The organism is Thalassospira sp. HF15, assembly GCF_011806525.1.
Lineage (GTDB): Bacteria > Pseudomonadota > Alphaproteobacteria > Rhodospirillales > Thalassospiraceae > Thalassospira.
On record NZ_JAAVKI010000001.1, the window covers coordinates 1 to 461,373 of the forward strand.

Consider the following 461,373-nt stretch of genomic DNA (forward strand, 5'->3'; position numbering starts at 1 on the left):
GAAACCAGCCTGCGCCGATGGTACTTTGTCTTAAGGCACGGGAGAGTAGGTCACCGCCGGGCCTTCCAAATACAGCACATCATATTCCCTATCATCACACGACATTCAGAAACCCTCGACCTTAACCGGTCGGGGGTTTTGTCGTTTCTGGTCCAAGTGTCGCTGTTCACGCAAGCGTGAGGAGACGTGCGAAATGTCTCACGTCTCTTTGACTGCGCGTGTGCGAATGGTGCAGTGACGAAAATACACATCGCCCTTACGGTTAAACCATCACATGGATGTGGTGTTCCGACTTTAACCGAAGGGAAAAGACGATGAAAAAAGCTATGGTTCTGGGTGCAGCATTGAGTGCTGCTGTTTCGATGGCGGCCGTCAATCAGGCTGCTGCAGATGGTGCCAAGGAAAAATGCTTTGGTGTGTCTCTGGCCGGTCAGAATGACTGCGCAGCAGGCCCGGGCACGACCTGTGCCGGTACGTCGACTGTTGATTATCAGGGCAATGCCTGGAAGCTGGTTCCGGCTGGTACCTGCGAAGATATGAGCTTCACAACGGCTGATGGCCGTGAAGTCATGGGCAGCCTTGAAGAGCTGGATCGCGATATCCCGCAGGGCTAACACTCCCGACAAGTTCCAAAGCCTATCAAGCGTCCCAACGGGCGGTCAGCACCGATTTGCATGTCTGCAGATGTCTCCCCCTGTCCCGATGTGCTGACCGTCCGCCCGCGCTATGATTGATTGAGAGTTCCCGATATGAAAACGCTGACACAGCTTCCTGATCGCAAGCTTCCGGCTCGTGAGCTTCCCAGGCGGGCGGGTGTCGGCTTCAAGGCCGAGCACGCGCAAGATATCTTTGGTTCAAAGCCAGCTGTGGACTGGTTTGAAATCCATCCGGAAAACTACATGGTTGCCGGTGGTCCGCGTCTTGCCATGCTTGAAGAGCTCTCTGCACAGTATCCAATCTCGATGCATGGGGTCGGATTGTCGCTTGGTGGTGGGGAACCTTTAAACAAAAACCATCTGGCCGACCTTAAACGGTTGGTTGACCGGTTTAATCCCGCCATGGTGTCAGAACATATTGCATGGTCAGCCCATGAGGGGCTTTATATGGCCGATCTGCTGCCAACGCCGATGACGCAAACCTCGCTGGTGCAGTTGGTCGATGCGATCAATACTGTGCAGGATTTCATCGGGCGGCGGATCCTGATTGAAAACCCGACTTCCTATGTATCGCTGCCGCAAAATTCGATCCCCGAACTTGAGTTTATCAGCGAAGCCGCGGAGCGCAGCGGCTGTGGTTTGTTGATCGATGTAAACAATGTTTACATATCGGCGCATAATCTGGGCTTTGAGGCCAATGCCTTTATTGATGCGGTTCCCGGCGATCTGGTCGGTGAAATTCATCTGGCCGGGCATGAGCGCGATGCCAATCCCGACGACAACGTTCTGATCGATACCCATTCACGCCCCGTGGCCGATCCGGTCTGGGATTTGTTTGATCGTCTGATTGCTCGTATCGGGCGGCGTCCGACCCTGATTGAATGGGATAATGACGTGCCGGGCTGGGATGTGCTGGCCCATGAGGCCGCCCTTGCTGATCGCCATCTAGGTAATGCCGTGGCTGAAAAGTTCGAGGCTGCGTCATGACGGAGCTTAAATCCTTTTATGACGGCTTTGCCGACGCACTGCGCGCACCGGAACCCGATGCTGTGCCAAGCAGTGTCGCAGAAGGATATGCGCACCGCTTTGCGATTTACCGCAACAATGTTCATCGGGGTTTGTACGACGCGCTGGGTGCCGCTTACCCGACCGTGCGCAAGCTGGTGGGCGACGGCTTTTTTGATCGCCTTGCGCAGGGCTTTGTTCAATCCGAAACCGCGCGTGCAGGATCGCTTGCCCTTTATGGGGAAGGCTTTGCCGCGTTTCTGGCAGGTCATCCGATCCGCGAAAGCCTGCCGTATCTGGCCGACATCGCGCGGCTTGAGCGTGCCCGGCTTGAAGTCAGCACATCTGCCGATGCCAAGCCGCTTGTGGCTGGGGATCTGGAAGGTCTTGAAGACCAGCTTGAAAAGATGATTTTGCGAGCCCATCCGGCGTGTCAGGTGATTGCATCGGACTCCCCGATCTTTGCAATCTGGACGGCCCAGAACCCGGTGGAAGGCGCACAGAGCGGCAAAACCAGCATCGTGCAGCGCCCTGAAACCGTTCTGGTCACGCGGCCTTACATGCAGGTCGATATGCACCTTCTGACAGTCGGACAGACCGTGTTCTTTACCGCACTGACGCAAGACGGGCTCGATCTTGGCAGAGCCTGCACGGAAGCCCTTCAGGCTGATGCCAATTTTGATGTCATTGCGAGCTTTGCCGAATTTTTAACAATGGGCGCCTTCGATGCGCACTTTGATATCCCGAGAGGAAACGGGCATGATGATGAGTAACGTAGTGGGCGGTTTTGCCCGTCTTGAAATGAAGATGGACGCCCTTGGCGGGCGCGAATATGTCGCACTTGGCAGTCGCGGGCTTTTTGTTCTTTTGCTGCTGCCCTATTACTTCAACAGCGCGCTGACCAAAATCGATGGCTTTGGCCTGAGTGCCGGGGCGTTTGCACAGATATTGCCGCCGGTTGCCGAACAGTATCTTTATGATACGTCAGCCATTCCGTTCTTCCCGTGGCATCTGATCGTCTGGGCCGGAACCATTGGCGAGTTCGTCTTGCCGATCCTGATTGTTGCCGGCTTGTTTACCCGTCTGGCGGCCCTTGGCATGATCGGCTTTGTCGTCGTGCAAACCGTGGTTGACGTGGCGTTTCATGGCGCTGCCCTTGGCATGCTTGGCAATGGCCTGCCCAACGAGCTGATTGATCAGCGCCTGCTTTGGGTGTCGGTTCTGGTTGCGATGATCTTTGCTGGTGGCGGCAAGCTGTCGCTGGATCGGCTTCTGTCGCACCGACAGGCCTGAGGGTTGTTATATCGGTAGCAACATCGGCACCATTGATGCCACCAACAGTGCGGCCATGATGATGTTAAAGATGCGGGTTCGGTTGCCTTGGCTGATGAACGATCGCATGGCCGCGCCAAACATCGCCCAACTTGAAATCGACGGGATATTGACGAGCGCAAAGACCGCGATCATCGCCAAAAGCCCCGGGACCCCCGCAGACGGGACGGTGTAGGTAACTGTCACGATCAGGGCGACGGTCCATGCCTTTGGATTGAGGAGCTGCAACATCGCAGCCTGAACAAATCCGATGGGTTTTGCTGTTGCCTGATCATGGCCTTCAAGCGATCTGATTTGCGATATCTTGTAGGCAAGCCACAGGATATAGGCAAAGCAGATGATGCGCAGGATGTCCTGAGCCATCGGAAAGCGTTGCAAAATCTCGCCCAGTCCCAAGCCAACCACGAACACCATCGAAAGAAAACCACTGCTGATGCCAAGGATCAGCGGGATGGTGCGGGCGATGCCAAAATTGGCACCGGATGCCAGCAGCAGGAAGTTACCTGGGCCGGGCGAAACTGACATGACAAAGGCAAAGCCGATCAGGGCTGTAAGGTTTTCCGGGCTCATGATCAATTCTATCCATCTGGTGACGCGATCTGGCGATCATTGATCATTCCCGGGCGTGCGTCTTTGCGCTAAGCTGTCAATAAATTATCAGATCGTTCCAAATCGCTTTGATGGATAAGATGCAGCAAGATGTGCTAAGCGACGTGTGTGCCGGGTTGCGGTTGCGCAGTGATCTTTATTTCACTGCAGAACTGGCCGATGAATTCAGTGTTGATATTCCGGCCGATGGTGCACGCATCCGCTTTCATCTGGTTTTGGCCGGTGGTTGCAAGCTCCTGCTTTCCGAAGACGCACCGGCAATTGATCTTTGCGAAGGTGATCTTGTGCTGGTGCCAAATGGCCGTGGGCACATCCTGTGTGATACACCGGAAACAAGCACGGTACCGCTCGCTGATGCGATGGCGGCCGGATTTGATCCGGTGGCCGGGATGTTGCGCAATCAAGTCGATGGTGGGTGCGATGTGCGTTTGTTGTGCGGGTTTTGCGCCTTTGACGATGACTATCGCCATCCGGGTTTTGGCCTGATGGATGATCACGTGATCCTGCGCGCAGATGACGCCCAAAGTGATTCCGGCGGGACCGCGCAATCATCCATCGTTGCGATGATCCAAACGCTTGCACAAACGGCCGAACCGGGTTGGCGCAGTGCCTTGGCACGCCTGATGGAGGTGCTTGTGATTTCGCTGATGGCGGCGCAACTGAAACGTTCCGACATGCCGCAAGGCTTCCTTGCCGGATTGGCCGATGCCAAAATCGCGCGTGCGCTATCATGTATGCATGGTCAACCGGACCGTGACTGGACTGCTGAATTGCTGGCCAAACAGGCGGGTATGTCACGCACCCGTTTTGTCTTGCGTTTTGGCGAGTGCGTCGGGATTGCACCGATGCAATATCTGCAAAACTGGCGTATGGGCCGGGCCAAGGCGCTTTTGCGCGATACCAACCTATCGATGGATGAGATCGCCTTGCGGTGCGGCTATCAATCGATGCCGGCATTTTCCCGGCGCTTCAAGGCGCAATACGGGGAAGGGCCGGGCGCATTTCGGCGCGGATTGCGAAAGCCGCTGGCTGCCCAACAATACTGACCTTTAAACCCTATTTTGCAGCGGCTTGGTCGTTTTGGGCGGACACATCGCGCAGGCTTGTGAGGTATTCCTGACTGATTTCGTGGACTGCCATGATATGGGCATAGAGTAAGTCTTCGGTCGCCTTGATGTCAGCGCGCAGGATGGCATCGACAATGCCCTGATGTTCGGCATGCGATGCGGCAAGCCGTGACAGGCTCTGGAATTGCACCCGACGAAACGGGGCGACGCGCCGCCGCACCGAGAGGGTCACATCGACCAGCACGTCATTATGCGTACCGCGATAAATCGCATTGTGAAACGACCGGTTGAGCGCTTCATATCCCCCGGAATTGCCAAGGCGCACAGTTTCGGACAGTTCATTGTGAATGCGTTCGAGGTTATAGCGCTCCCCGCTTGTCATGCGCTCGGCTGCCAGTCTGCCGCACATGCCTTCGAGCTCAGCCATGCTTTCAAACATCGCGGTCAGCCGTTCGGGGGTGGCGATCGAGACATAAACGCCTTTATTGGGGATTTTTTCCGCCAGTTCGGTCGCGGTCAGCATCTGAAGGGCTTCGCGAACCGGTGTGCGTGAAACCCCAAAACGTTTGGCCAGAAGCGGCTCTTCAAGACGTTTGCCCGGTGGCAGGGCACCGCTGACAATATCGTCTTCCAGCGCCTGACAAAGTTGCTGGGCAATGCCAACGGCATCACTGGTGTCATGTGGTATTGCAAACGACTGGCGATGCTCAATCATCTGTTCATCCGACCCTTCTTGCGAGGTTCTCTTGGTGTTTTCTAGGCGTTTCCTGGCGAGACATATACACCAGATGAGGCAAAATATCCAACAGTGGTGATTTATTTATCCGGGCATATCGGTTTTGGACTGTTGAGCGTCTTTGTTGGGTAGCTTGACTTAGTAAGACGAGGCGTTGCCTTTGGTAGAAAGACGAAATGGTTTTCGGTTTGCTTTCTACAATGTGAAAAGTCTGCCGCGAAACGGCAAAACAGCGCTATGAAAGTTATGCAATCTGAAATGGCAGGGAGGCCAACGGACAATGCTACGTTCAAGAACCGCAGTTGGGGGCATGGTCACCGCCCCGCATCATCTGGCATCTGAGGCCGGGCGTGACATCCTGCGCGAAGGCGGCAACGCGGTTGAGGCGATTATTGCTGCGGCTGCGACCATTGCGATTGTCTATCCGCACATGAACGCGATTGGCGGCGATGGTTTCTGGCTGATTTCCGAACCCGGTAAAGACCCGATTGCCATTCGCGCTTGCGGCGGTGCGGCCGGGCTTGCGACACCAGACTTCTACCGCGAACAGGGCAAGGCCGCGATCCCGGCCCGTGGCCCGTTGGCGGCCCTGACGGTGGCAGGCGCAATTGGCGGCTGGATCAAGGCGGCAGAGGTGGCACACACGCTTGGTGGCAAGATACCCCACAGCCGCCTGATGGCCGATGCGGTCCATCACGCCAAAACCGGCGTACCGGTCACCACCTCACAGGCGGCCCTGACCGCGACCAAAATGGCAGAACTCAAAGACTCTCCGGGCTATGTTGAAACCTATGCCGCCAATGGTATCCCTGCGATCGGCGACGTGCTCTCCCAACCGGCCCTTGGCGCCACGCTTGAACATCTTGGTCGTGCCGGATTTGATGATTTTTATCGCGGCGATACCGCGCAGACCAATGCGCGCGGGCTTGAGGCGGCCGGAAGCCCGCTTCGCCTGTCGGATTTTGAAGCCTATCACGCCAAAACCATGACACCGCTGTCGGTCAAACTTTCAAGCGGGACAGTGTTTAACATGGTGCCGCCGACCCAAGGTGTCGCGTCGCTGATGATCCTTGGTCTGTATGACCGTTTGGGGCTGGGGGCGGCAAAGCCTGACGGCTTTGATCATATCCATGGCTTGGTCGAGGCGACCAAACGCGCGTTTCTGAAACGTGATGCCCATATCGGGGACCCGGACCGCATGCGCATTGATCCAATGGCGTTGCTGTCTGATGAGATGCTCGATGCCGAGGCCGCCAAAATCGATATGAAAACCGCTTTGCCGTGGCCGCATGTGGCAAAGCCCGGCGATACCATCTGGATGGGTGCGGTCGATGCCAATGGCGTTGCGGTCAGTTATATCCAAAGCATCTTTTGGGAATTCGGTTCCGGCGTCGTGGTCCCGGAAACCGGTGTGCTGTGGCAAAATCGCGGCTCAAGCTTTACGCTCCATGATGGCCCCAATCAGTTGGGACCGGGCCGCTTGCCGTTCCACACCCTCAACCCGGCCTTGGCAAAGCTGAATGACGGATCGGTGCTGACATATGGCACCATGGGCGGCGAGGGACAGCCACAAACCCAGTCTGCCATCTTCACCCGCCATGTCCTTTCTGGGCAGGACCTGCAAGAAGCGGTGAGCGCTCCGCGCTGGTTGCTGGGCAAAACCTGGGGTGATGACACCACAACCCTTAAACTCGAAAACCGTTTTGACCCTGCCCTGATCGAACAACTGAAATCAGCCGGTCACACCGTCGAACGCGTCGGCCCCTATGAAGACATGATGGGCCATGCGGGCGGCATCCGCTTGCGCAAGGATGGCGTCATGGAAGGCGCCTCTGATCCACGGGCGGATGGTTCTGTTGCGGCGCTGTAAAATCTACTGAAGTCATTATTTTCAAAGCGCTGCAAGTGCGCCTGTTCAAAAGCTGAATGAGCTAAATAGTTGCTTTGTAAATTGGTTTTGCTACCTTTGTTTTTGTGGCTCTGTGCCTCGTAAGCAACAGAGCAGTTTGGCAAAGGAAGTGATGCCTTGAGTGTTGCAGTTATAGTTCTGGTTGTTGTCTTTGTATTCCTCTTGGTTCTGCTTGGTTACGGGGTCAGTTTGTATAACCGACTGGTATCCCTGCGGCAGGCCGTTCAGGAAGGCTGGAGCGGTATCGACGTTCAACTGAAACGTCGTAGCAATCTGGTGCCGAACTTAGTAGAGACAGTCAAAGGTTACGCCGCACACGAGAAAGAGTTGTTCGAGGAAGTGGCAGAACTTCGTGCCAAAACATCGGCAGCCGGGTCCGAAAACGCGCAACAGCGACAGGAACTTGAAGGGCAGCTATCGACCGCATTGATGCGTATTTTTGCGGTTTCCGAGGCCTATCCGGAACTGCGGGCCGATGAGACGTTTATTGAATTGCAGAGCGCGCTTTCGGAGCTGGAAAACAAGATCCAAATGGCGCGGCGTTATTATAACGGCACTGTGCGCGAGATGAATGTCGCGGTGCAATCCTTTCCCAGCAATTTTGTCGCAGGCAGTTTCGGCTTTGTCGAGAGCAGTTATTACGAGGTCGAGCATGCGATTGAACGCCAGAAGCCCAGCGTGAAGTTCGATTAATGCTCATTCATCGGAAAGGTGTGGAGTCACGGCAGCGCGCGCACCTCTCAATGCGCGGTGCCTGGCTCATCCTTGCTGTGTGGCTAATTGCCATCTTTTTGTCGGGGCAAGCCGCAGCTCAACGCTATTCAGAGCGCATTACTGAATTCACCGTTAATATCGTGGTGGGCCAAAACGGATCAATTACTGTTCGCGAAGACATTTCGGTTTATGCCAATGGTGCGCAGATTAAGCGTGGCATTTATCGCGATATTCCGTTGGTCGTTGCCTTGCCATCGGGTTTCTATCAGGTCAGCGAGATCGAGATCAGCCGAGTGTTTCTTGATGGTCGTGATGTGGCTTATAAAACCGAAACGATCGGCCGTGATTTACGCGTCTATATCGGCGAGCCAGATCAGTTGCTTTCGTCTGGAGATCATACATTCACCCTGATCTATCGGATGAAGGATCAAGTGTCGTTTGGTGATGGCATCGACGAGCTATATTGGAACGTCACGGGCAATCGCTGGCAATTCACCATTGATAAAGCCCGCGCCACCATTCATTTGCCGGACGATGCGGTTCGGACCGGTTTTGCGGCCTATACCGGATATGAACGTGAACGCGGCGCGCAGTTTCGTGTGCCCAAACCCGATAACGGCAATGTCTTTACAGTCGAAACCACCGAAAAACTGGTGCCGGGCAAGGGGCTGACATTTGCTGTGTCATGGCCGGCCGGTCATGTTGTGCGGCCAGAAGGCGCGATCAATCTGGACCAGTTGATGCGCGACAATATTGGCATTGTCATCGGCTTTGGGATTTGGCTTTTGCTGGTAGGTTATCTCATTTGGGCATGGTCCGGGTTTGGCAAAGATCCTGCTGGCCCCGCTGTTATACCGCGGTTTGAGCCGCCAGAAGGCATGTCTGCAGCCAAGGTGGGGTTCTTGTGGCGTAATGCATCGGCCGGGCGAACCTATGCTAGTCGGGCCTTTGCCGTTGTCCTGACCAGTCTTGCCGTGAAAAAGCGTCTGTCGATCAGTGTCACCGGGCATGAGGAATATGTTCTGGGCAAATTGTCGGGCAAGATTGATGACCTTTGCGATGATGAGCAAACCGTTTTCAATTCTCTGTTCCGCGAAGCAGGTGTTTCCGAAATCACCATTGGCAACGAATATCGCCAGGAAGTGCAAAGTGCCCATAACTGGTTGGCCAAAATCTATGCACCAACCAATCGCGACACGCATTTCATCCGAAATGACCGCGCCTGGCGGATCGGATGGGTGATCGGCACATTGTCATTGCTGGCTGTGGTGTTGCTTGATCCGTCGATTGCTGCGCACGACGCAGAAAGCTATGTCGGGGCGTTGGTTGGCTGTGTGATCTTTTCGGCCGGCTTCATGATGGTGTTCAATGTCCTGCGTCGTTTCTGGTCGGGTATGTCAGCCGGGGACGGCTGGTATGTCCGGCTGATCCGCGTGCTGTTGATAGGTGCTGGTTTCATGGTGCCGTTTTTCGGGGTTGCGGTGATCGTGGCCGGGGTAATGTCACCGGTTGCGATCGGGGTTGCGGCATTGCCGGTTCTAACCTGTGCGCTGTTTGGCATCTGGCTTGAAGTTCCCAATACGGCGTTTCTGACGGTTCGCGCCGAAATCGAAGGTTATCGCCGCTATCTGACCATGGCCGAGGAAGACCGACTTAATTTTGCCAGCCGCGAAATGGGCGATGCCATTGCCTTTTTTGAAAAGCATTTGCCCTTTGCCATGGCCCTTGATGCCGAACAGGTCTGGACCGAACGGTTCGAAGCCTTTTTGAAATCACGCGCTTCGACCGATCCAAATGCGGCGCAATCCTATGATCCGGCATGGTATCGCGACAGCCGGCGCGGTTGGCGCGGTCTTGGTGATTTCGGATCGCGCAGTGCAGGGCGGCTTGGTGCGGCGGCAGTATCGCACGGGGCGCCATCAATACCTTCGACTGGCTTTGCATCGCGGGGGGGCGGTTTTTCCGGGGGCGGTCGTGGCGGTGGCGGTGGGGGCGGTTGGTAATAACAAACGCGCGCCGTATCCAAATCTCATCGCACTGATGCTGCCTTGCTGCTTCAGGAAAACTCCCACTCAATCACATGCCGATACGTCTCGCCGGGTTTGAGCCATGGGCTGGGGAAGTCTTCGCGGTTCGGGCTGTTGGGGTAAGTTTGGGGTTCAAGTGCGATGCCGCCTGACGGGTGCAGGGACACGCCGTTTTCGGTTTTCATCGCCTCGTTGAAATGCTGCGAGAGATAGAATTGCAGACCGGCCTCGGTCGAAAACAGTTTGATCGACCGGTTGCTGTCAGGGGCTGACAGGGTCGCGATCTGGCGCAGGTCGCCGCGGGCGCCGGTCAGGCAGAAATTATGATCATATCCCTGTTTGGCGTTTGGCAGGTTGGCGGAAATTTTGGCGGGTTTCTGGAAATTATATCCGGTTCCGGCCACATTTTGCGCCGGGCCATCCGGGATGAGTTTGTCATCCACCGGAAGCCACTGATCAGCATTGATCTGCAGGACGTGATCAGCGGCACTTTGGTCAAACTTGCCTCTCAGGTTCCAATAAGCGTGGCTGGTCATGTTGACCGGGCAGGGCTGATCGCAGGTGGCGGTGATTTCAAGTCTGATGCGATCATCGGCAACCAATGAATAGGTGGCCTGCGCGGTCATTGTGCCGGGATATCCTTGGTCGCCATCGGGCGAGGTCAGCTCGAACGTGACGCTGCGGTCTGTCTGATCAGAGATCGTCCAAACACGCCGGTCAAAACCATCCGGTCCGCCATGCAGGTGGGTTTCCCCTTCGTTGGCGGCAAGCTGAACCATCTTACCATTCTGGTCGGGAAAACGTGCAGCTTCGATGCGATTGGCATAGCGCCCGCACACCGCCCCGATATAGCTGTCCTGATCCAGATAGGCAGCATCATCTGCCAGATTAACCGCAATACTGGTTTCGTTTCCGTCCTCTGGGTCTTTCAAATAGACCTCGCAAAGACGGGCGCCAAGCGCAGAAACCAACACGCGAATCTGAGGGCTCTCTAATGCAGCGCGCGGGGCATTTTCACCCTTTTTAAGTGCAGCAATTTTGGGTTTTGCCATTTTTAGTGTCGCCGTTGTTTGTGGTGTTTGGTTGCCGCCAAGGTATTGATTTTCGTTGGTTTCGTCTAGGTTTTATGTCTCTTGGCGCGATCACTCTAAAGGATGAGACACTATATGGTTGAGGGCTTAGAAATCATATTGTAATACTATATGGCTTTTAAGCAATAAGCCACTCTTAGGGAGGAAATCGTGGTAAGTTTTAAGAAGTTGGCAGTATCGACTGCTGCAATGGGTGTTGCTCTTGGTCTTTCGGTTGCCGCACAGGCCGAGATGATGATCGGTTTCTCGCAGATCGGTTCAGAAAGTGGCTGGCGTACGTCTGAGACGGCGTCGATCAAAGCCGAAGCTGAACGTCGTGGCATCGATCTCAAATTCTCCGACGCACAGCAGAAACAGGAAAACCAGATCAAGGCAGTCCGTTCCTTCATCGCGCAGGGTGTGGACGGCATTCTTCTGGCACCGGTTGTTGAAACCGGTTGGGATCAGGTTCTCAAGGAAGCAAAAGACGCTGGCATTCCGGTCGTTCTCGTTGACCGTGGCGTTGATGCAAGCGAAGACCTGTATCTGACGAAAGTGGCTTCTGACTTCGTGGTTGAAGGCGCACTTGCTGCTGCTTGGCTGGCAGCAGAAACCAACGGCGTTTGCGACGTTGTTGAGCTGCAGGGAACCGTTGGTTCGTCTGCTGCCAATGACCGTAAAGAAGGCTTTGAGTCGGTGATTTCGAACTTCCCGGCGCTTAGCATCATTCGTTCGCAGTCTGGTGACTTCACCCGTTCCGGCGGCAAGGAAGTCATGGAAAGCTTCCTGAAAGCTGAAAACGGCGGCAAGGACATCTGTGCGGTCTATGCGCATAACGATGACATGGCACTCGGTGCTGTTCAGGCCATCAAGGAAGCCGGTCTTAATCCGGGTGAAGACATGCTGATCGTTTCGATCGATGCGGTTCCGGATATCTTCAAGGCGATGGCCGATGGTGATACCAACGCAACCATCGAACTGAACCCGCATCTTGGTGCTCCGTCCTTTGATGCGATCAAGGCATCCATGAACGGTGAAGAAGTTCCGAAATGGATCAAGGCAAATGGCCCGCTCTATCTTCCGGACACTGCTGCTGAAGAATACAAAATGCGTAGCAAATAACCTCTGAGTGTCTTTGTGGGCATCGCGCTCACGAAACCTGAGGACCGCTTCTCATGATATTGGACGTGCTCCGGCAAATGCCGGGGTGCGTCCGGTTGTATCCGCAGCAAAAGACTTCAAAGACAGTACAGGGAGAGGGGCAGGATATGTCAAACACAGTACTTTCAGTGCGCGGTGCGGGGAAATTCTTTCCCGGCGTCAAGGCGCTGGAGGATGTGGATTTTGACCTTGAACGCGGCGAAATTCACGCCCTTCTGGGCGAAAACGGGGCGGGTAAATCCACCCTGATCAAAGTTATTACCGGGGTGCATCCCCGCGATGCCGGTACGGTGTCACTCGACGGACAGGAAATCCATCCGCAGCATCCGGGAGATGCGCAGGAACTGGGTATTTCAACGGTCTATCAGGAAGTCAATCTGGTCCCGACAATGTCGGTGGCCGAAAACCTGATGCTCGAACGTCAGAGCCTGAAATTCGGCCTGATTTCATGGAAAAAGACCGAGGCCCATGCCAAGCAAGCACTTGAAATCCTTGGGCTTGATATTGATGTCAATCGGCCTTTGGGATCCTATTCGGTCGCCATTCAACAACTGATCGCGATTGCGCGTGCAGTGGCGCTTGATGCCAAGGTGCTCATTCTCGATGAGCCGACCGCATCGCTTGACGGTGATGAAATCAAAACCCTTTTCCGGATCATGGGCGAATTGCGTGACAAGGGATTGGGTATTGTTTTTGTCACCCACTTCCTGGATCAGGTTTACACCGTGACCGACCGTATTACGGTGCTGCGCAATGGCCGGTTGGTTGGCACATTTGTCACCAAGGAACTGGCGCAGATTGACCTGATCAATCACATGCTGGGGCGTGAACTGGCCGAAGTCAGTGCCCATCGTCATCAGGACGAGGGCAGCTATGACGGCCCGGAACGCCAGATCCAGATCAAAAATCTTGGCAAAAAGCGTGTGCTGGAGCCGGTTTCACTCGACCTTAAAGCGGGCGAAATCGTTGGTTTGGCCGGATTGCTGGGATCAGGGCGGACGGAGCTTTCCGAACTGGTGTTTGGCACGCAAAAGGCTGACAGCGGCTTGGTGTTCCTTGATGGTGAACCGGTCATGCTGCGTTCCCCGCGTCATGCGATCCGGGCTGGTTTCGGGTTGTGCCCCGAAGACCGCAAACAGGATGGTATTGTTGCCGAGCTGAGTGTGCGCGAGAATATCGTGCTCGCCCTTCAGGGGCGGCGTGGTTGGTTGCGACCGATCCCGCGCGCCGAGCAACAGCAATTTGCCGATGACATGATCAAGGCACTCGGCATCGCCACGCCCGACAGCGAAAAACCCGTCGGGCAACTGAGTGGTGGCAACCAGCAAAAGGTCATTCTGGCACGCTGGCTGGTGTCCAAGCCGATCCTGCTTATTCTTGATGAACCGACGCGCGGCATTGATGTCGGTGCGCACGCCGATATCATCAAGCTGATCAAGGAGCTGTGTGACGAGGGGCTGGCCCTTCTGGTCGCATCCAGTGAACTTGAAGAAATCGTCGCCTTTGCCGATCGTGTTGCCGTGATGCGGGATCGTGAAAAGGTTTCTGAACTGGTCGGTGCGGAAATCACCCAAGACAGCATCATCGAGGCGATTGCGCGATGACCAGTTTGCAAGACAAAAAGAAAATACGGGAAAGCAGCACGATGTCTGCATCTTCTTTGTTAAGTCGACCCTGGTTTGGTCCGGTCGCAGCACTGGTTTTGATCGTGCTGGGGATCGGGATCATTTCGCCGGATTTCTTCAGTATCCGCATTGTTGACGGGCACCTTTACGGGTCGCTTGTCGATGTTGTTCATCGCGGGGCGTCAACTGCCCTTGTTGCTGTGGGCATGGCGATTGTCATCGGAACGCGCGGGATTGACCTTTCGGTTGGTTCGATCATCGCCATATCAGGGGCGGTGATGGCGGTTCTGATCCGCGATACTGATCTGCATCCGGCGGTAATTATCCTGGCCGCTCTTGGTGCCGGGATCTTGTGCGGTTTGTGGAACGGCATCCTGGTTGCCTTCCTTGATATTCAGCCGATTATCGCGACCCTGATCCTGATGGTGGCCGGTCGCGGGATCGCCCAGATGATTACGGGTGGTCAGATCGTGACTTTCCACGGTGAATTCTTTGAGGGCATCGGCAGTGGTTATCTGCTGGGTATTCCGTGGCGGGTGATCATTGCGGCCGCCGTGATTGCCGCGATCTATTTCATCATGCGTAAAACCGCCCTTGGTTTGTTTGTTGAATCGGTTGGTGGCAATGCGCGCGCCAGCCGGGTCGCGGGCATTGATGCGCGCGGGATTAAGCTGATGGCCTATGCAGCATCGGGGCTGTGTTCGGCCTTTGCCGGGATCATCATTGCGGCTGACATTCGTGGGGCTGATGCCAACAATGCCGGTTTGTGGCTTGAACTTGATGCCATTCTGGCGGTGGTGATTGGCGGGGCGTCCCTGATGGGCGGTCGGTTCTTCATTGGCATGACCGTTATTGGTGTTCTGATCATTCAGGCGCTGACCACGGGTATCTTGCTGTCGGGTCTTCCGTCGCAATACACCCTGATCGTCAAGGCGGCCGTGGTGATGATCGTCCTTCTGGTGCAGGCACCGAAATCCCGCGAACTGGTCGGGCAGGCGATGGAACGCATGAAGCGGGGGAAATCCGATGAAGATTAATGAACGGTTTTATCCGATCCTTGCCACGCTTGCGGTTCTCGTACTGCTGTATGGCTATGGCATTTTCGAACACCGTGCTTTTTCCGATACCTATGTTCTGGGCGCGCTTCTGACCGATAATGCCTTTTTGATCATTACCGCCGTTGGCATGACCTTTGTCATTCTCTCGGGCGGGATTGATCTTTCGGTTGGCTCCATGATTGCCTTTATCGGGGTTCTGATGGCCGAACTTGTGACCGGGTTTGGCATGCATCCGGTGACGGCAGCCGTGATCTCCATTATCGTCGGATCGGCATTCGGGGCGTTTATGGGGGTGATTATCGCCAAGTTCGATATTCAGCCCTTCATCATTACGCTGGCGGGGATGTTTTTCCTGCGCGGGATGTGCTTCCTGATCAATCTTGATTCCGTTCCGATTGATCATCCGTTTGTCTCTGCCTTTGGCGGGTTCAAGGTACAACTCCCCGGTCGTGGCTGGTTAACGGCATCAGCCCTTTTGATGTTGGCAACGGTTATTGGCGGGGTGGTGATTGCCCATTTCACCCGGTTCGGTCGCAATGTCTATGCGATTGGCGGGGATCGTCATTCCGCAGAATTGCTCGGCGTTCCGGTCCATAGCACGATCATCCGGGTTTATACCCTGTCAGGCTTTTTCAGCGCGCTTTCGGGTGTGGTGTTTGCCTTTTATACCGCATCGGCCTATCCGCTGGCCGCAGTGGGCGTGGAGCTTGATGCGATTGCCGCCGTGGTGATTGGCGGAACGCTTCTGACCGGTGGTATGGGCTTTGTGATGGGGACCTTCTTTGGCGGGATCATCATGGGGGTTATCCAGACCCTGATCGCCTTTGACGGGTCGCTCAACAGCTGGTGGACCAAGATCATGATTGGTGCACTGCTGTTTGGCTTTATCGTCTTGCAACGCCTAATCACGCGTTCCTTCTCGGGCATGCGGGCCGGGGCAAGTTGAGCATTCAAAACCGGGCGGAAAAATTCTGACAAACCGGCCGGAACAGGGTGCTGTTCCGGCCGATGTTTTTGTTCTCTAATATTGAAAAACCATCTGTATTGCTTGTTTTGGTAAGTAATAAGCAAGAATATCACAAATGGGTGAAATAAATATTGTATGAAGAATGGGCTGTGCTTCGCTCCGCTCTGCCCGACTTCGAGACGAGATCGGGACATGAAGCTAGGGCGATGCAAATATCAAGAAAGTTCTGTATATGTTTAAAGGCCGCTAAGCTTGCGGATTGCACATTTGTATTGTCTAATAAGCATAAAGAATTAGGAATGTTTTCTTAGGCGAGGGGGGTGATGAAGGAAGCGGATATACGTCAAATGCTTGCTCGTAAGTTGCATTTAATTGACGCTGACCTTGAATTGACTGCGGAAGAGCACCGGATAGTTCTGCCTGATGGTAGAACAGCTGTGATTGATATACTTGCGAAGGATAATGTCGGTCGATTTTATGTTATTGAACTTAAAAAAAGTAAAAATAGCGCACGTTCAGCTGTGCAGCAATTGTTCAAGTATGCCGCATTTCTAAAGAAAAAGTATAATTTGCGATCAGACCAAATAACTTGCGTTGCAGTGTCGACAGATTGGTCGGAGCTAATTGATCCATTCTCAGAATTCTCAGAGTGCTCAGATTATCAATCAAAGGGAATTAAGATACTCATTAAAGGAAAGGAGATATCTTTTGAGGAGGTTTCGACTAACTTTTCCCCGGGTGGGGGGGAGGTTTTAACTGAGTTTTACTTTGCGGAGTTTCGTGATGAGAAAAGGTTTTATTATATTCTGGACAAATTTGTTGCTTTCCTTAAAAAAGATGTGCCTTTTTTGAATTCAGTGATAATCCCATGCATTTATCTAGGAGATGATAAGAAAATAATAAACGGCTATGGTTTTTCGTGGTCTGTTTTTACGCCTTCTGATGAATATAACGGTTCAATATTGAGATTTATCGAGATTTATGAAAAAGAGAATCCGTTTTCTGATGATTGTGTTGAAGAATTTGAGCTGTATGATGATGAACATAAAGTTCTTATTGATAAGTGTTTGATTTTGATATCAACAATTTTTAATTCATCTTTGCGAAATGGTGAAGAGCTGAATGTTTTTAATGTGCATTCATTGAATAATATTTTAGTTACTTGGAATTATGAAGATATCATTTCAATTGGGCCAATGTTTTCTGGGGGCATTTTTGATAATGACGAGATTACGTCTATGTGTTGCGGCTATGAGGGCCTTCACCCCTATAATTTTGTGACAAAAATTTCCCCTAAAAACCCGGATCACTTCTTCTATGTGCGCAATAAAGTTCTTGGTTTCTTGAGAGGCAATTTCATTTGGAAGGCAGGTGTCTCTAAAATTTTGGAGGATACAGCTCAAGAAAGTGTCATTAGAATTTCAATATTTAATCCATTGAATTTATTTGGACTATTAGGGGATTTGTGCCGAAGCGGAGAAACTAAAAGAATACCGTTCCTTAATATTGAGGAGGAGTTCGAAGGAAATCGTGTGTGTTATTATGGAAGCATTGTTTGGGACGGAGTAATCCGGGATATGTCTATAAGTCAGGCAATGGACCGAAGTGCTGGATTGAGTGGCAGTGCTGGGTTGGGAGGAACTAGATTACTGTTCCAGATGGGAAATATGGATTTTTTAAGTAGGTCTGGAGATAAGTTTTTTGCGGAATTTGGATTGGCTCATTTCATTCTAAAAAAATCTGATGAAGGCGTTTCATTTTTAGACACTTCTGTTGAGCCATTTGCCTGGCGCCCTATAAATGGTGAGATTTTGAGTGTGCAGGATTTCATTGATGCTCACCCTAGTCTTATAGATGAAATGGAAGAATTCGAAAAATATTCCGCTTAGAAAGACTCGTTCCTGGTAGACTTTGAAAGTAATGATTACAGCCCGATCTGGTCCCAGTCATGTTCGACCGACATGCCGAGCTGCTTGCGCAACTCGCGCATGGTTCGGCGCAGCAGGCCGTGCATTTTGCTGCGCGCCTCTTCGGGGTCGCGCTGGCTGATGGCGGCATAGACCGCGTGGTGATCAGGCAGCGACTTGACATGCGCCTTTGGCCCGCCCGATGACAGGCGGAAAGATCCGATCAGGGCGGTTTCGATCAGCATACCAAACGATTTCATGAAATCGTTGCCCGACGCATCCAGAATACCCTGATGGAACACAAGATCGGTAATATAGACCGCCTCGGTGCCTGGTTCGGCCTTTTCCATCTCGAAATAGGCTGTTTCAAGATGCTTGATTTGCTCTGGCGTGGCGCGGACGGCGGCCATGGCGGCCGTGTTGGGTTCAATGATCAGGCGCGTTTCAAGCAGGCTATAGAGAAATGCCGGGTCCGGGTCCGGGAAATGCCAGGACAGGACATCAGGATCAAGCAGGTTCCAGCTTGAACGCGGTTTGACACGTGTGCCGGTTTTCGGGCGACTTTCAATCAGCCCCTTGGCCGACAGGATTTTGATTGCTTCACGAAGGGCCGTGCGTGATACATCAAGGGATTCACTTAGTGCCGCCTCTGTCGGCAGGACATCGCCCGGCACCAGCTTGCCCGAAACAATGCGTGCGCCAAGATCGTGCGCGACAATGCTGTGCAGACTGCGTTTGGCGTAAGTTCTCGACATGGTAGACGGCATATATTTCCTCCGACGTGGGCCTGATTAAAAAGCAAATAGGCATAAGGCCCGCTTTGTAATTATTCATATAATATGAATTTATTTTTGGGGCAACTTATCTGGTACCTCCAAACCCTTGTGCTGCATAGCATATAATTATTTCAGGGGTACCGTTTGGGCGCCGTCGGTTATTTGCGTATGTCATCAACTTATAAACAAGCTTTCGCATAATCGAAAGGAAAGACTGCATGGTTTGACGCTTGACAGCCCCGGATATCCTGATCATTAATGTTATTGTATGAAGAATAAAAAAACAAGGTTGTCAGGAGGAAGCATCATACCATCGCGCGCGATACCGTGCCGTGACCATTAATCTGGTCTGAAGGGCACTCTCAGGCGTAGCAAGATGTCGGTATCAGAAATTGTTTTCTGTTGCGCCGCACACATCAAGATGGATGCAATTTCTGGTGGTCTTGGCCTAAAATCGTGTTTGGCGTCCGGGGAATCCGGTGCCTGATACCTGAAGATAAAACACATGACGGGAGATGAAACGATCATGTCTGATCGCATGCCGACACACTACACAAGCCTTGAAGATAAATCGGTATTCATCACCGGTGGCGCATCGGGCATTGGCGAGGCGCTTGTAACCGCCTTTGTTGCGCAGGGTGCGAAAGTTGCCTTTGTCGATATTATGGAAGATGCCGGGAACGCGCTTGTCGAGAAACTTTCAAAAGACGCGCGCAATAAGCCGGTCTTTATCAAATGTGACCTGACCGACATCCCGGCCTTGCAGGCCGCCGTTGCCAAGGCCGCCGAGATCAATGGTCCTGTCACTGGCCTGATGAACAATGCTGCCAATGATACCCGTCATAAATGGCAGGATGTGACGCCGGAATACTGGGATGAACGTCAGGCGATCAATATTCGCCCGTCCTTCTTTGCCATTCAGGCCGTGGCCCCGATGATGCAAAAGGCCGGTGGCGGCGCGATTGTCAATTTCGGGTCGGTCAGCTGGATGATGGGGCAGGGCGGCATGCCGGGCTACACGACGGCAAAGGCTGCAACCCATGGTCTGACGCGCGGTATGGCGCGCGATCTTGGCAAGGATCACATCCGGGTCAATACGCTTGTGCCTGGCTGGGTCATGACGCAGCGCCAGCTTGACCTTTGGGTCGATGAAGCGGCCGAGCGCGAAATTGACGAACGCCAGTGCCTTAAAAACAAGGTGATGCCGGATGACATCGCGCGCATGGCGCTGTTTTTGATTTCCGATGAAGCCCGCATGGTCACCGCCCAGAACTTTATCGTTGATGGCGGCTGGGTCTGATCCGGACCGACGACAAACAACCCCAACAGATAATCAAGATCTTTCAGGACAGAATTTATGAGACTGGTTCAATTCAAGGACACCGCCGGCGCACAGCATGTTGCCGTGGTCGAAGACGAAAATACCCTGATCCCGCTCAAGGGCGTTTCCACAACCCGTGAACTTGCGACCATTGCGCTTGCCAAGGGCATGACGATGATCGAAAAGGCGAAGCGCCGCATGGGTGACGCCAGGGTCGACTATAACGAGGTTATCTGTGAAGGGCGCCTGTTACCGCCGGTCACCCATGTTGATCCGGCCCATTTCCTTGTGACCGGGACTGGCTTGACCCATCTGGGGTCCGCATCGGCACGTGCGAACATGCACAAGGCGGATAACAAGGACGCCAACGAGACAGACTCTATGAAGATGTTCCGCATGGGCGTCGAGGGCGGCAAGCCCAAGGCAGGCGAGCATGGCGTGCAGCCGGAATGGTTTTACAAGGGCGATGGCTCCATCGTAGCCAATCCGGGCGCAGATATCCCAAGCCCGTCCTTTGCCCTTGATGGCAGCGAAGAACCGGAAATTGCTGCGATCTACATCATTGATCATGACGGCACCCCGGTACGCATCGGCTTTGCGATTGGCAACGAATTCTCCGATCACGTCATGGAACGCCAGAACTACCTGTATCTGGCGCATTCAAAGCTGCGCCATTGCTCGATGGGGCCGGAATTGTTGCTGGGTGATCTGCCAAGCCATGTCGAGGGCACTTCGCGCCTTTATCGCGATGGCAAGGTGATCTGGGAAAAGCAGTTCGTCAGCGGCGAAGACAATATGTCGCATTCAATCGCCAACCTTGAATATCACCACTTCAAATACGACCTGTTCCGCCGCCCGGGCGATGTGCACGCGCATTTCTTCGGGACCGCGACGCTTTCGTTTGCCGATGGCATCACCACGCAGGATGGCGACGAATTTGAAATTGAATCTGCCTTGTTTGGTCGTCCGATCCGCAACCGCCTGATGCAACAGGCGGAACGCCCGGTGACCATCAAGGCGATCTGAGGTCTCTCTGAGACTCCCAGGGGCTAACGCCCTGACTACCTCCAAACGACACGACTGCAACCGGCCCTTATATGGGCCGGTTTTTTTTATGTGTGGGCAAAAAAGAAGGACAGCAGGGAGACCTGCTGTCTTTCAGGTGTTACGCGGGATTATCCGGGGATTATGCCGGGTGCCTATGGCATGCTGCGCACAACGGCGACGAGGTATCGGCAATTCTCACTGCTTTGATTTTGGAAAATGCAATCCTGCGGCGGGCCGAGTTCGAGGCAATCCCCCTGATCAAGCTTGTGCACCCGGTTGCCTTCGTGAAACAGCAAGCTGCCGTCAAGAACCCAGATCGCCTGTTGGATGAAGGTGAAGGCCGAGGCGGGCATGGTGACCTGTTGACCTGCGGGCAAATTGACCTCGACAAGCTCCAGCGGGATTTTCTGCCCTGAGAGGACCTGGCGACGGTCATAACCGGTCTCGGGATCGGACCATAAAGGCTGCGTCGCGTGGCTCCGTACACCATGGTGGATGGATGGCGTGCGTGACAGCAGTGCCGACACCGTCAGCGACAAGGCCCCGGAAAGCCGGCCAAGGACTGTTGCCGTCGGACTGGCCTCGCCGCGTTCGATCTTGCTGATCATGGCCTTGGAGACGCCGGATTTTTCGGCAAACTGGCCCAATGACCAGCCGCGCATTTCACGTTCGCGGCGAAGGCGTGCCGATAGCCATGCCGTTGTGTTGTCTTCTATATCGATCAAAAATCCATCTGTATTCGTTAAAATAGACTTTTTCTGTCTACTATAATGGATTAACGTTGGCAACATGTGATGTTAGCGCGAAGGGGAGGCGAGTATGCATTTGCGGGGTGCGACCAAGGATGATGTTCCGGAAATCCTTGAAATCTATAACCAGGTGCTGCGCGACAGTACGGCGATCTATGATGATACGCCCTCGACCCTGGATGAGCGTCATGCTTGGTTTGAGGAACGTCAGGAAAAGGGTTTTCCGGTGTTTGTGGTTGAACATGATGGACGGGTTTTGGGATTTGGTTCCTATGGTCCATGGCGGACGCGGTGGGGGTATCGTTTCACGGTCGAACATTCGGTGCATGTCCATATCGACCATCGCGGCAAAGGTGTCGGCGGGGTGTTGGTGCGCGCGCTGATTGCCCACGCCAAGCAGGCGGGCAAGCACGTCATGATGGGGGGGATCGATGCCGAAAATGTCAATTCGATCCGGTTTCATGAACGGTTTGGCTTTGTCGAGGTCGGTCGGGCACGGCAGGTCGCGCGCAAGTTCGATCGCTGGCTGGATCTTGTGACGATGCAGTTGTTTTTGGAGGATGCATCGGTCTCGACATAAGGGCCGATCAGGAACGTAAATGGTGGTCGTTGCGGTCAGGGTTTTTGAAACAATACATCCTGTGCGCTTTGCGCGGCTGAGTTCAGGTGGCTTAAGGTAGCGTTGCCTGCTTCAAGCAGGGCGGGCGATGCGCCAAACACCGAAAAGGCAGAGATCATGTTGCCGTGCTTGGTCAGGATCGGGACAGCAATGGCGTAGATATCGTGTTCACGTTCACCATTGTTGGTGGCAAAGCCTTGTTTGCGAATGGTAGCGAGCTCAGCTTTGAGTGCGTTGATGTCGGTGACGGTGTGATCAGTCATGCGCGTCATTTCGGCGTTTTTGAAATAGCGATCCTGATCATCAGCAGTCATATACGCCAGCCAGAGTTTGCCGTGCGCGGTACAAAAGGCATCAAGGCGCGATCCAATCCGGATATCAACATAAAGCGGCCGGTCGGGCAGGGCCTTGGCGATGCAAACCGCCATGTCGCGGTCAAAGGTGGTGGCCATGCAGGCCTCTCCGGTATCACGGGCCAGTTGATCAAGGATCGGCTGCAGGAGGATTGGCAGGTTGCCATCGTGCAAAACGCGTTCGCCCAGATCCGCAAACATACATCCCAACCTGAAAACCCCGCGTGATGTGACGCGCAATGCCCCGGCATGTACCAGCGTATGCAGGAACCGATGGGCGGTGATCATGTTGATGCCCAGCGCATCGGCGGTTTCCTTGGCCGTCAGTTCGCTTTGCCCGGCCGCAAACAGATCAAGAATTTTAAAGGCCTTCAGGACAGAGCCATTTAGTTGACTGGTCATCGGATCGGTTTTTCCCGCGCAAAAAGTTGGTGCCATGCCGTCAAACCTTGACGGCCACCGGATTTCAAGAATAAACTATATTATAAATAATATTTCAAATATAGAAATATTGATCAAAGAATGCAAGAGGCGTCTGATGAAAAGCGACAAGCAGGAAAACTCCGGTCAAATCACCCTGACTGCTGGCGGGGCGGTTCTGGCCCGTATGAAGGCCATCGGGGTTGATTATATCTTTGCCAATTCGGGGACTGATTTTCCGCCGATCATCGAAGGGCTGGCCGAGGCCGCGGCAAAGGATATCGACCTGCCTCACGCGCTGATCATGCCGCACGAAAATGCAGCGATGGGCATGGCGCATGGCTATTACCTTGCGACCGGCAAGACGCAAGCCGTCATGGCACATACCAATGTCGGCCTTGCCAACTGTGCGATTGGCGCGATCAATGCCGCGACCGAACATGTGCCGGTTGTCTTGATGTCGGGCCGAACGCCGGTGATGGAAAAGGGGCGGTTGGGCGCACGCACCGTACCGATTGGCTGGGGCCAGGAAATGCGCGATCAGGCGGCCTTGGTACGCGAAAGCACGAAATGGGAATATGAGCTTAAATTCCCCGAACAGGTACCCGATGTGGTTGACCGTGCCTATGCGATTGCCTCCTCTGTGCCCAAGGGGCCGACTTACGTTAGCTTGCCGCGCGAAGTTCTGTGCGAACCGTGCCCGGGGGATGAGATTGACGGGCCGCTGCGTATGCAGCCCGTCCCCGTGGCCCCGCCGCAAAGCGCGGTCGAACAGGCTGCCGGCATTCTGGCCAATGCCAAGAACCCGGTGATCATCGCGCAACGCGGTACCGGCACAGCAGAGGCCTTTGGGCGGTTTGGTGAACTGGTCGACCAGTGGGGCATTCCGGTGGTGCAATACTGGGCGATCCAGCTTGCCATTGGCACCGAGCATCCGATGTTTGCCGGGATGGACCCGGCACCGTGGCTGCGCGATGCTGATGCGGTGGTGGTGATTGATTGCCTTGCCCCGTGGTCACCCGATATCCATGAGTTGCGTAATGACTGCCAAGTCATCCAGGTCGGCCAAAACCCGCTTTATTCCCGCTTTCCGGGGCGCAATTTCGCCGCCGATATCTCGCTTGTCGGCGAGACGGGGGATGTGATCATGATGCTGGCGGACGCCATGGACCGCCGCCATGCCGACCATAAATCGGCTTGCACAGACCGACGGGCCAAGGTTGCCGCCATCAATGCCGAAACCCGCAAAAACGCATTGTCAGCGGCCGATGCCGGGGCGGTGGACCCGATGACCAAGGCCTATGTCTCGCGCTGCCTGTCCGACGTCATCGCGGATCGGTCCGCGACGGTGTTTTCCGAGCTTGGTTGCCCGCTGGAGCCTTTGTCGCTGTCTGAACACAGCAGCTGGTATCAGGAACCGCATTCGGGCGGACTTGGCTGGTCCTTCCCGGCAGCGATGGGGTATCAGTTGGCTGACAAGGAAAAGCTGGTTGTCGCCACCATGGGTGATGGATCCTATATGTTCGCCAACCCAACCGCCTGCCACCAGATCGCCGAGGCGCTTGAACTGCCGATCCTGATTTTGGTGCTAAACAACAACGAATGGGGGGCGGTGCGCCAGTCGGTCACGGGCATGTACCCGGATGGCTATGCGGCCAAAACCAATGAAATGCCCCTAACCGCACTCAAACCCAGTCCCGATTTCACAAAGGTCGCCGAGGCCAGCCGCGCCTGGGTCGCCAAAGCCAAACGTGCAGAAGACCTGCCGGCTATCCTGCGCGATGCGATCAACCATATCGACACCAACCGCACCCACGCGCTGGTCGAGGTGACGATTGCGCCTTAAGCGTTTTCTGATGTAATCCAACGTTGGCGCCCGACATCTTGTCGGGCGCCATTGGTTTGCGCGGGTGCACTGTTTTGTGGCAACGCAAAATGCCTGCTTGCATCGCAGGCAAATTCATTATTTCATTAAGCTAATTATTTGAATTGCCTACCCGGAAGGAACCAGTATGGATCGCGTCGTTGGAACATCGGGACGCATTGCGTTTGCAAGCGCGATGCGCAACCTCCTTGCGGATGTGTATCCCGGGCACGACCATGCCGAATTGGTACGTCGGGTGTTTGAGGTTCTTGGCCTGCCGATTGAGGGCGAGGGGCCGGAACCCTGCGAGGAATACCTACGCAAGTGGGATCAGCGCGATGCGTTTCTGATCTCCTATGGCGACAGTATCCAGCAGGATGGCAAGAAAGGCCTTCAAAGCCTTGGCGAGTTTCATCGCAAGTGGCTGAAAGACTGGCTGACAGGTATTCATATCCTGCCATTTCATCCTTTCACATCTGATGACGGTTTTTCGGTCAGTGATTTTGATATGCTGCGCCCGGAACTGGGGAACTGGGGCGATGTCGAGGATCTGGCAAAGCACGCAACCGTGATGGCCGATCTGGTGGCCAACCATATTTCGGCATCCCATCCGTGGTATCAGCAGTTTCTGGCGGGCGAGAAGCCCGGGATTGATTACATCAAGACCGCAAATCTTGAAGATGACCTGTCTGATGTCGTTCGTCCGCGCAGCCACGCATTACTCAATCACGTGGTGACCAAGGACGGCGAAAAGCAGGTCTGGTGTACGTTTAGCTATGACCAGGTCGATCTGGATTATGGCAACCCGGATGTGTTTTTCGAAATGCTCAAGGTTGTTCTGAACTACCTAAAGCACGGGGTTCGGGTGGTCAGGCTGGATGCGATTGGTTTCATCTGGAAGGAAGTCGGTACCCCTTCTATCAATCTCGAACAGACGCACAAGCTGATCAAGGCGATGCGTCTGGCGTGCAATGCCGTGCATCCTGATGTGCTGTTCATTACCGAGACCAATTTGCCGCTTTTGGAAAACCTGTCCTATTTCGGCAATCAGGACGAAGCGCATCTGATTTATAACTTCTCGCTACCGCCGGTAATCATTCACGCGCTGCTCAGCGGGCGAAGCGACTATATCCGCAAATGCATCATGGCAATGCCACCGGCCCCGGCGGGATGTACGTTCTTTAACTTTACCGCCAGCCACGATGGTATTGGTCTGCGCCCGGCCGAAAACCTGATCCCTGATGAAGATATCGATGGCTTGCGCGATCACGCGGTCAAGATGGGCGGGCAGGTCAGTTACCGGGCGCTCAAGGGCGGTGGTCAAAAGCCCTATGAGCTGAATGTCACCCTGTTTAGCATGCTGGCTGAGAACTTTGCCGGTGAAGCCACCATGGGGCTTGAGCGATTTGTGATGAGCCAGGCGATTGCGATGTCGCTTGAAGGCATTCCTGCCGTCTACATCCAGACCATCCTGGCGACGGAAAATGATCAGCAGGCTTACGCCGAAACAGGTATTCCGCGCCGCCTGAACCGGAAAATCTGGAAACTTGATGATGCGGAAGAAACGCTCACGCGCGAAGGTCCGGCCCGTTCGGCCTTTGATCAGTTGCGCGCGTTGATGTCGATCCGCCAAGGACAGCCAGCCTTCCATCCTAATGCCACACAATACACGCTGAACCTCGGTTCCGATCTGTTGGGCGTTTGGCGGCAATCGCACCTGAACGAACAAAGCATTTTCTGCGTCTTTAACCTGACAGAACATGTGCGGGACCTTGATCTGTCCAAGATCAACCTGATCATGACCGAAGGCTGGCAGGATCTGATCACCCAGCAGGTGGTGGGCGACTATAACGGCATGATGAAGCTGGCCCCATATCAGATCGTCTGGATTTCCAACATGGATGGCCGCAACCGCACCGAAAGTCGCCTTTTGCAGCGCTATCGGGATGCGATGCCAGTGTAAGTTCATTCAGGAATGGATCTTATCGTGAGAATTTAGATAGGGAGTGAGTTGGTTCAGTGCGCTGGTTTTTTGTTATTGTAGCTCTGGGATGCCTATCTTGTGGAAGTGGGGCTGCAGGGAGTGGAGGTGTCAATGGAGCGCCCCCGAAACTTGCTGATTATCAGTATTCGCTCCAACGAGTTTCTTTCCCGGTTTTGCCTAATAGGGAAGAGAAGCTATCAATAATAAATGTCAGTTATTCCGATGAAATTGAAGGGCTGCGTAGGCACCTGTTGTCAGTGTTTGGCAAGGTCTGTCTTGAGAACTTGGGGCAAGCGGAAAAGATCGACAAGATCGCGACACAGTACGCCGGAGCTGAACCATTTGTTGGTAAAACGATCATCCGCGGTGATTCTGTAAATGTAAAGTTTTACCCGGTTCGAGAGCTCTCTGAGAAAAGAACTTGGCGTGCTTGGCTCGTCAATGCGGGTGGGTTGGTTTGCGGTGTTGCCGCTCATAGAGGACTTAGATTCCCCCAATTCTTTCGGCAAAATCTTAAAGTCTCAATGGATAAACGGGTGTCTGATCAGTTCAGGGACGACGTAGTGCCTCTGACCTATGGGATCGTGGGAGAGCATTCAAGGCCATTTCGTCAATATAGCTTGCGTTTGTTCCGCAAGACAGATCAGATTGATTTCATCGAGTTGATTTCTCCGGAAGTTGCATCTGAAGATAAACATAAAACTTTGCAGATTACCGGAACATTTGATCCCGACGTTGTGTCTGCTCGGCGGTCGAATGACGATTTGCTATTTGCGACTGTTGGGGACGTTTGCATCGCCAATTTCGGAGATTACGAAGCCATGCGCGCCGCAGCAGCAGAGGTTACATCAAGGAAAAAACTCGGCAGGGCGCTTAGCGGGAAATCCCCTTTCGGGCATGAAGTAAAGAATTTTGTTCTCTATCATCATAAGCATGATCTACCGAATGTTTCTATATTAAGCCTGCGAGAGACCGGGGATATCTGCGGCTATTGGGAGAAAGGGCGTCATTTCGATAAAATAGATACGTTTTCACGCTTCGATATTGTCGAAGTGCAACGCTCTGGCACAGGTGATAGGTTCGAGCGCATTGGTTATTCGGAAAAGGCGAATGCAGCTGTTGTTGAGAAAGTGTTTCCTGTGCGAGGCGATTTGCTTCGCACAATCATGTTTTTCGATCGCGAACCGTACGACCAAATCCCCACCAAATATAATATGCCTTATCCTTGGCCTTACTGATCGCCGCAGCATCTCAGTGTGATCGGGTTCGTTTGCCCCGTCAATACAATTGCAATCTTCAGTAGATGTGTTTTTCTAGTCAATGCTTTTTGGACTTAGCTAATTGAGTTTGGGGTAAAGTATGCGTTTTGCGTTGAGTATTGTCGCTTCGCTTATGATTCTAAATGGTTGCACGACAACGACTGACCATACCCAGCCTTATCTTGTCGGTGGGCAAGGACCGCAGTACGACTTTTTGGTTCGCGCGGCGAACGAAATCTGCGTTGATAACATTGGAAATGCCGATGCGATCGATAAGGCTGCGCGCGCGTTCATGATTGAAGAACCGAAAACGGAACAGAACCAGATCGGGCTCAGGAACGTTAGAGCGACAATTTACCCCGTTGGTAAGCGTGGCCAGGCTGCTGGTGTGATTGCGCAAAAAGAAGGTGAAAGTTGTGCGGTAATTGCCAAGCAGTCGGTCGAATTCCGCAAAGCGCTCAGGGAAGCTCTCGGCTTGGAAATGGAAGACATGGGTGCATCGTTCGACTTCGGAGACGTAATGGATTTGCAGTATGGGTTTAGCGAGGCCCATAACCTTCAGGTTAAGCAATACAAGTTGATGACGGACAGCGGACAATTACTTGATGTCGTTGAGTTCATGACACCAAACGCATTCCGGGAAGAGAGCGCTGTATTTTCCATGGTTTCTGGTGCGCTAGCGAGACGTCAATCCAATCCCAACGAGACTGAAAGGGATGTTTTCGCTGCAGTAATAGATGACGTTTGTTTGCCCAATGCCGGAGACGTCACTAACCTTAAGAAAGAAGCAGAGTTGCTATCTGGCACTACTGGTGTGCAGTTGGATCGTCCTGAAACCACAATGTTCGCTGACGAACTCCAAATCTATGCTTTGTCTCTGACTCCCGATGCCACGGGAACATTTATTGGTATTTCAGAGGATGGTGGGCTATGTGGCTATTGGGCTGTTGGTGCAAAACAGGAAAAATTTGATATATTCCAGTCGCATGATCTTATGCAAGTGGATGCTGAGCTACTTGACGAGGGGCTTGTTGAACTGGGTTTTAGCCCTGATGAAAATGTCGCTATTTTCCAATTGGCATTGCAACGCGATGGGCAGCAAATATACTGTGTATTTGTGATGGAGCGAGAAGCCTATTCCAAGCTTAATTTCCACGATCTTCCTGTGTTGCCTTGGGCACTTTGAACAAAAAGTGTTCAAAAATCCCCTCTGGGTATTCCACCTTCTAAGGTGCAGCTTAAAATCATTAAATCGTAATGCGGATCTGGTGTGCTGAAACGCTATTGCGCGGCTGTGTCTGTTTCCTGTATTCGTATATTAAAGGATAGAAGATCAAGGGGCATGACGCGCAATGGCTTATGCGCAGGAAGTTCGGATTCCGCATCTGCCCGATGATACCGATCACCGTGTTCGGGCATATGTCGAAATCTGGTGGGATGCGGCCCGTGGAGGGCAATTACCCGACCGTAAACGGTTGAATGCAGACGTTTTGTCGCAATGGATAGATGATATCTGCATTTACGAATATCTGCCCGAGAAACGCGATTTTGTCATTCGCATCGATGCGCCCAATATCATTGCGGCCAGTGGTGAGTGTTATAAAGGGTGTTCCCCGCGCCAGATTGATCTTGATTTCGGAACCAACGTCTATCCGACCCTTCTTGAGGTGATTGATACCGGGAAACCTGCATTTCAACGCATCGGATATGAGCGCACGGTCTGGGAGGAATGGCTGCGTATCTTGCTGCCCGTTCAGACTACTGACCGGTCCGGTCGCGTGATCAAGCAGGTTTTTGTCACCCATTTCCTTTATCGCGCATAATCATTGGCGGAATTGATCCGTAAAGCTTGTTTCTGGCTTGAGTGTCCCCAAGTGGATACTGAAATGAGTTTTGGGAATTTGACCGCCAATGTTCGACACCTCCGATATTGAATTGACCCGTTTGCCCGAGGGTGGAGACGGACATATCCGTGCCTTTGACTGTGTCTGGCACAAAGCACTGGAGAGGTGCTGTGAGGGCGGGATGTCATTGTATCCCGTCCTGGTCGCCGGGCGACTGGGGTGCAGGCACAATGTTACCGGTATGTGCGATTACCAGCCCCAAGCATCCAATCATTTTCAGATGCCTGTCCATCAGGTGATTGGCGCGCGGTTCGCCTGTGCGCCAATGCATGCTGTGTAACAGGGGGATTTGAGTTGGAGCCAAGTGCCGTTCAGGAAAAGGAAATCTCGCAAGATGAGTTGGAAGATAATGTGCCAGCCAAAGCTCGTGAGTTGCTTGCATTCTGGAACAAACATGCATCAGGGCGACAATTACCGACGCGTGGCGATTTTCGTCCGGGGAATCTGAGGGCATGGATCGAAGATATCTCGATCTTTGAGTATATTCCGGAAAAGGATGATTTTCAGATACGTATCGAAGGCGAAAATATCGCGGCCCTGACCGGGGAGGATTGGCGCGGTGGATTTGCCCGTGAACTCGACAGCCAGTTTTCAACCAGCCTGCATGCGTCAATGACCGTTCTGCGAATGACAGGCAAGCCAAAGCTGCATCACTTGCAGGTTTTTAAGAGTGATTGGCACAATGCGATCCGTTTGCTTTTGCCGGTATTGCTTCGAAAACCGGGCAAGGAAGACGTTCTGCAGGTCTTCCTTGCTATTTTCCCAATCGAGGAATAGGCGCGCGCAGACGTCTATTGCTTGCCGATTTCCATGTCATGAAGGTCGTCTTCGACCGCACTTGAAAGCTGTTCGAAGATGTCCCCCATCGCACTTTCGACACGCTGCCAGCTTGGAATGAACGGGCTCTCCAACGGGTTTTCAAGATAGTGCTGACCCGCACTGATGATCACTTCTGACAGGACTTCAACGCAGTTTTCTTCTTCATCGCGATTGATCTTAAGGCCATTGAACAAGGCATCCGCGCGATATTGTTCAATCAGGTCAAGCGCGGCGCGATAATAAGTTGCCTTAAGTGTTCTGAAGGTTTCAGGTGTGAAGACCGTGCCCTGAGTGGCCAGTTTGCGGAACAGGGATTTGGCGATGTCGCTTGCCATGCGCGACAGGCCGTCATCCTTCTGCGCCGGATCAAATTCGCGGTGTTTGTGGTCATAGATATCTGCGATATCGACCTGTGCCAGACGGTGTACCGTATGATTGCGATACATTTCCGAAAGCATGGAAACTTCAAGCCCCCAGTCAGACGCGACGCGCAAGCCATAGGCGACGTCGGTTCTGATCGCCATTTCACCCGAAAGCGCATAGCGGAAGCAATCAAGATAGTTCAGGAAATCGGTCTTGCCGACCACCTGTTTAAGCGCACGAATTAACGGCGTAACAAACAGGCGGCACACGCGGCCCTTAAGCGTGCCATTGGCAACACGCGCGTAATAGCCCTTGGCAAAGGCAAAATTGAAGGCCGGGTTGGCGATCGGATACATCAGTTTGGCCGGCAAATCCGGAGTGTAGGTCGCGATGTCGCAATCATGGATGCCGATGACCGAACTGCGTCCCGACGCAAGGGTATAGCCAAGGCAGTACCATACATTTCGGCCTTTGCCGGGTTCGTAGCGCGCAAGGTTATTGTCGGCCAAGCGATCGTGAACGTTGCGCAGGCGCGGGCCATCGTTCCATAGAATTCGGACATGCTGCGGCAAGTCTTTGAAGAATTCGCGCGCATGGAGGTATTGCTGCGCATCTGCACGATCCAGCCCGACGACGATCTGGTCGATATAGGTTGCCTGTTTGAGCCCCTCGACAATGGTTGTCATCGCCGGGGTTTCCAGTTCGGAATACAGGCAGGGCAGGATCAAGGTCTGGCGCCGCTGGCGGGCGAAGGCACTCATTTCATAGGCGAGTTCTTCCGGATTGCGGTCAAGAATGCGATGAAGGGTTGTGATCGGGCCACCCTGATGGAAATCAGCCATGAAGTACCTCGCTGTTTTTATTGGTATTGGTATCGGTTATCTGATCCAGAATCTCATTGACCGCTTCATTCCATCCGGCCGGGCCCGGTTGGGGCGCAATGCGCAGATTGGGATGTTCCAGTAGCGGGAGCGTGCGTTTGCCGTGTTTTGACGGAATTTGAACCGCGTAATCGGCTTCGGCCAGCATCGGAATGTCGTTTGGTGAGTCGCCAAGCGCAATTGTTGTGAACCGCTGGCGAGGTGCATCATCCGATGCATCTTCAAACCAGGTCACTGTCAGGCGTTCGATCATACGTCGCATCGCCTGTCCCTTGCTCGACGTCCCGCACAATGTATGGAATCGTCCGCCCTTCACCAGCGTAAGGCCAGACTTCTCCGCGATCTTGCGGGCAACGGCGATATCCTTGGCAGCGGGTTGCCAGATGAGCGGATCCGAACAATGCCGTTGTCCTGCGCGAATGGCATCTTCAAGTGGTAAACCGGTTTCTGCCGCAATGACTTCCGGGCTGACAGTGCGGAAACTTTCAACGGGGACAGCGACAGCAGACCGGATGTTTTCGCGGGCGCGATCAACCGTTTCAGTTGCCGGGCCATATTGTTCGACATTGCCGTTAAGCGCGATTACGCCGCCGTTTTCACCGATAAGTCCATCAAATAGGCCTGATGTCTCATTGATATATTCAAGTTCGGCAAGCGTTTTGGACGATACGGCGATCAGGGGAATAGAAAGATGTTTCAAGCGGTCCAGCGCCGGGCGTGCGTCCGTCCAGCTATAGGTCTCATGATCAAGCAATGTACCGTCAAGATCGGTAAAAATGGCGATGGCGCGGCTTTGAGGCATATTCCCGTTCTGTCGCGGTTTTAAAGGTTTTCCGGCCGATTGTGCAGGGCCGAAAAGATAACTTAGCACAGCGATGACAAAGGATCGATAGTTCGCAAGATGAATTTTCCATCACATGGGCGATCATGGTGAAATTTCCATCAGTTTGAAGGCAGTTCACCGCTTGGAACCTTAAGGCGCACACCCGGACCTTTGGAACTTCCTTCAGAATAGAACCAGATCATCCTTGAACTATAACCAAACCTGGATACGTGTTCGATTTGTCCAATCATTATCCCGGTTTGTCCATTCTGTACCAGCGGTATCCGGCGTATTGTTTCCGCAATGGAACGGTTCTTGTTCCAATTAAAAATAACAGAACCAAAAACCCTGATCTTGTGAGGAATTCGCCATGCATGTCCCTGTCGTCATCATCGGTTCGGGCCCGGCCGGACTACTTCTGTCCCACCTGCTGCACGTTCAGGGGATTGATTCCGTCATCCTAGAACGCAAAAGCCGCGATTATGTCGAAGGTCGCATTCGTGCCGGTGTTCTTGAAATGGGTGCCGTCAACCTGATGAAACGTGTTGGGGTTGATGCCCGCATGAACAAGGAAGGCATCATTCATAGCGGCATCTATATCAGCGTCAATGGCAAGCGCACGCATGTGAATATGGAAGAACTCACTGGCGGGTCGACTGTCATGGTGTATGGCCAGACCGAGGTCACCAAGGACCTGATCCAGGCACGCCTTGACCACGGTGGCGAGATCATCTTCGAGGCAGAAGATGTCAGTCTGCACGACATTAATGGTGACAAGCCCAGTGTTCGATATTTCAAGGATGGCAACGCGCTTGAACTGACCTGCGATTACATTGCGGCGTGTGATGGCTTCCACGGTGTTGGTCGCAAGACCCTGCCGGGGGTAAAGGAATTCGAGAAGGTCTATCCGTTCGGTTGGTTGGGCGTTCTGGCCCACGCCAAACCCGTGGCTGAAGAACTGATTTACGCCAAACATGACCGTGGCTTCGCACTGTGTTCGATGCGATCTGACAAGGTCGTGCGCCATTATGTTCAGGTGCCAAGCTCCGACAAGATCGAAGACTGGTCTGACGACCGTTTCTGGAATGAGTTGCGCACCCGCCTTGGCGAAGAAGATGCCGAACTGGTCAATGAAGGCGAAGTGTTTGAAAAAAGTATCGCGCCGCTCAGAAGCTTTGTGGCCGAGCCGATGCAGCATGGTCGTCTGTTCCTTGCCGGCGATGCGGCCCATATCGTGCCGCCTACGGGTGCAAAGGGGCTTAACCTTGCCGCAAGTGACGTCCATTACCTGTCCGAGGCATTGATCGCGAAGTACAAGTCCAACCGTGAAGACCTGCTGGCAAGTTATTCCGACACGGCTCTGGCCCGCGTCTGGAAGGCAGAGCGGTTCTCATGGTGGATGACCTCCATGCTGCACACCTTCGACGATCAGAAAGAATTCGATGGTCGCATCCGGGATGCCGAACTTGAATATATCCTGTCGTCAAAAGCAGGTTTGAAAACCCTGTCGGAAAATTACGTCGGTTTGCCTTACTGATCGGCGTGACGGGGATACCCACCCCCGACGGAGAAGTCCCGCTCTCCATTTCCGCCCAGAAATCCGACAGGTTATGAAGCGGCCCGCAACCCACGCGGGCCGCTTCTTTTTTTGCTGTGCCCTGAAATCATCACATTGTTTGTGGGAACCATATGCCATGTCAGCACGTTAGTTGTGTGTTGCTGTTTTCAAGACAATAGGAGAAAACCATGGCGACCAAGACCGAGACGACTGCTGATACTGCAAAACTTCAGGCCGATGTCGATGCCCTGCGCAGCGATCTGGCCGAGATCACCAAGACCCTGAAAACCATGGGTGGTGATGCAGCGCAGACCAAAACGCAGGCTGCGGCAGAGCGCATTCGCGAAGTATCCGGTCAGGCACGCGAGCAGATTGACCATGCACGCGGTGTAGCCGTGGATCAGGTTCGTGAGAACCCGCTGGCATCTGTTGCCGTGACCTTTGGTGTCGGCCTTCTTATAGGCCGTCTGCTGCAGAAATGATTGATCAGCTGACCGATATACTCGTCGATCAGGCAAAGGCCGCAGCCCGCAAGGGTGCGGCTTTTGCTGCGATCGCGGTTGTGATGTTGATTGGGGCTGGTTTCTTGCTGGCGGCCGTCTATATGGCGATTGCCGCATCCTTTGGCGCGATTGCAGCTGCCATGGCGATTGGTGGCACGATGGTGACACTCGGACTGGTCGCCCTTGCCGTGATGCTGCAACGTGATCCTGGCGACGCGGTCGATCATGCCTCTGCTGATGAACATGCGGCGCAGGCGCGTAAATCCGAAGATGACATGTTGTTTGATCTTTTGGTGCATTCGGCCATGACCGGTTATGCCACAGGCCAGGGCAACAAGCCGCGCATGCAATCCGGGTTTGATCAGATGATTACCGATCTTGGCGCTCTTGGCGTTTTTGATCCGCCAAAAGGGCGGATGAAAACCGATCAGTCCCAAGAGGATCCAGATACAAAAATGGCGGGATAGCAAAAGCTTCCCGCCATTTTTGAATTCTGTTCTTGCCCGGCTTATTCGCCGTGGAAATGGACTGTGCCGATGAAGGGCAGGTTGCGGTTGTTCTGGGCATAATCAATGCCATAGCCAACCACGAACTCATCGGGGATATCAAAACCACAGAAATCAATCGGGATTTCGACTTCGCGCCGCGACGGTTTGTTCAAAAGGGTGCAGATTTCCAAACGGTTCGGATCGCGGGTTTTCAAAAGCCGCACCACTTCCGAAAGCGTATAACCGGTATCAATGATGTCTTCGACCAGAACGACATCCTTGCCGCGGATCTGACCATCAAGGTCCTTGACGATGCGCACATTGCGCGAACTTTCCGTGGAATCGCCATAGCTGGATGCGACCATGAAGTCGACCTCGACCGGAACGGTCAGTTTACGCACCAGATCGGCAATGAAAACAAAGGAGCCTCGCAGCAGGCCAACAACAATCAGCTTTTCGGTGTCCTTGAAGCTTTCATTGATCTCGGCGGCAAGTGCATCGATCTTGGTGGCAATCTCGTCCGCCGTTATCAGCGGCTTGACATCATAATCAGCCATAAATTCCGGTCCTGAAGCGTTATTTGGTGATGCATCGCTTGCTAGCACAAGCCGGTCGTGATGACCAGCCTGTGAATGGTAACAGAAGTATAATCCTTCCAAGCTTGGATGTGTTATCGCGCATAAGGAGATTTAAGATGTCGATGTATCCGCAAAGGGTGCAAAACCGCATCTCGGCTTTAAGCTGAGTGGAAAATGCATCCAAGGGACGCTACGCCACTGTGTTTTCGGTTTCCAGATGTGCGACGAGTGATTTGAGGTTCCGGCTGCGCACCAGATGCAAAAATGCCTGTGCTGCGGGCGGCAAGGTACGCCCGGATCGCCAGATCAACCCAATATGACGAAGCAGAACCGGACTTTCCAGTTGTCGAAAAACAAGGGGGGCCCGGCCAAGAACCGGCAGGGTTAAGGATGGCAGAGCCGTGATACAAAGCCCTTGCGATACCAGTGCCCCCGCCGTTGCAAGATGCGCCACCTCAAAGCGGGGATGAAAGGCAAAGCTATGCTGCGTGCAGGCGGCGTCAATAATCGAACGCACACTTGTTTCGCGCGACATTGCGACCATCGGCTGCGACAGGATTTCTTCCCATTGATAGGTTCGATCTTCTTCAAGAAACCCGCCGGGTGCCCCGACCGCGATGAAACGGTCGCTCAGCAATCGTTGGAAGGATAGATTGTCTGTATCCTCAACCACATCGGCGGTAAAGCCGATATCGGCACGCCCCATTTCGACTTCGCGCAAAACCCCCTCGGACAGCATGTCATTAAGCTGAACATCGACATTCGGATGCACCTGCATGAATTCGGAAATCAGCGGTGGCAGCAATCCGGCCGTTACCGAAGGCAGACCGGCGATCGTCAATTTTCCGCGTTTGGTATTGAGGTAGGTGTCAAACTCATCAAGGGCGGAATCAGTGGTGTTGAGGATCCTTTCCGCCAGTCTGAGGAACATTTTTCCCTGTTCGGTCAGCGCAACATTTCGTGTGTCACGGTCAAACAGCCGTGCCTGGGTGCGGTCCTCGATGCGGCTGATTTGCCGACTAAGCGTCGATCCTGAGATACCAAGTCTTTGCGCAGTCTTGCGAAAACTGCCCGTTTCAGCAAGAAGACAGAAAGACCTTATTTCATCGGTATCGAGATTGATGCGTTTCATGCATCAATTATCTCATTATTTGATCTTCCTGCAACAAAGAAACTGTTCGACACTTCCGGTCCGTCCAAAAACAACCAAGCGCAAGACTTGCCGACGGAACGTTAAACATGCCGATTACGGCATAGGGAGGAATACATTATGAAACTTTCAAAACTCGCTTTGGCGGGCGTGCTCGCCTTTGGTTTGTCCGTACCGGCTTTCGCACAGGAAAAACTGCTGATCGGTTCGACCTCGGCGTCGTCATCGCATTACGGCTATTTTGTTTCTGTCGCCAAGCTGATCAATGATGCCGATAATGGCATCGAGGCATCTGTTGTTGAAACCGGTGCGACAATGGACAACCTGCGGCGCATTCAACGCGATCAGATCGACCTTGGTCTGGTAACCACCAACGTTGCCCAACACGCCCATGCCGGGACAAACTCCTTTGATGGAAACGCGATGGACGGGCTTGGTCTGTTGTGGGTTTATACCGGTGCACCGCAGAACGTGATTGTGCGCGAAGATTCCGGGATCACATCGCTTTCCGATCTTGCAGACAAGCGCTTTAACCCCGGTATCAAGGGATCGGCGACCGAAAGCACGAGCGAGGCTGTGTTCGAGGCGCTGGGCCTTTCTGCCGATTATGTCCGTGGCTCAACCACCGATGTCGTCGACATGATCAAGGATAACCGCGTTACGGGTTATGTTAAATCCGGTGCCGGTCTTAAACTTGATAGTTCGACACTTGATATCGCAACATTTACCCCGATCAAGGTTCTGAGCCTGACCGATGATCAGAAACAGGCGCTGATCGACAAGATGCCTGATATCTCGGTCGTTGATATCCCGGCAGGTGCGGCAGAGGGCGTTGATGCCTATTCCACCTGGAGCTTCGGTGTTGGCGTGGGGGCTGGTGAAAGCCTGTCGGAAGATGCCGCCTACAAGATTGTTGACGCAATCATGTCTGACAAGGAAGTGCAGGGTACTGCAATGGCAAGTGTCAAAGGGGTCAATCTGGCCGAACTGACCTTGCAGTATGCAACAATTCCGCTGCATCCAGGCGCTGCGAAATGGTTCCGCGAGAATGGCTACGATATCCCGGCCAAACTCGATCCGTCCAAATAACAAGAAACCGGAAGTCTTAGAGGAAAACCGTCATGTCTGTGCGCATCCGCGACGGGTTTGCGTTGCTCGTGGGTATATTTGTCTTCTATACCGCCGCAACCGGCCCATTTGAGAGCCTTATTCAAAGGGCGGTTTTCCTCGCACTGGTGACGTGCCTTGGACTAAGTCTATATCCGCTGGGCAAGGGAACCGGTTGGCGGAAAGTCGGCTTGGCGATTGACCTTCTGCTGGCTGCGGTGACGATCAGTGCGTGCGGCTATATCGTCGCAAATTACGATGAAATCATGACGACCCTGCCATGGGCCACCCGGCTGGACATGGCCCTGACCATTGGTCTGGTTGTGACGGTTCTTGAAATCGGTCGCCGTGCGGTCGGGGCGATCTTCCCGGTTCTGGTGATTGTAGGGCTGCTTTATGCGCTGCTTGGCGAGTACCTGCCGGGCAGTCTTGGTCATCGCGGTTTTGATATCGAGTTCGTCACCGAAACCATTTTCCTTGGCGACCTTGGCATTTGGGGCATGTTGACGGGGGTCGCTGCCACCGTGATTGCGGCCTTTGTTCTGTTTGGTGCCTTGCTGCTCCATACTGGCGGCGGGCAGAGCTTTATGGATCTGGCAATGCGTCTTGGCGGACGCCAAAAAGGCGGTGCCGCCAAGATTGCGATTATTTCCAGTGGCTTGTTCGGGATGATTTCGGGATCGGCGGTGGCCAATGTCGCTACCACCGGGAATTTCACCATCCCGATGATGCGCCGTCTGGGCTATCCCGGTCCATTGGCCGCAGCGGTCGAAGCGGTAGCCTCGACCGGGGGGCAGATTGCCCCGCCGATTATGGGGGCTGCGGCCTTTGTCATGGCCGAGATACTTGGCATTGCCTATGTCGATGTCATGGTCGCAGCGATCATTCCTGCCGTGTTGTTTTATCTGTCTGTGTTTGTGACAGTCCACATCGTCGCAACCCGAAGGAACCTTAAACTGGTGCCCGAGGATGAGCTTCCGGCATGGTCGGAAATCCTTGCCTTGCGCAAGGTGCTGCCAATTATCGCAGCACTCGGGGGGCTTGCGGTTGGCATCTTTATGGGGCGGTCGGTTGCGACCTCGGCCTTTTACGGCATGGTCGCACTTCTGATTGCGTTTGTGGCGACATCTGCCGGACGCCTGTCGGTTGACGAGATGTTCAAGCGGGTTCTGGCTGGCATTACCGATGCAGGCAAAGGCATGGTGATTATTGGTGTGCTGCTTGCCGGGGCGCAAATCCTTGTTTCCATGATCAACATGACGGGCATTGGCGTGACGCTGAGTTCGATGATTGTTGCGATTGCCGGGGACTCAATCGTTCTTGTGGCGATTATTGTTGGGCTTGTGTGCCTGATTATGGGCATGGGATTACCGACAACGGCGGCCTACGTCCTGGTGGCGGCTGTTCTGGCACCTGCCATGACCGCGGTCGGTGTTGAGCCGCTTACAGCCCATCTGTTTGTCTTTTACTTTGCCACCATATCGGTGATCACACCGCCGGTCTGCGTTGCAGTGTTTGTCGCGGCCGGGATTGCCCAGACAAACTGGTTGCCAGCAGCATTCGAGGCAGTGCGCCTCGGTGCGATGACCTATGTCGTTCCGTTCATGTTGTTGCTTTATCCGGGTATGACGGCAGGGGGCGGCGGATTGGCCATTATGAACGCGATCCTGTCTGGCCTTGTTCTGGTGGTCGCCATTCCGGCACTACTCGGCGGGCAGACATTCATCGGACGGCAATGGATGGACCGGGGCTTGCTTGTGATTGTGATCGGAGTTGCTTTGTGGCCAGCCTTCCTGACGCCGGTGATCGCAGCGGTGTTGCTTGGCGGTGCCTTTTACGTCGGACGTAATATGCGCCGCACGGCCCTGGAGGGCGGCCAATGAAAACCATACGTATTGGCACAGGTGCGGGTTTTTCCGGGGACCGGATTGAGCCGGCTGTTGATTTAGCCGAAAAAGGCGATCTGGATTATCTCGTTTTCGAATGCTTGGCCGAACGCACCATTGCATTGGCGCAGCAGGCAAAAATGCATGATCCCAATGCCGGGTTTGACCCGTTGCTTGAGCGCCGAATGCGGGCAGTTTTAAAGATCTGTCGCGAAAAGGGTGTTCGGGTGATTTCAAACATGGGGGCGGCAAATCCGGTGGCGGCCGCCAAACACACCATCAAGATTGCCCGTGAGTTAGGTCTTTCGGGCCTTCGGGTTGCCGCCGTGCAAGGCGACAATGTGCTGGATGTTTTGTCGCCAGATGAATTCGTGATTGAGGATACCAACTGCACACTTGGCGCATTTGACAAGGACGTCATTTCGGCAAATGCCTATTTGGGGGCAGCGGGCATTGTCGATGCCTTACATGCCGGTGCCGACGTTGTGCTGACCGGGCGGGCGGCGGACCCGGCGATGTTTTTGGCACCCCAGATCTTTGAATTTGGTTGGCGGATGGACGACTGGACACGTTTGGGACGTGGCACGCTTGTTGGGCATCTTCTGGAATGTGGCGGGCAGGTTACCGGCGGTTACTTTGCCGATCCGGGATTAAAGGATGTTCCCGATCTGGCCAATCTTGGTTTCCCGATTGCCGAAGTTGATGAATATGGCAATGCTATCATCACCAAACTGCCGGGTACCGGTGGCTTTGTGAATGCGGCAACGTGTAAGGAACAGCTCCTTTACGAAGTCCATGATCCGAAACGTTATATCCAGCCCGATGTGATTGCCGATTTTTCTGCCGTTGAAATTACCGAGGTCGGCCCGGATCGTGTGGCTGTATCAAACGGGAATGGTTTGCCAAAAACCGGCAGCCTTAAGGTATCGATCGGCTATATCGATTCCTGCGTCGGCGAGGGGCAGATTTCCTATGCCGGGCCGGGGGCGTCGCAACGGGGGCAATTGGCCCTTGATATCCTGCGTCAACGTATCGATCAGATCGGCATTGACTGTGATGAAGTGCGCGGTGAGCTGATCGGGGTGAATTCGATTTTCAAGGATGTCGCGGCCACTGATTGTGCGCCGTCAGAAGTTCGGGTCCGCTTTGTCGTTCGGACGGGCGACATGCAAACCGCGGCGCGCATCGGCGAGGAAGTTGAAAGCCTGTATCTGAACGGCCCTGCCGGGGGTGGCGGTGTCACCAAATCAAGCCGTGAAATCGTTGCCATTGTGTCCGGGCTTTTGCCCGAAGACAGGCTGACAACCCGTTTCGAGATGATGGAGGCGTGACGATGCAGCTTCGCGATATTGCGCATTCGCGTACCGGCGATAAGGGGAATATCTCCAATATTTCAGTAATCGCCTATCGCCCAGAAGACTGGCCTGTTTTGCTTGAACAGGTCACTGCTAAGCGGGTTCGCGACCATTTTGGGGCTTTGATCGCGGGCGAGGTCGTGCGCTACGAACTGCCGCAAATCGGGGCGCTTAACTTTGTGATGTATGAGGCGCTTGGTGGCGGGGTTACGCGCTCACTCGCACTCGATCCGCATGGCAAATGCCTGAGCTCTCGGTTGCTGACCTTGCCGATTGACATGCAAGGCTGACGGATGGTTCGCGTTTGATTTATGCGGCCTTGAAAATGATTGGTTCGTCGCCTTCGTGCCACTGGTCATATTTCGTCATGGCACGGTCAAACAGGCTTGATGCCAGAAAATCATCCAGCCAGCGCTGCACATGAACGAACGGCATGGCGTCAAACGCCTCTTTGTCGGTATTGGCAAACTGGCGGATAAACGGCGCAATGGCGAAATCGGCCAATGCCGGGCGTGATCCAAACAGGTATTTGCCAACAGCAAGCCGTCCATCAAGGCGATTAAGGATCTTTTCCGCATCCCGGCGATGTTCGAGGGGGTCAACGTCATCAAAGCGGTTGGGATACTTGTAACGATCAAGGTGGTGCTTGAACGGACCGTCATTCTGCGAAATCAGGGCCAGCATATCATCAAGCGTGCCGCTTTCCGGTGTCAGCCATTCCAGCGGATCGTTTTCGGCCAGCGCCCAGACCATGATTTCAAGGCTTTCATCAATCACGGTGCCATCTTGCAGGATCAGAACCGGCACGGTGGCCTTTGGTGATGCCTCGATCATGCTTTGCGGTTTGTCGCGCAAGACAACTTCGCGCAGCTCGACATCAATGTCGGCCGCCAGCAGCGCCATACGCGCACGCATGGCATAGGGGCAGCGCCGAAAACTGTAAAGGATGGGCCGGGATTGCGAAGTACCGTCTTTTGTGTCCTTCGCGGGGGGAAGGTCGGCGGTGTCGCTGGGGGCAGATGCGGTATTGGGAACAAGATCAATTTCGGACATATATTTGGCTTAAACGGTGCATCCGGGCAATGCAATAGACAATCGTGTGACGACAAGGTCGCGCAAACATCTGGCTGTTTGACATGTCTGCTTTAAAATTTGGCCGATTTTACGACTTTTTTGGCCCGGTGGGCTTGATTTCACTGCCCGGTTTGTGGAAGGACAGTGCACCAGATTTCACAACAGGCACAGGAAAGAGGGCAGACGCCAAAGCGCGCATGCGATATCCTGTGATTCTGCAGATAAACGCCGTTGGAAAAAACAAGGGGCAAGTCCTATGACACCGTCAGAGATCGCACGCGTTGAAGATTACCTGCGTCGCACATTCGAGAACCCGAAAATCGCCGTTGATGTGCCCAAGAAAAAGCATCTTCCGGTTGAGATGCGCGTAGGCGACGAGTTCGTCGGTGTTGTCCACCGTGACGAGGATGAAGGCGAAGTCAGCTACTCGCTGAACCTGGTCATTCTGGAAGAAGACCTGCCGCCGGCCAAATAATCTTTGATCGGGTCTAATTCTAAAACGCCCTGTGCCTGAACTGGCCGGGGCGTTTTTTTTATGACAGCATCAGGCGGATTGCGTCGGGGGTGATGACTTTGCCCTCGACCAGAATATCGTCATCGACCATCAGGGCAGGGGTGCGCATGATGCCGGCATCAATGATCTGGTTCGTGTCGGTGATCTTTTCGATCTCGTAATCAAGATCAAGTGCCTGTGCGGCTGCTTCGGCGTTTTTGGCAAGCGCCTGACACTTTGCGCAACCGCTGCCATAAATGCTGAATTTCATCTTTGATCTCCTGTGATCAGAATGATGTGAAATTGCCATAGATGAAGCCCGAAATCGTCGCCATGACGACAACCAGCGTGCAATAGACAAGTGTTTTTTCTGTGCCAATCACGGTGCGAATAACCAGCATGTTGGGAAGTGAAAGTGCCGGTCCCGCCAAAAGCAACGCCAAGGCCGGCCCCTTGCCCATGCCAGCCCCCATCAGCGCTTGGACAATCGGAATCTCCGTCAGGGTCGAAAAATACATGAACGCGCCCAAGACCGATGCCAGTGCGGTCGAGGTCAGGGAATTGTCACCGACCGCTGCCTGCACCCACTGATTGGGGATCAGGCCTTCATGCCCCGGCCGACCCAGCAACAGGCCGGCAATGAAAACCCCCATGACCAGAAGCGGCAAAATCTGTTTGGTGAAATCCCAGGTTTGATCAACCCATTCACGGTCCTGTTCGCGGGTTATGGCAATCATCATCAGACCAACCACGCCGATGACAAAGGCCAATTGCGGGTATTCCGGAACGATGACGGCACTCAGGATGATCATGGCCGCAAGGCCTGCGACCTGTTTTACCGGCCAGTTCCATTGCCAGATCAGAAGTCCGGCAAAGCCAGCTGCCAACAGGGCGGTGTTGGTCCATTTGACGTTATAAACCGCCATCCAGACCGGGCTGCCCGGGACCGATGCCCAGTTGGCAAAGACCAGAATGCCGATCATCAGGCCAAAGAAGGCAATGGTAATCGAAAGCGGCTTGCCGTCATCATCCGCGCCAAAGCCGCGTTTTGATTTGCTGGCGCGATCACTTTCTTCGCGGCGATAGATCAGATGCATGATCAGGCCGATGACAATCGCAAAGACAATCGCCCCGATACCACGCGCAAGGCCGATTTCGGCCCCCAGTACCTTGGCGGTGACGACAATCGCCATGATGTTGATCGCCGGGCCGGAATACAGAAACGCAATCGCCGGACCAAGCCCCGCACCGCGTTTGTAAATCCCGCCAAACAGCGGCAATACCGTGCAGGAACAGACTGCAAGCAACGTGCCCGAAACCGATGCCACGCCAAGGGCGACCGGGCGCGATGCATCCGGGCCGAGATAGCGCATTACCGATCCCTGGCTGATATAGACCGCCATTGCGCCTGCAATGACAAAGGCCGGTAACAGACACAAAATGACATGCTCGCGGGCATACCAGTTGGTCAGATAGACCGCCTCAAGCACCGCATTGTCAAATCGCCCGGTGCCCGCCGGGATGAAATAGATCGCAACAAAGCCAAGCGCGATGGCGGCAAACAGCCGACCTTCGCGGGGATTTTCCCGATAAAGTGCGATCAGGCGATGCAGCATCGGACGGTCTCCATATGACCAGAATAAAAAGTCCTGTTTTTAATCTATCCAGACTGGCGGACGATTACTTTGATACATCGCAACATTGTGCACTGCCGCGACGCGGGGCAAGGCTTCATGCCGGTTTCAGGTGAACGCACCGTATCACAAACGGGTCAAAGAAACTTTCGAAAGGCCGGTTTCGATCAATCGTCGCAAATCTTCTGAGCACAAGAGGAAGTTTAGGGGGTGCCCACCAGTTCGTTTGACAGTGGTGCGAACGCAATCCTACCGTTTTGGTTGCACTCGGCGCGATCGAAAACGCGCGGAGATCTTGGTTCGGGAAGGGTCGCGGTACAAGAACTCAAAATACCCGGACATCAACAACAATCCTGAACTCCATATCAGGGAAGAGGAAACAGAATATGAGCAGTCCATCAAATCGTGGCGTTGTATTCAAAGGTCCGGGAGAAGTCGCAGTCGAAAGCATTGCGTTTCCGGAACTCGCACTGGGTAAACGCAAATGCGACCATGGCGTGATCCTGAAAGTTATCACCACCAATATTTGCGGCAGCGATCAGCACATGGTGCGTGGCCGCACCACGGCCCCGGCCGGGCTTGTTCTTGGCCATGAAATTACCGGTGTGATCGTTGAAGCAGGCCGTGACGTTGAGTTCCTCAATGTCGGTGATGTGTGTTCGGTGCCGTTCAATATTGCCTGCGGGCGTTGCCGTAACTGCAAGTCCGGTTTGACCGGTATTTGCCTGAATGTGAACCCGGCGCGTCCGGGGGCGGCGTATGGCTATGTCGATATGGGCGGCTGGGTCGGCGGTCAGGCCGAATATGTCATGGTGCCCTATGCCGATTTCAATCTTTTGAAATTCCCCGACAAGGATCAGGCAATGGATAAAATCCAGGACCTGACATTGCTGTCCGACATCTTCCCGACCGGCTTCCATGGCTGTGTCACGGCGGGCGTTGGACCGGGATCGACGGTCTATATCGCGGGTGCCGGACCGGTCGGTTTGGCGGCGGCGGCGTCATCGCATCTTCTGGGTGCGGCGTGCGTGATTGTCGGCGACATGATTGATGATCGTCTCGAACAGGCAAGAAGCTTTGGCTGCGAAACCATCGATCTTAAAAAAGACATGCCGATGGAAGACCAGCTTGAAGCGATCCTTGGCGAACGTGAGGTTGATTGCTTTGTTGATTGCGTCGGCTTTGAAGCGCATGGCTGTGGCTGCAACCATAACCACGAAGCCCCGGCAACGGTTCTGAACTCTGCCATGCAGGTGACCCGTGCAGGCGGTTCCATCGGTATTCCCGGCCTTTATGTCACCGAAGATCCCGGCGCGGTGGACGATGCGGCCAAGGTTGGCGCGCTGAGCATGCGCTTTGGCCTTGGCTGGGCGAAATCGCATTCGTTCCATACAGGTCAGTGCCCGGTGATGAAATATCACCGCAACCTGATGCAGGCGATCCTTTTTGAAAAGATCGATATCTCCAAGGCGGTCAATGTTCAGATGATCAATCTGGATCAGGCGCCAAAAGGCTATGCCGATTTTGATGGCGGGGCGGCGAAGAAATTTGTCATCGACCCGCATGGCAGTGTCGCGGCCTGATTGGGCAAATAGAAAAACGAATAACAGGCACCCCGGTCATTGGCCGGGGTGTTTTGCATCGTTTTGAAACAAAACCCTCGGAAACACGTTGAGTTGATGATGCCGGACAGACCGGTAGTCAGTTCGATTTTGTTTTCAGGGGTACCCCATGGGTTCATGGATTGAACAACACGCCACCTTGCTTCAGGTCGGGGTCAGCATCGCAACATTGATGATCTGGATTTTCTATGCGCAATTGCTGTTTCAAAGCTATCGCCGTGTCCGACGTCCGAAAATCGTCATCAACCAGATGCTTGGCAAATCCGACAAGGCGCGCTTTCTGATCAGCAATATGAGCCAGGAAGCCATTCATATCGACAAAGTACTTGTCTGTATCGGTGATGAAACGCAACAGGTGTGCGAACAGGTCACAGATAGCGATCCGGAAGTGGATTTTGAGGGTAATGACGTCCGCAATGAGGGCGGAAAATCGGCCCATGCAGCACGTCTTGATGAACTTACCGTGCAAGGCCCGCTGGAATCGGGAAGATGTATCGAACTGGGCGCGTTGCAAAACCTTATGCGGCGGATTACACAGCAGGCGCGCAGCAGCGATAATCCTGACCCGACAGCCGGGCAAGGGTACTGCCGCATCGAAATCATCGTCATTGCGGTCTATAGCTCGGAAAAAGGTGTGATTGGCGCCAGTCGGGCCTTTGTCTGTGACGAGGACGGGCAGTTGCGCCCCGAAGCGGTTCAAACCACCCAGCATGCCGGATTTTTCGCACGAAGACGTATGGCGCGCCTGCATGCGCAATATGCCTGATCCGATCACATCAATTGCCAAGTACAAACGGGCCCCGCGAAGGGGCCCGAAGTGTTTGAAGATTGCGTCGTGGTGCCGTTGTCAGGCTGCGGTCTTGGCATCCTCGGATTTAAGCGCCTTGTGGGTGTCTTCATTCATGCCAAGCTTCCAATAGCTTGAGATATAAAGATCATCCTTGCCAAGGCCACGAACTTCTCGGAAGTAACTGCGCAAGGACCGCATCGAGGTAAACTCGCACGCCGCCCAGACAGACGGGCGGCCTTCCGTGTGCCAGGGGATGCGTTTGACGACGTCACTCAGGACCGTGTTTTGTTCGCCCGGATGCGGGTTGATCACCCATTCAATCGTGATGTTGTCGGGCTTTTTCAGGTCCTGCATGTCGGCCTCGGACCGGACTTCGATCACGGCATAGCCGCGCGCGTCATGGGGTAATGTTTCCAGATTGACCGATACGGCAGGCAAGGCCGTCATATCACCGACAATCAGGAACCAGTCGGCACTAGGATCGACCAATTTCTTGGGGCCGGGGCCGCCAATGGTGATCACATCGCCGGGCCGGCAATTGACCGCCCAGTTCGATGCCGGGCCGCCATGGTCATGATCATAGCCATCATCGCCATGCATGACGAAATCAACATCAATCTCGCGACCCTGATCGGTCATGCGGTCATGACGCACAGTATAGGTCCGGCGCAGAACGCGGCCTTTATCGTCGTCCTTGATCGGGAAAATCAGTTTAATATAGGCGCTTGCCTGATCCTCGGGAAACTCCTTGATGCCGTCACCGCCAAGGGTGACACGCAGCATATTGGGGGTGACATACCCTTTTTTGATCACGGTAAGATCGCGTGGGGAAGGCTTGGTCATTCATTCACTCCTTGGTCCTCCGGGCCGTTGCCCGCGAAGTCCAGTTTCTTGGATTTGTGGGTTTCCAGGTTGTCAGACATCAGATTGGCAATCTTGACAAAATCCTGGATCTGCTGTGGCGTAAGACCGCGTGTCATTCGGGTTCTGACATCTTTTTCAACAGCGCGGAAATCTTCCATTTTCGCGCTGCCTGCGGCCGTCAAATGCAGGGTTTGGCTCCGTCGATCTTCGGGGTGCGGGCGGCGTTCAATCAGCCCGTCATTTTCAAGTTCTTTTAAAAGCCGGGTGATCCGGCCTTTGTCCTGACCGGATTTTTCAGCCATTTGCTGAGCCGTGATGCCCGGAATGCGGACGATCCATTTCATCACCCGTTTATGCGAAATCGGCATCGGCATGTCGGCATCAACCATCGCCGTCATCAGGCGGCGCTTATAGGCATGCACCAGCCGATGCAGCGTTTCGCCAGGGACATGGATCTGTTCTTCTTCGGTCATGGCAGTTATTATTTCCTCACACGCCAGCCGGGCTGGCAATCAATCCGGTACGAAGGGCATGGCGGCGGCCTTCGCAAATGATGGCCGATGCAACCGCAGACCCACTTGCCACCAGCATGATGGTCGCAAGGTCAAACCCGCCACCCGTCCCGATCAGGATGGCCGCCAGTGCCGCGCCAACCGACTGGCCGGTCAGGCGCGCGGTTGACAGCATGCCACTGGCCCCGCCGGACCGTTCACGCGGCGCACTGGTCAGCATCAGGCGATTGTTGGGCGCCTGAAAAAGACCAAAGCCAGCGCCGCACAGGGCAAGGGCGGCAATGATCGGGACCAAGCCACCGGCATCAGCGGCAAGCGTTGTGCCATAAAGCCCGATGGCAAATGCCGCCATGCCAATCCCGGTCAGGCGGATCGGCGAGAATTTGTCGGCCATCCGCCCGGCAATCGGGGCAATGATCGCGGTGGCGACAGGCCATGGCGTCATCAAAAGGCCCGTCATTGTTGCGCTATGTCCCAACACATCGTGGAAATAGAATGGCAGGGTCACGAACGCAATCATCTGGGCGCAAAAACCGGTCATGGATGATCCGATGGAGCAGGCAAAGACCGGAATTTTCAAAAGGTCGAGGGGCAACATCGGGCGACTGCGTGACAATTGACGCCGCACCAAAAACACCCCGGCGATGAACGAGATGGCAAATTGGCCTGCGATCAGGATCGGGTTGCTTTCAATGCCCATATTGCCAAGGGCCGCGACCAACCCGCCAAAGGTCAGGACATTCAGAAACGCACTGATAAAATCGAACCGGGCCCGGCTTGGCTTATTGAAGGGCAGGCTGAAATACCCCATCGCCACCGAAATCACCGATATCGGCAGATTGATCAAAAACAGCCAGTGCCAGCTGGCAACTGCCATGATGGCGGATGCAATGGTGGGGCCCGCGGCGGCGGATACGGATACTGTCATCGCGATCCAGCCAATCGCCTGTCCCAGTTTCGCATGCGGGAAAACATGGCGCATGATGGCGGCATTGATGCTCATGATCGCGGCGGCACCAAGGCCCTGCAAAACACGTGCGGCAATCAGAAATTCGATATTGGGTGCCATCGCACAAAGGGCGGATGCCATCCCGAACAGCGCAACACCCGTCAGATACACCCTGCGAAAGCCAATCGCCTCGCCAAGGGCTGAAAACGGCAGAAGGGCAACGACAATTGCCAACTGATAGGCGGTAATCACCCAGATCGCATGCGCCGGTGTTGCGCCCTGATCCTGGGCAATTGCGGGCAGGGCAACATTCATGATGGTGCCATCCAGCACCGCCATCATGACTGTGATCAAAAGCGCAAGAGCTGCATAGATGCGCCGCCGTCCCGGCAAACCATCGGGGTGAACTTCAGGGGATATCTTAAGGCGACGCATATGAGGGATCGGCATGGGGCGGTCTCTTTTCTTATTGGTGCGCGAGGGGGCCTTGGTTTCAGGCACGGCCTTTGGCTTGATCTCGCGTCGGCAAAGCGTGGGGCGCTTATGGGGGCAGGCGCGATCTATAAATGGTTGACTTTATCAACCAATATAAAATGTGGTTGATTTTGTCAACTTGTTTTCAAGATTGTCCTTAGGGGGAGTGTTCGGAGCTATATTAGATGTGTATCTTGGGGTGAATTATTCCGGATGTAATATGACGCAAAATTCAACCGCAGGGGATGGCGCTTATAATGCCAATTAATGTCAATATGCCCAATTTCGGCGATGAGGGAGCATGCAAGGTCGTTGAGATTCTTGTCCAACCGGGGCAGGTGGTTGTGGCCGATCAACCCCTTTTGACTGTTGAGGCTAACAAGACCTCTTCTGATGTCGGTGCACCGGTCAAAGGGGTCGTTGGCACCATAAGGGTGTCAGTTGGTGATGTGGTGCACGCCGGAACATGCGTGATGACGATTAACACGTAGCAGGCATTTCACGGGAGCCGACCGAAAAACAGGGGTGGCTTTGGGAGAATAAACAAAGGGATAGATTGATGAAAATGATGACGGTTCTGGGGATTAGTGCGCTGCTTGCGATGGGGACCGCGCCGGTGCCAGCATTCGCAGGGCAGGGGGCAATCGCGTTTGATCAGACGGTTGAACATGGCGGGGGCTGCCGCAAAAGCTCTCCACCGGGTCAGTGCTGTCACATGGACCGCAAGGCGGGAACGGTTCACTGCCACTAGACGTGTAGGCTGAGCGCGCTGGTCTCCAGCCTATTTCACCCGGTACACATCATAGAAAATGTGTTTCTTGTCGGCGAAATCTGCGTGGTTGGGCAGGTAGGGCATGGGATCTGAGTGGGAAATCGGCTCCCATTTCCGGGCCTTGGTGGTGGCCTGGATCGCCTTGATGAAGGCATCGTCATACAGGTCGGTGCGCTGGGTAAAGCTGACAATCCCACCGGGCTTCACGACCCGGCAGAATTCCGAAAACAGCTGCCTGATTTCACGCACATAGGTTAGCGTGCCAATGCACTGAACGGCGGCAAAACCATTATCGCCAAAGGCCAGTGTCTTGTTCATGTCGCGCTTTTTAAGATGGCGGTAAACGCCCTTGGCCTCGGCCGTTTGCAGGGATTCAAGCGAAAGGTCAATTCCGGTAATATCGTTATATCCGGCCTTGGCAAGCTCCAACCCCGTCAGGCCCGTGCCGCATCCGGCATCAAGAACCGGCGCGTCAAACGGAACCCCATGCTTAACCATGATGGCCGCCGCCCGCTTGGGCGCGTCATAACCCATCTTGGGCAAATCCGCGTCATAGCTTTCAGCCCATTTGTCGTAATAGGCGGCAAGGGCGTCCGGCCCGGCATCGGTCATGCGCGTCAAATCAGATGCGCTGTCAGAAAAACCGGTGCTGCTGGAATTGCCATCACTGGCCCCCGTCATGGCTCACCTCACTGTTTTTGTTCTTGGATTTTCTAAATCTTGGAGATGAGTATTAAGGCACAGGCGATGTTGCATTGCAAATTTTGCCCCGTCTTGTGATGGCGTTTGCTTTTTGAGGGCGTTGTTTTGATGGATCATGTCATTTATGAATGAATGTACGTAAAAGGTGTATTTGTGTCAGTGTTGTTATCCTAATAGTATATGCTGTCTACGACCAACTTCGAACAAGATTTGTTGGTGTTTGTTTGTTTTTGTGTTATTAAAAGTTTGTGTTCGAGGTGCGCGTGATGCTCCAGATCGTCTATGCAAGGGATGCGCGCAAGGCATTGCGCAAAATACCCAAAAAGACGCGTGACAGTATTTTGCAGAAAATCGACCTGATCGCACAAAACCCTTTGCGCACCGACCTTGATATAAAACCGCTTAGGAGTGTTTCAGCCCATCGGCTGCGCGTTGGGCAATACCGCGTGATCTATACCCAGGATGGCGTCATTCTTGATGTGCTTAAAATCGGTCCGCGCGGCGATATATACGACAAGCTTTAGGAGACAGGCGATGAATGCGCCCCACCAGATCATTTACAAGGACGACAAGCCCGAATTCGCGGTCGTGCCATGGGATGAATATGTAAAACTCTTCAAGCCGACAGAGGATGATCTGGACAGAATGGCCTATGACCAAGCCGTGGCGCACGATGATGGTGTGCGCTTTCCTGCCGCGGTGATCAAGCGTCTCAGTGACGGCGAAAATCCGGTGCGCGTATATCGCGAGTATTATGATCTCACACAGGAAGAATTGGGCGCGAAAGTAGGGGTGACCGGAACGTATATCGGTGCCGTTGAACGCTGCGCGCGCCCGCTGTCAAAAAAGCTGGCGGTGAAAATTGCATCTGTCTTCAAGGTTGATGCAGATGATTTGGAGCCTTGGTCGCAAGAGTGATCTGATGTTTTGGGCTGAAAATAAATCTGTCCCTGAGGCATCACGTTTGGAGTTTGGGCCCGTCTTCAAGATGGGGCCGGCATGTGTCCGTGCCTTTTCGAAATTGTGAGAAGGACTCCATAATGAAACAGATGAAATTGGTTCTCTTGGCTTTGTTGCCTATGGTTTGTCTGGTTTCCTTGCCGAGTGCAGCCTTCGCTGGGTGCAACAAAGCGTCAAATTATGTCAACTATAATGGTCTTTCGGGGTGGGCGAACCGGATTGCGAATGCAAATAATGCCGACGTCAGAACGGCTTACGCTAATAGCACATGTCTGATCACAGCAGGAGAGCATTCAGGCGGTACGCAGCCTCCAGGTGCGGCCAGTACCAACCATGTGACGGTTGTTTTGAAAAAGACCGCAACGATAAAGAAGCAGACGTGCCACATCTTCAAAAAGGCCCCAAGCTATACAGGGACTTATTTCCCGGCAACTTGCCAATGATCGCATTTGTTTAAATTCAGCCGTCCGGTCCCCTGTTGGGCCGGACGGTGTCTGGGCGAGAAGCTTGTCGTTGTTGTCATGGATATGTTCGCGCTATACACCCACTCAACAAATACCCCCCCGTCGGCGCTTCCCAATCCACCATCTCGCCGAGGCAGTAGGTGCCGGGGCGGTTGATGAGTTGGAAATTGTCGTCCAGTTCTTCCCATGCGACACCGCCTGCGGTGCTGATGGCCTCGTCTATTGGACGGGGCTTTTTGATTTGGAGTTTCAGGTTTTTGATCGCGGTGGCGAGTTGGGCCGGGTCGTTCAGGGTTTCGCGCGGGGTGACTTCGAAAACAAGCGCGGTTTTGGTGGTGTCAAGGCCGAGTGTTTTGCGCAGGTGATTGCCCAGCGAGTTTTTACCGCGTGGCTTTGAAAGGCGCTTGGTGACGTCTTCAAGGGTGCGGTCGGGGCAGAGGTCAAGCGTGAGCGTGCCGACACCGGTTTCAAGCCATTGATCGCGCAGCGTTGCCGAGATGGCGTAGACGGCACTGCCTTCGATGCCGGTTTTGGAAATGACGAATTCACCGCGGACAGATTGGTCGCCGCAGGTCAGCGTCACGGCCTTGACTGGGGAGCCTGCGCATTTGGCAATCAAATGATCGGTCCAGTCGATGTCAAAGCCGCAATTGGCCGGTTTGAACGGGTTGCACTTGATCCCGGCACTTCGCAGGATTTCCATCCATTTGCCGTCTGATCCCAGGCGTTTCCAGCTGCCGCCGCCAAGGGCCAGAATGGTGATGTCGGCGGTTGCCGTCACTTCGCCATCTGGCGTTTTGAAAACCGCATGGTCGGTATCGTTCCAGCCGGTCCAGTAATGGCGATAATGGATTTTGCAGCCCAAATCATCGAGCCTGCGCAACCAGGCGCGCAAAAGCGGGCTTGCCTTCATTGCGGTCGGGAAGACCCGGCCGGATGATCCGACAAAGGTTTCAACCCCAAGCCCAGCACACCATTCGCGGATTTGATCGGGGCCAAATTTGCGCAAATGCGGTTCAAGGCGGGCGCGCGAAGTGCCATAGCGCGAGAGGAAAGTTTCCAAATCCTCGCTATGGGTGATGTTGAGCCCCGATTTCCCGGCCATGAGGAATTTGCGCCCTGCACTTGGCATGCCTTCATAGATCGTCACGGCATAACCATCACCCGCCAGCCGTTCGGCAGCCATAAGCCCGGCCGGTCCCGCACCAATGATCATGGCGGTTTTGCCGGTGGGCGTTGGTGCGATGCGGTCAGTGGTGTGTGGCATTTCGGACCTTGTGACGCAGGGGATAATTGTCTGGCGGTTTTAGCGGCTTTGGGCGGCGATGGCAATTTGTGTGCTGATTGTTCTGATCTTTAACGTGGGTCGCATTTTCTTGAGTTTTGCGGCGTTGCCTCCTAGGTTCTTTTCCCACCCCACGAAAGCATACGGAATTGAATGATGATCTCTGGACTCTGGCAGACCCCGACCGAAGACGAACTGATCCGCATTGTTGCGATGATGGAAGACCTGACCTTTCAGGACCGTATTTCACGCGTCCCGGATGAAAACCTTCGCGCGGCGCTGAATGGATCGCCTGATAATGCGCTTTGGGTGTTTCGCGTCGACGGGCGTGCGGTGGCCTATGCCTATATGACAGAAATGGCGACGGTATTCCCCAAACTGGACGAATTTGGCGTGTTTGAGCGCGGCCATGGCTATGGCAAGGCAGCCATTGCGGCACTGGCCGAAAAATGTGCCGAAACGCCTAGGTTTGAGAAGCTTTGGCTTAAGGTTGTCGATGGCAATGATGTGGCGATGGCGCTATATCGCAGCATTGGTTTCGGCGAAGAAGAGTTCTTGCCAAAGAATTGGCTGACGCGCGCTGGTGACATCGTTGATGTCTATCGCATGTGGTTGCCGCTTGACCCTTTGCGCGCACAAACGGCTTAGCGATTGTTTGACCTGAACTGGGCCGGGGAACTCCCGGCCTTTTTGGCAAAGAAGCGCGAAAAATACCCGGCATCGCGAAAACCCAGTTCATCGGCGATCTGCTGAATGGCGATGTCGGTATAGATCAGTGTGCGCTTGGCTTCCAGCATCAGGCGGTTTTGCACCACTTCGCTTGCCGTCATGCCATAGATGTCCTTGGCGATGCGGTTGAGCTGAGTCGTGGTGACGCCGATTTCACGGGCGTAGAAATCAAGCGATTTGTGCTGCTTGTAAAATGTTTCAACCAGCGTCTGAAACTTGCGGAATTTCTCGGTTTTCTGTTCGTGACGCGACAGGCGTGCGGAATGATCCTGCGGTACGGTGCGCCCGATATCGAGAAGCAACAGGCCAAGGATATGGCGCAGCGCAAATAGCCGTCCGGTATTGTGGCTGTAATATTCCGTCACCAATTGCGAAATCAGAAAGTCCGCCGGGCTGTTGCTTTGCCCGGATGGTGACCCTGTATCAACACAGATCGCCTGATCAAGCCGGGCGAGGAGTTTGGGCGCGGGGCTAAGAATTTCCTGCAGGTGATAATCGGTCAGCGAAATCACCCAACCATCAATATCATCGGTGAACTTGAAGCCATGCACTGTGCCGGGCGGGACCGTGATCAGTTGGCCAGTCTGCATGGTCAGATGTTGGTCATCAAAGCTGATTTCGGCCTGTCCGCGCGTGATGTAAAGCAGCTGAAACAGGTTGGTGTGCCGGTGCGGCTGAATGTGCAGATCATGCAGGCGTGATCGTTCCGGGATGCTTTCAAGGTGAAAGAATTCCGGTTCGGTGATCGGTTGCGGATCCGATGCGGGAACGCTTTCCCGACCATGGCGGTCACGCGCGTCCGGGTGCTGGACCGCATCGCGTTCGCCATAAAGCTTGTAGATCGGGATATTGTTGCGCATGGATACCTGTTACTCGGATCGCCGGATATGCGTTTGGTTTGCGGTAGTTTAGCGTGTTTTCGCAAGTACAAAAAGAAAAGCCCGCCACAATGTCGGGCGGGCTTTTGCATAATGTCTTGGAGTTGCTATCAGGGTCGCTAATTGCCAAGCAGGGTTGGCACAAACAGCGTTAATATCGGCGCAAAGATCAGTAACAGAATACGGATGATCTCGGCACCGAAGAACGGCATGACCCCGCGGAAGGTCTGGGTCATCGGCACCCCTTTGGCAAGGGCGTTGATGATGAACACGTTCAAACCCACCGGGGGCGTGATCAGCCCCAATTCCACGACAATGAGTGCGAGGATACCAAACCAGATCTTCAGATCCTCGGTCCCCATGCCATAGGCCGCGGTCGCTGCCGTTGCCCAGTCACCGCCATTGATGTCGACAAGGGCAGGCCAGAAGAACGGGATCACCACGACGATCATCGACAGGCTTTCCATGAAGCAGCCAAGCAGGATCAGGGCCAGCAGCATCAGAACCATCACCAGCCACGGGTCAAAGCCGCTGGTTGCGGCCGCCTCGGCCATATAGGCCGGAAGATTGGCGCGGCTAAAGAAGCCCTTGAGGATTTCCGCACCCAGAAGGATGAAGAAGATCATCGAAGAGGTAATCGCGGTATCCTTGAGCGACTGACGCAGACCTTTCCAGGTCAGCCCGCCTTTGCCTTTCCAGCGCATATAGGCGCCGTAAACCAGAATGGCGAACACACCCACACCGGCCGCCGGTGTCGGCGTGAACAGACCGGCACCAAGACCCAGAATGATCGAGCCAAAGATCACCATCACCGGAATCAGACGCAGCAACGCTTCCTTGCGTTCGGCTGCCGGCATTGGTTCTGGTTTCGGGGCCAGTGACGGATTCAGGCGCACCTGAATGGCGATCACGGCCATAAAGAACAGAACGGCAATCAGACCCGGAATGATCGCGGCCTGAAACATCTGAATGATGGAGGCCTCGACCGTCACTGCATAAATCACAAGTGCGACGGATGGCGGGATCAGGATGCCAAGCGTCCCGCCTGCTGCCAGCGTACCGGTGGCCAGACGCGGCGAGTATTTCAGACGGTCCAGTTCGGGCAGGGCGACCTTGCCCATGGTTGATGCGGTTGCAAGCGAAGACCCGCATACTGCGCCAAATCCGGCGCAGGCACCGATGGCCGCCATGGCAACACCACCCCGGAAGCGACCCAGTATCGCGTTTACGCCCTGGAACAAGTCGCGCGACAGGTTGGCCTGACTTGCGAGATAGCCCATCAGAACAAACAGCGGAACGACCGAAAGCTCGTAGTTCGAGACAATCCCGTAAAGCAGGGATTTGAACTGCTGCAGATAGGGATCAAAGCGCAGGAACGGGAAAAACAGGCTGAGCACATAGTTGCCGCCAATCCCGACGCCGACCATGGCAAGGCCGACCGGAACCCGCAGTGCAAGAATGAAAAAGAGAACGGCAAGGCCACCAAGGCCGATCAATTCACGTTCAGACATCGGCTTCTCTTTCGAAAATCTGGCTTCCGGCAATCGCGGCCCACAGGAACATCGAAATGATGCCCGGCACATAGAACGGCCAGATCTGCCAGCCCAGAATTGCGGAAAGAGTGTTGTCGCCACGGACCTCGATCAGGCCATTGACCATCATGTAACCGAGGAACAGCGCCAGACAGGTCATCAGGATGGCCGACAGGGTGTCGACGATACGTGCGAACCAGTCAGGAAACATTTTGATAAAAACATCAACCGCGACATGACCGCGATGTGCCTGACAATATGGGAAAAACATCAGGGCGGCTGAGCTGACGATCATGCTGACAAAGTCCTCATAGCCGATAATGGCCGGGACGTTGGCATCAAACAGTCGGGCAATCTTGTCCAGGCCAAAGGCGGTAACGTTCACAATCGTTACAATCGCGATCAGCAGGGCAAGCATGCCACCGGCAACGGCAAGCCATGAAGCAGCCTTGTAGAGCACGTTTTTCATATCTCTAACAATCCAGCGGGCAATCTAGCGGGAGAAGAGGGTCACGTATCCATAGATCGAGATGATACGTGACCCCACAAGATTTACCAGTAACGATCAAACGTTACTCGGTATGGGCCTGAACAGCGGCTTTGGCTTTTTCAACCAATGCAGCGCCATCAAAGCCGGCATTTTTGGATTCTTCGATCCAGCGATCAACAACCGTTGCTGCCGGGGCGTCAAAGGTTGCCTTCTGTTCCGGGGTAAGCTGAACAACCTGGCCTTTGCCTTCGTTGATCATGCGCTTGCCAACTTCTTCGACATCGTTCCAGATGGTGCCGATTTCAGCAGCAAAATCACGGCCGGAGTTACGATCGATGATTTCCTTGAGATCGTCGGGCAGGCTCTCGTAACGATCCTTGTTCATGGCGAACAGGAAGGTCGAGGTACCAAAGCGCGAATTAACGCCTTCGCCTTCGACAGAATAGGCAACCAGCTCAGCCAGTTTCAGCGGCGGAACAACTTCGAACGGAACCATGCCGCCGTCAACAACGCCAAGCGACATTGCCTGCGGCAGGGCCGGGACCGGCATGCCGACCGGTTCTGCACCCCAGGATTCAATCACCCAGGAACCGGTACGGGTCGGCGTACGCAGTTTAAGACCTTTGACGTCATCAACAGTGCGGACGTCTTTTTCGGTCAGGTGAATGGCCTGACCGGCATGAACGTGGACTGCCAGGGTATGGACATCGGTAAGGTCTTCGGCAAATTCGTCCTTGAGGTCCCACATCGCAAGGTTGGTTGCGCGTGCGTCACCAAGGTGAACGCCCGGAAGCTCAAACACTTCAAGATGCGGGAAAACGCCCGGGGTATAACCCGGAAGGGTCCAGACGATGTCGGCCACGCCATCACGAACCTGGCGATACAGCTCCGGCGGATTGCCGCCAAGCGACATGGACGGGAAGATTTCAAACTTGATACGGCCGTTTGATTCTTCTTCGATTTTCTTTGCCCACGGCTCGATCATTTTGGCCTGGGTCGGTGCTTTCGGCCCCAGGAAATGGTGAACGGTCAGGGTAACTTCCTGTGCGTGTGCGCCGAACGACACCATGGTCGCGACAGCAGCACCTGCAAGTAATTTGGTGATCTGTTTCATTTTGTTCCTCCTTTGAACGTCTTGTCGCGTTCATTGCGCCGACAAGCGTTTCAGCCACGATGCGCATCTAGCGTGCCAAGTTTTCCGAGAGTTCTTTTTGTTATTGTTTTTATTATTCTTTTTTCTGCATGGCCTGCGTTTAACACATTTCAGCCATGCCAATTTAGGTGCAATCTAATAGGTGCGTGATGGTTATGTATAATGATATGTAGGCACATATCCATAACCAAATGATTATGTTTTTGCCTGATCATGGGTGCTGTGATGACGTGATGCTTCTTCGCGCACGGCATTGATCAGCATCTCAACCGGCGGCGAAATTGGCGAGTCAATTCGGGTCGTCAGGCCAACGGGACCAAAGGTATCGCTGGTATCGATCGGCAGTTCGACCAGATGCCCTTCGGCGATATCGGATGCGACAGCACCGTTTGAAATGATCCAGATCGCATCGGTTTCACGGGTAAAGGCACGTCCGAAAGATGTCGAAACGGTTTCGATACGGTCGGGCAGGGCGCCGATGCCATGCGCAATCAGCATTTTGTCGACCGTCGGGTGAATAATCGCGTGTTTGGGCGGCACCAGAACGGTAAATTCGCGAATACGCGTCAGGTCCGGGTTTTTGTCGGCCAGTAACGGATGCCCCGGTCGCGCGACCAGCGAAATATGTTCCGAATACAAATGAATGAATGACAATCCCGACATCTGATCGGGTTCAGCCAGACGCCCGACCACAAGATCAAGTTCGCCAACCCGCAACTGCCCCATCAACATGACGTTCGGTCCGGCCACGACCTTGACCGTGGTATCGGGGCTAAGTGTTTTGAAATGACGAATGGCGTTGGGCATGATGCTTGCCGCCACGGTCGGCAGAACCCCCAGATTGATCGAAAGCCCGCCTTGCATGCGAACCTGACTGATGCTGTCCACACCTTGACGCAGGGCTGTGACGCTGGCCCCGGCATAGCGCAGAAAGACCTTGCCGAAATCGGTCAGGGTCACGCCACGTTTTGATCGGTCAAACAATCGCGCATCAAGATGTTCTTCCAGCTCGCGAATGGTTTTGGAAACTGCGGGCTGGGTAATCGACAGCGTATCGGCGGCCTTGACGACACTGCGTTGGCGCGCGACTTCCAGAAAGCAGGTCAGATGGCGGAATTTGATGCGTTGATCAAGCATGAGGCCCTATATGTCATAAGTTTAGAATGTTCTCATGGGTGTCTAATGCATAATTATATAGTTATGCAAAATACGCAATTCCTCATTTTACATAACCAAAACCATCTGCGAATGTGAGGGCAAACAAGCAGGGTGGAAACAATAATGAGTCTGCACGTCGCCCCGGTCAACGGGACACATATTCATTACAGCCAGTCAGGCCCGAAAAACGGCCCGGCACTGGTCTTTGCAAATTCTTTGGGTACGGATCTGCGCATCTGGGACGACGTTGTCGATGCCTTGTCTTCAACGTTTAATATCGTCACCTATGACAAGCGCGGCCATGGTCTTTCAGGTATTGGCGATGCGCCCTATGACGTTGCGCTACATGCCAATGACCTGATCGGGTTGCTGGATTATCTCGGACTGGATCAGGTGATCATTTGCGGTCTGTCGGTCGGTGGTCTGATTGCCCAGAAGGTTACCGAACTGGCCCCCAATCGTGTGCGCGGCCTGATCCTGTGTGATACCGCCGCCAAGCTTGGCGATTATGACAGCTGGAACACCCGGATCGAGGCGATCAAGGCTGACGGAATTGCATCCATGGGCGATGCCATCATGGAACGCTGGCTGTCGCCGACCTTCCGCAAGGAACGGGCACTGGAAACCGCGATGTATCGCGACATGCTGGTACGCACCACGGTCGAAGGCTATGTCGGGACCTGCATCGCGCTGCGCGATGGGGATCTGCGCGACGCAGCAGCGAAAATTGCAGTGCCGACATTATGTGTCTGCGGATCAGAAGACCTCGCCACACCACCCGATGTGGTGCGTGCGACGGCATCGATGATCCCCAATGCTGAATTTGAATTGATTGACGGGGTCGGGCACTTGCCGTGCATCGAAACCCCGGAATTGCTGACCCGGTTGATCGACCGATTTACCAAGGAGAAGAACCTTGTCTGAGAGCCGGTATGACATTGGCATGAAAACCCGCCGTTCCGTTCTGGGGGACGCGCATGTGGATCGCGCGTCGAAAAACATTACGGAAATGGACGAAGGTTTTCAGCGCTACATCACTGAAAATGTCTGGAATGGTGTCTGGACAAGCGACGCCTTCACCAAGCGTGAGCGTTCCATTGTGACCATTGCCCTGCTTGCCGGGCTTGGCCATGAAGAAGAACTTGCCATGCATATCCGGGCGACACTCAATACCGGGGCAACACGCGAAGATATTCGTGAAACCCTGATGCATGTTGCGGTTTATGCCGGTGTCCCCGCTGCCAATACGGCCTTCCGCATTGCCAAACAAACCTATGCCGAGATCGACGCGGCATCCAAGGGAGAGTAAGCCACATGTCCACCTTCAAACCGCGTGACTGGGGTTCCCACGCCCCCTATATCGCACCCGGGTACAAATCGACCATCCTGCGTGGTCCGACCCGTTCGCCGCTTGCCATCAAATCGGGTTTGACCGAAAGCACCGGTCCGCGCTTTGCGCCGGCAAGCGTGCGTGAACTTGATTTCGACCTGACCAAAAACGGCGTTGTCAATGGCGAGCCGCTTGGTGAACGCATTGTCGTTCATGGTCGTGTGATGGATACTGATGGTCGCCCGCAGCCCAACACCCTTGTTGAAATCTGGCAGGCGAATGCGGCCGGCCGTTATGTGCACAAGGTTGATCAGCATGATGCGCCGCTTGACCCGAACTTCCGCGGATCGGGGCGTTGCTTTACCGACGATCAGGGCAATTACAAGTTCTACACCATCAAGCCGGGCGCCTATCCGTGGGGCAACCACTTCAATGCATGGCGTCCGAACCATATCCACATCTCGCTGTTTGGTCCGGGCTTTGCCACCCGTCTTGTGACCCAGATGTATTTCCCGGGTGATCCGCTGCTTGATCTTGATCCGATTTTCCTCGGTACCGAAGACGCAGCCGCACGTGAACGCCTGATTGCCAAATTCTCGATCGACAAGACCGAGGAAGGCTTCGCACTGGGCTATCAGTTCGACATTGTCCTGCGTGGACGCAACGGCACCCCGATGGAGAATTAAGTCATGGCTTATGGTGAAACCCCCTCACAGACGGTTGGTCCGTATTTCGCCTATGGCTTGACCGCAGGCCAGTACGCATACGACTTTACCGACATCGCCGATCCGACCGTTGCTGGCCCGGATGCCAAGGGTGAGCATATCCGCATCACCGGCACTGTCTTTGACGGTGAAGGCAATCCAGTCAATGACGCAATGATCGAAATCTGGCAGGCCGATGCCGATGGTGTATACAACGAAAACCCGATTGATGTGTCCGGCACCGATTTCCGCGGGCTTGGCCGTTGCGGTACGGGCACGGATGCCCAAAACCGGTTCTGGTTTGACACGGTAAAGCCGGGTGTTGTTGCTGATGCCGGTGCACCTTTTGTCAACGTGATCATCTTCATGCGCGGCATGCTGGTCCATGCCTTTACCCGTTTCTATTTCGACGATGAGGCTGAACTGAATGCAAAAGACCCTGTCTTGCAGTCGGTGCCAGAAAATCGTCGCGACACCTTGATCGCCAAGCGTGTCGAAACCCCGACGGGGATTGAATACCGGATCGATATTCACATGCAGGGGGACGCGGAAACCGTGTTCTTCGACGTGTAAGTCGATCTGGTGCGATGGCTGCGTCCGCTGCTTTGGGGAAAGCCGGCGGTCGCAGCCATCGACCTGAATTTCCTTTGGGGCGATTGCCCCGCATTTCTATGTTTTGGATTGATGCCACAGGAGTTTTGCCGTGGTTGCACGTTTCATGTCGCTTAAAGAAGCCGTCGCGTCCTGCGTAAAGGATGGCGACACCATCTCGATGGAAGGCTTTACCCATCTGATACCGCATGCTGCCGGACACGAAATCATTCGTCAGGGCATCAAGGATCTGACCCTGATCCGCATGACGCCCGATATGATCTATGATCAGCTGATCGGTGCGGGCTGCGCGAAAAAACTTGTTTTTTCCTGGGGTGGTAACCCCGGCGTAGGGTCGCTGCACCGTCTGCGCGATGCCTATGAAAAAGGCTGGCCGACCAAGCTTGAAATCGAAGAGCACAGTCATGCGGCCATGGCCAACGCCTATGACGCGGGCGCGGCTGGTCTGCCTTGTGCGGTGTTTAAGGGATATCGTGGCGCGGAACTGCCGCGCGTGAACCCGAACATCAAGTTCATCGAATGCCCGTTCACCGGTGAAAGCCTGGCGGCGGTTCCGGCAATTCGCCCGGACGTCACTGTGGTGCATGCCCAGAAAGCCAACAAAAAGGGCGATGTCCTGTTTGAAGGCATTGTCGGTGTTCAGAAAGAAGCCGTTCTGGCAGCGAAAAAATCGATCATCACCGTCGAAGAGATTGTCGATGATTTTGGTGACATTTCGCCCAATGCCGTCATGTTGCCGAACTGGGCCGTGACCGCAATTGTCGAAGTGCCGGGCGGGGCGCATCCGTCCTATGCCCAGGGCTATTACAAGCGCGACAACGCGTTCTATAAGGCATGGGATCCGATTGCGCGTGATCGCGAAGCGTTCCAGGCATGGCTTGAAGAACATGTCATTAATGGCGGCCCCGAAGATTTCGCGGCCAAGCGCGACGCAAACAAAGCCTGAGCGGAGGAAAGATCATGGTTGAATATACCCCGACTGAAATGATGACGGTATCCGCTGCACGCGCGCTTAAAAATGACGATGTGTGCTTTGTTGGGATCGGGATGCCGTCGGCTGCGTGTAATCTGGCGCGCCTGACCCATGCACCCGACATCACCCTGATTTATGAAAGTGGCACCATCGGCACCAAGCCGGATGTCCTGCCGCTGTCGATTGGCGATGGCGAGCTTTGCGAAACGGCTGTCAACACGGTCGCCGTGCCGGAAATGTTCCGCTACTGGCTGCAGGGTGGCAAGATTTCGGTTGGTTTCCTTGGCGCGGCCCAGCTCGATAAATATGGCAACATCAACACCACCGTTATTGGCGATTACGACAACCCCAAAGTCCGTCTGCCGGGCGGTGGTGGTGCACCGGAAATCGCGACCAGTTGTGGTGAAGTTTTCCTTGTGATGAAACAAAGCAAACGTGGCTTTGTCGAAAAGATCGATTTCGTGACATCGCTTGGTCATGGCAAGGGCGGCGATGATCGCGCGTCCTATGGTGTGGATACCAAGGGCCCGTCGCGTTTGATTACCGATCTTTGCATCATGGAACCGCATCCGGTCGGCAAACAGTTCGTCGTGACGTCGATCCATCCGGGTGTCACCCGCGAAGAAATCATCGAAAACACCGGTTGGGAGGTTGAGTTCGCCGACGAAGTCGCCGAAACTGCGATCCCGTCCGAGAAAGAATTGCAGGTTCTGCGTGAACTGCATGCTCGTACCGCCAAGGCCCATGGGGACCAGCAGTAAGAGCAATAAAAAGGATTTTGGAAATGGCTGACGCATATATTTGCGATTACATCCGTACCCCGATTGGCCGCTTTGGTGGCAGCCTGTCACAGGTGCGCGCCGATGATCTGGGGGCTGTGCCGCTCAAGGCACTCATGGACCGTAATCCGGATCTGGATTTTGGCGCTGTTGACGATATCGTCTTTGGCTGTGCGAACCAGGCTGGTGAGGACAACCGCAACGTCGCACGCATGTCATCGCTTCTGGCGGGACTGCCCGAAACGGTGACGGGCACCACGGTCAACCGTCTGTGCGGTTCGGGCATGGATGCCATCATCATTGCTGCGCGTGCGATCAAATCGGGCGAAGCGGATCTGATGATTGCCGGTGGTGTGGAAAACATGTCGCGTGCGCCGTTCGTGATGCCAAAGGCCACCTCGGCCTTTTCGCGCAATGCGGAAATCTATGACACCACGATTGGCTGGCGGTTCGTCAACCCGGTGATGAAGAAACAGTACGGCGTGGATTCCATGCCCGAAACCGGCGAAAACGTTGCCGAGGATTTCAATATTTCCCGCGAAGATCAGGATGCCTTTGCCGCCCGTTCGCAGGACAAGGCCGTTGCCGCACAGGAAAACGGCAATCTGGCCGCGGAAATCACCCCGGTGACCATTCCGCAGCGTAAAGGCGATGCGATTGTTGTGGAAAAGGATGAACATCCGCGTCCGGGCACCACGGCCGAAAAACTTGCCAAACTGCCGACCCCGTTCCGCGAAGGTGGTTCGGTGACAGCCGGTAACGCATCAGGTGTCAATGACGGGGCCGCGGCCCTGATCGTCGCATCCGAAGCCGCGGTCAAGAAATATGGCCTGACGCCGATTGCACGCGTTGTCGGTGGTGCGACCGCCGGTGTTGCGCCGCGCATCATGGGCTTTGGCCCGGCACCGGCCAGCAAGAAGCTTTTGGCACGTCTTGGCTGGTCCACCGATCAGCTTGACGTGATCGAATTGAACGAGGCTTTTGCATCACAGGGTCTGGCGACTTTGCGTGATCTTGGCATTGCTGATGACGATGCGCGCGTAAACCCGAATGGTGGTGCAATTGCACTTGGCCATCCGTTGGGCATGTCGGGCGCACGTATTGCCGGCACCGCCGCCCTTCAGATGAAACGCACTGGTGGCAAGCGTGCACTGGCAACCATGTGCATTGGTGTTGGCCAGGGCATTGCGATTGCGCTTGAAGCTGTCTGAGCCGGATGGCTGACTGATCTTTGAAAAGGTGCCCCTGTGCCGGTTGACGGGCAGGGGCTTCTTTTTGCGTTGTTGACCAATATGGTTGCTGGCGCGACACTACCGACTTGATTTCGCACCTGTTTGAACGGTGGATGATACCTGATGAGCGTTTCGCCTTTTGACTCTGCCTTGCTTGGGGATCTGTTTTCCGATCCGGAAATTGCCGGTCTTTTTGATGACCAGGCCCAGATTTCAGCCATGCTGTTGTTTGAATCAGCCCTTGCTGCGGCTGAGGCGCGCGCAGGCGTGATCCCCGAACAAAGTGCGGTTCGCATTGCCGAGGTCTGCCGCGAATTCAATCCTGATCCGGCAACCCTGGCAGCCGGAACGGCAAGTGCCGGTGTACCGGTTCCCGCACTGGTCAAGGCACTGAAAGCGGAAATTGGCGGCGAAGATGCCCGATATGTTCATTTCGGTGCGACCAGTCAGGATGTGGTCGATAGTGCGCTTGTCCTGCAGCTGCGCGATGCGATTGCAATCATTCGGCGCCGTATTCGCAAACTGTCCAAGGTTCTTGCTGCCCATGCCGATACGCATCGAAAAACGGTGATGATCGGTCGCACCCGCTCCCAGCAGGCTGTGCCTACCACATTTGGGCTTAAGGCCGCCGGGTGGCTGGCGCCACTTGTGCGCATTGATCGCCGCATTGAAAGCCTGTCGTCTGATTTGCTGCGGGTTTCATTTGGCGGTGCTGCGGGCACGTTGGCCTCCATCGGTGCGAAGGCGGGCGACGTTGAAAACAATCTGGCCGAAGAACTTGATCTGCCGTTGGCCGATATGCCCTGGCATACCCAGCGTGATGGTCTGGTGGATTTTGCCAGCCAGTTGACAGCGTTAACCGGTGCACTTGGCAAAATGGGGCAGGACCTTGTCCTGCTGGCGCAGTCTGAAATTGCCGAAGTTCAGCCGGGCAAGGGGGGCGGATCATCGACGATGCCGCATAAATCCAACCCGGTGCAGGCGGAAATGCTGGTCACGCTTGCGCGGTTCAATGCCGGGCAGCTCGGAACCTTTGCCCAGTCGCAACTTCATGATCATGAGCGCTGCGGGGCAAGTTGGCTTCTTGAATGGTTGACCTTGCCACAGATCATTACAGCAGCCGGCGCAGCCCTTGCACAGGCCGTGGATATGGTCCCGGGTCTTAAAATCAATGCGGACCGGATGACGGATAATCTTGAGCTATCGCGCGGCGCGATGCTGGCAGAGGCCGCAACCTTTGCCCTTGCAGATCACATCGGCCGGGATGCGGCAGATAAGCTGGTTAAGGAAGCTGTGGCGAAGTCATCTGCCAATCAAACAAACCTGTTTGATGAATTGCCGAAACTGACCGATGCACCGGTTGATTGGGATCACGTCCGTGATCCGGTGAACTATGTCGGTCAGGCCGATCTGTTCATTGACCGGGTTTTGGGGACTGCCCGGCGCGGCTTGCGCGATTGAACCAATAAAAGGGCTGCCTATTTGGCGACCTTCTTATTTCGGGTATTTCAGGATCGGGGACGCAACCGCTTTTCAACGGCATAGTTATGGATCGGCACACCGCGCAGTTCAAAGTCGCGGCGCTCCACAACGGAAAACCCCTGTTTGACCATAAAGGATTTGGCCAGCTCGCTGGCCTCGCAATACAGCTTGCCGATACCCTGTTTCTTGGCCTCGGCCTCCAGCGCGGCATAAAGTTTTGCCACAGCACCAGTACCGGCAACATCGGGGCTGGCATAGAGAAACCGGATATGCCCGTCTGATTCCACATCGCTAAAGGCAACCGCCTGATCGTTTTCATCAACGGCGATAAAGGTCGTTCGACCATCCGTCATGGCTTCGATCCACTGATCTGGTGTCAGGCAAAGTTTGGACCAGACATCAATCTGATCGGGACCATAGGCGCTGCTTGCAAGTTCGTTGACCGCGCGATTGAAAATCTCGATCAGGGCAGGGGCATCGCTGTCTTTGAAGGGACGGATGGTGATCACGATGCGTCTCCCGCAATAGCTGTTCCCAGCTGACAGTGCGCTGCGAATTTACGCAGTAATATCAATGGCTGAACAAACATGAAGGTCTTCCTGATGACTTTTTATTTTGATCGGTTTTTGCATGGTCAAACAGTAAAAGGCAAGAGGCCTTGTTTCCGTTGAAGATATTTACTTGTGACCAGATGAAACATTGATTCTTATCAATGAAAAACAATAGTTCATCATGTTATGAAATAAATACAATCAATAGCCTTTCCCAAGGAGGAATTCATGGCAAATGTTGGAACTCTGGACCGTATTGTCCGTGCCGTTGCCGGTGTTGTTTTGTTGGCCTTGCCGTTCGTTTCGGCTGCTCCGCAAGACGGTGGCATGGCGTACGGCGTTTATGGCTGGGTCATGATTGCCGCCGGTGTTGTCATGTTGGTAACTGCGGCATTGCGTTTCTGCCCGCTTTATATGCTATTTGGCCTACGGACCTGCCCGCTTTCCAAATAGGTCACTGATCGGTTTTATCACTCGGGCTTTTCTGTTCGCATGACGTAATGCTGGCATCCGTCAGCGTGTGCGTTATGCTGTGTCGACGTGCTGAAACAGACCCTGCAAGTTTCAGGGTCCGGCTACCGGCAATGACGAACGGAATATAAAAATGAAACGCCTGAGTGATGAACTGACTGTATCTCCGCAAATGCCCCTTGAGGCGATTGACGAAATCGCCAAGGCCGGGTTCAAGACCATCATCTGCAATCGACCCGATGATGAAGACCCGGGACAACCGTCATTTTCTGAAATTGCTGCCAAGGCCGAAGCCGCTGGCATGAAGGCGATCTTTCAGCCAGTCGCAAGTGGTAATGTGTCCGATGAGGATGCAGATGCCTTTGCGGCCAACCTGGCGGCCGCGGAAAAGCCGGTCTTTGCCTATTGCCGCAGTGGTACACGCTGCACGATCCTTTGGTCGCTGGCCAATGCCGGGCAAATGCCCGCTGGTGATATCATCAAGGCTGCGGCTGATGCCGGATATGACATGGCACCGCTGGCACCACGGATTGCTACGCGCGGTTAAGGCGCTATAACGCGCAAGTTATGCGGTGCCTTGCTGTGCAAAAAACGCAGTGAGCATCGCATAAATTGCACTATTCCTTTTTTGCGTTTCATGACGATATATCCGCGCATGCTATTGTTGCATGATTTTATCAAGTGATAGCGGTATGACGTCAAACGCACGCCACCTTCCCGACATACGACTTCGACTGGCTGAGAGTTCTGATCTCGATGCGTTGTGCGATATTGAAAACCGGTCCTTTGAGGTCGACCGACTGACACGGCGCGCCTTCAAACGGTTTGTTGGTAGTGAAACCGCGCGTTTGACCGTCGCGGAAGCCGGCAAGGACGGGACTGTTGTTGGCTATGCGCTGGTGATTTTTCGCCGTAACGTGGCGCTTGCCCGGCTTTATTCAATAGCAGTGTTACCCGATCATCGCGGGCAAGGGATTGGCCGTGCCTTGATCGCACAGGCCGAAGAACTCAGTCTTGATTTCGGGACGCCGATCATTCGCCTTGAAGTCAGCCAGAAAAACACAGACGCGATCCGTTTGTTTACGGAAAACGGTTATCGCGAGTTTGACCTTTATCCGGATTATTATCCCGATCATTCAAATGCGCTGCGTATGGAAAAGGTGCTTGTTCCCAATGCCATGCATCTGCCATCACCCATTCATTTTTATCATCAGACTTTGCCATTCACCTGTGGTCCGGCGGCCCTGATGATGGCGATGAATGCGCTTGATGGCGATATCGAACTGGATCGTAGTCTTGAAATTGCGCTTTGGCGCGAAGCCACCACGATTTTTATGACATCCGGGCAGGGCGGCTGTGGTCCGCTTGGATTGGCATTGGCTGCATATAAGCGCGGCTTTGAGGCCGAAGTGCTCAGCAGCCGCGATGGTCCTCTGTTTGTTGATACGGTGCGTAAACCGCAAAATCGCGAAGTTGTCGAACTGGTGCATTATGACTTTGCCCGTCAGGCGCTTGATGCCGGTATTGCGGTCACAACCGGGCCGTTTGGCATTGCCGAGATCGAAGAACGCACAAAACGGGGCAAAATGGCACTGGTCCTGATCAGCCAGTACCGCATTTATGGTGACAAGATTCCGCACTGGGTGGTGGTGTCGGGCTTTGACGAGCGCTTTGTGTATGTCAGTGACCCTGATATTGGCGAAGATCATGAACCCTATACGGGAAGTGATTGTCTGTCGGTGCCAATCCTGCGCCAGGAATTTGATCTGATGGCGCGCTATGGCCGCGACAAGCTGCAAGCAGCCGTGTTTATTGACAAAAAGGCCGGGTAGAGCCCGGCCTTTTCTGTGTGTAGGTGTTGCGTTGTCTTATGGTCGCGCGATCTTGCCAAGCAAGTGCGCAATGATCCGGCGATACAGATCCATGCCCAAAACAACGTCTTCGACCCCGGCATCAATATTGGGGTTGTCATTCACCTCGATCACCATCGGGCCGTATGGCGTTTCCTTGACGTCCACACCATAAAGCCCATCCCCCATCAACCGGGCAGAGGCGAGGGCCGTGGCAACGATGTCAGCCGGCGCGTCTTTGATCGCAAGGGTTTCAAATCCGCCTTCCTCAAAGCTTTTGCCATCATCTTCGTGTTTGACGATCTGCCAGTGACCCGGCGCCATGAAATAGCGGCTGGCAAAGATGGCCTCACCACCCAGAACCCCAATACGCCAGTCAAACGTGGTTTCGACATATTCCTGAATGACCAGAAGTTCGGAGTTCTTGAACATCTCGGTCGCGATTTCGTTCAGGTGTTCTGGCGACTTGACCTTGCGCACCCCGCGCGAAAAGCAACCATCGGGCACCTTCAAGACCGACGGGAAGCTGAATTGCTTTGCGATCTCAGAAATGCGGCGCTTGTCGAAAATCGCACTTTTCGGTGCCGGGATACGGTGTGTGCGCAGCAACTCGGCCAAATAAACCTTATTGGTACAACGCAGCATCGAGTCCGGATCGTCGATTACCGGAATGCCTTCCTTCACCGCGCGCTTGGCAAAGCGATAGGTGTGGTGATCAAGGGCGGTGGTTTCGCGGATCAGAAGGGCGTCAAATTCGGACAGATGATGGAAATCCTTGGCGGTAATCAGTTCGGCCTTGGCCCCCAGATCCGATGCAGCCTGCACGAAGTTGGCAAGGGCTTCCTTGTCAGACGGCGGCAGGACTTCATCCGGATCATGCAGAATGGCAACAAGGGCTGTCGGCGGGGTGACGTTGCCCTGTTTACGCACACGTCCGCGCAAATAGGCCCGCAAAGCGGCCTCGAACTCGGCAAGGTTGCTGTCATCAAGCTGGCCGACGGATGGGGCTTCGATTTCACGCAAAATCTTGCGGTCCTGCTTGTTCAGATGCAGGCGCAGGATCGGGCAGCGGAACTGATCAAAGGCACGTTCGCCAATCTGGCGAAACTTCTTGTCAGCAGTCCGCCCGAAATAGACGTCGATATGATCTGGGGCCTGATTTGATGTCTGACCGGATTTTTCCAATGCCTCGATGATTTGCGGGCTGAGTTCGGCGCGTGCGGTTTTTTGCAGGCGCTTCCAGTTCAGATCCAGAAGAACGTCCGCTTCGGGAATGACACGTTCTGCGCGGGCCGCAGCCAGAAGGCTGCAATAATAGCCGCGTGACAGATATTCATAGGACTGACACAGGTTGATTACACGCCGGTTGCGCACCCCGTGATCAAGTGCAAGATAATCGCGCACCCGCATCACACGCGCCCCCGAAACCGCAAAGCGCAGGTCAGACAGCCGGTCGACAAGGATCAGGGGCGCGCCAGTCGCAACGGCCGGGGATATAGCACCTTCACCATCATACAGCGCATGTTCAAGGCGGATGCCATCACTGCCATCCTCGTAATATCCCGGAAGGTCGGTGATGCGGGTATAGCCATGACGTTCATAAAGATTGCGCGCGGTTTCGTTACTTACGCGCACTTCAAGGCGCATGCTTATGCAGCCCGCATCCATCGCAAGGTTTTCAAGCCCGGCCAGAAGTTGGGTGCCCAAACCCTTGCCACGCCAGTCCTTTGCAATTGCCAGCGAATAAATCCGCGCTGTCACACTGTTGGCGCGCAGCAACAGCAGCCCATACCCGACGATATCAGGATGATCGGCATCCCCGGCATCCGCGACCAAAAGGCGCGCACTGGTCTGACGCAGGAAACGTGAAAACGACGCACGCGAGATCAGGTCACTTTCGAAATTTCCGGTTTCAAGGGCGCAAAGGCCATCGAGGTCGGTACGCAAGGCATTGCGGATGATGACGGTTTCGGTCTGGGTCGAAGTCACTGCAAGGACCTCCTGCGGTGGGGTTTGGCAATCTGGTTGCTCTCAACTCCCGGTACGCTCAAAGTGGAAATCTCACAAGCGCGTTTATTGTTCACAGCCATGCCTTTTTTTCATGGATGATGGCACAGGTCGCACTCGACCAGAGCAACGAATGAAAATATGGTATTTTCAAAAGACTGCTGTGAAACATTTAATCATCCTGATCGTTTGCACCTATATGGAAAAGAAGGTTCAATCGGAACTGGATCAGTCATAGCCCATCTTGCTGGTGGGCCTATCAAGGGCACGATGGTTTGAATAGTTACCTCCCTCGCACTTTCCCGCGTATCGGGCGCCGTGCTGCTATTGTTCCGCTGTTGCTGGCGGGAACGATGCTGGCGGCTTGCGCATCGGACGAGGACGGCGGCGGGGTGCTTGGCTTTGGCGGCGGGGCCGCGAACGAAGCCTTGCCCAACGATCTGCAAACCACGATCCCCTATGAAGTCGACATCACCGGCATCGATACCCAGGAAGAAAAACTGATTGCAGCACTGAATTCCGTCAGTACCGCCCGGCGATTGCAGTCACGCCCGACCGCATCGCGCGCAGGCCTACAACGCCGCGCCGAAGACGATGTTGAACGGTTCCAGGCTGTCTTGCGATCCAACGGATTTTATGACGGTCAGATCACTTTCGATATTCGGGAAAAGGCACCGCACAGTCCATCAGACAATGCGTTCGAACCCAACACACCAGTTCAAGGTGCCAAGGACGATAGTGTCGCGGGGCAGTCTGGTGAAGATGCGCTGGAAACAAGTCCCGATCAGCCGACACCGCTGGTTCTGACCTACACTGTCGATGTTGGTACGCCCTATCTGATCTCGGCGGTAAACCTTGTGATCACGTACCCCGATCGCGTGGTGGAACGCCATGCGACGGACAAAGAACTTGAAAAGACTCGTCTGGAAATCGGGCAACGCGCAACCGCTGAACCGATCATTCTGGGTGAGCAATATGGCGTCGATATCCTGCGGGAACAGGGCTATCCGCTTGTCGAGGCGGGAAAACGTAAAATTCTGGCCGACACCGCGCAAAAAACGATCACCATCAATTATGCCTTTGAAACCGGGCCGCAGGCTGACTTTGGCGATATCACCGTGAATGGGGCAAAGGATGTCGATCCAGACTTCATTGCCAGCTATCACAGTTGGGAACCGGGTGAGCAATATCACCCTGATCAGGTCCGCACCACGCGCCGGGACTTGGCACAAACCAACCTGTTTGACAGTGTGATTGTCAAAGTCGCCGGGCCGGTAAAGGACAATGGTGAAGTTCCGGTCGAGATCGACGTGGTTGAACGCAAGATGCGTTCCATCGGGGGCGGGGTGAACTTCTCGACCGCTGATGGCCCGGGTGCCAATGCCTTTTGGGAGCATCGCAACCTGTTTGGTGCGGGCGAGAAATTGCGGCTTGGCATCGATGTTTCAAGCCTTGAGCAGGGGGTATCGGCCCAGTTCAAAAAACCGCAATTCCTTGAACGCCGGCAATCCTTCGTCGCCGAGGCAGATGCCAAGAACAACGATACCGATGCCTATAAGGGCTCGACCGTGGACAGCTTTGTGGGTATTGAGCGCCCGCTTTGGGAAAACTGGACAACGACATTTGGTGTCACGGCTGAGTATTCCGATCTGACCGGATCCGACTCACCGAACGAACAATTCTATCTGGCCGGGTTGCGTGGCATCTTGCGCCATGACAACACTGATAACCCGCTTGATCCGACCAAGGGCAACCGGTTTGAAATCAATGTCTCGCCCTATCTGGGACTGTCAGACAAGGATACCAATTTCACCACTGTATCCCTTGCCGGGTCGCAATACCTATCTGTTGATGATGAGGGAGATTACGTTTTCGCTGCCCGTGCGCGCACCGGTACCATCATCGGCGAGGAACGCGGAAGTCTGCCATCGAACAAACGTTTTTATTCCGGTGGTGGTGGTTCGATCCGCGGCTATGAATACCAGAAGGTCGGACCGCTTGATGATACTTCAGATCATGATCCATTGGGCGGTCGTGCGGTGCTTGAACTTGGCGCCGAATTTCGGGCTCGCGTGACCGAAAGTTTTGGCGTCGTGCCCTTCATCGAAGGCGGTAATGTCTATGCCCGATCCGAACCCGAAGACCTTGATCTTTTGTGGGCGGCCGGTCTTGGTTTCCGGTATTACACGGCGGTGGGGCCGTTGCGCTTTGATGTCGCGGTTCCGCTGGATAAGCGGCCCAATATTGATGATGATTTTCAGTTCTATATCAGCCTGGGACAGGCATTTTGACCAAGTCTGACACTTCGCCCCCGATTGATCCGAAGCCCACCCAAACGCGCCGTTCGATGAAAAAATGGCTGCGATATGGTGCCTATGGTCTTGGCGGAACAGTCCTTGGCCTTGCGGGTGCGATTGCCGTTGCCGGCACTGGCCCGGTGTTGCGTATGGCAACGCCCTTTATCAATGAAACGGTTTCTGCAGCGACCGACAGCAGCTTTGAGCTTGGCCGGATCGAAGGCAGTCTCTGGACTGATCTGACACTTGATCAACTGGTCATGTACCGCGCCGCCGACGGGCTTCATGTGGACTTGAACGATGTCATGTTCGATTGGTCTCCGCTGGAGCTGCTGCGCGGGCGGTTGCAAATTAATCAGTTCAATCTGGCATCTGCCAATGTCATTTTGCCGGATGGCACCGCGCCCGCGACAGTCGAAGAAGACGACGATGGTGGCGGTGGTTTCACAATGCCGCTTTCCATTTCGCTTGATGCGCTTGAACTTGGCGAAATCGCCGTTGTAGACCAGGTCACCGGCAAGAGCTTCTTGTACGCGCTAAGCGGTCGGGCGAAGGTTGGCACAAACCTGTCTGCAACCGCATTTCTTGATCTTCAACCGCGTGATGGCGGCACGGACCGGATGAAGCTTGATCTGGACTTTGATGGTCCGGGGCAACGACTGGCCGCCGAGATTGATGGTGCCTTGGGGCGTGAGGGCCTTGTCATGACGCTGGCCGGTGTTGATCCGACCGAGGCGACTGACATCAACATTGCGCTCAGAGGTGACGGACCGGCCAATAACTGGAAAGGTACGCTTGACCTTTCAGCGGCAGACTATGCATCGCTTCAAAGCGATATTGGCGTGCAGCTTTCGTCTGATGTTCTGGCCTTTGCCCTTGATGGGGCGCTTTCGCCGCAGGAACGCGTCACCGAGCAGCTGCCCGATGCACTTCATAAAGACATCGAACTCGGTATTGGTGGGGTATTTGACCAAGGGAACGAAACCCTTTCGCTTGATCGGCTTTCGATTGCGATGGACGATGCACTGGCTGTTTCCGGCATAACCGAAATCGACCTTGATCAAAGCCAGATTGCGGCGGATATCAAGGCCGATATTAACCCCAAAATGTCCGCACTATTTGATGGTGCCGTGTCTTGGGCGGAGCTTGGGCTTTCGGTTCAGGCCAATGGCAATCTGTCGATGCCGGGTCTTGCGCTGCGGATCAATGGGCGTGATGTCAAAACACCTGTTTCCCGGATTGCTGATCTTGCCCTGCAGGCTGATATGTCTGCGCCAAACGATGTTGACGAGAACCTTCAGGCGGCAGTGGCACTTTCGACATCCGGTACGGCTTGGGATGATCCGGGTCTTGCCGCGTTTCTTGGCACAGAACAGAGTCTTTCGCTTGATGCGGAAATGTCACCGGATTTTGCCAATATCTCGGTCCGTGATCTGGCACTGAACATGCCGGAAATCGCGCTGCGCGGGCAGGCGAACGTGAACAAGGATCTGGTGGTTTCAACATCAAACCTTGTGGCCGATATCCGCGATCTGGCGATTTTTGCGCCGATTTCCGGGCTTGATCTGCGCGGGCGGGGGCAGGTGGCGTTGCCCAACCTGACATGGTCAAACGCGCAAGGCCTTGAAACCGGTCTTGAGGTTTCCGCAAGTCAGGCAGGTTTCGGGATGGCTGATCTTGATCGTATCATTGGCCCGGAACCGCGCATCACCGGCAAGGTTACCCTGGCACCTGACCTTGATCTCAGTGTTGATTTGGCTGCCCTTGATATGGCGATGATTGACGGCCCCTTGACGCTCACCATCACCGAGGCGTTTGAGAAACTCGCCCTTGAAAGCAGACTTGAAATCGCACCAGGTGCTGTGCCGCCCGACCTTGGTCTTGAAATTTCACCGGCGACACTGACTGCCAATCTTGAAGGTGCCCTGACAGCGCCGCCGGGAACGATCAAGCTCAGCGTGCCCAGTCTTGATGTCGCCGGTCAGAGCTTCTCGGATGTCGTGCTGACAAGTCGTATGACATGGTCCGATCAGTCGGTGTTGTCTCTTGGCAATGACGTGGATTTCATGCTGGGAAACCGGGCCTTCACGCTTGCGGCCAATGTTGTGTTGCCCGCAGATGAATTGCGTGTCGAGGCGATCTCGCTGAGCGGGCAGCATCTGGCTCTGACGGGCGACATAACCTTGCCTGAATACAGCATTCCAATGCGCGGTGATGTTGTGCTTTCAAAACTCGAGGCCGAGCTGCTTGATCAGTTTGGTATCGGGTTTAGCAATGGGACCGTGATTGCCGATATCGCCCTTCGTCCGGAAAGTGAACGCCAAACCATCACGGTTTCTGCCGCTGCCAAGGGGCTTCGGATGGCGAGCCCCGATAACGCCAATCCGACGATGATTGAAGATGTCGAACTTGACGCAACAATTGGCAATGCGTTCGATGCACCCGAGATTTCGGCAACGCTTGACGGTCGGGACATTGCTGCCGGGACGCTGGCGCTGGATGAGTTTGGTCTTGATGTGAAAGGCGGTCTGGATGCGCTTGCAATCACTATGGACAGCTCCGGACTATATCAGGGCAATGTACCGATCTCGACCGACGTGGTCGCGGACCTTTCGCTTGGTGATGATATCCGTGTTCAGGCCAGCAAGCTTGACGCGAACATCGGTGATCAGGCAATTGGCTTGCGTAAGCCGTTGGAGTTTGTTCTGCGCGCAAACGGTCGGCAACAACTTGATGCTGATCTCACCGTCGGGACAGGGTATCTGATCGCAAGTCTTGATCAGGAAGCCGGACAAAGGTCAGTTTCCGGGGAGCTCCATCTTAACGATGTCGATCTTGGACCTTGGGGCCGGATTTCCGGCTATGACGGTCTAAGTGGCACAGCAAATCTGGATGCCAGCCTGCGCGAAACCCGTGGCAACTTGCCAACTGCAGAGGTCAATGGTCGGATTTCGGGTATCACCGCAAAGGCGGTCGAGGACCTCAAACCGTTTGAAATGCTCCTTGATATCAAGCTTGCCGACGGCACCCTTTTCGGCCAGATATCCCTTGGTAATGGTGATATCGAGGCCCTGACCGCTGAGGGTACTGTACCGCTTGCGATCTCTGTGCTTGAACAGGAATTCAGCCCGGATCTTTCGGCGCCGGTTTCGGGCCGCATGCGCCTGAATGGCGAGATTGCCGAATTCTGGCCCTATGTCCCGGCCCCCGATCATCAGGTGTCGGGCAAGATCAAGCTTGCACTTGATGTCGGCGGGACGCTTGATGATGTGCGGTGGAACGGGAATGTTTCCCTTGCCGATGGTCGTTACGAAAACCTTGAATACGGTACCATCCTTGATCAGATGGCGCTTGAAGGCACCTTTGATCAGGAAGGGCTTTCCATCCCGTCCTTTACCGCGACGGACGGGGGCAATGGCACGGCAAAGGCATCTGTCGATCTTGATTTGCTGGGTGGCGGGGAAATCAGCTATGACGTGTCAGCTGATCTGCGCAATGTTGCCCTGTCGCGCAAGGACGAATTGCTGTTTTGGGCTGATGTGCAAACCAGCGTGACCGGCTCACAGGCCGAGGCCGATATTCAAAGCACCGTCTCGGTTCTGCGCGGCGAAGTGGATTTGACGCTGGCTTTGCCCGAATCAGTGCCGACCATAGAAGTTGAAAACCTGCCTTCTACGTCGCAAACCGATACGCCCGAAGATAACGCGCAGGAAGAGGACGGCTTTACTGGCAATCTTGATGTCACTGTCGATATCCCGGGCAAGTTGTTCGTGCGCGGCAAGGGGCTTGATTCCGAATGGGGTGGGCGGCTCGATATCTCCGGCACCACAGATGATCCGCGCATAAGCGGACAATTGTCTGCCCTGCGCGGGCAGCTCGATGTGATCGGCAAGACCTTTGTTATCCGTGATTCCCAGATCACCTTTGCCGGGGCGTCACCGCCCGATCCGATGCTGGACATCGAAGGGGTTTATACCACCGAAGACCTTGTCGTGACGGCCGGTTTTCAGGGACCTTCAAGCGATCCGGAATTGGTGTTGTCCTCCAACCCGTCACTGCCTGAGGACGAGATCCTGTCGCAGGTCCTGTTTGGCAAATCCCAAGGCAGCCTCTCAGCGGTGGAAGCCGTTCAGTTGGCAAGTGCGCTGAATGAATTGTCTGGTGGGGGCAGCGGCCTTGATCTGGTGGGCAGTATCCGGCGCTTTATCGGTGTGGATGTTTTGCGTGTTGGCGGCGGTGAAGACGGGCCAGAGGTCAAGGTTGGCAAATACCTGACCGAGGGCGTCTATGTCGGGACCAAGGCGGGCTCCACACCGGGATCAAGTGGCGTCGAAGTCGAAATCGAAGTGACGCCAAACATCAGTGTGACCAGCGAAAGCACCGAAATCGACAGCAAGGCTGGCGTTCAATACAGACTTGATTACTAAGGTTCGCCGCTATTAGTCGCCGATCGGCTGGTGCCCGGTTGGGGGATTAACCGTCAGCAGTGATGAACGAATGCGCCTCAGCTTTTCCTTGGCCTGATCGGGCATGCGCCGTGCCACAGCAGTTGCGATGACATCGATGGTCGCCAGAAAGGCGTGGCGTGTCGCGGTTGGCTTATAGATATCGGGGTTTTCTGGCATATTGATTGATACGACCAGATCACTCTCAGCGGCAAGCGGGCTGTCCGGGTTGGTCAGCGAGATGACCTTTGCGCCATATTGGCGCGCAATGGCTGCGGAATGGATGATTTCGGTTGGACGACCGCTGGTGGAAATCGCAAACACCACGTCCTCGGCACCCAAGGTCGAAGCAAGCATGCGCTGCAAATAGCCATCACTTTGCGATTGGGCAGGAATGCCCAGACGGAAAAATCGGTTTGCCGCATCAAAGGCCACAGTGGTTGAACCCCCTCCGACCCCGAAAAACGCAATCTGGCGCGCCTTGACCAGAATGTCGGCGGCTTTATCAATTTCATCCGATGAAATCTGATCGCGCAGCAGGCGTAAATTATCGATGATCACGCCCAGAACATGGCTTGAAAGAACGTCCGCGGCGGTTGTGTCGTCTGAAATGTCTTCCGATGTCAGATACTGAATGCTGACGGCAAGGTTCTGTGCCAGACGGATTTTGAAATCACGGAATCCGTCGCAGCCCAATGTGCGACAAAACCGGATGACAGTCGGTTCGCTGACCCCGACATTCTTGGCAAGATCGGACAGGGCGATGGTTGTGACATCTTCCAGATGTGCGCTGACATAGTCCGCGACCAGTTGTTCGCGGTTCGGAAATTTGCCGGACTGGCTGCGCAGCAGGCTGATAATGTCGGCGGTTTGTTGCATGGAATCCACCCGATCCGTCTATATGGTTTGTTGTGTCAAAGCAGACACCCTATTGGGAAATAACATTATTTCCGTTTGCAGGCGAAAGCCACAATTTCAATTCAAACGATAGATGATGGCAGCAAGTGCGTGCGGGCCGACATCAAATTTCATTCGTTTTGCCCTTCATTAACCCGGTCGCAATCGACATGTAGTTATTGAGAGCGCGCGACGGTGACAACACCGATTTCGGGGCAGGGGCCTTGTTGCCTTGGGCGTCTTAATCCTTGATCCAGTTCGTAAATTTCGCGGCGAAATCAGCTTGGGCAGCGATGTCATCACGAGAATGAATAATGTAGTTAAGCTACGTATAACAGTTTATATGTCAGTTTCAGAGCGGAAAAATGAAATTATGGAGTTAAATTATGTAGACAAACTACAAATTGGACATCAGTATGTAGAAAAATTACACAACATTTGATCAGTGGAGAGTTTGGCGGAGATGGCTTTACGCCGCATTGAAACCACAGCTGCGACCGCAAGCCGGTCCCTGAATTGGCTGGTTGAACGCATCATCGCAATGTTGATGCTGGTGCTTGTTCTGGATGTCTGGCTCGGTGTTGTTGACCGATATATCTTTCATTGGCAGCTTCCCTGGCCCGAAGAACTGGCGCGGTATCTGATGATCTGGGCGGCACTTCTTGCCATTTCGGCGGGGATCGCCCGGCGCGAACATATCGGGATTGGCATGTTTGTTCTAAGCCTTCCGATGCCGATCCAGCGCACAATCCTATTTGTCGTTGATCTGATTGCACTGGCAGCCTTCCTGTATCTGGCGATTTATGGATTTGATTTTGCCCAGGGCGGTATGCGCCGTCAGGCGATGATCTTTGGGATGTCGCTTGCACTTCCTTATGCCGCTGTACCCGTGTCGGCATTGCTTGCAGCCATTCAGTTGCTTCTTGTTGCCTTGCGTGATCAGGGCCGTTTCGTTCCGGCTGACCTTGCGGAGAACGCAGAATGATTGTTGCCATTATCTTTGTCGTTCTGATGGTTCTGGGCATGCCGATTGGCTTCGCCCTTGGTGTTGCAGGTGTTGTTGGCTTGTTTGACATGGGTGGGGGGATGTTTTTGTCCCAGGGCCCAAGCAAGGTCTTTAACGGACTGAACGTTTTCCCGTTCCTTGCCATGCCGTTCTTCATTCTGGCCGGTGAAATCATGAACCATATCGGCATTACCAGCCGGTTGGTGAAATTCGCCCAGGCCCTTGTTGGTCATATGCGCGGCGGGCTTGCGCACACCAACATGCTGGCATCGGTCTTCTTTGCCGGTTTGACCGGGGCTGCGACCGCCGATGCAGCTGCATTTGGCAAAACGCTTGTCCCGGCCATGGTTGAACGCGGTTATCGCCGTGATTATGCCTGTGCGGTCACGGCTGCCGGATCGATCATTGGCCCGACCATTCCGCCTTCGGGCTTGATGGTTGTGTATGGATCGCTGATGGGCGTTTCGATTGGCGGGCTGTTTGCCGCCGGTATTCTGCCCGGTCTAATGATCTGTCTGATCTGCATGACCGTGATTGCGGTTACCGCGCGGTCCAAGAACCTGCCGAAAAACGAACGCCGTGCATCACTTCTGGAAATCTGGAAGATTTTCAAATCATCCATCACGGCACTCATCATGCCGTTGATCATTCTGGGCGGGATCCTTGGCGGGATTGTGACCCCGACCGAGGCCGCATCGGTTGCGGTTGCCTATGCGCTGTTCATTGGCGTGTTTGTTTACCGGGCACTCAGCTTTGCTGATTTCTTCAGGATGCTGGTGCGCACCGCCCGTGTGACCGGGGTGATCTTTGTCATCATCGCCTTTGCCTCGATCCTGGGCTGGTGGCTGAGCTTTAACCGTATTCCGCAAGAAGTCGCCGAGATGGTGCTCGGCGTTTCAGAAAATCCATACATTGTGATTTTCATGATCGTCGGTCTGCTTTTGATGATCGGCATGGTGATGGATATCAACGCCATTCTGATCATTCTGGCGCCGGTTCTGGTGCCGCTGACCGTTCAAATCGGGATGGACCCGATCCATGCCGGGATCATCTTTATCCTTGCACTCAATATCTCGCTGATGACGCCACCTGTCGGTGCCTGTCTGTTCGTCTTGTCATCCGTGACAGGGGAAAAGCTTGAAAAAATTGCGGCACAGCTTTGGCCATTTCTTTTGGCCGAACTGGGCGTGCTGTTTCTGTTTGCCTTCTGGTCGGACCTTGCCCTCGTGATACCGCGATTGCTGGGTTTCCGTTAGGCCAGCGGGATGATTACAGCCCCGGTCAGGTCCGGGCCGGGGCACACACCACAATAATGCCGGACACATAAAGTCGTTAAATCAAGGAGAGGTAGAAATGAAAACCGTAAAGCGTTTGGGCGCAGCCGCCCTTGCAACCGCGATGCTGATGGGCAGCACTTCGATGGCCTTTGCCGAGCCGAAGGTTCTTAAATTCGCACATGACAACAAAGCCGATCCGTTCGAAAACCCGGCACATGCCTGTACCGCTGTTTTTGCCAACATTGTCGAGGCTGACACCAACGGCGAAATCGAGGTCGAAGTTTACCCGTCCAACCAGCTTGGTTCTGCTGCCGAGCATGTTCAGATGGTACGTGATGGTCTGATCCAGGGTACGCTGACATCGACTGGTGCGCTGGCGTCCTATTACCCGCGTATTGACGTTCTGAACCTTGCTTTTGCGTTCGACAGCAACGCATCGACCTATGATGTCTTTGATGGCCCGTTTGGTGAAACGCTGGCATCTGACATCGAAAATGAACTTGGCGATGTGAAGGTTCTTGGTTTCCCCGATACCGGTGGGTTCTTTGCTGTGACCAACTCGCAGCACTCGATTGCAACACTTGAAGATTTCAAGGGCATTCGTATCCGCACCATGTCGCTGCCGTCCCATCAGAAAATCATGCAGGCCCTTGGTGCCGAAGCATATCCGATGGCATGGGGCGAAGTTTATGCTGGTCTTCAGACCGGTGTGATCGATGGTCAGATGAACCCGGTTCCGACCGTGACCTTTGCCAAGTTCAACGAAGTGCAGGGCTACCTGACCCTGACCAACCATCTGTTCTCGCCATACACCATGATGCTGTCCAAGGCATTCTGGGATGACCTGACCCCCGATCAGCAGAAAATCATCCGCTACGCTTCGCAGTCTTGCGTTGTTGCAAGCCGCGGTGTGTCGCGCGTGATCGAGGCGTCTGACCGTGGTCTGGCCGGCCTGAAGGACAAAATGGAAATCACCGCGCTTTCGGCTGAAGATCGTGAAAAGTTCAAAGAGGCAACCCAGCCGGTCGTGGTCAAACACGTTCAGGAAAGCCTTGGCGATGAAGGTGTCAAACTTCTGAACCTGTTCAAGGAAGAAGTCGAGAAGGCCAACACCAACCGCTATATGGAATAAGCCATTCCAACTGCCGAAGGGGCGAGGATCTCGCCCCTTCGGAATTCATTATCTGATATGACAAGACCAATAACAAAGGCACGGGCAATGCGGATTTTTTGCGCCTCGATTGCAACCGAGACCAATACATTTTCACCTTTGCGAACTGATTTTTCCGATTTTCAGGAAAGCTTTTATGCCCCGCCGGGCCAGCATCCGGTGACACCGACACTTTGCAGTGCCGTCTTTACCGAAGGTCGCCTGCGCGCGGCCAAGGAAGGTTGGGACCTGATCGAAGGCACTGCCACTTGGGCTGAACCGGGCGGGCTTGTTAATCGCGAAACCTATGAACAGCTTCGCGACGAGGTCCTTGGTCAGCTTCGTGCGGCCATGCCGGTGGATGGCGTGATCCTTGGCCTGCACGGGGCGATGGTTGCCCAGGATTATCTTGATTGTGAAGGCGATCTGGTGGCGCGTGTTCGCGCCTTGGTCGGCCCTGATGTTGTGATTGGCACCAGCTATGATCCGCATAGCCATCTGACCGCCAAACGCATTGATAATGCTGATGTTATTGTCGCGTTCAAAGAATTCCCGCACACCGATTTTGTCGAAACCGGTCGGGCCGTGGTTGACCTTGTCTTGCGCACATTGCGCGGCGAAATCAAACCGACCAAGGCCATCTTTGATTGCCATATGATCGAAGTGCTGCCGACATCGCGTGAACCGATGCGATCCTTTATCGACCGGGCAAAGGCGATGGAAGGAACAGGCAATATTCTGTCGGTTTCCTTCATTCACGGATTTATGGCCGGTGACGTGCCCGATCTCGGGACCAAGGTGATTGTCATCACCAATGATAATCCTGCGGAAGCCAAGCAGATTGCACACGACCTGGGGGTTGAGCTGTTTGGTTTCCGTGGGGCCACCCGCCCCGATTTCGCCAAACCCGAAGAAGCCCTTGATCAGGCGCTGGCGTCCGATGCCAAACCGATTGTGCTGACCGATGTTTGGGACAATCCGGGCGGCGGCGTGCCAGGCGATAGCACCATTTTGTTGCGCACCGTGATTGAACGGGGTTTACGTGATTATGCCTTTGGTACCCTGTGGGATCCGATGGCCGTTCGGACCTGCTTTTCTGCGGGCGAGGGGGCAGTTTTACCCCTTCGCTTTGGTGGGAAAACCGGTGCGCATGCGGGTTTGCCAATTGATGCCGAGGTCCGGGTCAAAACACTGAAGCGCGAAGCCTGGCAATATTTTGGCGAAAGCATTGTGCCGCTTGGCGATTGCGCGGTGATCATTCTGCCCGACGGCGGTGAGGTGATCCTAAATACCAACCGGTCGCAAAGCTTTGACCCTAGCCTGTTTTCCAACATGGGGATCGATCCGGTATCAAAGAAATACCTGTTTATCAAATCGACGAACCATTTTTATGAGTCGTTTGCCAAAATCGCTGGCGAGATCATTTACGTCGATGTGCACGGACCATACCCGTCTGATCCGAAAACCAACGGATATCGCCATTTGACCCGTGCCTTGTGGCCGATTGTCGAAGATCCGTTTGCAAAGAAAGCCAGCTAGACATTTCACCTTGTGCCAGTCGCAAGCGGTTCAAAAGCCACACATTCGAGCCGTTAAAAGTCTCCCTGCTAAGGACTGGTCAAGGAATGGGCCATGATTGGGTTAGCGCCCGGTCATGGCTCTTTTTTTGAGCGGGCAGGGGGCAGGCTTCCCCATCATTCGTAAGCCTGACGGTGCTGGGGCATGTAATTAAAAACGCATGGATTTGGTGAAGTGATTGCAAACAGCCCGAATTTAAAGAAAGATTGAGTTGGGCGACGCACTCTTTCTGGCAAAATCGAGGTTTCAATGAGTTGGGGCGGTTTCACACCAGCAGAACTGGAATGGCAATATAACGCGTGTGAAACCGTGCCCGATTTCATGACGCATGTTGAACGGTGCGTGAAATTGTCTGATGAAGCGCGTGCCCAGCTGGGCGGCAAGATTGATGTGCGTTTCGGCGATGGCCCCAAGGAAACCATGGATGTCTACATGGCATCCGATCCGGGCGCGCCGGTACATGTGTTTTTCCACGGTGGCTATTGGCGCAGTCAGGACAAAAAAGACTATGCCTTTGTCGCGCGCGATCTGGTGGCAGCCGGGTTTACGGTGATTTGCCCGAATTACGATCTGTGCCCGGATGTGACGGTGGCTGACATCACCGAAGAAGCCGTACGCGCGATTGCCTATATCTATCAGCATATCGAGGAATTTAACGGCGACCGCGACCGGATTTCGATTTCCGGCCATTCGGCCGGTGGTCAGATCGTGGCCCGCCTTGCCACCCATGATTGGGCTGAAACACTCGGTGATGAGATGCCATTCGAGGCGATCATTCCGATTTCTGGTGTTTTTGATCTCGAACCGATCCGGCATACCACGCTGAACGATGATATCCGCCTTGATGAAGCATCGGCGGCGGATAATTCACCGATGCTCGATGGCGTGCCGCTTGATGCGCGTTTGATGGTGGTCGTAGGCGGTAATGAAAGCCCTGAATTCGTGCGTCAAAGTGATGCCTATGGCGCCTATTGCGGCAGTGCCGGGCTCAAGGTTTCGGTCTATAAGGCATGGGGTGCAAACCACTTTACAGTGCTTGAAGAAGTGTTTCTTGGCACCGGGTCACTGTTTGGCACGCTCAAACGGTTCTTGTTGCCGTAATCCCCCCGAAAAGTCTTGGAAAACAGCATAAAAAACTGTTGGTCTTCCTGTGACGTCAGTGCTGCGACGTGGTATAAAATATGACCGCTACCGCACTGAAAACAAAAATGCTTATACAGGAAGGCCCATGCGTTTCATTACTGCCGAAGATATCGAAAAATTCGTTTCGCCCCGCGATCTGGTTGAAGCCCTTCGCGACGGGTTTAAACAAGGCTGCGAAGCCCCGCTGCGCAGTCATTTCAACATGGAACGCAGCAACGAGGATGACGCAACCTTCCTGATCATGCCGGCCTGGCAGAAGGATGGTGCAGCAGGCGTGAAAATCGCTGCCGTCGTCCCGGGAAATTCGGCGCGAAATCTTCCGGCTGTATCGGGCACTTATGTTCTGCTGGATGCTGTGACCGGGCAGCCATCAGCCGTGATTGATGGCACCAAACTGACCACGCGCCGTACAGCAGCTGCGTCCGCGCTGGCCTGTGACTATCTGGCGCGCAAGGATGCCAGCGACATGGTCATGGTTGGATCGGGTGCGATGGCACCGCAATTGATCAAGGCGCATGCATCGGTTCGCCCGATCAAGAATGTCACCATCTGGAACCGCAATGCCGACAAGGCCACCAAACTCGCAACCGAGATTGCCGAACTTGGTTTTACTGCCAAGGGCACCGACGATCTGGAAGGGGCATGTAAATCGGCAGATCTGATTTCCTGCGCGACCCTTTCGACCGCGCCGCTGGTGCATGGCGACTGGCTGCGGGAAGGGACCCATGTTGATCTGGTCGGTGCGTTCAAGCCGACCATGCGCGAAACCGATGACGCGGTCATGCAGAAATGCCGCATTTATGTCGACAGCTTCGAAGGGGCCAGTGCCGAAGGCGGCGACGTGGTTCAGGCGATTGACAGTGGGGCGATATCGAAATCCGACATCATTGGCGATCTGTTCGGCCTGACGCGCGGGCAGGTCAAGGGCCGTGAAACGGACGAGGAATGCACCGTCTTTAAATCCGTCGGCCATTCGCTTGAAGATTTCGTTGCAGCGGTCGCGGTGGTGAAGGCTGTTGAAAAATGATCAGCACCGATCTGTTTGCACCCGAACCGCTTGAGGTATTTCGCGGGCATATCAAACCCGAATGGATTGATTTCAACGGTCACATGAATGTCGGCTATTACGTGGTCGCGTTTGATCTGGGTTCGATGGCGTTTCTGGACGCGGTGGGGATGGGATATACCTATCCCGAACGGCGCGGTGGATCGACCTTCGGGCTTGAAATGCATGTGACTTATGATCGCGAAATCCACAAGGATGATCCTTATGTCATCCATACCCGGGTTCTTGATTGCGATCAGAAACGCATCCACATGTATCACGAAATGCGTCACGGCTCTGAGGGCTGGCTGGCCTCGACCAATGAAATCATCACCATGCATATCAACATGAAGGAACGGCGTTCAGCACCATTTCCCGATGACATCATGGAAACGCTGAACAAGATCAAGGATGCACATGCCAATCTGCCAACCCCGTCCGGGGTGGGGCGCAAGATCGGTATTCGCCGCAAATAAAAATGCAAAACCCCGCATCATCAGATCGCGGGGTTTTGTTCGAATATCGCTCGAACGCCCTAGGGTCGGGTTGCCATATAAAGCCTGCATATTTCGCCTGACTGATTGACATCCTGATCGCGCAGATAGGTCAGGCCAAGCTTTTCAAGCATCCGCACAGAGGCAACATTGTCTGGCAGGCAATAGCCATAAATCTTTTCGAACCCATAGTGATGCCAGCCATGTTCGATGAGCGCTGCACCGACTTCATAGGCATAACCTTTGCCCTGATGGGCCTCTGCTACGGCATAGCCGATATCAGGGGCATCGAGTGTTTCGCGCTTTACAAAGCCGATCAGGCCAATCGGACTTTGGCTTTCCTTTTCCAGTGCAATGCACATCCCGAAACCAAGCGCGTCATAGTTTTCACGAAACCGCAGATCGATATAGTCGCGTGCCGACTTAAGGTCATACACGTCGCGATCCCCGATAAAGCGAAGCCAGCCCGGCTCATTCAGCAATTGAAGAATGAATGGCGCGTCGTCATGATTTGCTTCTCGCAAAATTGTGCGTTCGGTTTGAACAATTATCACTGAACTGTCCGTGTTACTGTGCCAACAAGAACGCGATCCTATCGGCAGTTATCTGAAATAGCAGCAAGAATTCACCCCGCAAGGTCAGGAGAAACACGATGCCAGGAAAACCGATCAAGGTGACATTTGAAGGGGCCCATGGTGCCGAACTGGCCGCCCGGCTGGATCTGCCGACTGGTCCGGTCAAGGCCTATGCCCTGTTTGCCCATTGTTTTACCTGTACCAAGGATCTGATTGCGGCCCGCAAAATTGCCGAGGCGCTCACGATCGAAGGCATCGGCGTGCTGCGCTTTGATTTCACCGGATTGGGGGGATCGGGCGGTGATTTTGCCTCGACCAATTTTACCTCGAACCTTGATGATCTTGAACGCGCCGCCGATTTTCTGCGCGATGCGTTCGAGGCCCCCAAACTTCTGATCGGGCATTCGTTGGGCGGTGCTGCGGTTCTGGCTGTGGCCGATCGCATCAAGGAAACATCAGCAGTTGCCACCATCGGCGCACCGTCGGATGTAACGCACGTCACCCATAATTTTGCCGATCATCTGGATGACATCCGTGAAAAGGGTGAGGCCGAGGTTTGCCTTGGCGGGCGGCCGTTCGTGATCCGCAAACAGTTTGTCGATGATCTTGGCGGGTATGATCTGGAAGCGCAGGTGGCACAAATGAAAAAGGCGCTTCTGGTTATGCATGCGCCGCTTGACCAGACGGTCGGCATTGAAAATGCCGGTAAGATCTTTGATGCCGCCAAACATCCCAAAAGCTTTGTCTCGCTTGATCAGGCTGATCATTTGCTGAGCGACCCGGCGGATGCGGCCTATGCAGCATCTGTGATTGCGGCATGGGCGAAACGCTATTTGCCCGATGCCAATGAAACCACGCCTGAACTCAGCGAAGGTGTTGTTGTGCGTGAAACGGGCCTTGGCAAGTTCCAGTCGATGGTGCTGGCTGGCAAACATCGCCTGTTGGCCGATGAACCGGAAAAGGTCGGCGGCTTTGACAGCGGACCATCGCCCTATGATTATCTGTCAACCGCCCTTGGCAGTTGCACGGTGATGACAATCCGGATGTATGCCGATCACAAGGGGATCCCGATTGATTCAATCCGGGCCGAAGTCCTGCATCAGAAAGTCCATGCCGATGATTGCGCCGAGTGCGGTGAACAGCATGCAGCAAAAGGCGGCAAGATCGATCGGTTCGAACGCATTGTCCGCTTCACGGGTGATCTGGATGACGCAACCCGTCAACGTCTGATCGAGATTGCCGATAAATGCCCGGTGCATAGAACACTCGAGGCAACATCACTGATCGTGACCCGCGAAGACCGGGCATAGGTTTCAGGGTGCTCCGCAAACAAAAAACGCCTGACCGGTTTCCCGTGTCAGGCGTTTTTTATAGTGTCAAAGGGACTTAAGGCTTGGCCGCAATCACGATGAACTCAACCAGATAATCCGGGGTAGCAAGCTTTGCTTCACCGCATGCGCGGCCCGGGGTGTGACCCTGTGGGACCCATGCATCCCAAACGGCATTCATCGCCGCAAAGTCTTTCATGTCGGCAAGCCAGATGGTGGTCGACAGGATGTGTTCCTTGTTTGAACCGCATTCGGCCAGAAGCGCATCAACCTTCTCAAGGCATTCCTTGGTCTGGTTTGTGATGTCGCTGTCGGGGTTACCAACCTGACCGGCAAGATAGATGGTGTTGCCATGGACAACGGCCTGGCTCATACGCGGGCCGGTGTGAAGACGCTGGATGCTCATGAAACGCTCCTTGTTAAAGCATTGGATATATTATTCGAATTTGCGGTTAGGTATCACGCTTTTGCACGCCGCACCAGTCGGCAATGAACAGGGCAAGCACCTCGGTAACTTCCATCATTGATGCAATCGAAACCCGTTCATCAATCCCGTGAATGCGTTCGGCCTTGGGGCCGTAACAGGTGGCCGGGATGTCCCCGTAAATCTGGAAAAAGCGCGCATCGGTCGTCGCGGTCGAGGCGAGGTTTTTGATCTCCTTGCCCGTAACTTCCTGATGAATATCGCCGATCATGGACATCATCGGGTGATTGATATCCATCTCGCAGCCTTCGGCCTGAAAACCGCGATAGGTGATGTCGATCTTGGCACCCTTGCAGGCCGGGTGGTTATCAAGCGCACTTTGTTTGACGGCCTCAACCGTTTCGCGCACCTTTTCAAGTTCCATGCCCGGATAGAACCCGACACGGATATCAGCGGTGCAAACCGGCGGCACGGTTGACGCCCATTCCCCACCTTCGATTTTGCCAAGATTGAAATTTACCGGATGGACATGCGCGCCAAAGGCAGCGTGACGATGGGTCGGGTGGTTCCAGATCTCCTCGACCTCTTTGAGGGTTTCAAAGAACCCAAAGGCGGACTCAATGGCGTTACTGCCAGCTGATGTATCAAGAACATGTGCCGGGCTGCCCGATACATGAATTTGGAACCACATGACACCGAGTTGGGCGGTCATCAGAGTCTGGTTGAACGGTTCGGGAATGATGGCGCAATCGGCCTTGTAGCCGGCATGCAGGCAGGCAAGCGCCCCGTTGCCGGTGCATTCTTCTTCGATCACGGATTGCAGGGTGACATCTGCAGCCGGTTCTAGCCCGATATCGTGAAGCGCCTGAAGCGCCTGACAATAGGCAATGATGCCTGCTTTCATATCCCCGGCACCACGCCCGTAAATCCAGTCATCCTCGACATGCGGGGTGAACGGCCCGTGCTGCCATTGTTCTGCCGGACCGGTCGGTACAACATCCATATGACCATTGAGGATCAGGCTGCGCCCGGTCGGGTTTTTCGGGCGATGCAAGCCAACGACGTTTTCTCGCCCGTCATAGCCATCAATCACCGGCGGTGAAAAGCCCGGCTGATCGCGAAGTGCTTCGATATCAATCGCAACCCGTTCGACCCCAAGTCCCATCTTGGCGAAGTTCTCGGAAATCCAGTCCTGAGCGGATGCCTCGTTGCCAAGCAGGCTTTCATGACGCACCAGCGCGCACAAATCATCGATGGCACTTTGGGTGCGCTTTGAAACAGCTTCACGAAGGGCTGCGCGATCAAAGTCTGTCATTGGTATCTCTCCAAAACGGCCGGTTCCGTTGATTTAGTTGCCGATGATTTACTTGCCGCTAGCAAGGGTGGGGCGGGTTGCCGACAAGGCATCCGTGGTGATGCCAAGCTTTTCCATCTGTGGCGGAACACCCTTTCCGGTGATGATGCTTGCGGCATATTCGCCCATGGCCGGTGCGGTCTGGATACCGTAGCCGCCTTGTCCCGCCAGCCAGTAGAAACTGTCATCGGCCGGATCAAAACTTGAAACCGGATCACCATCGGCAAAGAAGCTACGCAACCCGGCCCAGCTTTCACCCGGACGGCGGACCTCGATGCTGGTGGCCGTCATCAGGCGATCAATGGTAATCGCAATATCAAGTTCTTCGGGCTGCACGTCATGGGGTTCGGTCGGTGTGGTATCGGCGGGCGACACCAGCAAACGACCTGCGTCTTCCTTGAAGTACAATGTCTCATCAAGGCTTGCGACCAGTGGCCAGCCATGCGGTTTTACATCGGCTGGAACATCAACCATCACCGCCGTGCGGCGTTTGGGCACGATGCCAAGTGGTTTGATGTCGGCCTTGGTGGCGATGTCATCAGCCCAGGCACCGGCGGCGTTGACGACGATATCACCGGTATAGACATCACCCTTTGCGAGGGTGACTTGCCATTTTCCATCGGCCTTGCCGATTGCGCTGACATCGGCCTTGGTGATAACCGTGCCTCCCAACGCCTTGAACTGGCGGATAAAGCCCCAATGCAGTGCATGCACGTCGATATCCATGGCTTCTGGCTCATAGGCGGCCTTGGCAACACGGTCGGTATGCAGAACCGGAATGATTTCCTTGAGTTCATCCGGGGTCAGTTCAACAAAGTTGGCCCCGTTCGCACGGCCTTCGGAAAGGATAGCATCAAGTTTGACTTCTTCGCCCGGTGCGGCGGTCATGATGATGCCACGCGGCGTCAGGATCGGGTTTTCACTAAATCCGTCTGGCGGTGTGATGAAGAATTCCCGGCTTGCGGTCGACATCTTGCGGATGATTTTCGGGCCATAGGTCTCGCTGTAAAGCGCGGCAGATCGGCCGGTGCTGTGATAGCCCGGCTGGTCTTCGCGCTCAAAAACGGTGACGGATTTACCCGCCTTGGCCAAAAAGAATGCTGCTGACATTCCGGCGATGCCGCCGCCGATGATCAGGATGTCCGAATGAGTCATTTGGGGCCTTCTTAAATCGTATTGGTCTTGGTGGTCGCGCCAAAGCCACTGATGAATTGATAAAGGTTTTCTGCAAGCGTTTCACTAACATAGCCACCTTCCTGCACTAACACGGTCGGGCAGGAAAGCGTGCCAATTTTTTCGCCGATCCGGGCAAAGCCATCGGGACTGACAGTCAATCCGCCAAACGGATCATCTCGCGAGGCATCCAGCCCAAGTGCAATAACAACCGCATCGGCACCGAAATCGTCAATCTTTGCCAAGGCGCGGTCAAGTGCATCAAGGAATATGGCGTCACCGCTGCCAAGGGGCAGGGGCTGATTGTGGTTAAAGCCAAGCCCGTCCTGTTCACCGACTTCCTCGGCATGTCCCCAGAAGAACGGATAGAAATCCATCGGGTCGGCATGGATCGACAGGGTCATGACATCTGATCGATCATAGAAAATATGTTGCGTGCCATTGCCATGATGCAGGTCGATGTCAAGGATCGCCACCCGATCATACTTGGTGCGCAGTTCCTGAGCGGCAATCGCGCTGTTGTTCAGATAACAAAAGCCCCCTGCGATGTTGCCACTTGCATGATGTCCGGGCGGGCGGCACAGGGCATAGGCGGTATTCACACCCTGATCACGCACATGACGGGCAGCGGCAATTGCGGTTTGCGCACTGGCATAGGCAGAATGCCATGTGGTAGCTGATACCGGGCAGGACGTGTCGCCAAGGTGAAAGCCCGCCTTGCCCGCAGGATGGCGCGGGTAGGGGACTGTGCGATCAAACGGATGGATATTTGGAATGACCTGCTCAGCACCGCCGACATCCTGCCATTCATCATGAATGGTCTGCAGAAAGTTCAGATATTGCGCATCGTGAATGGCCGCAATCGGGGCCAGCCCGACATCAGTGGAGCTGCGAAGATCAAGGCCCAGACGCGATACGGCACCGCGCAGAATTTCAGCACGCTCCGGGACTTCGGGGATCGGCTTGTTCTCGCCCGCGACAATGAAGGTCTTGCCGTGATGGCGGAGCTGATCGTCTGAGAAATAGGCATGCATCATTGTTGCCGCCTTTCACGTCATGTGGTCAAACGGTGTTTGCAATCGTGGATCGTGCTGATCCGGCCTCTAGAAGGCGACCTTGTCGCCGCCTTTAAGGCCAAGAATTGCTCGGGCTTCGTCCGGGGTGGCGATTTCAAGCGACAACCCGTCAAGCACCTCGCGGATTTTGCGCACCTGTGATGCGTTGTCTGGCGCCAGCTCGCCCTTTTTCAGATACAGGTTATCTTCAAGGCCGACCCGCACATTGCCACCCATCGCGGCCGACATGCTGCCAAGCGGCATCTGATGACGTCCTGCCCCCAGAACGGAAAACTGGTACTGGTCACCAAACAACTTGTCGGCTGTACGTTTCAGGTGGGCCAGGTTATCCGGGTCCGCGCCGATGCCGCCCAGAACGCCCAGAACAAACTGAATGAAGATCGGACCTTTGATCAGGCCACGGTCAACGAAATGCGCCAGCGTATAAAGATGGCCGACGTCATAGCATTCGAATTCGAACCGGGTGCCATTTGCTTCCCCCAAGTCGGCCAGAATGGTTTCGATGTCGGAAAACGTGTTCTTGAAAACAAAGTCGCGGCTGCTTTCAAGGAATTCGGGTTCCCAGTCATGTTTCCATTCGCTGCGTCCGGCAAGGGCCGGGAACAGGCCGAAATTCATTGTGCCCATGTTCAACGACGCCATTTCCGGTGCCGCTTCACGTGCAGCCCGGATGCGATCACGAACGTTCATGTTCATGCCGCCGCCGGTCGAAATGTTGATCACTGCATTGGTCGCTGCCTTGATCTTTGGCAGGAATTGCATGAACACGTCCGGGTCCGGGCTTGGATAACCGGTTTTTGGGTCACGCGCATGCAAATGCAGGATCGATGCACCGGCATTTGCGGCATCAATCGCCTGCTCGGCGATTTCATCGGGGGTTACCGGCAAGTTCGGGCTCATGGACGGGGTATGAACCGATCCTGTAATCGCACAGGTGATGATAACTTTGCGGCTCATGCGAAGGCTCCTGCGATAACAAGCTCGTCCTGAAGTTCCGTAAGCGCCTTGCGCAGCGGCCCCAGGATATCTGCAAACTGTTCCTTGGTGATGGTCATCGGCGGGCAGACCATGACATGGTCACCACGATAGCCGCCGCGTGTCCGACGCCAGTAAATGATCAGGCCCATGTCATAGGCAATGTCGACCAGTCGTGCGGCAGCCATATGTTTGGGATCAAGCGGTTCCATACTGTCACGGTTCTTGACCAGTTCCATGGCCAGCAAAAGTCCCTTGCCGCGGACATCGCCAATCATCGGGAAGTCTTCGGCCAGTTTGGACAATTCGTCCTTCAGGGCCGCACCATTGGTCGCTGCGTTTTCAAGCAGATTGTCCTCGTCAATCACATCAAGAACAGCATTGCCTGCCGCACACGCCAACGGGTTCCCGGCATAGGTATAACCGTGAATGAACCCGCCATGATCAAGAACCGGACCAACGATGCGATCAGGCGCAATCATCGCGCCAAGCGGTGCATATCCGGCAGCCAGACCCTTGGAAACGGCAAGGATGTCAGGCGTGATGCCCCAGTGTTCGGCAGCGAAATATTTGCCGGTACGGCCAGCCCCCGTCATGACCTCGTCATAGATCAAAAGGATGCCGTACTGATCGCAAATTTCGCGAATGCGGCCATAGTAACTGTCCGGTGCAACAAGGGCGCCGGTGGCAGCCCCGCCAACCGGTTCCATGATGAAACCAAGGACGGTTTCCGGACCCTGTTTGATGATCTCGGCTTCCAGCATGTTGGCATATTTTATGCCGCGCTCATGATCGCTCAGATCATCACGATCCAGATAGCAGGTCGGTGCCGGAATTTTTGGCTGATCAACCATCATCGGCGCAAAAGGCGCATGCATCGGCGTATAGCCGGTGATGGCAAGCGCGCCCAGCGTTGCGCCATGGTAACTTGGAAAACGTGAAATGATTTTCGTGCGCTGCGCTTCGCCGTTGGCCAGCGCATATTGCCGTGCAAGCTTAAGACAGCTTTCAACGGCCTCAGACCCGCCAGAAACAAAGAAGACGCGCTCAAGGTCACCCGGTGCACGTTCGGCAAGGCGAACGGCAAGGTCTTCGGCAGCGTCATTTTCAAAATGCAGGCGATAGGCGAAGCTTGCCTTTTCAAGCTGCTTCATCATCGCCGCAACGACGCGCGGGTCGCTATGGCCGATATTGCTGACCATGGCACCACTGGACGCATCGATATAGCGTTTGCCATCGACATCCCACATATAGACGCCTTCTGATCGGTCGATCAGCGGGCGGCGGGACCGGCTTTGATAAAACAGACGGGATTCCCGGTTATGTCCGACGGGACTTTTGGGGGCATGCGTCATTTCTGGTGGCTCTCCTGAACCGGCTACATATTGGACGTTCAGTCCTGATGGCCGGGCAACAACACACAATTACGGGCAGCGATATGCATGAAAATATCGGCGCCTTCCTGATGGGGGCGGGCATCAATCGGATTGATGACCTGCCAGTCGCGGCCATTGGCCTCGACAAAGTAACGGGCCTGTTGGCCCAGATAGTCAACGGTTTTGATCTTTCCGGGGATGGCAATGACGCCATCGGTGGCATCGTTCTGTTCGGAAAGACCAATTTTTTCGGCACGGATGACAGCGCGCACATCCTTTGAACCCTTGGCCTTGGCCGTTTGTTCGTCGGTGGTCAGCAATGTTTCACCGCTTTCAAGGCTGACATTGGTAAAGGCCGCATCCGGGCTGCCCAGATTGCCAGCAATGATATTGGAATGACCTAGGAAGTCTGCAACAAAGGCCGATGCCGGATTATTGTAAACTTCTTCCGGTGCGCCTTCCTGCTCAACAAAGCCATTGTTCATCACAACCAGCTTGTCAGACATGGCAAGGGCTTCGGACTGGTCATGGGTAACAAAGACCGTGGCAACGCCCAGTTCGCGCTGAATACGTTTAAGCTCAACACGCATTTCTTCGCGCAGATTGGCATCAAGCGCAGACAGTGGTTCATCAAGCAGCAAAACGTCAGGTTCAATCACGATCGCACGCGCAAGCGCAATACGCTGCTGCTGGCCACCTGAAAGCTGGTTGGGATAACGGTCTGCGACATGGGGCAGTTGGACAAGATCAAGCGCCTTGTTGACCTTGTCGGCAATGTCGGCCTTGGACACGTTACGGTATTTCAGGCCAAAGGCGATGTTGTCAAAGATCGACTTGTGCGGAAACAGGGCATAGTTCTGAAACACAAGGCCAAGATTGCGCTTGTGGATCGGCAGGCTGTTGACCCGTTTGCCCCGGATCAGCAGGTCACCCTCAGAGATATCGGTCAGACCCGCAATCATGCGCAGCGTCGTCGTCTTGCCGCAGCCCGACGGGCCAAGGAAAGTCACAAAGCTGTTGTCCGGAACAGTCAAATCCATGCGTTTCACTGCGGTGAACTCACCAAAGCGTTTGACGACATTTTGCAGTTCAACGGCGTTGTTTGTGTCTGCCATTGTTAAATACCCTGTCTGAATTGGGCCGCACCCGACATAAGGCGGCAAGGGTGTCCTGGCCCTTGAAACAAGGCCAGGACACAGTTTCAGGTGAACAATCCCGGCTTAGTAGCCGCGCTGTACACGAGAGAAGGTTTTCGACCAGTCCGCTTCATTTTCGTTCCAGTAAGCCGGATCAAAGAAGCTAAGCGATTTCAGCGTACCGGACGGATCGAATGCCGGAAGTGTTGGGATGATTTCTCCCAGATCGATCTTCTGCGGATCAAGGGCCGGCGGATAGCTCTGACCTTCGGCAACGGCAATCGCCACTTCCGGCTCCAGCATGAAGTTCAGAAGTTCTTCACAGGCAGCCATCGGGCTACCACGCAGCACGAACAGGCATTCCTGCCAGCCAAGGCCACCGGCCGGGTCAAGATAGCCAATGTCATGGCCCTGATCCTGCAGTGCCTTGATACGGCCCGACCAGCCTTCGGTGACATAGATTTCTTCTTCGGCCAGAAGGCTCATAAGTTCCGCCCCCGAGGACCAGTATTTCAGGGCCAGATCGCGGTGCGCGCGGATCATGTCCCAAACGGCATCAATGTCCTTGATGTTGTTCGGATCCTGATCAGACTGAAGCGCGCCGTACCAGATACGGGTTTTCCATTCGCCCCAACCGCCGATCTTGCCTTTATAGGCTTCATCAACCATCAGCTTGGCGCCCTTGGCCTTGGCTTCATCGTCGCTGATATATTTGCGGTTATAGGCAATGCCCGTGGTGCCGTAATCATACGGAACGGCAGAAATTGTACCGCCAGTGATCTTGCGCAGCGGCTCGACCAGGGTCGGGATGACATTTTTCAGGTTCGGAATATTGGACTCATTGAGTTCCGAGGTCAGTTCCAGACCGTGATAGCGCGCATAGTCAAACACACCTGACAGGTGGGCAAGGTTGAATTCGCCCGGCTGGCTGGCTTTGACGCGGGCGATATATTCATCCGCACCGCCAAAGGTGCCCGAAACCACATCAATACCGGTTTTCTTGGTGTAGGGGGCGAAGGCATATTTTTCAAATGCCTCGGAGACAACGCCACCCCAGCCATCAAAGCGGACCTGCTCCGGGGTTGCGGCCATGGCTTTTTTTGCCAGCATGCCCATCGGGCCGCCAGTAACGCCGGCGGTCACACCGGCCGCACCCAGTGCGGTCAGGAAAGTACGGCGGCTGATATCGCCGTCGCGGAAACGAGTAAGTAGGCGTTCATAACGTTTGGTATCGTCCATTTAAGGCCTCCTGATAAAACGATAAATCCGTTGATCGGTCTTGTTTATTGGTCTTGTTTTTGGTTTTGGCGGTTGTCCGCGTTTTGCAAAAAGCTATTTCGATGCACCGGCCCTGCGCATCGCCATGACACGCGCAATCGATGCCGCGACAAGCGGCAGGGCAATGGTGAAGATCACCATCACAGCACCCAGCGCGTTGATTTCCGGGCTGATGGAGTTGCGCAGCATGGCAAAGATCTGGGTCGGAACGGTTTCAACGCCGCCCGGCTTCCAGAAGAGCGTGCCGGTGATGTCATCAAATGAAATCGTAAAAGCGAACAGCATCCCGGCCATGACAGCAGGCAGCATGAGCGGCAGGGTCACTTCAAAGAAGGTCTGAACTGGTGTTGCGCCAAGGCTCATGGCAGCTTCTTCAACATCGCGGCGGATGGAGACAAGCCGCGCCTGAACCACCAGCACAACAAACGGCAGGGTAAAGACCACATGGCCCATCAAAAGAAGCCCGAAGCTTTTGGGCATCGCCAGGAACTGCAAAAACAGCAGGAGCGCCACAGCCAGAACGACTTCCGGGATCAGGATTGGGGCAACCAACAATGTTGAAATGGTCCGTTTCCCGGGGAAATCGTATCTGACCATGGCAAGGGCTGCGAGGGTTCCAAGCGTCGTCGAAATGGCTGCGGTCAGAAGACCAAGCAAAAGCGACGTCTTGAACGCCCGCACAATCGCATCATTGTTCCAAAGCGCTTCAAACCAGCGGAATGAAAAACCTTCGATCGGGAAACTGCCGAACTGGTTGGCGTTAAACGCCAACAGAATGACAACCGCCACCGGCGCAAACAGGAACAGATAAACAAGGATCGTGGCAATTCGGATTACGGACCAGCCGGACATCATCACATCTCTCCCTTATTTGAAGCTCTTGGCGATCTGATCGATGCCGAGATAGCGGGTGTAGATGACGACCAGCGCGCCCAGAAGGGCCAGCAGGACGAGCGACAGTGCAGAGCCAAGCGGCCAGTTTAACTGGGTGACGATGGCCTCAAACACGAGGTTGGCAAACATCGCATCACGCGGCCCACCGAGAACGATCGGGGTGATATAGGTGCCAGCGGCCAGCACAAAGCACAGTAACGATCCCGCAGCCAAGCCGGGCAGGGACAGCGGCAGGGTAACTTCGCGGAACGCCTGAAAACCGGTACAGCCAAGGCTTTGGGCTGCTTCTGTCAGGTTCTTGTCGATGCCATCAAGGCTGACATAGACATTCAAAATCATGAAGGGCAGCAGATAGTGCACAAGGCCCAGAACCACGGTCTGCTGGTTATAGAGCATCTGGATCGGGTCATCGATCACGCCCATCGAGATCAAAAGTGTGTTCAGCGCGCCCGAGGTGCCCAGAATGTTGATCCACGACATGGTGCGGATGATGTAGCTGATCCAAAAAGGCAGCATCAGCAACAGCAACAGGAACGCCTTGGATTTCATACGGGTATTGGCAACGAAATAGGCCGGGATATAGCCGACAAACGCGCATATGACCGTGGTGTAGAGGGCAATCAGAAGGGTCTGGAACAGAATGTCGCGATAAAAGCGATCCCCCAGGACTTCGATCCAGTTATCCAGATAGAAGCCGACCTGATCAGCCCCGGTCGCAGTGCGCAACCAGAATGAATAAACGACAATGAACAGCATTGGCACGATCAGCAGAAGGCTGATGGTTGCCAGTGATGGTGATAGCAGTAACCACGGAGTCCTGCGGGCTCCGGCGATATCTGCGGCCATTTTTGCCTCCCGTTATTGTCTGCGGTCATTGCCGCACCCGGTTATTTGGCCGTGAAGAATATGTTGGAGCTATTCCAACCCAGACTTGCACATAGCACAAATAGATAAGTAGAATAGATCTCATAGCCAAAAACTATGTGATGCTTCGTGAAGTGCAAAAAGGCTCAATAGATGAACGAGTTAATGCGTCGGCAGTTCGACTGGAACCTGCTTCATACCTTCACCGTTATTGTTGAGGAACGCTCGATCACAGGGGCGGCCAACCGGCTTTTGCTGCGCCAACCCAGTGTCAGCAATGCGCTGAAACGGCTCGAAGATCAGATTGGCGCGCGCCTGATTGACCGCGAACGTGGCCGGTTCGAAGTCACAGAGCAGGGCTTGGCGCTCTATCATGAATGCCGGGAGATTTGTGGTGCCATCCGACGCCTGTCAGACGTGATGTCTGACAGCGGCAATCAATTGACCGGGCATTTGCATATGTGGCTGGCCAGTCACGTTGTCTTTCCGCCGCTTGATGATGCGCTTTTCGAATTCAATCGCGCCCATCCGGAAGTCACCTATGAAATCGATGTTGCGACTTCGGTCAATGTCGTTGATCAGGTTCTGTCGCAACAGGCCAGCTTTGGCATCTGTCTGGTCAAGGAACGCCACCCCAGATTGGAATATCGCCGTCTTTATCGCGAACATTTCGGTTTCTTCTGCGGCCCGACCCATCATTTGTTTGGCAAAAAGGACTTAACGCTGGCCGATCTGCGCAGCGAAGCATTCGTCTCCTTCGCAACCGACCAGTTAAGCGATGCATTGGCCCCGGTTGCGGTGTTGCGTGCGCAGGAAGGCATGAAGGGAAAGGTCGTAGCGGTCAGCCCGCATCTTGAAGAAGTGCGGCGTTTGATCAATGCCGGGCTTGGTATCGGGCCCTTGCCGATCCACGTTGTTCAGAATGCGACCGAACGCGGGCAACTTTGGCGATTGCCGCCGTATGACGCCCCGCCAGCGATTGATATCTACCTTGTTACCAATCCGCGCATGTCGCTTAGCCGGGCGGAACGGTTCTTTATCGAAAACCTGACCGCACGGCTGGATGCTGCGCCAGAGGGATATTTCGTTTATCCATAACGCGTAATTTTCACCGATCACGCCATTGGGACTTGTCTTCGGGGATGTGCTGCGCAAGCATGCGGGCAAATTGAAGTGTCAGGATTGAAGATGAAACTGATCTATTTTTCGTGGGTTAAGGAACGTATCGGCATGGCGGAAGAGGCGATTGACCTGCCAGATACCGTCAAAACGGTTGCCGACCTGCTGGCATGGCTGCCCGGTCGTGGCGAAAACTTTGCCAACGCCCTCGCGGACCCTGCAATCATTCGTGTCGCGGTGGATCAGGAATATGCCACACCCGAAACCGACGTCACCAAGGCCACCGAAATTGCCCTGTTTCCGCCGGTCACGGGTGGATAACCCGGACGCAGTTTGGGTATGACATCAAACCAGACGGCGGCGTGAGACAAAAAAGGCGGCCCCAACAAGGGCCGCCTTTTCATTCGAGATTTAAGTCTGTTTCAGATCAGTCTGCCACAGACGCTGTCTGTGTCAGGCTGTCAAAGAACTCCTTGCGGCCCAGCGTGCCGGAAACCTTGCCATCGCGGGTTAGGATCACCGGGTTCTGGGTGATTGAGCGCATATCAATCAGATCCTTAAGCAGCACATCATCCTGGGCAATAAAGACAATCGAGTTGTCGGTTGCATCCAGATCAGTGGGCAGGGTGCCGTCATAATGGATCAGCTTAAGCTCGCCGCGTTCGCCATTATTGGCAGACTGCACAACGCCATCCTGAAGGGTAACGCGGATGTTGGCATCTTCGAGCTGAAGTTCACCAGCACCGGTTTTCTGATCGCGACTGATGCGATGCATGATCGCGCGACCACGCAGGATGTTGACCGGGTTCATGTGCGCCACGAAGTCCGCGACATACTCATTTGCCGGGCGCAGTGCGATGTCTTCGGGCGTGCCGTGCTGGACGACATAACCGCCTTCCATAATGGCAATCGAATTGCCAAGCTTCATGGCTTCATCAAGGTCATGGCTGACAAACAGGATGGTCTTGTTGAGCTTCTCCTGCAGATCCAGCAACTCGTCCTGAAGACGGTTACGGATCAGCGGATCAAGGGCCGAGAACGGCTCATCCATCAGAAGGATCGGCGCATCCGTGGCAAAGGCACGGGCAAGGCCAACACGCTGCTGCATGCCGCCTGACAGTTCATGGGCATATTTATGTGCCCACTGATCCAGTCCGACAAGGGCCAGCTTTTCGCGCACGATTTCGCGGCGTTCTACCGGGCCCATACCACCCAGTTCAAGGCCAAAGCCAACATTGTCCTCGACAGTGCGCCAGGGAAACAGGCCAAATTGCTGGAAAACCATGGCAACGCATTCGCGGCGCAACTTGCGAAGGGTCGGACCGTCACATTTGGTGACGTCCTCCATCCAGTCGCCATCCCGTACGCGAAGCGAACCACGCGATACGGTGTTAAGGCCGTTTACGCAGCGCAAAAGCGATGATTTGCCTGATCCAGACAGGCCCATCAGAACGCAGATCTCGCCCTGGGGCACGTTGAAGCTTACATCGGCGACACCAAGCACATTGTTGGTGGCCGCAGCAATCTCTTCGCGGGTTTTGCCTTCGTCCAGCAGTTTCAGGGATTCTGCCTGACGATTGCCAAAGATCACGTCGATATTGTCGAATTCAACAGCATTGCTCATGATCACTGCCCCGAAGTTTCGTTGTTTTCACGACGGCAGATGCGATCAAGCACGATGGCAAGGATCACAATTGCAAGACCGGCTTCAAAGCCCTGCGCGATATTCACCGTGTTAAGCGCACGTACAACCGGCTTGCCCAGACCATCGGCCCCGACAAGGGCTGCAATCACCACCATCGACAGCGACAGCATGATGCACTGTGTCAGGCCCGCCATGATTGACGGCATGGCGGATGGCAGTTCTACCTTGAACAGCAACTGGCGCGGTGTGCAGCCAAAGCTTTCACCGGCTTCCAGAAGCGCCTTGGGAGTGTTGGAAATGCCAAGATGGGTCAGGCGGATCGGGGCGGCAATCGCAAAGATAACGGTCGAAATCAGACCGGGTACAACCCCCAGACCAAACAGGATCAGGGTCGGGATCAGATAAACAAAAGTCGGGATCGTCTGCATAAGATCAAGGATCGGACGCATTGCCTGATGAAGCCAGGGCCGGTGGGCGGATGCCACACCAAGCGGCACACCGATCAACATGCAAAACAGCGTCGCATAGATCACAAGTGCCAGCGTTTCCATGGTTTCTTCCCAATAGCCAAGATTGACCACCAGCAGCAGGGATAGAACGGTAAACGCTGTAAGTTTCCATGACTTGTGCAGCACGGTTGCCAGAATCCCGAAGGCGGCAATAATCACCAGTGCCGGCAGCCACACCAGAAAATCGATGGTGTTTTCAATGATGAATTCAAGAACATCAGAGATGGTATAGAACACGAAATCTGCATGTTCATTCAGCGCATCCATCAGGGACGATATCCACTGTCCCAGCGGAATTTTCGTTTCCGTGAGCCATTCCATGCGAAAATATCCGTTCAATGAGAATTAAAAAAATAGAACCGATGCGCCTGCATTGGCCGTAATTTGGCGGCAGGCGCATCGGTAAAATCAAGCCTGTGGCTTAAAGGCCAAGTTCGCCTTTAAGGGCGGCCTTGGCATCGCCACCGTCAAAGGTGGTAACGCCATCAAGCCACGCCATTGCGGCATCCGGGTTGGCTTTGAGCCATGCGGTTGCGGCGTCTGCCGGGTCGGTACCTTCGTTCAGGATCGCGTCCATGATTTCGTTTTCCATGGCGAGGCTGAATTTCAGGTTGGTGACGAAGGTGCCGGCATTCGGGCATTCGTCGGTGTAACCGGCACGCAGGTTGGTATGAACCGTGGCACCGCCAAAGTTCGGACCAAAGACGTCATCGCCACCATCAAGATAGGCCATGTCGTATTTTGCGTTCATCGGATGCGGTTCCCAACCCAGGAAGACGATGAACTGATCGCGCGACGATTTGCGTTTGACCTCTGCCAGCATGCCCTGTTCGGAGGACTCAACAAGTTCGAATTCGCCCAGACCGAACTGGTCGCTATCGATCATGTCCTGGATCAGGCGGTTACCATCATTGCCCGGCTCGATGCCATAGATTTCGCCGTCCAGTTCGTCATGGAACTTGGCGATGTCGGCAAAGTCTTTCAGACCCGCGTCAAAGGCATTCTGGGTTACAGCAAGCGTGTATTTTGCACCCTCAAGGTTCGCGCCGGTCGAAACAACCGTGCCTTTGTCGAGGTAGGGCTGAATGTCAGCAGCCATGGTCGGCATCCAGTTGCCCAGGAAGACGTCAACGTCGCCATTGGCAAGGCTGGTATAGGTGACCGGAACCGAAAGAAGTTCAGTTTCTGCGGTGTAGCCCAGCGCGTCAAGGATGACCGACGCGGTTGCCGTCGTGGCCGTGATGTCGGTCCAGCCAACATCAGAGAAGGTCACGGTTTTGCAGGCATCGCTATCGGCAGCTTTGGCACCGGCGGCACCCAGAAGGGTGGTCGCAATGATGGTGCTGCCAAGAAGGCGGCCGAACGTGGAAAGATTGGTCATGCTTCTGGTTCTCCCTTGTATAAACCTAATGTTACCGATGACCAGATGAGGCTCGTCATCGGAAGACTCTCGGTTCCGGAGGCCAGACGAACATCAACGCAACATACATGTCGCCAACACTCGCCCAGAGCCATCAACCACGTTCCCCCGAACGTGATCAACGGGCCGGAATAATCACAAAAAACAGCCGCAAAGCCGCGCAGCAAAGGTTCAAGCCCCTGATAAACGCGCCGCAAATGTCGGCGTGTTTTTATTGATTGATTGTTCAATTAAATTACAGCATATTCTGGTTACGTCAATTGCGAAGGATTAAAAACTGCGTTTTATGCTGTTGCACTGGCGTTAAACCCTTCGCAACGCAGAAGATTGGATGAATTAATGCCCAAGGTTGGTATGCAGCCTGTTCGCCGCAGGCAGTTGATCGACGCGACGATAGAAACCATTCACCAGCACGGATTCGCCGATACAACGATTGCCCGTATCGCGAAGGCTGCAGGAATGTCGTCGGGGATTATTTCGCACTATTTTGGCGGCAAGAATGCGTTGCTCGAAGCAACCATGCGCTCCCTGATGCAGGATTTGCGCAATGATTATCTGGTGCGTCTGGCAAAGGCCGAAACGCCGATAGATCGTCTTGAAGCCATTATCAATACCAACTTCAATGAAGAACAGTTTACCCCGCAGGTCACTGTGGCATGGCTGTCTTTCTGGGCGCAGGTACCGTTTTCCGAAGCGTTGAGTCGGCTGAACAATATCTATTTTCAGCGGCTGGCTTCAAACCTGCGTCATGAGCTGCGCCAACTGACAACCGAAGAATGCGCCGATGACATATCGGCTGCGATCGCCGCCATGGTCGACGGGATCTGGGTGCGGACCGGTCTGTCACGCGGCAAATCGGATATCGGCGGGGCACGCAAAATGGTGCTGGGCACCTTGCGGCTGTATCTGGCGAATTCGCCAGCCCGTTAAACGCAATCGAACCAAAGAAACGTTCAAGGCTGCCACCCAAATGCGCAGCCAGCAGGAGTTTTAAGATGAGCCTTTATCAAATCCAGAATTTCATCAACGGCAAGAAGACCCGGGGATCGGGCGCGGAGATGGTTACCCTTAATCCCGCGACCAACACGGTTCTTGCCAAGGGCCATGAAAGTACTGCCGCCGATGTTGATGCGGCGGTCAAGGCCGCGCGCGCCGGGTTCGAAGTCTGGAAAAACACCCCGGCTGCTGAACGCGCGCGTGTCCTCTTCAAGGCTGCCCAAATCCTGCGCGATCGCAATGATGAGCTGGCGCTGGTTGAAACCCGCGATACAGGCCGTGCCATTCAGGAAACTGAAATCGTCGATGTGATTTCCGGTGTCGAGTGCCTTGAATATTTCGCCGGCGTGGCTGGTAGTCTTGCGGGCGAACATATCGATCTTGCGGGCAACTTTGCCTATACCCGCCGTGAACCGGTTGGTGTGTGTGGCGCCATCGGGGCTTGGAACTATCCCATCCAGATCGCGTGCTGGAAGGCGGCACCGGCTCTGGCGTGCGGCAATGCTGTTGTCTACAAGCCTTCCGAAACCACGCCGCTGTCGGCGATTGCCGTGGCAGAGGCACTGCAGGAAGCCGGTCTTCCGGATGGCGTTTACAACGTGGTGCAGGGTGCGCGTGAAAGCGGAGCTGCACTGGTTGAACATTCGGATGTTGATAAAATCTCGTTGACCGGCTCGGCCGCGACGGGGGCAAAGGTTGCTGCTGCGGCGGCGGGCGGCATGAAAGCTGTCACCATGGAACTTGGCGGCAAGTCGCCGATGATCGTGTTCGAGGATGCCGATCTTGATAACGCGGTTTCGGGCGCACAGATGGCGAACTTCTATTCTTCGGGTCAGATTTGCTCGAACGGCACGCGTGTCTTTGTGCATGAAAGCGTTGCCGATGCCTTCATCGAAAAACTGATCGCCCGTTCCAAGGATTTGGTTCTCGGTGATCCTGAAAAACCTGAAACCCAGGTTGGCCCGATTGTCACCAAGGCCCAGTATGAGCAGGTCATGTCCTATATCGAAAAGGGCAAGGCAGAGGGTGCGAAATGCGTTCTCGGTGGCCATGCCGTGTCTGAGGGCATGCCCGAAGGTGGTTTGTTTGTCGCACCCACCGTCTTTGCCGACTGCACCGATGACATGACCATCGTGCGTGAGGAAATCTTTGGTCCGGTAATGTCTGTCCTGACCTTCAAGGACGAAGACGAAGCGATCAAGCGTGCCAATGACACCCAATACGGTCTGGCTGCGGGTGTCTTCACCAAGGATCTGTCACGCGGGCACCGCGTGGTAGCGCGCCTTGAGGCCGGTACATGCTGGATCAACACCTATAACATCACCCCGATCGAGATGCCGTTTGGTGGCGTCAAGAAATCGGGCGTTGGCCGCGAAAACGGCCGTGCGGCGATTGAATACTACACCCGCATCAAATCGGTTTATGTCGAAACCGGTGATGTCGAGGCCCCTTACTAAGGCCTTTTCACCGGACAATATTCGCGAAACAACCAACCGGCTGCCCACACAGCACGACCAACACAAGGGATCAGATATGACGACCCCAACGACGACTGAAAAATATGATTACGTGATTGTAGGATCCGGTTCGGCAGGGGCTGTGCTTGCCAACCGACTGACCGAAGACCCTGAAGTCAAGGTTCTGGTTGTCGAAGCCGGGCCAAAGGACCACTGGTGGGACTGGCGCATTCATATGCCGACAGCCCTGTCTTATCCGATGCAGTCGGAAACCTATAACTGGGCTTACTGGACAACCCCGCAGCCAAACCTGAATAACCGTCGCATGGAAACACCGCGTGGACGTGTTTATGGCGGTTCCAGCTCGATCAACGGCATGGCCTATGTGCGTGGTCATGCGCTTGATTACAATCGCTGGGCCGAACAAGACGCCGCGCTCAAGGAATGGGACTATGCACGCTGCCTGCCATATTTCCGGCGCGCCGATACCCGCAATGAGGACACCGAAGGTGATGAATATCATGGCGGTGATGGCCCGCTGCATGTGACCACTGGTGCCTGCCAGAACGATCTGCACAAGGCATGGGTCAAGGCCGGTCAGGAAGCCGGGTATGAATTCACCCCGGATCAGAATGGCTATCGTCAGGAAGGTCTCGGCACCATGGACATGACGGTCTACAAGGGCCGTCGCTGGTCAACCGCTCGGGCCTATCTGCGTCCGGCCATGACGCGCCCGAACTTGACTGTCTATCACAAGGCATTTGCGCAAAGCGTTGTTTTCGAAGGAAAACGCGCCGTTGGTCTGGACTTCTTCCATGAAGGCGAAAACAAGCGCGCGGTCGTGGATCGTGAAGTGATTATTTCGGCCGGTTCGATCAATTCGCCAAAACTTCTGATGCTGTCGGGCATTGGTCCGGCGGCCCATCTGCGTGAACATGGCATTGATGTTGTCCATGATCTGCCTGGTGTGGGTGAAAACCTTCAGGACCATCTGGAACTTTATGTTCAGATGGAATGCACCAAACCGATCAGCCTCAACAGCAAGCTTGATTGGTGGAACAAGTTCAAGATCGGTCTTGAATGGTATCTGTTCAAAACCGGTCTTGGTGCGACCAACCATTTTGAAGCCGGCGGCTTTATCCGCTCCAAGGCGGGCGTGAAACATCCGGACCTGCAATATCACTTCATGCCGGCCGCGATTAACTATAACGGCTCCAAGGCGGCCGAAGGCGATGGTTTCCAGGCCCATGTTGGCCCGATGCGTTCGAAATCGCGCGGTACGGTGCGTCTGGCATCAAGCAACCCCAAGGATCGCCCGATCATTGACCCGAACTATATGAGCCATCCGGAAGACTGGGAAGAAATGCGCGCGTCCGTCCGTTTGACCCGCGAAATCTTTGCCCAGGATGCCTTCGCGGATCTGCGCGGGGCGGAAATCGCGCCGGGCAAGGATATCGAAACGGATGAGCAGATTGACGCCTGGGTCGCCGATCACGCCGAAAGTGCCTATCACCCGTCCTGTTCGTGCAAGATGGGCAGTGACGAGATGTCGGTGGTGGACGAGAAAACCCGTGTGCACGGCGTCGAGGGGCTCCGCGTAGTCGACAGTTCAATCATGCCGACCATCGTGACCGGCAACCTGAATGCACCGACCATCATGGTTGGGGAAAAGGCGGCCGACATCATTCGCGGTAAAACGCCCTTGGCACCGTCCAATGCACCTTATTTCGTGCACCCGGAATGGGAAACCAAACAACGCTAGGGCTAGGGGGTTAACCCCAAGCAATTCAATTGGTCTGATGATTTCCCCGATCTGTCTTCTGATGGATCGGGGATTTTTTGTTGCGGTCGTGTCATGCTGCGGATGAGCAAGACAATCAGATAAACGCCCTAAGACTCTGATTTTTAACGTGCCGTTCTGCAAAAAGCGGCAAACTCATCGCCGCAGGTATCACGCTTTGTCAGCGTGTTTGCGCAATCCTTTTTCTTCGACTTGGTTGGTTTTGGCATAATCGGTGAAAAGCCGGTTTTGCGCCCGAATATTGGCAGTTTTTCCTTGATAGGCGGGGCGGATTGGGCAGGATAAGGCCACGCTTCATAAGCCCCACTCACAAAATATGAGGGTTCCTCATGTTCACCCCGAATTTGCTGACCGCCAATGACCGGGCAGGCCACTATCCTGAGTCCTACTATGCTGCAACGGCCAATGCGACGGATGCATTTGCCAAGCTTGAAGGGGATCAGTCCTGCGACATTGTCGTTATTGGCGGCGGTTTTACCGGGGTGTCATCAGCACTGCATTTGGCAGAACGCGGTTATGACGTGATTTTGCTGGAAGCCCATCGGGTGGGTTGGGGGGCATCCGGCCGCAATGGTGGTCAGGTCGGTTCCGGCCAGCGTCGCGAACAGGATGAACTTGAAAAGATGGTTGGCCGCGATGACGCGCGCAAACTCTGGGATATTGCCGAAGAGTCCAAGGACATCGTCAAGGCCCTTATCGCCAAGCATAATATCCAATGCGACTGGAAGCCGGGCATCTTGCATGCCGATCATCGGGCGCGCTTTGTCGAAGATACCCATGCCTATGCCGAAAAGCTTCAGACCGAATATGGCTATGAAGATATCCGGTCCGTTGACCGCGCAGAAATGCGCGACATGCTGGGAACCGAGTTCTATCACGGCGGATCGCTTGATATGGGGGCGGGTCATATCCACCCGCTGAACTTCGCACTTGGTCTGGCCGATGCCGCGCGTGCGGCAGGGGCCCGGATTTTCGAGGGTGCGGTCGTCACCGGCTATCAAAGTCAGGGCGGTAAGGTCACGGTCAAGACAGCCGATGGTGCGGTTGTTAGCGCTAACAAGCTTATTCTTGGCTGCAACGGCTATCTTGATGCGCTCGAAGATCGGGTGGCGAAACGCGTCATGCCGATCAACAATTTCGTCATTGCCACCGAACCGCTTGGTGAGGATCTGGCGCGTGAGCTGATCCGCGATGATGTCGCCGTGGCAGACTCAAAATTCGTGATCAACTACTACCGACTGAGTGCCGATAAACGCATGTTGTTTGGGGGTGGGGAGACGTATGGCTATACCTTCCCGGGCGACATCAAGGCGTTTGTGTCGCCGCATATGCTTGAAGTTTATCCGCAGCTCAAAGACGTCAAGATTGATTACGGCTGGGGCGGGACGTTGGCGATCACGATGAACCGCATGCCGTTCTTTGCCAAGGTAGAGGATAATATCTTTACCGCGACCGGCTATTCCGGCCATGGGGTCGCAATGGCGACACTGGCAGGGCAGATCATGGCCGATGCGGTTGTCGGCACCATGGAGCGGTTTGATGTGATGGCCAATGTCAAAACGCCGGTGTTCCCCGGCGGTAAGACGTTGCGTTTCCCGATGCTGGTCGCTGCGATGCTGTGGTATTCGATCCGCGACAAGCTTTGAGCCTTGAGACCGGGGAAGGGCTATCAGGCTGTTTCACGGCTGGGGTTGTCAGCCGCACGCGCATCAGCACGATCGCTGTTTTCGTCATTGTCAGGCGTGGGTGTCGATACACCCAATCCTTCGGATGCGCCGCGTGCTGTAAGCTCAGCCTTGGTTTTCTTCCAGCTGTCCGGATTAAGCGCCAACGTGGTCGCATCGCTGAACGATACTTCGTAACCACGGTTAAGGGCGGCCTGCATGGTTGCCTTAAGGCAAAAATCGCCATCCAGACCCACGATGATCAGCTTGCCGACTTTCTGACGATCAAGAACGCGATCAAGCTCCGGCTCGCTAAAGCCATCCGCGCGCGCCTTGACGATATCATGGTCGATATCACCATTGATCCGTTCATCAAGATCAAGGCCCTTCGATTTGGGGCTGCCGCGCCCTTCATTGAGCAACTTGACTAAAAAGTTGATGTACCAGCCGCGGAAGGTCTGGCGGATCGAAATGACCGGCGAGCCATTGCGATTGGCTGTCTCAACCAGTTCATTGATTGCGGTGATCAATTTATCGACCATGTCCGCCGGATAGGCGTGCTTGCTGTTCGGGCTGGTGAAGTCTTCCTGGACGTCAACGATCAGAAGGGCACTGTTGGGGCGGTCTGAGAGGTTGATCTTTTTACCCTTGGTGGGTGTCAGGTGATGCCGATGTGCATAGACCGTGTAGGCAATCACACCAATGAGCAAAATGACAATAAGAGTGATCACTGACCACATGTCCGGGCTCTCCGTTTCGTCGTCGCAGGTCGCTTCGTATGTTTGTCGGGCTATCGGACCTGGGGGCGATCGGTGAACCGGGTATAGCGGGCGCCACCATACATACCGATGCACCCGATACCGCAAAATGGGGAAGTTCCGGGCCAGACATATCCAATTGTCAGAATGCCAGGGACCGCTTTGGTTCGCGTCCTTTGGAGGTTACCAACAAAACTGTTTTTTCTTGGTTTCCCGACATTCTTTATAACCACATGAAATCGCAACCATTTCAATTTGTCAACGAACTGGCAAAAGCACGTTAATCGCGATACGTGGCCATGTGTATTAGCTTGCTGAACGTTCGAGTATCAATTTGGTTCCCATTTGGATACCGGGTCGTAGCGCTCCCCCTTCGACAGGATCACGCCATTATGGGCAGCAATGCCGACTTCGAAGCTTGACGCGATGCGAAGGGCGCGTTCCATGAAATGTTTGGCGGCTGGTTCGTCGCAATATTCCGATAACGTCTGGGCAAACAGTTGCAGCCAGCGGTCAAAATGGTGGCGGGTGATTTTAAGCGGCAAGTGCTTTTGCATCGGGCGGCCGTCATAGTGCCCGGTGGCAAGGGCGACTGATGACCAGAACATCACCATGCGATCAAGATGATGGCCCCAATTGTCGACTTTTTCTTCAAACACCGGGCCCAACAGTTCGTCATCACGCACCTTGGCGTAAAAACCATGTACGATTTTCTTGATCATGTCCGTATCAATGCCGGTATCTTCCTTGATCCGGCGCGTCGCAATTTCGCGACGTTCCTTGATTTCGGCAAGGGTTGGCTGTTTTTCGGACATGGATTTTGGCCTGTTCTGCGCTTGGACTGGAACTGCTTTAAACAAAGCAGCAATTTTCCGACATGACATATGTCACTTCGGACCCGAACGCAAACAGATCACCGATGGTGGCAATGCTGTATTCAGGCAAACCGGTCATGCAGACCGTAATAACGATATCCGAGCGAACGCGCCACACGGCGTAATGAAGGCATCGGGAACTTGTCCATCGGGGTCGTCAATACAGCGCCCAGATCGTCATCATCGCGAATGCCCAGCATCCGTTCTGCCAGAAGCTTGCCACCCAGACTTGCCATCGCAACCCCGTTGCCATGCCAGGCAAGGGCCGTCCAGACATCATGATGACCTGGAACCCGGCCGATATAAGGCCGCCAGCTTTGTGACAGGCAAGCAAGCCCGTTCCAGTGATGGGTAAAGGCAACTTCACGCCATGCCGGGAACATGCGTTTGAAATTATCCAGAAGATCTTGTTTTCCAGCCGCAAAGGCCTTGGGTGTTGCGGTAATGCCGCCGCGTCCGCCAAACAGGAAGCGATTGTCGGGAAGCTTGCGGAAATAATGCAGCAGGATGCGACTGTCAAAAGCCATCAGGTCGCTTGTCCAGCCTTGATCTTCCAACTCGCTCTGTCGCAGTGGGCGGGTAATCAGGATGCCTGAAAAGACCGGCATCAAACGTCCGCCGATCCAGTCGGGCAGGTTTTCCGCGCTATACCCGTTGGTGGCAATCACGATTTTGGCGGCATTGATTTGGGTTTTGCCAGCATATAGGCGATAGATATCGCCATCTTCTTCGAAACGCTCAATCGTGGCCTGTTCGAATATCCGAACACCGGCAAGAACGCACTGTTCATGCAGACCGGCAAGATATTTCATCGGGTTGATGCCAAAACCCGCCCGGACATGCAAACCGCCATAAGTTTCTGCCGCATGAAGGCCGCGTTCTTTTAACGCGTCGCGGCTCAGCAGCTCGGTCGGGATGTTTGTAAAATGTGCCAGTTCTTGCGCTTCGTGGGCCAGTTCGGCCACCCGGTTGGGTTTGTGGGCCAGCACGACTTCGCCATTGGAGTGACGGTCGGCTTCAATGTTCCAGTCACCAAGACGCTGGTCGACAAGATCGATGGCATTGCGTTGATGGTGAGCAAACTGTTTGACTGCATCATCGCCAAAGGTCTTTGCCAGTTGACCAAATCCCTTGCCACTGCCGCCCATGCAGCAAAAGCCGCCATTGCGCCCGGATGCCCCCCAGCCAGACCGACCGGCATCGAAAACAGCAACATCTGCCCCGTTTTCTGCCAGTTCCAGAGCCGCCGACAAACCGCAATAACCGCCGCCGATGATGGCGATATCGGTATTAAGCTGACCTTCGTCGGGCAGCGTTTTACATGCAGGAAGTGGCGATGCACTTTCGACCCAATAGCTGTCTGGCAGGGTGTCGGTGCGATAGGCGGCGGGTTGATAGATGCGTTTTAGCATGGTGGGCTCTTTTGGGCGTGGGCGTTGGGATGTGTGTGCCTGTGGGGCAGGCGTCGCGATGTTGATCAATCCCGCAGGATTAAAATACCCGGCTATGATAGTTCATGCCGGGTATTTGGTTAAGTCTTTGTAATCAGGGCTTGATTACATTTTGCCAAGTTTTTTTGCGGTGTCGTCAAGTGACTTACGCAGAAGTGTGATCAACTCGTCGATTTCGTCATGGGTGATGCAAAGTGGCGGAGAAAGTACCATGCGGTCACCACAGGCGCGCGAAATCACGCCATTGGCCACACAGGCATCACGGCACATGGTGCCGACCGTGCCCGGGTTCTCGAAACCTTTGCGGGTTTTCTTGTCATCAACCAGCGGCATGCCGGCAATCAGGCCAACGGTTTCAACCGCACCGACCAGCGGATGGTCTTCAAGGGTTTTAAGGGCCTTGGCGAAGTAGGGTGCGATATCATCCTTGACGCGTTCGACCATCTTTTCTTCGCGCAGGATGCGAATGTTTTCAAGCGCGACCGCCGCACAGGCCGGATGACCGGAATAGGTAAAGCCGTGGGTGAATTCACCGCAATCATTAATCAGGACGTCGGCCACCCGGTCGCCAACCATGACGGCCGAGATCGGCAGGTATCCCGAAGACATGCCCTTTGCCATCGGCATCAGGTCCGGCTTGATGTCAAAGGTGTCGCAACCAAACCATTCGCCGGTCCGGCCAAAGCCACAGATGACTTCGTCAGCAATCAGAAGAATGTCGTATTTTTTGCAGATACGCTGAATTTCCGGCCAGTAGGTTGACGGCGGAATGATCACGCCACCAGCACCCTGGATCGGTTCGCCGATAAAGGCACCAACGCGGTCTGCGCCAAGTTCCTCGATCTTTTCTTCAAGCTTGCGCGCAGCAATCAGGCCGAATTCTTCGGGGGTGTGATCGCCACCTTCGCCGTACCAGTAAGGCTGATCGATATGAACGATATCCTTCACCAGCGAACCGCCCTGCGAATGCATGCCCGACATGCCGCCAAGCGATGCGCCCGCCACGGTCGACCCGTGATAGGCGTTCTTGCGGCTGATGATGTGGGTGCGCTCGGGCTTGCCTTTAAGGTTCCAATACTGATGCACCATGCGGACAACCGTGTCGTTCGCCTCGGAGCCCGAGTTGGCGTAGAATACGTGGTTCAAGCCTTCCGGGGTGATTTCGGCAAGAACCTTTGAAAGTTCAATCGCCGGCGTGTTCGCACACTGGAAGAAGTTGTTATAATAGGGCAGTTCAAGCATCTGCTTATAGGCGGCTTCGGCAAGTTCCTTGCGGCCATAGCCGATATTGACGCACCAAAGGCCCGCCATGCCGTCAAGATACCGTTTGCCGTTCGAATCTTCGATAAAGACGCCTTCGGCACGGGTGATCACACGGGTGCCGCGATTGTTCAGGTCCGCCGTATCTGTGAACGGGTGAATGTGGTGAGCCTGATCAATGTCCTGCCAATAGGCGGTTTTGTCGAAATTATTCATAACGTCTCCTGGCAGCGGGGCTGCTCTGCTTTCGTGCGATATGTTGAACATCTGACGTTAGTGTTCGTTTTTTCGAACACCTTTGCAAGAGGATTTTTCGACAATCTTTTTGATAGGTTCAAGCTTGGTTTTTGTTATCCACCGGTTGATGCGCGTCCTCTGAGGGATAAGTTTTGATTGGGGACGGGAAAATTGTGCGTTGCATGATTTGCACGATATATCGAACGAATGGGCTTGACCGGGGCAATGCGGCGCGGCACGATGCCAGCTGATTAAAACAGGCTTTTTCTGGGAGTATAAGACGATGAACAAGTCGTTCGTCGAAGACAGTAGGGCAGAAGCCCAACGTTTCTTTGAAGAAAATCCGGATGTCGAACTTGTTGAGTTGCTCATTCCCGACATTAACGGCGTGTTTCGCGGCAAGCGAATCAGCAAACAGAAATTCCTGAAAAGCTTTACCGAGGGTGTAACCCTTCCAGGTTCGTTGTGCCTGGTCGACATTACCGGTGACAATCCCGAAGGCACGGGCCTTCTTTGGTCGAGCGGTGACCAGGACAACCTGGCAAAACCGATCCCGGGAACCCTGTGCCGCGTGCCTTATGGTGAATTGCCCCTCGCGCAGGTAATGATGAACCTGCATAACCTTGATGGCAGCCGGTTCTTTGCTGATCCGCGCAATGTGTTGCAGGGGGTGGTTGATCGCATGGCGGAGGACGGTTTTTATCCGACCGTTGCGCTTGAACTTGAGTTTTATCTGGCCGATCAGAACGAAGAAACCGCCGAACCGCTGCCGCCGCAGCCGCTTGGCGGGGGGATCGCGTCTGACGGTGTGCAGGTCTACGGCCTGCAACAGATCGAGGATTTTGAAAAGGTCCTGCATGACGCGGTTGCCGAACTGAACCGTCAGGGTATTCCAGCCGATACCATTGTTGCGGAAGCCGGTCCGGGGCAGTTTGAAATCAACCTTGGTCACGTGACGGATCCGATGCTGGCCGCCGACCACGCCATGCAGCTTAAACGCGTGGTCAAGGGGATTGCCTGGGATCACGGTGTAACCGCGACCTTTATGGCAAAGCCCTATTCCGATCAGGCGGGCAATGGCCTGCATATTCATGTGTCGCTGCGCGATAAGGATGACAATAACGTCCTGTCGCCCGTGGGGGATGAAGAAGTCTCGGACAATCTGCGTTTTGCGATTGGTGGCCTGCAGGAAAGCATGTTTGAAAGCATGGCGATCTTTGCGCCGAACCCGAACTCCTTCCGCCGGTTCCAGAACAAGGCCTATGCGCCGATGTCCCCGAACTGGGGTTTGAATAACCGTACCGTCGCCCTGCGTATTCCGGCAGGCAGCCCGAAGGCCGCACGTGTCGAACACCGTGTCTCCGGCGCCGATGCCAACCCGTATCTGGTTCTGGCATGTGTTTTGGCCGGAATGCATCACGGTCTTAAAAACAAGCTTGATCCGGGCGAGCCGACTGTCGGTAACGGCTATGAACAGCATGGTGGCAAGATTGTCCCACGCAGCATGATTTCGGCACTCGATCGTTTTGTCGAAGGCGATATCGTCAAGGAGTATCTCGGCGAACGGTTTGTCGAGGTGTTCGATATTTGCCGTCGTGCTGAGTATGACGAATTCTTCGCCGAGGTCACCCAGCTTGAATATCGCTGGTATCTCGACGCGGTCTAAGCAAACAAACCAATAATAAAGTTCGATAGGGAAAAGACGGGAATGTCGCAAAAGGTAGGGGATCGTCTGAAGGCGGTGCGCAGCATGTACGGGCTGTCGCAACGTGAACTGGCCCGTCGGGCCGGTGTGACAAACAGCACGATCTCGACGATCGAACAGAACCGGGTCAGCCCGTCTGTTGATAGCCTGGCCAAGGTTCTGGCGGGCATTCCCATGAGCCTGATTGACTTCTTCACCATTGATCTCGATACCGGTGAGGAAATCTTTTTCAGGAAAGAAGACCTTGTTGAACTTTCTGATGGGACGATGTCGATGCGTCTTGTCGGGGCATCGCGCAAGGACCGTAACCTGCGCGTGCTGCATGAAACGTACCCTGTGGGCGGGGATACCGGTGATAACCTGATTGTCCAGAAGGGCGAGGAAGCCGGTGTCGTTGTCCGCGGCAAGCTTGAAGTCACGGTAGGTGAACGGGTCAAGGTGCTTGGCCCCGGTGATGCCTATTACTTCAATGCGGAAATTCCGCACCGCTTTCGAAATGTGGGTGACGGGGAATGTGAAGTCGTCAGTGCGGCGACACCACCGTCATATTGATGACAGATCGTTAGGGCAGGGTGCCCACATGCAACGATCAAATTTGAATAAAATCCAAATGCGCCATCCGTCAGGAGACTTCCGATGACCAATCCGATGAATTTTGAACAGCTGACCGCACAGGCCAAAGCCCTTGATTTTCGCAACAAGGCGTTCATCAACGGTGCCTATGTTGATGCCGCGTCGGGCAAGACATTTGATTGCATCAGCCCGCGTGACGGATCGGTTCTGACCAAGGTTGCCGAATGCGACGTCGAAGACGTCAACCGCGCTGTGGCATCGGCACGTGCGGTGTTTGAGAAGGGCAGCTGGTCCGAAGCCGCCCCTGCAAAGCGCAAGGCGATCATGCTGCACTTTGCCGATTTGCTGGAAAAGAACGCCAGCGAACTGGCATTGCTTGAAAGCCTTGATATGGGCAAGCCGATCACGCTGGCCGCACGTGATGACATTCCGCTGTCTTACAAGTGCATCCGCTGGTACGCCGAAGCAATTGACAAGATTTATGACGAAATTTCCCCGGCGGGCCCCAATGAAATCGGCATGATTACCCGTGAACCGCTGGGGGTGGTTGCTGCGGTGGTGCCGTGGAACTTCCCGCTGATGATGGCGGTGTGGAAACTGGGCCCGGCATTGGCAATGGGGAACTCGATCATCCTCAAACCGGCTGAGCAGTCCCCGTTGACCGCCCTGCGTGTCGCAGAAATCGCGGTCGAGGCCGGTATTCCCGAAGGTGTTCTCAACGTTGTTCCGGGCTTTGGCCCGACGGCCGGCAAGGCACTTGGCCTGCATGAAGATGTTGATTGCGTGACCTTTACCGGGTCGGGCGAAGTCGGCAAGCTGTTCCTGCAGTATTCCGGTCAGTCGAACATGAAGCGTGTCTGGCTGGAATGTGGTGGCAAAAGCCCGAACATTGTTCTGGCCGATTGCCCGGATATGGATGCAGCCGCCGCTGCCGCCGCCGGTGGTATCTTCTATAACCAGGGCGAGGTTTGCACGGCAGGTTCGCGCCTGATCGTTGAAGAAAGCATCAAGGATGAACTCATTGAAAAAGTGATCGCAGCGGGTGCCAAAATGCAGCCGGGTGATCCGCTTGATCCGAAAAGCCAGATGGGGGCAATCGTTGATGAAAGCCAGATGAACCGGGTTCTCGGTTATATCGAAAAAGGCTCCAGCGAAGGCGGCGTGTTGTGCACTGGTGGTAAACGGGTTCGCACCGAATCTGGTGGCTATTATGTCGAGCCGACCGTCTTTGATGGCATCAAGAACGACATGACGATTGCCAAGGAAGAAATCTTTGGCCCGGTTCTGTCGGTTATTTCCGTCAAGGACTGGAAAGAAGCAGTCCAGACCGCAAATGATACGCCATATGGCTTGGCGGCGGCTGTCTGGACCAGCGATATCAACAAGGCACATCTGACTGCAAAGAAACTGCGTTCGGGCCTTGTTTGGGTCAATTGCTGGGACGGTGGATCAATTACCATGCCGTTTGGTGGCTACAAACAGTCCGGCACCGGGCGTGACCGTTCCTTGCATGCGCTGGACAAATATTGTGAAGTCAAATCAACCTGGATTGCCTTGGGTAACGGTTAGGCGGCTGATTCCTGTTGACCGCTGATGGGCAGCGTCCGGGATCGCGACAAGGAATAGGGAAGGATTTAAAATGAGCAGCACCGGCGTCATTGACACCAAGGGCGGTGATAACGCCTTTACGGCAAAATCCGTGCATCAGAACACCAGCGAGCCGATGTATTCCGGCGCGCTGTCGTTTATGCGTCGCCGCTATTCCCGTGATCTGAACGGGATTGATGTTGCGGTCACCGGTATTCCCTATGACCTTGCGACATCAAGCCGTCCGGGTACGCGTTTGGGCCCGCAGGGGGTGCGTCGTGCTTCGACCAACCTTGCATGGGCACCGCATTTCCCATCCGGGCGCGATATCTTTGCTGAACTCGCCGTGATTGATTATGGCGACATGGTCATTGATCCGGGCCATCCGGAAAAGCTTCCGGAAATGATCGAAGACCATGCACGTGATATCGTGCAGTCCGGTGCCAAGATGCTCACAATCGGTGGCGATCACTTCATCACCTATCCGGTGCTTAAGGCACATGCCGAAAAGTATGGCGATGGCATTTCGCTGATCCAGTTCGATGCCCATTCCGATACTTGGGAAGATGACGGGGATCGTATTGATCACGGCACCATGTTCTGGCATGCAGCGCAAAAGGGCATCGTCAATCCGTCGAAATCCATTCAGGTCGGCATCCGCACCCACAATGAATCGACCCACGGGTTCAATATCCTCTATGGCCCAGACGTTCAGTCGATGTCAATTGATGCCATCGTTGAAAAGATCAAGGCAACAGTGGGTGACAACCCGGCCTATATCACCTTTGATATTGATGGCCTTGATCCGTGCTATGCACCGGGCACCGGGACGCCGGTGCTGGGCGGTTTGACCAGCCATCAGGCTGTCTCGATCCTGCGCGGGCTGGCAGGGCATGTGAACCTGATTGGCAGTGACGTGGTTGAAGTTTCCCCGCCCTATGATGTTTCAGACATCACATCGCTTGCCGGTGCCACCATGGCGTGGGAAATGCTGAACATTCATGCGGTTAACCGCGCAAAATAATCCGAATCTCGAAATCATGCTTCGCAGGGGCCGGTATCTTTTCATGATACCGGCCCTTGTTTTTTCATTTTCCTGTGCTCTGATAGCGTGCAGAAAAAGAAACGAAGACAGGAGACCAAGGAAATGAAACCAATCGCAATTTCGCGCCTGACCATTTGTGGCATCGACGAGCTGCCCACCCATCGCAGCCATGGTGTGACCCACGTCCTGTCTGTTATGGATCCCGAACGCGAAGACCCGGCCATATTTGGGAATTACGACCCGCATGAACGCACCATCCTGCGTTTCCATGATGTAATCGAAGACAAGGAAGGCCGTCCGGCTCCGACCAAGGCTGATGTCGAGGCCATTCTTGCCTATGGCGAAACCCTGATCGAAAGCCGCATGGACCGTCGAGACGGGCACCTGTTGGTGCATTGTCATATGGGTGTGTCGCGGTCGACTGCGGCGATGATCACCCTCATGGCCCAGTGCGAGCCGGATCGGGATGAAGACAGCATCTTCACCACCATCCGCGAGATGCGCCCGATTGCCTGGCCGAACTCGGTGATGATCGCCTATGCCGATGAACTTCTGGGGCGCGAGGGGCGCCTGACCGCGGCCCTTCATCGCCATTACGCCATTCAGCTCGAACGGGATGCGACGTTTGAAAGCTGGATGACGGGACTTGAACGCCAACGAGAAGTGGGCTTTGGAAAGAGCCTGCAGAGGACGTAATCCTTCCTCCACAGTCGCTCTGTCGCGGCAATTTCGTTGAAGTTACATTTGCTGCGACAGGGTTTTGGTTTTTTCCGTAACAACATTGCCGGTGTGTTTGGTCGATTTGCTCTCAATCAGCAGGACCCAGCACTCTTCCTTGGCAATCGGGTTATGCATGACCCCGTTGGGGATGGTCAGAAATTCGCCTTCGCTCAGTTCGACTGTTTGGTCTTCGAACTCGATGATCAGGCTGCCTTTGACGATATGGAAAAGCTCGTCTTCCTCGTCATGGGCATGCCAGACCAGTTCGCCTTTCACTTTCGCGATTTTGAGATATTGGTCATTCACCTCGCCGATGATCTTTGGCGACCAATAGTCGGTAACTTCATCAAAACTTTGCATCAAATTGCGTGCGACGAGTGTGCTCATGAAAATGCCCTGTTGTCTGAAACTATGGTTTGGTGTTGATTTCGCGACATTATCCGGGACGATTTTTACACAGAAGTCATATTCTTTCCGGTGCAGGCCTTTTGCGCAAGAATGTGAAAAGCCGATATGCTGACGAATGCGAGATGACGTTCGATTAGCATTTGTCTGACGCGTTGAATCGATTTAAAAGGCGGTGGGTCCCACAGGCCACATACTACTGATCCGCCAATTTGCGGACTTTCCGAACGGAGAAACGTCATGACAGCCAAAGCTGTTTGTCTTGGGGAACTGCTGATTGATTTTGTTCCGACGGTGACCGGAACCGGTCTTGCCGATGCGCCGGCCTTTGCCAAGGCCGCCGGTGGTGCGCCGGGAAATGCGGCTGTGGGCTTGCAGCGCCTTGGGATTGAGACCGGCTTTATCGGTAAACTCGGCGATGATGCCTTTGGCCATTTTCTGGTCGATACGCTTAAGGCTGATAATGTCGATACATCCGGTATTGTCCTGACCAAGCAAGCGTTGACCGGGCTTGCATTCGTGTCATTGCGTGCGGATGGCGAACGTGAATTTTCGTTCTATCGCAGCCCGTCGGCCGACATGTTGCTGAGCATTGCTGATCTTGATCAGGACATGTTGAAATCAACCGATCTGTTCCATTACGGAACCCTTTGCATGATTGATGATGATCCGCGTGCTGCAACGCTTGAGGCGATCAGGATTGCGCGCGAAAACGGTGCGATCATTTCATGCGATCCGAACTTGCGCCTGCCGCTATGGCCGAGTGTTGAAAAGGCCCGTGAAATCCTGCGTCTTGCGATCAGTCAGGCCGATGTTGTCAAGATATCGGACGAGGAAATCACCTTTGTCTCGGGCAAGGATGACCTTGAAGAAGGCATCAAGGATCTGTGGTGTGACCAATGGCGCGCGATGATCGTGACCTATGGTCCCAAGGGATCGCGCTATATCACCCCGGACTTTGACGGCTTTGTACCTTCCTTTGAAATTACCGCGGTCGATGCCACCGGGGCAGGGGATGGTTGCACGGCGGGCTTCCTGTCGCGCCTGCTGAAGGACCCGGATCTTCTGGGGTCAGAAGACAAGCTTGCCGCAGCATGCCGCTTTGCCAATGCGGTTGGCGCGATTACGGCGACCAAGCGTGGTGCGATCAACGCATTGCCGACTGAAAAAGAAGTCGAAGACTTTCTTTCGACACGTTAAGTCGATAAAAATAAGGATGTCGCGGCATCAGGACCGCATAGGCCGCGACATTCTGCAAACTGTCCCACACATGGTTTGAAACGCGTGCTAGCCTGTTGGCGTTAGCACCGCATTGTTGTGAATGAATTCGAATGGGCCGAGGGTGGTATGTCTGCTGATAAAATGACCGCAAGCTGGGAAAAACTCGATCAACTGGGCGCGGAAGTTTCCGAAAAACTCAATCTGCGTCAGGCCTTTGCCGACGATCCCGCACGGTTTGAGCGCTATAGTGCGGCCCTTAACGACCTGTTTGTCGACTATTCCAAAAACCTGATCACCGATGACGTGATGGCAGCCCTGACTGAGCTTGCCAAGGCGGCCAACGTCGAAGGCTGGCGCGACCGGATGTTTGCCGGGGACAAGATCAATATCACCGAAAACCGGGCGGTCCTGCATACGGCCCTGCGCAACCTTGATGGCGGCCCGGTTGAGCTTGATGGTGCCGATGTCATGCCAGCGGTCAAGGATGTGCTCGCACGACTGAAAGACTTTGCTGCACGGGTACATTCCGGTGAATGGAAGGGCCATACCGGCAAGAAAATAACCGATGTTGTCAATATCGGCATTGGCGGGTCCGACCTTGGCCCGGTCATGGTCAACGAGGCGCTGCGCCCGTACCATATTGATGGCATTCGCTGCCATTTCGTGTCCAACGTCGATGGCGCGCATATTGTCGATACGCTGAAATTCCTGGATGCGGAAACGACGCTTTTCATCATCGCCTCCAAAACCTTCACCACGGACGAGACACTGACCAACGCCTATTCGGCGCGGGACTGGCTTGTCGGGATGCTCAAGAACGAAGCGGCCGTTGCCAAGCATTTCGTTGCCGTTTCAACCGCCCTTGATAAGGTCGCGGCATTTGGCATTGATACCGACAATGCATTTGGTTTCTGGGACTGGGTTGGTGGGCGTTACAGCCTGTGGTCGGCGATTGGTCTGCCGATCATTCTCGCAGTTGGCTATGAAAAGTTCGAAGAATTGCTGCGCGGTGCGCAGTCGATGGATAACCATTTCAAAACAGCGCCGATTGAAACCAACATTCCGATGATCCTTGGCCTGATCGGCGTGTGGTATCGCAATGTTTTGGGCGCATCCAGTCAGGCAATCCTGCCTTACGATCAGCACTTGTCGCGTCTGCCAGCCTATTTGCAGCAGGCCGATATGGAAAGTAACGGCAAATCGGTCACCCGTGATGGCAAACCGATTGCCTATGAAACCGGTCCGATCATCTGGGGTGAACCGGGCACGAACGGCCAGCATGCCTTTTATCAGCTGATCCATCAGGGCACAGAACTGATCCCGGTTGATTTCATCATGGCGGCCAATGCGTTGCATCCGCTGGCCAATCATCATGACAAGCTGGTCTCGAACTGCCTTGCACAGGCAGAGGCGCTTATGCGTGGCAAGACCGAGGATGAGGTGCGCGAAGAGCTCTCTGGCAGTGATTTGAGCCCGGCCGAGATTGATGTGCTGGCACCGCAAAAGGTGTTTGATGGTAACAAGCCCAGCACCATGATCCTCTATAAGCAGCTTGATCCCTTCACCCTTGGTCGACTGGTGGCGATGTATGAACACAAGATCTTTGTTCAGGGCATCATCTGGAACGTCAATTCCTATGACCAGTGGGGTGTTGAACTTGGCAAGCAGCTTGCCAAGGAACTGCTACCGATGGTCGAGGGCAAGGAAGATGTCGGCTCGCGCGATGCATCCACTGCCGGTCTGATCAAGCGCCTGCATGCGTTGCGTGACTAGGGCCGTTTAGTCATCGTTCTCGTCATCGGGGACGATGCGCAACCGATAATGACCTGAAGGGCGGTTTTGGCCATGGCTGATACCGCCCTTTTCAAATGTCAGCTTGCCCTCAGCACATAGTTGATCTGCGACCTGATGCACGCGCGGCATCAAATCCCGCCAATAGGAGCCGAAGGTTTTGGCAACCTCGGACGGGCAGAGCGTTTTGGCGGCCCCGCGTTGTGTCGCCATATCAATCATGCGTTGGCGCAGGATGGCATAGGTTGGCGGATCTTCGTCTTTTTGATCAAACATCATGATGATTGATCCTGCAGGTTCGTTTTTGCAGGCTGTTTTCGCTGGCGTCGGCACCGATCCGAGCAATACTGAACCTCGTTCCAGCAATCCTTCCATTTGCGCCGCCAGTTAAAGGGGCGTGCACACATCACGCAGGTTTTCTGCGGCAGGTCTGATTTGCTGTGGCGATGACCATTGGCATTTTTCGGCATGACAATGCGTTCGGAATATAGGTTACCCGATCAGGGCTTCGACCATGGCGTGTGCCGCCGTTCGGCCACTGCGCCAGGCGGCCTCGACCCGCGCGCCAAGGCACCAGTCACCTGCAGCAATCACCCGGCCATTCATCCCATTGAGATGACTTTTTCCAAGTGGCAGCTCCGTACGGGCATAGCGCCACCGATGGGCTTGAACGGAATGCAGTTCTGGCAGTTTGACACCGCTGACATCGCGCAGGGCGGCAAGCAGCTTTTCAATCACACGGTCCTTGTCATCTTCAAGATGGGCGCGCGACCACTCCGGGCTGGCATGAAGTACCCACGGGTCCGGTGTGCGGCGATGGAACATATCACTGTTCTGGCTGCTGCGTGCGGCCCAGCTGATTTCCGGGCTGGGATAGAGCATTGCGTCAAAGCCGGTCGGAAGGGGCGTTTCAAACGCTGCCATCACCGCCCAGCATGGCGCCATGACAACCTCGTCAATCGGCGCATAGCGCGGGGCAAGGGGGCGCAAAAGGTCAGCGGCCTGCGGGGCAGGGGCAGTCACGATCACGCCATCAAACGGGCCGTAGCTGCCATCGAGATCGTCATGCAGCATAAAACTGCGCGGGCCGGCCGGTTCGATCCCGACGATGCGATGTTGTTTCTGGATCGGGAAGGTATCGACCAACGGGCCGATCAGCTTGTTCATCTGCGGCGCACCCTGATACCAGGACTCTTCGGCCAGATTGCCAACGTGACGCGCAATCGGGGATAGGGCAGCACCCGATTGGGTCTGGGCCGGATTACCGCGATGCAGGTTCGGCGACCAGTTCTGAGCTGCGTTGAATTCCTTGGCCTCTTGCAGGAAGGCATTGAAGCCGGGATCACGCGCCGTAACGTATTGTGCCCCGTGATTGAAATAGCCAAAGTCTGTGCGCCGTGATGCCAGACGCCCGCCAAGTCCACGGCTTTTTTCAAAGACGGTAACGTTCATGCCAATGCTGTGCAGGGTGCTTGCTGCCTTGAGACCTGCCATTCCGGCACCGATCACGGCAATATTGATGTTCGACATCTTTGGCATCGGGACACTCCTGTTGGCTGATAACCCGTGGCGTTGTGGTGACGTCTTTCTGTTACGGGAATTCCGTCCGGTTGGAGCAGTGCCTGCCATAAGAAATTTATGAAACTGTCACCACCGGTTCATCAAACCGTTACAGCAAACCCTCAGGCTGCACACTTTATTGAAGGTTATTCCAAGGGGGAAAATATGCGTTCTTCACTGATGGCAACTGCTGCTGTTTCTTTGCTTCTGAGTGCCTGTGCTGGCACGCCGTCTGAAAACACCATGATGGCTGGTGATATCGTCAATGCGGGCGCGCATCCGATCACGATTGTGCCGATGGGCGAATATCGCACCGGCATGCTTGATGAGAGTGCCGCAGAAATCCCGGCGTTCGATCCGGTATCAAACCGCATATTTGTCGTGAATGGTGCGGACAAGGTGATCGACATTCTTGATATGTCCAACCCGTCCGAGCTCAACAAGATCGGTGCGATGGATCTGTCCATATGGGGCAAGGGTGCCAACAGTGTTGCCGTCATGAATGGTGTTGTCGCGGTTGCCGTTGAAAACGAAGACAAACAGGCACCGGGTCAGGCTGTTTTCTTTGATACCGAAGGCACCTTTATCTCGGCTGTGACCGTCGGCGCGCTGCCCGACATGATCAAGTTTTCTCCGGATGGTAAATATGTGCTGGTCGCCAACGAGGGCGAACCCAATGATGCCTTCACCATCGATCCGGAAGGCAGCGTTTCGATCATCTCGATGGCCGGTGGTGCAGAAAATTTGTCGACTGATGATGTTCGGACGGTTGACTTCAACTTCCTGAATGGCGGCAAACTGCCTTATGGCATGCGCACGTCGAACCCGGGGACCTCAAGCGTCGCACAGGATGTCGAACCGGAATATATTGCCGTCTCCAAGGACAGCAAAACTGCCTATGTGTCACTTCAGGAAAACAACGCTGTTGCGATCATTGATATCGAAACCGCGACAGTAAAACGCATTGCAGGCCTTGGTTTCAAGGATCATTCGGTTCATGCTTTTGACGCCAGTGACAAGGACGGAAAAATCAATATCCGCACCTGGCCGGTGATGGGCATGTACATGCCTGACACCATTGATGCGATCAATATTGATGGCAAGGATTGGGTTTTGATCGCAAACGAAGGCGATTCACGTGATTATGACGGCTATAGCGAGGAAACCCGCGTTGGCAAACTGACCCTTGATCCGGTGGCATACCCGACGGCAAGCACCCTGCAAAAGGATGAAAATCTTGGTCGTCTGAAAACCACAACGGCACAGGGTGACATCGATTTTGATGGCGATGTTGACGTGATCTATAGCTATGGTGCGCGGTCGTTCTCGGTCCTGAATGCGAACGGCGAGATGGTCTTTGACAGCGGCGACGCGTTCGAGCAAATCTTGGCCGCAGACTACGCCAACGTTTTCAATTCCTCGGATACGGAAAACTATAGCCGCGACAACCGGTCCGATGACAAGGGTCCAGAGCCCGAAGGCATCGCCAGTGGCTATGTTAATGGCACGCCCTATGCGTTTATCGGTCTGGAACGTCAGGGTGGCTTTATGGTCTATGATCTGACCAACCCGACCAATCCGCAGTTCGTTACATATCACAGTGATCGCCGTTTCTCGGGCAATCCGGAAAACGATACGGCCGGGGAACTGGCGCCAGAAGGTCTTCAGTTCGTCGATGCCAAGGACAGCCCGACCGGCAATGCCATGCTGGTGGTGGCGTCAGAAGTATCCGGCAGCACCAAGGTCTATGACCTGAAGTAATCATCATTCAATACAGATTTCTTGATGTGGAAAAGCCGGGCATTGCCCGGCTTTTTCCATTTTAAAGACCACATGGTAAAATGGTTCAAACCGTTGTCGAATTAGACTAAACTCCGGCCACGGTCAGGGACATGGCCGACGAATATCAGGGGAGTTCGGGACACTGACAACGCGACGTGAACCACATATTCTGGTCGTTGATGACGATCAGGAAATCCAGAAGCTTTTGAAAAAGTTCCTGTTGCAGCACGGTTTTCGCATTACCACCGTCTCGGACGGTAATGAAATGCACCGTGCATTGCGCGACTGGAAAATCGATCTGGTCATTCTCGATATCATGCTGCCGGGCGAGGATGGCTTTGCACTTTGCCGCGATGTGCGTCGCACCTCAAAGGTGCCGATTGTCATGCTGACAGCAGTCGGCGAGGATACGGATCGTATTCTGGGCCTTGAACTGGGGGCGGATGATTATCTGACCAAACCGTTCAATCCACGTGAATTGCTGGCCCGTATTCGCGCTGTGTTCCGTCGTTTCGAAACCGGCACAGTCGCGCCTTCTGATAACGAGGTTGCACCGGCGCACAAGATCATTTTCGGCGAATGGACGCTTGATATCGGATCACGCGAATTGCGCGATGCCGATAACGTGGCAGTGCATTTGTCGACCGGTGAGTTCTCGTTGCTTTTGGCACTGGTGAAAAACAACAAGCGGGCGCTGTCACGCGAACAGCTTGTGGATATTGTGCGTGGGCAAAGCTCGCTGCCCTTTGATCGCAGCATCGATATTCAGATCAGCCGCCTGCGTCGCAAGATCGAAAAAGACGCCAAGAACCCAAAACTGATCAAGACAGTGCGCGGCATCGGTTATCAGTTTTGCGCTGACACTCAGACGCTTTAGGTCATCCGATGGGCGATATGTTCGCACAGTTCAGCAATTATATGCGCCGCTACAAGCCGCGCACGCTGGGCGGGCGTATCTTTCTCCTGATGATGCTGGGTGGTTTGATCATCGCGGTACTCAGCGCCATGGCATCCTATTACGTCATCGAACGCGATGAACGCATCGGCCGTGCCTATACACTGGGCTTTACCATTCGCGAATTGGTTCGGATTGCCGAAAACCCGGAATTTGAAGAAAACATCATCGATATCGCGGCCCGCGATGGCATGACGATGCGCATTCTGCCGCCCGATGATCTGGGGACATTGTTGCTGTTCTCGCGCCCGGCACAGCACATTCCCTTGCCCGTGCGTCTGGCCAATACCGGTTGGCCGACATCGGTGAAGGTGCATTTCGAGCGCGGACGACTGAGCACGGAACAACGCGCCACCATCGAGGCCACCGAAAACCCCAGCCTGTTCTTTGCTGAACTGTCGCGCGAAATCGCCCGTCTGGGCCTTGAGGCACAGGTCGAAATCCTGATGCCGTCGGGCAAGCGCATCCTGGTAAGCCATGATGAGCTTTGGGCGAATTACTCATCACCATCGCTTGTTTTCCTGATGTTCCTGATGGGGGTGGTGGCGGTGTTGGTTGTGTTTGCCGGGCTTGCCGATTTGCTTGCAGGTCCTTTCAAACGCCTGACCAACGCGATTATCGATCATGGCGATGAGGTCAGCGGCCCGCCTGTCGAGGAACGCGGCCCGACCGAGGCACGGTCAATGGCGGCTGCCTACAACGATCTGCGCGAACGCATTTCGCGCATGCTAGGCGATCGCACCCGGATGCTGGCCGCCATTTCCCACGATTTGCGTACACCCAGCACACGGTTGCGCTTACGCGCCGAGTTCATCGAAAATGATGAACTGCGTGAAACCGTGCTGCGTGATCTTGATGAAATGGACAGTCTTCTGAATGACGCGCTTGATTTCCTGGGCGACTGGATCGCCAAGGAAGAAGAACGCACAGTCGATTTTGTTTCCGTGCTCGAAGCCATTTGTGATGATTACGCCGATCTTGGCCGCCCGGTAAGCTTCGCCGGCCCGCAACCCCTGCAATTCAGTTCGGTTCATACCGTTTTTGGCGGTGGGGATGATGCGCACTCCTTTGATGGCAAACGCAGTATTCGGCTGTCCTGTCGGCCGGGTACGTTAAAGCGTGCCTTTACCAACCTGATTGAAAATGCCCTGAAATACGGCCATCGCGCCAATGTCAGCCTAGAAGCAACCGCTGATACGGTTCTGGTTACCATCCGTGACGAAGGGCCCGGTATCCCGGTTGAGCATCAGGACAAGGTGTTTTTACCGTTCTATCGTGTCGAAGGATCACGTGCGCGCAGTACCGGGGGCAGTGGCCTTGGTTTGTCGATTGTCAAAACCGTGATTGATGCCCATGACGGCCGCATTGAATTGCGCAATATGCCGGGCAAGGGGCTTGAAGTTCTGGTGTCCCTGCCGCGCCGGGTTTAGATCCACGCTGAACTGAGTGAGGCGGAGCAGGGGCCAAAAAGAAGAATGGCGGGTGGCCCCCAGAACCACCCGCCAATCAGATCAGATCCGCAACTCGGTATCCGGGTCAAACAGACTGATCTGAGACATGTCGGCCGAGAACGTCATGCTCTCGCCCGGTGTCGGTGCGCGGTCCGGACGGACGCGAGCGACGATTTCCTTACCGGCGATGTCGATCACGGTCATGGTGTCGGCACCGGTCGGTTCGATCACTTCGACCTTGCTGTCGAAATTGACATACTGGCTGCCCGGTTCGTCCGAATTCGTGCGCTTGTGGGTCAGGGCTTCGGGACGGATGCCGAACACGACGTCCTTGCCGATATAGCCATGATAGCTTTCCGGTGCCTCAAACAGCGGCAGGACAATCGGATTGCCATCGCGCGGAATGGTCACAGCCAGCTTGCCACCTTCTTCGGTCAGGGTCGCATCGATGAAGTTCATTGATGGTGAACCGATGAAGCCGGCCACAAACATGTTGTTCGGGCGCTCATAGATGTTCTGCGGAGTATCGAACTGCTGCAGAATACCGTCTTTCATTACCGCGATGCGCGACGCCAGAGTCATCGCTTCGATCTGGTCGTGCGTGACGTAGACGATGGTCGAGCCAAGACGCTGATGCAGCTTCTTGATCTCGGTACGCATGTCGACACGCAGTTTCGCATCAAGGTTTGAAAGCGGTTCGTCAAACAGGAAGATATCCGGGTCACGTACAAGCGCACGGCCCATGGCCACACGCTGGCGCTGACCACCCGAAAGCTGGGACGGTTTACGATCCAGAAGCGGCTCGATCTGAAGCAGCTTGGCCACATCGGCAACCGCCTTGTCACGTTCCTGATTGGAAACGCCACGGATTTCGAGGCCAAAGGTGATGTTCTTGCGGACCGTCATGTTCGGGTAAAGCGCATAGGACTGAAACACCATGGCGATGTTACGGTCCTTGGGGTGCACGTCGTTGATAACGCGATCCCCGATGCGGATTTCCCCGTCAGTCGAGCTTTCCAAACCTGCAATCAGGTTCAGAAGGGTGGATTTACCGCAACCTGACGGGCCGACAAGGACGAGGAACTCGCCATCATCAATTGCCAGATTGATTTCCTTGAGAACTTCGACAGGGCCAAATGCCTTGCGAACTTTATCGAGGGTGAGTGATGCCATTTACTTATCCCTTCACCGAACCGGCGGTCAGGCCGCGGACGAAGTATTTGCCTGCGAGGACATAAACCAGCAGCGTCGGAAGGCCGGTCAGCAGGGCTGCCGCCATATCAACGTTGTACTGTTTCACGCCGGTCGTGGTGTTGACGATATTGTTGAGTGCGACGGTCATCGGTGCGTTTGCGCCAGAGGCAAACGAAGCACCGAACAGGAAGTCGTTCCAGATCTGGGTGAACTGCCAGATGACCGAAACCACGATGATCGGGGTCGAGATCGGCAGAATGATGCGCCAGAAAATGGTGAAGAACCCGGCACCGTCGATGGTGGCTGCCTTGACCAGTTCATCCGGGATCGAAACGTAGTAGTTCCGGAAGAAGAGCGTGGTGAAGCACAGGCCGTAAACCACATGGACCAGAACAAGGCCCGGGGTGGAGCTTGCAAGACCAAGCTTGCCAAGAACCTGTGACATTGGCAGCAGCACGACCTGGAACGGAATGAAGCAGCCAAACAGCAGCAGGGCAAAAACGATGTTCGCCCCCTTGAACCGCCACTTGGTCAACGCATACCCGTTAATCGCACCAAGGAAGGTCGAAATCAGAACGGCGGGGATCGCCATTTTGACCGAGTTCCAGAAATAGATTTTGATCCCGGTACATTCGACACCAACACAGGCTTCGTTCCATGCATAGTTCCATGCATCAAACGTCACCACGCGCGGCAGCGAAATCAGCGACCCTTCACGGATTTCGTCAAGCGACTTCAACGAGGTCGCAATCATGACGATCAGCGGGAAAAGGTAATAGGCCGCAAACAGGATCAGAACGAGGTAGAGCAACCCGCGCAGAACAGTGTTTTTCCAGCCTGCGTCGTGGCTGTAGGTCTGAATATCAGCCATTTTTCTTGCCTCCGCGCAGTTCGGAATACAGATACGGCACAATGATCGCCATAACGGTCGCCAGCATCATCATGGCACTGGCTGCACCAACACCAAGCTGGTTACGCTGGAAGGCCATCGTGTACATGAAGGTTGCCGGAAGATCGGATGAGTAGCCCGGGCCGCCGCCGGTAAGGGCAATGACGAGGTCAAAGCTTTTGACCGCCAGATGGGCCAGAACGACGATCGCGCTCAGGAAGACCGGGCGGATCGACGGAATGATAATGCCGAAGTAAATCCGGGGCAGGCTGGCACCGTCCATATAGGCTGCGCGAATGATGTCCTGATCGACGCCGCGCAATGCCGCAAGGAACATTGCCATGACAAAGCCCGATGCCTGCCAGACAGCTGCGATCACAACCGTGTAGATCGCCATGTCCGAATTGACCAGCCAGTCGAACTTGAAGCTCGTCCAGCCAAGATCATGCATCATGCTTTCAAGGCCAAGGCCCGGATTAAGAAGCCATTTCCAGACAGTACCCGTCACAATGAAGGACAGGGCCATCGGATACAGGAAGATCGTGCGAAGCGCGCCTTCGGCGCGAATACGCTGATCAAGAAGAACTGCCAGAAGGCACCCGATGAACAGGCAGGTCACAATAAACAGACCGCCAAAGATCAACAGGTTTTCAATGGCAACATGCCAGCGTTCCATCTGCCACAGGCGTTCATATTGTCGCAGACCTGCCCAATCCCAAACAGGAAGCATGCGCGACTTGGAAAACGCCATATAGCCGGTCCACAGGATGAACCCGTAGACGAAAAACAGGGACGCAGCAAAGGACGGCGCAACAACGATCTTGGAAAGATGACGCTGAATGCTGGCCATCAGGTTGCTTTCGGTGCTTTGAGAAGCCCCCATAACCTTTGCCTCAAAAGTTAAATGAGTGGGAAACAGGCCCCGGAAATTCCGGGGCCTGCAAGGTGCTCATATCTCAGAGTGTACTGATCAGATGAGATTAGTCTTTGGCAAGTTCAACTGCTTCGACCAGACGCGAGACGGCTTCGTCAGACGACATGTCGGAGTTGAAGTGCGCGGTCACGACGTCAACGATCGCACCTGCAAGGTGGCCGCGAAGCGCCATGCCGTGTGCCATGGACGGAAGGAACCCGCCAGCTTCCTGGGCTGCTTCGAGATCAGCTTCGGATTTTTTGGCGCAATCGTCGAATTTCTCAAGCGATACGCCCGAACGTGCCGGGATCGAACCTTTGAGCAGGTTGAAGGTTTCCTGGAACTTTTCGCCAACGATGAGTTCAGCAAGAAGTTTCTGGCCAGCAACCTTGTCATCACCCGAAACGTTGAACATGGCAAAGCTGTCAACGTTAAACAGATAGCCGTGATCCGAAGGGGTTGCGGCACAGATGAAGTCTTTGCCCGGTACTTTGCCAGCAGCAAGGAATTCGCCTTTTGCCCAGTCACCCATGATCTGCATGGCGGCTTCGCCATTCATGACCATTGCAGTGGCAAGGTTCCAGTCGCGACCCGGGAAGTCAGCATCGACATAACCGCGGATTTTACGCATCTGGTCAAACACCGATTTCATGGTGTCGGAGTTCAGCGCGTCTTCGTCGAGGTCGATCAGGGCTTTCTGGAAGAATTCCGGGCCGCCAAGACCAAGAACGACGGTTTCAAAGACGGTTGCGTCCTGCCACGGCTGACCACCATGTGCGACCGGCGTAATACCAGCAGCCTGCAGCTTGTCAGCAACAGCGTTGAATTCGTCCCAGGTGGTCGGTGCTGACTCGACGCCAACTTTCGCCAGAAGGGTCGGGTTTGCCCAGATCCAGTCAACGCGGTGAACGTTTACCGGAACAGCAACATAGTCGCCTTCATATTTCATGACGTCCTGAATCGCAGCCGGGATAACGTCATCCCAACCTTCAGCAGCAGCAACGTCATTCAGATCGGCAAGGGCACCCTGTTCGGCCCATTCCTGAATGGCCGGACCTTTAAGCTGAACAGCAGCCGGTGCATCGCCCGACAGAACGCGCGAACGCAGAACGGTCATGGCTGCATCGCCAGCACCACCAGCAACCGGGCTATCAACCCAGGTGCCGCCGTTGGCTTCAAAATCTTCTTTAAGGGATGCGACAGCTTTTGCTTCGCCGCCCGAAGTCCACCAGTGCAGAACTTCAGCGGTCGGCTCGGCATGAGCAAAGCTTGCAGTCGCGAGTGCAGAAAATGCCACACCAGTGGCTAGGATGGTTTTGCGCAGATACATTTAGGTTTCCTCCCTGGCTTTTAACCATTTGCAGCGACAACATGCTGCGAGAGGGCGCGCAATGCATCCACAAAACTGTAACAGGGCGTTTCCAGATTGCGAACTGAAACGTTCTGTTACAAAATTGCCAATATACGGCCTAACTATATTGCAAAGCAGCAAAAACAATTAGCGCGTTTGTGTGCATTAAAGCTGTGATGCATTGGAACGAATGGGCGGAATTTCATGGCAGTTATTGCGTGAAATCGCAGGTATCAAGGGGTAGGCGGCCACTATGTGGAATAATGCACCTGTCATCGACTGGATTGCGTCAACGGGCCGACTGCTTGAAGACCCCAATGCGTTTTTTAACGGGTTGATGGAACAGCTCAACACCAATGGTTTTCACATTGCGCGAATGCGCTGTTCGATGCAGGCCCTTCATCCGCAAGTTGCCGTATGGTCGTTCACATGGGATCGTGATCAGGGGGCACATTTGTGGGAAGCCAACCATGGCATCCATGAAAGCGGCGCGTATATCGGAAGCCCGGTCGAAGAGGTCAATTTGCATGGTGGCCCGGTCCGGATCCAGCTGGCCAAGGTTGACCCGGCCGACCATCACCCTCTGGTAGGTGAACTGGTTGAGATGGGGCTGACTGACTATTATTGCACCCGTGTTCGCTTCAGCGGTGGGCGCTGGTGTGTGATGACAATTGCCACAGACCAGTCAGGCGGTTTCGAGGATGGCGAGATCACCTGTTTTGACGGATTGCTCGATCATATCGGGGTGGTGCTTGAACTGCATGTTACCAAACGGATCGAACATTCCCTGCTTGATACCTATTTGGGTGAGCGCACCGGTGCGCGCGTCATGCATGGTCAGATGCGCCGTGGTGACGGCGAAACAATCCGGGCTGCGCTCTGGTTTAGTGATGTGCGCGATTTCACGGTTCTGACTGAAACCCTGTCCGTCGAACAGCTGCTTGATAGCCTCAATGTCTATTTCGAAACGGTCGAACGCGCTGTGCGTGCCCATGGTGGCGAAATCTTGCGTTTTGTCGGGGATGCCATGCTGATTGTCTTTGCCCAGGAAAACGACCAGTCGGCAGAAACCGTCTGCGAGAATGCCCTGCGTGCGGCCGAGGCCGCCTTGGCGGACCTGCAAAATGTAAATGAAACCCGTTCAGAGGCCGGATTGCCACTTCTGCGTTTTGGCGTCGGGTTGCACTATGGCGAGGTGGTGTATGGCAATGTGGGGGGAACCCATCGGCTTGATTTCACCGTCATGGGGGTTGCGGTCAACCGGACTGCGCGCCTTGAAAGTCTGACCAAACAGATCGGGACACCGTTGTTGATGTCCGACGTTCTGGCAAGCCACATCAAAGCTGCCACGGTTTGTTGTGGTGACTTCGCGGTCAAAGGCGTTTCTGAACCACTTACTGTTCATGCCCTCGAAGCAGCTTTGCCATTTGCACCAGCCGACGGCGACAAGACCTAGCCAGGCAGTATTTCAAACCCTCTAAAAGCTCAAAAATGTTGCATCGCACAGTTTTCCTGAAGGCACAATTCAACTCAAAACATTAGACATGATCATCTTATCAGCCACGAATTGTCGGGTATGATCGTCCCGGGCGTGTTTATCTGTGAATAAATGGCACAGATGATATGCATTTTTTGGTGGTTGAGGATCAAATGCAATTTCGACATATTGCAACGCGAAGCAAGCCAGTGGATGCGCCAGACAGTTGGAGGTTACCTCCAAGGCAGCATTCCAATTTGTAACCCAAGGAGGTTCAACATGTTCCTGTCCAGTATTCTCGTTGCTGTTCGCCGTTGGGCCTATGCACGCTCGGTCGCGAATGAACTTTACGGCCTTGATAAGCGCGATCTTGATGATGTCGGGATTTCCCAGTGGCAGATCAAAGACGTTGCTCGTAAAGCAGCCCGTGACGCGATTGCATAACGCTCGCACCATATAGGCACCCGTTATTCGGGATCGCCAATGCTAAAGCCGGACCCAGTCCGGCTTTTTGTGTTTCTGGGTTTTGAAAATCTCGCCCAATACTGACGGTATTGCTATCAGAACAGGTCAGCCTGGCTAGGGCTGGCGTCAAGCTTGTCGTCGTCAAGCTTGTGCAAAAACGCTTCGGCTTGGTCAATCAGGTCGCGTTTTTTGTCGTCTCTCATCCGCGCCCAGTTGCGGTAAGGCATGCCAAGGCGGGGATTGTTGCCAAGTTTCTTGGCGTTGCGATCCATGAAGTGCCAGTAAAGCGCGTTAAAGGGGCATGCATCTGCGCCGGTATTCTTGCGCGGGTTATATTGGCATCCCTGGCAATAATCCGACATCCGATCAATATATTTGCCGCTGGCCGCATAGGGTTTGGATGCCATCTTGCCGCCATCAGCATATAGCGCCATGCCAAAGGTGTTGGGCAGTTCAACCCATTCAAACGCATCAATATAGACCGCCAGATACCATTCACAGACTTCTTGTGGGTTGAGCCCGGCCAGCAGCGAAAAATTGCCAATCACCATTAATCGCTGGATGTGATGTGCATAGGCATTTTCAAGCGTTTCCCCAATCGCCTGTTTCAGGCAGTTCATCGGCACGTCCCCATCCCAGAAGAATGCGGGCAGGGGCCGCTTTGCATCGAAGTGATTGCCGTTTCCATAATCCGGGCCAAGATACCAGTAAAGTCCGCGGACATATTCCCGCCAGCCAAGGATTTGGCGAATAAACCCTTCGACAGCATTCAGCGGTGCCTTGCCGTCATGATAGGCTTTTTCGGCCGCATGGCAGACTTCATCGGGCAGCAACAGACCGATATTGAGGCACGGGCTGATCAGGGAATGATACAGCGTCGCACTTTTGACCGTCATCGCATCCTGATAATCGCCAAAACGCGGCAGGCGATGTTTGATGAAATGGTCAAGCGCACGCAGGGCCTCTTTGCGTGTCACGGGCCAACCGAATGACGCAATATTCCCAAGTGCATCGGGAAAATCATCCTCGGTGCGATCGAGCAATTCTTGGGTGATCTTGTCGGGGGCAAAGGTCTTTGGCGATGGTGGTGTCACATCATCGGGCAGGCTTTTGCGGTTGTCGTGATCAAAGTTCCACTGCCCGCCCACCGGTTTACCATCAGGCTCCATCAGGATGCCGGTATCGCGCCGCAAACCGCGATAGAAATACTCCATCCGCAGTTCCTTGCGGTCCTTAGCGAAATCTTCAAAACCCGAAAGCGGGGAAAAGAACCGGTCATCGGCACGCACATCAACCGATATATCAAAATCATCCGGCCACTTGTCGATTTCGTGTCTTACCCGCCATTCACCGGGTTCAGTGACAATAACCTGTTGAATGTCGTGTTCGGCGATCGCCGCCTTCAGGGCGTCGGTAAAGGATTTCGTCTTACGGTTCTGATAATCGAAGTATTCAACATGGAAACCCTCATCGCGCAGCTCGTCAGCGAAATGGCGCATGGCGGAAAGGATCATTACGATCTTTTGGCGATGATGGGCCACATAGGTGGCCTCACTGCGTGGCTCTGCCATTACGATCAGATCACGATCAGGATCTGCGTCCTTCAGGCTGGAAACGCCGCGGGTCAGTTGGTCACCAAGGACGAAACGAATGGTCTGAAAGCGGGACTTCATGTTTTGCTTCGATTTATTGAACGGCAGTCAGGAGTCGTACGAAAACAAGCGGCAAAAGGATCGCCAAAAAGGCCGAAACCATCGAACCGATTTGCATTCTCAGGAAAATCCGTGCGAATGATTTTTAGTCATTCAGGACGAGTGGAAAATTTCAGAAAAATCGGCTAAATTATTGATAATGGTAATCAAAGGCGCGTTTTTAACTTGCAACATGCAAGTGGGATTCCCAGTATCTTCATAGCCCAACCATCAGGAGATCCATGATGAAAGGTGATCCCAAGATCATCACATATCTTAATCGCATTCTGACCAATCAGTTGACTGCGATTAACCAGTATTTCCTGCATGCCAGAATGCTGCGGGACTGGGGCGTGGAAGAAATGGGCGAGTACGAGTACAAGCTCTCGATCAAGGAAATGAAACGCGCCGACGACACGATTGAGCGCATTCTGTTCCTTGAAGGCCTCCCCAATCTTCAGAACCTCAACAAACTGATGATCGGCGAAAATGTCGAAGAGATCATCAGTTGCGACATGAAATTTGAACTGGCAAGCCTGCCGCTGCTGCGTGAAGCCATTTCCGCCTGTGAAAAGGCCGAGGACTTTGTCACCCGCGATCTGCTGGTAAAATTCCTGGAAGAACAGGAAGACCATGTCGACTGGCTTGAGACCGAAGAATGGCAGCTCGAAAATGTCGGGATTGCAAACTTTATCCAGAGCCGTTCAGGCGACGGCGATTAATCAGATCAGGAGTGTTACGCCATGAAGGGTAGCAAAAAGGTTCTCGCCGCGCTGAACAAGCAGCTTACAGCCGAACTGTCGGCGGCGGATCAATACAATACGCATGCTGAAATGTATGCTGATTGGGGCCTGCATTCGCTTTATGAGCGCATGCATCATGAAAAGGATGAGGAACTCGAACACGCAAAGCGTCTGATCGAGCGTATCCTGTTCCTTGAAGGTGTGCCCGATACCGCATCGCGCGAACCGATCAAGATCGGCAAAACCGTGCCCGAGATGATGAAAAACGATCTCGAGCACGAATATCACGTCATCAACCTTCTGAAAAAGGCGATCAAGATTGCCGAGGCAGAAGACGACTTCCAGACCCGCCAGATGCTGGTCGAGCTGCTTGATGACAGCGAAGAAGATCATGCTTACTGGATTGAACAGCAGATTCGCCTGATCGATATGATGGGTCTGCCGAACTACATCCAGTTCCGCGCTGCGGGCGAACCCAGCCCGGAAGGCTGATAAGTCGCCACAATCATGCAAAAAGCCCCGGACTGGTTCCGGGGCTTTTTTTGTTGCGCCATCGTTATTTTAAGCGGCTTTTGGCGCCAGCGCTATTATTCGGCTTGACCTTCCAGTTGCTGGAAGCTCTATGGTTGCCCATATTCCAATAAGAATCCTTAATTGAGGTAACGTGATATGGACAGCCGGACCGAACAGTTAGACACCCCGTCAGGTGCGGCAGGCGGTGCCCCCGCCGGAGCGAAGCCAGCAAATGACGACGATGTCAGCTTCCAGATCGAAGGCATGTCATGCGCAAACTGTGCCGGGCGCGTTGAAAAGGCACTTGGTGCACTCGATGGTGTGTCCGAGGCATCGGTCAACTTCGCGCTGAATTCCGCGAATGTTCACTTTGATCGCAGCAAGACCGATACCGCGAAGATCGCACAGGCCGTAAATGACGCCGGTTATAGCGTTGTGGAAAATCAGCTGTCCTTTGATGTCGATGGCATGTCCTGCGCGAACTGTGCGTTGCGGGTAGAAAAGGCGCTGGCAGCCCTGCCAGGTGTTTTAACAGCCAGTGTGAATTTCGCCCTTGAACGTGCTGATGTGTCGACCTTGTCCGATAGCGTAAACGACGCCCGCGTGATCAAGGCCATCGAGGATGCTGGGTATCACGCGACATCGCGCAACGGTCCCGCGTCCGAGACGCCGGATGAAGAGGGCGCTGATACCGTTGCCAAAAAGAAAACCGACAAATCCCTGATCCTGTTGGCGGTATCGGCACTGCTGACCGCGCCACTGGTCCTGCAGATGGTCTGGATGAACCTTGGGGTGTCTTATCACCTGCCAGCTTGGGTCGAACTGGTGCTGGCGACGCCCGTGCAGTTTTATATCGGCGCACGGTTCTATAAGGGCGCATATGCAGCGCTTCGTCATCGTAGTGCGAATATGGATGTGCTGGTCGCCCTTGGGACGTCGGCGGCCTATTTCCTTAGCCTCTATAACATGGTCACAGCCAATGCCGGGCAGGCCCATCTTTACTTTGAGGCCTCGGCTGCGATTGTAACCCTGATCCTTGCCGGCAAGATTATGGAAGAACGCGCCAAGCGCGGTGCATCGGCCGCCATCCGTGAATTGATGGCACTCCGCCCGCGTCGGGCGCGCAAGCTCGTTGACGGTGAAGGCGAACAAGATGTTGCGGTCGAAAGTCTTTCGGTCGGTGATATCGTCCGTGTGTTGCCCGGTGAACGCCTGCCGGTGGATGGGACGGTGCGTGCTGGTGACAGCGAGCTTGATGAAAGCCTGATCACCGGTGAAACCCGCCCGGTCGCCCGAATGACTGGCGACGCGGTTGTCGGTGGCGCGGTCAATGGCACCGGTCGACTTGATATCGAAGTTCGGGCAGTTGGCGATGATACAACGCTGTCGCGTATCATTCGTCTGGTGGAACAGGCCCAGACCGGCAAGGCACCTGTTCAGAAACTGGTCGACCGCGTTTCTGCGGTGTTTGTGCCGATTGTGGTTGGCATCGCACTTGTGACATTGGCTGCCTGGCTATTTACCGGCTTTGGTGCGGAGGCCTCCATTGTTGCCGCTGTATCGGTTCTGGTGATTGCCTGTCCCTGTGCTTTGGGCCTTGCAACGCCAACCGCCCTTGTCGCCGGAACAGGCAGTGCGGCGCGCAACGGTATTCTGATCCGCAATTTCGAGGCGCTTGAGCAGGCCCATAACGTTGATACCGTCATTTTCGACAAGACCGGTACGCTGACCGAAGGCACCCCGACGGTGCGCAATGTCGAAGCCGTCAATGGCATAGAGCGCGACGAACTTCTTCGCCTTACGGCGGCAGTTCAGTCGGCCAGTGAACATCCGCTTGCCCGTGCCATCGTCTCGCTTGCCCGTGACGAGGGTCAAACACTGCCCGACATCAGCAACTTCAAAGGCAAAACCGGTGCCGGTGTCATGGCAGAGGTTGATGGTCGCAAGGTTGTGGTTGGCTCCGAAGCGCTGCTGAGTGATCAGAACATTGGCCTACCAGCCGATGACATCGCACAGGCCATCAAGACCCACGAGGGCGAGGGGCGAACTGTGATTCTGGTGGCTGTCGATGGTGCGTTTGCGGGTTATATGACGCTTGAAGATCGCATTCGCGAAAATGCCAAGCAGGCGATTGCCGACCTCAAGGCGCGCGGAATCGCATCAATCATGCTGTCGGGGGACAGTCAGGATGTCGCAAGCCATGTCGCCCGTGAGCTTGGCCTGGAACGCGGTGAAGGTCGTATTCGCCCGCAGGACAAGGCGCTTGAGGTCGAAAAACTCCGTAAGCAAGGCCGTCACGTTGCCATGGTCGGCGACGGCATCAACGATGCGCCTGCGCTGGCGGCGGCGGATGTCGGTATTGCCATGGGCGGTGGAACCGATGTTGCCATGGAAACCGCCGGCATTACCCTGATGCGTTCGGACCCGGCACTTGTGTCTGCCGCGATTGATATTTCCATCGCAACCCGTCGCAAGATTGCACAAAACCTGTTTTGGGCCTTTGCCTATAACGTGGTTGGTGTGCCCTTGGCTGCCCTTGGTGTGCTTAGCCCGGCAATTGCCGGTGCTGCGATGGCACTCAGTTCGGTCTCGGTTGTGGGCAACTCTCTGACGCTTCGTCGCTGGAACGCAAAGGGACGGGGATAAGTCATGAATATTTCCGACGCCGCAATTGAGTGTGGCCTTCCTGCCAAGACCATCCGCTATTACGAGGATATCGGTCTGGTGTCGCCCGGCAGGCTTGCCAACGGCTATCGCGATTATGATGAGGATGACCTGCACAAGCTGCGCTTTTTGCAGCGTGCGCGTGGGCTTGGTTTCTCGGTCGAAGACTGCCGAGTGTTGCTGTCTCTTTACGAGGACCGCAATCGTGCCTCTGGCGATGTAAGGAAAATCGCCAAAACCCACCTGGACGAGATCGAACGCAAAATTGCCGAGCTCCAAAGCCTGCGCGATACGCTGTCTGATCTTGTGCAGTCCTGCCATGGTGATGATCGTCCGAACTGTCCGATCATCAATGATCTGGCGCGCTAACCTTTTCCGATACCCCCTATGACCAAGAGAGAGAATAGTGAAAAATAAAGGCGTTATGGCGCTTGGCGCGCTTCTCGGTCTGGCCATCATCGTTGGTGGCGTGCGTTTTTTCGGTACGGAAAGCAGTAACGATCAGACCGTGGAACTGCGCCCGGATGATCTGCAACTCATTGCCTTGGGCAAGAAGGTCTATGATGCCAATTGTGCGTCCTGCCACGGCGCCAAACTTGAAGGTGAGCCCGACTGGCGACAACGCGGGGCAGATGGCCTGCTTCCGGCACCACCCCATGATGAAACCGGTCATACTTGGCACCATCCTGATGCCCTGTTATTTGCCGTGACCAAATACGGACCGGCGGCCATGGCCGGGGATGACTACAAGTCGGCAATGCCCGGCTTCGAGGATGTCCTGACTGACGAAGAAATCCTGGCGAGCCTGTCTTACATCAAAAGCCGATGGCCCAAAGACGTTGTAACACGCCACGACCAGATCAATCAGTCAGCCGCACAGTGATCCCCTAAAAGCCAAAAGACCCGCCGTGGTACTTCCCGGCGGGTCTTTTGCTATTTCGTGATTGTGATCAGCTTAGTGTCGCGGCAGGGTAATCCGCACCGTGGTACCCTTGCCAAGATCACTCTCGATGCTCAGCCGTCCGCCATGCAGTTCGACCAGAAGCTTGGCAAGTGGCAGGCCAAGGCCTGTCCCGACACTTTCCTTTACCCCGGACGGATGCAACTGTGAAAACCGTGCAAGCGCGCGTGGAATGTCGTTCGGGCTCATGCCGACACCATTATCCTCGACTGCAAAGGTCACATCTTCATCGGTGGCGGTAAGACCAAGACGGATTTTACCATGTTCGGGCGTGAACTTCGCTGCGTTGCTCAGGATGTTGATCAGGATCTGTTTGAGCTTGAGCTTGTCACACTGCATCAATACCGGTGCATCGGGCAGATCAAATTGCAGTTCATGACCGCGGCGCGAAATATCATCGCTGACAAGGCGCGCGGCATCACGCACCACACAACGCAGGTCAGCCTCTTCGAGCTGCAAGGTCATCGAGCCGGCCGACAGCTTGGAGACGTCGAGAACATTGTTGACCAGCTCAAGCAGATGCTTGCCAGCTTCATACACGTCTCGCCCGCAATCACGATAACCCTCCGGCAGATCGCCAAGTACCCCGTGGGCAATCAGTTCCGAGTTGCCGATGATCGCATTAAGCGGCGTGCGCAGTTCATGGCCCATATTGGCGATGAAGTCGGATTTCGAGGCGTTCGCGTCCGACTGATTGCGGTTTTGTTCCATCAGGGATCGTTCGGCCTGTTTCTGACGATCATTTTCAAGAAGCGTCATCAGAACCGCAGTGCGCGTTTCATTGTTGTGGAAATACTCAAGCGGGGCGATGGACAGATCGCAAACGTGGCTTTCCTTGGCTGCCCCGACCAGAATGATGTCACCGCGCCAGGTACGACCCGAAGAAAACACATCTTCGATATCGTTCATCAACCCCTTGGAGAGAAAACCGGCCTTGCGACCGATCATGCGTTCGCGCGAAACACCAATCATCCGGGCGATGGCCTCGTTGCACTGCATGACGATGCCGCTGCGATCGCAAATGACGGCAGCATACGGCAGCGCGTTCAGGACAACCTGATCGGCCAATGGCGCACTGGTTGAACTGATTGGAGTGTTGCTGGTCATTTCAGCCCGTGATCCCATGATAATCTGGTCGCCGCTAAAAGCGGGCGATACCAAGCCCCGTCAGAGAGATGTCAGGATTTTTGTTGCTGATGAAATCTGCAACTGCTTTTGCTGATCCGCAACTCATTGTCCAACCCAACGTCCCATGCCCTGTATTAAGGTATAGATTAGCATACTTGGTACCCCCGAGAATAGGGGCAGAATCAGGGGTAACAGGCCGTAAACCCGCCCAGAAGCTGATGTTGGCGCGATCACCCGAATTCGGGAATAATTCCAGCGCTTTATCGACGATCAGTTGTTTGCGGCGTTCCGACATACCCAGGTTATAGCCATCCAATTCTGCTGTGCCTGCAACTCGAAGATGTGTTCCCAGTCGCGAATACACCATTTTTATGCTGTCATCAATCAGCGCCGTCTCAGGCGCGCCGGAATGACCCGTGGTATCCATGCTGATCGAGTAGCCTTTGCAGGGGTAAATTGGCAATTTGATGCCAATCGGGGCCAGCAACATTGGGCTGTAGCTGCCAAGGCAGACCAAAAAGGCATCCGCCTTGATCTCACCCTTGTCGGTCTGAGCCGCGGTAATCTTGCCCTGATCGTGGCTAAGGCCGGTGACTTTGGTGTTGAACTGAAATGATGCACCTTTGGCGATACAGTGTTGAGTAAGCGCCTCGGTGAATTTTTGCGCGTCGCCGCTTTCATCGTCGGGGGTAAAGCTGCCACCAATGATCGGCACGGTGGCATCACGCAATGCCGGTTCGATGGCAAGGCATTCATCGCGCGAGACCAGCTTTCGGTTCAGACCATAGTCCTGCATCTGGGCGGTGGCCTTTTCGACGGCGACCATATCCTGTTCGTTGCGACAGATATGCAGGATGCCGCGCGTGCTGTGGTCATAGTCGATATCAAGTGTGTCCCGCAGGGTACGCAGGCAATCGCGGCTATAGATCGCAACACGCAGTGCCTTTTCCAGATTGATCTTTGCCCGCGCATCGGTGCAGTTGCGCAAGAACCGCAGACCCCATGAAAACAGTTGCGGGTCAAAGCGCATCCGCACCAGAAGCGGCGCTTCTTCGCGACCAAGCCAGCTTACGATTTGTTTGGGGGTGGCTGCATTCGCCCAAGGGGTAGCATGACACGCGGAAATCTGACCGCCATTGGCAAAGCTTGTTTCCTGCGCACTGGCATGCTGGCGATCAACCACCGTGACCTGATGGCCATTTTGCAAAAGATACCAGGCCGCCGTTGTCCCGATGACCCCGGCGCCCAAGACGACAACATGCATGCGGGCAAAGCCTTGCTGCGAAAAGTTCTGTGTGGCCTATCTGTTTGTCAGCCTTTCTGCCAACTACCAGACTTGCGAATTTCGCTGCAATATAGTGGGGTGATATTTAATTGGCTACAGTCGACTGAAGCTGTTTTAAATCCTGCTGGACGCGCGGTACAAATAACGGGTTCACGACAGGGATGACGGGGCGAAATGTTTGAAATCCTGACAACCGACCAGATGTACGAGGCGGACCGCCGCACAATCGAAGGCGGCGTGCCTGGTGATGTCCTGATGCAAAATGCCGGTCGCGCCGTGTTTGAAGAAATCATCCGCCACTGGTCACCGCGCTCGGTATCCGTGCTATGCGGTCCCGGCAACAATGGCGGCGATGGCTTTGCGGTTGCCAAGCTGTTGCGCGACGAAGGCTGGTCTGTTCGTCTTGGCCTGATGGGCGAGGTTTCTGATCTTAAAGGGGATGCTGCCTTACACGCCGCGCGCTGGGACGGGGCCACCGAACGTTTGTCACCGGCATTGGTGGTCGGTGCGGATCTGGTGGTCGACTGCATCTTTGGGGCCGGGCTGGCACGTGCCATATCCGGTGATCTGGCCGAACTTGTCACAACAATCAATTCAAGCCCGTGTGGGGTGGTGTCGGTTGATGTGCCATCTGGCGTTGATGGCAATACCGGTATGGTTCTGGGCGTTGGGATCAAGGCCGACCTGACCGTCACGTTTTGCCGGGCAAAGCCGGGGCACTACTTGTTACCCGGGCGTTTGATGTGCGGCGAACTGATGGTACGCGATATCGGCATTGCCGATCAGACGGTGCTGGACATTGGCCCGGCTTGTTGGCGCAATGACCCGGTCTTGTGGCGCGCCGGGATCCATTGGCCGGGCCTTGAAGGCCACAAATACCATCGCGGGCATCTTTTGGCCTTTGGTGGCAGCGCGATGACCGGGGCCACCCGGCTTGTGGCCCGTGCTGCGCGCAGATCTGGCGTCGGTCTTTTGACCATCGTGGCTGAGCCGGGCGCGCTTCCTGTCTATGCGTCTGATGCGCCGGGTAATATGACGGCCCCGATGTCGGCGGTGGATACGCTGGTGAATGACTGTCGCCATAACGCGTTTGTCATCGGGCCGGGATTCGGTGTTGGCGATGATACCCGCGCCCTTGTCCTGAAATTACTCCATTTGTGTCGTGCGACCGTTCTGGATGCCGATGCGCTGACAAGTTTTGCCGAAGATCCGTCGACCTTGTGCTTTGCGGTGCAGGGGCCAACCGTGCTGACCCCGCATGAGGGCGAGTTTGCCCGCCTGTTTCCCGATATCACCGGCGATAAGCTGAGCCGGGCGCGTGCGGCTGCCAAACGCTGTGGCGCCACCGTTTTGATCAAGGGGGCCGATACCGTGATCGCAGCACCCGATGGGCGGGCCGCGATCAGTGCGGTGGATGTGCCGTGGCTGGCAACCGCTGGATCTGGCGATGTTTTGGCAGGGATCATCGGTGGATTGATGGCCCAGGGCATGGATAGCTTCGATGCCGCCTGCATGGGGGTATGGTTGCATGCCAGAAGCGGGGCGGATATCGGTCCCGGCCTGATTGCCGAAGACATTCCCGAACATCTCCCCGGTGTCCTGCGCGAACTTTGGTTGGCGTCACGCAAGTAAGACAGGGTTTGGATCGACAAGATGTCTGCGCCCGCGCTGGCACTTGAGGTATAATGACCCGATATAAAAACGATATGGCGTGATGGCGTGGCGCATGATGCAGTCATGACGCGCTGGGGAAACGGTTTGAATTTCTTCTGATACCGGAGTGGGAGACAGGCATGTCTCAGACATTTCTCGACAGAACACTGGATAATTTGCGCGGCGCATGGCGCGAATTGCGCGATAGCCCCGTGGTCCGTGGTCTGGGCTTTGATGACAGTCAAAGCCGCCATGATCGCTGGCGTAAACAGATTGCCGATTGTCTGGCGCGGCGCGGCGGGGCGGTGTCGGCCCGCGCCCGGGCTGCTGCCCTTGGTCACGATTTCCTGCGTCTGGATGATGCGGGCAAACGTGATTTCCTGCATCTATTGGTCAATGAGTTTGGCGTTGATCGCGACCGGGTTGCGGCGGTGATGTCGGACTGGACGGCGGCCGATGATCTGGCTGAGCAGGCCCTGCTTGAAACTGAACTGCGCAGTGCATTAGTGCCGCCATTCCGTGCAATTCTCAAGGAATTCAATTCTTTACCGCAAGGTGTAAAGTTTCTGGTTGATCTGCGCGCGGACCTTTTGCGGTGGCGCAAGGAGGCACCCGGGCTTGCGATTCTGGAACGCGACCTAAAAACGCTGCTGGCAAGCTGGTTTGATATCGGTTTTTTGGAGTTGCAGCGAATCACATGGAATTCACCGGCAGCGCTTCTGGAAAAACTGATCGCCTATGAAGCAGTTCACGCCATTCAAAGTTGGGATGACCTGAAACGTCGTTTGGCATCGGACCGGCGGTGCTTTGCCTTCTTTCATCCGGGCATGCCCAATGAGCCACTCATTTTTGTTGAAGTGGCTCTTGTGAACGGTATTGCCGGGAACGTTGATGTTCTCATCGAAAGCAGGGATGATGAGTTGGTGGGCGATGAAAAGCCCCCCAAAGCCGATACGGCAATTTTCTATTCGATCTCGAACGCGCAGGCAGGCCTCGCCGGGATCAGCTTCGGCGACTTCCTGATCAAGCGGGTTGTTGCCGAACTCCAGCGTGATCTGCCGCAACTCAAGCAATTCTCGACCTTGTCGCCGATACCGGCCCTGCGCAGCTGGATGGACCGTCAGCTTGATACAATGGCCAAGGGCGATGAAACCGGACTGCCCAAGGCGATTGAGGCGGCGCTAAATGACTGCGACGATCTGATGGGGCCAAAATCCCCGGCTTACAGCCCGGATGCTGTGTCTGAGCGTACACGAACCAATATTGAGTATCTGACCGCGTGGTATCTTCTGAATGCCAAGCGTCCCGGCATGGAGACCGCCTTTGATCCGGTGGCACATTTTCATCTGAGCAACGGGGCCCGGGTTGAACGGCTGAACTGGAATGGCAATGGCAAGGAAAACGGCTGGAACCAGTCATTCGGGATGATGGTGAACTATCTCTATGACCTCTCCACCATCGAAAAAAACCACGAAAGTTATGTCGGGCAGGGCAAGATCGCGGTTTCCAGCGCGGTCAAACGGTTGCTCCGTTAGTGGTTCGAATATCCAAAATCGCTTGATTACCCTCAATTCGGGCCCGGTTTGACGGTTATTTTCGACAAGATTGCAATTGTCGAAAAGGCGATGCTTGCATGAGGGGATCGAAGTTTGTATTAAGGCGCACTCATTCTGGTGTGACCGGAGTGATTTCTATGCTTGTGTGCGGGTGTGGCGGAACTGGTAGACGCGCTGGATTTAGGTTCCAGTGGAGCAATCCGTGGGGGTTCGAGTCCCTTCACCCGTACCATAAGCAGGCTGAAAATTTGATCGAGACCCATATTCGTTTAGTCATATTGACTTTCTGACGTCCGGACTGCGTCGCGTAACGGACATTATTCGAACCAAGCAAAAGAGTTATCTATGCAGGTTACTGAAACCAAAAACGAAGGCCTGGCGCGCGAGTTCAAAGTCGTCGTGCCCGCCGCACACATCGAAGAAAAAGTCGTCGCCAAGCTTGACGAAATCAAGGATCAGGTTCGCCTGCCGGGCTTCCGTCCGGGCAAAATCCCGGCAAAACTCCTGCGCCAGCGTTATGGCCAGGCTGTCATGGGTGAAGTCCTTGAAACCGCTGTGAACGAAAACACCGGCAAGGTTCTGAACGACAATGACCTGCGTCCGGCCGTTCAGCCGAAAATCGAAGTCACCAAATTCGACGAAGGCGGTGATCTGGAATTCGATATTGCTGTCGAAATCATTCCGGCCATCGAAGCGATGGACTTCAAAAAGCTGAAGCTGACCCGCGAAGTTGTTGAACTTGACGACAGCAAGGTGAACGAAACCCTCGAGCGCATCGCAAGCGCACAGGGCAGCACCGAGCCGCTCAAGCGCAAACGCAAGTCCAAAGCTGGTGACGTTGTTGTCATCGACTTCCTGGGCAAAATCGACGGTGAAGCATTCGAAGGCGGCAAAGCCGAAGATTACGAGCTTGAACTCGGTTCCGGTTCCTTCATCGAAGGTTTCGAAGATCAGCTGACCGGTGTGAACGCTGGTGACGAAATCGTCGTCAAAGTCAAATTCCCGGACGAATACGGTGCAGCAGAACTGGCAGGCAAAGACGCCGAGTTCGACGTAACCGTCAAGGAAATCAAGGAAAAGAAACCGGCAGAGCTGGATGACGAACTGGCCAAGAAACTCGGTCAGGACAGCCTTGATGCCCTTAAGGACGCGATCCGCAAGGACTTTGGCCGCGAATACGAATCGGTTTCGCGTCAGAAAATGAAACGTCAGCTGCTTGATGCGCTGGCTGAAAACCACAGCTTCGAACTGCCGGCATCCCTGGTAGACAACGAGCTGGAAGGCATCATCGGCCAGATCAAACAGGCCCGTGAAGCTGGTCAGGAAGACGACGAAACCAAAGGCAAGTCCGAAGAGGAACTGACCGACGAGTTCCGCGAAATCGCAGAACGTCGTGTTCTTCTGGGGCTCCTCCTTGCCGAAGTCGGCCGTGAGAACGACATCCAGGTCTCTCAGGAAGACATCAACAAGGTCCTCGTTGCCGAAGCCCAGAAATATCCGGGTCAGGAACAGCAGGTTATTGAATTCTATAAAAATAACCCGCAGGCCTTGCAGGCGCTTCAGGGCCCTGTATATGAAGACAAGGTCGTTGATTACATTGTCGAACTCGCGAAGGTTGAAGACAAGACCGTTACGGTCGAAGAACTTCTGAAGCCCGAAGAGGAAGACGAAGCTCCGAAGAAGAAATCGGCTGCCAAAAAGGCACCGGCGAAAAAAGCAGCAGAAAAGAAGGCTCCGGCGAAAAAAGCCCCGGCCAAGAAAACTGCAGCGAAAAAGCCGGCCGCTAAAAAAGCTGCTGACAAATCCAAAGAGAAGTAATCCGACCGGACACGGTTTAGGATCATGCAGGGAGATTGCAGTTGATGATTGAAGAACAGATGAATTCGCTTGTGCCGATGGTCGTTGAACAGACCAGCCGTGGCGAGCGTGCCTATGACATCTTTTCGCGGCTGCTCAAGGAGCGTATCGTTTTCATCAACGGTCAGGTCCATGACGGCATGTCGTCACTGATCTGTGCTCAGCTTCTGCACCTCGAATCGGAAAATCCGGACAAGGACATTTCGCTTTACATCAACTCACCGGGCGGTGTTGTGACCTCGGGTCTCGCCATCTATGACACCATGCAGTACATCCGTTGCGATGTCTCCACGGTGTGCATGGGGCAGGCGGCATCCATGGGCTCGCTGCTTCTGATGGCCGGTGCAAAGGGCAAGCGTTACTGCCTGCCGAATGCACGTGTCATGATCCACCAGCCGTCCGGCGGCTTCCAGGGTCAGGCATCGGACATCGAAATTCATGCCCGTGAAATTCTGGCTCTGCGTCAGCGTCTCAACGAGATCTATGTCGAACATACCGGCCGTGATCTCAAGACCGTCGAAGACGCAATGGAACGTGATAACTTCCTCACCCCTGATCAGGCCAAGGAATTTGGCCTGATTGACGAGGTCGTCACATCGCGTCCGAAGTCGGAAAGTGATGAAAAGAAAGACTGATCACCGAGCTGTGATTGGCAAAACGCCCCGGTGATCTGCCGGGGCGTTTTTTTATGTCTTGCTTCATGGCACTTTTAAGTCATAGACAAGTGTATGCGCTGGCTTTGGCGTGATTGTTTGGAACTTGCAGCCCACCCGAACGTTTAGGTGATTAATGCAAGGGGTTTCGCAACTACGGTGGCGATCCCATATCAAACTTAGACGCCATAAAGCCAAAAAGCGCAGATTAAACGTTGAGATCGGTATCGTTTACCGGCTAACATGGCGATAAAAGATAACGTCAAACGTAATTGGGGTTTGTATGAGCAAATCGAATAGCGGGGACTCCAAGAACACTCTGTACTGTTCTTTCTGCGGAAAGAGCCAGCACGAGGTTCGCAAGCTCATCGCCGGTCCAACCGTGTTCATCTGTGATGAATGCGTAGAGCTTTGCATGGACATCATCCGCGAAGAGCACAAAACACATCTCGTCAAATCGGCAGACGGGGTGCCTTCTCCGCAAGAGATTTGCAAGGTCCTTGATGACTATGTCATCGGTCAGGGCCATGCGAAGAAAGTTCTCTCGGTAGCGGTTCACAACCATTACAAACGCCTGCACCATTCCAGCAAGAATGAAGACATCGAGCTGGCGAAATCAAACATCATGCTGGTCGGTCCGACCGGTTGCGGTAAAACGCTTCTGGCCCAGACCCTTGCCCGCATTCTTGATGTGCCGTTTACCATGGCAGATGCCACCACCCTGACCGAAGCCGGTTATGTGGGTGAGGATGTTGAGAACATCATTCTCAAGCTGCTGCAGGCCGCTGACTACAATGTCGAGCGCGCCCAGCGCGGCATCGTCTATATTGACGAGGTCGACAAGATTTCGCGTAAATCCGACAATCCGTCGATCACGCGCGATGTCTCGGGCGAGGGCGTTCAGCAGGCATTGCTCAAGATCATGGAAGGTACTGTTGCTTCCGTACCGCCGCAGGGTGGCCGGAAACATCCGCAGCAGGAATTCCTGCAGGTCGACACCACCAACATTCTGTTCATCGTCGGCGGCGCGTTCGCTGGCCTGGACAAGGTGATCTCGCAGCGTGGCAAGGGCAGCGCAATCGGCTTTGGTGCTGATGTGCGGAGTGCCGATGACCGTCGCACTGGTGATGTCCTGCGTGAAGTTGAGCCGGAAGATCTTCTGAAGTTCGGTCTTATCCCGGAATTCATTGGTCGTCTGCCGGTTCTGGCAACGCTTGAAGACCTCGACAATGACGCTCTGGTTCAGATTCTGACCGAGCCGAAAAACGCACTGATCAAGCAGTATCAGCGCCTGTTCGATATGGAAGATGTCAAACTGACCTTCCAGCCGGATGCGCTCAAGGCGATTGCCGACAAGGCGATCGAACGCAAGACCGGTGCTCGTGGTCTGCGCTCGATCATGGAAGGCATCCTGCTTGAAACCATGTTCGATCTGCCGACCATGGAAAGTGTCGAGGAAATCGTAATCAATGCCGACGTCGTTGAAGGAAAGGCAAAACCGTTGCTGATCCATGCAGAACGTCGTGAAGGTGTTGAAAATACGGCCTGAACCTAATTCCCGCACCGGCATCTATTGCGGTGCGGGAAATTCAGATTATCTAACGGATATCTAAAACATGTTCGCGTTGCTGGCGGGGCCTATGGCAGGACCGCAGTAACGTTACGGCTCAGATTAGGGAATAGAACATAATGGTCGAATTGGCGCGTGGCGAAATATACCCGGTGCTGCCGTTGCGTGACATTGTCGTGTTCCCGCACATGATTGTTCCGCTGTTTGTCGGACGTGAAAAATCGGTGCGTGCGCTCGAAGATGTGATGCGCGAAGACAAGCAAATCCTGCTTGTCACCCAGAAAGACGCCGGTCTTGATGACCCGGCTGTCGAAGATCTCTATGAAATTGGTACAGTCGCGACTGTTTTGCAGCTTCTCAAGCTGCCGGACGGAACCGTCAAGGTATTGGTTGAAGGCGGGAAACGGGCCGAAATTACAGGCTACGTTGATAACCCGGAATTCTTCCAGGCCTATGGTTCGGTGCGTGAAGACAGCGAAGAAGATGACAGCGAACTCGAAGCGCTGGCGCGTTCTGTTGTCACGCAGTTCGAACAGTACATCAAACTGAACAAGAAAATACCGCCTGAAGTTCTGGTTTCGGTCAATCAGATCGAAGAACCGGCCAAGCTTGCCGACACGGTGGCATCCCACCTGTCGCTCAAGATTTCCGAAAAGCAGGAGCTTCTGGAAACCAAGCTTGTCGGTGACCGTCTGGAACGTATTTTCGGCTTCATGGAATCCGAAATTGGCGTGTTGCAGGTTGAAAAGAAAATCCGCAACCGCGTCAAACGCCAGATGGAGAAAACCCAGCGCGAGTACTATCTGAATGAGCAGCTCAAAGCCATTCAGAAGGAACTGGGCGAGGGCGAAGATGGCAAGGATGAAGCTTCTGAAATCGAAGAGAAGCTCAACAAGGCCAAAATGTCCAAGGAAGCCAAGGAAAAGGCACAGGCAGAACTCAAGAAGCTGCGCAATATGAGCCCGATGTCGGCGGAAGCCACCGTGGTGCGCAACTATCTTGACTGGATGGTGTCCATTCCGTGGAACAAGCGTTCGCGTGTATCGCACGACCTGAAGAAGGCCAAAAAGGTTCTTGATAAAGAGCATTACGGTCTGGAAAAGGTCAAGGAACGCATCCTTGAATATCTTGCGGTTCAGGCGCGTACCAAAAAGGTCAAAGGCCCGATCCTTTGCCTTGTTGGTCCTCCCGGTGTTGGTAAAACCTCGCTTGGTAAATCCATGGCCAATGCGACCGGGCGTAGCTTTGTGCGCATGTCACTTGGTGGCGTGCGTGATGAATCCGAAATTCGCGGTCACCGCCGGACCTATATCGGGTCCATGCCGGGCAAGATTGTCCAGGGCATGAAAAAGGCGAAATATTCCAACCCGCTGTTCCTTCTCGACGAGATTGAAAAGATGGGTTCGGACTTCCGTGGTGATCCGGCCTCGGCCCTGCTTGAGGTATTGGATCCAGAACAGAATTCTACCTTTAACGATCACTATCTTGAAGTCGATTACGATCTTTCGGATGTGATGTTCGTGACCACGGCCAACTCGCTTCGCATGCAGCAGCCGCTGCTTGACCGTATGGAGATCATCCGTATTTCCGGTTACACCGAAGACGAGAAAGTCGAGATCGCCAAACGTCACCTCATTCCCAAGCAGGTCAAGGATAACGGCCTGAAGAAAGGGGAATGGAGCATCTCGGATGACGCGCTTCGTGATCTGATCCGTTATTACACCCGCGAAGCCGGTGTGCGTAACCTTGAACGCGAACTGGCAAAGCTGGCCCGTAAGGCGACCAAGCGTATCATGCTTGAAAACCTGAAAACGGTGCGTGTTACCCCGCGGACCCTTGGCAAATATGCCGGTATCCGCAAGTTCCGCTATGGCGAGACTGAGGGTGAAGACCAGGTCGGTGTTGTGACCGGTCTTGCCTATACCGAGTTTGGTGGCGATCTTCTGCAGATCGAATCAGTCACCGTGCCGGGTAAGGGCAACATGAAAACCACCGGTAAGCTCGGTGAAGTCATGACGGAATCGATCCAGGCGGCGACCTCGTTTGTGCGCTCGCGTGCGACCGAATTCGGGATCAAACCGACCCTGTTCCAGAAACGTGATATCCACGTTCACGTACCAGAAGGCGCTACCCCGAAAGACGGCCCGTCGGCCGGTGTGGGTATGGTGACCTCGGTGGTTTCGGTTCTGACCGGCAACCCGGTGCGCAAGGACGTCGCGATGACGGGTGAAGTTACCCTGCGTGGTCGTGTTCTTGCGATTGGCGGTTTGAAAGAAAAACTCCTCGCGGCCCTTCGTGGCGGTGTCAAAACCGTTCTGATCCCGCAGGAAAATGAAAAGGATCTCGAAGAGATTCCGGACAATGTCAAACGCGGCATGGAGATCATTCCGGTGTCCCATGTTGACGAGGTTCTGAGCCACGCATTGGTCAATCCGCTTGTTCCGATCGAGTGGGAAGAAGGGGTTGATGATGTTGCGGTCAAATCCAACGACGGCGAAGAATCGGATATCGGCGGTGTGACGACTCACTAGGGTTTGTCATAACCGGCAGAAAACAAGGGGAATGACCATGTCGTTCCCCTTTTTCTGTGGATAACTTTGCCCAAGAATCGATGCAGGAACATGTCGGGATTGGTGTAAAGCGCAAAAAATCGAAAAAAACGTCAAAAACCGCAGAAAACTGCGTCTCTCGCATTGACGAGGAGTTGGCGACCTGCTTACACTGCCCATGCAACAGGTTTGGGGCAAACCAAATTTCCTCATAACTCCGAACGTCCAAACAAGGGGGCCAGGAAGTGAATAAAAACGATCTCGTTGGAAGTGTAGCTGCTAAAGCTGATCTGTCCAAAGCTGACGCTGCAAAAGCGGTTGACGCTGTTTTCGATTCCATCACCGATTCTCTTAAATCCGGCGACGAAGTTCGTCTGGTTGGTTTCGGTACCTTCGCTGTCGCTGCTCGCGCTGCTTCAAAAGGTCGCAACCCGCGCACCGGTGAAGAAATCGACATTCCGGCATCGAAACAGCCGAAGTTCAAGGCTGGTAAAGGCCTGAAGGACGCTGTCAACTAAGGTTGACGCAGTTCTGCGAAAAAATGCCGGTGACTCACGTCACCGGCATTGCTTTTTGGAAAATCCATGCTATGTTCCGCTCCGCTTCGGAGCAATAGCTCCCAAAAGCAAAGGGTGATTAGCTCAGCTGGTTAGAGCATCTCGTTTACACCGAGAGGGTCGGGAGTTCGAATCTCTCATCACCCACCATGACAAAGGCAGCCCTAAAGGCTGCCTTTTTTGTTTTTCTGCACGCCACAAAACATCGCACTTTTGTGCCGCGTTTTGACAGCGCTGATTTGGTGCCGAAAAATGGCTAAAAATCAGGCCTTAATAACGGGTTTTGGTTGACCATCGACCAAGGATAATCCGCCTTGAAATAGAAGTTACATTTTTATGCAAAGTGGGCATTGCTTTTTGGGAAAACCATGGTAAGTTCCGCCCGCTTCCGCAGAACAGCGCGGTTTGCGAAAGGGTGATTAGCTCAGCTGGTTAGAGCATCTCGTTTACACCGAGAGGGTCGGGAGTTCGAATCTCTCATCACCCACCATGATAAAGGCAGCCCTAAAGGCTGCCTTTTTTCGTTTCCGGTTCCAGCCCCCTTTAAACCCTCTGTCATCCTCAGTTCGGCTTGCCGTTGTGTGATGTCTGCAGGCTCCTTCGCGTGGCTTTCTGTGTGATTACGGTTCCCATAACTCTCGACAGGGGCCTAGGCATATAAGCGCCTGTAAAAGTTGACGCTTGGTCGGTAGACAGGCACTCTTGATCTCTCGGTCAAAAGAATCGGAACCTTCAAGATGAACAGCAATCCGACCCGTAATCCTACCAGTGCCGATTGCGCCAGCAGCGACGTTGGCTCTCAGGCGCAAATGATGCAGGCATGGGGATTAATACTGCGACGGGTGCTGCTGGTTCTGTGCGTACCGTTGATGCTGACCGGCTGTTATCTGCCAGAGGCCTTCACCATCGATATTTCCATGCAGCGCAATGGCGATTATCGCCTCAGCTACCGTGGATTGCTTGTCCAGCCGAACATCACCGAAGGGCTGCTCAACAACTCTCTGGATCCAGAATCCGAGCAGGAAAAGGTCGCCAAGGTTCTGGCCGATCTCAAGCGCGATTCGTCGGTCCGGCAACTGACATATAGCGGGCGTGGGGTGTTTAACATCGTCTACGAAAAGCGCGGCAACATCATGCGCGAAAAAAGCTTCGTCTTTGTGCGCCGGCAATCACGCATACTGGAAATGTTCTTCCATTCAGAGCGAAACACCGTTGAAATTCGCGGCGGCTTTGTTCCTGATCAGTATCAGGACCGTCTGACCGCCTTGGGTTACCAAATGACCGGCAAGATCGAGTTGCGCACGACCGCAGGTGTGCGCAGCCACAACGCTGCAGAGTTCCGTGAGGTCAGTGGTCAAAACCGGCTGCGCTGGGAAATCAAATCGATTGCCGACCCTGTACCAAACGTCATTCTGGGCTAGGGCAGGGCGTGTTTCCCAGGTGTTTTGCACCGGCACTGTGAAGATGACAGAGATAACAAAAAAAGGGACTGCATCGGCTGTCCCTTTGGTGTTTGTGCGGTTGGCGTCTGGAAGGTCTAGAAGACCATTTCGTCTTCGGCACCACCTTCGGAAATAACGATCTGACCCTGTGCGGCCAATTCCTTGGCCAGCTGGACGATCATCATTTGCGACTCTTCGACATCCGACAGGCGGACCGGGCCAAGCGCGTCCATATCCTCTTTCATCATCTTGCCGGCACGTTCGGACATGTTCTTGAAGAACAGGTCGCGCATCTGATCGGTCGAACCTTTGAGGGCCAGGGCAAGCTTGTCCTTTTCGACCTGACGCAGCAGCGTCTGAACGCCGTTGTTGTCGAGGCGTGCCAAGTCTTCGAAGGTGAACATGAGGGCCTTGATCTTTTCGGCCGAATCACGGTTGCGTTCTTCAAGCGCAGTAAGGAACCTGTCCTGACTTTGGCGGTCCAGGCTGTTGAAGATATCCGCCATCAGTTCGTGGTTGTCGCCACGCGAACCACGCGCAAGGTTGGACATGAACTCGGTACGCAGGGTCTTTTCGATGTTATCAAGCACTTCTTTCTGAACGGCTTCCATGCGCAACATACGCATGATGACTTCCATCGAGAAGTTTTCCGGCAAAAGCGACAAAACAGACGCAGAATGTGCAGGTTTGAGTTTTGAAAGAACCACACCCACGGTTTGCGGATATTCGTTTTTCAGATAGTTCGCGAGAACCGCTTCGTTCACGTTATTGAGTTTGTCCCACATGGTACGACCCGCAGGGCCGCGGATCTCTTCCATGATGCCGTTGACGCGGTCTTCGGACAGAACCTTTGAAAGCAGGCGTTCGGTGGTATCGAACGAGCCCACCAGCGACCCGGTCGAGGACAGCTGATCTGCGAATTCGACAAAAAGGCGCTCAACGATGTTGGAGTTGATCGTGCCAAGGCTCGACATGGTCTGGGAAATCTCTTTGATTTCCTCATCATCCATCATGCTGAACATCTTGGTTGCGTGCTCTTCCCCAAGAGCAAGCATGAGAATCGCTGCCTTTTCAGGTCCGGCAAGTGATCTGTATTCTTCTTTAACGCGCCCCACGGGTGGTCTTCTCCGTCATAATGACTCTGGTCGTTAGTGGAACCTGACTCCCGACCCTGCCTCTATCGCACCGTAAGATAGGGGTTATTTGTCAACAATTCTATAAAAGCCGACACCCCTTTGCAAAGCCCCATCAGTATAAAGCGGCCTAAATGTACAGAATTGATTAATGCGGTACAAATCCGGGGCCAAAATGCCCCACAGCGGGCGATGTTTGCAGACACAATTGTCGAATGGGTTGAAAACGTTGCTAGCTGCTTGACTTGGTTTGGGGTGTGGTCTAACAAAGGCGCGCCGATTGATGGTCATTTTGCGGGCGTAGCTCAGTTGGTTAGAGCGCCGGCCTGTCACGCCGGAGGCCGCGAGTTCAAGTCTCGTCGCTCGCGCCATGATCCATCATCTGTTGTCTTTTGTAGGGCGAATTGTCTTTTCCGCGGTCGCCTTTTCATGTGTTGCTAATGCTGCTTCGCACGATTGGGTCTTGATCATCTCGACGTCCAGCCCGATATCGGACGATAGTAAACGGTAAAAAGATTAGAAAGTTTCCGGTCTTAGGGCACGTTGAACGTGCTTCGGGGCTGGAACTTGTGCGGTGCATACGTTATGGTGCGCCGTAATGGGCCAGGTGGGGACCTGGTCGGGTCAAAAGGCCTGTTCTTGAGAGGTCAGAGAGATGCAAGAGCTTCTTTCGGAATATCTTCCGATCCTGGTGTTCATCGGGATCGCCGTCGGTCTTTCGGCGGTAATCGTCATCGCGTCGCTGGTTCTTGCCAAGCAGGCACCGGATGTTGAGAAACTGTCCGCATACGAATGCGGGTTTGCGCCGTTCGAAGATGCGCGCATCAAGTTCGACGTCCGGTTCTATCTGGTCGCAATCTTGTTCATTATTTTCGACCTCGAAGTCGCCTTCCTGTTCCCGTGGGCTGTGACCCTCGGTGATATCGGAACGTTTGGCTTTGTATCGATGGTGATCTTCCTGGCTGTTTTGACGGTCGGCTTTATCTACGAATGGAAGAAGGGAGCTTTGGAATGGGAGTGAGCACCAATACAGGCGCACCCCTGGCACCCGGTTCGGATCAGGATGCACTGCTTAAGGGCGTGTTTGACGAGATGAACGACAAGGGCTTTGTCCTTGCCAATCTCGATAAACTCGCAAGCTGGGCAAGCACCGGTTCCCTGTGGCCGATGACATTCGGTCTGGCCTGCTGTGCTGTTGAGATGATGCATTCGGCTGCGTCGCGTTATGACCTTGACCGTTATGGTCTGGTCTTCCGCCCAAGCCCGCGTCAGTCGGACGTGATGATCGTTGCTGGTACGCTGACCAACAAAATGGCCCCGGCACTGCGTAAGGTCTATGACCAGATGGCAGAGCCGCGCTGGGTGATTTCGATGGGCTCGTGCGCCAATGGCGGCGGTTACTATCACTATTCTTATTCGGTGGTGCGCGGTTGTGATCGCGTAGTGCCGGTGGACGTATACGTTCCCGGGTGCCCGCCGACAGCCGAAGCGCTGATTTACGGCGTGATGCAGCTGCAAAAGAAAATCCGCCGTACCGGTGTCCTGACACGCTGATCCGTAATAGGGGGCTTGCATGAGCGAACTGCTCAGCGATAACAGCGCTGCTTTGAACGATCTGAAAGATCTGGTGGCGTCCCAACTGGCCGACGAAATTCTCGAAAGCGAGATTCGTTACGGCGAGTTGACCATCGTCGCCAAGCGCGATGATATCCTTAAAGTTCTGACCTTCCTTCGGGATGATACCGGCTGCTTGTTCAAGCAGCTTATTGATGTTTGTGGTGCCGATTACCCGGAACGCTCCGAGCGTTTCGACGTCGTCTATCACCTGCTGTCTCTCAAGCATAACCTGCGCATTCGTGTGAAGGTCCGCACCGACGAAGACACCCCGGTACCAAGCTGTGTTTCGCTGTTCAGCGCCGCCGACTGGTTCGAGCGCGAAGCGTGGGACATGTACGGTATCTTCCTTGCCGATCATCCGGATCCCCGCCGTATTCTGACCGACTATGGTTTCGAAGGTCATCCGCTGCGCAAGGACTTCCCGCTGACCGGGTATGTCGAAGTGCGTTACGATGATGAGCAGAAGCGTGTTGTCTACGAGCCGGTCAAACTGGTTCAGGATTTCCGTAATTTCGATTTCGAAAGCCCGTGGGAAGGCATCCAGCATGTTCTTCCGGGTGATGAAAAGGCGGAGGGCAACGCCTGATGTCCGAACAAAAAATCAAAAACATGACCATGAACTTCGGCCCGCAGCACCCTGCGGCGCACGGCGTTCTGCGTTTGGTTCTGGAAATGGACGGCGAAGTCGTCGAACGTTCCGATCCGCATATTGGTCTTCTGCACCGTGGTACGGAAAAGCTGATCGAATATAAGACCTATATTCAGGCAACCCCGTATTTCGACCGTCTCGACTATGTCGCACCGATGAACCAGGAACATGCATATTGCCTGGCCATCGAAAAGCTGATGGGCGTCGAAGTGCCCAAGCGTGCGCAGTATATCCGTGTTCTCTATGCGGAAATCGGTCGTATTCTGAACCACATTCTTAACCTGACCGCGTTCGCACTGGACGTTGGCGCGATGACCCCGCTTCTGTGGGGCTTTGAAGAACGTGAAAAACTCATGGAATTCTATGAGCGCGCCTGTGGCGCCCGTCTTCACGCCAACTATTTCCGTCCGGGCGGCGTTGCAGCCGATCTTCCGGCTGGTTTGCTCGATGATATCGACGCATGGGCAGATCAGTACGAAGTCTTCATGAAAGACTTTGACCGCGTTCTGACCGGCAACCGTATCTTCAAACAGCGTACGGTTGATATCGGTGTCGTCAGCGCGGAAGAAGCCCTTGATTGGGGCTTCACCGGTCCGAACATTCGTGCATCAGGCATGGCATGGGATCTGCGTAAATCGCAGCCTTATGACTCCTACGAAGATTTCGACTTCGACATTCCTGTCGGCAAGAACGGTGATTGCTATGACCGCTTCCTTGTCCGCTTTGAAGAAATGTGGCAGTCGCTGAAAATCATCAAGCAGGCCATCAAGAATATGCCCGATGGTCCTGTCATTGTTGAGAACAACAAAGTGGCACCGCCGTCGCGCGCCCAGATGAAGCGTTCGATGGAAGCCCTTATTCACCACTTCAAACTCTTCACCGAAGGTTTCCACGTTCCGGCTGGCGAATGCTACGCTGCGGTCGAGGCACCGAAAGGCGAGTTTGGTGTGTATCTTGTTTCGGATGGCTCGAACCGTCCGTATCGCTGCAAAATCCGTGCCCCGGGGTTCCCGCACCTCCAAGGCCTCGACTTCATGTCCAAAGGTCACATGTTGGCCGACGTCGTTGCCAATATCGGGTCGCTAGATATCGTGTTCGGTGAGATTGACCGATGAGCCATTTAAGAAGACCAGCTCCGCAAGAGCTACAGCCAACCAGCTTTGCTTTCACACCGGAAAATCTGGAGAAAGCAAACAAGATTATCGCCAAGTATCCGGAAGGCCGCCAGCAGAGCGCGGTCATGCCGCTGCTTGATCTGGCACAGCGTCAGACCGAGGGGAACTGGGTTCCGACCGTCGCAATGGATTACATTGCCGATATGCTCGAAATGCCGGCCATTCGCGTCTACGAGGTCGCAACCTTCTATACGATGTATAACCTTGCCCCGGTGGGTAAGAACTTCATCCAGGTTTGCACCACGACCCCGTGCTGGCTTCGCGGTTCTGCCGACGTTGTCGATACCTGCAAGAAGGAACTCGGCATCGGTGTGGGCGAAACCACCGAAGACGGTCAGTTCACCATGATCGAAGTTGAATGCCTTGGTGCGTGCGTAAACGCGCCGATGATGCAGATTAACGACGATTATTACGAAGACCTGACGGCGGAAAGCACCAAGGCCATTCTCGATGCCCTCAAAAAGGGCGAGAAGCCGAAGGCCGGCCCGCAGAGCGGCCGCAAAGGTTGCGAGCCAATCGATGGTCCGAAGGTTCTGAAGGCGTTCTGTGGCTGCGGTGCAGCCCCCCAGGATGCTGATGCAAGCAAAGGGGACGCCTGATATGCTGCAGGATAAGGATCGTATCTTTACCAACCTGTATGGTTTCCAGGATTTCGGCCTCAAGGGCGCGCAGTCCCGTGGTAACTGGGATGGTACCAAGGCACTGATCGAAAAGGGCCGCGACTGGATCATCGACGAGATGAAAGCATCCGGTATGCGTGGTCGTGGGGGCGCAGGCTTCCCGACTGGCCTGAAATGGTCCTTCATGCCCAAGGAATCCGATGGTCGTCCGAGCTACCTTGTCGTCAATGCCGACGAAGGCGAGCCGGGGACCTGCAAAGACCGCGAGATCATGCGCAATGATCCGCATACCCTGATCGAAGGCTGCCTTCTGGCCAGCTTCGCGATGAATGCGCATGCGGCATATATCTATATCCGCGGTGAGTTCTATCACGAGGCCTCCAACCTGCAGATCGCCATCGATCAGGCTTATGAAGCCGGTCTGGTTGGCAAAAATGCCTGCGGTTCGGGTTGGGATTTTGACATTTACCTGCACCTTGGTGCCGGCGCTTACATCTGTGGCGAAGAAACCGCCCTGATCGAAAGCCTGGAAGGTAAAAAAGGTCAGCCGCGTCTTAAGCCGCCATTCCCGGCAAATGCCGGTCTGTACGGTTGCCCGACCACGGTGAACAACGTTGAATCAATTGCTGCTGTTCCGACCATTCTGCGTCGTGGCGGTTCATGGTTCTCAAGCTTTGGTCGTGAAAACAACCACGGTACCAAGCTGTTTGCCATTTCCGGTCACGTTGAAAAGCCGTGCACGGTCGAAGAAGCCATGAGCATTCCGCTCAAGGAACTGATCGAAAAGCATTGCGGCGGTGTTCGTGGCGGCTGGGACAACCTTCTTGCAGTTATTCCGGGCGGTTCATCTGTTCCGCTGATGCCAAAAGACGTCTGCGACGACGTGCTGATGGATTTCGATGCCCTGCGTGAAGTGGGCTCGGGTCTTGGTACTGCTGCAGTGATCGTCATGGACAAGTCGACCGACATTGTCTACGCGATCGCGCGTCTGTCGGAATTCTACAAGCATGAAAGCTGTGGTCAGTGCACGCCGTGCCGTGAAGGTACCGGCTGGATGATGCGCATGATGACGCGCATGGTTCGCGGCGAAGCCACGCTCGATGAGATTGATCTGTTGTGGGATGTGACCAAACAGGTCGAAGGCCACACCATTTGTGCGCTTGGCGATGCTGCGGCATGGCCAATTCAGGGCCTTATCCGTCACTTCCGTCCCGAAATGGAACGTCGGATCAAGGAATATCGCGCACGGATCGCGGCCTGAGAGAGGCCTGTTGAGAGGGATTGAGACATGCCGAAACTAACAGTTGACGGTATTGAAGTTGAAGTAGAAGCCGGGGCGACAGTCCTTCAGGCCTGTGAAGAGGCCGGTAAGGAAATCCCGCGTTTCTGCTATCACGAACGCCTGTCAATCGCCGGCAACTGCCGTATGTGTCTGGTCGAAATGGAACGCGCGCCGAAACCGGTCGCGTCCTGCGCCATGCCTGCGGCAGATGGAATGGTGATCAAAACCGATTCCGACCTGGTCAAGAAAGCACGCAATGGCGTGATGGAATTCCTGCTGATCAACCATCCGCTGGATTGCCCGATTTGCGACCAGGGTGGTGAATGTGACCTGCAGGACCAGGCAATGGCCTATGGTTTTGACTCTTCGCGTTACGCCGAGAAAAAACGTGCCGTGAAGGACAAGGAACTGGGCCCGATCGTCAAGACGATCATGACCCGCTGCATTCACTGCACCCGCTGCGTCCGCTTTTCCGAGGAAGTCGCCGGTGTCGGCACCATGGGTGCCGTCTACCGTGGCGAGGACACCGAGGTTGGACCGTATATCGAAGCATCGATCAACTCCGAGCTGTCAGGCAACCTTGTTGACCTGTGCCCGGTCGGTGCACTGACCTCCAAGCCGTATGCGTTCACCGCGCGTCCGTGGGAGCTCAAGAAAACCGATAGCGTCGATGTCATGGATGCGGTTGGATCGAACATTCGTATTGATGCCCGTACTGGCGAAGTGCTGCGTGTTCTGCCGCGCACCCACGAAGACATCAACGAAGAATGGATTTCGGACAAAACCCGTTACGCCATTGACGGCCTGAAGCGTCAGCGTCTTGACCGTCCTTATGTTCGCAAGGATGGCAAGCTCCAGCCGGCAAGCTGGGACGAAGCATTTGCTGCGATCAAGGCGAAGGTTTCCGGTCTGGATGGCAAAAAGATCGCCGCCCTTGCCGGTGACACGGTTGATTGTGAAGCGATGACCGCGCTTAAGGATCTGATGGGCAAGCTTGGTTCTGCCAATATTGATTGCCGTCAAGACGGATCGAAAATTGGCGGCCCGCGTGCTTCCTATATTTTCAACAGCACGATTGCCGGTATTGACGATGCAGATGCCTGCCTGATCGTCGGTGCCAATGTCCGTGCCGAAGCACCGATCATCAATTCCCGCCTGCGCAAGCGCTGGCGTGCGACCGCTGGCGATTTCAAAGTCGGCATCATTGGTGAAAAGTGGGATCCGACCTACAAGAACGATTATCTTGGTGCCGGTCCGGACACCCTCCAGGAAATTCTGGATGGCAAGAACGACTTTGCCAAGGTTCTCAAGGCTGCTGAAAAGCCGATGATCATTGTCGGCATGGGCGCGCTTGCCCGTGAAGACGGTGATGCTGTTCTTGCTGCGACCCGCGCAATCGCCGAGAAATACGGCATGGTTGCCGGTGAATGGAACGGCTTTAACGTTCTGCACACCGCTGCATCGCGTGTTGGCGGTCTTGATCTTGGCTTCGTGCCGGGTGAGGGCGGTCTTGCAACCAACGACATTCTTGATGGCGCTGCCAAAGGCGATATCGAGGTTGTTTATCTTCTCGGTGCCGACGAAGTCGACATGAGCAAACTGGAAAAGGCGTTTGTCATTTACCAGGGTGCCATGGGTGATGCCGGTGCACAGGCAGCTGATGTGATCTTGCCGGGTGCGGCTTACACCGAAAAGAACGGTACATATGTCAACACCGAAGGCCGCGCCCAGCAGGGCTGGCGTGCGATCTTCCCGCTTGGTGACGCGCGTGAGGACTGGGCGATTGTTCGTGCACTGTCCGGTGCGCTCGATCAGACCCTGCCATACAACAATATTGATGCGGTTCGTGAACGCATGGTGGAACTCAGCCCGACCTTCGCGTCGCTGAATGTTCCGACCAAGGCGGAATGGACCGATTTCGGCAAGGCAGGCGACATGATGCCGGAAGGCTTCGCATCGCCGGTTCGCAATTTCTATATGACCGACCCGATCAGCCGTGCATCGGTGACGATGGCCAAATGTACTGAGGCCTTTGTCAAGGATGCGGCTGCCGAGAAGGTTGCCTGAGTAAGGGGGGCGACGATCTGATCGTCGCTCATCCCGCAAGGGGGTGTCCCAATTTTGGGACGAAACGCAAAAGATACGGTTTGACCGATGGAACTTCTTTGGGACGGATATATTGAACCGCTCGTCTGGATCGTCGCCAAAATTCTGGCGATTGTCCTGCCGTTGCTGGGTGCTGTCGCCTATCTGACCTACGCCGAGCGTAAGGTCATCGGTGCTATTCAGCTCCGTAAGGGCCCGAACGTTGTGGGGCCGTTTGGGCTGCTGCAGCCGCTTGCCGATGGTTTGAAGCTGTTTCTGAAAGAAACAATCATTCCGAGCAGCGCGAACAAGGGCGTGTTCATCATTGCCCCGATGCTGACCTTTATTCTGGCAATCATCGCCTGGGCGGTTATTCCGTTCGACGAGGGCATGGTTCTGGCCGATCTGAATGTTGGTATTCTTTACATCTTCGCGATTTCGTCGCTGGGTGTTTATGGTATCGTGATGGCCGGTTGGGCATCGAACTCCAAATACGCCTTCCTTGGTGCGCTGCGTTCCGGCGCCCAGATGGTGTCCTACGAGATTTCGATTGGCCTGATCATCATTTCGGTTCTGCTGACGACCGGTTCGCTGAACCTCAGCGACATTGTCCGGGGGCAGGTTGGCGGTATCTGGGAGTGGAACTTCGTTTATCACTTCCCGATGTTCATCGTCTTCATCGTGTCCATTTTGGCAGAAACCAACCGCGCACCGTTTGACCTTCCCGAAGCGGAAGCCGAACTGGTCTCGGGTTACAACGTCGACTATTCGGCAATGACCTTTGCGCTGTTCTTCCTTGGTGAATACGCGAACATGATCCTGATGAGTGGCCTGTGCGCCATTCTGTTCCTGGGTGGCTGGAGCGCGCCGTTGCCGTTCCTCGAATTCATCCCGGGCGCAATCTGGTTCATCCTCAAGATCTGCTTCGTTCTGTTCATCTTCCTGTGGGTCCGTGCAACCTTCCCGCGTTACCGCTATGACCAACTGATGCGTCTGGGCTGGAAAATCTTCCTGCCGCTGTCTTTCGCATGGGTCATGCTGGTTGCAACGTTCCTCGTTGTTTTTGACAAGGTCCCGGCCTGATCGCCGCGCATCGGAAAGAGAGAGGTAAACGATGTCATTTATAGATCGGACGGCCCGGAGCTTCCTGCTCGCGGAACTCGTTTCGGGAATGGCGCTCACCTTGAAGTACATGTTCAAGCCCAAGGTGACGATCAACTACCCGTACGAAAAAGGCCCGCTGAGCCCGCGTTTCCGTGGTGAACATGCGCTCCGCCGTTACCCGAACGGCGAAGAGCGTTGCATCGCCTGCAAACTCTGCGAAGCCATTTGCCCGGCACAGGCCATCACCATTGAGGTCGAGCCGCGTGATGACGGTTCGCGTCGTACCACGCGGTACGACATTGATATGACGAAATGCATCTACTGTGGCTTCTGCGAGGAAGCCTGCCCGGTGGATGCCATCGTCGAAGGTCCGAACTTCGAGTTCGCAACCGAAAACCGCGAGGAGCTGTTCTATGACAAGGACAAGCTGCTGGCAAACGGCGAGCGTTGGGAAGCCGAGCTTGCTGCACGATTGGAGGCAGACGCACCTTATCGGTAAGTGTCGCGTCTGATCGTTAGAAAGAGAGTTCATGGGCCGTTGTAAGCCATTGGGGCAACAACGGTTCGCCAAGGGGGTACCTTATGGTCGTACAGGCTTTGGCTTTTTACCTGTTTGCTACCGTCGCGGTCTTGGCCGCGACTGCGGTTGTGACCGTTCGCAACCCGGTGCATTCGGTACTGTTGCTGATCTTGACATTCTTTAACGCAGCCGGACTTTTCGTCCTGCTGGGTGCCGAGTTTCTCGCCATGCTGCTTGTCGTCGTCTATGTCGGCGCGGTTGCAGTCCTGTTCTTGTTCGTCGTCATGATGCTCGACATTAACTTTGTCGAGATGCGTCAGGGCTTCCTGAACTACCTGCCGATCGGCATTCTGATCGCGGTTGTTCTGTTCGTCGAACTTGCACTGGTTGGCGCTGGCTGGACCCTTACCGATGAGGCAGTCGCGGTTCTCGCGCAGCCAACACCGGCAGGGCTGACCAACGTCGAAGCACTCGGTCAACTGATCTATACCGATTACGCATACATCTTCCAGGCGGCTGGTCTGGTTCTGCTTGTTGCGATGATTGGCGCAATTGTCCTGACACTGCGTCACCGTGAAGGTGTCCGTCGTCAGAAAATCTCCGAGCAGGTCAAGCGTACCCGCGCTGATACGCTTGAAGTCAAAAAAGTTCCGGTCGGAAGGGGGATCTGATGGAAATCGGTCTTGCACATTATCTGACCGTCGCGGCGATCCTTTTCACACTCGGGATCTTTGGCATCTTCATGAACCGCAAGAACGTCATCATCATCATGATGTCGATCGAGTTGATGCTGCTGGCGGTCAATATCAATCTGGTCGCGTTCTCGTCGTTCCTCGGCGACCTCGTCGGACAGGTCTTTACCATCTTCGTTCTGACGGTTGCTGCGGCTGAAGCAGCGATTGGTCTGGCGATCCTGGTCGTCTATTTCCGTAACCGCGGCACCATCGCGGTTGAAGACATCAACATGATGAAGGGGTAAGGCAGATATGTATCCGTTGATTGTATTCCTGCCCCTGATCGCGGCGATCCTTGCCGGGACCATCACGCTGGTCAGCGCCATGTCGACCGCGAAAGAGGCCCCGCACGATGCCCACGGTCATCACCATCATGGTGCGTCCTCGGCCGATCGCGTTGCACAGCTGATCACCGTTGCCGGTGTCGTGATTTCCTTTGTGATTTCGATCTTTGCCTTTGTCGATGTTGCCCTGGGTGGCAACCCGGTTGTGATTGAACTGTTCACCTGGATTTCATCAGGCAGCTTTGATGCATCCTGGGCGCTGCGTATCGATACGCTGACCTGTGTGATGCTGATCGTTGTGACCGGCGTGTCCTCGATGGTTCACATCTATTCCATCGGCTATATGTCGCATGACCCGGACAAGCCGCGCTTCATGGCGTATCTGAGCCTGTTCACCTTTGCGATGCTGATGCTGATTACCGCCGACAACCTGATCCAGCTGTTCTTCGGCTGGGAGGGCGTTGGTCTGGCATCGTACCTGTTGATTGGTTTCTGGTACTCCAAACCGTCGGCTTCGGCTGCTGCGATGAAAGCCTTCATCGTCAACCGTGTCGGTGACTTCGGCTTTGCCCTTGGTATCTTTGCGGTCTATGTCCTGTTCGACAGCGTTCAGTTCGACGTTATCTTTGGCGATGCCGAAGAAGTCGCCGGCACCACGCTGATGTTCCTGGGCCATGAGTTCTCAGCCCTTGAGATTACCTGCTTCCTGCTGTTCATCGGTGCGATGGGTAAATCGGCACAGCTTGGTCTGCACACCTGGCTTCCTGACGCAATGGAAGGCCCGACGCCTGTTTCCGCCCTTATTCACGCGGCAACCATGGTGACGGCCGGTGTGTTCATGGTCGCGCGTCTGTCGCCGATCTTTGAATATGCTGAAACCACCCTGATGATCGTGACCATCGTTGGTGCCTCGACCGCATTCTTTGCGGCGACCATCGGCTGTGTTCAGAACGACATCAAGCGCGTGATTGCCTATTCGACCTGTTCGCAGCTGGGCTATATGTTCTTTGCCTGCGGCGTGTCGGCTTATTCGGCGGGTGTCTTCCACCTGATGACGCACGGCTTCTTCAAGGCGCTGCTGTTCCTTGGGGCTGGTTCGGTCATCCACGCCATGTCTGATGAACAGGACATGCGCAAGATGGGCGGCATTGCGAAAATGATCCCGCTGACCTTCGCTGTGATGGTGATTGGTACGCTGGCGATTACCGGTGTTCCGGGCTTCGCGGGGTATTATTCCAAGGACCTTATCCTTGAAAGCGCCTATGCGGCACATACCGGCGTTGGCCTGTATGCGTTCTGGGCTGGTATCCTTGCGGCTCTGATGACCTCGTTCTACAGCTGGCGTCTGATCTTCCTGACCTTCTTCGGCGCACCGCGTGCCGATGAACGTACCATGGCGCATGTACATGAAAGCCCGGCAGTCATGACCGGTCCGCTTCTGTTCCTGACCGTTGGTGCCGTCTTTGCAGGCTGGTTCGCCCATGGCTGGTTCGGTGGTGGCGACTATGAAGAAATGCTGTCCTTCTGGAACGGCGCGATCTTCATGGCAGAAGGCCATCAGGCCCTTGAACATGCACACCATGTTCCGGGTTGGGTGAAATGGGCACCGTTTGTGGCCATGATCACCGGTCTGTCGCTTGCGATTGTCATGTACAAGCTGGTTCCGTCGCTTCCGCGCACGCTTGCCAACACCTTCAACGGTGTTTACCGCTTCGCGCTGAACAAATGGTACTTCGACGAACTCTATGACAAGATTTTCGTCAAGCCGGCCTTTGCTTTGGGCTATGGCTTCTGGAAATCAGGGGATGGTGCCATCATCGATGGTTGCGGTCCGGATGGTGTTGCAGCGGTTTGCCGTAACATCGCACGTCGCGTCAGCGCCATTCAGAGTGGTTTCGTTTATCACTATGCATTTGCGATGCTGATCGGCATTGCGGCGCTGGTCTCCTACACAATTTGGAAGATGGGTTAACGGGCGATGAGTGATTGGCCAATTCTTTCGATCGTCACTTTCCTGCCGCTGGTCGGTGCAGCCCTGCTGCTGCTGATCAACGGTGAAGAGGCGACTGTTGCCCGCAATTCCCGTTGGGTTGCGCTTTGGACCTCGGGGTTCACGTTCCTCGTATCCTTGATGCTGTGGGTGAACTTTGATGCAACGACCGCAGATTTCCAGTTCGTCGAGCAGGCGGACTGGATGCCGGGTCTTAACATTTCCTATCACATGGGCGTTGACGGTATTTCCGTTCTGTTCGTCCTGCTTGCGACCTTCCTGACCCCGATTTGTATTCTGTCGGCATGGGAAGCGATCCAGAAGCGCGTGAAGGAATACATGATCGCCTTCCTCGTTCTTGAAACGATGATGGTCGGCATGTTCAGCGCCCTTGACGGTCTGCTGTTCTATCTGTTCTTCGAAGGCGTCCTGATCCCGATGTTCATCATCATCGGCGTTTGGGGTGGTCAGCGTCGCGTCTATGCGGCATTCAAGCTGTTCCTCTACACCCTTCTTGGTTCGGTCCTGATGCTGGTCGCTTTGCTTGCGATGTATTTCGAAGCAGGCACCACCGATATCCCGACCCTGATGGAATACGGTTTTGACTATAATATGCAGCTCTGGCTGTGGCTGGCCTTCTTCGCATCGTTTGCCGTCAAGGTGCCGATGTGGCCGGTCCATACCTGGCTGCCAGATGCCCACGTTGAGGCACCGACGGCTGGTTCTGTGATCCTGGCTGGCGTGCTTTTGAAAATGGGTGGTTACGGTTTCCTGCGCTTCTCGCTGCCGATGATGCCGCTGGCATCTGAAACCTTCGCGCCGCTCGTCTTCACGCTGTCGATTGTTGCAATCATCTATACCTCGCTGGTCGCACTTGCCCAGCAGGACATGAAAAAGCTGATTGCGTATTCATCGGTTGCCCACATGGGTATTGTCACGATCGGTGCGTTTACCTTTAACCAGCACGGTATCGAAGGTTCGATCTTCCAGATGCTCAGCCACGGTGTGGTTTCCGGTGCACTCTTCCTGTGTGTCGGTGTGGTCTATGACCGTATCCATACCCGCGAGATTGATGCGTATGGCGGTCTGGTTCATCGTATGCCGAGCTACGCGCTGATGTTCATGTTCTTTACCATGGCATCGGTTGGTCTGCCGGGCACCGGTGGGTTCGTTGGCGAAATCCTGACACTGTTGGGTGCATTCGAAGCCAACACCTGGGTTGCATTCTTTGCGTCAACCGGTCTGATCCTTGGTGCGACCTACGCGCTGTATCTCTATCGTCGGATTATTTTCGGGGCGCTCACCAAAGAGAACCTGAAAACCATCCTCGATCTGAGCCCGCGTGAATGGCTTATCTTTGCTCCGCTGGTGATCATCGTTCTGTGGATGGGGGTCTATCCGGTCTCCTTCCTCGACATCATGCATGTCTCGGTTGAGAACCTCGTCAACCAGGTCGAAACGGCCCAAGCTGCCGCGGCACATGCCGCCCAGCTGGCTGCGAATTGAGGGGAATGAACATGGGAGTTTCTATGCTCAACCTCGGGGCCGCGCTGCCCGAAATGTTTATGGCAGTTTCTGCCTTGGCGCTGTTGATGCTTGGGGTTTTCGCCGGCAAGGACAAAGCCTTCCGCACTGTATCCTGGCTGGCTGTTGCCGCCCAGATCGTTGCCATCGCTCTGGTGGTAATGGGTGATGGTGGTTCGGCTTTCTATGGTCAGTTCAGCGCTGATCCGTTTGCCAAGTTCTGCAAGGTCCTGATCCTGATCGGTTCTGCAACCGGCATCATCATGGCCATGAACTTTGCCGAGCGCGAAAACATGGCACGTTTCGAGTTCCCGATCCTGATCTCTCTTGCCACCCTTGGCATGATGGCGATGGTGTCGGCAACCGACATGCTGTCGCTGTATCTCGGTCTCGAACTGCAGTCGCTTGCACTTTATGTCGTTGCGGCCATCCGCCGTGACACCGTGCGTTCGACGGAATCGGGTCTGAAATACTTCATCCTTGGTTCGATTGCCTCGGGCATCCTGCTTTATGGCATGTCGATGGTCTATGGCTTCACCGGCACCACGAACTTCGACGTTCTTGGTGATACCCTTGTCGGTGGTGAACTGCCGCTTGGTGCGCTGGTTGGTCTGGCATTCATCTTTGCCGGTCTGTGCTTCAAGGTTTCCGCTGTTCCATTCCACATGTGGACCCCGGACGTTTATGAAGGTGCGCCGACCCCGGTGACCTCCTTCTTTGCGGTTGCTCCGAAGATTGCCGGTCTTGCGCTGTTCATCCGCGTTGCCGTTGGTCCGTTTGGTGGTGCTGTTGAAGACTGGCAGCAGATCATTGTCCTGATCTCCATCCTGTCGATGGCGGTTGGTTCCTTTGCAGCACTCCGTCAGGAAAACATCAAACGTCTGATGGCCTATTCGTCCATCGGTCACGTTGGTTTCGCACTGGTTGGTCTGGCTGCAGGCACCGAAGAAGGTGTGACCGGTGTTCTGGTTTATCTGGGTATCTACCTTGTCATGAACCTTGGCACCTTTGCCGTGATCCTGTGCATGCGTCGTAATGATCGCATGAACGAGGAAATCACCGACCTTGCCGGTCTGGCCAAAACCAAGCCGCTGATGGCCGCGATTACCGCGATCTTCATGTTCTCGATGGCCGGTATTCCGCCGCTGGCAGGCTTCTTTGGCAAGTTCTATGTCTTCAAGGCCGCCGTTGATTCTGGTCTTGTTACGCTTGCAGTTATCGGTTTGGTGACCTCGGTCGTCAGTGCCTATTACTATCTGCGTATCATCAAGGTCATGTACTTTGACGAGCCGGTCGAAGGCTTCGATCGCAATGGTACCGAGATGAATGTCATCATGGCGGTTGCCACGATCATCATCCTGGCCTTCGTCTTCTTCCCGAACCCGCTGATGGATAGCGCAGCTATTGCCGCGGCATCGCTGTTTGGGATGTAAGAATGGCTTTGCGAACGATCCGTCTTCCCGAAGGTTTCCACCTTCACCAACTGGAAGCGGTCGACAGCACGAATGAAGAGGCCAAACGCCTCGCTGACAAGGGCGCCCAAAGTGGCGCCCTTGTTCTAGCCAGAACCCAGACTTCCGGCCGTGGTCGCCGTGGTCGTGCCTGGTCATCGCCTGTTGGCAATCTTTATTCCTCGCTTTTGCTGCGCCCGACCTGTTCCCTGGCCGAGGCGGCCCGACTGACCTTCGTGATTGCGGTTGCCATGGCCGAGGCGGTCGAAACCGTAACCGGTGGCAAGGTCCGCCCGGATTGCAAATGGCCCAATGATTTGATGGTCAATGGCCGCAAGATCTGCGGGATCCTGCTTGAAAGTGCCTCCAATCGGGGGGCGGCAACCGATTACCTTGTAATCGGGGCAGGGGTGAATGTTGCCTTTTTTCCCGATGATTCGGAACGCCCGGCAACCTCGCTGGCGGCGCTTGGTGCCCCGGTTTCGGTCGATGATCTGGTATCAACCTATGTTGCGCGCGTCGCCCATTGGCTGCCGATCTGGGAAAAGGATGGTTTCGAGCCGATCCGCGACGCGTGGCTGACCCGTGGATATGGTATTGGCAAACCGGTTGTGGCGCGTCTGACCGAACGCGAGCTCGAAGGAACTTTCGTCGGGCTTGATGAGGATGGCTCACTTATCCTAAGAGAAAATAGCGGTGTCGAACATCGCATCGGGGCTGGCGAAGTTTTCTTTGCCGCCTGACTTCACCCCATAGCTTGCTTTGTAGCGGAGGCTTGTAAGCATCATGTTGCTTGCGATTGATGCCGGAAACACCAACATCGTTTTTGCCGTTTTTGATGGCGATACCATCAAGGGTCAGTGGCGCTGTTCGACCACGACCGAACGTACGGCCGATGAATTGGGGGTGTGGTTGCGCCACCTGTTTACGCTATCGGATGTTCCAGTGGATGCCATCACCGGCGCAATCATTGCGACTGTGGTGCCGGCGGCGGAATTCAGCCTGAAAACCCTGTGTCGCCGCTATTTTGATATTGAACCGATGGTTGTTGGCGATCCGGCGGTCAATCTGGACATGAAAGTCATCATGGACCGCCCAAGCGAGGTCGGCGCTGACCGTCTTGTGAACGCGATTGCCGCTCATGAATTGTTCGGTGGACCGCTGGTGGTGCTTGATTTCGGCACGGCGACGACCTTTGACGTTGTTGACGAAAATGGCGATTACCTTGGCGGTGTGATTGCGCCGGGGGTGAACCTGTCGATCAAGGCGCTGCATATGGCTGCGGCCCAACTGCCGATGGTTGCGATCGAAGCACCGCGCAGTGTGGTGGGCAAAAACACGGTCGAGGCCATGCAGTCCGGTGTCTATTGGGGCTATGTCTCGATGATCGAAGGATTGCTGGCACGTATTCGCAAACAGCAAAATCTTGACCATATCAAAGTCGTGGCAACGGGCGGTCTTGCGCCGCTCTTTACCAAGGCGGTTGATGAAATTGAATATCTGCACGGTGATCTGACGATGCTGGGGCTGTTGATGATCTATCGTCGCAACAGCCAGAAGACAGCCAAGCAAGCCTGATAAACACTTGCGCCCAGGCAGGGGAAGGATTATCCCGCATCTGAACGCTGTGCCGAAAACAAAGGATACCCTAAGTGGATTTGTATTTGCCAAAAGATGACGTGTTGTTTGTGCCGCTCGGTGGGTCCGGCGAAATCGGCATGAACCTGAACCTTTATGGCTATGACGACCAGTGGTTGATGGTCGACATGGGCGTCTCGTTTGGTGAGGAAGGCCTGCCGGGCGTCGATGTGGTCATGCCTGACCCGACCTTTATCGAAGACCGCAAGGACAAGCTGCTTGGTCTCGTTTTGACCCACGCGCACGAAGACCATCTTGGTGCTGTGCCTTATCTTTGGCCGCGTCTGAAATGCCCGATCTACGCGACCCCGTTTGCGGCTGAATTCCTAAAGGCCAAACTCTCTGAAACCGATTTCGCCGATGAAGTGCCGATCCATGTGATCGAACTTGGTGGCCGGTTTGAGCTTGGCTGTTTTGATATCGAATTCGTCACCATGACGCACTCGATCTTGGAGCCCAACGCCCTTGCCATTCGCACGCCCAAAGGACTGATCGTCCATACCGGCGATTGGAAATTCGATCCCGATCCCCAGATCGGCGAGGCATCGGATGTCAAAAAGCTCGAAGAGCTTGGCGATGAAGGCGTGATGGCGCTGGTCTGTGATTCGACCAACGTGTTCTCCGAAGGCAAAACAGGCTCCGAAGGTGAGGTGGCCAAAAATCTGTCCACGCTGTTTGCAGAACACCCGCAGGGCCGCATCGCGGTTGCCTGCTTTGCCACCAACGTTGCACGTGTACAGTCAGTGATCGAAGCGGCCCATGAAAATGGCCGCTGTGTCGGGCTTGCTGGTCGCTCGCTCAACCGCGTGACAGAGGCCGCCCGCGAAGTCGGTTACCTCAAGGGCTATCCAAATCTTCTAAGTGACGAAGATGCCATGGAAGTACCCAAGGATCAGGTGCTTTTGCTGTGCACCGGATCACAGGGCGAACCGCGTGCGGCACTTTCGCGCATTGCCAAAGGTGACCATCCAAAGGTTGAGCTTGATCCGGGCGATACCGTTGTCTTCTCGGCACGTGAAATTCCCGGCAACGAGAAATCCATCGGCTATATCCAGAACCTTTTGATCCGGCGCGGCATCAAAGTCATCACTGCCCGTGACGAACCGATCCACGTATCGGGCCATCCGGGCCGCGAAGACCTGACACGGATGTATCAGCTGACCCGCCCGAAAATTCTCGTGCCGGTGCATGGCGAAACCCGCCATCTCTGTGAACAGGCCGCCTTGGGCGCGGAATGCCAGATCCCCGAGCAGGTCATCCCGCATGATGGCACGGTGATCCGACTGTCACCGGGCGATGCCCATGTGATTGGTGTGGCAGAGGCCGGTGTTCTTGCCCTTGATGGCGGCCGGTTGCTCAAACGGGATTCTGATACCTTCCGCAATCGTAATCGCATCGTTTGGAACGGCGTGATGTTCGTCACCGTGGTGCTCAACCAGTTTGGTGAAATGGTCAATGAACCAATGATCACGGCCCCAAGCCTGTTTGACGAACCCGGCGAAGAAACCCGCCTTGATCACTTTGCGGCTGAAATCGGCAATCGTATTGATCAGCTTAATGACCAAGAAGTTCTTGATGATGCCGCCGTGATTCTGGCAGTACGTCAGGCGCTGCGTCGTCCGGTGCGTCAACGCATGGGCAAACGTCCGCTGATCGAAGTGCATCTGGTCCGCGTGACAGAGCAGGGGTGATCCTGCACGCTTCGGGTATTCGACCAAAAGCGCAGTTGTCTCTTTACCGGGCTAGGCCCTAAATTGGCGTCGATCGGGCAGATTAAAGACTTTAGGAGAACACCATGATTGGACGGCTGAACCACGTTGCGATTGCTGTGCCGGACCTTGAAGCTGGCATCGCCCAATATCGTGATGTTTTGGGGGCAAAAGTCTCAGAGCCGCAAGACGAACCCGATCACGGGGTCACGGTTGTTTTTGTCGAACTGCCCAACACCAAGATAGAACTGCTTTATCCACTGGGCGAAAACTCCCCGATCAAGGGCTTCCTTGAAAAGAACGCATCGGGCGGCATTCACCATGTCTGCTACGAAGTCGATGACATTCTTGCTGCCCGTGACAAGCTGCAGGCAAGTGGCGCACGTGTTCTCGGCGATGGCGAGCCAAAGATTGGTGCCCATGGCAAACCGGTTCTGTTCCTGCATCCCAAGGATTTCAACGGTACGCTTGTCGAACTCGAACAGGTTTGATCAAGGCCGCCCCCCAGCGAGACTTATGTCACCGTGTCCGGCCTTGCAAAAAGGTCTGGGGGTTTCTATCGTCTGCTGACCACCTAATTCACGCCACCAACCCAAAGAGACACCCATGAACTGGTTTTCCGGACTGCTTGTTTACATCGTTATCTGGTGGCTGGTTCTGTTCATGGTGCTGCCGGTGGGCGTTAAGCGTGTGGAAAATGTCGAACCCGGTCATGACAGCGGCGCCCCGGAAAAACCGCATATGTGGAAGAAGGTCCTTGCGACCAGTCTGATTTCGCTGATCCTGTGGGCGGTCGCATGGTTTGTCATCACCAGCGGCATGATCGAAGTTCGCCCGCCGCAATAAGTCGATTTCCGACCGCCTGAAAAATATAAAACCCCGCACAAATTGCTGCGGGGTTTTGTCGTTTAGCCCTGCATAAAAGGCATGGCTCATCGGGTAGGGGTAAAAAAAAAGCAAGATCACAAGGATCTTGCTAAGACGCTATTTTTATAGCTGTTTTCCCGTAATCTTTTTATACTTCCTCCTAAGACCTGGGCTTATGCACAGGTTTTATTTCGACGTCGCGCCAGCTTCTTGTATGCTTATTGGCAACAAAGCCTCCCGCAATATTATGAGCGGCTGCGATACGCCTTCCGCAACGATCTTACGCCGTTAGCGGAGGACTAAAAAGCCACATGTTTCGTTTTTATGCAAGATGTTTTGACCAAACTTCACAAATGAATCGTTGCTGCACTGCACACAGATAGGACAAAACTGCATCATGCCCCATTCTTCATTGGTCCAATCTATTGTTCGTCCCATTTTTGGTCATAAAATCAGACTATTGACGGCCGTTGTCGTCGTCATGGTGATGGCATTGCCGGTGACTGTTGTGCGGGCGCAGGACGAATCCCCGTTCCCGTCTGCGGACAGCGAAACAGACAACGCGGCTGCCGATGATGCTGCAGCATCGACGGAGGCACCCGTTTCGACAATCACGGTGTCGCGGTCGGCGTGCAAGGAACTGTTGCGCCATGTACCCGAAGATGATGTTGCCTATAAGCCGGGTGTGGATGTACGAGGCAATGAAGTGGCCCCGGCGGATTTGAACGGGGGCAGCAACATTTTAAAGTCGCTGCCCAAGGAAATCGAATTTCCGGTTTCCATCGACTTCTTTGAATATTCCGGAATTGCGGTGCCCAACGGCGTCAGCGGTGAACAAAGCATCGGCAAGATCACCTATCGCAACGGACAGGTCTATTTTAACGACCAGCCGCTTGGTGATGCTGCAAACAACGCCGAATTGATTGAGGCGTGCCGCAAGGCGGGCTTTCACTGATCACGCATAACCTGTCCTGATGGCCATCGCAGTTTTGCCATCTTTGGTCCCTGGCTGGATATAGATGATATAAAGCAAGTTCCGGCTTGCGTTTCGGGCTGCTCTGTCGCATTTTCCGGGCAAGGTTAAAATATTCAGATTTGATCATCACGAGGCATTGATGCGTCTTTCCCAGTTCTTTCTGCCGACCCTGAAGGAAACTCCTTCGGAAGCCCAGATTGCGTCCCACCGTCTTATGCTCCGCGCCGGTATGGTGCGCCAGCTGACCGCAGGGATCTATTCCTGGCTGCCGCTCGGCCACCGTGTTCTTAAAAAGATCGAACAGATCGTTCGTGAAGAACAGGACAAGATCGGCTTTAACGAGCTTCTGATGCCAACCATCCAGCCAGCCGAGCTTTGGCAGGAAAGTGGTCGTTATGATGATTACGGTCTTGAGATGCTGCGCATCACCGACCGTCATGATCGCAAGATGCTGTTTGGTCCGACCAACGAAGAAGCGATCACCGACATCTTCCGCAAGGATGTGCGCTCTTATAAACAGTTGCCGCAGCTGCTGTATCATATTCAGTGGAAATTCCGTGACGAGATCCGCCCGCGCTTTGGCGTGATGCGTGGTCGCGAATTCTATATGAAGGACGCTTATTCGTTCGACATCGATTACGAAAGCGCGCGTCACACCTATAACAAGATTTTCCTGGCCTACTGCCGCACCTTCACCCGTCTGGGTGTCAAGGCGATCCCGATGGTGGCCGATACCGGCCCTATTGGCGGGGACCTTAGCCACGAATTCATCATTCTGGCCGATACCGGCGAAAGTGAAGTTTTCTGCGACAAGAAGTGGCTGGAAAAAGACCTGACCGGCAAGGGCGTTGATCTTAATGATCGTACCGGCCTTGAAAACTGGGTGCAGGGCACGCTTAAAGACTACGCCGCGACCGAGGAGATGCACGACGCCAGCAACGATGCTGTCACCGCATTGGGGGATGATCTTGTCACCACGCGCGGTATTGAAGTTGGTCACATCTTCCATTTCGGTACCAAATACTCCGAACCGATGGGCGCAACTGTCCTTGGCCCGGATGGCACCGAAGTTCCGGTCCAGATGGGCTCATACGGTATTGGTGTGTCGCGTCTTGTCGGCGCCCTGATCGAGGCATCCCACGACGAAAACGGCATCATCTGGCCCGAAGCTGTCGCACCGTATCAGGTTGGCCTGATCAACCTTAGGACCGGTGATGACGCTTGTGACGCGGCCTGTGAAGATGCCTATAGCAAGCTGACCAATGCCGGGATCGAGGTCCTTTATGATGATCGCGACATCCGCGCAGGCGGCAAGTTTGCCGATATGGACCTGATCGGTCTGCCGTGGCAGATCGTGATTGGCCCCAAAGGCCTCAAGAACGGTGTTGTTGAACTCAAGAACCGCAAATCGGGTGAAAAAACCGAAGTCACCTTTGAGGCGGCTCTTAATCAGATCAACGGCTGATCTGAGAATGCATTACCTCGGGGCAGCTTTTTGCTGCCCCGTTGCCATTTCCGGTTTGGGTGCTAAGTGTTTTTTATCCAACCCGGTTTCCTGACCTGCTTCCACAAGGATCGATTGCCCATGTTCAGTCCGTTCGAGCGTATGGTGGCCTTCCGCTACCTGCGTCCACGTCGGCAGGAAGGCTTTGTTTCCGTCATTGCCATCTTCTCGTTGCTTGGCATCATGCTGGGTGTTGCGACACTCATCATTGTCATGTCGGTGATGAATGGTTTCCGCGCGGAACTGCTTGGCCGAATTCTCGGACTGAACGGTCATATCTCTGTCTATGCACAGGGCAATGGCGGCATTGGCGATTACGCCAAGATCGAAGACGAGATTGCCAAGAACGGCAATGTCGTGCTGACCGTGCCGGTGGTCGAAGGGCAGGTGATGGCATCGAAAAACGGTCGGGCATCCGGTGCGATCGTGCGTGGCATGCGCCCCGAAGATGTCAAACAACGCAAAACCATCGCGGACAATATCGTTTTCGGCTCGCTTGATGAATTCAAGGGTGAAGACACCGTGATCATGGGCGCGCGTCTGGCCATGAAGCTTGGCGTTGGCGTTGGCGATACAGTCAACCTGATTTCGCCCAAGGGCAATGTGACCGCCTTTGGTTCCGTGCCGCGTGTGCGGGGCTACACGGTGGCGGGTCTGTTTGATATCGGCATGTATGAATATGACAGTGGCTTTATCTTCATGCCGCTGGCCGCGGCCCAGACCTATTTCCGACTGCCGGAAAAAATCACCCATTTTGAAGTGATGCTTGAAGATATCGGATCCCTTGATGACACGATGGACGAGTTGCTTACGACCCTGGCGGGGGAACGTTTGCGACTGGTCAACTGGCAGCAATCCAATGCCGGGTTCTTTAATGCGCTGCAGGTCGAACGCAATGTGATGTTCCTGATCCTGACGCTGATCATTCTGGTTGCGGCCTTTAACATCATTTCCGGCATGGTCATGCTGGTGAAGGACAAGGGGCGCGATATCGCGATCCTGCGCACCATGGGCGCGACCCGTCAGTCGATCATGAAGGTGTTCTTTCTGGCCGGGGCGTCGATTGGTGTGCTGGGCACGATCTCTGGCCTGGTCATTGGCGTTCTGTTCTGTCTGAATATCGAAAACATTCGTCAATTCATCCAAAGCCTGACCGGCACCGACCTGTTCAATGCCGAAATTTACTTCCTGTCGCAGCTTCCTGCCGACATGGATGTCGGCGAGGTCGTGATGGTCTGCATCATGTCGCTGACCCTGTCCTTCCTTGCCACGGTGTATCCGGCATGGCGGGCATCGCGCCTCGATCCGGTGGAGGCCCTGCGTTATGAGTGATGTGATGAAAACAACCGCCGAAGAACGCGCACGCAATGTCGTGCTGCGGCTCGACAAAATCGACCGGATTTTCAATCAGGGCCCCGATCAGCTCGAAATCCTGAAATCGGTCGATCTTGAAATCCATCAGGGCGAAATCGTCGCTCTTGTCGGGCCATCGGGCGCGGGTAAATCGACCCTGCTTCAGATTGCCGGTTTGCTGGAAAAGCCCGATGGCGGGCTGGTCTCGATTGGTGGCAAGCGCAGCACGGATTTGTCTGATCTGGCACGAACCGAAATGCGCCGCAGCCACATCGGTTTTGTCTATCAGTATCATCATTTGCTGCCGGAATTTTCAGCCCTTGAAAACGTCGTCATGCCACAAATGATCAATGGTCTGAAACGTGCCGAGGCCGAAGTGCGCGGTCTTGAACTGCTGCGCTGCCTTGGTCTTGAAAACCGTGCGGACCATCGTCCGGCACGTCTTTCCGGCGGCGAGCAACAGCGTGTCGCGATTGCGCGTGCGCTGGCCAATGTACCCGATGTTTTGTTTGCCGATGAACCGACCGGCAACCTTGATCCGCAGACGGCCGATACCGTGTTTGGCATGTTGATGACACTGGTGCGTGAAACCGGTCTGGCGTCGCTGATTGCGACCCATAACCCGGCACTCGCACGTCAGATGGATCGCGTCGTGACGCTGCGGGATGGTCATTTGATCGAACTCGACCCGGCCGAGCTTTCCTAAGCGATCAAAATTCTTTAAGCTGGTTTTGTCGCGTCGTTTGGTGGCGCGCGAACCCTGCATTTTTCTTATATTTCAGAGGTCTGGCTCCGATGGGAAACGGTTTCGTCCATCTTCGTGTACACACCAACTATTCGCTTGCCGAAGGTGCGATCACGACCAAGGAGCTTGCCAAACTCTGCGCGGCGGATGGTCAGCCGGCCGTGGCGATGACCGATACCGACAACATGTTCGGTGCGCTTGATTTTGCCGGGGCGCTGAGTGATGCGGGCATTCAGCCGATTCTTGGTGTTCAGATGGGTGTGGAACGCTTTGGCGACAAACCCAGCGTTGGTAAAATCGCCCGTGAACCTATGCCAGACCGCCTTGTTCTGATCGCCCAGAACAAGGAAGGTTATTTCAACCTGCTGAAAATCGTTTCGCGCGCCCACATGACGTCAGAAGCCGGAAGCGAGCCCAAGGCGCTGTATCAGCATATCCGTGAATATGGCGAACACATCATCTGTTTGACCGGCGGCCCAACCGGCCCGCTGGCGCGCCTTCTGGGGGACGAGCAGGTGGAAAAGGCACAAGACTGCCTTGCCGAGCTCAAGGAAATCTTTGGCAACCGTTTGTACATCGAACTCCAGCGCCACGGCGAAGAACTCGAAGAGCTGGTTGAACCCGGTCTGATCAAGCTTGCCTATGATCACGACGTGCCACTGGTCGCGACCAATAACTGCTACTTCCCCACGGTCGATATGTATGAAGCCCACGACGTATTTATTTGCGTCGGGCAGGGCGCGGTTGTTGGTCAGGAAGATCGCTGGAAACTGACACCCGATCACCGCTTCAAATCGGCTGCGGAAATGCGTGATCTGTTCGCCGATATCCCTGAGGCCTGCGACAACACGCTTTTGATCGCCAAGCGTTGCTCGTGGCACGTTGAAAAGATTGACCCGATCCTGCCGCCTTTTGATTGCGGCGAGGGCCGCACCGAGGTCGATGAACTCCGCCACATGTCCGAAGAGGGCCTGAAAGGTCGTCTCGAAAAGCATGTCTTTACCGACGAAATGTCGGATGCGGAAAAGGAAGAAATCGCCAAACCCTATTGGGAGCGCCTTGAGTATGAACTCGGCATCATCAATCAGATGGGGTTCCCGGGCTACTTCCTGATCGTTGCCGATTTCATCCAATGGGCCAAGGATCATGAAATCCCGGTCGGGCCGGGCCGTGGGTCGGGTGCAGGCTCGCTGGTCGCCTATGCGCTATTGATTACCGACCTAGATCCGCTGCGCTTCTCGTTGCTGTTCGAACGTTTCCTCAACCCGGAACGTGTGTCGATGCCTGACTTTGACGTCGATTTCTGTCAGGACCGGCGCGGCGAGGTCATCGAATATGTCCAGAAAAAGTACGGTCATGACCGTGTCGCGCAGATCATCACATTCGGTAAGTTGCAGGCCAAGGCGGCTGTGCGTGACGTCGGGCGTGTTTTGTCGATCCCGTATGGCTATGTCGACAAGATCTGTAAAATGATCCCGGGCGATCCGGCCAAGCCGATCCCGCTGAAAGAAGCCATCGATATGGAACCGGACCTGCGCCGCATCGCGCGCGAGGATCCGGATATTGATCGGTTGCTGTCCATCGCCATGCAGATCGAAGGTCTTTATCGGAACTCGTCGACCCACGCGGCAGGTGTGGTGATCGGCGACCGCGACCTTGATGAACTGGTCCCGATTTATCGCGATCCGCGCTCTGATATGCCGGTCACACAGTTCAACATGAAGTATGTTGAAAATGCCGGACTGGTGAAGTTTGACTTCCTGGGGCTCAAGACACTTACGGTGATTATCGAGGCCGTAAACCTCATGCGTCTTCGCAAAGACGTCCCGCAAGACTTTGATATTGGCGCAATTCCCCTTGATGACCGCCCGGCCTTCAAACTGTTGTCGGCGGCTGAAACTGTCGGCGTGTTCCAGCTTGAATCCCAGGGTATGCAGGATGTTCTGCGCGGTCTGAAGCCCGATACGCTTGAAGATATTATCGCGGTCGTGGCGCTCTATCGTCCGGGCCCGATGGATAACATCCCCCATTACATCGCGCGTAAGCATGGGCAGGAAGAACCTGATTACATGCACCCGATGCTGCAGCCGATCCTCGAAGAAACCTATGGCATCATGATCTATCAGGAACAGGTCATGCAGCTGGCCCAGATCATGGCGGGTTATTCGCTTGGCGGTGCTGACCTGTTGCGTCGTGCAATGGGTAAGAAAATCGCCGAGGAGATGGAAAAGCAGCGTAGCCTGTTTGTCGATGGTTCTGAAAAGAACGGTGTCGATCGTGCGCAGGCGTCTGACATCTTTGATCAGGTCGCCAAGTTCGCCTCCTACGGCTTTAACAAATCCCATGCGGCGGCCTATGCGCTGGTGGCCTATCAGACTGCGTATCTCAAGGCGAACTATCCGGTCGAATTCATGGCCGCCCTGATGACGCTTGATATGCACAACACCGAAAAGCTGGCGGTGTTCAAGCAGGAGGTCGAACGGCTTGAAATCGAAATCCTGCCGCCTTGCGTGAACAACTCCCAGGTGGCGTTTTCGGTGGAAAACCATGATGGCGTGCGCAAGATCCGTTATGCACTTGCCGCTGTTCGAAATGTCGGTGACGCGGCTATGGAAAGCCTTGTCGCCGAACGCGAAGCCAATGGGCCTTTCAAGGATATTACCGACTTCGCATCGCGCATCGATAGCCGCGCGGTCAATAAGCGGTTGCTTGAAAACCTTGTGCGGGCAGGGGCGCTGGATTGTCTGGCGTCTAACCGCAAGGTCATGTTTGAAAATGTCGACAAGGTCATCGCCGTGGCCCAGCGCGAAATGCACGCGCGCAATGACGATCAGATTTCGATGTTTGGCGACAGCAGCGGCTTTGGCAAGGATCAGATCCGTCTGCCTGACGAACGTGACTGGGTGCCGATGGAAAAACTGACCGAGGAATTCTCGGCCATCGGGTTCTATCTGTCGGCTCATCCGCTTGATACGTTTGGCAAAAGCATTCAGCGCATTGGCATTGCCCCGATCAAGGAACTGCCAGCACGTATGCGTGCCTCGAACAAGGGTACGATCCGCCTTGCCGGAACCCTGATCAATGCACGCGAAATGATTTCCAAAAAGAACGGCTCTAAGTTCGCCTTTGTCATGTTCTCTGATCCGACCGGCAGTTTTGAGGTCGCCTTCTGGGCAGAAGCATGGGCCGCCTATAAGGAAATCATCACCGCCGGGCGTCCGGTACTGCTGAATGTCTCTGCTGAAATGCGCGAAGGGCAATTGCGTATTCAAGGCCAGCGCGTCGAAGACCTTGAAAAGGCTGTTGCCGGTGCTGCCGAAGGTATTCGTATTCGCTTGAACCGACCTGACCCCGTCGATGAAATCCGCCAGCTCCTGGAACAGGCTGGCAAGGGGCGTGGATTGGTGACCCTGTCGTCGGTTTGCGATGATGGCCGCATGGCCGAGATTGAACTCGAAGAAAATTACAAGGTCGGCCCGTCACTGATCGGGGCGATTGGCGCGATCCCGGGTGTGGAATTCGCCGAGGAAATCTAGGTCAAAGCAAATTGCTTTTCGAAAAGTTACAGCCCGGCACTTCTTATTTGATGCCGGGCTGTTTTACATGATGGTCAGGCAAGGGCGGCTTTTTGCCCGGTATGGGTAAGCCCGGCCAGAATACTGAGGATGGCAAAGGACAGCACCGCATATTCGGGGCCAAGCGTATCGATTAGGATGCCGAACACCGGCGCGCCGACGGTTTGTCCAACTGCAATCATCAAAAAACCGATCATTAATCCTGTGGCAGGGCGACGGGGAAGGGCGTTGACACCCCAGATCAGATACACGCCGGTCAATATTACATAAGCCCCACCAAACAGAGCGCCGCCAAGAAATGTTGTCAGTGCACTGGCCCCTTCAAACCCGACAGCCAGCATTCCAACCGACAAAAGTCCCAAAAAGAACCAGTGCGTAAGGCTCACACCAAAGCGCGCGACAAGGTTGCCTGCAAACGCCCCGGCAATGCCAGCTGATCCAATGGCAATCCATAAAATCCCGACTTCATCGCTTTGCCAGCCAAGGCGCAGTGTCGCAAGTTTGCCGCCAAATGACCAAAGTGCGGTGCTTGCAGCTCCCATAAGGAATGCTGCAATCATCAAGCGCCTTATATTGCCGTTAAACTGCGGTAAACGATGCCGGGTCGCTGTCGCATTTTGCGACGATGGAAGGGTGATGGCGCTTATGATCGCCATGATAATGGCAGTCACGGCAAACCCCGCAAAAGCCATGCGCCACTCTCCGGTGATCAAAAGCGCAATGGGACCGGATAGCGCGACACCCGCGCTGGTTCCGGCATTGATGGTTGCATTCGTTTTATTCTTTTGATGGGCCTGCACGGCGCAAGCAACGGCGGCGGCCATCGGCGGTGATGCCAGACCGGTGCTTGATCCGGCAACCAAGACGGCGCACGCCAGCCAGGTTGCATTCGGAGCTGTCGCAATGCCAATCATGCCCAGGGCTGCGACCAACGATGCACCAATTGCAACACGACGTGGTCCAAACTGCTCGGTCAGTGCTGCTGATGCGATGATCGCGATGCAGTAGCCCAAAAAGGATCCGCCTGAAATGAACCCTGAAATGGTTGGGCCCATGGACAGTTGTTGGTCGATGACGGGCAAAAATAATCCGAAGGCAAACCGTGCGAAGCCATAACAAACGGCGATAAGGCCAAATCCGGTCGCGCCAATACGAAATGCGGTGCTCATGCGCTGGCCTGGGCAATCAGGGTGGATGCTGCTTGATGGGCGGCAGTGATCGCATCTTCGCCCTGATAAATAGCTGCTGCCGTACTGCCCTCGATCAGGACAAGGATTTGTGCGGTTAGAGTGCCGAGATTTGGGTGGTCTGGCCCAATTGTGCCTGTCACCAATCTTGCGACTTGCGCATGAAAGGCGGCTTTGTGGCTGAGGACAATGTCCGTGATTTCAGGTGTGTTGCTACCTGTTTCGCCATAGGCGCGCAAGAAAAGGCATCCACGCGCGCCTTCGGTCCGGGTCCAGGTTTTTAATGCCTCAAACAAATCATCAATGCTTTGGACATCAATCATCTGCAGGAAGCGCTTATCGCGCGCCGACAGGACTTGTTTGACAAGTCCGGTTTTGCCACCGGCATGCTTGTATAGGGTGCGGCTCGACATTTGGGCGGCTTCAGTCAGCTGGTCCATGCTGGTCGCGTTGAAACCCTGCTGATCAAACAGCCTTTCGGCGGATGTAAGGAGTTTGTTTTTCGTGTCCATGACGATAAATGTAAAACGAACGTTTTACTTTTGTCAAAGATTTTTGACCTCTGGCCCATATTTCCGTTAGGGTACGTGCGGTTGGCCCAAAGGTGCTGCGTACGGTGCTTTTTGGGCTTGCATTCTGTCAAAGAGGGGGCTAAAAGCCGCCTCGAACATCGCACGCGGAAGAGCGGCGACTGCCGTCATATGGCAACTCGTCCATCCGGTGTTTCATACTTGGTGTATGGAATTCCCTTCCGCGGAGGTATTAACCGGAAAAAGGTAGGAATTATCATGGCTTTGCCAACCTTTACCATGCGCCAGCTCATGGAAGCTGGTGTCCACTTTGGTCACCACACCCGCCGTTGGAACCCGAAGATGAAACCGTACATCTTTGGTGCACGCAACGACATCCACATCCTGAACCTGCAGGAAACCGTTCCGATGCTGCATCGTGCGATGCAGGCAGTTCGTGACGTAACCGCGTCAGGTGGTCGTGTTCTCTTCGTCGGTACCAAGCGTCAGGCTTCCCCGATCATCGCAGACGCTGCAAAGCGTTGCGGCCAGTACTATGTCAACCATCGCTGGCTCGGCGGCATGCTGACCAACTGGAACACCGTTTCCAACTCGATCAAGCGCCTGAAAGAACAGGACGAGATTCTGAACGCTGGCGCAGAAGGTCTGACCAAAAAAGAAATCCTGAACCTGACCCGTTCGCGCGACAAGCTTGAGCGCGCTCTTGGCGGTATTAAGGACATGGGTGGTCTTCCCGACATCATCGTCGTGGTCGACACCAACAAAGAATCGCTTGCTATTCAGGATGCCAAAAACCTGAACATCCCGGTTGTTGCGATCCTCGACTCCAACTCTGATCCGGCAAACGTTCAGTTCCCGGTTCCGGGCAACGACGACGCGATCCGCGCAATCCAGCTGTATTGCGATCTGTTCGTTGGTTCTGTTCTGGACGGCATCCAGGAAGAAATGACTGCTTCTGGCGCAGATCTCGGCGAAGCGGAAGAAGTTCCGGCCGAGGCAGCTGCTGCTTCCGAAGCTGCAGAAGAAGCTTCCGCATAAGTTTCATTTTGTACCTGATGAAACGGCGGCTAGCATGCCGCCGTTTTGTTAGGTGTTAACCTGATCGCGTAATTAGGGGCTTTAAAAATGGCTATTACCGCTGCTCTCGTTAAAGAGCTTCGCGAAACCACCGGCGCTGGCATGATGGATTGCAAAAAGGCGTTGTCCGAAACTGATGGTGATCTGGACGCAGCCGTTGACTGGCTTCGTACCAAAGGTCTTGCTGCTGCTGCCAAAAAAGCTGGCCGTGTTGCTGCCGAAGGTCTGGTTTCTGTTTCTGTTGACGGCACCAAAGGTGCAGTTGTCGAGCTGAACGCTGAAACCGACTTCGTTTCGCGCAACGAAGACTTCCAGAAATTTGTTGGCGAAATCGCAAAACAGGCAGTTGCTGCGAATGGCGACATCGATGCCCTCAAAGCTGCTACTTTCCCGGGTACCGAGCGTAACGTCGAAGAGCAGGTCACCCACATGATCGCCACCATCGGCGAAAACATGTCCCTGCGTCGTTCGGCTGGCCTGTCGGTCGAAAAAGGTGTTGTTGCTTCCTACGTTCACTCCGCTGTTGCCCCGGATCTGGGCAAAATCGGTGTTCTGGTTGCGCTTGAATCCGAAGCTGACGCTGGCGTCCTCGAAGGGCTTGGCAAACAGATCGCAATGCACATTGCGGCAACCAACCCGGCATCGGCAACCGTCGACGATCTGGACCCGGAACTGGTAGAGCGTGAAAAAGCCGTTCTGACCGACCAGGCCAAAGAATCGGGCCGTCCGGCAGAGATCATCGAAAAGATGATCGAAGGTCGTATCCGTAAATATTACGAGCAGGTCGTTCTGGTTGAGCAGACCTTCGTGATTGACGGTGAAAACAAAGTCAAAACCGTAATCGAAAACGCTGCCAAAGAAGCTGGCAAGCCGATCACGCTCAAGGGCTTTGTTCGCTTCGAACTCGGTGAAGGCATCGAGAAAGAAGAAAAAGACTTTGCTGCCGAAGTTGCTGAGCAGCTGAACAAATAAAACATCTGATCGAAATGGTGCGTTCACCACCATTTCGTGTATGATCCAGACCGGCGAGGTCGGCAGCGCATATCCGCCCTGTTACTCGCCGGTCTTTTTATATCTGAATTTTGCATTTCCCGCGCTTGGGCAATGCGTTACATCGGCATTTAAGAGGCAATCCGACATGGCAGAAAACGGCCAACTTAAGTTTCGTCGCGTCCTTTTGAAGCTCTCGGGTGAGGGGCTCCTGGGCAATCAGCAATACGGTATTGATCCTGAAACAGTTGACCGGATTGCCAGCGAAATCAAAGCCGTTCACGACATGGGTGCCGAAGTTTGCATGGTGATTGGCGGCGGTAACATCTTCCGCGGTGTCAAAGGCGCTTCACAGGGCATGGAACGTGCAACCGCTGACTATATGGGCATGCTCGCTACCATCATGAATGCGCTCGCGGTTCAAAACGCGCTTGAGCGTCACGGCATTCAGACCCGTGTGCAATCCGCTATCCCGATGTCTTCTGTCTGTGAGCCCTATATTCGTCGTCGCGCGGTGCGCCATATGGAAAAAGGTCGCGTTGTGATCTTTGCGGCAGGCACGGGCAACCCGTTCTTCACGACCGATACCGCTGCTGCCTTGCGCGCAGTTGAAATGGGCTGTGATGCCTTGCTTAAGGGCACGCAGGTCGATGGCGTCTATACCGCCGATCCGAAAACCGATCCGACGGCAGAGCGTTATGACGAGCTGACCTATATGGAAGTTCTGTCCAAAGATTTGCGTGTTATGGACGCATCGGCTATTTCTTTGGCACGCGAAAATGATATTCCGGTTATCGTATTTTCTTTGCATAATCCGGGTGCCTTTGCAGACGTAGTTACTGCAAAGGGGACGTTTACGATTATTTCGAATGGAGACTGAACGTGTCTGACGTTGCTGGCCTAAAAAAGGACCTGTCCCGCCGTATGGAAGGGGCTGTGGAAGTACTACACAAGGAATTCACCGGTCTGCGCACCGGGCGCGCCAGTGTAAGCCTTCTTGAGCCGGTCATGGTTGAAGCTTACGGCGTTCCGACCCCGCTCAATCAGGTGGCATCGGTCAGTGTTCCGGAATCGCGTATGCTCTCGGTTCAGGTATGGGACAAAACGATGGTGAAATCCGTCGAAAAAGCCATCCGTGATTCCGGTCTTGGTCTGAACCCGGCCGCTGATGGCACGCTGGTTCGCGTTCCGATTCCCGCCCTTAACGAAGAACGCCGTGCAGAACTTTCCAAAGTTGCCGGTAAATATGCCGAGCAGGCCAAGGTTTCTGTCCGTAACGTACGTCGTGACGGCATGGATCAGCTGAAAAAATGGGAAAAGGACGGTGACATCTCCAAGGACGAGATGCACGACCAGGAAAAAGAAGTCCAGAAATTGACCGACAAGGTCATTGGCGAGATTGACGAGGCACTCTCGCACAAAGAACAGGAAATCATGCAAGTCTGATTATGGCTGTGCTTTCTTCGCAAACCCAACTGTCAGATACGCTTTGTGTGCCGCGTCATGTTGCCATCATTATGGATGGCAACGGGCGCTGGGCCCGCGGGCGTGGGCGTCCGCGCACCATGGGCCATCGTGCCGGTGTCGATGCGGTGCGTCGCACCATTGAGGCCGCCGGCGAACTCGGTATCGAGTATCTGACGCTCTATGGCTTCTCGACAGAGAACTGGAAGCGCCCGGAAAGCGAAGTAAGCGACTTGATGGGACTGCTTCGCCTGTTTCTGAAGCGCGAATTGTCCACCTTGCACAAGAACGGCGTGAAAATTCGCATCATTGGTGATCGTTCGCGTTTTGCGGACGACATTCGCAAACTTCTTGCCAAGGCCGAAGATCAGACGCGTGACAATACGCGTCTGAACCTTACCATCGCTCTTAGCTATGGTGCGCGTGCCGAAATTACCCAGGCTGTGCGTAACATAGCAGCCAAGGTTGCTTCAGGTGAACTTTCTGCCGACGAGGTTACCGAAGACCTGATCGAAGAAAACCTGTCGACGGCGGGTATTCCGGATCCGGATCTTCTGATCCGTACAAGTGGCGAGCAACGCATCAGCAACTTCCTGTTATGGCAGTCGGCCTATACCGAGTTTGTGTTCGAAGATGTGCTGTGGCCGGACTTTGACCGTAGCCATTTGCAAAAAGCCATCGATAACTTTGCCGGGCGGGAGCGGCGTTTTGGTGCCGTCATCTGAGACCAAAGACCCAAAAGACACCAATTCCGGCCTGTTGCCACGCGTCCTTTCCGCGCTGGTCATGGCACCAGTAGCTGTTGCGGCTGTCTGGTTCGGCTCTCCCTACTTCGACATACTGCTGTTTGTGTTCTCGGCTGGGATGATGTGGGAATGGTCGCGCATGTGCGCGCCAAACCACTATAATGGCATCTCGGTTGTGACAGGTGTTGCACTGGCTGTTGCCATGATCATGTATGTCGCTGGTCAGGCGGAGTACATAGTCATGCCAGTCGCGATTGGCGTGATCATCGCTGCAGCGAGGTCAGGCAAAAACTGGCTGCTCGCCGGGTTTGGTGTTTTATATATCTTACTGGCCGCATTGGCAGCGCTTTGGCTGCGAACTCATGAGGGTGACGGTCTTCTGATCATTATGTGGCTGTTCTTCCTTGTCTGGGCCACCGACACGGGCGGTTACGCCTTTGGCAAGACCATCGGCGGTCCGAAACTCGCACCGCGCTTCAGCCCCAAGAAAACCTGGGCAGGTTTGATCGGTGGGATGCTCTGTGCGGGTGTCATCGGCGGGCTGGTCACCTATTTCAGTTCCGAAGCGATCAATTGGGTGATTGTTGGCGTTAGTATGGTGCTGGCAATTGTTGCACAGATCGGTGACCTTGGTGAATCGGCACTGAAACGCCGTTTCAAGATCAAGGACAGTAGCAACCTGATCCCTGGGCATGGCGGATTGCTTGATCGTGCGGATGGGATGTTGTCGGTGTTTCCTGTGGCCTTTGCTATTATCTGTTTCGCAGGGCTTTCTCTGCGTTAAGGCGGCCGATCTTCTCGCCGCTGTCCTTACAGGTGTTTGATGACTTTGAAGAAATCCGTCAGTGTTTTTGGTGTTACGGGCTCCATCGGGGCCAGCACCGTCGATGTTCTGAAGTCCCACACTGACAAATATGCTGTTGAAGCTGTCACCGCTCATCGCAATGTCGATGCACTGGCAACGGCAGCCATCGAGCTTCGTGCCAAATGCGCGGTCATTGGCGATCCCGATTGCTTTGACGCACTAAAGAGTGCCTTGGCTGGAACCGGCATAGATATCGCTGCTGGCGAAGAGGCCTTGATCGAGGCCGCAGAACGTCCGTCAGACATCGTCATTGCTGCCATTGTGGGCGCCGCAGGGCTCAAACCGACGTTAGCTGCCATTCGTCGTGGCGCGCGCATCGGGCTCGCCAACAAGGAAACACTGGTCTGTGCCGGCGCATTGATGACGGCCGAAATTGCCACACACGGTGCGACGCTGATCCCGGTGGATTCTGAGCACAGCGCAATCTTTCAGGTGTTGGAAGATCGCGAAGAAAACCGGATCGACCGCATTTTGCTGACCGCATCTGGCGGACCGTTTCGCGAGTGGTCGTTGGAAGATATGCGATCAGTTACCCGCGCGCAGGCCTTGGCACACCCCAACTGGGAAATGGGTGCAAAGATCTCGATTGATTCCGCGACAATGATGAACAAGGGGCTTGAGCTGATCGAAGCCTGGCATCTTTTCCCGGTGGCTGAGGAACAGATCGAGATTGTCGTTCATCCCCAATCGGTTGTTCACAGTATGGTCGAATATTCCGATGGGTCCGTGCTGGCCCAGCTTGGCACGCCCGATATGCGGACGCCGATTGCCTATGCGCTTTCGTGGCCAGACCGGATCAAGGTCGACACACCGCGTCTTGATTTTGCCACGATCGGAAGCTTGAAGTTTGAAACACCCGATATGAATCGCTTCCCGGCTCTTCGTCTCGCGCGACAGGCCTTGCAGGAAGGCGGTACGCTGCCTACTGTTCTGAACGCTGCGAATGAGGTTGCGGTTGAAGCGTTTCTCAAAGACAGAATCGGTTTTCTCGATATTGCCGGGACTGTCGAAAAGCTCATGACAAGGCTTGGAAGCGAAGCGCTTACCAGCCTTGATCAGGTATTTGAAACAGATGCTATGGTCCGCCGGGAAACTGCGGCGTATCTCGCATCGTCTTAGATTAAAATCGCCGGTTTGACCGGCTTAGGGAATTCTTGATGGAAACCTTGCTTGCTTTTCTTTTTGTGCTCTCGGTGCTCGTGTTCGTTCACGAATATGGTCACTATTGGGTGGCAATCAAAAACGGCGTAAAAGTAGAAGCCTTTTCAATCGGGTTTGGCCCGGAACTTTTCGGCTGGCAGGACAAAAAAGGTACGCGCTGGAAGGTCAGTGTGATTCCCCTCGGCGGCTACGTCAAAATGTTTGGCGACATGAACCCTGCCAGTGCCGGTGGTCGTGACGACCTTGATGCCGAAGAAGCAAAACATGCTTTCCATCACAAAGGGGTGGCTGCTCGGGCCGCAATCGTTTTTGCCGGGCCGCTGGCGAACTTCATCTTCGCCATCATCGTCTTTACCTTCCTGTTCGCCGCTGTCGGGCAACAACGCGCTTTGCCGGTTGTTGGCGAAGTTATTGACGGTAGCCCGGCTGCCAGTGCCGGTTTCGTCGCAGACGACCGCATTGCTGCGATCAACGGGCAATCGGTTGAATGGTTCTCCGAACTTTCCGACATTGTCCGTGCAAATCCCGGTCAACCGATTTCTGTTACCGTACAGCGCGACAGTGAAACCCTGGACCTCGCTGTGACGCCAGAAGCTGTCGAAGTCGACGAGGGCGGAATGACTGCGACCGTAGGACGGCTCGGGATTACGGCTGGCGACTTTGAAATGAGCCGCACAGGCGTTGTTGAATCCGTTGGTCGCGCGTTCGAGACAACCTATTCGTTGACTGCGCAAACCTTCTCGGCACTTGGGGAAATGATCAGTGGTGATCGCGACAGTTCCGAGCTTGGTGGTCCGATCCGGATTGCCCAAATGTCGGGGCAGGTGGCAGAAGGCGGGCTTGCACCGCTGCTGTTCTTTATGGGTTATCTTTCCATCAGCCTTGGGTTGATCAATCTGATGCCTGTTCCGGTTCTGGATGGTGGGCATCTTGTGTTTTACGCAATTGAGGCAATTCGCGGTAAGCCATTGGGGGCAAAAGCACAAGAATATGGTTTCCGTATCGGCGCGGGTTTGGTATTCAGCTTAATAATTTTTGCAACGTGGAACGATTTGACGCAATTGGGTGTCTTCAGTTTCCTCAAAGGACTTGCTGGCTAATGCATGACAGCAACAGGGGGGTTAACTTGCTGCGTAAGGTAAAAGCGGCCGTCGTCATCGCGGCCCTGCTTGGCGGGACGGCGCCATTGATTGTTCCTGTGGCAGTGCATGCCCAATCCGGTCTAATCCGCGACATCGAGGTCGAAGGCAATAGACGTATCGAAAGTGCGACAGTAAACGCCTACCTGACTGTGGCACCCGGCGATGCCTATGACGTTCAGAAAATCAACAATTCGCTTAAGGCTCTGTTTTCGACCGGTCTTTTTGCCGACGTGTCCTTTTCCTTTAATCAGGGGATCCTTCGGGTAAACGTTGTCGAAAATCCGATTATCAACCGGATCGCCTTCGAAGGTAACCAGCGCCTTGATGACGAAACCTTGGGTGCGGAACTTCAATTGCGCCCGCGTGTTGTTTACACCCGAACCAAGGTGCAGGCAGACGTCCAGCGTGTTCTCGAACTTTATCGTCGCAGCGGACGCTTTGCTGCAACCGTCGAGCCCAAGGTCATTCAGCTGGATCAGAACCGTGTCGATCTGGCATTCGAGATTGACGAAGGTGACGCCACAGGCATCCGCAAAATCAATTTTGTCGGCAACAAGGCCTTTGATGATGGCGAGCTTTCAGATGTGATCCGCACGACCGAAAGCGCCTGGTGGAAAATCCTGACCGCTGATGATAACTACGACCCGGATCGTGTGACCTTTGACCGTGAATTGCTGCGCCGTTTCTATCTGGCTGCGGGTTACGCCGATTTTCAGGTTTTGTCGTCCGTTGCGGAATTGACACCGGATCGCTCCGACTTCTTTGTGACCTACACGGTCAGTGAAGGGCAGCGCTATCAGTTTGGCGATATAAGTGTCGTCTCCCAGATCGACAAGATCGATCCGGAAACCCTGATGCCGCTGATCGAGATCGAAAGTGGTGAATGGTACAACGCGACCCTCGTTGACGACGCAGTTGATGCTTTGACCGATAGCGTTGGGGATCAGGGCTACGCCTTCATCGATATTCGCCCAAACGTTCAACGTAATCGTGAAGCCGGCACGATCGACATTACCTTCAACATTTCCGAAGGGCCGAAGGTTTATGTCGAGCGCATCAATGTTGCCGGCAACGTCCGTACCCTTGATGAAGTCATCCGCCGTGAATTCCGTCTGGTTGAAGGCGATGCTTTCAGTAGCTCGAAGATGCAGCGCTCCAAGCAACGTATTGAAAACCTCAACTTCTTTAAATCGGTTGATGTCAAAACCCTGCCGGGCGCGTCACCTGATCAGACGGTGATTGAAGTCGATGTCGAAGAAAAATCGACCGGTGAATTCTCGATTGGTGCTGGCTACGGAACGGATAACGGTGCCTTTGGTCAGCTTGGTGTTCGAGAACGTAACCTGCTTGGTAAAGGCCAGGATCTGCGCCTGAACTTCACACTTGGATCGACGGACCAGCAGGTGGATCTGTCCTTTACGGAACCCTATTTCCTTGATCGTGAAATCGCCGCAGGCTTTGACGTATATCGGCGCGAGGAAGACAATCAGGATGAAAGCTCCTACGATGAAGAGCAGACCGGTGGTCGTCTTCGCGCCGGGTATCGCTATAGCGAAGAGCTTTCGCACTCCTTCCGCTATACACTTGAAAGCAACAGCTACTCCAATATTAATCGCAGCAGCGCATCGCGTCTCCTGTTGGCAGAAGACACCGACTTCGTCGAATCCGCCCTTGGTCACACCCTGACCTATGATAAGCGAGACAGTACGATTTCTCCGACCGAGGGTTATTTTGCAAGGTTGTCAAACGATCTGGCCGGCCTTGGTGGGGATGAGCAATATTTGCGTACTCGCGTTGAGGGTGGCTACTACTATCCGCTGGACCGTGAACATGAATGGATTGTCTCGACCCGTGGGGCGACCGGCTACATCTTTGGTTTCGATGATGATACCCGCATTTCTCAGCGCTTTATGGTCGGGGGCTCTAACCTGCGTGGCTTCGAAGCCGCCGGCGTTGGCCCGCGTGATATCGCAACCGGGGATGCGCTGGGCGCCAAAATGTACTACACCGGAACAGTGCAAATGGACTTCCCGCTTGGCACGCCCGATGAGTTTGCTCTGACCGGCCGTGTCTTCTCTGATTTCGGTTCAAGTCGGGATGTCGACGGTGCCCGCGCCGGTGAAATTTACAACACAGGCACGCTGAGAAGCTCTGTTGGTTTCGGTGTTGGTTGGGAATCGCCGTTTGGCCCGATTGGTGTTGATATCTCTCAGGCCATCACAAAAGAAGATCACGACAAAGAGGAAATGTTCCGACTTAACTTCGGAACCAGATTCTAATGCAAATGATCAAATCTCTACGTAATCTGCTGGTTCTCTCAGCCCTGATTGGTTTTACTGCGAACACATCGGTTGTGCACGCACAGGAGCCAAATCCGGACAATTTTGCCTCGGTGATGGTGGTTGATGTTGCCGGGATCATGCGTGAAGCATCTGCCATGCAGGATGCCCGCAAACAGATCCGGGATCGTCAGGTCGCCTATCAGAAGGAAATCGAAACCCGTGAACAGGCCTTGCGCGAGGAAGAAAAACAGCTTGCTCAGCAGCGCACGCTTCTCGCTGCCGATGTCTTTCAGGACAGACAAAAGCAGTTTCAGCAGAACGTTGCCAACTTCCAGAAATTTGCTCAGGCGCGTAGCCGTGTTCTGGATCAGGCATTGGCAGAGTCACAATCCAAGTTCTCGCAAGCTCTGAATGAGATTATTAGAAGGGTTGCGGCCGAACGCAGGGCAAACCTTGTCTTGCAGAAAGGCCAAGCAATCCTTTTTGAAACTTCTATGGATGCGACCAAGGAAGTCTTTGATCGGGTGAATGCTGAAATTCCGACCGTTACGGTCGAATTCAAGGAAGGCTCCTGATGGCGGATGCGCGATTCTTTAGCCGCAAGGGACCATTCAGTGTTGCCGAAATTGCTGCACTGACGGAAACAACACCGGTAAACGCACCCGATGAAACCCGGGTCTTTCAGGATGTCTCACCGCTGCAAAATGCAGATGGCGATATTCTGAGCTTCTTTGATAACCGAAAATATCTTGATGCCTTTGTCTCGAGCAAGGCCGGTGCATGTTTTGTGCGCCCGGAATTTGTCGAACGCGCGCCAGAAGGCATGGTGTTGTTCACCACCAAGGATCCTTACCGCGCCTATGCAAAGGCTGCCACGGCCTTTTACCCCTTTGAAACAGGCAATGGCGTCATTTCCGATCATGCCGTGATCGATCCGACTGCAAAGCTCGGCAAAGGCGTTCAGGTTGACGCTGGCGCTGTCATCGGGGCCAATTGTGAAATCGGTGATGGGACCATCATCGCGTCGAACGCTGTGATCGGCGAGGGCGTTGTGATCGGCGCGAGCTCTAAGGTCGGTGCGAATGCCTCGATAAGCCATAGCCTGATTGGCAATCTCTGCCTGATTTATCCTGGCGCGCGGATCGGTCAGGATGGCTTTGGGTTTGCCATGGGGCCGCAGGGTCACGTCAAGGTCCCGCAGCTGGGCCGGGTGGTTATCGGCAATGATGTCGAAGTTGGCTCAAACAGCACGATTGACCGGGGTGCTGGCCCTGATACCGTGATTGGTAATGGCTGTCGTATCGACAATCTGGTGCAAATCGGCCATAACGTTGAACTTGGCATGGGCTGTGTCGTTGTCTCGCAAGTCGGGATCTCGGGCTCAACCAAGATTGGCAATTTTGTTGTGCTTGCCGGTCAGGCGGGCATTACCGGACACCTTGAAATCGGCGATGGCGCAAAAGTCGCAGCTCAGTCAGGTGTCATGAAAAATATCGGGCCGGGCGAAACAGTGGGCGGCAGCCCTGCCGTTCCGGTCATGGAATATCATAAACAGACGGTCGCCTTGTCGCGTCTGATACGAAAAAAGAAATAAGGGCTACACACATGACCGAACTGGTAAGTGTCGATATCCAGCGCATTCTGGAAATGATTCCGCATCGCTATCCGTTTCTTCTGATCGACAAGGTCATCGACATCGAAACCGATGTCTGTGCGACTGGCATCAAGAACGTCACGATGAACGAGCCGCAATTTACCGGCCATTTCCCGCAGCAGCCGATCATGCCCGGTGTCCTTATCATCGAAAGCATGGCGCAGACAGCCGCGATCTTGGTGGTTCAGACGCTTGGCGCGGATGCCGAGGGCAAGCTGGTCTATTTCATGAGCATCGATAACGCCCGTTTCCGCAAGCCGGTGACGCCGGGCGACGTCATGCACATTCATGTGACCAAGAAACAAAGCCGTGGCCCGGTCTGGAAATTCGAAAGCCAGGTCAAGGTCGACGGTCAGGTCGTGGCCGAAGCCACCATCGCCGCGATGATCCGGGATAGCTGATAATGTCAAAAGTACATCCAACCGCCGTTGTCGAAGATGGCGCGCAGATTGGTCAGGATGTCGAAATCGGGCCCTATAGCGTGGTCGGCCCGAATGTTGTCTTGGGGGATGGTGTCAAACTGCACAGCCATGTTGCTGTCGCGGGTATCACCACCCTTGGTGATCAGTGTGAAGTGTTCCCGTTTGCCTCTGTTGGTCATGCGCCGCAGGATTTGAAGTTCAAGGGCGAACAAAGCCGTCTGATCATCGGTAAACGTACCAAAATCCGCGAAGGGGCGACCCTTAACCCCGGCACCGAAGGTGGTGGGATGGAAACCACCATCGGTGATGACTGCCTTCTGATGACCGGGGCCCATGTTGGTCATGACTGTCACGTTGGCAACCACTGTATTCTGGTCAATAACGGTACGCTGGCTGGCCATGTATTGGTTGAGGATTTTGCAATTGTCGGTGGTCTTTCCGCGGTGCATCAGTTTGTCCGTATCGGGAAACATGCGATGATTGGTGGCATGACCGGCGTTGAAAGCGACATTATTCCATACGGTTCGGTCATTGGTAACCGCGCCTATTTGTCGGGTCTGAACATCATTGGTTTGAAACGTCGCGGGTTTGATCGTGAGACGATCCATTCCCTGCGTAAAGCCTATCGTCTGCTGTTTGCCCAAGAGGGCACCCTTGCAGAGCGCGTCGAAGAAGTCGCAACGGACTTCGAAGGTGTTGGACCGGTAATGGAAATCATCGACTTCCTCAAAGCCGAAAGCATGCGTTCCGTATGCACGCCGAAATATGACAGCTCCGCAGGATAATCCGCAGCCAAAATTGGGGATTATTGCCGGGGGCGGGGCGCTGCCCGCCCGTTTGGCTGCTGCTGCCATCACGGCAGGCCGCGATGTCTGTATCGTCAAGCTCGATGGCTACGCAGATGATCCGGAACTCGATCAATATCCGAATGTGACGACCCGATTGGGCGCTGCCGCCAAAATCCTTGATGCCATGCGCAAGGAATACTGTCAGGACGTTGTTCTGGCGGGCAAAGTCTCGCGTCCCAGCCTGTCTTCGATCCGCCCGGATTGGCGGGCTGCCAAAATGCTGATGAAGGTTGGCGCCAAGGCACTTGGTGATGACGGATTGCTCCGTCTGGTCGCCAAGGAGCTTGAGCGCGAAGGTTTCCGTTTGCTCGGCGCCCATGAAATTCTGGGCGATTTGGCGGTTGAGGAAGGCGTTCTTGGCAATGTATCGCCCGATGAACAGGCCATAAGCGATGCCCGACATGGCCTCACAGTTGCACGCACACTGGGCCAGGCCGATGTCGGGCAGGGATGCGTGGTTCAGCAAGGATTGGTATTGGCCCTCGAAGCCATCGAAGGCACCGATGAAATGGTGCGCCGTTCTGCATCTTATCGTCGCGATGGTGTTGGCGGCGTCCTTGTCAAATCCGCCAAACCCCAGCAGGACAAACGCCTTGATCTTCCTGCTATTGGCATGACGACCATCGAAGAGGCTCATAAAGCCGGTTTGCGGGGTGTTGCTTTGCTTGCCGGCGGGACCATGATCATTGACCGCGCTGCCGTCATTGCCCGTGCCGATGCATTGGGCCTGTTTGTCATCGGCTTGGCCCTTGCCGACGAGGACAGCTCCAATGGCGGATGAAACCACCCCCGTTGGTCCGAAAATCATGCTTGTCGCGGGCGAGGCCTCCGGTGATCAACTGGGTGGGCGTCTTATGGCAGCACTCAAGGCCAAGCGGGACCATATCCGCTTTATTGGCGTTGGTGGTCCGCGCATGGAACGGGAAGGCCTCAAAAGCCTGTTTCCGATGAATGAAATGTCGGTCATGGGCCTGACAGAGGTCGTGCCCCACATTCCGCATTTACTCAAACGTATTGCCCAAACCGCAGACTTCGCCAAGTCCGAGAAACCCGATGTCGTCATCACAATTGACGCACCGGATTTCAGCTTTCGTGTTGGCAAGAAACTAAAGGGCAAAGGTATCCCGTTGGTGCATTATGTCGCACCGTCGGTCTGGGCCTGGCGCGAAGGCCGGGCAAAGAAAATCGCCGGTTTTCTCGATCATCTGCTCGCACTTTTGCCGTTTGAACCGCCTTATTTCGAAAAAGAAGGCCTGCCAACCACCTTTATTGGCCACTCAGCGGTCGAAGAACGCAGTGATGGGGATGCAGACCGGTTTCGCACCCAGCATGGCCTGAGCGCGGACAAAAAGCTTCTTGCAGTTCTGCCCGGAAGCCGAAATTCCGAAGTCAAACGCCTCCTGCCGGTGTTCAAACAGGTCATTGACGACATCGCGGCGAGATATCCCGATGCGCGCATTGTGGTCCCAACCGTCAGCAAGGTGGCTGATACCGTGACCGATGAAATGAAATCCTGGCCGCTGGATCCAATTGTCGTGACAGCTGATCAGGATCGCCACGATGCCTTTGCGGCCGCCAATTGTGCCTTGGCGGCATCAGGCACCGTGTCCCTTGAACTGGCCATTGCCGGTGTACCGCATGTGATTGCCTATCAGGTCAATGCGGTTACGGGGTGGATCGCAAAACGTCTGATCAAGATTGATACCGTCACCATCGTCAATCTGGTTCTTGGCAACAAGCTGATCCCGGAATTTCTGCAGGATAAGTGCAAAGCCAAAAGCATCATTCCTGCATTGGAAAAACTGATGGCTGACAGTCCGGAACGGACGGCACAGATCGAAGGTTTTGACAAAGCCTGCAGCTTGCTGGGGTTTGGGGATCGCCCGCCCAGCGAAAAGGCTGCTGACCAGATTTTGAAGATCATCGATAAAAAATAGCGTGTTACGGGTGGCATCAAATCCCCAATGCAATTAGTTTCTCAGGGTCCGGACTCATTCACATGACTGCCCCGGCAACTGATATGAGAGAAAAAACAAGGAAAAGCCCGAAGATCGAGGTGATCCCCGGTCATGGGATTTGACGCAGAGGCTTTCTATCATATCGGTTGTCCTTCAGATTACCCGGATTTGCGCGGGCTACTTTGTCGCAAAATCTTGAAAGATATAGATCTTCCGGCGATTTTGTTCCGCATATCCGCACAAATCCGGGTAACCGGGACTATTATGTGAATGAGTCTGGACCCTAGATCAATTCATAACGGAGACCGTGTTATGCGCTACCTGCACACGATGGTACGTGTCGAGAATGTCGATGAGTCGATGAAGTTCTACTGCGATCTTCTTGGCATGCAAGAGACCCGCCGCATCGAAAGCGAGCAGGGCCGTTTCACCCTGATCTATCTGGCACCGCCAGCCGATGTTGAAAGTGCCAAATCCGTCAAGGCCCCTGAACTGGAATTGACCTATAACTGGGATCCGGAAAGTTATTCCGGTGGTCGCAACTTCGGCCATCTGGCTTACGAAGTCGACGATATCTATGCGCTTTGCCAAAAGCTGATGGATGCAGGTGTCACCATCAACCGTCCGCCGCGTGATGGTCGTATGGCATTCGTGCGCTCACCGGATGGCATTTCCATCGAATTCCTGCAAAAGGGTGACAACCTTGCACCTGCAGAACCATGGGCCAGCATGGAAAACACCGGCAGCTGGTAAGAATTCAGCTGTTATGGGCAGGGGAAACCTGCTCGCAGATACAAAAAAGGCCCGGAAGTTTCCGGGCCTTTTTCTTGTCGTGTGATCGTTTTGCGACTTAGCGCTTGTCGACCGGAACGAACGGACGTTCTGCGACACCGGTAAACAGCTGGCGCGGACGACCGATTTTCTGCGACGGATCTTCGATCATCTCTTTCCACTGGGAAATCCAGCCAACGGTACGTGCAACCGCAAACAGCACGGTGAACATGCTGACCGGGATGCCCATCGCCTTGAAGATGATGCCCGAATAGAAGTCGACGTTCGGATAGAGTTTCTTCTCGATGAAGTACTCGTCTTCACGTGCGATACGTTCCAGTTCCTGGGCAACGTCAAGCAGCGGGTCGCTGATGTTAAGTTCTTTAAGAACTTCGTGGCAGGTTTCCTGCATGACTTTGGCGCGCGGATCGTAGTTTTTGTAAACGCGGTGACCAAAGCCCATCAGACGGAACGGATCGTTCTTGTCTTTTGCTTTTGCAACGTATTCCGGAATGTTTTTCACATCGCCGATTTCATTGAGCATGACCAGAACGGCTTCGTTCGCGCCACCATGCGCCGGACCCCAAAGGGATGCGATACCAGCGGCAATACATGCGAACGGGTTGGCACCCGAAGAACCGGCCAGACGAACGGTCGAGGTCGACGCATTCTGTTCGTGGTCGGCATGCAGGATCAGAATACGATCCATTGCCTTGGCCAGAACCGGATTGACTTCATAGTCTTCACACGGGTTGCCAAACATCATCTGCAGGAAGTTCTCCGCATAACCGAGCTTGTTGTTCGGGTAACGGAAAGGCTGACCGATCGAATACTTGTATGCCATCGCAGCAATGGTTGGCATTTTCGCAATCAGGCGATAAGCCGAAATCATGCGCTGCTGTGGGTCATTGATGTCGGTGCTGTCATGATAGAATGCGGACATCGCACCGATAACACCAACCATGATCGCCATCGGATGCGCATCACGGCGGAAGCCGTTATAGAAGTTGCGCATCTGTTCATGGACCATGGTGTGCATGGTGATGTCGTTTTCGAACTGGGCTTTTTCGGTGGCATTCGGCAGCTCACCATAAAGCAGCAGATGGCAGACTTCGAGGAAGTCGGCATTTTCTGCGAGCTCGTCAATTGCATAACCGCGGTGACGGAGGATACCAACGTCGCCATCAATGTAGGTCAGTTCGGACTGGCAGGAGCCGGTCGAAGTGAAGCCCGGATCATAGGTGAAATACCCGGTTTCAGCATAAAGCTTGCGAATGTCGATGACAGACGGGCCTACGCTACCCTCAAGCACCGGCATCTCGAACGACTTGCCAGTGGCATTGTCGGTCAGTGTCACGGTGTGGGAAGTCTTGGAATTAGATGCCATGACTATTTTTCCTTCCCTGTTTGAACGAACACGGTTTCAAGTTGTGTGCAGCATAATGCTGCGGCGCACAAAGCGCAAACGGGTTATTAGTTTTTCTTAATTCGCTGTTGTTATGCATCAAAATGGCGAATGCGTTTCAGCGTTTGTGTTTTGCCAAGCACAATCATTACTTCGAAGATGCCTGGTGAAGAGTTGGAGCCTGTAAGCACCGCCCGCAAGGGCTGCGCAACTTTGCCAAGTTTCAAGTCGAACTTTTCGGCAATCGCACGGACACTTGCGTCAACGTTCTCTTCGGTCCAGTTATCAAGCGCTTCAAGGCTGTTGGCCAGTTCTTTGAACAGACCTTCAGGTGCACCATCAATCAGGGACTGGGCTTTCTCGTTAACGGACAGGATGCCATCGGTAACGTAGAAGGCAGAAGAGTCGGCGAGCTCAATAAGAGTCTTCGCCCTTTCTTTAAGGCCTGACATGCCGTTGATCAAGATTTCTTTTTGCGATGCATCAAGGGCATCGATGCCAATTTTCTTGGCAATCAGCGGGGAAATCTCATCAGCAAGACGCTTGTCATCGGCCTGGCGCAAGTAAATACCGTTCAGGTTGGTCAGCTTCGCAAAGTCAAAGCGTGCAGCCCCTTTGCCGACATCGGTGATATCAAACCATTCGATTGCCTGCTCGGTCGAAATAACTTCTTCATCGCCGTGACCCCAGCCAAGACGCAGAAGATAGTTGTTCAATGCCTCGGGCAGGAAGCCCATTTCATCGCGATAGGCATCAACACCCAGTGCGCCATGGCGTTTTGACAGCTTTGCGCCGTCCGGGCCATGGATCAGCGGGATATGCGCAAAGGTCGGAACGTCCCAACCCATGGCATCATAAATGACTTTCTGACGGAATGCGTTGGTCAGGTGATCATCACCACGGATGACGTTGGTAATGCCCATATCATGGTCATCAACCACAACCGACAGCATGTAGGTCGGCGTGCCATCACCACGCAGGATCACGTAATCGTCAAGCTGCTCGTTCCCAACGCGGACTTCGCCCTGCACCTGATCATTGATCACGGCATCGCCTTCTTGCGGCGCCTTGACGCGGACAACAGGTTTCACACCTTCGGGCGCCTCGGACGGATCGCGATCGCGCCAGGTGCCGTCATATTTCATCGGGCGGCCTTCTGCGCGGGCTTTCTCGCGCATTGCCGTCAACTCCTCGGGGGAGCAATAGCAGTAATACGCCTTGCCGGCATCAAGCAGCTGTTGGGCAACCTCTGCATGGCGGTCGCGACGGGCAAACTGCATAGTCGGCTCTTCGTCTGCGGTCAGGCCAAGCCAGTTCAACCCGTCAAAAATGGCCTCTACGGCCTCGGGCGTTGAACGTTCACGGTCGGTATCCTCGATCCGGAGCAAGAACTTGCCACCGGTGTGTTTGGCATAAAGCCAGTTATAAAGTGCGGTGCGTGCGCCGCCGATATGGAGAAACCCGGTCGGAGACGGGGCAAAACGGGTAACAACCGTCATTCAATCTATCCGTTATTTGGATGTTGTCGCTTGTCCTATGGACTTTTGGCGTGCAGGCTATAGCACAAATGACACGCTGTTGCACCACAGCGGATGTTAGATAGAAACTATGCGGCAGGCGGGCTATTGGACATTCGTCGTAGGTTGGTAGGTGAAAATCAATTGATTCAAGTGTTTGCGATGTTTTTTTCGCAAATTAATTTTGTTGTTACAAGTCAAAGAAATAAGTGGTTTCTGTGCTCGGTTATCTTCTTTGGGTTGGGATGTGCCGGGTATTTCTTGCTTCCTGCGCGTGTTGACCTCACGCAGATTGGTGTCGCGGTGATTCTGCTGTGTTGCGGATTTTGGATGTCGCGCCGGCTGGCCATTCTGGCCTTTGTTTTTCAACTCCTTGCCTGTCTTGCTTTTGGCACCCTTGCGAGTGCGATCCATACCGAACTCGGGCCCCGTAACCTTCTCACCAAAACGCTTTATTCAACTGAAGTGACAGGCACCATCATCAGCCTCGAGCCTCGAAACGGACGCATCCGGGCAACGCTGAAACCCTCGGAAATTGTCGGCATACCGAATGAGCAACTTGATTGGAGCATTCGGCTCAGCTTTTTGGGGGACAGTGACCTTGCGATTGGCGACGAGGTCAAGGCATCTGCACGTGTCTTTCCCTTGCGCCCGCCGTCCGTTCCCGGTGATCCCGATTTTGCGCGCAATCTGTATTTCAGCAACATCGGCGCATCCGGATTTGTATTCGGGCGTCAGTTTGAGGTTCGCAAAAGTGAAAATTCTTTAAATAACAATGTTTTGTTGGTTGGTGTTGAGAAGGCACGTCAATCTATCTCTACGACCATCAGCGACAGCATGACCGGGCCAGAAACGGGCATTGCCAAGGCCCTGATTATCGGGGAGCGCGGCGAAGTGACTGCCAACGTTGCCGATAACCTCCGCAAGTCGGGTCTGGCTCACCTGTTGGCGATTTCAGGCCTGCATATGGGATTGCTCTGCGGGACGGTGTTTTTCCTCATGCGTTTCGGGCTGGCAGCCGTTCCCCAAATTGCCTTGCGCAATCCGATCAAAAAGTGGGCGGCCATGGCTGCGATGCTGGCCGGGCTTGTTTATCTGGGACTATCAGGTGCGACCATCCCGACCCAGCGCGCCTTTGTCATGCTGCTTGTCGTCTGGGTGGCCTTGCTGCTTGATCGCCGCGCCATATCGCTGCGCCTGGTGGGTGTGGCGGCGATTGTTGTTCTGATCCTGCGACCTGACGCCGTTCTGGGGGCCAGTTTCCAGTTATCCTTTGCGGCTGTCGGTGCGTTGGTCGCGTTTTATGATGGGCCGGGCCGTCGTTGGCTGGATCGACAAGGGATGTTGTCCTGGTATGAGCGGATCGGCCTGTATCTTGGCGGTTTGCTTCTGACCAGTCTGATTGTCACGGCCGTTACGGCACCAATCATCGGCTATCATTTCGGGCGCATATCAATGCTGGGCATCTTGGCCAATCTGGTTGCCATTCCGGTGATGGCCTTCTGGGTCATGCCATGGATTGTCCTGACCCTCGCACTCATCCCGTTTGGGCTGGCCGGGGTGTCATTGGCGGCAATGAAGCCGGGCCTGACTGTCTTGTTGCAAACCGCCGAACTGGTGGCAGCTCAGGACTGGGGCCTTTGGTATGTCTCGGGCCTTGATATGCTTGCCGTCACACTTTCTATGCTGGCACTGGCCTGGATGATCATATGGCGCGATAAATGGATGATACTGCCGATGGTTCCGGTACTTATCGCAGTCATTACCTTTCAGGCGATGCATCAAGAACCGGAAATCCTGATTTCGGGTGATCGCGAAAGCTGGGCGATCTATGATCCGGATGCGGGGATCCTGCACACATCTTCGAGACTCAATGACTTTCAGAAAGACATCTGGATGAACCGTTTTGGCATTCGCCCGGAACAGGAACAAAGCCGCGTGCATGCCTGTGGGGACGATCCCTGCCGCATTGATGTTAGCGCTAACAATTTTCCTTCTCGGATCATTGTCGCAAGCCGTATCACCAATCCGTTCTATGCCTGCCGCAATGCCGATATCATCGTGAACCAGCAAACCGATCTGCCAAATACCTGTCAGGCTGCACGTGCGCGGACTGTGATTGATGACGATGTCCTGTGGTGGCAGGGCGGAGTGGCTGTCAAATTACCTGCGAGCGCTGCAAATCCGCCCAAAATTAAAACAGTGCGGGATGATAGCGGCAACTGGCCCTGGATCATCATCGGTGGCAGAGCAGGGCGTTAGACGCCAGAGCCATATCAAAACCGCAGAAAACAAAAACGCCCGGGCAAAAAGCCGGGCGTTCGTTGTTCAAAATGCAGTAAAATCAATCAGTACTGACGCAGCAGCCCGACCAGACGACCCTGAATCTGTACCCGGTCCGGGGACAGGGAGCGCGTCTCATAGCGCGCATTGGCTGGCTCCAGCAGGACTTCACCACGCCCACGCTTAAGGCGTTTCAGGGTGGCTTCGGCGTCATCGACAAGTGCGACCACGATCGTGCCGTCATGGGCCTGTTCGCAACGCTGGATCAGGACCGTGTCACCGTCAAGAATGCCGGCATCGACCATCGAATCACCTGAAACTTCAAGGGCATAGTGATCACCGGTGCCAAGCAATGCTGCCGGGACCTGCACCATGGTGGTTTGATCACGAAGGGCTTCAATCGGCGTACCCGCAGCAATCCGGCCATACAGCGGCAGGCCAACAGATTCACCGGCTTCTGAAAACGCGGTTGGTAAGGTGGCCGGGCGATGGGCTGCCTTTCGTGCACTTGCGATGGATGTCACATTGTTTGGCGTATCGGGTGCGTCATCATCGCTGTTTTCAGGCAGGCGGACGACTTCAAGCGCACGCGCACGATGGGCGAGGCGGCGGATGAACCCGCGTTCCTCAAGCCCTGTGATCAGGCGGTGAATGCCGGATTTGGATTTAAGGTTCAGGGCCTCTTTCATTTCATCGAAAGAGGGCGAAATCCCGTGATCGCGAAGGTAATTGTCTATATAGACCAGCAACTCATATTGCTTGCGCGTCAGCATGATATTTCCCGAACCTGTAAAAAGAACAAAAAGGATACATAAATGTTCTACTTTAGTTCTTTTCGCCGGTCAAGCGGCTCTGTGCAATTAAACGATAAAACCGAATAATCGCGGTAATCATTCAAAAAATATGAATAGTGGCCGTGCCCAATAGGACGGAATCTAGTCCGCGACGAAGGTCCCCGATTTGCCACCTTCTTTCCGGGTGACCCGCAAATCGGTAATCCTCATACTTTTATCAACCGCCTTGCACATGTCAAAAACCGTGAGTGCAGAAATCGAGGCGGCAGTAAGGGCTTCCATCTCGACACCGGTCTTGCCGGTCGTTTTGCAGGTGGCTGTTATGTCAACCGCATCCGCGTCTCTGGCAAGTTCCAGATCCACCGTGACGGAAGTCAGGGGCAGGGGATGACAAAGCGGGATCAGGTCGGGGGTCTTTTTCGCCCCCATGATCCCGGCAAGCTGGGCGATGCCAAGAACATCCCCCTTTTTATGGCCGCGTTCGGCTATCAGCTTCGCCGTTTCGGATGACATCAGAACCCGTGCCTTGGCAATGGCGATGCGCGCGGTTTCTGCCTTGGCCGAAATATCAACCATCACCGCATTGCCGCCGGCATCAATATGGGAAAGCTTGTCTGCCATCAGTTCTGTCCGATCCGATCCCAGTTCACGGGGAGTTAGGCCGCAAGGCCCAGAAGGTTGCGGGTGGCGGTTGTGACGTCGTCCTGACGCATCAGGCTTTCACCGATCAGGAAGCATTGCGCGCCGACCTTTGCCATGCGTGCCAAATCGTCCGGGGTAAACAGGCCGCTTTCGGCTACCAGCAACCGATCATCGCCGACCATGCTTGCCAGTTCCTCGGTCGTGGTGAGGCTGGTTTCCATGGTTTTGAGGTTGCGGTTGTTAATCCCCAGAAGGCGCGATTTCAGCTTGAGCGCGCGTTCGAGTTCAGGCGCATTATGCACCTCGATCAGGACATCCATGCCAAGGCTGTGCGCGGCATCTTCAAGTTCGGCTGCCAGGTCATCTTCAAGGGCTGCCATGATCAGAAGGATGCAATCGGCACCAAGCGCGCGGGCCTCGGTGATCTGATAGGGATCAACCATGAAATCCTTGCGAAGCGCCGGAAGATCAACCGCCGCCCGGGCTGCGACCAGATAGCTGTCATCGCCCTGGAAATAGGGGATGTCGGTCAGAACCGACAGGCAACTAGCGCCGCCAGCCCTATAGGCCTTGGCGAGTTCCGGCGGATTGAAGTCCGGGCGGATCAGGCCTTTGGAGGGCGAAGCCTTCTTGATTTCGGCAATCAAGCCATAGCGGCCATCGGCAACGCTGGTTTCGAGCGCCTTGATAAAACCACGTGGTGCGGATTGCGTTTTTGCTTCGGCCTCAAGGGCGCCAAGCGTTGTGCGCGCCTTGCAGGCAGCGACATGGTCACGCTTGTCGTTGCAGATTTTGGTTAGTACGTCGCTCACGCCGGGGTTCCTTCGTTGGTGATCGCCACAAGGCCCTGCAGGGTTTCGGCAGCCTTGCCGCTATCAATCGCCTCTGCGGCCTTCTTGATGCCCTCGGCCAGATCGCTGGCAATGCCGGTAACAACAAGCGCCGCACCGGCATTCATCAGAACGATATCGCGATAGGGGCCTTTGTTGGCAGCCAGCAGATCGAGAATGGCCTTGGCATTGACATCGGCATCACCGCCCTTGAGATCCTCAAGCGTTGCGGTTTCAAGGCCGAAATCACCCGGGGTGACTTCAAAGGTGGTCACCTTGCCATCCTTGACCTCGGCGACATAAGTCGGTCCGGTGGTCGAGATTTCATCAAGGCCGCTGTGGCCATGCACCACCCAGGCATGAACTGATCCCAGACGGTTCAGCACATGGGCAATCGGTTCGACCCACTGTTTGGCAAACACGCCAAGAACCTGACGTTTGGTTTTCGCCGGATTGGCCAGAGGGCCCAGCAGGTTAAAGATCGTGCGCGTCCCCATTTCAACACGGGTCGGCATGACATGGCGCATCGCCGAATGGTGACGGGTCGCCATCATGAAGCAGAGATTGATTTCGCGAAGCGCCTTTTCCAGAAGCTTCATATCGGCATCCAGATTGACACCCAGCGCCATCAGAACATCGGCCGAGCCGGACTTTGAGGATGCCGCGCGGTTGCCGTGTTTGGCAACGGTGGCACCCGCAGCCGCCGCAACAATCGCCGCCCCGGTCGAGATATTATAGGTACCGCTGCCATCCCCACCGGTGCCGCAGGTATCCACGGCGTTTTCCGGGGCAATGATGCCGGTCGCCTTTTCGCGCATGACGCGTGCCGCACCTGTGATTTCATCGACGGTTTCACCGCGCAGGCGCAACCCCATCAGGAAAGCCCCCATTTGCGACGGCGTTGCCTGACCTGACATCAGCACGTTAAAGGCCGCTTCGGCCATGCTTTCGGTCAGTTTCTCGCCATCTGCGACTTTGGCCAGAATTGGCTTCAGATCATGATCAGTCGACATCGGGTCTTCCTTGGTTTGCGGGCCAGCGCGCTTAGGCGCCGGTATAGTCGATAAAATTCTTTAACAAGGCGTGGCCATGTTCCGAAGCGATACTTTCCGGGTGGAACTGGACACCATGAATTTGATGGGTCTTGTGACGCACGCCCATAATCAGACCATCTCCGCTTTGGGCGGTGATTTCAAGGCTTTCGGGCAATGTTTCGCGTTCAATCACCAGCGAGTGATAGCGGGTGGCTTCAAACGGGCTGGGCAGACCGGCAAAAACGCTTGTACCGGAATGGGTCATCGCATCAGTTTTGCCATGCATGCATTCGGGCGCGCGGATCACCTTGCCGCCAAAGGCCTGACCGATGGATTGATGGCCAAGACAGACACCAAGCAGTTTGACCTTGCCTGCCGCAGCCTTGATCAGATCAAGGCAGATACCCGCACGTTCCGGATCGCAAGGGCCGGGTGAAATGACAATGCCTTCGGGGTTGAGTGCCATGGCCTCATCGACGGTGAGCTCATCATTGCGGCGCACTTCGACCTCGGGGCCCAGTTCGCGCAGATAGTGCCACAGATTGAATGTGAAACTGTCGTAATTGTCGATGAGGAGATACATAAAGAAGCGGGCTCACGCACATTAAGATCGGCAGAGAATAAACGCCATTGTCGCTACGTCAAGCAGAAGCAGAGCAAGGGTTTTTCGCGATATAAATGCCGTTGCCACCTGATCGTCAAAGTTCTTTAACCGGGCGCTAACCAGAGCCGTTTTAAAAAGATCAAAAGAACCGCCGACAGGATCGGTGTATAATCACCATATGGGAAGGGGCTGTATTAGGATAAAAACAGCCGCTACGAGCATCCCAGCCAACGATTACTGGAGACCACAGCGTGGCACGCCGGGCAACCCGGGCAACGACCGCCAAACGTAAAAAGGCGGCACCCAAGAAATCCACTCGCAAGAAGACCGCCCCGAAAAAGAAATCGGGCGGCATTGGTCGCCTGATGTTGGGCGGGGCCTTTGTTGCGGGCACACTTTCGGCGATCATTGCGGTCGGCAGCATGCTTGAACTTGACCGGGCGTCTGATGAGATTGGCCGCACTGCTGATCAAAAGGCACCGAATTATGCCTTGGCCGAGCCGGAACCAATCCCGATGCTGCGCAAGGACTACAAACTTTCAGACAAAGCCTCGATCTCGGAACGCGGACGCACCGGATATCTGGTCGGGGACAATGGCGGAGCATCGCCAGAGGATGTTCAAGGCGGAATTGGCGGGCTGTCCGACTTTGTGTCTGCACCGGCATCCCGCAAACCGTCACAGGGGGCCGATATTCTTCCGGGTGGGAGTGGCAATGATGTTCCGGTTAGCACTGTTGCCGCCGCAGATCAGCCATGGCGCAAATATGCCGCCCTGACGCAAGACACCGGGGACAAGCCGGTGATTGCGATTGTGATTGATGATGCGGGCCTTGATCAGCCGCGCACCGCGCGTACTGTCGATCTGCCGGGGCCGATCACGATTTCCTATTTGCCCTATGCCCGTGATTTGCAGCCGCAGGTCAATGCCGCACGCAATGCCGGTCATGAAGTGATGCTGCATATGCCGATGGAACCGTCATCGGCCTCCATTGATCCGGGGCCGCATGCCTTGTTGGCAAGCTATGACCGCCAGACGATCCTTAATGAAATGACCTGGATGCTGGATCGCTTTGATGGCTATGTCGGTGTGAATAATCACATGGGCAGCAAGTTTACCGCCGATCCGCAACGCATGCGCATTGTGATGGAAGTGATGAAATCACGCGGCCTGATGTTCCTTGATAGCCGCACCAGCGCAGAATCTGTCGGGTATTCAACGGCAAGCAGTTTTGGTGTGCCGGCAATTACGCGCGATATCTTTATTGACGATGCCGATGACGCGGCGAAGATCGCTGATATGCTGGCGCGGACCGAGAATGTGGCGCGCAAGCAAGGCTTTGCCATCGCAATCGGCCATCCCCGCGATTTGACGCTTGGCGCGCTTGCGAAATGGATTCCCGAAATTCAGGCCAAGGGATTCGAGTTGGTGCCGATTACCGATGTTTTGCGCCGGTCGATGCAGAGTGTCACCGGTTAGGTTCGTTTAACGGACATGAAAAAGGGCTGCAGTTTCACTGCAGCCCTTTTTGTTTGAGTGATCGCCAATCAGGCAAAGCGATGGGCTTCGCGGGCAGCGGCCATAAGCGCACCGGCCTTGTTCTGGCATTCCTTGTGTTCGAGTTCCGGTTTGCTGTCGACAACGACACCGGCACCGGCCTGAATGTGGATTTTTTCGTCCTTGATCACGGCGGTGCGAAGCCCGCTGCCGAAAAATAGTCAAGTGACATCATTGCCTCCACCGCAAGAAGGCGCTTTGAAGCAAATATCCCCCCAATTGGGGACACATTTTGCCAAAATGAGGTGGTGCATGTAAATTGATCAAGAGTTCGTTAGCCTTTTCGCATTGCGGATCCATAAATCTCTGCAAGGATGAAGGCGGGAAATCCATAGAAAACAATGATGCCTGATACCCTAAGTGCAAAGAGGCGGGGAGTTTTATTTATATCTGCAAAGGGATTGAGTATTCGATTCATTGACCAACCAGTTGCGCCGATCCCGCCAATTATTAGTTTTGCGCCGCCTCCCTTTGATATGGGAATACCCAGAGCAGGTACGAGGCTGCATAGCCCGAGAACACAATCCAGCCCCTTGGTAACAGGCTTCCAACCATCTTTAAGCCATTTAGGGACACGACTCACTGAACCAATAGCGGCGTCAGCAATTTTCTGGATAGCGGTAATCCCATAAATGGTTTGAGCCATAACAACCAACCAGTTTTCCTCCGGCTTGAGAATTATCCCGGCAACGAAAGCAGGTGTTGTGGCCATGAAAAAGAATACTCCCTTGACAATATCAAGTGGACCAAAAGGTTGAGAGTCTGGGTCGGCTGTTAGTACGACGCAGGTTCCAAGGCCAAAGGCACCCATACCAGCTGTAATATAGAGCCACATCAGTGTTCGGTTTTCAGCAGTTGAGAGTTCTGTGCCTTGAGATGGAGTTTTAGTTCTCTTGTCAGGGCCATCCAAGACACCCACTGGGAGTTTTGGTTTTAACATAGCATCAATCGCCGTTTTTACGTCCGCCCAAGTAGTCGCCGAAATGATGTCGTTTGTAGCGGTGTCGTTTGCAAAGGGAGCTTCATTCACAGCGATTTTCATGATGATAGTTGAAGGGATACTTACGACCAAACAGGCCAAATCCAGGATGCTGAGGTTGTTGCCTGTGATGCCATGATACAAGGAAGATAGAACGGGAAATTCAATTGCTGAATCGAGGATATTGATCAACCCATCGATAATCATCTTTAATAAATTCAAGCCAGATACCAGAATGTTTTTCACATTCTCAGTGAGGAAATTCACAATAATTGCCGTAAATCTCTTGATGATATCCCCGAAGGAAAGCGACCCAATTTGATCAAAAACCTGTGTTTCAAGTTGGGTGACAGCCGTCGAAATAGTGGTTTCTTCTGCTTCTACTGAAGTTTTCAAGGAATTGAACAAGGTTTGCATGCCGCTTACCGCAGTGAAAGAACCGGTAACAGACGGCACTGCTTTTCCCAAACCCGCGCTCAAATGGTGGAGCGTATAATTGGATTGCGGCGAGTGCTGACCCGCCAAAGGAGTGGTATTTTTCGATATATGTTGCAGCGCTTTATCTTGGCCACCAAAATCCGTATGCCAAGATGGCTTCGATTCCAGTCCTGCCCAAGTGGAAACCTCTTCCTCTAACTTATTAAAGCTGTCGGTGAGATCACTCGAAAAGCCATCAATTCTCTCGGGCAATGATTCGATGTAACGTTTGACAATATTTTTTGTGACATTGTGAGTTCTAATAATATCATTCCACTGGAATACAAAGCCCAACCATTCCACCAGTTTTTCGAAGGTGACAGCTATCTTCTTGAAAATTACTTCGGTTGCGTGCAGCACGTCACTTACGCAGTTGGCGACAAAGCGATAGATACTCTCCCCGATATGGATGAAAACCTTGATTACACCAGCTACATGGCTGACTAGGATTTTCGTTACGTGTGTCACAGCATGTTTGGCATACTGGTAAACATCCCCTGCAGTAGATTTGATCCAACTCCAAACGCCGCCAAGGTCGCCCTCCAATAATGATATTGTTCCGGAATCGTTAAGCTTCATGTGAAACTGGCTTAAGGCTTGCTCGTCTTCCCAGTACTGGGCGTCTTCTTTCTCGAACGAGATGGCCCAAATTTTGTCGCGTGATGGATCGAACCCTTTGGCGACAAAGGGTTCGTCGAGGATTTCATTCACTCGAACCACACTGTTGTTGATACTTCCATCTTGTGGCAGAGAACCTGCCAATTCTACAAAGCGTTGTATGGCGTTGGCAGTAGCGTCTTTTGATGCCGAGGATATTGATGGTCCAACCAGATTAGAGGTTACCCCTTGAGAGCTGGTTATCTGAACAGCACCAAGCTCGGCTCCGGTTGTGATGGGTTTCATTGTCGCAAGCATCTTGGTCATCGGATTGATAGTGACCGAGTAGTTAGCGTCGCTTTCGAGGCCGACGGTATAACATACAGCACCAATACTTTTGGTCTGTTGAATTATAGTCATGTTCCCCGCCGCATCGCAGGGCAGACTAATAGCGATGTCGGGCGACAGAAACTGAAAATGATTGTTGATGTAAACGCTGCAAGGGCTGCTAGATTTTATGGTTAGCTTTTCATTCGCTAACGGTAAATTATTGCTATCGCAAGCATGTAAATGGGTAGTGAAGGTTTGGAGTTGAAGAAAATCTGATGCTTGGGTGCTCGGCACAAGAATACTGCGCTCATGCCAGAATGTCGTTTCCGGGTCTTGAGTATATTGTATGAGCTCATCGCCCTCTTTGTGGACAAAAATAATACTTTGCAAATTCGTGTCCGTAAAATAGGTGGCGAGACGCTGAGCTTCAGTTACTAGTGGTATTGGTACGGACCAACTATTGGGTTCTCCTTCATTTCCCTTCAAGCATTTGGAGTAAAAAACCTGACCAATGTGATTAAGCGCCCAAATAATGGTATGCGTGTCATTTTGGTGGCAATGAAAATCCTGGACACCAGATATCAAAGCATGATCCAGAATTTTAGTGCCACTCGCGTTCGCGGTCTGATCACTCGGTGAAAAGAGATAGACCGAATTGGTTGCCGAAACATACAGGTTTGTGTTGCCCGCTGCGTCTGCCAAGGTTGCTATTCTGCTGGCGCCCACTGGTGGGGTCAAAGAAATGGCAGAATCCGAGCTGTTCATCGGCAAAAACTGCAGTGAAGTGACCTGAGAGGCATTTTGAGTAAGCTGATACAAACCAGGATGGGAGGCAGAGGAGGGCTTGCCGATAACCTGGCCTAACAAAGTTGTGAAATTACCAGCGCCGACAATTGCAGTCCAATTTGGGTTGCCTGTAGAATTTATTTTGTAATTGCTGAGAGCATTTGTGGTTTCGTTCCGTAGCTCGCAGACAATGTGGCTTTCCATGCTTGCTTTCATATATACATTTGCGATGATCAGGTTCCCGGAAAGCGCGGGGCCATCATAGGTAAGGTACTGCCATGTTCTGTGGGATGAACTGGTCATCCACGGTGCATCGGCTGCGTTAGACAGGCCGGTGATTAAATAAAGCTTGTCATTGTCTTCGCCTTCAACCGAAACAGCCACAGCGATAGAGATTTCACCATTTGTGTAATTCTGTGTCACATCAAACGTTTTGGCGGTGATGGTCTTGCCATCGTTCAAGCTTGATAGGTCGGTGCTCAGTATTTCGGCGAACCACCCAGTATCCAAATTGCCTTTTTCGGCACAAAGAGTGAGATTCGATCCGCTGTCGATAAAGAAGAACAGTGGGTGGTTATTGGCATTCTGGATCGCTTCAAAGTTCTCAGGGGCAGGGAGCGTGCTTCCGATCTTCTGGTTTTCCATAAGTTCGGTATCGTACAAGATCGTAGTCATTGTAAGGGTATCCCTTCAGTTTAACTTCCGCTGAGAAGAGCAATTTGATCATCGTAGAAATGAAAAAGTTTGTTGCTGGACCGACGATTTGATTGCCTTAGCTCGTCAAATCGTAACGAACAGACCCCACAACCATTTCATGTTTTATCCCGCTGTCATCATCCGCCTTTTTTGTCAGCAAACGATGTGGAGCGCGCTCCTTGACCAAGGCGAGTGTGTCACCGCCAACACCTGTAGTTACCAAGGGCTCAATGCTAGCGTTAGCAGGGATCGGAGTATTAGCGGGCGGTGTGTAGCTAAAGGTTATAGATGTGACCCAATTGGCTGGCAGCGTCACCGGGAATGTCACTGCATACGATTGGTCAGACAGTGTGGTGCCACTTTTTGTGAGGTTTTTATTGGCGCTTAGCGGAACAGTGAATTGCCAAGTGCCACCAGCTGGAACATTCTCGAAACTTAGGCCAATAGAAACATTCCCGCCGGCGGGCGGATTACCAACTGAAACGGTTTTTTGATAAACTCCTTCGGCTGGTGCCAGTTCCTGCAGATTGCGCCAGGCTACTTCTGGATGTTCGAGGATGAATGTTCCAACATCTGACCAGCTACTAATAGTTGGAAGGGTTGGAGCCGTACCTTGATCTGTACCATTGCGCGCCCAAGCAACTAGACAATAATGGTGGCCTGCCTGCGGCGGTGTCCATATGTAGCTAGGGGTCGTTGTTGCAACAATATCTCCATTACTTCCAACTGGAATCGCTGCTGCATTAGTTGAAACAGCATTATAGGTTATGCCAGATGTTTGCCATCCGGTAGGCAACAGGTTGAGGCTTGCGTCTGCGTAATACAGATAGATCGTAGACGTGGTATTGGGAGCATCCACGTTTATACCACGAACATATACAAAGTTCTTTTTCGTCGGTGTTTCCGAACGTGCGGCGGGAAGGCCAGCGGAATAGTTAGATGTAGTTGTCAATGATGACGGATCGCTTAGCGGATTCACGCCGTTGCAAATAATATCGGGTGAATTTGTCCATCCCCCGCTACCTGCCTCTGAAGAAGTCTCTCCGACATAGTCGCGTATGAATAGTCCGGTATATCCGCTTGGCATGATATTCCCCTTAAGGTTGACGTTTTGATTGCTAACTACTTATTCCTCATCAAGTTTGGCTCACGTGCACTAAAGGAAATTAATTGTGGTGTGCTTGACTTCGAGCAATGCTCAGCAAACGAAACCTTGAGGCCTGTGAGTGCTGAGCGGGCGCTCCGCCAGATTCTCAGACGGTTGGTCAATCGTAGAGGGCCAGCTAGATGGTTGTAAGATTCCATTCGGCCTCGGTATCTGGTTCGCGTGACCCGGCGCTATCAGAGTGAAAGCAATCACTTGCATATAGAGCCAAAAAATACACAGACAGCGAAGTCGTTGTACTCTGTCAATTGCAACTAACCTTATAATTGTATACCTATTTTATATTTGCAACTTTAAAATTATTAAGTTTTATGTGATTTTCAAATATGGATTAAAAAAGCGTAGGGTCTTTGTTATCAAATGAGAAGCTGTGTGAACGGTGCTTGGGGTGTCGCTACCGGCAATTTTGCAAGCGAAGATTGCGGTGGGTCTGTTGAAATTTGTGCCTATTATATGGCAAAGTAACTAGACATTTATGCGTTACATTCACCTAGGAGCGAATACGAAAAAAGGGCTTCAGGATATGACTGCAGCCCTTTTTGTTTGCGTGCTACCGGATTAAGCGAAGCGATGGGCTTCGCGGGCGGCGGCCATAAGCGCACCGGCCTTGTTCTGGCATTCCTTGTGTTCGAGTTCCGGTTTGCTGTCGACGACGACACCGGCACCGGCCTGAATATGGATTTTCTCGTCCTTGATGACGGCGGTACGCAGCGCAATGCAGGTATCCATCGAACCATCGGCCGAGATATAGCCGATACACCCGGCATAGATGCCACGGCGGACCGATTCCAGTTCATCAATGATTTCCATGGCGCGGACTTTGGGGGCACCCGACACGGTGCCGGCCGGGAAGCCGGCCTTGAGTGCATCCATGGCGTCATATTTGGTTTCGTCGATCTGCCCGACCACGTTTGAGACGATATGCATGACGTGGGAATAGTATTCAATCTGTTCGCGGTCGGTGACGCGCACCGTACCCGGTTTGGAAACGCGCCCGACATCATTGCGACCAAGATCAAGCAGCATCAGATGTTCCGAGCGTTCCTTGGGGTCATCGAGCAGGTCTTGGGCCATGACTTTATCGTCATCGGGCGTTTTTCCACGCCTGCGCGTGCCAGCAATCGGACGAATGGTGACTTCGCCGTCACGGAGCCGCACAAGGATTTCCGGGCTGGCCCCGACCACCTGAAAACCGCCGATATCAAGATAGAACATGAAGGGCGACGGGTTGATGCGACGCAGGGCGCGGTAAAAGGCAAAAGGTGGCAACTGATAGGGCAGCGTGTAGCGCTGCGACAGCACCACCTGAAAGATGTCACCGGCGCGGATATAGTCCTTGGCCTTTTCGACCATGTCGTGAAAACCGGCCTCCGTGACGCTGACCGAAGGCACGGGCAGGGTGTCGGGTACAGATTTGGAGCGGCGGTCGATAAACAGGTTGCGCTGGAACTGCTGCACCACGTCATTGAGCCGTGCACAGGCCAGATCATAGGCCGCCTCGGCAGAAATACCACTTTCGGGGCGGACCGGGGAAACCACGGTCACGGTGTCTTCGATGGTATCGAAACTTGCGGTGACCGTCGGGCGGATGAAAATCCCGTCGGGCACGTCCAATTCATCCTTGTTGCTGTCTGGCAGCTTTTCCATCAGACGAACGGTGTCATAGCCCATATAGCCGACAAGACCGGCACTCATCGGCGGCAGGTTGTCGGGCAGTTCGATATAGCTTTCAGCGATCAGTTTTTTAAGGCTTTCGAGCGGGGCGTCGGGCTCAGCCACAAAAGCATCGGCATCAGCCATCGCACGGCGATTGAGTTCGGCCTTGTCGCCAAAGCAGCGCCAGATCAGATCAGGTTTCAGGCCAAGGAAGGAATACCGTCCGCGGACCGATCCGCCTTCAACGGATTCAAGCAAATAGGTGTTTGGCATGCCTTCGGCGATCTTGAGGAAGGCCGAGACCGGCGTGTCGAGGTCTGCGGTCAGCGAGGTCCAGAGAACCTGCGAAATGCCGTTATCGTAGTTTTGCTTGAAGCTGGTGAAATCCGGTTTGATTTCCATGGTCTGTCCGATTTTTGGTCTTGGTCGGTTTGCGGGGCGTATGGCGCAAAGGAAAAGGGCGACCAGATTTCTCCGGTCGCCCTTGTTTGCGTATCAGTTTGCAGCGGTCGGCTGATAGAGCCCGTTGATCACGCTGTTATTCACACTGACCGAAATTTCTTCGTTCAGGTAATTGAGGTACTGCGCAAGGATGTCTTCGTTGAGCGCTTCCTTGAGTTCGTCATTTACCGGTTTGGCATCGGCGGTGGTGATGTCGGCGGCCTGAATGTCATCAAGTTTGACGACAAGTACGTCTTCACCGGTCTGGATGGCTTTGGCCTTGCCGTCTTCAAGGGTGAAGAGGGCAGCGGCAAAAGCCGGGTTCACATCATCACCAAGGCCCTGACCGGTACGGCGGGTCATGCCGGTTTCGCGAACGGTGGTTGCGTCTTCGGATGCGAGGGTTGCGATATCAGCACCGGTATTGTTGATGTTGCCAGCCAGTTCTTCGGCCTTTTCCATCATCAGGCGCTGGCGTTCCTCGGCAGTCCAGGCGGCGACGACGTCTTCGCGGACGTCTTCGAACGGACGCAGGGCAGACGGGGTAATGTTTTCGATACGCACAACATAACGCGTGCCCGAAGCGGTTTCTTCAAGGAAGCTTTCCTCGCCGCTTTCAAGCTCGAAGATCTTGACGTTGATTTCATCTGCACCGTCAACATTCTGACCGGCAAGGCCTTCGCCGCGAACGACACCATCAAGCTTGTAGGTGCGTGCGCCGACGTCACGTGCGGCATCTTCGATCGGGGTGCCAGCACCAAGTTCTTCGTCAAAGGTGGCTGCCAGATCGTAGATGGCGTCTTCGGCTTTGAACTGCTTGAGGCCATCAACAATGATGTCGCGAACTTCATCAAGGCTTTGCGTGCTGCCCGGGGTAATGGACGGAACGCGGATGATATGCCAGCCAAGGGCGGTTTCAACCGGCTCGGAAATCCCGCCTTCTTCAAGGGAGAAGGTGGCTTCGCTGAGATCCGGCAGGATGTCATTGGCAGTGAACTCGCCAAGTTTGACCATGGCTTCGTCCATGCCGGCATCTTCCTTGGCTACCGTCATGAAGTCAGCACCTTCCATGAGGCGTTTATAGGCTTCGCGGGCAGACTGTTCTTCGTTCGGGGAAAACAGGATTTGCTCGACGGCGCGTTTTTCCGGGGTCTGGAATTCCGGTTCGCGCTGTGCATAGGATTCTGCGATTTCTTCCTCGGTCACGGTGATGGTCGAAATCAGATCGGCGGCACTCAGTGTTGCCAGCGTGACATCGCGGCTTTCCGGTGCGGTGAACTGTGCGGCATTATCTTCGTGATAGGCCCGAAGGGTTGCGTCATCGGCAACCGGAATGTTGGCAAATTCGTCCGCATTCAGCGCAAAGAACGAACCGCTGCGCTGTTCGTTGCGATAGGCAACGATCTGACGCGCCATGATGTCGGGGACACTGGCAGTGCCGGTCAGGCTGCCAACGACCTGCTGGCTCATCATGTCGCCACGCACACCGTTGATGAATTCGTTTTCGGTGTAACCGGCCTGATAAAGGGCCTGCAAGAAGCGATCACGGCTGAACTGGCCGGTGGCCGGGTCCTTGAAGCTGTCGGATGAGAAAATCTGATCGCGGACGGCTTCGTCGCTGATGCCGATGCCGATATTCTTGGCATCTTCGCGCAGGATTTTCTGGGATACGAGCGACTGCACCGTATTGTTCAGAAGGCCCATCTGGACGGCCTGCTGCTGGTTGAAGTTCGGTCCGAACACGTTTCGCATATTCTGGACACTGCGCTGGAAGGCGCGGTCCAGTTCGACCGGGGTGATTTTCTGGCTGCCGATTTCGGCAACTTCACGCGAGGTGCCCAGATTGAGCATCGATGCGTTCAGGCCCCAGATCACGAAGCTCAGTGCAATCACGCCAAAGATAATCTTGGCGAAGATTGATTTCGAAAATGTGCGAATGCCAGCAAGCATATGATAAGCCTAACAATCCGTGGTTTGACGCCAAAACCTGGCTTTGGCGTCGTTTCATTATTGATCGTTCGGGCAACGTGGCCCGAGCAAATTTGCCGCGCATCTTAATGGCGAGTGTTACCAGCGGCAACAGGCGATTGTATAGAAGATGACCGCAATCACATCACAAATGCCATCCGGGATGTTTTCGGGTACTTGGCCCCAGCGGGACGACATGCTAAAACCCGCGTCGAAACAGGTCCTGTAACAAACCGTAACGGCCGCAAAGCGGTTCCTTTCGCCTTGATACATGGACGCTATGTGAACCTGATCATCACGAGGTATCCTTCTATGACCCAACGCCGTCCCCTGATTGCCGGAAACTGGAAAATGAACTGTTTGCGTGCAGACGGTCTTGCGCTGGCTTCAAGCCTGGCGGCAAAGGCGTCTGAAAAAGGGGCGCTTGGCTGTGACGTTCTGGTTTGTCCGCCGGCAACCCTTTTGTCAGAGGCCGTCGGTGTTACCCATGGAAGCGTGGTTGCGGTTGGTGGCCAGGATTGCCACGCGGCGATTTCGGGTGCGCATACCGGTGATCTGGCCGCCCCGATGCTGGCCGATATCGGCGCAGAATATGTTCTGGTGGGGCATTCCGAACGCCGGGCAGATCATGGTGAAAGCTCGACCGACATTCGCAAAAAGGCGATTTCGGCCCATGATGCCGGTCTGATTGCGGTGGTTTGCGTTGGCGAAACCGAGGAAGAACGCGATCTTGGTGCGACGCTGCCGGTGGTGAACGGGCAGGTGGCTGTATCGGTTCCGGACGGGGCAACGGCCAAAAATACGGTTGTGGCCTATGAGCCGGTCTGGGCGATTGGCACGGGGCGTACGGCAAGTGTCGAGGAAGTTGCTGAAGTTCATGCCGCCATTCGCAAGGAGCTTGTCGCACGCTTTGAGGATGGCGATCAGTTCCGCATCCTTTATGGTGGGTCGGTCAAGCCGTCCAATGCCAAGGAATTGCTGGGCGTTGAAGATGTCGATGGTGCACTTGTCGGCGGGGCAAGCCTTAAGGTTGAAGATTTTTGGCAAATTATTGAATCTTGTGCCTAAAGCATAGTGGTGCAGATTTTGTTCAATATGCTCTAGCCAACAGCCATAAAACGCGTTAAATACGCATCAAATTTATGCCCGATCCGGGCCGAATTGCGTTTGGATCGGTAGATTAGGACAAGAGTTTCGACACCATGCAAACAGTCATTCTGGTAATCCACCTTCTACTTGCGCTCGGCCTGATCGCCGTGATTCTCGTGCAGCGCAGCGAGGGCGGTGGGCTTGGTATCGGCGGTAACAGCGGCGGTGGCGGCGGAGGCGGTGGCTTCGGCGTGATGAGTTCACGCGGCGCTGCAAACCTGCTGACCCGGACCACTGCGATTCTGGCAGGCGCATTCATGATCACCAGCATCATCCTTGCCCTTCAGTCGAACACCCATACCCAGCCGGCTTCGATCCTTGATCAGGCTCCGGAACCGGCCCCTGCGGTCAGCGAGCCCGCCGAAGATACCGGGCCCGCGGCTCCGACCCGATAAACAAATTAACCGACGACCAGAGGCGGCAAACTTGCCGCCTCAATTTTTGATTGTTGTATTCCCCGGTTCGTGATGCACTAAATGGCATCGAACCGAGGCTTTGTGCTTTGAGATGAGGCCAAGATAATGACTCGTTTTATCTTTATTACTGGTGGCGTTGTTTCTTCGCTGGGCAAAGGTCTGGCTTCCGCTGCTTTGGGTGCGTCCCTGCAGGCACGCGGCTTTACAGTTCGTCTGCGTAAACTCGATCCGTATATTAACGTCGATCCGGGCACCATGAGCCCTTACCAGCATGGCGAATGCTATGTGACCGAAGACGGGGCGGAGACCGACCTTGATCTTGGTCACTATGAACGTTTCACCGGTGTGTCTTCACGCCGTTCCGATAACGTAACTACGGGCCGTATCTATTCCAACGTGATCGCGCGGGAACGTCGCGGCGATTACCTTGGCGGGACTGTGCAGGTCATTCCGCACATCACCGATGCCATCAAGGAATTCGTAATGTCCGATGCGACCGAGGACTTTGTCCTGGTTGAAATCGGCGGCACGGTCGGCGATATCGAAAGCCTGCCGTTCCTTGAAGCCATCCGTCAGATGGGCAATGACCTTGGCGATGGTCGGGCATTGTTCATGCACCTGACCCTTGTGCCGTATATCTCGTCGGCCGGTGAACTTAAAACCAAGCCGACCCAGCATTCCGTCAAGGAATTGCAGAGTGTCGGTATTCAGCCAGACATTCTTCTGTGCCGTTGTGATCGCGAAATTCCGATCAATGAACGCCGCAAGATTGCGCGTTTCTGTAACGTGCGTGAAGCGGCCGTCATTCCGGCCTATGATGTTGACAATATCTATCAGGTGCCGATCAGCTATCACCAGTATGGTCTGGATAACGAAGTGCTTTATCACTTCGGCCTGCAGGCGCAGGAACCCGACCTTCAGCCGTGGGAAGATATCTGCAACACCATCCGCAATCCGGAAGGTGAGGTCACCATTGGTATCGTTGGCAAATACATCCAGCTTCCCGATGCCTATAAATCCCTGACCGAGGCGCTGACCCATGGCGGCATCGCCAACAAGGTGCGCGTCAATGTCGAATGGATTGCGTCTGACGCGCTGGAAAAAGAAGGCAACGTCAACGAAATCCTGTCCAAGCTTGATGCGATCATGGTACCGGGCGGCTTTGGCGAGCGTGGCACCGAAGGCAAGATTGCCGCAGCCCGTTATGCGCGTGAAAACAAGGTTCCGTATTTCGGGATTTGCTTTGGCATGCAGATGGCGGTTCTTGAAGCGGCGCGTAACCTTGCCGGGATCAAGGATGCGTCCTCGTCCGAATTTGGTCCGACCAAGACACCGCTTGTCGGCCTGATGACCGAATGGTCCAAGGATGGCGGCGCGGTTGAACGTCGTACAGACGATGATGACCTTGGCGGCACCATGCGTTTGGGCAATTACGAGTGCAAGCTTGTTGATGGCACGCATGCGCGCGACATCTATGGCAGCGAAACCGTTCTGGAACGTCACCGTCATCGCTATGAAGTGAACGTCAACTTCATGCCGCAGCTTGAGGAAAAAGGTCTTAAATTCTCGGGCCTGTCGCCGGATGGTCGTCTGCCGGAAATCGTCGAATATCCGGATCATCCGTGGTTTATCGGTGTTCAGTTCCACCCGGAACTGCGTTCGCGCCCGCTGGATCCGCATCCGCTGTTTGTTTCCTACATCAAGGCCGCCAAAGAACGCAGCCGTCTGGTGTAATCGCGGCGGTCTGACCGCCCAGACAAACAGCTTAAGAGTGATCGACTGGAAGCCCTTGCAATGACCGAAATTAAAACCGTCAAAGTCGGCAATATCGAAATCGCCAACGACAAGCCATTTGCCGTTCTGGCAGGCCCGTGTGCGATTGAAAGCCGTCAGCACGCGCTTGAAATGTCCGCAGCGCTCAAGGAACTGTCCGAAGGGCTTGGCATCGGGCTTGTCTATAAAAGCTCGTTTGACAAGGCCAACCGGACCAGCACCACGTCCAAACGCGGTGTCGGCCTTAAGGAAGGTCTTGATATCCTGGCCGAGGTCAAGGAAGTCACCGGGCTTCCGATTGTGACCGATGTGCATTTGCCCGATCAGTGTGCGGCGGTGGCCGAGGTTGCTGATATTTTGCAGATCCCGGCATTCCTGTGCCGTCAGGCGGATCTGCTGGAGGCCGCAGGCAAGACCGGGCGTGTGGTCAATGTCAAAAAGGGTCAGTTCCTGGCCCCTTGGGACATGGCCAATGTTGCCAACAATCTGGCGGCGACCGGCAACGAAAACATTATGCTCTGTGACCGTGGGACCAGCTTTGGCTATAACACGCTTGTCACGGACTTCCGTGGACTTCCCACCATGGCCCAGCAGGGCTATCCGGTTGTCTTCGATGCCACCCATTCGGTTCAGCAGCCGGGCGGACAGGGCACCTCATCAGGTGGCCAGCGCCAATTCGCGCCTGTTCTGGCCCGTGCGGCCGTATCGGTTGGTATCGCAGCACTGTTTATCGAAACCCACGATAACCCGGCGACGGCCATTTCCGATGGCCCGAACCAAATCCCGTTGAACAAGCTTCCCGAAGTTCTTTCGGTTCTGATGGAGCTGGACAAAGTGGCAAAAGCCAATCCGGTCCGTCTGGACATGTTTGACGCATGAATATCAAATGCCGCCAGTCAGTGATTGGCGGCATTCTTTTTTGCTGTAACCTGCATACCTGATAAATACCAACAGGTATGGTTCCTACCAGTGAGGAGAACGTTTCTGTCATGACCGCTATTATCGATATTCGCGGCCGCGAAATCCTTGACAGCCGTGGTAACCCGACGGTCGAGGTTGATGTCACCCTGGAAAATGGCGCCTTTGGTCGTGCTGCCGTTCCGTCGGGCGCATCTACCGGTGCGCACGAAGCCGTTGAACTGCGTGACAAGGAAGACCGCTATCTCGGCAAGGGTGTGACCAAGGCGGTCGCATCTGTGAATGGTGAAATCTTTGAAGCGCTGGCGGGCATGGATGCCGAAGACCAGCTTGCCATCGATAACGCCATGATCGAGCTTGATGGCACCGAAAACAAAGGCCGCCTGGGCGCAAATGCCATTCTTGGTGTGTCGCTTGCCAATGCCAAGGCCGCAGCCGAAGACGCCGGTCTGCCGCTTTATCGCTATGTTGGTGGGTCCTTTGCCCGCACGCTGCCGGTGCCGATGATGAACATCATCAATGGTGGCGAGCATGCCGACAACCCGATTGATGTGCAGGAATTCATGGTGATGCCGGTTTCGGCAGAAACCGGTTCGGATGCCATTCGCATGGGTGCGGAAATCTTCCACAACCTGAAAAAGGCTTTGTCGGCAGATGGTCTGAATACCAACGTCGGTGACGAGGGCGGCTTTGCGCCGAACATCGCATCGACCGAGGCTGCCATCAGCTATGTCATGAAGTCGATCGAAGCTGCTGGCTATCGCCCGGAAGAAGACGTTGTGCTGGCGCTTGATGCGGCATCGACCGAGTTCTTCAAGGATGGCAAATACGTGCTGGCCGGCGAGGGCAAAACCCTTGATCCGAGCGGCATGGTCAAATACTGGGCCGATCTTGTTGGCAAATACCCGATCTTCTCCATCGAAGACGGCATGGCCGAAGATGACTGGGATGGCTGGGCAGAGCTGACTGCTGCCATCGGTACCAAAACCCAGCTGGTTGGCGATGATCTGTTTGTCACCAACCCGAAACGTCTTGCCGATGGCATCAAGAAGGGCGTTGCCAACTCGATCCTGGTGAAGGTCAACCAGATCGGTACGCTGTCTGAAACCCTTGAAGCCGTCGAGATGGCGCATCGTGCCGGGTATACCGCCGTGATGTCGCACCGCTCTGGCGAAACCGAAGACGCGACCATTGCCGATCTGGCCGTTGCCACCAACTGTGGTCAGATCAAAACCGGTTCGCTGTCACGTTCGGACCGTATGGCGAAATACAATCAGCTGATCCGCATCGAAGAACTTCTTGATGCCGGTGCTTACTTCCCGGGTCGTTCGATCCTGAAGTAACAACCCGTACAGGTTTTACATCTGCCAGCAGGCCGCTTCCCACCGGGAGGCGGCCTGTTTTGGTTTTACGGCGGACCGTTAAATTCGAATATCAGGATTACCGAATTGACCGTAATTGCGTCAGTTTACGCTGCTGGTTTAACCCTATTTTTACCGGGTTATGCGCAAGGTGACGGGTAATGTTGCCGGGGTTTTCGCCGCGTTTGATGGTAAGTCACTGTCAGACATGGGAAATAACGCACGCAGTTTTTCTGTTGTGAACCCGGAATGGTCTGTTTCGTCGCCAAAACGCACCGATGTGCAAGGGGCATAGGGTACATGTCGTCCAACTCGCCGGTTTTTCGTCGCCTGAAACAGGCCGTCGCACCGGTCATTGCCTTTACCGTCATGGCATATTTCATCTTCCACAGCTTGGAAGGGGAGCGCGGTCTGCTGACCTATTGGTCGATGCAGGACCGGGTGAGCGAGATTGCCCGCGTACTTGAAGAGACGACCGATCAGCGCAAATCGCTTGAGCAGCATGTGATTTCATTGCGTGCGACGCATCTTGATCCCGACCTGCTTGATGAGCGCGCGCGTGCGATGCTCAATACCGCCCACCCGGATGATGTGATCATTTTCCATCACGATGGCTACAGCGACGTCGCAACCGCAGCTGTCGCTGCCAAGTGATCTTCTAATCGGCCATCCTTCCGGCTCCAATGAGGTCAAAGAATCCGGTTTTGCCGGAATGATGATTTCAAAGCAAAAACACCTGCTTTCGCGGCCGCTCAAACACCCCTTGGCAGAAATTAACGGTTGTGAATTGCGTTCAGCAATGATCGCAAGCGGATAAGTTGTTGTTTAAACTGAGTTATGGTTTAGACAGCATTTTTGCCGGGTCGGGTAGAGGTCTTTGATATTCCATGCATTCTTGCGGTTGTTTTCCATTGTGCGCTGCTATGCGAAATTATCCTCAAGAAAGCATAGCATTTGTGACACAGGGGAATGAACGAGTTTTAAGGCATTGCCCCAAGTTGCTGAAAACTCTGCATCTCTGCAAAAACACGTAAACTCAAAGATTAACCGAAATGCAGTTTATTTGTGATTGTGCGTTGCAAAACAACAGTTTAAACGCATTGAGATTGCTTGCCCTTGAGGTTTGTTTTCGGTAGTCATTTCGGTGGTCCAGTACCGAATTAAGCGCTCATACATGATGCTTAAGCGATAGCCATCCACCGGGAGGAAACATGGCGACCACAAAACGCAAACGCGGCACTACGCGCGCCGATAACCAGGCGAGCAGTGACGATCTCCTCAAGTATTACCGTGAAATGCTGCTGATCCGACGCTTTGAAGAAAAAGCCGGGCAGCTGTATGGCATGGGTCTCATCGGTGGTTTCTGCCACCTTTATATCGGGCAGGAAGCCGTCGTTGTCGGCATGCAGGCTGCTGCATCGGACGAAGACGGTGTTATCACCAGCTATCGTGATCACGGCCACATGCTTGCGACAGGCATGGATCCGGCCGGTGTCATGGCCGAACTGACGGGTCGCGAAGGCGGTTATTCCCGCGGTAAAGGCGGCTCGATGCACATGTTCTCCAAGGAAAAGAATTTCTATGGTGGTCATGGCATCGTCGGTGCACAGGTTCCGCTCGGAACCGGCATTGCCTTTAGCTACAAATACCGTGAAGAAAACAAGGTCTGCATGACCTATCTGGGTGACGGTGCTGTCAACCAGGGCCAGGTCTATGAAGCCTTCAACATGGCAGCCCTTTGGGAACTGCCGGTAATTTACTGCATCGAGAACAACCAGTATGCGATGGGCACCTCGACCCAGCGTCACTCGTCCAGCCCGGACCTGTATGAACGCGGTAAGGCCTATGGCATTCCTGGCGAGCAGGTTGATGGCATGGATGTTCTGGCGGTTAAAGCTGCTGGTGAACGTGCCGTGGAACATTGCCGTGCAGACAAGGGGCCTTACATCCTTGAGCTGAAGACCTATCGCTATCGCGGGCATTCCATGTCCGACCCGGCGAAATACCGTACCAAGGACGAGCTCGACAAGATGCGTAAAGAGCACGATCCGATTGATATGGTCAAAAAGCTTCTTATCGACGGCAACATCGTGGATGAAGCCGGTCTTAAAGACATCGACAAGGAAGTTAAGGCCGAAGTCGCAAAAGCGGCCGAGTTCGCGCAAAACAGCCCGGAACCAGATGTTTCCGAACTGTTTACCGACATTCTGATCGACGCGTGATCGCATAATCTGCGAACCGCTTTTGAACGATATTTCCCGGGAGAGAGGGAACAATGCCGATTGAAGTTTTGATGCCGGCCCTGTCGCCGACCATGACCGAAGGCACACTTGCCAAATGGAACGTCAAGGAAGGCGACACTGTCGCTTCCGGCGACGTGATCGCAGAAATCGAAACCGACAAGGCCACGATGGAAGTCGAGGCCGTTGACGAGGGTACCATTGGTAAGCTCGTCATTGATGCCGGTACCGAGAATGTCGCGGTCAACCAGGTGATCGCCTATATCCTCGAAGAAGACGAAGACGCGTCCGCACTTGATAACGTGTCTGCATCGTCCGAACCCAAGAAAGATGCCGCACCGGCCAAAGAAGAAGATGATTCTTCGGAAGATGCCCCGGCGGCTTCGTCGTCGAATGCTGCACCGGTTTCAGCCAGTGGTGCGATTGAGCGTTCCGAAGCTGAGCCGCGCGCGATGAGCGTGATGAACAGCACACAGGACGAAAAGTCCTATTCCAGCTTCAAGACCCAGACCGTGCGTGAAGCCCTGCGTGATGCAATGGCCGAAGAAATGCGTACCGACGAAAAGGTCTTCGTCATGGGTGAAGAAGTTGCGCAGTATCAGGGTGCCTACAAGGTTACCCAGGGTCTTTTGGATGAATTCGGTGACAAGCGCGTGATCGATACCCCGATCACCGAGCATGGCTTCACCGGTCTTGCGACTGGCTCTGCCTTTATGGGCCTGAAGCCGGTTCTGGAATTCATGACTTTCAACTTCGCAATGCAGGCGATTGACCAGATCATCAACTCTGCTGCGAAGACGCTGTACATGTCCGGTGGCCAGCTTGGTTGCCCGATCGTGTTCCGTGGCCCGAACGGTGCCGCATCGCGCGTTGGTGCCCAGCACTCGCAGTGCTATGCATCCTGGTATGCACATTGCCCGGGCCTGAAAGTTGTCGCACCTTGGTCAGCAGCAGATGCGAAAGGCCTGCTTAAGGCTGCGATCCGCGATCCGAACCCGATTGTCTTCCTTGAAAACGAAATCATGTACGGTCAGAGCTTCGAAGTGCCTGACGACGAAGATTTCGTCCTGCCGATTGGTCAGGCCAAGATCGAACGCGAAGGGACCGATGTCACCATCGTTGCTTTCTCGATCATGGTTGGCAAGGCGCTTAAGGCTGCCGAACAGCTGGCAGAGCAGGGCATCTCGGCAGAGGTCATCAACCTGCGCACCATCCGTCCGCTGGATGTGAACACCATTGTGCGTTCGGTCATGAAGACCAACCGTCTGGTGACTGTCGAGGAAGGCTGGCACTTCTCGGGTATTGGTGCGGAAATCGCATCCGTTGCGATGGAACATGCATTTGATTACCTCGATGCACCGGTTGCCCGCGTAACCGGCGAAGACGTTCCGATGCCGTATGCTGCCAACCTGGAGGCGCTTGCGCTTCCGCAGGACAGCCACATCGTCGCCGCGGCCAAGGCCGTTTGCTATCGCTAAGTAAGACGGACAGGGGCAGGGCGCGGGTCAAACCGCGCCGCCCCGTTACCGGGAGAATGCGTTCATGCCTGTAAAAGTATTGATGCCGGCCTTGTCGCCGACCATGACCGAAGGCACCTTGGCGAAATGGCACGTCAAGGAAGGCGACACCGTTGAGTCGGGTGACGTCATTGCCGAAATCGAAACCGACAAAGCCACGATGGAAGTCGAAGCCGTCGACGAAGGCAAAATCGGTAAAATCCTTGTTTCTGAAGGCAGCGAAAACGTTGCGGTGAACGAAGTCATCGCATTGCTTTTGGAAGAAGACGAAGACGAAAGTGCGCTTGAAGGTGCTGATACGTCTGCGGCCAGCACTGCTGGTGGCGGCGATAGCGCCCCGGCAAACGATGAAAAAGAACCAGCTGCTGACAAACCGGCGGCTTCGGGGGGCGACAAGCCTGCACCGGCCGCACCGGTTTCCGGTGGCGAGCGGATCAAGGCAAGCCCGCTTGCGCGTCGTATTGCTGCCAACGAAGGTGTCGAGCTTTCCGGTGTTTCCGGTTCTGGCCCGCGCGGTCGTATCGTCAAGCGTGACGTGGAAGCAGCCCTTTCGTCCAAACCGGCTGAAAAAGCGGCAGCGTCCGAGGACAAGAAATCGGCAGATGCACCAGCATCGGCTGCACCGGCCGCATCTGGCTGGAACCCGGATCTTACCGGTTTGCCGGAATACGAAGAAATTCCAAACAGCGGCATGCGCAAAACCATCGCGCGTCGCCTGACCGAATCCAAACAGCAGGTTCCGCATTTCTACCTGACGGTGGATTGCGAACTCGACAATCTGTTGTCCACCCGCAAGCAGCTGAATGAAAAAGCTGGTGAGGGTGTCAAGATTTCGGTCAATGACTTCATCATCCGTGCGGTTTCGCTGGCACTGAAAAAGGTTCCGGCGGCGAACTCCATCTGGACCGACAAAGCGACCCTGCAGTGCAAGCAGCAGGACATTTCGGTGGCGGTTGCCATCGAAGGTGGTCTGATCACGCCGGTGGTCCGTGATGCCGGTTCCAAAGGTCTTGCTGAAATCTCTGGCGAGATGAAAGCACTGGCCGGTAAGGCACGTGATGGCAAACTGATGCCGGAAGACTATCAGGGTGGGACATTCTCGGTGTCGAACCTTGGTATGTTTGGCATCAAGGACTTCTCGGCGATTATCAACCCGCCGCAGGGCTGCATCCTGGCTGTTGGTGCGGGTGAGCAGCGCCCGGTCGTCAAGGATGGTGCGCTGGCAATCGCCACTGTCATGACCTGCACCCTTTCTGTTGACCATCGTGCAGTCGATGGCGCAGTCGGCGCAGAGTTCATGGCCGAATTCAAAAAGCTTATTGAAGATCCGCTGAGCATGTTGCTCTGAGGGGTCCAAAGTTGCGCGGGGACTTTAATAAGTCCCCGCAAGCATTTGAATTTAAAGACCTGTAACCATTAATGGGCAGGCAAAGGAGATCCTACGATGGCGGATAGCAATTTCGACGTAATCGTGATTGGTGCTGGCCCGGGTGGTTATGTAACCGCAATCCGTGCGGCCCAGCTTGGCCTGAAAACGGCCGTGGTCGAGCGTGAACATGTTGGCGGCATTTGCCTGAACTGGGGTTGTATCCCGACCAAGGCGCTGCTGCGTTCGGCAGAAGTTTACCGCAACATGCATCATGCAAAGGACTATGGCCTTTCGTGCGAAAAGCCGTCCTTTGATCTGGATGCAGTGATCCAGCGTTCGCGCGGTGTTTCCAAACAGCTTGCCGGTGGTGTTGGCCATTTGCTGAAAAAGAACAAGGTGACCGTGATCAACGGTGAAGCCAAGTTCGACGGCCCGAAAAAGATCGTGGTCGAAGGCAAGGACAAAGGCACCTATACCGCCAAGAACTATATCATTGCGACTGGTGCGCGTGCCCGCGCACTGCCGGGTCTTGAAGCCGATGGCAAGGTGGTCTGGGAATATAAAAAGGCGATGACGCCTGACAAAATGCCCAAAAGCCTTGTGGTTGTTGGTTCTGGTGCCATCGGGATCGAGTTTGCCAGCTTCTATCACACCATGGGTGCTGATGTGACTGTGGTTGAAATCATGCCGCAGATCATGCCGGTCGAAGACAAGGAAGTTGCCGGTCTGGCCCAGAAGATGTTGACCAAGGACGGGATGAAGATCCTGACCGAAGCCAAGGTTTCCAATCTCAAGCGCAATGCCGATAATGTTGTTGTCACGGTGGAAACCAAGGACGGCAAGAAGCAGGAATTGACCGTCGATCGCGTGATTTCAGCCGTGGGTGTGATCGGTAATACCGAGGGGCTTGGTCTTGAAACAACCAAGGTCAAGGTTGAACGCAACGTAATTGACACCGATGAATTTTCCGCAACGGCGGAACCTGGCATTTACGCCATTGGTGACGTTGCCGGTCCGCCGATGCTGGCCCATAAGGCGGAACATGAGGGCGTCGTCTGCATCGAAAAAATTGCCGGTGTCAAAGACGTTCATCCGATTGACCCGCGTAAGATCCCGGGCTGCACCTATTGCCATCCGCAGGTCGCAAGTGTCGGCCTGACCGAAGCCAAGGCCAAAGAGGCCGGTTATGAGGTCAAGGTTGGCAAGTTCCCGTTCATCGGCAATGGCAAGGCCGTTGCCCTTGGCGAGGCCGAAGGGCTTGTGAAAACCGTGTTTGATGCCAAGACCGGTGAGTTGCTTGGCGCACACATGGTGGGTGCCGAAGTGACCGAGCTGATTCAGGGCTTTGTGGTTGCGATGGGTCTTGAAACGACCGAGGAAGACCTGATGCATACGGTCTTCCCGCATCCGACCCTTTCGGAAATGATGCATGAGTCGGTCCTTGACGCCTATGGCCGTGCGATCCACTTCTAGGGTCTGAGATACTGTGTCGTACCGGGCAAGCATGCCCGGTATGATCACTTTTGACGAATGTCGGTTTGACAAATGCGCGGCGTGGCGGCAAATTGCCGCCCGTCCAATCCTTCGGAGGTCACTCTATGTCGACGGCGCCCAACGAACAGAAAGCAGTTCGTCACCCGGAAAAACAGAAACGGCCAGATCGCCCGTCGGGGCGCAAACCGTCCTGGATCAGGGTCAAGGCTCCGACCTCCAAGGGGTATCAGGAGACCCGCGAACTTGCGCGGGGTCTGAACCTTCATACCGTGTGTGAAGAAGCCGCATGCCCGAATATCGGCGAATGCTGGCAGAAAAAACACGCATCCTTCATGATCATGGGTGATACCTGCACGCGTGCTTGTTCGTTCTGTAACGTCAAAACCGGTATGCCAAACGCGCTTGATCCGTTTGAGCCGGAAAACCTGGCGATGGCTGTTGCCGACATGCAGCTTAAGCATGTTGTGATCACCTCGGTTGACCGTGACGATCTGGCCGATGGCGGGGCTGCGCATTTTGCCCGTGTTATCGAGGCTATCCGGAACAAGTCACCGGAAACCACGATTGAAATCCTGACCCCGGATTTCCGTGACAAGCCGGGTGCAGTTGAAATCGTTGCCAAGGCCCGTCCGGACGTGTTCAACCACAACCTTGAAACGGTTCCGCGGCTTTATACCAACATCCGCCCCGGTGCGCGTTACTACCAGTCGCTGCGCATTCTTGATCGCGTCAAACAGATTGACCCGACGATCTTTACCAAATCCGGCCTGATGGTTGGTCTGGGCGAAGAACGCAAGGAACTGGCGCAGGTGATGGATGACCTGCGGGTTGCCGATGTCGACTTCCTGACGATTGGCCAGTACCTGCAGCCGACGCTTAAGCACGAGCCGGTGCACAAGTTTGTGACACCCGATGAATTCGACGAATATGCATCGATGGCACGCGGCAAGGGCTTTTTGATGGTATCGGCGACGCCGCTGACGCGGTCAAGCTATCACGCGGACCGCGATTTCGAACAGCTGCGTGAAGCCCGCGAGAAGAAGCTGGCTGCTGCCGAGAATGCCAATGGCAACGCGGCAAATGCGGTTACCGCCGCACAGTAACAATCAGATCAAACCAACCACGCGAAGATCAGGGGAGATATCGAGTGCCGACGCATGCTGAGCGCAGGAAACTGCCCTATACGCCGGAACAGCTCTTTGATCTTGTCGCGGATATCGATTCCTACTCGGAATTTCTGCCGTGGTGTGTGGCATCGCGCGTGCGCAAGCGCGAGGGCGATGTCCTGAAAGCCGATCTGGTGATCGGGTTTAAGATGTTTCGCGAGAAATACACATCGAAAGTCACCCTGCAGCGCCCGGACCGGGTCGATGTCGAATATCTGCAGGGGCCGTTCAAGTACCTCAACAATCACTGGGTGTTTGAAGAGGATGAAGACGGCGGCACGTCGCTTGATTTCTTTGTCGATTTCGAGTTTCGGTCAGCACTTTTACAGAAAATGATCGGCGTTGTGTTTAACGAAGCCGTCAAGATGATGGTGGGGGCGTTTGAAACGCGTGCACGCGAAGTGTATGGTGAACCGACTTTGCCCGCATCCGATCAGCGGGCCTAGGTTCTAGCTTCTAGCGATCCAGCATTTCTTCGATCAGAGCAAAGGCCTTAAGGATGGTTGCCTTGCGCACAGCATGGCGATCACCGGGAAAGACGACATGTGTCGTGACGGTTTCCCGTCCCTTGGCGGCACAGCCAAAATGAACCAGTCCGACCGGTTTCGTGGCAGTGCCACCACCCGGACCGGCAATGCCGGTGACTGAAACGGCGATGGTTGCATTTGGCGCACGATCAAGCGCGCCTTCACACATCGCACGCGCGACCGGTTCTGAGACCGCGCCAAATTCGGCCAAAAGGTCGTTGCCAACGCCAATCAGGCTGTGTTTGGCCTCGTTCGAATAGGTGACAAACCCGCAATCAACCACCGATGAACTGCCATCAACACCGGTCAAGGTGCCGGTGATCAGGCCGCCAGTGCAGGATTCCGCCGTTGCGATCATCTCGCCTTTGGTCTTGCATCGTGTGATCAGTGCGCTCGCGGCATCCAGAAGATCCTGGTCATTCATGATCTCGATCATCCCACAGTCAGGTAAACGAGGATTGCCAGTGCGATCATGGCAAAGACACCGGCCAGCACATCATCAAACATGATGCCAAAGCCGCCACCCACGCGCCGGTCGACCCAGCGTATCGGCCAAGGTTTGATGACATCAAATATCCGGAATGCGATGAATGCCACCAAAAGCCAGACAACATCCATCCAGACACCGCCAAGCGGCACGACCAGCAGACACATCCACTGACCGACCACTTCGTCAATGACGATCTCGCCCGCGTCGTGGATGCCGAGCATATGGCTATACAAATGTGCCACCCAGATGCCGATGGCAAAGATTGCGATGCTGGCAAAGATAAGGGCGCTGTTGCCGCCATAGGTCCAGATCAGCCAGCCAAAGGGCAGGGCGGCAAATGATCCGGCCGTGCCGGGGGCCTTTGGGCTTTTACCGCTGTAAAACCAGGTAGCAGCAGCGGTGATCAGAAAACGGGAAAACGCCATTCGCAGCAAACGCATATGATGTGAAAGATTGTGATAGGTAACACAGCATAGGGGCTTGAGGTGAAAATTTTGCGATTAAGGATGTGTTAACGGGCTTGCTTGAAGGCCGAGTTAAAGGTAGCGTAAAGAAAAGACAAAAGTCTCAGGCGGGGTCATAGAAACTCTGCATATCCGGGCAACCGGGCGTGCATACGAGCAATTAGGGGTTAGACACTGAATATGTCGGCGTTTGAACGCATTCGTCGGTTGGTGGATAAATGGTTTCCGGATCGGCAGTTACTTGTCCGGTCGAATGATTCCGTTTACCAGCTTCGGCTTGGAAAATACGCGCAGCTCACGTTGGCCTCTTTCGGGGCGGCAGCTATTACCTGGACGGTCGGCGTTACAGGATATAGCTGGTATCTTGATCAGCGCCTTGCAATGCGTGAAGAGCAGCTTTTCAGAAGCGAGCTTTCCTATAACCGCCTGATTGCCCGCGTGACTGAAAGCCAACGCCGTTTTGGCGAGATTACCGCCCAGATGGAAGATACCCATCGCAATCTGTTGTCGATGGCTGAAAAGAACCTGCAGCTTCAGGCGCGGGTCCAGGATTACACCTCCAAACTTGCGTCCAGCGAGAAGGAGAAAGTCCGGATTTCAGCTCTTCGCACGTCGATGGATAACCAGATGAATGCGCTGCAGGGGCAGATTGACGGCATTACCAATCGCAATCTGGCACTGCGCGATGAGTTGGAAACTGTTGAAACCGTGATGTCGCGGGTCATGCGCGAGCGTGATCAGGCCTTGCAGCGATCCAAAAAGCTTCAGGGCGAGCTAAGCGATGCGCGCCAGCGGATTGCGGATTTGCATTCGATCCAGCAGCAGGCGATGCAACGTGTGGCCCAGACGGCGGATACCACCATTCTTGAACTTGAGAATGTTCTGGAAATGACGGGTCTTCAGCCGGAAACGTTTGTTCTGCCGCCAATGAAGCCGCAGCAGCCCGGTGTTGGTGGTCCGTTCGTGGCGTTTGAGCCCGAACATCCGCAGGACGAAGAATTTGTGAATACGGCAGTGGCATTGAATGATCGTATGGATCACCTTGCCAATCTGCATGACAGGATAAAGAAGACGCCAATCGGGGAACCGGCGGCGAAATACTATCTATCGAGCTCTTTCGGCAAGCGAAAAGACCCGATCAATGGTCGCTGGGCTTTTCATTCCGGCGTCGATCTTGCCGGGCCGATCAAGACCCCAATTTTGGCAACTGCACCGGGCAAGGTGGTGCATGCCGGATGGAGTGGCAAATACGGGAAGATGGTCGAACTTGATCATGGGAACGGCGTTCGAACCCGCTATGGCCACCTATACAAGGTCCTCGTAAAGAAGGGCGATGACGTGCAGTACCAGGATCACATCGCCCTGATGGGCAGCACGGGCCGCAGTACCGGTAGTCACGTGCATTATGAAGTTCTGGTCAATAATAAGCCGGTCAATCCTGTAAAATTTATTGAGGCGGGACGTTATGTTTTCAAAAGCGAGCAAGAAGACACAAACAACGACTAAAAGCAGCGGCAACTCGAGTGCCGAGAAAAAGGGTGGCCTTTCGGTCATCAACGCAGATCTCCGTGTTACCGGTGATTTGATTTCGGAATCCGATGTTCAGGTGGATGGTTCGGTCAATGGCGATATTCGCACCCGAACGCTTACCATCGGCCAGAATGGCGAAGTGCGCGGCGAAATCGTTGCCGAGAAAATCCGCATTTGCGGTACTGTTGTCGGTCAGGTCCGGGCGAAAGATGTTTCCCTTTCGGAAACCGCACGCATGATCGGTGACATTCTTCATGAAAGCCTGTCAATCGAACCGGGCGCCCATATCGAAGGCCATTGCCGCCGCATCGAAAGTGCGGAAGAAGGCGGTCTGACGGTTATTCAGGCGGGCCAGGTGGTTGCGGCCAACGTGAAGAAAGAAAACAAATAATCGCTTAAGTGATTTGTTGTTGTTTCGGGATGGCGGGTCCGGCCGTTTCTGAAACTGCTGGCAGAAATAGAAAAGGCAGGTTCCGTGTTTCGGACCTGCCTTTTTCTTTTGTGCGTTTTGAGTCGTATCAGGCCTTTTGGGGCTCACCGACCAGCGGCAACAATTCATCAAGGCCGTTCAGAACCACATCTGCAGTGTGCGACAGACGTTCGGCCGGATTATGTGCCCGGTTGATCCAGGCGGTGCGAAAACCGAAATGCCCGGCACCGGCAATGTCCCAGCCATTTGACGACTGGAAGGAAATCTCGGCCGGTTCGACTTCAAGCTTGTCGACAGCCAGCTGATAGACATCGGGATGCGGCTTGTAGGTTTTGAGATCATCAACACAAATGATCTGATCAAACAGCGATAGAATGCCGGATGTCTTGGCAGCCGAGATCAGCATGTGCTTGGCACCATTGGACAGGATGGCAAGCTTGTGCCCCTTATCCTTAAGGGTTTTAAGCGTTTCGACGACTTCCGGGAAGGTATCGAGCGACAGATAGGTTTCCATCAGCTTGGCGCGCAGGATCGGGTCTTTTTTGCCAATCTGATCAAGTGCGTAATCAAGTGCATCACCGGTAACAGTCCAGAAATCGGCAAAGTCGCCCATCAGGCTGCGCAGCCAGGTATATTCCAGCTGTTTCTGACGCCACAGTGCGGATAGCCGGTCGGCCTCGTCACCGACGCTGTCGCGCAATTTGGCGACGGCTGATCCAACGTCAAACAGGGTGCCATAGGCATCGAAGACAAAAGCACGGCAGGAAGACAGTGCGTTATCGGACATGTTGCTGACCTCTTCTGACAAGCAGTATTGATCAAAGATGGGTGGTTGGCTCAGGACGCGCAAACAAAGAATTGGTCCTTATTCTGCGTCGCTCACTGTATCGCTTTGGCCCATGGCGATCTCGTCACGGGCGAAACGCCGACGATAGACGTAGGTTCCTTCCATTACGCGCTGAACGTAATTTCGGGTCTCGCTATAGGGGATCATTTCGATCCAGTCGACCAGATCGACTTCCGGATCACGCGGATCACCATATTCATTGATCCATTGGCGAACACGGGTTGGCCCGGCATTGTAGCTGGCAATTGTCAGGACTTCCTGACCATCCCAGCGATCAAGCAAACGGCGCAAATAGGCGCGACCGACTGCAATGTTAAAGGACGGGTCGCCAGTCAAACGGTCGGTGTCGTAATCGAGTTTGAGCGACTGTGCCATGCGCTTGGCCGTGGCGGGCATCAACTGCATCAACCCGCGCGCACCGGCAGAGGAAATCGCATGCGGATTAAACAGACTTTCCTGACGCATGATGGCATGCACCAGTGCCGGGTCCGGGGCGCGACCAAGCGGAACGTGTTCATGGATCGGGTAGGCGGCATCAAGATAGCCGCTTCCGGTCCGAATGCTGCGCTTGGCGGCAATGATACCAAGGTCGGCACGGCCATATTCGCGTGCCAGATCGGTCGCCATGGCAAGATATTCCGGTTCATCATGTTCATAAACCAGCGCCATGATGAACGGCCGGATGATATTGCCAAGGCCCATTTCGCCAAGTTTGCGGATAACCTGGGTGAGTTCCTGTGCCTCGAACGCGGCGCGCTGTTCGGCTGTCGGGACCGGTTGTTCGACCGAATAGGATGGCTTGCTGCCAAGTTTGTCGATGGCAAGCTGACCATAGAAGGTATGGGCATGCTCGGAGGCAATCCTGTACCATTCCTTGGCGCGTTTTTCATCGCCAAGGGCCTCGTTGGCGCGACCGGCCCAATAGGAGCCGCGTGCAAGGCTGATCGGGTATTGCACGACATCATAAAGGTTCTGGAAATGGGTCAGCGCAATGTCGGCATCACCCAGAAATTCCAGCGCGATCCAGCCTGCATACCATTCGGCTTCGGCGATATCGCCGGGATCAACCTGCCCGTGATTGGCGACCAGGCGATAGGCATCGGTAATATGGCCCTTTTGCAGGGCACGGCGCGCAAGAATGGCCTTTTCCAGCCACCAGTACTGCGGACGGATCGAGATATAGGCGAGATCGTTGGCCTGTGACAGCAACAGATCGCGGGCATCCTGATCACGGTCCTTTTTGCGGCGCCAGCGTACGCGTTCATAAATCAGCCCCGGATCATCGCGGTATTTTTCCGGCACGCGGTTAATCGCACCGTCAACACCACCGCGCATGGCGCGCAGGGCCGCGCGGGCTTCTGCCAGGCGGCGATAATCGTCGCTGACATGTTTCATCATGCGCGCAGCCGTTGTCAGGCGACCTTCCCACAGCAGGCGATCAAGGCGCTGTTCGTGGGTTTCCTGATCAATATATTCGCCGTAGCGATCCAAGAAGCGGCGTTCCTGTCCACGGCCGAAATTCTCGTTAATCCAGCTGTGACGCACCAATGCAATGGCCGCCGATTCCTGTCCTGCGCCCAACAATGCCTTGATCTGGCGGGTTGCGCCATCTGCCGTCACCGGCGCAGAGCGTTTGAACCATGCCAGAATTTCTTCATCGGGCACGGCATCGGTCATGGCTTCTTCGGCGCGTTGACGCAACAGCGCCTGGCTGGGCCATTTCGGGTGAGCATCAATAAAAGTGGTGATTTCCTCGAAACTGTGCCCGGAATTGGGTGCGGTCAGCATCATCCACTCGGCTGCCTTTTGCAGCAGGGGATCATCAAAATTGGTCAGGAGCTGCTTGAAGGTGTCTGTCTTGCCATCCTCGACAGCATCGAGAAAGGCGTTCAGACGTGCGCGGCTGACAGCAGAATAAAGTGGTGAGGGCGGCTGGGTTTGAAGAACGCTGTCTTCATTCGTCGCTGCCTGCACCTGATAACTACCTGGTATCAGTACCGATAAGCCCAGTGCCAATGCGCAGATCGAAATCTTGCGGAAAGACGCTTGCGCCATGTGATGTTCCCCTTGTGCCTTGCGGCAACGAATGCTCTCTTGAGCCGCGCATTATGGCAGCGAAATCGACAAAAGCCAAACAGTCCTGACGGGAAATTTCAGAGCCAATCCTCCATCGTTCGGATTATTGTATACAGTGCTTGCGGGAAACCCCAACAGCGGCTATTTTCGCGACCGCTTTCAATACATCCCGAATTTGGAGATCTCTATGTTTAAGGGTTCAATCACAGCTTTGATCACACCATTCACGCAAGATGGTGCGATTGATGAAAAGGCGTTCCAGTCTTTTGTGGATTGGCAACTTAAACAGGGCACGACTGGTGTTGTGCCAGTCGGAACCACCGGTGAATCGCCGACCCTAAGCCATGCCGAGCACCATCGCGTTGTCGAACTGGCACTTGAAGTTGCCAAGGGTCGTGGTCCGGTGATCGCCGGAACGGGGTCAAACTCGACCGCGGAAGCGGTTTCGCTGACCCGTCATGCGCAGAATGCCGGTGCGGATGCCGCGCTTGTTGTTACCCCATATTATAACAAGCCGACCCAGAAAGGTCTGTATGCGCATTACAAGGCAGTTCACGACGCAACCGACATCCCGATTGTAATTTACAACATACCGGGCCGTTCGATCGTGGATATGAGCGTCGATACCATGGCGGAACTGGCGAAATTGCCGCGTATTGTCGGGGTTAAAGATGCCACCAGCGATCTGGAACGGCCGGCGCTGACACGTCTGGCGTCGGGGGCGGATTTCTGCCAGCTTTCTGGCGAGGATGGCACGATTGTTCCGTTCCTGGCACAAGGTGGGCATGGCTGCATTTCTGTGACCTCGAACATCGCACCGAAATTGTGTGCTGATCTGCATGCGGCATGGGCGGCAGGGAACATTTCGAAAGTTCAGGAGTTGAACTATCGATTGATGCCGGTTCACAAGGCGATGTTCTGTGAAGCAAGCCCGGGACCGGTAAAATACGCCGCCGAGCTTCTTGGCCTGTGTGACAGCCAGATGCGTCTGCCGATGGTCGAGATTGCCGAAGAATCCAAACGCAAGGTCGAAGCCGCGCTGAAGAACGCTGGTATTCTCGGCCATTAAGCGATAACAAGCGTCTTATGGCACCCAAAAAAGAAACAAGTAACAACAAGATTGTCGCGCAAAACAGGCGGGCCCGCTTTGACTATTTCCTGACGGAAACGTTCGAAGCCGGCATCGCCTTGCGCGGTACAGAAGTCAAATCGCTGCGCGATGGCAAGGGTAATATTCAGGAATCCTACGCCGAAGCGAAGAACGGCGAAGTGTGGCTGATCAACGCTTATATCCCTGAATATCAAAGTAAAATGCCGTTCGGCCACGAAGAGCGTCGACCGCGCAAGCTGCTGTTGCACAAACGCGAAATCACCAAGATGCACGATGCCCTGAACAAGAAGGGTTTCACCCTTGTTCCGGTCAAACTGTATTTCAATGAGCGCGGTATTGCGAAACTTGAACTCGCCATTGCCGAGGGCAAGAAAAAGGCCGACAAGCGCGAAGCAGTTAAAGAGCGCGATTGGCAGCGCGACAAGGCGCGTCTAATGCGCGACTTTGGCTGATTACGATATCCGTCGCGGCTAAGTGACTTGCCGAGAGCATGTGAAGAAAGATTAAATGGCGCTGACATGGTGAACATGTTGGCGCCATTTTTCGTATGGATACTCAGTAACGAGGGAATACCCGGTGACAGAAAGCTTTTCAGGCAAGATCAAAGACAAGCTGATTGCGGCCAAGCGTAAATGGGCCGAAGACGGGCGTTTGATCACGGGCGCGCCGGACACTGCGCGCGAAAATCGCCTGCCGCCGGGGCAGCGCCTTGTGACGGATTGGCCGGTTCTGGACCTTGGTATCACACCGCATGTTTCGCCTGAGGACTATCAGCTTGAAATTAACGGGCAGGTCAGAAAACCGGTGACGCTGAGTTTTGCCGAGTTGCTTGATTTGCCGCATGTGACGGCGAAGAACGACATACATTGTGTAACCAGCTGGTCGCGGTACGACAACCACTGGCAGGGCGTGCTGGCCACGACACTGGCAGAGATGGTTGGGCCATTGCCTGCAGCGCGCCACGTTCTGTTCACTGGCCATGATGGTTACACGACCAACGTGCGGATCGAACAGTTTCTCGATGATGATGTGCTTTTGGCCCACCATTGGGAAGGTGAGCCCCTTGGTGAAGAGCATGGCGGGCCGTTGCGGGTTGTGATCCCCAAGCTTTATTTCTGGAAAAGCGCCAAATGGGTTCGAAAGATCACTTTTGCCCGCGATGATAAGCCGGGCTTCTGGGAAGAGCGTGGATATCACAACAATGCCGACCCATGGACGGAGGAGCGCTATGAATAGGTGGCAATTCGTTGTATTCTCTATCTTTACGATTGTTTTTGCGAGTTTGTCCTGGAGGGAGACAATGGCATCGGATGATGCGCCATCGGCATATGATTTTTCTTTCCCGGCGATTGATGCCGGTGAAATCCATTTGTCAGAGTATAATGACAAGGTCGTTTTACTGGTGAATACCGCATCGATGTGCGGGTTTACGCCGCAATATACCGGCCTTCAGAAATTGTGGGAAGATTACCGCGACGAGGGGCTTGTGGTGCTTGGCGTGCCATCGGCCGATTTTGGCGGTCAGGAATATAGCGAGGATGCCGACATCCTTGATTTCTGCGAAGTCAATTTTGATGTCGACTTCCCGATGACTTCAAAAACCACGGTCAAGGGCCCGGATGCGCACCCATTCTATAAATGGGCGGAGCAGGAACTGGGGGCTGAAAATGCCCCGCAATGGAATTTCCATAAGTATCTGATTGGCCGTGATGGCAAGCTTGTTCAAAGCTTTGACAGCCGCACCAAGCCGGAAGACGAGGAAATTGTCAGCGCCATTCGCGCAAGCCTGTAGGGCCGATAAGTGATCTGACGTGGCGGCGGGTTACCGCCGTCCGTCCATGACATCCAAGAATGCCAATCCGTATTGATCGAGCTTCTTGACGCCAACCCCGTTGATCGATGCCATGTCTTCGAGCGTGCGCGGTTTGAAGCGGACCATTTCCCATAGGGTGCGATCACTGAAAATCACATAGGGCGGGACGTTCTGGCTGGTGGCCAGTTCACGACGCAGGGTGCGCAAACGTTCCCAAAGGTCGCGGTCTTCCTCGTTTTCAAATTCGGTATCGAAATCGCGCAGACGTTTGGTCATAGCCCGTTTGCTTTCGCCCGGGTCCTTGCGCATTTCGACGACTTTTTCACCGCGCAGAACCGGTCTCGATTCCTCGGTCAGGTAAACCCCGCCATGGCCTTCGACATCAACTTGCAGGTATCCCATGGCAAGAAGCTGTCGGAAAACCGACCGCCATTGGGGCTGTGCGATGTCCTTGCCAATCGCATAGACCGAAAGCTTGTCATGGCCGTTTTGGCGGATTTTTTCGGTCTTGCGGCCCATCAGGACTTCGATGACATGCGCCGGGCCAAAGCGCTGGCCGGTGCGATACACCGCTGAGAGTGCCTTGCGCGATGCCTGTGTCGCATCCCAGGTTTCGACCGGCTCAAGACAGGTATCGCAATTGCCGCACGGTTGATGCTGGTCTTCGCCAAAATAGGACAGGATGACCTGACGACGGCATTTGGTGGTTTCAGCCAGACCGACCAGTGCATCAAGCTTGCGCGATTCAATACGTTTCTGGGCTTCGGGTGCGTCTGATCCCAAGACCATGGAGCGGATGGAGACAATGTCAGAAAGGTCGTAATTCATCCACGCGTTGGCAGGCAGCCCGTCACGCCCGGCACGGCCGGTTTCCTGATAATAGGCCTCCATGCTTTTGGGCAGATTGAGATGGGCGACAAACCGGACATTGGGCTTGTCGATCCCCATGCCAAAGGCGACGGTTGCGCAGATAATCAGGCCATCTTCACGCAGGAACCGGTCTTGATGAAGTTGGCGCGTTTCCTGTGTCAGCCCGGCGTGATAGGGAAGGGCCGGACGGCCGTTTTCCGAAAGCCACTGTGCGACATCTTCGGTTTTGCGTCGCGACAGACAATAGACAATGCCAGCGTCTTCCGCATGTTCGCGGTTTAAGAACGACAGCAGGCGTTGCTTGGCATTGCCCTTGGTTTCAATGCGATAGGTGATGTTCGGGCGGTCAAAACCGGTGATAAAGCACTGTGCATCTGTCAGATGCAGATTTTCGGCAATGTCCTTGCGGGTCGGGGTGTCCGCCGTCGCGGTAAGCGCGATGCGCGGCACATGGGCAAAACGGGTCGGCAGCAGATCGAGGCGACGATATTCCGGGCGGAAATCATGCCCCCATTGCGACACGCAGTGGGCTTCATCAATCGCAAACAGGGAAATGCTGATCCGGTCAAGCAAGTTCAAGAACCGGTCCGAAGCAAAACGTTCCGGCGCGACGTAAAGAAGGTCAATATCGCCATCGACGGCACGCGTTTCGATCTCGCGCGCGGCATCGGGGGCAAGAGTTGAATTGATGAAAGCGGCCTTCACACCAAGCTGGTTAAGCGCATCGACCTGATCTTTCATCAGCGCGATCAGCGGTGATACAACCACGGCCGTGCCCGGACGGCAAAGGGCGGGGACCTGATAGCAAAGTGACTTGCCGCCCCCGGTGGGCATCAGGACGAGCGCGTCGTTGCCAGCGATCACATGATCAATGATTTCAGCCTGTTGGCCACGAAAGCTGTCGTAACCGAACACCTCACGCAGCACGTCAATCGGCAGACGTTGGGCGGGTCGGTCGAGCAGGTCGTTCATTGGCGATGTATCAGGCAAAATTAACCGTCCAGATGTGCGCGGATGTCGGCAAAGACGTTTTCAAACATCTCTGGCGTCAGGCGATAGGTCTGGGTGTTGTAGCGCGAACAGTGATAGCTATCAAACAATGTGATGCCATTTTCCATTTTATGGGACGCGCCATGGCCAAATTTCAGCGATGACAGCTTAAGCCCAAAGGTGCGCAACATCGCCTGATGGGCCACTTGACCGAGGCACAGGATGGCAGACAGGTTCTTCATCGCGTCAAATTCACTGATCAGGAACGGTCGGCAGGTATTGGCCTCTGGCCCGGTGGGCTTGTTTTCGGGCGGCACGCACTTCACTGCATTGGTAATGCGGCAATCAAGCAGCTCCAGACCATCATCGGGGCGTTTATCGTAGGTGCCCTTGGCAAAGCCGAATTTTTTGAGCGTGTCATAAAGAAGGTCGCCTGCGTAATCGCCGGTAAAGGGACGACCAGTCGCATTCGCCCCCTTAAGCCCCGGTGCCAGACCGACAATCAGCAACCGTGCATTGATCGGGCCAAAGGGCCGCACTGGTCCATTATAAAAGTCTGGAAACTTTTCCTGATTTTTACGCCGGAATTCAACAAGGCGCGGGCAAAGCTGACAATCTATATCGGGTTGCTGATAGGCGGTCATGGCATGTCTGACTTTTTGCCGGTCACACTGCGCGCAGTGGCCGGTGGTGATCAGGGCAGGGTGATGGGCAGGGCAGTATGTCGATTAATCGTAATCGAATTCTTCGAGATCCGGATGTTCCGGATGATCGTCGATATCGGGATGATCATCGTCGCGGCGTTGTTGAATCTTGCGGGCAATCGTGCCTTCAAGCTCCGTCAATTCAATGAAGTTGTCAGCCTGGCGGCGCAATTCGTCTGCGACCATCGGCGGATTGGATTTGACGGTGGATACCACTGTGACACGAACGCCTTTGCGCTGGATGGCATCAACCAAACGCCGGAAGTCTCCATCGCCCGAGAAAATAACAACATGATCAAGGTGTTGCGCCATTTCCATGACGTCAATTGCCAACTCGATATCCATGTTGCCTTTGATTTTACGGCGACCGGTCGCGTCGGTGAATTCCTTGGTCGGTTTGGTGACCATGGTATAGCCGTTGTAATCAAGCCAATCGACCAGCGGGCGGATGGGGGAATATTCCTGATCCTCGATCAGGGCGGTGTAATAGAAGGCCCGGATCAGCTGACCTTTTTGGGAAAAAAGCTCCAAAAGGCGCTTGTAATCAATGTCGAAGCCAAGGGCGCGCGCGGCGGCGTAAAGGTTCGAGCCGTCAATGAACAACCCGATGCGTTCCTGCGGGTAAAAAATCATCGTTAAATTCCTCAAACATCAAATTTAATTATGCAGTTCCAAAAAATACGGAACTTTCAAATACAGACCTTCAATCTTTACCGTGGCCCGAGGGACAAAGAAAGGCGAAAATATCGTGGACAGGGGATCATGGCTCCCTTAGATATGCCGTCTTTCCGAAGTTGTTTCGCCGCCCTGACACCGAATTGAAGGTCTTCTTTGTGCGCAAATCCTTACCGTCAGACACCAGCATGATCGCGGATGACGCTATCCTGATTGCCTTTGGCGCCAATTTGCCTACCGAAGAATATGGTGCGCCTGCTCAGACTTTGAAAGCCGCCCTGCGTCGGTTGGCTCAAAATGGCGATATTTCGATTGATCTGGTGTCATCGTTTTATGAAACCGCACCGGTGCCGATTTCGGATCAGCCTTGGTATGTGAATGGCGTTGCGCGCATTTCCACCGATCTGTCGGCGCATGATCTTTTAGAAAGATTGCATGAAGTTGAGGCCGAGTTTGGCCGCGTGCGCCGTGAACGCAATGCCGCACGCGTGATTGATCTTGATCTGATTGCCTATGGTCGGGACCTGGTGCGTGAAGAGGGCGGTATTCAGGTGCCCCATCCGCGGATGGCCGAACGTGCCTTTGTCTTGTTGCCGCTGCGTGACGTGGTTGCGAACTGGGTGCATCCGGTTCTGAAGCGCGATATCGAAGATCTGATTTCCGATCTGCCGGCCGATCAGCAGATTCGCAAACAGGCGGAAAGCTGAAAAAAGCATACGAAAACCTGATCGAAAGAGTGGTTTCGCTGTTGCAACACAGGTGATCCGGCGCTATAAAGCTCGGTCTGGACACCCCAAAAGTATTTCTGGAGACATTTATGGCGCGCGTTACCGTCGAAGATTGCGTTGACAAGATTCCGAACCGCTTTGAGCTTGTAATGCTTGCAGCTCAGCGTGCACGCAACATCTCGGCCGGTGCAGAACTGACCATTGATCGTGACAACGACAAAAACCCGGTTGTTGCGCTGCGTGAAATCGCCGAAGTAAAGGTTGATTTTGACGATCTGCGCAATGGCATGGTTCAGGGTCTGCAGCGGCATGTTGAAACCGACGAGCCGGAAGAAGCCGAAGACGATTTCGGTCCGAAACTGGTTGCCGAAGCTGTTGAAGACGCATCCGTTGGCGTTGTTGCTCCGTCGGAAGAAGAATAAGGTCAGATTGGTTTTGATCTGAACCTTTCCAAAAGAAGAGCCACGGTGTTTATCTTCCGTGGCTTTTTTTTGTCCAGATCGTACTATCTTATTTAGGGGAGCGGACTATATCCCCTTGGTAAAATTGCGGAGACGCCCCTGAATGATGCGCCAATACGAACTTGTTGAACGGGTTAAGGCATATGACCCCGATGCGTGTGAAACCACGCTGAACCGGGCCTATGTCTATGCAACCCAGAAACATGGTTCGCAAAAACGTGCATCCGGTGACCCGTATTTTTCCCATCCGATCGAAGTCGCAGGCATCCTGACGAACTACAAGCTTGATTGCGACACGATCATCACAGCCCTTCTGCACGACACCATCGAAGATACCGATGCGACCCCCGAAGAGATCACCAAGCTTTTCGGGCCCAACATCATGAAGCTGGTCGATGGTGTGACCAAGCTGACCCAGATTGAGCTGAAATCAGCCGATTCCAAGCAGGCGGAGAACTTCCGCAAGTTGCTTTTGGCGATGTCCGAAGATATCCGCGTTCTTCTGGTCAAACTGGCCGACCGCCTGCATAACATGCGGACCCTGCATTACATTTCCAAACCGGAAAAACGGGTGCGGATTGCGGCCGAAACGCTTGAGATTTATGCGCCGCTTGCCGAACGCATCGGTATGCATGACATCAAGGAAGAGCTCGAAGATCTTGCCTTCCAGCATATCAACCCGGAAGCCCGGGATTCTATCCTTGCCCGCCTCGAATTCCTGAGGGAGAAGGACGACAATGTCGTTAGCCGGATTGTTTCGGAGCTTCAGGATGTCGTTTCCCGGCAGGGGCTGAAGGTCGATATCTATGGACGTGAAAAGCGGCCATATTCGATCTGGCAGAAGATGCAGCGCAAGAACATCACCTTTGGTGAGCTGTCTGACATCATGGCATTTCGCGTTCTCGTCGCTGAAATGCCGGAATGTTATGAAGTGCTTGGCTATCTGCACGCCAATTACAAAGTCGTTCCGGGGCGGTTCAAGGATTATATCTCGACCCCCAAACCCAACGGATACCGTTCGATCCATACCACCGTGCTGGGACCGGAAAACCACCGGATCGAGATCCAGATCCGGACCCGACAGATGCACGAGGTCAACGAGAACGGTGTGGCCGCGCACTGGGCCTATAAGCAGGAAGAACCAACCGGCCCGCAGACAGAAGGCGTTCAGTATCGCTGGTTGCGTGATCTTCTTGATATTCTTGAGCACGCGTCCGAGCCGGAAGAATTTCTGGAACACACCAAGCTTGCGATGTTCCAGGATCAGGTGTTCTGCTTTAGTCCGAAGGGCGATGTCATCGCGCTTCCGGCGCGTGCGACACCGGTTGATTTCGCCTATATGATCCATACCCACATTGGCGATACCTGTGTCGGCGCCAAAGTCAACGGTGCGATGGTACCGCTACGCACCGTTTTGAATAACGGTGATCAGGTCGAAATTGTAACCTCCAAGGCGCAAACACCGAATCCGACCTGGGAACGTTTTGTGGTTACCGGCAAGGCGCGCGCACGTATCCGTCGCTTTATCCGCCAGCAGCAGGAAGACCAGTACAAGGATCTTGGCAAGGCGATCTTGCAAAAGGCGTTCCGTCAGGAAGGCTATGACTATTCCGACAAGGCGCTTGAAGGGGTTCTTAAAATCTTCAAGCAGCCCTCTGTCGAGGCGCTTCTGACGCTTGTCGGGGCTGGGCATCATACCGGGCGTGAAGTTGTTCATGCCGTCTTCCCGGGCACCAAGGACAAGGAAACAGCGCGCAAGGTCGTGCCGCTTGATAAGGTGCGCGCACGCAAACATGACCACGCGATCCCGATCAAGGGCCTTATTCCGGGCATGGCCGTGCATTATGCCGGATGTTGTCATCCGCTGCCGGGCGACCGAATTGTCGGGATTGTTACAACCGGCAAGGGTGTGACAATCCATACGATTGACTGCGATACGCTGGAAACCTTTACCGAGCAGCCCGAACGCTGGCTTGATGTTGGCTGGGATAACGAGGGCGAGCCGGAACACTTCATCGGCCGTCTGGGCCTTACGGTCGGTCATGAGCAAGGGGCGCTGAGTTCGATCACCAGTGTGATTGCCAAGAACCATGGCAACATTACCAATCTGCGCTTTACCAATCGCACGACCGACTTCTTTGAAATGTTGATTGATATTGATGTGGTCGACGTCAAACATCTGACCAATATCATTGCCGCCCTGCGTGCGACGCCGGTGGTGAATGCCGTGGAGCGCGCGCGCGGGTGAGGGGGATCTGTAAACACCTTCACCTTTTAGGCGAATTTGGCGCAAAATCCTTGCCAATCGCGCAGTCACCACTTACGCATATGCTTCAAGATTTTACAGCATTACCTGATTTGATCCAGAACTGATCCCGCATGTTTCGGCGCCGCAGCAAACCATCTTCCCTTCAGCGTGTACGCAACGTGGTCTGGCCGCGCGGCGGATGGCGCCGTTCGTCGCAATATTTTGCGCATCGCGTCGCGCGTTTGCCCGGGTCGCCCTATAGCATCGCATCGGGTTTTGCCATTGGGGCGGCGGTGTCTTTCACGCCCTTCATCGGTTTTCACTTTATAATTTCGACACTGCTGAGCCTTTTGACGCGGAGCAACGTCGTTGCATCCATTCTGGGGACCGTGGTCGGAAACCCGTGGACATTTCCGTTTATCTGGCTTTGGCTTTATACCTGTGGCAACTGGATCCTTGGCGCGCATTCAAGCAGTTCTACGGTCCATTTCGATATGGCCGTGCTGTGGGAATTTGTTGTTCTGGGCCTGAATTATGTCGGTGGAGGGCTGATCTTTGGCAATTGGGATGTTGCCGACCACGAAGCCCTGTCGCAACTCTGGGCCAGCATTGTTGATATCATCTGGCCGATGGTGGTTGGCTGTATTCCGACAACGATTGTTGTCTGGATGCTGTTTTACTTCCCGATCCGGCGCGCTGTGGTGATTTATCGCCATAATCGTATCTTGCGTCGGATGAAAAAGACCGAGCGTCATGGTCTTGGTCCGATGCTGGAACATGCCAAGGAAAAGATCGGGTCCGCCGCAAAGCACGCCACCAAAAAGCAGGATGAAACACCATGAGTTCGAAATTGCGCCTCGGGGTCAATATTGACCATGTTGCGACCATTCGAAACGCACGCGGCGGGGATCTTCCCGATCCGGTCCGTGCGGCGGCACTTGCAAAGGCAGCCGGTGCGGATGGCATCACAGCCCACCTGCGCGAAGATCGTCGTCATATCCGCGATGCAGATATGAAAAGGCTGCGCGAAGAGGTTGACCTGCCGCTGAATTTCGAGATGGCGGCAACCGATGAGATGCTGGCGATTGCCCTTGAAACCAAGCCACATGCCGTGTGCCTTGTGCCCGAAAAGCGCGAAGAACGCACCACCGAGGGCGGGCTTGATGTAGCTGGCGGGCATAATCACCTGAAACGCTTTGTCTCCGAACTTGGGGATGCCGGTTCTCGTGTGTCGCTGTTTATCGAAGCATCCAAAGCGCAGCTTGATGCCGCCAAAAGCCTTGGCGCTCCGGTGGTGGAGATCCATACCGGGGCCTATTGTGATGCCGAAACCGCCGAGGATCGCGCGCGCGAACTGGACCGTATCCGACAGGCCGTGCAATATGGGGCAGGGATCGGGCTTGAGGTTCATGCCGGACATGGCCTGAACTTCGAAACCGTCCAGCCGATTGCCGCCATGCCGGAGATCGCCGAGCTTAATATCGGCCATTTCCTGATCGGCGAGGCGGTGTTTGTCGGACTGGAAGCCGCAATTGCAGAAATGCGCCGTTTAATGGATGAAGCACGCACGCAACCAGGTTATGCGTAAATGATCATTGGGATTGGCACGGATTTATGCGATATCCGTCGTATAGAAGCGACACTTGAACGCCATGGCGAGCGTTTCATGAAGCGCGTCTATACCGATATCGAGATAGCGCGTGCCACACGCAAGCCGCATCGGACTGCCTCGTCGCTTGCCATGGCGTTTGCTGCCAAGGAAGCCTGTTCGAAGGCGTTGGGGACGGGATTTCGTCGTGGTGTTTATCATAACACCATGGGTGTGGTACATCAGCCCAGCGGAAAGCCGGATATGGTGCTGATTGACGGCGCGCAGAAAAGACTTAAAGAATTGACGCCGGACGGGAAAACTGCCTCTGTGTATGTAACCCTGACGGACGAATATCCGCTGGCCAATGCGGTCGTGGTGATTTCGGCAGATTGAAAAAAATTGATTGGTTGAACACGGAATGGAAAAACTTGTGCAGAAAAAGAAAACGGGTGGCCTGCTCGACACCTTGAAGACCGTTTTCTGGGCTATTTTGATTGCACTGATGGTGCGGACCTTTGCGTTCGAACCGTTCAATATTCCGTCTGGCTCCATGATCCCGACCTTGCTGGTCGGTGATTACCTGTTTGTGTCGAAATTCTCCTATGGATATTCGAAGCACAGCATGCCGTTCAGCCTGCCGATCATTCCGGGCCGCGTATTCGAGAGCGAACCGGAACGCGGCGATGTCGTGGTGTTCAAGCTGCCGTCTGATACGTCGCAGGATTACATCAAGCGCGTCATTGGCCTGCCCGGTGACACTGTTCAGGTCAAAGAGGGCCGTCTTTACATCAACAACAAGATGATCGAGCGCGAGCGGATCGAGGATTACATCCTGACCGATGGTGGTGGGCGTTCAGCCGCTGTTCCGCAATATATCGAAACCCTGCCCAATGGCCGGGTGCATCGCATCCTGGAGATGTTTGGTGATCAGGGGCCGAGTGACAATACCGAGGCCTTTACTGTGCCGGACGGCCATTTCTTCATGATGGGTGACAACCGGGATAACTCGGCCGATAGCCGGGCCTTCCCGTCACGGTTCCGCTTTGTGCCGATTGAAAACCTGGTCGGGCGTGCAGAATTCCTGTTCTATTCCAAGGACAGCTCGCAGCCGGTCTATGACCTTGGCAGCATCCGCTTTGATCGCCTGTTTCAGGGGATTAACTGATGAGTGACGGCCTGCCGGTGATCGCCGAGATTGATCACGGTTTTTCCGACCCGGACCTTCTGCGTGTGGCACTGACCCATCGCAGTGCGGCCAAGGGCAAGGATATGCTGAGTGGCGGCAACGAGCGCCTTGAGTTCCTTGGCGATCGTGTGCTGGGTCTTGTTGTGGCCGAGATGCTCTATACCCGGTTCGGGCGCGAGCGCGAAGGGGCGATGGCCAAACGGTTCGTTGCACTGGTACGCCGCGAGACCCTTGCACGTGTGGCCGAGCAGATCAAACTGGGTGAACATATCCAGATGGCCAAGGGCGAGCGTGCAGCAGGTGCCGATACAAATCCGGCTATTTTATCTGATTGCATGGAGGCGGTGATTGCCGCACTCTATCTGGATGGCGGGCTTGAACCTGCACGGCGTTTCATTGAAAAGCTGTGGACGCCGCTTTTGGATGAAGCCAACAAGCCGCCACAGGATGCCAAGACGCAGCTTCAGGAATGGCTGCAAGGGCGGGGCAAGCCGCTGCCGAAATATGAGATGGTCGGGCGTGAAGGCCCGGCCCACGCGCCGCTATTTACCATCGAACTGACGACCGGTGACGGCGATAGTGTCAGTGCGGAAGGCAAATCGAAACGCGAGGCGGAGCAACTCGCCGCCAAATTGATGTTGGAAAAACTTAGTGATGAATGAGGTTCCCACACCGGTGGCCGAAGACAGATTACCTTATCAGCAACGTTGCGGCTTTGTGGCCCTCGTTGGTGCACCGAATGCTGGCAAATCAACGCTTTTGAACCAGCTGGTTGGCACGAAAGTGTCGATTGTCTCGCCCAAGGTCCAGACAACCCGAACGCGCGTGCGCGGTATTGTCATGACCGAAGACGCGCAGATTGTTTTCATTGATACCCCGGGTATCTTTGCCCCCAAACGCCGCCTTGACCGTGCAATGGTCAAAGCTGCCTGGAACGGTGCGGATGATGCAGACCTTGTTGTTCTGGTGATTGATGCCGGAAGTGGCATCACCGACGAGGATCTTGCCATCATCAATCAGCTCAAAGAGCAAGGTCGCAAGGCAATCCTGGCGCTGAACAAGGTCGACAAGGTTGCAGACAAGGAAAAGCTTCTGCGTCTGTCACAAGATCTGTTTGCGCATGACGTCTTTACCGATGTCTTCATGATTTCGGCCAAAAAGGGTGCCGGGACGCAGGATCTGGTGAACTTTCTTGCTGCGAAGATGCCCGATGGCCCTTGGATGTTCCCGGAAGATGATGTTTCGGACATGCCATTGCGGTTGCTGGCAGCCGAGATCACCCGTGAGAAGCTTTATTATCAGCTTCAGCAGGAACTTCCGTATTCTGCGACGGTCGAGACCGAGCTTTGGGAAGAACGCAAGGATGGGTCGGTAAAGCTTGAACAGACAATTTTTGTTGAGCGTGAGGGCCAGAAGGCAATCATTCTTGGCAAAGGTGGTAAGCGTATCAAGGCCTTGGGCAGTGATGCCCGCAAGGAACTTGAAGCCATTTTCGAGCGCCGCGTACATCTGTTCCTGTTTGTGAAGGTGCGTGAAAACTGGGGTGATGATCCCAATCGCTTTGCCATGTGGGGCCTTGACCACAACGCCTAACTACGTTGTTGGCCGCCTATCAAGTGACCATAAAGTGCCGGGTAGTTAATGGAAATCGGATCCGTCTGGGGAATAGTCATGATCGTTGTCGGCGCTGCCGCCGCAATGATTGTTGCGCGCGTTGCCAGACGACCATTTCGGAACCGCAATTCCGGCGCATCCGTGCAACGCGAAAAATCGTTTCTGCACAAACCGCTTAATCTGGTTGCGCTTCTTGTTGCAATTGCCGTTTTTGTGCTGGGCCTGTTCTGGCGCATGACGGGTGGAGGCCCCGGCTGATGAGTAATGATTCGACTGACCCGCTATCGGATGCCATTGAAGACATCCCGAACCGTCCGATCCTGCGCAAGGTGGTGTTCGGCATTGCCTTGTTTAGCCTTGCTTCCTGTCTGCTTGGGTTCTTTTTCCTGGTAACCCGTCTGATCGTACCCAGTGGTTTTTTCTAAGGCGCGCTAATGGATTGGCGGGATGATGGCATTGTTCTTTCAACACGCAAGCTTGGTGAAAGCTCGGTCCGTCTTTCTGTTTTGACCCGCGATTATGGCCGCCATGCCGGATTGGTGCGGGGTGCAACCAGCAAATCCATGCGCGGAACCCTTGAACCCGGCAATGAGATCCGGGTGGGGTGGTCCGCGCGTCTGGCAGAACATCTTGGGCAATTCCGTTGCGAACTGACCGGGGCACATGCCGCAGACCTGCTGTTACAGGCCGGGCCGTTGATGGCGATGAGTTCGGCCTGTGCCATGCTCGATGCGACACTGCCCGAACGTGAAGCCCATCCCGACCTGTATCGCGGAACCGTCGCGCTGCTTGGCGCGCTCAAGACCGAGCAATGGCTGCCATCCTATATCCGCTGGGAAGTCGGGTTGCTTGAAGAACTGGGATATGGCTTGGCACTGGATCGCTGTGCGGCGACCGATGAAACAGAAAACCTAGCCTTCGTCTCGCCCAAAAGCGGGCGTGCTGTCGGGGAAGCGTCCGGGAATGCCTATCGCGACCGGTTATTGCCATTGCCGGCCTTTCTGGCAGGCGGGCGGGCTGCGTCATCGCGCCAGACCATTTCTTTGAGCGAACAGTTTCGCGATGGCCTGAAACTGACCGGATTTTTCATTCACCGTGATATTTTCGAGGCAAAGGGCATCAAACCGGTGGCGGCGCGTGACCGACTTGTCAGTCATGCTTGGCGCACAGATATTGGTGAAGAAAAATAAATTCGGCAATTTGTGCGCCATATGTTGACCAAGACCATGCCCGGCGTAGTATGTTGCCAATAACGTAAGGTGTTCGGGTCCGAACGCACTTGCACATGTCCATTTTGACAAGCAACAAGAAAAATCGTTCATGAGCACCAAGACTTCCGATCCGGCCGGTTCCGGACAAATCCGGGAAACCCGACTTGCCGACGCGCTGAGCGAACGTTATCTCGCCTATGCGATGTCGACCATTATGTCGCGTTCCCTGCCTGATGTGCGCGATGGCCTCAAGCCTGTGCATCGCCGTCTTCTTTACGCCATGCGTCAGCTTAAGCTGAACCCGGAGCAGGGGTTCAAGAAATGTGCGCGTGTTGTCGGTGACGTGATTGGTAAATATCACCCGCATGGTGATCAGTCTGTTTATGACGCGCTTGTCCGTCTGGCGCAGGATTTTGCGGTGCGTTACCCGCTGGTCGATGGTCAGGGAAACTTTGGCAACATTGACGGCGATAACGCCGCTGCGATGCGTTACACCGAAGCCCGCATGACGGCGATTGCCGCCGCCCTGATGGATGGCCTTGACGAGGATGCCGTCGATTTCCGCCCGACCTATGATGGTGAGGAACAGGAACCGGTTGTCATGCCGGCAGCCTTCCCGAACCTTCTGGCCAATGGCGCGGCCGGCATTGCCGTGGGTATGGCAACCAACATTCCGCCGCACAATGTCGGCGAATTGTGTGCTGGTCTGATCAAGCTCATTGATGATCCGGAAACTTCGATTGCGCAGCTTGCGCGCTGTGTACCGGGCCCGGATTTCCCGACCGGTGGTGTTCTGGTCGAACCGCGTGAAAATATTCTGGAAGCCTATGCCACGGGTCGTGGATCGTTCCGTCTGCGGGCAAAATGGGAAGTCGAAAAGCTGAGCCACGGTCTGTATCAGGTAGTGATCACCGAAATTCCCTATCAGGTTCAGAAAGCCAAGCTGGTTGAACGTATCGCCGATCTGATGGTGGCAAAGAAACTGCCGCTTCTGAACGATGTACGCGATGAGTCGACCGATATCATTCGTCTGGTTCTGGAACCGCGCACCCGTGCGGTCGAGCCGGAACATCTGATGGAGATGCTGTTCAAAAACACTGAACTGGAAATCCGGTTTGGTTTGAACATGAACGTTCTGGATGGCGACAACACGCCGCGGGTGATGAACCTGCGTGAAGTGCTGCGTGCCTTCCTTGCGCACCGTCAGGACGTTCTGATCCGTCGTTCCAATCATCGCTTGGCCAAGATCAATCATCGTCTTGAAGTGTTGGAAGGCTATCTTGTTGCCTATCTCAACCTTGATGAGGTGATCCGGATCATCCGTTATGAGGATGAGCCGAAAAACGCGTTGATGAAGGCGTTTGACCTGACGGAAGTGCAGGCGGATGCGATCCTCAATATGCGTCTGCGGTCTTTGCGCAAGCTCGAAGAGATGGAAATCAAGAACGAGCACGCCAAACTGACCGAAGAAAAGCAGGGTCTTGAGGCGCTTCTTGCCAGCGAAAGCATGCGTTGGGAAAAAATCCGCGACGAAATCGAGGTCATGCGTGAAAACTTTGGCAAAAAGACCGCCATTGGCAAACGCCGTACCGAGATTGGCGATGCACCGGAAGAAATCGAAGTGCCGCTGGAAGCCCTGATCGAACGTGAGCCGATTACGGTGATCTGTTCGAAAATGGGTTGGGTTCGTGCGCTTAAGGGGCATGTTGCCGATGTCAGCGACCTTAAATTCAAGGATGGTGATGAGCATCGCTTTGCGTTGAAAGCCTTTACGACAGACAAGCTTCTGATCCTGTCGACGGCCGGGCGTTGCTATACCATGTCGTGCGACAAGCTTCCGGGTGGCCGTGGCCATGGTGAGCCGATCCGTCTTTCGATTGATCTGCCACAGGAACATGACATCGTCTCGATGGTCGTTCACAAGGACGGACGCAACTTGCTGGTGGCAAGTTCCGGCGGGCGCGGTTTCCAGGTCGCGGAAAAAGAAGTGGTTGCGCAGACCAAGAACGGCAAACAGGTACTGAACCTTGGTGCTGGTGAAGTTGCGAAAATCTTCCAGCCCGTCGAGAAAGATCATGTCGCTGTGCTGGGTGATAATCGCAAACTGCTGATTTATCCGGTTTCCGAAATCCCGGAAATGACACGTGGGCGTGGCGTGATCCTGCAAAAATATCGGCAGGGCGGTTTGTCTGATCTGATGCTGTTTAACCTTGAAGACGGTCTGAGCTGGACCATGGGCGGCAGCGAAGGTCGTACCCGTAACGTGACCGAACTGACCGAATGGATTGGTAAACGTGCCGGGGCAGGGCGTTTGCCGCCGAACGGTTTCCCACGGTCAAACAAGTTTGAATAACACGCGCTACAATATGTTTGCAGAAGCCGGATGGTACCAAGCCATCCGGCTTTTTCTTTGTCGAGATGGCGAAAATTGATGCACGGGCTACCACTTGTTGCATTTCTCGGCAGAAATGGAAGGAATTCGGTGCAAAATATATAGCGTTTTCGGTGGTTAATATGTAACTTCCCCCACTATTAAACAGGAAGCCCGCAATTTTCCTGTGAGATTCAAAAAGGGCTTGGGAGTGGAAAGTGAGATTTCTCGGAAATTTCGTTCGCGCTATCGACAGTCTTAATGACTGGATTGGACGCGGAGTGGCCTGGCTGGTGATCCCGATGGTGGTTATCACGTTTTTGGTGGCAACGCTGCGCTATGGCTTCTCTGTCGGCTGGGTGTCGATGCAGGAAAGCTATATGTGGTTGTATGGCATCATGTTCATGGTTGGCGCCGGTTATACGCTGCTGCACGGTGGCCACGTGCGTGTTGACGTTTTTTATCGTCCGGCATCTGCGCGTTACAAGGCATGGGTCGACCTGTTCGGGTCCCTGTTCCTGTTGACGCCGGTGATCATCATGATGCTGATGTACAGTTATCCCTATGTTGCCACCAGCTGGCATCGTCTGGAAGGCTCGCACGAAACTGGCGGGCTGCCGGGGTTGTTCCTGTATAAATCCGTGATCCTGATCTTTTGTGTCCTGATGCTGCTGCAGGGGCTGTCTTTGGCAGCGCGCAGCATCCTGGTCCTGACCGGTCACAAAGAATATGAAATTCAAGAAGAAGAGCACGAGGGCGTTTGATGACGGGGGAAATTCTTAGCCTGGTGATGTTCGCCGTTGCGTGCGGCGTGCTTCTTCTCGGTTTTCCGGTTGCTTTCTCGCTTGCGGGCACCGGTCTTGCTTTTGCGCTTATCGGCAATGCCATGGGCACTTTCGATATGCCACTTCTTGGCTCCTTGCCGTCACGCTATTTCGGTGTGATGACCAACGAGCTTTACGTTGCGATCCCGCTGTTCGTCTTCATGGGCGTGATGCTCGAACGTGCGCGTATCGCCGAGAAGCTTCTGACCACCATGGGCATGCTGTTTGGCACCATGCGTGGCGGTCTTGGCATTTCGGTGGTGATCGTTGGCATGTTGCTGGCCGCATCCACCGGTATTGTCGGTGCAACGGTTGTTACCATGGGCTTGCTCAGCCTGCCGGCAATGCAGAAAGCTGGCTATGATCCGAAGCTGTCGACCGGTGTGATTTGTGCATCGGGTACGCTTGGTCAGATCATTCCGCCGTCAATCGTTCTGGTTCTGCTGGGGGATATCCTGCAGGGGGCCTATGCCGAAGCGCAGCGTTCGCTGGGTAACTGGGCACCGGAACCGATTTCGGTGATGGATCTGTTTGCCGGTGCGTTCATTCCGGGGCTGATGCTTGTCGGGCTTTATATCGGCTGGATCATTATCAAATCACTGATCGATCCGAATTCGGCCCCGTCGCTGGTGGAAGGAAAACGTCCCGAAGGCCTTTGGGGCGAAGTTCTTCGTGCCTTGCTGCCACCGGCATTGCTGATTGTTGCGGTTCTGGGCTCCATCCTGACCGGGATTGCAACCCCGACGGAATCCGCAGCGTTTGGTTCTGTTGGTGCGACCATTCTGGCAGCGTTCTACAAGCGCCTGGATATGCCGGTCATGCGTCATGTTGTACGCCAGACGGTTCAGGTCAGCGCGATGGTGTTTGTCATCCTGCTGGGTGCATCAGTGTTCTCGCTGGTGTTCCGTGGTCTGGGTGGTGATCATCTGGTCGAGGAATTGCTGCACAACCTGCCGGGTGGTGTATTCAGTGCGATGCTGGTCGTGATGTTGCTTATGTTCTTCATGGGCTTCTTCCTTGATTTCATCGAAATTGTTTTCGTTGTGATCCCGATTGTCGGTCCGATCCTGCTGAAGCTTGATATCGATCCGGTCTGGCTGGGTGTGATGATTGCAATCAACCTGCAGACCAGCTTCCTGACACCGCCATTTGGCTTCGCGCTGTTCTACCTGCGTGGTGTGGCCCCGGCGGCGATCAAGACGCTTGATATCTATCGCGGTATCATCCCGTTCGTGGTCATTCAGATGCTTGGCCTGTGCCTTGTGGCAGCCTTCCCGTGGCTTGCGACCTGGTTGCCGAGCATTCTGTTCTAAGCAATGCGACATACATTTCATCAAAGAAAAAGGCACCCGTTTGGGTGCCTTTTTTTGTCTGGCGTTCAGCCGGTTAGGGCAGGGCAAACAAAAAGGGCTGGCAGATGCCAGCCCTTTGTCGTTTTCCGGTGGACGGAGAACTTAGTATTTGAACGGCAGGACACGTGCCTGTGCGAATGCCGATTCCGAGAATTTCGACCAAGCGATCGACTGGGTACGGAAGGAAATCAGGCTTTCGAAAACTTCCTGTGACAGCGGGTTCGACGAAACAAGGTCACGCAGAACTTCACCGGACAGTTTGCCAAGGTTGGTGAGAATGTCGTCAGAGAACGGACGAACATCAACGCCGTGCTTGTTACGCAGGGTATCAAGCGCCTGAACGTTACGCGCGGTGAACTCGGACAGAACCATCTGGTTAACTGCACGGTTTGCCTGCTCGACGATGGCCTTCAGATCATCCGGAAGCGCATTCCACGCATCAAGGTTGATGAAGTTGTCGAGAACGGTCGCCGGCTCGTGCCAGCCCGGGTAGTAGTAGTATTTGGCCGATTTATAGAGGCCGAATGCCAGATCGTTGTAAGGACCAACCCACTCGGTTGCGTCAATCGCGCCCGACTGAAGTGCCGGCGGAATTTCGCCACCCGGAAGGTTCACAACGTTTGCGCCGGCGGCTTTGACAACTTCGCCACCAAGACCCGGAATACGCATTTTCAGACCTTTATAGTCATCAATGGTATTCATTTCCTTGTTGAACCAGCCGCCCATCTGGGTGCCGGTGTTGCCCGACGGGAAGAACTTACAGTTCAGTTCTGCATAGACTTTGTCAGCCAGTTCCTGACCGCCGCCCCACTGGAACCATGCATTCTGTTCCTGCGCGTTCAGACCAAACGGCATTGCCGCGATATACTGGGTCGCATCAACCTTACCTTTCCAGTAGTAAGGTGCGCCGTGACCCATTTCGACCGTGCCGTTGCCGACAGCATCGACGGCTTCGAATGCCGGAACAATTTCACCAGCGCCGAAAACGGTCACTTTCAAACGACCTTCGGATGCCTTGGTGATGTATTCAGCAAGAAGGTTCGCACCGGTGCCAAGGCCCGGGAAGTTTTTCGGCCAAGTGGTGATAAGGCGCCACTCACGCACGTCCTGGGCAATTGCCGGTTTGGCGAAAGTTGACGCGGCAGCAGCAGTCGCACCTGCTACGGCAGCGCCGGAAAGAAATTGACGACGTTTCATTGGTTACAACCTCCCAAAGATGCAAGCTCATGATTTTTCAGTATAAGCTGGACTATCAGCTATGAAACGCAGCTTATATGCGTCTTTACGGGCAGGCAACCGACGATCGAGTTGTTGTGTTGAACTTTAGTCTAATTGGGGAAAGTGGTTCACCAAATTGGTGCGGAGCGTGGTCTTTCGAAGCTTATTCAGCGTCTTCCATTGAGACCCACTGGCCATCCCGGAAACCTTCAAGCGGTTGGAAGCGCATTTTATAGGACATCTTGCGACAGTCGCCGATCCAGTAGCCCAGATAGATATGCGGAAGGGACAGCATCCTGGCTTCGTCGATCAGATCAAGAATGATGTAGGTGCCCAGTCCACGGCGTTCTTCTTCGGGATCGAAGAAGCTGTACACCGCCGACAGACCGTCGGCCAGAATATCAACCAGTGCAACGGCAATCAGGCTGTCATCGGCGCGGCGGTATTCAAAGATCGAGGTTTCCACCGTGCTGTCTTCAATCATTGCACGGTAATCACGGGCATCCATGCGCGCCATGTCGCCATTGCCGTGGCGGGCATCCTGATAGGTGCTAAAGAGGTGATATTGTTCCTGTGTCGCGGTTGGCGGCACCACGGTGCGAACAAGGTCGCTGTTTCTATTCTTGATGCGCCGGAATGACTTGCCGGGATTAAACCCATCGCACCGGACACGCACCGGAATACAGGCATTGCAATCGCTGCAAGCAGGCAGATAGGCAATCGAGTGACTGCGACGGAACCCGGCACGCGACAACAGATCGTGGACGTTGTTGGCTTCGGGGCCACGCAGTTCGGTGACCAGCTTGCGCTCGAACCGGCCGGGCAGGTAGGGGCACGGCATCGGTGCGGTCATAAAATAATGCTGGGTCAGGCGCCGCTGGTTAACTGTCATCAGGTCCGATCAGTCCGGGTCACATCAAAGAGAACTATTCTATGAGATTAAGTGTTGTATGTGACAGTTTAAAGGCCTGCTCTTCAAAAGGGCACTGAATTTTGATGCTGCTTCCGAGATTACCGCTGTGAGGGCACAGAGAAAGTCGGGCGGCGCTGGTTTTCTTCCTGTGCCGGTTGTGACGTTGGCGCAGCAGGGGCCGCACTTTCTGGGGCAGTCTGTCCATCCGGTGCATCACCTTCGAGAGCTGATCGCTCGCCGGTGCCACGCAGCAATGTAATCGAGATGCGGCGGTTGCTTTCATTTTCCGGGGCATCCGGCAGGAGCGGGTCGGTATCGGCCAGACCTGCGACCTTCGCAAAGCGGGCAGTTTCAAGCCCCAAATCTTCGAGCGCACGGCGTGTCGCCAACGCGCGATCGGCGGAAAGTTCCCAGTTGGAGTATCCATCGGAGCGGTTGAAGGGCACGGCATCTGTGTGGCCTTCGATCGAGACGTCCTGAGGCATGTTTTCGATCACGCCAGCGACTTGTTGCAACAGAAGGCGGGTATGTTCCGCCATGGCTGCACTGCCACTCGGAAACATGGCAGTGCCATCTTCATCAAGGATCTGAATACGAAGGCCTTCATCGGTGTTTTCGATGCGGATGTTCTTTTCAAGGCCCTGAAGTTCCTCATTGGCTTCGATTGCCTTAAGGAGCTCTTCCTGGGCTTCATTGAATTCTTCTTCTTCCATCTGGGCGACCCGGATGGCTTCGCGTTGTTCTGGTGTTTCTACCGGCGGAATATCCATGCTGATGGTCGGCGAGCCAAATTCAGAGCGCATGGCACCTTCTTCGGCTAGGCTGGTACCACCGAGCAAGCCACCAGAACCGGATTCATTTTGCGATATCGTTTCGGGCGTAAAATACATCGAAACGCCCTGAAGCTGCTCCTCGGTTGCACTTGAGAGCAACCACAGCAGCAGGAAGAACGCCATCATTGCCGTCACAAAGTCGGCATAGGCAACTTTCCAGGCACCCCCGTGATGCCCGTGTCCTCCTTTTTTGATCTTCTTTATAACGATATCGGGCATATGTAGCGCTGTCCTCTAAACCAGAGCCTTTATATCAGAATCAAGCTGTGGGCGCGTCTTGCAGCGCTTCGTCGAGTTCCTTGAAGCTGGGCCGAACATTGTGCGGGAGGGTCTTACGCGCGAACTCAACCGATACCTGCGGGGCATATCCCTGCATATGGCCGATCAGTGCGGCTTTGATGCAGCTATAGTACTTTCCGTCTGAATCAACTGTGTTCTTGATGATCGATGCGGTCGGGCCGACAAAACCATATGCACCAAGAATACCAAGGAAGGTGCCGACAAGTGCTGCGGCAATCAGGCCACCAAGAATTTCAGGCGGTTCTGTCACGGAACTCATGGTCACAATAACGCCGAGAACAGCAGCAACGATGCCAAGCGCAGGAAGACCGTCACCGGCAGTCTGCACGGCAGAAGCAACCGCGTGCTCTTCTTCGTGATGGGTTTCAAGTTCCTGATCCATCACCGCTTCAAGTTCATAGGAGTTGGTCGTTCCAAGGGTCAGCAGGCGCAGATAGTCACACATGAACTCCATTGCATGATGATCTTTCATCAGCGTTGGGAAGTTGGAAAACAGACTGGAGCTTTCCGGGTTTTCAACGTGGCTTTCAAGGGCGAGGTCGCCTTTGGATTTCGCCAGACGGAAAACAGCGTAAAGGCAGATCAGAAGTTCCAGATACGCGGCCTTTTTCTTGGGGCCTTTCATGGAGCGCAGCGTGTATGTGAACGATTTTTTCACAATGCCAAGCGGGTTGGCCGTCAAGTAGGCCCCAAAGGCCGCGCCGAAAATAATCAAGACTTCAAGCGGTTGCACGAGAATGCCAAAGTCGCCATGCGGCAAATAGCCACCCAGGACCGAGCCGATTACGACAACATAGCCAATGATCAAGAACATTCTTTTTCTTCTCCGCTACCCAACGCCAGATACCTTTACGAACAACCCCGAGTTCATCGAAACATCTGTCTTCTGCGGTAGTTCAGAACGTGTTTCTGGTATCTATATGCTCTAATTAAGTTTTAATCTTATTAACATCGCGTTTAAATTAGCCGCGAGTTAGGTTTGACAGCGCGGTGATTAGACGCCATTTTCCCCAAGCCCTGTATACGGGGTGTCTCAGCCATCAGACTTAGTACACAAGAGCATTCTTAAATATGTCTTTCTCTCCGCGTGATTTTCGCGATTGCCTTGGGCAGTTCACAACCGGTGTGGCCGTCGTAACGACCCGTGCCGCCGACGGTGCAAAAGCGGGCATCACCATTAACAGCTTTGCCTCCGTATCGCTTGATCCGGCGCTGGTTTTATTCTCCGTTGATCATCGTGCCGCGACGCATGCGCTGTTTACCGGCGAAGCGACACGGTTTTGCATCAATATCCTGAGCCAGAGCCAGAAACATGCTTCCGAGCTGTTTTCCGCCCCGGGACAGGATGGCTGGGATAAGGTTGCATATGAGGATGACAGCCTTGGAATGCCACGCCTGAAAGGTAGCGTTGCCGCATTTACCTGCGAGCGCCACGCCTTGCATGAAGGCGGGGATCACAGCATCATCGTTGGCCATGTCCGTGAACTGGTGATGGGCGAAACTGGTGCGCCGCTGCTGTATTATGGTGGCCGGTATCGCGCCTTGGGCGACTAAGGCGCCGTCGCGGTACTAAATGGCACCCGGAAACCAAAAAAGGCCGCTGGCATTTCGCCGCGGCCTTTTTTGGTTTCGCGCAGAAGCAATCAGTCGAGTGATGTGTTGCCAAGCAACCGTCCACCAAAACCTTCCTTGATCAGGCGATCAATTACATCCTGACCGTGTTGGGTGTCACGGACTTCAAGAACCATATCGACATCGGTCTGTTTGGCCGGGACATCATAGAAGTGGCGTTGGTGATAGACCTCGATAATGTTGGCGTCTTCTTCGCCAATCAAGGCGCTGATGGTGGACAAGGCACCCGGGACATCCGGGATTTCAATGCGAACGCGAACAAGGCGGCCTTCGCGCGCCATGCCGCGCATCAGAACCTGTGCCAGCAGGCGTGTGTCGATATTGCCACCACTGACAATCAGGCAGACCTTTTTGCCCTTGAAACGATCCGGATGGTCGAGCAGGGCGGCAAGCGGGGCAGCACCAGCGCCTTCGACGACGCTTTTTTCGATCTCGATCAGCATCTGGATGGAACGTTCGATCGAGCTTTCCTCGACCAGAACGACGTCATCGAGCTTTTCCTTACAGATTTCAAGCGTCAGGCCGCCGGGCTGTTTAACAGCAATGCCTTCGGCAATGGTGACGCCACCGCCGGTGAAATCGTCACCGTGAATACCTTCATACATGCAAGGATACAGTTTGGTCTCAACACCGATCAGGTCGATGTCCGGGCGACGGGCTTTGATCGCGGTTGCAACGCCTGATGCCAAGCCACCACCGCCAATCGGCACAACGATGGTGTCGATGTCGGTGTTTTCATTGAGAATCTCCAGCCCAACGGTGCCTTGGCCAGCGATAATGTGCGGATCATCAAACGGGTGAACAAATGTCAGGCCACGTTCCTTTTGAATGCGACCAGCGGCCTCGAGGCTTTCAGCAAAAACATTGCCCGTAAGAACCACTTCAGCACCGTGGGAGCGTGTGTGATGAACCTTGGTGTAGGGGGTGTTTTTGGGCATCACGATGGTGGCGGGAATACCAAGGCGCTTGGCGTTATAGGCCACACCCTGCGCGTGGTTGCCTGCCGATACGGCGATAACACCTTTTTCGCGTTCTTCTGGTGTCAGGCTTGCCAGTTTGACATATGCGCCGCGCTCCTTGAAAGACGCGGTGTACTGCTGGTTTTCAAGTTTAAGATAAACGTCTGCCTGGCAAATATTTGAAAGTGTTAGGGATTTGACCAGTGGCGTTTTCGCGACAATGCCTTCGAGCAAGCCCGATGCGCGAACAATATCGTGATAGGAAACAGTCATGATTTCCGTGCTCCTGCGGCCATCAACTCCGTGATGTGATGGCAATAATACTATCTTGTGGCTTGAATTGCGGTATTAAACCGGACCTGTCATCCGCAGACGACAGGGATCACATTCGCAGGTCGGATATACCCATAATCATGGCGATCACACCGGCACGAAGCGTCGGGCGGGAGTGTGATGCGAGGATGTCAGTAGCTGCAGACATAGCCATGTACTTTCCGGGTTTCAATGTGTTTGAGAAAGGCACTTTTGCGGATTGCGCACGCGAGGTCAAGCACCGGAAAAAGAAAAACCGGGTTGCGTGCCTTGCAACCCGGTTCCTTGATGTCCGTCTTGTTTAGCGGCTTGGCCTGTTATTCCATGTTCAGAATAACGGTCTTCTTGTAGGTGAAGTGTTCCAGCATGCTTTCAAGCGATGCTTCCTTGCCAAGACCGGAAAGCTTGATGCCGCCATAGGACAGGTTCGGCTGAACGACCAGGTTCTGGTTGACCTGAACAAAGCCGGCTTCAAGGCGCTTGGTCGCGACCAGTGCGGTTTTAAGGTCGGTTGTCCAGACGGTTGCGGCCAGACCAAAGTCACTGTCATTGGCAAGTTCAAGGGCCTCTTCAAACGTTTTGAACTTAAACACACAGGCGACAGGGCCAAAGATTTCTTCACGGGCGATACGCGCGTTCGGATCGACATTGGTGAAGATCACCGGGCGAACAAACAGGCCGTCTGACAAGCCGCTGTCGGTTGGCAGGGCGCTGAGTTCGTTCTTGGTTGCACCTTCTTTTTCACCGATTTCGATATAGCCGCAGACCTTGTCGAACTGTTTGCGGTTGATGATCGTGCCGATGTCGGTTTCTTCATCAAGCGGGTCACCCATTTTGAGGCTGTTGACCTTATCAATCAGGCGTTTGACGAATTCGTCATGCAGGCTTTCATGCACCAACATCCGTGACGCCGCCGTGCAACTCTGTCCCTGACGGGTGAAGCGCATGCCGCCAATGGCACCGGCAATCGCCTTATCAAGGTCGGCATCATCCATGACGATCATTGGGGATTTGCCGCCAAGCTCCAGGGTCACCGGAATGAGTTTTTCGGCAGCGGCGCGATATACCGTGCGGCCGGTCTCAACCGATCCGGTGAAGGAAACCTTTTTGACATCCTTGTGTTCGACCAGTGGGCCACCGCATGACGGGCCAAAGCCAGAAATGATGTTAAAGACGCCAGCCGGGAGGACTTCCTGCATGATCTGACACACGCGTAGAACGGCAAGCGGGGTGTCTTCGGCGGATTTGACGACAACAGCGTTACCGGCAACCAGAGCCGGGGCGACCTTGATCGCCATCAGCATCATCGGCACGTTCCACGGAATGATTGCACCGACAACACCAACGGCCTCGCGGGTGGTCAGGGTCATCATGTTCGGGTTGAACGGGACCGTTTCGCCCTTGAGCTCGGATGCCAGACCACCAAAGAAGACGAACATATCGGCCAGAACCGATGCTTCGACCCGGCTTTCGGTGCGAAGGGCCTTGCCCGATTCCAGGGCGACCAGACGACCGAGTTCTTCGGAATGGGACATCAGAATACGACCGCATTCGGCCAGCAGCTTGCCGCGTTCACGGGCTGGGCGTTCTGCCCAGTCTTTTTGCGCAGCCTTGGCAGCGGCGACCGCAGTCGCGACATCGTCGGCGTCACCGTCGGCAGCCTGACCGATGACCTTGCCCGTTGCAGGGTTGAGTACATCAAAGGTTTTGCCGTTTTTCGGGGCGACAAGTTTTCCGTTGATCAGATGATAGCCGGACAGTTCCTTGGCCAGAATGGTCGGATCAAGGATCGGATCGATGGGCATTTCAGGCTCCCTGTGGGTTGACGTGCGTATGCGGCAAAACGCGTGGGGCGCACGATATTGGTTATTTGGTATTGGTTTACCAAATTATCGACAGGGCGATGCAATATCAAGCGCAATTAGTACCCTAATCGGTGTCGCGCACATCCAAGTCGCATGACAGGGAGCAAAAGGGCTGTTAACCTTGGCAGGTTAAAAGGCCAGCCCGGCGGCGGTACGTGTCTGGGCGCCTGATATTCGTAAACGATGGAGTATATTGTGCCACGTCATTTCGATACGACGTTCGATGTTGTTAAGGAACTCAAACCTTCCTATCCGGTGTATTGCCTCAGACCCAATATTCTTCGAGAAACAGCGCAGCGCTTTGTCGAAATGTTCCCGGGAGACGTCCTTTATGCGGTGAAATGCAATCCGCATCCGGAGGTCATGCGATATCTTCACGAAGGCGGTGTGCGTCACTTTGATACCGCTTCGCCCGAGGAAATCTCTATCGTGCGTCGCCAATTCCCGGGGATGAAGGCCTACTTCATGCATCCGGTCAAAAGCCGTGATGCAATCCGCAATGCTTATCGGGTGTTCGGGATTGACCATTATGTGATCGATACCGTCGAAGAGCTTGAGAAAATCCGCGAAGAAACCGAAGGCGACACGAACCTGGTCATCCATGTTCGTCTTGCGACCCCGCCAGCCGGGGCGACCTATAACCTGTCAGCCAAGTTTGGTGCGCGTCCGATGGTGGCGGCCGAGCTTCTGAAAAAGGTTGATGAGTATGGCTACCATGCCGGGCTTTGTTTCCATGTCGGTTCGCAATGCACGACACCGACCGGTTACCGGATTGCAGTCGAACTTATCCGACAGGTCGTTGATTTTTCGGGTGTGAAGGTCAAGCATATCGACGTTGGCGGCGGGTTCCCCGGCCAGTACATGAACCAGCGCGGTGCCAGCCTTGAAGAATTCATGGACGAGATCAAGGATTGCATCCGCTGGCTTGATATGCCCGATACCACCTATATGTGTGAACCGGGCAGGGCGCTGGTATCGAGTGGTATTTCCCTGATCACGCAGGTTCACCTGCGCAAGGAAGATACATTGTTCATCAATGACGGCGTTTATGGCAGCCTTTCGGAAACCGTGACCGGCCAGTTGCGCTATCCGGTGCGTCCGTTGCGCATTGAGGGTGATTTCGATCCGGAAGAAACCATGGACTTCACGATCTATGGCCCGACTTGTGACAATATGGATGTCTTGCCCGCAACCGTGACGCTGCCCGCGGATATCCGTGAAGGCGACTGGATCGAGTTCGGGCATATCGGGGCGTACAGCAATGCGCTGGCCACCCATTTCAATGGTTTCCATCCCGAGGTCCAGGTGACAGTGGGTGAAGCATTCCCCTATGTCGACGGTGAATTTCCTTCTGTCGCACTGGACTAAGGTCTTTCAGGCAAACACAGTCTGATCAAAGGACAAAATTGACCATTACGGTAAAAAGGTACTTGTTTACCTATAATGGTTGATTGCGCTATGCTGCCCGCACGAAAGACCGGCAGGGAAACCTGCCGGTCAAATCTAAATCTTCGGGGAAGCAGTAAAGTGACCAACAGCCTATTCATGCGCATCCGTGACCGGTTTCCGGCAGACCTGTCTGCGGTACTGATTGAGACGCCCGGTGGCAAAACCTATAGCTATGGCGATGCAGATAGCGCATCAGCCCGGATTGCGGGTCTGTTGACGTCGCTTGGGGCGAAAAAGGGTGATCGGGTTGCTGTTCAGGTCGATAAATCCCCCGAAGCACTGTTTCTTTATCTTGGTTGCATCCGTGCGGGGCTTGTTTATCTGCCGCTTAATACCGCGTATCAGGCGGGCGAGCTGGCTTATTTCATGGATAACGCGTCGCCGGTGATCTTCGTTTGCCAGCCCCATCGCGAGGATGAGGTCAAGGCAATTGCAAGCGAGCAAGGTGTGGCGCATGTTCTGACATTGGGCATGGAAGGCGAAGGTAGTCTGATAGACGGGGCCGCTTCGCAATCCGCCGACTTTGCACCGGTTGCCTGTGATGACGATGAATTGGCGGCCATTCTTTACACGTCAGGCACGACCGGTAAGCCCAAGGGCGCGATGATGACCCAGATGAACCTGTGGTCCAACGCATCAACGCTTGAGAAGCTTTGGGGGTTCAAGGGGGATGATACGCTGCTTCATGCCTTGCCGATCTTCCACACGCACGGGCTGTTTATTGCCTGTCATTGCGTGATGTTGTCGGGTTCGAAGATGTTCTTCCTGCCGAAGTTTGATCGTGATCAGGTGATGGCGCTTTTGCCGCGCAGTACTGTGATGATGGGGGTTCCGACCTTCTATGTTCGTTTGCTGTCAGGCGATGACTTCAATGCTGATGTGACGGCAAACATGCGGTTGTTCATCTCCGGCTCTGCGCCGCTTCTGCCAGAGACCTTTACCGCTTTCAAGGCGCGCACGGGCAAGGCGCTGCTGGAGCGGTACGGCATGACCGAAATGGGGATGGCAACGTCCAATCCGCTGAATGGCGAACGTATTGTTCATACCGTGGGGCCAGCACTGCCTGATGTTGATGTGCGTGTATGCGATGAGGACGGTAAAGTTCTGGGGACGGATGAGATCGGTGTTCTGGAAGCCCGCGGCCCGAACGTTTTTGCCGGTTACTGGGAAATGCCCGAAAAAACCGCCGAGGAATTCCGCGAAGACGGGTTCTTCATTACCGGCGATATCGCCAAGATTGATGCCAAGGGATATGTCCATATTGTCGGTCGGGCCAAGGATCTGGTGATTTCCGGCGGGTTCAATGTTTATCCGAAGGAAATTGAAACCCTGATCGACAAGATGGATGGTGTTGTTGAAAGTGCCGTGATCGGCGTGCAACACCCTGATTTTGGCGAGGCCGTTGTTGCCGTGATCGTGCCGGAAGCAAAAGGGGCACTAAGCGAAGAGGGTGTCATTGCCGATATCAAATCGCAACTGGCCAACTTCAAGGTGCCCAAGCGCGTTTTCTTTGTCGATGAGTTGCCGCGCAATGCGATGGGCAAGGTTCAGAAGAATGTCCTGCGCGAGGAACACAAGGCGCTTTTTGCCAACTGATACAGAGATGCATGGCAGGTTGCGCGGGCACAAGGTTGGCAAAGGTGACATGCGGACAAAGAAAAAACCCCGACAGAAGCTCTGTCGGGGTTTTTTCATGGACGCTACGGTCGTGGCTTAGCGACCGAAAGCAACACGGTGTGCTACATCGTCGATCATGTCGCGGTTCAGACCGATGTCTGCCAGTTCGCGCGGGTCGAGTTTCCGCAGCGCGCTCTGGGTCTGGTACTGAACGCGCAGAGCGCGAAGGAAAGCAAAGATTTTGGTTACGATCATTTCATCACCTATTTCAAACCGGCCGATTGTTCGGCGTCTATTTCAGTTAACCGGCATGTTCTCACCGAGATATTCCTTGTCGGAATAGTTAGCTGGTTTGACGTGTCGGTTTGCATGGGATGTATCGAATGATCAACTGCATGGTGGCGCATTCATCAGCCGATACGTCCTATTCATTTCGTGAGGGCAATCTACGGGTGAACACGCAGATAATCCAATGCGTTTTTTGCATGTCTGTGGCTTGAAAAGTGCAAAAATCGCTGGAATCATGCGTTAACGCTTCCGGAACGGACTTTGGGGATCGGTTTTGCATGTTTTTCGGTATGCGTTCAGCGCATGGGTATGGCTTGGTGTGGTGTTTTCTGGTTGAATACCTGTGTTTGCAGTGTTGCGAATAATTTTAGGTGTAATTCCGGCGCTAATCGGTTTGAATACGCCGGAATTTAGATGACGTGCTGTTCGTGTGGGAGAAACGACTATGAGTGCCAATCGGTTGCAGTTGGATTTTGCGCAGGCCATGGATGCCTATTTGCGCTATGCACCGCGTCTGCCACAGGTTCAGGCAGATGTCGTTCCGGTGGCAACCGATTATGTCGATAACCTTCTGGCAATTGCCGATCAGTTTGATCTGATCGTTTTTGATGCCTTTGGCGTGCTCAACAGCGGACAAAGCGCCATTCCTGGCGCGGTCAAGACCGTCGCTGCCCTCCAGGACATGGGCAAGAAGATTGCCGTTGTGACCAATGATGCCTCAAGCTCTGGCGAGGCCATTCTGGCGCGTCACCGCAAGCGTGGCTTTGATTTTGACAATAACAGCCTGATCAGCAGCCAGCAGTTTGTCGCACCCCTGATGGGCGAATACCCGGACATTACCCATTGGGGGGCAATGGCGCCAACCGACTGGCCGTTTGATATCCTGCCTGGTCGGGTAGATCCGCTTGGCAGTGATCGCGCACTATATGACGCAGTGGGTGGGTTCCTTCTGATTGATTCCGATAGCTGGACCGATACGCAGCAAAACCTTTTAGAGCAGAGCCTGAAAGATAATCCGCGTCCGATCCTTGTCGGTAACCCGGATATCTGTGCGCCGATGGGGGATTTCCTGTCTGTTGAATCCGGCTATTTTGCGCATCTTGCCGCCGATGCATCGGGGGTGATGCCGCAATGTGTGGGCAAGCCTTACCATCATGTGTTCGAGGAAGTTTTGAAGCGCCATCCCGGTATTGAGCGCAGTCGCGTGCTGATGGTTGGTGATACGGTGCATACCGATGTTCTTGGTGGCTTGGCATCCGGCATTAAAACCCTGCTGGTGCATCGCGGAGGGTTCCTTGACGGGCAGGATATAGAAGGCGCGTTTGCCCGATCCGGTTTGCGCCCGCATTTTTGTGCGCGTGCGATTGGTCACGGCATTGAAGAGGATACGGATAGGGTTGCTGCAAAGTCTGCATGACATCGCATGATGCGGTATCTGCCAACAAAAAAGGGCCTCGATTGAGGCCCTTTGGTGTTTTTGGGGGAGCCGGTCGGCTTAGCCTTCCAGTGCCTCGGCGACTTCGATCGCGCTGTAGGTCAGAACACCGGATGCGCCAGCACGTTTGAAACAGGACAGGGTTTCAATTGCGCAGCCGATATAATCAAGCCAGCCATTCTGACCGGCTGCACGCATCATCGCGTATTCGCCCGATACCTGATAGGCAAAGACCGGCACGCCGAATTCCTGTTTGACGCGATAGAGCACATCAAGATAGGGCAGGCCCGGTTTCACGATGACCGAGTCAGCACCTTCATCAAGGTCATAGGCGACTTCGCGCATGGCCTCATCACTGTTGGCCGGGTCAAGCTGGTAGGTTTTCTTGTCAGCCTTGCCAAGTGCGCTGGCCGAACCAATGGCATCGCGGAACGGGCCATAAAAAGCCGATGCGTATTTTGCCGAATAGGACATGATCTGAACATTCTTGAGGTTGGTTTCCTCAAGAACCTTACGGATCGCGCCAATACGGCCGTCCATCATGTCGGATGGCCCGACCACGTCACAGCCTGCCTGGGCCTGAACAAGCGCCTGGCGCACAAGGGCCTCGGTCGTTTCGTCATTGAGGATCTGGCCATCGACAACGATGCCGTCCTGTCCGTCGGCATTGAAGGGATCAAGGGCGACATCCGTGATCACACCAAGATTGGGGCACGCATCCTTGATCGCCTTGACTGCACGGCAAACGACGTTGTCTGGGTTATAGGCTTCGCGTGCGTCCTTGGTTTTCAGGCTGGCATCGATATAGGGGAAAAGGGCCAATGCCGGAATGCCAAGCTTTTGGGCATGTTTGGCCGTTTCGACCAGAATATCGATGGACTGGCGTTCAACACCGGGCATTGACGGGATCGGCGTACGTTCGTTTTTGCCGTCGATGACAAAGACCGGCAGAATCAGATCATGTGAGGTCAATCGGGTTTCCGCGACCATGCGACGCGACCAATCGGTCATGCGGTTGCGGCGCTGGCGGGTGCTGGGGAAGGTGCCATAGGCGAATTTATTGACCATGATCTGTTCTCTGTATTGTGAGGCTTGGCAATTTATGGGGCAGATTGCGCCTTTGATCAACCATTCGCCGCAATTTGCAAACGACTGCGCATGGTTAGCAGGTATACCGGGATGATCATGGCAAGGAATATCGCCGTTATGGCAAAGGCGGTTACCAGCCCCACGGCTTCGCCAATGGCACCGATTATTGGCGGCCCGGCCATGATGGCGGAATAACCGGTGGCAGCGATGATTGAGACAACTGCACCGCCACCCTTGCCAGTTGTCTGGGATGCAGCAGACAGCAACAGCGGCAAGATCACTGCAAGCCCCATCCCGGCAATGCCGCAGCCGATCCAGGCAATGACGATGTGCGGCGACAAGGTCAGTACGAGCGTACCAAGAGAGGCCAGAACCGAACTCGTCAGCAATACCGGTACGCGACCAAATCGGGTCACCAACGCATCACCGGACAATCGGGTTGCGGCCATGGCAAAGGAATAAACTGCAAAGCCGACGGCGGCCAATGTCGGGCCTGATGAAAGCTCGGAATTCATAAACACTGTGGCCCAGTCGGTCAGCACACCTTCACCGAATTGACCGATGAATGCACAAACCCCGAATGGCAACAGCATCAGGAACAGATTGCGATCCTTGGTCTTTGCAGTCGAGGCACCCGTGGCATCATTCGCATCAGACAGATGTTCCGATGCGGCGTGATCAGAAAGAAGTCCTGCTTGGGCGACGATATGCGCGACAAGGAAAAGCGCAAGCACAACAGGCAGATGGAAAGCATTATCAAGGGGCAGGGCAAACCAGGCCGCGGCGACGCCTGCGCCGACAAAGCCACCCAGACTCCAGAAACCGTGCAACCCCGACATGATGCTGCGGCCTTTGACCCGTTCGACCTGCAGGCCGTTGGCGTTCATGGCGACATCAAGGAAGGCGCCGGAAAAGCCCAACGCAAACATCGCAATTGAAATGCTGAGATGATCGGGCATGAAGGCGGGCAGACCAACCGCGATGAAATAAAACAACCCCGAATAGCGGACCACACGCTCGCTGCCAAAACGGTCTGCCAAGCGTCCGGCGATTGGCATTACCGCAAGCACGCCGATGGCAGCGGCCAGCAAGATACCGCCAAGCTCATCATGCCCAAGGTCCAAGCGTTCCTGCACCAGCGGGATGTGGGGCACCCAGCTTGAAAATGCTGCGCCATGCAAGAAGAAGATGGCGCGCACCCGGTTATGGGCGGTGGCGTAGGCTTGCATTTACGTGTTTCTCCACAAATCGACGAAAAAGTATCAGGCCTGCATAACGTTCAGACCGCGCCGGGTGTAATTGGCGAGATAGCCGTTAGAAAGTTTCCGGCCGGTGACCAGATGGGAAATCGCGTCAATGTCGCAGACCCGATACGGCAGGCTGGTTTCAAGTTTATCGGCGGTGGTGACGGCAATGACTTCTGCCGATTGGGCGATCATTGCGGCCTTGGTTGCGCGTTCTTCGGTGCTGCTGGTGGAAAGACCGGCTTCGGGGTGAAGGGCGCAGGTACCCAGCAGGGCGATATCGGCGTTGAATTTCCGCAACTCATCAATGGTTGTCGGGCCGCAAACCACCATGTCCTGTTTTCGCAACGTCCCGCCCAGCATGATGACTTCGGCATTCGGGTGGTTGGCAAGTTCGACCGCGATCATTGGGTTGACCGTGATCACGGTGCCGCGAAAGGAAGGTTTCAGATTGCGCGCGACTTCGCAGATGGTGGTGCCGCTGTCAAAAAATGCCACACAATCGTCGGGGATCAGCTCGCGTGCGGCCTTTTGCGCAATCGCGGTTCGTTCGGGTTGCAGTTCCTGTGCGCGCTCAGCATAGCTTTCAGATGCCATGTTGGGCAGAACAGCACCACCATGAATGCGGCGCAAATACCCGTTTTCTTCCATCTGGCGCAGATCACGCCGGATCGTATCAAGGGATGCATGAAAGAGGGCGGCTAGGTCATGTATATGAACGGTGCCCTGGCTGCGCAGCAGTTTCTGGATTTCGTCCTGACGGCTTGAAACGCTCGACATCGGGTTGCCTGTTTTGCATGTTATGCCTGTATTGCCGATATTGGTTATCCCGACCGTGCAAAACCGTCAACAAAAAACCGGCCAGACGAAGGTCTGACCGGTTCTTAGAGGTAAGGTTATGTGCGGCTTGATCAGGCTTTATCAAGCGCCTGGGTCAAATCAGCCAGAATATCGTCGATATGTTCGATGCCGATCGACAGGCGGACATAGCCATCGGTCACGCCTGATGACAGGCGGTCTTCCTCGGAAAGCTGGCTGTGAGTCGTCGTGGCCGGATGAATGGCAAGCGAGCGGGTATCACCGATATTGGCGACGTGATAAAGCAGTTCCAGCGAGTTGATGAATTTCTCGCCGGCATCTTTGCCGCCTGCCAGTTCAAAGCCCATCAGAGAGCCAAGACCGCCTTTAAGGTATTTGTCCGCGCGACGGCGGGCTTCGCCGTCCTGTTTGCTCGGATGAATGACCTTGGTAACTTTCGGGTGCGCTTCAAGGAAATCGGCAACCTTGATCGCGTTTTCACAATGGCGTTCCATACGCAGCGGCAAGGTTTCCATGCCCTGGATGGTCTGGAAGGAATTGAATGGCGATGCCGCAGCACCAACATCACGCAGAAGCGTGCAGCGCAGTTTGATTGCGTATGCCACCGGGCCAATCGGTTTGACGGCCTCGGTCCAGACCGCACCGTGATAGCTGGGGTCTGGTTCGTTCAGAAGCGGGAAGCGTTTTGCGTGTTTTTCCCAGTCGAATTTGCCCGAATCAACAACGATCCCGCCGACTGATGTGCCGTGACCGGCAATGAATTTGGTGGTCGAATACATAACAATGCTTGCGCCATGTTCGATCGGTTTGCAGATCACGGGGGCCGCGGTGTTATCAACAATCAACGGAATGCCAAGATCATCGCCGATATCGGCAACTTCACGGATCGGGAAGACCTGCAGTTTCGGGTTGGGAAGGGTTTCGGCATAAAAAGCACGCGTCTTGTCATCGGCAAGGCGACGGAAGTTTTCCGGATCGGATGGATCGGCAAAACGAACTTCGATGCCCATCTGTTTGAAGGTATTGGCAAACAGGTTCCAGGTGCCGCCATAAAGGTCGGTGGAACTGACAATGTTGTCGCCAGCCTGCGCGATGTTGAGAACCGCAAAGGTTGATGCCGCCTGACCTGATGCCAGCGCGACAGCCGCAGCACCGCCATCAAGGGCCGCGACGCGCTGTTCAAGCACATCATTGGTCGGGTTCATCAGGCGGGTATAGATGTTGCCCAGTTCCTTAAGCGCAAAAAGATCTGCGGCATGCTGGGTATCGCGGAACTGATAGCTGGTCGTTTGATACAGCGGCACGGCGACAGAACCGGTTGTCGGTTCCGCCCGATAACCGGCGTGAAGGACAATGGTTTCCGGCTTGGTCGAAGACATGATGATTGTTTCCCTGAATTATCGTTGATCCTGAGGCGAGGAGGGTATGCCCTGCAACCCGGTATTCGCAAGGAACATTTGGCAAAATGGATCACATCCATGCGCATGAAGGTGTTGCCATGCGCAATTATGATAATTCGGTACGATTATACCGAATGAATTGACAAGCAGCCGATTTCACGTTTACGTAAAGGGAAAATACAAAAGCAAAAGAGGCGGCGATCCAATGGAATTCAACCTGTCTGAAGATCAGCAGGCATTTGCCGAGGCTGCGCGTGATTTCGCGCAGAACGAAATGGCGCCATATGCTGGCGACTGGGATGCAAATCACATCTTCCCCGAAGAAACCCTGCGCAAGGCAGCCGAACTTGGTTTTGCCGCGATCTATACCGGCGAGGAACATGGCGGAACGGGCCTTGGCCGGCTTGATGCGGCGGTCATTTTCGAAGAACTTGCTGCGGCCTGCCCATCAACAGCGGCCTATATTTCGATCCATAATATGGCCTGCTGGATGATCGACACATTTGGCAATGACGCGCAACGCGCGAAATATCTGCCGAAACTGGTCACCATGGAACATTTCGCCAGTTACTGCCTGACCGAACCGGGGGCCGGGTCGGATGCGGGGTCGCTCCGCACCCGTGCTGAACGAGATGGTGACCATTACATCCTTAATGGCGAGAAGGCGTTTATTTCCGGCGGATCACGCAGCGATATCTATGTTGTTATGGCGCGCACCGGCGATGACAGCCCGAAAGGCATTTCTACTTTCATCGTGCCCAAGGATGCCGAGGGACTCTCTTTTGGCAAGCTTGAAGAAAAAATGGGTTGGAACAGTCAGCCAACCGCCGCCGTTATCTTTAGTAACTGTAAGGTGCCGGTCGAAAACCGTTTGGGCGAAGAGGGCGAAGGTTTCAAATTCGCCATGAAGGGCCTTGATGGCGGGCGGTTGAATATTGCGGCTTGCTCAATCGGAGGTGCACGTGCGGCGATGGAACACGCACGCGACCACATGAAGGTGCGCAAGCAGTTTGGCAAAAGCCTTGATCAGTTTCAGGCGTTGCAATTCAAATTCGCCGATATGGTGACCGAACTCGAAGCGGCGCGTCTGATGCTTCATAAAGGGGCATGGAAGCTTGACCACAAGACCGACGATGCCACACAGTTCTGTGCCATGGCCAAGCGGTTTGCGACCGATACCGGCTTTAATGTTTGTAACGAGGCGCTGCAGCTTCATGGCGGCTATGGTTATATTCGTGAATATCCCATCGAGCGTTTGTTGCGCGACCTGCGCGTGCATCAGATCCTTGAGGGTACCAACGAAATCATGCGCCTGATCATCGCGCGCGCTGCCCTGAAAGATTAGGTTATGAGTACTGTTTCAAACTCGTCGGAAAATACTGCTGAGGCACCGGTTCTGTTTTCACAGGATGGTCCGGTTGGCCGCATTCTGTTGAACCGTCCCAGGGCGCTCAACGCGCTTGATCTGGTGATGGTTGATATGATGATGGCGCAACTGAAATCCTGGGAACAGGATGAAACGGTCAAGGTTGTCGTCATTGAGGGGGCTGGAGAAAAGGCATTCTGTGCAGGGGGCGACATTCGTGGCCTTTATGATGCCCGGCAGGTTGATGACGAAGAGGTGCTCGATGCCTTTTATCGTCGGGAATACCACCTGAACCACTATATCGCGACGTATCCAAAGCCCTACATCGCGTTGATGGACGGGATCACCATGGGGGGTGGTGTCGGGGTTTCGATCCATGGTCGGTTCCGTGTCGTCACCGAGCGCACCCTTTTTGCTATGCCAGAGACAGGCATTGGCTTTTTCCCGGATGTTGGCGGTGGATACTTCCTGCCGCGTTGTCCGGGCAGGATCGGGATGTATCTTGGCCTTACGGGGGCGCGGATCAAGGCGGCAGACTGCCTTTATGCCGGGCTTGCGACCCATGGTGCGCAAAGTACGGAACTTGATGGCATCAAGGATGCTCTTGCAAGTGCCGCATGGGACGGGGATGGCTTCGCCATTGCCGAGGATATTCTGAAAAATCATGAAACGCCATTCGGGGTGGCACCACTTTCAGAAGTTCGCCACGAGGTTGATCACTGCTTTGCCGGTGACAGTGTCGTGGCAATCTTTGAAGCCCTGCAAAATGCCGCCAGCGCGTTCGGCACAGAGACCCTTGAGGCATTGAGCGGAAAATCACCAACTGCCCTGTGTGTCAGTTTCGAGCAAATCCGTCAGGGTGGCGACATGTCGTTGGCGGAGGTCCTGAAGATGGAGTACCGCCTGTCGCAGCGCATGGTTTGCAAGCCGGATCTTTTTGAAGGTGTGCGGGCAGTGATTATCGACAAGGACCATGCGCCGAAATGGCAGCATGGCGATATTGGTCAGGTCGACCCGCGCGAGGTGGCGGAATATTTCGAAATGCTGCCCGAGGACAAAGAACTTAATCTTTAGAGCGGCTTGGGCGGGGGAAGACCCTGCCAGATAAACATAAATCAGAACAAAACACCCTGGTCGGGTGTCAGAGGAGACTTCAAATGGCGAGTATCGGTTTTATTGGTCTGGGGAATATGGGCGGCCCGATGGCGGCGAACCTGGTTAAGGCAGGCCACGCGGTAAAGGTTTTCGATCTTTCGGCTGATGCAGTGGCGAAGGCTGTTGATGCCGGCGCCACAAAGGCCGCGTCCGTTGGTGAGGCAGCAAGTGACGTAGCGTTTGTTGTTACCGTTCTGCCTGCGGGCAAGCATGTGCTGGCCGTCTATGACGGGCCGGACGGTGTGATTGCGCATGCCAAACCGGGCACTGTCCTGATCGACAGTTCGACAATTGATGTGGACTCGGCCCGCAACGCATCTGAATTGGCCAAGGCTGCGGGACTTGGCGTTGTCGATGCCCCGATTTCGGGCGGAACTGCCGGTGCTGCTGCAGGTACCCTGACATTTATGGTCGGGGGATCTGATGCCGATTTTGCCAGTGCAGAGCCCATCCTGGCTGGCATGGGAAGCAACATTATTCATGCCGGTGACAGTGGTGCAGGCCAGGCGGCCAAGATTTGCAACAACATGGTACTGGGTGTCAGCATGATTGCGGTGTCCGAAGCGTTCATGCTGGCAAAGCGTCTTGGGCTTGATGCGCAGAAACTGTTTGAGGTTTCATCGAAGGCATCGGGTCAGTGCTGGGCGCTGACAAGCTATTGCCCGGTCCCCGGGCCGGTTCCTGCATCACCAGCCAATCGCGATTACCAGCCGGGTTTTGCGGTGGATATGATGCTCAAGGATTTGAAACTTGCTCAGCAGGCATCGGCGTCGGCCGGGGCAACTACCCCGATGGGCGCCTTGGCCGAAAGTCTTTATGCGCTTTATTCCAATGGCGGGAATGGCGGCATGGATTTCTCGGCCATTGTCAAAATGCTTGATGGCGAGAAATAAAACGTCTCTGTGAAGACAAAATAGACGTCAGGATACAGGCGGGCCTCATTGTGCGGCCCGCTTTTCTTGTATGTGGTGTTGTTTATGTTGCGTTGTTTGAAAATGGCGGCACAATAGCCAAAACCATATTTGAGAACACCAGTTGCCCGATGAGCAAACGTTATAATACATCCAACGAAATTTACTTTGAGCTGCGCCAAGTGGGAACTTATCTGCGCTGCACGGCAATTGACGGGAAAACCGGTGTGGAAGTAACGGTGGCCGGACCGGTTAGCAGAAACCCGGAACAGCTAAAGCGGGTCGCAGCAAAAAAGCTTGAATACGTTCTCAGCAAGCGCTGAGCGCAAACTGATAAGACAAAGTTGCATCCGACGCGTCTAGTCGTTGCCCGGTTCCGGTTTTAATTTGCAATGAAACATTAAAAAACGCCGCCCGATCAGGGGCGGCGTTTTTGTTTGTTTGGGCTTTTGGCGCAAAGATGTTATTTCGCCTTGCGACCCAGACCAATTTTCTTGGCAAACTGCGAGCGCTGCTTGGCGTAGTTCGGTGCGACCATCGGATAATCTGACGGCAGGCCCCATTTCGCACGGTATTCTTCCGGGGTGAGGTTGTACGTCGTGCGCAGGTGGCGTTTGAGCATTTTCAGCTTTTTACCGTCTTCAAGGCAGATGATGTAGTCATCACCAATGGATTTCTTGATCGGAACGGCCGGTTTCAACGGTTCCTGTTCCGGTTCTTTTTCGACTTCGTGTATTTCATCAAGAGAAGCAAACACAGTTGAAATCAGTTCGGGGATCTGTGCTGCGGCAAGGGCATTGTTGCTGACATATGCAGATACAATGTCGACAGTCATTTGTAAAAGTTCGTCGCGATCAATCACGCTATTCTCAGTTTCAGCCATAATTGAAGTAATCCTTCAGGTCACAATTGAGATTAAACTTAATGCACTATTCTTCCGATATAATCAAACCACAGAAAAACACAAGATAAATCGTGGATCAATACCTGTATAAGGTTATATTGAAGCTATATTAAAGTCTATGTCTTGGTCGTGATCATTTAATTCGTCATGCTTTCAAAGCGGTCGAGAAATACAACCGTTCCGATTGCGCAATGCTACTGTTTAAATGGCAGGATCATTCTGTACGGCGATATCGGCATTCTGATACCTCCTTTGGCCTTGTTGACGGCGTCAAAACCGACATATGTGTTCAGTATGTGGAGCGTCTGAACCATGCCGGTTTTACTGCGTCTGTTCTGTTTGGAAAACTTGCTGATTTGGGTGACCTGCGCGTTGGCAGGCCCGACGCTATATGCTACAAGGCGCTCAATTTTAAACTTCTGCTTTGGGATGAAGGCACGCCTATGACCGTCAAGACCCTTGTCATTGCCTCCGATCACGGTGGTGTTGATCTGAAATCAGTGATCGCCGATGCCCTGAAAAAGCGCGGAATTGAAGTGCTTGATCTTGGTACAGACGGAACGACGTCAGTGGATTATCCGGACTTTGCACAGGCGGCTGCCAAAGCCATTATCGATGGCAAGGCCGAGGCAGGTATTCTTGTCTGCGGGTCGGGGATCGGTATGAGCATGGCAGCCAACCGTTACCCGGAAATTCGCGCAGCACTGGTTCATGACCGTCTTTCGGCTGAACTTTGCCGTCAACATAACAACGCAAATGTTTTGTGCCTTGGCGCGCGCCTGATTGGTGAAGCCACAGCACTTGATTGCATTGATGCCTTCTTGTCGACCGAATTTGAAGGTGGTCGACATGAAGGTCGCGTTGCAAAAATGTCCTGCTCCGTCTGATTTTATCGCCATCTTGCATCAACCGGAACGGGCAGGCGGTCCCGCAGGGATCGTTACCCGTCACATCGCATCGAAAGAGGCCCCCCGCATGTCGTTCAAAGGCTTTTTCACCACCAGCTTGGCCGAAGCTGATCCGGCACTGTTCAAATCTGTTACCGACGAGCTTGCTCGTCAGCAAAACCAGATCGAGATGATTGCTTCGGAAAACATCGTTTCCAAAGCGGTTATCGAGGCACAGGGTAGTGTTCTGACCAACAAATATGCCGAAGGGTATCCTTCGCGCCGTTATTATGGTGGTTGTGAATATGTTGACGTTGCCGAACAGCTGGCAATCGACCGCGCCAAGGAAATCTTTGACTGCGAGTTTGTCAACGTTCAGCCCCATTCCGGTGCACAGGCAAACGGTGCGGTTATGCTCGCGCTTTGCAAGCCGGGCGATACCATTCTTGGCATGTCGCTTGATGCCGGTGGTCACTTGACCCATGGCGCACGTCCGGCACAGTCGGGCAAATGGTTCAATGCGGTTCAGTATGGCGTACGCGAAGACGACCTGACCCTTGACTATGATCAGGTTGAAGCCCTTGCGGTTGAGCATAAACCAGCCTTGATCATTGCTGGTGGTTCGGCCATTCCGCGTCAGATTGATTTCAAGCGTTTCCGCGAAATTGCTGACAAGGTTGGCGCGCTGCTGATGGTTGATATGGCACACTTTGCAGGCCTCGTTGCCGGTGGCGCGCATCCAAGCCCGCTTCCCTATGCAGATGTTGTGACCACCACGACGCACAAAACCCTTCGTGGCCCGCGCGGCGGCATGATCCTGTCGAACAATCTCGACATCGGCAAAAAGATCAACTCTGCTGTCTTCCCGGGTCTGCAGGGTGGTCCGTTGATGCATGTGATTGCGGCCAAGGCGGTTGCCTTTGGCGAAGTATTGCGTCCGGAATTCAAGGCGTATGCCCAGCAGGTCATTGATAACGCCCGGGCATTGGCCGAAGTTCTGGTCAAGCGTGGCTTTGACATCGTGACTGGTGGTACCGACACGCATCTGATGCTGGTTGACCTGCGTCCGAAGGGGCTGAAAGGCAACACGGCAGAAGTCGCGCTGGAACGTGCAGGTATCACCTGTAACAAAAACGGCATTCCGTTCGACACCGAAAAGCCGACCATCACCTCGGGTATTCGTCTTGGCACCCCGGCCGGTACGACGCGTGGTTTCGGTGTTGCCGAATTCCAGCAGATCGGTGAGCTGATTGGTGACGTTCTGGACGCCATGGTCGATAGCCCGGAAGGCAATGCCGAAGTTGAGGCAGCCGTCCGTGCGAAGGTCGAAGACCTCTGCAAGCGTTTCCCGATCTATTCCTGATCGATTTGAGGCTTAGATAAACATATGCGTTGCCCGTTTTGCGGACATACCGACACCCAGGTTAAGGACTCCCGTCCGACGGAAGAGCATCATGCCATTCGTCGTCGCCGGTTCTGTCCTGCCTGTGGATCGCGTTTCACGACATTCGAACGTGTCCAGTTGCGTGAATTGATGGTTGTGAAAACAGACGGGCAACGCGAATTGTTCGACCGCGACAAATTGGCGCGGTCGATCTTTCTTGCCTGTCGCAAACGCCCGATTGAAGATGAACGTGTTGAAAAGGCCCTCAATGGCATTCAACGTCGTCTTGAAAGCAGTGGCGAAAGCGATATTTCCACCGATACCATTGGCGAAATGGTGATGGAGGCGCTTAATGCCCTCGATCAGGTGGCCTATGTGCGCTACGCTTCGGTGTACAAGAATTTCCGAGAAGCCCGCGATTTCGAACAATTTGTCGAAAAAATGCATGATGGGGAAGAAGAGGCGGACGCAGAGTAATGACAGCCCCCGCGTTTAGCGAAGACGACCGGCATTTCATGCGGGTCGCATTGAGCCTGTCAAAACGCGGTTTGGGAAATGTCTGGCCGAACCCGGCCGTTGGCTGTGTCCTGGTTTCTTCTGATGGCACGATTGTCGGGCGTGGGCATACCCAGCCCGGTGGCCGCCCGCATGCCGAACGTGTTGCACTCGATATGGCTGGTGGTCTTGCCCGTGGCGCAACCGCCTATGTCACCCTTGAACCTTGCAGTCATGTTGGAAAAACGCCGCCCTGTGCGACCGGACTTATTGAAGCCGGTGTGTCTCGCGTTGTCAGTGCGCTGACTGATCCTGATCCGCGTGTGTCGGGCAGGGGCCATGATATGTTGCGCGCTGCCGGCATGCAGGTTGATGTCGGGTTATATGGCGACGAAGCCCGACAAGTGAACGAGGGCTTTTTGTCCAAGGCCGAGCGCGGGCGTCCGTTTGTTACGCTGAAACTGGCGTCAACTCTTGATGCGCGATCTGCGACATCTGCTGGCGAAAGTCAGTGGATTACCGGCCCCGCGGCACGCGAGGCAGGTCATCTTTTGCGCGCCAATCATGACGCCATTTTGGTTGGTGCCAATACTGTTATCGCAGACGATCCGAGTTTGACTTGTCGCCTTGCCGGGCGGATGCACCAGTCGCCGGTTCGCGTGATTCTGGATCGTGCAGGTGAAGTGCCGCTGACAGCAAAGCTTGTTGAGACATCAAGTGACGTGCCGACATGGCTGGTGACGGCGGACAACAATTTCGCCGAACTATCGGAAAAATTTGAAAAAACGCCGGTAAAAGTGATCGCTGCGGGATGCGCGGACGGACATCTCGACCTACATGACGTCATGCGTAAGCTGGCAGATGAGGGCCTGACCCGTGTTCTTGTCGAGAGTGGTGGCAAGCTTGCTGCTGGTTTGATCAAAGCCGGGAGTGTTGATCGTATCGTTCATTTCGTTGCGCCATCTGTGATCGGCGGCGATGGAAAGGCAATGATTGCGGAACTTGGTCTGAACAAGCTCGCTGATGCACCGCTTTTCAAACGCACTTTGACTCAAGCATTGGGTCAAGATATCGCGATAACTTACGATAAAATAACGGAATAAATGAATGTTTACTGGCATTATCACCGATATCGCAACCGTTCGTGCAATCGAGAAAACTGGCGACACCCGGTTCGAATTCACCACGTCCTTTGATACGTCAAAGATCGTTCTGGGGGCTTCTATCGCATGTAACGGCGCCTGCATGACGGTGATCGAAACCGGTGATGACTGGTTTGCCATTGAAGCATCGGCAGAGAGCCTGTCGCGCACGACACTGGGTGACCTTGTTGTCGGATCGAAGGTCAATCTGGAACAGGCCACGCGTGTCGGTGACGAGCTGGGCGGGCATATCGTTTCAGGTCATGTTGATGGTGTGGCGATCCTGACAAAACGCGTTCCCGAAGGGGACTCTTTGCGCCTGACATTCGAAGTGCCCGAAGAGTTCGCAAAATATATCGCATCAAAAGGTTCGGTCACACTTGAAGGCGTGTCATTGACCGTCAACGAGGTTGACGGAAACACGTTCGGTATCAATCTGATACCCCATACCCAAAACGAAACCACGTTGGGTTCGAAACAGCCGGGTGACCGGATCAACTTCGAAATCGACATGCTGGCACGCTATGTCGCGCGTATGCTGGGCAAGGATTGATCAACAATGCCGCACAATTATCTTTCGCCGATTGAAGATGTCATTGAAGAAGCCCGTAATGGCCGGATGTTTATCCTGGTCGATGACGAGGATCGTGAAAACGAGGGTGATCTGGTCATTCCGGCGCAAATGGCAACACCGGATGCCATCAATTTTATGGCGACTCACGGACGTGGCCTGATTTGCCTGACACTTGAGTCAGAGCGGTGTGACGAACTTGGCCTGACCATGATGAGCGCCCATAACGGCACCCGCCATGAAACGGCCTTTACCGTCTCGATCGAAGCCAAGACCGGTGTCACCACAGGTATTTCGGCACCAGACCGTGCGCGCACAGTTGCAGTTGCGATTGATCCGAATGCCGGTCGCCATGACATCGTGACACCAGGGCATGTTTTCCCCCTGCGTGCCCGTCCGGGTGGAGTGCTTGTCCGTGCCGGTCATACAGAGGCATCGGTGGATATTGCGCGCCTTGCGGGTCTGAACCCGTCAGGGGTGATTTGCGAGATCATGAGTGATTCGGGTGAAATGGCCCGATTGCCGGAATTGGTCGAGTTTGCCAAGAAGCATGATCTTAAAATCGCGCAGATTGCCGATCTGATCCGCTATCGTCGCAAGCATGAAAAGGTTGTTCAGCGCAAGGCGACCACCAAGATCAAAAGTGTGAATGGTGGCGAGTTTGACATGCATCTTTATGTCAATAACGTCACCTATGCCGAGCATATCGCGCTGGTCAAAGGCGACATTTCTGATGATGCGCCGGTTTTGACCCGTGTGCATGCGCTTAATGTGATTGAAGACGTTCTGGGCGACACGCAGACCGAACATCAGGGCCAGCTTGCCGCCGCGATGCGCCAGATTGGCGAGGAGGGCCGTGGTGTGGTTGTACTGATCCGTGAGCCGCGGCCAAACACGCTGTCTTCATCAATCGCCAAGCTGATTGAGATGAATGGTGGCGATGGCGACGCCCTGCGACAGGAGCTGGCCGCAGAGGACGGTGATGGTGATTTGCGCGATTACGGTGTTGGTGCGCAAATCTTGCATGATCTTGGCATTCGCGACATGATTCTGCTTTCAAATACCAAACGCCACATTGTAGGACTTGACGGCTTCGGTCTAAATCTGGTTGATCAGCGTCCGCTTGTCGTCTCGGAGGAATAAAATCATGAGTAACGCCCCCCACATTCTGATTGTGGATGCGCCGTATTACACGCATATCGTCGAAGACCTTGTCAAAGGGGCTGCATCGACGCTAGAAGCCGGTGGCGCAACATGGGACCGCATTTCAGTTGCGGGTGCGTTTGAGGTGCCGATCACCATTCGATATGCTGTGCAGTCGATGGAAGAACTGGCAACCGGTCCGCGCTATGATGGCTATCTTGCGCTGGGGTGTGTGATCCGCGGTGAAACCACGCACTATGATCACATCTGCGAAGAAGCCAACCGGGCGCTGATGCAGCTTTGCCTGGAATACAAACTGGCGATCGGCAACGGCATCCTGACTGTCGAGAACGAGGCGCAAGCACTTGCACGGGCCAAGGCTGACGACAAGAACAAGGGCGGCGAAGCTGCCAAGGCTGTTCTGCGTCAGATCGAAGTTCAAAACCATTTTGGAATACATCACAAATAATGACCGATACACCAAAGGCATCAGCCGCACAGCGGCGCAGCGCGGCGCGTTTTGCCGCTATTCAGGCGCTTTATCAGGCAGAGCTGTCACAGCTTTCTGCTGCTGATATCGTGCGCGAATATTCCGACTTCCGCCTTGATGGGACGGGTGGTCGTGATATCGAAGTCCCGAACGAAGACCTGATTGATCCGGATCGCGGTTTCTTTGCAGATCTGGTGCAGGGTGTTGCCGCGCGGATGGTCGATATCGACGCATTGATCAATGGTGCGCTTGAAAAGGGCTGGACCACGCAGCGGCTTGAGACGGTTCTGCGCAGCATCTTGCGCGCAGGCACGTACGAACTGATTGCACGTGAAGACGTGCCGATGCGTGTCGTGATTACCGAATATGTCGATGCGGCCCATTCATTCTTTGATGAGAACGAGCCGAAGCTGGTTAATGCCGTGCTGGATCGCATCGGGAAAACGCTGCGCCCCGGTGAATCCGGAAAAAACTAATATGGCAGCGCGATCCGGCGAGTTTGAACTGATCGCGCGCCATTTTGCGCCCATTGCGCAAAGTGATCCGGCCGCATTGTCCTTGATGGATGATGCGGCTGTTTTTTCTCCGCCTGCCGGGCACGAGGTTGTGGTGACAACCGACGCGCTGGTAGCCGATGTCCATTTCCGAAGCATTGATGATCCCGAACTGATCGCAAAGAAGGTTCTGCGCGTGAACCTGTCGGATTTGGCCGCCATGGGGGCCAAGCCGGGTGGGGTAGTGCTGAGTGCGGGTTACAATCGTGACCTTTCCGACGAATGGGTTGAGCAATTTGCCAAGGGATTTGGTCAGGATTGTAAATCGTTTGGCGTGTCCCTTTGGGGTGGCGATACGGTTGCCACACCGGGCCCGACATTTTTCAGTCTGACAGCATTTGGTTATGTTCCAACCGGAAGGGCGCTTAAACGGGATCAGGCAATGCCCGGTGATGTTCTGGCCGTGACGGGAACATTGGGGGACGCGGCATTGGGGCTTGCCATACTGAATGGCGAGTTCCCTGATCTGGATGAAGGCTTGGCGAGTTATCTGAAAGATCGATACTGGTTGCCGCAACCGCGCCTTGATGAAAGTGCTGCCTGTGCGGCGTCGAATATCCGTTTGGCAGCGATGGATATCTCTGACGGGTTGGCCGGGGATTGCCGCAAGATATGTGCTGCGTCGAATGTGGGACTTGTCATCAACCGCGATGCTGTGCCGCTTTCCGTCGCGGCAAAGGCCGTTGTGGATGGTGACGAAAGCCAGTGGGAACGTGTTTTTGCTGGCGGTGATGATTACGAGTTGCTGATTGCCGGATCACCGGATGATATTTCGGCCCTTGGGGACATGGTAACGGTCATTGGTGCCGTGACCGATGAGGTCGGTACTGTGTCGCTGGTCGGGGCGGACGGAAAAATGGCCGAACTCGCAGAAGGCGGGTTCGACCATTTCAAGTAACGGCAAGGATGTTGGTTGGTGCGATGGGGTTATTGCCCCTCGCTGAACCGACCAAGGTTGCCAAAGAGCTGTTGCAGGATCGTGATTTCACGACCGGCTGTTGGCGTCACACGATCTGTCGGGATGACCGGTTTGCCATCCTCAAGGTCATATTCGCTGAGGATTTCGACGCGGTTGGCAGCATCGAAACTGATCAGAACGACCTTTTGTTCGACCGTTTCCGGTTCAAAGAAGGCCACCGTTTCGGTCACGCTCGAGATGTAAAGCCAGACGTTTTCATCAAACGCGGCAACAGAGGACGGTGAACCCAGAATATTGGTGACATCACCCTTGGTCGATTCTCCGACAGAGATCTGTTCAAGCTGTTCTGGTTCCGGCGCGTTACCGCGGGTCGCAATTCTTGGGCTGCAGGCAGTGACAAAGGCAACAGCCAGCCCTGCCAGCATGATCAGGGGAATGCGGGTAGTTTTATTATGCATGAAGCTCACCTGAGCGACCCTCTTGTTGAAGCCAAACCGGAATTGCCTTGAGTTTCTGCGCGAGGCGCATGATATTGCCGGGCAATGACTGGGGCAGACATGCCCCAATGAGATTTACGGCATTCTGCGTGCCATGACAGGAATGTCAACGAAGGAGTGTTACTGTTGTTTGGATGGCTGAAGAAAAAGGACCGCAAGAAAACTGCTGCGTTCGAACTTTACACGGCAATGGTAACCCAGGCGCGCCAACCCGAATTTTACACAAAGATCGGTGTGCCCGATACGATGGACGCACGTTTTGATCTTATCCTTGTTCATGCTTTTATCCTGTTTCGTCGCCTCAAGGCGGATGACGGGGACCGTGATCTGGCCCAGCACATCTTTGATGTGATGTTTGCTGACCTTGATCAGAACATGCGTGAAATGGGGGTCGGGGATGTTGGTATCCTTAAACGGATCCGTAAAATGTCTGAATCCTATCACGGACGCATCGTCGCCTATGAAGAAGGTGTTCAGTCAGGCGCAGCCGAGCTTGCCGCCGCACTGGACCGCAACCTTTTTGCTGACTGTGATGTCAGCGACGAACAACTGATGGCAATGGTTGGTTATGTGCATGACGCGCTGGCCAAGCTTGAAAATCAAACCATTTTGCAGATGCAGAACGGTGCAGTGGACTTCCCCGAAGTGCCCGATGTTGCCGTGTCTGACCCGCAATAGAAAGAAAGACCCGATGTCTGATAAATTTACCCCTGAGTTCTCCCGCATTGTCAAAACCGACGAAATGGTCAAAGGCAAAGAGAAACTTGTCATTGAGGCAAATGAAAAAGAACGCGCAGCACTGGCTGAGCGGTTTGAACTGGTTTCCATCGATAGCCTGCGGGCCGAACTCGAAGTCAAAACCGCATCGAACGGCGAGGTCACGGTGCGTGGCCCGATGAGCGCTGATATCGTTCAAAGCTGTGTGGCAACGCTGGAGCCTGTGCCCGAAACAGTCGAGGACACCGTAGAGGTTCTTTTCTCTCCGCATGTGTCCGAGGACGACATGCCCTCCAACCCGGATGATCTTGAAAATCTGTCGGAAGAAGAACTGATGGCGCTGCTGGAACAGCCAGAGCCGCTGGTTGACGGCAAGATTGATCTGGGCGAAGTCGTTTCACAGTTTCTTGCTGTTGCGATGGACCCGTATCCGCGCAAGGAAGATGCCGAACTGCCGGACTCGATCCGGTCTGAAGAAGATGTCGAAGAAGACAAACCCAATCCGTTTGCCCAGCTTGCAGGGCTTAAAGAGCAGCTTGAAAAGAAAAAATAGTGGTCATTGAGACGGGAACGTCCGATGATTAGGCCTGTTGAATATGCCGGTATTTACCGGCATTTCACTTTTGTACGGCATTATGACCGCGTTTCAGATGTCATGCTTGTGGCTGCCGGAATAGGCTTTACCTTGTATCTGGTGGAGAATTCCGGTAATTACGGGCGTTCCGGCCTATGAATGACGGGCTTGTCCCAATTAGCTTGTCTGCCGGGTATCCGGTTCAGAGATTTTAGAACAACCATAAGAGAATACGTTGCCTGAACAGGTTTGCATATCACTTGACGCGATGGGAGGAGACCACGCGCCTGAGATGGTTTTGGCAGGTGCCGAAATTGCACTCAAGCGGTTGCCCCATCTCAAGTTCTTGATGTTTGGTGATGAAGCGCAGCTCAAACCGCTGATGTCCAAATATCCGTCTCTGGAAGATGTGAGCGAAATTCGCCATGCTTCCCAGGAAGTCTCGATGGAAGACAAACCTTCCGTCGCGCTGCGCCAGCGCCGTGATTCCAGCATGCGGCTTGCCATCAATGCCGTCAAAGAAGGAGACGCACAGGGTGTTGTCTCTGCCGGTAATACCGGTGCGCTGATGGCCATGGCCAAGTTTGTCCTTAAAACCGTGCGCGGGATCGACCGTCCGGCGATTGCAACCTATATGCCGACACAGCGCGGCGAAACGGTCATGCTTGATCTTGGCGCAAATATCGAATGTGACGAGCACAACCTCGTCCAGTTCGCCCTGATGGGTGAGGTGTTTACACGTATTCTGTTTGGCCTTGAAAAACCTTCTGTCGGCCTGCTGAATGTTGGTATCGAAGAACTCAAGGGAAATGAGTCGGTCAAGAAAGCCGCCGCAATCCTGCGTGAGATTGACTTGCCGATCCGTTTTGAGGGCTTTGTTGAAGGTGACGACCTTGCCAAAGGTACGGTTGATGTCATTGTGACGGACGGTTTTACCGGTAACGTTGCGCTGAAAACCGCAGAGGGCACGGCGCGTCTGTTGGTGCATTTCCTGCGCGAAACCTTCAAAAGTTCGTTCTTTGCCAAGATCGGTTATCTTCTTGCCCGTCGTTCGCTTCAGCGTTTCCGCGATCGGATGGATCCGCGCCGCTACAATGGTGCGATGTTGCTGGGGCTGAATGGTATTGCGGTCAAAAGCCATGGCGGCACAGATGCGCTTGGTTTTTCCAATGCCATCGGGGTTTGCCATGACCTGATTGTCAATAACCTCAATGACAGCATCAAGCATGAGCTTGCTGTATTTGAAGAGGCCATGAGTGGCCTTGAAAATGCAGAGCATGAAGACGTTGCCGTTCCTGTTGGTCAAGCCAACTGATTAACCCACCAGAAAACAGAAAGCCGGCGGTTCCCAAATCATGACAACTCGTTCTCGCATTATTGGTTGCGGTTCATATCTACCTGCAAACGTTGTAACCAATGATGAGCTGGCCAAGCGCGTCGACACGTCAGATGAATGGATTGTTGCACGGACCGGTATCCGTCAGCGCCATATCGCTGCCGAGGGGGAAACCACCAGTGATCTGGCCTTTGCGGCAGCCAAAAGCGCGATGGAGCATGCCGGTGTCACGTCAGAGGACATTGATCTGATCATTGTGGCGACGGCAACACCCGACAATACGTTTCCGGCAACAGCAACCAAGGTGCAAAACCGCCTTGGGGTCAAAGGATTTGCCTTTGACGTGCAGGCAGTCTGTTCGGGATTTATCTATGCGCTGACGACCGCAGACATGTATATCCGCAATGGTCAGGCCAAAACGGCCCTTGTGATTGGCGCCGAGACTTTTTCGCGCATCCTTGATTGGGAGGATCGCCGGACATGTGTGTTGTTTGGTGATGGTGCTGGCGCGGTTGTTGTTCAGGCTGTTGAAGGCAACGGGACCATTGAAGATGTTGGTATTCTGGCCAATCGTCTGCATTCCGATGGCAGCAAGTACGAACTTCTTTATGTCGATGGTGGCCCGTCTGCCACCCAGACCGTTGGCCATTTGCGCATGGAGGGTCAGGAAGTTTTCCGCCACGCCGTGAAAAACCTTGCCAGCGTCATCCGCGAAGTTCTGGCGGATACGGGCCTTGAGCCGAATGATATCGACTGGCTGGTGCCCCATCAGGCCAATCAGCGTATTCTGGACAGTACTGCGCGCAAATTTGGTATCTCAACGGATAAGGTGGTCGTGACCGTTGATCGTCACGCCAACACGTCTGCAGCGTCCATACCATTGGCACTGGCCGAGGCCGTGCATGATGGACGCGTTCAGCGCGGTGATATTGTCGTGTTGGAGGCCATGGGGGGCGGCTTTACCTGGGGTGCTTCGCTGATGCGCTGGTAAGTAACTGGCGACTGCGCAGAAGGGCTCAAAAACACGTGAAATTCTTAATTTTCACACCATTCTGTCAAAAAGCAGTGTATCCTGTTGATATTGACTGATTTCACTACCAGATATAGCCTTGTAAATTAAGTCCCGTAATTAGGAGGCGGCCTGTCATGTCGGAAACAACGATTACCCGTGCGGATCTCGCTGAAGCCGTTTACCAGGAAGTAGGTCTGTCGCGGAACGAGTCCGCCCAGCTGCTGGAAACTGTTCTTGATGAAATTTCGTCTGCCTTGATCAAGGACGAAGTCGTGAAAATTTCCTCGTTCGGAAGTTTCTCGGTCCGTCAGAAAGGGCAGCGCATCGGTCGAAATCCGAAAACGGGCGAAGAAGTACCGATCCTTCCGCGCAAGGTGCTTGTCTTCCGACCTTCACAGGTCCTGAAAGCCCGAATTAACGCTTAAGAAAAAGAACTCATGAAAACGAACTTGGGGGCTGCGGCGGGAACTTCCCGCCGGACAGCAAAGTCTGACTCTGCTTTTCGCACAATTAGCGAGGCTGCAAAGGAGCTCGGTCTTCAGCAGCACGTCCTGCGGTTCTGGGAATCCAAGTTTCCCCAGATCCAACCCATGAAACGGGCAGGGGGCAGACGCTACTATCGTCCTGAAGATATTGATTTCCTTGCCCATATTCGCACCCTTTTGCACGATCAGGGTTTCACGATCAAAGGGGTTCAAAAGCTTCTTGATCAGAACAAGGGCAAGTTACCCTCGGAGATTGCGGTCGCCGGGCAGAATGCAGATGCAAGCACTTCGGACGTAACGCAAAACGGTTCCGCACCATTGGCAGACAGTGTTTCGGGTCCTGATAAAGCAGCGTTGAAAGCTGTTTTGGGGGAACTTGAAGAACTTCAGGCGATCCTGCGCACCAGCCTGCAGGATGCTAAAAAAAATCCGTAAAAACCATTTGCGTCTTTGGCGTGGCGCCGCTATTTATCGAGCCGCGCCAAACGGCGCATCTCTACGGTCGGAGCGTGGCGCAGCCTGGTAGCGCACCTGCATGGGGTGCAGGGGGTCGGAGGTTCGAATCCTCTCGCTCCGACCAATTATCTCTCCCTTGGTAAAAATTGATCGTTTGCTTCCCGTGATGCTAAGGCATCAGGCGGGCAAGGACCTTTAGCTCTGCCGCGTCATCTGCCATCTGGACCAGAATAATCTCGCCGGATCGCGGATAAATCCCGGTCAGGGCCGTGATGTTGACCTGATGAGTTACCAGCAATGCCTTTTCAGTGGCGGGCAGGCTTGAAAGTTGCTGTTTGATCTGACGTGTTTGGGTGGCCTCGGTGCTGCGATCGCGGAAAAAGGAATTGAGCGCCGGTTCTTCGCGCACAGGGCCGAGATCAAGCAGTTCTGCCGTTTCAACACATCGACACCACTGGCTTGTCAGTACGGAAGTTATCTGAATGCCGTTATCACGAATAACGGTTCCGGTGCTGCGCGCCTGTTCGCGCCCCGTTTCATTGAGATTGCGTTGTGTCGTGCAATCACCAAGCGTGAAATTGGCCGGATCACCTGTTCCCGGCGCAATGGCATGACGCATGAGAGCATGGACGCCTTCTGAGTTCCAGATTTCCCAAGCCTCATCCGATGCAAGGGCCGGAAATGACATGCAGACCAATCCAGCCATCACGAGCACGATCTGGCGCATATTTCGAAGCAGTATCGACATAATCCTTACCCATCTATCTTGCACAGGAAGATGAGTCTGATACCGCAAATCGGTCATTTCGGATCAGGACGATAATGATTCTGTGGATATTAATCGGGAGAATCTGCAGTCTGAACGGTATTAGGTGTCGGCGCTTGCGACCCGTCGCCCTTCGTCAGTCAGTTTGCAGATCAACCAGTCTGGTTTGACCGGGTTTTCGAACCAAGGGGCGGCCCAGCCATGGTCAATGCAGCTTCGAACGGTTTTTTCACTGATCTGTTTACCATTGCCGTCAAACAATGGCAGTTTGCCACCGGGCTGACTCAGTCCACGGCGTAGCCATTCAAGCTGTACATCTGTGGGTTTCGAATGTTTTTTCCCCGCCATCGGTACTCCCCGCACCGTTATGATATGATTGGTGATACAAACATATGATGTTGGTCAGTGTGACGGATAATCAACCAAGGAGCAATCGCAATGACGCCAGAAGAGTTTCAACCAAGCGAGATGTCATTTCTGTATGTCACGGTGCCGGATATGGAAATTGCACGCGTGATTGCCGGTGGTGCGATCCGCGAGAAACTGGCGGCCTGCGCGAATGTTTTGCCCCAAATGACGGCCATCTACGAATGGGACGGCGATGTTGAAGAAGAGACCGAGATTGTTGTTATTCTGAAAACGTCGAAAACAACGGCAACGGAGCTGGCGCAGTGGGTCGAAGACCATCACCCCTATGAGGTGCCCTGTATTCTTGAGCTGCCTCTGGGGCGTGGCAATCATGACTATGTCGCGTGGTTGCAAAGCCAGTTGGGATCAAGGTCACGGCTGATGTGATTGCATCTGTCGGGTATGGCGCCTAGGATGGCGCAAATTTAGTCCATGGATGATACGAGTTAATGAATCAGTTTACCAAAATGGCCCTCGAAATGGGGCCGTTGATCCTGTTTTTTGCAGTCAATGCCACAACCAATTTGATGACGGCAACCGCCGTTTTCGTTGCTGCGACGGTTGTCGCATTGGTGACGTCCTATATGATTGCCCGCACCATTCCGGTCATGCCGCTGATTGGCGGTGTTTTCGTCATCGTGTTTGGTGGATTGACGCTTTATCTTGATGACGAACTGTTCATCAAGATAAAGCCGACCATCGTCAACCTGTTGTTTGCCAGCATCCTGTTTGGTGGTTTGGCAGCACGCAAACTGTTCCTGAAGCTGGTACTCGAAAGTGCGTTCAAGGCAACCGATGAAGGCTGGCGCATCCTGACGTGGCGTTGGGCGTTCTTCTTTGTGTTTCTGGCCGTGGTGAATGAAATCGTCTGGCGCAACTTTTCGACGGACACCTGGGTGGCGTTCAAGGTCTGGGGCATCATGCCGATCACAATGGTGTTTGGTATGGCACAAGTGCCAGTTCTGATGAAGCACCAGTTGCCCGAAGAGGAAGGCGGCGAGGCGGCCTCCTAGAACAGCAAAGGCGCCTATTTGGCGTTGAAAAGCAAAAGGGCAGGATCTCGATCCTGCCCTTTGTTGTTTTGAGTGCCGCTGGTGGTTAGTTTACCGGAAGGGCGACGCTGGCGGCTGCCTGTGCGGCAATGCCTTCTTCGCGTCCGGTAAAGCCAAGCCGCTCGGTCGTGGTGGCTTTGACATTGACCCGGTCGACATCAATCTCGAGGATCTCAGCAACCTTTTCCCGCATTGCAGGGGTATGGGGGCCGATTTTCGGCCGTTCACAAATCAGCGTGATATCGACATTCACGATCCGCCCGCCACGCTTGCGCACAAGGTCGGCGGCATGTTTGAGGAAAATATCCGATGCCGCACCTTTCCACTGCATGTCGCTTGGCGGGAAGTGCTGCCCAATGTCGCCTGCGCCAATTGCCCCCAAAATGGCATCGGTCAGGGTATGCAGACCGACATCGGCATCGGAATGGCCGTCGAGACGTGCCGTATGCGGGACCTTTACCCCACACAGGATGCAGTGATCACCCGGGGCAAAGCGATGAACATCAAAGCCGGTGCCAGTCCGGTATTCTTCTAGCGACATGAGCGCTGTTTCCTTGTTACTGCGATCCGCCCAGATTTGCGCGCGGCCAAAATCATCCCGGTGGGTGATTTTGTCGTTATTGGTGGTACCTGCGACGCAAATCACATCAAGACCGATGGCCTCAAGCAGGGCGGCGTCATCGGTAAATTCCTGACCTTCGAATTTCTGATGCGCATCGAGAATGGTCTTGAAATCAAATCCTTGCGGTGTTTGGGCACGCTGCAGGCTTTCCCGCGGAATGGTGCGGCTGATGATGCCATCACTGTCTGTCTGCTTGATCGTGTCCGCCACCGGCAGGGTCGGGATCGCGCCCGAATGTATTTCAAGCGCAGTCATGACCCGTTCAATCACGTCATCGGAAATGCCGGGGCGCGCCGCATCATGGATCAGAACGCGCTCTGGAGCCTTTGCCGCGAGTGCACGCAGACCGTTCAGGACAGATTGCTGCCGGGTATCGCCACCTGCCACCGGATCAGGGATTGGTAAAGCGTCGCCCAAGGATGCGATCGCACTTTCATACCAGTCGTGATGAGCTGGGTTATACACTACTTGAATAAGGTCGGGATCGGTGTGTCGTGCAAAACATTCAATGCAATGCGCAAGAATGCTTTTGCCGCCAAGCATGTGATATTGTTTTGGTATTGGGTCGCCAAATCTGCTACCGCTGCCGGCAGCAACGATGACAACGCCTGTTTTTTGGGTCATAAACGTAATGCCATGGCTTGTCTGAATTGCGCCGCAGGCTATCTTTCTGCGGAGGTTTTGCCAAGTCGGCAAATGCAATATCAGGGTCATATGTGATCCCGAAGACTGAGATGGGTTCCAAAATGCTTGCTGCATATATCCATATCCTTGCCCTGTTGCCCCTGACCGGCCAGATCATGCGTGCTGAACCGCGTCGGGACGTGTGGCTATATGCATCCATCTGTCTGGCGGCGATCGGAACCATGGTCTTGCTGGGTGTCACCGGCGAGGAAGTTCAGTCACGTGGCTTTGCGGCGGCTTTGCATTGGTCGGAACTGACCGTGATCATGATCTTTGGCGGTCTGGTGATCTGCAAGGGGCCGCATCAGGTCTGGCGGCTTGCGGGGTATATCGGGGGCTATCTGCTTCTGTTTGCGGTTCTTGCCGCAGTATTCAGACTGTTTGGTAATAACGAACCTGAGACAGTCGGTGGCCCGGCCCTCTATTCCGGTTGGCTTTGGGCGCATATCGGCAGTTCGTTGATCACCTATGCGCTGGTGACTTTGGCTGCGATTGCGGCGATGGCTTATGTTGTTCAAGAATATGCGTTGAAAAAACGCAAACCAACCCGGTGGAGCCGGCGTCTGCCGCCGCTGCGCGACAGTGAATACATGTTGGTCGGCTTTCTGAAATGGTCGGCCTGGGTCCTGATCATCGGGATCATTTCCGGGTTTGCGCTTCGCTATGTTGAGGGGCAAAGCCTGTGGGAAATTGACCACAAGATGCTGCTGACCTTGCTCGGGTTCGCGACCATTTGTGTGCTGATTTTTATCCATGAGCGGTCAACCTTGCGTGGGCGCATGGCCGTACGCTTTGTTCTTGGAGCCTGGTTGCTTCTGACCTTGGCGTTTCCGGGCGTTCGCTTGGTAACCGGTTATATCATCGGCTAGCGTCATAAATCGGCTGAAAGTAATACGGTTTGCCCAATTTTTGCGATCATCCGTGAGATGTATGCATAATTGCTAGTCATTAATTGGGAAGACGCAGACGTTCCTGCACGAATGAATATCTATAAAAATTCGAACTCTCATTAGCTTTTCGTTGAATTTTCAGCTTCAAGGCAACGATTTTTGCGTCAGCGGGCTGAGAGTTGTTGCATGTAATGCCCAGTTTTATTAATCTGCCCAAGTTTTAGGCAATTGGAATTTCTTCATGTCATTGCAGATCGGTTCTGTACATGTGCCAGAGAATGTTGTGCTGGCACCGATGTCAGGTGTGACTGACCTTCCGTTTCGGCAACAGGTCCGCCAGTTTGGCGGGCATCTTGTTGTGTCCGAGATGATTGCGTCGGACGCCATGACCCGCATCCAGCGGCATGAAAAGGAAGTCCGCAAAATGAACGGCGATTGCGCCGCCGAAAGTCCGCTTTCAGTGCAGCTTGCCGGGACTGAGCCCGAAGAAATGGCCGAAGCTGCCAAGATGAACGAGGCCCGCGGGGCCATGATCATTGATATCAATATGGGCTGTCCTGCCAAAAAGGTTACCAAGGGGTATGCTGGGTCAGCTCTCATGCGCGATGAAAAGCTGGCTGCGGATATCATCAAGGCGACGGTGGATGCCGTGACGGTTCCGGTCACGCTTAAAATGCGCCTTGGCTGGGACGATGATAACCGCAATGCACCTGTACTGGCGCGCATTGCCGAGGACCTTGGCATTGCGATGCTGACGATTCATGGGCGCACGCGCTGCCAGTTCTATAAGGGCGATGCCGACTGGGATGCGATTGCACTGGTCAAGGATGCGGTATCCATTCCGGTTCTGGGCAATGGTGATGTGAACAGCGAGGAAGACGCAAAGGAACTGCTTGAGCGATCCGGTGCGGATGGCGTCATGATTGGCCGTGGGGCGCAAGGTCGCCCATGGTTCCTTGCACAGGTTTCCCACTATTTGGCGACGGGTAAAAAGCTTCCGGCGCCATCACTTGATATTCAGCTTGAAACCATTCTGCGGCATTACGACGCCATGATTGATCACCATGGGCGTCAAGGTGTCCGCATCGCACGCAAACACTTGGCGTGGTATTGCAACAGTTTACGTAATGCGACGGAATTTCGCCGTGTTGTCAATGTGTTGGATGACCCGGCAGAAGTTAAAAATCAAATTCGGTCTTTCTACGAACCGTTGATCGAAGCCGAAATCAAACTCGATCAGGAAGCCGCCTGATCGCTTCAAAACAATAATATGGCGACGGTCAAAAAACACGTCGTCGGGGAAGATATGCATGAGACTGGGATTTGGAAAAGGCAATGGGGTGGACCCAACCGGCGTCCTGAACGCCATTGCCAGTGCTGTCGTCGTCGCCAACAGGGATGGCAAGATCAAGTTCGTCAATCAGGCGACAGAGCAGTTGTTTAACACAAGCTCCAGCGTCTTGTGCCGCAGTGACCTGACCGACTTCATTCCGTCAGACAGCCCGGTTTTTTCCCTGATCAAACAGGCGATTGATGAAGCAACGCTGGTCGCCGACCACAATCTTCTGATCGAAAGCCCGAAAATCGGCAAGCACACAGTCAACCTGACTGTGGGTTCCATGCCAGATGACAGTGATTGTGCTGTGTTGACCTTTGAACCGCGTTCCATTGCGCAAAAGATCGACAATCAGTTGCTCAGCCGAAATTCAGCGCGATCTGTCAGTGCGATGGCGGCCATTCTGGCGCACGAGATCAAGAACCCGCTATCAGGTATTCGTGGTGCGGCGCAGTTGCTTGAACAAACCAGTAACGAAGATGATCGGGTGCTGACGCGCCTTATTTGTGATGAAGCCGACCGAATTGTTGAACTTGTCGACCGCATGGAGATTTTCTCTGACAAGCCGCTCGAACGAGGGGCTGTCAATATCCATACGGTGCTTGAACATGTGCGTCGCCTGGCGGAAAACGGTTTTGGCAAGAACCTGACATTCGAAGAGATTTACGATCCATCCTTGCCGCCGGTGTTCGGCAATCGTGATCAGCTTGTTCAGGTGTTTTTGAACCTGATCAAGAATGCAGGCGAGGCTGTTGACCCCAAGGATGGAAAGATCACCATTTCGACACGCTATCAGCATGGTATCCGTCTTGCGGTTGCTGGCGGTGACGCGCGCGTTCATCTGCCGCTGGTGGTGTCGGTGCGTGATAATGGACCAGGCATTCCGCAAGACATGCGCGAAAGCCTGTTTGATCCGTTTGTCACCACAAAGCCGACCGGTTCTGGGCTTGGCCTTGCGCTGGTTGCGAAAATTATCAATGACCATGGCGGTGTGATTGAAGTGAAAGACGTGCCCGGGGGAGGCGCAGAGTTTCAAATCATGCTGCCGATTTACAATCGGGCACTGGCCGAGGGGGCTTCCGACCCGATCATAATCAATAACAGGGAAGAAACCGCATGAGTACCAGCCCTGCGAGAATTCTGGTTGCCGACGATGATCGGGCCATTCGCACTGTCCTGACGCAGGCATTGTCGCGTCAGGGGCATGAAGTCCGCAGTACCGGCCATGGCCGCACCCTGTGGGACTGGATCGCCGATGGGGACGGCGACCTTGTGATTACCGACGTGATGATGCCTGACGAAAACGGGCTTGATATGGTGCCGCGCATACGCAAGCTGCGCCCGGATCTTCGCGTTATTGTCATGAGTGCCCAGAACACCCTGATGACAGCTGTCAAGGCGGCCCAGCGCGGCGCGTTTGAATATCTGCCAAAACCATTTGATCTCAATGAGTTGATGGGGATTGTTGATCGCGCACTTGAGACGCCGCAAGAAAGCGAAAAAGGCGAACAAGAGGACGAAGAGGGCGATGATCGTCTGCCTTTGATCGGTCGTTCGCCAGCCATGCAGGAAATCTACCGCGCACTGGCACGTCTGATGAATACCGATCTGACCGTTATGGTCACGGGTGAAAGCGGTACGGGCAAGGAGCTTGTTGCGCGCGCACTGCATGAGTATGGCGCGCGTCGCCATGGGCCGTTTGTCGCCATTAACATGGCGGCCATCCCGCGCGAACTGATCGAAAGCGAGCTGTTTGGCCACGAAAAAGGTGCGTTTACCGGTGCGAATGAGCGCAAGGTCGGCCGTTTCGAGCAGGCTGAAGGCGGCACACTGTTTCTTGATGAAATTGGCGATATGCCCCTTGAGGCGCAGACGCGTTTGCTGCGTGTCTTGCAGGAAGGCGAATATACCCGCGTTGGCGGACGTACCCCGATCCGCGTCAATGTTCGTATTGTTGCCGCAACCCACCGCGATCTGCGCAAACTGATCCGCGAAGGCACATTCCGCGAAGATTTGTTCTATCGTCTCAATGTCGTGCCGATCCGTTTGCCGTCGCTTCGCGAACGCCTGGAAGACATTCCGGAGCTGGTCAACCACTTCCTGATGCAGGCAAGTGAGGAAGGCCTTCCGCGCAAGACCCTGTCAACGGAGGCGATGGCGCGTCTCAAAGCGCATCGTTGGCCCGGCAACATCCGCGAACTCGAAAACATGGTTCGTCGTCTGACAGCGCTTTATTCGCATGATGTGATCGGTGTGGACGTTATCGAGACGGAGTTTTCGGAAAACAATGTCAGCGAAGCCGCGCCGAGTGCCGAACCGCAATCGCTTTCGGAATCGATTGAACGTCACGTGCGTGAATATTTTGATGCCCATGATGATGATCTGCCGGCAAACGGTCTTTATGACCGTATTCTTCGGGAAATGGAGCGTCCGCTTTTGAACGTGACGCTTGAAGCAACGCGCGGCAATCAGGTCAAGGCTGCCGAGGTTCTTGGCCTTAACCGCAACACGCTGCGCAAGAAAATCCGTGATCTTGGGCTGGAAGTCGTCAGGGGCACGAAATGAACAATACCGACCGTTCGATCTCCAACCGGTTCTTGCGGTCGGGCTTTGTACGGTTTCTGGGGTGGCTTGGCCAGTCTCGGCGCTTTGCGTTCGGGTTGGTTACAGCGGCCCTGATTTCGGTTACGGCGACGTATCTGGCGATGACGGGAACGGCGCCGTTCCGTCCTGATCCGCGTCTGATCCTGCTGCTATTGAACATCGATCTCGTGTTGGTGTTGCTTCTTGCAACGCTGGTCGCGCGCAAACTTGTCCAGATCTGGGTGGAACGTCGGCGCGGGGTTGCCGGGGCCAAGCTTCACACCCGTATGGTTCTGATGTTCTCGTTGGTGGCGGTGACACCGGCGATTGTTGTGGCCATTTTCTCCGCACTCTTCCTGCATTTTGGTATTCAGGGCTGGTTTAGCGACCGCATCCGGACCGCGGTCGAGGAAAGCATGGTGATCGCCGATGCCTATTTGCGCGAACACCAGGAGCTTATCCGGGCCGATGCCTTGGCGACCACCAGCGATTTGCAGCGTTTTGGTGTGAATTTCTCGACCAGTACGGACCGTATTTCCAGCCTTCTGACCGATCAGGCGCTGGCGCGTGGTTTGCCGGAAGTCATGATGATCGACGGATCGGGTCGCATTATCGCGCAGTCGGAATACAGCTTTTCCTATGACACCAATCAGGCATCCGTACCGCCAGAGGTCTTTGATGAAGCGCGTCAGAAAGACGTGGTTCTGATGATCGGGTCAAGCGACAACCGCATCCGCGCGATTGCCAAGATCCCGAGCTTTATTGACGCCTTTTTGCTGGTCGGACGATTTGTTGACCCGAATGTGCTTGATCGCATCGACAAGGCCCGGCGTGCGGTTGACGCCTATGAAAGCCTTGAAGGCGAACGATCCGGGATCGTGATCACCTTTGTCATGATCTTCGTTTTGATTTCAGTGGTGTTGCTTTTGGCTGCCGTTACGCTGGGTTTGATGGTCGCCACCCGTCTGGTGCAGCCAGTTTCGCAATTGATTACCGGTGCAGAGCGCGTCCGTGACGGGGATTTGTCCTTCCGGGTGCCGCTTGACGGGCAGGGGGATGAGCTTGAAGCGCTGAGCCGCGCCTTTAACCGTATGACCGCGCAGCTCGAAACGCAGCGTAATGAACTGGTAGCGGCCAACCGACTTAATGATGAACGCCGCCGCTTTACCGAGGCGATCCTCGGTGGTGTGACAGCTGGCGTGGTTGGTCTTGATCCGGACCGCAAGATTGATCTTCCCAACCGCAGTGCGTCGGATCTTCTGGGGGTTGATCTTGAAGATTACATTTCACAGGAACTGACCGAAGTTATCCCGGAATTTCTGCCACTGTTTGAAGACTTTGGTCGCGACGGGGAGCGCAGTAAGCCGCGCCAGATTGAAATTCGTCGGGATGGTGTCAGTCGTACCTTGATGTCGCGGGTGACGGCCGAGTGGGCCGACGATGGTACCGTGTTCGGTTATGTCGTGACGTTTGATGATGTGACCGAACTTCAGACCGCACAGCGCATGGCGGCCTGGGCCGATGTCGCACGACGCATTGCGCACGAAATCAAGAACCCGCTGACACCCATTCAGCTTTCGGCAGAGCGCCTTAAACGTCGTTACCTGAAGCAGATCAATGACGATCAGGAGGTCTTCCAGACCTGTACGGATACCATCATTCGACAGGTGTCTGATATTGGACGGATGGTCGACGAGTTTTCGAGCTTTGCGCGCATGCCAACGCCGACAATGCGGTTGGAAAATATCGGTGAACTGGTGAAAAGTGCAGTGTTCCTGCAAAAGCAGGCGCATAGCCATATTACCTATGACTTTGATCGCAGTGGCATCGAGGAACTGCAGATTTCCTGTGATGCGCATCAGGTCAACCAATGCTTGACCAACACGCTTAAAAACGCTGCGGAGGCCATTGAAGGTCGCGAGAAGCCTGAAAACGGCGAACTGCCAAAAGGCAGGATTGAAATTTCGGTTGCCACATCGCCTGATAATCAGCGCGTTTTCGTGGCCGTGTCGGATAACGGCAAGGGGCTTCCGGCTGAACATCGTGAACGACTGACAGAACCCTATGTCACGACCCGATCCAAGGGAACCGGGCTTGGCTTGGCCATCGTAAAGAAAATCATGGAAGACCATGGCGGAGAGCTTATACTCTCTGACGGCGTTGAAAGCGGGGCGACGATTACGTTATCTTTCCCGAAGGTTTTGGAAACCGAAACCGATGGCGTTGATTCGAACGCAAACTCCTCAGGCAATTGACTTATTTGCCAAAATCGCAACAAGAAAAAGATTGATTTGGTCACGACATGGCGCACGACATTCTTATTGTCGACGATGAAGAAGATATCCGGTCCCTGATTTCCGGCATTCTCGAAGACGAGGGCTATACAACCCGTCAGGCAGGATCAAGTCAGGGAGCTCTGTCCGAGGTTGCCGCCCGTCGGCCGAGCCTTGTGGTGCTTGATATCTGGATGGATGAAAGTGACCATGACGGCATCGAAACCCTCAAGCTGATCAAGCGCGAGCACAGTGAAGTTCCGGTCGTGATGATTTCCGGTCACGGCAATATCGAAACCGCACTCGAAGCATCGCGCATCGGGGCATATGATTTTATTGAAAAGCCGTTCAATACCGACCGTTTGCTGATGGTGGTCGAGCGCGCCATTGATGATGCGCGTCTGCGTCGCGAAAACCGCGAACTGACCCTTAAGGCGGGCGGTGATACCGAACTGGTCGGAAAGTCATCTGTCCTGAACAATTTACGACAATCGGCCGAACGCGTTGCACGCACCGGCAGCCGTATTCTCATTCATGGTCCGGCTGGATCTGGCAAGGAAGTTGTCGCGCGGCTTATTCATCAAAAATCCGCACGTGCCGAAGCGCCGTTTGTGGTTTTGAATTGCGCGAATATTTCACCTGAAACCATGGAAGAGTCGCTTTTCGGGGCGGTCGCGACAGCAGACCGTGAAGCGCGCACCGGCGTGCTTGAAATGGCCCATGGTGGCACCTTGTTGCTTGATGAAGTGGCAGACATGCCGCTTGAAACCCAGGGCAAAATCGTACGTGTTCTGCAGGATCAAACGTTTGAACGCGTCGGTGGATCGGTGCCGGTTAATGTGGATGTCAGGGTCATTGCCACGACTGCGCGCGATCTTGAACAGCGCATTGAAGAGCAGAAATTCAGGCAGGATCTTTATTACCGTCTGAATGTTGTGCCACTTGAAGTGCCTTCCTTGCAGCAGCGCCGTGACGATATTCCAATGCTGGCAGAAATGTTTCTTGATCGATATGCCGATGCGACCGGCCTTCCGAAAAGAAAGCTGTCGCCCGAAGCAATGGCAACGCTGCATGCTTATGACTGGCCGGGCAATGTTCGTCAGTTGCGCAATGTGATCGAAAGACTGATGATCATGGCGCCAGGTGATGAAGACAAGGTCGACCTGATCAGTGGCAAGATGCTGCCATCAGAGCTGTTTTCTGATGTTCCGACTTCGCTAAGTTTTGACAAGACCAGTGAAATCATGGCATTGCCGCTCCGCGAAGCGCGTGAGATGTTTGAAAAAGAGTATCTCCAGACGCAGATCGACCGTTTTGGCGGGAATATCTCCAAAACGGCAAGCTTTGTGGGCATGGAACGTTCAGCATTGCATCGCAAGCTGAAAAGCCTTGGTGTTAACGGGCAATAAGCCTGAGATTACCTTGGACTGTTGTGAACGGGAGAATTCGAAATGAAGGTCATCATTTGCGGCGCTGGGCAGGTGGGGTTCCACATTGCCAAGTATCTGTCTGCGGAAAACAATGATGTAACCGTGATCGACCAGTCCGAAGAGCTGGTGCGCAAGATTTCCGATACACTTGAGGTCAAGGGTATCATTGGCTTTGGCTCACACCCGGATGTGTTGCAGCAGGCGGGTGCTGAAGAGGCCGATATGCTGATCGCGGTGACCTTTGCTGACGAAGTCAACATGACGGCCTGTCAGGTCGCACATTCGCTGTTTAACGTGCCGACCAAAATCGCGCGTATCCGCAGCCAGACTTATTTGCAGCCCGAATGGGCCAGTCTGTTTGGCCGTGAGAAGCTGCCGATTGACGTGGTGATTTCGCCCGAAATGGAAGTTGCACGCGCGGTTGCACGCCGTCTTCAGGCGCCAGGTGCGTTTGACATGATCCCGTTTGCCGATGACAAGGTCAAAATCCTTGGCATCCGCTGCAGTGACGATTGCCCGGTGATCAACACGCCCCTGCGTCAGCTTCATCAGCTTTTCCCGGATCTCAATATTTCGATCCTCGGCATGATCCGCGGTGACAAGGCGGTTTATCCCAAGGGGGATGACCAGATGCTGGCCGGCGACCTTGTATATCTTGCGGTTTCCAGTGATCAGGTCGATCGGGCGATGTCGGCCTTTGGTCATGAAGACCCGGAAGCGCGCCGTATTGTGATCTTTGGCGGCGGTAACATTGCGTTGTTCCTGGCTGAGGAAATCAACAAGAACTTCCCGGGCGTTACCACCCGACTGGTCGAGGCCGACCCGGAACGGGCACGCTATGTCGCACAGAAACTGCCAAAGAAAAGTGTCGTCTTGCGTGGGGATGTTCTTGATCCGGAACTACTTGAAGAGGCCAATGTCGGCAATGCCGAGGCGGTAGTTGCCCTGACCAATGATGATGAAACCAACATTCTGTCGTCCCTGCTGGCGAAGCGGTATGGCTGCCCGCGTGCGCTGACGCTGATTAACAAAAGTACTTATAATTCACTGGTTTCCGAACTTGGCGTTGATGTTGTGATCAGCCCGCGTATGACGACGGTGTCGACCATCCTCCATCATGTGCGCCGTGGACGTATTCGGGCTGTACACAGCCTTTCCGAGGGCTTTGGCGAGGTGCTTGAGGCAGAAGCACTTGAAACCGCACCAATCGTTGGCAAGGCGATCAAGGATATCTCGATGCCTGCCGGTGTGGTCTTTGGGGCTATTCTGCGCAACGGAGAGGTTGTAATGCCACGTGCCGCGACCGTGATCGAAGCCAATGACCGGATTGTGGTATTTGCAGGCTCTGAGCAGATCAAGAAGGTCGAGAAAATGTTTGCCGTTCGTCTGGAATATTTCTGATCGGGCAGGCGGTTATCTTAGTCCTCATACAAAATAATGCCCAGCCAGCCACCGGGATTTCAAATGTCTGACCAATTGCCTCATCCGCCTCAAGCCGTCATTTTTGACTGGGATAACACCCTCGTTGATAGCTGGGGAACCATTCAGACTGCGCTTAACATGACGTTTGAGGAATTCGGTCTGGAAAGCTGGTCGATCGAGGAAACCAAGCAACGGGTTGCGCGTTCCATGCGTGACAGTTTTCCGATCCTGTTTGGCGAAGACCGTTGGCTGGATGCCAAGGACAGTTTCTATGGCCATTTCCAATCCATTCACCTTCAAACGTTGAAACCGCTTGCCGGGGCACATGATCTGTTGTGTGCGTTGCGTGATAACGGGACCTATATTGGGGTTGTCAGCAACAAGAATGGTGATTTCCTGCGCAAGGAAGCCGATCACCTTGAATGGACCCCGTTTTTTGGCAAGATCATCGGGGCAACGGATGCCGCCAAGGACAAACCCGCGCCCGATCCGGTCCATATGGCTATGGGCGACTCTTCGGCACCGCAATATGAGAATCTATGGTTTGTTGGCGATAGTGTGGTTGATATTCAGTGCGCGCGGAACGTTGGAGCGACTGCAATCCTGATCGGTGACGAAATAACCGGCCACAGTGACACGCAGAATTCCGCGACTCTCAGCCCTGATTGGCATTTCGCGGATTGTGACGCGCTTGTTAGGGTTGTAAAAAGCTTCTCGAACGTCTTATAGTTCATACAGGTCATTAAAAATGGGGCCGGAATCGTGACTGACCTGATCGTCGACGGTTCCACATTTTCCTTGGCCGCCCGAAACCAAAAAAACGCTCATAAAAGAAGGCTAGGTCTAACCAATGGCGGAAAAATCACAAAATGTTCAGGACGTCTTTCTGAACTATTGCCGTAAAAACAAAACGCCGGTTACCGTGTTTCTGGTCAACGGAGTCAAATTGCAGGGGATCATTACCTGGTTTGACAATTTCTCTGTTTTGCTGCGGCGCGATGCTCATACCCAGCTCGTGTACAAACACGCGATTTCGACGGTAATGCCGACGACCCCGATCAAGCTGTTTGATCCGAGCCAGCCTGCGACGGAAGAAGAAAATAGCTGACGAGTCTCTGACTTCGGGGAGCGGCGATACGCCGGACTCTCCCCGGGTCCTGGTTTTCCATCCGGAACTAAAACGCGCAGACCCGACCGGGACTTGGCGCGACGCGTCTTCACGTCTGGAAGAAGCGGTCAGTTTGACGGGTGCGCTTGAATTTGAAGTGGTGGGCGCGGAAATCGTGCCCATTGCAAAGTTGCGGCCTTCCACACTGTTTGGCAAGGGCGTGACTGAACGGCTTGGCTTGCAGATCAAGGCCGAAGAAGCCGATATTGTCATGATCAACGGCATACTTACCCCGATCCAGCAACGTAATCTGGAACGGGAATGGAAATGCAAGGTCATCGACCGAACGGGCCTGATCCTTGAAATCTTTGCTGATCGTGCGCGGACCCGTGAAGGGCGCTTGCAGGTGCAGCTCGCACTGCTGAGTTATCAGCGATCACGCCTTGTCCGGACATGGACGCACCTTGAACGTCAACGAGGTGGCCGTGGCTTCCTTGCCGGTCCTGGTGAACGTCAGATCGAGATTGACCGACGTTTGATTGGAGACAAGCTTGCCAAGCTCCGCCGAGAGCTTGAGGAAGTCAAGCGCACCCGTGAACTGCATCGTGAGGCCCGTCGTCGTGTGCCGTACCCGATTGTGGCACTGGTGGGCTACACCAACGCTGGCAAGTCGACCCTGTTTAACCAGCTGACCGTGTCTGAAGTGTTTGCCGAGGACATGCTGTTTGCGACCCTGGACCCGACCATGCGTGGTCTTGTTCTGCCAAGTGGTCGCAAGGTTATTTTGTCTGATACGGTGGGCTTCGTATCCGACCTTCCGCATGATCTTGTCGCAGCTTTCCGCGCGACGCTTGAGGAAGTTCTGGAAGCAGATCTGATTGTTCATGTGCGCGATGCTTCTTCGCCCGAAACCGAAGAGCAGAAGCTTGATGTGCTTGAAGTCCTCAAAGAACTGGGGCTTCAGAAGGCCATTGACGGTGAAGAATTGGTCGAGGCGCTCAACAAGATCGATCAGCTTGAAGGAGACGACCTGCAGGCGGTGTTGGAATATGCGACGCGCCATGACAACACCATTGCGATTTCCGCCGTCAAAGGCACAAATTGTGACGCGTTGCTTGATCTGATCGAAGATCGCCTGACGGAAGATATGCCGATTTTCGAGCTTTGCGTACCTTATGCGGATGGAAAGTCACTCGCGCGGCTCTATGAGCAGGGTGAAGTACTTAAGCGCAATGAAGGTGCGGATGGTATTTCGGTACAGGTTCGTGTTGATACGACCCGTGTCGGCCGGTTCGAGGATTGGTGCGCCAAGGCCGGGCTTGATATTCATCTGGTGTGATAGGGAGAAAGCGCGTGGCGATCAAAGTCGATATGGACAAGGTCACCGACATCATTCGGGAAGTGTCGGCTGCCGAGATTGCCCCACGTTTTGGCCAACTTGATGATGCGGATATCGACACCAAGACCCATGCGATGGATCTTGTGACGATTGCCGATACCGAGGCGGAACGCGTTTTGACCCAACGCCTTACCGATCTGCTTCCCGGCAGTCGTGCCTTGGGTGAAGAGGCAGCCCATGAAGACCCGACGCTTCAGAAGCGCATTTTTGCGGCCGACGATCCTTTCTGGATCATTGACCCGGTCGATGGCACCAAAAACTTTGCCCATCACAAACAACCATTTCGTTGCATGGTCGGACTTTATGCTGGCGGAGAAACCGTTGCGGCATGGATTGTCGATCCGATTGAAGGGGCGGCAACCGTTGCGGAGCTTGGGTCAGGGACGCGTTATAAGGATCAACCGGTTTCGGTCCGATCCAACATCACAAAGGCCGCAGATGCCAAGGGTTTTCTGATTTCATATGCCCGCGATCGCATCCGCAAGCATTACGGTCATCTCGATTTCTTTGCTGATGTGGCGCATTACTCTTGCTGTGGTGCGGAGTATGAAGAAGTGGCGCGGGGAGCGTTTGATTTCTGTGCCTATCGCACACTCAAGCCCTGGGACCATGCACCTGGCACCTTATTGGCCAGAGAAGCCGGTGGGTATGCGCGCTATATCACGGCCAATACCGATAACGAATATAACGCCAATGCCAAAGCAGCTGGTCTTTTGTGTGCGAGTTCCGAGGAACTCTGGGCCGAGATCAATGAAATCCTGATGCCGCTATTCCCCGCATAAGGGCAGTTGCAAGTCCGCAAGATTTGTCAAATCGACGCGTGCTAGCGTTTTCGAACTGCACAACAAACTGCACGAGAGAACGATGAACAAATTGCATGCCCGGAAATCCTACCAGGAACGTCTTGCACGGGTGCAGGGCTATATTCATGATCATCTTGATGAAGAACTTGATCTGAACAAGTTGGCGGAAATCGCCTGCATGTCGCCAACCCATTGGCATCGCATTTATCACGGTGTTTTTGGCGAGACCATCGCGGCAACGGTAAAGCGGGTCCGGCTTCATACCGCAGCTGGCATGTTGGCAAACAGTGCAATTTCGATTGAAGATATCGGCAAACGCTGCGGGTATCCGAACCTGCAATCCTTTACGCGGATCTTTTCGGATTGTTATGGCATGCCGCCAGCGCGATATCGCAAGGAAGGCAGTCATGCGAAATTTCAGAACGCCCTTGAAGACCAGGGGGCTGTCATCATTGGGCCTTGGGATGTCGAAATTCGCAACGTACCCGAAATGCAACTTTTGACGATTGACCACCATGGGGCATTCATGCAGATCGGCGAGGCGTTTGATCGGTTGTTTGGGTGGCTGGCGGTGCGGGACCTGATCACACCGGATGCAAGGTTGATCGGGGTTTATCACACAGATCCCGACAGCTACCGGGAAGAGGACCTGTTTTCCAAAGCAGGGGCATTGCTGTCCAACGCCACGGCAATCGAGCTGGAAGCACCAGTAGAACGAACGACCGTGGCAGCTGGGCGATATGCCTGTCTGCACTACAAGGGCCCATATGCCGATATGAAGGCTGCCTATTTATGGCTTTTCGGTAAATGGTTGCCGCAGTCTGGCGAGGAAGCCCGCGAAGGACCGGTTTTTGAGGAATATCTCAATAATCCGCGCGAAGTGGCGCCAACTGAGCTCCTTACCGAAATCTATATGCCGCTGGAAAGCTAGGCCAAAAATCTTGAGCGGGGCAGATGTGCGATCATACCTGACCGCGCTCTGTCTTTTTCGCCAGATTCCAAAGGTTATCCATTTCCGCGAGGTCTGAGTCAGCCGCCGTTCGGCCATCGCGGGCGAGTTCATCTTCGATAAAATGGAAGCGTTTGGTGAATTTGTGGTTGGCACCGCGAAGTGCCACTTCGGGGTCAACACCGATCTTGCGTGCCAGATTGGCCATAACAAACAGCATGTCGCCCAGCTCATCCTGCAAACGGGCCGGATCCGGATTTTCGGTCATTTCGGCTTTAAGTTCGTCGATTTCTTCGTGAAGTTTGTCAAAGACTTCATCGGTGGTCGGCCAGTCAAACCCGACGCGGGCAGCGCGTTTGGTCAGTTTTTCTGCGCGCATAAGCGCGGGCAGGGCGCTTGCAACACCGTCAAGGGCGCTGTGGCGTTCATGGCCTTTGTCTTCGGCCTTTTGGGCACGTTCGGCGGCCTTGATCTTTTCCCATGTCTGATTGACGCCATCTGTAGTTGTCGCACCGCCATCACCAAATACATGCGGATGGCGGCTCACCATTTTTGAAACAATGCTGTTGGCAACGTCTTCAAATTCGAAATGCCCGGCTTCCTTGGCCATCTGCGCGTGAAACACGACCTGCAAGAGCAAATCACCCAATTCATTGCAGAGTTCCGGCATGTCGTTGTCTGCAATGGCGTCTGCGACTTCGTAGGCTTCTTCGATGGTGTAGGGGGCAATGGTCGAGAAATCCTGTTCCAGATCCCACGGGCAGCCACCATCCGGGTTGCGCAGCTTTGCCATGACGTCGAGAAGTTCGTTGATGGCTTTGCTGTTATGCGTGGTCATGGTGGATGTCCTGTTTGGTTTGCCGGTTTTTGCCCGTCTTTAAGTCCTATCGCGCTGCACCACGACTGACAAGCCTATCATCACTGCAAAACAAAACCCGCAAGGCCGATGTGGCGCTTGCGGGTTTTGCTGTGATGTTCGGATGCCCTTTGGCTTATGCAGCCTTAAGCTTTTCCGGTTTTGCGGTGCTTTCATCCTTGGTTTTCTTGGATGCGGCACTTTCTTCTTTTTTTCCTTCGACCAAACCGCGATGCAGGGCGACAATCGCCTTGTTGAAGTCGCCTTCGGCAACAACAAACTGCAGATCAACACGGCGGCTCGGATAGTGGGATGCCACCAGGTCAACACCGGCATCATCCAGGATCGACACGGCACGGGCAAACAGGCCCGGCTGTTCGATATTGGCACCGATGACCGAGACAATCGCGACCTTACGGGTCTGGACGGTTGCTTCGGGCTGGTTTGCCTCAATCTCGTCAACACAACGACGGATCTGTTTCAGCGGTGCTGCAACATAATGCGTGATCGTGTTGGCGTTCAGGTTCTTGGTGACAGTCGGCACCTTGTAACGTTTCAGAACGTTCAGGATCGCTTCTTCGCCACCTGGAACGCCAACCATATCCTGATTGAAGACTTCAATCTCGAACGCAGTCGGAACACCGGTGACGATTTCAACGCGGCTGTTTTCCGGCTCCCAATGATCGTCAATCACCGTACCCGGATGTTCCGGTTCAAAGGTGTTGGCGATGCGCAGCGGAATGTCGTTCTGACGAAGACCCTTGGCTGCACGCGGGTGGATGGCTTCCATGCCCATGTTCGAAAGCTGATCGGCCACGTCGTAGCTCGTGCGGCCAATCGGGCGCACAGCGTCTTCGCCGACAATGCGCGGATCGGCACTCGACAGGTGGAATTCCTTATGAATGATTGCTTCACGCGCCTGTGTCAGGCAGGCAATCCGCGAGAAGGTCACTTCACTGTAACCACGGCCATAGATGCTCATCAGGCCTTCGCTGCACTGGGCATAACCCGTTGCAATCGCAAGCTGATTTGACAGATCAATGTCTTCGAACACCTTGTTGATGCGACCATCAAGGGTAGAGGCCTCTGGCTCGCGCCAGCCTGACAGGTCGGCGAATACGGCATTCACACCCTTTGCACGCAGCAGCAACATGGTGTTGTGCGCACTATGTGCTTCACCAATGGCCGACAGCATTTCGCGTACGGTCAGAAGGTGTTTTTCAAGCTTGAAATGACCAAAGCTGCACAGACGATGAAGATCCATCAGGCAACTGCGCGTGCCTTCGATCCGTTCCTGAACAAAGGCATTGGCCAGCTTCAGTTCCGGTGCATCACCAAAGATTTCTTCGTTGATGGCACACATTTTCTCGGAAACTTTGGTCAGAGCATCGCCCCAGGCCCAATCGGTTTCCGATCCGGCGTAAAGCTGATAGACGCCTGCTTCACCGGTTTTCTTGTTTTCGAGCAGAAGGTCGGTAAAGCCGCCATATGCCGAAACGACAAAGACACGGTTGTAAAGCTCGTCTTCGCTGCGATTGCCGACCAGAATGTTGTCCATGACCGCATCAACCTGGGTCATCGACGTACCACCGATCTTGTGAACGCTATGCCCAGCGTCCTTATTTTTCTGGGCTGAAAGCATGTTGCCTCCTTTGGGGGCGTTTCCTTTAAAAAATATGCTCAAGAGCGTTCGGGGCGTTTAGGAAGCTAGCGCCCCGAACAAAATTCTTTTAGCTGGCGAGAGATTCGCCATCGAGCGGGTAGACACCGTTCTCATCATGGACTTCGCGACCATTGAGTGGCGGGGTGAAGGCACAAGCGACAACCATGTCCTCGGTACCGCCGCGCAGATAGTGACGGTCGTGTTTGTCGAGGATGTAAACCGTGCCCGGCTCGATCTTGTATTTCTTGCCGTCAGCGATGGTTTCCACTTCGCCATTACCCGAGATGCAGTAAACCGTCTCGAAATGGTTGGCGTAACAGATTTCGGTTTCAGTACCGGCATAGATGGTGGTGATGTGGAATGAGAAGCCCATACCATCTTCGGCAAGCGACAGACGGGTGCTTTCCCAATTGTCCGAAACCACACGGCGACCGGACGCTTCACATTCTTTCAGAGTACGAACAATCATTTTTAACTCTTTGATATAATTAAGTTGTGGGGCAGGGCGACGCATTGATGCGTCGCCCTAACTTTTGTTACTCAGCGGCTGCTTTGGCCGGGGATACTTCCTTGCCCATGGCTTTGGCAGTTGCCAGTTCAAGGATGTCCAGGCCATGTGCCAAATCCTGCTTGGAGATGATCAAAGGCACAAGGCATTTAACAACTTCATCTTCCGGGCCACTGGTTTCAATCACAAGGTTATGCTTGAAGCACTCCTTGGTGACTTTCGATGCCAGCTCACCGCTTTCAAAGCTGATACCCTGCATAAGGCCGCGCCCCTTACGATAGATTTTGCCATCGCCATAGCGCTCGGCAATCTCTTCCAGCCGGGAGCCAAGGAATTCGGCTTTGTCGCGTACATCCTTTGCAAAGCTGTCATCTGACCAGAAATGGTCAAGGGCAGCAGCAGCTGTCACGAACGCGTGGTTGTTACCACGGAAGGTGCCGTTATGTTCGCCCGGATGCCAGACATCGAACTCAGGCTTCATCAGAACCACGGCAAGCGGAAGACCATAAGCCGAAAGCGACTTCGACAGCGTGATCATGTCCGGCTTAATGCCGGCCGGTTCGAAGCTGAAGAACGTACCGGTACGGCCACACCCTGCCTGAATGTCATCAAGAATCAGAAGGATGTCGTGTTTCCGGCAAGTCTGTTCAAGTTTCTTGAGCCAGTCAAAGTCGGCAGCATTCAGGCCACCTTCACCCTGCACAGCTTCAACAATCACGGCAGCGGGAAGGTCTACGCCGCTGGAGTTGTCCGACAGGAGGCGGTCAAGATAGTCGACGGTATCAACGCTATCACCCATATAACCATCGAACGGAACAGCAACAGCGCCATCAAGGGATACGCCAGCAGCGCCACGATGGTGCTCGTTACCGGTAACCGCAAGCGAACCCAATGTGCAGCCATGGAAACCGTTGGTGAACGAAATCACGGTTTCACGACCTTTGACGCGACGCGCCACTTTCAGCGCGGCTTCAACGGCATTGGTGCCGGTCGGGCCGGTAAACTGAACCTTGTATTCCATGTTACGCGGCTTGAAGATTTTATCTTCGAGCGCTTCAAGGAAAGCAGCCTTGGCTTTGGTGTGCATATCCAGACCATGGGTCACGCCGTTTGATTTGATGTAATCAATCAGCTTTTCCTGCAGGACAGGATGGTTATGGCCATAGTTCAGGCTGCCGGCACCGGCAAGGAAGTCCAGATAACGGTTGTTGTTGTCGTCGGTCAGCCAGGCGCCTTCTGCCTTTTCAAAGGTTACGGGGAAGGAGCGTGCATAGCTCTGAACTTCCGATTCAAGGCGATCAAATACAGTCATGGTTCCCTCTTTCATATTGGGAAAAATCAAGTCCACATGTCATGCAAAACGTTCCGGCTTGCCGGATGTTCCAGAAATGTTCGAGCCATTTCGTGCATGAAAAGTGGGGAAATTCGGTCAGCCGGATCAGGCTGCAACGCGTTCGACGTCTTCGCGTTCAAATGGCCCGATCTGCCACAGAATTTCGCTGGCAGCGGCACCTTCGAAGTGCGTTTCACGTTCGAACTGGACCTTGCGTTTGACTTCAGCGCCCAGTTCGCGTGCGACAGAACGGAACACGCCCTGCGATGGGGCGTTGGTCGACGTAATCGTCGTGTTCAACTGCGAGACATTATGGCAGGACGGACGATCCAGAATATCAAGGATCAGACGTTTCGCCAGACGCAGGCCACGAGCCTTGGGCGATACGGCGACCTGCCAGATGAAAAGCTGTTCAGGCTTGTCCGGAACGATGTAGCCCGAGACAAAACCAACGGCTTCGCCGTTGAGTTCAGCAATCGCGCACGTGTCCGCAAAGTGCGAGCACTGCAGCAGATTGCAATACATCGAGTTCTCATCCAACGGCTTGCAGTCGGCGATAAGGGTGTTTACCGCAGCACCGTCTGTTGCCTTGGGTTTACGGATAATCAGGTTGGCTTTCTGGCCGGTATTGCCGTTTGTGTTGGCAATTTTCATCGGTCTGCCTGTTCTGTTATTTCGATACACGATCATTTATGTCGCGAGAGATATATAGAACACCGATATAAATGGATCAACCCCCTATGTGTTACTTTACTGTGAAATGCCACAAATTGTTGAGAATAAACGAAAGAATGATTAATCGACCTTCGATGGGGATAATGTTCTTTCGATGAAATATTCTTTCCTTAAAGTGGCGAGTTTCGATGGAATAAATGATCGAAATTCGATGTAAAAACGTCTTAAAACGTTGCGAAGTCGCCGATGTGGGGCTAAAACAGCGTCTGCTACTGGAAACCTGACTTGCCCGGAACATAACCATGGATAAATTGCATGAAGCGTTGATCTCTATTCGCCGTATCCTGCGCGCGAGTGATATTCACGCAAAAAAGCTTGGTAAAGTGACCGGGCTTAAAACCTCACAGCTTCTTGTTCTGCAATCGCTTGAGGAATTCGGCGAGATGACGGTTGGCCAGATCGCCGCCAAGGTCAATCTGGCCCAGGCATCGACAACCGCCCTTGTTGACAAGTTGCAGGCGATGCAGCTTGTCACCCGTGAACGTGGCGATACCGACAAGCGTAAGGTCTTCGTGCGGTTGACCGATCAGGGCAGGGCGATACTAGATCGCGCGCCGATGGCGCTTCACGACCGGTTTTCAGACAACTTCAACAGTCTTGAGGAATGGGAACAAACCTTCCTGATCGCTGCCCTTCAACGCGTTTCGGGCATGATGGATGCCAGCGACATCGATGTTGCCCCGGTTCTTGATCACGATGTGATTGTTGAAAAGGCCGTAGATCGTCGCTGAGGTCTGTGTATTTGAAGTGTTTCGCAGTACACTGTAAATAAACAAGAAATAAGATTTCGCAGTGCGGATTTCTGGCTAAGATATTGCCGGAGATTTCGGGGCTGTCGACGTGTGCAAATCTCTACTTAATGTGTTTTTTAGGTTGACCAGATCAACCATGAGTGCATTCATTCAAAAAAACATATGTGTGGAGGATGCAATGTCTGATAACCATTCTTGGTCTCGTCGTGATGTTTTGAAAGCTTCGCTGGCAGCTGCCGGGATCGGAGCATGCGGGCTGTTTCCAAGACCCGCGTCGGCGGTTGGATCCCTTAAGCTCGGCGCCTCTGACGTTACCGTCATATCGGATGGTAATCTGATGTTGCCATTATCATTTGCCTTTCCCGATGTGCCACGTGATGAGCTGATCGCGTTGCTTAAAGCAGAGGGGCAGCCGACAGATGCATTGCTGCCTGATTGCAATATTACTGTTTTGCGCCACGGTGATCGGGTGGTGATGTTTGACGTTGGGGCCGGTCCAAACTTCATGCCATCCGCCGGCAAGCTAATGGATAACCTTGGTGAGGCTGGCGTCAGTCCGGATGAAGTCACCGATGTTGTGTTCACACATGCGCACCCGGATCACCTGTGGGGCCTGATTGATGATTTTGATGAATTGATCTTCACCGATGCGCGCTATCACATGAACCGGGTCGAGTGGGAATACTGGCAGGCGGAGGACACCCTGGAAAAAACGCCCGAGGCGCGCAAAAGCTTTGTTGTCGGGGCGCGAAACCGTATGGCGTTCCTTGAAGACCGGATCGAGCTTTTCGAATATGGCGCCGAAGTGGTGTCTGGTGTCGAAGCCGTCGATACGGCCGGTCATACGCCGGGGCATACATCCTTTATGATCCATGACGGATCAAGCAGTGCTTTGGTGGTCGGGGATGCAATCACCAATGTTGCGGTGTCGCTGACCCATCCTGAATGGCCAAGTGGATCTGATCAGGATGCCGAGAAAGGCATTGCAACGCGCAAGATGCTGCTGGATCGCTTGGCCGTCGACGGATCACGGATTATTGGTTTTCACATGCCCCATCCGGGGCTTGGAATGATCGAGCGCTCCGGTTCGGCATACCGGTTTGCCGTGGCAGGGTGATTGTATTTCGGGGCTTTTTTAACCGTGCTTGCGCAGAGATATCGCGCGCAGGAAGCCAAACGGTGATCCTTCAAGAAGGACACCAAGGCCGACACGTGCCCCGATCACGATTGAGATCATGACAATCGGTGATGAGATTGCCAGCGTGGAAAATGCGCTAACGCCCTGACCGATGGTGCAGCCAAGCGCGAAAACGCCGCCGGTCCCCATCAAAAATGCACCAAGCAGGTGGCGGCCGAGTTCGCGGGCATCGTCACACGCCTCCCAGCGGAGATCGTTGCTTTTCCATGCTGCCAGCGCTGCGCCAAGAAAAACACCGATCACCAGTCCGACGCCGTAATCGGGCAAAATGCCGGTCACGGTAATGATTTGCATGATTGTATCGCCGACCGGGGTGACAAAGGACCCGGCCTCGATCTGGGTTTCGACAAAGCGATATTGGGCAAATGTCGTTGTCCATACCCAGCCAAGCGAAATGCAACCGCCAATCACGATTGCACCAAAGGCCTTGGCGCGTTCCGCCCGGAAATCGGAACTGCGAAAAACCCACCAAAGCCCGACAGCACTGGCAAGCAGGGCAATCGGATAGTGCAGGTCAAGTCCGCTGATCTTTGAAAGGATCGTCCCGATGGATTGCGATCCGGCTGCTGTGAATTCAATCGAAAGCGGGTCAAGAAACCAGACGCGGAAATGACCGGTAACGCCGCGCAGCGCAGCAATGGCCGCCAGTCCGATCCCCGTCAGCACGACGAGTGCGCGCAAATTGCCGCCGCCCAAACGAATGATGGCGCCAAATCCGCATGTGCCGACAAAGGCCATGCCAAAACCAAACATCAAACCGCCCAGAATGCTGCCCGCAACCGGCAAGGTCGGAGTGATATAGAAACTGTTGGAAAGATCGATTATGCCAAGGGCGACAAACGTTTGGGTGCACAATAGCGCCGTAATCGCAGCCAGCACCCAGGCGCGCAGACCGATGCTGTTGGCAGCAAACCAATAGCGTTCAAGTGCGGCCATCGTGCAGAAATGTTGCCGACGTGCGACAAATCCCACCACAGTCCCGGTCAAGATACCGGCAAGCGGCAGAGCCCAAGGATTATCCAAACCCAGCATGACGTTTTCCTCCCGCCTTGTTGATTGTAATTTTTTGCCAAGGCGTCGGCGGAATCGTGACGTTTTTTTTGTTCTAATTCAAGAGAGCTTTTCGATCAGCGGTTGTCGCTTATTCGGCAGCGGCTTTTTCTTCGTCGCGAACCGGGGCACAGAACAGGTCATACAGCGTGCCAATGATCGTCGCCATTTCCGTATCGACAATGCGATAATAGATCATGCGTCCATCGCGCCGCGCCGAGACCAGACCATCAATGCGAAGCCTTGCGAGTTGCTGGGATACAACGGCCTGAGGCATGGACAGAATTTCTTCGAGATCCGATACCGACTTTTCGCCTTCCTGCAGGATGCAAAGGATCAGCAGGCGCGTTTCATGTGACAGCGCCTTGAGCATTTCGCTGGCCTTGCGCGCCTGTTTGAGGAGTGCGTCGGCTTCGGTCGAGTCCATGTCTTTCTTGAAACGTGGTAGCGCCATCGTTTGCTGTGCTCGTTGGTTGAGGGGCCGAGGCCATTAAATGTCCGGGTGCTTCGGACATATTGGTCAATACACGATCAATTGCTGTGCTTCAAACCGAATATACAGTTTTCCTAATCGTTCGGCAATTGTGAGAGCATCTCGTCAAGCATTGGCCAGAAAAAATGATCGCCGGGGTATCCGCGCAGGCGTGCGACTTCCTGATTGTCATTGATCAACACGAAGGTCGGTGTAATGCGTTCACGCGCAATGTGATCAAGATCATCAGGCCATTCATGAATATCGACGCGACGAAGAGGGGCCTGTTTGCCCTGATCGGTATTCGGATAGGCTTCGCCGATCTCCTGATGCCAGCGCGCACACCATGCGCATCCCTGTTGTTCGAGCATCAACAATTCGGCCGCCAAAGTGGGAACAGTCCACATCTGGGATGCAAATATTATTGTCAGAATAAGCCAGAACGTGCCGGAAATGTGCGGTTTTTTCATGAATTTAAATTCTACAGAAACTTGTGATTGAATTATATATATGAAAAATACTATTCTTTGAAAAGGCGCTGATAAACAAATTTCAAAATCAGATACCCACAGCGCCGGGAGGAACATGAATTGCTTGATATAGGTTTCGGCGCAGCCTTCGTTGCAGGGGTGCTGTCGTTCTTTACACCATGTGTTTTACCGATTGTCCCGCCATACCTTGCCTATCTGGCAGGGGTCAGTGTTGCGGACCTTGATGATCGTAAGGTCGCAAGTGCGAAGTCACGTCAGGTGTTCTTTACCGCACTGGCATTCGTGGCCGGGTTTAGCACGATTTTCGTTGCACTTGGTGCGACGGCGAGTGTTATTGGCCAGTCACTGGCCAGTTATTTCGATATTTTATCGATTGTTGCCGGGATCATGATTGCGATCATGGGCCTGCACTTCATGGGTGTTTTTCGGATATCGCTGTTGTATCGCGATGCTCGGATCAATGTGTCGAACAAGCCAGCAGGTTTGGTCGGGGCTTATGTGATGGGTCTTGCCTTTGCCTTTGGCTGGACGCCGTGTGTGGGGCCGGCATTGGCCGCGATCCTGTTTGTTGCCGGGGCGGAAAGCACAGCATTGCGCGGGGCAGGGTTGCTGGCGGTCTATTCGCTAGGCATCGGCTTGCCATTTGCGCTGGCGGGGCTTTTTGCCGGGCAGTTCGTTGGCTGGTCCCGGAAATTCAAAAGCCACATGCACAATGTTGAACGGGCAATGGGGCTTTTGCTGGTGTTGACCGGCGTCTTGTTCATGACCGGGCAGATGTCTGCCATTGCCCAATGGTTGCTTGATACTTTTCCTTCGCTTTCGACCCTCGGATAGGAGCTGCGTTATGAATATGCGTCATCTGTTGCGTGGAGTGCCTCTGGCGAAATGCCTGGTTGCCGGATTGCTGATGGTGAGTTGGTCGCAAGGATCACAAGCGGCGCCGATGGGTGAAGACGGCCTGCACAAGGAAGACTGGTTTTCGATCACGTTCCGCGACATCGCTGACGATATCGCGGATGCGCGTGACGAAAACAAGCGTCTGGTGATGATTTTTGAGCAACGCGGCTGCATCTATTGCGCGAAGATGCACACCGATCTTCTGAGCGATCCGGAGGTATCGGATTACATCAGGGAAAACTTCAAGGTCGTCCAGTACAACATGTTTGGCGACGAGGAAGTGATCGACCTTGATGGTGAAGTGCTGAGCGAAAAAACAGCGGCCCGCAAGTGGGGCTATGTCTTTACCCCAACCATCGTTTTCCTGCCTGAAGAAGCCCCGCAAGACGGCAAAAATGCCGCGGAGGCCGCAGTTGCGACCATGCCGGGTGCATTCGGTAAGTGGACGTTTCTGAACATGTTTCGCTGGGTGAACGAAAAAGGCTACGAAACCGACGAGCACTTCCAGAAATATCACGCTCGCATTATTCGCCAGCTTCAGGAAGAGGGGCGTTTGGGGCAGTAGAAAGCCCCTGAAACCCTTGTGAAATCGTAATTCAGCACTTAACACATTAAAAATATCATATTTATGTGTTGAATTAAAAGTTGAGTTTGAATAACGTTAAATAAAGGCGCCGTTAGAGCAGCCATATGTCAGACCGGGGATGTTCACATGCCACACAGAGGGTAGGGACATCGTCACAGGAGGAAACACAACGCCATGTCTTGGAAACCAAGAGCCTTTCTTGCGTGCCTGATCGTTGGCCTTCCGGCCCTTGCCGCAGCTGATGCACTCGCACCTGCCGATGTCAAATTCGACGACATGTCTGTATCCCAGTCCCTGACCAGCAAACCGGGGGATCCGGAAAACGGGCGCAAGGTCTTTGCCAATCGTAGCCTTGGCAACTGTCTGGCATGTCACGCCGTCAAAGATCAAAGTGACCAGTTGTTCCATGGCGAAGTCGGTCCGCCGCTTGACGGTGCTGCCGACCGCTGGAGCGAAGGTGAGCTTCGCGCAATCGTCGCTGATGCCAAAGAAGTCTTCTCCGAAGAAACTGTTATGCCGGGTTTCTATTCGCTGAATGTCGGCATCAATGTCCGCAAAGATCTGGTCGGCAAAACCATCCTGACAGCCCAGGAAGTTGAAGATGTCGTGGCCTATCTGGCGACGCTCAAAGAATAACAACCACCGAGGAAACAAGATGAATCTCACACGACGCCAAATGCTTTGTGCATCAGTCGGTGCAGCTGCAGCCGGAGTGTTCGGCTTGTCGCTGTCCGCCTCTGCCACGCCGGAAGCCACAGCCGAAAGCATCAAGAACTTCGCCGGTGGTAAAGAGCCTGCCATGGGCGGTGATCTGACCCTCACAACGCCGGAAATTGCCGAAAACGGCAACACAGTCCCGGTGGAGGTATCTGTGGCAAGCCCGATGACCGATGACGACTACGTTGAATCCGTCGTCATCTATGCCGAAGGCAACCCCAACCCGGACGTCGCTGTATTCCACTTCACGCCGATGAGCGGTGCAGCCGAGGCGAAAACCCGCATGCGTCTTGCGAAAACCCAGAATGTGGTTGCTGTCGCCAAGACGAGTAAAGGGCAGGTTTTCATGGACAAAAAAGAAGTCAAAGTGACCATCGGTGGTTGCGGCGGCTGATCGGATCGGGAGACAGTAAATGGATAATATCAAGCCGCGTGTAAAAGTGCCGAAATCCGCATCGGCAGGTGATGTCATCACCATCAAGACCCTGATCAACCATCCAATGGAATCAGGTTTGCGCAAGGGCAAGGATGGTAATCTCATCCCGCGCCAGATCATCAACAAGTTCACCTGTGAATTCAACGGCAAGCCGGTGTTTTCCTGTGACCTCGAGCCGGCAATTTCCGCCAACCCCTATATCGAGTTTTCCGCCAAGGTCACCGAAGCGGGAACATTCAAGTTCAGCTGGTTGGATGATGACGGTTCTGTCTACGAGACTGAAAACAAGATCGCCATAAAATGATTCGGGACGGGTCCGTTGATCAGGTGATCACGGACCCGCCACTGTATCGGGAGGGAATGTCTTGAGAAACCAAATCATAGCCAAAGCTGCCGCGGTTGCCATGACCGCACTTGTTCCGGGGGTCGCTTTTGCCGGTGGGCCTGTCGACGATGAACTTGTCATTGACGGCGAAATCGAGATGATCACCCGGACAGCCCCGCCAGAGGGACACCCGCTTGACGAGGTGCTGTCAGGCTGGCTGTACCGAACTGATGAAACACGGATGCTGGAAACAGACACCTTTGAAAACCCCGGAATGCTCGAGGTCGACGACGGTGCGGATCTGTGGAATACGGTTGACGGCTCTGCCGGGAAGTCCTGTGCATCCTGTCACGGCGATGCCGAAGAAAGCATGGCAGGTGTCGGAGCGAGTTACCCGAAATGGGACGAAGCTTCTAACCGCCCGATCAATGTGGAACTTCAGATCAATAAATGCCGCACCGAAGAGATGGGTGCCGAGGCTTACAAGTTTGATGCCCCTGAGCAAAAGGCGCTTACTGCCTATGTCAAACATCAATCGCTGGGTACGCCGGTAGCCATCAATCTTGCCGAGGGGCATATGCAAAGCTGGTGGGATCGGGGCAACGAGCTCTATTACACCCGGACCGGTCAGCTCAATCTGTCCTGTGCTTCCTGTCATGAACAGAACAACGGCAATTACATTCGGGCCGACCATCTTAGTCAGGGCAATGTCAACGGGTTCCCAACCTATCGCCTGAAGCAGGCCAAGTTGATATCGCTGCACAACCGTTTCCGTGGTTGCATTCGTGATACCCGTGCGGAATTCCCTGCGGCGTTCTCTGATGAACTGATGGCGCTTGAGGTCTATGTGACCTGGCGCGGTACCGGCCTGTCGGTTGAGACACCGGCAGTTCGCCAATAGGACCTAACGCGTTACTAAAGGGGTGATTGGATTATCCTCCCGGTTGCCCCGCCCTTTTTTTCCTTTAAATGCCTCGGCCGTGCTGCCGAATAGGTGAATATTGCCCGGAGGCCACCAATAAATGTTTTCGCGCCGTGAGTTTTTGCAATGGGCTGCTGTGACCACCGCAGCGACCGGCTATATGGGCAGTTTGACCCGTGTGGCTGCTCAACAGCGTCTGACACAGGACGATCTTTTGAATTTTGACAGCAAAGGTACGATCACACTTTTGCATTTCACAGATGTTCATGCGCAGTTAAAGCCAATCTATTTCCGCCCGCCATCCGAAAACTACGGCGTCGGGGCGTTCGAAGGTATTCCGCCCCATCTCGTTGGTGAAGAATTTCTGTCCCACTTTGGCCTGAAGCGCGGCAGTGCATTGGCCTATGCGCATACCATGGTCGATTATGTTGACATGGCGCGGACCTATGGCCGCCTTGGCGGTCTTGATCGGACCGCGACACTGGTCAAGGCGATCCGCGCAGAGCGGGGGGACAGTAACGTTCTGTTCCTTGATGGTGGCGATACCTGGCAGGGATCCTATACGTCGCTCAAGACAAACGGGCAGGACATGGTCGATTGCATGAAGCTGCTCAAGCCTGATGCGATGGTTGGCCACTGGGAATTCACCTTTGGTGAGGATAGGGTCAACGAGATCGTTGATGATCTCGGTTATCCTTTCCTGGCCAGCAATATCTTTGACAATGAATGGGATGAACCGGTTTTCGAACATACCGCATTCTATGAAACCGGCGGACACAAAGTGGCTGTAATCGGGCAAGCCATGCCATATACCCCGATTGCCAATCCGCGCTGGATGATCCCGAACTGGTCGTTTGGCATTCGCCCCGAGGTGATTCAGGCCAACGTCGATGCCGCCCGTGCAGCCGGTGCTGCTGTGGTCGTCTTGTTGTCGCATAACGGGTTTGACGTTGACCAGAAACTGGCAACCGTTGTGAACGGCATTGATGTCATCCTGACAGGTCACACCCATGATGCCGTGCCCGAGGCCATCAAGATCGGCAACACGTTGCTTTTGTCATCGGGGTCGCATGGCAAGTATCTGGGGCGTGTTGACCTGGAAGTTAAAGATGGCCGGGTAACTGATTATAATTCCGCACTTATTCCGGTATTCGCGGATGTGATTGATCCCGACCCGGAAATGGCCGCCAAGATTGACGAGGTCCGAGCACCTTACGAGGCCGAGTGCAATCGGGTTCTGGGTAAAACATCGGGTCTGCTATATCGCCGCGGGAACTTCAACGGCACCTGGGATGATCTGATTTGTCAGGGGATCATGGAAGAACGCGATGCCGAATTGGCACTCAGCCCGGGATTCCGATGGGGTACGACGTTGCTTCCGGGTGACGATATCACGATTGATGATCTCTATACCCAGACCAGCATGAATTACCCGTCAGTTTATCGTCTGGAATTCACCGGTACACAGATCAAGGAAATCCTCGAGGACGTTTGTGACAACCTGTTTAACAAGGATCCGTTCTTCCAGCAGGGTGGTGACATGGTTCGCGTGGGAGGCATGGCTTATAGCTGCGCACCCAAGGAAAGCATGGGTAATCGTATTTCCAATATGACCATGATCAAGACCGGCGAAGCGATTGAAGCAGATCGGAGCTATGTCGTGGCCGGTTGGGCGTCCGTCAACGAGGGCGTTGAGGGGCCGGCGGTCTACGATCTGATGGAAAACTACATCACCCGTCACAAGGTCATCGATACTCCGCGCAATGACACCGTGAAAGTGATCGGAATGGACTAGGCAAAATTACTTGTCCGGTTCCAATAACCGGGCGGGGTATTTTTCGCCTTAATATATATAAAATTTGGAATATGTAGGGAGGACACCAAGAGCCATGTCCCAACAACCAGAAAAAGATAAGAATTTTGTGCCAGCTCGGCGCAGTTTTCTTCAGGGTGGACTAACAGCCGCTGGTGGTGCGGCGGTTGCTGCAATTGGCGGCGGTGCTGCATTGGCAGCCGGAACGCCGGATCCGGCGATTACAGAACTCAAGGACTGGAACCAGTATTCCGGTCCGGGCGTGGATGCAGCGCCATATGGCGTGCCATCGCCATTTGAATCCGATGTCGTGCGTCGCAATGTGCCGTGGCTGACCGCCGATCCGATATCGTCGATCAACTTCACGCCACTGCATGAGCTTGACGGCATCATTACGCCAAACGGTCTTTGCTTCGAGCGTCATCACAGTGGGGTTGCCGAAGTCGATCCGGCAGAGCACCGCCTGATGATCAATGGACTGGTGGACAAGCCGCTTGTCTTTACCATGCAGGATCTGATGCGTTTCCCGCGCGAAAATCGGGTTTATTTCCTTGAATGTGCGGCGAACTCCGGGATGGAGTGGCGTGGTGCGCAGCTTAACGGCTGCCAGTTCACGCACGGCATGCTGCATAACGTGATGTATACCGGCGTTCGCCTGCGCACGCTGCTGGAAGAGGCAGGTGTCAAACCATCCGGGAAATGGATCCTGGCCGAAGGTGCAGATGCATCGGGTATGGGACGCTCGATCCCGATTGAAAAGGCGCTTGATGATTGCCTTGTCGCCTTCAAAATGAATGGCGAGGCCCTTCGTCCGGAGCAGGGATACCCGGTTCGTCTGTGTGTCCCGGGCTGGGAAGGCAATATGTGGGTGAAATGGTTGCGCCGGATCGAGGTCGGCGACAAACCATGGCAACTGCGCGAAGAGACGTCGAAATACACTGATCTGATGCCTGATGGTCGTGCCCGGCGCTTTACCTGGGCGATGGATGTCAAATCTGTCATCACCAATCCAAGCCCGCAGGCCCCGGTTACCCATGGCCGCGGCCATACGATCATCACTGGTGTTGCGTGGTCAGGCCACGGCAAGATCAAGCGCGTTGATGTGTCGATCGACGGCGGTCGCAATTGGCAGCATGCCCGGATTGATGGCCCAAGCCTGAGCCGTTCACTGCACCGCTTCTATTACGAATTCAACTGGGATGGATCTCCGCTTTATTTGCAATCGCGGGCGATTGACGAGCATGGCTATGTCCAGCCAACCAAAGATGCGTTGCGCGCCGCGCGAGGGGACAACTCCATCTATCACAATAATGGCATCCAGACCTGGTATCTGAAGACGAACGGAGAGGCGGAAAATGTCGAAGTTTCTTAAGTTTACCGCAAGCATCGTTCTGCTTGGCTCTGCATGGGCAACCAATGCGAACGCCCAGGACGCAGATGCCGGTGAGAAGGTTTTCCGCAAATGCGCGGCCTGTCATGCCGTGGGTGAAGGAGCCAAGAACAAAGTTGGTCCGGAACTGAACGAAATCTTCGGGCGTGTCGCGGGTTCGCACGAAGATTTTAAATATTCCAAGGCGATGATCAAAGCCGGTGAAGAAGGGCTGGTTTGGGATCACGACAGCCTGACAGAATACCTGGCCAAGCCGCGTGCTTTCGTCAAAGGCACGCGAATGGCTTTTGGCGGGCTTAAGAAAGATGACGAGATTGCCAACGTGATTGCTTATCTTGCAACTTTCTCATCAAGTGCGGAGCAGGCCGCAGCAGAACCAGCGCCTGCACCAACTGGTGCTTCGGGCGGTGACACAGCCCCAGTTGAAACGGCCCAGGCACCTGCGGCGAACGCTGCGGATGCCGTGATCCCCGAACATGGCGTTTATCATCTTGGGCGTGAAGCATTGCCTGAAGAAGTTGCTGCTTGGGACATTGATGTACGCCCCGACGGTGTCGGGTTGCCGGTTGGTAGCGGTACGGTCGCAGATGGTGGCGTTCTCTATGATGATAACTGTGCAGTGTGTCATGGTGTTTTTGGTGAAGGTGAGGGGCGCTGGCCAGTACTATCGGGTGGCTTTGGGACCCTGACAGCAGATCGACCGGTCAAAACGATCGGGTCATACTGGCCATTTGCATCAACGATCTTTGATTATGTCCATCGTGCAATGCCGTTTGGAAATGCCCGGTCGCTGGACGCAGATCAGACTTATGCAATTACCGCTTACCTGTTGTATTTGAACGATATTGTAACCGATGAAGACTTTGAGCTGTCCAATGAAACCTTTAGCGAGATTTCGTTGCCCAACGAAGAGAACTTCTATCCCGATGATCGTTTGGATGAGGCGAACTTCGACACCAATGTCGAGCCCTGCATGGAAAACTGTGGGGATGGTCCGGCCGAGATCGTGATGCGCGCGCGTATTCTTGATGTGACACCCGATGGGGATGATGAAAGTGGTGCCGGAGGGATCGATTAATGCACGACAGTCACCGGAAACATCGTGAAACGGATGGTGGTGGCGGTCTGACGGCGCACGTCTTTCGGGCGTTGGGGAACTACAAAATTTGGCTGTTTGCTGCGTGCGGGATCTTTGTGATCCCGCATTTTTCTTTTGCAGACAAAGCTGCCCAACCGCCGATACCGGATTTGCCATTGGGCGAGGCAATCGGGCAGGTGCTGGCAATGCCGGGTGACGCGGAATACGGCGCTTATCTTGCGACCGAATGTGTGACGTGTCATCAGCAACACTCTGTGAACCACGCGATCCCGGCGATCAACGGATTGCCACGCGAATACTTTGTCGAGGCAATGCTGGAATACAAATACCACCTGCGCGACAATTCAGTGATGCAGGCGATCATTGGAAGCCTCGGCATGGAAGAGCTGTCTGCGCTGGCAACCTATTTTTCGACGAAGGATTAGTAGCTGGAGTTTGTGAAACGTCGTTAACCAACGGATCAGGAACAAGAAAATGAGCAATGTCACAAGGAGAACGTTCAACAAGTTGCTTGGTGCTGGGGCAGGCGCCATGGCAATGCCGGGGCTTTTACGTGCGCAAGGCCGTAAGAATGTCGTGATTGTTGGCGGCGGTGCAGGCGGTGCGACGGTGGCACGCCATTTGGCGGAAAAGGCTGGTGGCGCAATCAATATCACCCTGATTGAGGATTCCGAAAAATACACGACGTGCTTCTTTTCAAACCTTTATCTGGGCGGGTATCGCGATTTTGCGTCGATTACGCATGGCTATGATCGCCTCGTCAATGATTACGGTATCCGCAAGATTACTGCCCGGGCCGAGGAAATTGATCGCACGGCGCAACAGGTGCGCACATCAACCGGGGAAACCATCCCCTATGACCGTTTGGTTCTGTCGCCCGGTATTGATCTGATGTTTGATAGTGTTCCGGGATATTCCCGCGAACTGGCCGAAATCGCACCCCATGCGTGGCAAGCGGGGCCACAGACGCAGTTGCTGAAATCAAAGATCGATGAACTCAAAAACGGGGATCAGGTGGTGATGGTCGCGCCACCCAACCCGTATCGCTGCCCGCCAGGCCCATATGAACGTGTTTCAATGATCGCCCATACCCTTAAATCACGCGGACTGGATGACTGTACGATCGTGGTTCTTGATCCCAAGGACAAATTCTCCAAGCAGGGACTGTTTACCGAAGGATGGGAGAAATACTATCCGGGTATGGTGGAATGGTATGGTCCCAATATCCACGGTGGCATCAAGGGGGTGGATGTTAAAGCCGGAACAGTTGAAACCGATTTTGATACCTTTAGTGGTGCCTTGCTGAACATCATCCCGGCACAGCAAGCCGGGAGTATTGCCATCAGTGCGGGCTTGTCGGATGACAGCGGGTTCTGCCCGGTGGATGCCGAAACCATGCGGTCCAAACGCGATGAAAATATCTTTGTCATCGGGGATGCGTCCATTGCAGGTGCCATGCCGAAGTCGGGATCAGCTGCCAACAGTCAGGCGAAAGTGGTCGTGATGCATCTGATGGGGGATCTCGAAGATGCGCGGGTGTTCCCGGCGCGTTACCTTAATACCTGTTGGAGCCTTGTCGAAACCAATGACGGGATCAAGGTTGGTGCGCAATATGCCAATGTTGATGGCGCAATTGCCAGCACGTCTTCCTTTATCAGTCAGCCCGATGAAAGCGCAGATATCCGCAGACAGACCTTTGAGGAATCTGTTGCCTGGTATGACGGGATCACCAAGGACATGTTTGGCTGATCAGATGATTGCCGACATTATTGCTGACGCGCGTTTTTCTTGTGCATGTGGCGCTGGAACCATTTGGCAAGGATCGGGGCAAGCAGAACGATCTCGAAAATGCGTACGATGTGGTGAAAAGCGACAAAGCTTGGCTCCACATTCAAGGCAAGCGCGATCAGCGACATCTCTGCAACCCCGCCCGGTGCGAAGGCGAGTAACACGGCAATGAAATCAAGATCAAGCCATTGCGAGACAAACCATGCGACACCACCGGTGAAGGCTAGAACGACAAGGGTCGCTACTACGGAATAGCCAGCCAGGCGAACAAGAACGGCAAGCTTTACGCCCGAAAAGCGACTGCCAATCGCCGATCCCAAAATCAACAGGCTTCCCGCCAGCAACCAGTCGGGCAGGTTGCCCTCAACCACCCCGGATACATGCAACACCATGCTGGCGGCCATCGCACCGGTCATATAGGCCGCCGGAATACGCATCTTGCGAAAGACCAGCACAGTGATCAGTGCGCAGACGGCGGTTAAAAGACCTTCGCCCAGTGTCATCTGAACCGCTTGGGCATCACCGTGTCCGTTGGCGACCACGCCCGTGATCATAAGAACAATCAGGGGCGCGGACATCACCAGCAACAAAACACGCAAGCCTTGTGTCAGGGCGATTTCCTGTTCATTGCCGCCCGCTGCGGCACCGAGAACCACCATCGGTGTCAGACCACCCGGTGTTGCGGAAAACAGGGCGGTCGCAGGATCAAGCCGTGCGATGCGCGAATAGAACCATGTAATGACAAATGTAATGATCGGTACATAGAGAAGGACGGCAATCATACTGATTGGCCAGCGCGCAGCCTGATCAAGGGTATCGGGCGTAAACGATGCGCCCAGAAAAATGCCGATAACGCCAAGAATCGCAGATCGAAACTGCATAGGAACGCCCATAGGCACCCGCATCAGGCTGGCGACAAAGGTTGTCAGCATCGGCCCCATCATCCAGGCAAGCGGCATGTTGATGAAGTGGGCAATGAGCCCGCCCACAAGGCCAATTCCCAATGCTACCGACAGGTTTCTGAAAAACTGGGGTGTCAAAACACCGGAAATTCTATTGATCCAACGGGTGTTTGATGGATCGCCCGGTGTTCTGGTCATTATGCCTGGGCCTTGTTCTTTTCGATCTGATCAAGGAAGCCATCAATCGCGTTGCGCAGTTTGGTGGCCTCGGTATCAAGCGTGCTTGTTGCGCGGGTAACATTCGCCGATCCATTGTGGACACGTGCCGTTTCGCCATCAAGTGCGCCGACTGCCTCGGCGACAGTGCGCATGCCACCATTGGCATCCTGAATGCTGTCAGAAATGCCCGCCGTGGATGCCTGCTGTTCCTCAACAGCGGCTGCAATGGCGGCGGCCGATTGATCTACCTCACCAATCACATCCGCAACGCCCTGCAAGGCATTGACAACATTATCTGTCAGACCACGAATTTCTTCGACCTGATTGGCAATGTCTTCGGTTGCACGTGCCGTCTGTGAGGCAAGGTTTTTGACCTCGCCAGCGACAACGGCAAAGCCTTTGCCAGCGTCACCGGCACGGGCCGCCTCAATGGTGGCGTTAAGGGCCAGAAGGTTGGTTTGGCTTGCGATTTCTTCGATCAGGCCGACGATGTCGCCAATGCGTTGGGTCGCATTGGTTAGCTGTTCAAACAGGGCACGCGAATGTTCGCTTTCCGAACGCGCACGTCCGGCAACTTCGGCAGATTTCTGCGCCTGTTGACCGATTTCAGCAATTGCGTCGGAAAGGCTGGCGGTTGTTTGCGAAACCGCTTCGATGTGATGCAGGACCTGTTCGGAATGCTGATTGGCATCAGCCGAGCGTGTGCTGGCAAGGGTGGCAATCTGTTCCATCTCGCTGGCCGAGCCATTCAGCGAGCCGAATTCCTGATCAAAACCAGATAGCGCTTCCTGAACAAGGCGCTGGAAATGGTTGGTTGCATCGATCAGGTTTTGCTGACGTCGGGCTTCCAGACCACGCACACGTTCGCGTTCCTGACGAAGCATTTCGGCCTCTTTGGACTGATCGCGCAGGATCGTAACTGAACGGGCAACCTTGCCGATCTCATCAGCGCGTTGGCTGCCGCGAATATTGACATCAAGGTCGCCGTTGGAAATCTGTTCGATCAGTTCGGAAAGGTCGGTCATCGGGCGGGAAATGCGGCGCGAGACGAAAACAGAAACCACTATTGCGGCCACAACCACAATCAGCGCAACAATAACAAAGACACGCTGCAACGCCTCGGCTTGCGCATAGGCATCCGAAAATGATGTGGTGGCAATATCGTGTGATTGCGCAAGGATGTCGTTAAGCGGAACCTGAAGTGCCTGGAAGGTTTCATCGGCCTGCGCGATGACCTCCAGCGCGCCATAGATGTTCATTTCGCTTTCAACAAGGAACTGGCTGACCTGTTCCATGTATTTGGCATAGTTCTGCGTGAAGGCATCACCGCCTGCAGCGGCGAGGCGTTCGGCAAGCGGAGCCAGTTCGCCTTCAAGTTTGCTGACTTCTTCGCGAAGGTCAGGAACCACGGCGGCATTGATGCCGTTGGAATCCCAAGTCAAAATTCGAAACAGCGATCCGTGCGCCTCGTTAAGCGCGTTGCTCAGTGTCAACGCATCGGATCGCCGCTCATAGGCTTCAACGCGAAGGCTGGTAAGCGTGTTCTTTTCGCTTTCCAGGGTTGCCACGGTGGCAATCCCCATGGCGATGATGACGATCATCAGGAAGACCGGCACCAACAGGGTTTTTGGACCGATCGACAGATTGTCAAGAAAGCGCATTCGAGTTTCCTTCGCGTCGCATAGAGATAGAGTTTAGATTTCGCCGTCGTTGGGAACAGCCGCCTTGCGATTGGCCAACCAGCTGCGCAGGTTGCCGATCAGCGGTGCCGACAGGAACAACAGGCTGAGCAGCAGGATAACCAGCGTAATCGGGCGCTCCCACAGGAAGGAAATCGAACCGTCACTGATAGCCAGTGCACGACGCAGGTTTTCTTCCATCATTTTGCCGAGGATGAAGCCAAGCAGCATCGGGGCCATCGGATAGTTCAGAAGACGCAGGCCAATCGCGATTGCAGCTGCGATCACCATCATGTGGATGTCCATGGTGTTAAACGTCACCAGGTAGACACCGACCAGCGAGAAGAACAGAACAAACGGAACCAGAAGCTGCTGGGGCAGGGCAAGAAGACGCGAGATATATGGGATCAGCGGCAGGTTCAAAACCAGCAGGACGATGTTGCCGATATACATCGAAATGATGACCGACCAGAATACGTCAGGCTGCTCGACAAACAGGCGCGGCCCGGGCTGAACACCATAGGAAATCAGTGCGCCCATCATCACAGCCGTCGTTCCCGAACCCGGAATGCCGAGCGTCAGTAGCGGAACGAAAGAGCCGGAACACGCGGCGTTGTTCGCAGTTTCCGGTGCAGAAAGACCGCGGATCGATCCCTTGCCAAAGCCGAGTTTTTCCTTGGCAGAAGCAATGTTGCGTTCCATGCCATAGGCTAGGAAGGATGCAATGGTTGCACCGGCACCCGGAAGAACGCCAGTAAAGAAGCCGAGAACCGAGGACCGGCCAATGACCGGGATCATGGTTTTGACCTCCTCCTTCGACAGCTTCATGGAGCCAAGGCTTTTAAGCGCCTTTTCTTCGTCTGAACGGGTGTCCTTGGTCGGACGGAGGATCGACAGAAGGGCTTCGGAAAGTGCAAAGGTCGACATGGCCAACAGCAGGAAGCTGATGCCGTCCACAAGATCCATGCTGCCAAAGGTAAAGCGAGCAACACCGGCCGCCGGGTCCGTCCCGATGGTCGACAGCATGATCCCGAACAGGGTCATGGTGATCGCCTTAAGAACCTGTCCCTTGCCAGCAAAAGCCGAAACCGCCGTCAGGCCCAGTACCATTAGCGCGAAATAATCACCTGACTGGAAGGACAGCGAAACAGACGCGAGGGCGGGGGCAGCCACCAGCAGGAAGATCGCTGCAATCGTACCACCAGAGAAAGACGAGTAGGCGGCAATGGCCAGTGCCTTGCCCGCCTGGCCTTTTTGCGCCATCGGGTAGCCGTCAAAGGCCGTCGCCACGGTTCCGGCAACGCCCGGTGCGTTGATCAGGATGGATGAGGTCGAACCGCCGAAAATTGCCCCGTAATAGACGCCAGCCATCAGAATAAGACCGGTGGACGGATCAAACCCGTAGGTGATTGGGATCATCAGGGCAATGGCGGTGATTGGGCCAAGACCGGGAAGCATTCCGATAAAGGTGCCTGCAAAACAGCCGACCGCAACCATCAACAGGTTGATCGGCATGACAGCGGTCGAAAGACCGGAGAAAATTCCCTCAAGCATCGTTTGACATCCAACCGAGATAATAGAAGAAATCGCCCGGGGTCAGGTAGATGCCCATGGCATACAGCAATCCCCAGAATGCGAGCGTGACACCAACGGCCGTCAGGATCAGTACGAGTGGGCGCCGTTCGCCAAGCGTATAGAAACCGCCCATCAGGAAGAGCGATGTGGAAATCGGAAAACCGATTTGGCGGATCGTCAGGCCGTAAAATACCATCAGGACCGCAAGAATAACGACGCGTTTCCATTTAAGGCCGCGAAACGCGTGTTCGAGGCTACCGGCCTCTTTGTTGGCCGGAAGTACCAATTGAATGAAGGAAACCACACCAAGCAACCATGCAAGGGCGTTGGGGAGGGTTCTGGCGTTGAACGGGGCATCCTCGTCGCCAAACAGCAGCGGAATGTCACCGACATAAAAGCCATAAATCAGCGCAAGGCAAAGAAATAGCAGCGCGCCAAATTTGTCGCGATTGATGGACATGGCGTGGTTTCCTTCGGAGGTCTTTTTTATTTGTGTATCAGTGGCTTATTTCAGGAAGCCAAGTTCGCGCATCAAGTCGCCTACGACCTTTTCCTGATCTTCCATGAAGGCAGAAAATTCAGCACGCGGCTTGTAGATTTTTTCCCAGCCATTGCGGGTGCGAACGGTTTCCCATTCCGGGGTCGCCTGAACGTCCTTGAGGATCGCGGCATATGCATCAGCTTTTTCAGCCGACAGAGCCGGCGAACCGAAGTAACCGCGCCAGTTGACGAATTCGGCATCAATACCGAGTTCACCAAGCGATGGTACGTCCGGAGCAGCTTCAACACGTTCGTTCGAGGTTACAGCCAGAATGCGAACCTGACCTGCCTTGGCAAGTTCAAGAAGTTCGCCCAGACCTGTGGACAGAACATCGGTTTCACCCGACAGAAGGCCTGCAATTGCTTTGCCGCCTGCGTCATAAGGGATGTATTTGACCTGCTTGGCATCGCCGCCGCCTTTCTGAACGGCATAGGCTGCAACGATGTGGTCCATACCGCCACGAACAGAACCACCACCGAACTTGACCGAAGACGGATCAGCTTTGACCGCTTCAACAACGTCGGTGAAGGATGCGTAGGGGCTGTCAGCCGGAACGGCGAATGCTGCGTATTCGGCAACAACGGCTGCAATCGGGGTCAGGTCGCGGAACGACTGCGGGAAGACACCGGTCAGCGAACGCACGATGATCGGGGTGGAGTTGACCATCAGGGTGTTGTCAAGGCGATCGGCAGCTTCGATCATGTAGGCAATGGCCTTACCGCCGCCGCCGCCAGACATGTTTTCGTAGGATGCGGTGCCAACCAGACCGGATTTGGTCAGAGCTTCACCGGTACCACGTGCCGTGCCATCCCAGCCGCCGCCTGCGCCGCCCGGAATGACGAAGTGAATTTCGTCCATTTCTGCAGCTTTGGCATCCATTGCACCAAATGCAGCAGTCGAAACAGCAACAGCCGTGGCTGCTGCGATAAATCCGCGACGCGAGAACATCGACAGTTTGTTCATCAGGGTCTCCTCCAGACACTAAAGCAATTTTCCCAGCCACCCGATTGGTGGCAGGCCGACCGCAAGGAACAAAGATTCGGCAAAGGGGAATCTGAACACCGCTTTCAGAGGGAAATGACCATCTGACCCCGGAAATTTCACCGTCCTCCCTTGCCGAATATTATTTTTGTTTGTTCCGGGCCAATTTATGACTCACGGATCGGCAGTGGCGGGACGGTAACAGGGAAACCTGTCACCAACCTGTCATCGGCAGAAATCGGGTGAAAAAAGTTCACATGATTTATGCGCTCATGGAAAAGATAAGCTCTTGCTTGTGATCACGAAGACATGCGTTTGCCGCAATCTTCAGCCCGTGATTGCAAGGATTTCAGGCATTTCAGGCGCTTTTCCGGGCTGAAACGACTGATCGGACCAGAAAGCGCAAGCGCGCCCAGAAGGTGGTTCTGTCGATCCAGCACAGGAACGGCAATTGCGGAGATATCAGGATCACGTTCACCTTCGCTGAGCGCGAACCTGTCATCAAGAACTTGAAGCGATCTGTCATCGACACCATCGCCCCAGGCACGGATCACGTGGCCAGCCGCCCCGTACTCGCATGGCAGGATGGCGCCTTCTTCAAGGTGATGACGCAGGCTGCTTGGCGAGTTTTCACGAAACAGGCACAGGCGGTTAGGGCCTTCGGGTACATAGAAAGAGGCGGTTTCACCACATTCCGAAACCAGCATCGACAGATGCGGTCGAACGATATCATCCATGCGATATGACCGTCGGTAAATTGATCCCAGACGCCAAAGTGCCGGGCCCAGACGATAACGGCCACGCCCGGACGTCATCAGAAAACCACATGACTCCAAAGTCCCCGCCAATCTTGAGATGGTGCTTTTATACAGCCCCGTGCGCTCGGCAAGGTCCTTAAGCGACAGGTCGGTGTCCTGATCGGTGAAGGCATCAAGAATTCCCAAGGCCCGTTCGACCGCCGTAACGTTTTGTTCTGACATGGATATATCCGTTTCGGTTTTCTGTGATGTCGTCGCAAGTGTGCGAACACCATTTTGCCCAAGCTCAAAATTCTATATAATAGAACATAATTCTACCAGACAGAATTTAGGAAATATCCATGAGCGGACCAAACTCTCTTTCCGGAATCACGGTTCTGGACCTGACCAATGTATTGGCTGGGCCATTTTGTTGTCATCAGTTGGCCCATATGGGGGCCGATGTGATTAAGGTCGAAGCCCCCGGGCGCGGAGACCTTGCGCGTCAGCTTGGTGCGGATATGGAGCTAAATGAAAAGCTGATGGGCGTTTCATTCATGGCGCAAAATGCCGGAAAGCGTTCGATTACGCTGAATCTGAAGGATCCGCGCGGCAAGGATATCCTCAAGAAGCTCGTGGCCAAGGCCGATGTGTTGGTCGAAAACTTCCGTCCCGGTGTCATGGATCGTCTTGAGCTTGGCTATGATGTGCTGTCAAAGGTCAATCCGGGGCTTGTTTATTGCGCGATTTCAGGTTTTGGCCAAAGCGGCCCGATGAAGAAACTGCCTGCCTATGATCAGATTGTTCAGGGCCTGTCAGGCATCATGACGATCACGGGCGAGGAAGATACCGGCACTTATCGCGTTGGCTATCCGATGGCCGATACCATTGGCGGTATGACGGCGGCCTTTGCGATCAGTTCTGCTTTGGCAGGGCGTGCCGCGGGCAACAACGATGCCAAGGGAAGCTTCATTGATATCTCGATGCTGGAATCAGTGATCGCAACGATGGGTTGGGTCGTGTCGAACTATCTGATTGCCGGCAAGGAACCGACCGCGAATGGCAATGACAACTTCACATCATCTCCGTCCGGGGCGTTCGCCACAGCCGATGGGCAGATCAATATTGCCGCGAACAAGCAGGAGCAATTCGAAGCCCTGTGTGGTGTTCTTGGCCTTGAACCCCTGATTGATGATCCTCGATTTGTATCGCGCAAGGAACGGCTCGAAAATAGATCGGTTTTGACCGAGTTGCTTGAAGAAGTGCTGGTTACGCAGCCGACGGATGATTGGGTTGAGAAACTGAATGCTGTTGGTGTTCCGGCTGGTGCCGTACTGACCGTGCCGCAGGCCTTGGCCCTGCCGCAGATTGCGGATCGCGGGATGCTGGCGTCTTTTGAAAAGGTGCCAGGGGCTGATCGTGATATTCGCATTCTTCGCACCGGGATCAAGATGGATGGCGACGCACCTTCTGTGAATGCACCGCCGCCCGAACTGGGACAGGACAATCAGGGCATTCTGTCCTCACTCGGATTTTCCAATGATGAAATCGATAACCTTGCCAAGGAGGGCGTGCTGTGAGTTCGAAAACCGCTGAAGATGTTGAAAACGAAGTGCGCGACTGGTGGCAGACCGGCATTATTGATATGGAGCCCGGCAAAATCCACTATGGCGGTTACGCGATTGAGGACCTGATCGGCAATATCAGTTTTCCGATGATGATCTGGCTGATGACACGCGGCGAACTGCCATCCGTGCCACAGGCCAGGCTGCTTGAGGCTGCTCTTGTTTCTGCGGTTGACCACGGGCCTCAGGCGCCAAGCATCGCAATTGCGCGCATGGCTGCGACCTGTGGTGTCGGTCTCAACAATGCGATGGCCAGTGCGGTGAACGTCCTTGGTGACGTGCATGGTGGGGCAGGCGAACAAGCTGTGGCCCTTTATCATGATATCGCGGCACGCATTGATGCCGGTCAGGACATGAAAGCCGCTGTTTCAGATGGTCTTGATCATCAGATTACCGAACATGGCAAGCATATTCCGGGCTTTGGTCACCGGTTCCATCCGATCGATCCGCGGGCGCCAAGGTTGTTGGACCTCGTACGTCAAACTGCCAAAGAAGGACATGTGTCCGGCCGGTTTGGCGAGATCGCCAGCGCGGTCGAAGCGGAACTTCTGGCGCGCAAGGGCAAGCGCATTCCAATGAACATTGATGGTGCAACTGCCGTGATTTATGCCGAACTTGGATTTGCAGCGGAACTGGCGCGTGGGCTTTTCTGTCTGTCGCGGTCAGTGGGCATTCTTGCCCATGCTTGGGAGCAAACCGAGCAGGGTGGTCGAAACAAGGGGCCGATACCGCGCCGAATGATCTGGAATTATACCGGGCCGGATCGTCGTCCGGTGCCAGATGGCGCCAAGTCATAAACCGGCGTCACATATTAAGGCAGGGTGCTTATCTGCGGTTCAGCAGGGCATCCTGCCAGTGCCGCAAGAAGCGCTGACGCTTGGCTTGATCAAGATACACCAGCAGTCCGGGCCCGACCGGGAAGGATCGGACGCGTTCACCATATCGATCAAAAATCAGCGACGAAAATGTGCTGGGCGGAACGTCTGAGCGTACCGGGTTGAAGTTACCTTCATTCTGCAACACGCTTTGCCCCTTGATCGACAACATGAAATCAAGAAAGCGCGCGCCAAGATCCGGGTTGCGTGCGCCTCGCGGAATGATGGCGATCCGGGAATACACCACAATAAAATCATCTGGCAGGATGACGCCAAGGTTCGGGTTTCGCTGACTGAAGGTATCCGCGTATGACCCCAAAAGGTTATAGCCAAGCACAACTTGCCCTGACGCGATTTTCTCAAGCATCGGTGATGTGTTGGAATACAGCTTTACCTTGGCCTGACCAAGGGTGCGGACAAAGTCCCAGATGCCTGGAAAGAAGCGTTCATCCCGCGCGAGAAACAGGAAACCGACACCGCTGCGTTCGATGTCATAGGTCGTGACTTTTTCGCTGAGCAGTTCGTCGTTGTTTACGAGCAGGGAGATGAAGTCTTCACGGGTTCTGGGGGGCTCAAGACCATTGTCGCGGAAAAATGCGCGATTATAGGCAATGACAGCGGGTTCCTGTGTGACGGCAAATGCTTCGTTGCGCCAGCGGGCCCAATGGGGCAGGGCCTCGGTCTGCGGGCTTTGATGGGATGTGGCATATCCATCATTGGCCAGTTTCATCTGCAGATCCATTGAAGAGCTGACAATCAGATCCGCATTCGCCTGCCCATTGGCACGCTGACTTTGCGTCATGTCATACATCTCAAGGGTTTGCAGCTGATGATAATCGACTGCAACAAACGGGTTATCGTTTTGAAACGCTTCTATGACCGGCGCAAAGGCCTCAATATCGGCAGAGCCATAGATAATCGCCGTTGGTTGCGTATTGGTCAGAAGCGATTGTTCAGGGTCTGATGCCTGTGTCGTTTGCAAAGCCGGATATGTGAAAACCTCGGCCAAGGCAGAAGAAACTTGCATCGCGAGCGCGATGAAACATAAACCAATACAGATACGGCCCGAATTCATGCTGCAATACTCTGTGTCACGGCGGGTTATTGGCTATGGTGCGGCAAGGATGATATCGCTTGTCCTCGAATGCCTTTGCCGGGAAAATGCGTGGCACACAAAATGCCTCTGACGAGGTTTATCAGGGAAAAGTTACGCAAACAATGAGAGTCCTTGTCGTCGAAGATCATGCAGCACTTGCTGATGGAATTTGTGGTTCTCTGCGCCAGGCCGGTTATGCGGTTGATGTGATTGCCGATGGCGAGGAAGCCGATGACGTCTTGCGCACCCAGGAATACGATTTGGTGGTACTTGATTTGAACCTGCCGAAACTGGATGGCCTGGAGATCCTCAAACGTCTGCGGCATCGGGGATCTGAGAGTGCTGTCCTTATCCTGACCGCGCGCGGTGATATCGAAGACCGGGTTAAGGGGTTGGATCTTGGCGCTGATGATTATCTCGCCAAGCCGTTCGAACTGGTCGAGCTTGAAGCGCGGGTGAGGGCGCTGATGCGGCGCAACGCCGGAACTCACAACACGCAGATCAAGTGCGGCAAACTCAGTTTCGATACTGTGGCGCGCCGGGTGACGATTGACGGCGGTGATGTCGATATTCCCCGGCGAGAGCTCAATATCCTTGAAATCCTGTTGATGCGGATCGGGCATGTTCTGAGCAAGGAACAGATCGTCGACCAATTGGCCGGATTTGAAGATGATATCAGTGCCAACGCGGTCGAACTTTATATCAGCCGCTTGCGCAAGCGGGTTGAGGCAGCAGATGTCAAAATCCAGACCGTGCGTGGTCTTGGTTATCTGTTGAAAAAGACATGAAGTGGCGCAATCGATCCCTCAGACGCAGGCTTGTTATCTCTTTGCTGATCCCGCTTCTGGTGGTTAGCTCCCTGATGCTGCTTGAGGTCCGGACGAATGCAGTTCAGTCGACAAATCAGGCATTTGACCGTGCACTTTTAAGTTCTGCATTAGCAATTGCCGATCGTGTTGTCCTTATTGGCGGCAAGATCGAAGTTGACGTGCCCTATGTCGCGCTTGAGATGCTGACCAGTGCCGCAGAGGACCGGGTTTTCTATCAGGTCAGTACTGCCCAGGGTGAGTTTATTACGGGTTACGAGGATTTACCGCCGGTCCCAGAGAAGTTGCAGCCGTTACGCGAAGAGCCTGTTTTCTATGATGCGGTCTATAATGGTGAGACGGTGCGCATCGGGGCGTTGTCGCGTTATGTTGCGAGTGTGCGAAAAGCAACGCGTTTTCAAGTTCTTGTCGCGGAAACCATGGGGACGCGCACCCGGCTTAGCGAGGATATTCTTGCCAGTGCTGCTGCGCGTCAGATCCTGCTGATCGTAATAGCAGCAATAATCGTGTGGTTCGGGATCGGGCAGGGTCTGAAACCGCTTGCACGGCTGGAAGAAGCACTCAATCGCCGGTCTCCCAGCGATCTCAGGCCAATTTTACACGATGTACCGATAGAAGTCCGTCATCTGGTTGGCGCGATCAACCAGCTTTTTTGGCGGCTTGAAAACAGCCTCAAGACCATGCAGCGGTTCACAGCAGACGCGGCCCATCAACTGAGAACGCCGCTCGCAGCGCTCAGGACCCAGGCGGAGCTTGGCCAGCGTGAGAAAGACCCTGAGAAAGTCCGTCAGATCATGGAGACCATCGCAGCCTCGACGCGGCAGACATCACATCTTGCCAACCAGCTGCTTGCATCCGCCCGTGCAGCACCCGAAGGCCTTGCTGGGCGACCGTTTGACAAGGTTGATCTGTGTGAGATCACCCGTGCAGTAACCGGTTCCAAGGTGCCGGCTGCGATCGAACGCGGCATTGACCTTGGCTACGAAGGCATGACCGACCCGGCAATGATCATGGGCGATGCAACCCTGATCGAGGAGCTTTTGAAAAACCTTGTGCATAATGCACTGACATATTGTCCCAGTGGCAGCGCAGTAACGGTCAGGCTCGAACAGGACGAAGCGGCAGGCGCGGTAACATTAACTGTGGAGGATAATGGTCCCGGGATTCCGGTTGAGCATCGCAAGGATGTCTTCAAGCGGTTTTACCGCATGAATGATGCCGGATATGATGAAGGGTGCGGTTTGGGGCTGTCCATCGTCAAAGAGATAGCCGCACGTCATGACACCAAGGTGAGATTGACCGAACCGAAAGCCCATAGCGGCTGCATCTTTAGTGTCAGCTTTGCGCTTGCAGGTGACTGTGAGAGCGCTGATGTTTGAAGTGATATAAGCACGCTCGCGCGAGAGCATAAGACCGTAAGCGATTGAAGTTTTTAGTGATTATATGGATATCACATAGTTTATTATTTGTCATAATATATATTATAGAACTACTGGGTGGTATATTATAGTGTCGCGTTCAGATTGATGAGATGCCCTTTTTCGGTTGGTTCTAAGTTCGAATCACTCTCAGGCAAGCTTGCAGCGATTGATCGCTTGTATCGCTTTGTCGCGGACTAAAGCTTGGAAAACAGTTTTCGAATTTGTCCGCGAGATTTTAGCGCGCAATCACGATCGAAAACCTGAACTCTGACACTTCATTTGACAATCTCAATCAGCAGCGAAAACGAATTGAACGCCTGGATGCCAGCCTGAATGCAAAACGGCGTCCTCGCAGGCGCCTATGCATGCCCTACCCGCTAGTGCCTTTGAGGATCTGGTCGAAAACCCCGGTTAATTACATAAAAAATGATGCAATTGCTCTCCTGACACCACCATTCCTTGGCGTTGTCTTGCCGTCATAGTGCAGCCCCACCCGATAGTATCATCGGTTAGACTTATAAGGGTGTGGCGCCGTTCATCGGACTGCATGTTGTTGGCATGGAGGCTATCCGGCTTTGGACGGTATTGGTGAGATGGTTGCCTGCAAGACACAAAAAAATTTGAACACCGGGCTCAAAACAATACGGGCCTCACCATATCTAACGTCTTATTCCACAATCACTATTATCAGGTCTTCGCTTCGCAATTGCGAGATCGTCCTGCAAGGAAGCCCTTAGATCACCTTGGAAAATACCATCAACAGTTAACGCAAATTTGCGCTAACGCACTTGAAAACAAGGCAGAAAGAAAGGCATAGTGGAAACTGCAGATTGAGGGGGAAATCAAAAAACTCAACGCAAAAAAAGCTAAACCGGAATGCTGACGTTCGGTTGGAAATCTTGATTGCGATTAATAACGTTTAAGGGATCGGACGTTGCAAGAAGAACAAAGAGACGTCTTGGCAGGGACTGACAACACATTTTATCCCCTGACATCACCACAGGCCGCTATCTGGCTGGATATGGTCCGGGGGCATGATCCGTCACGCTACAATATTTGCAACGTTTTTGATTTTGAAGGCACGCTTGATGTCGGAAAGTTGCGTCAGGCAATCGTTCAGACAGATCGCGAAAATGACGCACTTAGACTGTGCTTTGCAATCCGCAATGGCGAATTACAGCAACATTTCGCCCCCACCAACCGCCCTATTGAGTTTGAGGTGGTTGATCTTCAGTTCGAAGACGATCCAGAATGCATTGCCCGCCAAAAGGTCGCGCAATTTCGTGAACGTGTTTTCGATCTGGAAAATGGCGAGAATTGCCGCCACCAGGTTTTGCGCCTTGGTGAAACCCGTTACTGGTGGGTTCGCGTCTATCATCACATTGTGTGCGACGGGTATGGCGGCCATCTTATGGCCGAACGCAATGCTGCCATATACAACGCGCTCAAGAATGATGGAGCCATTCCTGACTGCCCTTTCAAATCCTATCGCGCGTTCATAGAAACGGACAACGCCTATCCGCAAACTGCGACATATGTACGCGATGTCGCTTATTGGCGTGAACGCCTGACCCCTGATAGATCACCAACAAGTGTGACAACACTACCGATCAACGCGCCTCAAAAAGATGCGCAGGTAGTGATCCCGCTTTCGACAGAAACCCTTGACGTGCTTAATGCGACGGCACGCAATGTGGGCACGACTCCCACCGCAATCCTGATGGGCCTTTTCGCCGTATTCCTGGGCAAGGTCACGGGCGAGCGGGAGCCGATGTGGAACTTGCCCATTCTCAACAGATTAGGGCGGGAAGAACGTGAAACGCCGGGAGCGTTTTCGTGCATAATCCCCTACTCGGTCAAATTGGATGAACAGAAAAGCATTCTGGAATTAAGCGATCAGATATTCAAGCAATCACGCCGCGACATTCGCCATGTCAGAATGAGCCCTGTGCGTATGCGTGATGCCGGACTTGGCCTTCGTAGCCTGACAGCGACCGGCGCGACCTTTAACAGTCTGGACGCCGCAACCGCGGTCCATTTTGACGACCTTTCTGTCAGAAGAATCAACGTCTATCACGGCCCTGCCGATGATATCGGGCTGGCATTTTTCTCAGAGACAATTTCTCCATCCGAACAAAAATCCGAGTTGATCTGGCAATATGATGCCAACCGCATTGACGCCCAGACGACACAGGCATTGACGACCGCGTTTTCCCGATTGCTTGATATCGTTTTGGCAAACCCGGACCAAAAAATTGGCGTGTTACTTGATCAGATAGACATTGATCCCGTCCATATCGAAGCCCTTCGTCCCAAGGGTTCCAACGAAAGCTTTGCCAAACGGCTTGCGACCTATGTGAAGGATGTCTGGGCGGGAATTCTTGAGATTGATGATCTCGAGCTTGATGAGAATTTGATTGTGGCGGGCGCCCATTCGCTTTTGCTTCCACGGGCGCAAAGCATGTTTGCTGAACTGGCTGACCGGGCCGTCAAGCTTGAGGAAATGCATGAATACCCGACCGCCCAGAGCTTTGCCGACAATCTGATCAACACAAGCCCGTATTTGGATGAAACACGCCTGAAGGCCGCCATCGACCGTCTTGGCGCACACAGCACCAATGCAAAAACGGCAGTAAAGCCATCAGTCCCGCTGCAATGGCAGGATGGTACAATTATCTTGCCATTCGCGTCCAAAAGCCGAGATGAGCTTGATAAAAGTCTCAGCACTGCACTTCGCCGCCTTGAACAAGGTGCCGCACCGGAAAACCTTGTTGATCTGGGGCAAGCAACGACGGATCAGTCTGAAAGCTGCGAACGTTCTGTCATTGTCGGAACGACTACCGACAGCATCATCAAATCCCTTGGTAATCCGGATGATCATGGTCATCTGACAGGGCGCGTTGATGCACCCCAAAATTCTGTCATTCTGCTCTTCCCCGGTCAGGGGTCTCAACGCCCTGGCATGACGCGCGCACTTTACGATGCTGATCCAGTATCGGCGCAATTGATCGATGCTGCCTGCAAATCGGTTGTGCGCCACATCGGCCCTCCTGATTTGCGCGACTTGTTGCTTTATGCTGATCAAAGCACGGCCAATATCGAGAAACTCACACGGACCGATTACGCGCAGCCTGCCCTGTTCATTAACGAATACACCAAGGCAAGCTGGCTGATGCGCCTTGGCATCAAGCCGACAGCCCTGCTTGGGCATAGCATTGGCGAATATGTCGCTGCCTGTCTGGCAGGTGTCATGCAATTTGAGGATGCCTTGCGACTTGTCGTCATACGCGGCAAGTTGATGAGCCAAACCGAGCCGGGTGCAATGTTTGCGCTGTCGATGAGCGAAGATGACGTCGACGAAATCCTGACAAGGTTTGGCTCGGATTTATCCCTGGCAGCGAAGAATGGCCCCCGACAATTTGTTGTGGCCGGTAGCCTGTCTGTTATTGACGCGGTTGAAGCACATATCGCCGAGACTGGCAAAAAAGGCCGCCGCCTTATTGTCTCGCGTGCATTTCATTCAAAAATGATGGAACCGGTCCTCGATCGTTTCCGCAATGCTTTCGACCAGATCGAATTGCACGCCCCAACGATTGAAATACAATCAAATCTGACGGGCACAGCCCTTCGCCCGGAAGAGGCAACCAACCCGGATTACTGGGTTTCCCACCTCCGAAATGCAGTTCGGTTTGCCGACAACATCAATCAACTCAAAACATCCCATCCCGACGCCCTGTATGTTGAATGCGGCTTTGGAAATACCGCGAGCCGCTTGGCAAACGTCAATGGTATTGCATCAACCCAGTGCATTGCCTTGCAAACTGATCTTAACGCGGGCGGTGCCGACGCGGACCAGCAGGGATCCCCTAACCCACTGGCCATCGGGCTCGCGAACTTATGGCTACATGGGGTTGGAATTGAGTTTGGTGATGGTTCCGCGGACCCAACCTATCCGTGGGCACAAGTAGAAGACGAACGCGGCGCGGTTATCACCTCATTCCAGCCGCATCCCGCGGTTGCCGGTCAGTGGCTCGCGCGTCGTGATCTTCCACCGGATGACAGCTATCACATCGTTGTCAGTTTCCGTCTGCCCGTTGGCACATCGTTTGACGCCCTGAAAACCGCGTTCGAAAAAGTCATCGCGTCTTGTGATTCATTCCGTTCAACCTTCGTTGAGCGAAATGGCGAACTGGTTCAGCGTGTGCATGAAAGCATGCCGGTTCCAATCAATGTTGTCGAGCGTCTTGAAGACATTCGTCATGGGCTTTTCGATCTTGAAAACGGGCCACTGTTACGCGTTGGTTACTTGGTGCAGACGAATGTTTCGCCACCAATTGTGGTCGTTGCCATTGACCATATATGTTTTGATGGACAATCCCTGCCGCTTCTTGAGCAAGCGGTTATCGCGGCACTTGGCAACGGTGGATCAGAACTTTCCAAGCAGAATTCAAGGGAAATTGCGAAGCTTTCGATCAAGGCGCTTGAGGGCCAGCGTGGACAGATTGGCGCGGCGTTCTGGAAAGAACGTAGTGAGCTTTTGTTGATTCCTTCGCTGCCCAAAAATGCCGAGGCCAGAGCCAGCAACACGGTAAAACGGTGCTTTATTCAACTTGACGAAGCCCAGGTAAACGCGCTGGAGACTGTCAGAACCCACCTGGGAACGGCAACACCAACAGCGCTTTGGAATGCGTTGGTTTTAGCGACGGTAGCACATTACAAAACCGGTAATGCCGCCGTCATCGGGCAGCCGTTTTCCGGACGTGTCGGGCCAGAAACACGCGAAGCAATTGGGTGCTTTGCCAATGTTCTGCCCATTGCGATCAAGCCAGATATGTCAGCCGGAATTGGCGTACTTGCGCAGCAAATCAGTCGCGAAATGCTGTCGATCATGGATGTTCAGGATTACCCGCTGTCACGGATCATCAAGGATCTTTCTGTCATTGAACAGGGACACGTGGACCTTCCATTCGATATCGTGAGCACGATCGAGATCAATCCCGATCTGTATGAAATCGATGAGGTCGACTTTGGCGGCGGAAAGTTCCCGTTGATGGCAACGCTTGCCAAGTTTGGCGCGGGTACGTTCCTGTCGATCGAGCATTTCACATCCATTTACAGCGAAAGCTGGGCAGAACGCTTTGCCCATAGCCTGCTTACACTCATCACATCCTTGGCGGAAAACCCTGACAAGTCGCTTAGCGCTGTTGATGTCTTGCCCGCAGGCGAACGCAACCGACTGATCAACGAGTTCAACGATACCGCATCGGAATACCCACGCGATGAGGGGCTTGGCAGTTTGCTTGCCAAGCAGATTACCGATGATCGACGGGCCCACAAAACCGCAATTGACGACGGCGAGACCCGGATTACCTATGCCGAGCTTGGCATTCTATTATCCGATATTTCCGGCAAGCTTGCTCAGATTGGTGTCAAAGCTGGCGATACGGTCGCCTTTGCGTCTGAACGTAACCTTGATGCCATTTTGACGATGCTTGGCATTGTCTGGCATGGCGCGGTTTACTTGCCAATTGACAAGTCGCTACCTGCGAATGCCATCGCCGAGCTGATGGAAGAATGCGGGGCAACTACACTGCTGTTTGATGCGGCGGAAAAAGATCGTCTGGAAAAGCTATCGGATCGCTTCAAAGTCGCGTCATTGCCCAAAGGTGATTTGAAATCCGGTGTCGAGTTCAAAGCCCCGGACGAACGCTGCGGTGATGACCTTGCCTATGTCATGTTCACATCTGGATCGACCGGCAAGCCCAAGGGCGTTCTGGTGCCCAACCGGGGCATTGTCCGTCTTGTTGTGAACAACAAAACACTTCCGTTCGACGAACATGATGTGATTGCACAGGCCGCATCGCTTGGCTTTGACGCGGCCACACTGGAAATCTGGGCAGCACTTCTAAATGGTGGGCGGTTGTTTGTTCTTGAGAACGACGCCCTGTTTGATCTGTCATCGCTTGGCGACAGATTGCGTGATGCAGGCGTTACGACAATGTGGATGACAGCAAGTCTGTTCAACCTGATTGCTGATGTTGCGCCCGAAGCCTTCAAGTCCCTTAAACGGTTGATGAGTGGCGGCGAAGCGCTAAGCCCGGTTCACCTGCGCAAAATCTGGGCGGCCTGCCCTGATGTTGCTCTGATCAACGGGTATGGCCCGACTGAAAACACCACATTCACCTGTACTCACCTGATTAAGGAACATGATCTGGAAACCGGGTTGGTCCCGATTGGCCAGCCGATTGGCAATACACGGGTCTATGTTTTGGATGATGGTGGTCATTTGGTTCCGACCGGTGTCTGGGGTGAGCTGTATGCCGCAGGTGATGGGCTGGCCCTTGGCTATACCGGTGCGCCTGAACGTACTGAGAGTGCATTTGTTCAGATCCCCGGCATTGATGAAGAACGGCTTTATAAGACCGGTGACCGGGTGCGCTGGTGTGAGGATGGCACCATTGAGTTCGGCGGGCGTGGCGATAGTCAGGTTAAAATTCGTGGCCACCGTATTGAGCTGAATGCGATTGAAGAAAAGCTGCTGGCCCTTGATGACGTCCGCAATGTTTGCGTCATGCCGATTGGTCAAGGCGCGGATGCCTTTTTGGGCGCCGCGATTGCTTCTGATCATGATGCACGGGATGCCTGGGCATCGGTTCTGGCGCGCGACTTCCCCGACTATATGGTGCCTGAACGTTTTGTCGTACTGGAACACTTGCCGGTTAATGCCAATGGCAAAGTGGACCGCAAAAAGCTTCAGGCTGTTCTTGCCGAAGAAGAACAGGTAAACGCGGCTTCACCTGAAAGCGATAATGCGCTGGAACGGTTTGTCATCAATCAGTTTGAGGCCCTTTTCCCGAACAAGACCATTACAGCCGCGACCGATTTCTTTGCCGTTGGCGGTCATAGCCTGATTGCCATGCGACTGGCTGGCGTGATTGAGGAAGAAACAGGCTATCGGCCGAAACTTCAGGAAATCTTCGCAGCACGCACGCCAGCCAATATGGCGCTTTTGGCTGCCAAGCATCAAACCCAGCCAAAGCAGACCGCTCTGGCAAGCAAGACGGCGACAAAATTCGCCCTGTCCAGTGGTCAGGCACGTTTGTGGGTTCTGCAGCGTATGGAGCCGGAGCTTGCGGTTTATTCGGTTCCGGTCACACTTGATATTGCGGGCCCCGTCGATGCCGCTGCGCTTCAACGCGCGCTCCATAAGCTTGAACAACGCCAGCATGCGTTGCGCTTGCGGTTTAAATCCGATCCCGATCATCCCGATGGGGTCAGCCAGTATCTGTCACCGGTTGGGTCGCTTGAACTGGTCCATCATCACATGGATGCGGCAGCAGCCGATACCTTCATAGCCACTGAAGCAGTCCGTCCATTTGATCTGAACGATGCATCCATGGTGCGCGCGCATCTGATTACGGTGGCCGAGGATTTCCATTGCCTGATGATTACACTGCATCATGCGATTTGCGATGGATGGTCGATGCCGATCCTGCTTTCAGAGTTGGCAGAACTTTATCGAGCAGAGCTTGCCGGCACGGCAGCAGAACTTCCCAAAATCGAACGCCACTACGAAGATTTCGTTGCCTGGCAGCGTGACTATTTGAATGGTCCTGAGGGTCAAGCGGCCCTAGGACGTTGGAAAGAACGTCTGGCACAATTGCCCGAGCCGCTTAATCTGCCGACCGATTTCCCGCGTCCGGCCGAACGTAAATTTGCCGGTGATTTCTATGAGTTCGAATTGGGTGCTGCAACAACCCGACTGATCGAGCAAACCGCTCAGAGATATGGCGTAACCGCCTTTAACACCCTGACCGCACTTTTGCAGGTCTTGCTCTATCGTCATTGCGGTCAAAGCGATGTTGCGATGGGCATGCTGGTTGCGGGGCGTGAACATTCATCGCTTGATCGGCTTGTCGGGTTCTTTGTGAACACGGTTTTGATCCGTCAGAAACTTGATCCAGATGCACGATTTGAAAGCCATCTGGCGCAGACGCAAAAGGTCGTTCTGGATGCGGTTGCGGATCATGCCATCCCGTTTGAGGATGTGGTCAACGCGGTCAAGGCGCCGCGCGATCTGTCACGCAATCCGTTGTTCGATGTTCTGGTAGCCTGGCAAGATAACCTTCCGGGTGGCGCGAAGCTTGGCGATGCCAACGCAACCGTTCGGGAGATTGAATTCCCGTTCTCCAAGTTCGATCTTGGTTTCTATTTCTGGCGCGATGACAGTGCGCTGTGTGGATCGATCGAATTTGATACCGGGTTGTTCGAACGCCCGACCATCGCATCCTTGATCGAGCGACTTGAAACCCTGTGCCAATCAGCACTGGGCGACAGCGTGGACGTACCGCTTTGCGAACTTACCATTCTGCCCGAAAGGGAACGCGCGCAGATTGGGTCCTTTAACGCTACACAAAAAGACCTTCCGATTGATCGCAGCATTTCCGAACCGTTCCTGGATCAGGTTGCAGCAATCCCCGAACGGGTTGCGGTTCAGGATGATGTGGAAGCGCTGAGCTATCATCAGTTTGCCCGTCGTGCTGCGGGTATTGCCAAACTTCTGAAAGACAAGTCGATTAAGCCCGGCGATGTTGTCGGTGTGGCCATTCGCCGGTCGGTCAATATGCTGGCCGCCATTCATGGTATCCTCCTGTCCGGTGCGGCCTACAGCCCGCTTGATCCCGATCATCCCGAACAGCGCCGCAAGGATATGCTTGATGACCTTGGCGACGGTTGGGTGATTACAACATCAGATCTGGCCCACCTGTTTGACGCGGACCGGACCATCCTGGTTGACGGGTCGGAAGATGCCGACATCCCGGCACTTTCAAGCGGCCCGAATGATCTGGCTTATGTACTGTTTACGTCGGGCTCCACCGGCCGTCCCAAAGGGGTTGAGATCGCCCATCGCGGCGTTTTGAACCGTATCTTGTGGATGCAGGATGAATTCCCGCTGGGTACGGATGACGTGATCTTGCAAAAAACGCCGATCACATTTGATGTGTCGGTTTGGGAGCTGTTCTGGTGGTCATGGACCGGATCAAAGGTTGTCCTGCCCCCACCGGGTGCAGAACGTGATCCGGCCCAGATTGCCGATGCGATCCATGACAACCGCGTCACGACCATGCATTTCGTACCATCGATGCTCTCGGCCTTTTTGACCGCGGTTGAGAGCGGTATGGTCGATGTGAACAAGCTGGCATCCCTGCGGCGCGTCTTTGCCAGCGGTGAAGCATTGGATGCTTCCGTTGTTCGCCGTTTCAATGCGCTTTTGTTTGAGCGTTTTGGTACGGAACTTCACAACCTGTATGGTCCGACCGAAGCCACAGTTGATGTCACCTGGCAAGCGTGTTCGCCTCAAACCACAGGTGACGTGGTACCGATCGGCAAACCCATCGCCAATACCACGGTGCAGATCCTGACCAATGATTTCAAACCGCTACCGATTGGTGTCGTGGGCGAGATCATTCTGGGCGGACCGCAAATCGCGCTTGGGTATCGTAACAGGGCCGAACTGAGTGCCGAGAAGTTCCCGGCTGATCCAAGTGATCGCGGTGATCGTCTGTATCGCACGGGTGATCTTGGTCGCTGGCGACGGGATGGAACGGTCGAATATCTTGGCCGTATTGATCATCAGGTCAAAATTCGTGGCTTCCGGATCGAGATTGGCGAGGTTGAAGTCGCACTGGAAAGCCATCCGAACGTGGAACGTGCACCGGTGATTGTCGCGTCGGTTGCGGGGCTGAATGAGCTTCATGCTTTCATTTTGCCATCCGGGAGCATCGATGCGATTTCACTGCGCGATCATCTGCGCAGTCGCCTGCCGGAATATATGATCCCTGCCCGGTTCTTTGCCATTGATCACTTGCCGATGACAAGTAGCGGCAAGGTTGATCGCAAGGCGCTTAAAGGCACGCCAATCCGCGCACGTTCGACAAGTGCGGGTGCTAGGGCACCATTGACGGCATCCGTGACAGCGACCGGTACAGAAAACAGCAAGTCACGTGAAGCAGAAGTCGCGAAGCTTTGGGCAGAAATTTTACCCGAGGTCACGCCAACACGCGATGACGGGTTCTTTGATATTGGTGGCAATTCGCTGTTGCTGCTGCGGTTGTTTGAAAAATTCGAAGCCAATTGGCCCGGTCGTGTCGGAATTGCTGATTTGTTTGCCAATCCGACGATTGCCAAGCAGGCAGAATTGATTTCCGAAGATGCCACGTCGCCGTCAAACTTGGGCACACTGGCGTCAGACGCCCCTATTCTTGCCAATGATGAACCAATTGCCGTGATTGGCATGGCTGTTCAGGTTGCTGGCGCTGACACCATTGACGGGTTCTGGGATGACATTGCCGCGGGTCGCGACCTTGTGCGTGCACTGCCAGAGGCGCGCGAAGCAGATACACGCGAAATCCTGAGCGCGATTGGCAGACCGGTTCCGAACAAGTTCCGCGAGATCGCCTATCTTGATCATTTGTTTGAATTTGATGCGCAGCGTTTCCGCCTGTCGCCGATTGACGCCGGATTACTGGACCCGGAACAACGGTTGTTCCTTGAAACAACACTGATGGCGGTTGAGGATTCCGGTTATGGCGGCAATGCATTGCGTGGCCAGAAAGTTGGCGTCTTTGCCGGTGGTGGCACCAGTCCGGTCTGGCGCATGGCAATGGATCAGATTTCACCGAGCAAGGCCGAGCAAGCTTTTGCGCTAAACGTTCCATCAAACATCGTCACCCGGCTGTCATTCCTGAAAGACTGGCATGGCCCGGCCAATATTGTTGATACCGCATGCTCTTCCACACTCGTCGCCGTTCATCAAGCCTGTCAGCAACTACGCGATGGCAGTTGCACGGTGGCTATCGCCGGTGGGGCGAAAATTCTGCCCTGCCCGCCGGATGCAGACAGTTCCTTTACGATTGATTCGTCAACTGCCCGTACCCGTGCGTTTGACGCCCAAGCCGATGGCACGGGCGTAGGCGAAGGCAGCGTTGTATTTGTTCTCAAACCGCTTAGCAACGCGTTGCAGGATGGCGATACCATCCACGCCATCATCCGTGGCAGTGCGGTTAATCAGGATGGTGCATCAAGCGGGGCCGCCGCCCCCAACCCGCTGATGCAGGCAGAAGTCATACGTGATGCCGCGCGTGCCGCCGATGTCGAACTTTCGACGGTTTCCTATTTCGAGGCACATGGCACCGGAACATCACTTGGCGATCCGATTGAGATTGATGGCCTGACCCGGGCATTCAAGGACCGCGAACCGGCCCAAACCCGTGCCTTCATCGGATCGGGCAAAGGCAATTACGGTCATCTGGACGGTACAGCGGGTGCACTTGGTCTGGCACGTGCAATCATGGTGCTACGCCATGATCAGGCGCCGCCGCAACCTTACTTCGAAGCCCCGAACCCCAAGATCAATTTCGACCGTGCACCAGTTGTGGTGACAAACAAGCTGGCCAAGCTTCCCGATCAGGGAACGCCGCGCCGTGCAGGTGTCAGCTCATTCGGGTTAAGCGGGATCAACGCCCATATTCTGATCGAGGCAGCCCCGGAACGGAGCAAACATTACGAAGCTGATCAAAACAAGGAAGCAGCCTTGGTCTTTGCCCTTTCGGCAGGCAGTCCCGAAGCGCTCCGAACCTATGCAACCAACCTGCATCACCGGATCAGCAATGATGCTAGCCTGTCGCTCAAAGACATTGCCTTCACGCTGGCGACGGGACGTGATCGGTTAAAGCACGGCATCGCCTTTGCGGCGGATCATCGGGCGGATCTTCTTGAACAACTGCTTGATATTGCAACCGGCATTACCACACCGAGCATGCAGGCTGAAAACGCCGATGCGCCAGTCTGCGAAGTTGTCACGGCAAAGACTGCAGACGCAGATAAACAGACCGCACATTATCTGGCAGGTGGTGCGCTGCACTGGCCATCAAACATCAAGGCCCGCCGCCTCTCCTTGCCGCCAGCACCATTCACACGCAAAAGCTTCAAGCCAACCTTTGAAAAGCGCGCCAGAGCCGTTTCAAACGACATGCTTCAAGGGCCGGTTGCTACGCCGAGCGCGCGCGTCTTTAGCGTCGCGATTGATGATCCGCGCTTCTGGCCGTTACAGGATCATAAGCTTAATGGCCAACCGACACTGGTCGGCATGGCGGTCCCTGCCCTGATCGCCAAAGCGGCCACGAAACTGCGTGCAAATGAAACTGCCCCAATCAACATCAGCAATCTGGTCTGGCACACGGCTTTGGTTGCAAACGCGATCCCGGATGGCAATGTGAGCCTGAGCTTTGCTGATGACGGCTCCGTCGAGCTTGGCGGACGCCTTAAGAACGGAAAGTGGCGCGTTTTTGCGACGGCCACTTGGCAGTCGGATCCTCAGGAAATAGTGCCAAAATCAGGCCTTGCGGACATCCGATCCCGTGCAACACTGCAGGTTCCCATCAATGATTTCAGCGGGAAATACGGATCGATCGAAATCAGTGATCGCTGGGACTGTAACCAGTCGCTCCATATTAGCAAACGTCAGGACGCGGCGATCAAGCACCTGCGGCTCAAACCCGAATATCGGGGTGATTTGGCGGACTGGTTGGTTCATCCGGCCCTTGCCGATGTCGCATGCAGCATGCCGTTGATGACGCTTGGTAGTGGATATGTGCCGGTTGGTGTTGATCAGGTCACCGTTTATGGCGTTCAGAGCAACGAAGTCTATGCCTCCTTCGAGCAGTATGAAAACGGGTACGGTGAAGTTGCGCTTTACGACGCCAAGACAGAACAGCTTGTGATGCTGGCCAGTGGCCTGAATTTCGCAAAAAGTGGCGAAAGAGCAGAACAGCTTCGCCCGCAGATTCTTGAAACAGTCTGGCGCATATCGCCTGTATCAACTGCCAACATTCGGGAAGATTTCCTGTTCATCACCGACGCAGACGATTCGTCTTGTCCAACCGGCTATCGGACCATCCGCGTAGATCAGATCGCCAAGGATAGTTTGAGCGGCGTTTCACATGCAGTCCTGATGCTAAGTCCCAATGAAGACAGTGCGCATCGCACGGCAAATGCCCTGCGAAAGATATTACAAAACATGCAGGGTCGCTTGCGCCTGATTGTTACTGGATGCGGTGCGTATGGGATTGACGATGATCTGATTGCCATCAATCCGGTTCAATCCGCAGTAGCAGGTGTGGTGCTTGCGGCAGCAAGGGAAGAACCGCAGCTGCAACTGAGCTATCTCGACATTCCAGACAATGCATTGGTGGACCCGCTTGGTAAAGAATTGGCAATCCCGCCTGCTACCGACCCCATTGTCGTTTACCGCAACGGGCAGCGCTATGTGCGTGATCTGACGGCGGCAACGAGTGATCGCAAAAAGGAACAGACTAGTTGGCCAACGAGTGGTGTTTGCGTTATTACCGGTGGTACAGGTGGTTTCTCGGTCGCGCTGCTCGAAGAATTTGCCAATAATGGCAAGGTCAAGCTGGCTCTGCTTGGCCGTCGCGGCGAAGATGCCCTTGATGATCCTACCAAAGCCAAACTGACCGACCTGCGCAATCAGGGCCTCTCGATTTCAGTTCATGCGTGCGACGTTGCCGACGCGGTTTCCCTTGGCAAAGCGCTTGAGTCTGTTCGCACAAACCATGGTCCGATCCGTGCCGTTGTCCATGCTGCCGGTATTGCCGATGGTGACTTCCTTGTCCGCCGGGATATGGCAAAGTTTGACAATATCCTTGCGGCCAAAATGTTTGGTGCGCTCAACCTTGACCGCCTGACACGTGATGATGCCATTGCGGCATTTGTCATGTTTGGCAGTCTGACGGCAATCAGCGGCGCGCCGGGGCAGACAGCCTATTGCGCGGCCAATGCTTTCCTTGATGGGTTGGCACATCAGCGCAAGGCAGATGGGAAAGCCGCCCTGACGATTGACTGGTGTGCGCTCAGCGAACAGGGCATGGCGGCACGTCATAATGTGCTTTTGGAAGACGGTGCCTGGATTTCCCCGAAAGATGCCAAAACGATCTGGCGTGATGCCATCCGTTTGACGTCCGCGCAATTGACCGTCGTTGACCCGGCATTGGTCCAAACACGTAACGCGGCTCAATCAGATGCCACTCGGAAAGTAGCTAAAGGAGCTCCCCAAAGCGTTGCCCTCAGTGCACGACAACATATCGCAGCGATATGGGCCGAGGCACTTGGTTATGACAGTGTGGATGCCAACGACGACTTCTTTGCTCTGGGTGGGGATTCCATCACCGGTATGCAAATTGTCGATCGCATGAACAACACGCTTGGCACGGAACTGAGCATCTCTGATCTGTTTTCTGCGCCAACAACAGCCGCCATTGCAGAACTCGCTGGTGTGCCTGAGACAGATGTTGCAACGCCTCAGCCTGCACCTTCTATGGAACCTGCGGCGAAAAATGCGCACGGCGCCAAAGCACCGCATGCCGCGATCATCGCGATTTGGGCCGACGCACTGGGCTATGACACGATTGATCTGGATGAGGACTTCTTTGCACTGGGCGGTGATTCCATCACTGGCATGCAAATCGTTGATCGTATAGCCAAGGAACTCGGTCTTGATGTCAGCCTGACGGATCTTTTCGAGCAATCCACGATTAGCAAACTGTCAGCAAAGCTGCTGGGCACAGCTGAAGCGACAAACCCCGACGTTTCAGGTGGCATGAATGAAGCACCCACAGCGTTCACGCCCAAAACGGGCGTCGGTGTTGAACCAACCACAATTGATCCGCGCAAGGCGCCGAAACTTGATCGTTATCCGATTTCGCCAGAGCAACTGTCCGTCCTGAACGCTTCGCAAAAGGGCAATATGGGCACAGCGTTTAACCTGCCGCATGCCTATGTCATAGACCCGTCAGTTGATTTGGAACGCCTGAAAGAGGCGATCCGAGAGGTCACTAAACGCGAGAACGTCCTGCGCACCCGCATTATCCATAATGCGTCTGAAGAAAGCTGGCATATGGGGATCATCGCGCCCGAGGATGCTCTGGCCAGACTTGATCTTGATGTTCGCAGGGTTGAAGGATCTCTAAGTGACGCCTGTGTTGCACAGATACGCCCGTTTGATCTTGATGATGGTGTTCCGGTGCGCTGGATGCTGTTGCAGGATCAATTTGGCAAAACCGCACTGTTCTTTGATATTCACCATGTTCTCGCTGATGGCTTCACAACTGAGCGCATCCTTGGCGAGGTGGTGTATCTTTGCAATGGCAAAGCGCTGCCACCATTGGGGTATCAACTTAACGACTATGCGTGGTGGAGCCAAAACGAAGAAAACACCAAACGCATTGCCGCCGCACGCAACTATTGGCAGTCGATCTATGCCGGAAGTCTTCCCAAACTGGACTTGCCATCGGATCGTCCGCGCCCGGCTTATCACAGCTTTAATGGCGCGATCACATCGCTTGTCATTGATCAGGACCTGCTTGCCAAAGCACGCAAGTTTGCCTCTTCAAATCATGTGACGATGTATACCCTTGTTATGGCAACCTGGTTTACGTTGCTTGGCCGTTTGGCGAAGACCAATGACGTGGTCATCAGTGTTCCTGTTGATGCGCGTGACGCGACAGGCTTTCGCGATACATTGGGCATGATGGTTTCCCTGTTGCCGATGCGCATGCAGTTCGATGGCACAGAGAATGTGGCGGACCTGCTTGCACGCATGCAACGACATCATATCGAAGCGATGCGCCACCGGGCGTACTTCCTGGATCAGTTGCTGCATGACCTGGCACCACCCGCGGCACCGGATCGCACCCTGCTGTCGGAAGTCTCGGTTTCCTACATGAACTTTGAAAGCACTGGTGTCGGGCAAGATATCGTCAAGATTGCGTCAGAAGGCATTGATGTCCATCGTCATCACTGCAAGAACGATATCTCGATCTTTGTGCGAGATGTTCCTGAACAGATGACCGTGGCACTCGATTATTACGCCGACATGTTTGATCGCAGTTCCATGAACGACCTGTGTCGCGCCTTTGCCGCGACCCTTGAGCATATGGTGACCTCCGAAACCCGATTGATCCGGGATATCGACTTTGTGTCTGGATCACCGCTTTCCAAACTGCGCCACTGGCACAATGAGCCCGAAACGCAAGCTGGTGCGATGTCGAGCCCCGCGATATTGAATGCGAATAGCTCAGAAACTGTCAGTGTGATCGCAGAGATCTTCAGCGAAGTTTTCAAAAAGCAGATCACTGATCCTGCGACAAGTTTCGTCAAGCTTGGCGGCCACAGCCTGCTTGCGATCCGGATCGTCAACCGTATTGCTGATCGCACCGGTTCACGTATCAGTATGGCGGACTTCTTTGCCCATCCGACCGTCGCCGGACTTGCGGAACTGATTGATCGCAACCAAGGCGACGAAACGAACCAACAAGACGCACGCATTCCCATTGCCCCTGACATGGCCGTTTATCCGGCAAGCCACGCGCAGAAGCGCCTTTATCTGTTGTCCGAAATGGCACATGACAGTGGTGCGTATGGCATGCTCTATGTCCTGCGCTGTGACGGGACGTTACAACAAGATACCCTAAGGACTGCACTGACAAGTTTGGTGGAACGGCACGAACCACTGCGTACCGCTTTTGAACAAGGCGATGATGGCATTTGCCAACGTATCACCACGGCCTCGGCCCCGGATGTTACGGTTCACAACATTGCAGAGCAGCCCGATCCGGTGCGCGAAGCCCTTCGTATTACCCGTGAAGAGGCTGCCACACCGATCGCTTTGGATCAGCCGCCGCTTATTCGTGCATCAATCATCAATGTCGCGGATGGTGAGCAGCTTCTTGTCATCGCGACGCATCACATTGTCGGTGATGGCTGGTCATCACGCATTCTGGTTCAAGAACTTGGTATTTTCTATCAGGCTGCGCTGAACAATACGGTTGCGGATCTTACGGCCCTTCCAATCACTTACAAGGACTTTGCCTACTGGCAGTCCCAACAGGATTGGTCGGATGCGGCTGATTACTGGCGGGAAAAACTGTCCGGTGCGCCAGAACAGAATTAAATGCCGTTCGACCACAAAAAACCTGATGTTCAATCCTATCGTGGCGCACATGCGCATATGGGGATTGATGATGACGTTCTGGCCGGATTGCATTCTCTTGCACGTGCGCACAATGCGACACTTTCCTCGGTTGGCATGGCGCTGTTCTCTGCGATGTTGTACCGACTGACGCGTCAGGAAGACCTTGTTATCGGCATGGGTGTTGCGGGCCGCGAGAAGACCGAAACCGAAGGCTTGATTGGCTTCTTCGTTAATGTATTGCCAATCCGTGTGCAGCTTGATGCTGACACAGAGCTCGATACATTGATTGACAAGATTCACGTCAATCTGACTGAAGCCCTGGATCGCCAGGATTATCCGTTTGATGAGCTTGTCCGTGCCGTCGCCCCAAAGCGCAACACCAATAGGCAGCCGCTTGTGAATGTGGTGTTTGAATATCAACGGTTTGGTGCACTTGGCGGCGAAGAAACAACGCAGCCAGGCTTGCCCATGCTGGCGCCAGATCAACCGGGTATACTGTCAGACAAAATGGATGCGTTTGTCGACAACGCGACGGCAAAACATGATGTGATCCTTTTCCTGCAAGAAGAAGATGGAAAAGCACGGTTCACATTGGAATATGACACTGATCTGTTTGATTCTGAGACGATGCAGAAATGGCTCGGATTCCTGACAAGGTTTGCTGCTGCAGCAGCGCAGAGCCATACGAATAAGAATGCTTAAAGGGACGAATCAATGAAAATCGCCGATTTTGATTTCGACAGTCTGGAAACGTCCCTGCCCGAAGCCGCAGAAACACCCGCGGCGCAAATCGGAAGCATCATTGATGCTGTCGCCGATGTCGTCGCCAAGCATCCCGAGCGGATCGCCATCAAGGACGAGGCTCAGGATATTTCCTATGAGGCTCTTGATTGCGAAAGCAACCGGATCGCCAATTTTATCATCGGCCTGAACCTGCCCGAAGACGCCATGATCGGCGTCATGACCGGACGTAATCGTTTCTACATTTCAGCCATCCTCGGCATTCTCAAGGCCGGGCATCCGTTTGTGCCACTTGATCCGGCAACACCCTTGATCCGTCGTATTGCCATTGCCAACAACGCGTCCATTCCGCTTGTCTTGGCCGATGCCGAACATGTGGGTGATCTTCACCAATTGCAGTGGCGGTGTGATGGCGTTGAACACATTCTGTGTATCGACCGCGAAAATATTGATGCGATCTCGGAGACGCCCGGTTCTCTGATGTCGGTTGAACTGTGGGATCACCTTGCTGGCGATGATGCAGACAACGTTTTGGCCGGTGGGTGGAAAAGCGCATTCACCGGGCAACCGATTGCGCAAGAAGCCATGGACGCATTTGGCGCAAATGCACGTAACAAGATCGCCAATCTGGTATCCAAAGACGCGCATGTGCTTGAAATCGGCTGTGCTTCGGGCTTTACCATGAAACATGTCGCACCGGTTGTCGGAAAATATGTTGCAACCGATCTGTCCCGACGGAACGTTGAACGTACCGAAGAACTTGCCATCAAGTCAGGCATGACGCACGTCATGGGCCGCCAGTTGGCCGCGCACGACATTGATGTTTTCGAGGAACAATCATTTGATCTGATCATTCTCAATAGCGTCGTCGAAAACTTCCCGGGCTTTGGCTATCTCCGTCAGGTTCTTAACAAGGCAGCCAAATTGCTGGCACCGGGTGGTGCGATTTATCTTGGCAATATCTGGGATGCAGACCGCAAGTCGGACTACCTTGCTGACCTTGCAAAGTTTGCCGCCGATAATGTCGGCAAGGGTTATGACACCCGTCTTGATTTCCTTGAAGACCTGTTCGTGCCCGAAGCATTCCTGAAAGACTGGGCATATGGCCATGGCGGTTTTGCGGTTGAACGTACGGCCATTAATGCGCCGGGCTTTGACCCTGCCCCATACACCTTCGATCTGGTTATGTCGCCGGATGCCGGCATCGCACCAAGTAAAACATTGCGTTATCGCCATGATCTTTCCGACCTTGTACAGTCTGCCGATGGTGCGCCTGATAAGCCGTCAGCATCGTCTGATGTTGCCTATGTCCTGTTCACCAGTGGCACGACCGGCACGCCCAAAGGGGTGGTGATCGAGCACGGATCTGTGGTTAACCTTGCAAACTCAGTATTGGAAACGCAGCTGAAATTGATCAGCGCAGAAGATGCAAAGTCATGTCTTAATCTGACATGCGTCGCACCGTTTGCCTTCGATGGATCGATTGTTCAGATTTTCGCAAGCCTTCTGAACGGGCACAGTCTTCATATCCCGGGCACTGATACCAGAAGCGATCCCGAAGCGCTGCATGATTTCATTGTCCAGCATGAGATCGATCAACTCGATGCCACGCCAAGCCTTTTCTTCATGCTGCTTAATCACTGGCATCAGACAGGCCAGCACTGCCCGGCCAAGATGGTGGTTCTGGGCGGAGAACCGGTTACGTCAGACTTGGTCGAACGGTTCTTTGCCCTGCCCCAACACAGCAGCAGTAAACTTGTAAATGCCTATGGCCCGACGGAATGCTGCGTATCAGCTGCGCAATATGTCATGACTGCGCAAAATCATCGTCAGATCCTGCCGCCGCCGATTGGCCGTGCGATTAACGGCGCACAGATCAGGATTTGTGATGAAAACAACCGAACGCTGCCAAATGGCGTGCCTGGTGAAATCTTGATCGGTGGTGCCGGTGTTGCGCGTGGCTATCTGAATAACCCGGGTCTGACAGAACGAGCCTTTATCACAGATCGTGAAGGTAGCCGCTGGTATCGCAGCGGAGACATCGGGCGCAAACGCAATGACGGCGAGATCGTTTTTGTCGGCCGCGAAGATGGACAGGTCAAGGTGCGGGGCAATCGCGTTGAATTGGCCGAAATTGAAACCGCCATCTGCAAACACCCTCTTGTCCGCCATGCGACAGTTGTCTTGCATAATTCCGGCAATCAGAGTTCGGAAAATCTGGTTGCCTATTTGACCACCGATGATGGCTTTGATGTCGCAACTTGTCGGACCCAGCTTGAGCAATCTCTGCCAGCCTATATGGTTCCGAGCTATATGATCTGTCTTGATCAGATGCCTCTAACATCAAACGGCAAGGTCGACAAAGCCAAGCTTCCCGAACCGTCGGGCAACCTTCTGGTGGGGGCAAACAAGCGCACGCAGAAGCTCGAAACTGAATGTGAACGCCAAGTCGCGAAGATCATGGGCGAGGTCCTAGATTGCACGATTGATGATGCAAATGCCGATTTCTTCGAGCTGGGCGGGCATAGCGTCCTTGCTGTGCAGTTCCTGTCAAAATTAAATCAGGCGGTTGATGTCAAAATTCCGCTCAGCGATTTGTTTAGCTGCTCAACTGTGTCCAAACTTGCTAATCGCGTTGAAATGCGCAAACGCGATGAAAAGGACAAGAACCCGGTCGTTTCGGTCAATGCCGAAGGCAAAGGCATCCCGATCCTGTGCTTTCACCCTGTGGGCGGAAACATCCTGTGCTATCAGGATATGTCACGCGAACTTGGTTCTGAGCAACCGGTCTTAATGGTCGAATCCCGCGGACTTCAGGAAGGTCAGGGATTAAACGCTTCCGTTGAGGACATGGTCGCTGCCTATATGCCATTCATCCGCGAAATGATCCCGAACGGTCCGGTACGTGTCGCGGGATGGAGCTTCGGCGGCTTGCTTGCCTATGAGGCAGGTTATCGCCTGTCACAGGCAGGTGTGGATGTGCGCAGCATCACCCTGCTGGATGCGATTGCAGTTCCGGAATCCGTCCGTGAGATGCTGCGCAAGGACGAAGCAGAATATCTTGCTGATCTGTTTGGTGAATTGGGGATCGTCAAAGCCGAAGAATTGCGCCCCCTTACACCGGAGGAACGCATTGATTACCTGCTGACGAATGGCAAGGAATGCGATCTTCTGCCAAAGGATGCGGACCGCGGCACGATGCGCCGACTTCTTGCGGTGTTTCAGAACAACGCACTTGCGGCCGTTCACTACATGCCGCCGAAGATTGAAGACATTGATATCCTGCTTGTGCGTCCGCAAACCATTGTGCGCGGAGCACCCTATATCGAAGGTGATGAATTTAGCGGCTGGCGGGCATTCACGGGTGACAATATTGAACTCGCCATGGTTCCGGGCACCCATGGCACCATGATTTCCCAGCCACATATTCAAGAAGTGGCAATGGCCATGCGCAAGCAGATCAAACGAACAATCTAACAGCCAGTCAGCGCAGATTCCGCCAAATCGGCATCAACCAAACAGCAAGGACCAGATGGTTTTACGACCATTCTGGTCCTTCGTTTTTGAAACGGGTCCTTGCCGGCAAGGTGATGGCCAACCAACCAGAACCGCCCGACCAAACGTACGTCTGATATTGCGCGAAGTTCCGGTATCCAAGCACATAGTGATCGACCTTGTGGGTGATCTCTGACGGGGCATAGATATCAAGCGGTGTCATCATGCCTGTCGTAAGGGTCTTTGCCAAACTCTCGCGCGCGACCCAAAGCAGGCTGGCCGTGTCGCGCTTTGACAACCCAATCGTTGCGCACATTTCGCGTGTTTCGCGATCCAATCCGTCAAGAACCGGACCAACATCATCCTCAGAAGGCAGATCAACATCAATTCCCATCGGGTGCCCACGATGAAAAATCAAGGCAGCTGCGAGCCTGTCTGAATGTGAAATCGATACACCAAGGTTCGAGACATTTTCCCCTACTACATTCGACAGAATTGGCTGTTCGAAGATTCCGCTTTCAATGCTAATCAGGCGTGGATCAATCTCAGACCAATGTGATTGGAGTGCGATCTTTGCCGCCAAACGACCATGTGTGTAGCTGTCCCTGCGCCGTGCGTGTTCAAAGCTGTCACGTCGCGTCAACTCACCTTCGTTAAGTAATTGAACAATAAGCTCTTCCCTTGCCTCAGGCGCCAAGTCATCAAGGTCAATGACAACCAATGTCGCGCTCAGGACATCACGCAGATCAAAGCTTCCTGATGCGCGATCACGCACCAATTCAAACGTCTGAATTTTGATGGCGTCAGACAATCTCACATCACGGCTCCGTCTCAGCGGAATGACATCCAAACCGACAAACAAAAAAGAATGCCCAAGCATAGCTTGGACATTCTTGAAAACATACGCGGTTATTGGATTTGAAAACCCAATTAAGCCTTGGCAGTTGCTGCAGAACCTGCAGGCTTGGCAGTGGTTTTGCCGCCTTTGACATACTCAGAGGCCTTACGCTTCCCTTCTTCGAATTCTTCCTGAAATTTGCCGGAAGCTTCTTCTGCGTCAAAGTTTGCAACCGTACCGCCCTTGGCAAAGTGCCATGCGAAAACGCGCCCCAGCGCGTAGGTGCAGGCAGCAGCAAAGGTCGGCATTGCAACCAGACCAAAGATCGTACCAACAACAGGAACACGACGGATAAGGTTTGCGGCAGCATAACCAACACCAGTTGCCGGAAGTACCGTAGCAACCAAGGTCGAAATGGAATTCTTGATCGCGTTTTCGGAGAACGGCACGCCATAGATGTCGCAAAGCTGTGCGAGCATGCGCAGCTGAATGGTGCTGCTGGTTGCCATTTCAAGGAACGGGATAGGAACCAAACCACCAATGGCAGCATATGCAGTGTGACGGTTAATGCTGCTATGCGCCTGAGCACGGAGCTCAGCAGTTTCTGCTACAGCAACTTCTTCAGTCTCTTCAACTTTTTCTGCTTCGCTCATAATTGCCTCTTTGCAATGATCATTTTGCCGACAGGTCGCATACACAAAATTCTAGACTGCCAACACACTACCCCAACTTGCGGTTTATCGCAACAAACAGAAGTTGTTATTGTTTTGTATCTGCTTTCATTTCCGGTACAGCAGCCGGCTCTCGACCGGCAGCTGATTCGGTTCTGACCGCACTGCTATCGTATAGCGGCGCGATAGATTGCATCACCTTTTGCAACGTGCTTGGCGAGCCCGGTTGTTCATCACCAGATTGCGTTGCAGGCTTCACACCAGGTGTCGGCACGGAACCCTGTTCTGCCCCACCCGGCTGGCTTGGTGGCAAGGGGTTGGAGGACGAAGACGGTGACGCACTACTACCGGGTTCACGAATGCCTGGTGAAATCGCATTTTGCGGTGAGATTTCAGCTGCACGTGCGTTCAGGTCATTGGCGGATGGCAAGGTGTTGGCCTGATCGCCAGTCAGTTCCGCACCTGAGGTATCAGAGGACGACGTCGGCGCATCAGCCGTATTCAAGATAACTGGCAAGCCGTCCTTGCCACCAATGATGATGGTCTTGCTGTTTTTCGACGTAGCGAGCGACATGGTCGCTTCGATACCGCGCAGACGCAGATACTCTTCGGTGATGGTCTTCGCAACAATATCCTGAAACTCTCGAATACCCTCAGCTTCGATCTTTTTACGCTGCTTTTCCTTTTCTTCACGCGCAAGGCGGAAGTCATATTCAAGCATCGCCTGATACTGTTCGGCTTTACGTTCAATGGCATCGGCGACACGCTGCGGCAATTTGACTGAGCGGATCAGCACGTCTTCAACCGTTACCAAACGTCCCTGGAAGCTCTGGTTCACCAACGAAGATCCAAGCTGGTTGACCATACGCTCAAGGATTTCAGCCTGAATGAAAGCACGCGTTTCGGTATAGAGTTGTTCCGGGGTGTAGCGCGAAATCAGTTCACGGGCATGCGATCCGATTTCCGGGTAAACAAGGATTTCCGGATAATTTGGTCCGACAAGCTTGTGCAACATGCCTGCTGCATCGCGATTGATACGATAACGAACCGCGATGTCGACTTCCATCGACAGACCGTTGGAAGAGATCGTGTCATAGACGCGGGCCTGATTTTGCAGGCGGGCGTCATAGACAAACATTTTGTCCCAAGGGAAGATCATCTGCACACCTTCGCCGTAGGTATGCTCAACAACGGTCCCACCAAAGAAGCGGTACCACATCACGCCAACATGACCGGCTGGAATGGTAATAAAGATTTGCGGAGCGAGCGCAATCATCCCGATCAGAATAAAGAAGATCGTGATCAGGATGCCTGTCTGCGAGCGTTTGACAACCCGGTGCAGCCAGTCGATGAACCGATCGCGGAAGCTTGGCCGTCGCGCGTTTTCACCCTCGCCTCGTTCCGGACCGCTTGCTGACATTGTTGTGCCATCAACCATTCGCTATCTCATTACTCTTATGCATTTTCATGAAACGTTGATTGCACGTCAGTACTCATCCAGATCATTAATTTTCTCGCGGATTTCGCGTGATGGGCGCGCGACGATCTGAACCAGAAAATCACCAATCGGTGTGATCACCACCGCCAGAATGAAGTGGCCGAGGAACCCGAACGATGTCCGGCGTCCCAACAAGCCGCACACAACCGCCGCCAGAAGATAAAGAATGATAATGATCAGATTCATTGCCCTGAGCCCGCCGACCTGAGTTAACCCTGTTAAGACGCCTAAGCGACTTTTGCATCCTTAACGACCTTTAACCCGTCTTGGAATTCTTCCTTGAATTTGGGCTCGGCACGTTTCGGGTCGAAATCTTCCATTGTTCCACCTGCTTCATAATGCAGCTGAAACACTCGGCCCAGCGCATAGGTGAAAGCAGCATTGAAGCCAGGCATGGTCAGCACACTTAAAGTTGTTCCAACCACCGGAAGGGCTTTTGCCAGGCCCGAAAAGATACCCGTCGCCAGGAACGATTTTCCTAACACGCCACCAGTGATGCTGGCCATCATGGTCGCGATCACTGCTTTGCCGCTGCTTTTACGGAAATCCACTTTGTAGTGACTGCTCAATTCGGCCAGCATTTTAAGCTGCACTGCAACGATTGCGGCCGAATCGAGAACGGGAATGGGGATCAATCCAGTGCCCGCAGCCCACATCGTATTGCGCATCACAATTCCCCGGGCCAGCCGGTTTCTTCTGTTGCGTTTGAGCTGGTCCAAGCGCGGACTATCCATGTCACCCCCCGGTTTTGTATGGAGGCCGAAGCATAAACGCTAAATTTTCCCACTGCAAACCGTTTCAGGGACGTATGCGGACTTGACCGCTTCTTTCCATCGAACGACCATGTCGCCATCAGTGTTTAAATTTAACGCCCGATCACGATTGGGAAACGCGGCGTTTTCCGTCGTCTCGCAGGAGCAATGAATTGAGTCTGGCATCCAAGATCGGTGTTGCGCTGTTTCTGATACTCGCAGCCGCGCTGAGCATGACAACAACGCTCAATTACCTGCGCTTTGAGCAAACGCTTAGGACCCTCGTCTTTCAACAGATGAGTGTTGTGCGACATGAAACAAGTCAGGATCTTTTGGCAGGAATTGATCTTGGCTTGCGTTTGGATAATTTCGAAAACCTTGAGGGGATTCTTGCCCGTCGTTTGCAAATGACACCCGAAGTCACTGGAATTACCGTTCAGGACTGCCAAGGAACGGAAATTGCCCGGGCTACCGCAACGCAGCAACCAGATCCCTCCCCTATTGATCACAGTTCCGGGAACTTAGCGCCCCGCACCCAATCATCCTGGACAAGCATTTCCGAAAAAGGTGCTGTTTCCCGCAGCATTTTGCACGACAGCCTAGGACAATGTGCCGGTCAATTGATCGTCACCACAGACAGTAGCGACTATTTCCGGAAGCTTGATTTGGCCTTTATTGAGATGTGGAAGTCAGCCGGGCTTGGGATGCTTTTGATCATTCCCATAACGGGGCTTTTGATTATTTTGATGCGCCGCCGTCATCGCATTTTCGTCGAACTTCACCAAGACATAGATCGCGCTATGGCAGGTGAAACCACCGCTCGCCAGATCCACGACGAAGACGCCCTTACGGCAAGCGAAATTGAACTGATTTCCCTCTATCGCGAAATCCGCGACAAACTGCCCAAGGACGGCGTCGCGGGCCAGTCACCTGATGCGGAGAAGTCGAAATGAGCAATATCTCTGCATCGAAACACAAACGTCGACTGATGCCCAAAGGCACGATTTGGATCCTGCTTTTGTTTAGCACAATCGCACTTTGCATTGCGCTGATCGGGATATCGTGGCGCGCAGCGGATTTGGTACGCGATGACCTGCAGGTCGAAATTCAGCAAAAGGCGGAAATACAAGCCAAGGCATTGGCTGAGAAAGTTGAACATGCGTTAGAGCTCGGCATCCCGCTTGATCGCATTGTCGGGTTTGAAGATGTCGTCGTTCAGCTACAGGAAGGTGATCCTGATCTGCAATTCGCAGCGATCCTGAATGGAACAGAACCGGTTCATACCGGCGGCATGGCGCCAAGCACAATTAAGCAGGCCCTGCTTGAGGAGAATGGCCCCAAAACGCCTTCAACCATCATCACACGGATTGAGCTTAAAAGCGTTGCGGATCCTGATCCCAAACAATCTGACTTTGCCATTGTGATCGGCCATGACCGCGCGGCACTGATGCGCCCGGTGACAGATAACCTGTTTGATATCGCGATCATTTTCATCATCACACTCGCACTGTCATTTGAACTTGTCCTGTTTGTTCTGACGGTGAATGTCGCTTTGCCCGTCCGGGTCGCGCGCCGGGTTCTGACCAATGTGCAGCAGCACAAATTCACCATCCTGCATGGTCAGTCGACCCGCGACGAGATCGGCAGTTTCATGGAACATATCAATTCCGTGATCAGTAAAACCGCAGCCAAGGTCGGCATTCAGCCGCAGAAAGAACGTGAAGTAAAACTGATCGGTGTGCGGTTATTGGCCTTCATGTTTGTCCTGGCCGAAGAACTTGCTCGACCGATCATGCCGTCCTTCTTCGGGCAGATCGCGGCAAGCTCTATCGATGGTCAGTTGGGTGCCGGGATCGTCATGGCGGTGCATCTTCTGATGGTCGCGATTGCCATGCCGCTTTGCAGCCTGTTTCAGGAACGCATCGGATCGCTTCGCATGTATCTAATCGGCGCATTTCTGGCGACAATTGGCCTTTGTGGGACAGCATTTGCCATGGGGCTCGCCGATTTGATCCTGTGGCGTGCCCTTTCGGGCATGGGATATGCGATCACGTTTGTGGCCTGTCAGTCCTATGTGCTTGATGCAACCAATGACGGCAACAGGACCCAGGGCACTGCGATGATGGTCAGTGGAATTATGCTTGCCGATATTTGTGGCCCGGCGATTGGTGGTATTTTCGCAAGCCATTTTGGCGAAGCGGTGACCTTTATCGCCGGTGGCGTTGTTGCATGCGTTGCCGTCGCATTGGCCTTCTTCCTGATGGACAATATGGTGCGTGGCAAAACCCCACCGCCCGTGCCGACCAAACATGCCTTGAAGGCAATGCTGTCCAATCGACGGTTACAGGTCCTGATCCTGTTTGCTGCCGTGCCGGCCAAACTGATCCTAAGCGGGTTTCTGTTTTACCTGACCCCGTTAATCCTGCTGCAGTCGGGTGCAACCACCGCAGAAACCGGGCGCGTGATTATGCTCTATGGGTTGGTCGCCCTTTTGACCGGTTGGGGCATAGCACGATGGACAGATAGCAAGCAGAATGAAATCCGCGCCGTTGGCATCGGTGGCGCACTTACTGCCATCGGTCTACTTTTTGCGGGGTTCATGCCGCAATATGCCAACTTTGCTGTGGCGGTTGCTCTGTTGGGTTTGGCGCAGGCCACGTCGATCCCGGCACAGGTTTCAGCCAGCCTGAAAATTGCCGCTGACTTCACCGAGGAACATGGTACAGGTCCGGTTCTGGCCGTGTTGCGACTGGCCGAACGGTTGGGAGGAGCATTGGGTCCCCTTCTTGCGGCAAGCTTGACGCTTTCGCTTGGCATGGAACAAGCCGTTTTGGTGTTTGGTGCGATTGCCGCTGTTTGCGTGATTTGTTTTGAACTTCTGATCGGGCATGTGCCCACAGACCACAAGCCACAAACCAGTAAGTCGGAGGACGGACAATGATAAGGTTGTTCAGCACACTCTGCCTTATGGTTACCCTCACCATCTGCACGATCAATGTTCCGGGGATCGCGTCGGCAAGTGCAAAGGAAGCAAAACCGCTTAAGATCGCGATGATTCTGTGGCGTGGTGAAACGCGTGTTGAAGACGGATTTCGCGCCTATTTCGCGGACCGCGATATCCCGGTTGATTTGCAGATCTTTGATATTGGTCGCGACCTTGAACGCATCCCCGACATCATTGCTGAAATTCGTAAAGATCCGCCAGATCTGGTTTACACATGGGGAACTGGTGTGACATCGCGTGTGGCGGGCAAATATGATCAGGTTGATCCGGCGCAAAACATTACGGATCTGCCCGTTGTGTTTGTCATGGTGTCTTCGCCTTGGAAAACCAGTATTGCGGCACCCGCCGGGCAAACCCGCCCGAATGTTACCGGGGCTACCCATATTGCACCGCTTGCGGCCCAAATACAGGCTATTCGCGCCTATCGCCCCATGACAAAGCTGGGCGTGGTTTATAACAGCCAGGAGGATAACTCGATCTCCAACGTCGAAGACCTTCAGGCGTTGGGGGCCGAAATGGGGTTTGAAGTCCTGACCGCCCCGCTGGGACAGGCGGAAGATCCGTCGCCGGACGACATTGGACCTGCGGTCAGCGATTTGGCCAAGCGCGGTGCTGATATCCTTTATATCGGTCCGGATAACTTTATCGGCACCTATCGCGATGTGCTAACCGATGCAGGGTTCACAAATGGATTGGCTGCCTTTAGCGCGACAGAGCTTGAAGTCCGCGACGGACAGGCCATGTTGGGCCTTGTAAGCCGCTATGAACTGGTTGGGCGCCTTGCCGCCAGCAAGGTTGAAAGCATTCTGTTGGATGGTGTTTCACCGTCAGATATCCCGGTAGAAACGCTGGAACGCTTTTCCTATCTGATCAATTTTGCCTCTGCGCGCAGACTCGAAATGTATCCGCCCTTGTCACTGCTTGATTACGCAGAAATCATCAAATGACCAACATAACGCGCCTTGAGAAAAGCCACCTTGATGCGATCATCAAATTGCATCACGAAGTGATCGCGAAAGCCGACCCGACACTTGTCGCATCTGAAACCGATGCGTTTTTCAAAGACCACTTGGCCGATCGCGGCAAAATGTTCGGGATATTGGAAAACGGCTGCTTATTGGCCTATTGCGTGCTTGGCCTGCCACGCCCGAGTGATCCGAATTTCGGAACGGATCAGGGGCTTGCCGATGCTGACCTTCCGTTTGTAGCCCACATTGACGGCGTCGCGGTCAAAGCAGAATTCCGTGGCCATAACTGGCAACAAATATTAACCCGCCACCGGATGCAAGAAGCCATCAAAGCCGGTCGAAAACTGGCTCTGACCACGGTCGCGCCGGGCAATAGCGCAAGCCTGATCAACATCCTGGCTTGTGGTTTGGTTGTTCGGCAACTGAAGGAAAAATATGGTGGGCAGCGTTTTTTGATGCGCGCAGACCTAACCACGGCCCCGATAAGTTACCCGCATGCTGATGTGAAGGCATGGTGCCGGGCAACTGATTTTGAAACGTGTCACAGGCATCTGGCCGCAGGGTTGATTGGCGCAACATATCGTAAAGCGCCCGGCACAAAGACTGTTGAAATCGGCTGGCTTCCCGATCACTGCATATAGGTATAGGACGGTTTTGAGCCGACGCTATCCTTTGAAGGATCTTTATAGAATTCCTGCCAGTCGCAGGCATGCATGTCGGTTTCCCAATAGCACGCCGCCCCTTTGTGGAAGGGCAGGAAATTGCCTTTGCCAAACATGTCTTTGGCGACCACGCTGCTGAATGTCGGGAACTCGGTTTTCAGCTTCTCAATATTTTCGTGGATGATACGCGCGACCCAGTAAACCACATACGGATCAGCGGCTTCATAGGCCATCAAGGACGCCTTGAAACCATATGATTCCAAAGCCTGTTCCTGCCCACTATAGGTTTTGGCCGGAAGCACCTGATCGAAGAAGTATCGATTGGCTTTGACCAGTTCCTGGGTCAACGGACCGCCCATACCGACCACCTTGGCGTCGCAATTCATGCTTTCTTCAATCAAGGTTGCCGGGTGACCGATCCAAAGACCGAATGCATCAATATAGTCTTCGCAAATGCCAAGCTGGTTATAGTCTTGCGCCACACTATAGACGGTATCCATGTCTTCAAGCTTAAGGCCATATTGCCCAAGAAGCTCCATCCACAATTCGCGCGATGCGGAACCCTCAGGCCCGATATTGATCCGCTTGCCCTTAAGGTCGGCAACGCTGTTGATGTCTGAATCCTTGCGGACCACCAAAAGACCCATTTCATCATGCAGAGACATGACCGAACGCGCCCCGACGATCGGGTTTACACCGGCCTGCGCCTCCCAGTTGTTGTTCGACTGAACAATCATCAACTGAACCCGGCCTTCTTTCATCAATTCGATGTTACTACCGACCCCCTGGGACCGCAGGGGTACGCAATGAACGCGATGACGGTTATAGCTTTTGCGCATCATGTCGCAGATCTTTGCCGCCACCTGAAAATACACACCATTCGTACTGCCGCTGTAGATCGCCGCATAAAAGGACTGTTCATGCGTACCATCTCCCATGATTTCCGTCGCGTTACTGAAGGTAACAAGACTATCCGGGTCCTTGGTTTTGCGGCGATATTGCGAAAGCGGGATGGCGTCGGGCTTATAGATCAGGCCATCAACCATATCGGGATTATTCTTGTTGGGCTGGAGCTTATCGGAATCATATTGGTCGACATCGAAGGTCTTAGCCTGAATATCCAAGCTAACCTCCTGATCACCGGTTGGTGCAACAATTGACTGTGTGCTTTGCTCCGCAACCGGTGGGTTTGCCGATGCATCTTGCGCATGGGCAGCAAAAGATCCCCCGCCTGCGAACCACAGTGAGGCCATCAACCACCGAATTGGCTTAACGGAGCCGCCCATAAGCAATTTCAAGATCAACTCTACCACGAACAGTTTATGTCATATGTTCAGTGTAATGGATGTTGTCACTGAACGTCGAGTTTCAATCTGTTGCAATCTCGCCTCAGGAGCCAAATTTCTCAGACATTTAACCTGCTTCACATCACAGATAATGTTTGACCAGTTGTAGCCTGCCAACCATAACCACACGTAATAATCGTTTCACCGTTCCGGAGCCGATGTTGGCAAGTTTAAACAGCTTTGTCCCAAGCCGTGATGAAATCTATCAGGCTGCGAGCCTTATCGCATCATGGCCCGACTATTGTCAAAGCCCGCTTGTGCCCTGCCCGGGCCTGGCGCAGGAATTGGGCATTGGTGCAGTGTGGGTAAAGGATGAAAGCAAACGGTTTGGTCTTGGCGGGGTCAAGGCGCTCGGCGCGCCCTATGGCCTGAAGCAACAGCTTTTAAAACTTGGCATTGAGCCGGGATCACCCGAATGCCGCAACTATGTGGCTGTCGCGGCAACAGACGGCAATCATGGTCTTGCCACCGCATGGGCCGCAAAAAAGTTCAATTGTCAGGCACGGATCTATGTCGGAAGCGACGTCGACCCGGCCCGTATGCGCCGTATCCGCGATAATGGTGCCGAACTGGTGGAAATTGATGGCACCTATGATGATGCGGTCATGGCCGCCAGCAAAGCAGCCGAAGCAGACAACATCCTTCTGATCACCGATACCGACTATGATGGCACGCTTGATGTCACCCGTGACATCATGGCGGGCTACGCAATGTTGGGATTGGAATGCGCCCAGCAGTTGCGCGAACAAAAAGCCGAAATCGACTGCATCTTCCTGCAATGCGGGGTTGGCGGTATGGCGGCAGGTTGCGCCGTTGGCATGTGGCATGAAAGCGGTAACAAGCCGACCGTATTTACCGTCGAGCCCGATGCTGCTGCATGTGTGAAAGCAAGCATTGAAACCGGTGTCCTGACCAAGGTGCCTGGTAAGCTTTTAACACGGATGGTGGGCCTTTCCTGCGGATGCCCCAGCCTGACAGCATTTGAAATTCTGCGCGATGTCAGTGCTGGCAACATCGTGATTGATGACACAATCGCCAAAAACGTTCAGGACCGGCTTGTTGCCGGTGTGCGAAATGATCCGCCGCTTGATACCTGGGACACTGGTGTTTCAGGCATTGCCGGGCTTTGGCATATTTCGAAATCCCCGACATTGCGCAGCCGATTTGGTCTAACGGAACATAGTCGTGTTCTTGTGATCAATAGCGAAGGCGCGATCCCGGAAAAATATCTTTAAATCAAATGCCAAGAAACATGGCGCGCCTGCTGGACAGTTCGTCACGCCATGCTACAGTTGCGCCCTGTAAAGACAGGTTGGTTTTTGGGGGGCTGCTAAATCAATGAAGTTGCTGGAATTGTTATCTTGGGGTGATAACAAGCTTGCTACCCGACTTATCGTCGCCGGTGCACTTTCCGGCGTAGGGAGTGCAGCACTTCTTGGCCTTGTAAACACTGCCGCCGAAGAGATCGCCGATAACGGTGTTGATCGCGTCAACTGGCTTCTGGCAGGCATCTTCATCGCGCTTTCGGTCATCTATTTCCTGGCCGAGGTCTATCTTAACAGCACCATCGCCAAACATATCGAAGCGGGAATCGACAAGGTCCGCAAAAAGATTTTGTCTCAGATCGCTGTTGCCGACTTCGCCGAACTTGAAAGCTTTGGGCAAACACGCCTGTTTGAAACCATCACCCAAAGCACCCAGATCATTTCCCAAAATTCGCACCTGATTGGCATGTCATTCAGAAGCATTCTGCTGCTGATTGCCGTCATGGCCTATGTCTTCTGGATATCGATGCTGGCCTTCTTCATCATCGTGGTCGTCGTAGGCAGCGGCATCCTCATTTACCTGCGCATGGGCAAGACACTGGCCATGTGGTTTGGCAAGCTGCATCAGGTTGAAAGCATCCTGTTTAGCAAGGTCGCCGACCTGTTTGCCGGCATCAAGGAAGTGCGCATGTGGTCGCGCAGAAGCGACGCCTTCAAGGTCGCCTTCATCAAGGCATCGGCAAACAAGGCCGAAATTGGCACGAACGCGCAGGCGATGATTTCGCGCCAGATGATCATGGGGATCACCGCGTTCTATATTCTGCTGGCAATCATTGTGTTCATCGTCCCGGTCTATTCCGACAGCATTGACACCGACGTTGCCAAGATCAGCACAGCAGTGCTTTTCATGATCGGTCCGATCAGTGTGATCGTACAATCCATGTCCATTCTGGGCATGGCCGAGCAATCCGCCACCAGGATGATGGAACTGTCCAAGGACCTTGAAGCGATCCGCGAACCAATTGCCGATCAAGGCATGACGTTTGAGGACAAGTTTGATCAGGTCAACTTTGATGATGTGTCCTTTACCTATCCCAACCGCGATCCGCGCCATGGCTTTTCTTTGGGCCCGATCAGCTTGTCGGTCAAACGGGGTGAATTGCTATTCATCACCGGGGGCAATGGGGCGGGTAAATCAACCCTGATCAAATTGCTTACGGGACTGTATCAGCCAACGTCAGGAAAAATTCGGATCAACAATATCGAGCTTGGTCCGCAAAGCCTGTCGGCCTATCGCAATCTGATAGCAACCGTGTTTTCAGACTCCCATCTGTTTAACGAGTTGTTTGGCACCGATGAAATTACCGATGAGGATGCCAAATACTGGATCGAACGGTTTGAGCTTTCGCACGTGACCGGCATTCGTGATGACAAGTTCATCACCATTGCCCTATCTGCAGGTCAACGCAAACGACTTGCACTGATAACGGCCATTCTGGAAAACCGTCCGATCATTGTTCTGGATGAATGGGCCGCCGATCAGGATCCCTATTTCCGCAAGAAGTTCTATCACGAGATCCTGCCGGAGCTTAAAAAGCGCGGCACCACCATCATCGCCGTGACCCATGATGACCATTATTTTGAAGTTGCCGATCGTCGCCTTCATCTTGAAACGGGCAAGCTGACCGAACTTGCGCTTGATGACCCACGTGGGAGACTTTGAAATGTTGTCGCTGAACGTTCTTCGCACTCAGGCAAAGATCAGTTTGCGTACGGTTGTCGCCCTTCTGACCATGGCTGCGGTTTCGACCACGATGGTCCTGATCATCGTTAACATGGCGTCTGAGCAAGCTCAAAACAACGAAGTCAGTGCCCACCTTATGGCGTTGATGGCGCTATCTCTCATCGGATTCATCTGGGCGCAACACAAGGCAGACACGATCGTATCGGCGGAAGTCGAACGCATCTTGCATCAATTCCGTTTGTCGCTGTTTGACAAGGTCAGCAAGGCATCACCTGAAACGCTTGATACCGTCGGAGAAGGCTCGATCCAAGCGGCAATGACCCAGGAAATGCAAACCATTTCGAATACCTTGCCGATGCTGATGAATGGGATACAGCAATTCGTGCTGATCTTCTTTGTCAGTTTATATCTGGCCTATCTGTCGTTGTTTGCCTTTGCCATGATTGGTGTATTGGCCGCACTGGCCGTCATCATCCACCTTTACCGCATCAAAAAGGTCAATATTGCGATCCGCGAAGCCGCCGAAGATGAAGGCAAACTGTTCGGCGGGTTGGGTGATCTGCTGCATGGCTTCAAGGAAGTGAAGATGAATAATCTTCGCCGGGACGCCCTGCTGTCACGGTTGCATGAACGCTCTGAACGGACCCGCGACACAAAAGCAGAAATCAAACAGCAATGGAGCCGCGAAACCGCATCGGTTCAGTTGGCATTCTATTGCATGATGGCGGCGATGGTCTTCATCGTTCCGATCTTTACATCTGACTATCATGACGTTGCTGTTCAAACGACAACTGCGACCTTGTTTCTGTTTGGCCCGATTGGCTCGACTATTATGACCTTGCCAAGCTTCAACGATACCGAAGCAGCATTGGCAAAGATCACAAGCCTTAAGGAACAACTGAGCGAGGAGCTGATCAAACAGGACGAAAATGCCGCCACCGCTGACAACGCAACACAGGCAGCGGACTTGGACACCGACACCACCTCCCCCCTTCCCCGCATCGATGAAATCACGATGAAGGATGTTCGCTTTACCTATCCCGGACCGACAGGCGGCTTTTCGGTTGGGCCATTGAATGCCTCGTTCAAGAAAGGCGAGATTACCTTTATCACTGGTGGCAATGGGGCGGGTAAATCGACCATGATTTCGCTGCTAACAGGTCTTCGCGCCTTTGACAGCGGTGAGATCAGCGTGAATGGTGAAGTGCTGCGGACTGCACAGTTTCAGGATTACCGTGACCAGTTCGCGTCGGTCTTGTCAGGGTATCATTTGTTTGATGAATTGTATGGCATCGATCCAATTGATGCCGATCAGGTTAATGACTTCCTCAGACTGCTTGAAATTTCTGACAAGGTCACCCTTGATGGCAACAAATTCTCGACCACGTCGCTGTCACAGGGGCAGCGCAAACGCCTGGCACTTGTCAGCGCCCTTCTCGAAGACAAGCCGGTTCTGGTTCTTGATGAATGGGCCGCAGATCAGGACCCCCATTTCAGGTCGGTCTTCTATGAGAAGCTTCTGCCTATGCTGCGGGATCAGGGCAAAACGCTGATTTGCGTCACCCATGATGATCGCTGGTTTGACGTTGCTGACCGGATTTATCACGTGCGTGACGGACAGTTCGACGAAGCCAAAGCCTAAGCAACACTCTCCAACCGATCAGACACGATTGCTGTCACCGCATCAAGGTGATCGGTGATGAAGAAATGACCGCCGTGATAAACATGCTTGGCAAATGCCCCACTTGTGGCATTTGCCCACCCATCAAGATCTTTTGGCACCGGGCTTGTATCCGTATCCCCACCAAACACTGTGATAGGGCAGGAAAGTCTTGGCAGATCTTTCGAAACAGCGGTTTCTGATAGCTTGAAATCAGCCCGAAGCGGCGCCTCAAACAGTTGCCGATATTCTTGGTTCTCGTAGATCTCTTTGGGGGTTCCGCCATATTTGACGACCTCCTTCCAGAAGCTATCTGATGGCAGACCATTCAGCGGCGCACGTGTTAGTTCCAGATCAGGACTGCGGCGTGCGGACAGGAACAAGAGGCTTGGCCCCACACCACCATTGACAACAATCTCACACGCCAAGTGATGGGATATGATCGCCCCCATCGAATAGCCAAAGAAAGCGTAAGGCAGATCCGTCAGGGGTGAGATAGCCTCAAAGATATGTTCGACCATCACATCAATCGTATCAATAACTTGCTCGCCAAACCGCTGCTCGCGCCCTGGAAGGCAAACCAAAACGATCTCGACATCTTCTGGAAGCTTGTCACGCCAAGGTCGATAAAAGGACGCACCACCGCCAGCAAACGGAAAACAAAACAGTCGCATCCGGGGTGGCAATTTCCCCGGAAGCTGCAAAAACCATTTGTTTTTATCGACCAAAGGCCCCCCCTTACCCCGTCTGCTTAACAGTTCGCATCCTCACACTTTGAATAACGAAATATTTCAGATGTATAAGGCGCTTTGGCTTTTTTTGACCAAGGCTTCCTTGGCAATCCGATTAGTCTGATAACCGGGTTGGAGTTTCTAAGCTCTAACGCCATTGATGACTAATTTACGTCGATCACCAAGCCGTCATAAGCTGGTTCGACATGGTCTGGTGTATCTGCCATCGCCTGTGCGTAATCGAACTGGATGCTCATGTGCGTCATGTAGACTTGCTTGGGCTTGAACTCATCTACCCAGCCCAGAAGTTTTTCGAGATGTGCATGTGTGTTGTGCGGACGATGCCGCAAGCAATCGACGACCCAGACATCAAGATCATAGAGATGTTCTTTGGAGGATTCCGGGAACTCCACGACATCTGTTGAATAGGCAAACTTCCCGATTTTAAAGCCCAGTGTCTCGCCGTAGCCGTGATCTTGCGAGAAAACCGTTATCGGGATCCCTGCTGGCTTGATTGCCCCTGTAATGACATGCGGGATCAAAACCGGTTTGAAGTAGAACTCGACGCCTTCTGGGAGCGGCGTAAAAACATAATTGAAGCGATGATCGATGTCAGAGATCGTCTGCGCATTGGCATAGATATCAATCGGGCGTTCCATGGCGACATTAAGCCAGCGGACATCATCAATGCCATGCACATGATCAGCATGCGAATGGGTAAACAGGATCGCATCGACATGGTCGATGTTATGCGTCAGCGCCTGCTGTCGGAAATCCGGCGTAACGTCGACCAGAATCTTCTTCCCTGCTTCCTCGATCAGGATTGAGCTGCGTAAACGACGATTTTTTGGATTGTTCGGGTCACACTTTCCCCATCCAAGCCCAACCGATGGCACACCATTTGAGGAGCCGCAGCCAAGGATGGTTACTTTGGTCACTGTTGCTCAGCTCCCAGCGCCAGCAGATTGTTGCGATCTGCTTTCGTGAACAGTTTGAAGAAGTTATCCGTTGTTATTTGCGTAATTTCTTCAATGCCAACACCCTTGATTTCAGCCAGTTTGGCAGCCGTATGGGCGACATAGCTTGGTTCGTTTGGTTTGCCGCGCTTGGGCACTGGTGCCAGATAAGGGGCGTCTGTTTCGACCAACAATCGATCAAGCGGTACGTCTTCAAGAGCGGCACGGATTTCCTTGGCGGAATTGAAGGTAATGATGCCGGAACAGGAAATATAGAAGCCGATCTTAAGGGCGCGCTGTGCCAACATCGCCGAACTGGAGAAGCAGTGGATGACGCCGGTAAATGGTCCCTTCTGATACTCTTCTTCAAGAATATCCATCGTGTCGTCATCTGCGTCGCGGGTATGCACAATCAAGGGCAAGCCGGTTTCTCGGCACGCCGCAATATGGGCGCGAAAGCTTTTCTGCTGCGCATCGTGCGGGGCGTTATCATAGAAGTAATCGAGCCCGCTTTCGCCAATCCCGATGACTTTCGGATCGGACGCCTTTTCGATCAGCGCGTCGGGGCTTGAAAGCCCCTCTTCGCCTGCTTCGTGCGGATGAACCCCAATCGTGCAATAGATATGATCGGATTGCTCGGCAACAGCGCGGACCTTGTCAAAGGTCGTCAACTTCACACCAATGCTGACCATCATACCGACACCGGCATTTTTGGCACGCGCAAGCGTTCCGCTCAGATCATCGGCGAATTGCGGGTAGTCCAGATGGCAGTGGCTGTCGACAAGAGCGACATTCATGCCTTCTCTCCTTCGTCTTCGGTCTCGACATAGCGCGGGAACACTCCGACCGGCTTCGGAATTTCCGAGCCCGGTTTAAGGGCGTTGTCGGGGCCAAGCATATCAAACCCGCGCTGATCATCCTCCAACACCAAAAGGTCAAGGATCTTGGCGGCGGAACACGGCATGATCGGCTGAACGAGGATGCCGACATGACGAATTATTTCGGCCAGCACATACAAAACGGTCTCCATGCGTGCCGGGTCGGTCTTTTTCAGGCCCCATGGTGCCATTTCGTCAACATAGCGGTTCGCATCGCCGACCAGGCTCCAGATGGCCTCAAGCCCCTTGTTAAAGGCCTGTTCGTCAAACAGTGGGCGCACGGTATCAAGCATACCATGTGCCTTGCCCAGAATTTCCTTGTCTGCATCGGTGAATTCACCGGGGGTCGGGATCGCCGCATTGCAGTTCTTGTGAATCATCGACAGAACGCGCTGGCACATATTGCCAAGATCGTTGGCCAGTTCGCTGTTCATGCGATTGACCATGGCGCGATGGGCAAAGTCGCCATCATTGCCAAACGGCACTTCGCGCATCAGGAAGTAGCGCGTCTGATCCAGACCGTATTTATCGGTCAGATCATATGGATCGATGACGTTGCCAATCGATTTTGAAATCTTCTGACCTTCGTTGGTCCACCAGCCATGGGCAAAGACGCGCTTAGGCGGTTGAATGCCGGCAGCCAGCAAGAATGCGGGCCAGTAAACAGCGTGGAATCGCAGGATATCCTTGCCAACCATATGAAGGTCTGCTGGCCAGTATTTTTCAAGTTTGGCCGGGTCTGCATCCGGATAGCCGATTGCGGTCAAATAGTTGGTCAGCGCGTCCAGCCAGACATACATGACATGGTCTTCATCGCCGGGTACCGGAACGCCCCATTTAAAGCTTGTGCGTGAGACCGAAAGATCATGCATACCGCCCTTAACAAAGCTGATTACTTCGTTGCGGCGCGACTGAGGGGCGATGAAGTCCGGGTTCTGTTCATAGAACTCAAGCAGGCGATCACCCCAGGCGGAAAGCTTGAAGAAGTAGCTCGGCTCGGAAACCCATTCCACCGGTGCGCCTGTCGGGGCGATTTTCTCGCCATCTTTTTCGATCAGTTCCTTTTCGGCGTAGAACGCCTCGTCACGGACCGAGTACCAACCGTCATAGGACCCCAGATAGATCTCGCCCTTTTCAAGCAGCGTGTTCCAAAGCGCCTGGCAGGCCTTTTTGTGGCGTTCTTCCGTGGTGCGGATGAAGTCATCGTTGGAATAGTTCATGTGCACCGCAAGATCGCGGAAATTCTGCGATACCTGATCGGTGAAAGTTTGCGGATCGATCCCCTTGGCCGCGGCCGATTTGTCGACCTTTTGACCATGTTCATCGGTTCCGGTCAGGAACATCACGTCATAACCGTCCAGGCGCTTGAAGCGGGCCAGAACGTCACAGGCAAGCGTGGTATAGGCATGGCCGATATGGGGCTTGTCATTGACGTAATAGATCGGTGTCGTGATGTAATAGGGCTGTTTGTGCCCGGTCATGGTCGCAAATCCTTCGCGCAAGTCGTGAAACAAAACGGCCCGAAATGGGCCGTGATGGTCAAAATTTCGGTATGTGGGCAGTGATGTCAGGTTTGCATGGTTTCTTCAAGCATGAAGAATGCATTGAGCAAGGCCTGCTTGCGATCAAGATGCAAACCGCGGGTCGCGCCCATCAAGTCGTTGATCTTTTCCCATACCTCCAGCCATTGATCAAGCGGTTGCGCGGCTGCCATGCGTTGCATCGCGGGCAATTCGCCTTCAACGACCTCCCGGGGCGCCTGCCCCGTTGCGGCAAACCGTATCATTCGAGCCAGCCACCAATGCAACAGTTCAGTGATTGTTGCAAAGGCAGCATCCTTGTCAGCGGGGGAAAAACGCTCCGCAAACTTGTGCTGTGCCGCGACATCGGCATTCGGAAGGGCTGCAATGATCTCGACAAGCTGCGTATATAGCTCCAGCCCGCCGACGTCATGGAGCTGAAGTGCACGCCCTACACTTCCCTCGGCCAAGCCAGACAGCGCATCCCGAGCATCAAGATCCATTTCTGGGCAATATCGGCCGAGAAGATCAACAACCTGATGATCCCGAAGCGGACCAAGATTAAGACGTCGGCAACGAGACCGAATGGTCGGCAGCAACCGCCCCGGATGATGGGCGACCAAAATCATCATTGCGTTGGCCGGTGGTTCTTCAAGAACTTTCAGGATCGCGTTGGCCGCATTGCGGTTTAGCTCATCGGCAGCATCGACGATCACAATTCGCCATCCGCCCTCGGCAGAGGTTTTGGACATGAAGTTGCCAACGGTGCGAACGCTGGCAACCGTTATTTCACCCTGCAAGCGCTTTTTCTTGTCATCATATTGGCGTTCGATGACCTTAAGGTCCCCGTGACCACCACCCGCGATACGCCGCGATACCGGGTTTTCAGGATCTACGTAAAGACCATCGCTCTGATCGCCAAAAAGTCCGGCGCCACCATTTTCGCCGCCACCGGACAGAATAAAGCGCGCCATGCGATAGGCCAGCGTCGCCTTGCCAACCCCTTTGGGGCCGCAAAGCAACCAGGCATGGTGCATGCGATTGCTGTTCCAGGCATCCAAAATGACTTTTTCGGCTTGTTCATGGCCCAAAAGAGAGTCATTGCGGCGCGGTTCAAAGGGATTCTCTTCTTCAGGAATGTCGTCCTTGGCCATCAATCAGATCCCCTGCCCGGCAATTCGACCCTTTACGGCAGAGATAACGCGTTCGCCTACGCTTTCGATGTCACCATTGGCGTCAATGACAACACAACGGTCCTTTTCAGTCGCTGCAATTTCGCGGTAGCCGTCACGTATGCGCTGGTGAAAGGCAAGCCCCATCCGTTCATAGCGATCCTCTGCAGCGCTCACATTGGCAAAGCGCGCGCCAGCCCGCTCCAAACCAAGTTCAAGCGGCAGCTCAAAAATCACCGTCAGGTCAGGTTTGAAGTCATTGATCGCCAGTTTCCAAAGATTGCGGATATACTCTGCCCCAAGACCGTGTCCGTAGCCCTGATACACAACAGATGAGTCGGCAAACCGGTCACAAAGAACGACCTTTCCCTCAGCAAGGGCTGGACGAATGGTCCGTTCTACATGGTCGCGGCGAGACGCAAACATCAAAAGCGCTTCGGTGACGGCGTCCCAGCGTCCGGGGTCGCCGGTCAGAATAAGATTGCGGATTTCCTCAGCACCTGGGGACCCACCGGGCTCGCGCGTGACGACAACATCCTTGCCCTGATCACGAAACCACTTCTCCAGACGGAGGATCTGGGTGGATTTTCCACTGCCCTCACCGCCTTCAAAACTGATGAACAAACCGGGTTTCGACGTCACCCGTTCGCCCCCCAGAGGAGATATTTGATCGCAGCGCCAATACGGCCGACAAAGCCAAGGCGACCGACATCATGTGCGGCATAAAGCGGGAATTCGATGGTGTCCTGATCCGGAACTTCGACCTTCAGCGTAGCGATTTGGTCACCTTTGCTGATGGGTGCGGGGATCGGTCCGTCATAGACCACAGAAACCTTCATATCGCGGCTTGCCGTGCGCGGCAGGGTCAAAAGGACTTCCTTGTCTGCAACCAGATCCACTTTGGTTTCCGAACCTAGCCAGACATTGGCGGAACTGACTGTTTCGCCTTCGGCAAACAAATCATAGTTGTCAAACTCTCGGAAGCCCCAATCAAGGAGCTTTTGTGACTCCGTACGACGTTCACGCACAGAACCAAGGCCGTTGACAACAAGAATAAGACGACGTCCATCACGCTCGGCTGACGCAGTCAGGCCGTACCCCGCTGCTTCCGTATGGCCGGTCTTAAGGCCATCAACCCCGGCACTGGTGCCCAAAAGCGGATTGCGGTTTGGCTGGCGGATGCCGTTATAGGTGAATTCCTTGACGGAATAGAGCTTATAGAGATCCGGGAAGTTGCGAATGGTGTCGCGTGCAAGGATCGCAAGATCATGAACCGTGACAAGATGCCCTTCTGCCGGCCATCCGGTGGCATTTTTAAAGATCGATTTGGTCATGCCGATTGCACGCGCTTCTTCGGTCATGGCCTCGGCGAAGGCCTCTTCGGAACCGCCTAAGCCTTCGGCGACCACAATGGCTGCATCATTGCCGGACTGGACGATAATCCCGTGCAGAAGATCGGATACCGAAACGTTGGAGTTAACCTCAACAAACATTTTCGATCCGCCCTTGCGCCATGCCTTTTCACTGACGTGGAAGGTGTCGTCCAAGGAGACCCGACCATCCTTGATATACTTGAACAGCATATGGACGGTCATCATTTTGGTCATCGAAGCCGGCTCGGTCAGGGTGTCCCCTTCTTTATCGAGCAGCACGGCCCCGGTATCAAAATCCATGATAAAGGCTTCACGCGCATTGGTCTCGATCGCCTGCGCACTCGCAGAGGTCATCGACATTGCCATGACGGAACCAACAATGAAGGCCCCGGCCACTACCCGGTTCAGAGTGTTTTTGAACGGAACTGGCGGCATCAAAGTCATGGCATTCTAACCCTGTAAAATAAATTCTCTATGCACCGAGAGCCGGTGTATCCGCTGTTTTGCTTATGTCGCAAATTCGGCAGAATTGTGCAACACCTGCAAGGTTGGTGTTTTAAAGCGGTAGCATAACCTGCTTTTTTCAATCAACAACCAGATGTGGCCGAGCCGCCATCTGCGCACTCGACAACGACTTTGGCACCGTTTTGGCCGGTCGCAATTACCCGTTCAAGAAGAATGTCGGCCTCTGGCACGGTTTCAAGGGGTCCAAGTCGCACGCGGTAGAAGGTCGTGCCCTTGATGTCGATCGGCTCAATTTTGCTAGGCGCCAGGTCATACAGGCGATTGCGCAGGTTCAGTGCGTTATCATAAATGGAAAAGGCACCAGCCTGTACGTAGATTGATGACGAAGCCACCGGAGACACTTCAACCACAGCGGTTTCTTCAACCACACCATCTAGCGGAGCTGCTTCCACGCTGGCGTTTGACGAGGGCGGTGTCAGCTTGATGCGGGAAGTGGTCGGTTCCCCGCTATCTGTTATGGGGCCATCATCTAGACGTACGGTTTCCACAACGTCACGCGGAGCAGCACTCACTGTGTTTTGTTCGGCAACGCTTACTTTAGGCGCCGCCTTTCCCTGCGCAATGGCGGCGATCTGACGGCTTTCGACCTCGATCACTTCAACCAGAACTTTTGCCGTTCCTTTGCGCTCAAAACCCAAAAGCTGAGCCGCGCGGCGGGACATATCAATAATGCGCCCATGCGCAAAAGGTCCGCGATCATTGACACGAACCTTGATAGATTTGCCGTTTTCAAGGTTGGTTACCCGAACGATACTGGGAAGCGGCAAAGTACGATGAGCTGCGGAAACTTCGTATTGATCAAAAATCTCGCCATTGGCGGTTTTCTTGCCGTGAAATTTCGGTCCATACCAGGAGGCGATGCCGGTTTCGGTATATTCATAGTCAACAGCCGGATAGTACCACTGACCGGCAATCTCGTATGGGTTTCCGATCTTGTAGTTGCCGACCTGAGCTGGTTGTGACTGACCGCCAAGTCGCTTGACGCCATGGAGTGCAAGCTGCGTTTCGGCACACCCTGCCAGCAAAATGCCAAGGGCTGCTGCCGCCATGGCAAGACGGCCTTTGGATCGCAGATGTGCCATGGCACTTTTTCGTGGTTTGGGCATCAAGGTGTCCCCGCTTGTAGATGCTCTGTCCATGCTCGTTCAGTTTCGAAATCCGTATTTTCGGACTGTTTTTTTAGCGACCGGCAATGGCGTCTGCCAGTGTACCAACTGCAATTGCGAAGTATGTCGAGCGGTTCCAATGCATGATGGTGTGGAAGTTGTTATAAACCATATATGCCGGACCTTCACCGTCATTTACGATGACAATTGAACCATCCATGTCGGCGACAGGTAAATCCGCACCATTTGGCATCCGTACGCCAAGCTTTTGCCATTCGGCAATCGGTTTGCGGATATCACGACCTTCAAGCTCCATATCGAAGTTTTCCGGCAGGGAAATCTTGCGGCCCCATCGCTCATCTGCGTGCCAACCGACAGAAGACAAATAGTTTGCTGCAGAGGCAAACACGTCTTCCTTCGCGCCCCAAAGATCAATCTTGCCATCGCCATTTCCGTCACGTGCGTAATTCAGGAAGGTGGATGGCATGAACTGTGCCTGTCCCATGGCACCGGCCCAGGAACCTGACATTTTTTCCGGTGCGATATGGCCTGCATCAATGATGGTCAGTGCGTTCATCAGCTCTTTGCGAAAATACTCTGCCCGGCGTCCTTCGAACGCCAGGGTCGCGAGTGAATCGACGACCGAATAGCCGCCGGTAAAGCGACCAAAGCCGGTTTCAATACCCCAGAACGCGGTCAGATAGTGGCCCGGAACCCCGTATTTTTTCGCTGCTGCATCAATGATTTCACGGTTTTCGGCATATTTGCGACGTCCTTCATTGACGCGTGACTGCGGTACCACACGGTCAAGATACTGATCAAAGGTCAGTTTGAATTCCGGCTGACTGCGATCATATTCGATCACTTTGGGAATTGGTTGGGTATTGGCAAAGGCAACATCGAGTGTTGCGTCGGAAATACCTTTGCTGGCTGCTTCCTTCTTGAATTCAACGAGCCACTCGTCAAATCCTTCGGTGGTGAATTCTGGAAGTTTTTCGTCGGTTTGGGCTGAGGCCGGTGTATGTGCCGCCATCACGGCAACGACGGAGGCAGCGGTAAACAATTTCCAGAATTTCATCTAAGCCTCATCCAATCATGTATCAGTTTTCCGTCCCGGCAGCGCGTGGTCGGGGGAACCATTCATCTGTGCGGCCCGTCCAGTAATAGGCAGTCAAACCAACCCATTCACGCAGAGCACGGCCTAGATTGTAGATAGCCCCTGAGACGTTAAGACTTGCTAAATGGATGTCATCGGAGGTGAATCTGTCTACCGGATAAGGGATGACATTCCAGCCAGCCTGGCGAAATGTTCCGACTGCGCGCGGCATGTGTTGTGCGGAAGTGATTAGCACCCAAGGCTTTTTGGCAAGCTCAGGCCAATCGCGATACACCATCTCAAGAGATTTTGTCGCGTTCTCGTGCGTGTTGCGCGATTGCGCTTCGAAGTACATGTTTGGCGTCTTTAGACCCGAATCGCTTAGCCAATTTTCAAGTACGAGCGCTTCGCTAAAGCCGCGTTCTGTCAGGTTGCCATCCCCGCCGGTGAACAGGATGGGTTTGGCAGGATATAGGTTGGCGACGCGCAGCATGGTAAAGATCCTGTCCGCAGAGCCGCCGACATGCATTTCGCCACGTTGAAGGTAGCTGTTTGGGTCGATGCTTCCTGCAAGCGTTACAGCACCTGCAAACTCCAAATTTGTAAGATCTGGTTTTTCAAATCTTGTTTCCAGTGCGTGCGACAGGATTGTACCAACGGGAATAACCGTAATCAGCAAGGACGCCCCGGTTAAGACAACCAAGCCTCCAATCGCAAATCTGCGTGTCCGTTTGAGAATCAACAGACCAAACAGAATTGCGAGTATTAGGCCATGCATGAATGCCGTATTAATCAGAATGCCGAGCGTTTTGGACAGGAAGTAGAACACGAGCGCAAGTTCCGAAAGCAGTTGGTTGTTTGAATGGAGTTACCATACTGAAATCGGGATAAATCGCCAGCTTTCGCTGCAATGATCGATTGCACTATTGACAGGTCATCCTCGTCAATTTATTGAAAGCGCCCAGAGCAAATAGCTCCAACCATTCTTGCGGAGAGGTGGCAGAGCGGTTGAATGCAGCGGTCTTGAAAACCGCCGTGCCTTTACGGGTACCGTGGGTTCGAATCCCACCCTCTCCGCCATTTATCCAAGACAGAGCAGAACTAGTTCAGCAATCGCAAGGCGATGTTCGCTGCGAGCTGCAAAGCCGTATCTGCCATGACGTCACCATCGTCGAAAGGTCGTTGATATGAGCGAACTGCCACCCTGCCCCAAATGTGAATCCCCATACACTTACGAAGATGGCGAGCTGTTGATTTGCCCGGAATGCGCCCATGAGTGGTCGCTTTCAACCGGGCAAGCAGATGCAAATGTTGTGCGGGATTCCAACGGTACTCCACTTGCCGATGGCGATACTGTCTCTGTGATCAAGGACCTGAAGGTCAAAGGTTCCTCGGCTGTTGTTAAGGTCGGCACCAAGGTAAAGGGCATTCGCCTCGTTGACGGTGATCATGATATTGACTGCAAGATCCCAGGGATCGGCCAAATGGGTCTGAAATCCGAATTTGTTAAGAAGGTTGCAGAATAAGCGACTGGGCGAACAACAGATAAAAAAAGCGCACCGAACATGGTGCGCTTTTTTTGGTTATGGCCATGGTTCCATGGTGACTTAGTCCGCGCCACCTGTTCTGAATGTTGAACCCGGTTTCGGTTTCAGGACACGCTGGATGAAGAGCGTCCCAATGGCAACGCCGATCCCGATTAGGTCCGTGATCAGGCCACCCGAGATCATGAACAGGGCGGCAACAATCAGCAAAATGCGCAAGAACCAGACCGCCCTGCTGCCAAGGAACCAGCCCTGCACGCCTGATGACAGCAAGAAGACGCCAACCACGGCGGTAACCAGTGCCTGACCAATCTGAAGATAGGTTCCATCCATCAGAATCGCAGAGTTATAGAAGAACATGAATGGCACGATGAAGGCCGCGATGCCGATCTTGAAGGACGCAACCGATGTCTCCATCGGGTTGGCGCCCGATATCCCGGCAGCGGCATAGGATGCAAGTGCCACAGGCGGGGTAATTGCTGAAACAACCGCAAAGTAGAACACGAAGAAGTGCGCTGTAAGTGGTTGAATACCAAGATCAATCAATCCCGGCGCCACCACAGAGGCCGCAACGGCATAGGCCGCGGTCGTTGGCATCCCCATCCCAAGAAGGATAGCAATCAGCATGGCGAATACCAGTGCCAGAAGCTGTGATGCCTCTGCCAGACCAAGCAGCAGATTGGAGAAGCGCGCTCCGACACCGGTCAAGGCAATCACACCGACAATGATACCGGCGCAGGCACAGACCGCGATGATCTGGATCGACATACCACCCGCCAGTTCAAAGGCTTTGGCAACCGATTTTATACCGACCCGGTTTGGGGTCATCCAACTGACAACCACGGCCGCAACTGTGGCAAGGGTCCCTGCCCGGATCACGGAATAACCAAGAAACAGCGCAATAATCAGAATGATGATCGGCAGGAAAAGAAATACCTTTTTGATCATCGCATCGAAGCGTGGCAATTCGTCTTCGCGCATGCCCCGCATGCCGAGTTTGGCAGCCTCGAAATCGACCATGAAATAAATCGATACAAAATAGAGGATTGCCGGAATGACTGCGGCGATGGCGATTTCGGTGTATGGAATACCGGTAATCTCCGCCATGATAAAGGCGCCGGCCCCCATGATCGGTGGCATGATCTGACCACCGGTTGAGGCCGCTGCCTCAATCGCACCGGCAGTCTTCTTGTGATAGCCGACCTTTTTCATCAACGGAATGGTCAGCGACCCGGTGGCAACCACGTTGCCAGCCGAGGTGCCATTGATCATGCCCATCAGGCCAGATGCAAAGATTGCAACCTTTGCAGGGCCACCACGCGCACGGCCCGCGACAGAGAATGCAAAGTTCACGAAATAATCTCCAACTTTGGATGCCTGCAGAAAGGCCGCAAAGATAATGAAGAGAATGATGTAGGTCGAAGAGACAGCTGTTGTCGGGCCAAGTATCCCTGCATCGGTGTAAACCTGACTAAAGAAGCGCTGCCAGGTAATTGATGGGGACTGCAGGAAGCCCGGCAGGTACTCTCCGACGAAAACATAAACAAGGAAAATCGTGGCAATAATCACAAGTGCAAGGCCAGCGACACGGCGGGTCAATTCCATGATCAACAATGTGCCAGCAACAGCAGCAATCGAGATCCCGATCGGCGCGAATGGCGTGCCGGTCGAGTTGCGCATCAACGTGCCGTAGATCGTAATCAGATAGAGTGCTACGGCAAAACCACAGACGCACAGAACAAAGTCAGGTGCGGAGTATTTGTCACGCGATGTCTTGTGGAACCAGGACAGAACGATACCACCGACCGTTGCGATCAAAAGCGGTGTTCCGAACATCCATGTTTCATTGAACTTGATGGTGGCATCAATGCCATTCCACATCACACCGTTCTGGATGTCGAATGCAAAACTGATCGCCATGCCCGTCGCCATGAAGGCCGGCACCAAAAGGACGTAAGACAGATACCCCAGAACCGGGGTTGATGTGCCCGGGCTGTCGTTAAAGCTGTTGGCGGAATACCAAAGGAAACCAAGTGCCAGTGCCCCGGCAACGTGGACAATCCGGAAGTTCCATGTTTCAAGCGGGAAATCTGGCAAGAACGGCAAGTTGACAATACCGCCCGTCATTCCTGACAGAGAGACGCCATTTAGCGCAAGCATATGGAAGGCTGCATAAATCGCAGCAGAGATCGTGATGAAGGTCAGTGCCCTGCCCTCAAACAGTCGCCGGTTATGTTCGACCGGCTCTTCGTCAACACCATCAGCAATGAGGTGTTCGTCTTCCACCTGGCTTTTATCTGACATCTATTCCCCCGCATTCACGCAAGATTGTTTTTGGCCACAGGCAAGCTGGTAATCAAAATATGGCGGACCGTCCATTAATCAGGACAGTCCGCCTTTCAAATGTTTTGCTGGCAGGGATCAGTTGATCATGTCTGCCGGAATGGACGCGCCATTCTCATTGAACCACTTCGCAGCACCCGGGTGCCACTTCATGACCTTGTTCTTGTCCCAGTTGGCCGGAACCGTCGAACGGGCTGCACGGTGGATTGAAACCATACGATCATTGTCAGACATCACAACATCGGTGACAGCGTAGACAAAGCTTTCCGGAAGATCGCAGTTGGCAATCGCAAAGTTCCACATTGAAACCGAGCGTGCCGGTTCGGTCAGGGTCGTGTAGGTATCGGCTGCGATGTTGAACTCGGATACCGGGAAGGCATCCATAATCTGTTCCTGTTCGGCTTCGGTGAACTCGATGATGTTCACGTCGGTCTGAACTTCAAGCTGGCTAACGGCCGGGACCGGAACGCCTGCAGCAAACGCAATCACGTCAAGCAAGCCGTCCTGTAGCTGACCACCAAGGTCAGACCAGCCGCCATTGCGGCGTTCGAAATCGACACCGAGTTCTTCAAGCATACGCGGGAAGTAAGTATCAGACGTCGAGCCAGCCGGGCCGAAACCGATTTTGGCACCAGCCGGGATGTCGTCGACGGACATAATGCCCGATGAAGACAGTGCGGTGATCGAGAATGGCGTCTGATACATCGGGAACATTGCGCAGGCATTGGTCATCTGCAGACCAGGTGCAATCGGGTTGGTGCCTGCAAGCGATTCTGCCGCCGGCCCCATAGTGGTCATGCCGAATGCGGCTTCACCAGTGTGAACAAGGGCCATGTTCTGCATTGGGCCACCGGTGACTTCGCCACCACCCGAAATGCCAAGTTCTTCAGCCACAAGGTTTGCCCAGCCAGAACCGTAAGCAAAATAGGTGCCGCCCTGTGATGCCGTGCCGACAGTGAAGCTCTCAGGCCAACCATCACGATCCTGTGCCACGGCAGCTGTGCTCCCGAACGCGAACGCGACCGCCATCCCTGCAAATAATGCGCGTTTCATTAATTTCCTCCGTTTATCGGTATTTTGTGTGAGTTTTCCACAAGTCATTTCCTCATATGGGGAAACTTACGGTTGATAGCAATGTGATTGTTAATCAATACCGAAAACAAAGAGATTTCATAGTGATGTCGATCTCTTGCCGGGTTCGACTTTAGTGGTAGCCGGCAATTCAAACACGTTTTGAACGATCAACTTTTCAGAAGGATGAACCATCGCGTCGCAAAGTGCTTGTAATCGTGTCACGTGAACACATTTGTTTAAAATACCGCGCTATTCCAGGAGGATTGCTGGATGTCACTCAATATTGGTAGCCGAATATTGCTTGCCGCGGCGATGATCGTTGTTGCGACGTTTACAGCCTTCATCCTGTATTTTGACTATCAGCAGCGAACCTACATCCAGAATGCACTGGTGGCCAAACTGACCGAGAGTGGTTCGTTGGCGACCGCTGGCATTTCAAGCTGGCTTGATGGTCGACGCCTGTTGGTCGAGAGCCTTGCCAATAGTATTGCACGTGACAGTTCACCCTCCAATGTTTCAGAAGTGGCGAGCGGTGAGGCCTTTGCCGAGTCATTTATCTATTCATATTTCGGCAGTGCCGATGGTGTGATGACAATGTATCCGCCCGATGAGCTGCCGCCCGACTACGACCCGCGCCAACGCCCTTGGTACGCCGATGCGGTCTTCGTCGGTGACAGCACCCTGACCGAACCCTACACAGATGCATCGACCGGTCAGCTTATCGTGACGGCGACCACACCCGTTTTTGACGGCTCCAACCTTCTTGGCGTTGTCGGCGGCGATATCGATATTGGTATCCTTGGTGATCTCGTTCGCAGCATCGATTTGGGCGGAATCGGATATGGCTTTCTGGTCAATGATCAGGGAACAGTGCTGATCCACCCGAATGCCGAATTCACTCTTACACCGCTGACTGAAGTGTTTCCTGACGACACCCCAACGGTAAAGGAAGGAATGGAGAACATCATGGACGGCAGCGGTGAACAGTTATTCACCTTCTTTCGTGTCAATGGTTTGCCGTCTGTGAACTGGTATCTCGGCTTTGCACTTGATCGCGATCAAGCATACGCATCGCTTACCGAGTTTCGCTACACTTCCATTATTACCGCTATAATTGCCATTCTGGCCATCATGGGCCTGATGGGCGTTCTGGTACGTATGTGGGTTTCGCGCCCGGTTATGAGCATGACTTCCGCCATGACCCGTCTCGCCAACGGACAGAGGGATGTAGAGGTTCCGGGAACTGAACTGAAGGACGAAATAGGCGCAATGGCGGCGGCTGTTCTGGTATTTAAGAACAACGCAGCCGAAGTCGACCGACTGGCGAAAGAAAATGAAGCCGCAACCAAACATGCGGCTGAGGCACGCAGGCGCGCCTTGGAACAAATGGCAGACAATTTTGAGAAAAGTGTTCTTTCTATTGTGGAAACAGTCGCAGAAGCGGCCGAACAAACACAGACGGTCGCAACCCAGTTATCTGCCAATGCAAAGGAATCTACTGCCCGTGCTGCTGCTGTTTCGAGTGCTGCAAACATAACAACGGAAAACGTCCAGGCGGTGGCGTCGGCCACTGAGGAACTGTCTGCAGCCATTCGCGAAATTGGTGCACAGGTCACGCAATCAATAGAGGTCGCGACCGAGGCGGTTGCTGGCGTAAACAGTACATCTGCCACCGTCACGGAACTCGCGGAGGCCGCCGAAAGGATCGGAAAGGTGGTTGGCCTTATTCAGGATGTTGCGGGACAAACAAACCTGCTGGCACTTAATGCAACCATCGAAGCTGCACGTGCTGGTGATGCCGGTAAAGGCTTTGCCGTTGTTGCCGGAGAAGTCAAATCCCTTGCCAATCAAACCGACAAGGCGACAGGAGACATTCAGGTCCAGGTCGATGGTATTCAAGGGTCTTCGAACCGTTCGGTTTCCGAAATCGGGTCGATTTCCGGAACGATTGAGCGGATCAACGAATTCTGCAATGCCATTGCAGCGGCGGTTGAGCAGCAAGGGGCTGCGACACAAGAGATTGCTGACAGTGTTCAACGTGCAGCATCCGGTACCCAAGAAGTTTCGCAAAACGTTTCGGCCGTCTCGGATACCGCCAACATGGTGAGTGAAGAAGCCAACTCGCTCCTCTCGTCTTCCGAGGAAATGCGGAAACTTGCCCAGCGTCTACGCGAAGAGGTTACCGGGTTCCTGAAAACTGTGCGCGACAACGAGTAGGCACGAAACAGTCGTCGGTTTGTAGGGTTTGAAGCTGTCGCATCCTTCAGCCTCCGGTTGGATTCCGTTCAACAGGCACCTTGTCGCGAAAATCCGTGTAGTTTTTTATTGCGTAAAATCCCTTACTGCTGCACGATTTGTGCAATGCGGTCTTTAAGGGTGATGTGTAACCGTCTGAAACCGCAGTTTTCTTCATAAAACTGCAAAATATCAGTGGAAATACTCTCGTTGGACAGGCAATTATTGACGGAATGAGAGGCGCTTTGGCGTGTCTTGTGGGGGAGCATCTGTTTTCAGATGCTAAGACGAACGAAGAATATAAGACTCTCAACAGGGAAATTTTAAACTCGATATGAGCACAGACATACCCGCCCTGCAGGTCGAAGGGATGTTCAAAAGCTTTGGGGAACACGAAGTTCTCAAAGGAATTGATCTGACGGCCAATACCGGGGACGTGATTTCGATTATTGGCTCTTCCGGATCGGGCAAAAGTACGTTTCTAAGATGCATCAACCTGCTTGAAACGCCAAATGCCGGGGCTGTTCACGTCAAAGGTGAATTGATCCGCATGAAGACGCTTAAGAATGGCTTGCAGGAAGCCGCCGACAAAAAGCAAATTCAACGTATTCGTACTAAACTGGCGATGGTGTTTCAGAGCTTCAATCTCTGGAGCCATTTGACCATTCTGGAAAATGTGATCGAAGCGCCGATCCACGTTCTTGGCGTGCCAAGAAAAGAAGCGATCGAGCGAGCCGATGCTTTGCTTCAAAAGGTCGGGATGTATGAACGTCGGGATTATTATCCCGGTCATGTATCTGGTGGCCAGCAACAGCGTGCCGCCATTGCGCGCGCGCTTGCAATTGAACCAGACGTTCTTCTGTTTGACGAGCCTACCTCTGCCCTTGATCCGGAACTTGTCGGTGAGGTTTTGCGGGTTATGACGGATTTGGCCGAGGAAGGTCGGACCATGTTGGTGGTGACCCACGAAATGGGTTTCGCAAAGGGCGTATCAAGCCACGTCATGTATTTGCATCAGGGGCTGGTCGAGGAATTCGGCAACCCAACTGATGTATTCGAGAATCCAAAATCGGAACGCATGAAGCAGTTTCTTCAGCGCGATTTCTGATCTTGGCAGACCAAGGCCTGCTGTGCCTTGGTCGCAAGAATGGGAGTGCCGTGATGCACGCCCCATTCCAATCAACAAGGGAGACTATGAATGAAAAACTGGATCAAGGTTGCATCTGCCGCAGCAGTTGGCATTGCACTGAGTGCTTCGGCAGCGAGTGCTGCTTGGGATAAAGTCGTTGTTGCGACCGAAGGGGCCTACCCTCCGTTCAACATGATGGACGACAATGGCAACCTCATCGGTTTCGATGTTGATTTCGCCAACAAGCTTTGCGAAACCGCGAATGTTGAATGCGAAATCGTTGCACAGGACTGGGACGGTATGATCCCGGGGCTTCTGGCCAAGAAATATGATGCGATCATCGCCCAGATGTCGATCACCGAAGAGCGCAAGCGTTCCATCGATTTCTCCGACTATTACAGCAACACCCCGGCGGTGTTCGTTGGTAAAGACGGCATGAGCATCACCGCTTACAAAGACGGTGAAGTGATGGAAGATGCGCTTGATGGCATGGTCATCGGTGTTCAGCGTTCGACCACGCATGCAAACTTCCTGGAAGATAACTTCCCGGGCATCGAAATCCGCATGTACGGCACCCAGGACGAAGCCCTGCTTGACCTGACCGCTGGCCGCGTGGACGCGACCCTTGCTGACTCCGGTACGCTCGATGCATGGGTCAGCTCGGAAGAAGGCGAAGGGTATGGCTTCGTATCCAACCAGTTTGCACCTAGCGAATGGTTCGGCGAAGGCGCCGGTATCGGTATCCGCAAGGAAGACCAGGATTTGAAGGAAATCTTCAATAAAGCCTTGGCTGAAATGCTGGAAAACGGTTCGTACGATGAACTGAACAAGAAGTACTTCCCGGCGATCGATCTGCATCCGAATTGATCTGCCTGATCTATCCGGGGCGGCGAGCTGTTCGCCGCCCTTCCCTTATTGTTGTTCGTTGCTTTTAGTCAGGGGTGAAAAGCGCGTTCAGCATCAAGGAAAGCTTGGAGATACCATGATCGATTTATACGGCCGCGGCTGGCAGATGCTTGAAGGGGGACTGGTTACAGTTCAGCTTTGCCTGACCGTTTTGCCATTCATGATTGTTATTGGTTTGTTGGGCGCGTCAGCAAAGCTGTCGCGCTATCGCACACTGCGTGTGATTGGGGAAAGCTATACCGTTCTTATTCGCGGCATTCCCGAGCTTCTGGTTATTTTATTGATCTATTTTGGCGGCACCATCGCCGTTCAGAGCCTTGCCGAACTTATTTCCGGCGAGGAAACCCGCGTTGATATTCCCGCGTTCTGGTCCGGTGTCGCGGCACTTGCCCTTGTTCAGGGGGCATTCGCATCCGAAGTTTTCCGTGCTGCCATGCAGTCGATCCCGATTGGTCAGATCGAGGCGGCAACGGCGTGTGGCATGTCACCGATGCAGATTTTCATGCGCATCAAACTTCCGCAGCTATGGCGTTTCGCCCTTCCCGGCCTCAATAACCTGTTTCAGGTCCTGATCAAGGACACCGCGCTTATATCGGTTGTCGGTGTCGAAGAGATCATGCGCAAGGCCGCCATCGGTGCTGGAACGGAAAAGGCGCCCTTCACCTTCTATCTGGTGGCGATGCTGATGTTTCTCGCATTTACAACGGTTTCGCTGCTGGTCTTCAACTATCTTGAAAAGCGGGCCGCCCGCGGCGTGGCGAGGGCGTAGCAGATGTTTGAAGATTTCATATATGTCCTTGGCAAGTATGACACGTGGTTGTGGCGCGGCTTCCTGCTGACCATCGAGTTGCTGGTGATTTCAGTCACGCTGGGTACGCTTCTGGCCATTCCACTTGCTGTTGCGCGTGTTTCGAAAAAGGTCTGGATACAAGCCCTGCCCTTTGCTTTCATTTACGTGTTCCGTGGTACGCCGCTGATTGGACAGCTGTTTATGATGTATTACGGCGTCGGGCAGCTTATAGCGAACATTGACGGCATTCAGGATCATTGGACCTGGGTTTATTTGCGCGACCCGTACTGGTATTGCCTGCTGACATTTGTCCTTAATACCGCAGCCTATGTGGCAGAAATCATGCGCGGTGGCATTCAGAACGTGCCGAATGGCGAACTGGAAGCAGCACGTGCATGCGGCATGTCCCCTTGGATTACATATCGCCGCATCATTTTCCCGCGCATGTGGCAAATGATTTGGCCCGCCTACACCAACGACGTGATCTTTACGCTAAAGGCGACGTCGCTGGCATCGACCGTTACCATGATGGAACTTACCGGTGCCGCACGTAAAATCGTTGCCCGTACCGCGCTGCCCTATGAGGCATTCATCTCGGCCGGTGTGATCTATCTGATTATCGTTTACACGCTGACCTTTGGTTTCAAGGGAATTGAGCGCTATCTGCGTCGCAGTGAACAGCGCAAGGAACCCAAAACAGGCAAGGCAAAGGCAGCATCGGCCTAAAAGAATATCCCCATCAAACCCGGTATTTGGAAAATGGTATCTCTGTCGGCATCACGTCGCAGGTACTGTGATCCAGCCGGGTTGATTTGCCCCACATCCCACCTTCCAGGATTTCGAAATGCAAGAAGAACGCATTGAACTCGTCCGCCCGCAAATGGGTACGTCACGCGCCCTGACCGTGCGCCGTTATGGCAAACCCGGTAACGGCCCAAAGGCTTACTTTCAGGCAGCTTTGCATGCCGATGAATTGCCCGGCGTCATTACGCTTCACCACCTTGAAACGCTGTTGAAAGAGGCAGATGCCAAGGGTGATATTACCGGCGAAATCGTTGTCGTGCCCTTCGCCAATCCAATCGGCTTCACCCAATATGTCGATATGAAACCGCTTGGCCGGTTTGAACTGCGCAGCGGTCAGAACTTTAACCGTCACTATCCGGATCTCAGCACCGCCCTCATTAAGGCTGTAACGGGTAAACTTGGCCAGGATGCAAACGAAAACGTTGCGCTGATCCGTACCGAATTGCGTCGCCTGATCAAGGAACACCGCAAGGAAGTCAGTCCGTTGACGGACCTGCAGGATTTGCGCCTGACGCTGGCGGAGCTTGCAATTGATGCCGATTACGTCATGGATTTGCATTGCGACTGGGAAGCGCCGATGCATCTTTACATCAGCGACCATAATTGGCCCGATGCAGCCGATCTTTCGGCTCAGATCGGCTCGGAATGTAGCCTGATTGCGGAAATCAGCGGCGACAACCCGTTCGACGAGGCCTTCAGCCGCCCGTGGGTCGAGCTGCGGCGTGCTTATGGTGATAACTTCCCGATCCCGATGGCAACAATGGCAACAACGATTGAGTTGCGCGGTGATCGCGATGTCTATGACGAATACGCGATCAAGGATGCGGAGAACATGTTCAAGTTTCTCCAGCGTCGTGGTCTTGTCGCCGGTGATCCCGGTCCCCTGCCCGAAGCCAAGTGTGATGCGACCCCGCTTTCAGGTGTGGATCGTGTGATGGCGCCTCATGGCGGGATGGTGGTGTTTGCTGTGAATGTCGGTGCGAAGGTCAAGGCCGGTCAGGAACTCGGTTACGTTCTTGACTGCGAAACCGGTGAAAAAACATCATTCTCCAGCCGTACAGATGGCGTTTTGTATTCGCGCATTGGTATCCGTCTGATCGTCCCGGGCGGGTATTTGTGCTCCGTTGCGGGTGATACCCCACTTGAAGGACGTGAAGGCCAGCTGCTGCTGTCCAAGTAATCTCGCCGTCGCGTTTCTGCGTTCTGATTGAAACTGTATTGTAAGACGGATCGATTGATTGCCGAATGAAGGTTGGATACCCTTCAGGCCCTCGTTGACCCGTCTTTTTCTTTTCGGTCAGATGGGCACCGAATGGCTGATAATGACGAACCACACATTGCGCGTTGCAAGGAATATTTGATGTTCGATCCCAAGACTGTCTCAGAGGTTATTTCAGTTGCCAGGAACAAAGCCGTGGCAGACGCCGACACCGCGCGCCGGGCGATTTCTGTTCTGGATTTGACCAGCCTTAATGATGATGACAATGAACAGGTTATCGAAGCCCTGTGCAAACGGGCACAAACCCCGGTCGGCAATACAGCAGCCGTTTGTGTTTATCCCCCATTTATTGAGACCTCGTGGAAGGCTCTGGGCCAGTCAGGTGTTAAGACAGCGACAGTGGTGAACTTTCCCGAAGGCGGCACCAATGCGCAACGCGTAGGCGACGAGACCGCCAATTGCGTTTCGAAGGGCGCTGACGAGATTGACCTTGTTTTTCCTTACAAGGCGTTTCTGGATGGCGATGTTGCGACTGCAACGGATGTGGTCGATGCCACTCGTCTGGCCTGTGGCACCATGACGACCATGAAGGTGATCCTTGAAAGCGGCGAGTTTGAGGATCTTGGCAAGCTATACGAAGCATCGCGCCTCGCCATCAAACACGGTGCCAATTTTGTAAAGACATCGACTGGCAAAGTCTCAGTCGGCGCAACACCTGAGGCCGCCGTTGCCATGTTGACCGCGGTCCGTGATGCGCGCGACGAAGATGGTATCAATGCCGGGTTCAAGGCATCGGGCGGTGTTAAAACCACTGAGGATGCTGCCCTCTACATCGCAATTGCCGATCACATGATGGGGGATGGCTGGGCAAAGCCGGAAACCTTCCGTTTCGGGGCAAGTGGCGTTTTGACTGCATTGCTCGAAACCTGTGGCGCGAAAATGGGCGATGGGCCCGCCGCCACTGGAGACTACTAGAATTTATGACTATCTGCGGGTGATCACATTGCCCGGATCAGGTTTGAAGGAAGACATCAATGGCACGTGCCATCATTATCGTGGCGGACAGTTTTGGGATCGGTTCGGCACCGGACGCGGCAAAATTTGGTGATCAGGGTTCCGATACCCTTGGCCATATTGCCGAACAATGCGCCAAAGGCCTTGCCGATAGTGACAAACGCAGCGGTCCTTTGAATGTACCGAACATGGTTGCACTCGGTCTTGGTGAAGCCGCCAAGGATGCGACGGGGCGTGTCCCGCCTGGACTTGATCATGGCGGTGCGATGATTGGCGCATTTGGCCATGCCAAGGAAATCTCACGTGGCAAGGATACGCCAAGCGGTCATTGGGAAATTGCCGGTGTGCCAGTGGATTTCGATTGGGGGTATTTCCCCCTGACCGTTCCGACCTTCCCTGCGGAACTGACTGATGCCCTGATCGAACAGGCCAAACTACCGGGTATCATCGGTAACTGCCATGCATCGGGCACGACCATCATCGCCGAACTTGGCGAAGAGCATATCAAAACCGGAAAACCGATTTGCTATACCTCGGCCGATAGCGTGTTCCAGATCGCCGCCCACGAGGAACATTTCGGTCTGGACCGCCTTTATGAGGTCTGCGAAATCGCCTTCAAACTGGTTGAGCCCTATAACATCGGGCGCGTGATTGCCCGACCATTCGTCGGTGAAACTCCCGCTGATTTCAAGCGGACGTCAAACCGGCGTGATCTTGCGGTACCGCCGGTGAAACCGACCCTTCTTGATCTGTTTAGCGATGCAGGCGGCGAGGTGATCTCGGTTGGTAAAATCGCCGATATCTATGCCCATCGCGGGATTGCCAAAAAGGTCAAGGCAGCAGGCAATATGGCCCTGTTTGACGCCATGATGGGCGAGATTGCCGAGGCCCCGGATAACAGCATTGTGTTCACCAACCTTGTGGACTTCGACATGGAATTCGGTCACCGTCGCGATGTCGCCGGATATGCCAACGCGCTTGAAGAATTTGATAAACGAATTCCGGAATTGCGTGCGGCTCTTCAACCCGGTGATCTGGTGATTATTACGGCTGATCATGGATGTGATCCGACCTGGCGTGGCAATGACCACACGCGCGAATTTGTACCGATCCTTGCTTTTGGACCGGCAATTGCCCCGGGTCCGCTCGGGATGCGTGAAACCTTTGCCGATATCGGGCAAACGGTTGCCGACCATCTCGGGATTGCACCGCTGGCTGCCGGAACGTCTTTCTTACATGGATAAAGTGACATGAACTGGCAGTTCGGACAAAGTGAACCTTCAAATTCGCCCATCAGGATCGAGGCGATCGTCGATACAATTTGTCCGTGGTGCTATATCGGCAAGAAACGCCTCGAAAAAGCTTTGGCGCGCGAAACGCTTGATAACCTGATCATTCATTGGCGCCCTTTCTTGCTGAATCCCGATATGCCCACCGGCGGCATCGACCGTAAACTCTATCTTTCGGCCAAGTTTGGCGGGGCTGAGAGTGCCGAACGGGTTTACAAGGCGATTGAGGATGCTGGTGCGGCCGTTGGCATTCCGTTTAAGTTTGATCAAATCAAGGTCACACCGGATTCAACGGACTCTCATCGCCTGATCTACAAGGTTTGCGCCGAACGTCCGGCGGTTGGCAATGATCTGGTCGAAGATCTGTTTGTGGCCTATTTCCTTGAAGGTCAGGATATCGGTGATCAGGAACTTCTGGCTGATATTGCTGTCCGGCATGGCGAAGACAGAACCGAAATCCTTGAATACCTTGCGGGTGATATGGACCGGGAATTTGTCGGTCAGGAAAACCGTGTGGCCCATCAGATGGGCGTCACCGGGGTGCCTTGCTTCCTGTTTAACAGCCGTCATGCCCTTTCCGGGGCACAGGAACCAGACATCTTGCAACGGATGATCCGATTGGCCCGACAGGAAGAAATTCCGGTCTGATGGATGGCGGGCGTTGAAAAAAGAAAAGGCGGGATAACAACATGTTACCCGCCTTTTCTTTATGTGTTGACTGCAATATCTGACAATCGCTTCATCAAGCGTTTCAGGCCTTCAAGCCGGTCGGTCGGCCCATCCCAGCCCGCGGCATAGACGATTTTATGATCGGGGCGCAGACGTGCCACGCCAACCTGTTGCTGGATAAAGCCGATCAAACCACCTGGGTTCGGGAACTCGTTATTGCGAAGCGTGATGAGTGCCCCTTTCGGGCCTGCATCAAGTTTCTCGACATTTGCAACCCGGCACCATTGTTTGATGGTGACAACATCCAGAAGGTTTTCGACTTCCTTGGGCAGCTTGCCAAAACGGTCAATCATTTCCGCGGCAAACTGGTCAACCTCTTCACGCGAACGAAGCTCGGAAATACGGCGATAAAGACCAAGTCGCACACCAAGATCCGGTACGTAGCGATCCGGGATCAGAACCGGCATACCGATATTGATCTGCGGGACGAAGCTGGCTTCTTCGGATGCGTCAATCTCGCCTTTGGCCTCAGCCACGGCTTCTTCGATCATCTGCTGATACAGCTCGATCCCGACTTCCTTGATGTGACCCGATTGTTCTTCACCAAGGAGGTTCCCTGCCCCGCGAATATCAAGATCGTGGCTGGCGAGGTTAAAGCCAGCACCGAGGCTATCAAGGGTCTGCATGACTTCAAGGCGTTTAAGCGCCGTTGCCGTCAGCTTCTTGCCATTTGGCAGTGTCAGATAGGCATAGGCGCGCTGCTTGGAACGCCCGATACGACCACGCAACTGATAAAGCTGTGCCAAGCCGAACATATCGGCCCGATGGATGATCATCGTGTTGGCATTTGGGACATCAATACCCGACTCAATGATATTGGTCGCAAGCAACAGGTCAAACTTCCGGTCGGTGAAATCTGTCATGACCTGTTCAAGGTCACGCGCCCCCATCTGGCCATGGGCGACATCAAACTTGATTTCCGGCACCAGGGCTTCGAGCTCCTTGGCAACCCGACCCAATTCATTGACACGCGGGCAGACATAGAAAATCTGACCGCCACGGTGACGTTCGCGCAGGATAGCCTCGCGCACGACAACCGGGTCATAGGGCGTGATATAGGTCCGCACAGCCAGACGGTCGACCGGTGGTGTGGCAATGATCGACAGTTCCTTCACCCCGGTCAGTGCCAGCTGCAAGGTTCGCGGGATCGGAGTTGCCGTCAGTGTCAGAACATGGACGTCGGACTTCAGTTCCTTGAGGCGTTCCTTATGCTTGACGCCAAAATGCTGTTCTTCATCGACAATCAGCAGGCCAAGGTCCTTGAAATGGACGCCATTGCCCAGAAGCGCATGGGTGCCGCAGACGATATCAACATGGCCACTTTCGATATTGTCTTTGACCAGTTTGGCATTCTTGCCCGTCACAAGACGTGAAAGCTGCTCTACCCGGACCGGCAAACCTTCGAAGCGTTCCTTGAAGTTCAGGTAATGCTGACGGCACAAAAGGGTTGTCGGGGCTACCACAGCGACCTGTTTGCCTGACATTACGGCTGCGAATGCCGCACGCATGGCGACTTCTGTTTTGCCAAAACCGACATCACCGCAGACAAGACGATCCATCGGCTTGCCTGCCGACAAATCATCCAGCGTATCGCGGATCGCACGTGCCTGATCTTCGGTCTCGGCAAACGGGAAGCCTGCACAGAACTCGTCATAGGCGCCTTCGGGGGCCTGAAGCGTTGCGCCCTTGCGCAGATGACGTTCAGCGGCAATCTTGATCAGCTTGCCGGCCATATCACGGATGCGCTCACGCAGCTTGGCCTTGCGCGCCTGCCAGGCGACACCGCCAAGCTTATCAAGGATCGAGACACCCTCGTCCGAGCCATAGCGCGACAGGACCTCGATATTCTCGACCGGGACGAACAGTTTGTCGCCGCCGTCATATTCGAGCTCCAGACAGTCGTGCGGCGCACCGCCGGCTGTGACGGTTTTCAGGCCCAGATAACGCCCGATACCGTGTTCAAGGTGAACGACAAGGTCACCTTCGGATATCTCAGAGGCTTCGCGCAGGAAATTGTCGGCCTTGCGACGTCGGCCACCCGGGCGGCTCATACGGTCGCCAAGAATATCCTGTTCGGTAACGAACCAAAGGCCTTCACGCCGGAACCCACGTTCAATATCCAGAATGACCACGCCGACATGCTCATGTGTCAGATCATCTGTCACATCTTCCCAGCATTCGCAGGTAACGACTTTTCCCACACCATGTTCGCGCAGCAATGACACGATCCGATCACGTGACCCATCGGAATAGGTCGCGATTACGACCTGATTTTCTTTGCCGCGTTGGCTCGTGATAAAATCACGGAGTTCGTCATATAGATTGACGTCGGCACGGGCGCGGACATCGCCAAAATCACGCCCTGCCCGCGCACCAAGATCATAAATGCCGCGTTCCGGGTTCTCATCATCGTAGTATGGCGAGAATTCCAGAACCGGGCGGTCTGACAACATGCGGTCAAACTCTGCCTGATCAAGGTAAAGTCTTTCTGGTGGCACCGGTTTATAGACATTATCGCCTGAAAGGCCGCCGCCCTTGATGTTCAGACGTGCCTGATAATAGTCGTCGATCATCTCAAGGCGGTTTTCGATGACCTCACCAAATTGATAATCAAGACTGACGATGGTTTCGGGCAAATAGGCAAAGATCGTATCCAAGCCATCATGGAACAGCGGCAGCCAATGTTCCATCCCGCCATACTTCAGGCCGTTGGAAATCGACTCATAAAGCGGATCAGTCTGCGACACCGCACCAAAAAGCTCGCGATAACCACTGCGAAAACGCGAAATACTATCGGGGTCAAGATAGACCTCGCCGACCGGCAGAAGGGAAATTTCCTTGACCTTGCCCACCGTGCGCTGGGTTTCCACGTCAAAGCGACGGATGCTTTCGATCTCGTCACCAAAGAAATCAAGTCGCACCGGTTCTTTCATGCCCGGCGCAAAGATATCGACGATGTCACCACGCACGGCATAGTCGCCGGGTTCCATGACCTGTTCTGCGCGGTTATAGCCCATGCGTTCAAAATAGGCCGTCAGTTCTGCGCGGTCATATTCACTACCAGCCTTAAAGGCGAGCTTGCCCTTGCGCATGACATCAACGGTGGGTACACGCTGCATTGCTGACGCGGCCGTTGTCAGGACAATGCGGCCATTTCCGTTGGCGGATTCCGTGCTGTCGGCAAGGGTTGTAAGTGTTTCAACGCGGCGAGAAGTAACTTCTGAAATCGGTGAAACACGATCATACGGAAGGCAATCCCAAGCCGGCAGTGTCAGAACTTCGATTTCACCGGCAAAGAATTGCAATGCCTCGGCCAGTTGGGCCATGCGCTTGTCATCGCGTGCAACGTGAAGAACAGTCTTGTTCTTGCCCGCACTATCAAGCAGTTCGCGCAAAATCAGGGCGTCCGCGCCTTCTGGCACGCCGCCTGCCCGTTTGCGACCGTTGGTCGATATAATCTCTTTGGTTTTGTTCAATGTCTTGTCAGGCGTTGCTCAGGTCCCGGATCATGCGCAGGACATCTGTGTCATACTGCGCAGGTGCCGCTTCCTTGCCGGTGGCCCATTTGAAAAAATCGGCATCCGGAACTTCGTTGATCAGGATTTCAAATGTATCAAGCTGTTCTGCTGTCAAGGTCGCCAGATGCTTGTCCATGAAACGCCCCATCAGGATATCGTTTTCCTTTGTGCCACGGTGGCTTCCACGGAACAGCAGCTTTTTACGGCGCATTTCAAGGTCCGATACGGTGTCGGTCATTGTTCGATCTCCTGACTTCCTGTGCAGCGCCTCGCGGGCGGCTACTGCAGCCTGTTCTGTGGCATGGTTTGTACGGCAAAATCTCCTACGGGTCCATGCTGTGATCAGGTCATTTTGTATCAAATGATGACTTGATGGTTGTGGCGGGATAGTTTTGTTGTATACCCGTGCCATAAACACAACTGTTCTATTAACGTTCTCATCGAAAGTTTCAACGAAAACCGACATGCGCCCGGAAATTCTGTTCCCGCTTTTTGCTGAAATTGACACGCTGGCCGGTATCGGTCCGCGCTTAAAGCCGCTGGTAGCGCGCCTGATCGGTGGGGAGCACGTGGCCGATCTGCTGTGGCATTTGCCATCAGGCATTATTGATCGTCGGTTTTCGCCAGACCTTTCGGACACCATTGATGGCTCGGTCGTTACCATGGATGTCTGGGTCGAACGTCATGACCCTGCCCCCAATCGTCGACGTCCCTATCGCGTGATCTGCAAAACACACAGCGGAACACTTGTTCTGGCGTTTTTCAATGCTCGGGCCAAATACCTGAACGACGTTTTGCCGGTTGGGGAAAAACGGATTGTATCTGGCAAGATCGATCATTATCGCGGTGAATATCAGATCACCCATCCCGACCGGATCGGCACAGAAGCAGAACGTTCTGAAATCCAGACGGTCGAGCCGGTCTATCCGATGTCGGCCGGTGTCACGGGCAAGACCCTGACCAAGGCAGTGCGTGGCGCGCTTGAAACGTTGCCCGATTTGCCGGAATGGCATGACCCGGCCTTGGTCGCGCGTAACAAATGGCCCGATTTGAAAACAGCACTTCATACCGTTCACAATCCGCAGGATGAAACTGACCTGTCACCAGACCATCCGGCGCGCAAACGCCTTGCTTATGATGAATTGCTGGCCAATCAGTTGGCGCTGGCCTTGATCCGGGCAAAGATGCGCAAGCTTGGCGGGCGGGTTACCAAGGGCGATGGGCAGCTGCGTGAAGCACTCGGCAATCACCTGCCCTTTGCCATGACCGGTGCACAGCAACGTGCACTTGGTGATATCTATGACGATATGGCAAGCGAAGGCCGGATGTTGCGATTGCTTCAGGGCGATGTGGGATCAGGCAAGACCGTCGTCGCACTGATGGCGATGCTCAATGCCGTTGAATGCGGACGTCAGGCGGCCTTGATGGCGCCAACGGAAATCCTTGCACGCCAGCACTTTGAGACCATTTCTCCCCTGCTCGATCAAATCGGGATCAAATGCGCCATCCTGACCGGGCGCGACAAGGGAAAAACCCGAAAAACCGCGCTTGAAGGCTTTGCCAATGGTGAAGTTCAGATTGCGGTCGGGACGCACGCCCTGTTTCAGGATGATGTGATCTTCCATGACCTTGCTTTTGCGGTTGTCGATGAACAGCATCGCTTTGGCGTGCACCAGCGCCTGATGCTGGCGGGCAAAGGTCAGGCGGTTGATGTGCTGGTCATGACCGCCACCCCTATTCCACGCACCCTGACCCTGACCGCGTTTGGCGATATGGAAGTTTCGCGGCTGGATGAAAAGCCACCGGGGCGCAAGCCGGTCGATACCCGCGTTTTGCCGATCGACAAGGTCGATGATGTCATATCCGGTATTGGGCGTGCCATGCGCAGTGGTACCAAGATTTACTGGGTATGCCCGCTTGTAGAGGATTCCGAGGTTCTCGACCTGCAAGCAGCCGAGGAACGTTACCGCGTGTTGGCGGAGCTGTTTGGCGCGAACCGTGTTGGCCTTGTTCATGGGAAAATGAAGGGCAAGGAAAAGGACGAGGTGATGGAAAACTTCGCCCATGGCGACACATCCATCCTTGTCGCAACCACCGTGATCGAGGTCGGCGTGAATGTGCCGGAAGCCACGATTATGGTGATTGAACATTCTGAACGCTTTGGCCTGGCACAGCTTCATCAGCTTCGCGGGCGGATTGGTCGTGGCGATGCTGCGTCGACCTGTTTGCTGCTTTATGGCAGTCCGCTTGGTCAGGTTTCAAAGGCCCGCCTCAAGATCATGCGCGAAACCGAGGACGGGTTCATCATCGCTGAAGAGGATCTGAAGCTCCGTGGTGCTGGCGAAGTTCTTGGGACGCGACAAAGTGGTCTTCAGGAATACAGGCTTGCCAATCTGGAGCTTCACGGTGATTTGCTGGCAATTGCGCGCGATGAGGCGCGTCTGATCGTCGAACGGGACCCGGACCTGCAAAAGACCCGCGGAGATGCGTTGCGGCTATTGCTGTATCTTTTTGAACGTGACGAAGCGGTTCGATATTTCCGGTCTGGATAAGAAACAAGGGCGCACCAGTTGGTGCGCCCTTGTTTTTTCTTTATCCCGCAAAGTGCTGTATTTCTAAGCGTCTTCGGGAGCCTTGTCGTCCTTTGCCTTGGGATCGGCGCTCTCTGTCCGTGCTGGAATGTCACGCGATATCAGAATGGGTACATTTTCCTTCTCACGCAGGGTGTCGACATCCTCATAGATCTTGGCTGCGACCTTTGGCTGGTTGCGTTCGGCTTCCGGACGGCGGTCAGGTGGTGTCACAATGCCGCCCGACATCACCATCTTGATTGCTTCTTCGACCGTCATATCAAGGATGACAACATCTCGGCGCGGGACGAACAGCAAAAAGCCCGAAGTCGGGTTTGGCGTGGTTGGCAGGAAGATGTTTATCACCTTGTCTTCGGTCAGGTTTTGAACCTCGCCGGTGGTCTCGCCGGTGATAAAGCCGATTGCCCACATGCCGCGGCGCGGATATTCAAGCAATACAGCCTGACGAAACGCATTGGATTGATTGGCCAGAACCGTTTCAAGGATCTGCTTTACCGCGCCATAGATGCTGCGCACCGCCGGAATACGGCCAAGAATGCGTTCGTAAAGCTTAATTAACGCTCGACCGGCAAAGTTGGTGGTGAACCAGCCAACAACGGTGATGAACACGATAATGACCAAAAGGCCAAAACCGGGAATCCCGTAATCCTCATAACCAACCGGAAGATAGGATTCCGGGTTGTAATGGGCCGGGATTAACGGAATGACCTTGCTGTCTACGAACTCGATAAACCACCAGGCAAGACCGAAGGTAATCGCAAGAGGTGCGCTGACAAGAACACCCGTCAGGAAATAGGCTCTTATCCGGGCAAACATACCCGGACTTGGAATGACATGATCCGAACCCTTGTCTTCCGGATCATCGTGATTATCGCGCTTGGCGTTCATTGACCACCTGTGCAAAAGAGCCAAATACCAAGAACCAAAAACTGTAAGATTAGTCTTTGGCTTTTGGTCATTGTACGTGAGAATATGGCAAAGCTGGGACTTTAAGCCTGTTAGTTCCCGGTTCTTAAAGTGATAGCAGTATTCAAGTTTGCGGTGCAACCAACAAACCGTAATTCGCAGATTAGAATTGTTGTGGAGACGTTTTGCAGGTCTGGATTGTTGAATATATTTACGATGATGACGGTTCGGTCGGGATCAAGACGGCCAAGGTACGTGCCCCTGACTATGAAACCGCAAGGCAGTTTGCCATTGGCGACGCCCCATCACCGGATTTTGTGATGTCCTTGCACCCGGAGTCTGAGGAACAGTTTCTTGGGACACCGGGCATTCGTGCGCGTGAAATGACCGGCAAGGTTGTTCACGAAGTCCCTGACCCGGACGATGATTTGGAAGAAGATGATGACGATTACTGAGCTTGATGATCAGCGAACCTTTTTGCCGCGTCCTTTGGTCGGGGTTGGGGCCGTTGTCTGGCACAAGGACCATGTTCTTTTGATCCAGCGTGGCAAGGAACCCCATGTCGGGACCTGGAGCCTTCCGGGTGGTGCACAGGAACTTGGCGAAACGGTGCGCGATGCCGTTTGCCGCGAAGTTCTTGAGGAAACCGGGGTGAAGATTTCAAGTCCAATCCTTGTCGATACAGTGGATATGATTTCCACCAACGAGGACGACAAGGTCGAATATCACTACACACTGATCGATTTTGTTGCGGTGGCGCTTAATCCCGACATTACGCTTGGTGGAGATGCAGCTGATGCAAAATGGGTCAACGTCAAGGATGTGACAAAATACGCGCTTTGGAACAAGACCATCGAAATCATTGCGAAGTCGCGGGATGTTCTCTCAAAAGGTTAAGCGGATCCGGCACGGTCCGGGAATGAAGGCATGAAAAAAGGCGGCACCATTAGGATGCCGCCTTTTGATTTGGTCTGTCGCGCTTGCGTTACGCTGCCGCATGCTGGGTCAGGACGCTTTCCTGAATTTTCTTGAAAGCACGTGCTTCCAGCTGGCGAACACGTTCGCGGCTGACGCCGAAACGCTCGCCAAGCTTTTCCAGCGTGATCGGATCATCGCTGAGGAAACGGGCCTTGATGATTTCCTGTTCACGTTCAGGCAATTCACCAAGCGCATTCTTCAGCATGCCATTATGCAGAACACGTTCTTCGGCATCGGCAACCAGCGCTTCCGGGCTCGGTGCATCTGACGACAGGGTATCGAGATATTCCATCCCCTCGTCTTTAGGCATCGGGGTGTTAAGCGAGAAATCCCGTGCCGCCAGGCGACGGTTCATATCAAGCGCTTCACGACCGGTCACACCAAGTTTCTCGGCAACCTGATCAGCTTCCTCTGGCGAAAGTTCGCCATTGTCATAAATGTTAAGCTGACGCTTGGCTTTGCGCAGGCTGAAGAACAGCTTTTTCTGCGCCGCCATGGTGCCGAGTTTGACCATCGACCAGCTTTGGAGGATGTATTCCGTCACGGCTGCCCGGATCCACCACATTGCATAGGTCGAAAGACGGAAACCACGTTCCGGATCGAACTTCTGTACGGCCCGCATCAGGCCAGTATTGCCCTCTGCGACAAGGTCTGCCATCGGAAGACCGTAACCGCGATAGCCAAACGCAATCTTGGCAACAAGGCGCAAGTGACTGGTGACAAGTTTGTGGGCGGCCTCGGTGTCATCATGGTCCTGATAACGGTGGGCCAGCATGTATTCTTCATCTGCCGTCAGCATCGGGAATTTCCAGACTTCACGGAGATAACCCGAGAAACCCTCTTCCTGGGGAACGGCTGGTAATTTAATGGCGCTCATTCTATGTCCTCCTGAGAGGTTTACACGTCGGGTTCTGTATTCAATACGGATTCCGCCTAAAGACGGATGACGTGCAAACGCTATCGGTTGTGAATTAATTCACGTGGACGACCGGATTCTGTCTGAGAAGATATTGTGGTCCGGTCGCATCTCGTTCCAAAGTCACCTATGGAAGAGGACAGCAGACGCTAATAAGAAGTTCATTCATCGTGTCTCATCCTTACTCGAAGCAAATCGACAATTTTCATGTCCGCCAATTGGCCGGACGTTGATCCGGCGGTGCCTTTGGGCCCCCACCCGCATTTATTAATATACCTAAACCCGACCAAATCCGTCAAGAACTTCCGACCAGTGTTTCAGTTATATTAATCACTCAATATCAGCACCTTAGGAAGTATAGCCGACAAAAACAGTCGGGTAATAAAAATGCTGATTACTCACGCTAGGATCGATATGCGGCGAAACAAAGGCAATTTGCCTGATTTCGACCTTCGGGGCTTGATCTTCGATTTGACCATTGGATGATGAGGGGGTGCTTTCCACAGGTTACCGGCTTGTGGTATCGCAAAAGACTGCCCTATACAGCGTTTTACCACACCCAATGTTCCCGGAGATGATATGCACACCTTGCCTTTAGACGCGCCTTGCCCTTTTGGAACTGGGGAACCCTACGCGTCTTGCTGCGGGAAATATCATTCTGGTCGCGCAAGTGCCGAAACGGCCGAAAAACTGATGCGATCACGCTACTGTGCCTTTGTGCTGCGTGACGGAGGGTATCTTCTTTCAACACTGGCAGAGGAAAACCGTTCCGGATTTAATGCCGATACGGTTTCGCAAGACAGCACCAACTGGACAGGATTGGAGATCATAGAATCTGTTGCGGGCGGCATTCTGGATCAAACAGGCATTGTTGAATTCATTGCCCATTTTGAAGAAAATGGCACCAAACACCAGCTTCACGAACGATCCAATTTCGAACGTCGCGACGGCAAGTGGTTTTACGTTGATGGTGTTTTCCAGGATGCGCAGTCGCATGCTGGCAGTGCGGTAGCCTCTTCGGGGGCAAATAAGACCGGTAGAAACGATCCCTGCCCATGCGGTTCCGGGAAGAAATTCAAGAAATGCTGCGGCTAGCTTACAAATTCCAGTGCCCAGCGGTGAAATGGCCGCAACAGGCTTTCATGTGCTTTCTTGTAGGGCATCCAAACCAGTTCGTGATCCTGATCAACTGGTGGGCCAAGCTTTTCGGTCAATTCGCATTCAAAGAAGGTCGCACGCTTTAAGCGATAACGGTCCTTTGTGGCATTATTGACATACTGGGATGCAAAACCAAGCCGTGAGACGATGCGGGCGCGATAACCGGATTCTTCATAGGCTTCGCGATAGAGGGCATCACGTTCGCTTTCGCCGTCCTCGACCCCGCCGCCCAGAAGAACGATCCCCTTTGGCGTACGGGCAACGGCAACGTCGCCGTTGTCGCGTTTGATAACGGCATAGACGCAGTCCTGAACGTTATAGCTTTGCCCCATGCGCGGGGTTCCAAATATCGGACCGGTCAAAAACGGGCTCCCTCGCCTCACCAATTGTGACGTTCAATTTTAAATCAGATTTTCTTAAGCATTTATAGTGTCGTAGCTGAAAATTATTTGATCGTGCCGTCCCATGCCATGCGTGGCCGGAAAGAAGCTTGTAAACAAGGCGTTGCACCAAAGCAAAACACCCCGAAACACTGGCTGTTTCGGGGTGTTTTGAATTCGAATGTCTGAAGCTATTGCTTAGAACGGGATCTCGTCATCAAGATCCGGAGCACCAGCCGGCGCTGAGCCGCCCCCCGAAGAAGAGCCACCATTACCCCAACCAGCGTCAGAGCCGCCACCGAAGCCGCCGCCACTGTCCTGACCGCCGCCATAGCCACCACCAGAGGATGAACCACCTCCCATGCCGCCGCCTTCACCGCCGCCACGGTTATCGAGCATGGTCAGGTTGGAGTTGAAGCCTTCAAGCACCACTTCGGTGGTGTAGTTGTCTTTGCCATCCTGTCCCTGCCATTTGCGGGTACGGAGCTGGCCTTCGATATAGAGCTTGCTGCCTTTTTTCACAAAGCGCTCAACCACATCGGCGAGACCTTCATTGAACACGACAATGCGGTGCCATTCGGTGCGTTCGCGACGCTCGCCGGACTGACGGTCACGCCACTGTTCGGAGGTTGCGATGCTGAAATTGGCGATCTTTTTGCCAGCTTGGGTAAACCGGATTTCAGGATCACGGCCAAGGTTCCCGACGAGAATGACTTTATTGACACTGCCAGCCATGGGTTATCTTCCAAAGTTTGTGTTGTCCGCTGTCCCAATTTATCGAGACTTGTGGGTTATCATTGCGCAAAAATGCGCTGCATTAAAGTTTCAAGTGCAATGCGATCGGTTTCATCGAACGAATTGGCATCGACACTATCGACGTCGAGCACAGCAATCAACTGTCCATCCGCATTGATCAGAGGGACGACGATTTCCGAATTGGTTCGACTATCGCACGCGATATGCCCCGGAAATGCGTGAACATCGGCAACGATCTGGGTTTCGCGTGTCGATGCCGCCGCACCACAGACACCACGACCGAACGGTATGCGCAGGCAGCCAAGGGTTCCCTGATACGGCCCGACGACCAGCTCGTTTTCCTTTTTCGGGTCAACGTTGTAGAACCCGGTCCAGAAATAATAGTCGAACTTCTGCGCAAGAATGCAGCAGACGGACGCCATAAGGGCGGTCACGTCCGTTTCGCCTTCAGTGATGCTGATCAGTTCTTTTTCTGCTTCTTGGTAAAGCGCTTGTTTCTGTTCGGTCTGCACGGTGTACTCCTTAACTTTCGCCGCTAGGAACTACCTCGTTCCGCCCGCTTGAGACAAGGGTAAACTGGGCAAACACAAAATAAAAACGCCCCTGACATTCATTGCGTCAGAGGCGTCAGAGAGATGATTGCGATCTTTGTCGCGGATCAGATGCGTTTGCCGGTTTCGATGTCAAACAGATGGATCTTGTCGGCTGGCACTGACAGGTTCAGTTTCTCGCCTTGTGCAAACTGATGCGTTCCCTGCAAGCGCAGCGTTACATTGTCGGCATTTGCACCGAAATCAAGATAGGCCAGTGTTTCTGCACCGAGTGATTCGACCATGCGGACACCTGCATCAATGCGGCCGTTACCGTCATTATGCATCTGGAGATGCTCCGGACGGATGCCCACAGTGACTTCGCGCCCACCTTCGACATCGTGATCGAGTTCCAGTTCAACACCGTCGCCAACCGTCACATGCTTCTTGTCGTCCGAGACCTTGCCTTTAAGGAAGTTCATCGCCGGCGACCCGATAAAGCCCGCAACGAACTGACTTGCCGGTTTTTCATAAACGTCAATCGGCGAGCCGATCTGTTCGGCGACACCACCATTCATGACAATCAGACGGTCTGCCAGTGTCATCGCCTCCACCTGATCATGGGTGACATAAACAGATGTAATTCCAAGGCGTTGCTGCAGGTTTTTGATCTCAAGACGCATATCGACACGCAGCTTGGCGTCAAGGTTTGACAATGGTTCATCAAACAAGAAGACCTTCGGCTGGCGTACGATTGCACGACCCATGGCAACACGTTGACGTTGTCCACCGGAAAGCTGACGGGGTTTGCGCTCAAGATGGTCTTCAAGCTGTAGAATACGTGCGGCTTCGCGGACCTTGGTGTCGATCTCTGCCTTGCTGTACCCACGGTTCTTAAGGCCGTAGGCCATGTTGTCGTAGTTGTTCATATGCGGATACAGCGCATAGTTCTGAAAAACCATGGCGATATCACGATCCGCCGGGGCGACGGTGTTCACGACCTTGTCATCAATGCTGATTTCGCCGTCGGAAATGCCTTCAAGGCCTGCGATCATACGCAGCAGCGTGGATTTGCCGCAGCCGGACGGACCGACAAGAACGGTGAACTCACCATGCTCGATTTTAAGGTCAATACCGTGAATGGCCTTGAAGCCGTTCGGGTAGGTTTTCTGGGCCTGATTAAGCGTAACAGTTGCCATCTTGGTTATCCTGTATTCGGATCAATTATTTTCTATGCAAGGATCAGGGAAGACCGGGTTATTTTTCCGTCTCAACCAGACCCTTGATGAACATGCGCTGGAAGATGACCACCACCAGTACGGGTGGGACAGATGCCATGATTGTCAGAGCGAATGCCTTCGGGAACTGCGGTATCTGCCCGCCTTCATAGAGCGAGTTGTAAACCTGCTTGATCCCGATCACGATGGTGTAGAGCTGATCATCCGTGGTCATCAGAAGCGGCCATAGATACTGGTTCCAACCCACCACAAACATGATGATGAAGATCGCAGCAATCATCGTAACCGACAGCGGAACCAGAATATCGATAAAGAAGCGAAGCGGCCCTGCGCCATCCAGCCTTGCGGCTTCAAGAAGTTCGTCCGGGACGGACCGGTAAAACTGTCGGAAGAAGAATGTTCCGGTTGCAGACGCGATCAATGGCAGGATCAGGCCGGTATAGCTGTTTAGCAACCCAAGGTTCGCCACGACCTCATAGGACGGCACGATGCGCACTTCGAGAGGCAACAAGAGGGTTGAGAAAATGATCCAGAACAGCGGCACGGCCAGTTTGAAGCGGAAATAGACAATCGCGTAAGCCGCCATCATCGAAATGATGACCTTGCCGATCGCAAAGCCGAGGCCAAGCACCATGCTGTTAAACAGCATCTCAAGCGCGGTTACCCTGCCCTTTGTGGCTTCTGCGTCAAAAAGGATTGCGCCATAGTTGGTGAAGAACTCCCCACCCGGCCAGAATTGCAGACCATTCTGGAAGATATATTCACGTGTATGGGTTGATGACGCAAAGGCTATCCAGACCGGAAGGATCATGAAAAGTGACCCAAGCACCAGAATGGTGTGGTTGGTGAAAATACGCCATTTTGACTGATACATGATGACGCCCCCCTAGTAATGAACTTTGCGTTCAATGAAACGGAACTGGAACACGGTCAGGACACTGACCATGATCATCAGCAAGACTGACTGCGCAGCACTACCGCCCATATCCGCGCCAAGGAAGCCATCGACATACACCTTGTAAACAAGGGTCGCGGTCGAACCACCCGGTGCACCTTTGGTCGACACATCAATAATGCCGAACGTCTCGAAAAAGGCGTAAGTCAGGTTGATCACCAGCAGGAAGAAGGTTGTCGGTGCCAAAAGCGGGAATGTAATGGTCCAGAAGCGACGCTCGGGACTCTTGCAGTCAAGGGTCGCTGCTTCTTGAACCGACTTCGGAATCCCCTGGAGCCCCGACAAGAAGAAGATGAAGTTGACGCTGACCTGTTTCCAGACGGCTATCAGAATTACGATGAAGGCGGCGTCATTGGCATTTTCGATGTGATTGAATTCAAACCCGAAACTGTTGAAAGCCTTATAAAGGTCCCCCATGAGTGGGTTGAACATCATGATGCCAAGAAGACCTGCCACCGGTGGCGCAATCGCATAGCCCCACATCAGAAGGGTTTTATAGGATTTTGCCCCACGGATCACCTCATCGGCGCGCACTGCAAGAAACAGTGAAATCGCGATCGACAGCACGGAAACCATAACGGAAAACACGACGGTGAAGATGGCAGAGCGGGTCCACGAACTGCTTGAAAGAACATCTTCAAAATTGCGGAACCAGACGAACTGTGAAGACATGCCAAAGGCGTCTTCGAGCAGAAACGACTGGTACAGCGCCTGGGCCGCAGGCCACAGGAAAAATATGCAAATAATCAGAATTTGCGGCGCGATAAACAGGTATGGCACCGCACTGTGTTCAAATTGTACGCGCTTCATCGGGAACGCAACCTCAAGGCAAAATCAGGAAATGCAAAACAGGGCGGTCAAATCCTTGACCGCCCCGCTTTGGCGAAAAGCAGATTAGTTCGAATAGGTATCGTTGAAGCGCTTGAGAAGACCGTTTGCTTCTTCTTCGATGGTCGCAAAGGCTGCATCAACGGTTTCTTCGCCGTTCATGATCTTGTCGACTTCACGATAGATCACTTCACGGATCTGGACATAGAACCCAAGACGATAACCTTTGGTCCACTCGCCGCCTTCTTCGGAAAGCTGGGTGATGCCAACTTCTGCATCCGGGCTTTCCTTGTAGTAGCCGTCTTTTTTGGCCAACTCATAAGCAGCATTGGTGATCGGCACATAACCGGTTTCTTTGTGCCAGTAATACTGGGTTTCCGGTTTGGTCAGGAATTTGAAGAACTCGGCAACACCGGCATCCTGTTCGGCATCATGGCCGGAGAATGCGAATAGTGCAGCACCACCGATGAAGGTTGATTTCGGTGCGTCGCCAGTGCCTTCCCAATATGGCAGGGTTGAAGCGCCGAACTCGAACTGTGCAGATTTACGAAGACCGCCGAACGAACCGGACGAACCGATCCACATTGCGACTTGTTGCTGGACGAAGGCGTCCTGGTTTGCGCCCCATGCACGGCCGTAATAACCATAGTAACCAGCGTCTTTCCAATCCTTGACGTGCTGCCAGTGATCTTTCAGAGCATCGTTGTTATAAAGGATTTCAACGTCGGTGCTGTCATAGCCGTTATTGGCAGTTGCCATCTGCAGGTTGTGACGCGACATGAAGTTTTCAAAGAAAATCCACGGGCTGTGCGACTGTGCAAGCGCGGTGTAGCCGGCTTCTTTAAGTTTCGGAGCTGCAGCTTCGAATTCCTGCCAGGTTTTCGGCACGTCGACACCGGCTTTGGCCAATGCATCTTTGTTGTAATACAGAAGCGGGGTCGAGCTGTTGAACGGCATGCCAATCATCTTGCCGTCAGAATCGGCATAGAAGTAACGGACACCCGGAATGTAATCATTGATGTCGAATTTGACGTTGTTTGCTTCAAGCAGATCCTGAACCGGTTTAACAGCGCCTTTGGCGTTGATGATGGTAGCAGCACCGGCGTCAAAGATCTGGATGATGTTCGGCTGGTTTTTTGCGCGGAAGGCTGCAATGCCGGCTGTCATGGTGTCTTCGTAACCGCCCTTGTTGATGGATACGAGTTTGTATTCATCCTGGCTGGCGTTGAAGTCTTCGGTGATCTGGTTAACGACGTCACCAAGTGCACCATCCATTGCGTGCCACCAAGTGATCTCGGTTGCAGCCTGTGCAGTGTTGCCAAGGGCAAACACTGCACAGGCTGCCATCAGGGTTTTACGGAACATGATTTTCAATCTCCCAAATAAAAACTTTGCGCGAAAAACCGCCTGTTGATCGGTTTGTCGCAACGCTCTCGTTTTCATCTGAGGGGGACGCTTCCTCAAGTGACAGTTTTCGGAAATTTACTTTTGATGTGCGAAATTACCGTTCTGACTGTCGATTATTGATATTTTTAGTACATTCGACCCCTTCAAATGTTCATATGAACATCTCATAAACTCAATGAGCATGAAAGTCTTTCGATCACGCGGAATTCGGGTGTTTCCTGGCCGTGTTGCTGTATGCCGCAGCATTCCTTGTGTTTTTCAATTTTGGTAAAATGTTACAACAAAGTTATTTTTTGAACCCGCCGGGCAAAAGTTGAGTTTTTGCCCCTGTTGGAACGAATATGACTCTTGCCTTCGCTATTTTCGTTTTTGAATTTGCCTTGAGCGATTCTCAACACCGCCAGAGACCATCATTAGGCGGTTTCAAAAGGAACGACTAACTGTTGGTTTGCGCTTTGTAGATGTGTAAAGGTGCTGCGGAATCCTTTTTTGCGCACCGCTAATTCGTTTGCCACCCCATAAATGCCAACCATGATTAACGAACCGGGAAGACCAATGACCACATTTGCAATTATCAATGCCCGGGTCTTTGACGGTACCGATTTCCATAAAGACAAAGCTGTTATCGTCCGCGATGAAAAGATTGATAGCATTGTCATGGAGAAGGAAGTCCCATCTGGTATTCGCATTATTGATGCGCACAGTCAGACGCTTGCTCCGGGCCTTGTCGATGTTCAGGTCAATGGCGGCGGCAGTGCGTTGCTAAATGATGCACCTGACGTCGAGACGATAAAAACAATGGTCGCAGCCCATCGCCAGTTTGGCACCACAGCGATGTTGCCCACCTTGATCACGGATACTCGTGAAAAGATGAGAGCCGCAATTAAGGCGGTTCAGGAAGCGATTGATGCGGGAGTTCCCGGTGTGGTCGGTATTCATCTTGAAGGCCCCTACCTCAATCGCGACCGGCGTGGGGTACATCCGGCAGATCAGATCAGACCCATGGAAGTGGATGCGATTGATCTGCTTTCAAGTCTTCGAAATGGACGCACGTTGGTGACACTGGCGCCGGAAAATATGGCGAAAGGTGCGATCAAGGATCTTGTTGCTCGTAATGTGCTCGTCTGTGCCGGACACACAGCCGGAACTTTTAACGACATCATGTCAGCAATTGGTGAGGGCATGCAGGGATTCACGCACCTTTTTAACGCGATGAGTCCCCTCTCCCATCGTGAGCCGGGCGTTGTTGGCGCAGCACTGTCAGATGATCGCACTTGGTGCGGTCTGATTGCCGATGGTTATCATGTGCACCCGGCGGTCATAAAAACAGCTGTTCGCGCCAAAACCCAAGGTAAAATGATGCTGGTGACCGATGCCATGCCAACGGTTGGTGCGACGGATAAACGCTTCATGCTTGGGGACGAGGAAATTATTGCGGTCGATGGTCGCTGTGCACTTGTCGATGGGACGCTTGCAGGATCAGACCTTGATATGATTTCGGCAGTCCGCAATTGCATGGAAATGGCCGAGATCGGCCTTGATGAGGCCCTTCGCATGGCATCGCTTTATCCGGCGGCGTTTCTGGGACTTGATCATATTATCGGTCGATTGGCGCCGGGATATCAGGCCGACATGATTTTGTTTAACGACCAGTTCAAGGTGACACAGAGCTGGGTCAAGGGCATCCAATTGACCCACGTTTAAGGAAAGGCGAGATTTTCCGAAAGTCTATAACGGAAAGCCTTGACCTGAGACCGCATTTCGAAGATGCATTGGGCTCTGTAACAGTTTGTATGCAGGATCCTCAGGAGATTTTGCTGTTGATCTGTTTTTACTCTGACCCCCAGGAGGAGTACCCACATGCCTTCCGTTAAACCCGGTGTTGTTACCGGTGCTGCCTATCGCGAACTCGTTGCTGCTTGCAAGCAGGACGGTTACGCCCTTCCCGCCGTCAATATCACCTCATCCAGCACGATGAACGCAGCCCTTGAAGCTGCTGCAAATGCCGGTTCTGATATCATCATTCAGCTTTCCAATGGTGGTGCACAGTTCTTTGCCGGCAAGGGTATCAAGGACGCGGCAGCCGCCCGTGTTCTGGGCGCTGTTTCGGCAGCCCGCCATGCACAGCTTCTGGCCGAACATTACGGTGTCGCTGTTGTCATGCATACCGACCACGCAAACCGCAAGTTTGTGCCGTGGGTCGATGAAATGCTGAAGTGGAGCGAAAAGGCCTATGCCGAGACCGGCAAGGCGCTTTACAGCTCCCACATGCTTGATCTTTCCGAAGAGTCCGTCGAAGACAACCTTGCAACCTGCGAGACCTTCCTGAAGCGGATGTCAGCCATCGAGATGAGCCTTGAGATCGAACTTGGCGTTACCGGTGGTGAAGAAGACGGTATTGGTCAGGAACTTGATACCTCGGTTGAGGAAATTGATCCGCGCCTGTACACCCGCCCGGAAGAAGTCGAAGAAGCGTATCGTCGTCTTTCCCCGCTCGGTCACTTCTCTGTCGCCGCGGCATTTGGCAACGTGCACGGCGTTTACAAGCCGGGCAACGTGAAACTCCGTCCGGAAATCCTGCTGGAAAGCCAGAAATACGTCGCCGAGAAACATGGTCTGGGTGACCGTCCGCTCGACTTCGTGTTCCATGGTGGCTCCGGTTCGGAAAAAGAGAAAATCGAAGAAGCTGTCAGCTATGGCTGCTTCAAGATGAATATCGACACCGACACCCAGTTTGCTTATGCCCGCCCGGTTGGCGAATATGTCGAAGCCAATGATCGCGCGTTTAAGTACCAGGTCGATCCGGAAACTGATCAGCCGTACAAAAAACAATACGATCCGCGTGTCTGGATCCGCGAAGCGGAACTCTCCATGGCAGCCCGCCTCGAGGAAGCCTTCAAGGATCTTGGGGCAACCGGTCGTACGGTTACCAAAGGCTAAGCCACATTAAAAATTCTGACCTTTCTGGTCACAGGATTTATGAAGCCCGCCGGTCTTGTTCGGCGGGCTTTTTCGTGGCTCTGTCACTGACCGGGTTGTTAAACACGGATCTCCTGACAAATACTGACAGGAACTGTCAGGGGTGCGCTTGCGTATAGCGTACGGCTCCTCTATACACTTTCCGAACAATTCAGGAACAAAAGGCCCGACATGCTGACGAAAATTTCGGTTCGCGGTGCGAAAGAACACAATCTTCAGAACATTGATGTGGAGCTGCCCCGCGATTCCCTTGTGGTTATTACCGGCCTGTCGGGATCTGGCAAAAGCTCGCTTGCGTTTGACACCATCTATGCAGAAGGTCAGCGCCGCTATGTTGAAAGCCTGTCGGCCTACGCGCGTCAGTTCCTTGAGCTGATGCAAAAGCCTGATGTCGAGTATATCGATGGCCTGTCGCCAGCCATTTCCATCGAACAGAAAACCACGTCTAAAAACCCGCGCTCGACCGTCGGCACCGTGACCGAGATTTATGACTATATGCGTCTGCTCTGGGCGCGTGTCGGCATCCCCTATTCGCCTGCCACGGGTCTTCCGATTGTCAGTCAGACGGTGTCTCAGATGGTCGACCGCGTGATGGAGATGGAAGAAGGCACACGTCTTTATTTGCTGGCCCCCATCGTGCGTGGGCGCAAAGGCGAGTACAAAAAAGAATTGCGAGAGCTTCGGGCCCGTGGCTTCCAGCGTGTAAAAATCGATGGCGAAATGTATGACATCGACGAGGCACCGGAACTTAACAAAAAGCTCAAGCACGATATCTCGGTCGTGGTTGACCGTCTGATCGTCAAGGACGGTATTTCCACCCGTCTGGCGGACAGTTTTGAAACGGCTCTTGAGCTTACCGATGGGATCGTCCTGACCGAAGATGCCAAAACCGGTGACACAACGGTATTTTCAGCAAAGTTCGCCTGCCCGGTTTCCGGGTTCACCATCGAAGAAATCGAACCGCGTCTGTTTTCATTCAACAACCCGTTTGGCGCCTGCCCGGCCTGTGATGGATTGGGCACCCAAATGGAATTCGATCCTATGCTGGTCGTGCCCGATGAAAGCAAGACACTCGAAGGTGGTGCTGTCGCCCCATGGGCCAGCACGACATCGAAATACTATCTCCAGACTCTGAAATCTGTTGCCAAGCATTTTGACTTCAAAACCAATGTGCCGTGGGAAAATCTGTCCAAGAAAGCGCAGGACATTATCCTGTATGGTTCGGGCGATGAAGAAGTCACAGTCACTTACGATGACGGGTCGCGCAGCTACAAGGTCTCAAGACCGTTCGAAGGCGTCATTCCCAACATGTCGCGCCGCTGGCGTGAAACCGATAGTCAGTGGGCACGTGACGAGCTGTCGAAATACCAGATGGTGTCAAATTGCCCGACCTGCGCGGGTAAGCGCCTGAAGCCAGAGGCACTGGCTGTTAAGGTTGATGGCCGCGACATTTCTCAGGTGACGGAACTTTCGATTGCCAAGGCTGGCGACTGGTTCCTTGCCCTTGAAGAAAAACTGAACGCAAAAGAAACCGAGATCGCGCGCCGTATCCTGCGTGAAATCAATGATCGCCTGCGCTTCCTGCGTGATGTCGGTCTTGATTATCTTTCAATGTCGCGGACATCAGGCACCCTTTCCGGTGGTGAAAGCCAGCGTATCCGACTGGCATCGCAAATTGGCTCCGGCCTGACAGGTGTTCTGTATGTGCTTGATGAGCCATCCATTGGCCTGCATCAACGCGACAATGATCGCCTGCTTGAGACACTCAAACGCTTGCGCGATCTTGGCAACACGGTTCTTGTCGTTGAACATGACGAGGATGCCATTCGTGCGGCCGACTATGTCGTCGACATGGGTCCTGGTGCTGGCATTCATGGTGGTCGGATTGTTGCCGAAGGGACTCCCGAACAGATTCAGCAAAACCCCGACAGCCTGACGGGCAAATACCTTGTCGGCGTTGAACAGATTGCAGTGCCAAAGGAACGCCGTAAGGGCAATGGCAAGGCGATCACGATAAAGGGTGCCACGGCCAATAACCTGCAGGGCATTGATGTTGATTTCCCGCTGGGCAAGTTCATCTGTGTGACCGGGGTTTCTGGCGGCGGCAAGTCAAGCCTTGTCATCGAAACGCTGTATAAGGCGCTGGCCAAGCGGATGCACAATGCCCGCCATCATCCGGGTGCGCATGACGAGATCAAGGGTGTCGAGCTGATCGACAAGATCATTGATATCGACCAGAGCCCGATTGGCAGAACCCCGCGTTCAAACCCGGTAACCTATACCGGTGCTTTCACGCCAATCCGTGAATGGTTCGCCCAACTGCCAGAGGCAAAAACACGCGGTTACAAGCCTGGTCGCTTCTCGTTTAATGTTAAAGGTGGACGTTGCGAAGCATGCCAAGGTGATGGCGTAATCAAGATTGAAATGCACTTCTTGCCTGACGTTTATGTCGAATGTGACCAGTGCAAGGGCCATCGCTATAACCGTGAAACACTAGAAATATCGTTTAAAGGCAAGTCGATATCCGATGTCCTTGATATGACAGTCGAAGAAGGTGCTGACTTCTTCAAGGCTGTTCCGTCGATCCGTGACAAGATGGAAACCCTGAAACAGGTGGGACTTTCCTATATCCACCTTGGTCAACAGGCGACGACCCTGTCTGGTGGTGAAGCCCAACGTGTGAAGCTTGCCAAGGAACTGTCCAAGCGTGCAACGGGTCGGACAATCTATATCCTTGATGAGCCGACCACGGGTCTGCATTTCCATGATATCCGCAAACTTCTGGAAGTACTGCACACCCTGGTTGATCAGGGCAATACGGTTGTCGTGATCGAACATAACCTTGATGTCATCAAGACCGCCGACTGGATCATCGATATCGGCCCCGAAGGTGGTGATGGCGGCGGCCAGTTGGTTGGTGCCGGAACACCGGAAGACATCATGGCCAATGAACGAAGTTACACGGGGCGCTATCTGAAACGCCATCTTGGACTGGAATAGCGTTTAAGGGCAGCATTACGCTGCCCTTTTTTTATTTTGGCTTAGCCCGAATTTGTGACCCTGTCCTCGACCCGCTTGACCAGTGCCGTGCTCAGCCGTTCGCTAAACCCTGACAGGAAGGCAAAGACGAGCACGATGGAAATCTGTTGGCCAGCGGACGCTGATTGGCTGATCTGGTCGAGGTCATCAATCTTGTGAAGTTCATCCAGCGGGATCGGCAACATGCCAGCCCTTAGTGCCAAAAGCACAAGGATCGCAAAGCAGAACCCCATGCAGGGCCGAAACAGGAAATTGAAGAAGACCGAGGCCGGTTCCATTTCATCCCACGGAACATCCTTGCCAAGCCGCATCATCATACTGGTGAGTGCCCCGATGGCACCGAAACTGCCGACAACGAATAATAGGTCATAGCTGAAACCAAATAACTTGCCGTTACCGGTGCTGATAAGATTGTCGACCTGAACAAACAGCAGGACAGCAAAAACAAGGACAATCGGCGAAAGTGCCAGGGCAAGAGCAGCGATGCGCAGGCTTTTGTTAAAGGCTGCTTCAACGGGATTTTCCATTGGAACTAGTTTGGGCCGATCGAGCTGGTCATGTCTGAGGTCATTTAGGTATCCCTGAACGAAACCGTCCCGACCCTGGTTAAGCGCCAGAAGCATGATGATGGCATCGGAGTGCTTGCGCTCCTGCAACTGCTTGTTGTCAGCCTCCTCATTGTCGCGCCACCAACGCAGAAACGCCCGGATCACCATCGAAGACCGCCACCCTTGCCTGGTCGCGACCACATATTCGATCATGCCTTCGATATCGGCCGGGCCAAACGTCCCCTCGCCCATGCAGCCGAACGGAAAACCAAGGCGCCGTTCCTTAGGTTCGGTCTGTGCCTCCTCCTCCGCATCATCTGGTTTATCCCCTAAATCAATACACTCCACGTCAATGACATGTCGCCGACGTGGCATAAGGCCAATCACCGGACAATGGGTGGGTTCGTAACCATAAGGATGATGCGGGTAGCTCATGGGATGCCATCTTCACGTTATCGGGACAGAACGGCTCTGGCCTTTAAGACGGGCTGGATGTGGCGTTGTGAAAATTTCCGTCCTGATTAACGCGATGTGATCCCGATTGCTCATCTTCGCGTGCAATTGACTTGAAATTATCCCCCTTGCACCGCTATGTGTGTGCCACGTTATCAAAAACCACGCTGGCAAGGAGTTCGCACACGTGAATACGGTCAAGCCTGTTCATATTATTGGCGCCGGTCTGGCAGGCAGTGAAGCAGCCTGGCAGTTGGCAGAAGCCGGTGTGCCCGTCATGATCCATGAAATGCGTCCAACGCGGCCGACCGATGCGCACCATACCGACAAATGTGCGGAACTGGTTTGTTCGAACTCGTTTCGATCCGATGACAAGGAATACAATGCTGTCGGCCTGATCCACGATGAAATGCGCCGTGCCGGTTCGATCATCATGCGGTGCGCTGATCAGCACAAGGTCCCTGCCGGTGGCGCCCTGGCTGTTGACCGCGAAGGTTTTTCCGAGGCGGTGACAAGCGCGCTTGAAAACCATCCTTTGATCACGATGGAGCGCGGCGAAATTGATGGCTTGCCGCCAGAGGAGTGGGAACAAACGATCATCGCAACCGGTCCCCTGACATCCGGATCACTGGCCGACGCCATCCGCAAGGCAACTGGCGAGGAAAGCCTTGCCTTCTTTGATGCCATCGCGCCGATTGTCTACAAGGACAGCATCGATTTCGACAAGGCATGGTTCCAGTCGCGCTATGACAAGGGCGATGGCAAGGATTACATCAATTGCCCGATGTATGAAGATGAATATAACCGCTTCATCGATGCCCTGATCGAGGGTGAAAAAACCGAATTCAAGGACTGGGAAAAAGACACCCCCTATTTCGACGGTTGCCTTCCGATCGAGGTCATGGCCGAACGCGGGCGCGAAACCCTTCGTCACGGGCCAATGAAGCCGGTTGGCCTGACCAACCCGCATAATCCGACGCAAAAGCCACGCGCCATTGTCCAGCTGCGTCAGGACAATGCACTTGGCACGCTCTACAACATGGTCGGCTTCCAGACGAAGCTTAAATATGGTGCGCAGGTCGATGTATTCCGTACCATTCCAGGGCTTGAAAACGCCGAGTTCGCGCGTCTTGGTGGCATTCACCGCAATACGTTCCTGAATTCGCCGCGCCTGCTGGATGGGACGCTGCGCCTGAAATCGCGTCCCGACCTGCGCTTTGCCGGGCAGATCACCGGGTGCGAGGGCTATGTTGAAAGTGCGGCTGTCGGCCTCATGGTTGGTCGGTTCACTGCTGCAGAAAAGGCAGGTAAGGAAACCCCGGCACCGCCGCTGGCAACCGCAATGGGCGCCCTTCTTAACCACATCACCGGTGGCGCAGATGAAAGTACTTTCCAGCCAATGAATGTGAATTTCGGTCTGTTCCCCGACCTTGAACTGACAAAAAGGGTCAAGGGCCGTGATCGCAAGAAGCTCTACACAGACCGTGCCATTCCGCTATTCGATGAATGGCTTGGCACTGTTTCTGCCGCCTGAAACATTAAAAGCCGCATCATTCCCGATGCGGCTTTTTTGTTGGAACCAGAATGTTCGACTAGTATGGGTCGGATTGGCGGGTAAGTTCGCCTGTGACATCGCGAATTTGTTCACCATCGCGGAAGCGGCGAAATACCAGATCAAGGTTTCCCTCTTCATCGAGCGTGCGCTTGTAGACCTGCATTTCATAGCCGCCCTCATCATTGATATACAGCGCATGGATGGTCAGGGTTTTGTCGACGATCCGCGCCCAGAAGAACGGCTCTCCCTTAAGTGGGTCGTTGGGAATGCGCTTACCAAACAGGCCCGAACGCATCGCGCTACCGTAAATATCAGCACGTTCCGTGGCGTAGAACTCCACATCCAGCGACACGGTCTTTTCCCGTCCGTCAGCCTTATGGATCACGGTTGACCAATCGACGACAAAGCCGCGTTCGGTCTTTTTGATAACCACATCAAGATCGCGCGCCTCAAGTTCGTTTTCGGCATGTTCAATCGTCGTGCCGTGATACGAGCCGACAAACGGATCAATGCTGGCAGCACGGGCTGTTGAAAAGGAAACTGCAAACAGGCACATCATGCCGATGACCAGCATTAGGTTGCCAAGCCATCGCATCTGGGGATGTGAGATCGAATTTGCCATGCTGGTCCTTATCTCAGGTGTGCCCATCTGTTACGCCCAATTTCAAAGCGTTTTCAACGCTAACATGGACAGTTCGAAACTGTCCTGACCTTTGTCTTCACTTTAAGAGATATTTTTGTGACGGTCATCTAGCAAGACACATCCAATCAATATCTCTTGAACATTCCGTTTAACGTCAAACGCAGGCTGGCCGGCCGGGCCAAACCGAACTCGGCGGAAAATGGATCAAAATCTGCCTTGGCAAGTTTTCGCAGATATCCATCGGCCAGAACCACTGGCAGTGCAGCAGCATGGGCCTGTTTTGGCAAGGCACGGCGATGCTTGCGGGCTTCAATGATACGGTCACGCGCAAGTCTCGCCAACTCGCGGATGAACTCGCGAATTTCCTGTTTTTTACGAAACTCGAAGACATCGCCCTGGGCAACCTCATGGTGATCCATCCGGTCCTTGGGCAGATAAAGGCGTTTCGAACGACCGTGGAACACGATGGCACGCATGATGCCGACCAATCCATAGGCATTGCCAGCAAGGCGTGCAGCATGGTCTGCATCGCTGCCACTTGCTCCAAGCAGCCTCGATGCCAAAACACTGACCTGCCCCGAGGTTTGATCGATATATCGATCCAGTTCCGCCTGACTTGCAGGTTGACGGTCTTCCAGATCAAACTCGCGGGCAGCAACGATGGCCTCCAGATCTGAGACCTCCAGAAGGCCTTCCTTGACCAGTTCTGCCAGTGGTTCAACAACCTCGTGTTTGCGGACCTGCCCCTCACCCAGTTCGGTTAGAGTGTCACGCCACCATTGCAGGCGGATATGGCCCAGCATGACCTCGCTGACCATTTCGCGTGTTTTGGAGACTTCCTGGTTAAAGGCATATAGCGTGAACAGGGATTCGCGTTTTTCCGGCGCTGCAAACAGCGCGCACAGGAAACGATCCCGGTCATGGCGCCTGACATAGTCTGCGCAATGAGACAGCTTTGGCGTATCAGTCATTTATCCTATCCGATCTGACGTTCAGAACGTTGATCGTCTTTGGGGCTATTAGTGATTTCAGGCATGCTTTCGACATATAGCGATTGTGACGGGAATGCAAAGGCAGCGTCTTCTTCCTCGACAATGCGCTTGAATGCAATGATATGGCGGTTGCGAATGTCGCGCCACGTCACCCAGTCGGTGGTTTTTGTGAAATAGTACAGGTCAATATTGATCGAGCTGGCACCAAAGTCAGAGAAATGGACCATCTGCGCGACATCCGTCTGCGCGACATCTTCATCGTTTTTCAGGAAATCACGCAGCTTGTCGACAATGGCTTCCATCTGCTTGGCCGTCGTTCTGTATTCAAGGCCAATCACCATCTTGATCCGGCGATGGGTCATGCGGGACCAGTTGATTACCGGGGAATCAACGATCTGGGCATTGGGCATGGTGACCAATGCCTTGGCAAAGGTACGTACCTTGGTTGCACGCAACCCGACAACTTCGACAGTTCCTTCGAAATGCGGCGTTTCAATCCAGTCGCCGCGTTTGTAAAGGTTATCTGCAAAGATCGTCAGTCCGCCAAAAATATTGGCCACGGAATCCTTTGCCGCCAACGCAACCGCCATCCCGGCGAGACCAAGACCGCCCAGGAATGCTGAAACATCAATGCCCCAGTTCTCGAGAATGATGACACCGCCAATGACGACGATCAGGGTTTTTACACCACGAATAAAGAACTGACGCAGATCATCCCCGAGGCCCGCACCAAACCGGCCAACAAACCGATTGAGAGAGACACCCAACGGTTCGACAGCCCGAAACAGCGCCCAGAAGATACAGAATGCGACCGCGACCGAGATTGCCTCAATGGCAACAACGTCAATTTCTTCGGGCAGAGACAGGACTTCAGTCGCGAAATAGGCCCCCAGCAGCATGAACAACGCCTGCAGAGGCAGCGCAAACGCATCCAGCACATTGCCCATCATGCTTTCCGAGCGCTGCTGAGCGATGCGACGCAATATGCCAAGAGCACCGCGCACCAGAACGCGTTTGAAGATAAAGAAAATAACCAACACCAGAAGTGCGCCGATCAGCCTTCCGACCTCACCGCCGCCAAGCATATCGACCCATGAATTCATTTGGCCGATGACCTCTTGGTTCAGGTTATCCAGTTCCGTCGTGATTTCATCCATGGCTTGTAAGCTATTCTGATGTTAACGTTATTATGACTTCTGACATGCGGCGACTATTTAGCACACCGTTCTCTGGCCTTTGTATAACAACTAAATTGGCTCAGGCATATGGCATCATTTGCGTCGGGAAGCTTACACGTTATTGGTGGCGGCCTTGCCGGATCGGCACTGGCTACCTCAATGGCCGAAGACGGCTTTACCGTGACGCTTTATGACGCGGCAGAGCCATTTGAGAGCCGATGGACCCGCGGTATGCATACCGCACCTGAAAGCTACAAAACAGCCGAGCCAGAGATATTTTATGACCCAATGAAGCTGGTTGCGGATTTTTTCGCGGGTTATCCGGAAGTCCCCAACAAGCTGATCAGACCAGCGCATTGCGTGATGGGGTTAAAACGCGGACGTCGCAAACCGGCAATTGTATCCTTGGATCCTGGCATCTCACGAGCTTTGATTTCGCGAAGGGTTGGGGTTGTTGCACGTGCCTACACTGCTCTCATATTGTGGCAACAACGCTATGCCAGTGAGGAAAACCGGCTTGAAAGTACGCTTTCGCCTGGGACCTTCGAAGCCGACGAAAAGGCTTATCAATCGGGTACTTATCATCGCGATGCATTGACAGTTTTGGCTGAAGTCCTGTTTTCAATGCCGGCGCATAGGTGTTCAAAGGCCCTTTTGGGACGCGTCCTTGTTCCCAGGTTACGCCAAATCATGGCAAGGCACCCTGAACCGGTGTTTTCGGCTATTGACCCGATCATTCTAAACGACATCGCACTGCCCACTCTGCGCGAAAGGTTTCTTGCTGCGGGTGGCGTTATCAAGGGGCAAACAAAGTTAGGTGACATTGACAGTACGTCTGATTATGCCACCGATCTGTTGTTTGAGGATGACAGTCAGGTCGTTCTGAAACCTGATGATGCAGTTGTGTTGGCCATGCATCCCAAACCACTTTGTGACGCGGTACCCGATATTGGCATCTCACCGGCCCCGGCACATCGTCGCTGTATGGCGTTTGAGATGCGTAAACCGTTTGCCGAACCGCGCGCCCTGTTTGTCAGCGATGACATCGTGCGGGCTATCTACTGCAATCGGCGGCACCTGCAGGTCAGTTTGAACAATAGCCTGCAGTTACAAGATGCTGATAGTGCTGATCAATTTGCCGCGCTTGTCTGGCAACGCTGTGTCTGGCTTTGTGATCAGTACCTTAACCTTGATCTGCAGCCACGCGCAGTTAACGCAGAGAATGCATCGCACCCCAATCACCTCTTTATAGATGCAGAGGCACCGTTTCCTGAAATGACACCGGGCATGGCTGCAACCTGCCAGCAGTTGCGAGCACCGTGGAAAAACGTCTTCCTGTGTGGCGATTTATTCGCACGTGATCAGCCACCTGGCCCCGCTGCACTGTTTTCAAGCCTGCAGGATACTCGTCATGCGCTGCAAGAGTTCTTTGCGTAAGGGTGTTTCGGCAGGATTAAACAGCGATCATTGCTGCAGCAACACGGCGCGCCTCTGAAACCAGAACATTGTAGGTGCGGCATGCCGCACCGGTGTCCATCGGCTCAATCACAATTCCATGTGGCTTAAGCGCCTGACGCCATTCCATTGGCACCCGGGTCAACCTGTTTCCCATACCAAGCAACAGGATTTCAACTGTGTCCGCTGCCTCTATAATCGGTGCAAATGAGTCGACCGTAATGTCATCAACTGCCTTCACATCCCACGAATACACTGCTTCGGGAAATAACAAGATCGAGCCGGGAATCGACTCTTCGCCAAACCGAAAAACACCGTCGCCATAGCTGGTGACAATTTTACTGCCTTCGGCGACCAGAGTACTTACTTCAATAGACATATTGGCCCCATTTGCCGTCGTTAGATAAAGCTGTTCTCGACTTAGTCTGGATTTCACTGAGTGTCGAGGTGCTCTTCGGTGATTTTTCTGCGCCACAGAATGAACAACCCGGATAAAACGACGATACCACATCCAACCAACATCAACATGTCGGGCTTCTCGCCGAACAGGATCATGCCCAATGCAATACCGAACAACAGGCGGGTGTACCTAAATGGCGTAACCGCCGAAACATCACCGGTGCGCATTGCTTTCATCAGAGCAGCATATGCAAATGCCCCCATCAGGATCGCGCCGACGAAATACAAAAAGCTTTGCGCATTCATCCAAGTGAACGCTTTTCCATCCCAAATCGAAAACGCGATGCCGGCCAGAATAATGGCTACAAAGCCGTAAAACCCTAAAATGGACGTACTCAGAGATACCGGTGCCGCACGGCTGGCCAGGTCACGACCGGCAAAACCGATGGTGCCGATGACGGCAAGCAAGGACAATGCAGAAAAGCTGTCTGCGGTCGGTCGCAGAATGATTAGAACGCCGATCAACCCAACGATGATTGCTGCCCACCTTCTCCAGCCCACCTTTTCGCCAAACAGGATCGCGGCGCCAAGAACGACAATAATTGGTGTCGCCTGAAGAATGGCCGTGGTCGATGAAAGCGGTGTCAGCGCTAATGCGAGGACATAAAACAACCGTCCAATAACCTCAAAAACGATCCTTATGCCCATGGCGCGCGACAGTACGTCGGGATTAAGCAGGCGCTTCTTCTGAATCCGCGCGACAACCGCAAACAGCAGCGCACCACCAATTCCGAACACAAGCAAGACCTGACCGACAGCATGTGTCTCTGAAACAGCCTTAACGAACGCATCCTCAAAAGAAAACGCCACCATCGCAGCCATCATCCAGAGGCTGCCTATAACATTCGCGCGATGCTCAGGAGTTGAAGTAACATGGAGTGTCATCGGTTGCCGCCAGTTTTTAATGGGCTTTTTATCGGCTCTCAAGCGGCGGAAACGAAAGACCGGAAACGATCAAATCTCCCCAAAAGAAAAGGCCGGGTTTGTTGTTTCACAAAACCGGCCTTAGTGTAAATGTCTATCAACTCAACTTGATTGATCAGGCATTGGCTTCCTGGCCTTCTTCGGCCTCGGGGATTTTGCGTTTGAGGCGCAGAACCACGAGAAGCGGCGAAGCCACACAGATTGAAGAGTATGTACCGATCACGATGCCAAAGATCAGCGCCATGGTGAAACCACGGATGGCTTCGCCACCAAACACGAACAAGGCAATCAAAGCCAGCAAAGTGGTAAACGACGTCATAGTCGTACGGGCCAGGGTGGAGTTGATCGAAAGATCCAGCAGATCCGGTATTTCCATCTTGCGGAACTTGCGCAGATATTCGCGGATACGGTCAAAGACCACCACGGTATCGTTGATCGAATAACCCGCGACGGTCAGGACGGCCGCCAAAGTTGCCAGATCAAACTGAACACCGGTAATGACAAAGAAGCCAATGGTAATCAGCACGTCGTGTAGCAAGGCCGCGACCGATGCAATCGCAAACTGCCATTCAAACCGGATCCAGATATAGACCATGATCAGAAACAGCGAGATCACGACCGAGTAGAAACCGGCCTCCTTGAGCTCACTACCGACTTTCGGTCCGACCAGTTCACTACGGCGAATGGTAACATCCTCACCAAGTGCTTCGGTAACGGCGGCAAGGGCTGCCATCTGGGCTTGTTCGTCGCCGTCCTGACGTTGCAACTGGATCAGCACATCATCAGGCTCGCCGAATTCCTGAATGGAAACGTCGCCAAGACCAAGGCTACCGAGGTTATCGCGCAGTGCATTGATATCGGCCGGGCCGTCAGTCTTGATTTCGACCAGAATGCCGCCGCGGAAATCGATGCCAAAGTTAAGGCCCTTGGTAAAGAACATGCCAACGGATGCCAGCACCATTACCAGAGACGCGATATAGAAAATCTTCCGGAATTTAAGGAACGAGACGTTCACGTCATCCGGGATAAGATGTAAAGGTTTCATATCTTCCCTGTTCCCTTCCTTAAATTACCAGCTCTGTCGGACGACTGCGCTTGACCCAGGTTGCGATCATCAAACGGGTCAGCCAGATCGCCGAGAACATCGACGTGATGATCCCGATGGCCAGCGTTACGGCAAAGCCCTTGATCGGGCCAGAGCCGAAGCTGAACAACACAAGTGCTGCGATCAGTGTCGTGATGTTGGCATCAAGAATGGTCGACATCGCACTACGATACCCAGCGTCGATCGCATTGATGATCGATCGACCGTTTCGCCGTTCCTCGCGAATGCGTTCAAATACGAGAACGTTGGCATCAACTGCCATACCGACCGTCAGAACGATACCAGCAATCCCCGGCAGGGTCAGCGTCGCCTGAAGAACCGACATCACAGCAAGAACCAGGATCAGGTTCATCAAAAGCGCGATATCGGCATAAACGCCAAACCGACCGTAGCTGATCACCATAAAGGCGATCACAAAGACCAGGCCAAGCACCGCGGCAAATTCACCTGCCTCGACCGAGTCCTGACCAAGGCCCGGACCAACTGAACGTTCTTCAAGGATCTGCATCGGCGCCGGCAAGGCACCTGCACGAAGCAGAAGCGAAAGATCGTTCGCTTCCTGAACGCTGAACTGGCCGGTGATGATACCGTTACCACCAAGGATCGGCTCATTAATGCGTGGTGCAGAAATCACTTCACCATCCAGAACGATCGCAAGGCCGCGACCGGAATTCTTGCTGGTGATATCGCCAAAGCGTGCGCCACCGGCCGCATCAAAGCGGAACGACACCACTGGGCGCCCGTCGCTGAATGTCGGTTGTGAATCAACAAGGTTGTCACCCGAAACAACGATCCGGCGGTCAATCAGATATTCACGGATACCGTCACCTTCATCTGCCGAAGGCAGGATCATGGTTCCCGGCGGAAGGCCGGTTGCCCGGGCCTCGGCAGCCGTTTTCTCGTTATTCACAAGATGGAAGTTCATCTTTGCCGTACGGCCAAGGATGGCGCGCAGGCGCGACGGATCATCAAGGCCAGGCACCTGAACAACAATACGGTTTTCGCCCTGGCGCTGAATGGAAGGCTCGGTCGTGCCCAGTTCGTCAACACGACGACGGACAACTTCCAGAGACTGTGCAATCGCGCGGTCGATCAGTTCCCGATAGGCGACTTCGTTATAGGTCACAACAATGTTGTTCCCCTCGCCGCTCAGCTCGGTATTTGGTTCCGCTGTGCGCGCGATTTCACGCGCCTTTTCGACGTCGTCGGGCCGCAGAATGGTGATTTCAGCACCGTTAGCAGTTGCTTCGCGCGGACGGTTCCGGATCTGCTCCTGTCGCAGTTCAGTGCGAATCGCATCAGCAAGGGCATCATATCTTTCGCGCAGGACACTATCGGTGTCGACTTCAAGCAACATGTGCGAGCCGCCACGCAGGTCGAGGCCAAGATTGATCTGCTTGCCTGGCAGATAACTGGATTCAGTCGGCAAAGTGCCTGATGGCAGGAAGTTTGGCGCAGCGTAGAGTACGCCCAAAGCACACACCAGAAGGACCAGTGTTGCTTTCAATTTGGTAAAATAAAGCATGTGTTTGTGACCGGATCTGTCAGGGTCAACCTTGGTCTGGTTCCAGGTTTCTTGGAACAACGGATATATGGTACCGCGTCAGGCCACCGGCAAAATGCAAGAAGGCGGAGCCAAATGCCCCGCCTCGCTTGATACGAAGAGATCAGTCTTTTTTGGTCTCTTCTTCTTTTTCTTCTTTGGCGTCGCTTTTGGCCGGTTCGGTTTTTGAAAGAACCGTGGAAACCATGCCGCGTGCCACTTTGACTTTAACGCCGTCTGCGATCTCGACCGATAGTTCGTCGTCACCAACAACTTTGGCAACGGTACCGATCAGGCCACCAGCGGTAACAATCTTGTCGCCACGGCGGATCGCCTCGAGCATTGCTTTATGTTCTTTCTGCTTTTTCTGCTGAGGACGAATAAGCAGGAAATAGAAAACAACAAAAATCAGGATCAGCGGCGCAAATTGCATCAGTGCACCTGCACCATCCCCGCCACCAGCGGCCTGAGCGTAAGCCGTCGAAATAAACATTAGGAACTCCTAATTCCTCAGAACAAAAAATATCAACTGCCGGAATATAACGGGGTGTTGCGCCAAAGCAAGGGAGAACCGGTTTTAAACCCGTAAAATCAACACTTGTGTGCCTTTGTTCACCTTGCGTTGCATGAAAGTCCTGAGAACAAACACTTCCATTGGCTTTCTAATGTGCTAGCTTTCCAGCCAACAAAAAACGTCACCGGAAAAAGAAACACCCAAGAGGCCCCGATGAGTAGCGATTTCGACAAAGTTTTGCCTACCCTCGAACGTATTGCCACTGCGCTGGAGCGCATGGCACCACCGGCACGTGCCGAAAACGATCTGAGTGCTGCGGACGCGTTTGTCTGGCAGGCGCAAACCAGTTATTTGCAGCCGGTCCGCAATGTAAACAGGGTCGATATCAGCTTGCTTCAGGGCATCGGGCAGCAAAAGGAAATCCTTTATAACAACACCAAACGCTTTGCTGATGGCCTGCCAGCCAACAACGCATTGCTTTGGGGCGCGCGCGGCACCGGCAAAAGTTCGATCGTCAAGGCAATGCATGCCAAGATCAATGCAGAGACCCCTGCCTCACTGGCGCTGGTGGAAATTCATCGGGAAGACATTCCAACCCTGCCTGATCTTCTTCATATCTTGCAAGAAAGCGGTCGCCGCACGGTTCTGTTTTGCGACGATCTGTCGTTTGACATGCATGATGAAAGCTACAAGTCGCTCAAGGCAGTGCTCGATGGCGGTATCGAAGGTCGCCCGAAGAATGTGATTTTCTATGCGACGTCAAACCGCCGCCACCTGATGGCGCGCGACATGATAGAGAATGAACGTTCGACCGCGATCAACCCCTCCGAGGCGGTTGAAGAAAAAGTATCGCTTTCAGATCGGTTTGGCCTGTGGCTCGGCTTCCACAATATCTCGCAGGACGTGTATTTCGAGATCATCGACGGTTATGCAAAGGAATTCAAACTCGATATCCCGTCTGATGAGTTGCATGCACGTGCCAAGGAATGGACGGTGACGCGCGGCAGCCGATCGGGGCGTGTCGCATGGCAATTCATTCAGGAAATTGCAGGCGAACTTGGCAAGTCGATCGACTGACCAACACCAGTACCATGAAAGACTGGAAAGGCGCCCGGGCAGATTGTCCGGGCCTTGTTGTTACCGCGACACCATCACACTTGGCAGATGTTTGATGGGATCCGAGGAATTGCGCCCCCGACGGACTTCAAAGTGAAGCTGCGGGAAGGTCACGGCCCCGGTCGTGCCGACGGTCGATATCTTTTGGCCACGGGTTACAACATCCCCACGCGCAACCAGCGGGCTTTCGGTGTGGGCATAGGCCGTGACGAAGTTATCGGCATGCTTGATCAGGATAAGGTTACCAAAACCGCGCAATTCATTGCCAACATAGGTCACAACACCGTTTTCCGCAGCAACAATGGGCGTGCCGCGATTGGCTTGAATGTTGATGCCGTCATTAAACAGCCCACCCGTACCGGCACCGTATTTCAGGACAACCTTGCCCTGAACCGGCCAGATGAAACCTTTTCGTGCGGACGGTTCGGCCAAGGCAACGTTCTGGCGGACATTACTGCCCTGCCCGGCAACCGGTGTTGATCTGCTATCAGATTGCCAGCTGCGCGCTGATGCCATCTGACGTTCGGCAGCAGCGGCAAAATCTTGTGGTTTGATGCCCGGCGTCGGGATAGCACCACCATTGCGCGGCGAAACCCGAACGACCGTTGTTGTCGGCCGCTTTGTCCGAACAGGCGCACTTGTCGATTTTGCCGGAACACTTACCACCTGACGCTTACCACCAATCGTGACGGTTTTGGTTGGTGCCCTGGATTTCGAGGCGACAGCCGTTTCAGGCGGCATGCTGTCATAATTCGGCGTCCATGGCGGCAGTACAAGGCGCTGGCCTGGATAAATGACATAGGGTTTGCGAAGGTCGTTGCGGGCCGTGAACTGGACGAAATCCATGTGATAACGCACTGCCAGTTCAGAAACGGTGTCACCCGGTGCAACGGTAATGACGCGTTCACCGTTCTTAAGCTTTGGCATGCTGTAAGGGCTGTAGCTTGCCCCGTCGCCATATACCACAGGTACTGGAACAGAATTGAGCAAACAGCCGCCAAGCGTGGCACTTGCCGCACAGACGAGCAGCAGGCGTTTTCCGTGATAAACAGCGCGTTTGACACAATTTTCCATCATGTTTTCGATTGTCCGCGAATAGCGGTTAACAATCGGTAAGCATGAAGACGTTTGGGATGAGATTTTTGGGGAGCGGGAAAATCAGAACTCTTCGGTGCCCGGCAGCATCGGGACAAAGCGCACTGGCATCAATTCCGTAACATCAACGCCACTTGGCGTGCGCATGACACGCAGCAACAGCTGCGTATGGGATACCTCACCAACCGGCACGACCATAATGCCACCAACCGCAAGCTGATCAACAAGCACCGGCGGCACATCTTGTGCTGCAGCAGTGACGATAATGCGATCAAATGGCGCTTGTGCCTTCCAGCCCAGTCCGCCATCTGCATGCAACGTCGAAATGGTATGAAGGCCAAGTTCGCGAAACTTTTCCTCTGCCTCGCGCATGAGTGGCTTGTGGCGTTCAAGGGTGTAAACGCGACGTGCAAGCTTTGCCAGTATGGCAGCCTGATAGCCGGACCCTGTGCCGACCTCCAGAACCTTCATACGGTCATTAAGCTCAAGCGCCTGTGTCATCAACGCGACAATATACGGCTGGGAGATCGTCTGACCCTTGCTGATTGGCAAGGCGACATTCTCCCACGCCCGGGTCACGAACGGTTCGGCAACAAATGATTCACGCGGAATATCTGCCAGTGCTGACAGCACCTCTTCATCGTGAATTCCATCATCACGAAGTGTCTGCAGCAGATTGGCTATGGCGGTTTCACGCGTAATTACCGGCTCGTTCACGGAAATGCCTTCGTCAGTTTTTCAAACGTTTCGTAATGGGTGAAATCAAGGCTGATCGGCGTGACTGAAATATTGCCTTGTTCAATCACGCGCAGATCAGCAGCGTTGTCTTCGGGCAAATCGGACTGAATGGCGCCGATCCAGTAATAAGGTTCGCCGCGTGGATCAAGGCGCTCTGCGATATGATCGCCGATCTTGCGCTGCCCCTGCTTTGCGATTTTAACCTCAGCACCACCTTTGGCTTCATGATCAGGGAAGTTGACGTTAATCAGTACCCCTTTGGGCCAGGTCGTGGTGACCAAAGTCGCCAGAACGTCCTTAAGGTACTTCTCTGCAATCGTCCAGTCGATCATATCTGCCGAGAAATACTGCGAGAACGCCACGGCTGGCACGTTCAGAAGGGTCGCTTCCATGGCTGCAGCGACGGTCCCGGAATAGGTCACGTCTTCACCAAGGTTGCCGCCCCGATTGATGCCGGACAGGACAATGTCTGGCGGATTGTCCCGCATGACCTGCTGCAGGCCGAGCAGGATACAATCTGTCGGCGTGCCATCGACGGCGAAATGACGTTCGTCGCGTTTGTGGATGCGCAATGGACGGCGCAGGGTCAGGGAATGCCCTGCCCCGCTTTGTTCCATCGACGGCGCAATTACCCAGACATCACCTGAAAATTCGCGCGCGAGTTGTTCGAGCAGCTTGATCCCTGGCGCGTCAATGCCATCATCATTACTGATCAGGATACGTGCGTTGGTGAGATCAAGCATGTTCGTGTCGTCCTAGCGCGCCGAGATGACCTCGAGACCGCCCATGTAAGGTTTGAGCGCATCCGGAACGCGGATCGAACCATCAGCCTGCTGATAGTTTTCCATAACCGCAATCAGGCAACGACCAACCGCAAGGCCAGATCCATTCAAGGTATGCACAAACTGGGTCTTTTTCTCGCCTGTTGCACGATAGCGTGCATTCATGCGGCGCGCCTGGAAGTCGCGGGTGTTCGAGCACGAAGAAATCTCGCGATACTTGCCTTGTCCCGGCAACCAGACTTCAATGTCATAGGTTTTCGCAGCCGAGAACCCGATGTCACCAGTGCAAAGAATGACCGTGCGATACGGCAAACCGAGACGTTCAAGAATGGTTTCAGCACAGCGTGTCTTACGGGTCAGTTCCTCGTCGGATTTTTCCGCCTGGACCACCGAAACCATTTCAACCTTGGAGAACTGGTGCTGACGAATCATCCCACGTGTATCACGACCAGCAGAGCCGGCCTCAGACCGGAAGCATTGGGTCAGTGCGGTATAACGCAATGGCAAGGCTGCCTGATCAATGATTTCGCCGGCCACCTGATTGGTCAGGGTGACTTCAGATGTCGGGATCAGCCAGTAATCATTGGTGGTCTTAAATGAGTCTTCGGCAAATTTCGGCAGTTGACCGGTGCCATACATGGCATCATCACGCACCAGCATCGGGGTGATGGTTTCTTCGTAGCCATGTTCGCCGGTGTGCGTATCAAGCATGAATTGCGCAAGTGCACGTTCAAGCTTGGCCAAACCACCACGCAGAACCACAAAACGCGAACCTGAAAGCTTGGCCGCAGTTTCAAAGTCCATCATGCCAAGCTTCTCGCCGATCTCGAAATGCTCAAGCGGCGTAAAGTCGTACTCACCCGGCGTTCCCCAGCGATTTACCTCGACATTGTCGTCTTCGTCTTCGCCAACCGGGACTTCAGGGTCAAGAATATTTGGGAAGGATGACAGCAACAGATCAAGCTGATCGTTGAGCGACGCCTGACCGTCTTCTGCTTCCTTGATCTTGTCCTTGAGCGTGCCCATTTCGGCCATCAGGTCATCGGCATTTTCGCCGTTTTTGCGCAGCTTCCCGATTTCACCGGAAATCACTTTGCGGCGCGCCAGCATTTCCTGATGCTCAGTCATCAGTTTGCGGCGCTCAACATCGATATCAATCAAGCGCTGCGCGGTAACGTCCTGTTTGCGCGCAGTCATTGCTGCGTCGAAAGCCTCGGGATTATCCCGAATCCATTTAATGTCGTGCATCGAACGGCACCCTGTCAGTCTATGTATTTGTGGCTTTATACGATGGGGTGGACCCAAGGTCCACCCCGTCAAATCGGACGGTTTTGGCGGGTAATTTCAATCAACGGGCGTTGTTGAAATCATCCTCGCCATCATCATTGTTAGACGGTCCGGACAATTTCGGCGCATCGCCGTCATCATCAGACGATCGGGTCAAGGATGATTGACCATCATCATAAGATGCAGCCGCCTCACCTTGCGCATCGACGCTGTCTTCGCCTGTTGCGACCGTTGTCCCGGTTGCAGCCTGTGCTTCTGCGTCGTCATCCGATTCCGCCTCATCATCTTCGTCTTCTTCATCCTCGGCGTTTGCCTTTGCACGCTTGCGCTCGGAAACACGCGCCATAAGGATAGAAATTTCGTAAAGAATGATGATCGGAATGCCCAAACCAATCTGTGAAATCAGGTCTGGCGGCGTCAGAACCGCAGCAAAGCCAAACGCAATCACAATCGCATATTTGCGACGCCGTGCCAGACCATCGGCGGTTACAATACCTGCACGTGCCATCAGGGTCAGAAGAACCGGCAACTGGAAGCAAAGCCCAAAGGCAAAGATCAGCTTCATGACAAGCGACAGATACTCTCCAACCTTGGCTTCAAGCTGGATCGCAAGATTGGCTGCCCCACCGGCCTGCTCAAAGCTCAGGAAGAACTTCCAGGCCAGCGGCATGATCAGGTAATAAACCAGCGCACCGCCCATAAGGAACAGGATTGGTGTCGCAAACAGGAATGGCATGAAGGCCGAACGTTCGTTCTTGTAGAGACCCGGCGCGACAAAGGCCCACAACTGACCAAGGAAGACCGGTGCCGAGACAAAACAGGCCGCGAAGAACGATACCTTGACGTAGGTGAAGAACACCTCGGTCAGGGCGGTATAGATCATGCGGCGATCCGGCCCCATGATGTCGGCAAGCGGACGTACGAGGAACCCGTAGATGTCCTCGACGAAGTAGTAGCAGACACCAAATGTAATAAACAGTGCAAGAACCGCCCAGGTCAGGCGGTTTCTCAGCTCAATCAGATGCTCCATGATGGGCATCGGTCTGTCATGCGATTGCATGTTCACGCCTGGCTCTCCGGCTGATCTTTTTGCTTGCTCTCATCTGCGGACTTACCAGCCGTTGTCTTTGCCGGTTTTGCAGGCTTATCTGCCTTTTCGGCAGGTTTTTCTGCAGCCGGCTTTGACTCGGTCTTTTTCTCTTCGCCTTTGGGGCTTGAGATTTTATTTTCGAGGAAATCGGTCGGATTGCTGTGCGAACTGTTGACCTGCTTGCGCAGATCATCAAGCTCGGCTTCACGGATGATGTCATCAATTCCGCTTTGGAATTCGCGCGCCATCCCGCGCACTTTTTTCCAGTAACCCGCCAATTTATACAGCAGATGCGGTAGCTCTTTGGGGCCGACGACAAACAATGCGACGACGGCCACAAGAGCCATTTCGGTCCAGCCGATATCAAACATATGACACGCCTATCTGAAGGAAATCCGACAGACGATCAGGATTTCACAGAATCCTTTTCATTGTCTTTGCTCTCGGAAGAAACCGATGCAGAGGTCGTGTTTTCGATGGTCTTGGCCGAAGCACCTGCATCCTGTTCTTCTTTTTCATTGATGCCCGCTTTGAAGCTCTTGATCCCTTTGCCCATGTCACCCATCACTTTCGGCAGTTTGCCTGCGCCAAAGATGATCAGGACAATCGCAAGAATCAGAACGATTTGCCAAACGCCAATACCCATAACTTCAATCTCCAAAGATCCATTCTGCCTTCCGGCAACTTGCCCGGATAATGGCAGAAAGCCCCCCACTGTGCAATGCGACGGTTGGTTAATACCGGTGCACAACAAAATGCCTGTTAAACTTGCGTCTTTTAGCCTGTCAGACCGGGTGAAAACCCGGCCCGCGACAACGCATCAGGTCATAGGAAACACGAAGGTCATCTCGGGATCAAGCGTAATAGCGACAGATGGCTGATTAATCGGCGAAAAACGCCGTGGCACCCGTGCGTGGACGTGGTCACCGGCCTCAAGTGTCAGGTGAACAAGGTTAACCTCGCCAAGAACCCGCACGGCATCGACATGGGCCAAAACATCCAGACCGTTTAATGCTTCGCCGATATGCAGGCCTTCTGGCCGAATCAGAACTTCAACATCAGTGCCGTTTTCAATCTCGGGGCTTTCGACCGCACCAAACGGTGTCGTCACCTTCCCATCCGCCACAGTCCCGGAGAATCGGTTTACTTCGCCAAAGAATGACGCGACAAAGCGGTTTTCCGGACGGAAATAAAGCGTTTCGGGCGTGCCATCCTGCATGATCTGCCCTTCATTCATGATGATAATCCGGTCTGCCATATACATGGCTTCCTGTGGATCGTGCGTCACCATGACTGTCGCTATCCCGGCATCCTTGAGGACATGCAAGGTGGTATCGCGCAAATCGGCACGCCGCGCCACGTCCAGGCCGGAGAACGGCTCATCGAGCAACATGATGCGGGGTTTTGGCGCCAAGGCGCGCGCCAAGGCAATCCGCTGTTGCTGCCCACCGGAAAGTTCGTGCGGATAAGCGTGGAGGTATTCCGACATGCCAACCTGGTCGAGTGCCGCCGCTATCGCGTTTTTACGATCCGATTCACTGAAATGGCGCAGGCCAAAGCCGATGTTTTTGGCAACATCGAGATGCGGGAAAAGCGCATAATCCTGAAAGACCATGCCGACACCACGCTTTTCAGGCTCTACATAGCCACCGGGCTCAGCCACGATCTGATTATCGACCGCAATTTCGCCGACCTGAAGCTTCTCAAGCCCTGCAGCCAATCGAAGAGCTGTCGTTTTGCCACATCCGGACGGGCCCAAAAGGCACACCAGTTCACCGGGTGCTACATCGAAGCTGATATCGCGCAACACGCGGTTTTCACCGAACAGGTGCGATACATGCGACATCTTCAGGCCGTCGGTCATCAGGGACTCTTCTTACAACAGGGATCGAACACGCGTAGATGCAAATGATTTGCGAAATCTTTCGTGGAACTTAAGGCCCTTGCCTGCCTTATGCAAGAAGATGGATCAATTGCTTTCGCGATCCTGTTGTTCAAATGGTGTGTCGTCTACGTCTGTTTCTTCACTCTCGGATGCCCTGCCCGCTGGCTGTTCGTCTGCATCAAGGAGATTTGGATTGTCCGAGTAGATGGTTTCATCCAGATCATCAAGATTGCGTGTGGTCAGCGCTTCTTCGACAACAGAATCGGCAACCTCACCGTCATCGACCAGATCTGGCAAGGCTTCGTCATCAGAATTCGCACCATAACGCCCCATACCCGGCCGGCTATCGAGCAACCCGGCCGCCTTGAGGTCGGCAAGGCCAGGAAGATCATCACGGTTTTCAAGACCGAAGTGATCAAGGAAATCATCCGTCGTTGCCCAAAGAACGGGACGTCCGGGAACCCTTTTGCGGCCACGCGGGCGGATCCATTTCGATTCAAGCAGAATGTCGAGCGTACCCTTGGATAGCGCAACACCACGGATTTCCTCGATCTCGGATCGAGTGACCGGTTCGTGATAGGCAATGATGGCAAGGGTTTCCAAAGTTGCACGGGTCAGTTTTTTGGCCTTTTCGACCTCGATATGCAGATCACCTGCAAGATCAACGGCCGTACGGAGCGCCCATTTATCGCCAATCTGTTTAAGGTTCACACCACGCGGGGCATAGGTCTCGGCAAGCGCATTCATGATAGCGCTGATATCAGTTCCTTCGGGCAGGCGCGCGGCAATCACCCGCTCACTGACCGGTTCGGCGGAGGCAAACAAAACCGCCTCGACAATGCGTATATGTTGAAAATCGATCTGCGGACCGGATTCGACGCCCTCGATTTCAAGCTGCGAGTCTTCGCTCATTTCATGCCCCTGACCAACTTATTCCAGACCCTGATCTGCGTCATAGTCGAAATTGCGCGGCATGTCCCCGTCGCGCAAAGTCTGTGGTGAACGCAGCATAATCGGTCCAAAGGTTTCTTCTTGTGAAATTTCCAGTTCGCCGTCGCGGCACATTTCAAGACTTGCAACAAAGTGCGCGGCCAGTGCAGAACGGGCCTTGAGCGGAGTTCCCAGTCCGCGCGGCATGAACTCAAGCAGCCTTGTCCATGTCGGAACGACGCGACGGCCAAACAGGTCACGCAAACGCTGGATGGCGTCATCCATCGCGTAAAGATCAAACGCCTCGATCTCAAGCGTTTTGCTTTCCGATGTCAGCATGATCCGTGCATAGGCCTTCAGCAAATCATAAAGCGATGCATCATAGACAGACGCCGTCGTTACCCGGACTTCTTCCGGATCGCCCCGCCCAAAGAAATCACGTCCCAGATTGGGCCGTTCCAAAAGCTTGTCGCCTGCAGCCTTCATCGCCTCAAGGCGCTTGAGCTGGAAGGCCAGAAGCTCTGCCATTTCCTCGGCGCTGAGTTCTTCCTCATCATTTTCCTGCTTGGGCAGAAGAAGACGTGATTTCAAATACGCAAGCCATGCCGCCATCACCAGATAGTCGGCGGCCAGTTCAAGGCGCAAACCCTGCGCGGTATTGATGAATTCAAGATATTGCTCGGCAAGATCCAGAATGGAGATCTTGATGATATCGACCTTCTGGTCGCGCGCCAGCTCAAGCAAGACATCCAATGGTCCTTCGAATCCATCCAGGTCAAGAATCAGGCGTTCGGCAAGGCTCGGCGCCTCGTCGACCGGTTTCTTGTCAAACACATCATCTGGAATTTCGAATTCGAACTGGTCTGCCATCTATCCCCGATTATCCCCGTCTATCGGCATTCAGGCAAAGATATCTGCCAAAAGCCTCACCAGCGCATTGGCTGGTTCAAGGACCAACCACTGGAAAATCGGCAAATGAATTCCGAGTTGCGTCGTCACAAACGGCAACAGAAAGACCAAGCCGATCAATATGATCATGCCGGTTTTTTCCATACGCGCCAAGACCCGTGCAATCGGCATCGGCGAAATTGCCGTTAACACCCGCCCGCCATCAAGCGGCGGGATCGGCAACATATTGAATACGGCAAGAATACAATTCAGCCAAAGCGACTGATTAAGCATGGTTGCAAGCCAGTCGTTCACTGAAGGCGAGAAGCTTGGCAGCCAAACCAGAAGCAGGATTGATGCAATGGCAAGCGCGATATTTGTCGCCGGACCGGCAATCGCAACACAGATTACGCCAAGCCGTTGTGGATGCAGCCGATGAAATGCGACCGGGACCGGTTTGGCATAGCCAAATAGAAACGGCGCAGCAGTTACCAACAGCAAAGCCGGTATCAGGATGGTTCCAACCGGGTCGATGTGACGTATCGGGTTCAGGCTAAGCCGCCCCATACGCTGTGCCGTATCGTCGCCAAACAGTTTGGCCGCAAAGCCATGGGCGGCCTCATGCAAGGTAACGGCAAGCAAGACCGGAATAATCCAGGTGGTTGCCGAAACGATCAGCTCAATAATGTCATTCACTTCTGATCATCTCCTGCCGACCAGACCGGGGCCAAAAGGTCAGCAAGGCGGGATTGCCAGTCGGCAACCTGAGTATTGCTTGGCATATCGGCTTTGAAAGTCGCAATCTGGTTGGTGAACTTCTGTGCTCGCAGCAGTGAACTGCCGGTCAGAAGCGGTGCCATAGCAACCACTTCTTCCATTTCGGTGCGCTTGCCATTGCAATGAAGTGCGATGTCGCACCCAGCACGCAGGCATCCGTCCGTGCGGCTGGCGATGGACCCGCCCAATGCTTCCATCGACAGATCATCGCTGATCAAAAGGTTTTCAAACCCGATCTCGCCACGAATGACGTCTTCAATAACCGTGGGTGACACGGTGCCGGGACGTTGGTCGTCGATGGCCGTAAACAGCAAGTGGGCCGACATGGCTGCAAGCACATCTTTCATCTGTGCAAACGGCGCAAAATCGAACTCGGAGAGCGTATCGCGCGAGACGGTAACAATCGGCAGATCCTTGTGGCTGTCGACTGTTGCGCGACCATGCCCCGGAATATGTTTGATAATCGGGGCAACACCGCCATCAAGAAGACCTGCGGCAACGGCACTGGCGAGCATAACAACTTTGCCGACTTCGGCACCATAAGACCGATCCCCGATCACGTCACTCATGCCTGACAGGCGCAGATCAAGGACAGGCGCGCAGGTCGTATTGAACCCGGCTTTGCGCAGATCCGTCGCCATCAGCCGCGCACTGGTATAGGCCGCTTCGCGCGCATCATCTGGATTGCGATCAAACAGCTTCCCAAACGCGCCAGCAGGTGCGATATGGCGCCAATGCGGCGGTTTCAGCCGCATCACGCGGCCGCCTTCCTGATCAACCAAAATGGGAATGTTGCTATTTCCGACAGTTTCGCGAAGCGCATTTGTTAGTGCGCGGACCTGATCCCGGTCTTCGACATTGCGCGCAAACAGTATGAAACCGAAAGGATCGGCTTCACGAAGGAAACCCTTTTCCCAATTGCTGAGCTCCGTTCCTGCGATCCCCAGAATACAGGCACGTGGCTTTTTGACATCAAGGCCGGACAATGAGGCACCCCACACTGCGTTCTTTCAAATCCGTGCAAAGCTTTTCGGCAGCAGCCGCATCACCAAGAGGCCCGGCCTGCAACCGATAAAAGATACCTTTGCCTTCGATATCAATACGTTGCACAAACATCTCAAGGTTGCCAAGCAAGTCTTTGTTTTTTGCAGATAACCTCTTCCACTCTGCCGCCGCGCCAGCTTCTTCACGCACTGATGCAAGCTGAACCCGAAATGCCCCTGCAGCCGCTGCTTTTTTTGCGGCAGGCGCCGGTTCTTCTTTGGCCTTTTCGACGTTCTCTGGTGCCGGAGTTTCGTTGGCGCGGCTTTGTGCTGCTGCAACCGCCTTCTCGGCGTCGGTCAAATCAGGCTCATTAATTTCCGGCGCTTTAACAATAGGTTCAGCTGCCGATTCAGTTTCCTCTGGCGTTTCAGCGACTTCTTGGGCCGTGCGTTCTTCAGGCACATCGGCTTCTTCATCAGCCTGCGGCAACTGTGGTGTCGGCAAAACTTCCGGCGCGCGCGGCATGTCAGGCAGTTCCTGCAACACCACATTGGCGTCTGGGTCAACATCGCTTAGCTGATCGTAGACCGTTGTCTCGCGATGAGGGACTTCCATTCCGCCCGGGTCTTCGGGGCGAATTTTGATCGGCGATGGATCGGGCAGCAGGATAGGCAAATTGCCGTCATCCTGAATAGGCTGGCCCTGATTATAAAACCAGTAACCTGCCCCACCCAACGCGCCGCCAACAACGACGACACCAAGAAACACGGTGGCCAGCCCTTTGATCATGCTCTTGCCAGCGGGCTTTTCAGATCGATGGTGATCGGCACGCTCGGCATGAAGGTCTGTCCCGTGTTCTTCGCTCATCTCTTACATCTCCTCGACAGGCTGGACGCCCAATACCTCAAGACCGGAAGCAATGACCGTTGCAACGGCGCGGATCATTGCAAGACGTGCCAGAGTCGCAGGCAAATCATCCGCAATGATGAAGCGCAGCGCAGTGTTGTCACGTCCCTTGTTCCACAAAGCATGGAATTCTGCGGCAATTTCTGTCAGGAAAAAGGCAATACGATGGGGTTCGTGGGCGGTTGCCGCCTGCTCGATGATACGCGGCCATTCTGCCATGCGGCGGACCAGAAGTTTTTCCTCTTCGCTGCTCAGCAATGAAAGGTCTGCTGTCGCAAGCGTCTTTTCGGAAAAATCCTGTCCCGGGAATGCCTCTGCAGCCTGGCGGAATACCGAATTCACGCGCGCATGAGCATACTGAACATAGAAGACCGGGTTGTCCTTGGACTGTTCGGTCACCTTGGCAAAGTCGAATTCCAGCGCGGCATCGTTCTTGCGCGTCAGCATGATGAAACGCACAACGTCCTTGCCCACGCGCTCAACCACATCGCGAAGCGTCACGAAGGTGCCCGCACGTTTGGACATTTTAACCGGCTCGCCATTATCAAACAGGCTGACGAGTTGGCAAAGCTTGACATCAAGGTCGCCCTCGCCGTGCGTGATTGCCTTGGTTGCGGCCTTCATCCGTTTGACATAACCACCGTGGTCGGCACCAAAGATGTCGATCATCAGGTTAAAGCCGCGCTCATACTTATCAAAGTGATAGGCAATATCGGATGCGAAATAGGTCCAGCTGCCATCGGACTTTTTCAGCGGACGGTCAACATCATCGCCAAAATCGGTCGCGCGGAACAAGGTTTGCGGGCGCGGTTCCCAGTCATCGGGCTTTTTGCCTTTTGGCGGTTCCAGAACACCGACATAGATATCGCCCTTTTTCTCAAGGTGCTCGAACGCCGTCTGAACCTTGCCGGCCTTGACCAGACCATCCTCGGACGTAAACACATCATGAGCGACGCCAAGAAGACGAAGGTCTTCCTTGATCAGTGCCATCATTTCAACGATGGCAAAGGCCCGGAATTCCTCAAGCCACTCTTCTTCCGGCGCATTCTGCCACTTGTCACCGTCGCGCTCAGCCATCTTCTTGCCCGGATCGACAAGATAATCGCCGGGATAAAGGCCTTGCGGAATTTCGCCGATATCTTCGCCAAGTGCCTCGCGATAGCGCATGTGAAGCGACCGAGCCAGCACATCAACCTGCGCACCGGCATCGTTGGTGTAATATTCCTTGGTCACGGCATAGCCAGCCTTGCCAAGCAGGTTTGCCAGAACATCACCCACCACAGCTCCGCGGCAATGGCCTACATGCATCGGGCCGGTCGGGTTGGCAGAAACATATTCGACGTTGATCTTTGCGCCCTTGCCAAGATCGCTGTTGCCGTATTCCGTGCCGACTTCAAGGATCTGGCTGATTTGTGAAAGCCAGAACTGATCGGCCATCCGCAGATTGATAAAACCGGGACCGGCAATGTCGACTGCTTCGATATGATCAAGAGTGCCCAGTTTTTCCGCCAGCTTTTCGGCCAGATCACGCGGCTTCATTCCCGCAGCCTTTGAAAGCAGCATTGCAGCGTTGGTTGCAGCATCCCCATGAGACGCATCGCGCGGCGGTTCTACCGTCACACGGGAAGTGTCCGTTCCCGCAGGGAGAACACCGTCTTTTTCAAGGGCGAGAATCTGTGTCTCGATGTCGCTTTTCAAAAGGCTGAAAACATTCATAACTTGGAACTTTGCAATTTCTGGTTCTGGCCAGACCGGCCATTTGACTGGCGCCTGTTTTGAGCCATTTCACGCCAAAACGCAAGTCAGCCGTATCCAGACTGATTACAGGTTTTGACATTTCAGCCATGCACGCTAAATAGTGACTTAAATACCGCGTTCAGACCATGCTATCATGTCGTCAAGGATCGCAAATACACCTGCCCTGGCAGGTTGAAGATCAAGGAGTGTTGAATGACCGATTCTGCCCGGCAAGTTCAAATGACTGAAAGTGCTGCGAAACGCATTCAGGAACTGATCGCAAGCGAAGGTGCTGCGAACACGATGCTGCGCCTGCAAGTCTCTGGCGGCGGTTGCAGCGGCTTCCAGTATGAGTTCTCGCTCGACTCAGATACCACGGACGAAGATCGTATCTTCGAAAACCACGGTGCGAAAATGGTGATTGATGAAGTATCGCTCGACCTTCTCGGCGGTGCAGAAATCGATTTCGTGCGTGAAATGGTTGGTTCCGCCTTTCGTGTGAACAACCCGAATGCCACGTCTTCTTGTGGTTGCGGATCAAGTTTCTCGATTTGATCCGGATCGACAAACCGATCTATAAAACGGGGTTCGTTGTTGGCGAACCCCGTTTTGTTTGACCAGACACCACAAAAACCGAGGCCCGAATGAAAATAGCCACCTGGAATGTCAATTCGATCAAGGCACGCCTGCCCAACATTCTTGAATGGCTGCAGGAAGGCAAACCGGATGTCGTCCTTTTACAGGAAACCAAAACGGTCGATGACGCCTTTCCGGCGATGGAGATCGAGGATCTCGGCTACAACATCGCGGTGCATGGTCAAAAAACCTATAATGGTGTTGCGATCCTATCAAAATTCCCGATCGAAGATGTCGAACGCGGTTTGCCGGGAAATGATTCCGACGAACAGGCACGCTATATCGAAGCAACCATTTCCTCCCCCAATCCGGTTCGGGTCGCCTCAATCTATGTCCCGATGGGAACGGCGGTTGGGGACGAAAAGTTTGATTACAAACTGAACTTCCTGGATCGTCTGATTACCCGTTTTGAGAAAATCCGTGCCAGTGGTGAAGCAGCTGTTATGGGCGGCGACTATAATATCGCCCCGGACGACATGGACGTCTACGATCCAGCCAAGCTCCATGAAACTGTTCTTTGCACAACGGTTGAACGCAAGCGTCTGCGGACCATGATGAATATGGGCTTTACCGATGCATTCCGCACGTTCAACCCGAAGGGCCATCAATACAGCTGGTGGGATTATCGTGCAGGTGCCTGGAACAAGGATAACGGGCTTCGCATCGACCATCTTCTTCTGACCCCTGCGGCGGCCGACCGACTAAGCGCGTCGGATATAGATCGTGAACCGCGCGGCAAGGAAAAGGCATCTGATCACACCCCCGTCTGGTGCATGATTGACGAGTGACGGGTTCGATCACCGAAATAGAAAAAGGGCCGCATCCTGATAGGTGCGGCCCTTTTTCTTTGAATGGCTAAGGTCGGTTTATTCTGCCGCCTGCTGCATCGCGCTGCGATACGCGACGATATCCTCGATGCTGATGACGACCATGTCATTGGCATTGGCATATTCGATCAGCTCTGGCAGTCGCGCCATGGTGCCATCCGGATTGGTAACCTCACACAGCACACCTGCGGGTTTGAACCCTGCCAGCCGCATCAGATCGACCGTCCCTTCAGTATGTCCGCGACGTTCCAATACACCGCCCGGCCGGGCGCGCAGCGGAAAAACGTGGCCCGGACGCGCCAGATCACTCGGTTTGGTATCATCGGCAATGGCGGTTTTAACCGTGGTGACGCGATCTGCGGCCGAGACCCCGGTCGTCACACCAACCTTGGCTTCGATGGTGACGGTAAAACCCGTTCCCATACTTGATGTGTTATCAGCAACCATTGGCGGCAGTTCAAGTTCAGTTGCCTTTTCGTCAGTCAGGCATAGGCAGACAATGCCGCTGCAATCGCGGATCAACATTGCCATCTGTTCATTGGTCAGATTTTCTGCAGAAAAGATCAGATCGCCTTCATTCTCGCGATCTTCGTCATCAACAACCAGAACACCTTTGCCTTGGCGCAGATCATCAAGCGCACGTTCCATGCGCGCCTGCGGATCGCCAAAGATCGAAAGATCGGATTGTTTTTCAATACTCTGATTCATAACCGTCCTCTACGGATGGGGCTTACGAACCAGGGCAACAAAGAAAGGTCCGCTTTGCAGCAAGTTGCCACATCGCGGTCGCAGTCAGACGGCAAACCAGTCACGCCGAGGCGCTCCTGCCATCACCGTCACGCTTTATCCTCTCCCATCCGGACTGTTACCGTCGGCTCCGGAATCTCACCGGATCTGCTGACCCCAAAAGTCTTGTGACCTATGGGCGCTCGCGGGCTTCCCAGAAAACTGGATTACCGCCGGTCGGGATTTGCACCCTGCCCTGAGAATAAGCGCCGTGTTTCAACGACAAATGCCGATCACAATTGATCGACCCGCGCACTTTATGAAAGCGCATCTGCGATGTCAAACACCTTAAAACCATTGAAAACGTGTGGTTTAAATTTCCGAAAGAACTTTGCCCGCGCGAAAATGGAAATCACAGCCATTATTGCGCGCCTCGCGCGGGGCCCACTGACAAACAGCACACCTTTTATCCGAAGAACGGCGCTTTGATTTGCATTCCCGACGCAAATAGCTTCCAAGCATGGCATCAATGTAGCTGCCCTCAAATACATCTACACCCAGGCTGCGCCCCATACGAAGCGCAGTTCGACTATCGCATCGTGTCAGGATAAGGCTTTGATCGGCAAACAGAGTGGCAAATTCACGTAATCTCTCGGCGACTTCGGCGCGACGAGACCCGACAATATTGTGATCCCAGATGACCTTGATGAAATCGACATTCATTTTGCGTGGCGACAGGAATTCAAGCGCCGGCAATGTTATACGATCCAGTCCGACCTGAATGCCAAGGGAATGCAGGAATGCACACGCGTCTTCGAATTCCCACCAATTTGCAATCGCGTCTTCCATGGAAAACTCGATCGCCATGTTTTCGATCAGTTTCCCATTATGCTCGGCAGTAAAATCAGTGAACTTGTCGGTATGGACCGTCTGAATTTGCATATTCAGGTGGAGTTTGTCTGGCAGGATCGCAGGCGCGATGGACGCTGAGACCTCCATGACCTTTTCATCGAGAACACGCGAAAGGATCTCGATCTCGCCCGGCCCTTCGAGCAGGAAACTGGCAAGGTGGTGTTGGCGCAAGTAATCCAGCGAACAATAGATTTCATGTCCAAGGATTTCGCGGCGGCTGTCATCAAAAGCGACGATGGCCTGACGGCGGCAAGAGTCAAATACGGCTTCTGTTGTGATAGCGCCCCGGAGCATCTCGGCCATATCAAACCGTTCGGAAAATCCAGTGGTTGCGGGCTCGTTCAGCCAGATACCAAGGAGCTCGCATACCTTTTCCTGATCTTGTGGCCATTCAAAGCGGTTCCAGAGGTTTTCCGGAATTTGGCCAAGTCCTTGACGATCGATCACGTCGGTGAGGATTTCACGGATATGCTCGACAAAGGTGTGGTCATCGTTTTCCCACGCGCCCGAGCGTGCAAAAGCCACCATACCGTTCTCGAGACGATGGACCTTGGTATTTTCCGGCAGATTGTGAAAGGCATCGCGCGTGATGGCCTGATAGTCTTCGGTGCCAAGACGAAGATCAGCCGGAATATTCAGGATACCCAATGAAGGCGATTTGCCGTTGGCTGCGTGTTTGCGCAGGCTTTCGACAAATCGGTTACTGGTCAGCGCGGGCTTGGTTGAGTGGGCGTTCATGAGCATTCCTGTGTGAGCGGGGCCACAACATATGCCACAAACTTGGTTAACTCAACCTAAATAACTATACCATTGCATAGTGACTCCTCCACTTTTAGCGCAAGCTTGGTGAAGAATGTCTTTGCAGGCACGCCAACAACATAGCCATCAATGCGATCAATCACACGCAGCCCCTGAAGCGCATTGGCGGTGAAAACTGCATCAAATTCGCGCAGTTCTTGGGGCGTTTTCGGATCTGTGCTGATTTCAAGTTCGGATTCCTCAGCCCACTGCAAAACGAAGTCACGGGCTAAACCGCAAAGAATTCCGGTATCTTCATCAGGCGTCCACAAGCTTTCGCCGGAAATACCAAACAGATTGGCGACGCTTGTCTCTGCGACATTGCCATCTGCAGACAGAATGATGGCATCATCCACGCCGTATTTCTGCACTTCCTGTCTGGCAGCAATGTTATCAAGGTAATTGGTACTCTTGATGCCACCAGCCACCGAATGTGAATTGCGGCGCACCTTTTCCGAGGTCGCGACACTAATCCCGATATTGGGATCAACCGGGTCAAACGGTGCGGCGGTGATCAGAATGGTCGGATCAGGCGAATCAGGCGGTAAAATGCCCCGTTCCCCTGGACCACGCGACACAGTCATGCGAACAACGGCGTCCTTGCGGTGAATTTGTTCAAACAGGGTCGCAACGACACTTTCGACTTCTTCGGTCTCGGGCAATAGATCCAGCGGGAATTCAATCAGTTCCGCATGATGGTCGAGCCGCCCCATATGGGCGTCAAGCCAGGCAATCTTACCTTCATGTGCGCGCATGGTTTCAAAAAAACCATCGCCAAGAAGAAAGCCACGATCCGTTACCGGAATGGACGCTTCATCAAGATCGCGAAAACTGCCATTCATCCAAACCTGCATTGCCCGGTCCCTTTTAGTCGTTATCGGCTCCCTTCCCGGAAGCACGTTTCAGAAAATTCGCCAACAGCGCATGGCCCTGTTCCGTAAGCACGGCTTCAGGATGGAACTGAACACCGTATATCGGCAAGCTTGCATGGGCAAATGCCATGACTTCACCGTCGGGCCCCGTTGCTGTCTCAATCAAACTGCCATCATTTGGCAAATCAACAATTAACGAATGATAGCGCGTGACTTGCAAAGGATTATTTAATCCTGCGAACAAGCCGGTTCCGGCGTGGCTGATTTCCGATGTCATGCCATGTACCGGTCGCTTTGCCCGTTTAACGGTTCCGCCAAAGGCCTGTACGATTGACTGATGCCCAAGACAAACACCAAGCATCGGGAACTCGGTCTTAAGGGTTGTCATAAGATCAAGGCTATTGCCCGCTTCATCGGGCCCGCATGGACCGGGAGAGAAGACAATGGCGGCAGGCCGCATCTTGCGAACAACATCAGCGGTAATCTGGTCATTTCGAACAACCTTGACCGCATGGCCCAATTCTTCGAGATAGCGGGCAAGATTGAATACAAAGGAGTCGTAGTTATCAATCAGCAGGATCATACCAGACCCTCTGCCTTGATGCCGAACAACTCAAACATCTTGGCGGCCTTGACCAGCGTTTCCTCGTATTCCATTGCCGGGTCACTATCAGCGATGATCCCGCCGCCAACGTTAAAGGCCATTTTGCCACCATTCACGCTGAGTGTTCTAATCGCAATATTGGTGTCCATGGTGCCGTCAAAACCGACATACCCAATCGCGCCGCAATAAGCGCCACGCGTCATGCCTTCGAGTTCGGTGATGATTTCCATCGCCCGAATTTTCGGGGCCCCGGTGATGGATCCTCCCGGGAAACAGGCACGCAGGGCATCTATGGACGTTTTGCCTTCTTTGAGTTCCCCGGTCACGGTCGACACCAGATGATGGACGTTGGCATAGCTTTCCAATGCACAGATCGCAGGTGTTTTCACAGTGTGAGGATTGCTCACCTTTGACAGATCGTTGCGCAAAAGGTCCACAATCATAATGTTTTCTGCGCGATCTTTGACAGACAGCATTAATTCCTGTGCCAGTTCTGCGTCGCTGAGCGGCGTCTCTCCGCGCGGTCGTGTTCCCTTGATTGGCTTTGTTTGGATTTGTCCGTTGGTGACTTTGAGAAACCTTTCGGGCGAATTGGAAAGTACCGCAACATCACCGAAATTCAGGAATGCGCCAAACGGCGCGGAACTGATATCACGCAGACGTCGGTAAAGATCAAATCGCTTTGGAACCGCATCGCTTGGGAATTCCGCACGGAAACTCTGCGACAGGTTTGCCTGAAAGATGTCGCCCGCGAAGATGTAATCAATCACCCGCTGCACAGCGGCTTCGTATGCGCTGCGATCAAAGTTTGATTGCCAGGCCGACACTGTCGGTGCATGCGGAGTTGCTGGAGTTTCGATCAACGGTTTGGCAAGTCTCAGATATTTGCGAACCAGAGCCATTCGGTCATTCGCGCGTTGATCGCGTTTTGGTCCGGGCGCCTCAGGAATTCCCGTTGAGATCAACCACATCCGTCGATCAAGCTGATCAAAAGCAATCACCAGATCATAGATCCCGACTGCCATGTCAGGCATGTAAAGCCAGTCATCTGGTGCTTTTGGCAGGACTTCGGTCTGATGGGACAGTTCATACCCAAAATAGCCAACCGCCCCACCCTGGAATGGCGGAAGATCTTCGTGGGTCTCTATCTTGTAGCGCCCCAAAAGATCATCAAGCACATCAAACGGATCGCCGGGCACGTCAAAGCCGTCAAGCTCCACCTGCCCGTTCTTCGCAGTCAGCTTGTGTAGCGGCGATACCACAATGTAAGAAAACCTGTCCCGGTCGCCAGAATCAAGAAAGTGGCTATCGGCAAAGATCGCAAAGGCACCGTAGGCATCAACGGGCTCAATATAGGGGCATTCTTCTATCAGCATTCAGCAGTGGCAATCTTGCAGGAAAAGGGATCCAAACCGCCGGAAAGTGCGGATTACTGCCATACCCATGGCAAGGCACGCCAATCTAAGCGATTCTTTTGCAATCTGGCGACGGTTTTTATCGACTGGACATGATTTCCGGCGCCAAAAAGGAAAAGGCCAACCTTGAGCGGTTGGCCTTTGTCATTACCTATCGAAATCTCGGTCACATTGAAGCGATACGCTCAAATGCCTCTTTGAGTTTGGCCAGGGTATCCTTGGCCTCTTCAAGCTTGGCTTTCTCGGCGCTAACAATGTGTTCAGGCGCGCGGCTGACGAACTTTTCGTTCGACAGTTTGCCTTCCTGTGCCTTGATGTATTTCGTCTTGTCCTGGATTTCCTTTTCAAGACGTGCCTTTTCGGCCGCCACATCAATGAAATCAGCGACGGAAACAAAAACCGTCACCCCGTCAACGACTGTCTGGATCGCACCTTTGGCAATCGCTTCGACATCGCCCTGCGCCTTAAAGGCAACATCAGCAACACGTGCCAAACGTTTGACTTGCGCTTCCTGTGCCGAAACAGCTGCCTTCATCGCATCGGTGGCATCCACAAGATAGATCGGGACTTCTGCCGCCGGCGGGACATTCATTTCTGAACGCACACCACGAATATCGCCAATCAGGCGGATGGCCAGATCAACCTCGGCCTCTGCTTCACGATCAATCAGGGCATCGTCAAACTGCGGATAGCCTTCGGAAATCAGCATTTTCGCACGACTGTCAGAAGTCTTATCCCAGAGTTCCTCTGTGATGAACGGCATGACCGGATGCAAGATCAGAAGGATCTGATCGAGAACCCATGCCGTCACGGCGCGAATTTCGGCCTTGGCTTCTTCGTCAGTCCCCATCAGAACCGGTTTGGCCAGTTCGAGATACCAGTCACAGAAAGAACCCCAAACGAACTGATAGGCGCTGCTTGCCGCATCGTTAAACCGGTAGGTTTCAATACCGGTCCCAACAGCCTTGGCCGCCTCGACCGTTTTGCCAACGATCCAGCGCCCAAGGGTCGATTTCACATTGGCCGGATCAAAGCCATCAACCGGCTTGCATTCGTTCATTTCGGCAAAGCGCGCGGCATTCCAAAGCTTGGTCGCAAAGTTGCGATAACCTTCAACGCGCGAT

Annotated in this window: 416 protein-coding genes, 6 tRNA genes, 1 pseudogene and 1 riboswitch (1 of these 424 only partly in view); of the genes and pseudogenes, 257 read left to right on the top strand and 166 right to left on the bottom strand. The window is 54.0% G+C overall.

The features are described from left to right. Positions 1-314 precede the first annotated feature (314 nt). The 4 genes from HED22_RS00005 to HED22_RS00020 all read left to right on the top strand — a co-directional run bounded on the left by HED22_RS00005 (position 315) and on the right by HED22_RS00020 (position 2,954). Positions 315-614, top strand: a complete 300-nt coding sequence (locus HED22_RS00005; protein WP_167717709.1) for a DUF2282 domain-containing protein — start codon at positions 315-317, stop codon at positions 612-614. A gap of 135 nt (positions 615-749) precedes the next feature. Then, positions 750-1,643, top strand: a complete 894-nt coding sequence (locus HED22_RS00010) for a DUF692 family multinuclear iron-containing protein (protein ID WP_167717710.1) — start codon at positions 750-752, stop codon at positions 1,641-1,643. Further along, positions 1,640-2,434: a DUF2063 domain-containing protein gene (locus HED22_RS00015; protein ID WP_167717711.1), complete on the top strand. Its 795-nt coding sequence runs from the start codon at positions 1,640-1,642 to the stop codon at positions 2,432-2,434. The genes HED22_RS00010 and HED22_RS00015 overlap by 4 nt, the downstream gene beginning before the upstream one ends. Continuing rightward, the gene (locus tag HED22_RS00020; RefSeq protein ID WP_167717712.1) at positions 2,421-2,954 is read left to right on the top strand and encodes a DoxX family protein; all 534 of its coding nucleotides are present in this window, start codon (positions 2,421-2,423) and stop codon (positions 2,952-2,954) included. The genes HED22_RS00015 and HED22_RS00020 overlap by 14 nt, the downstream gene beginning before the upstream one ends. A 6-nt stretch (positions 2,955-2,960) precedes the next feature. Here HED22_RS00020 and HED22_RS00025 read toward each other — a convergent pair whose 3' ends face one another. Beyond that, positions 2,961-3,563: a LysE family translocator gene (locus HED22_RS00025; protein ID WP_167717713.1), complete on the bottom strand. Its 603-nt coding sequence runs from the start codon at positions 3,561-3,563 to the stop codon at positions 2,961-2,963. A gap of 119 nt (positions 3,564-3,682) precedes the next feature. On the opposite strand from HED22_RS00025, the gene HED22_RS00030 reads away from it, so the two are divergent. Next, positions 3,683-4,648: an AraC family transcriptional regulator gene (locus HED22_RS00030; protein WP_167717714.1), complete on the top strand. Its 966-nt coding sequence runs from the start codon at positions 3,683-3,685 to the stop codon at positions 4,646-4,648. Between the two features lie 10 nt (positions 4,649-4,658). Here HED22_RS00030 and HED22_RS00035 read toward each other — a convergent pair whose 3' ends face one another. Continuing rightward, the gene (locus HED22_RS00035; protein WP_167717715.1) at positions 4,659-5,384 is read right to left on the bottom strand and encodes a GntR family transcriptional regulator; all 726 of its coding nucleotides are present in this window, start codon (positions 5,382-5,384) and stop codon (positions 4,659-4,661) included. A gap of 301 nt (positions 5,385-5,685) precedes the next feature. Between HED22_RS00035 and HED22_RS00040 the strand changes: the two genes are divergently transcribed. The 3 genes from HED22_RS00040 (at position 5,686) to HED22_RS00050 (ending at position 10,031) form a co-directional block, all read left to right on the top strand. After that, positions 5,686-7,275 carry a gamma-glutamyltransferase family protein gene (locus tag HED22_RS00040; protein WP_167717716.1) on the top strand — a complete coding sequence of 530 codons (1,590 nt, stop codon included), beginning with the start codon at positions 5,686-5,688 and terminating at the stop codon, positions 7,273-7,275. A 156-nt stretch (positions 7,276-7,431) separates the two neighbouring features. Continuing rightward, positions 7,432-8,007, top strand: coding sequence for a LemA family protein (locus HED22_RS00045; protein WP_175581071.1), 576 nt, complete (start codon positions 7,432-7,434; stop codon positions 8,005-8,007). A gap of 50 nt (positions 8,008-8,057) precedes the next feature. Beyond that, positions 8,058-10,031, top strand: a complete 1,974-nt coding sequence (locus HED22_RS00050; RefSeq protein ID WP_167717717.1) for a DUF2207 domain-containing protein — start codon at positions 8,058-8,060, stop codon at positions 10,029-10,031. A 53-nt stretch (positions 10,032-10,084) separates the two neighbouring features. Here the strand turns inward: HED22_RS00050 and HED22_RS00055 are convergent, their stop codons facing one another. Beyond that, a complete protein-coding gene (locus HED22_RS00055) occupies positions 10,085-11,107 on the bottom strand; it encodes an aldose epimerase family protein (RefSeq protein ID WP_167717718.1) in 1,023 nt (340 codons plus the stop codon). Between the two features lie 189 nt (positions 11,108-11,296). Here HED22_RS00055 and HED22_RS00060 point away from each other — a divergent pair, with 189 nt between their 5' ends. The 5 genes from HED22_RS00060 (at position 11,297) to HED22_RS00080 (ending at position 17,825) form a co-directional block, all read left to right on the top strand. Continuing rightward, positions 11,297-12,247, top strand: a complete 951-nt coding sequence (locus HED22_RS00060) for an ABC transporter substrate-binding protein (protein WP_368484452.1) — start codon at positions 11,297-11,299, stop codon at positions 12,245-12,247. 146 nt (positions 12,248-12,393) lie between these two features. Beyond that, positions 12,394-13,890: a sugar ABC transporter ATP-binding protein gene (locus HED22_RS00065; RefSeq protein WP_167717719.1), complete on the top strand. Its 1,497-nt coding sequence runs from the start codon at positions 12,394-12,396 to the stop codon at positions 13,888-13,890. Between the two features lie 41 nt (positions 13,891-13,931). Further along, the gene (locus HED22_RS00070; RefSeq protein ID WP_167717720.1) at positions 13,932-14,948 is read left to right on the top strand and encodes an ABC transporter permease; all 1,017 of its coding nucleotides are present in this window, start codon (positions 13,932-13,934) and stop codon (positions 14,946-14,948) included. After that, positions 14,938-15,915 (top strand): galactofuranose ABC transporter, permease protein YjfF, encoded by a 978-nt coding sequence (gene yjfF / locus HED22_RS00075; protein WP_175581073.1) that lies wholly within the window; start codon positions 14,938-14,940, stop codon positions 15,913-15,915. Before HED22_RS00070 ends, yjfF begins: the two co-directional genes overlap by 11 nt. A 344-nt stretch (positions 15,916-16,259) precedes the next feature. Beyond that, entirely contained in the window at positions 16,260-17,825 is a 1,566-nt protein-coding gene (locus tag HED22_RS00080; RefSeq protein ID WP_167717721.1) for an endonuclease NucS domain-containing protein, read from the top strand. Positions 17,826-17,860: 35 nt separating this feature from the next. Here HED22_RS00080 and HED22_RS00085 read toward each other — a convergent pair whose 3' ends face one another. Further along, positions 17,861-18,610 (bottom strand): FadR/GntR family transcriptional regulator, encoded by a 750-nt coding sequence (locus HED22_RS00085; protein ID WP_254869635.1) that lies wholly within the window; start codon positions 18,608-18,610, stop codon positions 17,861-17,863. 535 nt (positions 18,611-19,145) lie between these two features. Between HED22_RS00085 and HED22_RS00090 the strand changes: the two genes are divergently transcribed. Together HED22_RS00090 and araD1 are read left to right on the top strand one after the other, a co-directional pair. Further along, positions 19,146-19,919: an SDR family NAD(P)-dependent oxidoreductase gene (locus tag HED22_RS00090; RefSeq protein ID WP_167718950.1), complete on the top strand. Its 774-nt coding sequence runs from the start codon at positions 19,146-19,148 to the stop codon at positions 19,917-19,919. 57 nt (positions 19,920-19,976) lie between these two features. After that, positions 19,977-20,966, top strand: a complete 990-nt coding sequence (gene araD1, locus HED22_RS00095; RefSeq protein ID WP_167717722.1) for an AraD1 family protein — start codon at positions 19,977-19,979, stop codon at positions 20,964-20,966. 173 nt (positions 20,967-21,139) lie between these two features. Here araD1 and HED22_RS00100 read toward each other — a convergent pair whose 3' ends face one another. Then, positions 21,140-21,712 (bottom strand): XRE family transcriptional regulator, encoded by a 573-nt coding sequence (locus HED22_RS00100; protein WP_254869636.1) that lies wholly within the window; start codon positions 21,710-21,712, stop codon positions 21,140-21,142. A 94-nt stretch (positions 21,713-21,806) separates the two neighbouring features. Here HED22_RS00100 and HED22_RS00105 point away from each other — a divergent pair, with 94 nt between their 5' ends. Further along, positions 21,807-22,316, top strand: a complete 510-nt coding sequence (locus HED22_RS00105; protein ID WP_167717724.1) for a GNAT family N-acetyltransferase — start codon at positions 21,807-21,809, stop codon at positions 22,314-22,316. A 35-nt stretch (positions 22,317-22,351) separates the two neighbouring features. Here HED22_RS00105 and HED22_RS00110 read toward each other — a convergent pair whose 3' ends face one another. Continuing rightward, on the bottom strand, positions 22,352-23,110 hold the full coding sequence (locus HED22_RS00110; RefSeq protein ID WP_167717725.1) for an IclR family transcriptional regulator: 759 nt from the start codon (positions 23,108-23,110) through the stop codon (positions 22,352-22,354). A 136-nt stretch (positions 23,111-23,246) separates the two neighbouring features. On the opposite strand from HED22_RS00110, the gene HED22_RS00115 reads away from it, so the two are divergent. From HED22_RS00115 to HED22_RS00140, 6 genes are all read left to right on the top strand, one after another. Continuing rightward, positions 23,247-24,974 carry a thiamine pyrophosphate-requiring protein gene (locus HED22_RS00115; RefSeq protein ID WP_167717726.1) on the top strand — a complete coding sequence of 576 codons (1,728 nt, stop codon included), beginning with the start codon at positions 23,247-23,249 and terminating at the stop codon, positions 24,972-24,974. 166 nt (positions 24,975-25,140) lie between these two features. Beyond that, positions 25,141-26,955: a sugar phosphorylase gene (locus HED22_RS00120; protein ID WP_167717727.1), complete on the top strand. Its 1,815-nt coding sequence runs from the start codon at positions 25,141-25,143 to the stop codon at positions 26,953-26,955. 56 nt (positions 26,956-27,011) lie between these two features. Then, complete coding sequence (locus tag HED22_RS00125) at positions 27,012-28,214, top strand: hypothetical protein (RefSeq protein WP_167717728.1); 1,203 nt, start codon at positions 27,012-27,014, stop codon at positions 28,212-28,214. 121 nt (positions 28,215-28,335) lie between these two features. Beyond that, the gene (locus tag HED22_RS00130) at positions 28,336-29,421 is read left to right on the top strand and encodes a hypothetical protein (protein ID WP_167717729.1); all 1,086 of its coding nucleotides are present in this window, start codon (positions 28,336-28,338) and stop codon (positions 29,419-29,421) included. Positions 29,422-29,587: 166 nt separating this feature from the next. Continuing rightward, positions 29,588-30,058 (top strand): hypothetical protein, encoded by a 471-nt coding sequence (locus HED22_RS00135; RefSeq protein WP_167717730.1) that lies wholly within the window; start codon positions 29,588-29,590, stop codon positions 30,056-30,058. 375 nt (positions 30,059-30,433) lie between these two features. After that, positions 30,434-30,916 carry a PAS domain-containing protein gene (locus tag HED22_RS00140; RefSeq protein ID WP_167717731.1) on the top strand — a complete coding sequence of 161 codons (483 nt, stop codon included), beginning with the start codon at positions 30,434-30,436 and terminating at the stop codon, positions 30,914-30,916. A gap of 14 nt (positions 30,917-30,930) precedes the next feature. Here HED22_RS00140 and HED22_RS00145 read toward each other — a convergent pair whose 3' ends face one another. Together HED22_RS00145 and HED22_RS00150 are read right to left on the bottom strand one after the other, a co-directional pair. Continuing rightward, positions 30,931-32,163, bottom strand: a complete 1,233-nt coding sequence (locus tag HED22_RS00145) for a glycosyl transferase (RefSeq protein ID WP_167717732.1) — start codon at positions 32,161-32,163, stop codon at positions 30,931-30,933. Continuing rightward, on the bottom strand, positions 32,156-33,004 hold the full coding sequence (locus HED22_RS00150; protein ID WP_167717734.1) for a mannosyl-3-phosphoglycerate phosphatase: 849 nt from the start codon (positions 33,002-33,004) through the stop codon (positions 32,156-32,158). Before HED22_RS00150 ends, HED22_RS00145 begins: the two co-directional genes overlap by 8 nt. A gap of 391 nt (positions 33,005-33,395) precedes the next feature. Between HED22_RS00150 and pobA the strand changes: the two genes are divergently transcribed. The 3 genes from pobA to HED22_RS00165 all read left to right on the top strand — a co-directional run bounded on the left by pobA (position 33,396) and on the right by HED22_RS00165 (position 35,553). Next, positions 33,396-34,562: a 4-hydroxybenzoate 3-monooxygenase gene (pobA, locus tag HED22_RS00155; RefSeq protein ID WP_167717736.1), complete on the top strand. Its 1,167-nt coding sequence runs from the start codon at positions 33,396-33,398 to the stop codon at positions 34,560-34,562. Between the two features lie 209 nt (positions 34,563-34,771). Beyond that, positions 34,772-35,065, top strand: a complete 294-nt coding sequence (locus HED22_RS00160; protein ID WP_167717738.1) for a YqjD family protein — start codon at positions 34,772-34,774, stop codon at positions 35,063-35,065. Continuing rightward, the gene (locus HED22_RS00165; protein ID WP_167717740.1) at positions 35,062-35,553 is read left to right on the top strand and encodes a hypothetical protein; all 492 of its coding nucleotides are present in this window, start codon (positions 35,062-35,064) and stop codon (positions 35,551-35,553) included. Before HED22_RS00160 ends, HED22_RS00165 begins: the two co-directional genes overlap by 4 nt. Before the next feature lie 41 nt (positions 35,554-35,594). Here HED22_RS00165 and hpt read toward each other — a convergent pair whose 3' ends face one another. Further along, positions 35,595-36,131 carry a hypoxanthine phosphoribosyltransferase gene (gene hpt / locus HED22_RS00170; RefSeq protein WP_008891923.1) on the bottom strand — a complete coding sequence of 179 codons (537 nt, stop codon included), beginning with the start codon at positions 36,129-36,131 and terminating at the stop codon, positions 35,595-35,597. Between the two features lie 211 nt (positions 36,132-36,342). Next, the gene (locus HED22_RS00175) at positions 36,343-37,284 is read right to left on the bottom strand and encodes a LysR family transcriptional regulator (RefSeq protein ID WP_167717742.1); all 942 of its coding nucleotides are present in this window, start codon (positions 37,282-37,284) and stop codon (positions 36,343-36,345) included. A gap of 138 nt (positions 37,285-37,422) precedes the next feature. On the opposite strand from HED22_RS00175, the gene HED22_RS00180 reads away from it, so the two are divergent. Genes HED22_RS00180 through HED22_RS00195 form a run of 4 tightly spaced genes read left to right on the top strand, consistent with a single transcriptional unit; the run spans position 37,423 to position 41,940 of the window. After that, complete coding sequence (locus HED22_RS00180) at positions 37,423-38,391, top strand: TAXI family TRAP transporter solute-binding subunit (protein WP_167717744.1); 969 nt, start codon at positions 37,423-37,425, stop codon at positions 38,389-38,391. Positions 38,392-38,423: 32 nt separating this feature from the next. Then, positions 38,424-40,292 carry a TRAP transporter fused permease subunit gene (locus HED22_RS00185; RefSeq protein ID WP_167717746.1) on the top strand — a complete coding sequence of 623 codons (1,869 nt, stop codon included), beginning with the start codon at positions 38,424-38,426 and terminating at the stop codon, positions 40,290-40,292. Next, positions 40,289-41,626 carry an acyclic terpene utilization AtuA family protein gene (locus tag HED22_RS00190; RefSeq protein ID WP_167717748.1) on the top strand — a complete coding sequence of 446 codons (1,338 nt, stop codon included), beginning with the start codon at positions 40,289-40,291 and terminating at the stop codon, positions 41,624-41,626. The genes HED22_RS00185 and HED22_RS00190 overlap by 4 nt, the downstream gene beginning before the upstream one ends. 2 nt (positions 41,627-41,628) lie before the next feature. Beyond that, on the top strand, positions 41,629-41,940 hold the full coding sequence (locus HED22_RS00195) for a hypothetical protein (RefSeq protein WP_167717750.1): 312 nt from the start codon (positions 41,629-41,631) through the stop codon (positions 41,938-41,940). Positions 41,941-41,959: 19 nt separating this feature from the next. On the opposite strand, the gene HED22_RS00200 is transcribed toward HED22_RS00195, so the two are convergent. Next, entirely contained in the window at positions 41,960-42,703 is a 744-nt protein-coding gene (locus HED22_RS00200; RefSeq protein WP_167717752.1) for a glutathione S-transferase, read from the bottom strand. Positions 42,704-42,980: 277 nt separating this feature from the next. On the opposite strand from HED22_RS00200, the gene HED22_RS00205 reads away from it, so the two are divergent. Then, complete coding sequence (locus tag HED22_RS00205; protein ID WP_064790642.1) at positions 42,981-43,199, top strand: DUF3126 family protein; 219 nt, start codon at positions 42,981-42,983, stop codon at positions 43,197-43,199. Positions 43,200-43,257: 58 nt separating this feature from the next. Here the strand turns inward: HED22_RS00205 and HED22_RS00210 are convergent, their stop codons facing one another. Both HED22_RS00210 and HED22_RS00215 read right to left on the bottom strand, forming a co-directional pair. Beyond that, complete coding sequence (locus HED22_RS00210; RefSeq protein WP_167717754.1) at positions 43,258-43,488, bottom strand: MTH895/ArsE family thioredoxin-like protein; 231 nt, start codon at positions 43,486-43,488, stop codon at positions 43,258-43,260. A 16-nt stretch (positions 43,489-43,504) separates the two neighbouring features. Then, a complete protein-coding gene (locus tag HED22_RS00215) occupies positions 43,505-44,833 on the bottom strand; it encodes a permease (RefSeq protein WP_167717756.1) in 1,329 nt (442 codons plus the stop codon). 404 nt (positions 44,834-45,237) lie between these two features. Here HED22_RS00215 and fdhA point away from each other — a divergent pair, with 404 nt between their 5' ends. Both fdhA and HED22_RS00225 read left to right on the top strand, forming a co-directional pair. Continuing rightward, on the top strand, positions 45,238-46,434 hold the full coding sequence (gene fdhA, locus HED22_RS00220; protein WP_167717758.1) for a formaldehyde dehydrogenase, glutathione-independent: 1,197 nt from the start codon (positions 45,238-45,240) through the stop codon (positions 46,432-46,434). A gap of 148 nt (positions 46,435-46,582) precedes the next feature. Further along, complete coding sequence (locus HED22_RS00225; RefSeq protein WP_167717759.1) at positions 46,583-47,239, top strand: hypothetical protein; 657 nt, start codon at positions 46,583-46,585, stop codon at positions 47,237-47,239. A gap of 81 nt (positions 47,240-47,320) precedes the next feature. Here the strand turns inward: HED22_RS00225 and HED22_RS00230 are convergent, their stop codons facing one another. Genes HED22_RS00230 through HED22_RS00240 form a run of 3 tightly spaced genes read right to left on the bottom strand, consistent with a single transcriptional unit; the run spans position 47,321 to position 50,038 of the window. After that, positions 47,321-48,106 (bottom strand): siderophore-interacting protein, encoded by a 786-nt coding sequence (locus HED22_RS00230; RefSeq protein WP_167717760.1) that lies wholly within the window; start codon positions 48,104-48,106, stop codon positions 47,321-47,323. Beyond that, on the bottom strand, positions 48,103-48,600 hold the full coding sequence (locus tag HED22_RS00235; RefSeq protein ID WP_167717761.1) for a MarR family winged helix-turn-helix transcriptional regulator: 498 nt from the start codon (positions 48,598-48,600) through the stop codon (positions 48,103-48,105). Before HED22_RS00235 ends, HED22_RS00230 begins: the two co-directional genes overlap by 4 nt. A 16-nt stretch (positions 48,601-48,616) precedes the next feature. Further along, complete coding sequence (locus HED22_RS00240; RefSeq protein WP_167717762.1) at positions 48,617-50,038, bottom strand: MFS transporter; 1,422 nt, start codon at positions 50,036-50,038, stop codon at positions 48,617-48,619. 281 nt (positions 50,039-50,319) lie between these two features. Between HED22_RS00240 and HED22_RS00245 the strand changes: the two genes are divergently transcribed. Together HED22_RS00245 and HED22_RS00250 are read left to right on the top strand one after the other, a co-directional pair. After that, complete coding sequence (locus HED22_RS00245) at positions 50,320-50,553, top strand: biotin/lipoyl-containing protein (RefSeq protein WP_167717763.1); 234 nt, start codon at positions 50,320-50,322, stop codon at positions 50,551-50,553. A gap of 68 nt (positions 50,554-50,621) precedes the next feature. Further along, a complete protein-coding gene (locus tag HED22_RS00250) occupies positions 50,622-50,813 on the top strand; it encodes a hypothetical protein (RefSeq protein WP_167717764.1) in 192 nt (63 codons plus the stop codon). A gap of 30 nt (positions 50,814-50,843) precedes the next feature. Here HED22_RS00250 and HED22_RS00255 read toward each other — a convergent pair whose 3' ends face one another. Beyond that, complete coding sequence (locus HED22_RS00255) at positions 50,844-51,515, bottom strand: class I SAM-dependent methyltransferase (RefSeq protein WP_167717765.1); 672 nt, start codon at positions 51,513-51,515, stop codon at positions 50,844-50,846. Between the two features lie 287 nt (positions 51,516-51,802). On the opposite strand from HED22_RS00255, the gene HED22_RS00260 reads away from it, so the two are divergent. The 3 genes from HED22_RS00260 (at position 51,803) to HED22_RS00270 (ending at position 52,939) form a co-directional block, all read left to right on the top strand. Next, entirely contained in the window at positions 51,803-52,060 is a 258-nt protein-coding gene (locus HED22_RS00260) for a type II toxin-antitoxin system RelE/ParE family toxin (RefSeq protein WP_167717766.1), read from the top strand. A gap of 10 nt (positions 52,061-52,070) precedes the next feature. Beyond that, positions 52,071-52,454, top strand: coding sequence for a helix-turn-helix transcriptional regulator (locus tag HED22_RS00265; protein WP_167717767.1), 384 nt, complete (start codon positions 52,071-52,073; stop codon positions 52,452-52,454). A 122-nt stretch (positions 52,455-52,576) separates the two neighbouring features. Continuing rightward, positions 52,577-52,939 carry a hypothetical protein gene (locus HED22_RS00270; RefSeq protein ID WP_167717768.1) on the top strand — a complete coding sequence of 121 codons (363 nt, stop codon included), beginning with the start codon at positions 52,577-52,579 and terminating at the stop codon, positions 52,937-52,939. A 76-nt stretch (positions 52,940-53,015) separates the two neighbouring features. On the opposite strand, the gene HED22_RS00275 is transcribed toward HED22_RS00270, so the two are convergent. Then, positions 53,016-54,227, bottom strand: coding sequence for a TIGR03862 family flavoprotein (locus tag HED22_RS00275; protein ID WP_167717769.1), 1,212 nt, complete (start codon positions 54,225-54,227; stop codon positions 53,016-53,018). A gap of 174 nt (positions 54,228-54,401) precedes the next feature. On the opposite strand from HED22_RS00275, the gene HED22_RS00280 reads away from it, so the two are divergent. Then, positions 54,402-54,893 carry a GNAT family N-acetyltransferase gene (locus tag HED22_RS00280; RefSeq protein ID WP_167717770.1) on the top strand — a complete coding sequence of 164 codons (492 nt, stop codon included), beginning with the start codon at positions 54,402-54,404 and terminating at the stop codon, positions 54,891-54,893. On the opposite strand, the gene HED22_RS00285 is transcribed toward HED22_RS00280, so the two are convergent. The 5 genes from HED22_RS00285 to pcaQ form a co-directional block, all read right to left on the bottom strand. Further along, positions 54,890-55,834, bottom strand: a complete 945-nt coding sequence (locus tag HED22_RS00285) for a helix-turn-helix domain-containing protein (protein ID WP_167717771.1) — start codon at positions 55,832-55,834, stop codon at positions 54,890-54,892. The two genes, HED22_RS00280 and HED22_RS00285, sit on opposite strands and share 4 nt — an antisense overlap. Before the next feature lie 137 nt (positions 55,835-55,971). After that, positions 55,972-57,363, bottom strand: coding sequence for a TRAP transporter large permease (locus HED22_RS00290; protein ID WP_167717772.1), 1,392 nt, complete (start codon positions 57,361-57,363; stop codon positions 55,972-55,974). After that, entirely contained in the window at positions 57,356-57,853 is a 498-nt protein-coding gene (locus HED22_RS00295; protein ID WP_167717773.1) for a TRAP transporter small permease, read from the bottom strand. Before HED22_RS00295 ends, HED22_RS00290 begins: the two co-directional genes overlap by 8 nt. Before the next feature lie 103 nt (positions 57,854-57,956). Beyond that, positions 57,957-58,988 carry a TRAP transporter substrate-binding protein gene (locus HED22_RS00300; protein WP_167717774.1) on the bottom strand — a complete coding sequence of 344 codons (1,032 nt, stop codon included), beginning with the start codon at positions 58,986-58,988 and terminating at the stop codon, positions 57,957-57,959. A 234-nt stretch (positions 58,989-59,222) separates the two neighbouring features. Then, a complete protein-coding gene (gene pcaQ / locus HED22_RS00305; RefSeq protein WP_167717775.1) occupies positions 59,223-60,164 on the bottom strand; it encodes a pca operon transcription factor PcaQ in 942 nt (313 codons plus the stop codon). Between the two features lie 144 nt (positions 60,165-60,308). Between pcaQ and pcaD the strand changes: the two genes are divergently transcribed. The 8 genes from pcaD (at position 60,309) to pcaB (ending at position 67,276) form a co-directional block, all read left to right on the top strand. After that, positions 60,309-61,109 (top strand): 3-oxoadipate enol-lactonase, encoded by an 801-nt coding sequence (pcaD, locus tag HED22_RS00310; RefSeq protein WP_167717776.1) that lies wholly within the window; start codon positions 60,309-60,311, stop codon positions 61,107-61,109. Next, positions 61,102-61,494, top strand: coding sequence for a 4-carboxymuconolactone decarboxylase (gene pcaC, locus HED22_RS00315; RefSeq protein ID WP_217701843.1), 393 nt, complete (start codon positions 61,102-61,104; stop codon positions 61,492-61,494). Before pcaD ends, pcaC begins: the two co-directional genes overlap by 8 nt. Positions 61,495-61,499: 5 nt before the next feature. Then, the gene (pcaH, locus tag HED22_RS00320; protein WP_167717777.1) at positions 61,500-62,201 is read left to right on the top strand and encodes a protocatechuate 3,4-dioxygenase subunit beta; all 702 of its coding nucleotides are present in this window, start codon (positions 61,500-61,502) and stop codon (positions 62,199-62,201) included. 3 nt (positions 62,202-62,204) lie between these two features. Next, entirely contained in the window at positions 62,205-62,792 is a 588-nt protein-coding gene (gene pcaG / locus HED22_RS00325) for a protocatechuate 3,4-dioxygenase subunit alpha (RefSeq protein WP_167717778.1), read from the top strand. A gap of 130 nt (positions 62,793-62,922) precedes the next feature. Beyond that, positions 62,923-63,777, top strand: coding sequence for a CoA transferase subunit A (locus HED22_RS00330; protein WP_167717779.1), 855 nt, complete (start codon positions 62,923-62,925; stop codon positions 63,775-63,777). Between the two features lie 14 nt (positions 63,778-63,791). Then, on the top strand, positions 63,792-64,565 hold the full coding sequence (locus HED22_RS00335; RefSeq protein ID WP_167717780.1) for a CoA-transferase subunit beta: 774 nt from the start codon (positions 63,792-63,794) through the stop codon (positions 64,563-64,565). Positions 64,566-64,588: 23 nt separating this feature from the next. Further along, positions 64,589-65,794, top strand: coding sequence for a 3-oxoadipyl-CoA thiolase (gene pcaF, locus HED22_RS00340; protein ID WP_167717781.1), 1,206 nt, complete (start codon positions 64,589-64,591; stop codon positions 65,792-65,794). 144 nt (positions 65,795-65,938) lie between these two features. Beyond that, positions 65,939-67,276, top strand: a complete 1,338-nt coding sequence (gene pcaB, locus HED22_RS00345) for a 3-carboxy-cis,cis-muconate cycloisomerase (RefSeq protein ID WP_167717782.1) — start codon at positions 65,939-65,941, stop codon at positions 67,274-67,276. A gap of 47 nt (positions 67,277-67,323) precedes the next feature. On the opposite strand, the gene HED22_RS00350 is transcribed toward pcaB, so the two are convergent. After that, positions 67,324-67,806, bottom strand: a complete 483-nt coding sequence (locus tag HED22_RS00350) for a GNAT family N-acetyltransferase (protein ID WP_167717783.1) — start codon at positions 67,804-67,806, stop codon at positions 67,324-67,326. Between the two features lie 270 nt (positions 67,807-68,076). Between HED22_RS00350 and HED22_RS00355 the strand changes: the two genes are divergently transcribed. The 3 genes from HED22_RS00355 (at position 68,077) to HED22_RS00365 (ending at position 70,151) form a co-directional block, all read left to right on the top strand. Next, a complete protein-coding gene (locus HED22_RS00355; RefSeq protein WP_167717784.1) occupies positions 68,077-68,301 on the top strand; it encodes a DUF2892 domain-containing protein in 225 nt (74 codons plus the stop codon). A 151-nt stretch (positions 68,302-68,452) separates the two neighbouring features. Then, positions 68,453-68,866, top strand: a complete 414-nt coding sequence (locus HED22_RS00360; RefSeq protein WP_167717785.1) for a TIGR01244 family sulfur transferase — start codon at positions 68,453-68,455, stop codon at positions 68,864-68,866. 145 nt (positions 68,867-69,011) lie between these two features. Beyond that, positions 69,012-70,151 carry a peptidase C39 family protein gene (locus tag HED22_RS00365; protein WP_167717786.1) on the top strand — a complete coding sequence of 380 codons (1,140 nt, stop codon included), beginning with the start codon at positions 69,012-69,014 and terminating at the stop codon, positions 70,149-70,151. A gap of 36 nt (positions 70,152-70,187) precedes the next feature. Here HED22_RS00365 and HED22_RS00370 read toward each other — a convergent pair whose 3' ends face one another. Then, the gene (locus HED22_RS00370; protein WP_167717787.1) at positions 70,188-72,158 is read right to left on the bottom strand and encodes a GNAT family N-acetyltransferase; all 1,971 of its coding nucleotides are present in this window, start codon (positions 72,156-72,158) and stop codon (positions 70,188-70,190) included. Positions 72,159-72,451: 293 nt separating this feature from the next. Here HED22_RS00370 and HED22_RS00375 point away from each other — a divergent pair, with 293 nt between their 5' ends. Next, positions 72,452-74,467, top strand: a complete 2,016-nt coding sequence (locus HED22_RS00375; RefSeq protein WP_254869639.1) for an autotransporter assembly complex family protein — start codon at positions 72,452-72,454, stop codon at positions 74,465-74,467. Continuing rightward, entirely contained in the window at positions 74,464-78,900 is a 4,437-nt protein-coding gene (locus HED22_RS00380; RefSeq protein WP_167717788.1) for a translocation/assembly module TamB domain-containing protein, read from the top strand. Before HED22_RS00375 ends, HED22_RS00380 begins: the two co-directional genes overlap by 4 nt. A gap of 12 nt (positions 78,901-78,912) precedes the next feature. Here HED22_RS00380 and HED22_RS00385 read toward each other — a convergent pair whose 3' ends face one another. Continuing rightward, the gene (locus HED22_RS00385) at positions 78,913-79,797 is read right to left on the bottom strand and encodes a MurR/RpiR family transcriptional regulator (protein WP_167717789.1); all 885 of its coding nucleotides are present in this window, start codon (positions 79,795-79,797) and stop codon (positions 78,913-78,915) included. 481 nt (positions 79,798-80,278) lie between these two features. On the opposite strand from HED22_RS00385, the gene HED22_RS00390 reads away from it, so the two are divergent. The 7 genes from HED22_RS00390 to HED22_RS00420 all read left to right on the top strand — a co-directional run bounded on the left by HED22_RS00390 (position 80,279) and on the right by HED22_RS00420 (position 87,490). After that, a complete protein-coding gene (locus HED22_RS00390; RefSeq protein WP_167717790.1) occupies positions 80,279-80,800 on the top strand; it encodes a TRAP transporter small permease in 522 nt (173 codons plus the stop codon). Then, positions 80,797-82,077: a TRAP transporter large permease gene (locus HED22_RS00395; RefSeq protein ID WP_167717791.1), complete on the top strand. Its 1,281-nt coding sequence runs from the start codon at positions 80,797-80,799 to the stop codon at positions 82,075-82,077. The genes HED22_RS00390 and HED22_RS00395 overlap by 4 nt, the downstream gene beginning before the upstream one ends. A 97-nt stretch (positions 82,078-82,174) precedes the next feature. Beyond that, on the top strand, positions 82,175-83,230 hold the full coding sequence (locus tag HED22_RS00400) for a DctP family TRAP transporter solute-binding subunit (protein WP_167717792.1): 1,056 nt from the start codon (positions 82,175-82,177) through the stop codon (positions 83,228-83,230). Positions 83,231-83,317: 87 nt separating this feature from the next. After that, a complete protein-coding gene (locus HED22_RS00405; protein WP_167717793.1) occupies positions 83,318-84,787 on the top strand; it encodes a M81 family metallopeptidase in 1,470 nt (489 codons plus the stop codon). 288 nt (positions 84,788-85,075) lie between these two features. Further along, positions 85,076-85,927 (top strand): alpha/beta hydrolase, encoded by an 852-nt coding sequence (locus HED22_RS00410; protein WP_167717794.1) that lies wholly within the window; start codon positions 85,076-85,078, stop codon positions 85,925-85,927. 127 nt (positions 85,928-86,054) lie between these two features. Next, complete coding sequence (locus HED22_RS00415; protein ID WP_167717795.1) at positions 86,055-86,996, top strand: ornithine cyclodeaminase family protein; 942 nt, start codon at positions 86,055-86,057, stop codon at positions 86,994-86,996. Continuing rightward, positions 86,993-87,490: a thioesterase family protein gene (locus HED22_RS00420; protein WP_167717796.1), complete on the top strand. Its 498-nt coding sequence runs from the start codon at positions 86,993-86,995 to the stop codon at positions 87,488-87,490. Before HED22_RS00415 ends, HED22_RS00420 begins: the two co-directional genes overlap by 4 nt. Before the next feature lie 59 nt (positions 87,491-87,549). Here HED22_RS00420 and HED22_RS00425 read toward each other — a convergent pair whose 3' ends face one another. Further along, entirely contained in the window at positions 87,550-88,062 is a 513-nt protein-coding gene (locus HED22_RS00425; protein WP_368484453.1) for a GNAT family N-acetyltransferase, read from the bottom strand. Positions 88,063-88,160: 98 nt separating this feature from the next. Here HED22_RS00425 and HED22_RS00430 point away from each other — a divergent pair, with 98 nt between their 5' ends. Then, complete coding sequence (locus HED22_RS00430) at positions 88,161-89,393, top strand: bifunctional alpha/beta hydrolase/OsmC family protein (protein ID WP_167717797.1); 1,233 nt, start codon at positions 88,161-88,163, stop codon at positions 89,391-89,393. Positions 89,394-89,469: 76 nt separating this feature from the next. Here the strand turns inward: HED22_RS00430 and HED22_RS00435 are convergent, their stop codons facing one another. The 10 genes from HED22_RS00435 to HED22_RS00480 form a co-directional block, all read right to left on the bottom strand. Beyond that, positions 89,470-89,817, bottom strand: coding sequence for a RidA family protein (locus HED22_RS00435; RefSeq protein ID WP_167717798.1), 348 nt, complete (start codon positions 89,815-89,817; stop codon positions 89,470-89,472). Between the two features lie 46 nt (positions 89,818-89,863). Next, positions 89,864-91,150: an ArgE/DapE family deacylase gene (locus HED22_RS00440; RefSeq protein WP_167717799.1), complete on the bottom strand. Its 1,287-nt coding sequence runs from the start codon at positions 91,148-91,150 to the stop codon at positions 89,864-89,866. Between the two features lie 48 nt (positions 91,151-91,198). Then, on the bottom strand, positions 91,199-92,344 hold the full coding sequence (locus tag HED22_RS00445; protein WP_167717800.1) for an FAD-binding oxidoreductase: 1,146 nt from the start codon (positions 92,342-92,344) through the stop codon (positions 91,199-91,201). 11 nt (positions 92,345-92,355) lie between these two features. Next, the gene (locus tag HED22_RS00450) at positions 92,356-93,399 is read right to left on the bottom strand and encodes a histone deacetylase family protein (protein ID WP_175581074.1); all 1,044 of its coding nucleotides are present in this window, start codon (positions 93,397-93,399) and stop codon (positions 92,356-92,358) included. Positions 93,400-93,465: 66 nt separating this feature from the next. Beyond that, positions 93,466-94,395 (bottom strand): 3-keto-5-aminohexanoate cleavage protein, encoded by a 930-nt coding sequence (locus HED22_RS00455; RefSeq protein ID WP_167717801.1) that lies wholly within the window; start codon positions 94,393-94,395, stop codon positions 93,466-93,468. Beyond that, the gene (locus HED22_RS00460; RefSeq protein WP_167717802.1) at positions 94,392-95,768 is read right to left on the bottom strand and encodes an aspartate aminotransferase family protein; all 1,377 of its coding nucleotides are present in this window, start codon (positions 95,766-95,768) and stop codon (positions 94,392-94,394) included. The genes HED22_RS00455 and HED22_RS00460 overlap by 4 nt, the downstream gene beginning before the upstream one ends. A gap of 38 nt (positions 95,769-95,806) precedes the next feature. Continuing rightward, the gene (locus HED22_RS00465; RefSeq protein ID WP_167717803.1) at positions 95,807-96,904 is read right to left on the bottom strand and encodes an ABC transporter ATP-binding protein; all 1,098 of its coding nucleotides are present in this window, start codon (positions 96,902-96,904) and stop codon (positions 95,807-95,809) included. Positions 96,905-97,009: 105 nt separating this feature from the next. After that, positions 97,010-98,164 carry an extracellular solute-binding protein gene (locus tag HED22_RS00470; RefSeq protein ID WP_167717804.1) on the bottom strand — a complete coding sequence of 385 codons (1,155 nt, stop codon included), beginning with the start codon at positions 98,162-98,164 and terminating at the stop codon, positions 97,010-97,012. Between the two features lie 93 nt (positions 98,165-98,257). Then, the gene (locus HED22_RS00475; protein WP_175581075.1) at positions 98,258-99,058 is read right to left on the bottom strand and encodes an ABC transporter permease; all 801 of its coding nucleotides are present in this window, start codon (positions 99,056-99,058) and stop codon (positions 98,258-98,260) included. A 12-nt stretch (positions 99,059-99,070) separates the two neighbouring features. Continuing rightward, the gene (locus HED22_RS00480) at positions 99,071-99,943 is read right to left on the bottom strand and encodes an ABC transporter permease (protein ID WP_167717805.1); all 873 of its coding nucleotides are present in this window, start codon (positions 99,941-99,943) and stop codon (positions 99,071-99,073) included. 171 nt (positions 99,944-100,114) lie between these two features. On the opposite strand from HED22_RS00480, the gene HED22_RS00485 reads away from it, so the two are divergent. After that, the gene (locus HED22_RS00485; RefSeq protein WP_254869641.1) at positions 100,115-101,059 is read left to right on the top strand and encodes a LysR family transcriptional regulator; all 945 of its coding nucleotides are present in this window, start codon (positions 100,115-100,117) and stop codon (positions 101,057-101,059) included. A 90-nt stretch (positions 101,060-101,149) separates the two neighbouring features. Beyond that, positions 101,150-101,401, top strand: coding sequence for a molybdopterin converting factor subunit 1 (gene moaD / locus HED22_RS00490; protein WP_167717806.1), 252 nt, complete (start codon positions 101,150-101,152; stop codon positions 101,399-101,401). A gap of 106 nt (positions 101,402-101,507) precedes the next feature. Here the strand turns inward: moaD and choV are convergent, their stop codons facing one another. The 3 genes from choV to HED22_RS00505 all read right to left on the bottom strand — a co-directional run bounded on the left by choV (position 101,508) and on the right by HED22_RS00505 (position 104,615). Then, the gene (gene choV / locus HED22_RS00495; protein WP_167717807.1) at positions 101,508-102,704 is read right to left on the bottom strand and encodes a choline ABC transporter ATP-binding protein; all 1,197 of its coding nucleotides are present in this window, start codon (positions 102,702-102,704) and stop codon (positions 101,508-101,510) included. A gap of 2 nt (positions 102,705-102,706) precedes the next feature. Further along, entirely contained in the window at positions 102,707-103,555 is an 849-nt protein-coding gene (gene choW, locus HED22_RS00500; protein ID WP_167717808.1) for a choline ABC transporter permease subunit, read from the bottom strand. 100 nt (positions 103,556-103,655) lie between these two features. Further along, the gene (locus HED22_RS00505; RefSeq protein ID WP_167717809.1) at positions 103,656-104,615 is read right to left on the bottom strand and encodes a choline ABC transporter substrate-binding protein; all 960 of its coding nucleotides are present in this window, start codon (positions 104,613-104,615) and stop codon (positions 103,656-103,658) included. 378 nt (positions 104,616-104,993) lie between these two features. On the opposite strand from HED22_RS00505, the gene betI reads away from it, so the two are divergent. The 4 genes from betI (at position 104,994) to HED22_RS00525 (ending at position 110,554) form a co-directional block, all read left to right on the top strand. Then, positions 104,994-105,584: a transcriptional regulator BetI gene (gene betI, locus HED22_RS00510; RefSeq protein WP_167717810.1), complete on the top strand. Its 591-nt coding sequence runs from the start codon at positions 104,994-104,996 to the stop codon at positions 105,582-105,584. 65 nt (positions 105,585-105,649) lie between these two features. Then, positions 105,650-107,107, top strand: coding sequence for a betaine-aldehyde dehydrogenase (gene betB, locus HED22_RS00515; RefSeq protein WP_167717811.1), 1,458 nt, complete (start codon positions 105,650-105,652; stop codon positions 107,105-107,107). 76 nt (positions 107,108-107,183) lie between these two features. Continuing rightward, positions 107,184-108,869, top strand: coding sequence for a choline dehydrogenase (gene betA, locus HED22_RS00520; RefSeq protein ID WP_167717814.1), 1,686 nt, complete (start codon positions 107,184-107,186; stop codon positions 108,867-108,869). Between the two features lie 368 nt (positions 108,870-109,237). Beyond that, positions 109,238-110,554 (top strand): FAD-binding oxidoreductase, encoded by a 1,317-nt coding sequence (locus tag HED22_RS00525; RefSeq protein ID WP_167717816.1) that lies wholly within the window; start codon positions 109,238-109,240, stop codon positions 110,552-110,554. A 23-nt stretch (positions 110,555-110,577) separates the two neighbouring features. Here HED22_RS00525 and HED22_RS00530 read toward each other — a convergent pair whose 3' ends face one another. The 4 genes from HED22_RS00530 to HED22_RS00545 all read right to left on the bottom strand — a co-directional run bounded on the left by HED22_RS00530 (position 110,578) and on the right by HED22_RS00545 (position 115,132). Continuing rightward, complete coding sequence (locus tag HED22_RS00530) at positions 110,578-111,312, bottom strand: cysteine hydrolase family protein (RefSeq protein WP_167717819.1); 735 nt, start codon at positions 111,310-111,312, stop codon at positions 110,578-110,580. Positions 111,313-111,659: 347 nt separating this feature from the next. Beyond that, positions 111,660-112,145: a group III truncated hemoglobin gene (locus HED22_RS00535; protein WP_175581076.1), complete on the bottom strand. Its 486-nt coding sequence runs from the start codon at positions 112,143-112,145 to the stop codon at positions 111,660-111,662. A 122-nt stretch (positions 112,146-112,267) separates the two neighbouring features. Next, complete coding sequence (locus tag HED22_RS00540) at positions 112,268-113,617, bottom strand: FAD-binding oxidoreductase (protein WP_167717821.1); 1,350 nt, start codon at positions 113,615-113,617, stop codon at positions 112,268-112,270. Between the two features lie 144 nt (positions 113,618-113,761). Further along, positions 113,762-115,132, bottom strand: coding sequence for an aspartate aminotransferase family protein (locus tag HED22_RS00545; RefSeq protein ID WP_167717823.1), 1,371 nt, complete (start codon positions 115,130-115,132; stop codon positions 113,762-113,764). Between the two features lie 304 nt (positions 115,133-115,436). Here HED22_RS00545 and HED22_RS00550 point away from each other — a divergent pair, with 304 nt between their 5' ends. From HED22_RS00550 to HED22_RS00570, 5 genes are all read left to right on the top strand, one after another. Further along, complete coding sequence (locus tag HED22_RS00550) at positions 115,437-116,819, top strand: glutamine synthetase family protein (protein WP_167717825.1); 1,383 nt, start codon at positions 115,437-115,439, stop codon at positions 116,817-116,819. 42 nt (positions 116,820-116,861) lie between these two features. Beyond that, a complete protein-coding gene (locus HED22_RS00555; protein WP_167717828.1) occupies positions 116,862-117,410 on the top strand; it encodes a cupin domain-containing protein in 549 nt (182 codons plus the stop codon). 84 nt (positions 117,411-117,494) lie between these two features. Continuing rightward, on the top strand, positions 117,495-119,000 hold the full coding sequence (locus HED22_RS00560) for an aldehyde dehydrogenase (RefSeq protein WP_167717829.1): 1,506 nt from the start codon (positions 117,495-117,497) through the stop codon (positions 118,998-119,000). Positions 119,001-119,070: 70 nt separating this feature from the next. Further along, a complete protein-coding gene (speB, locus tag HED22_RS00565) occupies positions 119,071-120,042 on the top strand; it encodes an agmatinase (protein ID WP_167717831.1) in 972 nt (323 codons plus the stop codon). Between the two features lie 123 nt (positions 120,043-120,165). After that, positions 120,166-120,759, top strand: coding sequence for a tyrosine phosphatase family protein (locus HED22_RS00570; RefSeq protein ID WP_167717833.1), 594 nt, complete (start codon positions 120,166-120,168; stop codon positions 120,757-120,759). Between the two features lie 42 nt (positions 120,760-120,801). On the opposite strand, the gene HED22_RS00575 is transcribed toward HED22_RS00570, so the two are convergent. Further along, positions 120,802-121,170 (bottom strand): cupin domain-containing protein, encoded by a 369-nt coding sequence (locus HED22_RS00575; RefSeq protein ID WP_167717835.1) that lies wholly within the window; start codon positions 121,168-121,170, stop codon positions 120,802-120,804. A 258-nt stretch (positions 121,171-121,428) separates the two neighbouring features. Between HED22_RS00575 and HED22_RS00580 the strand changes: the two genes are divergently transcribed. Both HED22_RS00580 and pgi read left to right on the top strand, forming a co-directional pair. Then, positions 121,429-122,388 (top strand): PfkB family carbohydrate kinase, encoded by a 960-nt coding sequence (locus HED22_RS00580; protein WP_167717837.1) that lies wholly within the window; start codon positions 121,429-121,431, stop codon positions 122,386-122,388. Between the two features lie 147 nt (positions 122,389-122,535). Continuing rightward, on the top strand, positions 122,536-124,182 hold the full coding sequence (pgi, locus tag HED22_RS00585) for a glucose-6-phosphate isomerase (protein WP_167717839.1): 1,647 nt from the start codon (positions 122,536-122,538) through the stop codon (positions 124,180-124,182). 6 nt (positions 124,183-124,188) lie between these two features. Here pgi and HED22_RS00590 read toward each other — a convergent pair whose 3' ends face one another. Genes HED22_RS00590 through HED22_RS00600 form a run of 3 tightly spaced genes read right to left on the bottom strand, consistent with a single transcriptional unit; the run spans position 124,189 to position 125,739 of the window. Continuing rightward, the gene (locus tag HED22_RS00590; RefSeq protein ID WP_167717708.1) at positions 124,189-124,479 is read right to left on the bottom strand and encodes a DUF3253 domain-containing protein; all 291 of its coding nucleotides are present in this window, start codon (positions 124,477-124,479) and stop codon (positions 124,189-124,191) included. Beyond that, a complete protein-coding gene (locus HED22_RS00595) occupies positions 124,476-124,670 on the bottom strand; it encodes a DUF2256 domain-containing protein (RefSeq protein ID WP_167717841.1) in 195 nt (64 codons plus the stop codon). Before HED22_RS00595 ends, HED22_RS00590 begins: the two co-directional genes overlap by 4 nt. Before the next feature lie 22 nt (positions 124,671-124,692). Beyond that, positions 124,693-125,739, bottom strand: a complete 1,047-nt coding sequence (locus HED22_RS00600) for an NAD(P)/FAD-dependent oxidoreductase (RefSeq protein WP_167717843.1) — start codon at positions 125,737-125,739, stop codon at positions 124,693-124,695. 186 nt (positions 125,740-125,925) lie between these two features. On the opposite strand from HED22_RS00600, the gene HED22_RS00605 reads away from it, so the two are divergent. The 3 genes from HED22_RS00605 (at position 125,926) to HED22_RS00615 (ending at position 129,927) form a co-directional block, all read left to right on the top strand. Beyond that, positions 125,926-127,521 (top strand): choice-of-anchor I family protein, encoded by a 1,596-nt coding sequence (locus HED22_RS00605; protein ID WP_167717845.1) that lies wholly within the window; start codon positions 125,926-125,928, stop codon positions 127,519-127,521. A gap of 163 nt (positions 127,522-127,684) precedes the next feature. After that, positions 127,685-128,419 carry a response regulator gene (locus HED22_RS00610; protein WP_167718975.1) on the top strand — a complete coding sequence of 245 codons (735 nt, stop codon included), beginning with the start codon at positions 127,685-127,687 and terminating at the stop codon, positions 128,417-128,419. A gap of 8 nt (positions 128,420-128,427) precedes the next feature. Next, a complete protein-coding gene (locus tag HED22_RS00615) occupies positions 128,428-129,927 on the top strand; it encodes a cell wall metabolism sensor histidine kinase WalK (protein ID WP_167717848.1) in 1,500 nt (499 codons plus the stop codon). Between the two features lie 81 nt (positions 129,928-130,008). Here HED22_RS00615 and HED22_RS00620 read toward each other — a convergent pair whose 3' ends face one another. The 4 genes from HED22_RS00620 to HED22_RS00635 all read right to left on the bottom strand — a co-directional run bounded on the left by HED22_RS00620 (position 130,009) and on the right by HED22_RS00635 (position 134,274). After that, positions 130,009-131,121 carry an ABC transporter ATP-binding protein gene (locus HED22_RS00620; protein ID WP_167717850.1) on the bottom strand — a complete coding sequence of 371 codons (1,113 nt, stop codon included), beginning with the start codon at positions 131,119-131,121 and terminating at the stop codon, positions 130,009-130,011. Positions 131,122-131,125: 4 nt separating this feature from the next. After that, positions 131,126-132,013 carry a carbohydrate ABC transporter permease gene (locus HED22_RS00625; protein ID WP_167717851.1) on the bottom strand — a complete coding sequence of 296 codons (888 nt, stop codon included), beginning with the start codon at positions 132,011-132,013 and terminating at the stop codon, positions 131,126-131,128. After that, positions 132,006-132,914 carry a carbohydrate ABC transporter permease gene (locus HED22_RS00630; protein WP_062954514.1) on the bottom strand — a complete coding sequence of 303 codons (909 nt, stop codon included), beginning with the start codon at positions 132,912-132,914 and terminating at the stop codon, positions 132,006-132,008. The genes HED22_RS00625 and HED22_RS00630 overlap by 8 nt, the downstream gene beginning before the upstream one ends. Before the next feature lie 97 nt (positions 132,915-133,011). Then, positions 133,012-134,274: an ABC transporter substrate-binding protein gene (locus HED22_RS00635; RefSeq protein WP_167717852.1), complete on the bottom strand. Its 1,263-nt coding sequence runs from the start codon at positions 134,272-134,274 to the stop codon at positions 133,012-133,014. Between the two features lie 274 nt (positions 134,275-134,548). On the opposite strand from HED22_RS00635, the gene HED22_RS00640 reads away from it, so the two are divergent. Both HED22_RS00640 and HED22_RS00645 read left to right on the top strand, forming a co-directional pair. Beyond that, positions 134,549-135,751: an adenylate/guanylate cyclase domain-containing protein gene (locus HED22_RS00640; RefSeq protein ID WP_167717853.1), complete on the top strand. Its 1,203-nt coding sequence runs from the start codon at positions 134,549-134,551 to the stop codon at positions 135,749-135,751. 300 nt (positions 135,752-136,051) lie between these two features. Continuing rightward, the gene (locus HED22_RS00645) at positions 136,052-136,216 is read left to right on the top strand and encodes a DUF1127 domain-containing protein (RefSeq protein ID WP_008891829.1); all 165 of its coding nucleotides are present in this window, start codon (positions 136,052-136,054) and stop codon (positions 136,214-136,216) included. A 116-nt stretch (positions 136,217-136,332) separates the two neighbouring features. Here the strand turns inward: HED22_RS00645 and HED22_RS00650 are convergent, their stop codons facing one another. Then, the gene (locus HED22_RS00650) at positions 136,333-137,910 is read right to left on the bottom strand and encodes a cryptochrome/photolyase family protein (protein ID WP_167717854.1); all 1,578 of its coding nucleotides are present in this window, start codon (positions 137,908-137,910) and stop codon (positions 136,333-136,335) included. A 263-nt stretch (positions 137,911-138,173) separates the two neighbouring features. Between HED22_RS00650 and bfr (HED22_RS00655) the strand changes: the two genes are divergently transcribed. From bfr (HED22_RS00655) to HED22_RS00675, 5 genes are all read left to right on the top strand, one after another. Beyond that, positions 138,174-138,650, top strand: coding sequence for a bacterioferritin (gene bfr / locus HED22_RS00655; RefSeq protein ID WP_167717855.1), 477 nt, complete (start codon positions 138,174-138,176; stop codon positions 138,648-138,650). 21 nt (positions 138,651-138,671) lie between these two features. Further along, complete coding sequence (gene bfr, locus HED22_RS00660) at positions 138,672-139,163, top strand: bacterioferritin (protein WP_167717856.1); 492 nt, start codon at positions 138,672-138,674, stop codon at positions 139,161-139,163. A gap of 177 nt (positions 139,164-139,340) precedes the next feature. Next, positions 139,341-141,830, top strand: a complete 2,490-nt coding sequence (locus tag HED22_RS00665; RefSeq protein WP_167717857.1) for a heavy metal translocating P-type ATPase — start codon at positions 139,341-139,343, stop codon at positions 141,828-141,830. A 3-nt stretch (positions 141,831-141,833) separates the two neighbouring features. After that, the gene (gene cueR, locus HED22_RS00670) at positions 141,834-142,217 is read left to right on the top strand and encodes a Cu(I)-responsive transcriptional regulator (RefSeq protein WP_167717858.1); all 384 of its coding nucleotides are present in this window, start codon (positions 141,834-141,836) and stop codon (positions 142,215-142,217) included. Between the two features lie 37 nt (positions 142,218-142,254). Continuing rightward, complete coding sequence (locus HED22_RS00675; RefSeq protein ID WP_368484454.1) at positions 142,255-142,731, top strand: cytochrome c; 477 nt, start codon at positions 142,255-142,257, stop codon at positions 142,729-142,731. Between the two features lie 72 nt (positions 142,732-142,803). On the opposite strand, the gene HED22_RS00680 is transcribed toward HED22_RS00675, so the two are convergent. Both HED22_RS00680 and HED22_RS00685 read right to left on the bottom strand, forming a co-directional pair. Then, on the bottom strand, positions 142,804-143,916 hold the full coding sequence (locus HED22_RS00680; protein WP_167717860.1) for a PAS domain-containing sensor histidine kinase: 1,113 nt from the start codon (positions 143,914-143,916) through the stop codon (positions 142,804-142,806). Positions 143,917-143,950: 34 nt separating this feature from the next. Beyond that, positions 143,951-145,201: a D-amino acid dehydrogenase gene (locus HED22_RS00685; RefSeq protein WP_167717863.1), complete on the bottom strand. Its 1,251-nt coding sequence runs from the start codon at positions 145,199-145,201 to the stop codon at positions 143,951-143,953. 195 nt (positions 145,202-145,396) lie between these two features. On the opposite strand from HED22_RS00685, the gene HED22_RS00690 reads away from it, so the two are divergent. The 11 genes from HED22_RS00690 (at position 145,397) to HED22_RS00740 (ending at position 157,038) form a co-directional block, all read left to right on the top strand. Continuing rightward, entirely contained in the window at positions 145,397-146,854 is a 1,458-nt protein-coding gene (locus HED22_RS00690; protein WP_167717865.1) for an NAD(P)H-hydrate dehydratase, read from the top strand. 161 nt (positions 146,855-147,015) lie between these two features. Next, positions 147,016-148,410, top strand: coding sequence for a malonyl-CoA decarboxylase (locus HED22_RS00695; protein WP_167717866.1), 1,395 nt, complete (start codon positions 147,016-147,018; stop codon positions 148,408-148,410). 168 nt (positions 148,411-148,578) lie between these two features. Next, a tRNA-Leu gene (locus tag HED22_RS00700) sits at positions 148,579-148,663 on the top strand. A gap of 113 nt (positions 148,664-148,776) precedes the next feature. Then, positions 148,777-150,249 (top strand): trigger factor, encoded by a 1,473-nt coding sequence (gene tig, locus HED22_RS00705; protein WP_167717868.1) that lies wholly within the window; start codon positions 148,777-148,779, stop codon positions 150,247-150,249. Between the two features lie 44 nt (positions 150,250-150,293). Beyond that, complete coding sequence (gene clpP, locus HED22_RS00710) at positions 150,294-150,923, top strand: ATP-dependent Clp endopeptidase proteolytic subunit ClpP (protein ID WP_167717870.1); 630 nt, start codon at positions 150,294-150,296, stop codon at positions 150,921-150,923. 301 nt (positions 150,924-151,224) lie between these two features. Then, complete coding sequence (clpX, locus tag HED22_RS00715) at positions 151,225-152,490, top strand: ATP-dependent Clp protease ATP-binding subunit ClpX (RefSeq protein ID WP_167717872.1); 1,266 nt, start codon at positions 151,225-151,227, stop codon at positions 152,488-152,490. 140 nt (positions 152,491-152,630) lie between these two features. Next, on the top strand, positions 152,631-155,042 hold the full coding sequence (gene lon, locus HED22_RS00720) for an endopeptidase La (RefSeq protein ID WP_167717874.1): 2,412 nt from the start codon (positions 152,631-152,633) through the stop codon (positions 155,040-155,042). 263 nt (positions 155,043-155,305) lie between these two features. After that, a complete protein-coding gene (locus HED22_RS00725; protein WP_008891813.1) occupies positions 155,306-155,578 on the top strand; it encodes an HU family DNA-binding protein in 273 nt (90 codons plus the stop codon). Positions 155,579-155,690: 112 nt separating this feature from the next. Continuing rightward, positions 155,691-155,767, top strand: a tRNA-Val gene (locus tag HED22_RS00730). Positions 155,768-156,030: 263 nt separating this feature from the next. After that, positions 156,031-156,107 (top strand) — tRNA-Val (locus HED22_RS00735). Between the two features lie 247 nt (positions 156,108-156,354). Continuing rightward, entirely contained in the window at positions 156,355-157,038 is a 684-nt protein-coding gene (locus HED22_RS00740; RefSeq protein WP_175581077.1) for a hypothetical protein, read from the top strand. A gap of 116 nt (positions 157,039-157,154) precedes the next feature. Here the strand turns inward: HED22_RS00740 and fliG are convergent, their stop codons facing one another. Continuing rightward, entirely contained in the window at positions 157,155-158,174 is a 1,020-nt protein-coding gene (gene fliG, locus HED22_RS00745) for a flagellar motor switch protein FliG (RefSeq protein ID WP_167717876.1), read from the bottom strand. A gap of 312 nt (positions 158,175-158,486) precedes the next feature. On the opposite strand from fliG, the gene HED22_RS00750 reads away from it, so the two are divergent. The 25 genes from HED22_RS00750 (at position 158,487) to dnaE (ending at position 185,555) form a co-directional block, all read left to right on the top strand. Next, a tRNA-Asp gene (locus HED22_RS00750) sits at positions 158,487-158,563 on the top strand. 284 nt (positions 158,564-158,847) lie between these two features. Then, the gene (locus HED22_RS00755) at positions 158,848-159,213 is read left to right on the top strand and encodes an NADH-quinone oxidoreductase subunit A (protein WP_008891231.1); all 366 of its coding nucleotides are present in this window, start codon (positions 158,848-158,850) and stop codon (positions 159,211-159,213) included. After that, complete coding sequence (locus tag HED22_RS00760) at positions 159,204-159,746, top strand: NADH-quinone oxidoreductase subunit B family protein (RefSeq protein ID WP_044826791.1); 543 nt, start codon at positions 159,204-159,206, stop codon at positions 159,744-159,746. The genes HED22_RS00755 and HED22_RS00760 overlap by 10 nt, the downstream gene beginning before the upstream one ends. A 19-nt stretch (positions 159,747-159,765) precedes the next feature. Continuing rightward, entirely contained in the window at positions 159,766-160,395 is a 630-nt protein-coding gene (locus tag HED22_RS00765; protein ID WP_167717878.1) for an NADH-quinone oxidoreductase subunit C, read from the top strand. Continuing rightward, complete coding sequence (locus tag HED22_RS00770; protein ID WP_167717880.1) at positions 160,395-161,573, top strand: NADH-quinone oxidoreductase subunit D; 1,179 nt, start codon at positions 160,395-160,397, stop codon at positions 161,571-161,573. Before HED22_RS00765 ends, HED22_RS00770 begins: the two co-directional genes overlap by 1 nt. Beyond that, on the top strand, positions 161,570-162,232 hold the full coding sequence (gene nuoE, locus HED22_RS00775) for an NADH-quinone oxidoreductase subunit NuoE (RefSeq protein ID WP_167717882.1): 663 nt from the start codon (positions 161,570-161,572) through the stop codon (positions 162,230-162,232). Before HED22_RS00770 ends, nuoE begins: the two co-directional genes overlap by 4 nt. A 1-nt stretch (position 162,233) precedes the next feature. Next, complete coding sequence (gene nuoF, locus HED22_RS00780; protein ID WP_167717884.1) at positions 162,234-163,514, top strand: NADH-quinone oxidoreductase subunit NuoF; 1,281 nt, start codon at positions 162,234-162,236, stop codon at positions 163,512-163,514. Positions 163,515-163,541: 27 nt separating this feature from the next. Further along, positions 163,542-165,602, top strand: a complete 2,061-nt coding sequence (gene nuoG, locus HED22_RS00785; RefSeq protein ID WP_167717885.1) for an NADH-quinone oxidoreductase subunit NuoG — start codon at positions 163,542-163,544, stop codon at positions 165,600-165,602. A gap of 87 nt (positions 165,603-165,689) precedes the next feature. Beyond that, positions 165,690-166,703: an NADH-quinone oxidoreductase subunit NuoH gene (nuoH, locus tag HED22_RS00790; RefSeq protein ID WP_167717887.1), complete on the top strand. Its 1,014-nt coding sequence runs from the start codon at positions 165,690-165,692 to the stop codon at positions 166,701-166,703. Between the two features lie 31 nt (positions 166,704-166,734). Continuing rightward, positions 166,735-167,223 carry an NADH-quinone oxidoreductase subunit NuoI gene (nuoI, locus tag HED22_RS00795; RefSeq protein ID WP_044826786.1) on the top strand — a complete coding sequence of 163 codons (489 nt, stop codon included), beginning with the start codon at positions 166,735-166,737 and terminating at the stop codon, positions 167,221-167,223. An 83-nt stretch (positions 167,224-167,306) separates the two neighbouring features. Continuing rightward, on the top strand, positions 167,307-167,915 hold the full coding sequence (locus tag HED22_RS00800; protein WP_167717889.1) for an NADH-quinone oxidoreductase subunit J: 609 nt from the start codon (positions 167,307-167,309) through the stop codon (positions 167,913-167,915). Next, a complete protein-coding gene (gene nuoK / locus HED22_RS00805; protein ID WP_007089416.1) occupies positions 167,915-168,223 on the top strand; it encodes an NADH-quinone oxidoreductase subunit NuoK in 309 nt (102 codons plus the stop codon). The genes HED22_RS00800 and nuoK overlap by 1 nt, the downstream gene beginning before the upstream one ends. Positions 168,224-168,230: 7 nt before the next feature. Then, on the top strand, positions 168,231-170,234 hold the full coding sequence (gene nuoL / locus HED22_RS00810; RefSeq protein ID WP_167717891.1) for an NADH-quinone oxidoreductase subunit L: 2,004 nt from the start codon (positions 168,231-168,233) through the stop codon (positions 170,232-170,234). A 6-nt stretch (positions 170,235-170,240) separates the two neighbouring features. Beyond that, the gene (locus HED22_RS00815; protein ID WP_167717893.1) at positions 170,241-171,758 is read left to right on the top strand and encodes an NADH-quinone oxidoreductase subunit M; all 1,518 of its coding nucleotides are present in this window, start codon (positions 170,241-170,243) and stop codon (positions 171,756-171,758) included. Between the two features lie 11 nt (positions 171,759-171,769). Further along, positions 171,770-173,209 (top strand): NADH-quinone oxidoreductase subunit NuoN, encoded by a 1,440-nt coding sequence (gene nuoN, locus HED22_RS00820; RefSeq protein ID WP_254869646.1) that lies wholly within the window; start codon positions 171,770-171,772, stop codon positions 173,207-173,209. Between the two features lie 2 nt (positions 173,210-173,211). Further along, complete coding sequence (locus tag HED22_RS00825; protein WP_167717895.1) at positions 173,212-173,970, top strand: biotin--[acetyl-CoA-carboxylase] ligase; 759 nt, start codon at positions 173,212-173,214, stop codon at positions 173,968-173,970. Positions 173,971-174,013: 43 nt separating this feature from the next. Further along, on the top strand, positions 174,014-174,805 hold the full coding sequence (locus HED22_RS00830; protein WP_167717898.1) for a type III pantothenate kinase: 792 nt from the start codon (positions 174,014-174,016) through the stop codon (positions 174,803-174,805). 74 nt (positions 174,806-174,879) lie between these two features. After that, complete coding sequence (locus tag HED22_RS00835) at positions 174,880-176,556, top strand: ribonuclease J (RefSeq protein ID WP_368484455.1); 1,677 nt, start codon at positions 174,880-174,882, stop codon at positions 176,554-176,556. A gap of 104 nt (positions 176,557-176,660) precedes the next feature. After that, positions 176,661-177,065, top strand: a complete 405-nt coding sequence (gene mce / locus HED22_RS00840) for a methylmalonyl-CoA epimerase (protein ID WP_044826779.1) — start codon at positions 176,661-176,663, stop codon at positions 177,063-177,065. Between the two features lie 115 nt (positions 177,066-177,180). Next, positions 177,181-177,420 (top strand): DUF1467 family protein, encoded by a 240-nt coding sequence (locus HED22_RS00845; protein WP_167717900.1) that lies wholly within the window; start codon positions 177,181-177,183, stop codon positions 177,418-177,420. A gap of 481 nt (positions 177,421-177,901) precedes the next feature. After that, complete coding sequence (locus HED22_RS00850; RefSeq protein ID WP_254869647.1) at positions 177,902-178,396, top strand: hypothetical protein; 495 nt, start codon at positions 177,902-177,904, stop codon at positions 178,394-178,396. A gap of 160 nt (positions 178,397-178,556) precedes the next feature. After that, positions 178,557-179,882, top strand: coding sequence for a proline--tRNA ligase (proS, locus tag HED22_RS00855; protein ID WP_167717904.1), 1,326 nt, complete (start codon positions 178,557-178,559; stop codon positions 179,880-179,882). A gap of 120 nt (positions 179,883-180,002) precedes the next feature. Beyond that, positions 180,003-181,253 (top strand): lipoprotein-releasing ABC transporter permease subunit, encoded by a 1,251-nt coding sequence (locus tag HED22_RS00860; RefSeq protein ID WP_167717906.1) that lies wholly within the window; start codon positions 180,003-180,005, stop codon positions 181,251-181,253. After that, on the top strand, positions 181,246-181,980 hold the full coding sequence (locus tag HED22_RS00865; protein ID WP_167717907.1) for an ABC transporter ATP-binding protein: 735 nt from the start codon (positions 181,246-181,248) through the stop codon (positions 181,978-181,980). The genes HED22_RS00860 and HED22_RS00865 overlap by 8 nt, the downstream gene beginning before the upstream one ends. Before the next feature lie 89 nt (positions 181,981-182,069). Continuing rightward, on the top strand, positions 182,070-185,555 hold the full coding sequence (gene dnaE / locus HED22_RS00870; protein WP_167717909.1) for a DNA polymerase III subunit alpha: 3,486 nt from the start codon (positions 182,070-182,072) through the stop codon (positions 185,553-185,555). A gap of 74 nt (positions 185,556-185,629) precedes the next feature. Here dnaE and HED22_RS00875 read toward each other — a convergent pair whose 3' ends face one another. Both HED22_RS00875 and HED22_RS00880 read right to left on the bottom strand, forming a co-directional pair. Further along, entirely contained in the window at positions 185,630-186,763 is a 1,134-nt protein-coding gene (locus HED22_RS00875) for an MFS transporter (protein ID WP_167717911.1), read from the bottom strand. Then, on the bottom strand, positions 186,760-187,293 hold the full coding sequence (locus HED22_RS00880) for a TetR/AcrR family transcriptional regulator (RefSeq protein WP_167717914.1): 534 nt from the start codon (positions 187,291-187,293) through the stop codon (positions 186,760-186,762). Before HED22_RS00880 ends, HED22_RS00875 begins: the two co-directional genes overlap by 4 nt. A gap of 276 nt (positions 187,294-187,569) precedes the next feature. On the opposite strand from HED22_RS00880, the gene rpsB reads away from it, so the two are divergent. The 16 genes from rpsB (at position 187,570) to HED22_RS00960 (ending at position 202,673) form a co-directional block, all read left to right on the top strand. After that, positions 187,570-188,349 carry a 30S ribosomal protein S2 gene (rpsB, locus tag HED22_RS00885; RefSeq protein ID WP_008891206.1) on the top strand — a complete coding sequence of 260 codons (780 nt, stop codon included), beginning with the start codon at positions 187,570-187,572 and terminating at the stop codon, positions 188,347-188,349. 87 nt (positions 188,350-188,436) lie between these two features. Then, positions 188,437-189,360, top strand: a complete 924-nt coding sequence (gene tsf / locus HED22_RS00890; RefSeq protein ID WP_167717916.1) for a translation elongation factor Ts — start codon at positions 188,437-188,439, stop codon at positions 189,358-189,360. 166 nt (positions 189,361-189,526) lie between these two features. Then, positions 189,527-190,258: a UMP kinase gene (pyrH, locus tag HED22_RS00895; protein ID WP_062955241.1), complete on the top strand. Its 732-nt coding sequence runs from the start codon at positions 189,527-189,529 to the stop codon at positions 190,256-190,258. A 2-nt stretch (positions 190,259-190,260) separates the two neighbouring features. Then, positions 190,261-190,824, top strand: coding sequence for a ribosome recycling factor (gene frr / locus HED22_RS00900; RefSeq protein ID WP_167717918.1), 564 nt, complete (start codon positions 190,261-190,263; stop codon positions 190,822-190,824). Between the two features lie 2 nt (positions 190,825-190,826). Beyond that, on the top strand, positions 190,827-191,567 hold the full coding sequence (locus HED22_RS00905; RefSeq protein WP_167717920.1) for an isoprenyl transferase: 741 nt from the start codon (positions 190,827-190,829) through the stop codon (positions 191,565-191,567). After that, positions 191,554-192,372, top strand: coding sequence for a phosphatidate cytidylyltransferase (locus tag HED22_RS00910; protein WP_368484456.1), 819 nt, complete (start codon positions 191,554-191,556; stop codon positions 192,370-192,372). Before HED22_RS00905 ends, HED22_RS00910 begins: the two co-directional genes overlap by 14 nt. A gap of 39 nt (positions 192,373-192,411) precedes the next feature. Continuing rightward, complete coding sequence (locus HED22_RS00915) at positions 192,412-193,572, top strand: 1-deoxy-D-xylulose-5-phosphate reductoisomerase (protein WP_167717925.1); 1,161 nt, start codon at positions 192,412-192,414, stop codon at positions 193,570-193,572. Positions 193,573-193,610: 38 nt separating this feature from the next. Then, positions 193,611-194,714, top strand: coding sequence for an RIP metalloprotease RseP (gene rseP, locus HED22_RS00920; RefSeq protein WP_167717927.1), 1,104 nt, complete (start codon positions 193,611-193,613; stop codon positions 194,712-194,714). After that, entirely contained in the window at positions 194,714-197,035 is a 2,322-nt protein-coding gene (gene bamA, locus HED22_RS00925; RefSeq protein WP_167717929.1) for an outer membrane protein assembly factor BamA, read from the top strand. Before rseP ends, bamA begins: the two co-directional genes overlap by 1 nt. Next, positions 197,035-197,613, top strand: a complete 579-nt coding sequence (locus HED22_RS00930; RefSeq protein ID WP_167717931.1) for an OmpH family outer membrane protein — start codon at positions 197,035-197,037, stop codon at positions 197,611-197,613. The genes bamA and HED22_RS00930 overlap by 1 nt, the downstream gene beginning before the upstream one ends. Then, a complete protein-coding gene (gene lpxD, locus HED22_RS00935) occupies positions 197,613-198,632 on the top strand; it encodes a UDP-3-O-(3-hydroxymyristoyl)glucosamine N-acyltransferase (protein ID WP_167717933.1) in 1,020 nt (339 codons plus the stop codon). The genes HED22_RS00930 and lpxD overlap by 1 nt, the downstream gene beginning before the upstream one ends. Before the next feature lie 11 nt (positions 198,633-198,643). Then, the gene (fabZ, locus tag HED22_RS00940) at positions 198,644-199,093 is read left to right on the top strand and encodes a 3-hydroxyacyl-ACP dehydratase FabZ (RefSeq protein ID WP_167717936.1); all 450 of its coding nucleotides are present in this window, start codon (positions 198,644-198,646) and stop codon (positions 199,091-199,093) included. Between the two features lie 2 nt (positions 199,094-199,095). Beyond that, positions 199,096-199,899, top strand: a complete 804-nt coding sequence (gene lpxA, locus HED22_RS00945) for an acyl-ACP--UDP-N-acetylglucosamine O-acyltransferase (RefSeq protein ID WP_167717938.1) — start codon at positions 199,096-199,098, stop codon at positions 199,897-199,899. Next, entirely contained in the window at positions 199,880-200,743 is an 864-nt protein-coding gene (locus HED22_RS00950; RefSeq protein ID WP_167717940.1) for an LpxI family protein, read from the top strand. The genes lpxA and HED22_RS00950 overlap by 20 nt, the downstream gene beginning before the upstream one ends. Then, entirely contained in the window at positions 200,733-201,899 is a 1,167-nt protein-coding gene (lpxB, locus tag HED22_RS00955) for a lipid-A-disaccharide synthase (protein WP_167717942.1), read from the top strand. The genes HED22_RS00950 and lpxB overlap by 11 nt, the downstream gene beginning before the upstream one ends. Positions 201,900-202,232: 333 nt before the next feature. Then, entirely contained in the window at positions 202,233-202,673 is a 441-nt protein-coding gene (locus HED22_RS00960; RefSeq protein WP_167717944.1) for a VOC family protein, read from the top strand. A gap of 97 nt (positions 202,674-202,770) precedes the next feature. Here HED22_RS00960 and HED22_RS00965 read toward each other — a convergent pair whose 3' ends face one another. Together HED22_RS00965 and gltX are read right to left on the bottom strand one after the other, a co-directional pair. After that, entirely contained in the window at positions 202,771-204,078 is a 1,308-nt protein-coding gene (locus HED22_RS00965) for a citrate synthase (RefSeq protein ID WP_167717946.1), read from the bottom strand. 110 nt (positions 204,079-204,188) lie between these two features. After that, entirely contained in the window at positions 204,189-205,595 is a 1,407-nt protein-coding gene (gene gltX / locus HED22_RS00970; RefSeq protein ID WP_167717948.1) for a glutamate--tRNA ligase, read from the bottom strand. Positions 205,596-205,775: 180 nt separating this feature from the next. On the opposite strand from gltX, the gene HED22_RS00975 reads away from it, so the two are divergent. Continuing rightward, the gene (locus HED22_RS00975; RefSeq protein ID WP_167717950.1) at positions 205,776-207,875 is read left to right on the top strand and encodes a ComEC/Rec2 family competence protein; all 2,100 of its coding nucleotides are present in this window, start codon (positions 205,776-205,778) and stop codon (positions 207,873-207,875) included. Between the two features lie 86 nt (positions 207,876-207,961). Here HED22_RS00975 and lexA read toward each other — a convergent pair whose 3' ends face one another. The 5 genes from lexA to HED22_RS01000 form a co-directional block, all read right to left on the bottom strand. Beyond that, positions 207,962-208,669, bottom strand: a complete 708-nt coding sequence (gene lexA / locus HED22_RS00980) for a transcriptional repressor LexA (protein ID WP_167717952.1) — start codon at positions 208,667-208,669, stop codon at positions 207,962-207,964. Positions 208,670-208,831: 162 nt separating this feature from the next. Beyond that, positions 208,832-209,311, bottom strand: coding sequence for a cyclic pyranopterin monophosphate synthase MoaC (gene moaC, locus HED22_RS00985; RefSeq protein ID WP_167717955.1), 480 nt, complete (start codon positions 209,309-209,311; stop codon positions 208,832-208,834). Between the two features lie 35 nt (positions 209,312-209,346). After that, the gene (gene trpC, locus HED22_RS00990) at positions 209,347-210,144 is read right to left on the bottom strand and encodes an indole-3-glycerol phosphate synthase TrpC (protein WP_167717957.1); all 798 of its coding nucleotides are present in this window, start codon (positions 210,142-210,144) and stop codon (positions 209,347-209,349) included. After that, the gene (gene trpD / locus HED22_RS00995; protein WP_167717959.1) at positions 210,141-211,175 is read right to left on the bottom strand and encodes an anthranilate phosphoribosyltransferase; all 1,035 of its coding nucleotides are present in this window, start codon (positions 211,173-211,175) and stop codon (positions 210,141-210,143) included. The genes trpC and trpD overlap by 4 nt, the downstream gene beginning before the upstream one ends. 31 nt (positions 211,176-211,206) lie before the next feature. Then, positions 211,207-211,779: an aminodeoxychorismate/anthranilate synthase component II gene (locus HED22_RS01000; protein ID WP_167717961.1), complete on the bottom strand. Its 573-nt coding sequence runs from the start codon at positions 211,777-211,779 to the stop codon at positions 211,207-211,209. 272 nt (positions 211,780-212,051) lie between these two features. On the opposite strand from HED22_RS01000, the gene HED22_RS01005 reads away from it, so the two are divergent. Next, the gene (locus HED22_RS01005; RefSeq protein ID WP_167717964.1) at positions 212,052-213,278 is read left to right on the top strand and encodes a divergent polysaccharide deacetylase family protein; all 1,227 of its coding nucleotides are present in this window, start codon (positions 212,052-212,054) and stop codon (positions 213,276-213,278) included. Between the two features lie 68 nt (positions 213,279-213,346). Here HED22_RS01005 and HED22_RS01010 read toward each other — a convergent pair whose 3' ends face one another. The 5 genes from HED22_RS01010 to HED22_RS01030 form a co-directional block, all read right to left on the bottom strand. Continuing rightward, the gene (locus HED22_RS01010; protein WP_368484457.1) at positions 213,347-213,487 is read right to left on the bottom strand and encodes a hypothetical protein; all 141 of its coding nucleotides are present in this window, start codon (positions 213,485-213,487) and stop codon (positions 213,347-213,349) included. Between the two features lie 143 nt (positions 213,488-213,630). Further along, positions 213,631-217,200 (bottom strand): hypothetical protein, encoded by a 3,570-nt coding sequence (locus HED22_RS01015; protein ID WP_167717966.1) that lies wholly within the window; start codon positions 217,198-217,200, stop codon positions 213,631-213,633. A gap of 97 nt (positions 217,201-217,297) precedes the next feature. After that, entirely contained in the window at positions 217,298-218,308 is a 1,011-nt protein-coding gene (locus HED22_RS01020) for a hypothetical protein (RefSeq protein ID WP_167717968.1), read from the bottom strand. 636 nt (positions 218,309-218,944) lie between these two features. After that, entirely contained in the window at positions 218,945-220,444 is a 1,500-nt protein-coding gene (trpE, locus tag HED22_RS01025; protein ID WP_167717970.1) for an anthranilate synthase component I, read from the bottom strand. Between the two features lie 93 nt (positions 220,445-220,537). Continuing rightward, the gene (locus tag HED22_RS01030) at positions 220,538-222,433 is read right to left on the bottom strand and encodes a SurA N-terminal domain-containing protein (RefSeq protein ID WP_167717972.1); all 1,896 of its coding nucleotides are present in this window, start codon (positions 222,431-222,433) and stop codon (positions 220,538-220,540) included. A 330-nt stretch (positions 222,434-222,763) separates the two neighbouring features. Here HED22_RS01030 and tpiA point away from each other — a divergent pair, with 330 nt between their 5' ends. The 12 genes from tpiA to HED22_RS01090 all read left to right on the top strand — a co-directional run bounded on the left by tpiA (position 222,764) and on the right by HED22_RS01090 (position 236,300). Continuing rightward, positions 222,764-223,519, top strand: coding sequence for a triose-phosphate isomerase (tpiA, locus tag HED22_RS01035; protein WP_167717974.1), 756 nt, complete (start codon positions 222,764-222,766; stop codon positions 223,517-223,519). 134 nt (positions 223,520-223,653) lie between these two features. After that, complete coding sequence (gene secG / locus HED22_RS01040) at positions 223,654-223,995, top strand: preprotein translocase subunit SecG (RefSeq protein ID WP_167717976.1); 342 nt, start codon at positions 223,654-223,656, stop codon at positions 223,993-223,995. A 126-nt stretch (positions 223,996-224,121) separates the two neighbouring features. Then, positions 224,122-225,750 carry a CTP synthase gene (locus HED22_RS01045; protein ID WP_167717978.1) on the top strand — a complete coding sequence of 543 codons (1,629 nt, stop codon included), beginning with the start codon at positions 224,122-224,124 and terminating at the stop codon, positions 225,748-225,750. A 60-nt stretch (positions 225,751-225,810) separates the two neighbouring features. Beyond that, positions 225,811-226,668: a 3-deoxy-8-phosphooctulonate synthase gene (gene kdsA / locus HED22_RS01050; RefSeq protein ID WP_167717979.1), complete on the top strand. Its 858-nt coding sequence runs from the start codon at positions 225,811-225,813 to the stop codon at positions 226,666-226,668. 110 nt (positions 226,669-226,778) lie between these two features. Next, a complete protein-coding gene (gene eno / locus HED22_RS01055; RefSeq protein ID WP_167717981.1) occupies positions 226,779-228,050 on the top strand; it encodes a phosphopyruvate hydratase in 1,272 nt (423 codons plus the stop codon). A gap of 318 nt (positions 228,051-228,368) precedes the next feature. Next, positions 228,369-228,722: a septum formation initiator family protein gene (locus tag HED22_RS01060; RefSeq protein ID WP_167717983.1), complete on the top strand. Its 354-nt coding sequence runs from the start codon at positions 228,369-228,371 to the stop codon at positions 228,720-228,722. 557 nt (positions 228,723-229,279) lie between these two features. After that, the gene (gene pdhA, locus HED22_RS01065; protein ID WP_167717985.1) at positions 229,280-230,290 is read left to right on the top strand and encodes a pyruvate dehydrogenase (acetyl-transferring) E1 component subunit alpha; all 1,011 of its coding nucleotides are present in this window, start codon (positions 229,280-229,282) and stop codon (positions 230,288-230,290) included. 53 nt (positions 230,291-230,343) lie between these two features. Continuing rightward, complete coding sequence (locus tag HED22_RS01070; RefSeq protein ID WP_167717987.1) at positions 230,344-231,786, top strand: pyruvate dehydrogenase complex E1 component subunit beta; 1,443 nt, start codon at positions 230,344-230,346, stop codon at positions 231,784-231,786. A 64-nt stretch (positions 231,787-231,850) separates the two neighbouring features. Beyond that, the gene (locus HED22_RS01075) at positions 231,851-233,173 is read left to right on the top strand and encodes a pyruvate dehydrogenase complex dihydrolipoamide acetyltransferase (protein WP_167717989.1); all 1,323 of its coding nucleotides are present in this window, start codon (positions 231,851-231,853) and stop codon (positions 233,171-233,173) included. A 96-nt stretch (positions 233,174-233,269) separates the two neighbouring features. Further along, the gene (gene lpdA / locus HED22_RS01080; protein ID WP_167717991.1) at positions 233,270-234,667 is read left to right on the top strand and encodes a dihydrolipoyl dehydrogenase; all 1,398 of its coding nucleotides are present in this window, start codon (positions 233,270-233,272) and stop codon (positions 234,665-234,667) included. Positions 234,668-234,792: 125 nt separating this feature from the next. Next, positions 234,793-235,791, top strand: a complete 999-nt coding sequence (gene lipA, locus HED22_RS01085; RefSeq protein WP_167717993.1) for a lipoyl synthase — start codon at positions 234,793-234,795, stop codon at positions 235,789-235,791. Between the two features lie 44 nt (positions 235,792-235,835). Beyond that, positions 235,836-236,300 carry a type II toxin-antitoxin system RatA family toxin gene (locus HED22_RS01090; RefSeq protein WP_167717995.1) on the top strand — a complete coding sequence of 155 codons (465 nt, stop codon included), beginning with the start codon at positions 235,836-235,838 and terminating at the stop codon, positions 236,298-236,300. 10 nt (positions 236,301-236,310) lie between these two features. On the opposite strand, the gene HED22_RS01095 is transcribed toward HED22_RS01090, so the two are convergent. Both HED22_RS01095 and HED22_RS01100 read right to left on the bottom strand, forming a co-directional pair. Then, positions 236,311-236,805, bottom strand: coding sequence for a CinA family protein (locus HED22_RS01095; RefSeq protein WP_167717997.1), 495 nt, complete (start codon positions 236,803-236,805; stop codon positions 236,311-236,313). Between the two features lie 8 nt (positions 236,806-236,813). After that, the gene (locus tag HED22_RS01100) at positions 236,814-237,296 is read right to left on the bottom strand and encodes a phosphatidylglycerophosphatase A (RefSeq protein ID WP_167717999.1); all 483 of its coding nucleotides are present in this window, start codon (positions 237,294-237,296) and stop codon (positions 236,814-236,816) included. A 219-nt stretch (positions 237,297-237,515) separates the two neighbouring features. Here HED22_RS01100 and HED22_RS01105 point away from each other — a divergent pair, with 219 nt between their 5' ends. Both HED22_RS01105 and HED22_RS01110 read left to right on the top strand, forming a co-directional pair. After that, the gene (locus HED22_RS01105) at positions 237,516-238,841 is read left to right on the top strand and encodes a M23 family metallopeptidase (protein WP_167718001.1); all 1,326 of its coding nucleotides are present in this window, start codon (positions 237,516-237,518) and stop codon (positions 238,839-238,841) included. After that, the gene (locus HED22_RS01110) at positions 238,801-239,256 is read left to right on the top strand and encodes a polymer-forming cytoskeletal protein (RefSeq protein WP_167718002.1); all 456 of its coding nucleotides are present in this window, start codon (positions 238,801-238,803) and stop codon (positions 239,254-239,256) included. Before HED22_RS01105 ends, HED22_RS01110 begins: the two co-directional genes overlap by 41 nt. Positions 239,257-239,383: 127 nt before the next feature. Here the strand turns inward: HED22_RS01110 and HED22_RS01115 are convergent, their stop codons facing one another. Continuing rightward, complete coding sequence (locus HED22_RS01115; protein ID WP_167718004.1) at positions 239,384-240,082, bottom strand: haloacid dehalogenase type II; 699 nt, start codon at positions 240,080-240,082, stop codon at positions 239,384-239,386. A 78-nt stretch (positions 240,083-240,160) separates the two neighbouring features. Next, on the bottom strand, positions 240,161-242,197 hold the full coding sequence (locus HED22_RS01120; protein WP_167718006.1) for a lytic transglycosylase domain-containing protein: 2,037 nt from the start codon (positions 242,195-242,197) through the stop codon (positions 240,161-240,163). Between the two features lie 208 nt (positions 242,198-242,405). Between HED22_RS01120 and dapA the strand changes: the two genes are divergently transcribed. From dapA to HED22_RS01140, 4 genes are all read left to right on the top strand, one after another. Then, positions 242,406-243,287, top strand: a complete 882-nt coding sequence (dapA, locus tag HED22_RS01125) for a 4-hydroxy-tetrahydrodipicolinate synthase (RefSeq protein WP_167718008.1) — start codon at positions 242,406-242,408, stop codon at positions 243,285-243,287. A 17-nt stretch (positions 243,288-243,304) separates the two neighbouring features. Beyond that, positions 243,305-243,781: an SsrA-binding protein SmpB gene (smpB, locus tag HED22_RS01130; protein ID WP_167718010.1), complete on the top strand. Its 477-nt coding sequence runs from the start codon at positions 243,305-243,307 to the stop codon at positions 243,779-243,781. Positions 243,782-243,905: 124 nt separating this feature from the next. Next, positions 243,906-244,565 carry a sulfite oxidase-like oxidoreductase gene (locus tag HED22_RS01135; protein ID WP_167718013.1) on the top strand — a complete coding sequence of 220 codons (660 nt, stop codon included), beginning with the start codon at positions 243,906-243,908 and terminating at the stop codon, positions 244,563-244,565. A 64-nt stretch (positions 244,566-244,629) separates the two neighbouring features. Next, positions 244,630-245,121: a glutathione peroxidase gene (locus tag HED22_RS01140; protein ID WP_167718015.1), complete on the top strand. Its 492-nt coding sequence runs from the start codon at positions 244,630-244,632 to the stop codon at positions 245,119-245,121. A 30-nt stretch (positions 245,122-245,151) separates the two neighbouring features. Here the strand turns inward: HED22_RS01140 and recQ are convergent, their stop codons facing one another. From recQ to HED22_RS01155, 3 genes are all read right to left on the bottom strand, one after another. Then, positions 245,152-246,984, bottom strand: a complete 1,833-nt coding sequence (recQ, locus tag HED22_RS01145) for a DNA helicase RecQ (protein WP_167718017.1) — start codon at positions 246,982-246,984, stop codon at positions 245,152-245,154. 20 nt (positions 246,985-247,004) lie between these two features. Further along, positions 247,005-247,646 carry a uracil-DNA glycosylase gene (locus HED22_RS01150; RefSeq protein ID WP_167718019.1) on the bottom strand — a complete coding sequence of 214 codons (642 nt, stop codon included), beginning with the start codon at positions 247,644-247,646 and terminating at the stop codon, positions 247,005-247,007. A gap of 84 nt (positions 247,647-247,730) precedes the next feature. Next, complete coding sequence (locus tag HED22_RS01155; protein ID WP_167718022.1) at positions 247,731-248,339, bottom strand: NYN domain-containing protein; 609 nt, start codon at positions 248,337-248,339, stop codon at positions 247,731-247,733. A gap of 230 nt (positions 248,340-248,569) precedes the next feature. Between HED22_RS01155 and folK the strand changes: the two genes are divergently transcribed. The 15 genes from folK to HED22_RS01230 all read left to right on the top strand — a co-directional run bounded on the left by folK (position 248,570) and on the right by HED22_RS01230 (position 261,928). Further along, positions 248,570-249,088, top strand: coding sequence for a 2-amino-4-hydroxy-6-hydroxymethyldihydropteridine diphosphokinase (gene folK / locus HED22_RS01160; protein ID WP_167718024.1), 519 nt, complete (start codon positions 248,570-248,572; stop codon positions 249,086-249,088). A gap of 110 nt (positions 249,089-249,198) precedes the next feature. After that, on the top strand, positions 249,199-249,531 hold the full coding sequence (gene rpoZ / locus HED22_RS01165; protein WP_167718026.1) for a DNA-directed RNA polymerase subunit omega: 333 nt from the start codon (positions 249,199-249,201) through the stop codon (positions 249,529-249,531). A gap of 142 nt (positions 249,532-249,673) precedes the next feature. Next, positions 249,674-251,818, top strand: coding sequence for a bifunctional (p)ppGpp synthetase/guanosine-3',5'-bis(diphosphate) 3'-pyrophosphohydrolase (locus tag HED22_RS01170; protein WP_167718028.1), 2,145 nt, complete (start codon positions 249,674-249,676; stop codon positions 251,816-251,818). Positions 251,819-251,949: 131 nt separating this feature from the next. Further along, the gene (locus HED22_RS01175) at positions 251,950-252,660 is read left to right on the top strand and encodes a DUF2062 domain-containing protein (protein ID WP_167718031.1); all 711 of its coding nucleotides are present in this window, start codon (positions 251,950-251,952) and stop codon (positions 252,658-252,660) included. Then, positions 252,657-253,406: a pyridoxine 5'-phosphate synthase gene (locus tag HED22_RS01180; RefSeq protein WP_167718033.1), complete on the top strand. Its 750-nt coding sequence runs from the start codon at positions 252,657-252,659 to the stop codon at positions 253,404-253,406. Before HED22_RS01175 ends, HED22_RS01180 begins: the two co-directional genes overlap by 4 nt. Continuing rightward, positions 253,407-253,802, top strand: coding sequence for a holo-ACP synthase (gene acpS / locus HED22_RS01185; protein WP_167718035.1), 396 nt, complete (start codon positions 253,407-253,409; stop codon positions 253,800-253,802). It begins immediately after the preceding gene. A 25-nt stretch (positions 253,803-253,827) separates the two neighbouring features. Then, the gene (lepB, locus tag HED22_RS01190) at positions 253,828-254,574 is read left to right on the top strand and encodes a signal peptidase I (protein WP_167718037.1); all 747 of its coding nucleotides are present in this window, start codon (positions 253,828-253,830) and stop codon (positions 254,572-254,574) included. Next, complete coding sequence (rnc, locus tag HED22_RS01195) at positions 254,574-255,257, top strand: ribonuclease III (RefSeq protein WP_167718039.1); 684 nt, start codon at positions 254,574-254,576, stop codon at positions 255,255-255,257. The genes lepB and rnc overlap by 1 nt, the downstream gene beginning before the upstream one ends. After that, a complete protein-coding gene (gene era / locus HED22_RS01200) occupies positions 255,250-256,188 on the top strand; it encodes a GTPase Era (RefSeq protein ID WP_167718041.1) in 939 nt (312 codons plus the stop codon). The genes rnc and era overlap by 8 nt, the downstream gene beginning before the upstream one ends. A gap of 48 nt (positions 256,189-256,236) precedes the next feature. Beyond that, the gene (locus HED22_RS01205; protein WP_167718043.1) at positions 256,237-256,467 is read left to right on the top strand and encodes a hypothetical protein; all 231 of its coding nucleotides are present in this window, start codon (positions 256,237-256,239) and stop codon (positions 256,465-256,467) included. Then, a complete protein-coding gene (locus tag HED22_RS01210) occupies positions 256,467-256,634 on the top strand; it encodes a hypothetical protein (protein ID WP_167718045.1) in 168 nt (55 codons plus the stop codon). The genes HED22_RS01205 and HED22_RS01210 overlap by 1 nt, the downstream gene beginning before the upstream one ends. Positions 256,635-256,643: 9 nt before the next feature. Next, positions 256,644-257,399 carry a DNA repair protein RecO gene (gene recO, locus HED22_RS01215; protein WP_167718047.1) on the top strand — a complete coding sequence of 252 codons (756 nt, stop codon included), beginning with the start codon at positions 256,644-256,646 and terminating at the stop codon, positions 257,397-257,399. A gap of 130 nt (positions 257,400-257,529) precedes the next feature. Continuing rightward, on the top strand, positions 257,530-259,773 hold the full coding sequence (parC, locus tag HED22_RS01220; RefSeq protein WP_167718049.1) for a DNA topoisomerase IV subunit A: 2,244 nt from the start codon (positions 257,530-257,532) through the stop codon (positions 259,771-259,773). A gap of 236 nt (positions 259,774-260,009) precedes the next feature. Continuing rightward, positions 260,010-260,555, top strand: coding sequence for a TRAP transporter small permease subunit (locus HED22_RS01225; protein WP_167718051.1), 546 nt, complete (start codon positions 260,010-260,012; stop codon positions 260,553-260,555). Then, positions 260,555-261,928: a TRAP transporter large permease subunit gene (locus tag HED22_RS01230; RefSeq protein ID WP_167718053.1), complete on the top strand. Its 1,374-nt coding sequence runs from the start codon at positions 260,555-260,557 to the stop codon at positions 261,926-261,928. The genes HED22_RS01225 and HED22_RS01230 overlap by 1 nt, the downstream gene beginning before the upstream one ends. Before the next feature lie 141 nt (positions 261,929-262,069). Here the strand turns inward: HED22_RS01230 and HED22_RS01235 are convergent, their stop codons facing one another. The 4 genes from HED22_RS01235 to motA all read right to left on the bottom strand — a co-directional run bounded on the left by HED22_RS01235 (position 262,070) and on the right by motA (position 266,045). Next, entirely contained in the window at positions 262,070-263,164 is a 1,095-nt protein-coding gene (locus HED22_RS01235) for a TRAP transporter substrate-binding protein (protein ID WP_167718054.1), read from the bottom strand. Between the two features lie 184 nt (positions 263,165-263,348). Further along, positions 263,349-264,077, bottom strand: coding sequence for an arginyltransferase (locus HED22_RS01240; RefSeq protein WP_167718056.1), 729 nt, complete (start codon positions 264,075-264,077; stop codon positions 263,349-263,351). 119 nt (positions 264,078-264,196) lie between these two features. Beyond that, the gene (locus HED22_RS01245) at positions 264,197-265,150 is read right to left on the bottom strand and encodes a flagellar motor protein MotB (RefSeq protein WP_167718058.1); all 954 of its coding nucleotides are present in this window, start codon (positions 265,148-265,150) and stop codon (positions 264,197-264,199) included. Between the two features lie 40 nt (positions 265,151-265,190). Further along, the gene (motA, locus tag HED22_RS01250; protein ID WP_167718061.1) at positions 265,191-266,045 is read right to left on the bottom strand and encodes a flagellar motor stator protein MotA; all 855 of its coding nucleotides are present in this window, start codon (positions 266,043-266,045) and stop codon (positions 265,191-265,193) included. A gap of 257 nt (positions 266,046-266,302) precedes the next feature. On the opposite strand from motA, the gene HED22_RS01255 reads away from it, so the two are divergent. Further along, positions 266,303-266,785 (top strand): flavin reductase family protein, encoded by a 483-nt coding sequence (locus tag HED22_RS01255; RefSeq protein WP_167718063.1) that lies wholly within the window; start codon positions 266,303-266,305, stop codon positions 266,783-266,785. A gap of 89 nt (positions 266,786-266,874) precedes the next feature. On the opposite strand, the gene HED22_RS01260 is transcribed toward HED22_RS01255, so the two are convergent. Both HED22_RS01260 and HED22_RS01265 read right to left on the bottom strand, forming a co-directional pair. Beyond that, on the bottom strand, positions 266,875-268,095 hold the full coding sequence (locus tag HED22_RS01260) for a threonine ammonia-lyase (protein WP_167718065.1): 1,221 nt from the start codon (positions 268,093-268,095) through the stop codon (positions 266,875-266,877). A 356-nt stretch (positions 268,096-268,451) separates the two neighbouring features. Further along, entirely contained in the window at positions 268,452-269,939 is a 1,488-nt protein-coding gene (locus tag HED22_RS01265) for an aldehyde dehydrogenase family protein (RefSeq protein ID WP_167718067.1), read from the bottom strand. Between the two features lie 255 nt (positions 269,940-270,194). Here HED22_RS01265 and HED22_RS01270 point away from each other — a divergent pair, with 255 nt between their 5' ends. Both HED22_RS01270 and HED22_RS01275 read left to right on the top strand, forming a co-directional pair. After that, positions 270,195-271,367 carry a type III PLP-dependent enzyme gene (locus HED22_RS01270; protein WP_167718069.1) on the top strand — a complete coding sequence of 391 codons (1,173 nt, stop codon included), beginning with the start codon at positions 270,195-270,197 and terminating at the stop codon, positions 271,365-271,367. 159 nt (positions 271,368-271,526) lie between these two features. Beyond that, positions 271,527-273,044: a malonyl-CoA synthase gene (locus HED22_RS01275; RefSeq protein ID WP_167718071.1), complete on the top strand. Its 1,518-nt coding sequence runs from the start codon at positions 271,527-271,529 to the stop codon at positions 273,042-273,044. Positions 273,045-273,161: 117 nt separating this feature from the next. Here HED22_RS01275 and HED22_RS01280 read toward each other — a convergent pair whose 3' ends face one another. Continuing rightward, positions 273,162-273,320 carry a DUF1127 domain-containing protein gene (locus HED22_RS01280; protein ID WP_167718073.1) on the bottom strand — a complete coding sequence of 53 codons (159 nt, stop codon included), beginning with the start codon at positions 273,318-273,320 and terminating at the stop codon, positions 273,162-273,164. Positions 273,321-273,798: 478 nt separating this feature from the next. On the opposite strand from HED22_RS01280, the gene HED22_RS01285 reads away from it, so the two are divergent. Then, on the top strand, positions 273,799-274,770 hold the full coding sequence (locus HED22_RS01285; protein ID WP_167718075.1) for an HAD-IIA family hydrolase: 972 nt from the start codon (positions 273,799-273,801) through the stop codon (positions 274,768-274,770). A gap of 78 nt (positions 274,771-274,848) precedes the next feature. Here the strand turns inward: HED22_RS01285 and hemB are convergent, their stop codons facing one another. The 4 genes from hemB to HED22_RS01305 form a co-directional block, all read right to left on the bottom strand. Beyond that, positions 274,849-275,856, bottom strand: coding sequence for a porphobilinogen synthase (hemB, locus tag HED22_RS01290; protein ID WP_167718077.1), 1,008 nt, complete (start codon positions 275,854-275,856; stop codon positions 274,849-274,851). A gap of 56 nt (positions 275,857-275,912) precedes the next feature. Then, entirely contained in the window at positions 275,913-277,106 is a 1,194-nt protein-coding gene (locus tag HED22_RS01295) for an MFS transporter (protein ID WP_167718079.1), read from the bottom strand. A gap of 33 nt (positions 277,107-277,139) precedes the next feature. After that, positions 277,140-277,901: a DeoR/GlpR family DNA-binding transcription regulator gene (locus tag HED22_RS01300; protein WP_167718081.1), complete on the bottom strand. Its 762-nt coding sequence runs from the start codon at positions 277,899-277,901 to the stop codon at positions 277,140-277,142. A gap of 131 nt (positions 277,902-278,032) precedes the next feature. Further along, on the bottom strand, positions 278,033-279,325 hold the full coding sequence (locus HED22_RS01305; RefSeq protein WP_167718989.1) for a PLP-dependent transferase: 1,293 nt from the start codon (positions 279,323-279,325) through the stop codon (positions 278,033-278,035). A gap of 220 nt (positions 279,326-279,545) precedes the next feature. On the opposite strand from HED22_RS01305, the gene HED22_RS01310 reads away from it, so the two are divergent. The 4 genes from HED22_RS01310 (at position 279,546) to HED22_RS01325 (ending at position 283,095) form a co-directional block, all read left to right on the top strand. Continuing rightward, positions 279,546-280,685, top strand: coding sequence for an isobutyryl-CoA dehydrogenase (locus HED22_RS01310; protein ID WP_167718083.1), 1,140 nt, complete (start codon positions 279,546-279,548; stop codon positions 280,683-280,685). Between the two features lie 3 nt (positions 280,686-280,688). Continuing rightward, positions 280,689-281,780, top strand: a complete 1,092-nt coding sequence (locus tag HED22_RS01315) for an enoyl-CoA hydratase/isomerase family protein (RefSeq protein ID WP_167718086.1) — start codon at positions 280,689-280,691, stop codon at positions 281,778-281,780. 83 nt (positions 281,781-281,863) lie between these two features. Then, positions 281,864-282,754: a 3-hydroxyisobutyrate dehydrogenase gene (gene mmsB, locus HED22_RS01320; RefSeq protein WP_167718088.1), complete on the top strand. Its 891-nt coding sequence runs from the start codon at positions 281,864-281,866 to the stop codon at positions 282,752-282,754. 149 nt (positions 282,755-282,903) lie between these two features. After that, positions 282,904-283,095, top strand: coding sequence for a hypothetical protein (locus HED22_RS01325; protein ID WP_167718090.1), 192 nt, complete (start codon positions 282,904-282,906; stop codon positions 283,093-283,095). Between the two features lie 140 nt (positions 283,096-283,235). On the opposite strand, the gene HED22_RS01330 is transcribed toward HED22_RS01325, so the two are convergent. Next, positions 283,236-283,655 (bottom strand): MucR family transcriptional regulator, encoded by a 420-nt coding sequence (locus HED22_RS01330; protein WP_167718092.1) that lies wholly within the window; start codon positions 283,653-283,655, stop codon positions 283,236-283,238. Between the two features lie 464 nt (positions 283,656-284,119). Here HED22_RS01330 and rpiB point away from each other — a divergent pair, with 464 nt between their 5' ends. From rpiB to thiL, 9 genes are all read left to right on the top strand, one after another. Further along, positions 284,120-284,563 (top strand): ribose 5-phosphate isomerase B, encoded by a 444-nt coding sequence (gene rpiB / locus HED22_RS01335; protein WP_167718094.1) that lies wholly within the window; start codon positions 284,120-284,122, stop codon positions 284,561-284,563. Between the two features lie 88 nt (positions 284,564-284,651). Continuing rightward, positions 284,652-285,926, top strand: coding sequence for a serine hydroxymethyltransferase (gene glyA / locus HED22_RS01340; protein ID WP_167718097.1), 1,275 nt, complete (start codon positions 284,652-284,654; stop codon positions 285,924-285,926). A 24-nt stretch (positions 285,927-285,950) separates the two neighbouring features. After that, a complete protein-coding gene (gene nrdR / locus HED22_RS01345; protein WP_008891109.1) occupies positions 285,951-286,424 on the top strand; it encodes a transcriptional regulator NrdR in 474 nt (157 codons plus the stop codon). Continuing rightward, positions 286,424-287,545 carry a bifunctional diaminohydroxyphosphoribosylaminopyrimidine deaminase/5-amino-6-(5-phosphoribosylamino)uracil reductase RibD gene (gene ribD / locus HED22_RS01350; protein WP_167718099.1) on the top strand — a complete coding sequence of 374 codons (1,122 nt, stop codon included), beginning with the start codon at positions 286,424-286,426 and terminating at the stop codon, positions 287,543-287,545. The genes nrdR and ribD overlap by 1 nt, the downstream gene beginning before the upstream one ends. A gap of 4 nt (positions 287,546-287,549) precedes the next feature. Further along, positions 287,550-288,137 (top strand): riboflavin synthase, encoded by a 588-nt coding sequence (locus tag HED22_RS01355; protein WP_167718101.1) that lies wholly within the window; start codon positions 287,550-287,552, stop codon positions 288,135-288,137. Positions 288,138-288,143: 6 nt separating this feature from the next. Beyond that, entirely contained in the window at positions 288,144-289,298 is a 1,155-nt protein-coding gene (gene ribB / locus HED22_RS01360) for a 3,4-dihydroxy-2-butanone-4-phosphate synthase (RefSeq protein ID WP_167718103.1), read from the top strand. A 4-nt stretch (positions 289,299-289,302) separates the two neighbouring features. Continuing rightward, positions 289,303-289,767, top strand: a complete 465-nt coding sequence (gene ribH, locus HED22_RS01365) for a 6,7-dimethyl-8-ribityllumazine synthase (RefSeq protein WP_167718105.1) — start codon at positions 289,303-289,305, stop codon at positions 289,765-289,767. Continuing rightward, a complete protein-coding gene (gene nusB / locus HED22_RS01370) occupies positions 289,767-290,264 on the top strand; it encodes a transcription antitermination factor NusB (RefSeq protein WP_167718107.1) in 498 nt (165 codons plus the stop codon). Before ribH ends, nusB begins: the two co-directional genes overlap by 1 nt. Position 290,265: 1 nt before the next feature. Further along, positions 290,266-291,240: a thiamine-phosphate kinase gene (gene thiL, locus HED22_RS01375; protein WP_167718110.1), complete on the top strand. Its 975-nt coding sequence runs from the start codon at positions 290,266-290,268 to the stop codon at positions 291,238-291,240. 29 nt (positions 291,241-291,269) lie between these two features. On the opposite strand, the gene HED22_RS01380 is transcribed toward thiL, so the two are convergent. Next, entirely contained in the window at positions 291,270-291,719 is a 450-nt protein-coding gene (locus HED22_RS01380) for an outer membrane protein assembly factor BamE (RefSeq protein WP_167718113.1), read from the bottom strand. A 165-nt stretch (positions 291,720-291,884) separates the two neighbouring features. On the opposite strand from HED22_RS01380, the gene HED22_RS01385 reads away from it, so the two are divergent. The 7 genes from HED22_RS01385 to HED22_RS01415 all read left to right on the top strand — a co-directional run bounded on the left by HED22_RS01385 (position 291,885) and on the right by HED22_RS01415 (position 296,462). Continuing rightward, on the top strand, positions 291,885-292,436 hold the full coding sequence (locus HED22_RS01385; protein ID WP_167718115.1) for a ubiquinol-cytochrome C chaperone family protein: 552 nt from the start codon (positions 291,885-291,887) through the stop codon (positions 292,434-292,436). A gap of 13 nt (positions 292,437-292,449) precedes the next feature. Then, a complete protein-coding gene (locus HED22_RS01390; RefSeq protein WP_167718117.1) occupies positions 292,450-293,028 on the top strand; it encodes a DUF177 domain-containing protein in 579 nt (192 codons plus the stop codon). A gap of 256 nt (positions 293,029-293,284) precedes the next feature. Next, entirely contained in the window at positions 293,285-294,364 is a 1,080-nt protein-coding gene (gene plsX / locus HED22_RS01395; RefSeq protein WP_167718119.1) for a phosphate acyltransferase PlsX, read from the top strand. 40 nt (positions 294,365-294,404) lie between these two features. Next, a complete protein-coding gene (locus HED22_RS01400; RefSeq protein ID WP_167718122.1) occupies positions 294,405-295,376 on the top strand; it encodes a beta-ketoacyl-ACP synthase III in 972 nt (323 codons plus the stop codon). A 155-nt stretch (positions 295,377-295,531) separates the two neighbouring features. Beyond that, positions 295,532-295,822, top strand: coding sequence for an integration host factor subunit alpha (locus tag HED22_RS01405; RefSeq protein ID WP_008891097.1), 291 nt, complete (start codon positions 295,532-295,534; stop codon positions 295,820-295,822). Between the two features lie 12 nt (positions 295,823-295,834). Next, complete coding sequence (locus tag HED22_RS01410; RefSeq protein ID WP_167718124.1) at positions 295,835-296,317, top strand: MerR family transcriptional regulator; 483 nt, start codon at positions 295,835-295,837, stop codon at positions 296,315-296,317. A 68-nt stretch (positions 296,318-296,385) separates the two neighbouring features. Next, positions 296,386-296,462: transfer RNA gene (locus HED22_RS01415), tRNA-Pro, on the top strand. Positions 296,463-296,507: 45 nt separating this feature from the next. On the opposite strand, the gene HED22_RS01420 is transcribed toward HED22_RS01415, so the two are convergent. After that, positions 296,508-297,086 (bottom strand): histidine phosphatase family protein, encoded by a 579-nt coding sequence (locus HED22_RS01420; RefSeq protein ID WP_167718126.1) that lies wholly within the window; start codon positions 297,084-297,086, stop codon positions 296,508-296,510. A gap of 120 nt (positions 297,087-297,206) precedes the next feature. Beyond that, positions 297,207-297,452, bottom strand: coding sequence for a hypothetical protein (locus tag HED22_RS01425; RefSeq protein ID WP_167718129.1), 246 nt, complete (start codon positions 297,450-297,452; stop codon positions 297,207-297,209). A gap of 90 nt (positions 297,453-297,542) precedes the next feature. Here HED22_RS01425 and cutA point away from each other — a divergent pair, with 90 nt between their 5' ends. Next, positions 297,543-297,899, top strand: coding sequence for a divalent-cation tolerance protein CutA (gene cutA, locus HED22_RS01430; protein ID WP_167718131.1), 357 nt, complete (start codon positions 297,543-297,545; stop codon positions 297,897-297,899). 62 nt (positions 297,900-297,961) lie between these two features. Continuing rightward, positions 297,962-298,525: a septation protein A gene (locus HED22_RS01435; protein ID WP_167718133.1), complete on the top strand. Its 564-nt coding sequence runs from the start codon at positions 297,962-297,964 to the stop codon at positions 298,523-298,525. Between the two features lie 85 nt (positions 298,526-298,610). Here the strand turns inward: HED22_RS01435 and HED22_RS01440 are convergent, their stop codons facing one another. Then, on the bottom strand, positions 298,611-299,786 hold the full coding sequence (locus HED22_RS01440; protein WP_368484463.1) for a bifunctional 2-C-methyl-D-erythritol 4-phosphate cytidylyltransferase/2-C-methyl-D-erythritol 2,4-cyclodiphosphate synthase: 1,176 nt from the start codon (positions 299,784-299,786) through the stop codon (positions 298,611-298,613). On the opposite strand from HED22_RS01440, the gene HED22_RS19780 reads away from it, so the two are divergent. The 13 genes from HED22_RS19780 (at position 299,700) to HED22_RS01500 (ending at position 314,045) form a co-directional block, all read left to right on the top strand. Beyond that, positions 299,700-299,906 carry a hypothetical protein gene (locus HED22_RS19780; protein ID WP_368484467.1) on the top strand — a complete coding sequence of 69 codons (207 nt, stop codon included), beginning with the start codon at positions 299,700-299,702 and terminating at the stop codon, positions 299,904-299,906. The genes HED22_RS01440 and HED22_RS19780 overlap by 87 nt on opposite strands. 14 nt (positions 299,907-299,920) lie before the next feature. Beyond that, the gene (locus HED22_RS01445) at positions 299,921-300,739 is read left to right on the top strand and encodes an inner membrane protein YpjD (RefSeq protein WP_254869654.1); all 819 of its coding nucleotides are present in this window, start codon (positions 299,921-299,923) and stop codon (positions 300,737-300,739) included. Positions 300,740-301,001: 262 nt separating this feature from the next. Further along, positions 301,002-302,012 (top strand): tRNA dihydrouridine synthase DusB, encoded by a 1,011-nt coding sequence (gene dusB, locus HED22_RS01450; RefSeq protein WP_167718137.1) that lies wholly within the window; start codon positions 301,002-301,004, stop codon positions 302,010-302,012. A 58-nt stretch (positions 302,013-302,070) separates the two neighbouring features. Next, complete coding sequence (locus HED22_RS01455; protein WP_167718140.1) at positions 302,071-303,216, top strand: nitrogen regulation protein NR(II); 1,146 nt, start codon at positions 302,071-302,073, stop codon at positions 303,214-303,216. Then, on the top strand, positions 303,213-304,661 hold the full coding sequence (ntrC, locus tag HED22_RS01460) for a nitrogen regulation protein NR(I) (RefSeq protein ID WP_167718142.1): 1,449 nt from the start codon (positions 303,213-303,215) through the stop codon (positions 304,659-304,661). Before HED22_RS01455 ends, ntrC begins: the two co-directional genes overlap by 4 nt. Then, entirely contained in the window at positions 304,658-306,934 is a 2,277-nt protein-coding gene (locus HED22_RS01465; RefSeq protein ID WP_167718144.1) for a PAS domain-containing sensor histidine kinase, read from the top strand. The genes ntrC and HED22_RS01465 overlap by 4 nt, the downstream gene beginning before the upstream one ends. 47 nt (positions 306,935-306,981) lie before the next feature. Beyond that, positions 306,982-308,361, top strand: coding sequence for a sigma-54 dependent transcriptional regulator (locus HED22_RS01470; protein ID WP_167718146.1), 1,380 nt, complete (start codon positions 306,982-306,984; stop codon positions 308,359-308,361). A 42-nt stretch (positions 308,362-308,403) separates the two neighbouring features. Further along, on the top strand, positions 308,404-309,783 hold the full coding sequence (gene trkA, locus HED22_RS01475) for a Trk system potassium transporter TrkA (RefSeq protein ID WP_167718148.1): 1,380 nt from the start codon (positions 308,404-308,406) through the stop codon (positions 309,781-309,783). 63 nt (positions 309,784-309,846) lie between these two features. After that, entirely contained in the window at positions 309,847-310,533 is a 687-nt protein-coding gene (locus HED22_RS01480) for an HAD family hydrolase (protein ID WP_167718150.1), read from the top strand. A 121-nt stretch (positions 310,534-310,654) separates the two neighbouring features. Beyond that, positions 310,655-310,912, top strand: coding sequence for an RNA chaperone Hfq (hfq, locus tag HED22_RS01485; RefSeq protein ID WP_008891082.1), 258 nt, complete (start codon positions 310,655-310,657; stop codon positions 310,910-310,912). Further along, entirely contained in the window at positions 310,872-312,251 is a 1,380-nt protein-coding gene (hflX, locus tag HED22_RS01490; RefSeq protein WP_175581080.1) for a GTPase HflX, read from the top strand. Before hfq ends, hflX begins: the two co-directional genes overlap by 41 nt. 14 nt (positions 312,252-312,265) lie before the next feature. After that, complete coding sequence (locus HED22_RS01495; protein ID WP_368484458.1) at positions 312,266-313,093, top strand: inositol monophosphatase; 828 nt, start codon at positions 312,266-312,268, stop codon at positions 313,091-313,093. An 82-nt stretch (positions 313,094-313,175) separates the two neighbouring features. Next, complete coding sequence (locus tag HED22_RS01500) at positions 313,176-314,045, top strand: GyrI-like domain-containing protein (protein ID WP_167718152.1); 870 nt, start codon at positions 313,176-313,178, stop codon at positions 314,043-314,045. A gap of 31 nt (positions 314,046-314,076) precedes the next feature. On the opposite strand, the gene mazG is transcribed toward HED22_RS01500, so the two are convergent. The 5 genes from mazG to ectA form a co-directional block, all read right to left on the bottom strand. Then, positions 314,077-314,901 carry a nucleoside triphosphate pyrophosphohydrolase gene (gene mazG, locus HED22_RS01505; protein WP_167718154.1) on the bottom strand — a complete coding sequence of 275 codons (825 nt, stop codon included), beginning with the start codon at positions 314,899-314,901 and terminating at the stop codon, positions 314,077-314,079. A 154-nt stretch (positions 314,902-315,055) separates the two neighbouring features. Continuing rightward, a complete protein-coding gene (locus HED22_RS01510; RefSeq protein ID WP_167718156.1) occupies positions 315,056-316,561 on the bottom strand; it encodes an aspartate kinase in 1,506 nt (501 codons plus the stop codon). Positions 316,562-316,649: 88 nt separating this feature from the next. Beyond that, positions 316,650-317,051 carry an ectoine synthase gene (locus HED22_RS01515; RefSeq protein WP_167718158.1) on the bottom strand — a complete coding sequence of 134 codons (402 nt, stop codon included), beginning with the start codon at positions 317,049-317,051 and terminating at the stop codon, positions 316,650-316,652. A gap of 67 nt (positions 317,052-317,118) precedes the next feature. Then, on the bottom strand, positions 317,119-318,402 hold the full coding sequence (gene ectB, locus HED22_RS01520; protein ID WP_167718160.1) for a diaminobutyrate--2-oxoglutarate transaminase: 1,284 nt from the start codon (positions 318,400-318,402) through the stop codon (positions 317,119-317,121). A gap of 126 nt (positions 318,403-318,528) precedes the next feature. After that, the gene (ectA, locus tag HED22_RS01525; RefSeq protein WP_175581081.1) at positions 318,529-319,077 is read right to left on the bottom strand and encodes a diaminobutyrate acetyltransferase; all 549 of its coding nucleotides are present in this window, start codon (positions 319,075-319,077) and stop codon (positions 318,529-318,531) included. A gap of 323 nt (positions 319,078-319,400) precedes the next feature. Here ectA and HED22_RS01530 point away from each other — a divergent pair, with 323 nt between their 5' ends. Continuing rightward, positions 319,401-319,889, top strand: a complete 489-nt coding sequence (locus HED22_RS01530; protein ID WP_167718162.1) for a MarR family winged helix-turn-helix transcriptional regulator — start codon at positions 319,401-319,403, stop codon at positions 319,887-319,889. Positions 319,890-320,088: 199 nt separating this feature from the next. Continuing rightward, positions 320,089-321,027, top strand: coding sequence for an MBL fold metallo-hydrolase (locus HED22_RS01535; RefSeq protein WP_254869656.1), 939 nt, complete (start codon positions 320,089-320,091; stop codon positions 321,025-321,027). Positions 321,028-321,045: 18 nt separating this feature from the next. Here the strand turns inward: HED22_RS01535 and HED22_RS01540 are convergent, their stop codons facing one another. The 3 genes from HED22_RS01540 to HED22_RS01550 form a co-directional block, all read right to left on the bottom strand. Next, entirely contained in the window at positions 321,046-322,140 is a 1,095-nt protein-coding gene (locus tag HED22_RS01540) for a YeeE/YedE family protein (protein ID WP_167718166.1), read from the bottom strand. Positions 322,141-322,249: 109 nt separating this feature from the next. Then, complete coding sequence (locus HED22_RS01545; RefSeq protein ID WP_167718169.1) at positions 322,250-322,612, bottom strand: helix-turn-helix transcriptional regulator; 363 nt, start codon at positions 322,610-322,612, stop codon at positions 322,250-322,252. A gap of 113 nt (positions 322,613-322,725) precedes the next feature. Then, entirely contained in the window at positions 322,726-323,001 is a 276-nt protein-coding gene (locus HED22_RS01550; protein ID WP_254869658.1) for a transcriptional regulator, read from the bottom strand. 219 nt (positions 323,002-323,220) lie between these two features. On the opposite strand from HED22_RS01550, the gene HED22_RS01555 reads away from it, so the two are divergent. The 11 genes from HED22_RS01555 to HED22_RS01605 all read left to right on the top strand — a co-directional run bounded on the left by HED22_RS01555 (position 323,221) and on the right by HED22_RS01605 (position 333,055). Next, the gene (locus HED22_RS01555; protein WP_167718173.1) at positions 323,221-323,955 is read left to right on the top strand and encodes a cytochrome c biogenesis CcdA family protein; all 735 of its coding nucleotides are present in this window, start codon (positions 323,221-323,223) and stop codon (positions 323,953-323,955) included. 10 nt (positions 323,956-323,965) lie between these two features. After that, entirely contained in the window at positions 323,966-324,583 is a 618-nt protein-coding gene (locus tag HED22_RS01560; RefSeq protein WP_167718175.1) for a thioredoxin family protein, read from the top strand. A gap of 195 nt (positions 324,584-324,778) precedes the next feature. After that, complete coding sequence (gene soxX, locus HED22_RS01565; protein WP_167718176.1) at positions 324,779-325,240, top strand: sulfur oxidation c-type cytochrome SoxX; 462 nt, start codon at positions 324,779-324,781, stop codon at positions 325,238-325,240. Positions 325,241-325,259: 19 nt separating this feature from the next. Further along, positions 325,260-325,715: a thiosulfate oxidation carrier protein SoxY gene (gene soxY / locus HED22_RS01570; protein ID WP_167718178.1), complete on the top strand. Its 456-nt coding sequence runs from the start codon at positions 325,260-325,262 to the stop codon at positions 325,713-325,715. A 19-nt stretch (positions 325,716-325,734) separates the two neighbouring features. Further along, the gene (gene soxZ / locus HED22_RS01575; RefSeq protein WP_167718180.1) at positions 325,735-326,061 is read left to right on the top strand and encodes a thiosulfate oxidation carrier complex protein SoxZ; all 327 of its coding nucleotides are present in this window, start codon (positions 325,735-325,737) and stop codon (positions 326,059-326,061) included. Positions 326,062-326,122: 61 nt separating this feature from the next. After that, positions 326,123-326,983, top strand: coding sequence for a sulfur oxidation c-type cytochrome SoxA (soxA, locus tag HED22_RS01580; protein WP_217701844.1), 861 nt, complete (start codon positions 326,123-326,125; stop codon positions 326,981-326,983). A 121-nt stretch (positions 326,984-327,104) separates the two neighbouring features. Beyond that, the gene (gene soxB / locus HED22_RS01585) at positions 327,105-328,799 is read left to right on the top strand and encodes a thiosulfohydrolase SoxB (RefSeq protein WP_167718182.1); all 1,695 of its coding nucleotides are present in this window, start codon (positions 327,105-327,107) and stop codon (positions 328,797-328,799) included. Positions 328,800-328,893: 94 nt separating this feature from the next. Next, positions 328,894-330,189, top strand: coding sequence for a sulfite dehydrogenase (soxC, locus tag HED22_RS01590; protein ID WP_167718184.1), 1,296 nt, complete (start codon positions 328,894-328,896; stop codon positions 330,187-330,189). Further along, positions 330,173-331,285, top strand: coding sequence for a c-type cytochrome (locus HED22_RS01595; RefSeq protein WP_167718186.1), 1,113 nt, complete (start codon positions 330,173-330,175; stop codon positions 331,283-331,285). Before soxC ends, HED22_RS01595 begins: the two co-directional genes overlap by 17 nt. Beyond that, positions 331,285-331,731: a hypothetical protein gene (locus HED22_RS01600; RefSeq protein WP_167718188.1), complete on the top strand. Its 447-nt coding sequence runs from the start codon at positions 331,285-331,287 to the stop codon at positions 331,729-331,731. The genes HED22_RS01595 and HED22_RS01600 overlap by 1 nt, the downstream gene beginning before the upstream one ends. A gap of 49 nt (positions 331,732-331,780) precedes the next feature. Continuing rightward, entirely contained in the window at positions 331,781-333,055 is a 1,275-nt protein-coding gene (locus tag HED22_RS01605) for an NAD(P)/FAD-dependent oxidoreductase (RefSeq protein ID WP_167718190.1), read from the top strand. 17 nt (positions 333,056-333,072) lie between these two features. Here HED22_RS01605 and HED22_RS01610 read toward each other — a convergent pair whose 3' ends face one another. The 6 genes from HED22_RS01610 to HED22_RS01635 all read right to left on the bottom strand — a co-directional run bounded on the left by HED22_RS01610 (position 333,073) and on the right by HED22_RS01635 (position 339,971). Continuing rightward, positions 333,073-334,194, bottom strand: coding sequence for an AbrB family transcriptional regulator (locus HED22_RS01610; RefSeq protein WP_167718193.1), 1,122 nt, complete (start codon positions 334,192-334,194; stop codon positions 333,073-333,075). Continuing rightward, complete coding sequence (locus HED22_RS01615) at positions 334,194-335,876, bottom strand: methyl-accepting chemotaxis protein (RefSeq protein ID WP_167718194.1); 1,683 nt, start codon at positions 335,874-335,876, stop codon at positions 334,194-334,196. Before HED22_RS01615 ends, HED22_RS01610 begins: the two co-directional genes overlap by 1 nt. Positions 335,877-335,909: 33 nt before the next feature. Beyond that, positions 335,910-337,448: a tripartite tricarboxylate transporter permease gene (locus tag HED22_RS01620; RefSeq protein WP_167718196.1), complete on the bottom strand. Its 1,539-nt coding sequence runs from the start codon at positions 337,446-337,448 to the stop codon at positions 335,910-335,912. Next, entirely contained in the window at positions 337,441-337,929 is a 489-nt protein-coding gene (locus tag HED22_RS01625) for a tripartite tricarboxylate transporter TctB family protein (RefSeq protein WP_167718198.1), read from the bottom strand. Before HED22_RS01625 ends, HED22_RS01620 begins: the two co-directional genes overlap by 8 nt. A gap of 45 nt (positions 337,930-337,974) precedes the next feature. Continuing rightward, complete coding sequence (locus tag HED22_RS01630; RefSeq protein WP_175581082.1) at positions 337,975-338,973, bottom strand: tripartite tricarboxylate transporter substrate binding protein; 999 nt, start codon at positions 338,971-338,973, stop codon at positions 337,975-337,977. Positions 338,974-339,290: 317 nt separating this feature from the next. Further along, positions 339,291-339,971 (bottom strand): IclR family transcriptional regulator, encoded by a 681-nt coding sequence (locus HED22_RS01635; protein ID WP_167718200.1) that lies wholly within the window; start codon positions 339,969-339,971, stop codon positions 339,291-339,293. A 119-nt stretch (positions 339,972-340,090) separates the two neighbouring features. Between HED22_RS01635 and HED22_RS01640 the strand changes: the two genes are divergently transcribed. Together HED22_RS01640 and HED22_RS01645 are read left to right on the top strand one after the other, a co-directional pair. Further along, positions 340,091-341,308, top strand: coding sequence for a CaiB/BaiF CoA-transferase family protein (locus tag HED22_RS01640; protein WP_167718202.1), 1,218 nt, complete (start codon positions 340,091-340,093; stop codon positions 341,306-341,308). Beyond that, the gene (locus HED22_RS01645; RefSeq protein WP_167718204.1) at positions 341,305-342,150 is read left to right on the top strand and encodes a citryl-CoA lyase; all 846 of its coding nucleotides are present in this window, start codon (positions 341,305-341,307) and stop codon (positions 342,148-342,150) included. Before HED22_RS01640 ends, HED22_RS01645 begins: the two co-directional genes overlap by 4 nt. Positions 342,151-342,178: 28 nt before the next feature. Here HED22_RS01645 and HED22_RS01650 read toward each other — a convergent pair whose 3' ends face one another. Then, positions 342,179-343,255, bottom strand: a complete 1,077-nt coding sequence (locus tag HED22_RS01650; RefSeq protein ID WP_254869660.1) for an ABC transporter substrate-binding protein — start codon at positions 343,253-343,255, stop codon at positions 342,179-342,181. A 191-nt stretch (positions 343,256-343,446) separates the two neighbouring features. On the opposite strand from HED22_RS01650, the gene HED22_RS01655 reads away from it, so the two are divergent. The 4 genes and pseudogenes from HED22_RS01655 to HED22_RS01675 all read left to right on the top strand — a co-directional run bounded on the left by HED22_RS01655 (position 343,447) and on the right by HED22_RS01675 (position 366,837). Beyond that, on the top strand, positions 343,447-344,112 hold the full coding sequence (locus HED22_RS01655; RefSeq protein WP_167718207.1) for a response regulator transcription factor: 666 nt from the start codon (positions 343,447-343,449) through the stop codon (positions 344,110-344,112). After that, a complete protein-coding gene (locus HED22_RS01660) occupies positions 344,109-345,530 on the top strand; it encodes a sensor histidine kinase (RefSeq protein WP_167718210.1) in 1,422 nt (473 codons plus the stop codon). Before HED22_RS01655 ends, HED22_RS01660 begins: the two co-directional genes overlap by 4 nt. 1,000 nt (positions 345,531-346,530) lie before the next feature. After that, positions 346,531-363,321 (top strand): annotated as a pseudogene (locus tag HED22_RS01665) (amino acid adenylation domain-containing protein). Between the two features lie 12 nt (positions 363,322-363,333). Beyond that, the gene (locus HED22_RS01675; RefSeq protein ID WP_167718216.1) at positions 363,334-366,837 is read left to right on the top strand and encodes an AMP-binding protein; all 3,504 of its coding nucleotides are present in this window, start codon (positions 363,334-363,336) and stop codon (positions 366,835-366,837) included. Between the two features lie 61 nt (positions 366,838-366,898). On the opposite strand, the gene HED22_RS01680 is transcribed toward HED22_RS01675, so the two are convergent. From HED22_RS01680 to HED22_RS01700, 5 genes are all read right to left on the bottom strand, one after another. Further along, positions 366,899-367,672 carry a 4'-phosphopantetheinyl transferase superfamily protein gene (locus HED22_RS01680; protein ID WP_167718218.1) on the bottom strand — a complete coding sequence of 258 codons (774 nt, stop codon included), beginning with the start codon at positions 367,670-367,672 and terminating at the stop codon, positions 366,899-366,901. Between the two features lie 113 nt (positions 367,673-367,785). Next, on the bottom strand, positions 367,786-368,346 hold the full coding sequence (locus HED22_RS01685) for a YcjF family protein (RefSeq protein ID WP_167718221.1): 561 nt from the start codon (positions 368,344-368,346) through the stop codon (positions 367,786-367,788). A 106-nt stretch (positions 368,347-368,452) separates the two neighbouring features. Next, positions 368,453-369,802: a prohibitin family protein gene (locus HED22_RS01690; RefSeq protein ID WP_167718223.1), complete on the bottom strand. Its 1,350-nt coding sequence runs from the start codon at positions 369,800-369,802 to the stop codon at positions 368,453-368,455. 48 nt (positions 369,803-369,850) lie between these two features. After that, positions 369,851-370,048: a hypothetical protein gene (locus HED22_RS01695; protein ID WP_033067480.1), complete on the bottom strand. Its 198-nt coding sequence runs from the start codon at positions 370,046-370,048 to the stop codon at positions 369,851-369,853. Between the two features lie 41 nt (positions 370,049-370,089). Next, on the bottom strand, positions 370,090-370,596 hold the full coding sequence (locus HED22_RS01700; RefSeq protein WP_167718224.1) for a YcjF family protein: 507 nt from the start codon (positions 370,594-370,596) through the stop codon (positions 370,090-370,092). Positions 370,597-370,847: 251 nt separating this feature from the next. Between HED22_RS01700 and HED22_RS01705 the strand changes: the two genes are divergently transcribed. From HED22_RS01705 to HED22_RS01720, 4 genes are read left to right on the top strand one after another with little or no spacing between them, the layout of a single operon-like run. Then, positions 370,848-371,567 (top strand): hypothetical protein, encoded by a 720-nt coding sequence (locus tag HED22_RS01705; protein WP_167718226.1) that lies wholly within the window; start codon positions 370,848-370,850, stop codon positions 371,565-371,567. Next, complete coding sequence (locus tag HED22_RS01710; RefSeq protein WP_167718228.1) at positions 371,564-373,555, top strand: MFS transporter; 1,992 nt, start codon at positions 371,564-371,566, stop codon at positions 373,553-373,555. The genes HED22_RS01705 and HED22_RS01710 overlap by 4 nt, the downstream gene beginning before the upstream one ends. Next, positions 373,552-374,565 carry an ABC transporter substrate-binding protein gene (locus HED22_RS01715; protein ID WP_167718230.1) on the top strand — a complete coding sequence of 338 codons (1,014 nt, stop codon included), beginning with the start codon at positions 373,552-373,554 and terminating at the stop codon, positions 374,563-374,565. Before HED22_RS01710 ends, HED22_RS01715 begins: the two co-directional genes overlap by 4 nt. Beyond that, positions 374,562-375,227 carry a GNAT family N-acetyltransferase gene (locus tag HED22_RS01720; protein WP_167718232.1) on the top strand — a complete coding sequence of 222 codons (666 nt, stop codon included), beginning with the start codon at positions 374,562-374,564 and terminating at the stop codon, positions 375,225-375,227. The genes HED22_RS01715 and HED22_RS01720 overlap by 4 nt, the downstream gene beginning before the upstream one ends. On the opposite strand, the gene HED22_RS01725 is transcribed toward HED22_RS01720, so the two are convergent. Next, positions 375,215-376,372 carry a TAXI family TRAP transporter solute-binding subunit gene (locus HED22_RS01725; protein ID WP_167718234.1) on the bottom strand — a complete coding sequence of 386 codons (1,158 nt, stop codon included), beginning with the start codon at positions 376,370-376,372 and terminating at the stop codon, positions 375,215-375,217. The two genes, HED22_RS01720 and HED22_RS01725, sit on opposite strands and share 13 nt — an antisense overlap. 383 nt (positions 376,373-376,755) lie before the next feature. On the opposite strand from HED22_RS01725, the gene HED22_RS01730 reads away from it, so the two are divergent. The 3 genes from HED22_RS01730 (at position 376,756) to HED22_RS01740 (ending at position 381,245) form a co-directional block, all read left to right on the top strand. Then, on the top strand, positions 376,756-377,829 hold the full coding sequence (locus tag HED22_RS01730; RefSeq protein ID WP_167718236.1) for a diaminopropionate ammonia-lyase: 1,074 nt from the start codon (positions 376,756-376,758) through the stop codon (positions 377,827-377,829). A 103-nt stretch (positions 377,830-377,932) separates the two neighbouring features. Continuing rightward, the gene (locus HED22_RS01735) at positions 377,933-379,582 is read left to right on the top strand and encodes a cyclic peptide export ABC transporter (RefSeq protein ID WP_167718238.1); all 1,650 of its coding nucleotides are present in this window, start codon (positions 377,933-377,935) and stop codon (positions 379,580-379,582) included. Position 379,583: 1 nt separating this feature from the next. Beyond that, on the top strand, positions 379,584-381,245 hold the full coding sequence (locus tag HED22_RS01740) for a cyclic peptide export ABC transporter (RefSeq protein ID WP_167718240.1): 1,662 nt from the start codon (positions 379,584-379,586) through the stop codon (positions 381,243-381,245). Here the strand turns inward: HED22_RS01740 and HED22_RS01745 are convergent. From HED22_RS01745 to HED22_RS19785, 10 genes are all read right to left on the bottom strand, one after another. Beyond that, positions 381,242-381,991 carry a thioesterase II family protein gene (locus HED22_RS01745; RefSeq protein WP_167718242.1) on the bottom strand — a complete coding sequence of 250 codons (750 nt, stop codon included), beginning with the start codon at positions 381,989-381,991 and terminating at the stop codon, positions 381,242-381,244. The two genes, HED22_RS01740 and HED22_RS01745, sit on opposite strands and share 4 nt — an antisense overlap. Positions 381,992-382,158: 167 nt before the next feature. Next, positions 382,159-382,932: an MBL fold metallo-hydrolase gene (locus tag HED22_RS01750; protein WP_167718244.1), complete on the bottom strand. Its 774-nt coding sequence runs from the start codon at positions 382,930-382,932 to the stop codon at positions 382,159-382,161. Continuing rightward, entirely contained in the window at positions 382,929-383,747 is an 819-nt protein-coding gene (locus HED22_RS01755) for a TatD family hydrolase (protein WP_167718246.1), read from the bottom strand. The genes HED22_RS01750 and HED22_RS01755 overlap by 4 nt, the downstream gene beginning before the upstream one ends. Next, complete coding sequence (gene metG, locus HED22_RS01760; protein ID WP_167718248.1) at positions 383,744-385,309, bottom strand: methionine--tRNA ligase; 1,566 nt, start codon at positions 385,307-385,309, stop codon at positions 383,744-383,746. The genes HED22_RS01755 and metG overlap by 4 nt, the downstream gene beginning before the upstream one ends. A gap of 86 nt (positions 385,310-385,395) precedes the next feature. Then, on the bottom strand, positions 385,396-386,502 hold the full coding sequence (locus HED22_RS01765) for a DNA polymerase III subunit delta' (RefSeq protein WP_167718250.1): 1,107 nt from the start codon (positions 386,500-386,502) through the stop codon (positions 385,396-385,398). Between the two features lie 3 nt (positions 386,503-386,505). Beyond that, positions 386,506-387,162, bottom strand: coding sequence for a dTMP kinase (gene tmk, locus HED22_RS01770; protein WP_167718252.1), 657 nt, complete (start codon positions 387,160-387,162; stop codon positions 386,506-386,508). Further along, on the bottom strand, positions 387,159-388,337 hold the full coding sequence (locus HED22_RS01775; protein WP_167718254.1) for a D-alanyl-D-alanine carboxypeptidase family protein: 1,179 nt from the start codon (positions 388,335-388,337) through the stop codon (positions 387,159-387,161). Before HED22_RS01775 ends, tmk begins: the two co-directional genes overlap by 4 nt. A gap of 143 nt (positions 388,338-388,480) precedes the next feature. Further along, a complete protein-coding gene (locus tag HED22_RS19730; RefSeq protein ID WP_167718256.1) occupies positions 388,481-389,524 on the bottom strand; it encodes a septal ring lytic transglycosylase RlpA family protein in 1,044 nt (347 codons plus the stop codon). 73 nt (positions 389,525-389,597) lie between these two features. Further along, a complete protein-coding gene (locus HED22_RS01785; RefSeq protein ID WP_167718258.1) occupies positions 389,598-390,602 on the bottom strand; it encodes a lytic transglycosylase domain-containing protein in 1,005 nt (334 codons plus the stop codon). A 22-nt stretch (positions 390,603-390,624) separates the two neighbouring features. Further along, positions 390,625-391,449, bottom strand: coding sequence for a YdcF family protein (locus HED22_RS19785; protein ID WP_167718260.1), 825 nt, complete (start codon positions 391,447-391,449; stop codon positions 390,625-390,627). A 161-nt stretch (positions 391,450-391,610) separates the two neighbouring features. On the opposite strand from HED22_RS19785, the gene HED22_RS01795 reads away from it, so the two are divergent. Together HED22_RS01795 and HED22_RS01800 are read left to right on the top strand one after the other, a co-directional pair. Beyond that, positions 391,611-391,700 (top strand) — tRNA-Ser (locus tag HED22_RS01795). 107 nt (positions 391,701-391,807) lie between these two features. Continuing rightward, entirely contained in the window at positions 391,808-392,146 is a 339-nt protein-coding gene (locus HED22_RS01800) for a zinc ribbon domain-containing protein YjdM (RefSeq protein ID WP_167718262.1), read from the top strand. 81 nt (positions 392,147-392,227) lie between these two features. Here HED22_RS01800 and HED22_RS01805 read toward each other — a convergent pair whose 3' ends face one another. Further along, positions 392,228-394,468: a TRAP transporter fused permease subunit gene (locus tag HED22_RS01805; RefSeq protein WP_167718264.1), complete on the bottom strand. Its 2,241-nt coding sequence runs from the start codon at positions 394,466-394,468 to the stop codon at positions 392,228-392,230. A gap of 117 nt (positions 394,469-394,585) precedes the next feature. Further along, positions 394,586-395,560, bottom strand: coding sequence for a TAXI family TRAP transporter solute-binding subunit (locus HED22_RS01810; RefSeq protein ID WP_167718266.1), 975 nt, complete (start codon positions 395,558-395,560; stop codon positions 394,586-394,588). A 291-nt stretch (positions 395,561-395,851) separates the two neighbouring features. On the opposite strand from HED22_RS01810, the gene HED22_RS01815 reads away from it, so the two are divergent. The 9 genes from HED22_RS01815 (at position 395,852) to HED22_RS01855 (ending at position 405,615) form a co-directional block, all read left to right on the top strand. Further along, positions 395,852-397,798, top strand: coding sequence for a methyl-accepting chemotaxis protein (locus HED22_RS01815; RefSeq protein WP_167718268.1), 1,947 nt, complete (start codon positions 395,852-395,854; stop codon positions 397,796-397,798). 364 nt (positions 397,799-398,162) lie between these two features. After that, entirely contained in the window at positions 398,163-398,924 is a 762-nt protein-coding gene (locus HED22_RS01820; protein WP_368484464.1) for an ABC transporter ATP-binding protein, read from the top strand. Between the two features lie 90 nt (positions 398,925-399,014). Beyond that, complete coding sequence (locus HED22_RS01825; RefSeq protein ID WP_167718272.1) at positions 399,015-399,812, top strand: transporter substrate-binding domain-containing protein; 798 nt, start codon at positions 399,015-399,017, stop codon at positions 399,810-399,812. A gap of 115 nt (positions 399,813-399,927) precedes the next feature. Then, on the top strand, positions 399,928-400,620 hold the full coding sequence (locus HED22_RS01830) for an ABC transporter permease (RefSeq protein WP_167718274.1): 693 nt from the start codon (positions 399,928-399,930) through the stop codon (positions 400,618-400,620). 3 nt (positions 400,621-400,623) lie between these two features. Then, positions 400,624-401,367, top strand: coding sequence for an ABC transporter permease (locus tag HED22_RS01835; protein ID WP_167718276.1), 744 nt, complete (start codon positions 400,624-400,626; stop codon positions 401,365-401,367). Between the two features lie 118 nt (positions 401,368-401,485). Beyond that, positions 401,486-402,625: a succinylglutamate desuccinylase/aspartoacylase family protein gene (locus HED22_RS01840; protein ID WP_167718278.1), complete on the top strand. Its 1,140-nt coding sequence runs from the start codon at positions 401,486-401,488 to the stop codon at positions 402,623-402,625. 234 nt (positions 402,626-402,859) lie between these two features. Beyond that, positions 402,860-403,639, top strand: a complete 780-nt coding sequence (gene deoC / locus HED22_RS01845) for a deoxyribose-phosphate aldolase (protein WP_368484459.1) — start codon at positions 402,860-402,862, stop codon at positions 403,637-403,639. A 59-nt stretch (positions 403,640-403,698) separates the two neighbouring features. Continuing rightward, positions 403,699-404,922: a phosphopentomutase gene (locus HED22_RS01850; protein ID WP_167718282.1), complete on the top strand. Its 1,224-nt coding sequence runs from the start codon at positions 403,699-403,701 to the stop codon at positions 404,920-404,922. A gap of 6 nt (positions 404,923-404,928) precedes the next feature. After that, positions 404,929-405,615, top strand: coding sequence for a DsbA family oxidoreductase (locus tag HED22_RS01855; protein WP_167718284.1), 687 nt, complete (start codon positions 404,929-404,931; stop codon positions 405,613-405,615). 59 nt (positions 405,616-405,674) lie between these two features. Here the strand turns inward: HED22_RS01855 and mfd are convergent, their stop codons facing one another. Then, entirely contained in the window at positions 405,675-409,172 is a 3,498-nt protein-coding gene (mfd, locus tag HED22_RS01860; RefSeq protein ID WP_167718286.1) for a transcription-repair coupling factor, read from the bottom strand. Between the two features lie 7 nt (positions 409,173-409,179). Next, positions 409,180-409,452, bottom strand: a complete 273-nt coding sequence (locus tag HED22_RS01865) for a succinate dehydrogenase assembly factor 2 (RefSeq protein WP_064789235.1) — start codon at positions 409,450-409,452, stop codon at positions 409,180-409,182. A 226-nt stretch (positions 409,453-409,678) separates the two neighbouring features. On the opposite strand from HED22_RS01865, the gene recG reads away from it, so the two are divergent. Further along, positions 409,679-411,766, top strand: coding sequence for an ATP-dependent DNA helicase RecG (gene recG, locus HED22_RS01870; protein WP_167718288.1), 2,088 nt, complete (start codon positions 409,679-409,681; stop codon positions 411,764-411,766). A 63-nt stretch (positions 411,767-411,829) separates the two neighbouring features. On the opposite strand, the gene HED22_RS01875 is transcribed toward recG, so the two are convergent. Then, complete coding sequence (locus HED22_RS01875) at positions 411,830-412,693, bottom strand: DUF502 domain-containing protein (protein ID WP_167718290.1); 864 nt, start codon at positions 412,691-412,693, stop codon at positions 411,830-411,832. 203 nt (positions 412,694-412,896) lie between these two features. Between HED22_RS01875 and HED22_RS01880 the strand changes: the two genes are divergently transcribed. After that, complete coding sequence (locus tag HED22_RS01880) at positions 412,897-413,166, top strand: hypothetical protein (protein WP_167718292.1); 270 nt, start codon at positions 412,897-412,899, stop codon at positions 413,164-413,166. After that, on the top strand, positions 413,153-413,608 hold the full coding sequence (locus HED22_RS01885; RefSeq protein ID WP_167718294.1) for an NUDIX hydrolase: 456 nt from the start codon (positions 413,153-413,155) through the stop codon (positions 413,606-413,608). The genes HED22_RS01880 and HED22_RS01885 overlap by 14 nt, the downstream gene beginning before the upstream one ends. A gap of 88 nt (positions 413,609-413,696) precedes the next feature. Here the strand turns inward: HED22_RS01885 and rpoH are convergent, their stop codons facing one another. Then, a complete protein-coding gene (rpoH, locus tag HED22_RS01890; protein ID WP_167718296.1) occupies positions 413,697-414,566 on the bottom strand; it encodes an RNA polymerase sigma factor RpoH in 870 nt (289 codons plus the stop codon). 618 nt (positions 414,567-415,184) lie between these two features. Between rpoH and HED22_RS01895 the strand changes: the two genes are divergently transcribed. After that, positions 415,185-415,700 (top strand): YchJ family protein, encoded by a 516-nt coding sequence (locus HED22_RS01895; protein ID WP_167718298.1) that lies wholly within the window; start codon positions 415,185-415,187, stop codon positions 415,698-415,700. On the opposite strand, the gene HED22_RS01900 is transcribed toward HED22_RS01895, so the two are convergent. The 7 genes from HED22_RS01900 to HED22_RS01930 all read right to left on the bottom strand — a co-directional run bounded on the left by HED22_RS01900 (position 415,697) and on the right by HED22_RS01930 (position 421,815). Continuing rightward, complete coding sequence (locus HED22_RS01900; protein ID WP_167718300.1) at positions 415,697-416,125, bottom strand: NUDIX hydrolase; 429 nt, start codon at positions 416,123-416,125, stop codon at positions 415,697-415,699. The two genes, HED22_RS01895 and HED22_RS01900, sit on opposite strands and share 4 nt — an antisense overlap. A 216-nt stretch (positions 416,126-416,341) precedes the next feature. Then, entirely contained in the window at positions 416,342-416,878 is a 537-nt protein-coding gene (gene ssb / locus HED22_RS01905; RefSeq protein WP_167718301.1) for a single-stranded DNA-binding protein, read from the bottom strand. Between the two features lie 59 nt (positions 416,879-416,937). Further along, positions 416,938-417,411, bottom strand: coding sequence for a GAF domain-containing protein (locus HED22_RS01910; protein ID WP_167718303.1), 474 nt, complete (start codon positions 417,409-417,411; stop codon positions 416,938-416,940). A gap of 146 nt (positions 417,412-417,557) precedes the next feature. Beyond that, positions 417,558-418,628 carry a sn-glycerol-3-phosphate import ATP-binding protein UgpC gene (locus HED22_RS01915; protein ID WP_167718305.1) on the bottom strand — a complete coding sequence of 357 codons (1,071 nt, stop codon included), beginning with the start codon at positions 418,626-418,628 and terminating at the stop codon, positions 417,558-417,560. Between the two features lie 58 nt (positions 418,629-418,686). Next, positions 418,687-419,541, bottom strand: coding sequence for a sn-glycerol-3-phosphate ABC transporter permease UgpE (ugpE, locus tag HED22_RS01920; protein ID WP_167718307.1), 855 nt, complete (start codon positions 419,539-419,541; stop codon positions 418,687-418,689). 12 nt (positions 419,542-419,553) lie between these two features. Further along, entirely contained in the window at positions 419,554-420,432 is an 879-nt protein-coding gene (locus HED22_RS01925) for an ABC transporter permease subunit (protein ID WP_167718309.1), read from the bottom strand. Positions 420,433-420,516: 84 nt separating this feature from the next. Next, positions 420,517-421,815 (bottom strand): extracellular solute-binding protein, encoded by a 1,299-nt coding sequence (locus HED22_RS01930; RefSeq protein WP_167718311.1) that lies wholly within the window; start codon positions 421,813-421,815, stop codon positions 420,517-420,519. A 597-nt stretch (positions 421,816-422,412) separates the two neighbouring features. On the opposite strand from HED22_RS01930, the gene nagA reads away from it, so the two are divergent. The 3 genes from nagA (at position 422,413) to uvrA (ending at position 427,836) form a co-directional block, all read left to right on the top strand. Continuing rightward, positions 422,413-423,561, top strand: a complete 1,149-nt coding sequence (gene nagA, locus HED22_RS01935) for an N-acetylglucosamine-6-phosphate deacetylase (RefSeq protein WP_167718313.1) — start codon at positions 422,413-422,415, stop codon at positions 423,559-423,561. A gap of 156 nt (positions 423,562-423,717) precedes the next feature. Further along, positions 423,718-424,797: a class II fructose-bisphosphate aldolase gene (gene fbaA / locus HED22_RS01940; protein ID WP_167718315.1), complete on the top strand. Its 1,080-nt coding sequence runs from the start codon at positions 423,718-423,720 to the stop codon at positions 424,795-424,797. A gap of 210 nt (positions 424,798-425,007) precedes the next feature. Next, the gene (gene uvrA / locus HED22_RS01945; protein ID WP_167718317.1) at positions 425,008-427,836 is read left to right on the top strand and encodes an excinuclease ABC subunit UvrA; all 2,829 of its coding nucleotides are present in this window, start codon (positions 425,008-425,010) and stop codon (positions 427,834-427,836) included. 41 nt (positions 427,837-427,877) lie between these two features. Here uvrA and HED22_RS01950 read toward each other — a convergent pair whose 3' ends face one another. Further along, complete coding sequence (locus HED22_RS01950) at positions 427,878-428,858, bottom strand: hypothetical protein (RefSeq protein ID WP_167718319.1); 981 nt, start codon at positions 428,856-428,858, stop codon at positions 427,878-427,880. Between the two features lie 205 nt (positions 428,859-429,063). On the opposite strand from HED22_RS01950, the gene trmFO reads away from it, so the two are divergent. Further along, positions 429,064-430,410, top strand: coding sequence for a methylenetetrahydrofolate--tRNA-(uracil(54)-C(5))-methyltransferase (FADH(2)-oxidizing) TrmFO (trmFO, locus tag HED22_RS01955; protein ID WP_167718321.1), 1,347 nt, complete (start codon positions 429,064-429,066; stop codon positions 430,408-430,410). A 58-nt stretch (positions 430,411-430,468) separates the two neighbouring features. Here the strand turns inward: trmFO and HED22_RS01960 are convergent, their stop codons facing one another. From HED22_RS01960 to HED22_RS01970, 3 genes are all read right to left on the bottom strand, one after another. Continuing rightward, the gene (locus HED22_RS01960) at positions 430,469-431,053 is read right to left on the bottom strand and encodes a hypothetical protein (RefSeq protein WP_254869661.1); all 585 of its coding nucleotides are present in this window, start codon (positions 431,051-431,053) and stop codon (positions 430,469-430,471) included. 146 nt (positions 431,054-431,199) lie between these two features. Further along, complete coding sequence (locus HED22_RS01965; RefSeq protein ID WP_167718325.1) at positions 431,200-432,045, bottom strand: phytoene/squalene synthase family protein; 846 nt, start codon at positions 432,043-432,045, stop codon at positions 431,200-431,202. A 5-nt stretch (positions 432,046-432,050) separates the two neighbouring features. Further along, a complete protein-coding gene (locus HED22_RS01970) occupies positions 432,051-433,223 on the bottom strand; it encodes a mechanosensitive ion channel family protein (RefSeq protein WP_167718327.1) in 1,173 nt (390 codons plus the stop codon). 108 nt (positions 433,224-433,331) lie between these two features. On the opposite strand from HED22_RS01970, the gene HED22_RS01975 reads away from it, so the two are divergent. Next, a complete protein-coding gene (locus tag HED22_RS01975) occupies positions 433,332-434,681 on the top strand; it encodes an FAD/NAD(P)-binding protein (RefSeq protein WP_167718329.1) in 1,350 nt (449 codons plus the stop codon). A gap of 16 nt (positions 434,682-434,697) precedes the next feature. Here the strand turns inward: HED22_RS01975 and HED22_RS01980 are convergent, their stop codons facing one another. The 5 genes from HED22_RS01980 to yajC all read right to left on the bottom strand — a co-directional run bounded on the left by HED22_RS01980 (position 434,698) and on the right by yajC (position 439,223). Then, on the bottom strand, positions 434,698-435,078 hold the full coding sequence (locus tag HED22_RS01980) for an Mth938-like domain-containing protein (protein WP_167718332.1): 381 nt from the start codon (positions 435,076-435,078) through the stop codon (positions 434,698-434,700). A 53-nt stretch (positions 435,079-435,131) separates the two neighbouring features. After that, the gene (locus HED22_RS01985) at positions 435,132-436,043 is read right to left on the bottom strand and encodes a DMT family transporter (RefSeq protein ID WP_167718334.1); all 912 of its coding nucleotides are present in this window, start codon (positions 436,041-436,043) and stop codon (positions 435,132-435,134) included. 154 nt (positions 436,044-436,197) lie between these two features. Beyond that, positions 436,198-437,127, bottom strand: a complete 930-nt coding sequence (secF, locus tag HED22_RS01990) for a protein translocase subunit SecF (RefSeq protein WP_167718336.1) — start codon at positions 437,125-437,127, stop codon at positions 436,198-436,200. 19 nt (positions 437,128-437,146) lie between these two features. After that, positions 437,147-438,712: a protein translocase subunit SecD gene (secD, locus tag HED22_RS01995; protein ID WP_167718338.1), complete on the bottom strand. Its 1,566-nt coding sequence runs from the start codon at positions 438,710-438,712 to the stop codon at positions 437,147-437,149. 142 nt (positions 438,713-438,854) lie between these two features. Next, positions 438,855-439,223 carry a preprotein translocase subunit YajC gene (gene yajC / locus HED22_RS02000; RefSeq protein WP_167718339.1) on the bottom strand — a complete coding sequence of 123 codons (369 nt, stop codon included), beginning with the start codon at positions 439,221-439,223 and terminating at the stop codon, positions 438,855-438,857. 234 nt (positions 439,224-439,457) lie between these two features. Here yajC and HED22_RS02005 point away from each other — a divergent pair, with 234 nt between their 5' ends. Next, on the top strand, positions 439,458-440,321 hold the full coding sequence (locus tag HED22_RS02005) for an ATP-binding protein (protein WP_167718341.1): 864 nt from the start codon (positions 439,458-439,460) through the stop codon (positions 440,319-440,321). A 60-nt stretch (positions 440,322-440,381) separates the two neighbouring features. Here the strand turns inward: HED22_RS02005 and HED22_RS02010 are convergent, their stop codons facing one another. From HED22_RS02010 to argS, 14 genes are all read right to left on the bottom strand, one after another. Next, complete coding sequence (locus HED22_RS02010; protein ID WP_254869662.1) at positions 440,382-441,437, bottom strand: M23 family metallopeptidase; 1,056 nt, start codon at positions 441,435-441,437, stop codon at positions 440,382-440,384. 81 nt (positions 441,438-441,518) lie between these two features. Next, positions 441,519-442,172 (bottom strand): protein-L-isoaspartate(D-aspartate) O-methyltransferase, encoded by a 654-nt coding sequence (locus HED22_RS02015; RefSeq protein WP_167718343.1) that lies wholly within the window; start codon positions 442,170-442,172, stop codon positions 441,519-441,521. Next, complete coding sequence (gene surE, locus HED22_RS02020) at positions 442,169-442,936, bottom strand: 5'/3'-nucleotidase SurE (protein ID WP_167718345.1); 768 nt, start codon at positions 442,934-442,936, stop codon at positions 442,169-442,171. The genes HED22_RS02015 and surE overlap by 4 nt, the downstream gene beginning before the upstream one ends. Positions 442,937-442,948: 12 nt before the next feature. Beyond that, on the bottom strand, positions 442,949-444,223 hold the full coding sequence (gene serS, locus HED22_RS02025; protein WP_167718347.1) for a serine--tRNA ligase: 1,275 nt from the start codon (positions 444,221-444,223) through the stop codon (positions 442,949-442,951). A gap of 100 nt (positions 444,224-444,323) precedes the next feature. Continuing rightward, on the bottom strand, positions 444,324-445,322 hold the full coding sequence (tatC, locus tag HED22_RS02030; protein WP_175581106.1) for a twin-arginine translocase subunit TatC: 999 nt from the start codon (positions 445,320-445,322) through the stop codon (positions 444,324-444,326). Positions 445,323-445,324: 2 nt separating this feature from the next. Further along, positions 445,325-445,723, bottom strand: a complete 399-nt coding sequence (tatB, locus tag HED22_RS02035) for a Sec-independent protein translocase protein TatB (protein ID WP_167718351.1) — start codon at positions 445,721-445,723, stop codon at positions 445,325-445,327. 35 nt (positions 445,724-445,758) lie between these two features. Further along, positions 445,759-445,998, bottom strand: a complete 240-nt coding sequence (tatA, locus tag HED22_RS02040; protein ID WP_167718353.1) for a twin-arginine translocase TatA/TatE family subunit — start codon at positions 445,996-445,998, stop codon at positions 445,759-445,761. A gap of 174 nt (positions 445,999-446,172) precedes the next feature. Beyond that, on the bottom strand, positions 446,173-447,216 hold the full coding sequence (locus HED22_RS02045) for an ABC transporter ATP-binding protein (protein WP_167718355.1): 1,044 nt from the start codon (positions 447,214-447,216) through the stop codon (positions 446,173-446,175). 105 nt (positions 447,217-447,321) lie between these two features. Beyond that, positions 447,322-448,149, bottom strand: a complete 828-nt coding sequence (gene scpB / locus HED22_RS02050; RefSeq protein ID WP_167718357.1) for an SMC-Scp complex subunit ScpB — start codon at positions 448,147-448,149, stop codon at positions 447,322-447,324. Positions 448,150-448,167: 18 nt separating this feature from the next. Then, positions 448,168-449,037, bottom strand: a complete 870-nt coding sequence (locus tag HED22_RS02055) for a ScpA family protein (protein WP_167718359.1) — start codon at positions 449,035-449,037, stop codon at positions 448,168-448,170. Positions 449,038-449,067: 30 nt separating this feature from the next. Further along, a complete protein-coding gene (locus tag HED22_RS02060; protein WP_167718361.1) occupies positions 449,068-449,751 on the bottom strand; it encodes a site-2 protease family protein in 684 nt (227 codons plus the stop codon). Then, the gene (nagZ, locus tag HED22_RS02065) at positions 449,748-450,818 is read right to left on the bottom strand and encodes a beta-N-acetylhexosaminidase (protein ID WP_175581083.1); all 1,071 of its coding nucleotides are present in this window, start codon (positions 450,816-450,818) and stop codon (positions 449,748-449,750) included. Before nagZ ends, HED22_RS02060 begins: the two co-directional genes overlap by 4 nt. Next, positions 450,805-451,683: an SPOR domain-containing protein gene (locus HED22_RS02070; RefSeq protein ID WP_167718366.1), complete on the bottom strand. Its 879-nt coding sequence runs from the start codon at positions 451,681-451,683 to the stop codon at positions 450,805-450,807. The genes nagZ and HED22_RS02070 overlap by 14 nt, the downstream gene beginning before the upstream one ends. Before the next feature lie 3 nt (positions 451,684-451,686). Then, complete coding sequence (argS, locus tag HED22_RS02075; protein WP_167718367.1) at positions 451,687-453,438, bottom strand: arginine--tRNA ligase; 1,752 nt, start codon at positions 453,436-453,438, stop codon at positions 451,687-451,689. 234 nt (positions 453,439-453,672) lie between these two features. Here argS and erpA point away from each other — a divergent pair, with 234 nt between their 5' ends. Together erpA and xth are read left to right on the top strand one after the other, a co-directional pair. Next, positions 453,673-454,014, top strand: a complete 342-nt coding sequence (gene erpA, locus HED22_RS02080; RefSeq protein ID WP_167718369.1) for an iron-sulfur cluster insertion protein ErpA — start codon at positions 453,673-453,675, stop codon at positions 454,012-454,014. A gap of 89 nt (positions 454,015-454,103) precedes the next feature. Continuing rightward, on the top strand, positions 454,104-454,883 hold the full coding sequence (gene xth / locus HED22_RS02085) for an exodeoxyribonuclease III (protein ID WP_167718371.1): 780 nt from the start codon (positions 454,104-454,106) through the stop codon (positions 454,881-454,883). Between the two features lie 78 nt (positions 454,884-454,961). Here xth and ribB (HED22_RS02090) read toward each other — a convergent pair whose 3' ends face one another. From ribB (HED22_RS02090) to HED22_RS02115, 6 genes are all read right to left on the bottom strand, one after another. Then, complete coding sequence (gene ribB / locus HED22_RS02090; protein ID WP_167718373.1) at positions 454,962-455,630, bottom strand: 3,4-dihydroxy-2-butanone-4-phosphate synthase; 669 nt, start codon at positions 455,628-455,630, stop codon at positions 454,962-454,964. Between the two features lie 133 nt (positions 455,631-455,763). After that, positions 455,764-455,916: riboswitch (FMN riboswitch) on the bottom strand. A gap of 104 nt (positions 455,917-456,020) precedes the next feature. Then, a complete protein-coding gene (locus HED22_RS02095; RefSeq protein ID WP_167718375.1) occupies positions 456,021-457,298 on the bottom strand; it encodes an EAL domain-containing protein in 1,278 nt (425 codons plus the stop codon). Between the two features lie 56 nt (positions 457,299-457,354). Then, on the bottom strand, positions 457,355-458,212 hold the full coding sequence (locus HED22_RS02100; RefSeq protein WP_167718377.1) for an aminotransferase class IV: 858 nt from the start codon (positions 458,210-458,212) through the stop codon (positions 457,355-457,357). Between the two features lie 13 nt (positions 458,213-458,225). After that, a complete protein-coding gene (locus HED22_RS02105) occupies positions 458,226-458,813 on the bottom strand; it encodes an aminodeoxychorismate/anthranilate synthase component II (protein WP_167718379.1) in 588 nt (195 codons plus the stop codon). Beyond that, on the bottom strand, positions 458,810-460,210 hold the full coding sequence (gene pabB / locus HED22_RS02110; protein WP_167718381.1) for an aminodeoxychorismate synthase component I: 1,401 nt from the start codon (positions 460,208-460,210) through the stop codon (positions 458,810-458,812). The genes HED22_RS02105 and pabB overlap by 4 nt, the downstream gene beginning before the upstream one ends. 205 nt (positions 460,211-460,415) lie before the next feature. Then, positions 460,416-461,373 carry the end of a valine--tRNA ligase gene (locus HED22_RS02115; protein WP_167718383.1) on the bottom strand. Its footprint extends 1,709 nt past the window's final position, so 958 of the gene's 2,667 nt are visible here — the last part of the coding sequence; the start codon falls outside the window, past its right edge; its stop codon occupies positions 460,416-460,418.

What these genes read in the sequence shown, in the direction of transcription:
- HED22_RS00005 (WP_167717709.1), top strand. Translation starts at nt 315, where the DNA reads ATGAAAAAAGCTATGGTTCTGGGTGCAGCATTGAGTGCTGCTGTTTCG.
- HED22_RS00010 (WP_167717710.1), top strand. Translation starts at nt 750, where the DNA reads ATGAAAACGCTGACACAGCTTCCTGATCGCAAGCTTCCGGCTCGTGAG.
- HED22_RS00015 (WP_167717711.1), top strand. Translation starts at nt 1,640, where the DNA reads ATGACGGAGCTTAAATCCTTTTATGACGGCTTTGCCGACGCACTGCGC.
- HED22_RS00020 (WP_167717712.1), top strand. Translation starts at nt 2,421, where the DNA reads ATGATGATGAGTAACGTAGTGGGCGGTTTTGCCCGTCTTGAAATGAAG.
- HED22_RS00025 (WP_167717713.1), bottom strand. Translation starts at nt 3,563, where the DNA reads ATGAGCCCGGAAAACCTTACAGCCCTGATCGGCTTTGCCTTTGTCATG.
- HED22_RS00030 (WP_167717714.1), top strand. Translation starts at nt 3,683, where the DNA reads ATGCAGCAAGATGTGCTAAGCGACGTGTGTGCCGGGTTGCGGTTGCGC.
- HED22_RS00035 (WP_167717715.1), bottom strand. Translation starts at nt 5,384, where the DNA reads ATGATTGAGCATCGCCAGTCGTTTGCAATACCACATGACACCAGTGAT.
- HED22_RS00040 (WP_167717716.1), top strand. Translation starts at nt 5,686, where the DNA reads ATGCTACGTTCAAGAACCGCAGTTGGGGGCATGGTCACCGCCCCGCAT.
- HED22_RS00050 (WP_167717717.1), top strand. Translation starts at nt 8,058, where the DNA reads ATGCGCGGTGCCTGGCTCATCCTTGCTGTGTGGCTAATTGCCATCTTT.
- HED22_RS00055 (WP_167717718.1), bottom strand. Translation starts at nt 11,107, where the DNA reads ATGGCAAAACCCAAAATTGCTGCACTTAAAAAGGGTGAAAATGCCCCG.
- HED22_RS00065 (WP_167717719.1), top strand. Translation starts at nt 12,394, where the DNA reads ATGTCAAACACAGTACTTTCAGTGCGCGGTGCGGGGAAATTCTTTCCC.
- HED22_RS00070 (WP_167717720.1), top strand. Translation starts at nt 13,932, where the DNA reads ATGTCTGCATCTTCTTTGTTAAGTCGACCCTGGTTTGGTCCGGTCGCA.
- yjfF (WP_175581073.1), top strand. Translation starts at nt 14,938, where the DNA reads ATGAAGATTAATGAACGGTTTTATCCGATCCTTGCCACGCTTGCGGTT.
- HED22_RS00080 (WP_167717721.1), top strand. Translation starts at nt 16,260, where the DNA reads ATGAAGGAAGCGGATATACGTCAAATGCTTGCTCGTAAGTTGCATTTA.
- HED22_RS00085 (WP_254869635.1), bottom strand. Translation starts at nt 18,610, where the DNA reads ATGCCGTCTACCATGTCGAGAACTTACGCCAAACGCAGTCTGCACAGC.
- HED22_RS00090 (WP_167718950.1), top strand. Translation starts at nt 19,146, where the DNA reads ATGTCTGATCGCATGCCGACACACTACACAAGCCTTGAAGATAAATCG.
- araD1 (WP_167717722.1), top strand. Translation starts at nt 19,977, where the DNA reads ATGAGACTGGTTCAATTCAAGGACACCGCCGGCGCACAGCATGTTGCC.
- HED22_RS00105 (WP_167717724.1), top strand. Translation starts at nt 21,807, where the DNA reads ATGCATTTGCGGGGTGCGACCAAGGATGATGTTCCGGAAATCCTTGAA.
- HED22_RS00110 (WP_167717725.1), bottom strand. Translation starts at nt 23,110, where the DNA reads ATGACCAGTCAACTAAATGGCTCTGTCCTGAAGGCCTTTAAAATTCTT.
- HED22_RS00115 (WP_167717726.1), top strand. Translation starts at nt 23,247, where the DNA reads ATGAAAAGCGACAAGCAGGAAAACTCCGGTCAAATCACCCTGACTGCT.
- HED22_RS00120 (WP_167717727.1), top strand. Translation starts at nt 25,141, where the DNA reads ATGGATCGCGTCGTTGGAACATCGGGACGCATTGCGTTTGCAAGCGCG.
- HED22_RS00130 (WP_167717729.1), top strand. Translation starts at nt 28,336, where the DNA reads ATGCGTTTTGCGTTGAGTATTGTCGCTTCGCTTATGATTCTAAATGGT.
- HED22_RS00135 (WP_167717730.1), top strand. Translation starts at nt 29,588, where the DNA reads ATGGCTTATGCGCAGGAAGTTCGGATTCCGCATCTGCCCGATGATACC.
- HED22_RS00145 (WP_167717732.1), bottom strand. Translation starts at nt 32,163, where the DNA reads ATGGCTGATTTCCATCAGGGTGGCCCGATCACAACCCTTCATCGCATT.
- HED22_RS00150 (WP_167717734.1), bottom strand. Translation starts at nt 33,004, where the DNA reads ATGCCTCAAAGCCGCGCCATCGCCATTTTTACCGATCTTGACGGTACA.
- pobA (WP_167717736.1), top strand. Translation starts at nt 33,396, where the DNA reads ATGCATGTCCCTGTCGTCATCATCGGTTCGGGCCCGGCCGGACTACTT.
- HED22_RS00160 (WP_167717738.1), top strand. Translation starts at nt 34,772, where the DNA reads ATGGCGACCAAGACCGAGACGACTGCTGATACTGCAAAACTTCAGGCC.
- HED22_RS00165 (WP_167717740.1), top strand. Translation starts at nt 35,062, where the DNA reads ATGATTGATCAGCTGACCGATATACTCGTCGATCAGGCAAAGGCCGCA.
- hpt (WP_008891923.1), bottom strand. Translation starts at nt 36,131, where the DNA reads ATGGCTGATTATGATGTCAAGCCGCTGATAACGGCGGACGAGATTGCC.
- HED22_RS00175 (WP_167717742.1), bottom strand. Translation starts at nt 37,284, where the DNA reads ATGAAACGCATCAATCTCGATACCGATGAAATAAGGTCTTTCTGTCTT.
- HED22_RS00180 (WP_167717744.1), top strand. Translation starts at nt 37,423, where the DNA reads ATGAAACTTTCAAAACTCGCTTTGGCGGGCGTGCTCGCCTTTGGTTTG.
- HED22_RS00185 (WP_167717746.1), top strand. Translation starts at nt 38,424, where the DNA reads ATGTCTGTGCGCATCCGCGACGGGTTTGCGTTGCTCGTGGGTATATTT.
- HED22_RS00190 (WP_167717748.1), top strand. Translation starts at nt 40,289, where the DNA reads ATGAAAACCATACGTATTGGCACAGGTGCGGGTTTTTCCGGGGACCGG.
- HED22_RS00195 (WP_167717750.1), top strand. Translation starts at nt 41,629, where the DNA reads ATGCAGCTTCGCGATATTGCGCATTCGCGTACCGGCGATAAGGGGAAT.
- HED22_RS00200 (WP_167717752.1), bottom strand. Translation starts at nt 42,703, where the DNA reads ATGTCCGAAATTGATCTTGTTCCCAATACCGCATCTGCCCCCAGCGAC.
- HED22_RS00205 (WP_064790642.1), top strand. Translation starts at nt 42,981, where the DNA reads ATGACACCGTCAGAGATCGCACGCGTTGAAGATTACCTGCGTCGCACA.
- HED22_RS00210 (WP_167717754.1), bottom strand. Translation starts at nt 43,488, where the DNA reads ATGAAATTCAGCATTTATGGCAGCGGTTGCGCAAAGTGTCAGGCGCTT.
- HED22_RS00215 (WP_167717756.1), bottom strand. Translation starts at nt 44,833, where the DNA reads ATGCTGCATCGCCTGATCGCACTTTATCGGGAAAATCCCCGCGAAGGT.
- fdhA (WP_167717758.1), top strand. Translation starts at nt 45,238, where the DNA reads ATGAGCAGTCCATCAAATCGTGGCGTTGTATTCAAAGGTCCGGGAGAA.
- HED22_RS00225 (WP_167717759.1), top strand. Translation starts at nt 46,583, where the DNA reads ATGGGTTCATGGATTGAACAACACGCCACCTTGCTTCAGGTCGGGGTC.
- HED22_RS00230 (WP_167717760.1), bottom strand. Translation starts at nt 48,106, where the DNA reads ATGACCAAGCCTTCCCCACGCGATCTTACCGTGATCAAAAAAGGGTAT.
- HED22_RS00235 (WP_167717761.1), bottom strand. Translation starts at nt 48,600, where the DNA reads ATGACCGAAGAAGAACAGATCCATGTCCCTGGCGAAACGCTGCATCGG.
- HED22_RS00240 (WP_167717762.1), bottom strand. Translation starts at nt 50,038, where the DNA reads ATGCCGATCCCTCATATGCGTCGCCTTAAGATATCCCCTGAAGTTCAC.
- HED22_RS00245 (WP_167717763.1), top strand. Translation starts at nt 50,320, where the DNA reads ATGCCAATTAATGTCAATATGCCCAATTTCGGCGATGAGGGAGCATGC.
- HED22_RS00250 (WP_167717764.1), top strand. Translation starts at nt 50,622, where the DNA reads ATGAAAATGATGACGGTTCTGGGGATTAGTGCGCTGCTTGCGATGGGG.
- HED22_RS00255 (WP_167717765.1), bottom strand. Translation starts at nt 51,515, where the DNA reads ATGACGGGGGCCAGTGATGGCAATTCCAGCAGCACCGGTTTTTCTGAC.
- HED22_RS00260 (WP_167717766.1), top strand. Translation starts at nt 51,803, where the DNA reads ATGCTCCAGATCGTCTATGCAAGGGATGCGCGCAAGGCATTGCGCAAA.
- HED22_RS00265 (WP_167717767.1), top strand. Translation starts at nt 52,071, where the DNA reads ATGAATGCGCCCCACCAGATCATTTACAAGGACGACAAGCCCGAATTC.
- HED22_RS00270 (WP_167717768.1), top strand. Translation starts at nt 52,577, where the DNA reads ATGAAACAGATGAAATTGGTTCTCTTGGCTTTGTTGCCTATGGTTTGT.
- HED22_RS00275 (WP_167717769.1), bottom strand. Translation starts at nt 54,227, where the DNA reads ATGCCACACACCACTGACCGCATCGCACCAACGCCCACCGGCAAAACC.
- HED22_RS00280 (WP_167717770.1), top strand. Translation starts at nt 54,402, where the DNA reads ATGATCTCTGGACTCTGGCAGACCCCGACCGAAGACGAACTGATCCGC.
- HED22_RS00285 (WP_167717771.1), bottom strand. Translation starts at nt 55,834, where the DNA reads ATGCGCAACAATATCCCGATCTACAAGCTTTATGGCGAACGCGATGCG.
- HED22_RS00290 (WP_167717772.1), bottom strand. Translation starts at nt 57,363, where the DNA reads ATGTCTGAACGTGAATTGATCGGCCTTGGTGGCCTTGCCGTTCTCTTT.
- HED22_RS00295 (WP_167717773.1), bottom strand. Translation starts at nt 57,853, where the DNA reads ATGAAAAACGTGCTCTACAAGGCTGCTTCATGGCTTGCCGTTGCCGGT.
- HED22_RS00300 (WP_167717774.1), bottom strand. Translation starts at nt 58,988, where the DNA reads ATGAAACAGATCACCAAATTACTTGCAGGTGCTGCTGTCGCGACCATG.
- pcaQ (WP_167717775.1), bottom strand. Translation starts at nt 60,164, where the DNA reads ATGCTTGATCAACGCATCAAATTCCGCCATCTGACCTGCTTTCTGGAA.
- pcaD (WP_167717776.1), top strand. Translation starts at nt 60,309, where the DNA reads ATGAGTCTGCACGTCGCCCCGGTCAACGGGACACATATTCATTACAGC.
- pcaH (WP_167717777.1), top strand. Translation starts at nt 61,500, where the DNA reads ATGTCCACCTTCAAACCGCGTGACTGGGGTTCCCACGCCCCCTATATC.
- pcaG (WP_167717778.1), top strand. Translation starts at nt 62,205, where the DNA reads ATGGCTTATGGTGAAACCCCCTCACAGACGGTTGGTCCGTATTTCGCC.
- HED22_RS00335 (WP_167717780.1), top strand. Translation starts at nt 63,792, where the DNA reads ATGGTTGAATATACCCCGACTGAAATGATGACGGTATCCGCTGCACGC.
- pcaF (WP_167717781.1), top strand. Translation starts at nt 64,589, where the DNA reads ATGGCTGACGCATATATTTGCGATTACATCCGTACCCCGATTGGCCGC.
- pcaB (WP_167717782.1), top strand. Translation starts at nt 65,939, where the DNA reads ATGAGCGTTTCGCCTTTTGACTCTGCCTTGCTTGGGGATCTGTTTTCC.
- HED22_RS00355 (WP_167717784.1), top strand. Translation starts at nt 68,077, where the DNA reads ATGGCAAATGTTGGAACTCTGGACCGTATTGTCCGTGCCGTTGCCGGT.
- HED22_RS00360 (WP_167717785.1), top strand. Translation starts at nt 68,453, where the DNA reads ATGAAACGCCTGAGTGATGAACTGACTGTATCTCCGCAAATGCCCCTT.
- HED22_RS00365 (WP_167717786.1), top strand. Translation starts at nt 69,012, where the DNA reads ATGACGTCAAACGCACGCCACCTTCCCGACATACGACTTCGACTGGCT.
- HED22_RS00385 (WP_167717789.1), bottom strand. Translation starts at nt 79,797, where the DNA reads ATGCAACAAACCGCCGACATTATCAGCCTGCTGCGCAGCCAGTCCGGC.
- HED22_RS00390 (WP_167717790.1), top strand. Translation starts at nt 80,279, where the DNA reads ATGGCTTTACGCCGCATTGAAACCACAGCTGCGACCGCAAGCCGGTCC.
- HED22_RS00395 (WP_167717791.1), top strand. Translation starts at nt 80,797, where the DNA reads ATGATTGTTGCCATTATCTTTGTCGTTCTGATGGTTCTGGGCATGCCG.
- HED22_RS00400 (WP_167717792.1), top strand. Translation starts at nt 82,175, where the DNA reads ATGAAAACCGTAAAGCGTTTGGGCGCAGCCGCCCTTGCAACCGCGATG.
- HED22_RS00405 (WP_167717793.1), top strand. Translation starts at nt 83,318, where the DNA reads ATGCGGATTTTTTGCGCCTCGATTGCAACCGAGACCAATACATTTTCA.
- HED22_RS00410 (WP_167717794.1), top strand. Translation starts at nt 85,076, where the DNA reads ATGAGTTGGGGCGGTTTCACACCAGCAGAACTGGAATGGCAATATAAC.
- HED22_RS00415 (WP_167717795.1), top strand. Translation starts at nt 86,055, where the DNA reads ATGCGTTTCATTACTGCCGAAGATATCGAAAAATTCGTTTCGCCCCGC.
- HED22_RS00420 (WP_167717796.1), top strand. Translation starts at nt 86,993, where the DNA reads ATGATCAGCACCGATCTGTTTGCACCCGAACCGCTTGAGGTATTTCGC.
- HED22_RS00430 (WP_167717797.1), top strand. Translation starts at nt 88,161, where the DNA reads ATGCCAGGAAAACCGATCAAGGTGACATTTGAAGGGGCCCATGGTGCC.
- HED22_RS00435 (WP_167717798.1), bottom strand. Translation starts at nt 89,817, where the DNA reads ATGAGCATCCAGCGTCTTCACACCGGCCCGCGTATGAGCCAGGCCGTT.
- HED22_RS00440 (WP_167717799.1), bottom strand. Translation starts at nt 91,150, where the DNA reads ATGACAGACTTTGATCGCGCAGCCCTTCGTGAAGCTGTTTCAAAGCGC.
- HED22_RS00445 (WP_167717800.1), bottom strand. Translation starts at nt 92,344, where the DNA reads ATGACTCATTCGGACATCCTGATCATCGGCGGCGGCATCGCCGGAATG.
- HED22_RS00450 (WP_175581074.1), bottom strand. Translation starts at nt 93,399, where the DNA reads ATGATGCATGCCTATTTCTCAGACGATCAGCTCCGCCATCACGGCAAG.
- HED22_RS00455 (WP_167717801.1), bottom strand. Translation starts at nt 94,395, where the DNA reads ATGAGCCGCAAAGTTATCATCACCTGTGCGATTACAGGATCGGTTCAT.
- HED22_RS00460 (WP_167717802.1), bottom strand. Translation starts at nt 95,768, where the DNA reads ATGACGCATGCCCCCAAAAGTCCCGTCGGACATAACCGGGAATCCCGT.
- HED22_RS00465 (WP_167717803.1), bottom strand. Translation starts at nt 96,904, where the DNA reads ATGGCAGACACAAACAACGCCGTTGAACTGCAAAATGTCGTCAAACGC.
- HED22_RS00470 (WP_167717804.1), bottom strand. Translation starts at nt 98,164, where the DNA reads ATGGACGATACCAAACGTTATGAACGCCTACTTACTCGTTTCCGCGAC.
- HED22_RS00475 (WP_175581075.1), bottom strand. Translation starts at nt 99,058, where the DNA reads ATGATGTCCGGCTGGTCCGTAATCCGAATTGCCACGATCCTTGTTTAT.
- HED22_RS00480 (WP_167717805.1), bottom strand. Translation starts at nt 99,943, where the DNA reads ATGGCCGCAGATATCGCCGGAGCCCGCAGGACTCCGTGGTTACTGCTA.
- HED22_RS00485 (WP_254869641.1), top strand. Translation starts at nt 100,115, where the DNA reads ATGAACGAGTTAATGCGTCGGCAGTTCGACTGGAACCTGCTTCATACC.
- moaD (WP_167717806.1), top strand. Translation starts at nt 101,150, where the DNA reads ATGAAACTGATCTATTTTTCGTGGGTTAAGGAACGTATCGGCATGGCG.
- choV (WP_167717807.1), bottom strand. Translation starts at nt 102,704, where the DNA reads ATGAGCAATGCTGTTGAATTCGACAATATCGACGTGATCTTTGGCAAT.
- choW (WP_167717808.1), bottom strand. Translation starts at nt 103,555, where the DNA reads ATGGAATGGCTCACGGAAACGAAAATTCCGCTGGGACAGTGGATATCG.
- HED22_RS00505 (WP_167717809.1), bottom strand. Translation starts at nt 104,615, where the DNA reads ATGACCAATCTTTCCACGTTCGGCCGCCTTCTTGGCAGCACCATCATT.
- betI (WP_167717810.1), top strand. Translation starts at nt 104,994, where the DNA reads ATGCCCAAGGTTGGTATGCAGCCTGTTCGCCGCAGGCAGTTGATCGAC.
- betB (WP_167717811.1), top strand. Translation starts at nt 105,650, where the DNA reads ATGAGCCTTTATCAAATCCAGAATTTCATCAACGGCAAGAAGACCCGG.
- betA (WP_167717814.1), top strand. Translation starts at nt 107,184, where the DNA reads ATGACGACCCCAACGACGACTGAAAAATATGATTACGTGATTGTAGGA.
- HED22_RS00525 (WP_167717816.1), top strand. Translation starts at nt 109,238, where the DNA reads ATGTTCACCCCGAATTTGCTGACCGCCAATGACCGGGCAGGCCACTAT.
- HED22_RS00530 (WP_167717819.1), bottom strand. Translation starts at nt 111,312, where the DNA reads ATGTGGTCAGTGATCACTCTTATTGTCATTTTGCTCATTGGTGTGATT.
- HED22_RS00535 (WP_175581076.1), bottom strand. Translation starts at nt 112,145, where the DNA reads ATGTCCGAAAAACAGCCAACCCTTGCCGAAATCAAGGAACGTCGCGAA.
- HED22_RS00540 (WP_167717821.1), bottom strand. Translation starts at nt 113,617, where the DNA reads ATGCTAAAACGCATCTATCAACCCGCCGCCTATCGCACCGACACCCTG.
- HED22_RS00545 (WP_167717823.1), bottom strand. Translation starts at nt 115,132, where the DNA reads ATGAATAATTTCGACAAAACCGCCTATTGGCAGGACATTGATCAGGCT.
- HED22_RS00550 (WP_167717825.1), top strand. Translation starts at nt 115,437, where the DNA reads ATGAACAAGTCGTTCGTCGAAGACAGTAGGGCAGAAGCCCAACGTTTC.
- HED22_RS00555 (WP_167717828.1), top strand. Translation starts at nt 116,862, where the DNA reads ATGTCGCAAAAGGTAGGGGATCGTCTGAAGGCGGTGCGCAGCATGTAC.
- HED22_RS00560 (WP_167717829.1), top strand. Translation starts at nt 117,495, where the DNA reads ATGACCAATCCGATGAATTTTGAACAGCTGACCGCACAGGCCAAAGCC.
- speB (WP_167717831.1), top strand. Translation starts at nt 119,071, where the DNA reads ATGAGCAGCACCGGCGTCATTGACACCAAGGGCGGTGATAACGCCTTT.
- HED22_RS00570 (WP_167717833.1), top strand. Translation starts at nt 120,166, where the DNA reads ATGAAACCAATCGCAATTTCGCGCCTGACCATTTGTGGCATCGACGAG.
- HED22_RS00575 (WP_167717835.1), bottom strand. Translation starts at nt 121,170, where the DNA reads ATGAGCACACTCGTCGCACGCAATTTGATGCAAAGTTTTGATGAAGTT.
- HED22_RS00580 (WP_167717837.1), top strand. Translation starts at nt 121,429, where the DNA reads ATGACAGCCAAAGCTGTTTGTCTTGGGGAACTGCTGATTGATTTTGTT.
- pgi (WP_167717839.1), top strand. Translation starts at nt 122,536, where the DNA reads ATGTCTGCTGATAAAATGACCGCAAGCTGGGAAAAACTCGATCAACTG.
- HED22_RS00590 (WP_167717708.1), bottom strand. Translation starts at nt 124,479, where the DNA reads ATGATGTTTGATCAAAAAGACGAAGATCCGCCAACCTATGCCATCCTG.
- HED22_RS00595 (WP_167717841.1), bottom strand. Translation starts at nt 124,670, where the DNA reads ATGCCGAAAAATGCCAATGGTCATCGCCACAGCAAATCAGACCTGCCG.
- HED22_RS00600 (WP_167717843.1), bottom strand. Translation starts at nt 125,739, where the DNA reads ATGCCAAAGATGTCGAACATCAATATTGCCGTGATCGGTGCCGGAATG.
- HED22_RS00605 (WP_167717845.1), top strand. Translation starts at nt 125,926, where the DNA reads ATGCGTTCTTCACTGATGGCAACTGCTGCTGTTTCTTTGCTTCTGAGT.
- HED22_RS00615 (WP_167717848.1), top strand. Translation starts at nt 128,428, where the DNA reads ATGGGCGATATGTTCGCACAGTTCAGCAATTATATGCGCCGCTACAAG.
- HED22_RS00620 (WP_167717850.1), bottom strand. Translation starts at nt 131,121, where the DNA reads ATGGCATCACTCACCCTCGATAAAGTTCGCAAGGCATTTGGCCCTGTC.
- HED22_RS00625 (WP_167717851.1), bottom strand. Translation starts at nt 132,013, where the DNA reads ATGGCTGATATTCAGACCTACAGCCACGACGCAGGCTGGAAAAACACT.
- HED22_RS00630 (WP_062954514.1), bottom strand. Translation starts at nt 132,914, where the DNA reads ATGGGGGCTTCTCAAAGCACCGAAAGCAACCTGATGGCCAGCATTCAG.
- HED22_RS00635 (WP_167717852.1), bottom strand. Translation starts at nt 134,274, where the DNA reads ATGTATCTGCGCAAAACCATCCTAGCCACTGGTGTGGCATTTTCTGCA.
- HED22_RS00640 (WP_167717853.1), top strand. Translation starts at nt 134,549, where the DNA reads ATGTGGAATAATGCACCTGTCATCGACTGGATTGCGTCAACGGGCCGA.
- HED22_RS00645 (WP_008891829.1), top strand. Translation starts at nt 136,052, where the DNA reads ATGTTCCTGTCCAGTATTCTCGTTGCTGTTCGCCGTTGGGCCTATGCA.
- HED22_RS00650 (WP_167717854.1), bottom strand. Translation starts at nt 137,910, where the DNA reads ATGAAGTCCCGCTTTCAGACCATTCGTTTCGTCCTTGGTGACCAACTG.
- bfr (WP_167717855.1), top strand. Translation starts at nt 138,174, where the DNA reads ATGAAAGGTGATCCCAAGATCATCACATATCTTAATCGCATTCTGACC.
- bfr (WP_167717856.1), top strand. Translation starts at nt 138,672, where the DNA reads ATGAAGGGTAGCAAAAAGGTTCTCGCCGCGCTGAACAAGCAGCTTACA.
- HED22_RS00665 (WP_167717857.1), top strand. Translation starts at nt 139,341, where the DNA reads ATGGACAGCCGGACCGAACAGTTAGACACCCCGTCAGGTGCGGCAGGC.
- cueR (WP_167717858.1), top strand. Translation starts at nt 141,834, where the DNA reads ATGAATATTTCCGACGCCGCAATTGAGTGTGGCCTTCCTGCCAAGACC.
- HED22_RS00680 (WP_167717860.1), bottom strand. Translation starts at nt 143,916, where the DNA reads ATGACCAGCAACACTCCAATCAGTTCAACCAGTGCGCCATTGGCCGAT.
- HED22_RS00685 (WP_167717863.1), bottom strand. Translation starts at nt 145,201, where the DNA reads ATGCATGTTGTCGTCTTGGGCGCCGGGGTCATCGGGACAACGGCGGCC.
- HED22_RS00690 (WP_167717865.1), top strand. Translation starts at nt 145,397, where the DNA reads ATGTTTGAAATCCTGACAACCGACCAGATGTACGAGGCGGACCGCCGC.
- HED22_RS00695 (WP_167717866.1), top strand. Translation starts at nt 147,016, where the DNA reads ATGTCTCAGACATTTCTCGACAGAACACTGGATAATTTGCGCGGCGCA.
- tig (WP_167717868.1), top strand. Translation starts at nt 148,777, where the DNA reads ATGCAGGTTACTGAAACCAAAAACGAAGGCCTGGCGCGCGAGTTCAAA.
- clpP (WP_167717870.1), top strand. Translation starts at nt 150,294, where the DNA reads ATGATTGAAGAACAGATGAATTCGCTTGTGCCGATGGTCGTTGAACAG.
- clpX (WP_167717872.1), top strand. Translation starts at nt 151,225, where the DNA reads ATGAGCAAATCGAATAGCGGGGACTCCAAGAACACTCTGTACTGTTCT.
- lon (WP_167717874.1), top strand. Translation starts at nt 152,631, where the DNA reads ATGGTCGAATTGGCGCGTGGCGAAATATACCCGGTGCTGCCGTTGCGT.
- HED22_RS00740 (WP_175581077.1), top strand. Translation starts at nt 156,355, where the DNA reads ATGAACAGCAATCCGACCCGTAATCCTACCAGTGCCGATTGCGCCAGC.
- HED22_RS00755 (WP_008891231.1), top strand. Translation starts at nt 158,848, where the DNA reads ATGCAAGAGCTTCTTTCGGAATATCTTCCGATCCTGGTGTTCATCGGG.
- HED22_RS00760 (WP_044826791.1), top strand. Translation starts at nt 159,204, where the DNA reads ATGGGAGTGAGCACCAATACAGGCGCACCCCTGGCACCCGGTTCGGAT.
- HED22_RS00765 (WP_167717878.1), top strand. Translation starts at nt 159,766, where the DNA reads ATGAGCGAACTGCTCAGCGATAACAGCGCTGCTTTGAACGATCTGAAA.
- HED22_RS00770 (WP_167717880.1), top strand. Translation starts at nt 160,395, where the DNA reads ATGTCCGAACAAAAAATCAAAAACATGACCATGAACTTCGGCCCGCAG.
- nuoE (WP_167717882.1), top strand. Translation starts at nt 161,570, where the DNA reads ATGAGCCATTTAAGAAGACCAGCTCCGCAAGAGCTACAGCCAACCAGC.
- nuoF (WP_167717884.1), top strand. Translation starts at nt 162,234, where the DNA reads ATGCTGCAGGATAAGGATCGTATCTTTACCAACCTGTATGGTTTCCAG.
- nuoG (WP_167717885.1), top strand. Translation starts at nt 163,542, where the DNA reads ATGCCGAAACTAACAGTTGACGGTATTGAAGTTGAAGTAGAAGCCGGG.
- nuoH (WP_167717887.1), top strand. Translation starts at nt 165,690, where the DNA reads ATGGAACTTCTTTGGGACGGATATATTGAACCGCTCGTCTGGATCGTC.
- nuoI (WP_044826786.1), top strand. Translation starts at nt 166,735, where the DNA reads ATGTCATTTATAGATCGGACGGCCCGGAGCTTCCTGCTCGCGGAACTC.
- HED22_RS00800 (WP_167717889.1), top strand. Translation starts at nt 167,307, where the DNA reads ATGGTCGTACAGGCTTTGGCTTTTTACCTGTTTGCTACCGTCGCGGTC.
- nuoK (WP_007089416.1), top strand. Translation starts at nt 167,915, where the DNA reads ATGGAAATCGGTCTTGCACATTATCTGACCGTCGCGGCGATCCTTTTC.
- nuoL (WP_167717891.1), top strand. Translation starts at nt 168,231, where the DNA reads ATGTATCCGTTGATTGTATTCCTGCCCCTGATCGCGGCGATCCTTGCC.
- HED22_RS00815 (WP_167717893.1), top strand. Translation starts at nt 170,241, where the DNA reads ATGAGTGATTGGCCAATTCTTTCGATCGTCACTTTCCTGCCGCTGGTC.
- nuoN (WP_254869646.1), top strand. Translation starts at nt 171,770, where the DNA reads ATGGGAGTTTCTATGCTCAACCTCGGGGCCGCGCTGCCCGAAATGTTT.
- HED22_RS00825 (WP_167717895.1), top strand. Translation starts at nt 173,212, where the DNA reads ATGGCTTTGCGAACGATCCGTCTTCCCGAAGGTTTCCACCTTCACCAA.
- HED22_RS00830 (WP_167717898.1), top strand. Translation starts at nt 174,014, where the DNA reads ATGTTGCTTGCGATTGATGCCGGAAACACCAACATCGTTTTTGCCGTT.
- mce (WP_044826779.1), top strand. Translation starts at nt 176,661, where the DNA reads ATGATTGGACGGCTGAACCACGTTGCGATTGCTGTGCCGGACCTTGAA.
- HED22_RS00845 (WP_167717900.1), top strand. Translation starts at nt 177,181, where the DNA reads ATGAACTGGTTTTCCGGACTGCTTGTTTACATCGTTATCTGGTGGCTG.
- proS (WP_167717904.1), top strand. Translation starts at nt 178,557, where the DNA reads ATGCGTCTTTCCCAGTTCTTTCTGCCGACCCTGAAGGAAACTCCTTCG.
- HED22_RS00860 (WP_167717906.1), top strand. Translation starts at nt 180,003, where the DNA reads ATGTTCAGTCCGTTCGAGCGTATGGTGGCCTTCCGCTACCTGCGTCCA.
- HED22_RS00865 (WP_167717907.1), top strand. Translation starts at nt 181,246, where the DNA reads ATGAGTGATGTGATGAAAACAACCGCCGAAGAACGCGCACGCAATGTC.
- dnaE (WP_167717909.1), top strand. Translation starts at nt 182,070, where the DNA reads ATGGGAAACGGTTTCGTCCATCTTCGTGTACACACCAACTATTCGCTT.
- HED22_RS00875 (WP_167717911.1), bottom strand. Translation starts at nt 186,763, where the DNA reads ATGAGCACCGCATTTCGTATTGGCGCGACCGGATTTGGCCTTATCGCC.
- HED22_RS00880 (WP_167717914.1), bottom strand. Translation starts at nt 187,293, where the DNA reads ATGGACACGAAAAACAAACTCCTTACATCCGCCGAAAGGCTGTTTGAT.
- rpsB (WP_008891206.1), top strand. Translation starts at nt 187,570, where the DNA reads ATGGCTTTGCCAACCTTTACCATGCGCCAGCTCATGGAAGCTGGTGTC.
- tsf (WP_167717916.1), top strand. Translation starts at nt 188,437, where the DNA reads ATGGCTATTACCGCTGCTCTCGTTAAAGAGCTTCGCGAAACCACCGGC.
- pyrH (WP_062955241.1), top strand. Translation starts at nt 189,527, where the DNA reads ATGGCAGAAAACGGCCAACTTAAGTTTCGTCGCGTCCTTTTGAAGCTC.
- HED22_RS00905 (WP_167717920.1), top strand. Translation starts at nt 190,827, where the DNA reads ATGGCTGTGCTTTCTTCGCAAACCCAACTGTCAGATACGCTTTGTGTG.
- HED22_RS00915 (WP_167717925.1), top strand. Translation starts at nt 192,412, where the DNA reads ATGACTTTGAAGAAATCCGTCAGTGTTTTTGGTGTTACGGGCTCCATC.
- rseP (WP_167717927.1), top strand. Translation starts at nt 193,611, where the DNA reads ATGGAAACCTTGCTTGCTTTTCTTTTTGTGCTCTCGGTGCTCGTGTTC.
- bamA (WP_167717929.1), top strand. Translation starts at nt 194,714, where the DNA reads ATGCATGACAGCAACAGGGGGGTTAACTTGCTGCGTAAGGTAAAAGCG.
- HED22_RS00930 (WP_167717931.1), top strand. Translation starts at nt 197,035, where the DNA reads ATGCAAATGATCAAATCTCTACGTAATCTGCTGGTTCTCTCAGCCCTG.
- lpxD (WP_167717933.1), top strand. Translation starts at nt 197,613, where the DNA reads ATGGCGGATGCGCGATTCTTTAGCCGCAAGGGACCATTCAGTGTTGCC.
- fabZ (WP_167717936.1), top strand. Translation starts at nt 198,644, where the DNA reads ATGACCGAACTGGTAAGTGTCGATATCCAGCGCATTCTGGAAATGATT.
- lpxA (WP_167717938.1), top strand. Translation starts at nt 199,096, where the DNA reads ATGTCAAAAGTACATCCAACCGCCGTTGTCGAAGATGGCGCGCAGATT.
- HED22_RS00950 (WP_167717940.1), top strand. Translation starts at nt 199,880, where the DNA reads ATGACAGCTCCGCAGGATAATCCGCAGCCAAAATTGGGGATTATTGCC.
- lpxB (WP_167717942.1), top strand. Translation starts at nt 200,733, where the DNA reads ATGGCGGATGAAACCACCCCCGTTGGTCCGAAAATCATGCTTGTCGCG.
- HED22_RS00960 (WP_167717944.1), top strand. Translation starts at nt 202,233, where the DNA reads ATGCGCTACCTGCACACGATGGTACGTGTCGAGAATGTCGATGAGTCG.
- HED22_RS00965 (WP_167717946.1), bottom strand. Translation starts at nt 204,078, where the DNA reads ATGGCATCTAATTCCAAGACTTCCCACACCGTGACACTGACCGACAAT.
- gltX (WP_167717948.1), bottom strand. Translation starts at nt 205,595, where the DNA reads ATGACGGTTGTTACCCGTTTTGCCCCGTCTCCGACCGGGTTTCTCCAT.
- HED22_RS00975 (WP_167717950.1), top strand. Translation starts at nt 205,776, where the DNA reads ATGTTTTTTTCGCAAATTAATTTTGTTGTTACAAGTCAAAGAAATAAG.
- lexA (WP_167717952.1), bottom strand. Translation starts at nt 208,669, where the DNA reads ATGCTGACGCGCAAGCAATATGAGTTGCTGGTCTATATAGACAATTAC.
- moaC (WP_167717955.1), bottom strand. Translation starts at nt 209,311, where the DNA reads ATGGCAGACAAGCTTTCCCATATTGATGCCGGCGGCAATGCGGTGATG.
- trpD (WP_167717959.1), bottom strand. Translation starts at nt 211,175, where the DNA reads ATGTCGACTGATCATGATCTGAAGCCAATTCTGGCCAAAGTCGCAGAT.
- HED22_RS01000 (WP_167717961.1), bottom strand. Translation starts at nt 211,779, where the DNA reads ATGTATCTCCTCATCGACAATTACGACAGTTTCACATTCAATCTGTGG.
- HED22_RS01015 (WP_167717966.1), bottom strand. Translation starts at nt 217,200, where the DNA reads ATGACTACGATCTTGTACGATACCGAACTTATGGAAAACCAGAAGATC.
- HED22_RS01020 (WP_167717968.1), bottom strand. Translation starts at nt 218,308, where the DNA reads ATGCCAAGCGGATATACCGGACTATTCATACGCGACTATGTCGGAGAG.
- trpE (WP_167717970.1), bottom strand. Translation starts at nt 220,444, where the DNA reads ATGGAAATCAAACCGGATTTCACCAGCTTCAAGCAAAACTACGATAAC.
- HED22_RS01030 (WP_167717972.1), bottom strand. Translation starts at nt 222,433, where the DNA reads ATGCTTGCTGGCATTCGCACATTTTCGAAATCAATCTTCGCCAAGATT.
- tpiA (WP_167717974.1), top strand. Translation starts at nt 222,764, where the DNA reads ATGACCCAACGCCGTCCCCTGATTGCCGGAAACTGGAAAATGAACTGT.
- secG (WP_167717976.1), top strand. Translation starts at nt 223,654, where the DNA reads ATGCAAACAGTCATTCTGGTAATCCACCTTCTACTTGCGCTCGGCCTG.
- HED22_RS01045 (WP_167717978.1), top strand. Translation starts at nt 224,122, where the DNA reads ATGACTCGTTTTATCTTTATTACTGGTGGCGTTGTTTCTTCGCTGGGC.
- kdsA (WP_167717979.1), top strand. Translation starts at nt 225,811, where the DNA reads ATGACCGAAATTAAAACCGTCAAAGTCGGCAATATCGAAATCGCCAAC.
- eno (WP_167717981.1), top strand. Translation starts at nt 226,779, where the DNA reads ATGACCGCTATTATCGATATTCGCGGCCGCGAAATCCTTGACAGCCGT.
- HED22_RS01060 (WP_167717983.1), top strand. Translation starts at nt 228,369, where the DNA reads ATGTCGTCCAACTCGCCGGTTTTTCGTCGCCTGAAACAGGCCGTCGCA.
- pdhA (WP_167717985.1), top strand. Translation starts at nt 229,280, where the DNA reads ATGGCGACCACAAAACGCAAACGCGGCACTACGCGCGCCGATAACCAG.
- HED22_RS01070 (WP_167717987.1), top strand. Translation starts at nt 230,344, where the DNA reads ATGCCGATTGAAGTTTTGATGCCGGCCCTGTCGCCGACCATGACCGAA.
- HED22_RS01075 (WP_167717989.1), top strand. Translation starts at nt 231,851, where the DNA reads ATGCCTGTAAAAGTATTGATGCCGGCCTTGTCGCCGACCATGACCGAA.
- lpdA (WP_167717991.1), top strand. Translation starts at nt 233,270, where the DNA reads ATGGCGGATAGCAATTTCGACGTAATCGTGATTGGTGCTGGCCCGGGT.
- lipA (WP_167717993.1), top strand. Translation starts at nt 234,793, where the DNA reads ATGTCGACGGCGCCCAACGAACAGAAAGCAGTTCGTCACCCGGAAAAA.
- HED22_RS01095 (WP_167717997.1), bottom strand. Translation starts at nt 236,805, where the DNA reads ATGAATGACCAGGATCTTCTGGATGCCGCGAGCGCACTGATCACACGA.
- HED22_RS01100 (WP_167717999.1), bottom strand. Translation starts at nt 237,296, where the DNA reads ATGGCGTTTTCCCGTTTTCTGATCACCGCTGCTGCTACCTGGTTTTAC.
- HED22_RS01105 (WP_167718001.1), top strand. Translation starts at nt 237,516, where the DNA reads ATGTCGGCGTTTGAACGCATTCGTCGGTTGGTGGATAAATGGTTTCCG.
- HED22_RS01110 (WP_167718002.1), top strand. Translation starts at nt 238,801, where the DNA reads ATGTTTTCAAAAGCGAGCAAGAAGACACAAACAACGACTAAAAGCAGC.
- HED22_RS01115 (WP_167718004.1), bottom strand. Translation starts at nt 240,082, where the DNA reads ATGTCCGATAACGCACTGTCTTCCTGCCGTGCTTTTGTCTTCGATGCC.
- HED22_RS01120 (WP_167718006.1), bottom strand. Translation starts at nt 242,197, where the DNA reads ATGGCGCAAGCGTCTTTCCGCAAGATTTCGATCTGCGCATTGGCACTG.
- dapA (WP_167718008.1), top strand. Translation starts at nt 242,406, where the DNA reads ATGTTTAAGGGTTCAATCACAGCTTTGATCACACCATTCACGCAAGAT.
- smpB (WP_167718010.1), top strand. Translation starts at nt 243,305, where the DNA reads ATGGCACCCAAAAAAGAAACAAGTAACAACAAGATTGTCGCGCAAAAC.
- HED22_RS01140 (WP_167718015.1), top strand. Translation starts at nt 244,630, where the DNA reads ATGGCATCGGATGATGCGCCATCGGCATATGATTTTTCTTTCCCGGCG.
- recQ (WP_167718017.1), bottom strand. Translation starts at nt 246,984, where the DNA reads ATGAACGACCTGCTCGACCGACCCGCCCAACGTCTGCCGATTGACGTG.
- HED22_RS01150 (WP_167718019.1), bottom strand. Translation starts at nt 247,646, where the DNA reads ATGACCGCCTATCAGCAACCCGATATAGATTGTCAGCTTTGCCCGCGC.
- HED22_RS01155 (WP_167718022.1), bottom strand. Translation starts at nt 248,339, where the DNA reads ATGATTTTTTACCCGCAGGAACGCATCGGGTTGTTCATTGACGGCTCG.
- folK (WP_167718024.1), top strand. Translation starts at nt 248,570, where the DNA reads ATGATCGCGGATGACGCTATCCTGATTGCCTTTGGCGCCAATTTGCCT.
- rpoZ (WP_167718026.1), top strand. Translation starts at nt 249,199, where the DNA reads ATGGCGCGCGTTACCGTCGAAGATTGCGTTGACAAGATTCCGAACCGC.
- HED22_RS01170 (WP_167718028.1), top strand. Translation starts at nt 249,674, where the DNA reads ATGATGCGCCAATACGAACTTGTTGAACGGGTTAAGGCATATGACCCC.
- HED22_RS01175 (WP_167718031.1), top strand. Translation starts at nt 251,950, where the DNA reads ATGTTTCGGCGCCGCAGCAAACCATCTTCCCTTCAGCGTGTACGCAAC.
- HED22_RS01180 (WP_167718033.1), top strand. Translation starts at nt 252,657, where the DNA reads ATGAGTTCGAAATTGCGCCTCGGGGTCAATATTGACCATGTTGCGACC.
- acpS (WP_167718035.1), top strand. Translation starts at nt 253,407, where the DNA reads ATGATCATTGGGATTGGCACGGATTTATGCGATATCCGTCGTATAGAA.
- lepB (WP_167718037.1), top strand. Translation starts at nt 253,828, where the DNA reads ATGGAAAAACTTGTGCAGAAAAAGAAAACGGGTGGCCTGCTCGACACC.
- rnc (WP_167718039.1), top strand. Translation starts at nt 254,574, where the DNA reads ATGAGTGACGGCCTGCCGGTGATCGCCGAGATTGATCACGGTTTTTCC.
- era (WP_167718041.1), top strand. Translation starts at nt 255,250, where the DNA reads ATGAATGAGGTTCCCACACCGGTGGCCGAAGACAGATTACCTTATCAG.
- HED22_RS01205 (WP_167718043.1), top strand. Translation starts at nt 256,237, where the DNA reads ATGGAAATCGGATCCGTCTGGGGAATAGTCATGATCGTTGTCGGCGCT.
- HED22_RS01210 (WP_167718045.1), top strand. Translation starts at nt 256,467, where the DNA reads ATGAGTAATGATTCGACTGACCCGCTATCGGATGCCATTGAAGACATC.
- recO (WP_167718047.1), top strand. Translation starts at nt 256,644, where the DNA reads ATGGATTGGCGGGATGATGGCATTGTTCTTTCAACACGCAAGCTTGGT.
- parC (WP_167718049.1), top strand. Translation starts at nt 257,530, where the DNA reads ATGAGCACCAAGACTTCCGATCCGGCCGGTTCCGGACAAATCCGGGAA.
- HED22_RS01230 (WP_167718053.1), top strand. Translation starts at nt 260,555, where the DNA reads ATGACGGGGGAAATTCTTAGCCTGGTGATGTTCGCCGTTGCGTGCGGC.
- HED22_RS01235 (WP_167718054.1), bottom strand. Translation starts at nt 263,164, where the DNA reads ATGAAACGTCGTCAATTTCTTTCCGGCGCTGCCGTAGCAGGTGCGACT.
- HED22_RS01240 (WP_167718056.1), bottom strand. Translation starts at nt 264,077, where the DNA reads ATGACAGTTAACCAGCGGCGCCTGACCCAGCATTATTTTATGACCGCA.
- HED22_RS01245 (WP_167718058.1), bottom strand. Translation starts at nt 265,150, where the DNA reads ATGCCCGATATCGTTATAAAGAAGATCAAAAAAGGAGGACACGGGCAT.
- motA (WP_167718061.1), bottom strand. Translation starts at nt 266,045, where the DNA reads ATGTTCTTGATCATTGGCTATGTTGTCGTAATCGGCTCGGTCCTGGGT.
- HED22_RS01255 (WP_167718063.1), top strand. Translation starts at nt 266,303, where the DNA reads ATGTCTTTCTCTCCGCGTGATTTTCGCGATTGCCTTGGGCAGTTCACA.
- HED22_RS01260 (WP_167718065.1), bottom strand. Translation starts at nt 268,095, where the DNA reads ATGACTGTTTCCTATCACGATATTGTTCGCGCATCGGGCTTGCTCGAA.
- HED22_RS01265 (WP_167718067.1), bottom strand. Translation starts at nt 269,939, where the DNA reads ATGCCCATCGATCCGATCCTTGATCCGACCATTCTGGCCAAGGAACTG.
- HED22_RS01280 (WP_167718073.1), bottom strand. Translation starts at nt 273,320, where the DNA reads ATGATCGTAACCAAAATCTTTGCTTTCCTTCGCGCTCTGCGCGTTCAG.
- HED22_RS01285 (WP_167718075.1), top strand. Translation starts at nt 273,799, where the DNA reads ATGAGTGCCAATCGGTTGCAGTTGGATTTTGCGCAGGCCATGGATGCC.
- hemB (WP_167718077.1), bottom strand. Translation starts at nt 275,856, where the DNA reads ATGGTCAATAAATTCGCCTATGGCACCTTCCCCAGCACCCGCCAGCGC.
- HED22_RS01295 (WP_167718079.1), bottom strand. Translation starts at nt 277,106, where the DNA reads ATGCAAGCCTACGCCACCGCCCATAACCGGGTGCGCGCCATCTTCTTC.
- HED22_RS01300 (WP_167718081.1), bottom strand. Translation starts at nt 277,901, where the DNA reads ATGTCGAGCGTTTCAAGCCGTCAGGACGAAATCCAGAAACTGCTGCGC.
- HED22_RS01310 (WP_167718083.1), top strand. Translation starts at nt 279,546, where the DNA reads ATGGAATTCAACCTGTCTGAAGATCAGCAGGCATTTGCCGAGGCTGCG.
- HED22_RS01315 (WP_167718086.1), top strand. Translation starts at nt 280,689, where the DNA reads ATGAGTACTGTTTCAAACTCGTCGGAAAATACTGCTGAGGCACCGGTT.
- mmsB (WP_167718088.1), top strand. Translation starts at nt 281,864, where the DNA reads ATGGCGAGTATCGGTTTTATTGGTCTGGGGAATATGGGCGGCCCGATG.
- HED22_RS01325 (WP_167718090.1), top strand. Translation starts at nt 282,904, where the DNA reads ATGAGCAAACGTTATAATACATCCAACGAAATTTACTTTGAGCTGCGC.
- HED22_RS01330 (WP_167718092.1), bottom strand. Translation starts at nt 283,655, where the DNA reads ATGGCTGAAACTGAGAATAGCGTGATTGATCGCGACGAACTTTTACAA.
- rpiB (WP_167718094.1), top strand. Translation starts at nt 284,120, where the DNA reads ATGACCGTCAAGACCCTTGTCATTGCCTCCGATCACGGTGGTGTTGAT.
- glyA (WP_167718097.1), top strand. Translation starts at nt 284,652, where the DNA reads ATGTCGTTCAAAGGCTTTTTCACCACCAGCTTGGCCGAAGCTGATCCG.
- nrdR (WP_008891109.1), top strand. Translation starts at nt 285,951, where the DNA reads ATGCGTTGCCCGTTTTGCGGACATACCGACACCCAGGTTAAGGACTCC.
- ribD (WP_167718099.1), top strand. Translation starts at nt 286,424, where the DNA reads ATGACAGCCCCCGCGTTTAGCGAAGACGACCGGCATTTCATGCGGGTC.
- HED22_RS01355 (WP_167718101.1), top strand. Translation starts at nt 287,550, where the DNA reads ATGTTTACTGGCATTATCACCGATATCGCAACCGTTCGTGCAATCGAG.
- ribB (WP_167718103.1), top strand. Translation starts at nt 288,144, where the DNA reads ATGCCGCACAATTATCTTTCGCCGATTGAAGATGTCATTGAAGAAGCC.
- ribH (WP_167718105.1), top strand. Translation starts at nt 289,303, where the DNA reads ATGAGTAACGCCCCCCACATTCTGATTGTGGATGCGCCGTATTACACG.
- nusB (WP_167718107.1), top strand. Translation starts at nt 289,767, where the DNA reads ATGACCGATACACCAAAGGCATCAGCCGCACAGCGGCGCAGCGCGGCG.
- thiL (WP_167718110.1), top strand. Translation starts at nt 290,266, where the DNA reads ATGGCAGCGCGATCCGGCGAGTTTGAACTGATCGCGCGCCATTTTGCG.
- HED22_RS01380 (WP_167718113.1), bottom strand. Translation starts at nt 291,719, where the DNA reads ATGCATAATAAAACTACCCGCATTCCCCTGATCATGCTGGCAGGGCTG.
- HED22_RS01390 (WP_167718117.1), top strand. Translation starts at nt 292,450, where the DNA reads ATGTCTGATAAATTTACCCCTGAGTTCTCCCGCATTGTCAAAACCGAC.
- HED22_RS01400 (WP_167718122.1), top strand. Translation starts at nt 294,405, where the DNA reads ATGACAACTCGTTCTCGCATTATTGGTTGCGGTTCATATCTACCTGCA.
- HED22_RS01405 (WP_008891097.1), top strand. Translation starts at nt 295,532, where the DNA reads ATGTCGGAAACAACGATTACCCGTGCGGATCTCGCTGAAGCCGTTTAC.
- HED22_RS01410 (WP_167718124.1), top strand. Translation starts at nt 295,835, where the DNA reads ATGAAAACGAACTTGGGGGCTGCGGCGGGAACTTCCCGCCGGACAGCA.
- HED22_RS01420 (WP_167718126.1), bottom strand. Translation starts at nt 297,086, where the DNA reads ATGTCGATACTGCTTCGAAATATGCGCCAGATCGTGCTCGTGATGGCT.
- HED22_RS01425 (WP_167718129.1), bottom strand. Translation starts at nt 297,452, where the DNA reads ATGGCGGGGAAAAAACATTCGAAACCCACAGATGTACAGCTTGAATGG.
- cutA (WP_167718131.1), top strand. Translation starts at nt 297,543, where the DNA reads ATGACGCCAGAAGAGTTTCAACCAAGCGAGATGTCATTTCTGTATGTC.
- HED22_RS01435 (WP_167718133.1), top strand. Translation starts at nt 297,962, where the DNA reads ATGAATCAGTTTACCAAAATGGCCCTCGAAATGGGGCCGTTGATCCTG.
- HED22_RS19780 (WP_368484467.1), top strand. Translation starts at nt 299,700, where the DNA reads ATGCGCAAGAATGCTTTTGCCGCCAAGCATGTGATATTGTTTTGGTAT.
- HED22_RS01445 (WP_254869654.1), top strand. Translation starts at nt 299,921, where the DNA reads ATGGGTTCCAAAATGCTTGCTGCATATATCCATATCCTTGCCCTGTTG.
- dusB (WP_167718137.1), top strand. Translation starts at nt 301,002, where the DNA reads ATGTCATTGCAGATCGGTTCTGTACATGTGCCAGAGAATGTTGTGCTG.
- HED22_RS01455 (WP_167718140.1), top strand. Translation starts at nt 302,071, where the DNA reads ATGAGACTGGGATTTGGAAAAGGCAATGGGGTGGACCCAACCGGCGTC.
- ntrC (WP_167718142.1), top strand. Translation starts at nt 303,213, where the DNA reads ATGAGTACCAGCCCTGCGAGAATTCTGGTTGCCGACGATGATCGGGCC.
- HED22_RS01465 (WP_167718144.1), top strand. Translation starts at nt 304,658, where the DNA reads ATGAACAATACCGACCGTTCGATCTCCAACCGGTTCTTGCGGTCGGGC.
- HED22_RS01470 (WP_167718146.1), top strand. Translation starts at nt 306,982, where the DNA reads ATGGCGCACGACATTCTTATTGTCGACGATGAAGAAGATATCCGGTCC.
- trkA (WP_167718148.1), top strand. Translation starts at nt 308,404, where the DNA reads ATGAAGGTCATCATTTGCGGCGCTGGGCAGGTGGGGTTCCACATTGCC.
- HED22_RS01480 (WP_167718150.1), top strand. Translation starts at nt 309,847, where the DNA reads ATGTCTGACCAATTGCCTCATCCGCCTCAAGCCGTCATTTTTGACTGG.
- hfq (WP_008891082.1), top strand. Translation starts at nt 310,655, where the DNA reads ATGGCGGAAAAATCACAAAATGTTCAGGACGTCTTTCTGAACTATTGC.
- HED22_RS01500 (WP_167718152.1), top strand. Translation starts at nt 313,176, where the DNA reads ATGAACAAATTGCATGCCCGGAAATCCTACCAGGAACGTCTTGCACGG.
- mazG (WP_167718154.1), bottom strand. Translation starts at nt 314,901, where the DNA reads ATGACCACGCATAACAGCAAAGCCATCAACGAACTTCTCGACGTCATG.
- HED22_RS01510 (WP_167718156.1), bottom strand. Translation starts at nt 316,561, where the DNA reads ATGCTTTCAGCCCAGAAAAATAAGGACGCTGGGCATAGCGTTCACAAG.
- HED22_RS01515 (WP_167718158.1), bottom strand. Translation starts at nt 317,051, where the DNA reads ATGATTGTTCGTACTCTGAAAGAATGTGAAGCGTCCGGTCGCCGTGTG.
- ectB (WP_167718160.1), bottom strand. Translation starts at nt 318,402, where the DNA reads ATGACTGTATTTGATCGCCTTGAATCGGAAGTTCAGAGCTATGCACGC.
- ectA (WP_175581081.1), bottom strand. Translation starts at nt 319,077, where the DNA reads ATGAAAATTGCCAACACAAACGGCAATACCGGCCAGAAAGCCAACCTG.
- HED22_RS01530 (WP_167718162.1), top strand. Translation starts at nt 319,401, where the DNA reads ATGGATAAATTGCATGAAGCGTTGATCTCTATTCGCCGTATCCTGCGC.
- HED22_RS01535 (WP_254869656.1), top strand. Translation starts at nt 320,089, where the DNA reads ATGTCTGATAACCATTCTTGGTCTCGTCGTGATGTTTTGAAAGCTTCG.
- HED22_RS01540 (WP_167718166.1), bottom strand. Translation starts at nt 322,140, where the DNA reads ATGCTGGGTTTGGATAATCCTTGGGCTCTGCCGCTTGCCGGTATCTTG.
- HED22_RS01545 (WP_167718169.1), bottom strand. Translation starts at nt 322,612, where the DNA reads ATGGCGCTACCACGTTTCAAGAAAGACATGGACTCGACCGAAGCCGAC.
- HED22_RS01550 (WP_254869658.1), bottom strand. Translation starts at nt 323,001, where the DNA reads ATGCTCGAACAACAGGGATGCGCATGGTGTGCGCGCTGGCATCAGGAG.
- HED22_RS01560 (WP_167718175.1), top strand. Translation starts at nt 323,966, where the DNA reads ATGAATATGCGTCATCTGTTGCGTGGAGTGCCTCTGGCGAAATGCCTG.
- soxX (WP_167718176.1), top strand. Translation starts at nt 324,779, where the DNA reads ATGTCTTGGAAACCAAGAGCCTTTCTTGCGTGCCTGATCGTTGGCCTT.
- soxY (WP_167718178.1), top strand. Translation starts at nt 325,260, where the DNA reads ATGAATCTCACACGACGCCAAATGCTTTGTGCATCAGTCGGTGCAGCT.
- soxZ (WP_167718180.1), top strand. Translation starts at nt 325,735, where the DNA reads ATGGATAATATCAAGCCGCGTGTAAAAGTGCCGAAATCCGCATCGGCA.
- soxB (WP_167718182.1), top strand. Translation starts at nt 327,105, where the DNA reads ATGTTTTCGCGCCGTGAGTTTTTGCAATGGGCTGCTGTGACCACCGCA.
- soxC (WP_167718184.1), top strand. Translation starts at nt 328,894, where the DNA reads ATGTCCCAACAACCAGAAAAAGATAAGAATTTTGTGCCAGCTCGGCGC.
- HED22_RS01595 (WP_167718186.1), top strand. Translation starts at nt 330,173, where the DNA reads ATGTCGAAGTTTCTTAAGTTTACCGCAAGCATCGTTCTGCTTGGCTCT.
- HED22_RS01600 (WP_167718188.1), top strand. Translation starts at nt 331,285, where the DNA reads ATGCACGACAGTCACCGGAAACATCGTGAAACGGATGGTGGTGGCGGT.
- HED22_RS01605 (WP_167718190.1), top strand. Translation starts at nt 331,781, where the DNA reads ATGAGCAATGTCACAAGGAGAACGTTCAACAAGTTGCTTGGTGCTGGG.
- HED22_RS01610 (WP_167718193.1), bottom strand. Translation starts at nt 334,194, where the DNA reads ATGACCAGAACACCGGGCGATCCATCAAACACCCGTTGGATCAATAGA.
- HED22_RS01615 (WP_167718194.1), bottom strand. Translation starts at nt 335,876, where the DNA reads ATGCGCTTTCTTGACAATCTGTCGATCGGTCCAAAAACCCTGTTGGTG.
- HED22_RS01620 (WP_167718196.1), bottom strand. Translation starts at nt 337,448, where the DNA reads ATGCTTGAGGGAATTTTCTCCGGTCTTTCGACCGCTGTCATGCCGATC.
- HED22_RS01625 (WP_167718198.1), bottom strand. Translation starts at nt 337,929, where the DNA reads ATGTCCATCAATCGCGACAAATTTGGCGCGCTGCTATTTCTTTGCCTT.
- HED22_RS01630 (WP_175581082.1), bottom strand. Translation starts at nt 338,973, where the DNA reads ATGAACAAACTGTCGATGTTCTCGCGTCGCGGATTTATCGCAGCAGCC.
- HED22_RS01635 (WP_167718200.1), bottom strand. Translation starts at nt 339,971, where the DNA reads ATGTCAGAACAAAACGTTACGGCGGTCGAACGGGCCTTGGGAATTCTT.
- HED22_RS01640 (WP_167718202.1), top strand. Translation starts at nt 340,091, where the DNA reads ATGAGCGGACCAAACTCTCTTTCCGGAATCACGGTTCTGGACCTGACC.
- HED22_RS01650 (WP_254869660.1), bottom strand. Translation starts at nt 343,255, where the DNA reads ATGCAAGTTTCTTCTGCCTTGGCCGAGGTTTTCACATATCCGGCTTTG.
- HED22_RS01655 (WP_167718207.1), top strand. Translation starts at nt 343,447, where the DNA reads ATGAGAGTCCTTGTCGTCGAAGATCATGCAGCACTTGCTGATGGAATT.
- HED22_RS01660 (WP_167718210.1), top strand. Translation starts at nt 344,109, where the DNA reads ATGAAGTGGCGCAATCGATCCCTCAGACGCAGGCTTGTTATCTCTTTG.
- HED22_RS01675 (WP_167718216.1), top strand. Translation starts at nt 363,334, where the DNA reads ATGAAAATCGCCGATTTTGATTTCGACAGTCTGGAAACGTCCCTGCCC.
- HED22_RS01685 (WP_167718221.1), bottom strand. Translation starts at nt 368,346, where the DNA reads ATGAGCGAAGCAGAAAAAGTTGAAGAGACTGAAGAAGTTGCTGTAGCA.
- HED22_RS01690 (WP_167718223.1), bottom strand. Translation starts at nt 369,802, where the DNA reads ATGGTTGATGGCACAACAATGTCAGCAAGCGGTCCGGAACGAGGCGAG.
- HED22_RS01695 (WP_033067480.1), bottom strand. Translation starts at nt 370,048, where the DNA reads ATGAATCTGATCATTATCATTCTTTATCTTCTGGCGGCGGTTGTGTGC.
- HED22_RS01700 (WP_167718224.1), bottom strand. Translation starts at nt 370,596, where the DNA reads ATGGATAGTCCGCGCTTGGACCAGCTCAAACGCAACAGAAGAAACCGG.
- HED22_RS01705 (WP_167718226.1), top strand. Translation starts at nt 370,848, where the DNA reads ATGACAACAACGCTCAATTACCTGCGCTTTGAGCAAACGCTTAGGACC.
- HED22_RS01710 (WP_167718228.1), top strand. Translation starts at nt 371,564, where the DNA reads ATGAGCAATATCTCTGCATCGAAACACAAACGTCGACTGATGCCCAAA.
- HED22_RS01715 (WP_167718230.1), top strand. Translation starts at nt 373,552, where the DNA reads ATGATAAGGTTGTTCAGCACACTCTGCCTTATGGTTACCCTCACCATC.
- HED22_RS01720 (WP_167718232.1), top strand. Translation starts at nt 374,562, where the DNA reads ATGACCAACATAACGCGCCTTGAGAAAAGCCACCTTGATGCGATCATC.
- HED22_RS01735 (WP_167718238.1), top strand. Translation starts at nt 377,933, where the DNA reads ATGAAGTTGCTGGAATTGTTATCTTGGGGTGATAACAAGCTTGCTACC.
- HED22_RS01740 (WP_167718240.1), top strand. Translation starts at nt 379,584, where the DNA reads ATGTTGTCGCTGAACGTTCTTCGCACTCAGGCAAAGATCAGTTTGCGT.
- HED22_RS01755 (WP_167718246.1), bottom strand. Translation starts at nt 383,747, where the DNA reads ATGAATGTCGCTCTTGTCGACAGCCACTGCCATCTGGACTACCCGCAA.
- metG (WP_167718248.1), bottom strand. Translation starts at nt 385,309, where the DNA reads ATGACCGGGCACAAACAGCCCTATTACATCACGACACCGATCTATTAC.
- HED22_RS01765 (WP_167718250.1), bottom strand. Translation starts at nt 386,502, where the DNA reads ATGGCCAAGGACGACATTCCTGAAGAAGAGAATCCCTTTGAACCGCGC.
- HED22_RS01775 (WP_167718254.1), bottom strand. Translation starts at nt 388,337, where the DNA reads ATGACTTTGATGCCGCCAGTTCCGTTCAAAAACACTCTGAACCGGGTA.
- HED22_RS19730 (WP_167718256.1), bottom strand. Translation starts at nt 389,524, where the DNA reads ATGCCCAAACCACGAAAAAGTGCCATGGCACATCTGCGATCCAAAGGC.
- HED22_RS01785 (WP_167718258.1), bottom strand. Translation starts at nt 390,602, where the DNA reads ATGAAATTCTGGAAATTGTTTACCGCTGCCTCCGTCGTTGCCGTGATG.
- HED22_RS01800 (WP_167718262.1), top strand. Translation starts at nt 391,808, where the DNA reads ATGAGCGAACTGCCACCCTGCCCCAAATGTGAATCCCCATACACTTAC.
- HED22_RS01805 (WP_167718264.1), bottom strand. Translation starts at nt 394,468, where the DNA reads ATGTCAGATAAAAGCCAGGTGGAAGACGAACACCTCATTGCTGATGGT.
- HED22_RS01810 (WP_167718266.1), bottom strand. Translation starts at nt 395,560, where the DNA reads ATGAAACGCGCATTATTTGCAGGGATGGCGGTCGCGTTCGCGTTCGGG.
- HED22_RS01815 (WP_167718268.1), top strand. Translation starts at nt 395,852, where the DNA reads ATGTCACTCAATATTGGTAGCCGAATATTGCTTGCCGCGGCGATGATC.
- HED22_RS01825 (WP_167718272.1), top strand. Translation starts at nt 399,015, where the DNA reads ATGAAAAACTGGATCAAGGTTGCATCTGCCGCAGCAGTTGGCATTGCA.
- HED22_RS01830 (WP_167718274.1), top strand. Translation starts at nt 399,928, where the DNA reads ATGATCGATTTATACGGCCGCGGCTGGCAGATGCTTGAAGGGGGACTG.
- HED22_RS01835 (WP_167718276.1), top strand. Translation starts at nt 400,624, where the DNA reads ATGTTTGAAGATTTCATATATGTCCTTGGCAAGTATGACACGTGGTTG.
- HED22_RS01840 (WP_167718278.1), top strand. Translation starts at nt 401,486, where the DNA reads ATGCAAGAAGAACGCATTGAACTCGTCCGCCCGCAAATGGGTACGTCA.
- HED22_RS01850 (WP_167718282.1), top strand. Translation starts at nt 403,699, where the DNA reads ATGGCACGTGCCATCATTATCGTGGCGGACAGTTTTGGGATCGGTTCG.
- HED22_RS01855 (WP_167718284.1), top strand. Translation starts at nt 404,929, where the DNA reads ATGAACTGGCAGTTCGGACAAAGTGAACCTTCAAATTCGCCCATCAGG.
- HED22_RS01865 (WP_064789235.1), bottom strand. Translation starts at nt 409,452, where the DNA reads ATGACCGACACCGTATCGGACCTTGAAATGCGCCGTAAAAAGCTGCTG.
- recG (WP_167718288.1), top strand. Translation starts at nt 409,679, where the DNA reads ATGCGCCCGGAAATTCTGTTCCCGCTTTTTGCTGAAATTGACACGCTG.
- HED22_RS01875 (WP_167718290.1), bottom strand. Translation starts at nt 412,693, where the DNA reads ATGAACGCCAAGCGCGATAATCACGATGATCCGGAAGACAAGGGTTCG.
- HED22_RS01885 (WP_167718294.1), top strand. Translation starts at nt 413,153, where the DNA reads ATGACGATTACTGAGCTTGATGATCAGCGAACCTTTTTGCCGCGTCCT.
- rpoH (WP_167718296.1), bottom strand. Translation starts at nt 414,566, where the DNA reads ATGAGCGCCATTAAATTACCAGCCGTTCCCCAGGAAGAGGGTTTCTCG.
- HED22_RS01895 (WP_167718298.1), top strand. Translation starts at nt 415,185, where the DNA reads ATGCACACCTTGCCTTTAGACGCGCCTTGCCCTTTTGGAACTGGGGAA.
- ssb (WP_167718301.1), bottom strand. Translation starts at nt 416,878, where the DNA reads ATGGCTGGCAGTGTCAATAAAGTCATTCTCGTCGGGAACCTTGGCCGT.
- HED22_RS01915 (WP_167718305.1), bottom strand. Translation starts at nt 418,628, where the DNA reads ATGGCAACTGTTACGCTTAATCAGGCCCAGAAAACCTACCCGAACGGC.
- ugpE (WP_167718307.1), bottom strand. Translation starts at nt 419,541, where the DNA reads ATGTATCAGTCAAAATGGCGTATTTTCACCAACCACACCATTCTGGTG.
- HED22_RS01925 (WP_167718309.1), bottom strand. Translation starts at nt 420,432, where the DNA reads ATGAAGCGCGTACAATTTGAACACAGTGCGGTGCCATACCTGTTTATC.
- HED22_RS01930 (WP_167718311.1), bottom strand. Translation starts at nt 421,815, where the DNA reads ATGTTCCGTAAAACCCTGATGGCAGCCTGTGCAGTGTTTGCCCTTGGC.
- nagA (WP_167718313.1), top strand. Translation starts at nt 422,413, where the DNA reads ATGACCACATTTGCAATTATCAATGCCCGGGTCTTTGACGGTACCGAT.
- fbaA (WP_167718315.1), top strand. Translation starts at nt 423,718, where the DNA reads ATGCCTTCCGTTAAACCCGGTGTTGTTACCGGTGCTGCCTATCGCGAA.
- uvrA (WP_167718317.1), top strand. Translation starts at nt 425,008, where the DNA reads ATGCTGACGAAAATTTCGGTTCGCGGTGCGAAAGAACACAATCTTCAG.
- HED22_RS01950 (WP_167718319.1), bottom strand. Translation starts at nt 428,858, where the DNA reads ATGAGCTACCCGCATCATCCTTATGGTTACGAACCCACCCATTGTCCG.
- HED22_RS01960 (WP_254869661.1), bottom strand. Translation starts at nt 431,053, where the DNA reads ATGGCAAATTCGATCTCACATCCCCAGATGCGATGGCTTGGCAACCTA.
- HED22_RS01965 (WP_167718325.1), bottom strand. Translation starts at nt 432,045, where the DNA reads ATGACTGATACGCCAAAGCTGTCTCATTGCGCAGACTATGTCAGGCGC.
- HED22_RS01970 (WP_167718327.1), bottom strand. Translation starts at nt 433,223, where the DNA reads ATGGATGAAATCACGACGGAACTGGATAACCTGAACCAAGAGGTCATC.
- HED22_RS01975 (WP_167718329.1), top strand. Translation starts at nt 433,332, where the DNA reads ATGGCATCATTTGCGTCGGGAAGCTTACACGTTATTGGTGGCGGCCTT.
- HED22_RS01980 (WP_167718332.1), bottom strand. Translation starts at nt 435,078, where the DNA reads ATGTCTATTGAAGTAAGTACTCTGGTCGCCGAAGGCAGTAAAATTGTC.
- HED22_RS01985 (WP_167718334.1), bottom strand. Translation starts at nt 436,043, where the DNA reads ATGACACTCCATGTTACTTCAACTCCTGAGCATCGCGCGAATGTTATA.
- secF (WP_167718336.1), bottom strand. Translation starts at nt 437,127, where the DNA reads ATGAAACCTTTACATCTTATCCCGGATGACGTGAACGTCTCGTTCCTT.
- secD (WP_167718338.1), bottom strand. Translation starts at nt 438,712, where the DNA reads ATGCTTTATTTTACCAAATTGAAAGCAACACTGGTCCTTCTGGTGTGT.
- yajC (WP_167718339.1), bottom strand. Translation starts at nt 439,223, where the DNA reads ATGTTTATTTCGACGGCTTACGCTCAGGCCGCTGGTGGCGGGGATGGT.
- HED22_RS02005 (WP_167718341.1), top strand. Translation starts at nt 439,458, where the DNA reads ATGAGTAGCGATTTCGACAAAGTTTTGCCTACCCTCGAACGTATTGCC.
- HED22_RS02010 (WP_254869662.1), bottom strand. Translation starts at nt 441,437, where the DNA reads ATGATGGAAAATTGTGTCAAACGCGCTGTTTATCACGGAAAACGCCTG.
- surE (WP_167718345.1), bottom strand. Translation starts at nt 442,936, where the DNA reads ATGCTTGATCTCACCAACGCACGTATCCTGATCAGTAATGATGATGGC.
- serS (WP_167718347.1), bottom strand. Translation starts at nt 444,223, where the DNA reads ATGCACGACATTAAATGGATTCGGGATAATCCCGAGGCTTTCGACGCA.
- tatC (WP_175581106.1), bottom strand. Translation starts at nt 445,322, where the DNA reads ATGCAATCGCATGACAGACCGATGCCCATCATGGAGCATCTGATTGAG.
- tatB (WP_167718351.1), bottom strand. Translation starts at nt 445,723, where the DNA reads ATGTTTGATATCGGCTGGACCGAAATGGCTCTTGTGGCCGTCGTCGCA.
- tatA (WP_167718353.1), bottom strand. Translation starts at nt 445,998, where the DNA reads ATGGGTATTGGCGTTTGGCAAATCGTTCTGATTCTTGCGATTGTCCTG.
- HED22_RS02045 (WP_167718355.1), bottom strand. Translation starts at nt 447,216, where the DNA reads ATGACCGACGGCCTGAAGATGTCGCATGTATCGCACCTGTTCGGTGAA.
- scpB (WP_167718357.1), bottom strand. Translation starts at nt 448,149, where the DNA reads ATGAGCGAAGACTCGCAGCTTGAAATCGAGGGCGTCGAATCCGGTCCG.
- HED22_RS02055 (WP_167718359.1), bottom strand. Translation starts at nt 449,037, where the DNA reads ATGGCAGACCAGTTCGAATTCGAAATTCCAGATGATGTGTTTGACAAG.
- HED22_RS02070 (WP_167718366.1), bottom strand. Translation starts at nt 451,683, where the DNA reads ATGAGCGAAGAACACGGGACAGACCTTCATGCCGAGCGTGCCGATCAC.
- argS (WP_167718367.1), bottom strand. Translation starts at nt 453,438, where the DNA reads ATGAATGTTTTCAGCCTTTTGAAAAGCGACATCGAGACACAGATTCTC.
- erpA (WP_167718369.1), top strand. Translation starts at nt 453,673, where the DNA reads ATGACCGATTCTGCCCGGCAAGTTCAAATGACTGAAAGTGCTGCGAAA.
- xth (WP_167718371.1), top strand. Translation starts at nt 454,104, where the DNA reads ATGAAAATAGCCACCTGGAATGTCAATTCGATCAAGGCACGCCTGCCC.
- ribB (WP_167718373.1), bottom strand. Translation starts at nt 455,630, where the DNA reads ATGAATCAGAGTATTGAAAAACAATCCGATCTTTCGATCTTTGGCGAT.
- HED22_RS02095 (WP_167718375.1), bottom strand. Translation starts at nt 457,298, where the DNA reads ATGAACGCCCACTCAACCAAGCCCGCGCTGACCAGTAACCGATTTGTC.
- HED22_RS02100 (WP_167718377.1), bottom strand. Translation starts at nt 458,212, where the DNA reads ATGCAGGTTTGGATGAATGGCAGTTTTCGCGATCTTGATGAAGCGTCC.
- HED22_RS02105 (WP_167718379.1), bottom strand. Translation starts at nt 458,813, where the DNA reads ATGATCCTGCTGATTGATAACTACGACTCCTTTGTATTCAATCTTGCC.
- pabB (WP_167718381.1), bottom strand. Translation starts at nt 460,210, where the DNA reads ATGCTGATAGAAGAATGCCCCTATATTGAGCCCGTTGATGCCTACGGT.